The organism is Acinetobacter lwoffii (genome assembly GCF_029024105.1).
GTDB lineage: Bacteria > Pseudomonadota > Gammaproteobacteria > Pseudomonadales > Moraxellaceae > Acinetobacter > Acinetobacter lwoffii.
In genome coordinates this window covers 690,063-1,151,435 of the sequence record NZ_CP118963.1, presented here as the reverse complement: position 1 = coordinate 1,151,435, position 461,373 = coordinate 690,063, and the positions used below count along the sequence as shown (strand labels likewise).

Below are 461,373 nucleotides of genomic sequence, written 5' to 3'. Positions count from 1 at the left end.
TCGGACGCAGCTTAATAGAACCGTCATCATTAAAATGTTCCGAGTTTTGACGCTTGGTCAGACGTTTATAAATCTTGCGAACCTGTTCCACCACTTCCTCACCCGGATGCGCAAGCGAGATATCCAGCCCCTGCTCTTTATGCAAACGTCCCAAATGATTGATGATGGTTGCCGGAGTCAAACCACGTTCAGTCGCGATATCGGCAATTTCATAACCTTCTTCAAACAGTTCACGCGTTTCGTCTAGCGTTGCCGTGGCATAGCTTTGTTTTCCAGCATTCTTGGAAATTTTCTTTTCATTGCGCTGGATTTCAACTTCATTCAAAGTCCCGCCACAATGCCGGATAAAGGCTTTGTGCTGCGCAGTCAAATCGACATTTTCAAAATTCGCTTCGGCTTCATCAGAAAGTTCCTGAAAACGGCGATCAGCTTTAATCGCCAGACTGTCGAGCTCCAAAGCCTGTTCATTAAAGCCTTTTAAACGTAAGCCATTTAAGCTTTTCAAACGGGACAAGGCGACATAGCCCTGACCTTTTTCAAAGGTATGACTCAGATCAATTTCAGCAGCTTCCAGGGTCATGCCTTGTGATTTATGAATGGTAATTGCCCAGGCCAGACGCAATGGAATCTGCTGGAAACTGGCAATGGTTTTACCGGCCTCATTGTCTACCGACCAGGTTTCAGGCTCAACCACCAGTGTAGTACCATCGGTCAGTTTGACTTTGGGCAGCACGCCATATTCATCATCTTCCTCAAAACTGATCACCTCGCCCAGACTGCCATTGATATAACCCATATCAAAGTTGTTTTTCACAAACATGACTTTGGCATGTTTTTTCAGGGTTAAGGCTTCAGGCGCTCGCACTGACGATTTTAAAGTCTCGATCAGCTTTTCATTGCCATCACACTGCGCGTCAAACTGGCGTGGATCATTGTCAATTTCATTCAGATGTTTAAAGTTAATACTGTCTACATCCATATTATGCGTATACAGGCGCGTATAGGTCTCGCCGATTTCTTGATGTCGGGTGGCCTGTAAAGCCGTGCGATGTTCATGGCTAATCGCCTGGGCACGAATCGCATTCAGAATATCATTCAGATAATCATTGCCCTGACGATGCTGCTCAGTCAGGTAGCAAACGCGGAACTTGGCTTCAACCCAGGCATCCGACATAAAGCAAAATTTGTCCCGGTTGCGCTCATCATTTTTACCGACTGGCGGTAACTGGAAAAAGTCCCCTGCTACAATCACCTGAATACCACCGAAAGCTTCATCACTTTCCTTGAAATATTTCAGTACCTGATTGACCAGATTCAACTGCTTGGCATGCAGCATGGAAATTTCATCAATAATCAGGACTTGCGCATTTTCCAGATGTTCTTTTAAGTATTTTCGCTCTTTCATCCGCTTTAAATCTTCTTCAGACAAAAAGTCTTTAATACCAATGCCTGCCCAGGTATGAATGGTCATACCATTCATATGTGTGGCTGCAATACCGGTCGATGCGGTAATTGCGACGGCGACCTTACGCGCCTTTAAATAGTTAATATATTGATTCAGCGTATAGGTTTTTCCCGCACCGGCAGAACCGGTTAAAAAGACATTCTCTCCTGCTTTGAGTAACTTAAGGGCAGTTTCCTGTTTCATAAGAGCAACACCGTAAAAGAACGGCTATAGCCTAACGATTTTTAGCGGAAAAGTTAAGCGTCATGGCGGAAAACAAGCTGTATTGAATTGTCAGGCCTGCAAGTTGAGCCAATTAATAAAATGCATGGCGATATTGCTGTATTCGGCTTCTGCTTTCTGGTTATTCGGATATTCCAGCTGATCAAAAATCACCTGTCCATTCACCAATTGACACCCCAAGATTAAGGGTAGGTGCACAGCGGGATGAGACATGCGAAAGGCCACATACTGCCTTTCCACAATTTGCTGAGCATAGCTTGCCGCCAGACAGTTCCTGAAAATTTTAGATTCCTCTAAAATCCGATCCAAAGTTTTAAGCTCTTCAAAACGCCAGTTGAAATACAGTAAAAATGAAACCTGAGTGATTGGCGTCCAGTTCACCAGTGCAAACTGTTTTTTCAGCTTGGCGATCATTTCCTGCTTTTGAATCTGATCATGCCAGACGACCGCCTGATTAAACAAACTGGTCCAGCTCAGATTTTTCGGTATTTCTGTATGGCTGGAAAAATACTCTACCAGATAGTCACGCACATAACTGTCAAAGAGCGACTCCCGTACATGCCCGCTTTGCAAATAAAATAGCTGCCTGAACTCAGTAAAAGGAATTCGATAGCGGTGCAGAACATTATAGAAATCACGGTTCTGCTGGCTTGGAGGCTGAATATACACCAGAACCTCATCTGGCAAATGCGCCGTAATTTTATATAAATACTGCATATAAGCCTGCATCATCCGGCTCAAGTTCAGATAAACCTTTTTGGTCAGCTGATCATCCATTTTGACCACATTGCGCAGCAGCTCCATCCATTCATCCAGATACAGAATTGAGGGACTAATCGCAATCCGTTGATCCTCAATCGATTGGCGTGTGCCTTTTAATACCACCGCCTGATTATGCTGGTGCTGAAACCAGTCGTGCTGGATTGCATATGCATGCATGCTATGAATAAACAATCGCGCCGAGACATATTGAAAATATTGTAAAGTCACCAGAATAATCTGTGGATGTATATGATGGCTGTCTATAAAACTTAAGGCCGTTACTGCGACCCGCACACTGCTATGCTGGATATTATTACTAATCCAGTCCAGTACCTCGGCCGGTTGCTTAAAGATCCAGTTCACGGCACGATGACAGTCAAAAAGTGGCAATCGGGCTACTTTTTTCTGCCATAAATACGGATGATTTTCCAGGAAATTCCGTTTGGATAATAAATCATCCCGATGCCACACGTCCCGGTTCATCAGACGGACAAAACCGAGCAGGTTACTCTGCTCCTCAGCATGCCGATACAGCAAGCGGATATCATCGGTGTGATCATTCAGTTCATGCAAATTAAAGCGCTCTTCAAAAGACAGCGACATAATCCGGAACATCGCCGGAGGCAAAAACTGTGCGGCGCTAAAACAGAACTCATCCAGACTGTCCATCAATGACTGGATCGACAGGAATTCAGCCTGCTGTAGACACTCCAAAGAAAAAGCCTGTTGCAAGCTTTCAAGAATCTGCTGTGGAATCTCTTGTTCATCCTGAATAAAGTTTTGCATGACAGGTGCTGTATACAACCCGGCCTTGATCAGCTGCTGGTCGATAATCTCAGCTTGAACAATCGACATTTGCTGCAAAAATTCGGACACCCGTTCCAGGCCATTAACCCACGCATAAACCTGAGCCAGGATAAGCTGACGTAACTGTTTGGCTTTGTCGCGTAAATACAGCGAATGCTGTGGTTTTAAATCGCCAGTCAGGAAATAGATATCCTGTAAAAAGAATTCCTCCAGGGCTTCTGCCTTACATTGCTGAAAATAAAAATGACTGTCAACCAAAGCAGGTGCAGCTCCAGAGTCTAGTGCATAGGGAGTATGAAACTGGATATAAAACAGGCCATCCACCAATTCAATCCGGTGTTGATCCTGCTGAATTTTTATTAAATTTTGTGCATTCAGATGACCAATCATCGCCATCTGGTCAAGATAAAGCTGGTTCAGCTCTGGAGAAATCCGTAAACATTGTTGTGCCAATAACCTTAAAGATGCTACCAAGCTTTCCTGTTCCATACGTGCACCTCGGTCATCTTAGAATCATCTTATTTTTATATTGGATCATGCTGAGTCCTTGATCGCCAATCAGTGAACATTTAAAAATACATTATGGCATCACTTGCACTATAAAACCGTCCATGCATCCTCATTGCTAAAAATAGAACATTTCAATAGATCATAGCCTAGATTTTACAGGAAGAATTTTTCTTTTTTAGTCTTGCTGACGTAGCGCCTTAAGCTCGGCCAAGCCGGTATAAATATGTTGCTGCAAGCTGTGTCGAAATGCAATCAGCTCTTCCTGAGTCTGAACCTGAGCAATCGATTGTCGCGGCATAAACTGAAAATAAAATGGCAGGCGTTTTGGGAATAATCGTTTAGGCAAAGATGGAATCACATCGCCCTGACGTAGTAATTTATTGAGTTGTGGTACTTTGAGGAGTTTTTGAAAATATTTATGCTGGATGATCTTATTGGCATCAAAGCCAATCTCATAGACTTCATCCCCACCGAGCGCGGCAAAAGGGACAATATCATAGTTGAATTCCTGAGCCAGCTTTAAAAATCCGTAACGCTGCTTCCAGATCAGTTGATACTGTTCACCCTGACGTTTAAGTACTTCGCGCCCACCTCCCGGAAACACCAGAATAGAATAACCCTGCTGCATCACAGCACGTACATAATGCTGGATGCCATCGACTGCCCCAAACTTCTTCACGGCTTCACGCCATAACGGTACATAAAAATGGCTATGATCCGCAATACTGACCACAGCCACCTTATGTTCGTTGTAGAGGTAATCAATCAGCATCGGCGCATCAAAGATGCCATACATGGAATGATTACCGACATACATTGCAGGTCGACTGGCATCCATATACTCAGCCCCTAAAAATGTCGGGGTAAAATATAACTTGGAGAAGGCACTTAAGCGCCTGATCCACTGCCCGTCATGCTTGGCCTGCAATCTGTCTACTCTCTATTTATTGCGGATTATGCCACGCGCTTTTGGACCAGAATCGAACCTACCGAATAACCCGCACCAAATGAACACAACACGCCGTATTCACCATCTTCAACTTCATGTGCAGTACGGTGTAAGGCGATGATCACCCCGGCAGAAGAAGTATTGGCAAACTCATTCAGAATGATCGGTACCAGACCAGGTTTGGCATTTTCTTTACCAACGACCAGTTTCAGAATCAGTTCATTCATACTGGCATTGGCCTGGTGTAACCAGAAGCGTTTAACACCTGTCGGCTCAATCTGATTCTTTTCCAGTTGCGCAGTAATCATTTTCGCAACCAGTGGACAGACTTCTTTAAATACCTTACGACCATCCTGACGGAAACGTTTGTCGTCAATGTCAGCATCTTCAGAGGTATTCAAGAAACCAAAGTTATTGCGGATGTTATTCGAGAACTGGGTAAACAACTCAGAATCTAGAATTTCAAAACCGGTTTTGCTGTCAGTATTTTCAATAATTGAAGCGGTTGCCACATCACCAAAAATAAAGTGACAGTCACGTGAACGGAAATCGGTATGTGCAGAGGTAATTTCTACATTGACCAATAACACACGGCGCGCGCCTGCTTTGATCGCATCATAAGCCTGTTTCAGACCAAATGTTGCTGCAGAACACGCCACGTTCATGTCATAGGCATAGCCTTTGATACCTAGAGCGGTTTGAATCTCGATGGCTACGGCAGGATAAGCGCGTTGCAAATTCGAGCATGACAGGATCACGATATCAATATCTTCGGCAGTCACACCGGCATTTTCCATCGCCTGCTTGGCTGCGATTACGCCCCATTCTGCTTGCAGTGAAATTTCATCATCTGCACGTTCACGTAAATTTGGACGTAAGCGTTTTGGATCAAGAATACCTGATTTTTCTACGACATAACGGCGTTGTACGCCAGATGCTTTTTCAATAAAGTCTGCACTAGAACCACGACGCGCTTCAACTTCGCCTGCAGCGATTTTGTCAGCATTTTCGTGATTAAACAGTTCCACATAAGCATTTAAACTTTCAACTAATTCTTCATTGGTGATGACGTGTTCCGGATGGAATAAGCCCGTACCCGTAATGCGGATGCCCATGTAAAATTCCTTATCTGAATTACCTATATCTTAACTGATTCCAAGACGATCCCATACTTTTTGCAAGCGAGTTGGAGACACGGGTGCTTTTGTTTTCATCGGTTGTGAAAACAATGAGATTCTTAACTCCTCGACCATAAAATACAATTCTTTCAGGCGAGGGTCATCTTTAAACTTGAATAATTTTTCCATCCATTGATCAATTTGGTCAATGGCGGAATTGTCCCTTTGTAGATTATTGGGCAAGCGCTCTAAACGCAAGATCAAGGCTTTCAAATAACGTGGAAATTCGCTCCATACATCGGAAGGTTTACGATATACAAAGTCTGAAAGGCTCATTAAATCAAGCTGATCTTCAATATCATTAATATTTTTTTCAAACACAGAATGGTCTAAAACCAATAATTTCCGGCGAATTTCCTGCCACTGGATATAAATATCCGTGATCTCTTTCAGGGCAACTTGACCATAAGTCAGGAAAGATTTTTTTACATCTTCAACCAGCTTTTGGAACTCTTGCGCATTGACAGGCAGCTCATTAATGGACATGTGTAGTGTGGCATAAACTAACATTTGTTCCAGTTGCGCTTTATCTCCAAGTGGCGAATAAGCCAGCGCCAAAGGTTTGGAAATCTGTTTTTTCAACTGGCGGGTCAAGTCTCCGAGTTGCATATGCACCAGTCGGATCACCCCTTCACGATGTTTTTTAACCGCTTCAGCCTGATCATTAAAAGTCTGAATCACCACACCCGATTCATCTTTCTGCTCCAGGGCAGAAAAAGCTTTAGTCGGAACCAGCGCCTGGTACTGCTTGACCACGACACCGGTGACTTTTTGTGAGGCTTCAAATACAAAGCTTTCCGGGAAGGTTTTAAATTCACCTTTAAGCTGTTTGACCGGACTATGCGTTTCAGTCCGACAGCGCGCTTTCAGCTCGGCAAGATCACGCCCCTGCTCAATGACACGACCTTTTTCATCAGTCACTTTAATAAAAGGCAACAGATATTGGTCTACCCGGTCAAAGCTGAAATCTTTCTCCGTGATTTGTTCGCCTCGCAGCTGGAATGCCAAGAAACTAAAAATATGTTTCTGTAAATCCTGCGCATCTACTTTTGCTATGAGTTTTTGTGCAGTATCCGGAATCGGCACCAGATTACGGCGCTTATCCTTCGGCAAAGCTTTTAGCAATGCTTCAATCAGATCCAGACGCCAACCCGGAATCCCCCATGACCAGATACCTTCATCGACCTGGGCCAAGGCTTGCAGGGGAATTTTAACTGTCGCGCCATCTTCATCATGACTCGGGTCAAAACGATAGGTTGCAGCCAGACGCAGGCTACCATTGTGCAAATAGTCCGGAAATTGTTGTGTCGTCGGCCGGTCATTCAGCCATAGCGCATCATCATCGACAAATAAATAACGCGGATTCTGAGGCTCAACCGTGGCACGCCAGTCTTCAAAAGTACGACGGCTGGCCACTTCAGGCGGCACTTTCGAGGCATAGAACTGGTAAATGGTTTCTTCATCAACCACTAGATCACGACGGCGTAATTTGTCTTCTACTCGCTCGACTTCTTCCAGTTTAAGCAAGTTATGCTTTAAAAATGGTGGAGTAATGCCTAAATGCCCAGTGGTTAAAGCATCCCGCAAGAAAATTTCATGCGCGGCCGCCTGATCTACTTTTTCATAATTGATTGGGCGTTTCGGCTCAATAATCAGACCAAATAATGAAATCTGATCATAGGCATTCACCACACCAGCTTTTTTCGACCAGTGCGGTTCAAAATAATGATGCTTGAGCAGGTCACGCGCGGCCAGCAGAATCCATTCCGGCTCAATCTTGGCTAGGGTACGCAAATACACCTGGGAAGTCTCGACCATTTCAAAGGCCATCACCCACGGCGTATTGGTCTTGTGCAAGGTAGAAGCTGGGAAAATCCGTGCTTTTTGCTGACGCACCGCCATAAAAACATTACGCTCATCGGTCTTGTTGGCGATAAATGATAAGAGACCGGTCAACAAGGCACGGTGCAGATTCTCATAACTGGCTTTATTTTCATTAAATGACAGTTTTAAACCCTTAGCCAAATCCACCAGCTGCTCATGAGTTTTCTTCCATTCACGTAAACGCAGCCAGCTCAGGAAGTGATTACGCGCAAAAGTACGGCGCTTATTTTCACTCATGCTGCCGCGGTTATTATGCAGCGTCTCCCAGAGTTTGATATAGAACAGGAAATCAGAATCGGCTTCACGGAATAGTGCATGTTTCTGATCCGCCTGCATCTGCTTGTCCGCAGGGCGTTCACGCGGGTCCTGAACTGCAAGTGCGGCCACAATCACCAGCACTTCATTCAGCACGCCAAAATGTGCACCACCAAGAATCATGCGGGCCAGACGTGGATCGATCGGCATTTTCGCCATTTGCTGACCGATCTTGGTTAAGCCACGGCTTTGAAGTCTCCCTTTCTCGAAGGGTGAGGCGTTATGCGACGCAAGAGAGGGATTTGCTTGATCATCTTCAGTTTTAGGAGAATTTTTCTCAGCCATTGCCCCCAGTTCAATGAGGAGCTTGCGGCCATCATTGACCAAACGATGATCTGGTGGTTCGATGAAATCAAAATCTTCGAGTGAACCCAAGCTCAGACTTTGCATCTGCAAAATTACAGATGCCAGGTTGGTTCGCTTTATTTCTGGTTCGGTAAACTCAGGACGGCTGAGGAAATCATCTTCAGAATACAGACGAATACAGACACCCGGTGCAATACGGCCACAGCGGCCTTTACGCTGATTGGCTGCTGCCTGAGAAACGGCTTCAATTGGTAGACGTTGCACCCGTGAACGATAGTTATAACGCGAAATACGGGCAAAACCGCTATCAATCACATACCGGATATTCGGAACGGTTAAAGCTGTTTCTGCTACGTTGGTGGCAATAATAATGCGTCGCCCGCCACCAGAAGGATTAAAGATTTTCTGCTGTTCGGCCAGCGCCAGACGCGCATATAAAGTTAATACTTCCGTATGGCGTGGCCCATGTTTGATCAGGGTTTCCTGTAACTCGCGAATTTCCTGCTCGGTACTGGCAAAAATCAGGATATCGGCATGTTCGGGATGACCTTTTTCCTGTGCATCCTGAAAGCATTCTTCGACTGCTTTGACCACAGCGCGAGGCAGGTTTTCTTCAAAATCATCAAACTCATCATCATCACTACCGCCAATGCTCATTTCCGAGATCGGGCGATAACGCAGCTCTACCGGGAAGCTGCGGCCTTCCACTTCAAAAATTGGTGCACCATTAAAGTAACTGCTAAAACGGTTTACATCCAGGGTTGCTGAAGTAATGATGACTTTCAGATCGGGACGACGTGGCAATAGCTGCTTCAGATAACCCATAATGAAGTCGATATTCAGCGAACGTTCATGCGCTTCATCAATAATAATCGTGTCATATTTGGTCAGGTATCGGTCATGCGTCAGTTCGGCCAGTAAAATACCGTCTGTCATCAAACGCACAATTGAGTCTTGTGAACCCTGTTCCGTAAAACGTACTTTAAAGGAAATTGATTCACCGAGTTTTTCGCCAACTTCTTCGGCAATACGCTGTGATACGCTGCGGGCTGCCAGTCGACGCGGCTGGGTATGTCCGATCATTCCGGTCAGGCCACGTCCAGCCAGCATAGCAATTTGCGGTAACTGGGTGGTTTTACCAGAACCGGTTTCACCAGCTACAATAATAACCTGATGCTTTTGAATCGCGGTAATCAGCTTGTCAGCATACTGGGTTACCGGCAGATCCTGATTTAGCTTGATGTTCGGAAGACGCTCAAGCCGTTGCCGTACTTTCAGATTGGATTTTTCAAATAATTCCTGATACTGCTTAGCATCTGCGTCTTTCCCTTTTTTCAGTCGATTTAAACGGTGACGGTCACGCGCCATTATCCATTGATCTACATTTAAATGACTCTGCACAGAGAAAACACCCACATCAAAAAACCGGAAAGGTTTATTTTACTTGGTTCATTAGATTTCAGATAGTCGTAGTTCTGTTAAGTGCCGGACAAATTGGCTTTGGCTGCCTGATTTCTCTCAATTCCGCACTATAAACCTGTCAAAATATCTAAATGACACGCATGAGTTTCCCTGATTAGATTTAATCATAAGTCCAAGTTTGGAATTGATATTTAAATTATTTTGTGGAAATTATGCTTTTTTCCGAATTGACCCTTGAATTTTTTGGTTTCAACATCATGTTTGCTAGCACGAGGAAAAAGAGATAATTTTGTCATCAGGCCATCATCTTGATGCTGCTCAATGAACAAAGCGATTTTGCCAAAGTGGCGCGTTTTTACTTAATTCGGTTTTTCCGATGTTTGTAATGTAAAAATACCATTTTAGCATCAACCAAAATTTCGATACTCTTATTCAAAATCAAAGACTACCTCAATCATGGAGACAATGATGAGCTTAATTAATACTGAAGTTAAACCATTTAAAGCAACTGCATTCCAAAACGGCAAATTCATTGAAGTTACTGAAGCTGACCTGAAAGGCAAATGGTCTGTTGTATTCTTCTACCCAGCTGACTTCACTTTCGTTTGCCCGACTGAACTTGGTGACCTTGCTGACAACTACGCTGAATTCCAAAAACTAGGCGTTGAAATCTACTCAGTTTCTACTGACACGCATTTCACTCACAAAGCTTGGCACGATTCTTCAGAAGAAATCAAAAAAATCCAGTATGTAATGGTTGGTGATGCAAACTGGACTCTTGCTAAAAACTTTGACGTATTAATCGAAGCTGACGGCCTTGCTGATCGTGGTACTTTCGTGATCGATCCAGAAGGTAAAATCCAAATCGTTGAAATCAACGCTGGTGGTATCGGCCGTGACGCTCAAGAACTTCTTCGTAAAGTTAAAGCAGCTCAGTATGTACACGCTCACCCAGGCGAAGTTTGCCCAGCTAAATGGAAAGAAGGCGATGCAACTCTTGCTCCTTCAATCGACCTAGTGGGTAAAATCTAATTTTAATTAGATTGAACTGATTCAAAAAAACCACGCTTTTTAGCGTGGTTTTTTATGGTTTGAACTTTTATGTCAGTGCAATACTGGATTTTATTTTTTTAAATTATTTTGTTAGGACTTTAAATATTGCAGTCCTATTTCTTTCTTGATCCATCATATAAAAATTCAGGCATATCTTTTGCTTCGCTTTCTCATAATCCTTACCGATTCTTACAATTGAGCTATACATCTGCAGAGCCATATGGCATAAGTTCAAATGATAAGATAAGAAATATTCAGTGGAGGAACGCATATGCAAAAACTGCTTACCGTGATTTCTTGGAAATACAATCCCTCAAGCCGCCACCTGAAAATTGTATACAGTAATGGTCATGCCGAGCTGTATCATCCCGTACCTGAATTTATTTATGACAACCTGTTAAGACGCCAAGACAAAGCCGCATTCGTAGAAAAGTATCTCGAATATAATTTACATTTTAATAAAATTTGCATGGATTGAAGTGAATCCATTTAACGAAATCCCAGCATCAGCAAAACTGCGCCTATGGGTACAATACTCATGATAAAACGTGGGTCTTGCTGAATTAAGGCAATAAACTCTTCGACTTCTGCTGCATGTGAAATGACATTATCGACCACCAGTAACCCGCCCTTTGCTTTAAGTAATCGACTCAAATGTGGCCAGTAACTGACATAAGCATCTCGTTCAGCATCTAACAGGATAAAATCAAATATTTCCTGTTCTGCCTCCAGATAAACCTGAGCATCAATTACTTTAAAATTGATTAAATCTGCAAGATCTATTTCTGTCGCATATTGCTTTGCCTGAGTAACCCGTTCTGCATCAACTTCAAGTGTTGTAATCATGGCTTGAGTCTGCCGAGCCGCTTCTGCCAGCCATAAGGTGGAATGACCAGTAGAGGTGCCAATTTCCAGAATATTTTTCGATTGTTGTGCACGAATCAGCATAGACAAAAATTGACCGGATTCTGGCTCTATATTCCGGTATCGGTGCAGGCGATCTGCCTGCTTAAGATCATGCCTATGAAATTTTTCATATAATTCTTGCATGAATATTTCAAATTCATCTGAGTTTTGCATCACTCTTCCCTGAGTCTGTTGGGCTTAAAGTGCCTGAATCAATTTAAAACGCTCCACTTCACGATCATCGTTGGTGGTAATGGTTTCAGTGAACATCGTTAAAGGACGTACCCAAATTGAATAATCACCGTAGAGACATTGATAAACCACTAGCTTTTCTTCAGTTTCACTGTGCGTGGCGACATTAAACACCTGATAAAGCTGTCCCTTATAATGTTGATAAATACCGCGTTGTAATTCCATCATTCGAGTCTCAAATATCTTGTTTTAATCTTAGCTGAAAATCCTTATTCTTGCTCTAAACTACTTGAAAATTAATCTTTCGCCCCCATATAGAACTTTGAAATTAATGATGAATTTTTTAATAAATCTGTAAATCCGATCAATAAAATAAAAACAAACTGTTTTACCTATTTATTCAATTCATTTAATATCCTGTTATCAAATAAACATTTACTCCTTTGGAGACGTTAGCAATGTTAGACCAAAATACTTCAGCTCAACTTAAAACCCTATTAGAACGTTTGGAAGGCCCGATTGAACTGGTGGCTACCCTTGATGGCTCTGACAAGTCAGACAAGATCAAGGAACTGGTCGAAGAGATTGCGGCACTTTCTGATCAGGTGACTACCCGTTTTGATGGCAGCAACAAACGTGTGCCAAGTTTTGGTATTGCCAAGGCCGGTGAACAGCCACGCGTGTTCTTTGCAGGCTTGCCAATGGGCCATGAGTTCACTTCGCTGATCCTGGCATTGCTGCAAACTTCCGGTTATGCACCGAAAGTCTCGGATGAAGTTCTGGCGAATATCAAGAGCCTGGGTGTTCAATCTAATTTTGACGTGTTCGTATCGTTAAGCTGCCATAACTGTCCGGATGTGGTTCAGGCACTCAACCTGATTGCCATCTATAACCCGGGCACTACTGCCACCATGATTGATGGGGCTTTCTTCCAGGACGAAGTCGAAGAACGCAAAATCATGGCGGTGCCGATGGTATTCCAGGACAACCAGCATATCGGTCAGGGTCGTATGACACTGGAAGAAATCATTGCCAAGCTGGATAGCAATACCGCTGCCAAAGATGCGGAAAAGCTGAATGCCAAAGATGCCTTTGATGTCCTGGTGATCGGTGGTGGACCTGCAGGGAATACTTCTGCGATCTATGCAGCACGCAAAGGCATTAAAACCGGGATCGTGGCTGAACGCATGGGCGGTCAGGTCATGGATACCATGGATATTGAAAACTTCACGTCTGTACAGAAAACTCAAGGTCCTAAATTTGCAGCCGAGATGGAAGCCCACGTGCGTGAATACGGGGTTGACATCATGAACCTGCAACGGGTATCCAACATCAAAGGTGCAGATGAAACTGCCAATGGTCTGGTGGAAGTGACCTTAGAGAATGGTGCCAAACTGGAATCTAAAACCGTGATTCTGTCGACCGGTGCACGCTGGAGAGAGATGAACGTTCCAGGTGAGCAGGAATACAAAACCCGTGGTGTGGCATATTGCCCGCACTGTGATGGTCCTCTGTTCAAAGGCAAACGTGTCGCTGTGATTGGTGGCGGTAACTCGGGTGTCGAAGCTGCGATTGACCTGGCAGGGATTGTAGAGCATGTCACGCTGGTCGAGTTTGATACCAAACTACGTGCGGATCAGGTGCTGCAAGACAAACTCAACAGTCTGCCAAACACCACCGTGATCAAGAATGCCTTGTCGACTGAAGTACTGGGTGATGGTGCACAGGTGACGGGTCTGAAATACAAAGACCGTGCCACAGATGAAGAGCATGTGGTTGAGCTGGCAGGAATCTTCGTGCAGATCGGTTTGTTGCCAAATACGGACTTCTTGAAAGAAACCCCAGTTGAGCTAACCAACCGTGGCGAGATCGTGATTAACGACCGCAACGAAACCAATGTGAAAGGGGTGTTTGCAGCAGGTGACTGTACCACAGTGCCGTACAAGCAGATCATCATCGCGACCGGTGAAGGTGCCAAGGCATCCTTGTCTGCTTTTGATTACATCATCCGTTCAGGGCAGTAAGTTTTAGACTAGCTCAAATAAAGCCCGCTTGATGCGGGCTTTATTTTTAATTGATGTTGTCATTATCTTTTTAGATTCAACTATATTTTCAAATAATGAATCATTTAATCATTTTCTTGATATGATCTTAGTCATGTAATTAATTTTTATCCTATATAGATACTATGTAATTGTCGGCAATCTCGTCTTGTCAGCCTAGAAAAGCTCTCCTATGATAGAGCAACAAATCATCTTTCATGATCGAAGAATAAAAAGGATAACATCCTGGGAGAAGAAAAATGCAGTATCAATATCATTGTGCCTGCTGTGAAAAAGTAGTCGACTCTACAGAAAAATCATGCTCAAACTGCGGCTCACATCATATCCGCAGCCCTTTTGGTTTTTGGGTTTTGTGTCTAGTAGCCTGCCTCGTTACAGCAATTGTGTTTAAAGTGGTGCATTTGTATGTGCAGTCACAACAAGAAGTTCCTGTACAACACTCATTATTGGATGTTTTAAAAGAAGAAGATAAAAGACTTCGCTAAATTTATTCATCTGACAGTAAAGACCTGTTGGTTCAAACAGGTCTTTTTATTAATCTTGAATAATTCAGATAGCTATGCGGAAAATAGCCTCATCAAATCCAGATTTGATTTACAATAGCTGTGGATTTGAATGAGAGATGTACCATGGTTCAGTTAATTAAAAAAGGTGGATTGCGTGAGCGCGCCAACCGTAGCCGCAGCTATCAAGGCTCTGAAAATACTGAAACCACTTTAAAGCCTAATCGTTATCAAATGGCAGTTAAAACACCAGACAATTTAGCCTCTCCTGCCCAGACCTCACCAATATCTCCAGCATTAAATGAAGATATACCACTTAATTCATCAGAATAAGTGCGTCATACCATAACCACAATGCAAATAGCAGAAATAGTCCGCCTGAAATCATATCAATATAACTCCCCGAACGCTGGTACAAGGTTTTAATTTTTGGTTGGGAAATCAGCATCATCAATAAAGCAAACGTAATAAAGGTCTGCAAGGGAATAATCACAGCCAACTGTGTTTTCAAATAATCGGAAGCAGACGAACTCAAGGCCAGTGAAAATACGCTACTAAAATAGATCAGTGTTTTAGGATTAGAAAGGTTGGTCCATAAGCCCAACATAAAATAGTTTTTAGCTTGCACCTGTCCATTTGTATCGTCGTCAGTCTGATGTCTATTTTTAAAGCTATGCACACCACCCTTTAACATGGCCCATCCCATTTTAGCCAAGAATATGCCACCCAAAAGCATTAAGGCGTGCTGGACCCATGGAAACTGGTCAATTAACACAGTAAAACCCGCAAGTGTCAGTACTACCCAAACCACAATACCGGCAGAGATCCCTGCAATAATTTTCAAGGCATTCTGGCGTGTGGTAGATGCGGCACTTTTGGCAATGAGCAAAATATCGGGACCGGGACTGAGTTGAGCAACAAAATGCAGGAGACAGATCGTAAAAAGCAGAGACATTAAAATAAGGTAAATTTATAAAAATATATTATAACGTTTGTTCAAAGAGATTAGAAAGCTCCAATAAAAAACCGAATCATCAGATTCGGCTTAAATAGAGTTTTTTAAATAAAACATTTATTTTGGATTGATATCTTTCATTTCAATTTTTTTCGCCTCAGGTCTCACTTCACGTGCTTCACCATCAATAATGGTGGAATCACCGCGACCTGATTGCTGATTTTGCATATCCTGCATTTGACGCATCATCTCGGCAAATGGGTTCTGGCCTTGTGCCCCACCCATATCGCCCATCATGCCACCCATCATTTTTTCCATCATGAGTTGCTGACGTTTCATCATCGCTTTCATTATAGCAGCCTTAAAAACCTGCTGAACCGCTGGAATGAGCATCAATACTGCCAATACGTCGGTAATCAATCCAGGAATAAGCAGAAAGAAACCTGCCAGAATTTTAGGTAAATTTCCTGTTAATGCAGGATCTGCACTCATCTGTCCCATCTGCATTTGCTGCATTTGTGGCATTACACCGGCCGAGTATTTACGGATCATATTCATACCAATAAAAAATGCGGCCACAAACCAGAAAAATACGTACCACATGCTCCCGACGAGGTCACCCACGCCAATCCAGACAAATACTTCTAGGATTAAGCCTGCAAGGATAATAAGAAATAATTTCATGAAAATTAATCTAATCTCAGTAAAATAAATAATAGGATGCTGGAATCAACTGCTTCATCAGGATCAAGCTTTTTTGATACGCTTATGTAACAATATGGGCATTATTCTATTTTTAAAGTGCGGGCATGTCATTAATTATTGGGATTGACCCCGGTTCTCGTTTAACCGGTTACGGAATTATCGAAAAAGACGGCTCCAAACTGACTTTTGTTGATGCCGGCACCATCAGAACAGAAACGACAGAAATGCCTGAACGTTTAAAACGGATCTTTGCCGGCGTGGAGCGCATTGTAAAATTTTATGGTCCCACTGAAGCTGCAGTCGAACAGGTCTTTATGGCACAAAATCCGGATTCTGCCTTAAAACTCGGTCAGGCCCGTGGTGCTGCTGTTGCGGCACTGGTCAATCTGGATTTGAAAGTCGCTGAATATACTGCGCGCCAGATCAAGCAGTCGGTAGTGGGTTATGGCGCTGCGGATAAAGAACAGGTGCAGATGATGGTAATGAATATTCTAAAACTCAGCATCAAACCGCAGCAGGATGCCGCCGATGCTTTAGCTGCTGCTATTTGTCATGCCCACGCCTCAGGCAGTATGAGTAAAATGGCGGTATTGAATGCGTTGGGTGGTATGGCACGCGGCCGGAGTCGCGTCAGTAGCCGTCGTCGATAAGGTTTAACGCAATATACTAAAGTCTTGAACATCGAGATCGGATTTCAGATATTCCTGAATAATCGCTTGTACAGTTGCACGAGCAGGCCCTTGCCAACTTCGTGCAATCATTTCGCTAAGCTGTGAATCTGTTCCAACAATAACCGCCTCCACTTCACCCGTACTCAAGTTCTGCACACGCCCTTTCAGCCCAAGTGCTTGAGCCTGCTCGGCAAACCAGTAACGGTATCCGACTCCTTGGACTTGGCCTGAAATATTCAGTTTGATGACTGGCACACTATTCTCCTTAGCGATTCACAACCTGATAAATCGCATGTTTCATATTTTGAGCCTGTAAACCGCGTTCGCCATTTTTGGCCAGTTCATCACCTGCAAGTGCATGCAGCGTCACAATTTCATGCAAATAAATTTTTTGCGCAAATTGCGCCTTTAGACTGGCAATCATGCCGGCCAGCACATCCCCCATTCCGCCCGTGCCCATACCGGCATTCCCGGCATTGCAGATGTAAAGCCTTTCTTCCAGAATCAGGCTGCCTGAACCTTTTAGCACCCACTGTCCCTGATATTTTTGTTGCAGGGCATGAATGGCTGCAATCCGATCCATTTCCACTTCCGCAGTGCTACATGCTAGCAAAGTTGCAGCTTCTCCTGGATGTGGTGTGGCATAAGTCTGGGAATTCAAAACTTGAGGCTGCTTGGCCAGAAACCATAAGGCATCCGCATCCAAAACAACCTCCAGATCAGATTGCTGAGTCAGCTCAAACCAAGCTGTATATTGTTGCTCTGACCAAGAATCACGACCTAATCCCATGCCAAAACAGACTGCATCGACCTGCTGAATCAATGCTTGGCGTTGCTCCTGAGTTAAAAGATTGATATCACGCAGCATGACATTTGGTGCACGTGACAAAATCGCAGTATGGTGTTTTGCATCACAAACGATGGTGACTTTACCTGCTCCTGCAGCAAAGGCCGCCTCTGCCGCCATGATCACTGCTCCGCCCATATCGGCATGACCACCAATCACCAAGACATGACCATAACTGCCTTTATGACCAAAGGCTTCACGCTTGGGCAATTGAATCTGATGTGATGCAAGCTGGGCAATCGGTTGAAGTTCTGCGTCTGTTGGAATAGCAGAAATCAGTTCGATCTTGCCCGCATATTCTTTGCCTTGTCCGGTAAACAGTCCTGCCTTAAGCCCTAAACCCGTGAAAGTATAGTCAGCCTTGATCGCTACTGGCAAAGGCTGACCGGTATTGGCATCCAGTCCACTCGGAATATCGATCGAGATTTTGAGTCCAGTTTGCTGATTGACCGTTTGAATAACATTTTGCCAGTCAGAATCCAGTTGACGGTTTAGACCAATTCCGAATAAGGCATCGATATAGGCCTCATATTCGGTTTGAAAGTCAAAATGCGAATAAGGCTGCAAGTCAGCCTGTTTGGCATCTTGAATCGCTTTGACCAGATCTGGAGATGGGCCAAGCTCTGCCGCATAAATATCAACTTGGAAACCGGCCTGTTTGAGATATTTGGCTACGAGATAACCATCACCGGCATTATTGCCCGGACCACAGCAGACAGCGATCTTTTTAATTTTTTGCTCGGAAAATAAGGTGATCAGCCGCTGACTAATCCCCCAGGCGACTTGTTGCATTAAACCATAGGAACTATTTTGCTGCTGAAACCAGCGCTGCTCCCATGCTTGTAGATCGCGGCTATGGTAAACTTGTTGCTGCATTTCTTATTCCCTGTCTTTGGTTTATGACAACTCCCGATTCTCACGCGCAAATTCAAGTTTATCAACAAGATCCAGCCGAACTAAAAGCATGGATTAAAGCGCAGGCTTTAGAATTGGGTTTTTCTGATTGTGTCATTGCCAAACCGGATGCTCAAGCAGAATTAGTACGCTTACAGGAATATCTGGATCGTGGTTATCATGGTGATATGAAGTTTCTGGAAGACAATCTGGAAAAACGCGCCAATCCCGCCTTACTGGTTCCCAGCACACGCAGCATTATCTGTGTGCGTATGGATTATCTGGTCGAGGCACCAGAACCACGTTATATCCCTTATGCACCTAACTCTGCCATTATCGCGCGTTATGCCCGTGGCCGGGATTATCACAAAACCATGCGGGGTCGCTTGAAAACCCTGGCAACAAGAATCCGGGAAAAAGTCGGAGATTTTGAATCACGCCCATTTGCCGATTCTGCGCCAATTTTTGAAAAATCGCTGGCTGAAAGTGCAGGTATGGGCTGGACAGGTAAACACACCCTTCTGATTCATAAAACATCCGGCTCATTCTTTGTTTTGGGTGAATTGTTTACTTCATTGGAACTGCCTTTTGATGAACCTGCAACGAAACATTGTGGCTCCTGTACTGCCTGTATCGACATTTGTCCGACTCAAGCCATTGTAGAACCGTATATGCTGGATGCACGACGCTGTATCGCCTATCTGACCATCGAATATAAAGGCATTATTCCAGAAGATTTGCGACGCGGAATTGGCAACCGTGTTTTTGGTTGTGATGACTGCCAGCTGATTTGCCCCTGGAATAGTTTTGCCCAAGTCACCTCAGTAGAGGATTTTCAGTCACGGCATGGCTTGGATCAGGTCAGTTTACTGGACTTATGGCAATGGGATGAAGCCACCTTTTTAAGTACGACTGAAGGCAGCCCGATGCGTCGTACGGGTTATCAAAGTTTTATGCGCAATATCGCCATTGGTTTGGGCAATGCGCCTTTTGATGGGCAGATTATTCAGGTCCTTCAGCAACAGCGTGATCAGCATGATGAAATTGTACAGGTACATATCGATTGGGCGATTCAAGAACAACTGGCAAAATCCAGCTAATTTTCCCTCACCATTAAAATATATTTCAACTTTACCTAGATTCACAGTTTCACTTAAAAGCCTTACACACCCATGTTTCAGACTATGGCATAAATAAAAAGAGTCAGAAATGAAGTGGAGGAAAGATGATGTCATCAAAAAATCCAAATCAAGAACTGCTTGAGCAGCTTCAGCATGACCAGCAGAAGCAACAACAGCAACAGCCGCAACATGGCCCGATTAATTCCCCAAAAAACAATCAGCATGAACAGGATCAGCGCGTGTTTAACAAACAGCACCGTAGTGATCTGCATGGCCAGGATATTCATGGAAATCACAGTAATAAATAATCTGGTAACTGAAAAACAAAGCTCACCTCGTGTGGGCTTTGTCATTTATATAAGGTCATATTTTGCTAGTGAAGCAAGGTCGAATTTTTATTAAGATGAACCGAATGATAAATAAGCATAGATAGGGAAAGAGATGAACAGTAGTGATGCGGTACGTAATGATTGGTCACGTGAAGAAATACAAGCACTTTATCAGCAGCCTTTAATGGACCTAGTGTTCCAGGCGCAACAGGTTCATCGTGAACATTTCACCGCCAATACCGTTCAGGTCAGTACCCTGCTCTCAATTAAAACCGGTAAATGTCCTGAAGACTGTAAATACTGCTCACAATCAGCGCATTATGATTCCAAACTGGAAGCTGAAAAACGCATTGCAGTCAATAAAGTGATTCAGGAAGCCAAACAGGCGCTGGCATCAGGCAGTTCACGTTTTTGTATGGGGGCTGCATGGCGCAACCCGCATGAACGCGATATGCCTTATGTGCTGGAAATGGTACGTGAAGTTAAAGCACTCGGTCTGGAAACCTGCATGACACTGGGGATGCTAAATGGATCTCAGGCTGAACGCTTGAAAGATGCGGGACTGGATTATTACAACCATAATCTGGACACTTCTCGTGAATACTATTCACATATCATCAGCACGCGTAGCTTTGATGATCGTCTGGATACTCTGGATCATGTACGTCAGGCTGGTATGAAAGTCTGTAGTGGCGGTATTGTGGGTCTGGGTGAAAGTCGTGATGACCGAATTGGTTTGTTATATGAACTTGCAACTCTGGCAATTCATCCTGAATCTGTGCCAATTAATATGTTGGTGCCGATTGAAGGTACACCGATGGCAGATGTAGAAAAACTGGATGTGATTGAATGGATTCGTACTATTGCCGTGGCACGCTTGCTAATGCCTAAAAGTTATATTCGCCTTTCTGCCGGCCGCGAATCCTTAAGCGATTCGGATCAGGCTTTGGCGTTTATGGCCGGTGCCAATTCTATTTTTTCTGGTGAAAAACTGCTGACGACCCCTAATACATCCCAAGGCCGGGATCAGCAACTTTTTGCAAAATTAGGTTTAGTTGCAGAACAGCCAAAACCGAGTGTTCGCAGTCTGGCTACAGATGCAATGGCAAGCTAATCACTGTTTAAGTTAATGAACTCGCAGAAAAGTTATGTGCAGTAATTAAAATGCCATAACGGGCATTCAGATAATCTCCGACTCGGATTTGATCTACTCCATTGGCATGATGCACCATCAGCGCTTGCGTGACTGCATCATAGCTAAAGGAGTCATAACTATCTTGATGCAGGCTGAGCCAGTGCAGCGTATCTGCCAGGTTGCTGTCTACGATATAGGTATCTGCATGAAAATCTTTACTCATATGCCTGTTCATCGTGATGAAATTTCCCTTTAATTTTAACGGAAATTAGCCCATAACAAGCATAAAAAAAGTGAGCCATTGCTCACTTTTCTTGCAAAAACTTTAGTCCTTATTCGTACCGCACTTACGACACTCCCTGTGTTCCCCGATTTCTTGCATTTGCTCATATTCATAAATATGCAAACAAAACAATTTTCTTAAAAGCTGAAGCATCATTGAAACTCCTGTTTAATCATTTTTTTTTAATACGCTTCTTAAGATATTCCGTCCTGAAACATCATGATTTTTGACTAAAAAATCATCTCATATTAATTAGCATAATTTTTTCAGTTGTAAAATGCATTTCATCTACTTTTCACTTTTTTTGCAGATATTCTTTAAACTACATCACAATTATTCCATAAATATGAGCTTTTTTTGATTAAAGAGGATGTTTATGGAATCTAGATAACAAAAGTAATATCTGAGGGAGATGCTTTTTTATTAAGCTGGGAACGAAGAATCTTTATTTAAAGGCAAACTAGAAAAGTTCATTATCAGTGGAGGCAACCCATTTTAAGTCATTCGAGATAAGAGCGACGATCAACTAAGTGAATTGCTTACTTCAGATTTCATAATATCCAAAAACAAAAAACCACCTAGGATTAATGCACCTAAGTGGTTGTTTTATATGGTGGGCCCAGACAGACTTGAACTGTCGACCAACGGATTATGAGTCCGCTGCTCTAACCAACTGAGCTATAGGCCCTATATGCTGAAAACTTTATTTATCAATAAGTTCAGGCGTCATGAATACTAGCTAAGATTTTTTGGAAAGACAAGTGCTTTTATAACTGCTTGAACATTTAGGCAGCAATCATGGGCGACTTGTCTTAGTCAAAATTCAGTTACTTAAGACTTCAGTATAGGAGGCATATAGAAAAATGAGATACATGCTGCATCATTTAAGACAAATGAGCCTGTCATCTTGAATTTAATCCGGTCTACTAAGGGTAAAACTGATAGATTTAAGGTCTTAGTATATCTATAAGGTATTAAAATTCTTTATTGCTCAGGCAGCACTGTTAAAGGAATAGCCTTGAGCTCAAGAAGATAGAATGACTAGAATTCAGACTTCATTTCTTCGTCTTTATGTAAATCCTGCTTAATTTCGATCAAAGACCATACAATTATAAGCGCAAAAATCAATAGGGAGACTACGAAGGCTGTCATGTACGTCATACTTTTCAATCTCAGAGTAGAAAGAATAAGAAAATAGAAAAGACCTGTATCAGTCTTCTTCTTCGACAAAAGTCTAATAACTAAAGTGTGCTCTGGGTAGTCATTTTTTCATCATTTTAAGACTTTTTTTGTATCTAATGATATTTTTAAGATCTTAATATTGTTTTATTTATATATATTAACTCTTAATCTTGCAGCTTAAAAAGATGAATAAATCATAGATTTTTACATTATTCGCTGATTTTATTGGAAAGCCTATTGACTGTATGGGCGAACAAGATGAAATTATGCAGTTCTCTACATACAGCTTTTACTTCTCCGTACTTATGCTAAATAAATTCCTTGGCGAATCTGCATTTAAACTTGCAGGTTGGCAATATCATGTCGAACCCGATGTGCTTGAAGATAAACAGGTCATTATTGGGTTTGAACATACCTCAATGATGGATGCGGTACTGTCAATTGCCCTGTTCCAGATTTATGACCTCAAGGTTCATACCTTGATTAAAAAAGAATTATTTAAAGGACCGTTTAAACCGCTATTGAACGCTGTGGGTGGTATTCCGGTTGACCGCAAGGCCAGTAAAGATATCGTGACCCAGATGGTGGAACATTTTCAGAACAATGAAAAGTTCAATCTGGTGATTGCTCCCGAAGCAACACGGGCTAAACAAGGTGAAGCACGCAAACCAATCCGTACCGGTTTCTGGCATATTGCCAAGGCTGCCAATGTACCAATCGTGTTGTTATACGCCAATTCCAAAACTAAGCAAGGTGGCATTCTTGGCAAGATCTATCCGACAGACCTTGCGCATGACCTGGCTTTGATCAAGCAACTATATAAAGACAAGGTTGGCCTGGATATCGTTATTCCAGAATAAGCTTTTTAAAAATAAAAGCACGGACATAATCAGCGATTCTGCTGTTTATGTCCAAGTCATCTGTCCATATAAATGTATAAATAGAATTATAAATCCCCCTATCCTCTTTCTATTTTTCCTCGATATTTCACTTTTTTTGTTTTTATCCTGAAATCTCAAATCCAGGCACTTTTTTTTAAAAAAACGCTTATGGTAGAATTTCGGCATTCTGATAGGCATACAGCCAATCTACAAGGAGCATAGTTCGCATGGCGGGTCATTCCAAGTGGGCCAATATTAAGCATCGCAAAGCAAAACAAGATGCGAGTCGTGGTAAAGTTTTTACCAAATACATTCGTGAATTAACCACTGCTGCAAAGCTTGGTGGTCCAGATACTGCAAGCAACCCTCGTCTACGTGCTGTGGTTGAAAAAGCATTATCAGTGAATATGACACGTGACGTGATCAACCGTGCCATTCAACGTGGTGCTGGTGGCGAAGATAACGACGACCTGAAAGAAGTGACCTACGAAGGTTATGGTGTAGGTGGTGTTGCGGTTATTGTTGAAACCATGACTGACAACTTGAACCGTACTGTGCCTGACGTACGTCATTGCTTCTCTAAAACTGATGGTAACTTAGGCACCAATGGTTCGGTGGCATTCCTGTTCACGAAACGTGGTGAGATCACTTTTGAAGATGTGTCTTTGGAAGATCAAATCATGGAAGTGGCATTAGAAGCAGGTGCTGAAGACATCGAAGTCACTGAAGATGATATCTTGGTCATTACCACACCTGAAGCCTTCGGTGAAGTTCAAGATGCTTTAACTGCTGCAGGTTTAAAATCTGACAATGCTGAAGTAGTGATGAGTCCTTCAACCAAAGCAGAAATCACAGACATCGATCAAGCGAAAAAAATCATGAAAATGATTGATATGCTTGAAGATCTGGATGATGTACAAAACGTTTATACCAACGTTGAATTCTCAGACGCAGTTTTAGCAGAACTTGATGCTTAAATATGTCTGATTCAAAAAACGCACCTTAGGGTCACTGCTGTCCCATAGTTTGCTTTAAATAAAAAAACCTGAGTCCTAACAGTTAAAATATGAGTGCAAACAAACACTTTAACGACCAGGATTCAGGTTTTGTCACATCAGAATACCGTATTTCATGAGCTAATTAAACCTGTTGTGCGACAGGATTTTGAACAACTTGCTAAAGTACACCATGTTGGACAGAAATTTAGAGCGGCTTCCCGGTGGGATCAGTTTATTGCCATATTGATGTCTCAATTCTCTTGTAGACAAAGTCTGAGAGATATTCAATCCAATTTGGAGTGCCAACAGGAAAAGCTAAGTCATCTCGGAGCAAAGTCTATTCCCCGAAGCACGCTGGCACGAATCAATGAGCAGCAGCCTGCTGCCTTGTATCAACAGCTATTTCACAAGTTGCTTAAATACTATGAACACTCAAAAGTAGCTCATAAATTTCGCTTTAAGAATCCCTTGTATTCCTTGGATGCCAGTCATATTGACCTGTCGCTTTCCTTATGTGAATGGGCCAAAGTTCACGACTCAAAAGCCAGCATGAAACTCAGCATAGGATTGAATCACAGCAATGATATTCCTGAGTTTGTTGCAGTTGAAAATGGCAAAGAAAATGACATGGTACAAGGCCGCAAATTCCAGTTTCCTGCTGGCAGCATTGTAGTTTTTGATAAAGGCTATGTCGATTACCAATGGTATGCAAATCTGACTGCTCAAAACATTGGATTTGTCACACGTTTTAGGCCTAAATCTGTGTATCAGGTGATCCAGCAACATCCAGTGCTTGAATCCAAAGGTATTCTAAAAGATGAAACCATTCAGCTGAATAGCGCACATGCCCTAAAAAGAAAAGCCCCAGTGTTAAGAAGAATTGAATATAGAGATCAGCAAAGTGGCAAGCACTTTAGCTTTCTCAGCAATAACTTTCATTTAGCCGCCTCCACCATTGCGGCGATTTATAAAGATCGTTGGAAAGTTGAGCTGTTCTTTAAGGCGATTAAGCAGAATCTCAAATTAAAAGCGTTTCTAGGCCGCAGCAGGAACGCAATTCAGACACAAATCTGGATTGCGATGATCGCCTATTTATTGGTGAGTTTCGCTCAACATTTAGGGAAAACAGGTTGGACAGTTCAACGTTTACTCAGAATAATTCAAGTGAATTTGTTTGAAAGAAGAACTTTAAAAGCTTTATTTTCACCCGATAAAATACCCATAAAACAAGAGGAAGCTCAAATGAGCTTCCTCTTGTGAAAAATTGTGGGACAGCAATGACCTTAGGGTGCGTTTTTTTATGGCTGTCCACCACCCTAGCTTTGATTAAACTTTATTGAGTAATCCGCTACAGTTAAAGACATTATATTCTTTAATCACAAAGCTGGAATGCAGTGCCACCACATGCTCAATTTTTCCAATCCGCTTAAGCAGGATTTCACTATAATTTTCCATATCCCTTGCCACCACTTCGACAATAAAGTCCGCAGACTGACCGGTGACCAAAAAGGCATTAATCACTTCGGGAATACTTTCCAGTTCTTCCAGGAATTTAGCAAAAGTATCGCTATCATGTTTGCTTAAGGATACCTGTAACAGCACATGCAGGCTGAAACCTAATTTCTGGTAATTGATTTCACGTTTTAAGCCACTGATAATATTATGATCGATTAAGTGTTTGATCCTACGATGCACCGAACTGACAGATAAATTCACCCGCTCGGACAGTTCATTCAGATTGACATCTTCATGGGTCAATATTTCTAGAATATGTTTATCGAAACGATCCAGTTCCATTTTTATACTCTTATATCAATAATCAATAGATGCAGAAAATTTTGCGCCATCTCTGTTATACAATATTTATTTATTTTTCACAAAATTTTCATATTCTGAAATTTTTTCCCAAATGGGATTTCATTTTATAAATACGGTTTTCAGGAGGGTTTAAATGACCGTTAATCGCATAAATTAAAAACATGACCAATGGTATTTTTGATTAAATCTTTATTCGCAGATTCAAATCCCAAGTGCAACACATTTGTAGTTAGTTGAAAAAGTTAGGTGTATTCATAGAATCATTAGACTTTTTCAACTCGCAATTGGAAAGCACACAATGAAGAAATACACCCAACTTTCTCAAGATGAAAGATACGAAATTTATGCTACTTTGAAAAGTAAAAGTTCAATCGCTACCCTTGCTCGGGAATTAGGACGTTCACGATCAACCATCTACCGTGAATTAAAAAGAAATACTGGGCAACGTGGATATAGAGCTCAACAGGCAGCTAAATTTGCAAGTCAAAGACGCTACCGTCCTTCATCATCAATGACAGCATTTGCCTTCGCTTATATTGATTATTTGATTGGTTTGGACTGGTCACCCGAACAAATTTCAGGTGCTTTAACACAACGCGGTTGGCTGGATGTACCTTCACATGAGTGGATTTACCAGTACATTTATCAAGATAAATCAAAAGGCGGTAAACTTCATCTACATTTAAGGCATCAGAAGAAATATCGAAAACGCGGTTACAAAAACACGGATCGTAGGGGTCAAATCATTGATAAAACAAGTATTCACTGCCGACACTAGGTCATTGATCAACGACAACGTTTAGGAGATTTCGAAGGTGACACGGTGATTGGTAAACATCATAAAGGTGCTTTATTGACTCTCGTTGATCGAAAGAGCCTGTATGTACATATTGTTCATTTAGGGCCAACAAGAGCATCCTCTCAAACGATTACTTGTGCATTAGATCGTTTACAAATGAGCCATGCTTATAGTGTGACATTTGATAATGGCAAAGAATTTTCCGAACACAAAAGAATTACTGATGCTGGCATAGAGACGTATTTTGCTGATCCTTACAAGTCTATTCAGCGAGCTAGAAATGAAAATACGAATGGTTTAATCCGTCAATATCTGCCAAAATCATCATCGTTTGATGGCGTGTCAAACGAACAAATAGAGCAGATAGAATTTGCACTCAACCATCGTCCTAGAAAAACACTAGGTTGGTATACACCGAGTGAAGTTATGGCTGGTTTTTATACCGTTGCACTTGCCGCTTGAATCCGCCATTTTTAAATTATTTAAATTGGGTAAACATGGCAACAGATAGGCTATTCCTGTCAGCCCCTACACGACTTAACCGTCCATCTTTTACAAGTGTATAGAAATAGATTAAAACAAAGGCGCTTTAAAAACAAAAATAGCGCATTTCAAAAATATTACACAAGGAACGGTCATGGCTTCTAAACTTTTAAGCTTGATAAAAACAAAAGTGAGTCCTGTTTTAACCGTCGAAACCCAAAACGAAGAGCTTATTGGGCGGCTTATTCGGTGGAACGACATCAGGTACCCTCACCAATCTTATTGGCAATCTCACCGGATCCAATACTCAACCTTCAGTCAGCTCATTATTAAATAATCTCCTTTCTGGAAGCAGCCTGAGTACGACAAATCTCAGCAATTTATTAACTCAATTTTCTGGTTCGAATGCCTCAAGTTTAAATATTCAAAGCCTGATCAGTAGCTTAACCCAATCCAATGGCGGTAGCTTTAATATTACCCAGGTCACCAACTTATTAAAGAGCTTAATGGGGAGCAATAGCAGCAGCCTAGATCTTGAGGCTATTTCTAAACTGGTGGGCGGCTTATTGGGCGGCAGTACGGGCAATATTGATATTGGTAAAATTTCTCAACTGGTCGGTGGCCTGATCGGCGGTTCTGGCAGTTTAGGTGATATAGATATTGGAGCAATTGCAGGCTTGGTGGGTGGTTTAATCGGTGGCAATGCAGGCGGTGATTTTGATCTTGGTGCTATTACCGATTTAATTAGCGGCTTTGTAGGCGGAAATGCAACAGGTGGTTTTGATGTCGGTGGCTTCACTGACTTACTGAGCGGTCTGATTGCGAATGGTTCAAATGGCATAGATTTAGGTGGATTATTAGGCAATCTCAATCTCGGTAGCGATCTGGATCTGGGTGGTATGATCGAAGGTATTTCCTCTGCTTCAAACGGCTTTGACTTAGGCAGTATTGCCGAAGGTGTTGGTCAGTTGGTTGGTAGTGGCTCTTCGATTGAATTGCCTGACCTCGGTGATCTTGTCCAAGTGTGGGTACGACTGATTCCAATATTGATCTGTCTGCTATCCTGCCGGGCATTAAAGATACAATTCAGAATATCGGCAGTGGCGGTTCTTCATCCGGATTTGATTTTGGTTCACTCCTCAATAATTTTACTAAAAATATTGATATCGACCAGACTAATCCTTGGGGTTAATCATAATCTCATTAAAAAACGCGCTTCATGCGCGTTTTTTTAATTCTTGAATTAGCATTTAAACTTATACACCACGCCAGTCTACCCGTGCATTGCGTTCGGTTCGGTAAATACGGCAAATATATTCACCCAGTGGTAGCTCATTCAAATACTGCTGATAGTCGCGATATTCTTCGGACAAGGTTTCAAAATTTTCTTTTTCCCACGGCGTACCTGGAATCGCCAGAAGCGGTGCCAACATGGAACAGACTGCAATATCCGCCAGACCTAAACGATTTCCGACAAAATAATGCCCACCTTGGCTGACCAGCATCTGATTGAGCTGCTGTACAGCAACATCGATGTGTTGTTTAGATTCCGCCACGGTTTCCTCATTCAATGCATACCCCTTGGCCACCATCGCTTTCAATAAAGGTTTAGAAAATTTTTCAAACTGGCGCAGATAGCCCTGCTCACCAATTAAAATATCCAGAGATTCATGATCAGAAGTCAGTGCTTGAGAGAGCATCCAGCGACGGACATGACGACCCAATTCCAAAGTAATTTCATTAATTTCTAAAGCTTTATTTCGAAAATATCCTTCCGCGTGCAGTAAACGATGTTCTGGATAAGTATCATCCAGATACAGAGCAATCTGGGTGGAATCTGCGATCCATCGATCCTGATCACGCAAAATAGGCAGACGATTCTGACCTGTTTTCAGGCGGGCAAAAGCGCGGTGTACCCCGGGTATCAGATTGTGAGCAACATAGTACAGCTCTTTATGGTCCAGCATCCAACGTGCTTTTTCGCAAAAGTGAGATAAAGGAAACTGGTATAAAGTTCGCATGTATGCTCCATGTTTATCGTTATTGGATCAGGGCGTGTAGGCCGCCGTTTTATTCAGATACTTTAGTCACTCACTTTTAGAAAAACAATGTGATTTTTATTCAAAAGTAAAATACTGGCTGATTATTCCTCTATGGTTGGTGGACTCACTACACATCCCGGAAAGCTCAGCGAGTCATTTTAGGTCGCCAGAAGCATTTGATTGCAATAAACCACAAGCACATGACCTGACTTTAGTCATGCTTTCATGTAAAATCGGGGGCAATTTTTATATAACGCTTTTGTGAGTTATTTCATGGGTTTTAATTGCGGTATTGTCGGCTTGCCGAACGTTGGTAAATCTACACTTTTCAATGCCTTAACCAAAGCTGCTATTGCTGCAGAAAACTTCCCTTTCTGTACGATCGAACCAAACACCGGGATTGTACCTGTTCCTGATCCACGTTTAGACAAATTGACTGCAATTGTTAAACCGCAACGTGTTATTCCGACTTCTATGGAATTTGTAGACATCGCAGGTCTGGTAGCGGGTGCTTCTAAGGGCGAAGGCTTGGGTAACCAGTTTCTGGCCAACATTCGTGAAACTGATGCAATTGCTCACGTTGTGCGTTGTTTTGAAGATGAAAACGTCATTCATGTGAATGGTCGTATTGATCCACTAGATGACATCGCTACGATTAATACCGAACTTGCGCTCGCAGACTTAGATGCTGTAGCCAAAGCAATTACGCGTTTGACTAAATCTGCTAAAGGTGGTGACAAAGAAGCGCTAGCCACTAAAGCTGTTCTGGAAAAAATCCAGCCTTTACTGGATGAAGGTAAACCGGCTCGCGCAGCAGACCTAGATGATGACGAACGTAAACTGGTTCGTGGTTTTGGCTTAATGACCCTTAAACCAACCATGTATATTGCCAACGTTGCTGAAGACGGTTTTGAGAACAACCCACATTTAGATGCAGTGAGAAAATTGGCTGCTGAAGAAAATGCGATTGTAGTTCCACTGTGCAACCAGATTGAAGCTGAAATTTCATTGCTTGAAGATGAAGACCGTGCTGAATTCCTTGAAGCAATGGGCATGGAAGAACCTGGCTTAAACGTGGTGATTCGTGCGGGTTATTCACTGCTTGGCCTACAAACTTACTTCACCGCGGGTGTACAAGAAGTTCGTGCCTGGACCGTAAAAGTTGGCGCAACTGCACCACAGGCAGCAGGCGTGATTCATACCGACTTTGAAAAAGGCTTTATCCGTGCAGAATGTATCGCTTATGATGATTTCGTGCAGTACAACGGCGAAGCCGGTGCGAAAGAAGCAGGCAAATGGCGTCTAGAAGGTAAAACTTACATCGTTCAGGATGGCGATGTTTTACACTTCCGTTTTAACGTTTAAGTCATTGCTGTTAAAAAAAGCCCCTTCTTGGGGCTTTTTTATTGCTTATAAAAAGAGGATTCATACGTATAACAGGCTTTCTGGAAGCGCATAAGATCAACATATATTAACAATAATGATAACTATTCTCATATATGAATATTAAATTAGAGTGTATCTTAAATCTAATGAAAAATAACCTAACTCCATTCTCCCCAAGGAATTCTGCCAATGAGCTACACCTTGCCTGTACTGCCTTATGCTTATGATGCGCTAGAGCCTCATATCGATAGCAAGACTATGGAAATTCATCATAGCAAGCATCATCAAACTTATATCAATAATATCAATGCAGGAATCGCGGGTACAGAATGGGAAGATTTATCAGTCGAAGCCTTAATTAGCAAATTCAATGAAGTGCCCGAGCAACTCAGACAGAACGTGATTAATAATGCTGGTGGACATGCCAATCATTCCCTGTTCTGGACAGTGATGAGTCCAGACGGCGGTGGTCATCCTGAAGGTGAAATTGCCAAGGCGATCGAACATGAATTAGGAGGATTCGAGGCATTTAAAGAAGCGTTTACCCAAGCAGCGCTTAGCCGTTTTGGTAGTGGGTGGGCTTGGTTAAGTATGGCGCCAGATCAAACACTTATTGTAGAAAGCAGTGCTAATCAGGGTTCTCCACTGATGCATGGCAATATTCCCCTTTTAGGTCTGGATGTCTGGGAACATGCCTATTATTTACAGTATCAAAACCGTCGTCCGGAATATATCTCAGCTTTTTTCAATGTCGTGAACTGGAAAGAAGTAAATCGTCGTTATCTGGAAGCGTTAAACGCACTTTAAATCTTTGAGGAGATCTGCCATGTCTACACGTATGCTGATTCAACGCATGATTGGCAGCACCCTGCTGATCTGCGGTGTCATGGTGCTTTTATTAGAACATGTGTGGATGCCCTATTTTTAAAGTTTATTTTGCTAAAAAAGCCAGTCTAAATGACTGGCTTTTTATAGGTACATTTAAATGGGCAAAGGTTTATTGCATATTGGCAATTGCAGTACCTTTTTGCTTAGGATCAGTATTTCCGAGTGCAGGATGGGCAATGGCATTCTGGCATTGCAGTTTATCCCGCTCATAATCCGCCTGTTTTTGTTGCAGACTATTACCATTTTCCATGGTCGTCCGCGCCCAGATTTCCAGACTGGTCAAGGCTTTACGACACAGGGCATATTTGCCTTCGGTTACCGAATCAGTCATTTTGACATTAATACGCCAGTCTGTACTCAATTTACGTGCTGGTTGACGTACCTGTGTTTCCAGCTGATCCACTTCTTTATTATAGACCAGAGGATCCACTTCATTGATCAGTTGCCATGCGGCATTGGCATAAGTCGTCGCATCATTAGTCAGTTTAGGTGCCGGTTTAATTTCTGGCTTATCAGTCGATTGACTGTCATTCCCACACGCTTGTAACAATATTGCCGTGCTTATTAAAGCAGCAATCAGCATCGCACGTGTCTTGAACATCCACATATCAGGCTCGCCAATTTAAACATTTCGGCACTATGCTATTAAATTCACGTAGAATACACAATCTTCATTTGACCCATCGTTCAACTCTCCTTCAAGGTGTGTCGTGTCTGAACCGAATCAACTCGCTACGCAACCTGCTGGCTTCTGGCAAGGTGCAAAAGATAGCCAAGCGATTATCTTCACTTATTTACCAGTGTCGTTTGCTTTTGGTGTTTCAGCCACTCAGTTTGGCTTTACCGCCTGGGAAGCACTGTTCCTGTCCTGCTCGATGTATGCAGGTGCCAGCCAGTTCCTGGTGGTCGCTCTCTTAGGTAGTGGAACATCTATCTGGATGACGGCATTAACCGTGATTGCCTTAGACATTCGTCATCTGCTTTATGGCCCTGCGTTACAAAATCTGATTCAAGACCGGCTGAATTTAAAGAAAACGGCAATCTGGTCTTGGGGTTTGACCGATGAAGTTTTTGCCTCCGGCATGATCAAGCTCTCGCAACGGCGACAGGAATGGTCAGAATCCTGGATGCTCGGTTTAAGCCTGTTTAGCTGGATGTCCTGGGCACTCGGATCTTTCCTCGGTGGATTGTTTGCCGATCAGGTCAGCAACCTGCCGCAATTCTTACAGGCTGCGCTGGATTTCTTGTTACCTGCGCTGTTCCTGAGCTTCTTGTTAGCCGCTTTTGAGAAAAAACATACTTTTGTTGTAGCTGTCACAATTCTGGTGTCTGCGATTGCCTGTTATTTTATCGACCTGTCTGCCGCGATCTTTATCGGTATAAGTTCTGGTATTTTCGCAGGCCTGTTCAAGCACTATATTTTGAAACAGCCAGATCCTGAACACGCAGGAGATCAAGCATGAATCTAGAGATTATTCTGGTCGGGATTTTAGTCGGGATTGCCAATTTTGCCTCGCGCTTTGGTCCTTTTTTTGTCATTCAAAAATTTCAGCAAGGTTCGCAAAAACGCGGAGCGTTGTGGCTAAAAATTGCCTTGGGTTCAATTGGCATCGCTGCGATCAGCTCCATGTTGGTAGTTGCTACCCTGCCACCTTTATTAGAAACGCCGAATAAAAGTTTTGCGATGCTGGTTGGCTTTATTGTGCTCACGGTTTTGTACTTTAAGTTTAAACGTATTGTGATGGCGACACTGACCGCAGCGCTCACCTATGGGTTGGTTTACACTTATGTTCCGGTACCCTTTTAAGCTTTAAATAGTTGATCAATTGAAACAAAGACTTATGCTAAACTCATAGTACAGGTCTTTTTTATATAACAATAAAAACAAGGAAGGATGCGCATGTTTGAGGTCAAACAGGTGATTGAAGGCAAAATCTTTATTCATCATCGGCGCGATGAAATGTTAACCGTATTCCATCGACATGAAGTGCCGGCACAATATTTTGAATGTTTTATCAATGCTCAAAATTTTACCGGACATTTTGTCGAAATGCATGCTCAACCAGCAGATCAAGTTCGGGTGGTTTATATTAAAAAGAATAGCACCCATCAAATTATTGCTATGCTTAATCAGAGCCAATACGTGCTGCATCTTCATCCTTTGACATTGATTTTGGGTAAATGGAGCTTCAGACATCGTGTCCTGCCGAATACTCTAAAAATTTTTGCTGGTTTATTTGCGCTCCTTTTTATTCTTTTTTCAGCTACCGCCTTTTCAGCAGATCAGTTCCAGCTCACCACCATCTTGCGAGACTGCATTCAATTCACAGTTTTTGGGCTACTGTTATTTTTGCTGTGCTTTGTACTGCCTTTTGTATTGCCCTATGCGTATTTCCTGCATGTTCGTACATTACGTCTGTTAAAGATGCTAAATATCAATACTGAACAAGTTGCACAAATAGAAAAGCTCAAGTCTCAAAGCGGGATTTATCTTCTGCAAACGCAGTCTGACAGCGATGTGAAAATGACAGCGCCTCCTTATTAAAATCTAGAAAAACTTTATAAATAAAACTGTTGGTCAATATCACAATTTTGTATGAATCTTGGCTTAACTGTCGGCTCAGTTCTGCTATGCTAAAAGTCCATAAAATCAAGCATGGATGATCCACATGAGCGTGACTATTGGTACTCCCCTTCAATCTTCTGCCTATAAAGTTCTATTATTGGGTTCTGGTGAACTGGGCAAGGAAGTGGTGATTTCACTACAACGCCTTGGAGTCGAAGTTCATGCTGCTGACCGTTATGATCATGCCCCTGCCATGCAGGTTGCGCATTATTCCTATACCTTGAATATGGCAGATGCTGTAGAACTCAAACAACTCATCAATCAAATCCAGCCACATTTAATTGTTCCTGAAATTGAAGCGATTGCGACCGAAGTTCTGCTTGAAATAGAAGCCCAGAACATTGCTACAGTCATTCCTTCTGCTAAAGCCGTCAATCTGACCATGAACCGTGAAGGTATTCGTCGTCTGGCTGCGGAAGAACTCGGTCTGCCAACTTCAGCTTACCGTTTTGCCGACAGTTTAGAATCCTTCCGCGCGGCCTGTGACGATGTCGGCTATCCAAACTTTGTGAAACCGGTGATGTCATCTTCAGGCAAAGGTCAGTCTCGTGTTACCCGTTTTGATGAAGTCGATGCTGCCTGGGAATATGCGCAAACCGGTGGCCGGGTCAATCAGGGTACTGTGATTGTAGAATCACAAATTGACTTTGATTTTGAAATTACCTTATTGACTGTTCGTGCAAAAAATCCAGAAACCGGCGAAATCGAAACGTCTTATTGCGACCCGATCGGACATCGTCAGGACTCAGGTGATTATGTGGAAAGCTGGCAGCCTCAACCGATGACTCCAGCCGCGCTGGAAGAATCCAAGCGCATTGCCAACAAGGTCACTACAGCACTTGGTGGCTGCGGAATCTTTGGAGTGGAACTCTTTGTAAAAGGCGACAAAGTATGGTTTAGTGAGGTTTCCCCACGTCCACACGATACTGGACTGGTGACTTTAGCCTCCCAATTTCAAAGTGAATTTGAGCTGCATGCACGTGCTATTTTAGGCTTGCCGGTGAATACTGCACGACATAGTGTGGCTGCCAGTGCGGTAATTTATGCTGGAGTAGATGGCCGTAATCTTTCATTTTCTGGCCTGAATCTTGCTTTAGCAGACGGCAATACCGATTTGCGCCTGTTTGGCAAACCAGAAGGTTTTAAACGTCGCCGTATGGGCGTTGCCACGGCACGTGCAGAAACTATTGAACAGGCACGTGAACTGGCCCTACAGGTCGCTAACCAAGTTAGCGTCAACCAAAACTAAGCTGAAATACCAACGGACGACTGTACATGATCAACACCCATCCACTGCTGAATTACGCTAAAAGCAACCATGACATTAAAGCCATCAATCAATGGCGCAGTGATGTCGAAAATCAGCTTCAGGAAAGTTTTGAAAATGGCCAGTCGATTCGGGATATTATTCTGGCGCGTTCCAACCTGATTGATGAAGCATTGCAGTTTCTCTGGCAGCATGCCGAACTGGATCAAACTGATTTGGCCCTGTTTGCAGTCGGAGGCTATGGCCGTCGTGAAATGCTGCCTTATTCTGATGTCGACATCATGATCTTGTCAGAAGACGAGATTAACCCGGAACAGGAACAACTGATTTCTACATTCATTTCATCGCTTTGGGACGTGGGGAATTTCAAACCCGGTATCAGTGTCCGCACCATCAATGAATGTGTCAATCAGGCCAGCAGTGATCTGACCGTCGCCACCACCCTGATCGAAGCCCGCCTGATTATTGGCAATGAAAACCTGTGTAGATGGCCACGTCGTATCGTGTCACGTACCTGGACTGACAAAACTTTTTTTGATGCCAAGATGGATGAGCAGCATAAACGCTATGCTCAGCACAACAATACCGAAAGCAATCTGGAACCGGATATTAAAAATGCGCCGGGTGGCATCCGTGATATCAACCAGATTGGCTGGATTGCCAAACGGCATTTCCGCGTCAATCGCATTTATGATCTGGTACATCTCGGTTTTATTTCAGAATTTGAACTCGGTGTGCTTGAGGAAGCCGAAAGTTTCCTCTGGGAAATCCGTCATCACCTGCACCGCCTGACCAAGCGCGATGAAAACCGCTTATTGTTCGATTATCAGCGTGATATTGCTGCCAAATTTGGCTATGTACGTGAAGAGGCGCATCATCCGAACTATCCAATTGAACAGTTCATGAAGCGCTATTATCGCAGTGCACAGCAAGTGTCTACGCTGAACGAAATGCTGCTGGCCTATTTTAATGAATCGGTCATTACGCCACGTTTACCGCAATATGAACGCCAGATCGAAGAAATCAACCAGAACTTTAAACTGGTCGATGGCAAACTGGCTGTGCAGCATCACAAGATTTTCTCGGAAAATCCAAACGCAATTCTGGAAATTTTCTATTTACTAGCCAATCGTCCTGAGATCGAAGGTATTCGTGCGCGTACTTTACGCCTGCTGACCCTGGCTGGAAAACGCATTGATCAGGATTTTCGTGATAATCCGGTGCATCAGGCGCTATTTATGGCGATTATCCGTTCACCGCATCGACTCTACGATACTATGGTCGCGATGAAGCGTTATGGTGTGCTTGGAAATTACATCCCGGCCTTTGGACAGATTCTGGGACTGATGCAATATGACCTGTTCCATATCTATACGGTCGATGCACATACCTTATTGCTGCTGCGTAATTTAAACCGCTTTAAAGAACCTGAATTTGCCAAAGAATTTCCGGTGGTCAGTTCAGTGTTCCAGCGTTTGACCCGTCGTGACATTGTCTATCTGGCGGCAATTTTCCATGATATTGCCAAAGGCCGTGGCGGCGATCACAGTGAACTTGGCGCCAGTGATGCGATTAAATTCTGCCGTAGTCACGGTTTTACCGAACGCGAAAGCAACCTGGTGGCCTGGCTGATCCAAAATCATCTGGTGATGTCTGTCACTGCCCAGAAAAAAGATATTTCCGATCCGGATGTGGTCAAAGAATTCGCCGAAAAAATGGGTGACATGGAACATCTGGATTATTTATACACCCTGACAGTGGCAGATATTAATGCCACCAATCCCAAGTTATGGAATACCTGGCGCGCCTCGTTAATGCGTCAACTATATACTCAAGCACGTGACGTGATCCGTTCCGGTCTGGGCCGTCCGGTTGATTATCAGATGCTGATTGAAGATACCAAATTTGCAGCCAGTGAACTTCTGGTTCAGGACTTCTCACTGGATGAAGTAGAAAAAGTCTGGCAGGAACTTGGTGATGACTATTTCCTCAAAGAGACAGCAGATGAAATCGCCTGGCATACCCGTGCCATTTTACAGCACGGCGACAATCCTGCCCCACTGGTGCTGATGCGGGCACACCGTAAATATGCTCAAGATGCGGTACAGATCTTTATTTATACGCAGGATCAACCCAACCTGTTTGCCACCACGGTAGCTATTCTGGATCGTATGAATCTGGATGTACAAGATGCTCGAATTATTACTGCCACCAAAGCCTTCAGTCTGGACACCTACGTGGTACTCGACCGTTTTGGTACCTTATTGACCGATCCGGAACGCGAAGCCACAGTCATTGAAGCCCTAAAAGATGCCTTAAGTCATTCAGATGAATATCCGGGCCTGATGCAGCGCCGGATTCCACGTCAATTACGTCATTTCGATATTGAAAATACAGTCGATATCAGTATCAATCCTGCCTTGAATCAGAATATGGTTGAAATTGCCACTCTCGATCATCCCGGTTTACTTGCCAAAATCGGTGGTTTATTTATGATGCAAGGGCTGGATATACACTCTGCCAAAATTGCCACACTTGGCGAACGTGCCGAAGATATATTCTTTGTCACCAAAAAAGATGGCAACCCTATGACACCTGGAGAATCTGCCGAATTTGCAGCTGCACTTAAAACTGCGCTGGATGAAGCCTCTCATCAGGTTTGTAGTCAACACTCACATTAAAACGCGGTTACTTATTCATGAACTCTAGCTTGTCTCTACTGCACCCTTATCCGTTTGAAAAGTTAAATCAGCTTTTTGCGGATATCCAGCCTGCAAATATGCCCTTAATTTCCCTGTCGATTGGTGAACCAAAGCATCCTGCACCGGAGTTTGTGAAACAAGCGATTATTGATAACTTTAAACATTTATCGACCTATCCAAACAGTAAAGGCCTGCCTGAGCTACGCGAAAGTATTGCCCAATGGCTGACACGCCGTTTTAAGCTCAATAGCATTAGTACAGACAGCAATATCCTGCCTGTTTCCGGTACGCGTGAAGCGATTTTCTCGTTTGTACAGGCTTTGGTGAATCGTGAAGATGCACCTTATGTGGTGATGCCAAATCCGTTTTATCAGATTTATGAAGGCGCAACACTGCTCGCAGGGGCCAAACCTTATTTCATCAACTGTACTGAGGAAAATAACTACCTTGGTGACTTTGATGCTGTTCCGGCAGAAGTCTGGGAAAAAACTGCACTGCTATTTGTCTGTACCCCGGGCAATCCAACCGGTGCAGTGCTGTCGAAAGAACAGTTTAAAAAACTGATTGCCCTGTCGGATCAATACAACTTTGTGATTGCTTCAGATGAATGTTATTCAGAACTCTGGTTTGATCAGGCACCCGTAGGTTTACTGGAAGTTTGTGCTGAAATCGGCCGGGATGACTATAAAAACTGTGTGGTGTTCCATTCACTGTCTAAACGCTCTAACCTCCCAGGCATGCGTTCAGGTTTTGTTGCCGGTGATGCCAGCCTGTTAAAACCTTATTTGCAATACCGTACTTACCACGGCGCAGCGATGCCGGTGCAACATCAACTGGCGTCAGTTGCTGCCTGGGATGATGAAGCACATGTGGAAGAAAACCGGGTGCAATACCGTGCCAAGTTTGATTTATTCCAGAAAGAACTCGGTCACCTGCTGCCACTGAAAAAACCGGATGCAGGTTTCTACTACTGGCTAAAAGTCGATAATGATGAAGCCTTTGCCAAGCGCCTGATGGAGGAAGCACATATTAAAGTTCTTCCGGGTCGTTATTTATCCCGCGATACTGAACAGGGTAATCCGGGTGAAAATCATGTACGTTTAGCCCTTGTTGCCGATCTGGCGCAATGTGAAGAAGTCATTCAACGTCTGAAAGCCATTCTCTAAATTTTATCATGACTAAAAAACCCACTGTAGATCAGTGGGTTTTTTAATTGAAATCAGATGAGTTCTATCTTCATCTCATACTGAGAAAACAACACAGAGTCTTACAACACTTTTGCAATTTCATCTTCAAGATCTTCAGGCTTGGTGGTCGGAGCAAAACGGTTCAATACCTTGCCATCACGGCCAATCAGAAACTTGGTAAAATTCCATTTAATTCCATTACCTAAAATACCTTTGGAATTATTGGTTAAATAGCGAAAAATAGCATGTGCCTCAGGGCCTTTGACATCCACCTTGGAAAACATCGGGAAAGATACCCCGTAATTCTTCTGGCAAAATTCACCAATCTGTTCATTGGAACCCGGATCCTGGCCGCCAAACTGGTTACATGGAAATCCCAAAATTTCCAGACCTTGATCTTTATATTTTTCGTAAAGTTTTTCTAATCCTGAAAACTGTGGGGTAAAACCACACTTACTCGCTGTATTGACGATCAAAAGCACCTTGCCTTCATAATCTGCAAGTGGCTTGCTTTTGCCATCTAACAATTCAGCTTCGAACTGATAAATGTTAGTCATGGATAGGTTTCCTCATCATTTTTTTCTTGTGTTTCTAAGTCCAAAGAAGCCGAGTTGACACAATAACGCAAACCGGTCGGTTCTGGGCCATCCGGGAAAACATGCCCTAAATGTGCGTCACAATGATGACAAACAATCTCAGTTCTGACCATTCCGTGTGAAGTATCAGGTAATTCTTCTACCACCGAACTGCTGACAGGACGGTAGAAACTTGGCCAGCCACAGCCGCTGTCATACTTGGTCTCCGACGAGAACAATGGCGTGCCGCAGCAACGACATACATAAGTGCCATCTTGCTTGGTATTCCAGTATTTTCCAGTAAATGCCGGCTCGGTTCCCTTCTCGCGCGTAATGCGAAACTCCTCAGGTGATAACTCTCTTTGCCATTCCCGGTCTGATTTATTGAGTTTTCCCATGATCACATACCTTTTTATCTTGCTATTTAAAATAGGATAATCCTATATTTACGTGATTCATTTTAAAAATTCTAGTCTTTATTCAACATTTTACAAAAGACATATAATGCCCAAAAAAGCAAAAAGAAAGCAAATATAAAAATAAAAGTAAGCAATTTTTACATTAAATGTTTTTTAGTGAGCAAATTTAATGGTATTCTTAGCTCTAAATTTGCTCAGGATTAAAAAATGTCGCAAAAAAAGAGCGTAATTTTTAAAAATCTGCTGCCTGTGATCAAACAATATCAGCAGCTTGGATTTACGCATGAAAAAATTGTTGCACTACTTCGAGATGAACATGATCTCGATCTAGTCACAACTGAGACATTTAAAAGTTATTTATATCGTTATGCAAAAGTGACCTCCACTCCATCCGAGAACATCAAAATGCCGAACACTTTCCAATCCCCTCGCGAAATCAAGAAATCATCCAAGCTTGATCATGTTTGCTACGACATTCGCGGACCTGTGTTACGAGCGGCCATCGAGATGGAAGAAGCTGGTCACAAAATTATTAAATTAAATATTGGTAACCCTGCCCCATTCGGTTTTGAAGCACCACAAGAAATTATCAACGATGTGGCTTTAAACCTGCCGAATGCGATTGGCTACACGGATTCCAAAGGGATTTTCCCGGCGCGTAAGGCGATCTGTCAGTATTATCAGCAAAAAGGCATTCTAGATATGCACGTCAATGACGTCTATATCGGTAATGGTGTGTCTGAACTGATCGTGATGGCCATGCAGGGTCTGCTGGATGATGGCGATGAAATGCTGATTCCAATGCCAGATTATCCACTCTGGACGGCGGCAGTGAATCTATCTGGCGGTACAGCGATTCACTATAAATGTGATGAAGAAAATCACTGGTATCCAGATATTGCTGATATGGAAAGCAAAATCACGCCAAATACCCGTGGTATTGTGATTATTAACCCGAATAACCCGACCGGTTCGGTTTACCCACGTCATGTGTTGCAGCAAATCGTCGACTTGGCCAAGAAATATGACCTGATTTTATTTGCTGATGAAATCTACGACAAAATTATTTACGATGGAATCGAGCATGTTGCTGTAGCAGCTCTGGCTGGCGATCAGCTCTGTGTTTCGTTTAACGGTTTATCTAAAGCCTATCGTATTGCTGGTTTCCGTTCCGGCTGGATGGCCATTACCGGCAATAAAGCACGTGCAGCAGACTATATCGAAGGTCTGGATATGCTTGCATCGATGCGTCTGTGTGCCAACCATCAGGCACAATATGCAATTCAGACTGCACTGGGCGGTTATCAGTCAATTAACGACCTGATTCGTCCGGGTGGGCGTTTATATGAACAGCGCAATATTGCCTGGGAAATGCTGAACGAGATTCCAGGTGTGTCTTGTGTCAAACCTGAAGGCGCAATGTATTGCTTCCCGAAACTGGATCCGAATGTGTATCCAATTCAGGATGATGAAAAACTGATGCTGGATTTGTTACGTGCAGAGAAAGTACTTCTGGTTCAAGGGACAGGCTTTAACTGGCCAACACCGGATCATTTCCGTGTAGTGTTCCTGCCGGCTGAAAATGAACTGCGTGAAGCCATTACCCGTGTTGGCCGTTTCTTGGCCAAGATACGTTAATTCTTGAAATAGACAATATAAAAAACCGCGTTGAGACGCGGTTTTTTATTTCTATGAAAAAATTCAGGCTTTTGACTGATGAAATCTTAAAAATCTTACCGGTTTCTTTGAGCAAATTTCTGCACTCAATAGTTTTTTATCAGGTAATTTCTCCTCAATTATGAAGATTCATGTTATTTTTTGACCAAATATAAAATTCTATGAGTACACGGATGTCCTCAAACACAATGAAGCTCAGCCTGTTTCTCTGCCTTAGTATGTGCTTGGGCATAGGCATTCTTCGCTTTTCTTATACCGCGTTGTTACCTGGTACACGAGAAGCCTTTGGCTGGAGTGCAGATTTTGCTAGCCTCTTGGGCAGTGCCAATTTGCTGGGTTATTTAATCGGTGCTTTTACCGCGATGCGTCTTCCTCAAGACCGCAGTATGAGTACCTATATTCAAATTTCAGCCTTTGCCGGTATGTTCAGCCTGATGTGCTGTGCATTTTCTGGTTTCTCTGAAGCGTGGTATATCGCTTGGCGGGTTATTTCCGGGATCAGCGGTGGACTGATGATGATCTTATCGCCGAGTGTGGTCGCGCAGTGTTGTGAACTTCAGGATCGTCTTAAAATCAACTTTATTGGTTTTAGCGGGATTGGACTAGGCGTTTTAATTGCGACCCTGTTTCTGCCTTATCTGGATCAAATTTCCATACAGACTGCATGGCTGATCTTATGCGGTTTTGCTTTGCTTATCTGTATCGTTTTAAGTTTACTGATTCAGAAATTTAAGCCGTATTTGTCCACACAAGCTCTTGCAGTTACCTCTCCTCTCTCTTTGAATAGCGTCTTTTATAGTTTATTGACGGTCTACGCGTGTAGTGCATTCGCCTATATACCGCATTCACTCTTCTGGATTGATTATTTAAGCCAGCAGTTGGGATTGAGCTTGTTCTGGATTAATTTCAACTGGATTCTGTATGGAATAGGCAGTGCCTTGGGTGCCTTTAGTGCTTATGTGCTGGCCAGAAAATGGGGTAATTTTGCTGCCCTGAAAATTCTTTATAGTCTTTATATTGTGGCTATTTTTATTGCGACTCTAGATGCCTATCCCTTACTCACTTTTAGCTCTTCCTTTTTTACCGGGATGTTAAATCCGGCTGTGGTCTTCCTGACCTCCTATACCATTTTACAACTGTATGGACTGGCTTATAAAAAGCTCTGGAGTATTGCTACCTTGTGTTTTGCCTCGATTCAGCTGATCGGTGGACTCAGCTTTAGTGCGCTGCAATATTTTGGATTGAGCTATCATCAACAGTTCATACTGGCCACATTGGTTCTTTTATTAGGAACATTGCAACTGTTCTGGTACACACGTCCTGTCAGACTCAAGTCTGAACAACAAACTCCGCCAATTTCTGCTCATGGAGAAGGAACTAAATAAGGATAAGGATTGGTTGCTCCTTGCCCACCTAAATAAATGCCATAATGTAAGTGCGGCGGGGTATTTTTGGCATTACCTGTATTCCCCACATAAGCGATGACTTCACCTGCCTCAACCCAGTCGCCTTCCTGAATATGTTCTGCATAGTCATCCAGATGTGCATAATAATGTTGGCTCATATTTGGACCGGTCACCCAGATGATTTTTCCACCCAGCTTGTTGGTGCCAATCCTACGCACAATACCTGGGGTCGCGCTAAATACTGGCGTACCGCGTTTGGCAAAAATATCCGTACCTTCGTGTTTACGACCGTCACTACGCGCTGCTCCCCAAGTATCATTAATCTGACCAACTCTGACGCCTTCAACCGGAATCTGTAGCGGAGCTTCTAACTGGGCTCTCTGTAATTGCCAATACAGATAAGGGCTTTTCCAACCTGCTGCTTCACCTGAAGGCGGTGGCTGACAGGCAGTTAGTAGAAAACCTATAGATAACAGTAAGCTTATAATCCGAAGAAATTTCACCAATATTCGCATTAAATTAAATAGATGACTTTTATCTTAATCACAACCGCCTAATTTAAAGTCACAATCCTGTTATTTTTAGTGATGATTTTATACAAGCGTTCAAATAACAAAACCCTCAAATGAGGGTTTTGTTATTTTAGGTGGATAGGAGATTATCTACGTTTTTTAGCACGAGATGGTTTCGATGGTTGTTGCTGTTGTTGCTGTTGCTGCTCTTCATTCTGAGCATTGTCCTGCTTGTCTTTTTGTTGGACCTGCTTATGTCTCGCTTTAGCTTTAGCCATGATTTACTCCTTTGGAGAAACATCTCTATATCACTGGAAGTTCCATTCATCACTGTAACGTTTATACAAAATAAGCCAATCGCTGAGCTGTATCCAAATACGTCAATGTAATACAGTGTTTACTAAGTTATTCAGCTTAGAACGAATCATTTCTAGGCTCATTACACTTCTTACATGATCTTGCAGCCTGATACTTATTTTAACGTTTAACCTTAAACCGTTCAGCCTTTGCTTCCCAATAAAGTGATAAAAAAACCCGCCGTAATTGCGGGTTTTTTTATTCATAAATTGCATCGCAATTTCAGGCATCCATATTGGCAATAATCGCTTCACCAAACTCGGAACAACGCAGCAAGGTCGCCCCTGGCATTAAGCGCTCAAAATCGTAGGTCACCGTTTTTGCCGCAATCGCACCCGAAATCCCCTTGATGATCAGGTCGGCAGCTTCTATCCAGCCCATATCACGCAGCATCATTTCTGCTGACAGAATAATCGAACCCGGATTTACTTTATCTTGTCCAGCATATTTAGGCGCTGTACCGTGGGTTGCTTCATAAACTGCAATCGAACCGCCGATATTGGCACCCGGTGCAATCCCGATCCCGCCGACTTCCGCAGCTAGCGCATCAGAAATATAATCACCATTTAAGTTCAGTGTCGCAATTACAGAATAATCCGCCGGACGCATCAAGATTTGCTGCAAGAAGGCATCAGCAATGACATCTTTAATAATAATGTCTTTGCCTGTTCTTGGATTTTTGATTTTAACCCATGGACCACCATCTAAAAGCTCACCGCCGAAACGTTCCAATGCGACCTCATAGCCCCACTCTTTAAATGCCCCTTCGGTGTATTTCATGATATTGCCTTTGTGTACCAAAGTCACACTAGGCTTGTCATTTTCGATGGCGAACTGAATCGCTTTACGCACCAGACGCTGGCTACCTTCTTTGGAGACAGGTTTGATCCCGATCCCACAATTGTCTTCAAAGCGGATGTTGGTTACACCCATTTCTTCTTTCAAAAACTTGATAACCTTTTTCGCTTCCTGAGAATCTGCTTTCCATTCAATACCGGCATAAATATCTTCTGAATTCTCACGGAAGATCACCATATCGGTTAGTTCCGGATTATGCACCGGTGAAGGCACCCCTTCAAACCAGCGTACCGGACGTACACAGACATATAAATCCAGTTCCTGACGTAAGGCTACATTCAGGGAACGAATACCGCCACCAACTGGTGTGGTCAGTGGACCTTTGATCGATATCACATAATCGCGCAGCGCTTCGAGAGTTTCTTCAGGCATATAGGTGCCGTAAATTTTGTCAGCTTTTTCACCGCAGTAGACTTCCATCCATTCGATGGAACGCTTCCCGGCGTATGCTTTTTGCACAGCAGCATCTACCACAGTTCGCATTGTTGGTGTAATATCTGCACCGATTCCATCCCCTTCGATAAATGGGATAATTGGATTATTTGGTACGTTGAGTGACAGGTCTGCATTAACGGTAATTTTGGTACCATCCACAGGTACTACGATTTTTTGATATCCCATTATTAGTATTCTCCCGGATGCCGCTGACAAATCTAAAATAATTGCCGATTAGGCAATACTTTCAACTGTTCTTAACGCATAATATTCTAATCCAGATTTGTTGTTTTTGAGATTTATACGGGAAATAACTAAATTTCCCTTTTAAATAAACCTCTACATTTTTTAAATTAATGTAATTATAGAAGTTATTTCCTATGAAAATCGTCATTCTAAACAAACCTTATGACGTCCTCTCCCAATTCCGTGCGGATGAAAAGCACCCAACCATGGCTGATTTTGTCAACGACAAAGATTTACGTCTTGCGGGTCGTTTGGACATGGACTCAGAAGGTCTGGTTTTCCTCACCGATCACGGTGGTCTCAACCAATATATCACCAATCCTGCCAATAAAAAGTTTAAAACTTATATGGTGCAAGTGGAAGGTGATGTCACTGAAGAAGCACTTGAGCAGCTTCGTAAAGGTGTGGAACTGAAAGATGGCATGACGCTTCCTGCACGTGCTGAAAAAGTGTCTGAACCGGAATGGTTGTGGGAGCGTAATCCTCCTGTACGTTTCCGTGCCTCTGTTCCGACGTCTTGGGTTGAGATTTCGATCTGTGAAGGTCGTAACCGTCAGGTTCGTCGTATGACCTCTGCTGTGGGCTTCCCTACACTGCGTTTGATCCGTACTAAAATTGGTGAGATTGATTTGGTTCGTATGGGATTGCAACCGGGCGAGACTAGAGAAATTGAACCATTATTATATCCAGACTTCCAGAATGTTCCTGCGGAAGAACCATACCGTTCACGCTCTTATGTGAAAAAGCCGGGTGGTACTGGCGGTAAGCCAATGGTTCGTAAGAACAAAGATGGTTCTGTGAAAAAGTCTGGCACCAAACGTATCTGGCAAATGGATGAAAGTGAAAAGCCGAAACGTCGCACCAATGGTACTACTCGTCCAAATACCAAGGCACCACGTGGTCGCGGCCGCGGTCGTGGCTAAGTTTGAATAGATTCAATCAAGCTCACTTCGGTGGGCTTTTTTTATTACATAACTTAAATATTTTTTTATTTTTCAATCTATTAGAATTAATTAAAGTATTCATTTTAATGTGAGTCTCATGAAAAAAATAATTTTCGCTTTAGCTGCGACTTCCCTTTCAACTTTTAGCTGTGCCAATCCACTAAGTGTTCATGTGCTTAATCAAGAAACTGGCCTACCCTCTGCTAATGTCACGGTCACCCTAGAAGCTCAGCAAGGTGAGAAATGGGTAAAGCTCAATGAAGCCAAGACAGACAGTAATGGTCGTATTAAAGAATTTTATCCTAAAGACACCGCGTTACAAAAAGGCGTTTATAAAGTAACGTTTAAAACGGGTGATTGGTTTAAGGCCAATAATCAACGGACGTTCTTCCCTGAAGTACCGGTGGTTTTTGTGATTGATGGTGCTTTAGAGCACTACCATATTCCACTGCTATTAAGTTCTTATGGGTATTCGACGTATCGGGGGAATTAAAATGTAGGACATGTTGTCACCAAATTTTTAACCCATATTCAAAAGGCTATATTTTTCATTGACTTCATCCAAAGTGAAATATCTTTTAATTTGGCGTAAATTATTCTTTTCATAAAAAAATCCTGCGAAGATAACAGGCTGATTTTTCTTAATCGATTCTTCCTTCGAGATATGGATACTAGGGTCTGTTGACATTTACTGTTCAAAAAAATAGCGAGAAAGTAAAATTTAATCGCCAAACTAAATTTACTTCTCGCTATGCCTCGTACAATGCTGAATGATCAACACTGGTCTAAGTTACTTTCTATTTTCCGAAATTTTGATATCTATTTCAAATCTAATTTGAGAAATTTTGTCGAAGCAATACTTTATAGAATAAGAACAGGCTGCCCATGGCGTGATTTGCCTAAAGAATTTGGTTCGTATAACTCAATCTTTAAAAAATATAATCGTTGGTGTAAAAATGATAAGTTAATGAAAATATTTAAATTAATTTCTTCAAGTGCTGATATGGAATGGGTTTTTATTGATGGTAGTCATGTTCGGGCACACCAACATTCTGCTGGAATAAAAGATCAGGATATTTCTAAAAGCATTGGTGGAAATAGTTCTAAAATACACTTAGCTGTTGATGCGGATGGCAATCCAATCGAAATTATTATCTCCGATGGAACGATACATGATGTCAAGATTGCTCCCAAAATGATTGAAAAACTTGATTTGAGTGAAACGGAAGTATGTTGTGCAGACAAAGGATATGACTCTGAATCATTAAGAGAACAAATATCTGCGAAAAAAACTAAAGCGAATATTCCAAGAAAATCAAATACTCAGTCAAATAATGATCATATGGATTGGTATTTATATAAAATCAGACACTTAGTTGAGAATGCATTTTGTAGGTTAAAGCAGTTCAGAGGAATAGCAACACGATATGATAAGCTAAAGTGTAGCTATGAGGGGGCAGTTGCATTAGCTTGTATATTTATTTGGCTACCTTTATCGGGTAAATTCTATACTTGAAATGTCAACAGACCCTATTTAGCTCATAAAAATATGGTTCTTTACTAATGATTTCTGCAACCTTATCAAAATAACCTCTTTCAACCCCTCGACCATAGTCATTATAGTCAATCAAATTCTTTGGAATTAGATGAACTTTGTCTTTGTATTTTTGAGAATTTTGATAAATATCTGCTATCTCATAACAATCAAACTCATAACTATCCTCTTTTAATTTCATTTGATAATACTTAATACCTCTTCCTTTCAATACTTCCATAACTTGCTGTTGGCATACTTTTGCATAAGAATCAGGCAATTTGTTATTGTTTTTTACGAGATCAATTTTTGATTTAGGCATCCTCATTCCGAAGTAGATTGCTTTCACTGCCCTATAATCATAGTTAAATCTACCAAAAGGTTCGATACAAATCCTGTACTCTTCTTCGTGTCGCCATTTTATAGATTTAGTCCCTGTTGTAACTCGCAATAATTTTTCCACAGCTGTCGCTCCATTTTTGAATACATGATCAAACTTCAATTCTGGTCTTTGTTCAGCATAATCAATCTCAAACGCAGCACTTATAGATCTCAGTTCATCAAGCTTTTCAAAATCATATTCAATACAGAATCCTGTATGTGAATCGGCATAATATGCCCAAAGCAATTCGTCCTTTTGAATTCGACTTAGAGAGTAAATCCCGACCTCCTTCCTAACTTTTTGACATAGTTGATCAAATTCTTTCCTAATATCAGAAGTCGAAAAACTAAATATATTATGAAACAGCTCAAATACTTTATGAATGTCTTTTTCACTGAATAGATTCTCAGATGGATCATTCAGCTGTGTCGAATGTGGAGCATAAAAATAATTGTTCTGTAAAGCTTCCAAATCACGTTTTGAACCATATCTATATTTATATAATTTCATTTTATCCAATAAAAAACCCATACCTGAATATTGGTTTTACCTACTTTTTCTTATGTGTGCAAACAAGATTTCTGACTCTGCCCTCTTGTCATTCTGCCTACCCAATGCTATTTATGATTCATATAATTTATATTTTAAAATAAAACGTATCTAAAAAGGAGTTTTGCAATGGATCAGCAAGTCAGCCAGATGTTTAATCAGGACCGGTTAATTCAGCATCTTGGTGCTCATCTGGTTTCTTATAATCACAATTATGCAAAGATCGAATTAAAGGTGACTGAACAACATTTACAAGGTCATCAGACCTGTAACGGTGCCGTGATTTTCGCACTGGCAGATGCAGCTTTTGCAATTGCCTGCAATACCGGTGAACATCCGGCAGTCGGTCAACATTGCGGTATTCATTATTTAAAACCGGGCTTGCTTGGCGACACACTGACTGCTGTAGCAGAACACAAAGCCAGCAGTGGCCGTAGTGGCATTTATGATATTCAGGTAATGAATCAACATAATCAAATCGTAGCGGAATTCCGTGGCACATCACGACTGATTATTAAATAATGTTTTCTCAAAGTTTAATACAATAAAAAACCGGTGACGAAGCACCGGTTTTTATTGAATGACAAACACTTGTAGATTTAAGCTTTAAGCCATTTCTCGGCTTTAGCCGGATCTTCCACTTTCAGTTCAACTTCGGTCAGTTCAGAACCCGCAGCTTGAACCTCGAAGGTCATCAGCTCATCACGACGGAATGCATACACTGTAAAAGTACCTTGCTGTTTTGCATAGCTTTCAACAAGTTTGGTCGTTGCTTTTAAGCCATCAATTGCAATAATGACATCATTGGCAGAAAGGCCAGCGAGTACAGCAACCCCATCACGACGCGCAGATTGAACCAGCACACCTTCCGGCTTATCTGCCAGTTTTAAACCGAATGGCAAAGACTTTTCATTTCTCAGGCTATAAGCCATACCAAATTCAGGGAAGAGTTGATCCAGCGGCAATTCATCTGTAGTATTGATCAAGTGATTAATCTGTTCTGACCAATCATCTCCTGTCAGCTCTTTGCATAATTCAAAGATTGTCCGTTCATGTACCTGAACACCCTTCTGAGCGTTTTCATACAAACGACGCATCAGGGCATCCAGACTTGAACCACGTAAACGCAGACCCAAATCCAGGCACAATGCAACTAAACAGCCTTTGTTATAATAGCTGGTACCTGCATTATTCGAGTTTTCATCCTGACGATAGAATTTCACCCAAGCATCAAAACTGGATTCAGAGACTGACTGAATCGCACGTCCCGGATTTTGCAAATAGCGGTCAATCTGTGCTTTTAACAAAGTAATATATGATTCCTGATTAATCACGCCGCTGCGTAGCAAGATCAAATCGTCATAATACGAGGTGAAACCTTCAAAGATCCACAACAAAGAAGTATAGCCTTCTCTGTTTAAATCATAATTGACGAAGTTTTCAGGGCGAATGAATTTCACCAACCATGAATGGAAATATTCATGGCTACATAAGCCCAAGAAACGCTGATAATCTTTAGATGGCTCTTCTGGCTCATTAGCTTTCGGCAAGTCATCACGTGGTGAAATCAGGCTGGTAGAATTTGGATGCTCCAGACCGCCATAGCTATTGCCGGTTGCCATGGTCATAAAGGTATAGTCTGTAAACGGCGCCGAACCAAACATTGAAATTTCTGTAGCACAGATTTTTTCAATGTCCTGCTGCATACGCGCCGCATTCATCGCGTGTTTGCCTGACACCACAAACTCATGCGGAATACCATTTGCTTCAAAACTGAAACGGGTTTGTTCTGCTAGCTCAAATGGCGCATCAATCAGTTCGGCATAGTTTTTAGCTTTCAGCGTGAAACGGCCTCTGACCAGACTTTTGGCTTTCATGCCGCTTGCCAGCTGAAAATGCTTTAATTCATCTGGCAGGAAGATTTCCAGTTCAATTTCTTTATTTTCCTGACCTTCTAGCCCTAAACATGCACAAGCTGGGTTCACGTAGAGACGATTTTGATCCACATATGCACCACGAACGGACAGGTCATAGGCATAGACATCATATTCCACTGTAATCAGTTCATGATCAGTATTGAACAAACGCCATTTGTTCTTTTCAAATTTCTGGATCTGTAACTGGCGCCCATCCTCATCATAAGCTTTGACCGCTTCAATGTGCTTGGAAAATTCTCGAATCAGATAGCTTCCCGGAATCCAGGTCGGTAATGACAGGACTTGGGTCGGGTCCGCAAGAAAACGAACAGTCACGTGAATAAGATGCTGACGATAATCGTCAAATTCAATTTGATAATGCAACATAATGAACGATATAAAATTAAAATAAATGAGATATAGCTTAGCTTAGCATTTTTTAAGCCAGTATGGTTTAGCTGTCTTATTTGTCTACATTTACGACTAGCTATCTGTATAAAAAAGGCATAGCATGCGTGAAAATTAAATCGTTCAACACCCGCCGGGTTATCAAGGAACACCATTGAAATACATCATCTCACTGATTGCGGTTTTCAGTTTATTTATTTCTGCATTTTCACATGCTGCCCTACTCAATATTGTGCCTGAAAGCGTTGAAGCTGAAGCCTGGACCATTCTGGATTCACAGTCTGGTCAAGTCATTGCAGAGCACAATGCCGATGTTCAGCGTGCTCCGGCTTCGCTGACCAAAATGATGGTGGCTTATATTGCCTTAAAGGAAATTGAGGCCGGAAAATTAGATAAAAATGAAGTTTTAACCGCGACCTCTGTGGTTAAAACTGTGATGTGGGATGAGTCACAGATGTACCTGAAAGAAGGTGATCAGATTTCAGTCGATCAGCTTCTGGCGGGCTTAATTATCATGTCTGCCAATGATGCTGCAGTCACGCTGGCTGAGAAAATTTCGGGTGGTATTCCGCAGTTTGTTGAACGCATGAATCAGGAAGCCAAAGCGCTGGGCATGCAGCATACCAACTTCCAGAATCCGGCCGGTATTACCATGCCTGAGCATTATTCGACTGCCGCCGATTTGGCCAGACTGTCTATGGCAGTGGTGAATGAAACCCCGGATTATCTGTATTATTCCAAGCAGCCAAGCTTTACCTATAACCAGCATTTCCATCGTGCGACCAACCGTGTGCTTCAGGTCGATCCAACCGTAGATGGTTTAAAAACCGGTTTTACCCGTGCGGCAGGCTACAATCTGGCGCTGACGGCCAATCGTGTCACAGCAGATTTTGAAATGCCAAATCGCCGTCTGATTGTGGTGGTGCTGGGTACTAAAAGTGCCGCAAAACGCGCTGAAGTATCACATAAGCTGATGAATCTGGCCTATACCTATACCCGCAATGAAGTAGCGATCAAAGATCAACAGCTACTGGCTGAATTGCCTGTGATCAAATCCACCTTAAAAATGTTTAAGGTGCAAACCAAGCAACCGCAGATCATTACCACTTCTTTATATGATCAGGGCTACAGTATTGACCTGAACCAGTTTGATCAAACCCAACAGCGTGTCATGCTGAATACAGGTGATGGCGTTTTAAAAAGTATCGAGCCTTTACAGGAAACGCAAACTCATATCAATGTTGAAGTGAAAGCATCTGAACTCATTGCACCTTTGGCGACCATGATGCCTTTGGCCACCATTCAGGTTTATCAGAATAATCAGTTGATTCGCACCATTCAAATTGAAGATCATGTCGAAATTGAAGAAGCCAATCTGTTTCAGAAATTCTTTAGCTGGCTACAAGGCTTATTTAGTTTGTTTTCAGACAATACGCCAAGCGTAAAGCTTTATCCTTTAGATAGATAATAGCCCTACATCTCAAGTTACTTTTCTTTAAGCTAGAAGATCTACTCGCTGATCTTCTGGCAGATTTTCTTTTCTCCCTGCATCACTCCCCAAGACAGGGAAACTTACCTGCCCTCACAGAATTGCTACGTTTTGTAATGTGTATAACAATTTTAACCAAGACGCGATCTGGCCCATGCCATAGTATATTTTCTCTCTATTTCTCTTATTTTTATTAAAAAAATAAACAGGTTAATCATATATGACAGCACATAAAATCGTGATTGTGGGTGGTGGTGCCGGTGGTCTGGAACTGGCAACTCAGCTGGGTGAGAGCTTGGGTAAAAGCGGCAAAGCGCAGATTGTTTTAGTCGATCAAAAACTGACGCATATCTGGAAACCGCTGCTGCATGAAGTTGCCGCAGGCACCTTAAATCCACATGAAGAAGAAACTAATTATTTTGCCCATTCAGCCGCACATCATTATGAATTTGTCTTGGGGACATTTACCGGTCTGGATCGTGAAGCGAAACAGATTGTGGTAGAAACAGAATATTTCTCCAAAAAAGCCCAAGCCAAGAAGAACCAGCGCATCGACTATGACACCCTGGTACTGGCCTTGGGTTCTACCTCGAATGACTTTAATACCGAAGGCGTCAAACAGTTCTGTCATTTTCTCGACAGCCGTCCACAAGCTGATATCTTTCAGCAGGATCTGTTGCATCTCTATTTGAATGCTCAACATGAAGCTTCGAGCCGTGAACTGAATATCGCGATTATTGGCGCCGGTGCGACTGGAGTAGAATTGGCTGCCGAGTTGGTGGAGGCCAAACACAATTTCTTTAAATATGGCTTAAACAAGGTCGATCCAAATAAAGTCAAAATTACCTTAATTGAAGCGGCGGATCGTATTTTGACTGCGCTCTCGCCGAAAGTTGCTGAACATACCATGCAACAGCTGGAAAAATTCGGTATTGAAGTCCTTACCAGTCATCGTGTGGCCAAGGTAGATGAAGACAAAATTTATTTTGCAGATGGCTCAAGTCTGGATGCCGAGATTAAAGTCTGGGCCGCAGGTATCAAAGCACCTGAAGTCTTGGCACAACTGCAAGATATGGAAAAGGACAATATTCACCGCTTGAAAGTCTTCTCCACCCTGCAAACCAAATCTGATCCAGACATTTTTGCTTTTGGTGATTGTGCTCACTGCCAGCCTGCTGCAGATGAACCGGTCTTGGGTCCACGCGCACAAGTGGCTAGCCAACAGGCCAATTTCCTGGCCAATGCCTTGAAAGCACGTGTTAATGAAGAAAGTTATTTACCGATGTTTAAATTTTCTGACAAAGGTTCACTGATTTCCTTAAGCCAGAATAAAGCCGTCGGCGAGTTGCTCGGTCAGGTCAATGTGCAAGGCTTTGTTGCCAAATCGATGTATGTTTCTTTATATCGAATTCATCAGGCGACCATTCATGGTTATGCGCATGCTGGCATTCTCACCGCAAAAGATTTTGTTACACGAAAAATTTCTCCAAAGCTGAAATTGCATTGAAATTCCAGAATTTGGCCCAATCAATGAAAAAATCGTCAACAAAATTGTCAAATTGCGTTTTTTTGCTAATTTTAGTCTACAAAAATGCAATTTCACTTTATGATGTACCCTTAAAAAATTGAATGGATCAATTAACATGACTGCTATTGCAAATAACCTCGTGGTTTCTTTCCACTACACATTGACTAACGCAGAGGGTGAAACTCTCGACCAATCTCAAGGTGAACCACTTGCCTATTTGCACGGTGCAGGTAACATCATCCCAGGTTTAGAAAATGCGTTAGAAGGCAAAACTGTAGGTGAAAAATTCACTGTAAACGTTCCTGCTGCTGAAGGTTATGGGGAATACAACCCTGACCTAGTTCAAGAAGTTCCTGCGCAAATGTTCCAAGGCGTAGACAACATTCAGGCAGGCATGCAGTTCCAAGCTCAAACTGATGACGGCGTGCAAATCGTAACTGTTAAAGCAGTTGAAGGCGACAATGTTGTGGTGGATGCTAACTTCCCACTTGCTGGTCAAGACCTGACTTTCGAAGTTGAAATCGTATCTGTTCGTGAAGCTTCTCAAGAAGAATTAGATCACGGTCACGTACACGGTGTAGGCGGTCACCAGCACTAAGATCTTCTGATCTTGAGTGAAAAAAGGCAAAGTCTGACTTTGCCTTTTTTATTGCCTGAAAATAGCCCGTAGAATATTAACCACCCAATTAGCTATAAAAAAAGCAGAGCCATTGCCCTGCCTTTCCAATCCGATCAAGATCTCCTTTTACAGGATGATCAGTGGATTATTTTTTTTGGTTATAAATCTGCATCGCTGCTGGCAATTGTTGACGCATTTGCCCAATACGCTGACTATTCGATGGATGCGTAGACAGGAAGGTTGCACCACTGCCGCCACCAAGTTTGTTCATTTTTTCCCACAGGGTAATGGCTGCATTCGGGTTATAACCTGCGCGCGCCATCAGCATTAAACCGCCTTGGTCAGCACGGCTTTCCAAATTACGCGAGTATGGCAAGCCAATACCGATCTGACTACCCAATTGTGCGGCTGCAGCGCCACCTTGACCCACACCTGCTGCATTCAAGCCAATACCTAAAGCCAGATCAGTCAGGGCCTGAGCACCGATTTTCTGCTTAGAATGCTCTTCTAAGGCATGCACCATTTCATGACCCATAATCGCTGCAATTTCAGCATCAGTCAGATTCAGTTTATTCACGATACCAGTATAGAATACGACTTTACCACCCGGGGCAACAAAGGCGTTGACCTGGTCAGATTTGAGCACAGCCAATTGCCACTGGAATGCCGTACCAGTTTGATTCATCTGGTTAGCAACCGGTTTCAAACGGTTAAATACATTATTAATCCGCTTATAGGTCGCTGAACTGGTATCCAGTTGACCTTTGTTTTTCGCATCATTGACCATGGCATTATAGCTTTGGCTCGCAGATGCATTTAAGGTCGCAGTATCTGCCCCTGCCATATCGGCAATGGTGGTACAACCTGATAATGTGACGACTGTAGCAGCCGCCATACTCAATAAAAGTTTATTCTTCATTATAATTTACTCCACCTTGGCTCAAGGGCAATTTACATTGTAAAAATTATAAGTGAAAGCGCCCAGCAGCTAAACGCTTAATTCATTCATCTTCTTATAAATTATGTAATTTTTAAGCCAAATACTGTATCGCCAACCAATAAATCAAACAGATGAGATTTAAGCCCAGGTAAACCTGGCTGAGTGGTTTGATTTTCTGTTCAAGCATTTCGTCTTTACGTTTGAAATATAAAAAAGCATTTTGCAATAAAATAATAGGCACTAATATACAGGCGATTATGACACTCAGACCAATCAGCGCCGCATAAATCACTTCGGGATTTTGAGTTTGCGCACGAATAATCATCATGGCCATTGTTGGTGCCCCGCCCATCGCAAATAACAATGAATAAAACATGGTTGCCGATATATTTTTTTGCATCCTGCTGCTCATTTTTCTTTCTTTATATACCGCTATGTTAAAACACATCACGTGGTATTACCGATGCAACTTTAGTCTTGAAATACCTGCATAAATTCAGGATATAAAAAAACCCATCCGGAGATGGGTTTTTATCATTCAAGCTTTAATCAAATGAAGATTAAGCATCAAACGGGTGGCGAAGAACAATGGTTTCTTCACGGTCTGGACCTGTTGAAATGATGTCGATCGGACATTCAATCAATTGCTCAAGACGTTTTACATAGTTCAATGCAGCTTCTGGCAACTGATCCAGTGATTTCGCACCGAAAGTTGACTCAGACCAGCCTGGCATAGTTTCGTAAATCGGTTTTAAAGTTTCGAATGCAAGCGCATCAGAAGAACCAACACAACCAGAATCTGCGGCTTCATAACCCACACAGATTTTCACTTCTTCTAAACCGTCAAGAACGTCAAGTTTAGTCAGGCAAATACCAGAAAGTGAGTTTACGTCAACTGAACGGCGTAGGATTTCAGCATCGAACCAGCCACAACGACGTTGACGGCCAGTAGAGGCACCAAATTCATTACCAATCGTACCGAGGTGTTTACCAATCGCATCACCTGTGTCATTTGCAGCGTCATACACCAACTCAGTTGGGAATGGACCTGCACCTACACGCGTGGTGTACGCTTTAGTAATACCCAGTACATAGTCAAGGTGCAAAGGACCCAGACCTGAACCAGAGCTTACGCCACCAGCAGTTGTATTCGAAGACGTTACATACGGATATGTACCGTGGTCAACGTCAAGAAGTGAACCTTGCGCGCCTTCGAACATGATATTGTCACCGTTTTTACGGTAGTTATGCAATTCAGTGGTCACATCCACAACCAGTGGCGCAACAACTTTACGCCATTCGTCGCAAAGTGCCAGCACATCTTCCAGTTTAACTGCTTCAACACCGTAGTATTCAGTCAGCTGGAAGTTATGGTAGTCCAGAAGTTCAGTTAACTGAGCAGTAAGATGTTCACCACCACGTACTAGGTCAGCAACACGTACTGCGCGACGTGCTACTTTGTCTTCGTATGCAGGACCGATACCACGACCTGTCGTACCAATCTTCGCATTACCACGTTTTTTCTCACGCGCCTGATCAAGTGCGATGTGGTTCGGAAGAATCAATGGACAGTTTGGAGAAATGCGTAAACGTTCTTTAACAGGAACGCCTTCTTTTTCAAGAATGTCCATCTCTTTGATGAGCGCTTCAGGAGAAAGAACAACACCGTTACCAATTAAGCACAATACGTTTTCACGTAAAATACCTGATGGAATGAGGTGTAAGACAGTTTTCTTACCACCAACCACAAGAGTGTGACCTGCGTTATGTCCGCCTTGATAACGAACTACCGCTGCCGCTTGATCTGTGAGCAGGTCGACGATTTTACCTTTACCTTCGTCGCCCCATTGGGTACCAAGTACCACAACATTCTTGCCCATAATAGCCTCATTACATCATGCTGTTAAAGTTGAAAGCCCCGCTCAGCGACATGAACACTGAGCCAAGCAGTTAAATCGTTTTGACTGTCCACTCACCATTCGCATTCACCAGCAGGTGCGTTGCATATGGAATCGAGTTTAAATCATCATTACCCAGTAACTGAATTACACTTAAGCCTTGTGCGCGAATGTTCTGAATTGCATTCAGAAGTTCTGCATCAGTGCCTTTAGGTGCAACCACGACCTGTACCGCATCAAACTGACCTGCGCTTAAAGCATATAAGTCACAAGAGAAACCGGTTGCCGGACGCGCGCGGCCAAAATGCTCACCAATGCCATCATAACGGCCACCTTGTGCCAGTGCAGCTGCACGGTTCGGTGCATAGACTGCATACATCAGGCCAGTATGATAATGGTATGAACGTAATTCAACCACATCAATACCAATACTCAAGTTTGGCCAACGGGTTTGAACTTCATCTTTGGTGGTTTGCAAAACATTAAAAGCCTGCGTAAATGCTGGATTCGCCAACACTTCAGCACTTAAATGCGCTTGCAATGCATCCAGGTCGCTGGCATAGCGTCCAAGGGCATAAAAATCCTGACCAAATTTCAGGTCTGCCGTGAATTCTTCTAATTCTGGCAAAGCCTTGCGTTGGTATAAATCAGATAATTGCTGTTCAGCGACTTTGTTCAAGCCTGCTTGAGCCACCAGACTGCGGAATAAACCGACATGACCTAAGTCCAGATGAATACCATCTGCCAGACCTGTTTCCTGAATCAGACTGATCATCAAGTCGACCATTTCTACATCGGCATCGATGCTGTCTGAACCAAATAGCTCCGCACCTAACTGTAGTGGCGCACGCGAAGTGTTAAAACCGCGAGGCTTGGTATGCAGAACGGTTCCTGCATAGCAGTAACGTGCTACACCTTCCACTGGATGTACATGCGCATCAATACGAGCCACTTGTGGTGTCATATCGGCACGCACACCAAGCAAACGACCAGAAAGCTGATCGATTACTTTAAAAGTGGCTAAGTCTAAATCTTGATTCGATTCTGAGAGAGAAGATAGAGATTCGATGTATTCAATGAATGGCGTGTACACCAGCTGATAACCTCGAGATGCAAGGAAATCCAGTGATTTACGGCGCAGACTTTCAATAACTTGCGCTTGTTCTGGTAATACATCAGCTACACCATCAGGTAATAACCATGTCTCTGAAATGGGCATGTTGTAAACCTAAATTCTTGTCAGCGCGGAACGAATCCGCATAAAAAAATCGGGAGCACACCCGATTTCTCCTAGTCTAGCACGATAGTTTTGGCTGTGCATCGCAAATTTTATAATTTTCGCTACCTGATGAAATCAACAACAATTGTGTCAACTATCAGCATTTTAATGCACATTTAAAACAAATAGCATGAAAAAATCCGGCATTAAACCAAAGGCAATGCAGTGGTACTTTTGACCGTTTGCAATGGAATTTCAGTTTTTACACTTTGAATGCAGGGAATTTGGGTTAAATGATGAATCTGAAATTTACGATAGGCATCCAGATCAGCCACTACAATTCTTAAAAAGAAATCACAATCGCCCGCCATTAGCTGGCACTCGACGACTTCTGGCATTTCCTTGATCGCTTCGACAAATTGGTCGACCACGGCAGCTTCTTGAGACTTGAGCCAGACGCGTGCAAAGACACTCATCGCCAAATTGACCTTTTGCGGATTCAGCAGCGCGACATATTGCTCAATCACACCATCATCTTCCAGCTGTTTTACCCGTCTTAAACAGGGTGATGGCGACAAGCCAATCAGTTGAGCCAGTTCATTATTTTGCAGTTTTCCATTCTTTTGCAGCTCATGCAGAATGCGTTTATCTATTTGATCCATATCTATGCTTTGGCATTTAAAACCTCTTAAACTTAATTTAGCGCAATTTAATTTCAAATAAAACTCAAACCTCTTTCACTACAACAGCAAATAGCCTGAATATCGCCATAAAATATGGTTTAGTTTTGCAGTACCCAGGTCATTTCCATGCTTTTGTTCAGACAAAGCACCGCAGCAATAGTTGCCCCTACCGATTTCAGTGAATTTCAACGTGGCATGAAAGATTCTATTCCCATGCTTTTAGGGATTATCCCCTTTGCGCTGGTGTTGGGTGCGACGGCAGTACAGAAGAATTTCAGCTTGCTCGAAGTGCCTTTACTGACAGGATTAAACTTTGCCGGCGGTTCTGAATTTGCCATTCTGGAAGTCTGGAGCAGTCCACCAAATTTACTCATGCTGATGTTCATTACCTTTCTGGTAAATAGCCGGCATCTGTTGATGGGCGCCAGTTTGGTGCCGTATTTAAAGCATCTTCCGAATCGTAAAGTTTTTCCGGCGCTGTTTTTTATGGTCGATGAAAGCTGGGCACTCGGTCTGGCTGATGCACAAAGGAAACAGGCGCAACTGGGTTATCGTGCTGCGTTTAGCATGCCTTATTATGCCGGCCTGTGTTTTTGCCTGTACTTGATGTGGGTCGGATTTACCACACTCGGGGCCATGCTTGGACCTGTATTAGGCGACATCAACCGTTTTGGTTTTGATATGGCCTTTCCTGCTGTATTTCTGGTGTTACTAAGAAGTATGTGGAAAGGTTTTGAGGCTGCCCGGCCATGGCTGGTCAGTTTAGTCTGTGCGGCTTTGGCTTATTTATATTTACCTGCGGGCTGGTATGTGCCGATTGGCGCCTTGTCTGGAATCGCTTCGGCATTTTTCCTGATTCAAGAGGATCAAACATGATCCAGATGAGCACCTTGGTGGCCATTATTCTGATTGCTGCGACCACTTATTTAACCCGGATCTTGGGCTATGTCTTGTTAAAAAATAAAACACTAACACAGCGCCAGCGAAAAATTCTGGAAGTAGTCCCCGGCTGCGTGCTGATTTCAGTGATTGCACCCTATTTTGTACGCGACCATCCTGCAGACCTGATCGCCTTGGCTTTAACGCTGTTCGCTGCTACACGTTTTGGATTATTACCGACCGTCGCCATCAGTATGGTTTCTGCCGCAGTTTTAAGAATTTTAAGCGTCTAATACTTAAACAAAACCCCTTTAAATGTATCTCTAAAGGGGTTTTGTCTATTTTTGTGGATCAACCACTTTGGTGAGTAAACTGACCAGCTCGGCATTTTGTAATTCAACCTGCTGAAGTTTGGCTGTGGTCTGATCCAGTACTTCCTGCTGCACATGCATTTTTTTGGCTAGATCCTGCATGATTTCCAGGGTCTTTTTTAAATTCTCTTCCAGATGCACAATTTTTTCTTCGACTGGCACGCCTTCCACGCTACGTGGTTCATCATTCTGATTAAACTGCAGCCAGATCAGAAAAATCACCGCCAAAGTCAGCAGTATAATAAATCCCCAAACCACCATCATGTGCTTGCTCTTATTTCATTTTATTGTCTTTATCTTAACGAAAAATGCTGCGGATAACGTAAATAATTCAGCCTCAATTCCTGATTTTCGATCAATTACCAGCAAATTCTCTTAAAACATGGCTTGTAGAATATTTACAGGCAAGAAAAAAGCATCGTATCTTGGTGCTTTTGAGGTTTAGATGACCCGAACTTAATGAAATGATTCACATAAATCCAGCAGACGGTTGGCATAGCCCCACTCGTTATCGTACCAGGCAAAGACTTTAGCTTGATGCCCGACCACCAGAGTCTGGGTCAAATCCACAATCAATGAATATGGGGAATGATTAAAATCGCTCGATACCAAAGGCTCATCCGTCACGGCCATGATTTCCGCAAAATCCTGCTGGGCAGCCTTGATCAGCACTTCATTCAGCTTGTGATCGGTGATCGGTGACTGGGAGACAAACGTCAAATCAATCGCGGCCACATTAATGGTTGGCACCCGAATTGAATAACCATCAATACGATCTTCCATTTTTGGCATGACACGCTTTAAGGCACCGAGTGCGCTCGAAGTGGTCGGAATGATGTTATGGCCCGAGGCACGTGCACGTCGCAAATCACGATGTGCATGATCCAGTACCGACTGATCCGCCGTAACAGCATGGATTTCGGTCATCAGGGCGCTACTGATGCCAAATGCATCATCAATAATTTTGACCAGTGGCACCAAAGCCTGCGTAGTACAAGAAACACTGGAAATGATCTGGTCCGATGCTTTGACTTCATGATGATTGACACCATAGACAATTGCGGCATCGACCGTATCAAAAGGTGCTGCGCCGATAATCACACGTTTCGCCCCTGCGCCAATATGCTGGGTCGCGGCTTCACGAGAACGGAATAGCCCAGTACATTCAAGCACTACATCTACCGTCAAGTTTTGCCAAGGCAACTTAGCCGGATGCGACTCACACAAAACCTGTACTTTTAATGCAGTATCTTGATAGCTGATATGCATATAGATATGTTCAGCATCATAGCTGAGATCCACCTGCCCCGGAAAACGGCCATGGGTCGAGTCATATTTAAATAGATGGATCAGGGTTTCAACATCGGCAATATCGTTAATGGCAACGATTTCAAAATTAAAATCTTTCGGATTTTCAAACCATGCGCGCAGTACATTCCGTCCAATACGCCCAAATCCATTGATTGCCACTCGTTGCATGACTCGACCTTTTATATGCCTATTTTAAAACTCTTCTATGTTAAAGGATTTCTGGCGCCGTACATTAAAAAACTTCAGAGAAAATACTGATTTTCGATTATTTTATTTCTGATCCATCCGTCTGTATCTGGGTCATTTAAAATTCCAGTTATTTTTAATGTGATGGATATCCACGAATTCTACTGTGGGAAAATTCAATTTAATTATTCAGCGAAAAACCTGAGTAAATAAATCCTTCGCAATTGGTTTTAAAATGATTGGTGCCTACTGCTTTTTCCGTTATAATTTGGCGTTTTAAATTTTTAAGCCCCGCATTGCAGCAGAGCTCTTGTATGCTTGTCAGACTGTGGTGTTTTAGCCAAATCGGAAATTATGGAGTGACTTGGTTGTGAGTACTCGTTTTATGACATCAGCTGAAATTCGTGAAGCATTTTTGCGTTACTTTGAATCGCAAGGGCATACACGTGTCGCGTCGAGTTCTCTAGTACCTGCCAATGACCCAACTTTGCTGTTCACCAATGCTGGTATGAACCAGTTTAAAGATTGCTTCTTAGGTCTAGAAAAACGCGATTATGTACGTGCAGTGTCATCACAAAAATGCGTGCGCGCAGGTGGTAAGCACAACGACTTGGACAATGTAGGTTATACAGCACGTCACCACACTTTCTTTGAAATGTTGGGTAACTTCTCCTTTGGTGATTACTTCAAACGTGATGCGATCAAATTTGCCTGGGACTTTTTGACTAACGAAGAATGGCTTGGTCTTCCTAAAGATAAACTCTATGCAACCGTTTACCACACCGATGATGAAGCCTTTGACATCTGGAACAAAGAAATCGGTCTAGACGCTTCGCGCATTATTCGTATTGGTGACAACAAAGGCGGTCAATACGCATCAGATAACTTCTGGGCAATGGGTGACACCGGTCCTTGTGGTCCATGTTCTGAAATCTTCTTTGACCATGGCGATCATATCTGGGGTGGCTTACCGGGTTCTCCTGAAGAAGATGGCGACCGTTTCATTGAAATCTGGAACAACGTTTTCATGCAGTTCAACCGTACTGCGGATGGCGTATTACACCCTCTTCCAGCACCTTCTGTGGATACAGGTATGGGCTTGGAGCGTATTTCAGCTGTTCTTCAGCACGTTAACTCAAACTACGAAATCGACCTGTTCCAGCACTTGCTAAAAGCTGCTGCTGAAATTATTGGTTTAGATACGTCTGAACTTGAAGCAAAAGCACAAGCAGAAAACAAACCAGTTGAATACCCTGCTTCACTTAAAGTTGTTGCTGACCATGCACGTTCATGCTGCTTCCTGATTGCTGATGGCGTAAACCCATCGAACGAAGGTCGTGGCTATGTATTGCGTCGTATCATTCGTCGTGCAGTACGTCACGGTAACAAACTAGGTGCGACTGGTTCGTTCTTCCACAAAATGTTGAAGCCACTGATTGAAGTGATGGGTGCAGCATATCCTGAACTTGCAGCCAACCAGGCACGTATCGAAGCGCAACTTCTGAAAGAAGAAGAGCAATTTGCTAAAACACTTGAGCAAGGTCTGAAATTGCTTGAAGGCGAATTGGCGCAGTTAAAAGGTTCTGTAATTCCGGGCGAAGTAGTATTTAAACTTTACGATACTTACGGTTTCCCGACTGACTTGACTGCTGACATCGCACGTGAACGTGACTTAACCATTGATGAAGCTGGTTTCGAAACTGAAATGGCTGCACAGCGTCAACGCGCACGTGATGCAGGCAAATTCGCAATCGACTATAATTCTGTTGTGAAAGTCGAAGGTGAAACTCAGTTTGAAGGTTACGATGCAACTGCGGGTCAAGGTCAAATCATCGCAATCTACAAAGATGGCGAGCAAGTTGACGAAGTGGTTGAAGGCGACGAAGCACTGATCGTACTTAACCAAACACCTTTCTACGCAGAAAGCGGTGGTCAAATCGGTGATACAGGACTCTTCAAAAACGATACTGGTATTTTCGAAGTTCAAGATACCAAGAAATCTGGTGGTGCATTTGTACACCAAGGTATCGTGACTATGGGTAACTTGAAAGTTACTCAAAATGTAGAAGCAACGGTTAAAGCAGACATTCGTGCAGCAACGGCACGTAACCACTCTGCGACTCACCTGCTACATGCTGCATTACGTCAAATTTTAGGTTCACATGTACAGCAAAAAGGTTCATTGGTTGCATCTGACGTGTTACGTTTTGACTTTGCCAACGACCAGCCTGTAAGCTTTGAACAGCTGCAAGAAATTGAACGTTTGGTCAATGCTGAAGTGATTGCCAATACTGCGGTGTCTACTGAACTTCTGGATATCGAGTCTGCGAAAGCTAAAGGCGCGATGATGCTGTTTGGCGAGAAATACGGTGACGAAGTACGTGTACTGTCTATGGGTTCAGTGATTGAAGAGAAAAACTTCTCAATCGAACTTTGCGGTGGTATTCACGTAAAACGTACCGGTGATATCGGTCTGTTCAAAATCACCTCTGAAGGTGGTGTGGCAGCCGGTGTACGTCGTATTGAAGCAGTAACAGGCACTAAAGCAGTTGAAGTTGCGCAAAAAGCCGATCGCGATATCAATACGATTAACGGTTTGCTCAAAGCACAAAAAGACCAGACTTTAGAAAAAGTTGAAGCGTTGGTTGATACTGCATCGAGCTTGCAGAAACAGATCGAACAACTCAATCAAAAACTTGCTAGCCTGCAAGCCGGTGAACTTCTAAGCCAAGTTCAAAGCATTGCAGGTCGTGCAACCTTGATTACAACTGTTGAAAACATGGATGCGAAAGCACTTCGCAACCTGCACGACGGTGTGAAATCAAAATTAGAAAATGCAGTGATTGTTCTGGCAGGTGTAGAGGGTGACAAGGTGAGCTTGATCGCATCTGTGGCAAAAGACTTTACTGCTTCTATTAAAGCAGGTGACATCATCAAACATTTAGCGAATGAGCTAGGTGGTAAAGGTGGTGGTAAACCTGACTTGGCACAAGGTGGCGCGCCACTTAACGAGAAGTTTGCTCCAGTGATGGCAGATTTAACTGCCTGGCTTGCAGCAAAATAAAACTTCAATTTTGTGTAACTGACCCTGATAGGTACATCAGGGTCATGGCTTATATGGAACAACTATGGCATTAATCGTTCAAAAATATGGCGGTACCTCTATGGGTACTCCCGAGCGCATTTTAAATGTTGCTCGTCGTGTAAAGCGCTGGCATGACCACGGCCACAAGGTAGTGGTAGTGGTATCAGCAATGAGTGGCGAAACCAATCGTCTGCTTGCTTTAGCGAAGGCCATTACCGAAACCCCTGACCCACGTGAACTAGACCAAATGGTATCTACGGGTGAACAGGTTACGATTTCTATGTTAGCAATGGCGCTGAACTCAATTGGAGTTGAAGCAAAATCACTAACAGGTCGCCAGGTTGGCATGAAAACCGACAGCTCATTCAATAAGGCACGTATCGAATCCATTGATACTGAAGTCCTGAACTCAAATCTGGATGCAGGCCGCGTACTTGTCGTTGCCGGTTTCCAGGGTTTTGATGAACATGGCAATACCACCACTTTAGGGCGTGGCGGTTCTGATACTTCAGGTGTTGCAATTGCTGCCGCACTCAAAGCAGATGAATGCCAGATTTATACCGACGTTGACGGTGTATATACCACCGATCCACGTGTTGCACCAAAAGCAAAAAAAGTTGATCGTATTTCATTTGAAGAAATGCTTGAGATGGCGTCACTCGGTTCTAAAGTCCTGCAAATTCGTTCAGTTGAATTTGCTGGTAAATACCAGGTGCCTTTACGCGTATTATCAAGCTTCGACAATGACAACGATGGCGCATTCGACGAAGAGTTTAAGCAAAACGTTGGTACACTTATTACGACTGAATTGGAAGACAACATGGAACAGCCAATTATCTCCGGTATCGCATTTAACCGTGACGAAGCAAAATTAACTATTTTAGGTGTGCCTGACGAACCGGGTATTGCTTCTAAAATTTTGTGCCCGATTGGTGATGCCAATGTTGAAGTGGATATGATTATCCAGAACGTTGAAGAAGATGGTACAACTGATTTCACTTTTACTGTGAACCGTGGCGAATTAAATAAAGCCAAAGCCATTCTTGAAGCAACTGCTCAAGAAATTGGTGCGCGTGAAGTTGCGACCCGTTCAGATATCGTAAAAGTATCAATTGTAGGTGTAGGCATGCGTTCACATGCCGGCGTGGCAAGCAAAATGTTCACAGCTTTGGCAGACGAAGGCATCAACATCCTGATGATCTCGACGTCTGAAATCAAGATTTCTGTGATCATTGAAGAAAATTATCTTGAACTTGCGGTTCGTTCATTGCATACCGCATTCGGTTTAGACCGTGAACAAGGCGAATCTAGCGCACGTGCTTAAGCGTTAAGACAGAATATTGTCATTGTTTGACAGTATTTTATAAAAGTCTACAAAAATGCAGAGCCACTATAGTTTTTTTTATAGTGGCTCTGTTATATTAAGCCTGAGGATTTTTAACCAGCTGAGATAGATTAAAATCTTTCACCCAGATGACAGAATTTCTATCCAGATCTTATTTTGTAATTTTTGGTTGTGCTTTTTGTTTTATATTCAATAGATTGCAGGTTTTGCATTTTGCAAGGAGAAAAACATGCTGATTCTGACTCGACGCGTCGGGGAAACTTTAATGATTGGTGATCAAGTCAGTGTGACTGTGCTTGGTGTAAAAGGTAACCAGGTTCGTATCGGGGTAAATGCTCCGAAAGAAGTCTCTGTGCACCGTGAAGAGATTTACCAGCGTATCCAGCATGAACGTGCAATGCATGAACATCTTCAACATATCGATCAAGATTACCAACCTTCTTATGAAGACGATAGCCAGACACAAAATAACTTTAACCGTTAATGTTTGTGCGAAGAATAAAGCGGCTTTTGAGCCGCTTTAAATTTGTCTAAATTTTATACAAAAATATTAAATACTTAGATAATTTAAAATAAAACTTAAAGTTCTGCACCCTGCTGTAATGCTGCAATCACCTTTTTTACCGGCCCAAAACTGCGACGATGCTCATCAATCACGCCATGTAAGGCAATCGCTTCAAAATGTGCCTTGGTCGGATAACCCTTGTGCTTGGCAAAGCCAAATTGCGGATGCTTCTGGTCCATCTCGATCATCTGATGATCACGGGTTACTTTCGCCAGAATACTGGCTGCTGAAATTTCAGCATGCAGTGCATCACCACCCACCACGGCATCACAGCTCATAGCAAGGCCCTGTGGAATCTTGTTGCCATCGACCAATACATGCTCAGGCTGAACTGGCAAAGCTTCTACAGCACGGCGCATGGCCAGCAAAGAAGCTTGCAAAATATTATGTTCATCAATCTCTGCCGCAGAAGCCTCAGCAATGGCCCATGCCAGCGCTTTTTCCTGAATCTCGATAAAAAGTTTTTCACGCTTCTTTTCAGTGAGTTTTTTAGAATCATTTAAACCCTCAATCGGGTTGTTCGGATCCAAAATAACTGCCGCAGCGACCACCGAACCCACTAATGGCCCACGCCCTGCTTCATCTACACCCGCAATCTTCATGTCTATTTTTCCATAAAAAATAGGCTGAACCAGTCAGCCTATTTCAATTTAATCTTGGCTTAGTTTACAGCTTCAGCTACACAAGCGTTAATGGTTTTTGCAACCACATTGCCGACAATCGTCGCACGTGCTGCCGGGTCAATCGCTGCAGTCGCCAAATCTACCGCTGTTACGCTTTGGGGTGCTTTTTCACTGACACAGCCACAAATTTCAGTCTGGATATTCTGCTTTTGGGTCGTAGTCATTAGACGTGTAGCTGTTTGCCATGCTGGAATATTATTCAGCTCAGTCGTACATTTTGCATTGATCGCGATTTTAAGCGCAGCCCCACCCAGCTGTTGAGTCGTGGTTTGCGTTTCAGGGCTGCCTGTTGTTGCACAAGCAGATAAAACCAAAGTAAGCGGAGCAAGTGCAGCCAATAATTTTTTCACAGATCTGTTCCTTGTTTATTCATATATGAAGCGTGACGCTATTGTGCCGAAATTCACCTGAATAAGAAATCTATAAATCATCCTGAATGTTTAATCTGCACCCAGCCATTTCAATGGATGTTGCATGAAAGCCACCATAGCGTTGCAGATTTGGAATTGCTGGGCTGATTCGCCCTTTGCTAAGGTGCATCCATCTTTGAGGGCAATCGAAAATCACATGGAAAAAGTACAATATTACACGCGCACGGCACAATGGTTGCACTGGATCATGGCAGTTATCTTTATTGCGGCCTGGCTGATTGGTTTTTATAGTGGGAATTTTTTAAGTTATGAGGTCGATGGCAGCTTTAAAGGCGATGTCATCACCCTGCATAAAAATATCGCCACCACCATTATTTTCCTGTTGGTTGTGCGAATTTTCTGGCGTTATACCCATCCTGCCCCTGAACTACCGGACACTATGTCACCCCGGATGAAAACTTTGGCACATGCAGGTCATCTGGCTTTGTATTTTATGCTGATTGCTCTACCTGTCACCGGCTGTTTATATAGCTGGAGTCTGGGCTATCCAGCACCAGTGCTATATTTATTTAACCTGCCGGCACTGATTGCAGAAAATCCGGCTGTAACCGCGATCGTAAAACCCCTACATATCTGGCTTTCCTGGGCAGTTGGCTTACTTTTAGTTGGACATATTTTCGCAGCACTGAAACATCATTTTATCGATAAAGATCATGTACTCAACAGCATGACCCGACAATCCAAATCTTCTAAAAAATAATCTGCAAAACCACACTCAATCAGCTTTCATTGCAAAACTGATTTTATTTTAAGAACTCGGTCATGCAGCCTTTCAGACTGTTTGCAATAGCCTGTTGCGTGAGTTTTGACTTTACTTCTTCATCCAGAGTCGCTTTCAGTAAAGTGCTTGCCGGAATATCCTTGAGTGCATGCTCACCTACACATGAACAGACATTCTGTTCAAGTTCAGCTTTATTTTTGTCCTGCATAAAATAGGTCGAGGCAGTCCAGAATTTAGATGCTTTCAATTCTTTTGCACATTGGTATTCAATCACGGGTTTTAAAGTACGCTGTGTCAAAGTCATATCCGCATTTGAGCAAGCAGATATCAACACGCTACTGATGAGCAGAATTATATTTTTCAATTTCATATCCATCTATAAAAACAAAGGCAGAGCGAACCCTGCCTTTTATTTAAAAACTTAAACCAGGGCACGGATCTGGTTGATCCATTGCTCTTTTTCAGTATCGGTAATAAAAGAGGCTTCAAATGAGTTAATGGCCAACTGCTTGAGTTCCTCATTGCTTAAATCCAGTGCTTCAGCAATGGCAATAAAATTGTCATTCATATAACCACCAAAATAAGATGGATCATCTGAATTGACTGTAACGTGCACGCCTTGTTGCAAGAGGCGACGGATATTATGCTGCTGCATATCATCCACGACGCAGAGTTTCAGGTTTGACAATGGACAAACCGTCAGTGGCATCTTCTCTGCAATCAGGCGCTGCATTAACGCCAGATCTTCTTCAGAGCGTACACCATGATCGATACGATTCACTTTCAGCAAATCTAAAGCTTCCCAGACATAAGCTGCCGGGCCTTCTTCACCTGCATGCGCTACAACCAAGAAACCTGCTTCACGTGCTTTAGCAAAGACACGCTCAAACTTTGAAGGTGGATGCCCTACTTCACTTGAGTCCAGACCGACCGCAATAATCTGGTCTTTATAAGGTAAGGCCTGTTCCAGTGTTGCAAAAGCAGCCTCTTCACTTAAATGACGCAAGAAACACATAATCAGATGTGAACTGATGCCAAGTTTAGCTTTGGCATCATCACAGGCTTTTTGCAAGCCGTTGATCACGGTTGAAAAAGCAACGCCACGGTCGGTATGGGTTTGTGGATCAAAGAACATTTCAGTATGCACGACCCGGTCTTCAGCACATTTTTCAAAATACGCCCAAGCCAGATCATAAAAATCCTGTTCATGAATCAATACAGCTGCACCAGCATAATAAATATCCAGGAACGACTGAAGATTATGAAAGTTATACGCCTGTTTAACTTCTTCAACAGATTTATACGGGATGGCAATTTTATTACGCTGAGCGATCGCAAACATTAGCTCAGGCTCAAAAGTGCCCTCAATATGAACATGAAGCTCAGCTTTTGGCAAAGCTCGAATCAACTCAAGACGGTTCATCGCTTCTCCTCATGAAACCTAAAATAATAAAAAAAGGGTGCAAACTGAGTTTACACCCTTTCCAAATCTAGAAAAATTAGCCGCCAAATAGTGCGAATTTAAGCGTCCATAGTACTGCAATAATCCAGACCATATACGGTACAGTTGATGCCTTACCGGTTAACAATTTGATCAGTGCATAGCTAATGAAGCCCATCGCAATACCATCCGCAATCGAATAGGTAAATGGCATAAATACAATGGTTAAAAATGCAGGGACTGCTTCTGTAATATCTTCCCAGTCAATATGCACGATACCTTGAATCATTAAGACACCGACAAATAACAGCGCTGGCGCTGTTGCAAAGCTTGGTACAGACTGTGCCAATGGTGCCAGGAACAAACAGGCAACAAACAGGATACCGACTACGACAGCAGTTAGACCTGTACGGCCACCGGCTGCTACGCCTGCAGAAGATTCAATGTATGGTGTAGTCGATGAGGTACCTAAAGCTGCACCTGCAACAATTGCAGAAGAGTCAGCAAAAAGTGCTTTTTTCAAACGCGGCAGTTTGCCATCTTTCAACAAGCCTGCACGGTGTGAAACACCTACGAGCGTACCGGTTGAGTCAAACAGATCAACCAGAAAGAAGACAAAAATCACGCCAATTAAACTGGCAGTGAACAGACCTTCAAAGCTCATTTGCATAAATGTAGGTGCAATCGATGGCACTGCGCCAACCACACCTTTAAATTCACTCAGACCCAATGCTGCTGAAATACCGGTTAACACCAAAATACTGATGATGATCGCACCACGCACTTTAAAGTGATGCATCACAACAACCAGAAGGAAACCAAATAATGCAAGTAAAACCGATGGTTGTTTTAAATCACCCAAACCTACCAATGTAGCGGGATTATCCACAATCAGGCCGGCATTTTTCAAAGCAATCAGCGCAAGGAATAAGCCAATACCACCACCGATGGCCAGTTTCAGCGACATTGGAATCGCATTTACAATGGCTTCACGGATTTTGAACATGCTGATCGCAATAAACACAAGACCCGAGATAAACACAGCCCCAAGTGCTGTTTGCCAAGGCACACCCATTCCCAAACATACGGAATAGGTAAAAAAGGCATTCAAGCCCATGCCTGGTGCAAGTGCAATTGGATAATTTGCAATCAAGCCCATGACTAAACAGCCAATCGCGGCTGCAAGACAGGTTGCTACAAAGACAGCCCCATGATCCATCCCCGTTTCGGACAAAATCATCGGATTGACAATAATGATGTAACACATCGTTAAGAATGTAGTTACACCGGCAAGAACTTCTGTACGGAAACTGGTTTTGTTTTCACTCAGTTTAAACAGACGTTCAAGCATACTTTCTGAAGATGGATTAGGAGTCGTCATGACCTAGCCCCTATTGAGTAAACTTAATGCTTTAAGCAAGCCGTCAAATAAATGAAATTTTATAAAAAAAATTCATCAATTTTAAGGATGTGTTAGCAACGAATATGCCAGCATAGCCATTTGACGGGTTAAAATGTTGGAACAGCTTACAGCCCCAGGGCTATGCTATAAAAACCCAAAAAAAAATCTAAACAAAAAAGCTGCATAACCTTTATGCAGCTTTATTTTACGATTTAAATCAAATGCTTAACAAGATGGATTCTGCTTCATCCTGATCGTTGGCAAATTATAACACATTGATTTATTATTGCTTATTTGATTTTACACTTTATTAGAAATTAATATATTCCAGATGAATATTGAAAAAAATTTATTATATTTATTATTGATTTAATTTTATCATTTTAGCCCAATCAACGAAAGAAGGTTGTCTAGCCTGCTTAATGTCGATGCCGATTGGATTCCAGCAATTTGCTTGAATCACGTCCATCGTTCAAGACATGACGGATCTTTTCATATTTTCTGATTTCGGACTGTTTATGGACACAAAATCCTAATAAACTGATCATTAAGGCAAAAACAGGGATAGCATATATTTTCATTTTTATTATGCTGCTTTGTAACACTATGCAATTATGCTAACAAAAAACCTAACAAACTTGTGACATAGTTTACATTTAACCCGATAGAAGGCATTTATTTATCCTCTAAATATTAATTTTATGTCGTTTTATTTATTAATACTTAATTAATTTATAATTCTTTTTTCAAAAAATCGATCCTATTAAAAATCCTTTTAAAAAAACTAAATAATTGAATTTAATATATTTTTTAAACCACCTAAAAGAAGTTTATTCAAAATTAAAATATGTAGATAAATGAAATCTAACCTATTCAATAGAACTTATTTCGGTTTATTTTATCGGCCTTTTCCAAGAATGCTCAACTTTAATTTTTAAAATAAAATGATCTAAATAAGGGAGATTTTGCGAGGGATTTCAAAGTGTTTAACGATATTTTTTATTTTTAACTATCTTGAAGTTTTCATTATGCAGTTCATCCACACTTCACTCATCATAGAGTCAAAACGTTGAACACTAGTTAAGAACCTAACCATAATAAAGACATCCCAATATCCGGCATACATATCCTCATGCTGGATACCGGGAATCATCTCATTTATGCACTCAGTTGTTCATCACGCTTGAATACCAGTTCTCCCTTGAGTGAACTGTCTGCATCAAAATAATAGCCATCAGTATTAAAAGCTTTTAGCTCTTCGACACGATCAATTTTATTTTCAATCATAAAACGCGCCATAAGACCCCGTGCTTTTTTGGCATAGAAACTAATCACTTTATATTTGCCATTTTTCTGATCCAGAAATACCGGCTTGATAATGTCCGCCTGAATTTTGCGCTCGTTGACTGATTTATAATATTCATCAGAGGCGATATTCACCAGGATTTCAGAATTTGCTGCTGCTAGATCCTGATTAATCAGATCAGTAATGTGATGTGCCCAGAAGTCATATAGGTTATGCCCGCGGGAATTGGCCAATTTGGTTCCCATTTCCAGACGGTACGGCATCATCAAATCCAAGGGACGTAAGAGTCCATATAATCCAGACAACATGCGTAAACGGTCTTGTGCATAGTGCAGATCTTCATGTTTTAAACTATAGGCATCCAGACCTGTATAGACATCGCCTTTAAATGCAAAAATCGCCTGACGGGCATTGGCTAAATTAAAATCCGGTTGCCAGTCATTAAAACGTGCGGTATTTAAAGTGGCAATTTTTTCACTAACACTCATTAAGCTGGAAATTTCTGTTGCAGAAAGTGTGCGACAAACGTTGATCAAGTCCTGTGAATGTTCTAATAATCTCGCTTGAGTAAATTGGTCAGTCGGTAATGGAGTATCGTAATCGAGAGTTTTGGCTGGAGAAATTAAAGCGAGCATGGCAACCTGGTCAAAAAATGATTAATCAAACTATATCAGTCTGCTTATTTTAATTCCAATTCATGTTTTTATTCACCATAATCGTTAAAATGCACGATTCTCCTGTTAATCATCGGTTTTTATATGCCCGAGCAAATTTTTCTTCAAGGGCCTGCGGGTCAGATTGAAGTTTTTGTGGATTATCCTCAGGGTGAAGTGAAAGGATTCGCGGTAGTTTGTCACCCCCATCCATTGCAAGGCGGTACACCACAACATAAGGTTCCGGTTTTACTGGCACAAATGTATCTGGAACGTGGCTGTATTGTGTATCGTCCAAGTTTCCGTGGTTCTGGTCAAAGTGAAGGTATACACGACGAGGGCTTCGGTGAAACGGATGATGTATTAGAAGTCATTCGGTTCGCTCGCAACCAGCATATTGCCCTGCCTTTTTATGCAGGCGGTTTTAGTTTTGGTGCGCATGTCATGGCAAAAAGCTATGCAGCCTTACCCGTAGAACTGCAACCAAAGCAAACCATTTTATGTGGTCTGCCGACTGCAACAGTGGCTGGTATTCGTCATTATGTGACACCCGCCATTAAAGGTGACATTTTGTTCATTCATGGTGAAGCCGATGAAGTAACTTTGCTCTCAGATATGATTGAATGGGCAAAGCCACAACGCCATTTAGTGACCGTATTACCTGGTGCCAACCACTTCTTTACCGGCTATTTAAAGCAATTGCGGATCGCAATGACCCGGTACTTAGCGCTTGGCTAAATAAAAAAACCCATCAGATGATGGGTTTTTTTATTAAAAGACAAAATCTTCTGCAAAAATTTCATACATCACAGCCCGATATTTAGGCTTATCGATGTAGCGGATAATTTTTCCACCCAAGCGGTCTGCAATTTTACGGCTAGCCCAGTTTTCTTCTGCTACCGGGTAGCTTAAAACTTGAATCCCTAATGTATTGAAAGCATAAGCCACAACACAATGCACTACCTCATGTCCATAATGATGACCATGTGCAGTTTCACGAATCCAAATACCGACTTCAGGTATTTCCTCATGAAGTCGATGTAAACCACATAGTCCAATAAATTCTTGTGTTTCAATATAACGGATCACAAATACATATTCTTTATGATCGTTCATATTTTCCAGCCAATTTTGCCAGACTGTTGCAAATCCCTGTTCAGAATCTGGTGCATCCCACGCCATAAAACGTGTCAAACTCGGGGTAATTGAAGCATAAGTCTCTTTGGCATCGGCTGATTTAAAACAATTCAGGATCAAGCGTTTACTTTGCAGTGTAGGCAAAGCTGATTGAGTCTGTTGAATTAGCTCTTCCATTCAAACTCGCTAAAGCGTTCCTGCTCTTTTAGAGAGGTTTCCACTGCCTGTGCAAGCTGATTAAGCAAACTTCTTTCGGTGATACGATCCAGCCAGTCCTGTTCTTCTTCAGGATATGAGGCAATCTCACAGACCAGATGCCCTTGTTCATCTCTGGTTTCGCAACTCACAGATAAAGGCAGCGCATGGTCTTCTACGCTGACGGCAACCTGAGCACCACTTTGGCTTAAGGTCTGAAAACCGTATTTACCTAATTTTTCGGCAAGTAAATGTGCTACATATTCCTGGGTTTCTTGACCATCCCGTGGTGTTTGGCTCTGGGTATTGGCCATGAATTTTAATTTTCGCATCGCTACTTCCAAATGGCTTTTTTCTTATATGGGTTTAGCATAAGCAATATAAACAAAACAGCCAAGCAAAAGCTTGGCTGTTTCACATAATTTTAAAAATTATTCTGATACTTGAATTGGCAGTCCTGCGATTGAGGTCAATTCTGTGAAGGTCGGGAAACTGGTTGCGACCGTTTCGGTTCCGACAATCTTGATCTGCTCCGAATTACGCAAACCGGCAATCGAAAAACTCATCGCGATACGGTGATCGTGATGCGATTCAATTTCACCACCCGTAAAGATTGGCAACCAGTCACCGGACTTACCCTTACCTTCAATGATGATGCCATCTTCAGTTGGGGTACAGTCGATGCCCATGGTTTGAAGACCATCTGCCATGACCTGAATACGATCCGATTCTTTCACGCGAAGCTCGGCAGCACCGGTCAGGATGGTTTGACCTTCAGCACATGCAGCGGCAATGAATAGCGCCGGGAATTCATCAATTGCTAATGGCACCTGATCTTCCGGCATATGAATCCCTTTTAATGTACGTGTACCACGAATACGGATATCAGCAATCGGTTCACCGCCTGCAATACGCTCGTTTTCAACTGTAATGTCCGCACCCATTTGCTTGAGGATTTCAATCACACCAGTACGGGTCGGGTTAATGCCTACCGCTTCAAGGGTGACGTCCGAATTTTCAGTAATGGCCGCACCCACCATAAAGAAGGCTGCTGAAGAAATATCTGAAGGCACTTGAATGTTGGTACCCACTAACTTGCCGCCACCTTGCAGGGAAATTCGGTTGCCTTCGGTTTTCACTTCATAACCAAATGCACGCAGCATACGTTCAGTATGGTCGCGTGTTGGTTCTGGTTCAGTCACCGAAGTTTCACCTTCCGCCCATAGACCTGCAAGTAGAATCCCTGATTTCACCTGAGCAGAGGCCATTGGCAAATCGTACTGAATCCCTTTCAGGTTTTGGTTGCCGGTGATGGATACAGGTGGCGTACCTCGCTCACCAGTGGTCTGAATTTGCGCGCCCATTTCACGTAAAGGCTTGGCAATACGCTCCATTGGACGTTTAGACAATGACGCATCCCCTGTCATCACTGAATCAAATTTCTGTGCTGCTAGCATACCCGACAGCAAACGCATTGAAGTGCCTGAGTTGCCCATATAAATGGCAGACTGCGGCGCTTTTAAGCCTTGCATGCCAACACCATGAATGGTGACTTCACCATTTTTAGGGCCTTCAATGCTGACTCCCATATCACGGAAAGCTTGCAGTGTCGCTAGAGCATCCTCACCTTCCAAAAAGCCGGTCACATGTGTGGTACCTTCTGCAATCGCACCAAACATGATCGAGCGATGTGACACAGATTTGTCACCTGGCACGGTAAATTTACCCTGAAATTTCTTGGCACCCGGCTGAATGGTAAATTGTTGTGTCACTTTATTTTTCTCCATGAAAGGTTTCTTGGCGAGCATATGGTTGAAATGCTGGCGAGCTGCCTGCGCATGACCCAATAAGCCCATCAATGCGTGGGAATCTTCATCTTCAATCAATTTGCGAATAATCGCGAGCTGCTGTTCAAAGCCATCAACAGCATTCAGAACTGCTTTTTTGTTGGCAAAAAAGATGTCATGCCACATTTGTGGATCGCTAGCGGCAATTCGCGAGAAATCCCGGAAGCCACCGGCAGCATAACGAAATATATCTAAATTGTCTTCACGCTTGGCCAATTGCTCAACCAAGTTGAATGCCATGAGATGCGGAAGATGACTGGTATGCGCCAGCACTTCATCGTGCTTGTCGACATCCATACAAATCACTTCGGCTTTCGCCGCTTGCCACAGCTGAATCAGTTTATCGACGGCCCAGTCTGCACTGCTTGGCAGTGGCGTCAAGATCACCTTGTGATTGGCAAATAAATCAACTTTACCTGCATGCACCCCGGTATGCTCGGCACCTGCAATCGGATGGCCCGGTACAAAACCTTCAGGCAGTTCATCGCCAAAAACCGCTTTCGCTGCATCGACCACATTACCTTTGGTACTACCAACATCAGTAATAATGGTATTGGGAGATAAATAAGGCTGAATGGCTTCCAACACCTTTTGCGTGGCACGTACCGGCAATGCAAGCACTACCAGATCAGCACCTTTGACCGCCTCTACAGGATCGGCATAGCCTTCGGAAATCAGGCCAAGAGATTTAGCATCGTCCAAAGTCTTTTGTGAACGTGTCGATGCAACGATGTCATTGGCCAAATGCTCGGCTCGAATGACACGCGCCAGACTTGAACCAATCAGTCCAAGCCCGATAAATGCAACTTTTTCAAACAGTGGCTGCGACATGGTTTAAGCTTTTGCCTCTAAACCGAGTACTTTAGCCAATGCGCTCAAGAATTTCGCATTTTCTGCTTCAGTACCAATCGATACGCGAATGTGATTTGAAATACCAACCGGACGCACAATCACCCCTTGTTTGAGCAAACCATTGAAGGTTGCTGATGGGTCTGCCTGTACATCTACCAGAATAAAGTTGGCACGTGAAGGCACATAGTTAAGACCCAAAGCCTTAAAGCCAGCTTCAAGTTGCGCCATACCGGCTTTATTCACTTCACGAGAACGCGCGATAAAGTCTTCATCTTTCAGTGCAGCCACCGCAGCGACCATCGCTAAATGGTTGACATTAAATGGTTGACGAATACGGTTCAGGTAATCTGTCACTTCAACTGAAGCCAGAGCAAAACCAACACGTAGTGCAGCCAAACCATAACACTTCGACAAAGTACGGCTAACGATCAGGTTTGGATATTGCGCAAGGAATTTCAAGCTGTTGAAGTTTTCCGGGAAATATTCCACATAGGCTTCATCCAGAACCACGATGACATTAGCAGGAACTTTTTGCATGAAAGCTTCAAATTCAGCTTCTTCGAACCAGGTTCCGGTTGGATTATTCGGGTTTGCAATGAAAACGAGTTTGGTGTTGTCCTGAATGGCAGCCGCCATTGCTTCCAAGTCATGCGAGAAGCCTTTAGCTGGTACTTCAATCGCTTGCGCATTAATGGCTTGAGTTACCAATGCATAAACCGCAAAAGCATGCTGGCTATACACCACCGAATCATTTTCTGAAACGAATGCACGGGCAAACATTTCCAGTAAGTCGTTTGAACCATTCCCCAAGGTAATCTGATCATGATTAAAACCAAACTGGGTTTTGATCTGATCTTTCAGGATAAAACCACCACCATCTGGATAACGGCCAATTTCAGCAATTTCCGCAGCGACCGCTTCTTTGACTTTATCTGAACAACCCAGCGGATTTTCATTTGAAGCCAGTTTGACGATATCGGTAAGACCCAACTCGCGCTCAAGTTCACTGATCGGTTTACCCGGTTGATATGGCTTTAATTTTGAGATGCCTGAATTGGCTGGAACAAACGACATTTTAGACTTCCAATTTTAGGTATAAAACAGTGGTCAGTACCCTCGCCCTGACCACATATAGCTGACTTAAAGTACAGCTGCAGGATATGAACCGAGCACGCGAACTTCTTTAACCAAAGGACGAATTTCTTCAATGGCTGCTTTCACGTGTTCCTGCTCAATATGGCCTTCAAGATCAATGAAGAACACATAAGCCCATTTTTCAGGAAGTGCAGGCCGGGTTTCAATACTGGTCAGACTGATATTGTGCTTGGCAAACGGCGCCAGAATTTCCAGCAAAGCTCCGGCACGATCATGCGCTGAGATTAGTAATGAAGTCTTGTCATTACCACTTTGAGGCACTTTTTCACGACCAATCACCAGGAAGCGTGTGGTATTTTCCGGATTGTCCTCGATATTGCTATGCATGATTTCGAGATCATAGATACTCGCAGCAATTTCAGAGGCAATCGCGGCAGAATGCCATTCATTACGAATACGGCGCGCTGCTTCTGCGTTGGAGCTTAAAGCGACACGTTCCACGCCTGGATAATGCGCATCCAGCCACTTACGGCACTGTGCCAAAGTCTGCTGATGCGCATAAATCTGTTTGATGCTGTCTTTACGGGTATTTTCAGAAATCAGGAACTGATGGTGAATCGGTAATTCAACTTCGCCAATCACATTCAGGTTCGAGGTTTTGAAACAGTCTAAAGTATGGTTAACCACGCCTTCAGAGGAATTTTCTACCGGCACCAGACCATAATGGGCACTACCCGCTTCCACGTCACGGAAAACTTCATCAATGGTCGGTAAAGGACGAACCACAGCATCATGGCCAAAGTGCTTGAGTACCGCAGAATGAGTATAGGTCCCGACTGGTCCCAAGAAAGCAATGCTTTGCGGAGCTTCAAGTGCCAGACAGGCCGACATGATTTCACGGAACAGACGTGCCATGGTGGTATCAGACAATGGCCCTTCATTACGTTCCATGACATTACGCAAAACCTGAGCTTCACGTTCTGGACGGTAAAACAGCGGATTCTCTTCTGAAGCAAACTTTGCTTTTGCCACAGCTTCAGCCAAACGTGCCCGACGGTTAATCAATTGCTGAATTTGCTGATCAACAGAATCGATATCTTCACGAATTTTTGCCAAATCAAGAGAAGTCGTGGTGTTTTGATCGTCGTTGATCATTGTTCTGTCGCCCTTCATAAACCTTATCTGTTCAGTATAACAATAGTGAGCTTTCAAATGTTACGCAATATGACATTGGTAGATTAAGTCTTAAAAACATACAGTTGATTTTAACCATTTATCGCTTTTGGTCATATCTGGTAACATTTACTTCAGCTTTTCTGCTTGATTTACATTATTAAATTGTAAACTTTGCCTGTCCATATTAACTGATTTTAAGGAAGATGAAATATCACTATTTCTTAATCTATATAGCGGTTTTAAGCATAAGAAAATTAAAATAATTACTTTTCACACGTCATTTTTGAACCATTCATATCTAAGATAGATTTCACAATAAAATGCACACTCTGCAACCCCATTTTTATCGACTTCTCTTTGATTTCACTTATTTTTTACATTAAATCACTACTCAATTACAAAGCAGAGACGATTTTTTAACCAATCATAGATAGTCTAACTTAAAACAAGCGTTTGGGTGTCAGTCATGCCAAAAAGAATAGCTGTACTTTTGACGAATAATTTTGAAGATCAGGAATATCTTGAACCCGTTGCGGCCTTGCTGGAAGCAAAGCATAGCATCTGTAATATTGAGTTTAATGTAGGAAAAGTGGTCTATGGTCTGCATGGCTGTTCTGCAGTGACGATTGACCGGGGCATCGAACAAATCAGTATTGATGATTTTGATGCCTTGCTGATCCCTGGCGGTGAATCTGCAGTTTCTTTATCTACCGATATGCGGGTGCTTCAATTTATCCAAGCTTTTAACCAGGCCAAGAAAACCATCTTTAGTTTATGTGATGCATCATTATTACTGTGCGAAGCAGATGTACTAAAAAATCGAATTATTACCAGTATTCGCGCGCATGCCAGTCGCGTACAACGTGCCGGTGGAACGTATTATGATGCGGAACTGGTGAATGACAATAATCAGTTGATTTCATCGCGCCTACCCAATGATTTACCCATTTTTATTCATGAATGTTTGGATGTTTTAAAATCATAAAGTCTTAAAAAATATTTCCCATCTTGGCCATGTTCTCCCCTATAAAAAAGAGTCCTTCGGGACTCTTTTTTATGGTTGAGCTATTAACGCCCTAACAGACCGCGGGCCACAATCTCCTTCATGATTTCATTGGTACCCCCATAAATCCGCTGGATCCGCGCATCAACGAAGAAACGTGAAATTGGATATTCAGTCATATAGCCATAACCCCCAAATAATTGCAGGAGATTGTCCGCGATTTTCATCTGCATATCGGTAGAAAAGCTCTTCAATGCCGCTGCAGTTTCTACATCCAGTTTCCCTTGCATATAAAGCTCAAGATTCTGGTTATAAAATGCTGCGGTCGCCAATTCATCAATTTTCGCTTGCGCAAGCACAAAACGGGTATTCTGGAATTGACCGATCGCCTGACCAAAAGCCTGACGCTCTTTCACATACTGTGTGGTCACATCAATAGATCCACGAATGGCGCCTAGAGCGGTGGCAGCAATGGCGGTACGCTCACGCGGCAATTCCTGCATCAGGTAAGCAAATCCCTGTCCCGGCTGACCCAGTAATTGCTCCTTTGGCACTTTGACATTGTCGAAGAACAGTTCAGACGTATCCTGAGCATGCAGACCAATCTTGTCCAAATTGGTGCCTTTTTTAAAGCCTTCCAGATGGGTATCGACCAGCAACAATGAAACGCCTTTGGCACGGGCTTGCGGATCGGTTTTGACGGCAAGCACCACTAAGTCAGCATGCTGACCATTGGAAATGAAGGTTTTTGAGCCATTTAACAGATAATGTTCATCATGCAAGATGGCACTGGTGCGCATAGCTTGCAAATCTGAACCAGCACCCGGTTCAGTCATGCCGATCGCACCGACCACTTCACCGGTGACCATTTTTGGTAACCAGTATTTTTTCTGTTCTTCGGTACCGATATGCAGGATATACGGTGCTGCAATATCGGAATGACAAGACAGACCTGTGGCAATCGCACTGTATCCGGCACGTGCAGATTCTTCGATCAGCATCAAGGAATAATCGGTCGGCACCCCATAGCCACCATATTCTTCTGGAACATCGACACACAAGAAGCCATTTTCACCGAGTGCATTCCAGACTGAACGCGGCATCAGACCTTCACGTTCCCACTGGTCGTAGTACGGTGCGACATGTTCGTTCATAAAGCGTTTAAAATTATCGCGGAATAATTCTAGATCGGCATCGTAGGCAAGCATTCTATTGTCCTTGTTGTTTATCATTTTAGTTTCCTTTTCACAGACTATCGACTTTCCTGCTCCCTGTCATGTGCCGGCATTCATCTTTTTACTAACTTCACAGTCAATAAAAAAGGGAAGCCGAAGCTTCCCTTTTAGACATGAAAGACAGACTCAAAATTAGTGAGCGTTATTGCCTTCTTGTGCCATTTTTTCGTCAATTTCTGCAGGATTTGCTAAAGCATAGTTCAGCTTGTCCATATCTAACTGGCCCACCCATTTCGCAACCACTAAAGTCGCCAAAGAGTTACCGACCAGATTGGTCAAGGCACGAGCTTCAGACATGAAACGATCGATACCGAGAATCAATGCTAGACCTGCAACAGGAATATTCCCTACAGCAGCCAAAGTTGCCGCCATCACAATAAAGCCTGAACCAGTCACGCCTGCCGCACCCTTAGATGAGATCAGAAGTACCAGAAGCAGCGTAATTTGATGAGACAAATCAAGTTGTGTATTGGTCGCTTGTGCAATGAAGATCGCAGCCATCGTCAAGTAAATCGACGTACCATCCAGGTTAAATGAATAACCAGTTGGAATTACCAGGCCTACCACTGATTTTTCAGCACCGGCAAGTTCCAGTTTCTTCAACATACGTGGCAGTACTGATTCTGAAGATGACGTCCCCAGTACAATCAGAAGTTCTTCGCGAATCAGGCGGATCATCTTCATGATGCTGAACCCTGCGAAACGCGCAATTGAGCCCAATACGATGAAAATAAACAGTACGCAGGTAACATAGAAACAAATGATCAACTGTGCCAGCTGAGCAAGAGAACCAATACCATATTTACCAATTGTAAACGCCATTGCACCAAATGCACCAATTGGAGCAAGTTTCATCACCATATTCACGATGTTGAAGAATACATGTGAAATCTGGTCAATGAGTTTCAGGACTGGCTTGCCTTGATCACCTAGCTTATGCAGCGCAAAACCAAAGATAATCGCGAACAATAGAACTTGCAGGATTTCGCCTTCTGCAAATGCGCCCACAACCGTATTTGGAATAATGTTCATCAGGAAGTCGATAGTCGATTGTGACTCACCTGAAGCAACATATTTACTGATGCCACTGGTATCCAGTGAAGCAGGATCAACGTTCATGCCCACACCAGGCTTCACGATGTTAATCACGACCAGACCGATGACCAAAGCAATCGTAGATACGATCTCGAAGTAAAGTAAAGCAACACCACCAGTTTTACCCACTGATTTCATGCTTTCCATACCCGCAATACCGCTCACTACGGTACAGAAAATCACAGGTGCGATGATCATTTTAATCAGACGGATAAATGCATCACCAAGCGGTTTAAGCTGTTCGCCCAAGCCAGGGACATGTTGTTCTACGCCATTGACAATTTGCGTACCACTAGGCGAAAAATGCCCGACCAGAATACCTGCGATAATGGCCACAATCACTTGAAAATACAGTGACTTATAAATTGGTTGTTTCGCCATAATAAATCTACTTGAACGATATCAAAAATAAGAAAGACCATTTTGAGAAATATACTGACCTCTTCATCCCTTCTCAGGGTGAACCGGATCAAATATCAAAAGGCTCAAGAGAATGTTCAAAATGATAATCAGCCATGCATTGAATCTGACACTCAGTATCAGACCAAAGTATTAAATGGGAGAAAGAGATTAAGAAAAATTAAACAGACTCTAAAAATTGCCTAAATTTTACCGAATATTCATACTAAATGTGCATAACTTATTATGCGCTTGTTTGCTTTTTAATCAATATTGGATTAGACATTAGTCGATAATCAGATTTAACTGATTGTTTTACGTATACTGAAAGGTTTATGGATTTTCACCCTCTCCCTTGACATTAATATTTTCTGCAAGCTGTAAAAAGTTATGAATACCAAAAGAAATATCTATAAAGATTTCGAACATCCCTTTGCCCAATATGTACGCATTGTGGGTAAAGGGAAAAATGGCGCCCGCTCCCTCAGCTATGATGAAGCCTATCAAGCCTTCAGTATGATTTTGAAAAATGAAGTGCTGGATGTGCAGTTAGGTGCATTCTTGATGTTATTGCGGGTCAAGGAAGAATCTGTAGATGAGTTGGCCGGTTTCGTACAGGCGACACGTGACCAGCTGAGTTTCAAAAAACTGGATGTCGATCTGGATTGGTCGTCCTATGCGGGCAAGCGCAAACATTATCCATGGTTTATTCTGGCAGCGCTGACGCTGGCCAAGCATGGTTATAATATTGTGATGCATGGTGCCTCAGGCCATACCATGAACCGTGTTTACACCGAACAGGTGCTGACTTACTTAGGCTATCCAATCTGTCAAAATGATGCCGAGGTTGAACAGCAACTGCAACAACAGCATTTTGCCTATATTCCGCTAGAAGTGATTTCTCCGATTCTTGCAGACTTGATTGCGCTGCGTAATGTCATGGGGTTACGCTCCCCGATTCATACGCTGGCGCGTCTGATCAATCCGTTTAATGCCAAAGCGACCCTGCAAGCAATTTTCCATCCAGCGTATCGTGGTTCGCATCAGCAAGCGGCTTTCCGCTTAGGCTATAAAAATAGTGCCGTGATTAAAGGTGAAGGGGGCGAATTCGAGCGTAATCCGGATGCCAAAACGCTCATCTGTGGCATTAAAGATGGCCTGCTCTATGAGCATGAATTGCCAAAGCTCACTGACAACCGCAGTCCAATTGAAGAAGAACTGGATCTGGCGCTATTTAAGGCTGTCTGGGACGGTCAGCAAAGCCATGATTATGGCGAGATTGCAGTGATAGAAACTATGGGCATTGCGCTATATACCATGGGCGTGTGTGACAGCTTTGAAGCTGCGATGCAAAAAGCCAAAATCTTATGGGCGAATCGCCACACGGTTTAATCTTGTGCAAAAGAAAAAAGCATTGTTCAGTGAATGAACAATGCTTTTTTTAATTGTATTGCTATTGGCTGGGAATTAAGCCTTAAACAAAACGAATCGGCTTGAATTCAGGTTCATTCTTGTGATGATCATCATCACACTCTTCACCCTCTTCTTTAGTACCGCGATCGATATAACCGCTGCGCTCATTTTCAGGCAGGTTTTTCATTTCCCAGGCATACACTGCCTGCATACAGGTCTGACGTTGTTCTGGTGTCAAGGCTACACCGTTTGGCCACTTTCCAATTTCGACTGCTGTTCTTAGGCGTTCAACAATCTCAGGATTGAGTACGGCAAGCATTTGTTCAATATTCATGATTTAATCCTGCTTAAAATAATCAAAGTCCTGATTCCACCCCAGTTTGGTTCGACAGGCATTATAAAAGTCATAACCCGGTGGATGCAGAAGATTCAGTTTAAAGGGATGCTTGCGAATATGGACGCTATCACCCACATTCAAAGACACACTGTGTTGTCCATCCGCACTAACCATCGGCAGTACGCGATTTTCACGAATCAGTAATTTAATTTCACTATGTCCACCGACCACAATCGGGCGTGAAGACAAGGTATGCGGATGCATCGGTACCAAGGCAATCGCATCCATACTTGGATGTACAATCGGGCCACCACCAGAAAGCGCATAAGCCGTAGAACCAGTCGGCGTAGAGACTATCAGGCCATCGCTGTGCTGACGATAGACATATTGTCCATCAATATTCAGTTCAAAATCGATCATATGTACCGATTTCCCTGAATGTAGCACCACATCATTTAGAGCAATGGCATCGTAAATCACTTCACCTTTGGAGCGAATTTCGACTTCGAGTAAAAAGCGTCGCTCAGTCTGAAAGTCACCCTTTAATACCTGATCCAGCTTGAATATCACTTCAGTCGGCTTGATATCCGTTAAAAAACCCAGACGACCACGGTTAACCCCGATCACCGGGGTATTGTACTTGACCAAGGCGCGTGCTGCATGTAATAGCGAGCCGTCACCGCCCACGACAATCACCAGATCCACCACCTCACCCAATAAGGCACGACTGACGGTTTGGGTATTTTGATAGGGAACAAGTTCAGCTGTCGCTGCATCAAAAACTGGGTGTAGGCCTAAATTGAGAAGATGATCGTGAATAAGGCATAAGGTTTCAACCACCGACGATTTATCAGGACGTCCTATTAACCCGATATTTCGAAAGGTCTTATGGGAAATTTGCACCAGTGTCGTCGCTCCGCTACGAATCCTGCTTATCATAACATTAAGCTATACCTGGATGACAATTTATAACAGTGCTTCATAGGTAGGAAATTATTTGAAATATATTCGAATTAAGGAGAAATTGTGGGGTTTCATTTTAATTTTAAGCGCATTTCTTGATTAAATATTGCAAAATAATGAAAAGCTTCGCATGATTAGCACAATTTCACAGGATCTTATAAGTATTTATGAAATCTGAACGTGGCATGGGGTTTCTTGCCTTAATTTTTTCTATTATTGTCATTTCTATCTTTGTAGCATTTAGTATCTATTTGATTAGATTAGACAATATTGTACGCGACAAGTTTGAAGGTCAGCGCTGGGATATTCCGGCCAAGGTCTTCGCACGTCCGATGGAAGTGTACGTGAATGCCCCAGTCAGCCTGCAGGATTTCCAACAAGAATTAAAATTACTCGGTTATAAAAATTCGGATAGTTATACTAAATCAGGCAACTTTGTCAGCACTGGCAATACCCTGTATGTGCATACACGCGGCTTTGATTTTGGTGACCGGGTTGAACCGGAACAAATATTGAAAGTCAGTTTCAGCGGTGAACAGATTGCAGAAGTCAGCGCGACCAAACCCTCTTCAAGCGGGATTGCGCGTTTAGAACCTTTATTAATAGGCGGGATTTATCCGCAACATAACGAAGACCGTGTGCTGATTAAGCTAAATAAAGTGCCTAAGCCCTTGATCGAAGCGCTGATCGCGACCGAAGATCGTAAGTTCTATGAGCATCATGGGGTTTCACCGCGTGGTATTGCACGTGCCGTGGTCAGCAATATTACCGGTGGTAAACGTCAGGGTGGTTCAACCTTGACCCAGCAATTGGTTAAAAATTTCTATTTGACCCCTGAGCGCACTTTAAAACGTAAAGTGAATGAAGCCTTTATGGCGATGCTGATTGAATTGCATTATGACAAAAATGAAATTCTGGAAGCTTATCTGAATGAGGTAAATCTGGGCCAGAATGGTAACTACTCCATTAATGGTTATGGTCTGGCATCGCAGTTTTATTTTGGCCTGCCACTGCGTGAACTGAATATTTCCCAGCAAGCATTTCTGGTGGGTTTAGTCCAAGGTCCAAGCCTATATAATCCATGGCGCAATCCTGAAAGTGCGAAAAAACGTCGTGATATCGTTCTGAATAATATGCTGGTGATGGGCTATCTGACTCAGGAACAATATGAAAAAGAAACCGCACGTCCGTTAAATGTCATTTCCAAACCGACTTTAGGCCCTGCCCGCTTCCCGGATTTTCTGGATATCGTACGTCGTCAATTACGCACAGATTATCAGGAAACCGATCTGACCAATCAGGGTCTGCGAATTTTCACCACTTTAGATCCTTTAGCCCAAACCAGAATTCAGGACAGCTTTAAAGAGACGGTGGCGCGTTTAAGTAAATCCAATCCAGGTCGCCTGAAAGATTTACAGGGCGCAGTATTGGTATCGCATCCGGAAAATGGTGAGCTGGTGGCCGCGGTGGGTTCGACTCAAGATTTTACCGGCTTTAACCGTGCAGTCGATGCCAAGCGTCAAGTCGGTTCCCTGCTAAAACCGGTGATCTACCTGAGTGCCCTGGAATCGAACCGTTATCACTGGGCAAGCCCAATTGAAGACAGTGAAATCAGCATCAAGAGTGATGGCAAAACCTGGACGCCGAAAAACTATAGTGGTCGCGGACATGGTGTCATTCCAATGTCACAAGCCTTATCGCAATCTTATAACCTGTCCACTGTGCGTTTAGCACAAGAATTTGGTCTGTCCACCTTTATTAATCATCTGAAAAAATTTGGTGTGACCTCAGATATTCCATCTTATCCATCGATTTACTTGGGTGCGGTAGATATGTCCCCGATGGAAGTGATGAATATTTACGGCAACTTTGCTACAGGCGGCTTTAAATACCCAACCAAAGCCATCCGCTCTGTGGTGGATGCCAACGGCCGCTCTCTGGATCGTTATAGCCTGAGTGTACAACCGACCATTGATCCAGCTTCTGCTTATGCCCTGAATTATGGCTTACAACAGGTCATGTCGAATGGTACAGGTCGTGCAGCCTATAACAGCTTACCACGCAGTCTGAATCTTGCTGGTAAGTCCGGTACTACGAATGACAGCCGTGACTCATGGTTTGCCGGATACTCAGGTAATTATATGACCGTGGTTTGGCTCGGTCTGGATGACAACAAAGTCACTGGCTTAACCGGTTCTTCAGGTGCCCTGCCCGTTTGGACCAATGTCATGAAACAGTTGCGCCAGAAACCGGTGAATCTGCCACAGCCGAATGAAATCGAATGGCATTGGCTGGATCGTTATACTGGTTTATTGTCTGCACAAGGCTGTGAAGGCGCCATGTATATCCCGATTTCGCGTCATGCCCTGCCAAATCAGGCGACTGCCTGCGGCATCTCGCACTATGTGACGGAACCTTATGATATTGATTCAGAACCTGCGCCATCTGATGCTGAACAGGATGATATGAGTCGCTACATACAAGAAAGTGAAACAGAAATAGAACGCGATCTTGAGAGCGAAACCCGTATTATCGCCAGTGGAAGTTATAGCCATTAATTGAGTTTATGTTTATGTTTATGTTAAGAAAAATCCTCCCTGGTTTGCTCATCCTCAGTCTGGTGGGCTGCCAAAGTATCTCTGAGCCAGAAAAGCCAGTTAGCCCTGCCAAGCCTGCGACGGAAAAACCTAAGGCAAAAACACCAGACGGCGTTGTGATTACGCCTTATGACCGTCCTGACATCAAACGTCAGAAAATTGTCATTCCTGAACAGAAGCCGAAAAGCCAAAAGTTTGATGATGGACGTAATCTGCCGGCCTTCAAGAGTCTGATGCAGCAAACCCAGCAGGCCTATACCAAGCAGCAATTTGCTCAAGCTGAAGCTGCTGCAACTCAGGCACAGCGACTGGCCCCTCAGGCACCAGAAACCTATTTATACTTGGGCATGATCGCCAACCGTAAAAATCAGCCAGCAAGCGCCGATGCTTTTGCCTTACGTGGCCTGAGTTATGCACAATCTAGTGTCATGAAAAAGCAGCTTTGGCAAGTGCGCCTTAAATCTGCTCAGTTGCGGAAAAATGCCAAAGCGATTCAGCAAGCTCAACAGGCACTGAAAAAGCTTTAAGATAATTTTCTATAGAAACTGACTTACCAATAGAAAGTTTATTTTCTAAATAAAGTGTTTAAATATAGCGAATGCCGGCAATGCCATAAGCATGCTGGCTTTTTGCATAATCGAGTTCTTCAGCTTTCATTCCGCCCAAAGCAAAAACCGGAATCTGTACCTGCTCTGCCATTTGCTTGAATTGCTCCCAGCCTAGCGCAGGTGTGTCCGGATGCGTTGCGGTCGCTAGTACCGGACTCAGTAAAGCCGCTTCACAGCCGATCTGTTCTGCATGCATTAAAGCGGTCAGGTCATGACAAGCCGCTAGATAACGATAGCCAGATTTCAATTCACTTTGTTTCAAGTTCATCAGTTGATTCTGTTTTAGATGAATCGTGCAAATCGTCTGCTGCTGCAATTCATTCAGTTGTGACCAAAGCTGCTGATTAATGATTAACTTGGAGAGTTGATCTACCGGATATTGCTGTAATTGCATGATCCATTCAGGCGTTGCTTCCACGCGCCAATACAACATTTGATCTGTATCCAGACTTGATAAAATATCCAGATCTTCAGCTATCTTGATGCGCTGCGGCCATTGCAGCTTTTGGATCATGGACTGATTGGCTTTCGGAAAATTCAGCTGTCCAAGTTCTTCCCGACTGTACCAGCGCCAGGGCTGTTTGATTTCAGCCAGTTGAGCAGGCTGTACTGAAGCATGGAAAATATGCAAATTGACAATGAGATCTTCATATTCATGGGAGATAAAATCAGAGGCATGCCAGCATTCGATATCAACGCCGACCTCTTCCATCACTTCGCGGCGACATGCCTCGACTGGTAATTCGCCCTGTTCAACTTTTCCGCCTGGAAATTCATATTTATTACCCTGATGCTGCTTGGCCTCACGCCAGCCGACGAGAACCTGATTTTGATAAAATAAAAGCGCAATTGCGACATGAATCGTAGCTTTAGTCATGATGTACAGAACCGTTAAAGTTTTACAGATTGTAAGCAAATTAGAGTTTTTTATAAATTGCTCAATATTTCGTTGACAGATCTATTCGATAATGATTATCATTTAAATCAATCCAAAACACACCACGGAGTCGACGGAATGAACGCCCCATTTAGCCTATTCACCCGTAACAATGATACTCACCATGCCTTGCCAATGCTGCACTCCAACAATCTGTTTGCACTGGGTCGTGAAATCCGGATCATGCATGCCGGCGAAGAATACCGCTTGCGTCTGACCCGCAATAACCGTCTTATTCTGACCAAATAATTAAATCAGTTCTAATAATAACAAACGTGGGAAGCAGCAGTATGAATCAGCGCATACTGCTTTTTAATCTTCTAATCATGAGATTTTGCCATCAGGCTCAAAACTCAATGACACTTTAAGTCCACCCAAGTCCGACGGCGCATAGTCAATTTTAGCTGCATGCAGTGCCATAATTTTCTGGCAAATGGACAGACCTAGACCTGAACCCTGAGTTCGCGTACCCAAAGCCCGATAAAAACGTTCACCTAAACGTTCCAGTACCTCATCAGCAATCCCCTCTCCTGAGTTTTCAATCAGTAACTGTATCTGATGCTGCTCAATAACTGTTCGGATCTCGACCTGTCCCTGTTGCGGCGTATAACGGATCGCATTGTCGACCAGATTGCGAATACAACTAAAAATCAGTTCTGGATTCGCTTCGATCACAGCATCCTCAAGTTTTAGATTCCAATGAATGTCTTTTTCTTCTGCAAAAGGCTGCAAGGCCTGCAAAGCCTCCTGAACCAGATTCTTAAGATTAATCGTTTGCGTTGCTAATTGCCCTGTTCGCTCCGGATCGAGTCGTGCCAGTAAAAGTAAATTTTCCAGTACCTGCGTGCCGCGGTTGACATCATTTTGGATCAACTGTAATGCCTGAGGGAGCTGTGCATCATCTTGATATTTGCGTTTTAAAACCTGTAGACGCATTTGAATCGCAGACAGTGGCGAACGCAGCTCATGTGAAGCATCTGCAGTAAAACGCTGTTCAGCAGCCAGTGATTTCTCCAGCCGGCCGAGCATGGCATTCAGCTGACGAATGATCGGTTGCAGTTCAGTGATTTCAGGGTCAGGTGTTTTAATAGGACTCAGATCCTGAGCAGTCTTGGAACCAATGGCACGCGAAATCTTGTTTAATGGCCGTAACTGGCGTTTGACCGAGACCCTTAGAATCAGCCATTGCACTAGCCATAAAGTGAATAAGATCCCGGCAAAGCCCAAAGTAGTTTGCCAGAGTTCATCGAAACGTACTGAAAGTGGCTGTACGATTTTGACCTGAAGGTCGTCATCTTCCGCAGTCAGTATCCGGATAAAACGACCATTCTCATAAGCAAACTGGAAGCCGTTGTTCCGTGCTTTTGGAATGGTATTAATTAATTCATCATCAATCGAAGTTGTCAGTACCTGCTGATCCAGCAACAAGGCATACTGGATATCAAACTGTTCACTGAGCTCATCCACCTGGGTGCCTTTGGCCTGGGTGACATCGCCAAGCAGCAACTCAGAAATCTGCTGCATTAATTCATCATGCAGCTGACTGGCCTGATAACTGGAAATTCCCAATAACAGCAGCCAGGCCAATATTCCGGCCAAGATGGAACTGAACAGCGCATGTTTAATTAGCCGGGTTTGCAGGGAAATAGCAGCCGACATGGGGTTAAGCCTCAGCCTTATGCATGCGATAGCCCAGACCGCGAATAGTCTTGATCATCTGGCTGCCGATTTTTTTACGCAGCTGATAGATAAATACTTCAATGGCATTACTTTCAATTTCATCACCCCAAGCGTACAGCGATTCTTCTAGCTGTTCACGGGTGACAATATGTTCAGGCTGCTGCATCAGCTTGTATAGAATTTGAAATTCCTTCGCAGTCAGATTCACAGCTTGACCTTCTTTAGTTAGGGTCTTGGCTTGAGTGTCCAGACTGAGATCCTGCCATTGCAGGATATGATTCGGTGTTTGCTGTTTCTGTCTGAGTTGGGCACGAACTCGGGCCGAAAGTTCTTCCAGACTAAAAGGTTTGACCAGATAATCATTCGCGCCTAAATCCAGACCTTCAACCCGGTCATCAATACTGTCTTTGGCCGTAATAAAAATCACCGGCGTATCTTGATGTTGGCTGCGCAAAATTTTCAGAATGTCATCTCCAGTGGCATTCGGCAGGCCACGATCCAGCAGAATACAGTCATATTTATGCTGCTCAATCGCTAGGATCGCATGATCACCACGCTCTACCCGATCAATCACATAACCGTCCATTTCCAGCCAAGTCTGGATACTGTCTGCCTGAGACTGATCATCTTCCGCCAAAAGAATACGCATATTCTGCTCCGTTTGCTTCCTTGTTCTATCTTGCCTTGAAAAAGTTCCAGACTCAAAAAAACCACATGCTTTTTGGTAACTTGCATGTGGTTTTTTGTCGCTGTGTTCAAATTGATTTCAGCAAATCAGGCGATATTAGAAACGAACCTGATCAACCTCAATTTCAACACGTTTTGCCGGTTTATAATCAATGTCGATTTCACCTGTGATGATTACCGGTGTTTTGGCTGAAATCGGTTTGCCTTGCCAAAGTTCATCATCAATCTCAACAGTAATAGTTCCTGTGCTGTCTCGGAACTGGTATTTTTCATCACCGACCGCTTTCACGACATAACCTTTAAGCTGAACCTTACTGTCATCTTTCATGGCCAGTGCCTGTTTGACTGTGGTCGATTTAGCAAAAGCAGCCTGATTCACAGCAGTGTCGCTACTTGCTATCGTAGCCGTCGCGATAGAACCCATCAATGCAGCTGCCAAAACCGTATTTATCATCATTTTCATCGCAATTACCTCTTTAAAGTCTTGCCTTGTTTCGATGATGCTATTAAAACAGCCGAAGATGAATTGAATCTTAAGATTGCTTCATTTTCAAAATTAATTTAAGGGCACAACTCTCAGGACTTCTTCAAGCGTGGTCACACCTTCCAGAATCTTGCGTGCCCCGGCAATTCTGAGCGGCTCTACCCCTTCTTTTTTAGCCTGCTGACGCAGCTGGTTCAGGTTGGCATCGGCACCAATCAGCTGTTTGGTGGTCAGACTCAATGGCATAAACTCATAAATCCCGATACGGCCTTTATAGCCGGTATGCCGGCATTCTTCGCAGCCCACCGCCTTAAAGACAAATTCCGGTCGCGGCAAAGGATAATCCGTAGCTAGATGCTGCCATTCCTGTTCATTCAGGAAGCTTTCCTGTTTGCAGTGCGGACACAGCTTACGTACCAGACGTTGAGCCAGAACACCCAAGATGGTTGCTGCTGTCAAAAATGGCTGTACGCCCAGATCATGCAGACGGGTCAGACTCGACGGCGCATCGTTGGTATGTAAAGTTGAGAGAACCAGGTGACCGGTCAATGCGGCCTGAATCGCCATATTGGCAGTGTCCTGATCACGGATCTCCCCGACCATGATAATGTCCGGATCTTGACGCATCAGTGCGCGCACGCCGTCAGCGAAGCCAAGATCGATACCATTATTGACCTGCATTTGGTTAAAGCTGGGTTCCAGCATCTCGATCGGGTCTTCAATGGTACAGACGTTGACCTGTTCAGTCGCCAGCTGCTTCAAGGTTGAATAAAGCGTAGTAGTTTTACCGGAACCGGTTGGGCCGGTCACCAGAATAATACCATGACTGTGACTGGTGAGATTATTCCAGTCATTGAGCAAATGGCCTTCAAAACCAAGTTGCTGGAAGCTTCTCACCAGCACTTCCGGATCGAAAATACGCATCACCAGTTTTTCACCAAAGGCGGTCGGCAAGGTCGACAGACGCAGTTCAGTTTCCTGTCCTTTAGGTGTCCGGGTTTTCAGGCGACCATCCTGTGGCTTACGTTTTTCCGCCACATTCATCCGGCCCAGAATCTTGATTCGGGAAATGACGGCGGTCAATGTATTGGCCGGCATGTTGTAAATCGTATGCAGCACCCCATCAATCCGGAAACGGATCTTGCCGGTGTCTTTACGTGGTTCCATATGAATATCACTGGCACCTTGTTCAAAAGCAAATTGCAGCACCCAGTCCACCAGTTTGACAATATGCTGGTCATTGGCATCCGGATTCTGGGAATCGCCCAGTTGCAGCAAGGCTTCGACGCCCTTATTTTCCCGGTCATAGGCAGACGATTTTTGTGAACCACTAACTGCACGACTGACTTGATAGTATTCAGTAATATAACGTTGTAATTGTTCTGGATTCAGTAATACCCGTTGTATTTTTTTTGGTGCAATATTCTGCTCGAGATTCGACATCCATTCAGTTTTATAAGGCTGATCTGTAGCAATCAGAACTTTGTCTGCCTGAATTTCCACTGCCAAAATATGGTTGCGCTGTGCATATTCCTGCGACATGACATGGGTCAATGCCTGTACATCAGCTTTAAGCGGATCAATGATATAGAACATCAATCCGGTTTTTTCTGCCAGCCACTGACATAAACGGTTCAGAGTCAGTGTTGTTTGAGGATGGGACTGATCGACCAGATTAAAATTAGCAATCCACTGTAAAGGGTGCCATTTTAATTGTTCACGTTGCCGATGAGTGGTTTGTACCAGCATTCGGTCGCGTTCACTGATTTTACCGTCTTTAAAGAGTTGGTCTAGACACCAAGCCGTATCCATTTCAAAGTCAAATTTCATTATTATCAGTCCCCAAACTTGCCTCCACTATAACAAGTTTTTACAGTTTTTCGCATGCTCCCGACCTATCGAATGTACGTTTCTATTTCAATCTCAAAAAGAAAGTAAAGAATGGATTTGATCACTACTGCAACATTTTTGATCTATGCAAACCTGATCTCATCACATATATTTTTAAATAATCAACTCTTAGCTTGCTGAGGTCACAGATGGATTTGACTGCGGTTCCCCTGCATGCGCATTCTTTTCATGAACTGCTCACGATACTCACCTCGGCATTGGGCTGCGGCCTATTGATTGGTCTGGAGCGGGAACGGCATAAACAACGTGAGCAGCAACCGAGTTTTGCCGGCTTACGTTCCTTTGCGATCTGTGCTTTATTGGGCGCACTGTGTTTCCTGTTTGGAATCGTGATTGCTGTAATAGGTGCTTTGATCGTGGGTGGCATGGTCATTTTATCCATAAAAAATCAGCCAGATGACCCGGGCATTACCACAGAGCTTGCATTTGTGATGACCTATTTTATTGGCGCCATGTGTTTATGGAATATTCCTCTGGCAGCCGGTCTTTCTGTGCTCTTAACCGGTATTTTGATGGCCAAACATACCATGCACAATATTGCCGGAAAATGGATTAAAGAAGCCGAATTCAGGGATGGACTATTATTACTGGCCTTGATTTTGATTGGTCTGCCGCTTACCCCTGACCGGCCTTTTTGGGGCGAAGTGCTTAATCCTTATCTTATTCTCAAATTACTGACCTTAATTTTAGTGGTACAAGCTCTGGCTCATATTGCGAAACGCTTTTTCTCGACTAAAAATGCCCTGATGCTGTCCTCCATCGCTTCCGGTTTTGTTTCCAGTACGGCGACCATCGCTCAGTTGGGCTTACAGGTCCGTAAAGGTGAAATGGATGCACGATCGAATGCCGGTGCCGCGCTGATGTCCTGTATCTCGACTATTGTGTTGCTATTGATTGTGATCGGGGGCGTATCCTGGAGCTGGCTTAAAATCCTGCTCTTGCCCTCTTTAGTTGCCGTAATCCTTCTGGCAGCCTGTGCATTTTTATTATTGCGCAAGGCAAAACCTGCGCCGAGCATGGAATCGTCAGACAGCCAGATGTTCAGCTTAAAAGAAGCTGTGATTATTGCAGTCACATTAACATTGATTCAGGCTGGAGTTTACGGACTGGAGGTCTGGCTCGGGGATGCCGGCTTACTGGCCGGGACCTTGCTCGCCTCTTTATTCGAGATTCATGCCGCGATGGCCAGTGTCGTCGTTCAAGGCGATCCTTCAAATATGCGTCTGATTTATGCCCTGCTTTTAGGTCTGGGTGCTCATGCCCTGGCCAAGTCAGCCAATGCAGCTTTGACCGGTGGCTGGAAGTTTGTCCTTTATTTTGCGCCTGTGCAGATTTTGCATATGGCAGTGTTGATTGGGGTTTTGTGGTGGAACCTATAATCTAGGAAGGAATATGCTGGATAGCAACAATTAGCACTTGCTGAGCATGAATTTTGAAATGGATATCAACATTTGCAAACTTCATCCCATATACCCGTTCTTCATCTTCCTGATATGCAGGTCTTGGATCTAAAGATAAGACAGCTTCCAGTTCCTGAATAGTCTGCACAGAAATTTTTCCATTTCCTAGTAATTGTTGCTTTTGCTGCTCCGCTTCATCGCTCCAAATGACGGTTTTACGTGGTGGTTCATCCTGTGCATAACCGCTTTGTGCTTCAATGATGGCATCCGAATATTGAATATAAGGTTTGATATCGAAAATCGGCGTGCCATCCAGCAAATCACTCCCTGTCACATACACCCGAACATGCTTGCCCACCTTTTTCACTTCTTGGAGTTTGACCACAGATAAACCTATCGGTGATGGACGATACATGCTGCGCGTAGCAAACACGCCTATTTTCTTGTTACCGCCCAAACGCGGTGGACGCACTTGTGGACGAAACTGGCTGTTGTGCTGGTTTTTATTGTCATGAAATTGCCAGACCAGCCAAAGATGACTGAATTCTTCAATTCCCTCAAAGGCGAGCAGGTCATTATAAGGTCCGACCATTTCGATATAGCTTTCGACCTGAACCAGATTCGGCTGACGAGGAATACCAAATTTTTCTTTATAGGGAGAACGCATATAACCAATAATCGGCAGCGCAAGTTCAGTCATCATCACTTTTTTTGATAAGCTCAATTAAATATATTCAGTTTATCGAGAATGAATTTAGATTAGAATAGCAAGCTGTTCTAATTTGATAATTTATTGAGACCTTTAATGGCTGCTTTTAACGTCGAAAAGATTACTCACGTCCACCACTGGAATGATACTTTATTCTCTTTTAAAACGACTCGTGACACTGCTTTGCGTTTTAAAAACGGTCAGTTTGTAATGATCGGCCTTGAAGTCAATGGCAAGCCGTTAATGCGCGCATATTCAATTGCAAGCGCCAACTACGAAGAAGAGTTAGAGTTTTTCTCAATTAAAGTGCCGGATGGTCCACTGACTTCGATTTTACAGAAAGTCAAAGTCGGCGATGACATTTTGGTGTCTAAAAAGCCAACAGGTACACTGGTACTTGATGACTTAAACCCAGGTAAGAATTTGTATCTGCTTTCTTCTGGTACTGGTCTTGCACCGTTCCTGTCGACTATTCGCGATCCAGAAACTTACGAGCGTTTTGAAAAAATCATCGTGGTTCACGGTACCCGTTTCATTTCAGAACTGGCTTATCAAGATTTGATCCTGAATGAAGTGCCGAATCATGAATTCTTCTCTGAACTCGGCGCGAAAGAAAAATTGGTATATTACCCAACCGTAACCCGTGAAGAATATCCAAATCAAGGTCGTGTAACCACTGCGATTGAAACCGGCGAACTGTTTGAAAAAATCGGTCTGCCACGTTTCAACCCGGAAACTGACCGTGCCATGTTATGTGGTAGCCCGGCATTCCTAGATGACGTTGCTGCGCTTCTTGACCAACACGGTCTGAAAGAATCTCCAAAAATGGGCGTTCTAGGTGACTACGTGATTGAACGTGCATTCGTAGAAAAATAAGATTTGCTAAACTAAAAAACCGGACTTTTAAGTCCGGTTTTTTATTGGAACCATCACTAAATAATTAACGATCGCGACCTTCCTGGTTTGCAGAACCTGAACAGCCTGCGCCACCTGCAATGATGAAACCCGTTTGCGCTTTACATGAACCAATCATACGGCCATGAGAGTCAAATGTAGTTACTGACGATGCACAGCCCGTCAATACAACAGTCGCTACAAGTGCAATAAGTGCTGATAATTTCATGATATTCCCCTTTATTATTTACGGTTTTAAATTAATCTGATTTTGACTTGGTGGCGTTGGTAACAGGCCTGTATTCGCATCTGGCGTATTGTAATTCACACCTAAGGCATCGCCTGAACCACTACAATGTGCACTTGCGGTCGAAAGTAGGCCACGCGTCGCCATACATGAACCGATGATTTTTCCTGTTGCATCATAAGTCACGACTTTGGAACTACAAGCGGCTAGCCCCGATATTGCCAATATTGAAAAAATTTTAATTAAATTCACATTAACCCTCGCACGATGCAAAAAACTAAATTATTAAAATTTATGTATATTTTCTGAATTTCGCCAGAGATTCTAATTTAATTTGTTTATTTGTAAAGCTTTATTTTTCAAATATTATAAAAATGGAAATAAATAAAAAGCTGCCCTGCAGGACAGCTTTAAATATAAAAATTAGCTGGATTTATGTTTAAGTGATCTTTCTTCCAGAGACTGCTTAATCACTTGATAACCTGATGTGATGCCGAGTGTAGCGATAATTACAGCCACAATAACATCCGGCCAAAGACTGCCTGTACCAAATACGCCTACGGCTGCCAAAATGACCGCAAAGTTGCCAATTGCATCATTGCGACTACAGAGCCAGACCGACCGCATATTGGAATCACCTTCACGAAAAGCATAAAGAATTGCTGCTGTAAATACATTCGCTACTAAGGCCAGTACACCAATCAGGCCCATTGTCAGTGCTTCAGGTGGAATGCCTTGCAGATAGGCGTAAATCACTTTGCCAATCACTACCAGACCAAACAATGCCATGGTCATTCCCTTTACCAAAGCGACTGTTGCCCGCCAATACAGACTCGCACCAAGTACAGCCAAAGAAATCCCGTAATTGACGGCATCACCAAAGAAATCTAGCGCGTCTGCCCACAAGGCTGATGAATGTGCATATGCACCACCGATCAGCTCCACTACAAATAAAGTGAAGTTTACCAGCAAGGCAATCCATAGCGCTGCTCTAAATTTGCTGTTGGGCTTGATGGGTGCCGGTTCAGGACTACAACTACAGGCCATATAACTCCCCCGATGATTTTTTATCTAAAATACGATAAATTGATTAGAAACTATGGACTAACTCCAAGGTCAAGCATGAGGACGATATGTCAGTTTATTTGATTTCAGAAATGGCCAAAAAGACTGGTCTAAGCACCGATACCTTACGTTTTTATGAGAAAAAAGGCTTTATTCAGCCGAATTTTCGAGCAAGTAATCAGTATCGTTATTATGGTGAAGACGCATTAAAAAGACTGCTTTTTATCAAGCGTTGTCGGGCCTTGGACATGTCGTTAAAAGAGATTGAAACCCTGATTCAACTTGAACAAAATCCTGAGCAGGAGTGCTATGCCGTCAACCAGCTGATTGATCAACATCTTTCGGATATTTCAAATAAAATTAAAGAATTACAGATATTTGAACAGCAACTGATCACACTGAGAGAAAGTTGCAATACCCCGACCACCATTGATCATTGCCAGATTTTAAAAACGCTTGAAAACCCTGAAAATGATTGAATGTTGAAGACATTTTATGGAGGATTCTCTACTTAAAATAAAACTTTGTTTTACCTCAAAATGGCGTATTTCCGAGTGATTTACTAGGTTGAATCCAAATTCCAGATGATTAGAATAAAACCGTACTTTTTATATGTCTTTCGATTTGATCATGAGCATTACCACTGTTACCGAACTTCTCTCACCTGCTGGCTCACTGAAAAATATGCGCTATGCCTTTGCTTATGGTGCAGATGCAGTCTATGCCGGTCAGCCGCGTTATAGCTTGCGGGTTCGGAATAATGAATTTGACCATGACAATCTCGCCATTGGCATTAAAGAAGCACATGAACTCGGCAAAAAGTTCTATGTGGTGGTCAATATCCAGCCACATAACTCCAAGCTGAAAAATTTTATTCGTGATTTAGCGCCTGTAGTGGCGATGCAGCCAGATGCGTTGATCATGTCCGATCCAGGTCTGATCATGCTGGTGCGTGAACATTTTCCAGAGATGGATATTCACTTGTCTGTTCAGGCCAATGCCGTGAACTGGGCAACCGTGAAATTCTGGAAAAATATGGGCCTGACCCGCGTGATTCTGTCACGTGAATTGTCGATTGAAGAAATTGCAGAAATCAAACAGCAAGTGCCCGATATGGAGATTGAAGTCTTTGTTCATGGTGCACTGTGCATGGCCTATTCTGGCCGTTGCATGCTGTCAGGCTATATGAACAAACGTGATGCCAATCAGGGTGCCTGCACCAATGCCTGCCGCTGGGAATATAAAGTGCTGGATGCTAAGGAAGATGAAACCGGTGATGTGATTCCAGTGAAAAATCTGGATTCAGGCTGCTGCTCCAAAGATGCCGACGAACAACACATGCAAGAACAACATCAGTTTGATGAGCCTGTGTTATTGCAGCGGAATGATGAAGATATGTTTGCCGCAGAAGAAGATGAACACGGCACTTATTTTATGAACTCGAAAGATCTGCGTGCAGTCCAGCATGTAGAGCGCTTAACTAAAGTGGGTGTGCATTCACTGAAAATCGAAGGCCGTACCAAGTCTTATTTCTATTGCGCCCGTACTGCTCAAATTTACCGTAAAGCGATTGATGATGCGCTTGCGGGTAAACCTTTTGATCCGTCACTGATGACACAATTGGAAGGCTTAGCGAATCGTGGTTATACCGAAGGTTTTCTACGCCGCCATGTGCATAGTGAATATCAGAATTATGAACATGGTTCTTCCAGTTTTGATCATCAAATTTTCTGTGGTGAAGTACTGGAGCGCAATGGAGATTACATCAAGATCGATGTGAAAAACCGTTTTATCGTCGGTGACTCACTCGAACTGATGACGACTAAAGGCAATATCACTTTCAATTTAACCGAAATGAAAGACAAAAAAGGTAATCTGATCGAAGACGCCAAAGGTTCAGGTCATATCGTTGAGATTCCAGTTCCGGCAGATGTTGATATGCAATATGCCCTGCTGATTCGTAATCTGCCAAGCTCGACTATGGATATTTCGGCATCTTCACTGGCTTATCAAGCGAGTTAAATATGGCACTACTAATTACCGACAAATGCATCAATTGCGATATGTGTTTACCGGAATGCCCAAATGACGCGATTTATGAGGGTGCGAAAGTTTATGAAATTGATGTGAACCGTTGTACAGAATGCGTCGGTTTTTATGAGCATCAGACCTGTGTAGATGTCTGTCCGATTGAATGCATTGTTCCACATCCGGAGTATCGGGAAACACAAGAACAATTACTGGAAAAATTTAAGGGTTTGAACTTATTTAAATCTTAAAAATGAAGCGATGGAATAAACATTGCTTTATATAAAAACAACCTTGGGGAAAGTATAAAAATAAGGGTTGAAAACAAAAACTGTGCAGAGGAAAGGAACAGCTGAAAGTGCGTGGGGACACTTTTGGCTGTTCCAATAATAAATATAAAAAAAGGAACTCGGGTGTTAGCGTCCTGAGTTCCTATAAAGCGATAATAATGTATTGATAAGATATAGCACCTCGGTTTTGGGGAACCCAGGTGCTATTTTTTTATTGTCCTGAACGGATGATGTAATCAAAAGCAGACAGTGACGCCTTGGCACCTTCACCGGTGGCAATGATGATCTGCTTGTACGGCACTGTGGTACAGTCACCCGCTGCAAATACACCTTTGACATTGGTTTCGTTGCGGTCGTTAATCACAATCTCGCCACGGTTGGTTAGCTCAACAGCTGTTTCTTTCAGGAAATCCGTGTTTGGCAACAAACCGATCTGCACGAAGATCCCCGCAAGTTCTACCGTATGCTCTTCATCAGTCGCACGGTCTTTATATTTCAGACCGGTCACCTGTGAACCATCACCCAGCACTTCAGTCGACAAGGCATTCTTGATCACGGTGGTATTCGGCAAGCTGTTCAGCTTGTCTTGCAACACCTGATCCGCACGCAATTTGGTATCAAACTCCACCAGGGTGACATGCTCTACAATCCCTGCCAGATCAATCGCGGCTTCAACACCCGAGTTACCACCGCCAATCACCGCGACACGTTTGCCTTTGAACAGTGGGCCATCACAGTGCGGACAGTAGGCTACACCACGGGTTTTGTATTCCTGCTCACCTGGAACATTCATCTCTCTCCAGCGTGCACCGGTCGACAGAATTACAGTTTTCGATTCCAGTTTGGCACCATTCGCTAAAGTCACTTCCACCAGACCATTGGCCGTTTCGTCTGCCCCTTTGATATCAGACACACGTTGCAGGTTCATGATGTCGACACCATATTCACGCACGTGGGCTTCCATTTCCGCTGCAAACTTCGGACCTTGAGTTTTTTGTACAGACGTAAAGTTTTCGATGTCCATGGTATCCATGACCTGACCGCCCATACGTTCAGCCACGATCCCGGTTTTAATGCCTTTACGTGCTGCATAGATTGCAGAGGTATTCCCAGCAGGTCCACCACCAATCACCAGGACATCAAAGGCGTCTTTGGCATTCAGCTTTTTAGCATCTTTGGTAGCGGCATTGCTATCCAACTTGGCAATGATTTCTTCCAGCGTCATACGACCCTGACCTATATGCTGGTTATCCTGGAACACCATCGGAACCGCCATGATTTTGCGTTCTTCTACTTCTTCCTGGAAGAAAGCCCCATCAATCATGGTCGCTGTAGTGCCCGGGTTATAGATGGCAATCAGGTTGAGTGCCTGAACCACATCCGGACAGTTATGGCAGCTTAACGATACAAATACATCGAAATTAGATTGAACCCCCAGGCTCTTGATATTTGCCAGTACTTCATCCGAGACTTTTGGTGCATAACCTGAGGTTTGCAGCAATGCCAGAATCAGCGAAGTGAACTCATGGCCCATTGGCAAGCCTGCAAAGAACACCCGTGGCTCTTCACCGGCCTTGGCAATCCCGAAACTTGGCGCACGTGCATTGGTCCCGTCAAAGCGTGCAGTCACCAGATCAGACAGTGCAGCAACCTCGGACACCAGTTCTTGGATTTTGGCTGATTTGTCAGAACTATCCAGAGTGGCGACCAGTTCAATTGGGCCTTCCAGGCGTTCTAATAAGGTTTTAAGTTGAGCTGAAGTATTTTGGTCTAACATTGCTAACGTCTCCAAAGGAGTAAATGTTTATTTGATAACAGGATATTAAATGAATTGAATAAATAGGTAAAACAGTTTGTTTTTATTTTATTGATCGGTATTTTAGATTATTAATCCAGTTATAGACTTTATGCTGCCTTGTTTTTATTTTTGGGCTATATAGAGCAAGTTGAATAGGTTGTCTTAAAAATAGCGTTGAAATTCCATCAAAAAATGCTCCCTGTTCAGGTAATGCCAGGCCAGTCAGTTAAGCAATTGACTGGCATTTTTTTTAAATTCAAGATTATATTTGATAGGTAGCAAAGTCATCCGCAACTGTTTGAGGCAGGACTACATTAAAAAATGATTGTTTTTGCGACAAATTTACTAAGGGATAGTGGCTGACGAGTTTTGCGGATGACAAATGCTTTTGGTTACTTTGGGCGAAACCAAAGTAACAAGTGATATTGCAAGTATTTGATTTAAAAAGTTAAGACTCTTTCATAAACGACTGAAAAGCTAAAGAGTCTATTTCTAAATTCCTTAACTGATCAGCATTACCCTATTCAGGAGCATTTTGGGAAATTAATGAATCCGCTGTTCGATACGCAGAGAACGACCCTTGATTGAGTTGGCCAAGAAAAACAAGATTAGGCTAAGTAGTGCCGATAAAATAGCAACACCAATAATAACCAGATTCGTGATCTGACTTAACTGATCCGCCTGTTGTACCTGCGTATTTACACTCTTGGCGACTGGTGTCATGGCTTGACCATAGACCTGTTGCTGCATGGTCCAAATTTGTTCAGGCTTGAAACCATATTGTTCAAATTTAGGATCCTGTTTTTCTGCTTCAACCAAATTTAAAACATAAGGTTTTGCGGCAGATAAATCTTGAGGCTTATGCAGCAATGCCGTTTGCGCCAGTAAATAAGATTTCACCGGTGCTGCAATCTCTGAATCAGCCAGATAACGGGCGATTTCACTGTCATTGATATTGCTGTCGTAATACACTACTTGCTGATAAGCATCATCCCGATCATTACGTAGATCATGCTGCCAGTAAGTCAATCCTGACCAGATCACGATAAAAGCAATCAGCCAAGCGACAAATTTCAGCACAAAAGACTGAAAGCGTACATAAAAGAAACGCAACTTTTTCAGTAAGCCAATCACAAAAAATGCGCCGATAAAAGAGGCAAAAATTTTAATAATCAGCCAGCCAAACCAGCTCAGCAAACTAAAAAAATAATCCGGACTATCACCAATGCTGGCCAGTGTGGCATCTACACTGACCGGTAAATGCAATTGCTGTACTTGGGTACTCAGGCCAAAAAAGCCATAGACCAGTTCCTGCTGGAAAAATAGGCTGATCAATGAGGCTATAAATATGGTAGAAGTAGTCAAACCCAATAGCATCAAATTGCGTTGACGTTTCTTGAGTGCAACTACCCCCTGCTTGATGTCCTGAGGCTTAACGGCGTATTCATCTAAGGGCGGCAATCTCTACTCCTTCTTTCAGATTTTGGCCCTACCTGATTTAGTTGGGCGTGGATCCACTGGTACTTGATTCAATCACCAAATGATTCAGATTATCTTGCAGAGCTTTCAAACGCACGGTTGCTTCTGTGCGTTTTTGTACACCTTCTTTCTGGATCTGAATCACATCATTTACAGTTTTAATGAGGGTATTTTGCACATGTTCAAGCGTTTCGATGTCAATCACCGAGCGCTGGTTGGCTTTAGCAGTATCGACCGAGTTCTGATGTAACAGTTCAGCATTACGGCGCAGCAGCTCATTGGTGGCATCATCAATGGTATTGGCCAGCTGTACACTGTTCTTCTGTTCGCTCAATGAAATTGCGAGACTGATCTGATTTTTCCACGCCGGTAAAGTAATGTTTTTGATCGCATAGAACTTGTCAACCAGCATCAGGTTATTCGACTGGATAATCCGGATCATTGGCAAGGTCTGCATCGCAGATTGCTGCAGTACCTGTAAATCACTGACACGTTTTTCCAGATTATTGGCCAGATGGTTCAGGTCATAAATTTTCTGGGTGGTGCTCTGATCTTGCGGCAAGGCGGCTAAAGCGGAAATTTCCTGTTGCAGCTCCTGTTCGCGTAAACGTCCTGCGGCGATATGTACCCCGAGCTGTTTATATTCATCCTGTACCCCGTCAAACATTTTATCCAGGGTATCAACACGTGCTTTCAAACCGGATTGCGAGGTTTCAATCTCTTTCACCAGTACATCTAGCTGCTCTTTAGTGGTATTGAAATGCGCATCAAAGTTATCTTTCGCACCTTTGAATTTGCTAATGATATTGCCAAAAAAACCCGAACTTTTCTTTTTATTGAGAATACTGCTGGTATTCAGCTGCTGAGCCACCTGTACCACCTGATTCAGCTTCTGTCCTGTCGCATCCAGATCTCTATTTTGCACCAGATTCAGTAATTCATCGGTATAGGTCGAAGTTTTGGTCGCAATATTTTTGCCATATTCAGCCACGCTGTTATGACTCATGTTCTGCAACTCTTTACGTGCAGCCAGCACCTCCTGAAAGTCAGCAGGCTGTAAGCCCAGTTCTTTCAGGTCCATTTGCTGGAATTTTTGTTCGACCAGTTCATTCGAGCTTTCAACAGGTAAATTTACTAAATCAGACTTGGTCATAGTTCACCTTATATTGTTATGTTTTCGAGGGTTTCTCGAGGGATTTTTTTAACGTTTTAATCAGACTCTCACGGCTATTATCAAGTTTTTCCAGATCACTTGTCGAGTGTTTCGTCTGGCTTTGTTTGACATGATATTGCCAGGCCGGAATCAAGACCTGCTGTGCTTCCTTAAAGCGATCCAGCAGGCTAAAGGAAAGCTGCTGCGAAAGCTGCATCTGGGTAATGGCGATGTCATTACTGCTTTGCAAGGTACGTAAGGTATTAATTTTCTTGGAGAGGCGTTCTGAAAAATTATCCAAGGGATGCTGGTTTTTGACGAATAGCGGATATTCAGACAGAAACTCGTCTGCTGCGACAATGTGCTTGGCCATCTGTTCGCGCAACCCCAAAAGCTGCTGAAAACGTGACTGCGATTTCTGAATTTCAATCTGCAATTTACGGCTTAAGTGATCGGCCTGATCCAGCAAACGGTCCAGCCGTTGATAATATTCCACCTGACTTGAGCCATAATCCAGATCGATGCCCAGCCATTTCTGTAGAGCATTAAATTTACGTTTTTTCAGATATTTTTTAGATTCTGCCAAGGCATGAATCAATTGCTCAATGGTCTGGCTTAACTGTTGGGTCAAGTGCGGATCTACACCATTCAGTAGAACGGACTGTGCCTGAATCAGAGCATCTGCATAATGATTCAGCCCATATTGATTATCCAGTACAGGCACAAGCTCATTACGCTTAATCGCCAGAATTTCCTCACGATCAAGCATCATGTCAGTCAAGGCAGGTAGAGCTTCAAAGCGCGACATGGTTGAGGCGATATCCTTTAAAAAAGTGAAACAAAGAAGTCTAGAACATCTTCGAATGTAGCAAAAAAACAGACCGCGTTGTGTATATTTATCCAGAAATTCGTTACATCACTTTAACTAAATCCATGTTTTATCTTTATTTTAATTATGGTTTTGGCAATACGATTCAATTGCAGAGATAAATGACTACATTGCATTTTGAGAATTATTTAACTTTAAGCATTTAGAACTTTAAAATGTATTCAATCTGATCTAAATGCTTACAACATCAGGTTTTACTTAAAATCCATATACAAAAAAAGCCATATTGCTATGGCTTTCAAGGATGATCCAACGCTGGCTTAAAGATAATCCCCTTCGCTCTCCGGCTGAAACAGCACTTTTTCAATGGTCACTTTCATGGTATTACCATCCGGTTGTGGCCATTCAATGGTTTGACCTTCTGCTAAGCCCAAAATGGCTGCACCTATCGGTGCGATGACATTGACCTGCCCCTTTTCACCTTTAAATTCGTGTGGGTAAACCAGTGTCACCTCAACAGCTTCCGTAGAAGGTGCAATGGTCAATAACACACGGGAATGCATGGTCACGATATTGCTTGCGATCGCTTGCGGCTCGACCACTTCGGCACGTGCCAATTCATCCTCTAAGCGGATCATGGTTTCACTCAGCTTGCTCTGATTCTCCAGCATCGTTTCCAGACGATGTAAATCTTGCTCAGATAAAATAATGTTGGGTTTAGTCATCCTTATTACCTTGTTTAATGCATAAATCAAAAATTAATCAATCAACCGCCAGCAGCATTTTTAAATACAGGATTTACCCATATTCAAAAATGCTACCGATCCATATAACATTTAAATAAAAAGAATGATGTCATTCACAGCGCTTATATCAGCACCACCTTACAGTAACATGGGATTCACTCAAGCGCTCCATCTACTATGATCTTCAGCTCAATAACCTATTAGTTTTTAAAGTGTCAGGTTCTGAAAATAATTCCTGTAAATAATTTCAAGCAAAGCGTGCAACGAATGCATCCATTCTTTTAAAGCATTTAAAAATACAAATAGTTGATAAAAGACTTTAAGCCAGATTGAGAAAAACTCAATATGATTTTATTGATGACTCAATCTCTTGCGGCAAGGAAATTGATCTATGTAAGTCCGATCAAGTCCAAACATCTTTTATATCGTTATTTTTACAGCTATAAAAAAAGCTCCCGGTTGGGAGCTCCTTTCCGTTTATAAGCAATTATGCATAAACTGGGAATTTAGCACATACCGCTGCAACTTTTTCTTTCACCGCGTTGATAACAGCTTCATCGCCTTTCGCATCCAGGATGTCAGCGATCCAGCCTGCAAGTTCACGTACTTCAGCTTCGCCGAAACCACGAGTGGTTACTGCAGGTGTACCGATACGGATACCTGAAGTGACGAACGGAGAACGTGGATCGTTTGGTACAGAGTTTTTGTTCACAGTGATGTGAGCAGCACCCAACCAAGCATCAGCTTCTTTACCTGTAATGTCTTGCTTGATTAAAGACAGCAAGAACAAGTGGTTTTCAGTACCACCAGAAACTACATCATAACCACGAGCGATCAATACTTCAGCCATTGCTTTCGCATTTACCACAACTTGTTGTTGGTAAGCTTTGTATTCAGGTGCCATTGCTTCTTTAAAGCAGATTGCTTTTGCAGCAATTGCGTGAACCAAAGGACCACCCTGGTTGCCTGGGAATACAGCTGACTGTAATTTTTTCTCGATTTCTTCGTTTGCTTTCGCAAGGATTAAACCAGAACGTGGACCACGAAGTGTTTTGTGAGTCGTCGTCGTCGTAACGTCAGCAATTTGCACCGGGCTTGGGTAAACGCCAGCAGCAACTAAACCTGCAACGTGAGCCATATCAACAAACAGATAAGCGCCAACTTTGTCCGCGATTTCACGGAAACGCTGCCAGTCAACGATCTGGCTGTATGCAGAGAAACCAGCAACGATCATGCGTGGCTTATGCTCAAGCGCTAAACGCTCAACTTCTTCGTAATCGATCTCGCCAGTTTCAGGGTTTAAACCGTACTGAATCGCATTATATGTTTTACCAGAGAAGCTTACTTTTGCACCGTGAGTCAAGTGACCACCGTGAGCAAGGCTCATACCCAGAACTGTATCGCCCGGGTTCAGAAGCGCTAAGTAAACTGCTGAGTTTGCTTGTGAACCAGCATGTGGCTGAACGTTAGCATAATCAGCACCAAAGAGTTCTTTAGCACGGTCAATCGCCAATTGTTCGATAACGTCTACATACTCGCAACCGCCATAGTAGCGTTTACCTGGGTAGCCTTCCGCATATTTGTTAGTAAGTTTTGAACCTTGAGCTTCCATAACTGCTGGTGAGCAGTAGTTTTCAGAAGCGATTAGCTCAATATGAGCTTCTTGACGAGCATCTTCATTCGAGATTGCTTGAGCTAATTCTGGATCAAATTCAGCGATAGAGATATTGGCAAACATTAGCGAGGTCCTATTGATTTAGGGCTTTTAAGCCGTGCTAAGATTGGCGCGTATTGTAGCATGAAGTTTTAAATTTTCGATCATGAACTTTATTCAGTTTGCAATAAAAATGGCTCATATCTAAAAAAACATGAGCCATTCAGATAAAAATAAGTTATTGAATTGGCATTAGAGATTTTACATCTGAAATAATATTAGGAATATTCAGTGCATAGACGCTACCATGATCCCATTTAGTCGCATTTGACTCATCCGTAATATAACGTACTGAAGTTTGTTTCTGATTGGCGAGTGCAACCAAAACATCTGTTGCTGCTTTCGGAACGGTACTATCTGCTGAACCCTGATAAATAATCACTGGCGTAGAAACTTTAACAAGTAAAGGCTGAGAATCTTTTTCTAAGAAGCTCTTTACGACTGGAATACTCATAAAGTTAGTTTGAGTACGAGGATAATTATTTACTGAGTTATTATTTGATTGTGCATAAGCATACATTGCAGTACCAAATTTCTGGCCTAATACATCATAGCAATCAGTTTCTGTATTTTTCGCGATTTCGTCGGTTGGTGTTTTAAAAATCTGACTATATTGCAAATTTGGGTTCGGGTTACGCAAACCGGCAACAATCAATGCAGTAAAGGTATCTAAAGATGCTAAAGTTCCAATTTTTTTATCCAGATTTGTTTCTTGTCCCGCCTGTTGTTCACCTCCTGTCAAAATCAGATTGAAATTTGAAGCCGGTGCTAAAGCTACCGTACCTTTATAGGTCATCTTAGAAGCACGTGCTGCATATTGCGCAGCACCTAAAGCTGCCTGGCCACCTTGAGAATGCCCTACTGCAACCCATTGATTGGACGCTTGTGAACCTAAATAATTTCGTGCAGCCACAACTGCATCAGTAATAGAATAAGCTTCACTTTTCAGATTCAAGAAAGGATGAAGTTCTTTTCCACTTGGCTCTCCTAAACCTTCATAATCGGGTGCAACGACCACATATCCCGCTTGAAGAAATCCAGCAATCATATTCCTGATAAAAGGATTCAGTGCATTTCGACTTGGTGCACATTGGTCAGCAACGCCAGTCGTGCCATGAGCCCATGCGACGATCGGCCATCCCTTTGCTGGTGGTGTTCCCTCAGGGGTGAACACCAATGCAGTCGCTTGTGTTTCTTTACCATTAATCCCTAACATCTTATAAGTCATGATCACACTTTCGTCAGCGATCCCGGCGAAATCCGTTTCAGTATAGGCCACCGGGGTTGCCACCACCGGATTGTCTATATCATTTACAGGAAGAGCAGGTTTGGACTCGTAAAAACGATCATTATCACTATCATCGTTACAAGCAGTTAAGGCCACACTTAATGTGAGAAGAGTACAGGTCAATACTTGACGTTTCATCGATCTTATCCTTATCTTATTTATTATCATCTCTAATGAGTTTTTCTGGTTTTATCTTTAACAAACGATAAAACCACATGTAATTTCCCAATTTATCTAAACAATATCAAGAAAAGAATGCGTTATTTTTTCTATTAAATTCGCACCGGTTTAGATTTATTATGAAATCAACAAACTTTAAAATAGAGAATTTCTCCTCTCCAGAACTATACAAATAGTCGTCATACGTTAAAAAGCCTGCAATTAATACAGAAATAAAGCAATTCAATTGTCAGTTGCAAAATAATAATGTTAGATTTTACTCTCCTCTCTTTTTCAGGCACATTTCCGACATGCAGGCCATTATTCTTGATACCGAAACGCATACTTTAAATGGTCAACCCATCGAAATTGCTTATGCGCCTGTCGAAATTGTAGAGCATAAAATCAGTCTGGATAAAAGCCGCCTGTTTGATCAGCTCTACTCATGTGACGAAGCTATTTCTTTTGCTGCCATGGCCGTGCATCATATTCTGGAATCGGATCTGGAAGGTCAGCCGCATTACAGTACCTTTCGCCTGCCTGATGAAACCGTCTACATGATCGGCCATAATATTGATTATGACGTCCGTGCCATCGAAAAATGTGGTGTAGATACTTCAAAAATCAAGGCGATTTGTACACTGGCTTTAGCACGTCGGGTCTGGCCAGATGCGGAAGCACACAATATTTCTGCCCTGATTTATATGATCACCAAAGGCAGCGAAAGAGCGCGTGAAATGATCCGTAAAGCGCATCGTGCCGATATGGATATTATTTTAACTGCCAATATTTTGATGCATATTGTGCATCATTTAAAAATCAACAGCATGCAGGAATTATTCGACGCTTCTGAAGATGCCCGAATTCCACGTACGATTAATTTTGGTAAACATCGCGGCACTGCTATTGCAGAACTACCTGCTGACTATGTGCAATGGTTGCTGCGTCAGGATGAACTCGATCCTTATTTACGCAAGGCACTTGAAAATACGGCGATCACGACATTATAGGTCTTATCAAAATAAACCTCTGTATTTTAATAAATACTTCATATTAATGTAATTTTCACAGACTATGCTCTAGCTGAATTTAAGCAACCATCTATTCAGTTATGATGCATTTTTATAAAACTCAACGTGGGATCGAGGTGCTACAGGATCGCTCCATCCCACTGACCGCACGCCAACGCCGCTTACTGGTTCTGATCGGCAGCCAGGATTTCAACTTATTAAATGATGGCTTAAAACAACAGCTTGCTCCTACCGAACTCTTAGATCAACTTTATGCCATGGATTTAATCGTTCCGGCTGAAACTGGCGAGGTAGCCATCAGTCAAAAGCAGGCTGATGCAAGAACAGATACAAAAGTTGACCTGGCACACTCCGAGATTAACCGATCGTTGGACTCATCGATAGCAGCAGCTTCTGCGACAAAAGAACTCCATCCTGAGATGGAATCCATTAAAGTAGCGCAGGACATTCCATCTGCTGAAACGGATTCAAGCCATGCAAAAAAGCTGCCTGAACTGCAACCTATGTCTTTTGAAGACCTTAAATATATGATGATGGAAAGCTTACAAAAATATTGTGGCTTGATGGCCAAGCAGCAAATTCATCAGATTTTACAGGCGCCGGATACGCGCAGTTTAAAACTGTGCCAAATGCAATGGATCACGTCCCTTCAGGAAAGCCGTATTGCTCCCCAAGAATTGAATCACATTCTGAAGCAGATCAATTTTGCTTTAGATCAATTGCAGTAAAATGAAGCGCCTGAATAAGAACATCTTAGTCTTTTAAACTCTTAAATAAGTGAGTTTAACAATGAGGCAGCTTTAATTATTCAAGATAACTAATTGGTTATTTGATATATTTATATTTAAGCAAAATTTAAAGCTCGAAATATCCGACTTAAGCGTGATAGAAAAAGAATTATAATCCCGCCATATAGTGAGCATAGACATCCGATTGGATCATGTATATGTCACATTATTTAGAATTCGATGCGTTCGATAATCCCATGCAACTGAGTAAAGTTGGCAACTGGGTGATCACCTTTTTAAGTCCGGTTGAAGAACTGCAATTTGTGCAACTGGCGATTACCTATGTGCTTCCCCGCCAGATCAGTGACAGCTTGCAACCGCGCCGTATATTGATTCAAAAAAGTCCCATTGAGCATCATTGGCTGATCCAGGCCATTGAATGTTTTGACAGCACGACTCGTCAGGAAATTTCTTTAAGCCCTGAGCATACAATCGCACAGCAAACTTTAGTGCAGATTCTAAAAGATTTTGAAAAATATGATGTGAATGTGCAGCTTAAACAGATTTAAATATTTGCTCACTCCAGCGAGCTTTTTTATTGTTATGGGATATTTCTTCGGCCAATTAAAGCCCATTATCACGTTGTCTTCTCTTAGAGATTGAATCAACTTATGATTATAGCTGCACACATTAGCATCCAAGCTAGCAAATACCAAAGTATAAAAAAACTCACCTAAATGGTGAGTTTTTTAACTGCTGAATCGGTGATTTCGGATAAATAAGTTCAATTTTTTTCTACCTATCTGAAGTTCACTGATTAAATTATTCGATAACGCGATAAATATTTGAAGATTGTTGGCTTTCAAACAACAACTCAATACTCGGCAGAATGGTTTCACCATCCACCACGATGTGTTCAATTTTTTTGACCAACTCAGCTGCATGATGAATGTTGTGCTCTGCAAAGGAACGCAGCATCGCTTTCGCTTCAGTCACTTGGCTAAATTGATCTTTCACTTTGATATCAATCATCTTTGACATTTTTCCTTCCTCTCTCATTATCCAATTTGCAGTTTTTTATACCATAATTAGCCAAGCGATTAATCTTCAAGATGTTAGCGAATTTGGCAATGTAAACTTTTTTATCTGAATGGATTATAAGAAAAAGAATATTAAACTTAATGAATTGTGCAGACATTAAAAAAGCTCGCATTTCTGCGAGCTCTGTGTTGGATGGCTAGTGCTAGATTTATTGTCTGGTGATAAACATCAAACTCAACTAACTGTCATTGATCCGTCCAACTTATCGGTAGCGTCTTATTGATTTTACGACCTACCATGAGTTGAATATAACAGTATTTTTTTAGCCGACAATACCCTTTTACACTTCTAAAAGAAGACTTATACAAGATTTCAATTGTCATTTTTTTAAAGCAGATTAGAATATTTATGGCTTGCCATCCGAAGAATTTTGTATTTATATCATCTTTATTTAATTCATTGATTTCTAGAAAAATATCTTATTAAGTATACGATTTCCGATTGAATAGCCCGCTCAATACTTTCTTTCCTAACCTCTAATAAGCGCTTCAAAATTTAAACTCGAATATGATTTTTTATGAAAAAATACTTCCGGAAAAGGACGCAATATTCAAAGAAACTGCTGTCATAGAATCTATACGACTAATTTTAAAAGGTTATTTTCAAAAATTGGCGATAATTCAATCTCCTCATTAAGGTCAATTAACCATATTTTTGTCTGAGTACTTCATCATTTAGAGGGACGGATCAAAATTATTGAATAGATTTTCTGAACGTTAAATGTCATATTTTTATTTGTAGCATAGTTAAATATTCAGAACCTTACTCAGCTTTTCAAAGCTACCCTATTTACATGCAATCGATCTGTAAACTCTAAATTTGATCAAAATAAAAACTCCTACTTAATAGAAATTTAATTTTATATCAACCTTAAACATTGAATATAAATGCAATACAATGCTCATAAATACATCGAGATATATATAACTTTTTATGTCAGCTAATAATTTTAGGAAACACCTTGATCTCAATTTAAGGCAGTTAATACTTTTATTAGCTATTTTCAGTGTGTCTAGCCTTTTTATTATTTCTCTCATTATTAGCTATCAGATCGTAAAAAATCAGTTAATCGACAATTCTCTTGCCTTAAATGCTGACCATGCCCATAAAATTGCATTAAGTACAGACAACCATTTTAGAAATATGCTTCTTGAACTGGACTATAGTGCCAAAATATTAGGTCAAGACTTTAACAACAATGAACTTAGAGAAGCCGAGGTCAATAAATTAAAATATCAGTCTGAACACTATAACAGTGTCGTGATCAGTGATACCCAAGGCAGACTAATAAACTTTTCGCCTAATATTTTGCATATTGATAAAAGCAAAATACAACATACTCAAGGGATTATTGACTCTCTCCATAAAAAATCGACTTATATATCTTCACCCTATTTTTCTGTACAAAAAAATATGATCGTGTTTATTTCTCAACCTATTTTTGACAAGTCAAATCACTATCAGGGCTTCATCGGTGCAGCGATTTATTTAAAAGAAAAAAATGTAATTAATCAGCTTCTAACCACTTATAAAAATTATAAGAATAGTTATATGTATGTGATTAACAATGAAAATAAAATTATTTTTCATCCGGATCGTGAAAGAATTGGGCAATGGGCCAGCAATAATACTGGTCTGCAATATATGCATGCGCATAAAAATGGTCAAATTCGTTTAATCAACAGCCAGGGCGTTGATAATCTGGCAGGTTTTTCTCATATTCCGACTTCAAACTGGATCGTGGTTTCCCAGCAACCTACCCATGACTTACTTAAACAGGCAAATTCTATCCTTTATAAATTGGCCGCAGGATTCTTTTTATTTTATTTGCTGGTTTTTTATATTGTATGGCGGCTGTCTGATTCTATCTCGGCCCCGTTGAACCAACTGGCAGATATGGCGAGTTTACTGAATCAGGCAGAAATCGGCTCAAAAATTAAGGATATCCAGCCTTGGTACTATGAGGTCACAAAATTCAAGTTAGCCCTACTGCTGAGTGTTCGAAAATTTTCACAACAAATGAGCAAGATGGATCATCATATTAATACAGATCCTTTAACCGGCTTGATGAATCGTCGTGGTTTGAATTATGTCATGACTCAAAACATGAAAATGAACATCCCTTTTTCAGTGCTTCTGATGGATGTTGATCATTTTAAAAACATTAATGACAATTACGGTCATGATCAAGGTGATGTTGTCTTAAAGCATATTGCCAAGACGATGCAGCAAAAATTTCGTAAAGATGATATTTGCTGCCGCTACGGTGGTGAAGAATTTATCATTATTATACCGAACAGCAATCTCACTGAAGTTTATGAAAGCGCAGAAAGGTTCAGAAAAGAAATTGCAGGTAAAGAGATTCAGGACATAGGTCACATTAGCATTTCGATTGGTATTGCTTCTTGGCCAGACAGTTCTAAAAATATTCTAGACGTTTTGAAAATTGCCGATAACAATCTTTATCGGGCGAAAGATGATGGCCGTAACTGTGTGCGTTACTAATTTGATTTATTTTTCAGATTTATAGATTAAATAAATGGTGCGCTCAGCGGGACTCGAACCCACGCCACAGGCTTCGGAGACCTGTACTCTATCCAGTTGAGCTATGAGCGCATCTTTTTTGGATCGCGCACATCATAACAAAAAAAAGCATAAGGTAAAGCAACTATCTCTAACTTCATCATTTTTATGCTTAAGCTTTATACAATGTTCCAAAACAGCAACACAGAATTGCATGTGAATCACTTGGCTTATTTTGCGAGATCACTCACAATATCTCAACTTTTCACCATTTGAGATATTCATGACTGATGCACTGATCTTAAGGGATGTGTCAAAGACCTATCGCAATGGCTTTCAGGCATTGAAAGGGATTAACTTAAATGTACCAGAAGGTGAATTTTATGCGCTATTGGGGCCTAATGGCGCAGGAAAATCTACTACCATCGGTATTATCAGCTCATTAACAAAAAAAACCTCCGGTACAGTCGAAATTTTTGGTCATAATCTGGATACCCACCCTTCCCAGGCCAAACAGTGCCTAGGTGTAGTACCTCAGGAATTCAACTTTGCCCAGTTTGAAAAAACCTTTGATATTTTGGTGACTCAGGCAGGCTATTACGGCATTCCTAAAAAAATTGCACAGGAACGGGCGGAGCTTTATCTGACCAAACTGGGTTTATGGGAAAAGCGTGCCACTCAGGCCCGCATGTTATCCGGCGGGATGAAACGTCGCCTGATGATTGCGCGCGCCATGATGCACGAACCGAAACTGCTAATTCTGGATGAACCGACGGCAGGCGTTGATATCGAGTTGCGTCGTTCGATGTGGGAATTTTTAAACGAGATGAATGAAAAAGGCACCTCTATCATTCTGACCACGCATTATCTAGAAGAAGCAGAAATGCTGTGTCGCCGTATTGCGATTATTGATCGCGGTGTGATTAAAGAAGACACCACCATGAAAAGCTTCCTGAGTCAGCTCAATGAAGAATCGTTTATTTTTGATCTGGCCGAACCGATTGAACCTTTGCATCTGGATATCATCGGCGTGCGTTTTAACCTGATCGATCCGATGACCTTAGAAATTACCATGGATAAGGCACATACCATGAATGATCTGTTCCAGTTGCTGGAATCACAGAATATTCAGGTACGCAGTATGCGCAATAAATCCAATCGTCTGGAAGAACTTTTTGTGAAAATGGTCGAGAAAAATCTGGATGGAGCTGCGCAATGAACATTAATCAACTCAGTGTAGCTTTATATACCATTATCTATAAAGAAGTGCGTCGCTTTATGCGCATCTGGCCACAAACCTTGTTGCCACCTGCAATCACCATGAGCTTGTACTTCGTGATCTTCGGTAATCTGGTCGGCTCACGCATTGGAGAAATGGGCGGCTATAGTTATATGGAGTTCATTGTGCCCGGTCTGATTATGATGGCCGTGATCACCAATAGCTATGCCAACGTCTCTTCCAGTTTCTTCAGCTCAAAATTCCAGAAAAGCATTGAAGAACTGATCATGAGTCCGGTACCGATGCATGCCATTTTATGGGGTCATGTGTTGGGTGGTGTGATTCGTGGGATACTGGTTGCAATCATTGTCAGTGCAGTGAGCTTATTTTTTGCTGACTTATATATTACTAACTGGTTTGTGACTATATATACAGTCTTGATCACTTCCTTGCTGTTTTCTTTGGGTGGTTTTATTAATGCCGTCTATGCCAAATCTTTCGATGACATCTCGATCATCCCGACTTTTGTGTTAACACCACTGACCTATTTAGGTGGTGTGTTTTATGCTATTTCGAGCTTAAGCCCATTCTGGCAAAATTTATCTTTAATTAATCCTGTCGTGTATATGGTCAATGCCTTCCGCTATGGCATTTTAGGACATAGCGATGTCAATGTCGCCATTTCACTGACAGTGATTACCTTATGTTGTGCCGTGCTGTATGCAGTGGCCTATCATTTACTCTCCCGTGGTTCAGGAATGCGTGAATAATGAGTGTAGAACAATCTCTCCTTGGTAAAGACACCAATTACCCGACAGAATATCAGCCCGATGTTCTGTTTCCGATTTCGCGCGCGCCTGCCCGTGAACAATACGCACATGTCGAAGCGATTCAGCAAGGTGCAGACTGGTGGCATGTTTTTGAAATTTCCTGGTTAAATTCAACCGGTGTGCCGCAAGTGGCTATTGGCCGCATTAGCTTGCCAGCGTCTTCGCCGAATCTGATTGAATCCAAATCCTTAAAACTGTATTTCAATAGCCTGAATTTTGCCAAGTTTGAATCTCAAGATGCCTTTATCACGACGGTCCAAAAAGATTTATCTGCTGCGGCTGAAGCTGAAGTTAAACTGCAATTGTTTCAGGTCGATGAATTAGAGATCAGCAAGCCGGAAGGCATCTGCATTGACGAGCTGACACCTGAGCGCCTAGAAAATCATCCAGATGCCAGTTTATTGGCTTTGGATTCGGATGATGCAGCAGAAGGTGAAATCCAACTGTATTCACATTTACTCAGAAGTAACTGTCCAGTCACTGGCCAGCCGGACTGGGGAACAGTTTTTATACGTTATCAAGGTAAAAAACCTTGTTATAAGAGTATTTTAGCTTATATTATTTCCTACCGTCAGCACAATGGGTTCCACGAACAATGTGTGGAGCAGATGTTTGCCGATATCTGGCAGCAACTGAAACCGGAAAAGCTGATGGTCTACGCAACCTATACACGCCGTGGTGGATTGGATATCAACCCTTGCCGTGTATCGGATTTAACATGGATGCCTCGCCCTATTCGTTTAGCGCGACAATAAAAAACATTGAGGTTGAACAATGCCATTTTTTGGGTTTATTCCTTCTGCAGAGCTTTTAAATACAATTCAGACTGCACAAAAAAACAAAAATTCAAGTGAGCCGCTTTACCCATTGCGTGATAAAACCGCATTGATGATTAATGATGAAATTATTGATGCGATTCTCACCGAGCTGGTGCGTCGCTTCCCTGCCAGTGATAAACGCGATACTGCGGAAAAACTGGCTGGCTATATCAAGTCGACTGTTGCAGTTTTGCTGAAACAGTTATTGAGTAAAGCACCAAATGACGTAGTCAGAGAGTCGATTGCATTCTCTGAGCGCAGTCTGTTTAAAGATCCTGAAGGGCATTTCCGCATTGGTGAGTCACTAGATGCCAATCTGGTAACTAATTTAAAACATCATTATGCGGAACTTAAAGCCGGTCAGAGTATCGATAAACAAGCGTTCAGTAACCTGTACAAGCAATTTGGTGAAGCGACAGTCCGACATTTTATGGTCGACTTTAATAAAACCCTGGATCTTGGCATGATCAAACGCAAGGCAGCAGATATTGGTGCATCTGCAGTGATCAAGGCCATCAATATGGCAGCAGATAAAATTATTCTGAATTTGAATAAAGATGAGCTGCGTGCCATGGCTGAATATCACGATACTTTGTTCTATACAGAATAGTTTTGGATAGCATGGTTTCAAGATTTTCTACAAATCTTGAGGAATTAGCCTGACTTCGGTCAGGCTTTTTTATGATCAGTGAAATAGCTTGTTACAGATAAGCGGCTCTATAAGACAGACTGCCGTAAAAATAGCCAATCCATCGCTATTTTTGTATAAGCGGCTAGGTCTCTTATTCATCCGAATGTTATCTTTAATCTGGCACTTTAAGCCCCACGATTGAAAAAATTTATCAATCTTTTTCATGGCATGATTCAAATGACATCGCCAGCAACTCATCAAAAAAACTGGAAATCGTAGCAAGATGTTGAAATCGGATTTTTATAAAAAGTTTAAGCAGCTTTCAATCGCACTTACCGCATTTGGTCTCAGCAGTTTGAGTCTGGCCAACGATTTCCAATATCACCCTTCTTATGCCGCTTTTAAGCAGAACGCCATGCAGAGCTATGGGCTAAGTGCCCAGCAAGTAAATTCCGCCATGAGCGGGACGCGTAATTTGCCTAATATTATCAATATCATGAATCGCCCAGGTGAAAGTAAGCCTTGGTATTCGTATAAAACTAACTTCCTGGCTGAATCTACCATTCAGCGCGGCGTACGTTTTAAACAGCAATATGCAGAAACGCTTAACCGTGCTGAACAACAGTTTGGTGTACCACAGGCGATCATTCTGGGCATTTTAGGTGTAGAAACCGGTTTTGGTAGCAACAAGGGCTCTTTTGTCACTCGTGATGCCCTAGCAACCTTAGGGTTTGGCTATGAACGTCGTGCCCAATATTTTCAGGATGAACTGGCTGCTTTAATTGCCTGGTCGTATAGAGATGGTGTTGCCACCTCTTCTGTGGTGGGTTCGTATGCCGGCGCTGTTGGCTATCCGCAGTTTATGCCGAGCAACATTCCAAAATTCGGCGTGGACTACGATGGCAATGGTCATATTGACCTGCGTAACTCAGCGGTAGATGCGATTGGTTCGATTGCCAACTATCTGGCACAGCATGGCTGGCAGCGTAATCAGCCAATTGCCTTTCCGGCACGTTATACCGGTTCAAATCCAGATGCCGTGATTGCCAAGGATCTGACTCAACCTACCCCCTATGGTGTGTTAAAAACTCAAGGCATCAGCCCAATGAATCCAATCGTAAAAATTGACGATCTGGATCTGGTTAATGTAATTCAATTACAAGAGAATTATGGCTCGATTTACTATATCACTTATCCAAATTTTCAAGTGATTACCACTTATAATCGCAGCCGTATGTATGCTACTGCTTTGTGGTTATTAGGTACCGAAATTACCAGCCGTTAACACTAAAAATTAATACAAATTATGAAAGTCAACATTTTTATGGGTTAATTTGTGCATATTTTAAGCAATTTTAATATTATGTTACAATATTGATTATTTTTTGATCAATCATTGTTTATTTTGCGTTCTTTTTTTAACTATTTTAATTAAACACTAGACAGGGTATTGCTGGCATGAATATTATCCATTTCGTTAAATGTAGTTGCATAAGTTAAATATCAGGCATGTTTACATGGTTTTTCAGCCATTTATGAACAACCAATAGATATGCTGTTAGGAGTTGATTCGATGCATTCTTCAATTTTGAAGTCTTTTATGGCCATTGCCACGATCGTCACGCTGACGCAATCGCAGGCAGATATGGTTCCGTCATCTTCATTCACCAATGAAAATGACAATTCGCGTCTTGCAACGCGAGTACTCAATAAAGAAGCTCAAAGCTTCAATTCAAATTTCACAAATTTGAACAGCCTTTCAATCACTGAGCGTTCTGGCGATAAAGTTCGCCGTGAAACCATTGCAGCGAAAATTGAACTTCCTGCAGAAGAGCCTTCAGTGATTGAAAAACTGAATACAGTGGCTTCTAATACTGTACGTAAATTCAGTCAGACAGGTACAGCGTCTTGGTATGGTCGTCAATTCCACGGCCGTAAAACTGCAAGCGGTGAAACCTTTGACATGAACGCAATGACGGCTGCTCATCGTAGCCTGCCATTGAACTGCTATATTCGCGTAACTAACCGCAATAACGGCAAGAGCGTTGTGGTTAAAGTAAATGACCGTGGTCCTTTCCATGGCAACCGTGTTGTTGATTTATCTTACGGTGCTGCGAAACAGTTGGGTATTACCAGTGCAGGTACTGCAAAAGTCAGTATTGAACGTGTCGCTGGTCCAAATTCTTAAGATTTGACCTGCAACACATTTAACAAAAGCCACAGCAATGTGGCTTTTTTATTGTGCTCATTTTCTAGAAGAATATAAACGCTCATGCTCAGCCCTATCTTAAAGTTCTTTCAAGAAAATTTTGGTAGGCTCATCCTGCCTGATAAAATTCGCTCGCTTGCATGATTAACTTTTGACCATATCCGGATTCTGCTTTATATTTCCAGATAAGCAAAAACATGTTCATGGAATGGAGCGAAGAATGAAAACAATATCTGAATGGTTTGATGAATATAGCGACAGCCATCAAAATAAAACCAACAAGCTAATTCACTGGGTTTGCGTACCGACCATCTATTTTTCGATTATTGGCATTCTGGCGCATTTCAGCGCTTTGCTGACTACCCTGCTACTGGTTTTGGCTTTTATCTTCTATGCACGCCTAGATCTTGTTTTGACAGTAGCGATGGCTACGTTGACTTTGGTCATGGCCTGGCTCATCTGGATTCTGCCAGTCGGTACCGGTTTCTTTATTGCCCTGTTTGTCTTAGCCTGGATTGGCCAATTTTATGGGCACAAAGTGGAAGGTAAAAAGCCTTCGTTCTTCAAAGACCTCCAATTCCTCCTCATTGGCCCAATTTGGTGCATGGATGCCTATTTAGGTAAAATCCTACCGAACTGGAAATCGCGCCATAACAGCGCAATTATGAGCGTTTAAACGCCATATTCGATTTATCCAATTAGAAGAACCTTATTGATAGGTTCTTCCTTGATGTTTTAACCAGCCATCGACATGTTTTCGCGCAGGGTCATGATGCGTCCAGTGAATCACCCCGCCCTTGTCACTGTATTCATATTCTCCATAAAACTCGACCTGATCCTGTTTTTGAATACTCTGAATACGCGGTGCCAGATCGATATTATGTGCAACCAGTACAGTTTGGCCATTTGGTAATTCGAGGATAAACTTTTGATGGCGCGATCCTTCATGATCATCTGGCAAAACGGCAATCACCTGCCCGCTTGAACGCACTTGTAGATCACTCTGGCGCTGTTGAAACGCCCGTGCAATTCGGTCCAGATCATCAGTCGTTTGAGAGGGTACTAAATTAGGCTCTGAATCAAGCGTTTCAGTTGTAGTATCAGATGCGGATGGAATAAGTGGTTGGGATTGTTGTAGATCCAGGCCCAGATAAGCAGCAATCAACAGTGCAATGACTGCACCGATGCTCAGATTGGTTTTATTTGGCATTTTTATAACTTTTTTATTAAATGATGAATACATGATCTGAGCTCTATCACCAAACCCAAATCCTATTCTTGAATTGCTGATGAAGAATAAATCAACATAAAAAAGCCCCATCAATCAGATAGGGCTTTTTCTAATTCCTAAGGAATTATTTTGCAGCAGCTTGAGCAGCAGCAACTTCTTCAGCGAAGCTCATTTCTGCTTTTTTCTCAATGCCTTCACCAACTTCGAAACGAACGAAGTTTGCAACTGTAGTACCAGTTGCTTTAAGAACGTCTGCAACTTTCTTGTCGTTGTCGATTACGTACATTTGACGCTCAAGCACAACTTCATTCAAGTATTTCTCAACAGAACCTACAACCATCTTCTCAACGATATTTGCTGGCTTGCCAGATTCAAGTGCTTTCGCTTCAGCAATTTCTTTCTCTTTCGCGATAAGCTCAGCAGAAACGCCTTCAGCATTTACAGCAACTGGATTGAACGCAGCAACGTGCATTGCCAAGCCTTTACCTGTAGCTTCATCACCAGTGTAAGAAACAACAACACCGATTTTAAGACCGTGTTTGTAAACTGCAAGGTTTTCGCCTTCAACAATTTTCGCACGACGTACTTGGATGTTTTCACCGATTTTTTGAACAAGAGCGATACGCGCTTCTTCAACAGTCGTACCATCTTCTAGTTTCAATTCAGCGATTTGAGCAGGATCAGTTACGTTTGCAGCAAGTGCAGCAGCAGCAACTTTCGCAGAGAAACCAGCAAAGTTTTCGTCTTTTGCAACGAAGTCAGTTTGACAGTTAACTTCTAGAAGAAGTGCTTTGTTGCCGTCTTGAGCAATTGTGATCGCGCCGTCAGCAGCAATGTTACCTGCTTTTTTAGCAGCTTTAGCTTGACCAGATTTACGTAGGTTATCGATCGCTAATTCAACGTCGCCGCCCGCTTCTGTCAAAGCTTTTTTACATTCCATCATTGCAAGACCAGTACGATCGCGCAATTCTTTAACCATGCTTGCTGTAACTGCAGTCATGTTTATCTCCTAAATTCGGTAGAAAATGAATTCTTTTTAGAACAGAAACGGCCCAGAGGAGTTCTCATGGGCCGCCTGCATACATAACGCTTACTTTGCCACCATCACATGTCGCAAAAATGACAAGCTAGCGTCAAACGCATTAAGCCTCAGAAGCTGGAGCTTCTTCTGCTTTAGCTTGTGCATTTGCTTGTGATTGAGCATATTCTTTACCAGCAAGAATCGCATCAGCCATAGCAGAAGCATAAAGTGTTACTGCACGGATCGCATCATCGTTACCCGGGATAACGTAGTCTACGTTGTCTGGGTTAGAGTTTGTATCAACGATACCGATTACAGGAATACCAAGGTTCTTAGCTTCTTTGATTGCAATCGCTTCGTGATCAACATCGATTACGAATAATGCGTCAGGTAAACCACCCATGTTTTTAACGCCGCCTAAGCCACGCTCAAGTTTTTCCATCTCACGAGTACGCTCTAGAGCTTCACGTTTAGTCAGCTTAGCGAAAGTACCGTCTTGAGATTGAGTTTGAAGGTCTTTTAAACGGTTGATAGATTGGCGAAGTGTTTTCCAGTTCGTCAACATACCACCTAACCAGCGGTGATCTACATATGGTTGACCAGCGCGTTGAGCTTGTTCACGGATGATCGCAGAAGCTGCACGTTTAGTACCAACGAACAAAACTTTGTTCTTTTTGCTAGCCAAGTTGTTAGCAAAGTTCAAAGCATCATTTAACGCAGGAACAGTGTGCTCAAGGTTGATGATGTGAATTTTGTTACGCGCACCAAAGATGTAATCACGCATCTTTGGATTCCAGAAACGAGTTTGGTGACCAAAGTGCGCGCCAGCTTGAAGAAGGTCGCGCATGCTTACGTTGTAATCTGCCATTTTCTTTACCTTAAAGTTTGGGTTAGGCCTCCATATACCCGCATTCTCCACCCTAAAGGGCACCCAGAGTAATGTGTCGATATATGTGCGGATTTTTTGCCTCATCGCACAAAGCCCGTGAAATTTATTCACGAAAAAGCATTTGATAAAATGGGCGGCTATTTATACCATAGTCACACACAAATTTCCAAAAGTTTTTAGAGATCATGAACAACACTTACCAAGCTCCACGTCGACTCATCAAAACCTCTGACGAAATTGAAAAAATGCGTGTGGCAGGGCGACTGGCGGCAGAAGTTTTGGATATGATCAAACCGCATATTGTTCCGGGTGTCACCACTCTGGAACTTGATACGATTTGTCATGACTATATTGTCAATCAACAACAGGCGATTCCTGCATGCTTAGGCTATGGCGCTGCACCGGGTCGACCTGCCTTCCAACATACCATTTGTACTTCTGTGAACCATGTGGTGTGTCACGGCATTCCATCAGACAGTAAAAAATTGAAAAAAGGCGACATCCTGAACATTGATGTGACCGTGATTAAAGATGGCTATCATGGTGACACCAACATGATGTACATCGTGGGTGGTGAAACCACGATCCTTGCCAACCGTCTATGTAAGGTAGCGCAAGAAGCCATGTACCGGGGTATTGAAACTGTAAAACCGGGTTCAACTATTGGCGATATTGGTCATGCCATTCAGCAGTATGTTGAATCTGAGCGTTTTGGCGTGGTACGTGAATATTGTGGTCACGGTATTGGTACGACTTTCCATGACGAACCGCAAGTGCTGCATTATGGTCAACCAGATACTGGCATGGTGCTTGAAGAAGGCATGACCTTTACCATTGAGCCAATGGTCAATGGCGGCGACTGGAAAACCAAATTACTCGGTGATAAATGGACAGTGGTCACCAAAGATCACTCATTGTCGGCACAATATGAACATACAATTCTGGTGACTAAAACCGGCGCGGAAATTTTAACAGCACGCCCGGACGAAGATTTGTCACGCTTTAGTGCGTAACCACAACATCAACAACACAAAATGGTCACTTTAAAGTGGCCATTTTTATTTTATATTTCATGCATCAATATGCATGACCGAGATGTAAAAAGTCTCCCCTTGCCTGCTTCCAGCACATCGAAATTCAAGATAAAGTTCGGCCAATACACCATTTTTTCCTTAAAGTTTTCCAAATTCTTTTGCCCTATCTGCACCATTTTAGGCTAAGATAATGTGCTTTTTATTTTTTAATCCCTATAAGAAGGAATACTGCCGTGGACGTACGTCTCTCTGATCGTGTGAATGCCATCAAACCGTCCCCTACGCTTGCTGTGACCAACAAAGCTGCTGAATTAAAAGCTGCAGGTCACAACGTGATTGGTTTGGGCGCAGGTGAACCAGATTTTGATACCCCTCAACACATCAAAGATGCAGCAATTGCAGCGATTAACAACGGTTTCACCAAATACACCGCTGTTGACGGTACGCCAGGTCTTAAAAAAGCCATTATTGCTAAATTCAAACGCGACAATAACCTAGACTATGCAGCAAACCAGATTCTGGTTTCTTGTGGTGGTAAGCAATCATTCTTTAACTTGGCCCTTGCTTTGTTAAACAAAGGTGATGAAGTCATCATCCCTGCACCATTCTGGGTAAGCTACCCGGACATGGTGATCATCGCTGAAGGTATTCCTGTTATTGTGAAATGTGGTGAAGAACAACGTTTCAAAATCACCCCTGAACAATTAGAAGCTGCAATCACTGACAAAACACGTCTAGTAGTATTGAACAGCCCGTCTAACCCTACAGGTATGATCTACACTAAAGCTGAGCTTGAAGCGCTGGCTGACGTACTGCGTAAATACCCAGAAGTATTTATCGCATCTGATGATATGTACGAACCAATCCGTTGGGATGACGAGTTCTACAACATCGCAACAGTTGCACCAGACCTTTATGACCGCACGATTGTGTTAAACGGTGTATCTAAAGCCTATGCAATGACTGGCTGGCGTATCGGCTACGCAGCGGGCCCTGCTAAACTGATTGGTGCAATGAAAAAGATCCAATCTCAGTCAACTTCAAACCCAACTTCAATTTCGCAAGTTGCTGCTGAAGCTGCCTTGAATGGTCCTCAAGATGTACTTGAGCCAATGATTGAAGCATTCAAACGTCGCCATGACCTAGTTGTGAAAGGCTTGAATGACATTCACGGTATTTCTTGCTTGCCTGCTGATGGCGCATTCTATGCATATGCCAACATCAAACCGTTGATTCGTGCCAAAGGTCTTAAATCTTGCACAGAATTCTCTGCATGGTTACTGGAAGAGACTGGCGTTGCAGTGGTTCCTGGCGATGCATTCGGTCTTGGCGGTTTCATGCGCATCTCTTACGCTACTGCTGACGAAGTACTGGTGGATGCACTTGCACGCATCAAGAAAGCGGCTGATTCAATCGAAGGCGTTGATGCTGCGATTGCTTCAATCGAAGCTGAAAAAGCTGCAAAATAATCTAGCTTGCTAAATAAAAAAACCCGCGAATTTCGCGGGTTTTTTTATGTTCTTCAACATGTATTAAACAGTGAGCCGTATTCGCTTATAGCTCAAGTATTTAATGAGTAAACAAACAAAACATAGACTTGCTGCAATCGTGTACGCAATACTCAACATCCACCAAAAACCATGAATCCCCAATGCATTGCTTTGCCAATTGAACAGTGTCATTGGATGATACGCCACATACCAACTACCCCCTAAGCCCACGACCAACACCGTACTGATAAAAATAAACATTGGTCTGACAATTTCACGCCAGCAACGTAGCATTGCCAAACTAATCACCAGTAGCGCATCAAAGATATGCATCCAACACATTAACAAGATCAATGCCAAGGCTAATGCAATCACCTGCGCATCATTGCTAAATAACCCCACAATCCAACTATCTAAGCCCCAAATAGTCAACACGACAACGATAGCTATTAGCATCACAGCCATCAGTGCCCGCTTACTGAGTTGCCATGCAGCATCAATCTGCTCCGCACCGATTTTAGTCGACACCAAAATACCGAAGGCGGATGCCATCGACATCGGCAACATAAACATCAGGCCCAATAAACCAAGCATCACCTAATGTGCATTCACTACAATGTCACCCAAAGGCAAGATCAGCAAGGCAATCGCGCTGATGGCAAATACATCCACAAAAGTCACCACCGCATTGGGCAATCCAATTTTTAAAATTTTCAACAAAGTCTGCCAGTGAAAGAAAACACCAGACCACTGGATCTTTAACTTATGCTCAAGGAAGAAAAAATAGTAAACAAACAGCAGTACCCACTGCACAATCAAATGTGCCATGAATGCACCTTCAACGCCATAGCTTGTAACATAACCCTCAATGCCATAAATCAAGACATAAGCCAAAGCCACTTTGAGCAGTAAATAGATCATATTGGCGTAGAACACGCGCTTAGCATGCCCACAGGCTTGGGTTAAAATATATAAAATACGCAACAATAAATGCGCTGGAATCGTCCAAGCCAACAGCCACAGACATGGCACAATCAATGTCTGTAAGGCCGCATCTGCCTTTAAAAAATCAAGCAAAGGAGTCGCATGATTAAACAAGTACATCGCAACAGCAGAAATCACCAGTACAATCAAAATACTTTGCTTCACAATACGTTGGATGTCCGCATAATCCTGACGCCCATTGGCTTCTGCCAACTCTTGCATCATGCCCTGTAACACCCCAATACCCGTCACAAAGCACAAAGAATAAACAGACAAACAGACTGCCAATGCAGCCACATGCTGAGGTGAAAAATGTGATAGAAAAATCACGTCGAACAAACCACTTAGCATAATAATGGCATTACTGAGAAAAATAGGCACCCAAAGATGCAGAAACTGTTTCATCACCCTATCACTCGATTTTTTAATTCTTTTATAAGATTCGTTTTTTTTTGGCAGATTATTTAGATCTGAGATATTTCATTAGAAATGTATACCAGTATCGTGCCATAAATTATTCTATTTCTTATTTTTTATAAAAATGATTTTACTCAGGTGCAGGCAATATACTTCTTACAAAATAATCCGCCATTCCTATACCAGATTGCTATTATCGATGTCACAATTTTGAATTAAACCTCAACAACTCAAGAATAATGGCAGGAAAAGTACAATGAACCCAAAAGAAATGAGCGGTTTAGCATTACTGGAAGCGATGCGTGATGAAAAAATCCCGGCCCCAAGTATTAGCGAAACCATGTCGATGCAACCAGCAGTGATTGAAAGCGGAAATGTAGAATTTAAGGTCAAAGCTGATGATCGACATTTAAATCCGCTTGGCGGCGTCCATGGTGGTTTTGCTGCAACCGTTTTGGATACCGTGACAGGCTGCGCGATTCATACTTTACTTGAAGCAGGTGTCGGTTATGGCACCATTGATCTGAATGTAAAGATGTGCCGCCCCATACCTCAGAATCAGCCACTGAAAGCCGTAGGAAAATCAATTAATCTCAGTAAAAATTTAGGTATTTCTGAAGGTCAGATTCTGGATGAAGAAGGTCGCCTGTATGCTCATGCCACTGCGACCTGTATGATTATTCGGACTGAATGAAATTGCTAGCCTGCACAACTCATCAGGTAATTCATTTAAATAATACTGCTTTTCGCCTGCCCCGCTTCAACAAATGACAAGCGTGGTCGAGTTAAGCCTTGAAACTCAAAATAATGCTTGGAAACATTGGCTAATTCCACATCTTGTGTTTGTGTTATTGAGGCTTGCCACGCTTTAGACTGATTGGTTCCCGTCAAAAGATTCCCAGAAATGGCATAGATATAAAGATCTTTGTCTTGCTCTTTCAGATAGTCTGCATTCAGGAAAACTTCAAAGTTAAATTGACGTTCAGTTTCTACCAACCATTTTTCTGCAAACCATAATTGCAGCAAATCACCTAAATAAAGTGATTTTTGCGCCAAGGGCCATAGCGTGATATGAGCGTCTTTAACCGGGATATAATACTGTGCAGGATCAGCAATAATTTGCAGATAGTTTTCTTGATAATAAGCGAGTTGAGAGAAAATTTGAGGGATGCAGAGCGTATTCATTCGCTGTCTCCGGTTTAGCCATTTTTGTGCTGGCAAGTAGGTTTAAATCCACACTGTTTGACCATTTGGTCAAACGACTTTATGGTTTTAATCTAGCAAGTGAAATTTATTCTGACAAGTATTTTTCGTGAAATTTATGCAATTGCCTAAATTAAAAACAGACAGGCTGTATTTATAATAAATATGATAATTTTTGCTTGACCCCTGTCAAAATCTCTCTATAATCGCTTTCAGATTCTCCAATAGCTCAGTCGGTAGAGCGACGGACTGTTAATCCGCAGGTCCCTGGTTCGAGCCCAGGTTGGAGAGCCAAATTCAAGAAAGCCCACTCATAATGAAGTGGGCTTTTTTATTACTTAAAATTTGACGGCTTGTTATTTTCAAATATTTAAAATAAATAATTATTTTCAATCCCTCATAAAACTCGATATATAAATACCCCTCTTTTAAAATTTCGAGATATAAAAAATCCCCCATAGATGGAGGATTTTTAAGCTGTCACCGAGATTAAGCCGCTTGAGCCGGAACACCGCTATGAAAACGGAAAGTTTCATCAGGCGTGAGAATTAGCTGTTTTTCAACTTCACGAATATGCAGGATTCGCTCCTGAATATCCTCTTTCGGATTTTTCAGTTTCGCTGTGGTAGCCACATCCATCGCCAAAGCCAGATAGTCTTCAAAATGGCGAGATTCGGACTTGAGCAGGTAGCGGTAGTAACGTGCCAATTCATCATCAACACGCGAAGCAAGCGCGTAGAAACGCTCACAGGAACGTGCTTCCACAAAGGCACCAATCACCAAGACATCAATCAACGCTTCAGGTTCAAAAGTCCGGATTTCTTTGCGTAAACCACTAGCATAACGCCCTGCACTCAAGTTCTGCCAAGCCTGACCGCGCTTGTTCATCAATTCAAGTACCTGCTCATAATGCAGCATTTCTTCCCGTACCAGCTGTGCAAGCTTCACCTGTAGATCAACAAAATAGCTATAACGAAACATCAGGTTCATGGCCGTGCTGGCCGCTTTTTTTTCACAGTTGGCATGGTCCTGCATCAAGATTTCCAGATTTTCGACCGCCATATCCAGCCATGCTTGCGGTGTTTCACAACCGAGGAAAGCAATCACCGGCTGCATCAGTTCATCATAATTAATATTCGACATAATTACTCTAATCTTAACGCGCTGACTTAATCACGGCTTTCATTTGCTGAACCGCTTGTGCCAGACCAACAAATACCGCATCCGCAATTAAAGAATGACCGATATTGAGCTCATGAATCTGTGGAATCGCAGCAATCGGCGTCACGTTATCCAAATTTAAGCCATGGCCCGCATTTACCACCAAACCTTTAGATGCAGCATATTCAGCACCTTTCACAATGCGTTCCAGTTCCGCTTGTTGCGCTTCTGGAGTTTCTGCATCGGCATAGGCGCCTGTGTGAATCTCAATCGTCGGTGCACCACAAGCAACTGCTGCATCAATTTGTGCAAAATCGGCATCAATAAATAAAGATACATCACAACCAATGGCTTCCAGCTCTTGAGTCGCGGCTTTTACAGCATCAAAATTACCCACGACATCCAGACCACCTTCAGTGGTCACTTCCTGACGTTTTTCAGGAACAAAACAAACATGCTGTGGCTTGATTTCCTTGGCAAAGGCGATCATTTCATCTGTTACCGCCAACTCAAGGTTCATACGGGTTTTTAACGCAGGACGCATACGACGTACATCGTCATCCTGAATGTGACGACGGTCTTCACGCAAGTGCAAGGTAATGCCTTCTGCCCCTGCCTGTTCGCAGATCAATGCAGCATTGACTGGGTCTGGGTACGTCGTACCACGTGCTTGTCTTAATGTTGCGACATGGTCAATATTGACACCAAGTAATGCAGCCATAATCTTTTCCTAACTACGATTGAGATTGAGAGTTTTGAATCCAGAGTTGTCGACTCTTTAATGGTCGATCACCAAGCAAGGCCGTGATCACCTGTCGATACAGTTTCGTCAGTAATTGTAACTGTTCCGGATTAAAATCCCCACCATTTTCATGCATCAACATACTTAAAATCTGTTGACCAGACATAGTGGAGCGTAAGGCTTTGGCCGATGGCATAAAGCCGGCATTGAGCTGAAAATAATAATGCTGTAGTGGATCAATCTGCGCCTGATTGGCATCTACCGAAAAATCCAGACCATAACCGAGTTCTTCCAACAAAACATGCTCAAACTGGCGCAAGATCTGTTTTAAATATAAATTTGGATTGGATTGTGCGGATAACTGCTGCAATGCAGTCAAAGTCTCAGCATATTTGGCAAAAGTTTGCGGCATTTCGACTTCTAAAGGACATAAGCGCAACAGGATTTCATTCAGATAAAAACCCGAAAAAAAGGCATCGCCAAAAAAGAAAATCGGCTGATTAACAATTTCCAGTTTAGTAAAATTTTTGAGTTCGGATTTACCCGAAGCCTGCAAACGAATAGGCTGATATTGCGGTGGTGGCATTTGCCTGAGAATACCATCTACCCTGCCATATTCTTGAGTAAATAAATGCACAATATGACTGCGTTCACGGTACTTACGATGATGAATCAGATAACCATGCAGTACTTCGTTACGCATAAGCGGGCACTTTAATCCTTATCTTTTTTTGATTTTTTATCATCTTCTTCGTCATCCCCATCTGGGATCACTGCTCCCACAACAGCCGCAGTGCCTTTGACTGCGACTTTTGTGGTTTTATAAGCCACCTTGACAGGAACCGTGACCACTTTATGAATACAGCCTTGCAGAAATAAAACACATGCAACCACTGCCAACACTTTCATCATCAAAGAATTCCTCGAGGGGGCTTATATTCTTATCGCTTAGATATCACTATAACCTAAGCTTTTTAATGCACGTTCATCATCAGACCAGCCGCCTTTGACTTTCACCCAAAGGGTTAACATGATTTTCTGTTCGAACATTTTTTCCATGTCGAGACGCGCATCCATACCGATTTTCTTCAGTTTGACACCTTTCTCGCCAATCACAATGGCTTTTTGGCTCGGATGATCGACAAAAATCGTGGCATCAATATAGGTACAGGCAGCTTTCATACGACCGGTTTTTTCATTCAAGACCGGCTCTTCAGTTTTGAATGATTCGATCTGAACGGTCAAATCGTATGGAAGCTCTTCACCCAGCTGACGCATGATCTTTTCACGGATAATTTCAGACGCCAGGAAACGCTCTGAACGATCGGTCAGTTGATCCAGTGAGTATAGTGGTGGCTGGAACGGAAGATACTTGGCAATCGTGTCACGTAAATGTTCAAGATTGGCACCACGAAGCGCAGATACCGGTACGATTTCCGCAAAGTTCATCAGCTTTTCGCGTTCACGAATCAGCGGCAAAGCTTCGTTCTTGTTTTCAAAAGTATCGAGCTTGTTGATCACCAGAATCACTGGCATTTCAGCATTTTTCAGCTTTTCCAGAACCAGGTCATCATTTGGCGTCCACTTTTGTGCATCCACTACGAATAAAACCAGGTTCACATCGCGTAAAGCCGAATGTGCCGCACGGTTCATCATTTTATTGATGGCACGGACTTCTTTTTTATGCATCCCCGGTGTATCGACAAATACCGCCTGAGATTTTTCACGTGAATCAATCCCCACGATTTTATGACGTGTAGTTTGTGGTTTACGTGAGGTAATCGAAAGTTTTTGACCCAGAATATGGTTCATTAAGGTAGATTTACCCACATTCGGGCGACCTACAATGGCAACAAAACCACTACGATAATCCGATGGGATCTCGGTGCCTTGTGCACTAAAAAATTGACTAATAAGGTCGTGACTGTCGCTTTGCGACTCGTGATCAGCATCAATGTGATCGGAATGAGTAGTCATTAAGACTTATGCTCCAAAAGTTTCAAAATATCCGCCGCAACGGCTTGTTCAGCAAAACGCCGGCTCGCGCCTTCGCCTTGCATGGTCGGCAATCCCGCAATCTGGCATTCCACTTTAAAATGCTGATTGGGTGCATCACCTTGAATATCTACAACCTCGTAAACTGGGAGAGGTTTCTTACGTGCTTGTAAATACTCTTGTAAGCGAGATTTAGGATCTTTAAGCTGATCTGTCGGCTCAATATGATCTAAATATGGCTCGTACCATTTTAACACAATCGGTTCTAGCACAGTGAGATCACCGCAGTCGACATAGATTGCACCAATAATAGCTTCTACCGTATCTGCCAGTATAGACTCACGATGATGACCGCCAGATTTCAATTCACCGGTACTGAGAATTAAATTCTGGCTCAGTTTTAAATCATTGGCGATTTTTCCTAATGCTTCCTGACGAACCAAGGTCGCACGCATACGCGTCAACCGGCCTTCATTTTCGCTTGGATAGGCATTAAAAAGATAATTCGCAATGATCATCCCTAAAAGAGAATCGCCCAGAAATTCCAGGCGCTCGTAGTTGTGTTTATGACTGACTGAACGATGAGTCAATGCCAGTTTCAGCAAATCAGCCTGTTTAAACTGATAGCCGATCCGTTTGGCAAGACGTTCATCATTTAGCTTTGACTGTGCTTTGATCAAACTCTTTCTCAAACTTCATCACTAAATCGATATTCATTATGAAATTTTTACGAATTTCATAATTCTTGTGCACCTGTAAACCATCGGTATTGGTAACTTTGGCAATTTCGTCAAACTTCAGATCACGAATATTATTCATTTCTAAACGCTGACTCATCTGTTGACGGAATGTTTCTGGCGTTATATTGGCTGGAGCGCTTTTTAACAGCGCCTCAATCTCACCATCTACCATACGATCATCGAAGTATGGCCCCCACACTGCAATCGCCACTTTTGCAAGAAATGCAAAGCCCACGATTGCAATTAAAACCCCAATATAAGAAGCACCTTGTTGATGTCTCATTTTTATTTTCCTGATTGAAACAATTAATCGATTGTTCCGTTTCGACCAAACGATGGCAATTTAAAGCCAGGTTCTTTATGCATCCAGATATAGAAGGCACGACCTGTTAAGTTTTCTTCCGGAACAAGCCCCCAGAAACGACTGTCAGCACTCTGATCGCGATTATCCCCCATCGCAAAGTAATGACCTTCTGGCACTTTCACTTCCCAATATAAACCATTTTCACCTGAATATTTACCATTTTCCAAATAGTTAATAAAAGGTGCCTGACGAGCGACATTCACGCCTTCCAGCTCACGCATGGTAAAGGTATGCTCACCCAAGGTTTCTTTATGATAAATGGCATTTGGAGTATCTAAACGGTCTTTTTCGCGGCTAAATTCTACTGGAACTTTCGCCACTTTTTCACCATTAATGCTCAACTGGCCATGATCATAAACAATATGATCGCCTGGCAAGCCGACAATACGCTTGATATAACTGATGGTCGGTTGCGGTGGATAACGGAATACCGCTACATCACCACGTTCCGGGCTGCCGGTATCAATAATTTTGGTATTGACCATAGGCAGTTTGATGCCATAGTCAAATTTATTCACCAGAATAAAATCGCCGGTTTCCAGCGTCGGCACCATCGAATCGGATGGAATATTAAAAGGTTCATATAAAAACGAACGCAGTACCAGCACGATGGCCAGTACCGGCCAAAAGTCATAAGCCCAGGTGATAATGAAATTCTCATGGCCTTTGCCTCGGGTTTGTCTTTGCTTCAAAACAAACTTGTCTAGCAACCACACTGCGACAAAAAACAGGGTCGCAGGAACAAGAATTAAATTAAAATCAAAATCCATGGGCTTATATCCTTATTATTTTAGCGTTCGACTTTTAATACAGCTAAGAACGCTTCTTGCGGGATTTCTACGCTACCCACCTGTTTCATGCGTTTCTTACCTTCTTTCTGTTTAGATAGAAGTTTTTTCTTACGTGACACGTCACCACCATAACACTTCGCCAATACGTTTTTACGCATCGCTTTTACAGTCGAACGTGCAATGATTTGCGCACCAATCGCCGCCTGAATCGCGACATCAAACATTTGACGTGGAATCAGGTCTTTCATTTTTTCAACCAGTGCAATACCACGATGACGTGCATCATTACGGTGACAGATCATCGCCAAAGCATCGACTTTTTCCCCATTGATCAAGACATCTACTTTGACTAAAGATGAGCTTTCAAAACGGACAAAGTTATAGTCGAGTGATGCAAAACCACGCGAACAAGACTTCAATTTATCAAAGAAATCCATCACCACTTCGGCCATTGGAATCTCAAAGGTAATGGAAACCTGATTCGCCATAAACTTCATGTCTTTTTGCACACCACGGCGCTCAACACATAACGTCATGACGTTACCCAAGTATTCTTGCGGTACCAGAATATGACACTCAGCAATCGGTTCACGTAAATCTTCAACCGTTGAACCATCCGGCATTTTGGATGGACTGTCGATATAAATCGTCTGACCATTCTTCATCACCGCTTCATAAATTACGGTTGGCGCAGAAGAAATCAGGTCAAGATCATACTCGCGTTCCAGACGCTCCTGTACGATTTCCATGTGCAGCATGCCCAAGAAACCACAGCGGAAACCAAAACCGAGCGCATCTGAACTTTCAGGTTCAAAGAACAAAGCCGAGTCATTGATTTGCAGCTTGTGCAATGCTTCACGGAAAGGTTCAAAATCGCTGGCATCAATCGGGAATAGACCAGCATAAACCTGTGGTTTCACCTTTTTAAAGCCCGGCAATGTTGCCACTTCAGGTGTGGTTGCCAAGGTAATCGTATCACCGACTGGCGCACCGAAAATATCTTTGATACCGGCAATGACAAAACCAACTTCACCCGCTTCCAGCATACCGGTTTCAGTATGTTTCGGGTTAAAGATACCTACAGAAGTAATAATATGCGTTTGACCAGTTGATTTGATCAACATCTTGTCGCCTTTACGCACTCGACCCTGCTTGACCCGAACCAGAGAAACTACACCAAGGTAGTTATCAAACCATGAATCCACAATCAGCGCTTGTAATGGCGCTTCGCGATCACCCTCAGGTGCAGGAATTACATTGACCAGTGTTTCAAGCACACCTTCAATACCTAAACCTGTTTTTGCAGAACAGGTCGGCGCTTCTGTGGCTTCAATCCCGATAATGTCTTCAATTTCCTGAATGACACGTTCAGGTTCAGCTTGCGGCAAGTCGATCTTGTTCAGTACCGGAAGTACTTCCAGACCTTGTTCAATTGCGGTATAGCAGTTAGCAACAGACTGTGCTTCTACGCCCTGCGCAGCATCTACAACCAGCAAGGCACCTTCACAGGCAGCAAGGGAGCGTGAGACTTCATACGAGAAGTCGACGTGTCCCGGTGTATCAATAAAGTTCAACTGATACTCTTGACCGTTGGGATGCGTATAGTACAAGGTTACCGAAGTGGCTTTAATGGTAATCCCACGTTCGCGCTCAAGCTCCATTGAGTCAAGGACTTGAGCCTGCATTTCACGATCTTGCAAGCCGCCACAAGTTTGAATAAAGCGATCCGCTAGGGTCGATTTACCGTGGTCAATGTGCGCAATAATCGAGAAGTTACGAATGTTTTTAATATCAACAGATTTTTTAGCTTGCGCCATGGGTTACCTTGAGAAAAAACACGCTATGTAATTTAAAAATATTACATAACAAAAGCCGAATAGAAATTGCGAAGGATTATAGCAGAATGGTGATCTAGAAAAAGAATTATATTTTTTCCTTTATTCCCTAGGTCGCGTACACCTCAGTCAGATGAAATCTGGATCACCATGATTAGAAAATAGCTCCCCAGCTCCACTTCTTCCTCAATATTATCAAAGTGTACTGATCAAACTGGAAAATGTTGCCTCATTAATCCAGATGTAAAGTTGAAAAGTCAAAAGGATTTACATGCTCTGAAAGTGGCTGATAAGCCTGAGTAAAAGTTGGTGACATACGTTTTGGACGCCCCGTGGCCATTTCGATACAAGCCCATTGCGTACTGCCGTTAAACAACAGGGTCTGATCCTGTGGTCGATAAAATGCGTATTGTCTAAAGGAATACAGGGCATTGATATCATTCAGCCAAGTGCGCAGAATAATCTCGTCTCCTTCAAAAGCTGCCTTGCGATATTGCACCTGATGTTCAACTGCGACCATGGCATGTTTCAGTTCCACATATTGCTTGAGTCCCAAGCCCAGTTTTTCAATATGAGCTGATGCGACATCCTGCATCCATTGCACATAGACCACATTGTTCACATGACCCAAACCATCAATATGTTTGGCTTGTACCTTTAAAGAAAGATCAAAAATACCACTCACTTTGCTGTTATCCTTTCCATGATTTTAAGGCTATAGAGTCTACCGAATTTATCGCTGGGGTAAATTGCAAAAAATAAAAAACCGCTTATACAAGCGGTCTTTCACAAAAATCTAGCAATTTTATGAGATACGCATCCCGACCACCGCAAGCTGCCCCTGACGAATCAAGGTCACGCGCGCGATGCTACCCTTTTTCAGTTCAGACACCTCCTGCACAAACTGATTTGAATTCAGTACTGTCTGGTTATTAATTTGAGTGATCACATCATTCGGCATGATTCGTGCCTGTGCTGCAATACCACCCGGACGTACATCCTGAATCACCACACCGCCTTTGATTTCCAGACTCGCTAACTCTGCTGGACTTAAGTCACGAATTGAAACCCCGATCACTGGCCCTTTGTTTGGTTGAGCGTGTGTGCTTGCTTTTGCCGGGGTATCATCTGGTGCCGCACTTAAAGTCGCTGCAATACTACGACGTTTATCATCACGCAAGATTTCAAGTTGTACCTGCTGCTGAGGTGCAGTACGGTTCAAATAGTTCAACAGTTCACTGGTACGTGAGATTGGGGTACCGTTGTACTTTAAGATCACATCACTGGCACGCAGGCCTGCACGTGCAGCCGGTGAGTTCGGTGCAACCTGAGTCACCAAGGAACCTTCAGGCTTAGGCAGATTATAAGATTCAGCAAGGTTACGGTCGATATCCTGCAAACTTACACCCAGATAAGAACGCGTCACTTTACCATTTTTCTTCAGCTGATCTGCAACTTCCATCGCGACATCAATCGGAATCGAAAAGGATAAGCCCATATACCCACCGGTTCCACTAAAGATCCGTGAGTTGACACCGACTACTTCACCACGCTGGTTAAACAGAGGGCCACCTGAGTTACCCGGGTTCAATGCTACATCTGTCTGGATGAAAGGTACTGCAGTTTCACCCATCATATTACGCATTTTGGCACTGACAATTCCGGCAGAAGCTGAATAATCAAAACCAAATGGCGAACCAATTGCGAGTACAGGCTCACCAACACGTAAGCGTCCTACATCCCCTGTCCGTAATTCTGGAAAATTCGAGCCATTAACTTTAAGCAAAGCTACGTCAGTTCGTGCATCACTCCCAACAACAGTGGCATCAATTTCCCGACGGTCATTCAGGGTAATGGTGACTTTGGAAGCATCTTCAACCACATGATGATTGGTCAGCAGATAGCCATCCTTGCTGATAAAGAATGCACTGCCATAACCGGTTTTTTCCTGTGGCATACGCTGCTGCGGAATAATCACCTGATTGCCAAAAAAGCGGCGCAGAATTTCCGGCACTTGTTGTTGTAAGAGCTCTTCTTCGCTCATTTTTTTAACGACATTGACACTGACCACTGCAGGACTGACCTGCTCGACCAGATTTGAAAAATCAACCGGCGTTACAGCCTGCAACTGTGCAGCACTCATGGTGAGAGTGGCTGCAAATAATCCTTTTTTTAAGTCTAGAATTTTCATATAAATTATTCACTCAAATTATTGATAAATTTATGTAAATAGGTTTTATCACAAACACTGTAAAGTTTAAGTAATAATATGTTTCAATACTTTATTCTGGGCAATATCTCATTATTAAAGCATTAAGTTAAGGCTTTGATTAATTTTTTTCATCAATAAATGAGCACTTCAACGCTTGCCTTTTGTACAAAAAAGCGCTGTTATTACCAAACTTTTTTAAAATTAGCTGATGGACATGTCTAATTTATCCCTTACCCATCAATTTGACGTCATTATTGTGGGCAGTGGCGGTGCTGGTTTAAGTTTAGCCTTATCGCTCCCAGATCATTTTAATATTGCAGTCTTAGCGAAATCCACCCTGACAGATGCCAGTACCTTTTATGCTCAAGGCGGCGTGGCCGCAGTATTGGATGAAATGGACTCAATTGAACAGCATATTGATGACACGATGATTGCAGGCGCACAGCTATGTGAAATGGATGCGGTTAAACAGACGGTAGAAGGTGGCAAACCTTCAGTTGATTTCCTGCTGAAACACGGCGTGCAATTTACTCTGGATGAACAGGAACAGTTACATCTCACCCGTGAAGGTGGTCATTCACAGCGCCGAATTATTCATGCGGCCGATGCGACTGGTCGTGCCATTTCCACCACCTTGGTACAACGGGCCCAAGAAAAACAGAATATTAAAATCTTTGAAAATTATATTGCGATTGACCTGATCTGTTCACAAAAGCTCGGTTTAGACGGCGATAATCGTGCGCTGGGTTTATATGCCCTGGATGAAACAACTGAAAAAGTGCATACCTTCTTGGCTCCATTTACCGCCCTTGCCTGTGGCGGTGCTATGAAAGCTTATCTTTACACCTCAAATCCCGACATTGCCACGGGTGATGGTATTGCCATGGCTTATCGTGCCGGCTGCCGGGTCGCCAACATGGAATTTAACCAGTTTCACCCGACCTGCCTTTATCATCCACAAGCACGTTCTTTCCTAATTACTGAAGCAATGCGTGGCGAAGGCGCTTATCTGCGCCTGCCTGATGGTGAACGCTTTATGCTGCGTTTTGACGAACGCGCCGAACTCGCACCGCGTGATATTGTGGCACGTGCCATCGACTATGAAATCAAGCGTCTCGGTATTCGTCATGTCTGGCTGGACATTACCCATAAAGATGAAAGCTTTGTCAAAGAGCATTTCCCGACTCTGTATGCCCGTTTGCTTGAACTAGGGATCGATATTACCAAAGACATGATTCCAGTCGTTCCGGCAGCCCATTACACTTGCGGTGGCGTCGTGGTCGATGAAAACAGTCAGACTGATATTGCTGGACTCTATGCAATTGGGGAAACCTCTTATACTGGCCTGCATGGTGCTAACCGTATGGCCAGTAACTCACTTTTAGAATGTTTTGTCTATGGAATGAGTGCAGCCAAGCACATTCAGGAAAATTTCAAGGCCGATCAGCCAGCTCCTGCAGTCCCAGCTTGGGATGATTCTCAGGTGACCAACCCGGATGAGGATGTGGTGATTCTGCAAAACTGGGATGAACTGCGTCAAACCATGTGGAACTATGTCGGAATCGTACGCACGACGAAGCGTCTGGAACGTGCATTACATCGTATTGAAATGCTGAAAAAAGAAATTACCGAGTATTATCAGGATTACCAGGTCAGCAAAAATCTGATTGAGTTACGTAATCTGGTGCTGGTGTCCGAGATGATTGTACGCTGTGCCATGCACCGCAAAGAATCTCGCGGTCTGCATTTCACCCTGGATTATCCAGAGCTGCTACCAGAACTACGCAAAACAGTCCTCGTCCCACCAAATTTTGAAGTGGAAACACCTTTGGTGAATTGTTAAAAGTCGATGGAGATAACATCCTTGGATGATATCTCCTTTTCTTTTTAGATTTTTATTTGCTCAAAGTCAGCTTAGGCTATTTATAGCCAGTCTTCTAATTTCAAATATTTAACGTTGTGGTGGAATTGAATATGTTCCGGTCACATGCGCCACAGGTTCTTCATGATCTATCGAATAAATCCAGACTTCTCCCACGATCAGTGCCTTGCCGACCTTGATCAGCTTACATTCTCCCCGTATATCCGTTCCACCAGAAGGTTTACGTAAGAAGTTGATATTCAGATTGGTCGTGACAGCCAAACCGACCAATCCAATTTCACCCAGAATGGCGACATAAAGAGCAAAATCCGCCAAGGTCATCATGGTTGGGCCAGAAACTGTGCCGCCTGGACGCAATTCCTCTGATCTCACCTGATAAAGCAGAGTGGCTCCACGCGGCGAAACCTCCTCAATTCGGCACTTCTCCAGGCTTTGTGGAAATTCTTGTTGTAAAAATTGTTCTATCTCTGTTTTGGTCGTTTTCATCTTATTAAAAAAATCTTCTATATCAGCCTTAATATAGAAGATTCTTCATAGATAAACCTAGAGAAAAATTAAATAAAAAGTATTTTAATTCCAAGCTTATTTTAAATAACTTAAGGCCTGCTCAAATACCTGCTCAGGCGTTTGAGTTGCATCCAGACGTTTGATCCGTTCAGGATGACGTTGCCATAAAGTTTCATATCCCGCTCTCACTTTCTCAAAGAAAGTGACTTTTTCCTGTTCAAAGCGATCCAGCGCACCACGTTCACGTGCTCGGTTCATCCCCAATTCAATAGGCGCTTCTAACCAGAAAGTAATGTCCGGCATGCGTGCGACAAAGTGGTCATTGAGTAATTGCAACTTTGTTTCACTGAGACCCCGACCTGCACATTGATAGGCAAAGCTGGCATCGCTAAAACGGTCACACAGGACAATTTTCCCGGCTGCTAATGCAGGCAGAATCACTTGTGCCAGATGCTGGGCACGCGCTGCATACATCAATAACAGCTCGGTATCATGCGCCATGGCTTCTTCATGGTTTACAGCCAGCAACAGCGAGCGAATCTGCTCGGCCATTGGTGTTCCCCCCGGTTCGCGAGTCAAAATAACATCTTTGCCCTGGGCGATAAAATCTTCATAGATCGAACGAATGAGCGTGGTTTTACCTACACCTTCTGTGCCTTCAAAGCTAATAAACATACTCATTCCTTATTTTTCGAGCGTAAAATCGTCAGATATTCTTGTACGGCTTTATTGTGGTCATTCAGATTGCTCGTGAATTTATGTCCACCATTGCCGGTAGCGACAAAATACAGGTTGTCAGAATTATCCGGATGCATGGCTGCTTCAATGGCTTTCTTGCTTGGCAACGCAATTGGCGTTGGCGGCAAACCTGAAATGGTATAGGTGTTATACGGCGTCGGTGTACGTAAATCCTTGCGAGTAATATTGCCGTTATAGCTGTCACCCATGCCATAAATCACTGTTGGATCGGTCTGTAAACGCATGCCAATTTTTAAACGGCGTACAAATACCCCAGAAACCTGTTCCAATTCACGATCTACACTGGTCTCTTTTTCAATGATTGAGGCCATGATCAGCGCGTCATATTTATTCTGATACGGCAGATCAGTTGCACGTTTCGCCCACGCCTCATCCAGTGCTTTCATCTGGCGCTGATACAGATTGGTCAGAATTTTACGGTCAGTTTCACCTTTGGCAAAGAAATAAGTATCCGGTGCAAACAGCCCTTCAGGATGTGAAAACGGAATATTCAATTCTTTGAGTAATTGCTCAGTAGGCAGATGCAGTACTTCTTTGGTGACTAAATCATTTTTCTTCAGGGCATCAATCAGTTGCTTAAAGGTCGTGCCTTCAATTACCAGAATCCGGCTCATCTGGGCATTGTCTGCATCGGAAATCATCTCCAAGACCTGACGGATGCTCATGCCTTGGCGTACTTCATACACGCCCGCTTTCATGGTGTCATGAATCATGATGCGCTGATACAGCTTGAGAATGATCGGGAAACTCACCTGATCTTCTGTGGCCAGACGATCAATAAAACCGGAATAGGTTTGACCAGATTCGATCGCGAGCAGCTGTTTTTTTCCTTCTACAGGATAATCCTTCCACAAACTGCTTTTCAGGATCAACGCCAAGATCAAAGCAATCCCCATCAGGACCAAGGCAATTCCTTTGAAAGATGAGGAGAATCTCGCTTTATTTTTCTTTTTGGCTTTAGGTTTGGAAGCTGACATATTAAGACATCTGGTTTAATCGAAGACGGTTAAAAAGTTCAATACAAGCATTGCCATCCAAGGCGCGCTGCTCAAATTGTGTGACAATTTTCATCGGGCTGAGTGCATTGCAGAAAAACAGACTCCGAATATGGGAAATTTCATCCATACCGATATATCGTTGCTCATAGACAATACCCTGATCTTGCATACGTTGTAGAATTTCTGCACGCATGACACCGAAGACGCCATTATAACGGAGTTCTGGCGTAATCCATGTATTCTTTATAAGAATGAAACAATTACTGCTCACCCCTTCGACAATGCCACCTTGTACATCTGTCACCAGGGCCTCAGGCCAGCCGCGTTGATCTGCTTCCTGTTTCAGTAAAACCTGCTCCAGGCGGTTCAGGGTTTTCAGTCCAACCAGACTGGGCATAGTCAATCCCACTGCCTGCTGCAATACGCCACTTTGAATCTGTTCAAACTTAAAATCCTGTATGTCTTGAGGATAATAAAACAGCCAGAGATCTGCGGGATGATCCGGCAAACTATAACCGCGCTGACCCACTCCACGACTGAGCACAATCTTTAATGTCCCGTTCAGCTTACCCTCTGATTCCCCGAGAAGCTGTAAACTTTCCGTGATCAGATCGAGATTGGCATTCAGGCTTAAGCTCTGATTGCTGTTTTGCAAACGTGTCAAATGACGATCATACAATTCAATCCGGTTATGTCGAATCCGGGCCGTAGTAAAACAACCATCACCATAATGAAAGCCACGATCCAGCACCTCTATATGACTGACACGTTGGGCATTTTTTAAATACAGCATATTTTTACGGTCTCTAAAATATAAATTGAGCAGTAATATTCAGGCTTCACCTATATATCTCTTTTACTCACATCCAATTCTTTTTTAATTATTTTTTATGCAAAAAAACTCAAGCTATTCTTGCCTCATCTAACAAAAGCTAAAAAACTTGAGGAAAAAATGAGCATTCGTAAATTAAAAATTGGGGTATTGGCAGCACTGGTATCAGCAAGCGCTTTTAGTGTCTCTGCAAAAGATTTCCTAAACGTTTCATATGACCCGACTCGTGAATTATATGACAATTTCAATAAGGAATTCAGCGCATACTGGAAAAAAACCACCGGTCAGGATATTAACTATAAACAGTCACATGGCGGTTCAGGCAAACAGGCACGTGCCGTGATTGACGGACTGGATGCCGATGTTGTAACACTGGCACTGGCAGCAGATATTGATGAAATTGCAGAACGTGGTTTGCTGCCTAAAGACTGGCAAAAGAAATTCCCGCAGAATTCGACACCCTATACTTCAACCATCGTTTTTCTTGTACGTAAAGGCAATCCAAAAGGAATCAAAGACTGGGGAGATCTGGTTAAACCAGGCGTAGACATTATTACCCCGAACCCAAAAACTTCAGGTGGTGCACGCTGGAATTATCTGGCTGCCTGGGCGTGGGCCAAACACCAGAAAGGTGGCAATGATGCCAAAGCACAAGACTTTGTCCGTCAAATCTACAAACAAACCAAAGTACTGGATTCGGGTGCACGTGGTGCTACCACGACTTTCGCTGAACGCGGGATTGGGGATGTATTACTGGCTTGGGAAAATGAGGCACATTTGGCCGTCCGCGAACAGCCGGGAAAATTTGAAATCATTACTCCTTCTCTGTCTATTCTGGCTGAACCACCCGTGGCAATCGTAGAAAAAAATGCCAAGAAAGATGGTAATGAACATCTGGCCAAAGCCTATTTAAATTACCTCTATTCACCTGCTGGACAGACTGTGGCGGCGAAAAACTTTTACCGTCCACGTAATGCGAATGTATTAAAGCAATACAGTACCGTATTCAAGTCCTTAAAACTGGTCACCATTGATAAAGAATTTGGTGGCTGGACCAAGGTTCAGAAACAGCATTTTGACAATGGCGGTGTGTTTGATCAGATTGTCAAAGCCAATCACGCAAAATAATACTTTAAATGCAGTTCATTATGGCCTTTATTCATAAGGCCATTCTTATTTCAAACACTTAAGAGCTTATTTATCTCTTTTTTTCATATAAAATTCATTTTTAATTATTTTTTATGCATAAAGAATAAGTTTATTCTGCGCTTATGTTACAGAACATATCAGAGATTCAGTCCAGATGAGCATTTCAAACACATTAAAACTTGGGGTTTTAGCAGCTGTTATCTCGGCAACCTCATTTGGTGCAGCAGCACGTGATTTTCTCAATGTATCCTATGATCCGACCCGTGAACTGTATGAAGATGTAAATAAGAATTTTGGCAAATATTGGGAAAGCCGTACCGGTCAAAAAATCAATTTCAAGCAATCGCATGGCGGTTCAGGCAAACAGGCACGTGCCGTGATTGATGGTCTGGATGCTGATGTAGTCACGTTGGCACTGGCGGCCGATATTGATGTGCTGGCAGAAAAAGCTAAACTGTTACCTGCGGACTGGCAAAAGAAATTGCCGCAAAACTCGACGCCTTATACTTCAACCATCGTGTTCCTGGTGCGTAAAGGCAATCCGAAAGAGATTAAGGACTGGGGTGATCTGGTCAAACCGGGCATAGCAATCATTACCCCAAACCCGAAAACTTCAGGCGGTGCACGCTGGAATTATCTGGCGGCTTGGGCTTGGGCCAAACATCAGGCGGGCGGCAACGATAAGACTGCGCAAGAATTTGTTCGTAAAATTTATAAAAATACCAAAGTTCTGGATTCCGGGGCACGTGGTTCAACCACGACCTTTGCTGAACGTGGCATTGGGGATGTTTTACTCGCATGGGAAAACGAAGCGCATTTAGCCCTTCGCGAACAGCCGGGCAAGTTTGAAATTATTACCCCTTCTCTGTCGATTCTGGCTGAGCCACCGGTGGCGATTGTAGAAAAAAATGCCAAGAAAAAAGGCAACCAGCACTTGGCTCAAGGTTATTTGAACTTCCTGTATTCGCCATTGGGTCAAGACCTGGCAGGTAAACATTATTATCGTCCACGTAATGCCAAAGTACTGGCCAAATACAGCCAAGTATTTAAGCCATTAAAACTGGTGACGGTTGATCAGGAATTTGGCGGCTGGAACAAAGTACAAAAGGCTCACTTTGAAAATGGTGGTGTATTTGACCAGATCGTTAAAGCCAACAGCGCGAAATAATTTTCCAAGCTGATTGATATAGGAGCATCGACATGATTCATACGCTTATCGTTCCTGGTGTAGGTGGCAGTGAATACAACCACTGGCAAACCTGCTTACAGCACCGGCTGATGCGATGCTCCCGTGTGCAGCAAAAGGACTGGAATCATCCGGTACTGGATGTCTGGGTGGCAGAATTTGTCAAAACTCTGCAAGCCATTCCAGCAGAGGTTCAGATTGTCGCGCACAGCTTTGGCTGTCTGACCAGTATTGCGGCCCTTGCCCGACATCCGGAACTCAATGCAAAAGTAAAAAATCTGGTATTGGTGGCCCCGGCCAATCCGGCACGGTTTGGGGAAAATGGTTTTGCGCGCGACAGTCAGACAGACTACAGCACCTATTTTCAACAGCTCAAGCTTCAGGTGCCCACCACGTTATTGATCAGTGAAAATGATCCCTGGTTAAGTTTTGAAGATGCGCACATACTGGCCCAAGCCTGGAAAATCAAACCGATCAATTTGGGCGCAGTCGGTCATGTCAATGTCGCTTCTGGTTTTGGCCCTTTTCCTGAAATTGAACAATATCTGATTTCAGAAAACCCTATGCGCCATATCAGCAAATTTGATGAGAGCAAGTATTATTTTAAATTTGCATTTTAGTCGCTGCAAACTATGCTTGTGCCAAATTTATTTTCTAATTTCGCTGGTTATTTTTAATCAGCATTCTCTCTTTTGAGGAGTAATCATGTCGCAGCGATCCCGAGTGCTGCCAGGATTTGGTCTTTCTCTAGGCTTTACCCTAGCGTATTTGTCATTAATCGTTTTGATCCCGCTGTCAGCTGTTTTTATTAAATCACTGGGCATTGGTTGGGATGGCTTATGGGAAATCCTGAGCTCTGAACGTATCTTGAAATCATTGCAGTTAAGCTTCACCGCAGCCATTGTCGCTGCACTGGTCAATGTAGTATTTGGCCTGTTACTGGCGTGGTGTCTGGTACGTTACAGCTTTCCGGGCAAACGTATTGTCGATGCCCTGGTAGATTTGCCTTTTGCCTTGCCCACTGCGGTTGCGGGTATTGCCCTGACCTCTTTATATGCACCGACCGGCTGGATTGGTCAATATTTAGAACCGATTGGCATTCAAGTCGCTTATACCCCGATTGGTATTACACTGGCATTGATCTTTATTGGCCTGCCTTTTGTGGTGCGTACCGTCCAACCGGTACTGAGTGATCTGGAAACTGAACTGGAAGAAGCGGCTTCTGCACTGGGTGCCAACCGTTTTCAGATCGTGACCAAAGTGATTTTTCCAATTCTGCTGCCTGCACTGATCACTGGTTTTGCTTTGGCCTTTGCCCGTGGTGTCGGTGAATATGGTTCAGTCATCTTTATCGCCGGTAACCAGCCTTTTGAAACGGAAATTGCACCGCTAATGATTATTTCTCGCCTAGAAGAATATGACTATGCCGGTGCAACCACGATTGCTGTCGTCATGCTACTGATTTCCTTCGTGATGCTATTCCTGATTAACTTATTACAAGCATGGGCCAGCCGTCGTACCGGGAGAACTGCGCGATGAGTTTAAATACCAACAGCAATGCGCTGGCTGAAAAGTTGCAATCCCGTGATGCAACCCGTGAGCCAACTTGGGTACGTTATACGCTGCTCACTATTGCCTTAATCTTCTTTTTAAGCTGCCTGATTCTGCCCTTGATTCTGGTTTTTGTTGAAGCCTTTAAACAAGGGGTTGGCGTTTATACCCAAGCGCTGGTGCATCCGGATACTCTGTCGGCAGTAAAACTTACCTTGCTGACGGCTGCAATCGCAGTACCGCTCAACGTCGTATTTGGTGTTGCGGCAGCCTGGTCTGTAGCGAAGTTCAACTTTCCGGGGAAATCATTCCTGACCACCATTATTGATCTCCCTTTCTCGGTTTCACCTGTGATCGCGGGTATGATGCTGGTGCTGATTTTCGGTACCCAAGGCTGGATGGGTTCTTGGCTGATGGATCACGATATCAAGATCCTTTATGCAGTGCCTGCGATTGTCCTAGCGACTATCTTTATTACGGTACCTTTTGTTGCGCGTGAGCTAATTCCGTTAATGGAAGCACAAGGAACCGAAGAAGAAGAAGCTGCGATTGTACTCGGTGCATCTGGCTGGCAGACTTTCTGGAAAGTGACCCTGCCCAATATCAAATGGGGTCTGATCTATGGCGTGATTCTGTGTAATGCGCGGGCCATGGGTGAATTTGGTGCGGTGTCGGTGGTTTCCGGCCATATCCGTGGTGAAACCAATACCTTGCCGCTACACGTCGAAATTCTTTATAACGAATATACCTTTAGTGCTGCGTTTGCCGTGTCTTCGCTTCTGGCTCTCCTCGCAATTGTGACCCTGATTTTAAAAACATGGGTGGAACTGCGCCAGGAAAAACAAGACAAACGTAATGAAGATTCAACAGTTTCTTAAGGAATGCCCACATGAGTATTCAAGTACAAAATATTGAAAAACACTTTGGTGCATTCCACGCACTAAAAAACATTTCGCTGGATTTCCCAGATGGTCAACTGGTCGCACTTCTTGGCCCATCCGGCTGTGGTAAAACCACTTTGCTACGGATTATTGCCGGTCTGGAATCTGCGGATGGCGGTCAGGTGATTTTAGAAGGTCAGGATGCCACCAATGTACATGTGCGTGAGCGTGAAGTTGGCTTTGTATTCCAGCACTATGCCCTATTCCGCCATATGACGGTATTTGACAATATTGCCTTTGGCCTGCGTGTGCGTCCACGTAAAACTCGTCCATCGGAAGCGGAAATTAAAAAACGTGTGACACGTTTACTCGACTTGGTTCAGCTCGGTTTCCTTGCTGACCGATATCCAGCTCAACTTTCTGGGGGTCAGCGTCAGCGTATTGCCCTTGCACGTGCTCTGGCCGTTGAACCACGTGTATTATTACTAGATGAACCTTTCGGTGCACTGGATGCCAAAGTGCGTAAGGAACTGCGTCGCTGGTTACGTACCCTGCATGACGAATTGCATATTACTTCTATTTTCGTAACACACGATCAGGAAGAAGCGCTTGAAGTTGCAGATCAAATCGTAGTAATGAACAAAGGCAATGTAGAGCAGATCGGTTCACCGCGTGAGGTCTATGAAACCCCGAAAACTCCATTTGTATTCGACTTTTTGGGTCAGGCGAACCGTTTTGAAGGTCAGAACAATGCAGGCATCATCCAGCTCGGCGAAGACCGCATTCAATTTGAGGGTGCAAAAAATGCCGCTCAAGGTGAAGTGATTTTATTCGCGCGTCCAGATGAACTACGCATTCATGCACAGCCACACGACAATGCCATTCAAGCGACTTTCATTCGTGAATTATGGATCGCGGGTAAAGTCGTTGCAGAGCTAAATGACCGTCAAGGCAATCTGATTGAAATTTTACTGACGCCTGATGAAGCGAGAGCGCACCAATTCCGCCCAAATCAAACTGTTTGGTTAAGTGCGGTGAACTTGCATTTATTTGAAAACCAGGTCGCTTAAGATCAAAAGATGGGGCTTTAAAATGCCCCATCCTCTTCTAGGGTAAGAGAATTATGAATTTCCAACAATTAAGAATTATACGAGAAACGGTTAGACAAAACTTTAATTTAACTGAAGCTTCTGCTGCGCTTTATACTTCACAGTCCGGGGTAAGTAAGCATATTAAAGATCTGGAAGATGAACTGGGGGTGCAGTTATTTATCCGTAAAGGTAAACGTCTACTGGGCTTAACCGAACCAGGTCAGGCACTTTTAGGCATTGTGGAACGCATGCTGGTCGATGCCGACAATATCAAACGTCTGGCCGATGATTTCAATAAAGTCGATGAAGGCACATTGACGATTGCCACGACGCATACCCAGGCGCGTTATGTGTTGCCACCAATTGTCAGCCAATTCAAAAAAGAATTCCCTAAAGTACATTTGATTTTGCAACAGGCCAGCCCGATTGAAATCACGGAAATGCTACTGCAAGGTCAAGCCGATATCGGTATTGCGACCGAAGCACTCACCACTGAAGATAATCTGGCCAGCGTACCTTACTATAACTGGCAACACAGTATTATTACCCCGCAGAATCATCCACTGGCAAGCAAAGAACACGTGCTCATCGAAGATCTGGCGCACTACCCAATTATTACCTATCATGGTGGTTTTACCGGTCGCTCCAAGATTGATACCGCCTTTGAAGAAGCTGGTTTTGATGTAGATATTGTGATGTCCGCGCTTGATGCCGATGTCATCAAGACCTATGTAGAAATGAATATGGGCATCGGCATTGTCAACGATGTGGCCTATGACCCGGAGCGTGATTACCGCTTAAAGCAGATTAAAACCGATATTTTCGGCGTAAATACCACTTGGATTGCAGTGCGTAAAGGTCATTTATTACGCGGTTATGGCTACGAGTTTATTTCACTCTGCTCACCAGACGCAGATATTAAGGCACTGAAAAAAGTGGCTTATCCAGACGAATAAAGTGCAATATTTTAAGTTTTTAATCAAAGAGGCGAATAGCCTCTTTTTTATTTTTTGAGTAGATAAAGAATATAAATATCAAGCATAATCACATGCATAATAAATTGAATTATACCAAGATGATCAATCATAAATTTGCTCTTTTCTCCACGGGCTTGTTTTTCTCCGGGGCAGGTTATGCAGCAGCGTTTGAACAATCTAACCAAAGCATCCAATCGTTTTTTGAAAAAAATCATTATGCTGAAGTTTCATTGGCCTGGGTTCGCCCTGATATCAGCGGTCAGGTACAACATACCGAAGAGCTACAACAATTAGGCATCACCGATTTTTCAACAGGAAATCTTGCCCACAACCAATTGATCTCCAATGCAGCATTAAAATTCCAGTTGAATCCTCAAGTGTCGTGGGGACTGATTTACGATCAACCTTATTCTATAGATATCGCTTATCGTTATGATCCTGTTTTTGCAGGTGCAGCACTTCCGATTGAGGCTGCTACCATTCAATTTGAGAGCCATAATTTGACCTCATTAATTGGCTTTCGACCAGACGCTGACTGGAATTTTTATACAGGGCTAAGTTATCAAAGCTTAGAGGGAAATTTATATTTATCCGGGCAGACATTTTATATATTCAATGGTTATCGAGCCACATTTGAACGAGATCCCGCTTGGGGCTGGCTTGCAGGAATCAGTTATCAGATTCCTGAATATTTTTTTAGAACCGCACTGACCTATCGTTCTGCAATTACTCATCACAATAAAACCACTGAATCCATTATTGTAGGTACAAATCCAGCACCTTATACAGAAATTCAAACTCCACAATCTGTGAACTTGGATTTTCAGACAGCTTTAACTGATCAAAATGCGCTCTATGGCACGCTGCGTTGGTCAAACTGGCAAAATTTCGTGATCCAGCCGCCTAAATTTGGCGCTGTAATTGACTATGCGGCCTTACAGTTCCCTGAAGTAAAATCTTTTAGAATGATTGATTATCGTAAGGATCAATGGTCTGGAAAAATCGGACTTGCTCATCAATGGCCATCTTTTGGCATAAATTCTATCGAACTCTTATGGGATTCTGGTACAGGAAATCCGGCTTCAACTCTGAATCCGAGTGATGGCTATTGGGGCATCGGACTAAGTCATCTTTATAAGATTCAAGAAACCTGGGATATTGCGACAGGACTATATTATTTAAAGTTTCAAAAACCTGAAATTTCCTTATCAGAACCTATTACGCCACAGATCGCAGGTTTATCCGCAGTTTCTGATAACAGTGCCTGGATCCTAGGTTTGAAACTGGGTTATCACTTTTAAAATTGTTCTAAAAACAAAAAACGGGCCGAAGCCCGTTTTTTGTATTAAGTAAAATCTTAGAAGCGGAAGCTCACACCTAGTTTCGCTACTGGTAGCCACTTATATTCGTTGTCATTACGAATATCGTCTTCTTCCAGCTGAACTTGTTGGTTAAAGTCAGCAATGACTCCAGGATTTGTAGGAGTAGCAGCTCCACTTGAAGTTAAGTTAACTGTTGGATTTCCATTGTAGTAAGCACCAATTTCACCAAACACACCCCAACGATTAGTAATTGCTGGAGAGAAACCAATACCTAGGTATGGTGCAATATTATTTTTATAAGATAGGTCACCACTAATACGTGCATCTCCATTTGCTCGGAATTCAACATCATTTACGGAGAAGGTTTCACCAGAACGAACTCGGCGATCGATATCATATTGATTATCAACATAAGCTACACCGGCTGCCATATAGAACCAGTTTGCCCAAGGACGAATTTCAGCATTTAGATAAGTCAGATTATTGTCCATATCCAAGTCATAATCAGAACCATTGATTGATAAATCATCCGACCAGGAAATATCACCGCCGTTATAACCTAAAGTGACGCCTACATATGGGTTAGCACTCCAGGAAATTGCACCACCATAACCGGTAGTACCGACTTCAGCACGAACAGAAGCTGGTTTAAAGAAAGAGAATTCAGCAACGCCTTCATCTGTTACGATTGTTTCATCAGCAGCCATCGCAGAACCCGCTGCTAGAGCTAAGACTGATACTGCTAAAATGTTATGTAAAGATTTCATTATTTCTCTCCTCAAAAGAACTTATTTTGATCATTAGTTATTCGTGATAGGCTCAATATAAAGGACTTAAAAAATATTTTTTATTCACATTTTGCTCATCTTTTGTTATTTTTTGATACAAATTAATTTTTCTTGTTGAGAACCAAGTGTTTTCTAACACTTCTCCTACATTTCAACATAATGAAAAAGCACACTTATCACTTTAATAATTTCACGCTTTCTACACTTCTGGTTATTTTTCATCTATTTTTAGTGCTTTCAACTATTTTTCCTGCAATATAGTGTAAAATCTAGAAAATTTTTTTCTGGAAGGAAGATCATGTCGCAGCTTTCAACAATCATTGAACAAGCGTTTGAAGACCGTGCGAATTTTACAGCTGCAGATTGCTCTGCTGAAATCCGTCAAGCAGTTGAGGAAGTAATTGCTGGTCTAGACAATGGTACTTTACGTGTTGCTGAAAAAATCGATGGTGAATGGGTTGTTCATCAATGGATTAAAAAAGCGGTATTGTTATCATTTAAATTAAACGACAATAAACCAATGGAAGCTTGTGATCTTCGTTTCTATGACAAAGTAGAAACTAAATTCTCAGGCTGGACTGAAGAGCAGTTTAAGGCAGCTGGTGTACGTGTCGTACCACCTGCTGTCGCACGTAAAGGTTCTTTTCAGGCCAAAGGCGTGATCTTGATGCCTTCTTATGTCAACATCGGTGCTTATGTAGATGAAGGCACGATGGTTGATACCTGGGCAACTGTCGGTTCATGTGCGCAAATTGGTAAAAATGTTCACTTGTCAGGTGGTGTAGGGATTGGTGGTGTGCTTGAACCACTGCAAGCGAATCCAACCATTATTGAAGATAACTGCTTTATCGGTGCACGTTCTGAAATCGTTGAAGGCGTAATCGTTGAAGAAGGTTCTGTGATTTCAATGGGCGTATTCATTGGTCAATCAACCAAGATTTATGACCGTGCCACTGGCGAAATCCACTACGGCCGTGTACCAGCAGGTTCAGTCGTTGTTGCTGGTAGCCTCCCTTCTAAGTGTGGCACTTACAGCCTGTATGCTGCCATCATCGTGAAAAAAGTTGATGCACAAACTCGTTCTAAAACAAGCCTGAACGATCTATTACGCGAAGACTAAGATGTCTTAACTTAGAGGATACATTCGTGTTCCTCGGAGCTTCAACCGCTCCTCGTCTCTACGATTAGTAATGATCGTAGGGATTTTTATTTTTATACCCGGTTATTTATTTTTCATTGGTTAGTTTTGTTATGAATACGCTTCGATCTTCCGCAATTCCTGTCTCTGATCCGTCTGCGGGTTTACGCATTACGGAGATTTTCTATTCATTGCAAGGTGAAGCCAATGCCGCAGGTCTGCCAACAGTATTTATCCGTTTAACCGGTTGTCCATTACGTTGTAGCTATTGTGATACCACCTATTCCTTTGAAGGCGGTGAGCGTCAGTCTCTGGACGATATCATCCAGACCACGCTTGATTTTAAAACGCCCTATGTCTGTGTGACCGGTGGTGAACCACTGGCACAACCAAATGCCCTACCCCTGATGCAGAGACTTGCGGATTTAGGATGTGAAGTTTCACTTGAAACCAGTGGCGCTTTAGATGTGTCCAAAGTGGATCCGCGTGTTTCCAAAGTCCTCGATTTAAAAACACCAACTTCAGGTGAAGTTGCACGAAATTTGCTTTCTAATCTTGATCATTTAACTGCACATGATCAAATCAAGTTTGTGATATGCAATCGTGAAGACTATGAATGGTCAAAGCAGCAGTTAGAACTGTACCAACTTCAAGACAAAGTGAGTACAGTTTGGTTTTCGCCTGCATTTGCGGTTGAAAAAGGTGCGGTTCGTTTACCACCACTGGCACGTGATTTGGCTCAGTGGATTTTAGAAGACCATCTCCCTGTTCGTTTCCAGTTACAGCTACACAAGTTGTTATGGAATGATGAAACTGGTCGTTAATTTTTTGTAAAGTATTTTTTTGGAGAATCAGCTTATGCGCCCTCGTGCCATTGTCCTGTTATCTGGCGGATTAGACTCAACAACATGTCTGGCTTGGGCACAGGCACGCTATGAATGTATCGCACTCAGTTTTCGATATGGTCAGCGTTCAACGACCGAGCTGGATGCAGCAAAAGCTTTAACGCAACGTGCGGGTGTGGAACATCGCGTCATCAATATTGATCTGGGTAATCTGGGTGGCTCAGCCCTTACCGATCATAGCATTGACGTGCCGGATCATGAACAGTCAGGTATCCCGATTACCTATGTTCCTGCACGTAATACCATCTTCCTGTCTTATGCCCTGGCAGCGGCAGAAGTGTTTAAAGCCGAAGCAATTGTGATCGGAATTAATGCGGTTGATTACTCGGGCTATCCGGATTGCCGACCGGAATTTATTGACGCATTTGCCAATATGGCACGCCTTGCAACCAAGGTTGGCGTAGAGGGTCAAGCGCTTAAATTTGAAACACCTTTGTTACATTTATCCAAAGCAAATATTATTCGCTTAGGTATTGAACATGGCGTAGACTACAGTCAAACGGTGTCATGCTATCAAGCAGATGACCAAGGACGTGCCTGTGGCAAATGCGACAGTTGTCGTTTACGTAAACAGGGTTTTGCGGACGCAGGTGTTGAAGACCCGACACGTTATATACCGTAATAACAAGGTAGAGTTTATGAAGAATTTAAAATCAAGCATCGTGCTTTCAGCAATTGTCTCAGCTGCTGCTATGTTCGCAACTACGGCTCAAGCGGCTGATGACAAATTACAACAAGCTTATAAAAGCACCAATGTAAAATCTGCATTGATCAATGTTTGTAAAAATGAAACTGGCAAAAGCAAAAAATTGACATCTGCTGAAGTCAGCAAATATTGTGGTTGTGCTATTGAAGCAGATGGCAAATTAACCAATGCACAAAAATGGGAAATTCAAAGCACTATTAACCAGAAGAAAAGCCCAGGCACTTTAGCTTTTGTACAGAAGCAGAATAAAGATCTTCAAGCATGCTTTGGTCCACAGTTAACAGGCAAACTGAAAACTTTGACTGAAGAAGCAATGAAATCAGCCCAAGCGGCACCAAAGAAATAAGATCTGATGATTCTTTGATAAAATAAGCCACTATAATGTGGCTTATTTTTTTGAAAAAATTTAAAGAAAACAGGAGTTTTTATGTCTGAAATCAGTTTGCTTGACCAGAATTTTCCTGCGACGACAGGCGAAATCAATTTAACCCAGTTAAATACAGAATGGCTGGTGATTTATTTTTATCCTAAAGATTCTACGCCAGGCTGTACGACTCAGGCAGTTGGCTTTTCCTGTTTAAAAGATCAGTTTGATGCTTTAAACACCACAATTCTTGGCGTATCCCGTGATTCGGTAAAAGCGCATCAGAACTTTACTGAAAAGCAGAATTTGAGTATCAATCTGATCAGCGATAAAGAAGAAATTTTGTGTCATCATTTTGATGTGATTAAAGAAAAGAACATGTATGGCAAACAAGTGATGGGCATTGAGCGTTCGACTTTCATTTTCCATAATGGTCAACTGGTGAAAGAATACCGTAAAGTGAAAGCAGCCGGTCATGCTGAGCAAGTGCTGGAAGATTTAAAAGCATTGCAAGCTGCTTAATAATTGCATGCTTGTGTATAAATAGAAGCTCGAACCATTCGGGCTTTTTTTACAATAACTTTCATATCATCAAGTATTTTATATTTCCCCTAGTTCATTTCACACTGTCCTGATAGATGAAGATTCACTTTATCCCCTACGCCGGCAATTCCTTTTTTCATACCAAAATCCCTACGGTTAATCACGGCAGATGCCTGAACATCAAGCAGGTTGGCATTCGACATACTGGGTTTAAAGGTTGTTTCAAAAATCACAGGCTTGGTCACACCACGCAGGGTTAAATGACCTAAAACATTGTATTTGCCATTGCCCAAGTCTTTAAACTGGATACTTTTAAAAATTACAGTCTTATATTTTTCTACATAAAACAGGTCTTCGCCCAAAATCATATGTTTAAATAGCGGCTTACTAAAGCTTAAACTTTCCACATCCATGACCAGATGAGTTGAGGCATTTTGCGGTGCTTTAACGTCAAACTGCATCGTGGATTGAACCTGATTGAACTTGGCTTTAACTACAGTAAGACCCATCGACTTAATCTCAAAACCGACATCACTTTTGGGAGTTAAGGTCCATGATCTTGCAAAAGACTGACTGGTCAAAGCTAAACAGATCGCTAGGCTAAGGAGCCCAGTTTTTATTATTGTTTTCAATTTTAAATCCACCTTGTTTAATTTCTTATTGATCGGATTTAAGTACACCGCTTAATCTGAAACTAAACTTTCTTGTTTTTGAGCGAACAGGTTTTCGTTATTTTTATACCAGTTTATTGAAGTTTTTGTAAAATCATTCATGACTAACGGACAAAATACTTGCTTTGATTTTTCTCTAATAAGTGGCCCTGCTAGGCGAGCAGTAAACTTGTGTCATCTTATAAAATTCTGATTTTGTAAATTTTTTATACCAAACAGATCGTTTATTTTAAGCTCAATATATATTGAAATATCCATGTGCTCACAGTAATGAAAAGAGTTGTTTTCTGCGCTGCCTATTCTTGATCACTATCTAAAATGACACGTTTAGACAACTCTTAACCGATCTATCCACTTCCGTAGCCTGAATCAAATACTGAGTATTAATGACACCGCGACGCCCCACATGGTACATGCAATAATAGCATCCAGTATTTTCCATGCTTTTGGATGTTGAAACCAAGGCGTCAGTATTTTTGCTCCATATCCCAAACTAAAGAAAAAAAACCAGGAAGCACAGACAGCACCTAAAGCAAACCACCATTTTCCTAAGGCGTATTGGGTTGAAATTGATCCAATCAATATGACTGTGTCTAAGTAAACATGCGGATTCAGCCAGGTAAAAGCCAGGCAGATCATCAGTACTTGTAGAAAATGCTCTGTGAGCTGACCACTTGGTGCCAAGACCTCGGTTGATTTAAATGCGCTGATCGCATGGCGTAAACCATAATAAAATAGGAATCCTGCGCCAATATATTTAGAAAATATAACAATATCCGGATAATGTTCAATGACGCGCGCAAAGCCCAGTACGCCAAGCAGAATTAAAATGGAATCAGATAAGGCACAAATCACACAGACCCAAAACACATGCTGCTGTTTTAAACCTTGTTTTAATACAAAAGCATTCTGTGCACCGATACTGACAATCAGGCTCATTCCCACAGCAAAACCACTCATCATATAACTGAACATCACATTCCCCCTTTTTCGAATAAATGAATTATTGAACAAAATGAGTGCGATTAATTAAAACTAAGTTAATATCAATTTAACTAAATTATTTTTAGATAACAGCTATGCTGAATGCGAAACAATGTGAGGCTTTTTATGCAGTTGCAAAAACGGGAAGTTTCGATCTGGCTGCCGAACAGCTAAATATTACCGCCTCGGCAGTGACCCTACGTGTTCAAAGTCTGGAAAAAAAATTGGGACAATTGCTTTTGGTGAGAGATCGGCCTTGCCGCGTGACCCAATCAGGACAAACTTTATTGCATTATTTACAGCATCAACGTTTGCTAGAACAGAATCTGATGCAGGATCTGGGTGGACAGCTGCAACATGAAGGTTTCTACTGCCTGAATATTGCCACCAATGCTGATTCACTCGCGACCTGGCTATTACCAACCTTACAAACCCAGCTGATCCAGCATAAAATTGTGCTGCATTTTCAGGTAGATGATCAATCACAGACTCATCATCTGTTAGAAGCAGGTCTCGTCAATGCCTGTTTGAGTACAGAGAGTAAGGCAATGAAAGGTTGCCGGGCTGAGTTGATCGGACAGATGCAGTATCGTCTGGTCGCCACCCCTGACTTTTCCCGAAACTGGTTTCATCAAGGGGTACATCGGGATGCGCTACGCCTTGCCCCTGCCATTATTTTTAATGAAAAAGACCAACTCCATACCCAATTTATTCAGCACGAATTTGGCCTGAACCTTGCTCAATATCCTCATTTCTTTATTCCATCGACCCATGCATTTTTTGATGCGATTGTCATGGGTCTAGGATATGGCTGGCTGCCGGACTATCAAACCAGGGATTTGCTGGAGTCAGGTCGACTGCTTGAACTTTCAAGTGAGATGCGAATTGAAGTACCCTTGTATTGGCATCACTGGAAAGAACAGTCGTCTGCCCTGGAAATTTTAGGCGAATGTTTGAAACAGCATGCTCAAACTACCATGAATCAACCCATAACAACCTGATACTTTTAAACTAGATTGGTTTTATCATTCTGGGCAAATTTTTCACTGAGTTGCTGATAGGTCGTGGTTTTTTGGAAATTCTCTAGAAAATCAATCGTGCCTTGTGGAAATTTATCCCGTTGAATTTCGCCGCGATAATAAGCTTCACGCATCGGCGTAGCGGATAAGGCATCTTCAAGGCTGTCAAGTTCGACCATTTCCCATTCTGGGAAAAACTTTAAATAATAAGAAGAATCATCTTTAAAATGCCCAATCAGTCCGACTTTGGCATCCGGTTCAATAACCTGATTCACCAGCGATTTCACCAGTTTTTGCCATTTTTCATCATTATAAACATCTATGACTTCTACAAATTTGATCCGAGCTCGATCTTCAGGACTGAAATTTGACAGGATCATGGCTTCACGCTCCGAAGCCAAAAATGGATTCTTGATATTGCGTTCATTTTGTGCAGAACCAAGCGCTAAAATCACATGTTGACTATGCTGCAGGGCAATGTTAATCGTTTGCATGTGTGCCAGATGAAAAGGCTGAAAGCGGCCAATGAAAACCAGATAATCAAATGTATAGTTCATAAGGGATCAGTTTTTTATGACTCATGAGTTGTGCTGTCCCAATAAATATGCGACATAATCATTCCCATAAAATCAAATTAAGTTTTAAAGCAAGGATAGTACGATGACACTGAGCTGTATTCAACAACCTCATGAGCATTTGAATGCGAATTTAGAACATGGTGTACTCACTTTAGCCATCAATCGCCCGGAAGCGAAAAATGCGTTATATAGTGAGCTTTATCTCTGGATTGCGAAAGCTTTAGATGAAGCAGATCAGGCACCTGAAGTTCGTGTAGTTGTATTGCGTGGTCAGGACACAGACTTTAGTGCGGGCAATGATATGCAGGATTTTATGAAATCTGCTGCGAAGAAAGGTCAGGCACCCGCTGCTGAAGGCCCGCCGTTTGTTTTACTCAAATCTGCTGCAAAATTTTCCAAGCCTTTGATTGCTGCGGTGCGTGGTGTTGCGATCGGCATTGGCGTGACGATCTTATTGCATTGTGATCTGGTCTATAGTGACAATACTGCCTTGTTCCAGATTCCATTTGTCAGTCTGGGTCTATCGCCTGAAGGCGCTTCAAGCAAGCTGTTGATTCAGCAAGCGGGTTATCATAAAGCGGCCGAATTATTGCTGACTGCGCAAAAATTCAATAGCGAAAAAGCACTCGACGCAGGTCTGGTAAATAGCATTGAAGAAGATGTTTACACCAAAGCAGCAGCACAAGCTACCCAACTCTCTGCCCTGCCATTGGCATCACTGGTGCAATCCAAAGCCTTGATGAAACACAATGTGAATGAAATTGTGGAATGGATTGACCATGAAGCAGAGATTTTCATGCAGCGTGTCGGCTCACCAGAAATGCTGGAAGCGGTTCAAGCCTTTATGCAAAAACGTAAACCTGATTTCACACAATTCAACTAATTTTCAAACTTATGAGTTCAATGAGGTGGTTTAAACCGCCTCAATCTTTTATTTTTCCAAGAATCTGAAGTATGCCAAATCAAAACTCCGAAACCTCTTCCCAAACAACAGATAGCTCAAATCCAGAAAAGAAACGTTATTACGAACCTGCATCCCAAGATATAGATGTCGATAATTTTCGTAAAGTAATTGAAAGCCGACGTTCAGTACGTAAATTTACCAAAAAGCCAATTCCTGTTGAAGTTCTAGATGCCTGTCTGGATCTGGCATTGTTGGCCCCGAATTCGTCGAACTTGCAGCCTTGGACTTTTTATGTGGTACAAAATTCAAGCAAGAAAAAACATCTGGTCAAAGCCTGTATGAGTCAACTGGCAGCCAAAACAGCTTCTGAGCTAATTGTCTGTATCGCACGTACCGACCGTATCGATGAAATGGCGAAACGTAATGTAAATGAATTTCCATTTCCAGAAGCACCGCCCGCGATTAAGAAATACTATAAATATATTCCTTACAACTATAAGACTGGTTATCTGAATGCTTTTGGTAACTTTAAGAAAGTGGCTTTCAAAGTTGCCCGTACATTGGACAAACAAATGCCAGTGTCTGCTTTCAGCCCGGCTGATGCGAAACTCTGGGCGACCAAAACGACGGCGCTCGCTTGTGAAAATCTGGTTTTAGCTTTACGTGCTTATGGTTTTGACAGCTGTATGATGGAAGGTTTTGATGAGCCGATGGTTCGTGAAATTCTGAAATTGAATGATGAACAGTATCCGGTCATGGTAATTGGTGCGGGTGAACGTGCTGAAGACGGCGTGTTCTTCCCGCAGTACCGTTTTGATCGTGAGCTGTTTATTCAGAAGGTTTAAGTACGTTTATTGAATGAATATCACGGCCTCGACTGTTTTCTTAAATTAACTGATATACGCGTAGGCATTTTCGTTACTTTGACAGGCCAAAGTAACCAAAGCCATTGCCAGACAGAAGGTTCATCCTTGAACCTCTGTCTGGCAGGTGACATCCATGTCACCTCAATGTAAATTCACTACTATTTTGAAAAGAAATAATATTTGATACGCGGATGGCGAAGGCGAAAAGGAAGAAATCTATTTAGAGCAAATACAAGTCGATGCTAAATCATTTTTTAAGAATAGTTCGCTCTTAATTTCCGATAATCAATCCAGTTACAATGAAATCCGACCGGTACCCGAACTGGTAAATGAATCGTTGCAATGGGTCCTTCTGTAATATGCTGGGCATCCAGAATTACAACTTTCGAGGGGCTACAATCTAAAGCATGGATATAATACATTAGCCAGCCATCATTTTCAGCCTGAGCATTTTCCCGTGCGACAAAGACTGCCTCACCAGTAACCCAGTTTTCTCCAAAGGAGTAACTTTCTGTGGTTCTGGTTCTTAAATTAAAACACATCACCGTATTGCTGCTGACATGGGAAGGATCGTCAAATTCACCAAAAGAAATACTATAGATATAACGATACTGTCGCCCAATAAATGCTTCATTAATCCGTGGAAATTCCTGCTTGATATTTGATAATACGGTTCGTGTCACTTTTCCCGTTCCTTGTTCAAAAATAAAGCGCTCTAATCGTATATCCTGATCTTCGATCGGTCCCTGAATCGAGCGGATCAATGCTTTGGAGTGCACTGGAATAGGGAATACGACTATGCAGAATTTCTGCACTGTATTGAATGGATTTACTAAGCGTATTTTTGAGCATTCTGCTCAGCAGTTTTGGCCACGGCATTGTTATTTTCCTTATTGTATTTTTTCTTTGGATTATTCTGGCAGAAATGATAATAACAAAAGCAGGTCGGCTGGTTTCTGAATCTAGATTAACGGCGCGCTAAGTCAAACGTGCCGCAGCAGAGCATCAATTTTATAATTTTAGACTTTGATATCCAGAAGCTGAATAAACTCAAAGGCCGGCTCTTCATAAGGATGACTTTCTTTCAGCGCCTTGGCCACATCGACTGCCTTTTCATCAGGCACCAGAATTTCTACCCGCCATTCTTCTACCTGTTCCAGTTTACCCACTTCACCAATATGCGGATCTGCACCTTCCTGTGGTTTAAACTGTCCGGTTCCTAAAACCTGCCAGGCACAATTCGTATACTCACCAATACCGCCCGCTCCTGCTGCAAATATCGCATTCTTGGTGTCTTCCAGGTTTTCATCCGGCACGTAATAAATCAGCTTTAACATATATTCCTTCCTACAATTCAGATACTTGTTGTATTGTTAAGTGCTTGGGTAATCATCTTCAATGCAGGATTTTGAGAAATCTTGTTAAATGTTGCATATAAATCCAGTTTTGGCAGTGCCTGATCAGTCTGGACAATTTTCACATGATCATTCAAAAACCGCAGTAAATATTCAGGCGCAAAACTAAAGCCCATTCCCATATTGGTCAGATTGATGTGTTGCAAGACATTGGTCACCCACAACAGCTGTTCATGCTCAAGCTGATCAATGCAGAGTAGTCTATCCAGCTTTTCATAAAATACTGGTGAAGCATTCTGCTCACACATAATTATATTATGGTTTTTTTAGTTCCTGTAATTTCAGGATTCGATCTGTAGAATGTAAGTGCTGAGCGGCTATCAGATAAATTTGCTCGGTTAATAAATGAATATTCTCAAAATCTGGATGGTCCAGATGAAAGCGGGTAATACATAAATCCAGTTCAGCATTTTTTAGCCGCTGAATCTGTTCCATACAGGTCAGGCTATGCAGATGGATTTTTAAGTCCGGCATGGTTTTTTTAAGCTGGGCCAGAATCTGTGGCATCACTTTTATTTCTGCGACATTCAGGAAGCCAATGTGAATCTGGTTATTTTTCTGCTGCGCAACCTGACGCGCTGCTGCTACTGCCAGTTTGGCATTTTCCAGTGCTTTTTCGGCATAGATCTGAAAAGCCTGCCCTTCATCGGTGAGTTTGACCTTTCTGGATGAACGATCAAACAGCATGACGCCTACTTCCTGCTCCAGATCCTTAATTTGCTGGCTTAATGACGGCTGAGCGGTAAACAGTTTTTCGGCAGCCTTGGTAAAACTTTGTTGCTGCGCCACAGTAATAAAATAGCGTAAATGTCGAAGTTCCATAGCCTGCCCGGTTTCTGATCAGGTCAGCATCTTAAGATTATGACCCACGTATTGCAAATAAGAATAGGTCGATAGTTTATATGAATATCGCTATATCAACAGATCCTGTTTTACTAGACTGCCTGATTATATAGATAGCTTGTTCTTCACCTATACACATGGAGTCTTGTATGACACAACACTATGACACTGATGTTCTGATCATTGGTACTGGTCCTGCAGGTTCAACATTAGGTTTGGCTTTGGCGAATTATGGTATCAAGGTACAACTGTTTACCCAGTTTAGCTGGCTGGCCAATAGTCCACGTGCCCATATTACCAATCAGCGTGCCATGGAAGTATTACGTGATTTAGGTATTGAAGAACAGGTTAAAGAGATTGCAACACCATGGGAACAGATGGGTGAAAGCCTGATTACCACCAGTCTGGTCGGCGAAGAAATCGCCCGTTTAAGTGCATGGGGTACCGGTGATGAACGTCATGGTGACTATATCCAAGGCAGTCCATGTCCATTAGTCGATCTGATTCAGCCAAAAATGGAAGCTTTACTGGTGAAAAATGCCGGTGAACGTGGTGCAATTTATAACTTCAATACTGAATACCTGTCACATGTGCAGGACGAAGATGGCGTGACTGCTACTTTCCTGAACCGCATTACCAATACTGAATTTAGCTTAAGAGCAAAATATCTGGTGGGTATGGATGGTGCTAAATCTCGTGTATTGGAACAGCTCGGCTTGCCACTGGAAGGCGTGATGGCACGTGCCGGTACCGTCTATGTGACCTTTAAAGCTGATCTTTCTCAATACGTTCAGCACCGTCCTGCGATTCTGCAATGGATCGTGAATCCTGAAGCCAGCTTTGGCGATCTCGGTATGGGATTGTTACGTGCGATTACTCCTTGGAATGAATGGATTATGGGCTGGGGCTTTGACATTTCCAAAGGCGAGCCACAGGTGACTGAAGAACAGATACATGCACGCCTGAATGCCTTTGTCGGTGCAGAAATTGAAGAGGTTGAAATCCAGAAATTGTCGTACTGGTATGTAAACCAGACCTAGGCAACTGAGTATTCTAAAGGTCGCGTGTTCTGTGGCGGTGATGCCGTACATCGTCATCCACCATCCAGTGGTTTAGGCTCGAATACTTGTATGCAGGATGCCTTTAACCTGGGCTGGAAACTGGCATATGTCGTTAAAGGCTGGGCTGCGCCTTCCCTATTGGATTCATATACGGCTGAGCGTGCGCCTGTGGGTAAGCAGATTGTGGCGCGAGCAAACCAATCACGTTTTGATTATAAATATCTGAAAGAAGTCTTCGGTTTTGATAATGGTGTGACTACACAAAAACAAATGCTGGAACGTATCTTTGCGGAAGATGAGCAAGGTGCTGAAATCCGTCAAAAACTATTTGAAGCTTTGGAAATTAAAAACTTCGAATTTAATGCACAAGGTGTAGAACTGAACCAGCGATATAGCTCCAATACGGTGATTGCAGAATCCGAGCCTGAGATTTTTGAAAAAGATGAGCAGCTTTATTTACAGGCAACCACTCGCCCAGGCGCTAAAGTTCCGCATACTTGGCTGATCAATGCCAAAGGTCAAAAGCAGTCGACACTGGATATTACGGGTAAAGGTCGTTTTACCCTGCGCACAGGTTTATCCGGTAAAGGCTGGAAACAGGCGGCAGAAGCATTGGATTTGCCATATCTGGATGTGACTCAGATTGGTTCACGTGACTATCGTGATGTGTATGGAACCTGGAATGCCAAGTCTGAAATTCATGAATCTGGTGCAGTACTGGTTCGTCCGGATGGTTATGTGGCTTGGCGTTATCAGGACAGTACCAATAAAGCTTTTGATTATGAAAATACGTTAAAGGCGGTATTGAAGCAGGTTCAATTGGTTATTTAAATTATAAAGCCACCTTAATGGTGGCTTTCTTAAAGCTGATGATCAAGAACCCTGCAGCAAGTAACTGCCCACAACGAACAATATTTGTAGTCCTACAACAATACAAAACAACATCCAGCCTTTCTGACGCATTGCCGCCTTATCCATTATTCTAAGTGTTTTAGCCATGTCATCACCTCATCTTTGAGAATTGATACTGAACCGATCTATTCCATCTTTCTTTTATAGTGCAATAAAGTTGTGCATAAAACATACCATAGCACTTTATATACAATATAAAAGCAAAATCTAAACCAACTCAGCAGGAAGAAAAAAAATTAAAAAATCAGAATGCTTAAAAAGCAAAAATCCACCAAATTGGTGGTTGAATAATCCTATGTTAGTGAATTTATTTTAATTTTTCCATACAGTAAAATTAAGATACTATTTAAAAACAATATTTATAATAAAAAATTCATTCACCTTGTTTTAATTTCCAAGATGAGAATAAAAACACGGACATTGTACCAGCCAAATTCACTGCTAATTCTGCATGTCTTGGAGAAGGTTTAAAGTTTATTTTACCTTGCCCATGAGCATCACCCACTTTATTTCTCAATGATCCTAAACCTTCAATGATGGAACTACATCCTCCGAGAATTTGTTTGAAAGTCTGCTCCGTATGTTGAGATGGAGCAAGGTTTAATTCTTTACTCACCAATCTATACAGTTGATTTATATCTGGAGCATTGCCATAACCGACTTCGTATTCATCAAGAATATATTTGCAGGTCGATTCTAAAAGTGTTCGAGCTAATGTAATCGCACCTTCGGGATCTGTACTTCTTCGCTCTAATGCTTTCTGCCATATTCGATGTATATAATCCGAGCTTAATTCAGCAATCTTCAACTGTACTACCTGATCCAATGGAGGAACATCTAGACTTTCTAATACATTAAAGAATTCTTTAAATTCCGAATAAATATAATTTTCACGTTCAGCGTAAGATTCAAAATCCCACTTAATCCTAGCTTCAAATTCATCTAATGTGCGTGTGTCTTTAATAAAAAATGGAATATATTCATAAAAGTTTTTAAATGTCAGTAACTCTTGTCTAAGCTGCATAAATGCCTCTGAAGAACCTTTTTCATAAGTATCAGTAGCTCTAGCTATTAGCAATTCTTGTAAAAGTAAAACTTTTTCAATTAAATCGGACATTTGAGGACTCTTTATTCATTTTTTAATCTTTTTCAATTCTATATCTAATCACCTATAAATCTATAATTTGCTTATTAAAAAAGCCCCTTTCGGGGCTTTTTTAATTCTTGATTATATCAATTAGCCAATAAATTTACGTGCATTACGGAACATACGTAACCAAGCACCATCCTGATCCCAGTCTTCTGGTTTCCAGGAATGCTGGAGCGCGCGGAAGTTACGTTCAGGGTGCGGCATCATAATCGTTGCACGGCCATCCTGAGAGGTTACACCGGTAATACCTTCCGGTGAACCATTCGGGTTCAACGGATATTGTTCAGTTGCATTGCCATGGCTGTCGACATAACGTAGAACCACCTGATTCGATGCATTCAGTGCAGCAAAGTTTTCCGCCGTTGCAACTGCACGACCTTCACCATGCGCCACAGCGATCGGCAGAATCGAACCTTGCATGTCTTGTAACAATACTGAATTCGATTTTTCCACACGAACGTTCACTGCTCGCGCTTCAAATACTTCAGACGTATTGCGATGGAAACGTGGCCAAGCATCCGCACCCGGAATTAATGGAGCCAATTGAGACAACATTTGACAACCATTACAGATACCGAGCGAGAAGGTTTCTTGACGGTTGAAGAATTTCTCAAACTGGTCACGCAATTTAGCATTGAACAATACGGATTTCGCCCAGCCCCCACCAGCGCCCATCACGTCACCATACGAGAAGCCACCACACGTTACCAAACCTTCGAAATCATCCAGGCTGATACGACCTGCCAGCAAGTCACTCATGTGGACGTCAACGGTATTGAAACCGACTTTGTCGAAAGCTGCCGCCATTTCAATATGACCATTGACACCCTGCTCACGCAGAATTGCCATATTTGGACGACGCAAGTTAATGAACGGTGCTTCAATCGCTTCATTCAAGTCGAATGTTGGTTGGGCAATAATACCTTTGTGTGCTTTATCGGTAATTAAGGCAAATTCCTGATCCGCAGTTTGTACGTTGTCACGCAGACGCTGGATTTGGTGGGATACTTCAGTCCATGCCACTTGCAGATCAGCACGTTCAAGTACCAGACCATTGATAGACAATTGGTCAGAATTATTTACAGTACCAACCACTGCAATTGCATCTTTAAGCGTAGATGCTGCAACTTCAGCTTGTAGCGCTTCCCAGTCTACTTTCGCGATTTGAAGGACTGCGCCAATTTCTTCGGCAAATAAACTTGCAGTTGATTGATCTTCTAATGCCACACCTAAACGTGAAGCGAACATCATTTCTGCAACAGTCGCCAATAAACCACCGTCACCGATGTCGTGATACGCCTTGATCAAACCGCGGTTGTTCCAGTCTTGAACCAATGCGAAGAATGCCTTGAAATCATCGAAGCTATCCACATCAGGAGTAACCGAACCAATCGCTTTGTATACCTGCGCCAGAATCGAACCGCCTAAACGGAACTGACCTTTAGACAGATCAACACGAACAAGCACAGACTCAAGGTTTTTCAATTCTGGAGTCAATGTTTGGCGCACATCAGTCACTGGTGCAAATGCAGTGATCACGCCTGACATTGGAGAAGTCACAGACTTGTCTTCACCTTCGTCATTCCAGGTGGTACGCATAGACAATGAGTCTTTACCGACCGGAATCGCGATACCGAGTGCAGGACACATTTCCATACCGATAGCTTTCACGCCTTCGAACAATGCCTGGTCTTCGCCAGGTTGACCCGCAGCAGCCATCCAGTTTGCAGACAATTTGATGTCGCTGATTTTTTCAATCTTCGCAGACATGATGTTAGAGATCGATTCAGCCACAGATAAACGTGCTGATGCAGCAGGATTCAACAACGCTACTGGAGGACGTTCACCCATTGCCATTGCTTCACCGGTGTAACCGACAAGACTTGTAGTTGTTACTGCAGCATCCGCGACAGGAACCTGCCAGCGACCCACCATCTGGTCACGCGCGACCATACCGGTAATCGAACGGTCACCAATACTGATCAGGAATGATTTAGAAGCCACTGTCGGGTTTTTCAGAACGCGATAAATCGCATCTTTTAAATCCGTAACTTTAGCCGCGTCAAAATCATCGCCTTTACGTTCAATCGTTTCATAGGAACGGCTCATACGCGGAGTACCGCCAAGCATCACCTGCATTGGCATATCCACCGGTTTGTTGCCGAACAATGGATCTTCAACGGTTAAGTGACGTGCTTCAGTCGCCTCACCCAGTACTGCAAACGGACAACGTTCACGCGCACAGATTGACTCAAATAATTCTAAAGAAGATGGACGAATCGCCAATACATAACGTTCTTGCGCTTCGTTTGACCAGATCTCCATTGGCGACATGCCAGGTTCTAAAGATGGAATCTTACGAAGATCTAGCACCGCACCCAATTCGTGATCATTCACCAGTTCAGGCATGGCATTTGATACACCACCCGCACCGACATCATGTACCGACACGATTGGGTTGTGGTCTTCCATGCGCCAGCAAGTATCGATCACTTCTTGGCAACGGCGTTCCATTTCCGGGTTTTCACGTTGTACTGAGGCAAAATCAAGGTTCTCGCCCAATTTGCCGCTATCTACAGAAGATGCAGCACCCCCGCCAAGACCGATCAGCATGGCTGGACCACCGAGCACGATCAATAAGTCACCCGGTAAGATCGGATCTTTTTCAACGTGATCTGGACGGATATTTCCGTAACCACCAGCGATCATGATTGGCTTATGGAAACCTTTAACATCGCCATTGACGTTTTGTTCAAAAGTACGGAAGTAACCATTTAAAGCTGGACGACCAAATTCGTTATTGAACGCAGCACCACCCAATGGGCCTTCAATCATGATTTGTAACGGCGATGCCATACGCGATGGTTTGCCGTAGTTTTCTTCCCAAGGCTGTTCAAAGCCCGGAATATTCAGGTTAGATACGGTGAAGCCGGTTAAACCTGCTTTAGGCTTACCACCACGACCGGTCGCACCTTCGTCACGGATTTCACCGCCTGAACCTGTCGCTGCACCGGCAAATGGTGCAATCGCAGTTGGATGGTTGTGGGTTTCCACTTTCATCAGGATATGCGCGGCCTGGCTCTTGTATTTATAAACTTGATGACCATTGTCTTCTTGGGTTGGATAAAAACGCTGGGTATCCGAACCAACAATCACCGAAGCGTTGTCTTTATAAGCCGACAATACGTCTGTTGGTGATTCTTTATAGGTGTTCTTGATCATCTGGAACAATGACAATGGCTGGACTTCACCATCAATCGTCCATTCTGAACCGAAGATTTTATGACGACAATGCTCAGAGTTGGCTTGAGCAAACATCATCAGTTCGATGTCATTTGGATTACGGCCTAGCTTGATGAAAGCTTCAGTCAGGTAATCAATTTCATCCATTGATAATGCAAAACCAAACTCGTTGTTGGCTTTTACAAGTGCTTCTTTACCTTCACCCAGAATATCAATCGAGTTCAGTGGTTTTGGCGCAGTTTCCACAAATAATACCGCAGCATCTTCAATCGCATTGAATACGCTTTCGGTCATACGGTCGTGAAGTACTTGCAATGCTTCTTTAGAAAGCTCTTTTACGCCCTTCAAAGTAAATAAAACGCCGCGTTCAAGTCGATGAACCGGCGTATTACAGTTTTTGAAAATGTCCGTCGCTTTAGAGGACCAAGGAGAGATGGTTCCGACGCGCGGTGTGACTAAAATCTGGATTTCATCACTTGCAGCCTGGTGCAATTCAAAAGATTGACCATCGTTGAGAAGCTGTAAAGCTGATTGCTGTTGTTGCTCGCTGAGCGCTTGGTCAAAGAGGTAGACCCATTGACTTTCAATTGATTGAACAGAACTAATTGACGTCAAACGCGATAATAGTTGAGTTTTCTTAAAAGAAGAATGTGCGGGTGCACCGGCAACGATAAACATGCTGATTTTGGCTCCACGGGATGGTCTGAACAACCATGCCACAATGTGACTTGAGAGAGCGCATATTCTACTGTGAAATAAGGAAATCGGCTAGATGCCAAATCAGAAAACTACGTCTGAAATATCCTGGACTTTTAAAATATTTCGTTTATTTTCAGTCAGGAAAATTGAATGTAGTCGCACAGGTTAACACATTTTTTTTCAAGAAAAATCAAAACCGCTTCAGAATAATTTTCTGCATAAAAATTGTATTATTTTTCAACAACAATCGGGACAAAATCAAATTCAGGTTTTATTGTCATGACCTGCCAAAATTCCTATTTAGGCCAAAATGAAATACTTGATTACAAGATTTAATGAAGTCGTATTTTTTGCAGACTGTTTTTGATTCTTTTGATTGACTCTTAACTTTGACTTCTAAGATTAGAAAACTGGTTAAAGGTCTTCTGCCGTTTTCTGTACTACAAGGAACAGTTCTCCGCTGATCTCCGCCATTACAGTAACAGAGGCAAATTACTCCCCTCTATGAAAGAATAATTAATACTGAGTGGTATTTTAATCTGACATCATCTGCGGGGGAAAAACCGGACATCCATTCTCAACTTCTAAAAGAATAAAAATAAAGTTTCTTATTTGGGCCTTTTATTTTTTTATATTTGATTTTTATCTTCTCAGATCATAATTAAGCGAAATTTACTCATCTAAAAGACCAAAAAATATATCGACAAAATCCCCCACCATATCCAATATTTTGAAATTTCATCATTTATTCATGAGCTCTATTATGCGTAAAAAACACAATATAAATAGCAAAATACCACTTATATTTATGAGGAAATTTACCAGGAATTATGAGGCTTATATAAAAAAATAATGAAGAAATGATTAATAATAAAATTTTGTTACCTTTTTTATTTAATCCGTATTCTCAGGTTTTATTTAACTCGAAAAGTTTAAAATAAATATTTGTAATTGCTGAAAAAATATAGAAAATTTTCTTTTTTATTCAACTAACAGAATAACAGGCCCACACGTCTATATCAGCTAAGAATCTTACCAAATAGACACTTCATCAGTAAATTTTATGATTTTATGTTAAGCTCTAGCCGAATTGCTGAGGAATTGTCCAAATTCTGAGCCTGGCAATGGTTTTTCCTTTCTGCTGTAGAGATGAATATAAATTCTATATTCGGACACTAATTTTTTGATGTTCTATAGCTTCACTGCTCTGTCTATTTTAGAGCCTTAATCTGTCACCAATGATTTAATTTTCAAAAACAAAAGGTGACCCGCTTAAGGAGTATGTATGTTTCAATTCACTAGTACAGCAACTGTACTATTGATGGTGCTTTTCTATGGCATCACTTTTTTACTATCGTTACGTATTAAACAGAAAAATGAAAATGTTGATGGCTACATGGTCTCGAATGGCTCCATCGGATTTGGAATGTCTGCGGCCAGTATGACCGCCACCTGGATCTGGGCCGCCTCGTTTTATGCAGCAGCTTCATCCGGATATACATACGGCGTTTCCGGTGCCCTACACTATGGTTTGTGGGGTGCGCTGATGATTTTATTTATCTATCCCTTTGGCAAGCGCTTTCGTGAACTGGCGCCTAATGCCCACACCTTGGCAGAAATTATGCATGCCCGGCATGGCAACCAAAGCCAGATGATTCTGGCAGGTTCCAATATTGTGGGCAGCGTGATCAGCCTGATGGTGAACTTTACCGCCGCTGGGGCACTGGTTGAGATTTTATCTCCTTTAAGCTTTATCCATGGCGTGCTGATTACCGGTATCGGTGTGCTGTCCTATACCCTCTGGTCGGGCTTCCGTTCTTCGGTGTTTACCGATTTTGGTCAACTGGTGGCGATGATTGTCGCGGCTGTGATTATTATTCCAACCTTATTCTTTACCCTAGGTGGGCCATCCCTGTTTCAAAGCGGGATTCATCATCTGCAACCGGAGCAGCTGGATTTTTTCTCTAAAACAGCGTTTCTGGAACAAGGCGCGCCGTTTTTTGTTGCTGTATTGGCCTACGCGATTGGTAATCAGACCATTGCCCAGCGCCTGTTTGCAGTCCGTGAAGACCTGATCAAACCGAGTTTTATCACTGCAACCATTGGTTATGCTGCAATTGTTATTGGTCTAGGCATGCTGGGGTTATTGGCACTATTTGCAGGTATTCAGCCCATTGATGGGAACCTGAATAACCTGATTCCGCAAATGGCAGCGACTTATCTTTCTCCATTTATGGTCGCGCTGTTATTCATCATGGTGATTGGAGCATTGTCTTCTACCGCTGACTCGGATCTGTCTGCCCTGTCTGCGATTGTCATGACGGACATTTATGGCAAACAGATTGCGAAAAACCGTCCTGATCCAAAGAAAATGCTGTTTATTGGCCGTATGACCATGATCGTTGCCACCATGCTGGGGATTGTGATTGCCACCTTGAAGTTTGACATTTTGTCGATGCTGATTTTTGTGGGTGCGCTTTGGGGTTCTATTGTATTCCCGGTGATTGTCAGCCTGTATTGGGACAAGGTGAATGCCCGGGCCTTTAACTGGTCAGTGGGCCTCGCATTTTTCAGCTTTCTGATAGTACGTTTTGAATGGCTTCCGATTCAGGGATTGATCGCACTTGGCTTTGAACTCGTTGCGACCCTGGGGATTGGTGTGGTGCTGGGTTTGATGACCTTTGGTTTCTTCGGCAAGAAAGTGGGTCTGGTCGTTGGCATATTGGCCAGTATTGGCTTCATGCCATGGACCATCGGCTTCTTGCGTGAATACGGCACCTTGTTAAGCTCACTGACAGCGTATGGCAGTAGTGCGCTGGTATGTACTGTGTTGACGCTACTCTACAGCAAAGAAAAATTTGATTTTAAGCAAATCAACAAGATGGTGATTGAATTTCACCAGCTATCTGACAAAAGTAAATAAGGAGATTTCAGATGACAAGTCAATTATTGACCCTATATGTACTTTTTTGGCCATTGGTGGCAAGCCTGGTCTTGTTCACGATTTGCCTGAATGTCTATAAAGACACACAACAGGCCAAGAAAAATGGTGAAGAGCTAATTTGATTCTTCATCCTAAACAAAAAGCAGGCCATTGAGCCTGCTTTTTATTGTTCATTTGATGATTTCGATTTTTAATTCTCAGTCTTTTCCAGCTGACTAAAATAACAATAGGCAGCATGACAATTCATGTCGCACTGCCCTAGTGCAGGAGCTAGTTTTTTGGCATGATGCAAATAGTGGATCACTGAATAATGATAAATGACTCAAATGCGTTGGTTAGAACTGCTTTCGACAGTTCGGATTGGTAGTAAAAAGCAGAGCACTGAACTGGCACGCAGCCCGTTTCATAAAGATTATGACCGTATTATTTTTTCGCAAAGCTTCCGGCAATTAAACCGCAAAACCCAAGTCCATCCACTGACCCAGCATGATGGTATTCATACCCGTTTGACCCATTCGCTAGAAGTCTCCTGTATTGGCCGTTCACTCGGTATGCTGGCTGCAGAGAAAATCAAAGATAATTTACCTGCCTGGATTTCTCCGGCTGATGTCGGTGCCATCATTCAGGCCGCCTGTCTGGCACATGATATCGGTAATCCACCTTTTGGGCATGCCGGTGAATACGCCATTCGGGAATGGTTTGACGATGCATCTCATACCGACTTTTTAAAAGATTTGAGTCCTGAACAGGAAGCCGATGTACGCCAGTTTGAAGGCAATGCCCAAGGCCTGCGCCTGCTGACCAAGATCGATTACCATCCTTATGATGGCGGCATGCGCCTGACCTATGCCACGCTCGGTGCCTATCTTAAATATCCGTGGCTCTCTGAGGCGATTGACCCGACTGGCAACACCCCTGCCAGCCGACGTCCTAAATTTGGTTGTTACCAGTCTGAAAAAGAGATTTTGCAGGAAATTGCTGAACAGCTAGGATTAATCCAGCTTGGTGAATATCATTATTGTCGTCATCCGCTGACCTATCTTTTAGAAGCTGCGGATGATATCTGCTATGCCCTGATTGATCTGGAAGATGGTATCAGCCTGAATATGCTCAGCTACGCGGAAGTTGAACCAGTCTTTCTGAACTTGCTGGGTGAATATGGCACGCCTGAAGAAATCAATATGCCTTATACCACCTGGCAACAAAAAATTGCCGCGCTGCGTGGGCGGGTCATGAAACGTCTGGTAGATGAAGTCACCACGGCCTTTGCCCGACATCAGCAGGAAATTTTGATGGGCCAATTGCAAGGCTCATTGCTGGGTTATTGTAGTGCCGACATTGAAATTGGCATTAACCGGGCCAAAGAACTGGCGCGAGACAAGATCTTCGAACATCCGCAAAAAGCCGGTCTGGAAATTATCGCGCATCAAAGTTTACAAACGATTCTGGATGCCTTTATTCCACTGACCACGCCGCACAAAACTTTAAGCTTTAAAGAGCAGCGTTTGATGGCTATTTTAAAACGCTCGGGTGCGCAGTTTAGGGCTGATCATTATGACAACATTATGCAGGTGCTAGATATTGTCTCCAAGTTCTCGGATCATCAGGCTTATAATCTGGCGCAGGAACTGCATGGCAATAAAGCCGGGTTACTCTAATGCGAACGAGCGCCTGATGATAATCTCAGCAAAATCACTGTTTTTGAATGATAGAGTTTTGCCTTTATCGAAAATGCTGACTACTATGCCTGTATTAAATTTGAGTATGTATAAAAAATGATTGGATGCCTGATTGGGGAAGTACTGGCGCTGGAAGCACCGACTGTTTTATTAAATGTAAACGGCGTAGGTTATGAAATTGACACCCCTTTAACCACTTTCTGTCAGTTGCAAAAAGGCCAGAAAATTACCCTGTGGACCCATCTTGCTGTTCGTGAAGATGCCCAGTTACTTTATGGCTTTATCAATGCGCAGGAAAAAACCATTTTCCGTACCTTATTAAAGGTGAACGGTGTTGGTCCGAAAATGGCGCTTGGTATTCTTTCCACTTTAAGTGTGGAAATGCTGATCCACACCGTTGAACATGAAGATATCAACACTCTGGTCAAAGTTCCGGGGGTGGGTAAAAAGACTGCAGAACGCCTGATGATTGAATTGCGTGACCGCTTTAAAGCCATGGCTTCAGATGCTGCACCAAGCAACTCTACTGCACCACAGATTCAGTTTATGGGCAATTCAGCCGTGGCTGAAGCGGAAGCTGCATTACAATCTCTTGGCTATAAACCAATTGAAGCGCAGAAGCTAGTTAATGCCGCCAAAGGTGAATTTACAGAAGCCAGCGATATTATCCGCGCGGCATTAAAGTCGATGAACAAATAGAGATGATATCCAAGTTACAGGATAAAATCTGATACGCGTAAAAGTCATTCGCAACTGTTTGAGGCAGGAGACATTTATAGTTAAATGTTTCTGCGATATATTCGATAAGAATCAATATTCGACGAGTTTTGCGAATGACGGTGGTTTTGCTTACTTTTGCCGAAACAAAAGTAAGGCGAACCGCAGGTTAATACTCAGATATAAATCTGATTGGAAAGACTCTGCAAAAATTCAATTCCTCGCCTAGGCGAAAATCTTAGGATTCAGATCCATATTTGAGACCGTGTCAAAATTACCAGCTCAAAGGATCACTAAAATATTGGTATATAAACGTTATGCAAGACCGTCTCATCAGTGGTTCTGAAAAACCCGAAGATCACTTCGATCGTGCCATTCGCCCGACTTCCCTAGATGACTATATCGGTCAACCCGTGGTTCGTGAGCAGATGGAAATTTTCATTGGCGCAGCCCGTGGCCGTGAAGAGGCCCTCGATCACACCCTGATCTTTGGCCCGCCAGGTCTGGGTAAAACGACATTGGCCAATATTATTGCCCGAGAAATGGGTGGCAACCTGAAATCTACTTCTGGCCCGGTACTAGAACGTGCTGGTGATTTGGCAGCGATGCTAACGAATCTGGAAGAAGGCGATGTCCTGTTTATTGACGAGATTCACCGTCTTTCACCCGTGATTGAAGAAATCCTGTATCCGGCGATGGAAGATTATCAACTCGATATCATGATTGGTGAAGGCCCTGCTGCGCGCTCGATTAAACTGGATTTACCTCCATTTACCTTGGTAGCAGCCACCACACGTGCCGGTCTACTCACCTCTCCGCTGCGTGACCGTTTCGGAATCGTGCAACGTTTAGAGTTTTATTCGGTTGAAGATTTAACCCATATTGTCAAACGTTCAGCCAACTTGATGGATGTACCGATGACTGGAGATGGCGCAAAGGAAATTGCCCGTCGCTCACGAGGTACACCGCGTATTGCTAACCGATTGTTACGTCGAGTTCGTGATTACGCTCAGGTCAAAGGAACGGGGGAAATCAATCAGGATATGGCCCAACGTGCTTTAGATATGCTCAAAGTCGATAAAGATGGTTTAGACACACTCGATCGTCGTTACTTGTCAATGTTGCTTGAGCGTTTTGATGGTGGTCCTGCCGGTGTTGAAGCCTTGGCTGCTGCCATGGCAGAAGATTCTGGTACGTTGGAGGATGTGATTGAGCCTTATCTGATTCAGCAAGGTTATGTGATGCGTACTGCGCGTGGTCGTATCGCTACCAATATGGCGTATTTGCAGTTTGGGATGACGCCACCTGAACCGAAATAGAAGTGGTAATAAAAGCAGCTTAGGCTGCTTTTTCATTTATTATTATTTTAAATTCCTCACCAATCATACGACTATAGACTCCCAATACACCCAACCTATCTTTATTTTCTAATGAATTAATATGTTCATTAGAATCAGAATAAAGCTCCTTGCTTATTTCATCAGTATCTCGAACTATTCCTGTTTTTTTATATTTAGTAAGAGCTTCTTTTGAGCTTATATTGAGATATTCCTTTTTGGTATCTTGAGCTGTTTGATTGAAAAAATCAGAAAAATGAATAATTTTATTATCTGTGAGGGCATAGGATTCAAGAAATAAAGCAATATGACTCGTCAATATGACACTTTCTTCAATCAACAAAGAAATTTGATCTAAACATTTTCCTGCCTCGGTTTTATCATCTATCTTTACATTTTTGGGAAAATGTAAATATTTCTCTTGAAATCTATCGAGTTTAAACAGTAACTCTATATTTTTTGACATATAACTCTGCGCTAGCAGTCTAAAACTATCAATCCATTGTACTTTTTGGAGGTTTTTTTGCTCTCTATCCTGTAGAACTAATTGTTGATTAAATAGCTTACTGTTTAAATCCAATGCAGTTGTTTCAGATGATTTAATTTGCTCAACCACAGTTTTAAAAGACATTTCTGTCAATTTAAAACTTTTCCGTCCATACCAATAAGCTAACCAAGTCGCTAAACTGCCTAAAATTAAAGCGATAATTATAGATAAAGCGAAAGATAATATTGCTATGGTATCTGTTGAATGTTGCACATCTAAATACACTTTCTGATCTTTTGGCTGCTGTAAAACCACAGCTTGAGTTTGTTGTTCTTGCTCGTTTCCCCACATATTTTAATTTGATTATTTATTTCTTACATACTAAACAGTTTCAGCCGCTTACAAAAGAAAAAGCCAACTGACCATGTCTAAATCAGTTGGCAAAAGCACAAACCTATTTTTCTAAGTTTTATTCAAAAATTATTTCGCGTCTTTTTTAAACTCCTTAAAATCCGCTTTACGAATCATGGCATGAATACCTTTGGTTCGATCGACCACTTGTGACACTTCAAAGTCAGTCGCAGCACTTAAGTAGGCATAGGCAATTTCTTCAGAAATGCCATATTCATTGACCAGAAAACGGATCGCTTCACGGGTGGATTTACGCATGGCTTCATCTAAGTCTTCATCCAGACCCGGCGTAATCCAGAATTCAGCATTTTCAGCCAGCGGCTGTTTAATCTCTGCACCTGGAATTTTATCCTTGCCAGATTTAAGTAAAGTGAATTTTAAAGTCGCACGTGCCGAACCTTCCAAGGCAGTTAAAGCCACCTCACCATCACCTTGTACAAAGTGACTATCACCTGTATAGAACAAAGCACCTGGCACCTGTACAGGATAATAGGCCGTAGCCCCTGCTCCTAATTCATTGATGTCGATATTCCCGCCATAAAATGATGGTGGCACAGAGTGCACAGGCTCACTGGTATTTGGTGCAACGCCCATCGTGCCCATAAACGGATTCAGCGGGAAACGAATCGCTTTACCAGATTCAGTTTTTAAAACGCCTTCCCATACACCATCCGCATTTTTCTCAATGGGGGTAAAAATGGACACGTTACCATAAGCATCAGGATTGGCTGGAGATGCATGCTCATGTTTCTGACGTTTCGGGAATTCGGGTAAGGTGCCTTTGCCATGACGGTTTGAAATCACGCCATAAGGTACACGCGGTTCAACTTTTAAAATCTCCACCTTTAGAATATCGCCCGGCATTGCCCCTTCTACATAGACAGGCCCGGTAATAATGTGTGGTCCATCTTTATGGAAATCATGTTTCAATTTGGAATTCGTGATCAGCTTGGCTTCATCCAATACATGCTCAGGCTTGACGCCTTTTGATGTGAAATATTTCTCTGCATTGCGGCCTTGATCTTCCAGCAGCCCTTCATGCGAAACTGTATCGAAAGTAACTGTGCTACCTGAAGGGACAGTCAAGACAGGTTTTGCATCTTTATTTGGCAGATAACCCCAAGTAATCGTATTTAAGGTACTCGGCACATAATAATGACCTTTATATTCACCACTTTTGAGTAATGTCGGTTTATTTTCCAGCTGTTTCAGTATCTTAAAGTCTTCAGCCCATAGGCTTGTCGAAATAAAACTTAAGCTTGAAGCTACTGCCAGAGATAAAGCCAAAGGTTTTAACATGTGTTCAATTTCCGTCATAAAAAATATTACGAAAGAGTGAATGCAATCTAAGTGCCAAAATAAGTTTAAGAGGTTTAAAAAATCTTCACTTCATTCAGATTATTGATATAGAGGTAATCGTTTTTATCCCTTTTTAGCCTGAAATTTTTATAATTTTCATACCTTATAAATATAAAAAATCAATTTAGATACATATTTTTACAATGTAAAAGAACAAATAAAGCTCTTTGAGAACAGATATTAACACCCAGAATACCTTTAAAGTATCAAAAAATACTTAGAGAGTTTTGGTCGAACTTAGATCAATATGCCATCCTAAAGAATCACTTTAACCATTTCAAATTCTTAAGGTTCTCCCGAAGTATGAATATGTATAAGCAGATATCCCTTTGTCTCCCTCTTCTTTTCTGTAGCCAGCTCAGCCTGGCCCTGTGATGGCCTTACGTGCAGATATGGATGCCTTGCCAATCAAGGAAACAGCGCCTGTGCCTTTCGCCAGTAAACAAAAAGCGATTTATCAAGGTAAAGAATCTTATGTGATGCATGCCTGTGGCCATGACGCGCATACCGCCATGTTATTGGGTGCAGCCAAAGTGCTGGCCGCCAATAAAGATAAAATTGCGGGGACAGTGGTGTTTGTATTCCAGCCGGCTGAAGAAGGCGGTGCAGATATCGATAACTTCACTCATGGCGATCAGATTGGCTCACGCAAAATGATTGCCGACGGTGCCTTGAACAATCCAAAACCTGAAGTGATTTTCGGGATGCATGTCATGGCAGGCATGCCAAGTGGCAATATCTTCTACAAAGATGGTGCGATTTTGAATAGTGCCGATCATTTACGTATTCAGGTGAATGGCAGTCAGGTACATGGCTCCATGCCTTGGGCAGGTAAAGACCCGATTTATGCCTCTGCCCAGATGGTGACCAATTTACAAAGCCTGATCAGCCGTAAAGCCGACCTGACCAAAGGAATGGGTGTGGTCAGTATTGGCAGTATTCAGGGCGGCACTACCGGTAACGTCATTCCAGATCAGGTCAATATGGTCGGGACTATTGGTTCCAATAGTGAAGATGTACGTCAGGGCATTTTAAAAGACTTGCCGAAAATGCTGGAACACAATGCCGCAGCCAATGACGTTAAGGTGAAAGTCGAAATTGCACCTTATGCACCAGTGACCACCAATGATAAAACCTTGACTGAATTGATGCGCCCGACATTGGCGAGCGTGCATGGTGAAGATAAATTGCATGTTTTAGACAACAATGCCAGCGCCAGTGAAGATTTTGCTTATTATGGCCAGCTCATGCCATCCTTATTTGTCTTTGTTGGTGCTACACCAGCAGATCAAGATCCGGCAAAAGCCGCACCCAACCATAACCCGAATTTCATTGTCGATGATGCGACCTTGAAAACCGGGGTCGAAAGCCATGTCCGTTTTATTCTGGACTATCCAAAAGTAGCTGAGCAGGTTCAGGCCAACTGGAAACAGAAAAATAAAGGCTAATCTTCTATTACTAAAATGCGCGACTTCATGGACTCGCGCATTTTAGTAACTGCTGCTGTTTCATAAATGAGCTGTTAAGCGCTCAGTACTTCTTCTTGGCGACTTCTCTCCAGATTTGACACCTTGTGCCATTGGTCTCAAAACTCACAATGCTAAACTTTGAACCGCTAAATTGCTTGACTTTTGGCAGGAATCCGGCAAATTCTAATCCCTCTCCTGCATCTAAAAACAAGCAAAAATTTCGAAAATCTGCATGGAACAAAACTATGGCGAATCACTTTGAATTCAATATCCGCGTTTATATTGAAGATACTGATGCGGGTGGCATTGTCTATCACGCCAATCATATTCGCTATATGGAACGTACCCGTACCGAATGGTTACGTGCCGCTGGAGTGAGCCATTACTGGCATCAGACAGACTACAATTTTGTGGTGCATAAAATTAATGTCAAATACATGCGTCCGATCCTGATGGATGATTTAATTACTGTTACGGCACGTGTCATTTCATGTAAAGCTTCATCATTTGTATTGCAACAAAATATTTATCGTGGTGAAATCATGCTTGCATCAGGTGAGGTTGAGTTGGCATGTATCAGTGCAGAGATGCGACCACGTCGACTCCCGGATGAAATCCGCGAACTAATTCAAAAAGAATTGGAACAAGACTAAAAAAATTTATTGGCACACGTAACAACTATGGCGACTCAGTTAGAATCATCTCTTCAAGTTTCAGATCTTATTTTACAAGCAAGCCCTGTCGTACAACTGGTGATGCTTTCTCTCCTGTTAGCCTCAATATATAGCTGGTATCTGATTGCCAGGCTCTATATGAGTTATAAAAAAGCCCAGGCCGATGATGAACATTTCCAGAAAATCTTCTGGTCTGGTGCTGAACTGAATACCCTGTATAACAATGCGCAACTCAACTCCAAACGTACCGGCCTTGAAGATATTTTCTATCAGGGTCTGGGCGAGTTCCTGAAACTGAAAAAACGCCATGCGCCGACTGCCCAGTCGATTGAAGGAACTGAACGTATTCTACGTGTCGGTTTAAGCCGTGACCAAGGTCATCTGGAACAAGGTCTGGGTGCGTTGGCAAGTATTGGTTCGGTTGCACCTTATGTCGGTCTGTTCGGTACAGTCTGGGGCATCATGAACGCCTTTATTGGCCTGGCAGATGTTGATCAGGTGACACTGGCGACGGTCGCACCCGGTATTGCAGAAGCACTAATTGCAACGGCGATTGGTCTGTTCGCAGCCATTCCAGCAGTATTGGCTTTCAACCATTTTACGGCCAAAGGTGAAACAGTCTATTCTGACCGTGCGCTGTTTGCCGAAGAAATGGTGGCGCTATTGCAACGTCAGTCTGTGGGCGTAACTCAGGACAAAGACTAATGGCGATTCAAGCTTCAGGACGCTTTCAGCGTATTAAAAAGCCACTAAAAAGTGACATGAATGTGGTGCCGTATATCGATGTCATGCTGGTACTGCTGGTAATCTTTATGGTCACCGCCCCGATGATTACCAGCGGCATCAAGGTTGACTTGCCTCAGGCCAACGGATTACCGATCGATTCCAAGGATACCCCGAGGATTGTCACACTTAAAGAAGATGGTTCATATTATCTAGAATATAAAAATCAGGCGACCGGCCCAGTCACACTAGAAGAATTAACCCGTACGCTTGTTGATGCCCAAACCCAGGCGCAAAATGAAAACAAGGTGCTCAATGTCGTGATCAATGGCCATAATACCCGTCCTTATGGCGATGTGATGGCCTTGATGTCCAGCCTGCAGGATGCTGGCCTTTCTCAAGTCGGTTTACTGACCAAGCCATTAGAATAAAGTATGAAAGACTATAAAAAGCCACCATTTCAGAAAAAAGCCATCGCACTTGGATTTACCTTAGGTATCCATGCAGTGGCTTTGGTGGGCTTACTTTATCTGGGCATGAGTAACCCCCCTGAACCGCCAAAACAGATCAAAACCGTTCTGATCAAGCCAGAGGACCTTAAACCGGTGACTCGCGAAGAAACCGAATTTGAGGAAACTGCACATGAAAATGTCGCAGAAGAAATCACTCAAACGGCAGAACCTAGTATAGAACCTGCTCCTGTCATTCCAACTGCAGCTCCTGCTGTACCTGTGACTCCACCTGCGCCAAAAGTCGATACACAAAAAGCCCAGCAGGAACTGAAAGCGGCAGAGGCAGCCCAAGCCAAGGCTGCGCAGCAAGCAGCTGAAGCAGCAAAACGTGCCGAAGCCGCTGAACAGGCGAAACAGGCAACGGCCAAAGCCAAAGCGGATGCAGCACAAAAATCCAAGGCTGAAGCCGAAGCTGCACGCCAAGCTGAACTGAATGCACAGCGCAAAGCCGATGCTGCACAAAAAGCCAAACTGGAAGCACAGAAAAAAGCCGACCTAGCTGCCAAGCAAAAAGCGGATGCTGCAACAAAAGCCAAAGCAGAGGCTGATGCCAAACGTAAGGCTGAAGCTGCTGCTAAAGCAAAGGCAGATGCGGCAGCAAAAGCCAATAATGATGCAGCGGCGAAACGTAAAGCAGATGCTGATGCGAAAGCTAAAGCCGATGCAGCGGCTAAAGCCAAAGCAGACGCGGCAGCTAAGGCTAAAAATGATGCAGCGGCGAAACGCAAAGCGGATGCTGATGCGAAAGCCAAAGCCAAAGCGGATGCTAAAGCTAAAGCCGACGCTGATGCCAAACGCAAGGCAGATGCCGACGCTAAGGCCAAAGCGGATGCAGACGCCAAGCGCAAAGCAGATGCCGAAGCAAAAGCCAGAGCTGATGCAGATGCCAAAGCTTCAGCCGCGAAACAGGCTGCTGAAGAAGCTGCACAGAAAAAAGCGGAATCTAAACGGATTGCCTCTACTGCGAAGCGCGATTTTACCAATAAAGTTAAACAGGCTTGGAATACACCAGTGGGTTCATCTGGTAAAACTGCCAACGCTCGCGTCACGCTAAGTGATAGTGGTTCTGTCATTTCTGTAGTGGTAAGTGCAAGTGATCCCGATATGAAAGCCAGTGTAGAAGCTGCAGTTCGTGCTGCTGCACCTTATCCAATGCCTTCCGATCCAGATGCACGCCGTGAAGCACGAAGCTTTACTTCAACCTTTACTGCGCAATAAAAACGGAGCCATCACATAAATAATGTTGTGATGGCTTTTATTTTTTAAGCTAAACTTCACTTTAAATTGATTAAATAATATTCACTTTTCACAGTGTCATAACAGTTTGGTCATAAATTCATGGTTTTATTCTATTAAATCCATGCGATGATGTAGGCCAAGCACCTATACAATAAATCCGTTGATTTGAGTAAATAACGAATGATGGAAAAGACTCGCAAACATCTACTCTGCCTCGCAATCATTAGCGCTTTAAGCCCTGTATTGGCAACCCAGTCCTATGCCCAATTGCATCTGGAAATTACCAAGGCACCTGAGGCAGCACCTAAAATTGCCGTTGTACCTTTCAGTCAGGATCAGAGCATTTATCCTATTGTGGAAAATGATCTGAATCGTTCTGGCCGCTTTACCAGTGCTTCAAAAAATCTGCCTGCAACAGCGACATTGAATAATCCGAATGCAGAAGCTTGGGCATCGGCTGGTGTTCCCTATGTGGTCACCGGTTCATCCAAGACCACAGCCGATGGTTCTTTTGAAATCCAGTATCAGCTCTATGATGTCGAAAAAAAACAATATCTATTAAATGAATTGCTGACTGTTCCAGCCTCACGCACCCGTCAGGCAGCGCATATGATCAGTGATGCCATCTATCAGGCATTGACCGGTATTCCGGGTGACTTTAGCGGACGTATTGCCTATGTGCTGCGTAATCCTGCTACGCCGGAACAACGCTATACCTTGCAAATTGCCGATACCGATGGCGAACAGCCAAAGACCATTTTGACCTCGCGTGATCCAATCCTTTCTCCGGCATGGACACCAGATGCCAAAAAAATCGCTTATGTGTCCTTTGAAACCAAACGCCCGGCGATTTATGTACAGGATCTGGCAACAGGTCAACGTGAAAAACTAGCCAGCTTCCGCGGTTTGAATGGCGCGCCGAGCTTCTCTCCAGATGGCAAGAGCATGCTGTTTACTGCTTCTATGCACGGCAATCCGGAAATCTACCAGATGAATCTGGAAACGCGTCAGCTACAACGTATGACCAATGACAGTGCCATTGATACTGAAGCACGTTATTCGCCAGATGGAAAATCTTTTATTTTCACTTCTGACCGTGGTGGTTCTCCACAAATTTACCGCCATGATCTTGAGTCAAGTAGCAATAAACGCCTGACCTTCCGTGGTGCATTCAACGCGCGCGGCACGCTGAGCGCAGATGGTAAAAAACTTGCATTAGTTCATCGTCCAAGCGGCAGTAACTATCGAGTTGCGGTTCAGGACATGACCTCTGGTGTGAACAACATTCTGACACCAACGACGCTAGATGAATCACCAAGCTTCTCGCCAAATGGCCAGATGGTGGTCTATGCCACCCGTGAAGGTGCACGTGGACTCTTGTCGATCATGTCGCTGGATGGCCGTTTCCGTATGAATTTACCAAGTGAAACGGGCGAAGTCCGTGAACCGGCTTGGGCACCCAAATAACATTTTTATATTGATAAACCCTTTACCCCATAATCAAACTTCATGGAGATGAAGATGAACAAAGTAAAATTATTTGCCTTGCCACTTTTAGCAGCAGCTGTTGTCATGACAGGTTGTGCGAGCCGTAAGCCTGCCGCTGAAGTTCAAACGGGTAGTTTAGATACAACTGGTACAACAACTGTGAATACTGCAGGCCTGAGTGAAGATGCAGCACTGAATGCACAAAACATGGCAGGCGCTTCTGCAAAAGGCGTTACTGCAGAAAATAAAGCATTCTTGGCAAAACGCGTAGTGCATTTTGACTATGACAGTACTGAACTCAGCAATGAAGATTTAAATACGCTGCAAGCCCATGCGCAGTTCCTGATGGCCAATGCCAATTCACGTGTAGCACTCACCGGCCATACCGATGAACGCGGTACCCGTGAATACAACATGGCACTTGGCGAGCGTCGTGCCAAAGCTGTAGAAAGCTTCCTGGTGACAACTGGTGTTAATCCTGGCCAACTAGAAGCAGTCAGCTATGGTAAGGAAATGCCAATCAATGCTGGCCATGACGAAAATGCCTGGAAAGAAAACCGCCGTGTAGAAATTAATTATGAAGCGGTACCACCATTGTTGAAATAATTTTCATTCATGATTGTTTCATCGAATAAAAAGCACTCAATCATGAGTGCTTTTTATTTTCTTCAATGAAAGAATCGGTCTACTTTGGAAGCTGATCTTGTTCAGCCGGATGCATCGATTCGATCAGATCATGTTTATTGAATTGTTTGTACTCTGGTTTTGCTTCATAATCCCGCCAGGCTTCTTTCATCTTGTCTTCAGAGATATCATCTAAAGTAATGCCTTCGCTTGGCGTTGGAGTCGCATCAAACTTCAATGTTGTCATATCTGTGCTCCTATTCTCAATTTTCCTTTGTCTTCAACATAGCACTTTCCGCAGGAGTTGCAAGGGCAAAATCGATACAAATAATCCAGTTTAATTTTTCTTTTAGTACGTTCTCATCTAAAATATAGCCGCATATCGTTTTGATCATTTTTTCCCGATTTAAGTTTTGGAGTTTCCCCTATGCCATACCGCACTTTATCCCAGTTTTTACAACAACAAAGCGGGAATCTCACACCTGAACTTGCGCAAGTTATTGAAACAATTGCAAACACTTGTAAAGATATTGATCAATTACTGCAAAAAGGTGCTTTAGCGGGTGTATTGGGAAGTGCACAGCATGAAAACGTTCAAGGCGAAGAGCAAAAGAAACTAGATGTCATTTCTAATGACTATTTGATTGATGCCTTGCAGCAACATCCAAATGTGGGTGGTTTGGCCTCAGAAGAACTAGATGAATTCACCCCTGCACAAGAAAATGGTCAATTTCTGGTATTGTTCGATCCATTAGACGGTTCAAGCAATATCGACATCAATATGTGTGTTGGTACCATTTTCTCGATTCTTCCTGCAAAAAATGCTGTGACTCAGGCAGAAGACTTTATGCAAGCCGGTGTTCATCAGGTAGCTGCAGGTTATGTGCTTTATGGCCCATCGACCATGTTGGCATTAACCGTCGGCGCAGGCGTGGTGTTCTTTACCTATGACCCTGAGACTCAAGAATTCCTGCTGACTTCTGAAGCCATTCAGGTTGCTGCAGATACTAAAGAATATGCGATTAATGCGTCGAATCAGCGTCATTGGGAAGCACCAGTACAGCGTTATATCGATGAATTGTTAGCTGGCAAGACTGGCCCTCGCGAAAAAGACTTCAATATGCGCTGGGTTGCCTGTATGGTGGGCGACATTCACCGTATTCTTTGCCGTAGCGGTATCTTCATGTATCCATACGACCTTAAAGATCCGGCTAAAGCAGGCCGTCTGCGTTTAATGTACGAAGCCAACCCAATGAGCATGCTCATGGAACAGGCTGGCGGTGCATCGACTACAGGTCGTGTGCGTATTCTTGAGATTGAACCGACAGATCTACATCAACGTGTGCCAGTGATCATTGGTTCTAAAAACGAAGTTGATCTTGTGACCAGCTACCACAACTAATTTTTATAGCAGCAGCCGATATTGAATCGGCTGCCGTGGATTATATCTCCCATGCCAACTTTTTTTCTTGATTCAAAAGATAATCCAAAGATTAAACACTTACGTGGTTTAATTGAACAAAATACCTATCGTAAAAAACAGGGTCAAACGGTTTTAGAAGGCACGCATCTGTCTCTCGCCTGGCTACATGAAAACCGTAAGATTGATTCTATTTTCACCACTGAACATGCACTTTCACATCCTGATTTCGAGAAAATTCTCGCAAAATACACAGGTATGGTCTTTGTTCTAAGCGAGTCTTTATACAAAGATTTAAGCACCTTAGGAACATCTTTAGCCTGTTTGGCTGTGGTGACTTTACCAACAGCAAATTATGCATTGGATTTTAAAGCAGACACTTTGATTCTGGAAAATGTACAGGATCCGGGTAATGTAGGCACCCTGCTTCGCTCGGCTGCTGCTGCCGGTATTGAACAGATTGTGTGTACCAAAGGTTCTGCATCGCTCTGGTCTCCACGCGTATTACGTGCCGGTATGGGTGCACATTTCACACTGCAAACCTTTGAAAATATCGCGCTTAAACAAATTCTTGAGCAATTTCAAATCCCTGTTTATGTAACCAGCTCACACCGTGCTGAAAGCCTATATTCAAAAGACTTACGTAAACCTTGCGTGTGGATTCTGGGCAATGAAGGCCAAGGCGTGTCTGATTATGCGATGCAACATGCTGAAGCCGTGAGCATTCCGCAACCTGGGGGTCAGGAATCACTGAATGTCGCCATTGCGGGTTCGATCTGTTTTTTTGAAATGGTACGTCAACGTATCTAATTAGGGATTTAGGTTACAGTGTTTTAATACGACCCTGCCCGTGTATAAAATAGATTAAACTACAAAAATAATAAACTTAATTGTCAACCAAACCAGGATTCCCAACGTTATATGATTATGAACTTGGGAATAATGGTGGGTGTCCAATGACAGGATTTTCCATCTCTATGGATTTAGCACCAAAACAGTTGCAAACACACGATGTAAGTATTCTGAAGAGTACGGCTGAAGCACGTCTGAAGAATTTCATGCAGGATGTGACTGGGCGTGCTTTGGTGATGATGGAAAGTGCGACTCAAGGTCATCATGGTATTGCCATGGATCTGGTTCAGGAAGCTTTCATTTCCTTACACAAATCCTATGCAGAAAAAAGCACTGAAGAATGGTATCCCCTGTTTTATACCATTCTCAACAACAAGTTACAGGACTGGCGCCGTAAAGAGTCACGGCGTGGTCAAATGTTTTCATTTTTCAAAAAAGTCAGTCTTGATGACGACGAAATTGAATTTGATGATGTCGTCGATGAATCAACACCAACGCCACTGGACTTTCTCGATCAGGCAGTTACTGCTGAAGAAATCCAGGAAGCGATTGCAAAATTGCCTGTGCGTCAGCAGCAGGCATTTATGCTCAGAGCCTGGGAAGGATTTGATACGCATACCACCGCACAAATTATGAACTGCACAGAAGGCAGTGTAAAAACCCATTATCACCGTGCTATCCAAGGTTTACGCGCCTCCTTAGCACATTTAAATCCATATCTGGGAGGGTCATCCGAATGAATCAAGATGATTTCTTAAAACAAGTAACTTCCAAACTTGATGGACTGGCACAACAACATAAAGACAAACCTGTTGTCATGCACCATGTTCTTGAAGAAATTCAGGATTCAAAACATTCACGCTTTGCATTTCTAAAAATGTCTGGCTTTGCTTTGGCAGCTGCGATTGCAGGCGTTGTGGTATTACCGAATCTTTCGGACCATAACGAGCCGCAAACTCAAATGGTGTCAGTCCCAAAACTGTCTCCGCAAATGCTTGAAGATTTAGAAATGTTAATGGTTTTAGGTGAGGACAAAGTTCCACATGGCAGCTAAAAAATTGGTGATTGCTTTTTGTGCGTTCAGTTTTCTGCAAACCAGCTTTGCAGGATTTGAACGTTTTTGGCTATTTTCCAAGGATGCGAATACCCAAGTAACTGATACTTGGGATAGTCTTTCTGATTCTGAACAATTGGCACTGATTAAACGTTACCAATCTCTAAAAGAAATCCCCGAACAACAACGTGTTAGCTTACAGCAGCGTATGGACTGGTTTACTCAACTCCCTAATGCGGAAAAACAAAGAATGCGTGAGACTTGGCAAATGATGAGCAGTCAGGAACGCAAAGAACTGGGCGCACGTATGCAAAAAGCGTCTCCTGAGCAACGCCTTGCCATTCGCGAAGAATACATTCTCAAATATCAGCAAGTGACTCAGCAGCCTAACTCGCATTAAAAACTTAATATAAAAAAGCCTCCATATGGAGGCTTTTTTGATGTTTCAATCATATTTTATTTTCTTAAGCGTCGATAAGCTGCAAGCCCTAATAATCCTAGTAGCCCCCACATTCCAATTGCCCCACCACCACTTGAGGACGTATTCGTATTTTTAACTGTATTACGTAACAAGATTGTCGCTTTTTCTGACATTTTTTCATCAGCATCAAAAATCGCATAATCCATGCTGTAATTTGCCTGGCTTAAATTATTTTTTACACTAAATGTCAGCTGTCCACCATAACAGGTCTGATTTTGGTAGGTATCAGGACAGGCTCCTTGTCGCTCTGCCTTCAGTGAAACTCCCGCAGGCAGCTTAACAATATGAATCGGGATCTCTTTTCCATCTTTATCTTGATAAAAAGCCGACTTTCCTGATGGTAGAGGCCCATCCCCATCATCACTATCATTTTCAAGCGGATTTACCATCACTGTAAGATTATTCTCTGGACTAAGCCGATATTCATCATCTTTTGCAATCGGTGCAATGTTGTTAAAAGCTGCTCTTAAGAGGCCAGCACTGCTTACACCTGTAGCCTGGTCTTTAAGTGTATAACTACAGAACTCCATATCAACCGAACTGGTCTGCTTACCATCAGTGCGATACATCATGATCCGGTTTAAATCAGGTTTCCACTCACATTTAAGATTTGGATCATTGGGATTTCCTTCCACAGTGGTCGAATTACCAGTACCAATTAACTTACCAACACCTAAAGTTTTTACACTGACCTCATAATTTTCTGAATTTAAGGCTTTAATTTGAATCTTATCATTGGTTAGAGTTTCTTGAGGCATAGCCAAGATAAAAGGATTAATATAGATTGCACGATATTTCTGATATTGCTTGGTATATTTAAGCAAATCCTGATAACTTTTCAATTCTTCCTTTAAACCAGGAAGCTCATTTTCTGGAGTATTTTTATCAGCAATGATTTCTTCGAGATCATCTATATTCTCCTGATAAAAGTCATTGAGTTCTACCAAACTCTTATTTTGCAAGTCCGTAATATCGGCTGCAGTCAAACGTCGGATTTCAACTGAGCCGATCTCACAAGTATTTTTTGCACTTGGATCAAATGTTAATGTGGATCCAATCACACGATCAATACCACGCTGGTCTTGTTCAATACAGCCACTCACTCCGATATCTACCAAATCCGTTGCGGTCTGATTATCACGCGGGTAATATAGCCCTAAATAGCGATTATCAATAGCAGGCTCAATATAATTTGTTAATAAACTGCTGATTATATTGTTAGAGACATCAAGATTATTTGAAGTAGTATCTTCGTCTAATTCTGGCAATACGCAACGTGATGGCCCAGTCGTTTGAATTGCATTTCGAATTGTAGAAAATTCAACACGTTGTGCCTTGGTCGGATTCCCCTGATTTAAGGCATATTCACAAGACAGGCCTTGGTTAAAGGCTAAAACATTGAAATTAAAATATCTAAAACCGGTATTGTCATAAAATAAAGTAGATTGGGCTGTATTTTCAACAATAGTATTACTTAATGCAGTTAAACTAGAGAATTTACTGAGCGGACGATTAACTTCATTCGTCATACGCACAATATGTCCTGTGGTACTGGCAGTATTCTTCGCAATAGTAGAGTTAACAATTTCTACTGTGGCATAGCCACAAAAATCAATAATACTGTTAGCAGTGTCTGAACCATTTTTAACAATACTACTGGAATTAATTTTCACATTGGTTTGAGTTGTACCTAAATTTCCCTGACAGTCCATTGCCAAAACACTACCATATGAACTCGCCTGATTTTTTTGAATTAAAGAATCCTGAATAACAATATTCCTTTCCGTATTCATTGCTACACTATAAATCGCCCCACCTTCTGCAGCAGCTCGGGAATTTACTATTTCACTGGTATTAATACTTAAAGGCCCTGCTACATAAAAAGTACCGCCATTACCTTTATCCAAGGTATTTATTGCTGCATAGCCATCCTTTAAGATCAGATGATGAATTTCCAGACTGGATTGGCTGGCCATACTATTAAATAATCTGGTTTTCCCCTGGCCTGAAATAGTACTTTTTAAAGCCTCCCGGGTTGGATATAACAGCGTAATCGGACTACGACTAGCATAGTTAAGCGGAGTTTTCCCATAAATTTTGAGCGCTGACTCTACGATCAGCTCTTTATCTAATTTGTACTCGCCTGCTTCAAGCTGAATCACATCTGCAGCTGAACCATCCAATCGAAGCGTACGTCCTACATTACATCCGCCATAAGATTTATCCAGTTTTGCAGTTTTAATGGCTTCTCGCAAAGAACAGGCATTATTATTCTCGCCATCTTCATCAGCAAAAGTAGTTACATATATCGTTTTATCTTCGGCTGCCATCAAACTCATGGCAGATAAAATCATGGCCGCAAGCAGTCCTTTTTTATAATTTTTCATGATTTTTCCTTAATCTTTTAATCCACGGCGTAAACCTATTAATCCGAGTAAAATCAGTAGCCCACCACCACCCCATGAGCCGCCTGAAGTTTTGACTGCTTTGTCTTCCATTTCATTTTTTGGCTCCTGAACAATTTGAGTAGTAATAGTCAAATAAGGTTTACTTTTATTAAACCGTGTCGATGAGGTCACCACTTGTAGTTCGAAAATATCTGCTCCATGCCAGGTAGAATCCGGGGTATAAACGACATTGCCATGAATATCGATGATTGTTTTACCCTTGGAAGCTGTTTTGGTTTGTACCACTTTCAAACAGCCATCTTGCCAAGGCTCCCCCGTCGGATTCTGACCAACAATGGCATTACACTGTTCTTTTGGAATTAAATCACTATCTCCCAGATAAGATTCAATTGAAAACTTGGCAATTTCACCCTTTAACAGATCTTGTCCCACCAGACTGCCTGAGATTGGTATCGTGATTTCAACAGCACCACGATCACAAAACAGATTATCCATCAAACGGTTGATCCCGCGCTGATCTGCCGCCTCACATGCTACTGTTGGATTTGCCAGATTCAATCCTGTGCCTCTATTCACAATCGGCGATTCATTCACAAGGATATAGTTCAACAAAATTCGTGGACGCATATAACCGAGAAATTGTCCTTTAGGAACGCTGTATGGACAAAGTATGGCATTATTATTTTCTTCTAGGGTCTGACAAGCACCTTCACTTTTATCTGAGGATTCAGCAAAAAGTCGTGTACCACTCCAGAATTGGTTCGGTGCGACGGAATCCCCTACACCACACGAGGCTGTCAGTAGATTATTTTGCGACACAGACTTGTCACCAGTGATAATTTGGCAATCCTGTGTACCATTTCTTAAAATAATACTATTCGCTACATAGGCTCTTCCATACGGCGCATGGATGCGTAAAGCAGTATTTTCATTATCAACTATGGTGAGATTATTCAATCCCATCCCATCCAGGACATTAATGAGTACACCCTTATTTTTTAGTATCGTACTACTTAATATCTCCCCACTAATACCTTGATCTTTACTGGAGTCAGCAAACTGTCCCGCGCTATAAATATTGGTCGCGGAATTATCCAGTGTCTGATTATTTTTAAGTACACTTTGATAAATGAGGAAAGCAGGTAGCTCGCTATACAGGATCCCGCCTCGTTGGGCTTTATTATTTTCGATCAGACTATTTTTAATTTGTGCACGGCTTGTTAAGTTCTGACCAAACTTGCCAGCATTATAAATTGCCCCACCCAAGTTGGCAGCAGCATTAAATAGACGGTTATATTCTAGAATTAGCTGACCTTTATTATAAATTAGGCCACCTTGTTCAGCACAACTGGTTTTACCACAGCCTTCAAGATCCAGTTCTTTCAAATTTAACTGAACCAATGTATCTGTACTGTTAATCCGGAAAAGGTTATCAGTACCTTTCATTTGAATATGAGCATTATGCAAGCCTAATGCTTTTTCATCCGTACTGAATTCGCCATCACTTTCTGCGACCGCACGGATGGTAAGAGATTTTTTAATCGCGATATGCTGGTTCAACACATAAGTATTTTTTTCTTTTAAAATAATGGTACTGGATGAGTTCTCCCCACCACACCCCATAAAACCTGATTTAGCTAAGCCACGGTTAACATACTCAACAGCTTCTCGAAGTGAACATTCCTTGTCATCTTTTTCAATATCTTCTGTAGTGGTTACAATAATATCTGCACTATACGACTGCCCCGCTATACATAGCAAAGCTATGCCTATGCTCTTCTTGAGCATAACCTTCTCCTTAATTTTTATTTCTTTCTTTTTCTTCTAAAGTTGCAGAATCCTTGCAACAGCGAATTATTTTGCCTTACTGTGTCATAGACTGAGTAATTACTCAAGAATTTTTATATTTTACCGATATTCGTCAATCAAGGCATATATCTGCCGCAGATTAGCATTGCTGACTTTCAATTTTTCCCCTTTAAGCAATTGAATAATCTGCTCTAATCTTTGAAGCAGCACTGAAGTTTGATGTGGCCCATGGCTTAGTAAATAGTCAAAGATTTGAGGGTCTAAATGGATCCCACGACGATCGAGTACCGAGGAAACCAGCGCATAGCGATCAGCATACAAACTGCCACTCGGAACACGGGTACTGACCGCCTGCGTGAGACGGGATTGTAAATCTGGCAATTCGAGTTTGAGTTCGATAGGTGCAAAACGTGACGAAAACACCAACTGCCCACCACCTTCATTATTATAATTAATCAAGTGAAATACTGCGCGTTGCCAATGGGGTACGCCACTAATCGCTTCGATATCATCAAGTGCTACCAGATCAAAACGATCTAGAGAAGTAATCGCCTCAGTCGGTGCATCTAAAAGCTCAAGCAAAGATACCTGAATTGCAGATTTACCTACTTCCAGATAAGAGTCACAGATGGCAGACAACAAATGACTTTTACCTGTACCGGCTCCCCCATAGACATAAAATTGGTTGATGAGGCCTGCATGTAATTGACGGACAGCATCAATGACATGCCCCCAACCCGGCCCTGAAAAATCACTGATTCGGGCATCGAGCTGAGGTTCTATATCTAACTGCAATTGACGCATACGATTTTTTGGCCTTATGAGTCTTTACGATGTGGATCGTGAATTTTACTTGAGTTCTCCTCTGCTTGCAGCGGTTTTTTCTGTGGCTTTTTCATTTCAATATCAACATCTAAGTCTGCTGTTTCAATATTGATTGAACCGGTAGATGCATCTTGTATGATAACAGCCCGATCACCATAAAATGGCGTATGTTCATAATACTCACGGATATGCCGCAGCAGTACCACAATCACGGCTGCCACCGGTAAGGCAATCAGCATGCCCAAGAAACCGGCCAGTTGTGCACCTGCCAGAACTGCAAACACTACAGCTACAGGAGAAAGACCGATTTTATCACCTAGCAAGAACGGTTGCAGAATATAGCCTTCGACGGCCTGCCCGACCATAAAGACAATCCCGACCAATACCAGTTGCCACCAGTCGATTCCAAATTGGAAAAAGGTTGCAATGACTGCGGCAATAATTCCAACCGCAAAACCAAGATACGGAATGATACTGCACAATCCGGCAATCATCCCGATGATCAAGCCAATCTCTAGGCCAATCAGTTGCAGTCCCACTGCATAGACTACGCCCAGCAGAACCATGACTAGGAACTGACCTTTGACAAAGGCACCTAACACACTATGACATTCACTCACAATAGTTAAGGTTGTTTTTTCATAAGGACGGGGAATTAGACGGCGTAAGCTGTCTAACATACGATCCCAATCCAGCAAGAAATAAAAGGCAATAATCGGAATCAGGACAATCGTGCCACCAATCTGGATAAAGTTCAGACCAGATTGTGCCAGTTTCAGCAGCATTGCCTGAATACTGTCAGCACTATAATTGGTCTGGACATAGTCCATTACTACTGAGGAAATCTGGTCAGTATCGATCTCCATCGGAACCAGATTAAAGCTATCGGAAAGCCAAGGTAGGAACGTGTAATTGATCCAGTGAATCCCGGCCGGAATGCTATCACGCGCATACATCAGCTGCTGCCAGACTAGTGGCACCAGATACCACATCACCAATGTAACCACGATCCCAATCCCGATAAATACGATACTGATCGAGAGCCATCGAGCCAGCCCAATGCGGTGCAAAACATTAACCAAGGGGCTAAATAAATAAGCAATTAGAAAAGCTGCAACAAAAGGAACTACAACTGGTTTAAGCAGATATAAAACCCAAAGTATCAATGCTATACCAGCAAGTATAAGAATGCGCCGTAAAGTACGATCGACCATAGAATCTTGCCTTTTCTCTATTAATCATTCTAAAAATTAAAATATTTTAATAAAGATAGCATTTTAGGCCACAAATACCATAAGAGTTTTACATATTCAGGTTATAATCGCACCCGCGAATGCGGAGACTTCATTATGAGCAACTCAACTTCTACCCCAAACACTGGTTTAAGCTACAAAGATGCAGGTGTCGACATTGAGGCGGGCGACGCGTTAGTCGATCGTATCAAATCTGTCGCTAAGCGTACCTCACGTCCCGAAGTTATGGGCGGTCTAGGTGGCTTTGGTGCACTTTGTAAAATTCCTAAAGGTTATGAAGAACCTGTTCTCGTATCTGGCACAGATGGTGTTGGTACAAAATTACGTCTGGCACTGAATTTGAACCGTCATGACACAATTGGTCAAGACCTGGTTGCAATGTGCGTGAATGACCTTCTTGTCTGTGGTGCTGAGCCACTGTTCTTCCTTGATTATTATGCAACTGGTCACTTAAATGTTGATGTTGCTGCAAATGTAGTCACTGGTATTGGCGCTGGTTGTGAACTTGCTGGCTGTGCATTAGTTGGCGGTGAAACTGCTGAAATGCCAGGCATGTATGAAGGCGAAGATTACGATCTTGCAGGTTTCTGTGTCGGTGTTGTTGAGCAAAGCAAAATTATTGATGGCTCTAAAGTCAAAGCGGGTGACGTTTTAATTGGTGTAGCTTCTTCAGGTGCGCACTCAAACGGCTACTCACTGCTTCGTAAAATCCTGGACGTGAAAAACGTTGACCTGAATCAAATCGTGGATGGTCGCCCACTTGCAGATGCTGCAATGGAACCAACACGTATTTATGTCAAACCAATTCTTGAACTGTTAAAACACGTTGATGTGCATGCGATGGCACACATCACGGGTGGTGGTTTACCAGGTAACTTGCCGCGCGTACTTCCAAACGGTGCTCAAGCGCTTGTGAATGAATCTTCTTGGGAGTGGCCTGAGCTATTCAAGCTTCTACAACGTGAAGGCGGCGTAGAACAATTTGAAATGTATCGTACTTTCAACTGTGGCGTTGGTATGGTGCTGGTCGTTGATGCAGCTGATGCAGACAAAACTGTTGAATTACTCAACCAGCTTGGCGAAAAAGCATGGGCAATGGGTCAGATTCAAGACAATGCTGAATCGGTTGCAGGTGCAGACGAAAAAATTCGTGTGATCTTCGCGTAATTTCGCATGATTAAAATTGCTGTACTTGTTTCAGGTAGTGGATCAAATCTGCAAGCCTTGATTGATGCCAATCTTTCAGGCCAAATTGTAGGCGTGATTTCCAACAAACCTGAAGCCTTTGCTTTAACACGTGCACAGCACGCAGGGATTCAGACTGCAATTATTGAACACAAGCAATATCCGAATCGTGAAGCTTTTGATGATGTGATGCATCAACAGTTACTCGATTGGGATGTAGATCTGGTGGTGCTTGCCGGCTTTATGCGAATTTTAAGTGAAAAATTTGTGAAAGCCTGGGAAGGCAAAATGTTGAACATTCATCCTTCCCTATTGCCTTATTATAAAGGTATGCATACGCATCAGCGTGTACTCAATACCGGTGATGTTCTGCACGGCTGTACGGTGCATTATGTTACGGCTGAGCTGGATGCAGGGCAAGCGCTTGCTCAAGGTGTTCTCAAGGTTTCTCACCACGATACGGTAGAAAGTTTGGCAACACGTGTGCATAGCCTCGAGCATGTAATCTATCCACAAGTCGTAGAATGGATTTGTAGCGGTACGATTCAACATACTGAAGACGGTGTGCTGTATCGAAATGAGAAAATGCAAGCGCCTGTTCAATTCTGCAAGTTCTAAAAAAATTTAGATATAAAAAAACGCATCCTCGGATGCGTTTTTTATTTTCAAAATATTCAACAACTTAGGTAGACTGCTGGTGAATCAATTGCCTTACCAAGCCAGCTACTTGATCGGGTTGTTCCAATGGGAACATATGCCCGCCATCCACTACGGTAAAAGGAATACCAAACTTCTTTTGCACTTGTTGCGGGAACTTACGGGCCAGAAATGGGCCTTTCTCGGCAACGACCAGATGCACAGGAATTTTTGGTTTTGCCTGAGGCAACCACCACAGTGACGGATTGGTTCTAAAGACTGCGACCTCATCCCTTTTAGGGATAGTGAGTTCTACTCCACCCCGGATGGGATCCTCCTGCAAGGCATAATCAATATAAGCCTGGAAACAATCTGCATCAAAATCCTGATAAAAACCTTTAGGGCGCAGCAATTCAGCGGCTTGTTCCCGTGAAACCCAATGATCTCGACGGCGTTTCGACAAACCTGCCGGAGACATTTTATCCAATGCTTTTAAACGAAAAGTCTTGGCGATATGCAAGGCAAAGGCTTCTTTGCCCATAATCATTGGCGGGTCCAGCATGATCATTTGTGAAAACAGTTCCGGGCGCTGTAAAGCCGCCTGCAGAGTTAACACGGATCCCAAAGAATGGCCCAGACCAATCACGGGTCGCCCATGTGACTGACGCACAATACTGTCAATCACTTGCTGGGTCAGGCTTTTCCAATGGTTATCAACCGGATAACGCTTATCCGGCCCTAAAAGCGGCACATAGATAATATCGTAATCATCTTGCAATCCATCAAACAGCTTTTGATAGACTTTGGATGGCACGCCATTGGCGTGCGCGAAATGAATCAGTGGTTTCATTGCAGTGTCGTACTGTTTTCTGACTGAAGCTTCTGTGCAACCGAAGAAGCAATTCCATCCCCAATGGATGATCCCATACGGCCCAAGACTGATTCAAATGGACTATATTCAATGGTGTAATTGAACGCTTTTTCAGTTTTCAATTCACGTTTCAAGGTATTTAAGCTACCGATACGATCCGCAATCCCTAATTTCACTGCCTGATCCCCCGTCCAGAATAAACCAGAGAAAATCGCAGGATCATTGGATTTCAATTTATTGCCACGCCCCTGTTTTACGGCATTAATAAAATGACCATGCACATTATCCAGAACACCTTGTACATGGGCTTTTTGTGCAGGATCGACTGGTTGAGTCATCGACAGCAGGGCTTTATTTTCACCTGAAGTCATGGTGCGGTCTTCAACCCCAAGCTTTTGCAGCAAATTAGTCACACCATAATTCGGCATGATCACACCGATAGAACCGACTAAACTGGAAGGATTGACAATAATTTCATCCGCAGCAGAGGCAATATAATAGGCCCCTGAAGCACCGGTATCACCAATTACAGCATAGAGTTTTTTCTGAGGATGCTGCTTTTTCAGATACTGGATTTCCTGCCAGATCTCATCAGACTGCACTGGTGAACCACCCGGCGAGTTAATATTCATTACTACCGCTTTACTTTGTTTATTTTCAAAGGCTTTTTTCAGTGATTTAATCGTATTGTTACTATTCACACTTTGCTTGTCGGCTGCAATCGTACCCACAATATCCACGACTGCGATATGCGAACCCGCAGCAGCGCTAGCATCTGAAGAAACTGAACTACAGCTTTTGCCTAATGCCAAAATGACAACAAGCAGATAAGCAAAAGTCAGAAATTTAAAGAAAATTCCCCAACGGCGTGCACGGCGCTGTTCTTCAACAGAAGCTAAAACTGCTTTTTCCAGCAGTTTCCATTCCGGACCAGTCGGTTGAACTGGTTGTTGCGTATTTTGTATTTGATTTTCAGGTTTTGGTGGCCAATCGGACATAAATAATCCAATAAATTGATTTATATTGAGCCCATTATATACACTGAATCGGGTAATTCTGTCTAAACAAAACGTTTTCGCCTATAATAAATTTTGTTCTCTTTTTTTGTACTTATATTAAATCAATGACCAAACAGGACTCACGGAATTCAGCTTACGGTTTACTCAAATACATTAGCCGCCAACCGCTTCCGGTTTCTCGATGGATGGCCCGTCTTCTGGCCTTTATTGTGAACAGTTTCAAAGTCACCAAAACTTCGGAAATTATTCGCCTCAATCTCGAGATCAGCCTTTCTGAACTGTCCAATGACGAACGTGAACGTATTAACCGTGCGGCGGTTCGCAATGAATTAATGTCATATTTCGAGTTTTTTACCATTTGGGGTTCAAGTAATCAGAAAAATATCAAACGGGTGCATCGCGTCATTGGCGAAGATCTACTGCATGATGCACTGGCACAAAATAAAGGCCTAGTGTTAATCGTGCCACATTTTGGTACCTGGGAAATTATGAATGCCTATATTGCCCAGTTCACCTCAATGACCATTATGTATAAACCGGTGAAAAATCAGGCAGCGGATCAGTTTGTACGGGCTGCGCGTAGCCGCGAACAGGCACATCTGGTGCCGACCGATGAATCTGGCGTCCGTCAGATTTTTAAGGCCTTAAAACAAGGTGGCACCACCGTGATCTTGCCAGACCATACCCCAAATGTCGGTGGTGAATATATTCCTTATTTTGGAGTGCCTTTGGCCACCAGCAATTTAAGTGCCAAGCTGATTCAAAAGACCAAAGCCCGCGCCCTGTTTTTATATGCTCTACGTAATACTGCAGATGGATTCGATATCTTTATCGAAACGGTTGATGAAAAAATTTATAGTGGCAATGCCAATCAAGGTACGCAAGTCATTATCAACAGTATTGAAAATTTAATTCGCCGCCATCCGGAACATTATCACTGGAGTTATAAACGCTTTAATGCGCATCAAGATTTAGGAAATCTCTATAAACTTGAACATGAACAAGCCTTGGACAAAGTAAATGCGTTGAGAACACAAGACGCCTATGAAGTTTTGCCGATGCTGGAATCAGTGACTTAAAGGCTGACGATACAACCACCGCCATTCATGTCGTTCGGCAGAAAGCACCAGTTCTGAGCCTTGTTGCTGGAAGTGTACACTCCCCTGTTCTGCCGTGGTCAATAAGGGAATATTAAGAGCTTTTAACCGTTGCTGCGTCAGTTGGCTCGGGTGGCCATAGCGATTAAATTTCCCAGCCGAGGCAATCGCCAATTTAGGTCGCAAAACTTCTAAAAATTGATAGGCTGAACTGTGCTGACTGCCATGATGGCCGAGTACCAGCACATCGACTTTAAGTTCCGGATAATTTTGGAGTAACTGATATTCAGTTTCCCAACCCGCATCCCCCATCAGTAAAAATTTTTGATACGGTCCGGCATTTTTAACTTGCAGATATATCACACAAGATCGGTCGTTTTTATTGAAGTTTGGCATATTTAACTGCTGCTGCCGAGGTGCCAGAATTTTAAAGTTAATCTCTTCAGACCATTGCCATTGCTGTCCTTCATAACAAAACTGAAAGCTTGAAGAAGTAGCGGTTTCAGGCATCTGATTGGATGACACTTGCTTGATGTTTAATTGATCTTTAATGCTGAAATAAGCACCGCTATGATCCTGATCCAGATGAGTCAAAATTAGTCGATCCAGTTCTCCAACACCTTGCACAGATAGAAACGGCATAATCACTTGCCGGCCAATACTGAATTTTTCTTCATTATAATAACCACCCATGTCAATCATCATGCTGTGTTGCCCGTCACGAATGAAGATGGCCTGTCCCTGCCCGACATCCAGAACAGACAGCTGAAATGCATGCTGATTAAGTTGAGGAATGCACAGCGGTACACAGGCAATTGCTGTCCAGCTTTTGGGCACTAAGCCACGCGGCAAAAAGACAATTAACAAGCCCAAAATACATAGAGCAATCATCCAGACATTCATGGCTACCGGAATCAGTTGTGGCGCAAACAGCCGATCAAGCAGATTCAGAAATGCCAGCAGCATATGAATAAAAATATCATTGAGCTGAAACAGCAGACTCGAAAGTGGTTCAGAGATGAAAAATAATAAAGCCGCCAGAATATCTACGGGAACTATCAGCAGGCCAATCCACGGGATAGCCACCAGGTTGCTTAGCGGGGTAATCCAAGCCACCTGCTTAAAAAACAACATCATTAAGGGAAACAGGGCCAGAAAGATTTTCCACTGCGACTCCATCAAAACTTTTATTGCAAAATACAGTCGTTGTAATGCTGTTTGTACTGTTTGATGCGGTTGCTGCTGAATGGTTTGATAGATCCGCAGCAAGACAAAACAGGCCCCATAAGACAGCCAGAATGCGGCCGACAAAATGCTAAAAGGATCAAAGAGCAACAATAAGGCAGCACTTAAAATCAGCAGTTTTAATGGCTGCATACTTTGCCTGAGCAGCAGCGTAAAAGTCACAATCACACAAATCAGTAAAGTGCGTAACGCCGGAATTTCAAAACCGACAAAGGCACAATACAGCAATACACATAACAAAAAAGGCAGACTCAAAAAATACTGCCTTGGCCATTTCAGATAAATCTGCGGTACGTACCTTGAAATCAGATATTGCAACGCTCCACAAACGATAAAGGCAAAGATCAGGACATGCGGTCCGGAAATCGCCAGTAAATGACTCATGCCAAAACGCTGGAATTGCTGTTCCGTCGCTTGATCCAAGAGACTTTCATCACCACTTAATAGAGCCAGTAACAAGCCTTTCTGCTGTACTGGTTGTGTGGCCACAAACTCTCTTAAGGTCAGTCGCTGCTGTTCTACCCAAAGCAAAAATCGCTGATTCAAATTTTTCTGCTGACGTAGATATTTAGCATGACCTAGTGCATAGAGTTGTTGCGGTTGCAACTCTTGGATATGTTTAATCCTAAACCCGGCCATAACATTTTGCTGCAAGGCCCATTTTTCTGCATCAAAAGCACCCGGTGTCGCATAACTATGGTTAGGTCGAATCTGGCCTTGTAATAAATAATAGTGTCCCAGTTCAAGAGTCTGCTGTTTGGTTACATCATTTCCTAAACTGGATATGACAGGATCTGAAACTGGCAGAAAACCCATCCACTTAACTGTAGTGCCATCAGGGTTAAGCACATGCAGGGCTTGCTGGATATTCTGATCGCCCAGTTTATTCAGCTCTTTGATATAGACCACGATTTCTTTTTCAGATACCTCGTGTTCTCGCTTGGATAAACGTTCAGCCAGTTGCAGATTGGCATAAGCATGACCTAAAAATAGTCCCAAAAGCAGGCTTGATCCAGTGATCAACAGGCTTCTCAGTGGTGTATTCAAGATGAGCTTTAATTTATGGCAACACAGATACCACAACAGCGCAACGATCAAAACTGCCGTTCCGCTCAGTTGAACAGACAGGAAACTTTTCCCCATACACGCAAGGCCTAAAATCCAGCCAATACATAGCCACTGCAACATTGAATCTTATTCTATCTTGTTATTATTTTGCCCAATAATAAAGCCCACCGGAGTGAGCTTCAATCAAATGCGAATATTCTCGTTATTTATGGTTCAATCCAGAGACCATCCTGCATATGTAAAATCCGATCTGCTGCATGGGCTAGCTGTTCATCATGCGTCACAATCAGCATCGCCATATTGAACTCACGTTGCAATTCGGTCAGCAGTTCAAAAATCTTTGCTGCAGTCTTGCGGTCTAGATTTCCGGTCGGTTCATCGGCCATCATCAGTTTAGGTTTACCGACCACTGCACGCGCCAAAGCTACACGCTGACGCTCACCTCCGGATAATTCACCCGGCTTGTGAGTCAGACGATGCGAAAGACCAACACGTTCCAGCAAATATTCGGCCTGCTGTTTGGCTTCCTTAAACTTCATGTTGTCGCGTAACATCAGCGGCATGGCCACATTTTCCAGTGCCGTAAATTCTGGCAACAGGTGATGAAACTGATAAACAAAGCCCAAATGCTCATTCCGCACATAACCGCGTTCTGCTTCAGACAAGGTATCAAAACGGCGGCCATTCACCATGACCTGACCTGACGTCGGGCGATCCAATCCACCCAAAACATGTAATAAGGTACTTTTGCCTGAACCACTTGAACCTACAATCGAAACAAACTCACCTGCTTTTACCTGTAGCGACAAGCCGCGAATCACATCGACAGTGGCCTTGCCATCGGTAAAGGATTTGTGAATATTCTGGGCATCTAAAATCAGATTACTCATAACGCAAAGCCTCTGCCGGTTGAATTTTTGCTGCACGTAAAGCCGGATAAATTGTCGCGACAAAACTGAGTGCCAGTGACAAGCCTACAATCACCAAGACATCCTGCCAGCGCAGATACGAAGGTAAGTAGTTAATAAAATAGGCATCAAACATATTCAGGCCTAAAGTATTGTTGAGCCAGCCAATAAAGCTACTGATACTGGTTGCCGCAATAATCCCGAGGATGGCCCCTGCACAAGTTCCAATCACCCCAATCACGGTACCTTGCACCATAAAGATTTTGGTAATGGTGGCAGGTGAAGCCCCCAAAGTCCTTAAAATGGCAATGTCCGATTTTTTATCCGTCACCACCATCACCAGTGAAGACACAATATTAAATGCCGCGACTAGAACGATCAGGAATAAAAGCAGGCTGACCATGGCTTTTTCCATCTGAATCGCGCTGAACAGATTACCATGGGTATAAGTCCAGTCCGAAGCATAGAAATTCCCCGGCAAATCACGCACAATTTCCTGAGACACTTGTGGTGCCAGGAAAATATCATCCAGCTTCATACGCACACCCTGCGCACCATCCGGTAGACGCAGCAAGGTCGAGGCATCATTTAAAGCGATATAACCCATCATCGAGTCAACTTCAGCACCAATACTGAAGATTCCCACCACTTTAAAACGCTTGAAACGCGGGACGACACCAGCTGGTGATGGGGTGGCTTCTGGCAAAACCAGAGTAATATTGTCATTTAAACCCACACCCATGGCATCGGTCATTTGCTTGCCCAAAACAATACCAAATTCACCTTTTTTCAGGCTGTCGATACTGCCCTCAACCATATGGTTTTGTATAATTGAAACTTTTTTCTCATACTCGGGTTCAATCCCGCTGACCATAATGCCGGCGACCTGACCCTGTGCGGTCAGCATGCCTTGTAATTGAGTAAAAGGTGCGACTCCCTGAACATGCTCATGCCCTTCAATTTGCTTTGCAAGTTCTGGCCAATTTGTTAAAATTTGTGTTGAGGAAACAGTCGCTTGAGGTATCATTCCTAAGACACGATTCTTTAACTCTCGGTCAAAACCATTCATCACAGACAACACTGTAATGAGGACTGCCACACCGAGTGTGAGGCCGATCATTGAGACCAACGCGATAAAAGAAATGAAGTGGTTACTACGCCGTGCGCGAGTATATTTCAACCCTATATACAGCGAGATTGGTTTGAACATAACCATCTAGTCCGAGGTAATAAATTATGGAAAATGTACAGCATCCAAACGGATTTACGGAAAGACGCGTCATGTCTCGAATCGATGCTGCCTTACGAATTAATTATCAGATTATTTCCGATGATGTTGCCTTGAATGATCCTTACGATCCTAACTTCGTCTTGCCCCGCTATTTTCTACTACTTGCAGAACTAGATCAATTTGATCATGCGGTTAACTACGAATTAGAACAATTATCTGAAAAAGATCAACAAATTGCTCGAATCTTATCCTTATTTAATCAAAAGTTAAACCTTATTACCGGTTCTTTGTATGACGCAATTGTACAAAGCATGTTACCTGTGCCAGAGCAAGTGAACTTTTCAGAAACCGGTTTTAGTTTCTTTAATGAGCGCCCTATCGCTGAAGGCACCTATCTGCACGTGACTTTGAGTCATCCGGAAAATTTCTTCCATATTGCAGCAACCGCTCAGGTGGCCTACAGTCGCGAAGAAGAAAATGGCAAATATCGGACTGGTGCATATTTTATTACCATGCATCCCCAAGACCGTGTCAAACTGGGTGAATGCGTCAAGGCTCACTTTGTTTAAATTACTGCTTTAGTCAGTGCTGCTGGGTGATGAAAGGCGAGCGTTATAGCTCGCTTTAATTTCTCTGGAAAAATATAACAACAAACCAGCCAGTAAGATAACGACACCGAAGACAGCCCCACCCGATAATTTTTCATCATTCAGAATCACCCCGACAAATAAGGCCAGCATCGGCGTCAATACGGTGGTCAATGACAAAGTGGTCGCCTTGATTTTCTGCACCAGTTTAAAATAACAGAACATCGCAATCAGGGAAGCCATGATTACAGCATAACTGAGTCCAATCAGCGATTTTGCCTGTGGGATCTGGGTTGGTGCAAATTGCCAGATAAATGGCAACATGGTACAGGCCATGACCGCTGAAACAGCAATAGAACCGGCCGCTTGTGCCATAGGTTCGAGAGGTGCATTAACTTTTTTCACCCAGAACATCGAAACACAGTAAATAAAAACACTGAGCAACATCAGGCCTATGCCAATCGGCTGAATATGCTGATCTTTGCCACCGACACAGATAATGCCCAGACCCAGCAAGGCAATCGCCATACCACCCCACTGCGAAGGATAGAGCTTAAGCTGAAATACAAAACGGCCAATTAAACCGGTAATAATCGGCGCCAGTCCGAACATCAGGGCAATAATGCCTGAACTCAGATAATCCGTGGCCAGATAAGTGAAAATCTGTGAGCCGATAAAACTGCATGCGCCAGCCAGGTAACTGTGCATGGATAATTTATCTAAGGGAAAACGGGTTTTAAATAGCCACAACAAGGCAAATGCAAAAGGCAAAGCCAGAAAGAAGCGCAATGCCAGGGCCCAGAGCGGATGCAAATCCGTCACACTCCAGACGATAGCCAGCGGTGTCGTCGCCCAGATAAAAACCAATAAAAGATAGGTGGCAATCATATTGGTTTGTGTGGGCATGCGAGTCACTCTGAATAAGGCTTAAAGCGCGGAAGTTTTACGTTTTTGTTTTTGGATGGTCTGATCGAGTGCACTGGAAAATTCGCGTTTATCCCGCTCTGAAATCGGTGGCGGACCGCCCGTTTGCACGCCAGCTCCGCGTAGGCTGTCCATAAAATCGCGCAGGTGTAAGCGCGCTTTCACATTGGCCGTAGTATAAATTTCACCACGGGGATGAATCGCAATACCGCCTTTTTCAATCACTTCCGCAGCCAAGGGAATATCTTGGGTCATGACAATATCATGCTCTTTCATGCGCAGAATAATTTCTTTATCTGCCGCATCCGCCCCACTCATCACCTGAATTGAATTAATTCTGACCGAAGGTGTGATTCCGACTGGCTGATTGGCAACAAAAGTGACTTCCAGCTGATAGCGATCCGAAGCACGAATAATCACATCTCGCAGCATACGGGGCAATGCATCGGCATCGACCCAAAGTTTGAATGGCAACACAGGGCTTCCCATTAAGGTATAAATCATGGTTATTCTAGCAAATTGCAGTGATCAGGTTGATGATTAAATCGCTCCATTTTCATTGCATCTGTCATCAATATTTTAAAAAGTATGTGCCCGGTAAAACTGGCATGATTCACGCGAGAAAAAAAATTGACTTCATTTGACTGGCATTTTAATTTTAAAATTCATTCGATTGACTTGAAAAATCGCAATGACCCTCGATTAACTATAAATACATCATCCAAGATCAATTGTGCATATGAAAAATCAGAATAGCCCAGAGATCATCACCATTGATGATCAAAATTTCGGTAGTCATGTCGAACATTGGACCTTGCTCACCGACAACCCTGGCACAGATGTTCCACAGTGGTTAGGCAAAGCTCTTGATGAACCAATCATGCCGATGGGCCTTTGTACACAAGAATGTGATATGGATGCAGAGACCTGGCTGATTCAGGGACCGAGCAAAGCTGCGGTACAGTTGAGTCAAGTGATTGCCGTCGAAAACAACAAACCTCAAGCAGTAAAAACTGCATTTCCGTGCTTTGACAGTCCTTATCAGGTGAAAGCCACGATTGACCGGATTATTTCCTGTAAATCCAACACCCAAGCTGTATTGCGCCTGAATCTGGGTGCTAACAATATTATTTACGCTTTCGATAGCCTGTATAGCGTCAATCACCCACATTATGAAAAAGACCAGTCCTATGTGGTGAATCTGAATGGCTGGGCCTATGAACTTGAAGCGGTCACAGATCATGAGCATCTGGTGGTTGATGATCCGGCTTCGATCAAGCACCACCGTGCCTTGAATGATATTCTGGCTGCCAATAATGGTGTAGCGCCGGATAATCTGCAGGAACAGATTGATGCCTGGCAGCCGCAGTCTGAAGAAGATAAAGAACCTGTCACTGTAGATTTTTCTAAAATGGTGGCTTATCTATACGGCGAAACCATGGGTCAGGAAGATGAAGCTTGGTTTCAGGGCAATATTGTCGGTAAAACTACCATGCAATTTATGGATCAGGACTACACCCTGTATGATGTCACCCTGATTCATGACGAAGGCCAGCCTGCGACCTTGATCCGGATTGCAACGCGGAATGACCAGTACAAAAACTTCCAGATTGGCCAGTATATTCGTGGAAACTTGTGGATTCAGGCCAATATTTATAGAAAAGCAGCTTAAGTTCAAACATATAAAGAAGATATTCATTTTGATGGGTATCTTCTTTTAATCCATCTATATTCTTATTTGTCATTTTATTTTTTGATTATTTTTTATACATATTTTCTGGCTTAATAATCTATTTAAAGTCATTAAAAACCAAGTTATCCACATTTTTAAATTCAAATGAATTCATTTTAAATATTTAAAATGACCTTAAAAACCTTGTAAAAATAAGCATTTGATTTCTCATATAAATAATCTGATGTCGTGCAAATCTGATATTTAAATAAAATGAAAATTTATGCTCTTTAATTAAAAATGTACTTTATTTAATCAATTTTTTATGATAAAAATACTCACAACAAATTAGTATTAACGATAAATAGATCGGACAATAAATATCTATGAAAATCGTGCAAGAAGAAACATTACAACAGGTCGAGCATCATCTTAGCTCCCGCTATAATATTGATATGATGTCCTGCCTTTTTTTCATGTTGGGGATGCTGATCTGCGGATTCATCCTGCATACTTTTATTTTCTAAAATTATTGTATTCATAAAAAACCCAGCTTGTGCTGGGTTTTTTCGTTTCAGGAATTAACCATTGCGTTTGGCAAAGTCATCCATAAAGTTCACTAATGCCTGCACGCCCTCTAAAGGCACGGCATTATAAATACTTGCGCGCATACCGCCAACCGAACGGTGACCAGCAAGATTTAATAAATGCTGCGCTTCAGCTTCTTTCAGGAACTGTTTCTCAAGATCAGCATTGGCCAAAGTAAATGGTACGTTCATGATCGAACGGTTTGCTTTTGCAATCGGATTCGCATAAAAATCGCTTTGATCGATATAACCATAAAGTAAGTTAGCTTTCTCAAGGTTCACTTTGTGCATGGCATCTACACCGCCATTTTCTAGCAACCACTCAAACACCAGACTAGACAAGTACCATGCATAAGTTGATGGTGTGTTAACCATTGAGCCATTTTTCGCTTGATCTGAATATTTCAAGATGCTTGGAATTTCAGGTTTGGCTTGATCAAGTAAATCTTCACGAATGATCACCAGCGTTAAACCAGCAGGCCCGATATTCTTTTGCGCACCCGCATAGATCAAACCAAATTTAGAGACATCTACTGGCGCAGATAAAATACTAGATGAATAATCGCAAACTAATGGCTTGTCTGTTTCAGGAATTGAAGCAAATTGCAGACCGCCAATGGTTTCATTATCGGCATAATGCACATAAGCTGCATCATCAGAAAGATTCCATTCGCTTTGTGCACTGATCGCATATTTGCCATCAATTTGGACACCTGCTTTTACAACATTGATATCGCCATAACGTTGCGCTTCTTTCAAAGCTTTTTCTGACCAGATGCCGGTATCGATATAGTCTGCTTTGTTGTTTTTGCCAAGCAAGTTCAATGGAATTGCCGAGAACTGTAGTGATGCCCCACCCTGCAAGAACAATACTTTGTAATTCTCAGGAATATTCATGAGTTTGCGCAGGTCTGCTTCCGCTTTTTCAGCCATGGCAACATAGTCGGAACTACGGTGGCTCATTTCCATGATCGAAAGACCTTTGCCATGCCAGTCAAGCATTTCAGCTTGAGCTTTTTCAAGTACGGCAGTCGGTAATGCAGCAGGACCAGCACAGAAGTTGTACGCGCGCATGATTTTTCCTTTCAGAGTGAAACACAATAAAATGATGGCATTTAACCATATCTGGCAGGGTCTTGCACAAAATTATTTCAATCTATGAGTCAAGATAGAGTCAAAAAATCAATGTAGATTCACAAGATAAATTGACCAGTATTTTAGCCTGCTGTTTTTATCATCTTTGAACTAACAATTGAAAATATTCAAGATTAAGCCATTTTTTGATTCTAGATATTCCATTAAAAACAGCCGATAAGTATTTGAAATACAGATGTAAAAGAAACAATATTATAACTTTACACTAGTTCTATCTGCAAACCTTTGATTTATACTAGCCGGATAACATTATCGGCTTTAAATCAGTTTAGCGACTTTATGAACTTAAAGAAAAATAAAAGACAGCTTGTCTGGGGGTTAAATCTGCTTGCATCGATGATGTATGGCAGCTTTGCTCATGCGCAGAGCATCAGCTTTCAGGACGCTGAACGTCAGTTGTTGCAAAACTCTTATAGCAGCCAAGCCTATCAAAGTCTGGAGCAGGCTTCAAAACTTGAAGCTGAAGCAGTGAAAGGTATAGGTCTGCCACGAGTCGACCTGAATGTTCGTGCGTATGCCTTTCATAATGAACTCGATCTACCTTTAGGTGCATTAAAAAATAATTTAGAGCAATCCTTAACGGATGGTGTCAATAATAGAATTGATGAACTGAACTTAGGGGGTCTGGCTGACCCACTAAAAAATAGTTTAAGACAACCTATCCAAAATGGAGTTGGCTTAATTCCTGATAGTTCGAATGTCGTGCTGGATGATCAGGTGATTCGCCCGACGATTTCAGTCATGATGCCGCTTTATACCGGTGGACTGACAAGCAGCGCTAAAGAAATCGCCAATATTCAGGTCGGTCGTAGTCAGCTCAGCAACAAACAGCAGCAAGACACGCAGCGTTTTGAACTGATTCAAAGTTATTTCAATGTGCAGCTTCAAAAGCAACTGCATGCAGCTGCGCTGTTTAACCTGAATGCCATGCAGCAGCATTATCGCAATGCCTTAAAGATGGAACAGCAAGGTTTTATCAGTAAAGGCCACCGCATGCAGTTTGAAGTGGCACGCAATAATGCCGAGCGCAGCCAGCAAAACACGCAAGCCAATTTGAATGCTGCCCTTTTCCATCTGAATAATCTGCTTCAGGAAAGTAGCATCACTGAGCTTTCAACGCCTTTATTTGTCAATAAAACCAAGCCACAGGCCTTAAATCATCTGCTGAAAACCTTTAGTCAGAACTCTGCGTTGATTCAAAAAATGCAGCTGGATACCCAATTGGCTCAAGCCAATGTCAAAGCCCAGCAAGCGGCAAAAAAACCGAATGTTTTTGCTTTTGGCGAATATAGTCTGGATCAAAATGAAAACTGGATTGTCGGGGTTGCCGCACGCTATAACCTGTTTTCCGGGATCGATAAAAACAAAAATATTCAGGCTGCCGAACTCAAACGCTCTGCTACAGAATTACTCACTGCACGCACCCAGCAGGAAATTGAAAATCTGATTTATAAATCTTATAGCGAAGCACTCAGCGCACAGCAAAGTGATGCGCTTCTGGCACAAAACTTGAAAGCCGCACAGGAAAATTTACGCATCCAAGAATTGTCCTTTAAAGAAGATATGGGCACCGCCATACAGGTCATCGATGCACAAAATATGCTGAGCGGACTACGAGCCGAAACTGCCTTGAATGCTTACAAATATGTGATGTCACTGGCCACACTATTACAAAGCCATGGCTCGATTGCAGAATTTCCGAACTACATCCAACATACCAACACTCACTATATTCGCTAATGGAGCCGAACATGAACGAAGATCAAAAACCCAATGATCCTGTGAATGAAGCGGCTTCATCCAGCGATACAGAAAAATCGCCTGCGCAACAGGTAGAAACAAAAACTGAAATAGAAAACAACGCGACGACTTCGACCGAGCAACAACAAGCTCCTGAAATCGCTAAAAAGAAAAAATATTTATTGCTCGCCCTGATTCCAGTTCTGCTGGCAGTCATCGCATTTGGATTATGGAAAAGCTACCAACCGGCTCCGCTGGAATTGCAGGGTCGTGTAGAAGCTGAAACGGTTCAGGTGGCGACCAAAGTGCCAAGCCGTATTGAAGAAATCTATGTAGAAGAAGGTCAGCGGGTCAAAAAAGGCGATGTGCTGGTGCGCTTAAACAGCCCGGAAATTCAGGCCAAAAAACAGCAAGCCGTAGCGGCTTTACAATCTGCGCTAGCCTTACAATCGACTGCTGAACGTGGCTCGCAGGAAGAAAATATCGCCAGTCTGTATGCCAACTGGCAATCGCTGAAAGCACAGCAAAATTTAGCCAAAGTTTCTTATGAGCGTGGTGCAAATTTATTTAAGGAAGGTGTGATTTCACGCCAGCGCCGTGATGAATTGTATGCAGCCAGTCAATCAGCGGCGCAAATGACAGAGGCGGCGTATCAGCAATATGCACGTGCCAAACGTGGCAGCACTTCGCAGCAAAAGAGTTCTGCCGATGCACAGGTAGATATTGCCCAGGCTGCGCTGGATGAAGCCAATGCTTTAGAAGCAGAAACTCAATTAGTTGCACCTGTAAACGGAACGGTGTCTAAAACCTATGGCAAAGTCTCGGAGCTGGTAGCCACCGCAGTCCCTGTAGTCAGTCTGATTGAAGATCAAATGTGGGTGAGCCTGAATATTCGTGAAGACCAATATGCCCCATTTCAGAAAATGAGCAGTATTGAAGGTTATATTCCCGCCCTAGATAAAACCGCCACTTTTAAAATCAAGCAGATCAGTGCCGAGGGCGAATTTGCCACCATTAAGACCACACGCCAAACCGGCGGTTATGATGTACGAAGTTTTAAGCTGCATCTTGTGCCCGCACCAGCAATTCCTGAACTCAGAGTCGGGATGAGCGTGTTATTTAAACTGAAAGAGACCCGATAATGTGGACGGGTATATGGCGCGAACTGCGCTATCTGCTCCGAGAAAAATGGGATCTGTGTCTGGTCACGCTGGCACCTGCACTGGTGATTATTTTATTCAGCAGCATGTTTGCTCAAGGGAAACCGGATCATTTACCGATTGCGATTATTGATCAAGACCAGAGTGCGCTGAGTCAAAGCATTTATCAGCATGTGGCGCTGAATCATACTCTTAAAATTGCTACGGTGTCGGAACAAACAGCTGAGATTGAGCGCCTGCTAAATCAAAATAAAATTTGGGGTTATATCCATATTCCAAGCGGCGCCGAGCAACGTCTGGTTCGTGCTCAGGATGCTGACATCAGTATTGCCTTTAACCAGAGTTATTTCAGTATCGGAAATACCATTTCGTCTGCCATGCTGGTTAGTACCCTGCAAGCACTCGCTGAATTTAGCGGACAGCAATATCTGGGCAACCGGCTGCCCTCTCTCGAAGCACCGTCACCGCATATCAAAATATCGCCACTGTATAATCCGCAGCTGAATTATGAATTCTATCTGGAACCCTATGTCATTCCGGCAATTCTGCATTTACTACTGTGTTGTTGTGTGGCATTTTCCGTCGGTCAGGAACTGAAGCGGCAGACCTTAACAAGCTGGGTCAGCAACTCATCCATCTGGATGGCATTGCTGTCTAAGAACCTGGTCTATGTGGCTATTTTTAGTCTATGGACCTGGATCTGGATGTTCTGGCTGATTGAAATTCGCGGCTGGTTTGTTGCCGGTTCGCTCAGCCTGATTCTATCGGCACAATTTCTGCTATATAGCGCTTATGCATTTTTAAGCAGTGCAGTGGTTCTGGCAACCAAAGATTTAAGTAAATCTTTTGGCATCATTGCGGTCTATGGCGGTTCATCTTTAAGTTTTGCCGGTGTGACTTTACCTTTAAATAATGCGCCCCTATTCACCCAGTTTTGGTCCAATATTATTCCGTTTACGCCCTATGCCAAATTACAAACTGAACAATGGGTGATTGGTAGTCCATTGCATATTTCACTGCAAGCTGGATTAATGCTGCTGATCTATGCCCTAGTCTACGCTTTGCTGGCTTATCTGTTTCTTAAAAAAATAGCTAAAGGAGCAGTCCAATGAAATCCCTCTGGTTTTACTATCTGCAAAGCTTCAAGGATATTGTCAGTCACGGCACGATCTTTACCACGCTTATTCTATCCGTCTTATTTTACAGCTTTTTTTATCCAACCGCTTATCAGGCACAGCAGGCTGAAGCCTTACCGATTATTATTGTCGATGAAGAACAAAGTAACTTAAGCACCCGTATTATTGGTCAGGTGGCACAAAGCCCCAATGTAGAAATTGAGGCGATTACCGGCAATTTTGCCGAAGCCAAACAATGGGTTGAATCTCAAAAAGCCGATGGCATTTTACTGCTACCGGACAATTTATCGCAAAGCTTAAGGCATGGTGAAACAGGCGGCATTGGACTGTATTTAAGCACGGCCAACTTTTTAGTGACCAAACAAATTGGTCTGGGCTTAGCTACATCAGTTGAGCAAACTTTGACAGATTATACTGAACGCTTTGGCAAGATCTCGGATTTTTCACCTGCCCTTTCTGTGCATCAAATTCCTTTATTTAATCCGCTGTCCGGCTATGGCAGCTATGTCTTTCCTGCGGTTGCACCTTTAATTATTCACCAAACCATTCTTTTGGGTTTGAGTATGCTGATTTTGGTATATCGGGAAAGAAAAGTAGAATTAAACGCAAATGCATTGATTGGGATGTGTTTAGCGGTCTTTACTATTGGCTGTCTGGGATGTTTCTATTTATTCGGTTTTAGCTTCTGGCTATTTGATTATCCGCGCGGTGGCAACCTGCTTGGGATGCTGCTGGCTGTTCCGGTTTTTATCTACACAATAATTGGCATGACCTGTCTATTTGCCAGTTTTCTGGATCTGCCAGAACGTGCGGGGCATGTTATTGTATTCACTTCCATTCCACTATTCTTTTTATCTGGTGCGGCCTGGCCGCATGCCGCCATGCCCACCTGGATGCAAGTCGTTGGCGAAATCCTGCCTTCCACCCAAATTGTGCAGATGTTTATTCAACTCAATCAAATGGGTGTGCCTACAGAGCTAGTCTTGCCTAAACTGCTCTATCTTGGAATGATCGGCAGCATGTGCTTTTTCTTGGCTTATCGACGTTTAATTTCTGGTCATCAAAGCAGATAGAACATTATAGCAATGCGCCTATTCCACTTATTTACTTGATTCGCCAAAGACCTGAATATTGAAATTACGAATCTTGTTGCTACCATTCGGCTTATCAAAACTCACATCATACTGAACCAGATTCTCCGGATAGGCAATTTCATAACTGACCTTATATTGTCCAGGCTGATTGGTTACTTCTTCGATCTCTTTGGTCATTAAAGTCTTAGACTTGTATTCACCTTGAGGAATTGAACGTGAAAAGCGTTTCATCAGCTTTTCATTATCCTTAAACTGGGTTTGCAACTGCGGTTCTAACTGATCCAGAAATTCCTCATATTTCCCGTCACGCAAATCCTCATAAGCCAGCTGTGCCGCCTTTTCCTGTTCAGGACTCGGATTCGGAATATTGTCCATTGAATTACAGCCAGTCAATGCAACCGCTGCTGCCAACAACATTAATTTGGTTTTCATCGCTTACCCTTATGCAGTCAAGGTTTATAAAAAAGGACGCCGAAGCGCCCTTTTTATCAGTAAAAAACTTATTCTTCTACTGAATTTTCACCATCTTTTGCAACTTGCTCAGTTTCAGCTGCTACATCTGTTTCTGCTACTAAAGATTCTGCACCTTCAATCGCTTCAACAAACTCATCTTCTTCAACCGCTTCGATTGAAACGACACCAACCAGCAATTCCTCATTACCTAGGCGGATCAGACGAACACCCTGTGCGTTACGACCGGTTTGCGCCACTTCAGATGCACGGGTACGAACCAGCGTACCGCCATCAGAGATTAGCATCAGTTCTTTAGAAGCATCGATGGCAACAGCGCCCACCAATTGACCGTTACGTTCAGAGGTCTTGATCGCAATCACGCCCTTACCGCCACGTTTCTTGGTCGGGAAATCGTCTACTGGAGTACGTTTACCATAACCATTTTCAGATGCACACAGTACTTCGCCAGTTTCAGGTACTACCACCAGTGACACAATACGGCTAATCAATGCTGAATCTGAACCATCTTCGTCATCAGACTCGATCTCAGTTTCATCATTTTCTTCTAGCTGTGCAGCTGCACCAATAGTCACGCGCATACCACGTACACCTTTGGCAGAACGGCCCATTGAACGTACATCAGTCTCTGCGAAGCGAATGGCTTTACCTTCGTTCGAGAACAACATGATTTGCTGTTCGCCATCAGTAATCGCTACACCAATCAAGGTATCATCGCCATTCAGCTCAATCGCACGTAAACCGTTTGAACGAACATTTGAGAACTGTTCAAGCTCTACACGTTTAATCGTACCGTATTCAGTCGCCATAAACACATAGAAGTTTTTACGTACCGCTTCAGCCTGCTGAGCAAAGTCATTGATAATGTCATCATCAAGGTCTGTTGCAGAAAGCTCCAAGCCCAACTGTTTCAATTGAATACGCAATGCATCAGAAATATCATCCGCACCATCTTCAGATTCAGTCAGGGCAGCTTCAAGCTCGGCAAAATGAGCATTGATCACTTCATTGGCTTGCAACTGCGCTGCATTGGCTTTTACAAATGCCTTGAAGTCAGCCAGACGTTCTTTAAATTTCTTCGGCGCGTCAATGACAGGCAAGATCGCAGTAATGGTCTCGTTTTCATCCAGTGGCAGCAAATTCACCATTGGGCGGCCTTTGGCACCACGTGATGCTTGCGGCACTTCATACACTTTCAGACGATAGACCTTACCAACGTTGGTAAAACAAAGTACTGTCGCATGACTTGAAGTCACAATCAGATGTTGAATGTAATCATCTTCTTTCATGCTAGTCGCAGACTTACCACGACCACCACGACGCTGTGCAGCGTAGTCAGACAATGGTTGAGTTTTTGCATAACCTGATTTCGATACCGTCAGAACCATTTGCTCTTCAGGAATCAGATCTTCACGAGAGAAATCGATACGTGACTCGACAATCGATGTTTTACGTGCATCGCCATACTGCTGAAGAATTAATGCCAATTCTTCACGAATCACGTTCATCAACAGATTAAAGTCATTCAAAATTGCAGTCAGTTCAGCGATTTGTGACAGGATTTCACTATATTCAGCATGTAACTTGTCTTGTTCCAGACCGGTTAAACGGTGCAAGCGAAGTTCCATAATCGCATTCACCTGGGTCGGTGACAGACGATAAATCTCGCCATCCAAACCAAAGGGGCGACTTGGGTCTTCACCTTCAATCTCATCCGGACGCACAGAAACCGAACCGGCTTTTTCTAGCAATGCCAAAACACCGCCACCAGCCCATTCACCTGCCTGCAAACGCTCACGCGCTTCAGCCGGATTCGCAGAACTCTTGATGGTTTCGATGATGGCATCAATATTCGCCAGAGCAACGGTTAAACCTTCCAAGATATGACCGCGTTCACGCGCTTTGCGTAATTCGAACATGGTACGACGCGTGACCACTTCCTGACGGTGACGGATAAACGCTGCAATGATGTCTTTCAGATTCATCAATTTTGGTTGGCCATTGTCCAGGCAAACCATATTGATGCTGAAAGAGTTTTCAAGTTGTGTGTTCTGGAACAGGTTGTTCACGATCACTTCGGCGTTTTCACCGCGCTTCAGGTCAATCGCGATACGCATACCGTCTTTGTCAGACTCGTCACGAAGCTCTGAAATGCCTTCGAGTTTTTTCTCTTTGACCAGTTCAGCAATACGCTCAATGGTTTTTGCTTTATTGACCTGATATGGAATTTCAGTAAATACGATGGTGGTACGGCCATTTTTCGGATCTTCTTCGAAATGGTACTTACCACGGATATGCAAACGACCCTTACCGGTACGGTAAGCATCGACAATGCCTGATTTACCGTAAATAATACCGCCTGTCGGGAAATCCGGACCAGAAATATGTTCCATCAATCCTTCGATGCTGATCTGAGGATCATTAGCATAGGCCAGACACGCATTCACAACTTCAGTCATATTATGCGGCGCCATATTGGTCGCCATACCGACTGCGATACCAGTGACACCATTAATCAACAAGTTCGGTACACGGGTTGGCATGACTTGAGGAATACGCTCAGAGCCATCGTAGTTGTCTTCCCACTCGACGGTATCTTTTTCAAGATCCGCTAACAGTTCGTGGGTCAGTTTACGCATACGCACTTCAGTATAACGCATGGCTGCTGCGCTATCGCCATCGACCGAACCGAAGTTACCTTGACCATCAACCAATTGGTAACGCAAGCTGAAATCTTGCGCCATACGTACAATGGTTTCGTATACGGCAGAATCACCATGCGGGTGATATTTACCGATCACGTCACCGACTACACGTGCAGACTTTTTATAAGCTTTGTTATAGTCATTGCCTAATTCGTGCATTGCGAAAAGCACACGACGATGAACAGGTTTTAAACCATCTCGTACATCGGGCAATGCACGTGACACAATCACGCTCATCGCATAATCGAGATATGAGCTTTTAAGTTCATCCTCAATGGCAATCGGTCTAATTTCCGATACGCTCATGCATACTCCTTATTCTACAAGCCAGTTTTGGCTTGTATTTATATGTCGTAAAACTAGCAAAATCATTAACTCAAACGACTGAGTTAAAAACTAAAATACAGCCCTAAATTATAGCATAAACACTTGTATTTTTGTGTCGAAATATTCAGCTTAACCTTGTTAATTATCTTCATTTTAGTGATCATTTTCTTGTTATTTCAAAACCGAAAACCAGCACATCCAGACAGGATTTTTCCATACCCAAAATTTTGAGAAATACAGGAGTACAAAAACAAAATGCGCCAATCAACTGGCGCATCTTCATCGTTTTTTCTATATTTTTATTGTGCCTGGTTCAGTACTTTACGATAGCTCAGCACAGCCACAATCAATAAAACTGGCAATAACATCTCCACCCCTTCCTCAATAGTCATAATCATGATTTGTGTATGCGGCACCAACTGGATGCCAAATTCATCTTTCAGGGTTGAAGTCGTGCGATCGAGCACCTTGCTTAGTCCGCCACAGGCAATGGTAAGGAAGATAAAAAAATGTGCAATATTCAAAGAATCTTTCATGCTTCGTATGGTTTGAACCAATTTTTTCGCCAATATCAGAAAGACAAAAATAATCCCGAGCAATAAAATAAATCCGAGCAGCTTATCCATGAGCGGAATTTCAGCACTACGATAGAAATTCGTTTTGATAAAGCTAATTTCAAACACCTGCTTATGAAAATCCATTTCCCGTAATCCCAACAATATCGCTGCTATAGCCGTAAACACTCGGGTATTGGGCTTGATTTCAACATTAAGCAAACACAGCACTGCCAGCAAGTACCATAACCATGGACTCATGACTTCAAAAGCGCCTGATTCACTAAATAAATACTGAGTCACCGCAGGCGGTGCATTCAGGGCAGTATGAATACAAATACCCAGATAAAGCGCAATCAGCAGAAAACTAATGAACAGGATATGGGCGGCTTTGGAAAAGGACATGATTAAAAACAGGAGAAAAAGCAAACCGGGATTTTATCACTTTTCATGCAAATGAAATACTCTAGTTTCGACTGCCGGGTATTTTTAAAATTTTTGCATAAAAAAAACGCCCTTGGACAAAACAGTAAAGCATTGCTTTCACTGCTTGCACAAGAGCGTATTTTGAACCCGATTCAGAAATTAGATTTTAGAAACCAATTCTGGAATTACAGTGTTCAGGTCACCGACTAACCAGTAGTCAGCGACTGCATTGATTGGCGCTTCTTCATCTTTGTTGATCGCAACGATCACTTTAGATTCTTTCATACCAGCCAAATGCTGAATCGCACCAGAGATACCTACAGCGATGTACAGGTCAGGTGCAACGATTTTACCAGTTTGACCCACTTGCATATCGTTTGGTACGAAGCCAGCATCTACCGCAGCACGTGATGCACCTTGAGCAGCACCAAGCTTGTCGGCCAATGGATCAAGGATCTTGTGATAGTTCTCACCAGAACCTACACCACGACCACCAGAAACCACAATACGCGCAGCTGTCAGTTCAGGACGTTCAGATTTTACGATTTCTTCGTTGATAAACTTAGAAATACCCGCATCACCCGTAGACGCAGCAGCTTCAACAGCAGCAGAACCGCCCTCAGCAGCTACAGCATCAAATGCTGTACCACGAACAGTCGCCAATACGATGTTTTCGCCTGATTCTACAGTTGCAATTGCGTTACCTGCATAGATCGGACGTTTGAAAGTCTTAGGACCATCTACCGCAATGATGTCAGTGATCATGCTTACGTCAAGAAGCGCAGCTGCACGTGGTAAAATATTTTTACCAGTTGTTGTAGAAGCAGCAAGGATATGTGTATAGCCTTTACCTAATTCAGCAACAAGTTTAGCCACGTTTTCAGCCAATTGGTTTGCATAAGCAGCGTCATCAGCAAGCAATACTTTGCTTACGCCCGCAACTTTAGCCGCTTGGTCAGCAACTACCTGAGCGCCAGAACCAGCAACCAATACAGTGATATCACCACCGATTTTTTGCGCTGCAGCAACAACGTTTAAAGTAGCAGCGTTTAATGCTTTGTTGTCGTGCTCAGCGATAACTAAAATACTCATGATTTTTATCCTTCTGTATTAGATCACTTTCGCTTCGTTTTTCAATTTTTCTACAAGCTCGTCTACAGACTTCACTTGTACGCCAGCTTTACGCTCTGCAGGTGATTCAACTTTCACTGTTTTCAGTTTAGTTGCAGGGTTTACACCGAAATCTGCAGGTGACTTGGTATCCAGCGGTTTTTTACGCGCTTTCATGATGTTTGGAAGTGCCGCATAACGAGGCTCGTTCAAACGCAAGTCCGTGGTAATGATTGCTGGAAGTTTCAGCTCAACAGTTTGTAAACCGCCGTCTACTTCACGTGTTACTTGTACTTTATCGCCATCTACTTTTACTTCAGAAGCGAATGTACCTTGACCTGCACCCATTAGAGCGCCAAGCATCTGACCAACCTGATTCGAGTCATCATCAATTGCTTGCTTACCCAGAAGGATCAATTGTGGTTGTTCAGCGTCAACAACGCCTTTCAGAATTTTAGCGATTTCCAGCGCACCCAGTTGGCTGTCATCAGCTTCAACCAGAATACCGCGGTCAGCACCAAGCGCCATTGCAGAACGAATCTGTTCTTGGGCTTCTTTAGGACCAATAGAAACAACAATGATTTCTGAAACAGTTCCTTTTTCTTTTAAACGAACCGCTTCTTCCACTGCGATTTCACAGAATGGATTAATTGACATTTTAACGTTAGTTAAGTCAACACCACTGTTGTCCGGTTTAACACGAACTTTAACGTTGGCATCAACCACACGTTTTACAGCAACAAGAGCCTTCATGTAATCCTCGGCTGTTTTAGCAAATGTAAATGTTGAGAAAAGTTAGTGTAACTCTTCACTTAAATTTTTTTAGGTGCCCTATCTTGCAATGTGTACGGCATTTCGGTCAAGTCACAATTCAACAAAGAGGTGTAAAAATGCGTAATTTTCCCTGAACGATGCGTTCACAATTAATTGTTATCGTTTTATTACAATGAAATGTATCAATATTTACTTAAAATTTAACCATTGATTTATATTATTTTTTTATCTGATTAATCACATCAGAAGTTTTGATTGATCACATTTAATTTAAATTGATTTAAAGCAGCTTGAAGCAAAACAGCCGGAATATACGTATGTCAGCTTTTGTCATTTTGGACAGAACTCTTTTTGAGAGCGAATTAAACCTAATATAAAGACAAATTGACCAAATAATAAACCAGCGCATTGAATTCTACGCCGACAAAGTGAATATTTAATTTCAAATCTTCGCAATTATAAAAAAAGCATACTGCGAACAGTATGCTTCTTTGCAACCAGATTAATTGATGATGAGCCAGCTTGCAGCAAGTGCCAGTAAACCACCAGAAGTTCCATCCACCCATTTTTGTTTACGTTCATCCATTTGGGTTTTTTGGCTGATTTTGCTGAACAAAATACTTAAGCTACAATACACTACAAAAATCAGACTGATAAAAATAAAGGACAGGATCAAACCTTGGCTGACAGTATTGGCGGATTTATCAATAAACTGCGGCAAAATCGCAAAATAAATCAACATGCCTTTTGGATTTAACAGCGCAGTAAAAAAACCTTTTTTAATCGGATTGGCTGAGGTCTTTTTCTCAATGTTCAGCGCTTTTTTACTGAATACCGATTTGAGCAAATTAAAGGCCAAATACAACAGATACGCAATCCCAAGCCAGCGAATTGTTTCAAACAGCACCGGAAAAGAGATAATAATAGCCGCAATTCCGAGTGCCACCAGAATAGAATGCACCAGATAACCGCAACACACCCCTAAGGTTGCCATCATGCCTGCTTTTGCATCTTTACCCATCACTTGAGACAGGATAAATAACATATCGGGTCCAGGCGTAAAAATCAGGGGAAGCACGGTCAGTGCAAAGAGTACAAATACAGACATTTCCTTTTCCTTTCAAACTCCAGAAAGTGAAACAAGTATCTGCGATTTTTTACAAAATTGGCTTTCAATTTATTTTATAATAAGTATTATTTTTCGAATATTATTCTAATTTATGAAAATATCCACCAAGTCTGTGCGGGTAAAACTTGATCGAATTGATAAAAATATCATTCGACATTTACAGGCCAATGGCCGTATTCAGAATAATGATCTGGCACGTGAAATCGGACTTTCACCTTCATCCTGTTTACGCCGGGTAAAATTACTGGAAGATGCAGGCGTGATTCAGAATTACACGACTATTGTCGACCAACAAAAAATTGGTTTTCAGCTGATTTTATTTTCACGCATCTGGTTAGTCGGTCAGGATGCCGAAACCATTGATACCTTTATTGAGGCGATGAAAGAACTGCCTCAGGTGATGGAGTGCTACATTATTTTGGGAGAGAGCGATGCCATGTTGAAAGTCGTGGTGCCTGATCTGGAAAGTTATCGCAAATTCCAGTCCACACATCTAACTAAAAAAAATGGTATTACCAGTGTCAAAACGGATTTACCCAGCCAGATTATTAAACAGAGTTTCCAGCTGCCTTTAGAAGATTTATAGGCAAACTGATTTTAGACAACGACGCTATGTTCTTAATTTAAGATTTGCATAATGGTAGCTTGCTTAAACCATAACCTGTGCTGCAAGCGCATAGATTACAAGTTCTCCTATAAGAAAAGGTTGCCTATAGAAGACAACCTTTTCCTCTTGAGCAAAGCCAAATCACAGGACTGAATCTTATTTTTATGTTATGTGGATGCTTCAGAATTTACTCAGTTTCTTGTGCTAAAAAATCACGATGTACATGGCTTAAATCTACCAGCTCATAGTCTGCCAATTCAAAAATTTGCCAAATTGCAATCGCATCTTCTTTTAAATCGACTGCCTGGGTCGCACGATTCGACAATTGCCATTGCAAATCAGAAATCCATAAATAGTATTGCCTAGTCGCCGCATTAAAGGCCTGAACTTTTCCATCGGCATTAATCCCTTGAATGATGGCGCCTTCAGGTAAGGTCGCTTCAAGATTGGGTAAGCTAATGTCCACAAAATGCTTGATTTGTCGCAAACCATAACCTGCAAACATTTCTTTTTGAGCTTCACTTAACTGTGCATATTTTTGCTCTATATCTGCAATTACCAGTGTGTCCATGTCACCTCCCATCGGTCAAATACTGAGATGTTACTCAGCAATATTCATTTTAAATATTAAATACTATTTATTGTTATACCTGAAATGGCGCATTTAACGAATAAGACAATAGTGAAATGCTTACCCGAACGCCAGTGTTCAGTTCAATTCCATTTTAAGGTTTATATATGAAAGTTTTGTGCCAAAAATACGATTTTCATGATTTTTATTCTTTAACACTTGTCACATGATCAATCTTCTTTATGCTGCGCACGCGGATGGGCCTGATCATAAATCTGGGCTAGATGATCAAAATCGACATGAGTATAAATTTGCGTGGTGGTTAAATTACTGTGTCCCAGCATTTCCTGCACCGCGCGTAAGTCCCGGCTATTCGACAACATATGACTCGCAAAACAATGTCTTAATAAATGTGGATGTAAATCTACATTCACGCCTGCGCGCTGCGCCTGAAACTTGACCCGATTTTCAATTTGTCTTGCACCGAGCGGATTGCCTTTCTGGGTAATAAATACATTCGCCTCCGGCACAAAATCACCATTCCATAAGGGATAGACTTGCAACCAGGCCATCACGCTGTCTTTGGCCTTGGAGCCAAAAGGCACAATCCGGGTTTTATTGCCTTTACCAGTAATGCGTAATAACTGCCGGTTGAAATCAATATCTTTAATTCTCAGGCTTTGCAGTTCTGCCAGACGCAACCCACTCGAATAAAGCAATTCCAAAATCGCTTTGTCCCGGAGCCACATTTGCTGCTGTATTTCATTTTCGGGCGCAGGCTGATCAATAATCTGGTTGACTGTTTCAATATCGACCATGCCCGGCAAAGGGCGCGATTGACGTTTTAACTGAAAATCATCCGCCGGATTAAAAGCCATATGCTGAGCCTGCTCGGCCCATTTCATAAACTGACGAATAGCCGAAAGCATACGTTGCAGGCTGCTAGGACTGAGCTGATGCTGTTCCACTTTTTCAGCCAGAAACTGGCGTAAATCGGTGGCTTCTACATCGTTTAAATTGAGCTGCTCACGCTGGCAAAACTCTAAAAAATCTGAGACATCACGTTCATAGGCTTGCAAGGTATGTTTGGACTGGTTTTGAATTTCACGTTCTTTCAGCCACATGTTAAGCAAGAGTTGAGGTGGGACAATCACTGCTTGCTCCATTTAGAGTTGCTCCAAATAATCTTGAATCAGCATTGCAACCTGATTTGCATGAGAATTGGCAAAGAAATGATCTCCACCTTGGATAATATGCAATTTTGCATTTTTAAAAATTCCTGCCAAGTATTGTCCAAGCTGAACAGTACTTAAAGGATCATGATCGCCCCAGATCAGTAAGATCGGAATGTCAAGACTTTCAAGCTGAATGCGGCTAAATTCAGTTTGGTCTTGTACAAACCAGTCCGGTGCTGTTTTAAAATGTTCATGATAATCTGTTCGCCAGTCTGCACAATGAAATGATTGCAAATTCAGGCCACCAGATGTCGCCAACAATACCAGTCCTTTGACTTTCTGTGGATGCTTAAGTACCAACCCAACGGCCAATACACCACCCATAGACTGGGCAATCAGAATGGAATCATCCTCTATCTGCTTTTCCACGAATTCTTGCAAATCATGCAGATTTTGAATGGCCAAATTTGGTGCTACGCCATCAAAGCTTGGATAGGCAATGACTTGCTGATCTGGATATTCGGTTAATGCTGCCTTTAATGGCTGCCAAAAGTGCTGGCTTCCTGAAGCACCCGGCAGGAACACAAGCTTATTCATCTCGGTCAAATTCTACGGTTTTTTCCCATCCTAGCATAAAAAAAGCACCATCGAAGACAGTGCTTTTTTCTCAAGCGGAACCAAGCTTAACCCTGGAAATAACGTAAATCCAGACGTCCTTCATATACGGTCGCCGTTGGTCCGGTCATCCAGACCACATCACCTTCTTTCCATTCAATTTGCAGCTTGCCGCCTGCCAGTTCAACTTCGACTTTACTCGACAGCAGACCACGACGCATACCTGAAATTGCGGCAGCACAGGCACCTGTACCACAAGCTAAGGTCTCGCCTACACCACGCTCGTACACACGTAAACGTGCATGTTTTTCATCAATAATCTGCATAAAGCCAGCATTGACTCGTGCCGGGAAGCGCGCATGTGATTCAACTTGTGGACCAATACGTGCGACATCGGCAGCAATCACATCCGGTACGATTGTCACCGCATGTGGATTCCCCATATTGACCACATCAATGGTCAGCTTTTCACCGCCAGCAAGATCGATGTCATACAGGCTCTCCGGCGCATCAGCTACAAATGGAATTTCCTGAGGCAAAAATTTTGGATAGCCCATATTGACGCGTACCCAACCATTCGCACCCAATTCCGGCTCTACAATACCAGATTTGGTTTGTACCTTGATTTTGGTTTTGGTCGTGAGCTGACGATCATGTACAAATTTGGCAAAACAGCGCACGCCATTGCCACATTGTTCCACTTCTGAACCATCGGCATTAAAAATCCGATATTTAAAGTCTGCACTTGGGACATCGGGTGGCTCAACCACCAAGAGTTGATCAAAACCAATGCCAAAGTTACGATTGGCCAAACGCTGAATGGTCAAAGTGTCTAAATAAGCACGCTGGCTGATCAGATCAACCACCATAAAGTCATTGCCCAGACCATGCATCTTGGTAAATTCTAATAACATCCTGATTTATCCTTAAGGCAATAAACGCTCACGTTCCCAGAGTGATTCAATCGTTTCACGTTCACGAATCAAATGCGCCTGATCAGCATCGACCATTACTTCAGCAGCACGGCCACGGCTGTTATAATTTGAACTCATCACAAAACCGTATGCACCTGCGCCCAGCACAGCCAGCACATCATTTTCCTTGATCGCAAGCTCACGCTCTTTACCCAGAAAATCACCAGTTTCACAAATTGCACCCACCACATCCCATTCTTTCATTTCGACATCGGTACGAGGTGTAACAGATTGAATATCCATCCATGCTTCATATAACGCAGGGCGAATCAGGTCATTCATCGCTGCATCAATGATCGCGAAATTACGGTGATTGGTTGGCTTGAGCAGATCTACTTTAGTCAGCAGCACACCTGCATTGGCAGAAATACTACGTCCCGGTTCCATATACACTTTCAAGCCCAGTTTTTCTAAAGCTGGACGCAGCGCATTGGCATATTCTTCAACCGACGGCGGGGTTTCATCTTTATAGGTCACACCCAGACCACCACCGATATCAATGTGTTTGAGGTGAATGCCCAGCTCTTTTAACTGGTCAATCATGACAATGACACGATCCAGTGCATCGACAAATGGCTGGGTTTCAGTCAACTGTGAACCGATATGGCAGTCAATCCCGACCACATCCAGATTTGGCAATGACGCCGCATATTGATAGGTTTCGAACACGCTATCCGATGGAATACCGAATTTATTTTCTTTTAAGCCGGTTGAAATATAAGGATGGGTTTTAGCATCGACATCCGGATTCACACGCAATGAAATCGGCGCTTTGACATTTAATTCAGCCGCAACTTTCTGGATACGATCCAGCTCGGCATAAGATTCGACGTTAAAGCAAGCAATCCCAACTTCTAGCGCTTTTTTGATATCCGCTTCAGATTTACCCAGACCGGAAAATACGATTTTCGAAGGCTCACCACCGGCTTTCAGCACACGTGCCAATTCTCCACCAGTCACAATATCAAAACCGGCACCCTGTTTGGCCAATACATTCAATACCGCAAGATTAGAGTTGGACTTTACCGCAAAACAGATTTGATGATCGATGAAGTTAAAAGCACGGTCCATATCTAAAAAATGTTTTTCCAAAGTAGCTTTAGAATAAACATAGAGTGGTGTGCCAAATTGCTCCGCGAGCTGTTGTAATGAACATTGCTCAGCGTGCAATACCCCATTAATGCGGGTGAAACTCATGAAGGTATCCTTTCTGTGAAAGCGTTATGGTGTGGTTTTAACGTCTGAATCGGTAGGTGCAGCAAACTGTTGTTGCACAGGTGCCTCGCGTTCTTCGTCGGACGCTTTAGGCTCAGTTTCAGTATTTTTGTATAACAGATACTTGGCACGCTTGTCGTAATTCGGATCATTTGGCAAGTGCAAAGCACCTGACTGTCCACAACCTGCAAGAGCAAGACCTGTCGCTAAGATACTGATGTAGCAAATGACTTGGCGCATCTGACCACCTAATGTAATAGTTTCGATGAAGTATAACGCGATCATTCGGCATGACCCAAGCGTTAAACGCTAGAGAGTATCTTTAGACAAAAAAAAACGCCAGCAGATCGCTGACGTTTTTATTGATAAGGTTTATTTATGTTTCTGTTTATAGAAACCAAAATAGCCAATGATTAGCAGGATAAACCAGATCGGACTGATCATCAGTGCCTGGCGAGTATCCTCTTCCAGCGCCAAGACCACAATCATACTCAGGAAGAAAATAATCACGACCCAACAAGTCACTAAACCACCTGGCAACTTAAAAGTTGACTTTGCATGTAGTTCTGGACGTGTTTTGTAATACACGATATAGCTCCAGATAATGATGATCCAGACACAAATAAACAGAATCGTGGATAAAGTCGTGGCCAAGGTAAAGGCCCGAACAGTATCCGGAACAAAATACTGGAGTGCTGCTCCCAGCAACAAACATACCGCCGAGAAATACAAGGCATTGGCAGGCACTGCGCGACGGTTCAAGCGACCAAAGGCAACCGGTGCCTGCTCTTCACGCGACAGGCCAAACAGCATACGACTGGTTGAGAATACGCCACTGTTCATCGATGACATCACCGAGGACAATACCACCAGGTTCATGATGATCGCAGCCGCTGCAATGCCAGCCTGACTGAACAGGTTCACAAACGGTGATACATTCGGATCAATCTGGTTCCACGGTGTCACTGACATCACAATTAGCAGTGCCAATACATAGAAAATAATGATACGGATCGGAATAGAGTTCACCGCTTTTGGTAGGTTCTTTTCCGGATCTTTGGTTTCAGCCGCGGTAGTACCCACCAGCTCTACCCCGACAAAGGCAAAGATTGCAATCTGAAAACCGGCCAGGAAGCCCATGGCACCCGTCGGGAACAAACCGCCATGCTCCCAGATATGACTAAAGGATGCGACCGTACCAACATCATTGGTAAAGCCAGTAAACACCATCCACAGACCAACAGCAATCAGCACCACAATGGCGATAATTTTGACCAGGGCAAACCAGAATTCCATTTCACCAAACAGTTTTACCGTGACCAGATTCAGCCCCATGATAAACACAATCGCGGCAACACTGATCATGACGCCTTCTTCAGGGCTAAAGGGCAAGCCATTATTGAAGAATTGCAGATAGTAAATAATGGCTGACAGATCTGCGATCCCGATGGTGATCCAGCACAGCCAGTAGGTCCAGCCGACAAAGTATCCGGCCCAAGGCCCGATCAGATCCGTGGCAAAATCAATAAATGATTTATATTGTAAATTGGAGAGCAACAACTCACCCAATGCACGCATCACCAGAAAGACCATAAAACCGATGATCATATAGATCACCAGAATCGAAGGACCTGCGAGACTGATGGTTTTACCCGAACCCATAAACAGGCCGGTTCCGATGGCGCCCCCAATGGCAATTAACTGTAGGTGCCGATTGGACAAACTCCGCTTTAATTCACCGTGCTCTGCCGACGAATTGTTATATTTTTCTGACATTATTAATTACAACTTTGAGTTTTACTCGCGACAAATTAACGTAAAAAATGCTGAATACAAAAATAAAATTTGCATCATTTGTATTTCCTTATTAATTGAAGAAGTTAATTTATTTTTCTTATATCGCTCTCCAGTTACATTTTTGCTTTATTTTTGACCTGAAAGATTCCAGTAATTTCTTGTCAAATTTTTAAAACTGTGTAAAAAATAAAACACTATTCAGCCAATTTATGCATTTAGGATGAATGCATCTGGCATAGCAATTGCTTTTTAATCAATACCTCGAACTACACAGACATGGATCAATAAGAAGAATTTTATGCAAAATTTACAAAGTTTAATGGAAACTTTAAGCGGCTGGGTCTGGGGCCCTTATATGTTGGTACTGATTGTCGGTACCGGGATATTCCTCACCTTCCGTTTATTGTTCTGGCAGTTCCGCATGTTGCCCCTCGCCTTTAAACAGGTCTTTGGCAAGCATCCTGACCATTCAGGGGACATTTCCCAATTCGCTTCACTCATGACCGCACTCTCTGCCACGATTGGTACTGGTAATATTGCCGGCGTAGCCACTGCCTGTGTCCTCGGTGGTCCGGGCGCCGTGTTCTGGATGTGGATGACTGCCCTGTTTGGTATGGCGACCAAATATGGCGAAGGTGTTCTGGCAGTCAAATACCGAGTTAAAAATGAGAAAGGTGAAATGTCCGGTGGTCCGATGTACTACATCGAGCGGGGTCTGAAATGGAAATGGCTGGCGCTGATTTTCGCCTTGTTCGGCACTCTGGCTTCTTTTGGCATCGGCAGTTCGGTCCAGTCCAATACTGTAGCGCTGGCGGTACAGAACAGTATGGGCATTGAGACCTGGATAACAGGTATTATTATTACTGCCTTTTCAGCACTGGTGATTTTGGGCGGGATCAAATCGATTTCCAAAACTTCTTCTGTGATCGTGCCGATTATGGCAGTGGGTTATGTTGCTGGCGGTCTGATTATTATTTTAAATAATCTGGAACTGGTCATGCCGGCACTAAAAATGATCTTCAGCTATGCCTTTACCGGTGAAGCCGCAGTGGGCGGTGCGATTGGTGCAGCGATTCGTTATGGTGTAGCACGTGGAGTATTCTCCAACGAAGCCGGTATGGGTTCTGCGCCGATTGCTGCCGCAGCAGCGAAAACCGATCATCCGGCCCGTCAAGGTTTGGTCTCTATGACTGGTACGTTTATTGATACGATTATCGTCTGTTCGATTACCGGTATTGTACTGGTGATGGGTTATATCATGGCCGGCAACTCATTCGGTGACCAGACCGGCGCAGTATTGACCATCAGCGCGTTTGACAAACTGTTGCCTGGGATCGGCGGCTGGATTGTGACCCTCGGGATTATTTTCTTTGCTTATTCCACCATCTTGGGTTGGAGCTACTATGGCGAGAAATGTGCCACTTATTTGCTCGGTGAGAAGTTTGTGCTGCCCTATCGTATTATTTATATCGCTTCGGTATTTATTGGCTGTGTGGCGACCCTTGATCTGGTTTGGCTCTTCGCCGATACCTTTAATGGGCTCATGGCGGTTCCAAACTTAATTGCACTATTGCTTTTATCCGGAGTGATTGCCAAGGAATCGAAAGACTTTATTGCAAGACGTAAATCTGGTGAACTTTATTAATTGATAAGTTATTTAACTACTCAACTTAAATAGTAAAGAGCCACGTCAATCGTGGCTTTTTATGCTTCATCTTTTCCATTCTTCATCATGAAAATTTAGCAACGTAAACCACTACAAGCCAGCTTGTCCCACTCAGATTCAAGCTCCAACGCTAGTCCTAAAGATAAAACAAAAAACTGAATGCCTTTAATTTTCATATTGCCCTGTTCATCTTCCAGATATCCACTCAATTTTTGATAGGTTTTATGATGCAGATCAAAAGGTACATCCAGATAAAGACCACCCAGGTAGATTTCACTATGGACGGTTTGATCCACACCTAAACACGGCATATAGACAATGCCCTGTTGCTCTAGCCAGCCGATTAACATTTGGCGAACCGAGTTTGCGTCCCGATCTGGATGTACATAATGATCAAAATGCACAAACAGCACATCACGGTTTTTTTCACGTGCGATCGCATCAATATGTTTCAGCAATTGTGACAAGATCTGTTCCATTCCAGCATAACAAGATGGGCATTATAGACGGCGTTGACGCATAGCATTCAAATCAGCATAAATAAAAACGACAAGCCTTGTCGTAAAAACTATGATTTTTCAGGTGAAAGGCTTGGTTTTCTATAGCATTCACCGCTATGCTGTCACTCAATTTCAATCGCTACATCTTCAAATATGGCTAAAGCAAAAAGTGTGTATCGTTGTGAACAGTGTGGTGCCGATCATCCAAAATGGTCGGGGCAGTGTTCTGAATGCGGGGAATGGAACAGCCTGGTTGAGGTGACCATTGCACCGGCAGTGACGCATCGCGCCCAGCCAAAAATCGGTGGTGGATATGCAGGCCAGGCGTCCAGCATCACGACTTTAAATCAGGTTTCAGTCTCTCATGAAACCCGTCTGCCGACGGGTATCAGCGAATTTGACCGGGTTTTGGGTGGCGGACTGGTAACCGGTTCGGTGGTCCTGATCGGCGGTGATCCCGGAATTGGTAAATCCACCATCTTGCTACAAACAGCCACGCACATGGCATCTGCCAAAAATCCGGCCCTGTATGTGACCGGTGAGGAATCTTTGTCTCAGGTTGCTTTACGTGCCCAACGTCTGGATCTGCCAACCGACCAGCTCAAAGTCATGGCAGAAACCTGTGTCGAACGTATTTGTGAAGTACTGGCCCAGCAACGTCCTGCGGTAGCCATTCTGGACTCGATCCAAACCCTGTATACCGAAACCCTGCAATCTGCACCGGGCGGTGTCTCACAGATTCGTGAATCAGCGGCCCTGTTGACCCGTTTTGCGAAAAATAGTGGCACGTCTTTGTTTCTGGTCGGTCATGTAACCAAAGAAGGCGCACTGGCCGGCCCACGTGTACTGGAACATATGGTCGACTGTGTACTGTATTTTGAAGGCCAGTCTGATTCACGTTACCGGATGATCCGAGCGGTCAAAAACCGTTTTGGTGCAGTCAATGAACTCGGTGTGTTCGGCATGACCGATAAAGGTCTGCGCGAAGTATCTAATCCTTCAGCCATCTTTTTAAGCCGTTATGATGAAGCGATTCCCGGTTCGATTGTAATGATCAGCCGCGAAGGTACGCGCCCGCTACTGGTTGAGGTTCAGGCACTGGTCGATGATGCACATGGCCAACCAAGACGTGTAGCGCTCGGCCTGGATCAGAACCGCTTGAATATGCTCCTTGCAGTCATGCATCGGCATGGCGGCGTACAAACATCAGGACAGGATGTGTATGTCAATATTGTCGGTGGCCTTAAAATTACCGAAACTGGGTCAGATTTAGCTGTACTGCTGGCCTGCGCTTCCAGCATTCGTGGCAAAGCCTTACCGCAACAGCTGGCGGTTTTTGGGGAAGTCGGACTGTCTGGAGAGATTCGCCCTGTGCCGAACGGTCAGGAACGGCTGAAAGAAGCGATTAAACATGGTTTTAAATACATTATTGTCCCTCGCGGCAATGCACCGCAAAAACCCATCGAGGGCGTGCAAATTATTGCAGTTGCGCGTTTACATGAAGCCTTGAGCGAGGCAATGGCGCTGAGTGATGAACTCAATTAACTGTAAACCGGCTCATTTCGTACAAAGAGCAAAAAAATACAGATTTTTGATTGAAATTCCACACAAAGCCTATATAAATAGACTGTACAAACAGGTTTTATTCTCATAGGAAAAATGAATGGAAGTTCGACAGCGCGGTTTGATCACAGGTATCTTGACAGCAGTTTTATTGGTTGCGCCTTTTGCAGCTGAAGCAAAACGTGCCGGTGGCGGTAAAAGTCACGGCATGCAACGTTCTGCACAACCTACTCAATCTTATCAACAACCTCGTCAAGCTGCGCCTGCTCAACAAGCGCCAGTTGCCGGTGCTGCAACCCAGCAAAAATCCGGTCCGGGTGTCGGCGGCATGGTTGCCGCGGGTGTAGCCGGTGCTGCGATTGGTGCAGTTGCTGCCAATGCCTTGGCGGATGATCAAAGTGTAGCAGCATCTGAAGCTCAGGCTGCTCAAGCCGAAGAGGAAAAAGGTGGTATTCCAGGCTGGATCTGGATCCTTCTTGCTGCTGCTGTTGCCTTCTTCATTTTCCGTAAGATGGGCGCAAAAAAAAAAGTAGCTTCTAACCCATACGCACCAAATAGCGGTGCTGGTAATACAGCACCTTTTGGTCAGGCACCGACTGCACCTCGCGGTGGTGACAGTACCAATATTTTTGGTCAGAATGTGGGTGGTCAAACGTCAAGCAACAATGCTCCGTTCGGTTCTGCTCCGGTAAATAACGCGCCTTTTGGTGCAGCTTATACCCAAAGTGGCAGCCAGTTACCGGATGGTACTGAACCTGCAGCATTCTTGCGTGTAGCGCGTCAGCGTTTTAACCATATTCAGTCCATGAATACAGCAAGCAACATTTCTGAAATTCAGCGTTATTTGACTCCTGAACTTTATCAGTCAATATATAACGACATCATGAGCAATCAGGATCAGGATGTTGCCGAGTTTTCAAATCTGAATGCGATGGTCGTCGACTCATCGACTGACAATGGCCAGTATATTGTCAGCGTACGCTTTACAGGTACGGTAAGCGAAGACTTAAACAGCTTGCCGCAACCGTTCGCAGAAATCTGGCATTTCACCAAACCAGCAGGTTCAAATCAGGACTGGGTGGTTGCAGGTATTCAGCAAGACTAATCGTGAATAAATGAAGTTTAGACAGCGGCCTTCGAGCCGCTGTTTTTATTTTCAAGCCTTACATTTTGATCTTTTTTAATTCCCTTCCCCCTCTCTTTTTTAACCTAACTTCCAGTTTTACTTATTTTTCATATAAATAGTTCAACAACCCATATTTAAAATCTAAACAATAATTGTTATCATTATCATTAATTACTTCATAAGTTTGTAAATAGAATTTTCGATGATGAATAGTCCGAATATGCAAGCCATAGCGACTGGAACAGTTACTGCACCGAAACCATCAAGCAAAAATAAAGTCAAAGCAAGTATGCTGGCTTATCGTGGGATGATTTTATATCGCTTTATTCTGGCGGGTGCTGGCGGTTATCTACTGGCTACACTGGCAACGATCGTGATTGCCCAGCTTTTTATCGACAGTGGAAGCAGTGCAGCCATGTCCGCCACCCTGATTGGCTTTAGCTTGAATGCTGCTGCATTTATCTGGGTATTTATGGTGAATAAGACGCTCAAAGCTACGCTCGGGATCGCGATTCCCGGTGTTTTACTCTATATCGCCTATAAGCTTTTAGGAAATTGAGATGAGAGTAGATGCAAAACCCGAAGGTCCACGCCAGTCGATGTCGTGGTTGCATACCTGGGCCAGTCTGATTTTAGGCTGGCTTTTATATGCGATTTTCTTGACCGGAACCTTAAGCTTTTTCCAGAACGAAATTACCGTCTGGATGAAACCGGAATTTCATCAATCAGTTCCACCAAAGACTCAAATCGAACAAACCCGTGTGGCACTGGCTTATCTGCAACAGCACCATCCGGATGCTGGCAGCTGGGCAATCCAGCTTCCTAACTCACGCCAAAATACTACCACCCTGACTATTCGTAGTGCCGGCGAAGATCCGCGTGCCCGTCGTGGCGGTACCCGCGTGACGATTGACAGCGCCACCGACGAAGTTTTGCAAGCGCGTGAAACACGCGGTGGTCCATTCTTATACCGTTTCCACTTTGAATTGTATGGTTTGCCAAGAATCTGGGCGCGCTGGATGGTCGGCGTTGCGACCCTGCTCATGCTGGTGGCAATCATCAGCGGTGTCATTACCCATAAGAAAATTTTCAAGGATTTTTTTACTTTCCGTCCCGGCAAAGGTCAGCGTTCATGGTTGGATGCACACAATGCTACTGCGGTATTTGCCCTGCCCTTTCACATCATGATTACCTTCAGGATCAACGTAAGAGTTTGGTTCAAGACAACAGTATTCAGGCTGAATCCCGTGAAAGCCATAGTGAGAGCAAAGAACGTCGACCGCAAGCTGAGAGAGAAAATCGTGGCGAGCGCGGTGAAATGTCTGCACGCAGTGAAGGTCGCCGCTCTCGTGATGAAATGCAAGCTGCACCTCCTGCACCGTTAACCGATCTAGCTCCGATCTTGGCAACAGCCGAAAAAGAATGGAAAAATAATCCGGTGGGTATGATAACTATTATCCAGCCAAATACCGTAAAAGCAGAAATTGAGCTTCGTGCCTTAAACGGAGTCAGCGTAGCTTATCGCAATATTTATCTGAGCCTTGCTTTCAATGGTGTGACTGGTGATTTAGAGCCGGATCAAACCACACTGAAAATGCCTTCAGTCGCAAATGGTATCTATAACGTGTTCACCGCACTGCATGAAGCACGGGGCGTAGATCTGGCTTTACGCTGGTTATTGTTTCTGTCTAGCGTAGTCGGCACCTTGATGATTGCCACCGGCTTGATTCTATGGTGTGTTAAACGTGCACCGCAGCAACAGAAGCAAGGTTATAAATCGTTTGGATATCGTCTTGTGGAAGTCACCAATATCGCTGCCATTCTTGGTTTACCTATTGCCTGTGCTGCCTATTTCTATGCCAACCGTTTTATTCCGGCAGACATGGACATGCGTCTGAACTGGGAAATACGTAGCTTCTTTATTGTCTGGTTACTGACTTTACTGTATGCCATGATTCGCAGTCATCGACAAGCTTGGCTAGAGCTTCTCATGCTTGCAACTGGGACATTTGCCTTGCTCCCAATCGTCAATTTTCTGACCGGCGGTCAGGCGATCTGGAACACCATTATGCATGGTCAATGGGTCATTGCTTCTTTTGATCTAGCGATGTGGGTGCTTGCGATCTTGTTCTGGTTTTCATTTAAAAAAGTGAAAAACCATAAAGGCTTGTCGCCTAAAAAAGCCAAGGTTGCTCTCAAGGAGAATCAGTCATGATGTTTTTCTTACTGATTTGGGCTTTAACTTCACTGGGTTTCTTTGCGCTTGCAACGTCGATGTCCAAACATCAAAAACAGATTTTTGACACAGAACTCAACCCTGCAAAAACACAACTTGCGACTATTCTCGGTTGGGTATTGCTCATACTCGCCCTGATTCTGTGCCTGTTCGCTGGAACGATCAGCAACATGATCAGTTATTGGCTCGGCAGTTTGACTTTTGCGGCCTTGGTCGTAGCTTTAAGCCTGAGTTATCTGGAAAGTAAAATTAAAATGATTGTATCAATCTGTGCGGTGATTGCCGTGATTTCAGGCATCATTTGTTTAATCTAAAGTTCTATTTTACCCATCCTCATTTGAAAAGCTGATCTTCGGATTGGCTTTTCTAGTTTAAAGCATTAGTCTACGCATAATATTTTTGAGATGTTGATATGACCCAGCGTGTTTCTCTCTCTGCTGCCCTGACCAATCTTGCCTTAGCAGGCAATGCTGAAGCGCAATTTGAATTGGCTGAACTGTATATGCAAAGCGAGCATGATGATGACATCATCCTGGCTGAAGAATGGGCATTGAAAGCTGCCAACGGCGGACTGGTTGATGCAATGTACTGGTTAGGTGAAGGTTATACTGTTTATGCCAAAGAACTGGCAGAAGAAGATCCGGAAGAATCTAAAGCTCACTTTGAGTTAGCCTATTACTGGTTAAGTAAGGCCAATATCGAGAAGCACCCTGCTGCGACTTTAGAGCTGGCCGGTTTCTACCGTCGTGGTGATGTGATTGAAAAAGATGTAGAGAAATCGATTTCTTTAGTCAAACAGGCTGCGGAATGGGGTGAAGTTCAGGCCATGCGCGATCTTGCTTTTATTTATGGGAACGGTTTAGGTGTTGTCGCTGATGACATACAGGCAGATTACTGGACACAAAAAGCAGATAAGATTGAACAGGAAATAGAATAAATAAAAAGCCCGTCAGATGATGGGCTTTTTTAAACGCATAATCATGACGATAAAATTAAATATCGTGCTTATTCCCCTGTGAGGCGGGAGAATCAAAAAAAGAATAAATAGAAAATATTCGATTTTAATGCCTACAGGCTGACAGGCTTTTGATCAACTAAAAACTCAAAACTTAGAAAACAATTAATATTATCTTTTTTCAACTTGGCTATCACTTTAAATCCAAGTACAATACGGCGCTAGTCGAGGGATGCTGCGACGTTTTACAGGCACTAAATGTAAAATCGCTAGGCTCGACCATCGGTCAGACATTCGTTCTGATCAACAACGGCATCCGCGAACAGAACGATCCAATCTATTTTTTCCTAGGAGATCCTGATGAACGCGGTTACTGCTTCATTTACAGATTACAAAGTTGCTGATATTTCACTTGCTGATTACGGCCGTAAAGAAATCAAACTTGCTGAAGCTGAAATGCCAGCCCTCATGGGTCTGCGTAAACGCTACTCGGCAGCAAAACCACTTGCAGGCGCGAAAATTCTCGGCTGTATCCACATGACCATTCAAACAGCTGTTCTTATTGAAACACTGGTTGAATTAGGCGCAGAAGTTCGCTGGACTTCATGTAACATCTTCTCGACTCAAGACCATGCTGCTGCTGCTATCGCCGCTGCGGGCATTCCTGTGTTTGCTTGGAAAGGCGAAACTGAAGAAGAATATATGTGGTGTCTTGAACAACAAATCAATGTAAATGGCACGCCTTGGGATGCCAACATGATTCTTGACGATGGCGGTGACTTAACGCTACTTGTTCATGAAAAATATCCAGAAGTGATTGCAAAAATTCACGGTGTAACTGAAGAAACAACGACAGGTGTTCAACGTCTGTACGAAATGCTTCGTGATGGCACTTTAAAAGTTCCTGCAATCAACGTAAACGATTCAGTAACCAAGTCTAAAAACGACAACAAATACGGTTGCCGTCACTCACTGAACGATGCAATCAAACGTGGTACAGATATGCTTTTATCTGGCCGTCGTGCGCTTGTAATCGGTTACGGTGACGTAGGTAAAGGTTCTGCACAATCACTTCGTCAAGAAGGCATGATTGTACGCGTAACTGAAGTTGACCCAATCTGTGCAATGCAAGCATGCATGGACGGTTATGAAGTTGTATCTCCATACAAAAATGGCGTGCAAACTGGCAAGAAAGAAGACATCAATGTTGACCTTCTTCAAAACACTGACCTTATCGTAACTACAACAGGTAACTACCACGTATGTGACGCTGCAATGCTTGATTCATTAAAAGCTGGCGCAGTTGTTTGTAACATCGGTCACTTTGATACTGAAATTGATACAGCTTACCTACGTGGCTACAAGTGGGTTGAAGTTAAACCTCAAGTACACCAGGTGTATCGTTCAGAAAATGAAAATGATTACCTGATCCTTCTTTCTGAAGGCCGTTTGGTGAACCTTGGTAATGCGACTGGTCACCCATCACGTATTATGGATGGTTCATTTGCCAACCAGGTATTGGGTCAAATGCATTTATTCGCTGAGAAATTTGCTGATCTTCCAGAATCTGAAAAAGCTGCACAAATTCGTGTAGAACTTCTTCCTAAGAAATTAGATGAAGAAGTTGCTGCTGCGATGGTTGCTGGTTTCGGTGGTGTCTTGACTCAATTGACTCAAGAACAAGCGGATTACTTAGGCGTTCAAGTTGAAGGTCCATTCAAGTCTGATGCTTATAAATACTAATTAAACTCAACCCTCTCCCTAACCCTCTCCCATAGGGAGAGGGAACATTCATTACCAAATGTATGTCATCGAGGGTAAGTCCTCTCCTGAGCGTGCTTAAAGCACTGCTTTGAAGCTCAGCGCAAGAGAGGATTTAGGAGAGGTAAAACTAATTAAAAAGTATTTATAAAAAGGATTTGAACATGTCTAAACAGATTCCAATTTCATTTGAATTCTTCCCAACCAAAACTGATGTAGGTGCGGAAAAACTCAAAGTTGTGCATCAAGAGCTACAACTCTTAAATCCAGAGTTCTTCTCTGTGACCTATGGTGCTGGTGGTTCGACCCGTGAACGCACCCTGTCTACCATCAATGACTTTAATGGCAAAGGCGCACCTGTTGCCCCTCACCTGTCTTGTATTGGCGATGACAAAGCACGTATTGCTGAACTTCTAGACCTGTACAAATCTCAAGGTATTGACCGCATTGTTGCCCTGCGTGGTGACTTGCCTTCTGGTCAGGTCGGTTTGGGTGAATTACCTTATGCAGCTGATCTGGTTCGCTTTATCCGTGAACATTCAGGCGATCATTTCAAGATTGAAGTCGCAGCTTATCCGGAAATGCATCCTCAGGCTGAAAGCTTTGACAAAGACATTCAGCACTTTGTTGATAAAGTTAATGCGGGTGCCAATGCGGCATTAACCCAGTTCTTCTTCAATCCAGATGCTTATTTCTACTTTGTAGATCGCATCCAGAAAGCAGGAATCGATATTCCAGTTGCGCCAGGCATCATGCCAATTACCAATGCCAGCAACCTGATTCGCTTTGCTGATGGTACCGGCGCTGAGATTCCACGCTGGATTCGCAAGCAACTGGCAACCTATGGTGACGATACTGCTAGCATTAAAGCCTTTGGCCATGAAGTTGTGGTTAAATTCTGTGAGCGTCTGCTTGCAGGTGGTGCGCCAAGCTTGCATTTCTACACCATGAACACTACTGACCCGACCCGTCAGCTGGTCACCGATCTTGGTTTAGCTTAAGCCTTTTATTTCACCGATTTTTTGAGTAGAACGATCAATGCCACGTTTTTATATAGATGCTGATTTAACTGTTGATGTCAGCCTTGAGCTTACGGAAACTGTATTTCATCATTGGGTAAAAGTTTTACGCGCGCAAGTCGGTGAAAGCGCGACCCTGTTCAATGGACAGGGTGGCGAATATGACGTGACTTTAACCGAAGTTGCTAAAAAATCAGCCACCGTCTCGGTCAATACATTTAGTCCTGCCAATCGCACACCCAAGTTTCAGGCTTTACTCGGTCAAGTAATGAGTAAAGGCGACCGCATGGATTATGCGATTCAGAAAGCAGTCGAACTGGGCGTTTCCGAAATTCAGCTGCTGACTTCGGATCGTTGTGAAATGCGTTTAAAGTATGATCGCGACCAGAAAAAACTAGATCACTGGCAAGGCATTGCTATTGCGGCTTGTGAACAATGTGGTCTGAATATTGTGCCTAAAATTTTAGCGCCCATATCACTTGAAAAATGGCTGGATACTGAACTACCCAACACCAAACTGGTTTTGGCACCCAATAAAGATGAAACAGATGTACTGGCAGAGGCGACCTTGGATCTTGTCCTATTGATCGGCCCTGAGGGTGGCCTGAGTGAGGCGGAAATTAGTACCGCAAATCAAAAAGGTTTTCTTAACTGGTGTATCGGCGAGCGCGTCCTGCGTACCGAAACTGCTCCTGTTGTTGCCCTGTCAATTTTAAATTATGTGCTTTAGTTCATCGGATGAGTAAAAATTTGCCTTTAATTTTGTTGATTTTTATTTTTAAGACATCTAATCTCGACTAAAGAATAACAAATACTTATTAATTAATTTCACACATTTCCTGGGGTTTTTATAACAACAATGCACAAGGACAAAACCGTTTAGGATGAATACAGGCATTGAATCACATGGTTGATAATCAGGACGACTATATTCAGCAACATTTACATGATGCTCAGATTGCGAACACGCTTCGCCATAGTCGCTATTTTTTGCTCAGTATAATGGTAATTTGCCTTTATATTTTTTGTATTTATCACATTCAATATAGCCCGTCTAATACGTATTTTAATACCTGGTTTATTCTGACAGAACTCCTGGTCAGCATGTGCTGGCTGGTGAGTACGCTGTATTTTAAACCTGAACACTATAATCAAAAAAGTGCACACCGCTGGTTACAGATCCAGAGTCTGGCTGTTGGGATCAGTATCGCGGCAGGTATTTTTACGATTTACTATTATTTGCCACAGGCCAATCCTGCATTTGAAGATATTGAAGCACTGACCTTGTCTGCCTTGTTGCTGATTGTAAGCCAAGCATTTGGCCTGACCTACCTGACCCAGAAACTGAGCTATTTTTGTCTGGTCTTTTTGCCGTCATTATTCCCTTTTTTACTGTCGCAGCTTGACCATGTCGGTCATTCCAATCCCTTTTTTGGTCTGGCCTTAAATTTCGCCATGATTGTGATTTTGCTGTGCGCGACGAGTAGTTATCGAATTCACAGCCGTACCTCACGCCTGTATGCGGAAAATGATATTCTGGTGAAAAATGCCGAACAGCAAGTGCATTGGACTGATGAACTGTGCCAGCAACTCAAAACTGAAGTTAATAAATCCAAAGATGTTGAACTGCAATTACAGCTCAGCAATCAATTGCTGGAGCAAAAAGTACGGGAACGTACCTATGATATTGAACAGATCAATCATGACCTGAAGAATCAGCAGCAAAACCTAGAACTTGCACATGAAATTGCCGGTATTCGGCCATGGGACTGGAATATTCAAGAGCGCAGCATCACCTTAACCAATCATAAAGACGAAAAGATTCTGCGCGATTCCAAAGATCACCATCTGCAATTACAGTATCTGATTCACCCTGAAGATCTGGACTATTTTAAGCGCAATATGAAACAGCATCTGCGTGGCCAGATTGAACGCTATGATGCCACTTACCGGATCAAGCTCAGTGAAGGTGGCTGGAGTTGGGTGCATGATATTGGCCGGGTGATCAGTCGTGATCCTAAAAATAAAAAACCCTTGCGCATGGTCGGTATCCGTCGTGATATTCAGCAGGAACGTCTTTCTCAAGAACGTTTAAAACTGGTGGCCAGTGTACTAGAACAGGCTGCGGAAGGCATTTTTATTCTGAATCCTGAATTAGATTATATCGATGTCAATCCTCACTACGAATACCTGAGCGGTTTTGAGCGTGACGAAATTATCGGTAAATCCTTATTTGATATTGCGGTGCAAAATAAATCCCAGCAACGTACTTTTCAGGCCAATATTGTCAAACAGATTCAAAAGATTGGCTCTTATGATGGAGAGGTTTATGCCAAATTTCTGTCTGGCAAAGAATCCACCTTATGGCTGCATATTAATGCCGTGACTGATGATGAAGGCCGGATTACCCATTATATTGGCATCGTATCAGATCTGACTGAACGTAAATTACAGGAACAGCGCCTGTCCTATCTGGAAAATTACGACACACTGACTGACTTGCCGAACCGCTTTTATTATAACTATCAGCTACATCAGTATCTGGTTTCGCAAAAAGACTCGATTAAAGAGATGGCTGTGATTCGGCTTAATATCGACCGTTTCCGCCCATTGAATGAATATCTATCCAATAACGGCGGTGATGAACTTCTACGCCAGGTGGCGCAGCGGCTGCGGATGACCAATGCAGAAGCGCTATTTGTTGCACATCTAAACGGTGATGATTTTGCGATTCTCTATGAAATTTCACATATTCGCCCTTCAGTTCAGCACCATTGTGAACGCATTGCTCAGGCCTTTAGCAGACCGTTTAATATTTACGGTCAGGATCATGTGATTACCCTGTCCATGGGCGTGGCATTCTATCCGGATCATGGCCGTCAGCTGGATTATTTAAATAACTGCGCCGAACAGGCATTGAACGAAGCCAAAAATCTCGGTGGCAACACCATTCATTTTTATTCTAGTGAAAATCATTCATTACAGAATAAAGGGGTTTTCCTGGAACGGGATTTGCGTAAAGCGATCCAGAATAATGAGCTGGTGGTGTATTATCAGCCAAAAATCAATTTTAGCGATCAAAGCATTTATGGCTTTGAAGCGCTGATTCGCTGGAACCATCCAGAAAAAGGCATTATTGCACCCGGGCTGTTTATCCCCTTAGCGGAACAGACCAGCCTGATTTCAGACATTGGCCGTCTGGTGATCCAGCAGGCCGCTAAACAGATTCGCCAATGGAATGATCTGGGCTTTAATCATATTTGTGTATCAGTCAATATCGTGGCGCAGCAATTGCGTCGTGGTCAATTACTTGATGATCTGGACCAAGCCATTGCAGACAACCATATTTCTGGCGCCAGCCTGGAGCTGGAAATTACCGAATCTTCTTTAATTGAAAATTCGGAAGCGGTCAAAAACCTGCTGAATGAAATTAAACAGCGACATATTCATATTGCCCTAGATGATTTCGGTACAGGTTATTCTTCTCTCTCCTATCTTGCTGATTTTCCAATTGATACCTTAAAAATTGATCGCAGTTTTGTTTGCAAGATTGGGGAAAACAAACAGGCAGCGATTGTCAGCGCCATGGTGGCCATGGGTAAAGCCATGGGCATGACCGTGGTCGCGGAAGGGATCGAGACTGAAGAACAGCTAGAATATCTACGTGATTTAGACTGTGATATTGCCCAGGGTTACTTATTTTCCAAACCGCTTCCTGAGCAGGATGCAACCGCTTATTTAGTGCGAGACAAGACGCATCAGACTTATATACCCCAAGTCTAAGTCCATACCCCACCACAATAAGTTTGTTGGAAAAACGGCCGTCTTTGTCTGTCCGAACTGGCTAACAAATGGTATATTCAGGAACATAAATAAATTCTTTGCCCGCTGACCGGGTAATCTTTACAACGATCGAGAGACTGATGGACGAACAATCTTTAAAGCAACAGGCCCTTTACTATCACGAGTTTCCTACCCCGGGGAAAATCAGCGTTACACCAAGCAAACAATTGGTCAACCAACGTGACTTGGCCCTTGCTTACTCGCCTGGCGTAGCTGCACCATGTCTTGAGATTGAACGCGATCCTTCAACTGCTGCATTGTATACGGCTCGTGGCAACCTGGTTGCTGTAGTGACCAACGGTACTGCCGTGCTTGGCTTGGGTAATATTGGTCCTTTGGCTTCTAAACCAGTGATGGAAGGTAAAGGCGTATTATTCAAAAAATTCGCTGGCGTTGATGTATTCGATATCGAAATTGCTGAAAATGATCCAGACAAAATTGTGGATATTGTAGCTGCATTAGAACCGACTTTTGGCGGGATTAACCTTGAAGATATCAAGGCGCCAGAGTGTTTCTATATCGAGCAAAAATTGCGTGAACGCATGAATATTCCAGTATTCCATGATGATCAGCACGGTACTTCGATTATTGTCGGTTCTGCGCTCCTCAACGCGTTACAAATCAACGGTAAAAAAATTGAAGACATCAAGATCGTGGCTTCAGGCGCGGGTGCTGCTGCACTGTCTTGTTTAAATCTGCTTTGCGCTCTGGGTGCTAAAAAAGAGAACATCATCGTTGCCGATTCACGCGGTCTGCTGACTACACATCGCGAAGGCCTGGATGAATCTAAGAAAGCCTATGTACAAGACATTGAAGCTACTCAGCTTGGTGACGTGATTTCAGGTGCAGACATGTTCCTTGGTCTTTCTGCTGCGGGCATTTTGACCAAAGAAATGGTCAAGGTCATGGCTGAAGATCCGATCATCTTTGCCTTGGCGAACCCGGATCCAGAAATTCTGCCTGAACATGCGCATGAAGTTCGTGATGACGTGATCATGGCGACTGGTCGTTCTGACTATCCGAACCAGGTGAATAACGCACTGTGCTTCCCGTACATCTTCCGTGGTGCGCTGGACGTTGGCGCAACCACCATTAACGAAGAAATGAAAATTGCCTGTGTCCACGCGATCGCGCGTATGGCACACGTTGAAGCTGATGCGGCGACTTATGGTGAAAAATCGGCATCATTTGGCCGTGAATACCTGATTCCGGGACCACTGGATCAACGTTTGATTCTAGAAATCGCACCTGCTGTTGCACAAGCAGCCATGGATTCTGGCGTGGCAACACGTCCAATCACGGATTTCTCGCATTATCGTCAACGTTTGTCTGAGTTTGTCTACAACTCTGCATTCATGATGAAACCGATTTTCGAACAAGCCAAATCTGATCCTAAACGTATTGCTTATGCGGAAGGTGAAGACCTGCGTGTACTTCGCGCAGTTCAAATTGCGGTAGATGATGGTTTGGCAATTCCAATTCTGGTGGGTCGCCCAGCGGTAATTGAAGCCAACATCAAAAAATTGGGTCTACGTCTTGAAGATGGCGTGAATATCACGATTGTTGATCAGGAAAAGAACCCCAACTATGAAATGTTTGCGGATGATTACTACAATATCATGCAGCGTAAGGGTGTAACACCTGAATATGCACAGCGTGAAGCACGTCGCCGCTCTACCCTGATCGCAGCGATGCTTGTGAAACATGGTATGGCAGACGGTATGCTGTGTGGTACGTATTCAAGCTACGACATTCACCTGGACTTCGTCAGCAATATCATTGGCAAGAAAGATGGTCATAACACCTTCTTTACCCTAAATGCCTTGATGCTTGAAGACCGTAACTTGTTCATTGCCGATACCTATGTCAACACCAATCCAACAGCTGAACAGCTGGCTGAAATGACCATTCTAGCCGCTGAAGAAGTTCGCCGTTTTGGTATGACGCCACGTATTGCCCTGCTTTCTCACTCAAGCTTCGGTTCAGACCAGCATGATGCCAGCGCGCAAAAAATGCGTAAGGTGTATGACATCCTGTCTGAAATCGCGCCTGAGCTGGAAGTTGAAGGTGAAATGCACGGTGATGCTGCACTGGATGAGAACATTCGTCAGTTTGCATTCCCGAATTCACGTTTCAAAGGCTCTGCAAACTTGCTGATCATGCCGAATCTGGATGCTGCCAATATCTCGTTTAACCTGTTAAAGGCAACTTCAGGCAACAACGTAACGATTGGTCCAATTCTGTTGGGTGCTGCGAAACCTGTCCACATTTTGACGCCGACTGCGACCACGCGCCGTGTCATCAACATGACTGCACTGACTGTTGCAGAAATCCAGCAAGCGGAACAAGATGCACTTTAAGCCAATGACAAGATAACGACGCATCAGCCTCGTTTCTTAACTTGAGAAAACCTCTATTCTGTAGCATGATGCTTGTAAGAATAGAGGTTTTTTCATGCAAGTTTATTTAGTAGGCGGCGCAGTTCGAGATCATTTGCTCGGACACCCCTATCACGAAAAAGATTATGTGGTTGTTGGTGCAACTCCCGCGCAAATGCTTGACTTAGGCTATCAGCCCGTAGGCAAAGATTTCCCTGTTTTTCTACATCCCCAAACAAAAGAAGAATATGCACTGGCGCGTACCGAACGTAAATCTGGCACCGGTTATCATGGTTTTGAGTTTCATACCGATGCCAGCGTTACGCTAGAGCAGGATCTGATTCGTCGCGATCTGACCATTAATGCCATGGCCATGGATGATGCCGGCCAGGTTTATGATCCTTATGGTGGTCAACAGGATCTGGAAAAGCGGACTCTACGTCATGTTTCCGATGCTTTTGTCGAAGATCCATTACGCGTGCTACGCATTGCCCGTTTTGCTGCCCGTTATACCAGTGCAGGCTTTGTGATTGCCGATGAAACTTTGGCGTTAATGCAACGCTTGACTGAATCGGGTGAATTAAATGCCTTGACACCGGAACGCGTCTGGAAAGAAACTTCCCGTGCATTATCCGAACGTCATGCTGATGTGTATTTTGAAGTATTACGCGAGTGTGGTGCTTTAAAGGTACTCTTCCCTGAGATTGACGCCTTATATGGCATTCCGCAACGACCTGAATATCATCCGGAAATTGACTGCGGCATTCACACGATGATGTCCTTGCAGCAGGCATGTCGTCAAAATTATAGCCTGGATGTACGTTTTGCCGTTTTAGTGCATGACTTAGGAAAAGCTTTAACGCCGGTTGAAGAATTACCGCGACATATCATGCATGAAGAGCGTGGCATCAAGCCAGTGAATGAACTGTGTGACCGTTTAAAAGTGCCGACGTATACCAAGCAGCTGGCTTTGGCGGTGTGCAAAGAGCATCTGAAATGCCATCAGGCCTTCAATCTTAAGCCGGGAACCTTATGGCGATTATTGCAACGTCTGGATGTGTTACGTCGCCCTGAACGTGTCGAAGCTTTCGTCCAGGCGTGTGAATGTGATTCACGTGGCCGTCTAGGTCTGGAAGATCGTGCTTATCCACAAGCACAATATGTCCTCGATGCCATGCAAACCGTACGCGCCATCAAGGCACAAGACCTGCCTGCCGATATTCAGGGTCCGGATATTGGTGAAATGCTGATTGAACGACGGATTCAGGCACTCGGTGAACTCAAAGCACAACAAACCGTAGCGATTGAATAATAAAAAAGCACCCTCGGGTGCTTTTTTAATAGCTTAATTTCTCTTTATCACAAAAGGAATTAAGAAATATTGGATCAGTACCATCAGGAAATATCTGCCGGAAAAGTAATCACTTGCTCCAGTTTCATTTGATTGGTTGCAATCATCAACAAACGGTCAATTCCAAGGGCAATTCCAGAACATTCCGGCATATTCGGTAAAGCTGCCAATAGATATTTATCGATCGGCATGACATGCAAGCCCAGCTTGGCCCGTTCTGCATTATCCGCCTCAAAGCGCGAACGCAATACGTCGGCATCAATCAGCTCATCATAGGCATTGGCCAATTCTAAACCTTCGATATACAATTCAAAACGTGCGGCGACCAGTTCACCATCTTCATCGGTTCGGGTTTTGGCCAGTGATGCCATTTCAGGGGGGAAATCAGTCAGGAATACTGCAGTATCAAAACCCAGACTAGGTTCAACCATATGTGAAAATAACAGGTCGATATAACCGAGACGATCCTCGCCTAAATCCAGATTGAGTCCAACGCGGCGGCAGCAATCTTTCAGTTCCTGTAAAGTGGCTTGAAGTGGATTGAGATCCAGACGATCCATGAAAGCATGTTTATAGCTTAGAATGGTCGGACGGATTTCGCCAAAACGTGCTTTCAAAGTCACATTCAGCAAATCCGATACTTCAAACATCAGATCTTTTAAGCTAAATCCCGGGCGATACCATTCCAGCATGGTGAATTCGCTATTGTGCTTGCGTCCATGCTCATCATTGCGGAAGACCTTACAGATTTGGTAAATGGGTCCACTACCACTGGCCAATAAGCGCTTCATAGCAAATTCGGGTGAGGTCTGCAAATAATGCGTATTCAGTTTACCCAGCACATGGCGCTGTGCCTGTACCGAGGCTAAATGCACATCGGTCACACCGGCTTGAGACAAAATCGGTGTTTCCACCTCTAATACATCCCGCTCAGCGAAAAATTGACGGATTTGACGATATAAGGTCGCCCGTGCACGCATGGCTTGAAGGTCACAAGTGGGTTGATACGTCATCGTCATGCCTTCGGCCCACCATGTGCTGCCCACTCACGACGCAGCGGATAGGTTTTACGTAAATGATCAAATGCCTGCTGATCGATTTTGCCTTCTTTGAGACAGGCACGTAGATTGGCATCATCACGAGCAATGTCATAAATTTGGGATAAATGCTGTTGCAATGCCATTTTTAAATCCTGCCCCTGAAAAAACTGCTCACAGATAGGCAGCTGGGATTCAAACTGTTTATTGGCTGCAAAACCGAAAGTTTGACAAAAAGCTTCGTAAATCATCTGGGTACCACGTGCCTTGCCTTCCAGGCTATAGCCGGCAATATGCGGAGTCACCAAAGTCACCAGATCCAGAAGTTCTGCTGAAATCAGCGGTTCGTGTTCAAAAACATCCAAAATTACGGGGCGTTGTGTCGCTTTAATATCTTGAATTAAGGCAGTTTCTTCAATCACTGGCCCACGCGCTGAGTTAATCAGGATCGCGTCAGGCTGCATTTTTGCCAACGCAGTAGCATTAAATAAATGATAGGTTGGATATATGCCTGTTTTGGTTAAAGGGACATGAATTGAAACGGCGTCCGCCTGCTGCAGCAGTTCATGAAATTCGACTTGATCAACCTGCTCTCTTTGCACAAAAGGATCGCAACCGATCACGCGCCAGCCCAAGAGCTTCGCCATATAAGCCAGTCGGGTTCCGACATTACCCAAACCGACAATACCCAGGGTAAATGTCGTATTGGCATCGAGTAATTCAGGACGTACCTGCAATAATGCGGTAATGACATATTCAGCCACTGCTTGCGCATTACAGCCGGCTGCATTACTCCACTGAATCCCATGTTGTTCTAATGCAGCAATATCCAAATGATCTGTACCAATGGTGGCACTGCCCACAAATTTGATCGAACTATTCTGTAGCAGTACTTCATTGACCTGAGTCACTGAACGTACCAGCAAGCTATCGGCATCTTTGACATCATCTGCGCTTAAGGTTCGCCCTGCACAATGTTGAATGTCACCAAATTCGGAAAAGAAATAATCGGTAAATGCCAGATTTTCATCTGCGACAATTTTCATAATGAGATCCATATGATGCTTGGGCGTATAATAGCGCGTTGACGCCTCTGACTCTATATTTGGCCGATACGTCCATTTTTCAAGATTTTATGAATTAAGTTCAGGACTGAAGAATTTAATATTCAAGATCTGCAGCCTAAAAAGAAAAACCCCAATCTTTCGACTGGGGTTTTAAAAATTTGGCGGAAGCGGTGAGATTCGAACTCACGGAGGACTCACACCCTCGTCGGTTTTCAAGACCGGTGCATTAAACCGCTCTGCCACGCTTCCTTGGCCGCCATCATATAAATAAATTAGATTTTTGGCAATAAAATTTAGCGAAACTTCTATAAAAAGCGGCTTATTCAGCTAAAAATCATCCGAAATCAAAGCCAACCTGGGCATTTTCATTCAAAGATTTGAATCTTGAAATGATCTTGAGTTGTATTTAACTCAGTAGAGAATAATGAGAGAAATAATCACATTCAGCATCAAGCGGATCAACAACTGAAAAAATATTCAGACATAAAAAAACCCAGTCAAATTGACTGGGTTTTTAAAATTTGGCGGAAGCGGTGAGATTCGAACTCACGGAGGACTCACACCCTCGTCGGTTTTCAAGACCGGTGCATTAAACCGCTCTGCCACGCTTCCATGGCCGACATGATATAAACAAAAATCATGCTTGGCAAATATTTTTATGCTTTCACTGCATCAACTGCACAAAATAAAATCAATTACATTAATCTGCTGAATTTTCTGGCTTTTCATAACGAATTGAGTTGATGAACCAAAGTTTCTTGCCGGAGGGGGTCAATACCTCGGCCTCATCATCGACCTGCTTGCCTAATAACGCGCGTGCCATCGGTGAACTGATCGAAATATGCTGCGGATGATGATCATAAATTTCATCTACACCGACAATACGTAAAGTTTTTTGTTCACCTTCTTCATTTTCAATGTCCACCCAGGCACCAAAATAGACCTTGCCCTCTTGCTCCGGGGAAAAATCTATAATTTTCAGCTCTTCGAGGCGCTTGCCGAGATACCTGACCCGTCGATCAATTTTACGCAAAATTTGCTTGTTATATTGGTAGTCTGCATTTTCAGAACGGTCGCCGAGACTAGCGGCCCAGTTTACTTTTTTGGTAATTTCAGGGCGCTCTTCATGCCAGAGATTCTTAAGTTCTGCCACCAATTTATCGTGTCCAGCACGGGTGATTAAGTTGGATTTCATACGTCTTGCTGATCATATTTTCAGTGTTTTAACTTACAAACAGCTTATTTTATTTACCATTTTAACACAATGGCAAAATTCCAAAAAAATTAACTTTATATTTCAGTATCTTAAAATTATTTTTAAAAATAATTTGTGTACAAAATTTGACAATCGTTTTTTAGATCATTAATATGCCAGCAACTTCCGGAAATGCTTACTTTTTAATCTATGTAGTTTTTCTACATAATTATCTTTAAATCTCTTGTCATTTTGAATGACGTCATGACTGCCCAACCCTTATTGAATTTATCAAACTGTTAAAATTTCTGGCTTTGTTGGCTGTGATTTTTAGGGCATAAATTACTTGTAGCGGAGACAACATGCACAGTAGTTCATCCACTGGGTCGAGGCTTTGCCTAAGATCTGTAATTTCTTCTCTCCCTTTGAAAGCACTTGTACTGAGCACTGCATTTATTCCCCTACACAGTATCAATGCAAGTAAGACCACACTTCAGTTTGATCATGTGGTCAATAGCAATAAGTTGACCGTGGTTGCGGTTGAAAATCCGACTACCGTATTCCAGGATGGACAACATCTACATGGCTTCGGTTATGATCTGGTTCGTAACTATGCTAACAATCTGAATGTAAAGCTCGATTTTAAAATCGTTCCTGATAATAATACGGCACTACAATGGGTTGCTCAGGGTAAAGCCAATCTGGCCATGACGACTACCGATATACGCACCATTGAAAACAAGCGTTTGACGTCATTCTCGGCCACTTGTGGCGATGAATCGATTCTGTCAAGTAATGGCTTGAATACCAATTTAAATCTAGTGTTTAAATCTGCTACAGATCCTTTGAGCCAGACGGCCAGTGCTTTTGTCTGCAAAGGCAAACAAAGTGGTGCCATGAAGCAGCTTGCTTCATTTTATAATCAGAATGTGGTGAAAGAGGAATCCTGGACCACCATTCAACGTGATTTGAACAACCGTCTGCCGATCTATGAAGCGAGCTTTAAACAGACAGCTCAGCAGTATAATCTGGATTGGCATTTACTGGCGGCCATTGGTTATCAGGAATCTTATCTGAAACCGAATTCAGTTTCTCCGACGGGTGTGCGTGGTTTGATGATGCTGACCAACAGTACAGCCAAAGCCATGGGTGTGAGTAACCGTACCGATCCGGCTCAAAGCATTCAGGGTGGCGCCAAGTATTATGATCAAATGCTTAGTCGCTATGAGCATATTCCTTTTCCAGATCGAAACTGGTTTGCACTGGTAGCTTATAATATGGGCCCAGGTGCAGTGAATCAGTTGCAAAAGCGCATTCAGTCGCAAGGCAAGAACCCGAATAACTGGGTGAACTTATATGCCTATCTGGATCAGAATAAGGCCAATAATGGTCGTTACCGTCAAGCGGTGCAATATGTAACCCGTATTCGTGCTTATCTGGAGCATATCAAGACTACACCGCAATTGGTGAATATCTAAGCTGAAATCTTAGCGTTAATCAAAATGCCATAAAAAAAGCTTACCTCAGGGTAAGCTTTTTTGGTCTTTATTCGGGCGAATGTCTTAGCAGAATTAAGCCGTGGTATTTTCAAGTACTTTCTTGAACAAATCTTTTTGTTCCTGACTTGGTTTTGCAGTTTGAAGTGCCATCAATTGTGACATATCACCCTGTACTTTGATTTTACCTGTCATGAAGGCCTGCATCGCAGCAGCCATATCAAACTCTAGAAAAACTTTACGTAGAGTTTCGCCATCCATATTCAGCGTAGTTTTGGCATTTGAAGACAAACCTTTTTTGATTGCCCCACCATCTAAAGATAGTTCAGTATTACCTGTAGTGTCCGCTACAACCAAATTAATCGCAAGGTTCGCCAAAGCTGGTGGCAAATTCAAATCGCCAGCTTGCGCAGTTAGAGTTTCTACAGTTGAAAACCAATCATCAGTTAAAAAAGCAGGCATGATCTTTCCTCAAATTATTTGTTCATTTGTGTCGACTATCCAGACGACATCATGTTGAAGCTATTATGCTTGTGCTTTGTTATATCATGATCATTAGCGCAAAGGCTAACGAATTTTGTACGCGCCGTTCAATTTTTGTAGTTCTATTTTTATTTATGTTTATAAGCAGACATCAACCCGCAGGCTGATGTCTACACGTTCTAAAATTAGTCTGCAGCAAAGCCCAGATTGACCATATTGATCCGACGGTTCTCGCCTTCCACAGCTTCTTCAGTTGAATCACCGCCTTTGAAGTCGAATTCACGCTGGCTGTCCAGCACTTCAAAATCAAATAATTCACGATCGACCAGCTGCGATGGCGAAACATTTTGCAATGCGCCAAAAATGCTGTGCAGACGTTTTGGATGTGCTTTATCCCAATCACGTAACATGTCATTGATAATTGCGCGCTGCAGGTTGTCCTGAGAGCCACATAAATTACATGGAATAATTGGAAATTGACGCATTTCTGCATATTTGATGATGTCTTTTTCTTCCACATAGGCCAGTGGGCGAATCAGAATGTTCTTTTTGTCTGAAGACAACAGTTTTGGTGGCATAGCTTTCAAGCTGCCGCCATGGAACAGGTTCAGGAAGAAAGTCGCCAAGATATCATCACGATGATGGCCTAAAGCAACTTTGGTCGCGCCAATTTCCTGCGCAAAACCGTATAAAGAACCACGACGCAAACGCGAACAGACTGCACAATAGGTTTTGCCTTCTGGCGTCAGTTTTTTGGTAATGCTGTAGGTGTCTTTTTCCAGAATGTAATACGGAATATTATTTTCTTCTAAATAACGCGGTAGAACATCTTCAGGGAAGCCTGGCTGTTTCTGATCCAGATTTACAGCCACTACATCGAAATTGATCGGTGCGATGCGCTTGAACTGTAGCAGGATATCCAACAGGGTATAACTGTCTTTACCACCAGAAATACACACCATGACCTTATCGCCTTCTTCAATCATCTTGAAGTCACGAATGGCATGTCCGACCTGGCGGCGAAGCTTCTTCAACAAACGGTAGTAGGCTGAGCTTGTTGGCAGTTCAGGTTTGAAATTAAATCCTTGTTCGGACTCAACTGGCGAGTACATAGACGAGATTAACCCATAAAAAAAATACCGCGCAATTTTAGCCGATTCAGACCGCTATCGCATCAAAAGAATTTATTTTCATGAAAATGTCTTATTAGTTTCATTTTCATGTTTTATTTAGATTGATATATTGAACGATTGCGTTCATTTTTTAGTCAAGATGCTTATCTTTTGGACTTTTCCACAGTTGTCCACAAAAGCTGTGGATAACTTTGTGGATTGAAACAGACTTGACAACTTGTCCGGCTCAAAAGATAAGGCTTTTCTTTGAATTGATCATTTTTTGATCAATTTAATTATTTATAAAAATCAATTAGTTAAACCTGTCAAGCCTAAGGTTTTAAATTAAATCATATTTTTTTTTCTACTGCTAAAATGTAAAAAATGACTTGCATTTACAAACTCGTTTATAAATGCAGCGCACAAGTCTTTTCATTCCGTAATTTTTTGTTAAACTCTTTATTGAATTTTTCTCGCTTGTGTTTACTTAATATAAACAATGAAAATAAATGTGCATGTTTTGGGGCGTTATGGGATCAGTGGTTTGCTATTGGCAAGCTGTTGTCACTTTGCTTATGCCGGTCAAACGATCTATCAGTTACGTGACAGTAATGGCAGTACTTTATTGACCAATAAGAAAAGTCGCTATAACCATCTACAGGTAGAAAAGAAAACCTATTATCCAGACAGCAATATTCACAGTTATAGCAACTGGGGCTCGAGTGAAGCTTCTGTATTGCCTAGCTATAGTAGAAATAAAAATGCCTATGACTCGATTATTCGTCAGGCAGCACAAACCTATGGCGTGTCTGAAGGCTTGATTAAAGCCGTGATGCATACCGAATCCGGTTTTAATGTACAGGCACGCTCTCCAGTCGGTGCACAGGGCTTAATGCAACTCATGCCGGCGACTGCCCGTCGTTTTAATGTCAGCAACGCTTATGACCCGCAGCAGAATATTATGGCAGGCGCCAAATATCTGGCCTGGTTATTAAAACGGTTTAATGGTAATACCACCTTGGCACTGGCAGGCTATAATGCCGGTGAAGGCAATGTCGCCAAATATAAGGGTGTGCCACCGTTTCGTGAAACTCAGGACTATGTCCGTCGTGTCAGCAGCCGTTATCAGAACTTATATGCTCAGGGAATTGGCAATACTAGTGCTGCCTATACAGCATCTTCTGATAATGGTCGTGTGATTGCCAGTTCTGACAATTATTCGACTGAAACCACCACAGCTTCCAATATTCAGGCTGCAAAATATCAGCGTCAGATCATTGCTCAAGCGGATGGCAGTTTCACCGATGCACCGGCAGGCTCATATGCCACCGCGAATGCGTCAGCATCTGCAAAAATATATTTAAGTGAATAACTCCTAAACAGCTTTGTTTTTAAAGACCTATGTTTCAATTTGCACAAAAAATATCCTGTGTTTTTTGTAGCCAAATGCTATTTTTTCCTTGAATTCTTCTCGATTTCACCGCATATTGATTTCAATGATTTACATTTAATAATCAGATTATTTTTCTGTAATAAGAGGATTTCTCAATGATGCGGATTGGTTTGTTCTTGCTAACCAACCTCGCGGTACTGGTTGTAGCTGGCATTATCTTGTCACTCTTCGGTGTCGGTAGTTACCATGGCGCAGGTGGCTTGAATCTAGGCAACCTGTTGGTCATCTGTTTTGTGTTCGGTATGGTCGGCTCAATGATTTCCCTGTTCATGTCTAAATGGATGGCGAAAAAGACCACGGGTACTGAACTGATTGACCCGAATGCACCTCGTAACCAAGCTGAAGCCTGGTTGCTCCAAGAAGTTGCACAACTTTCTCAGCGTGCAGGCATTAAAATGCCGGAAGTGGGTATTTTCCCCTCTTACCAGTCGAATGCCTTTGCCACTGGCTGGAACAAAAACGATGCTCTCGTTGCGGTATCAACCGGCTTGCTTGAGCGTATGAACAAAGACGAACTTCGTGCAGTATTGGCGCATGAGATTGGTCACGTCGCCAATGGTGACATGGTCACTCTGGCACTGATCCAAGGTGTTGTGAACGCCTTCGTGATGTTCTTCGCACGTGTCGCGGGCGATTTTATTGACCGCAATGTCTTTGGTCGTGAAGAAGGTGAAGCCCCGGGTATTGCCTATTTCGTGATTACTATTGTGCTGGATATCGTATTCGGTATTTTGGCGTCGTCGATTGTGATGTGGTTCTCTCGTCACCGTGAATACCGTGCTGATGAAGCAGGTGCACGTCTGGCAGGTAAACAAGCCATGATTTCAGCATTACTGCGCTTACAGGCAGAATCTGAAATGCCAGATGCCATGCCGAAAGAAATGAAAGCATTTGCGATTTCTGCGGGTAAAGAAGAAGGCTTTAGCCTTGCTGCATTGTTCCAGACGCATCCAAGCATCGAACAGCGTGTCGCTGCATTGCAACAACTAGATTGTGCTTAAGTAAAACTTTAGTTTTGATTCAAGAAAAGCCTGCAATTGTAGGCTTTTTTTATTGGATTTAATTATTCTTTAGCTGACCTATCATTGGCTGAACCATTGATACAGCGCCATAGCACCCCACCCGATCGCGAAGACAAATAGAATCAGGAATAAAGTGCCTAAAATATCAGGGATATGAATCCAGATCCAGGCCACCACAGGATTGCGCCAGAATCCAGATTGCTGTTTTTTGCGTTCCAGATTTTCATGCAAAAATGGATGCACCACATGTCGATCGCTATTAATCTGATATTCCTCGCGAATATGCAGGTGCACGACATCGAGCGCTTTGCGACTGGGCCGAATAAAAATATCAAAGACTGTGCCCGCCACCGGAATAAATCCTACTACCGCATCGATCGCCGCCATCTTTATCACTGGATTGAGTTTGGCACTCGGCACCCCGATCTGTTTGGCCTTATGAATGGCATAACAGGTCAATATAAAACCGGCAATATCTCCAGCAACCGGAATCGTACTCAAAGCCGCGTCTGCCCCTACTCCTTGCTTGGTAAACGGAATACGTACTACGGAATCCATTATATTGGCAAACTTGGCCAGATCACGTTCCAGACGTATCACCTCTTGTTGGCTTAGTTTTGGTTTTTGTCCAGACTCAGGCATAGGTTATTCCAGAAATAATGCTGATTTTCATGAGCATAAAGCATTTTTTCTAGGCTGTTGTATCAATCTGTGAATTAAAACAATAATTTGGAAGCCACAAATAAATACAGAATCACACCGGTAGCATCGCAGATGGAAGTCACCAATGGCGCCGAAGCACTGGCAGGATCAAGTTTGAGTTTATTTAAAATAAAAGGCAGACTCATGCCGATCAGGCAGCCCATCAACACAATCCCGAGCATACTGATGGCCAGCACCACAGCGACCATGATATCTCCCCGAATATAACCCAGAATGGATACCGCAATCGCCATGGTGCCACCTAAACATAGCGCCACCAGCGATTCACGACTGAGCAGGTTAAACCAGTCCTTGAACTCGACATCGCCTGTGGCCAAAGCACGCACCATCAAGGTGGCTGATTGCGAACCGGCATTCCCGCCACTCCCCACCAAAAGCGGCAAGAAAAATACCAGCACGATATGTGCGGCAATGATCTCTTCAAAGTGTGCAATGCCGATTCCAGAGAGCAGACTGCCAAAAACTAGAATGACCAGCCAAAAGACCCGCTTCTGATACAGGGTCAAAATCGGGGCAGTTTTAAGGCTCATTTCAGTCAACGGCGTTACTGCACCCGACTTTAAAATATCTTCCGTGGTTTCGGCTTCGACAATGTCCATTGCATCGTCATAGGTGACAATTCCTAAGAGTTTTTGCTGTGCATCAACTACAGGCAGAGCAATAAAATCATAGTAGGCCAAGGCTCGAGCTACAATTTCCTGATCATCTGTTACCTGAGCAGAAATGACGTCACGTTGCATCACCTCGGCAATGCTCAGCTCAGGTAAGGCCTGTATGATCTGCCTTAAGGAAATCACACCGATCAGCCGTTCTTCTGCATCGACAATATAAATCAAATACAGGGTTTCCTGCCCGGCGGCCACCACACGTAAAGCCTGTATCGCTTCATCCATGGTTAAATCGGGTGAGAGCGTCACAAAACTTGAGCTCATCATGGCACCCGCTGTACCTTCCGGATAGATGGCCAGATCTTTGAGTGTCTGCTGGGATTCTTCAGATAATGCGCTCATCAATTGCAGCTGTAGCGGCGGCGAAAACTGCTTATAAATATCGACAAAATCATCAGAGGGCATTGCGTCCAGAATGGGAACAAGTTCTGAAATAGATAAGTGCTGTGCCACGTTTAACTGCTGCCCTAGGGGCATAAAAGCATAGACCAAGCTCGGTTCATTCAGTTGCCTTAAAATTCGGGCCTGTTGCCGAGCATCTAAACGGCTTAAAATGCGCGCCTGATCGGCGACATTCAGCTGACTGAGTAAACTTACAGTGCTGGCGTGATTTTCAGAATGTAATTGTTGTTGGATATGCTGGATTTTTTCTGAAATTGTCGGCATAAGCAGCTCATTATAAAAGTCTGGCATTCAAGAGATGTTTGTCCTGATCCCTGTATCCTAATTTTTCATGTGAATAATTTTAATGATCATGCTGCAATATGACGATATTTTTTGTATTAATCAAATCCTCGATATTTAGCCAGAAAAAAGCCTGACTGAGTCAGGCTTTTTATAAAAAAACCATAAATTTATTCAATAATTGGTTTTTTCTTTATCAAGCGACGAATTAAAACATACATAAATGGAATAAAAATCAGCACCAGCAATGTTCCAAAAATGACACCACCAAATACACTCACGCCAATTTCCTGACGACTCACCGCACCAGCGCCTGTAGCAAAGACCAGCGGTAAAATCCCTGCGCCAAAGGCCAAAGAAGTCATCAAAATTGGACGTAGACGTAAAGACGCACCTTCTAGTGCGGCTTCTACTACCGATTTGCCTTGTTGCTGCGCTAATGAAGCAAATTCTACAATCAGAATAGCATTCTTACAGGACAGACCGATGGTGGTCAGCAAGGCAATCTGGAAATAGATATCATTCGGGAAACCAGCCAGATAACTGAAAATAATATTGCCGCCAATCCCCAGTGGAATAGCCGACATCACAGCAGTTGGAATGCTCCAGCTTTCATATAAAGCCGCCAGACAGAGAAAAATAAAACCGATTGAAATCAGATACAGCCAGATCGCCTGATTATTGGACTGTTTTTCCTCAAAGGAAAGACCGCTCCAGACCACATCGACTCCCTCCTGCTCGGCAATCAAAGCTTCCACATCCTGCATGGCCTGGCCGGAACTGCTGTCTTTGGCTCGATCCGCTTCCATTTGCAATGCGGTATAACCCATAAAACGGTTGACCACTTCAGGGCCACCACTCCAGCCCACTTGCGAGAAGTTGCTAAAAGGCACCATCTGATTCTGGTCATTTCGCACATGCCACTGCGCCAGATCTTCTGGCTTAGAACGGAATTCAGCATCACCCTGCATGATCACCCGTTTAATCCGGCCGCGATCAATAAAGTCATTAATATAACTGCCGCCCCAGGCGCTGGATAAGGTACTGTTGATTGCCGATTGGGTCAGGCCATTGGCCATGGCCTGTTTCTGGTCAATATTGACGCGTAGCTCTGCTTTGTCAGGATTAGAACGCTTGCCCAGATTTTCAAAGCTCGTATAGTTGCCTGCCCGAGCTTCCAGCGCTTTAAATTGTTGTTCCAGATATTGCCGGCCATTGCCATTGATGTCTCGAATCCAGAAATCCAGACCATCGGTTTGTCCCAAACCATTGACTGAAGCTGGCATGGACACATTAATTTGTGCATTGCGATTACTCTGGAAATGCTTCAAAGCCCGTTCACGAATCGCTTGTGCAGTATTGTCCTGACCGGAACGCTCATCCCAATGTTTTAATGCCACAAAACCGGTCGCCAAATTCTGACCAGTTCCAGAGAAATTTCGCCCATAACGGATCATCACCAGATTGACGTTGGCTTGTTCCTGATCCAGAAAATACTTACGAACTTCTTCACCGATCTGAATGGTATTTTTCATCGGAGCGCCTTCCTGCAATTTGATTTGCAAGCTTAAGATCCCCTGATCCTCACTCGGCAAGAAACTGGTCGGCAAAGCACGATAGAACAGCGCAAACACACCGATCAATCCAGCAAACAATAGTAGACAAATCGCCTGACGCTGAATGGTGAGTTTAGACAAATTCAGATAATGATGTTTTAAATGATCCAGTTTCTGATTAAACCAGGACGCCCATTTTGCCGGTTTAGGATTCGGTTTTAGGATAAGCGCGCACAATGCTGGGGTTAGAATCAATGCCACCATTAAAGACAGCGACATGGCCGCAACCAAAGTGATAGAAAACTGGCGATAGATCACGCCAGTCGATCCACCAAAAAAAGCCATTGGAATAAAGACTGCGGTTAAGACCAAAGTAATCCCGATCAGTGCCCCACTAATTTCCTGCATGGATTCCAGGGCAGCGTCTTTGGCGGACAGTTGCTTTTCATGCATCAACCGTTCGACGTTTTCCACCACAACAATCGCATCATCCACCAACAGGCCGATCGCCAGAACCAGCGCAAATAAGGTTAAGGTGTTGATACTCATACCCAGTGCATACAGCACCGCCATCGTACCCAAAATCACCACTGGAACAGTCACGGTAGGAATCAAAGTGGCACGCCAGTTCTGCAAGAAAATGAACATCACAATGATGACCAAGATCACGGCTTCGATCAGGGTTTTGACCACTTCTTTAATTGATTCTTGTACAAAAGGCGTATTGTCTCGTGGATAGGCAATTTTATAGCCTTCAGGCAATTGCTGTGAAATGCGGGCAATTTCAGCTTTAATCAGATTAGAGGTGGCAATGGCATTGGCCCCTGACGCCAGTGAAATACCTAGACCAGCCGATGGATAACCATTATTGGTACTATAAGACTGATAATTTTCAGCACCCAGTTCTACCCGCGCAATATCTTTCAAATAAATAAAGCTGCCGGCACGATCCGATTTGACAATAATATTCTGGAATTCTTCTACAGTTTTTAGCCGTGAACCCGAAGTAACTTTGGCATTCAGGTATTGCTCGTCTATGGCGGGAAGATCACCAATCGCACCAGCAGCAACCTGAGTATTCTGGGCTTCAATCGCAGCACGCACATCGCTTGGCATCAGGTTATATTGTTTCAATTTTGCCGGATTCAGCCAGATCCGCATCGCATATTGTGAACCAAAAACATCCACCTCACCAATGCCTTCAATCCGGGAAATGTCCTGTTCCAGATGGGTCATCAGATAGTCGGAAAGTTCAATATTGTTGCTGCGCCCCGACTCATCATACAGGCTGATCACCATATGGGTATCACCGAGCGATTTAAAGACATTAACGCCTTGGCGTTGTACATCTTCCGGTAATCGGTTTAGTACCCCATTAATCGCATTTTGTACCTGAACCTGTGCAGTATCTGGGTTGGTGCCATTTTCAAAGCTAATACTGACCCGGCTGCGCCCTGAAGAATCACTACTCGAACTGAAATACAGCAGATGATCAATGCCTTTGATTTGCTGTTCCAGCACTTGAGTCACACTTTCTTCCACAGTTTCTGCAGAAGCACCGCTATAAGTTGCTGCCACCGTTATCCTTGGCGGGGCAATGTCCGGATAACGTTCCACTGGCAGGTTCATCACTGCGAACAAGCCGATTGCCATGACAACAATCGCCAGTACCCCAGCGAAGATCGGGCGGTGGATAAAAAATTTAGACAGCATAAGTCCGGGTCACTTTTAATTAAATAGGGGTAAATTGATGCAGAACATAAGCATGCTATATCCAAATATTCAGTGACATAGCACTAGAATGCAAGAATTAAACACATAAAAACTGCGATAAAAACCAATCATGGAGAAATTATGGATAATCCCTCTTGAGCATATTCTTGAGATTGCTCTTCCCTATTTATTAATAGCATTTTTCCAAACAAAAAACCCTGCATCTGCAGGGTTTTTTGGTGAATCAATTGAGCGGATTAAGCGCTGAACTGGTTCATTGTGTTTTTAGAATCATCACCAGCTTTCAATGCATTGTCACCAGCGAAGATTTCTTTGTGGTCATCACCGATGTCAGAACCAGCCATTGCTTGGTGTTTAACACATGCGATACCGCCGCGGATTTCTTTACGTTGTACGCCAGCAACATAAGCCAACATACCTTCAGTACCGAAGTAACCTTGAGCAAGCTCATGAGTAGAAAGTGCAGCTGTGTGGTAAGTCGGAAGTGTGATCAAGTGATGGAACACACCCGCTTCACGAGCAGCGTCAGCTTGGAATGTACGAACTTTTTCGTCAGCTTCAGCAGCCAGTTCAGTTGCATCGTACTCAGCGCTCATTAACTTAGCACGGTCGTAAGCAGAAACGTCTTTACCTTCAGCAACCCAACGGTCATACGCTTGTTGACGGAAGTTTAAAGTCCAGTTGAACGAAGGCGAGTTGTTATAAACAAGTTTCGCATTTGGAACTGTTTCACGTACACGGTTAACCATGTGAGCGATTTCAGCAACGTTAGGCGTCGCAGTTTCGATCCAAAGCAAGTCAGCACCGTTTTGTAGGCTAGTTACACAGTCAAGTACAACGCGGTCGATTTGCGTGCCTTCACGGAACTGGTATAGACCAGAAGCAAGACGTTTAGGACGGTGAAGTTTACCATCACGCTTGATCAGAATTTCGTCTTCTTGAGCTTCTGAAATGTCGATTTCAGTTGTGTCTAAGTAGCTAATGTATTGAGAAGCGATGTCGCCTGGCTCTTTAACCACTGGGATTTTTTGAGTCAAGTCAGCGCCTTCAGAGTCAGTACGTGCAACGATGATACCGTCATCAAGACCCATTTCTAGGAATGCGTAGCGAAGAGCGTGGATTTTCGCGATGAAGTCTTCGTGTGGAACTGTTACTTTACCAGCTTGGTGACCACATTGTTTCGCATCAGAAACCTGGTTTTCGATTTGTAGTGCACAAGCACCCGCTTCGATCATTTTCTTAGCAAGTAAGTAAGTCGCTTCTTCGTTACCGAAACCAGCGTCGATGTCCGCAATAATTGGCACAACGTGAGTTTGGAAGTTGTCAATTTGTGAAGTGATTTCAGCTGCTTTAGCAGTGTCGCCCGCTTCTTGTGCTTTTTTAAGTGCACGGAACAAGTCGTTTAATTCTTTCGCGTCAGCTTGACGTAAGAATGTGTAGATTTCTTCGATCAATGCAGGAACAGACGTTTTTTCGTGCATAGATTGGTCAGGAAGTGGACCGAATTCTGAACGAAGCGCTGCAACCATCCAACCAGAAAGGTAGATGTAGCGACGTTCAGTTGTACCGAAGTATTTTTTGTTCGCAATCATTTTTTGTTGCGCGATGAAACCGTGCCAGCAACCTAGTGATTGAGTGTATTTGCTAGAGTCTGCATCATAAGCAGCCATATCACGACGCATAATTGCCGCTGTATATTTCGCAATGTCTAAACCAGTTTTGAAACGGTTTTGAAGTTGCATACGCGCAGCATCTTCAGGACTGATGTCTGCCCAAGTGTTACCGAATTTCGCTTTTAATTCGCGGATTGCATCAATCGCTGTTTGGTATGTAGTCATGATATATTCCTGTAATAATATTAGGATTTTTCTGCAACGAACCGCTCAAATCACACCCTCAATGACTTGTTCAGATTTTCGACGATCCGTTGGGATAGCTAAAGATTAGTGGGCTTATGAAAATTAATCCAATAGTCTGCAAGAATCTTCAGTATTTATTTAAAAAATGAGTAGATCAAAGTCTTATTACAATCTTGATAGATTAAATTAAGATTATGTTTTATATATATTTATTTAAAAATAAAAATGGATAAAATTTCCACATGTTGCTTAAAAATAATTCATTAGACTTAAGTCTGGATATGGGGTTTATGCCCTTTTATCTTTAAAAAATACTGATCTTTGATGATTTATTCAACTTGATGAATTCTCGATTTAGTGTACTTTTCACTCAAATACTGAACGTAAGAACAGCCTTTCTCATGTTCTTTTAAAGCGAAAAGATGGTTTTCATTTCCCTCTATAAAAAGGCTAAATGATATTCTATTTAACGTGCATCTTTTCTCTTATGTACACTTTGAATAATGGAGCTTAAGCCTGTGTTAATTTTGTAAACTTTATCAGTGAGCACATGGCTTTTTTTCATCGACGCTTTACACAAGGCCCGGCAATTATGGCATAATCTTCATAATTTCTTGTATTTATTCTCGGTATTTCTTTTATGAATCTGGAGCGGGTCGATCTCAATCTATTAATTTATCTTGATGTACTTCTTCGCGAAAAAAATGTCACACGTGCAGCAGAACAACTGGGCGTTACCCAGCCTGCCATGAGTAACATCTTACGCCGATTACGCAATTTATTTAATGATCCCCTCCTGATTCGTTCTTCTGAAGGCATGACACCCACTGAACGTGCCTTAGAATTGCAGCCCCGCATTCGAGATGCGCTCGCTGATCTGTCGATGATCCTAGAACCACGTACCGAGTTCCGTCCATATACCTCAAATCGTGTCTTCCGGATCATGACCTCGGATTATGCAGAAGCCACGCTGGTTCCACGTCTGGTTAAAGCCCTACGTTCAGAAGCACCGAACGTGGTATTAGACTTCCTGACGCCAAGTGACGTGTCATATCGTGACATGGAACAAGGCAAGGTCGATCTGGCAATCAACCGTTTTAATGAAATCCCGCAAAGTTTTCATCAGGTTTTGGTCTGGCGTGACAGCTTTTCTTGCCTTTTAAATAACAAGCATCCTGCCGCAAGCAACTTAAACCTTAAAAGTTACCTGGATGCACAGCATATCTGGGTTTCCAAAACCGGTATGGGTGTTGGCTTCGGGGTAAATCCTGAAAAACAGGCCGGTTTAGGCTGGATCGATCAGGCTTTAGAACGTATTGGCCAGAAACGTAAAATCTCAGTCTTTACCCGTCACTACCAGATGCCGGGGTTATTGGCTGCCAATGTCGATCTGGTCGCAACACTGCCTTCACGCATTGCACGTTTGCAAGCCAAGAATCACAATTTAATTCTCAAAGATCCGCCGTTTTATATTCCTGAATTTGAATTGAAAATGGCATGGTGTCCTTTATTGCATCATCATCCGGCGCATCGCTGGTTACGTCAGCTGATTTTATATGTCGCCCGCCAGATGATTGAAGAAGAAAACCGTGAATTCCTGAGCAATAATTCTCAATTTTCACATTATTAAACTCAAAATCTTCTAAATTCTTATTTTTTAAGATTATACTTCGAAGACTTGAGATGTCATTGTTACACCTCAAGTCTTTTTTTGTGTTAAAAATATCCCAAGATACTATTCATCCACAGGTGGATTTGTGAGCCTCTTACAAAATATTGTGATTATCTTAATACTCATCACGGGGGCCGGTTTTTTATCTTTAACTGAAATCGCCCTCGCTGGTGCCCGTAAAGTCAAACTCAAAATTCTGGCTGAGTCGGGTGATCATCGCGCTCAAAAAGTTTTAGATCTACAAGAAAATTCTGCAGACTTCTTTGCAGCCTCCCAAATTGGTTTAAATGCAGTTGCCATTCTTGGTGGTATTTTAGGTGAAGGTGCCTTCCGTCCTTATATTTATAATTTTGTTTCCCGCTTTTACCAAGGACCTTGGGCTGACAATATCAGCTTTGCGCTTTCCTTTACGGTCGTCACTTCATTATTTATTTTATTTGCAGACCTGATGCCGAAACGTCTGGCCATGATTGCGCCAGAAAAGATCGCAGTCTCAGTCATCGAGCCAATTCAGATTTTCATTAAAGTCTGCAAACCTTTGGCTTGGTTTATCAATGCGATTGCCAACATGCTGTTCCGTCTGTTTAAAGTAAATACTATTCGTGATGACAATATTACTTTTGATGATATTTCTGCAGTGATGGATGCCGGTGCACAGGCAGGCGTGCTCCAGAAACAGGAACACCATTTCATTGAAAACGTATTCGAGCTGGAAGAACGTAACGTGCCTTCGAGTATGACCACACGTGAAAATGTGGTGTTCTTCACCTTAAATGAACCGGAAGAAAGTATTCGGCAAAAGCTGGCGGAATACCCCTATTCCAAGTTTCTGGTATGTAGCAATGACATTGACAGTGTGATTGGCTATGTCGACGCCAAAGACATTCTGGTGCGTATTCTGAACAACCAGTCGCTGCTGCAACTCAATGAAAATACCATCCGTAATGTCCTGACTATTCCTGACACTTTGACCTTATCGGAAGTTCTGGACCGTTTCCGTTCCACCAAGGAAAAGTTTGCCGTCGTCATTAATGAATATGCGCTGGTCGTTGGCGTGATTACCCTTTCTGATATTATGATTACCGTGATGGGTGACTGGGTGACGCCTATTGAAGCCGATCAGCAAATTATTAAACGTGACAATAATTCCTGGCTGATTGAAGGCAGCACGCCGATTGAAGACATCAAGCATGCGCTTGAAATTGATGAAATGCCTGATGATGAGAACTATGAAACCATCGCTGGCTTCATGATGTATAAATTACGCAAGATTCCACGTCCTGCAGATGCCGTGATATTTGGTGCTTATAAGTTTGAAGTGGTGGATGTCGATCATTTTAAAATTGACCAGTTGCTGGTGACCCGCCTAATCGAAACCAATTCAGTTATTCAAGAAGAATCAGATTAATCTGGTTCTTCTTTTTAGCCCTCTATTCAAAAAATTATTCTAATAAAAAAATCCATAAGGTGAGTGATGAATATTTCTGCATTATTGGCATGTCTGTTTTTTTATTCAGCCCTTTATTTGTTTTACTTCTTCTTTGCCAAACAACAGAATCCCCTGCTTTTACTCGCAGCCATCATTCTGATGGTTTTAACAGTTTTCATTATTCCCTACCCGCATGAACGTCGCCGTCAAGGTTTCGACTCGACCTTGAGATTTGGAGAGTATTTTTATTGGCCATTAATCACGTGGTGGCGTTTATTTATTCTGCCCATCAGCTGGCTGATTGCACTGATATATCGTGATTAAAAAAGCACCTTTGGGTGCTTTTTTTTAGATCTAGTTATAGCTTAGATTTTTGCTAATAAAGCCTCAAGAACGGCTTGATAGTGAATCTGGATATCATCTTCTAAAATTTTGTAGGCATTATCGAATTGCACCATTGGCCAGCCTTCTTTCCAGAATGGGAAAATATTATGCAGGTCATGGGTGACAATGGCATCTTCACGCACAATTGCTTGGGCAATTTGTGACAGCACTTGCGCAGTTTCAGCGCCATCAATCGCCATATAATCAATACCGCGCGCTTTTAAAATACGGATTCGGTCTTTTTTATAACGGATTTTTTTGATTTGTGCTGCATTCAGACCCAAAGCCAAAGATACGGCTTCGACAAATTTGTCTTCAAATGACTGATTCAATGCTACTAAGGCTGCTTTATGCGCTTCCTGACGACCAGCTTTACCACCCTGACGAATTGCTGCTTGCGCCTCAGTATTTAGCTCATCCTTTTTCATACTTTGCAGGATGTCTAAAATTTCGATGTCGCTTAACGCCTGAGGAGATTGATCAGTCATAAACTGTCCTTAAAAAAATAAATCTTGAATCGGCTATTTTCGCATAATTCGTCGCTAAAAAACTAAAATCTTCATGATTAAAACAGTGCTACGTTCTGAAACTGCATTTCTTCTGCGATTTTGCGCAAAATCGACTATAGTGCTTCATCTATATATTAAATTAATCTCTGGATGATGCCCACTACGCAAGTGACTTTGTTGCTACAGCAACTTAAGCGCCAATATCCGACTGCATTTAAAGGAAATTACCTGTTTTACAGTCAGATTAAAATCCGTGGAATCTGGGGTAAAGCCAAGCTTTTAATTCCTTGGGCCTTGGCCGCCATGATTTTTGTTCCCATCAGTTTGATGTTAGGAGATTTCGTACAGCAATCTTTTGTGCAAATCAGCGAATTTCAGGCGCAGAGTTATGCCATGTTGGCCATTCTACTGTTCCTGATGTTGAGTCTCACCTTGATTCTGTACCAGATTCAGCATTCTTCTTATTCGCTGTATCAATTATTACGGCATACCCCAATCAAGATGGCTATTGTGATTCTGATGCAAGCCTTAAATCTGGTCTTTATACAAAGCAGTTTGCTGATGTGGAGCTTATTCTTCTTTGGCGTGAGCTTTGGTTTTGTGCGCTTTTATCGAGAAAATTTATTCAAGGAAAATAGTAAAAATACTGAGCACTATCAGCTACAACAATTACGTAAAATCTGTTTTTGGGCTTATAAACAAACCTGCCTGATCCGACTAAAATTACGTTTTTATTCAAGCCATGATCCTCGGTATGCCGAACTAAAACAGCAATTAAATCACTATGCCGGGTTATATACGCGGCTGCTGAAATATGAGCATCAATATTGTAAAACGATCAAGCATCTAGATGTCGACAGCTATCTGGATGAAAATTCATAGTTCTCTCTATCCTTTTTCATTGGCCATCTTAAAGATCTGCAAATATTGAATTTTAAAAAACGTTGATTTGCTGATTTTTAGAATAGAAGCCACGGAATTGCTTGAAAAGAAAGCAATCATTTCGGAATTTGCTTGCCAAGCTTTATTTCGTCCTCTATTATTGCGCACATGCCCGAGTGGTGAAATCGGTAGACACAGGGGATTTAAAATCCCCCGCCCACAAAGCGTGCCAGTTCGAGTCTGGCCTCGGGCACCATTTTAATATTTATTAAAATGGTGCAATAAAAAATCCAGCATTAGGCTGGTTTTTTTGTGCCTGAATTTTATTCTTTTAGCGCGAAATCCCCATGTCAGAATTAAAACACTTTGATCTCGCTACATTACAATTACGTCATCCAGACGCTTTTTTCCTTAAGCTGCGTTATAGCCGCTTTAAATTTAATGCCTTGCAAAATATCCAGTTTGTTATCGCGATTAATTTACTGTCCCTTCTGGTCTGTGTAGCCTGTAGTCTCAGCTCCGTATTTCTGGAATATTATTTTTTCAAGAATGCCACGATTGCCTTTAATGTCACCTTAATTGTGCTGATGGCACTGCTTTATCCTTATATCTGGCATGCACAATATCAGGCACAGTACAGCTCCAAAGCCTATAGTCAGCGTTTGCAAAATTGCCTCTATCTGCAAATTCCAATTTTTCTATGCTTATTGTTCAACCTCTATCTGATTCATTCGGATGTTTTGGTTATCATCAGCATGATCATTTTAGCGCTTTCCTCTTTTGGCGCTGTGACCTTGGAACCTTTATTTAAAAGTTCCTGTAGCGTAATTGATCAGATCAGGTTGCAGAAACTCCGGCAACTGGCTTTTTGGGCTTATCAACAGTCCAGATCCAAAACACCACAACAGATTCAGGGTCAGTCAAATCTGCAGGCTTATTACCAAAATCTTTATCAGCAATGTATGAATGAAGAGCAACTATTATTAGGCTCGATTCGCTTTAATAACTTTAAAGATTATTTCAACAGGCAATAAAAAACCCTGCAGCTGCAGGGTTTTCTTAAATCACCATTCACGATTGTTAATTAGCTCTTCCATTTCAATCTCGAACAGGCCGTGCTCTTGCACCACCATCATCATGGCTTCAGCAATATAATCAGCAGCAGTATCATCCAGAGATGAATCCAGATCTTCAAACTGAGGTTTCATGACATTAATATCAGCCACAGTCAGATTGGCAAGCTGATAAATCTCTTGATCTGACAAACCTGATTTAGCGACTTTTTGGGCAAAACGTTCAATGTGTTGCTTAATTTCAGCAACCAGAATATCGGGATAATACTCATCATCGAACATGGGGAGAAGTAAATCTGCAAACATTACAGGCACTCTAAAGGATGACTATCTAATCTAAGCGTGCCTATATAGCATATTGTTGCTTAAAAGCCAAACAACATTGCCAATGTAGGGATTTCCCAGCCTCGCTTTCTAAGCCATTTGCATGGCTTGCCAGACTTTAATCGCATCGGCTGTAGCCTTAACATCATGTGCCCGTACCATACATGCACCCTGCTGAATACTCAACAAATGCGCTGTTGCCGAACCTATTGCACGCTCTTGCGGTGCTGCACCATCTAGAACTGTCCCAATAAAGCGTTTACGAGATAAAGCAGACAAAATCGGATAGCCCATTTCTGTCAGTTTATAAAACTCTTGCAACAGCTTGAGATTTTGCTGGGCATTTTTAGCGAAACCAAAACCTGGATCAATCATGATATTTTCCGCTTTCACTCCCACATCCAAGGCATCCTGAACGCGTTGGGATAACTCACGAATCACATCAGCAGTGACATCTTCATATTGATCCAGATTGTTCATGGTGGTCGGTTCACCGCGCATATGCATGATGATCACTGGAATATTCAGCTCTGCTGCGGTCTGCAATGCATTCGGCCGAGTCAAAGCACGGACATCATTCCAGATATGCGCTCCGGCCTGAACTGCTGCGCGTATGACTTCAGGTTGCGACGTATCAATCGAGAGAATGATATTATGTTTGGATAAAGCTTCAACCACAGGCACCACGCGGCGAATTTCTTCCTCCACTTCTACTGCTGCTGCACCTGGACGGGTCGATTCACCCCCAATGTCGATGACGGTTGCGCCTTCAGCCATCATTTCCAGTGCGCGGGCGACTGCATCTTCTTTTTGATTATGCCGGCCACCATCACTAAAAGAATCCGGGGTGACATTGAGAATCCCCATTACATGCGGCTGGGATAAGTCCAATTTTAAATCACCAAATGTCCATACATGTGGTAACAAAGGCATCAACTGCATGATTCAATACTCACTTAAAATAACCCCGATATTGTCTTATGGATAGTTAATTAAAGCAAAGATGAATAAGGCCAGGACCTAGATTTCGAAGTAATTATTTCGGGAATATTGCATCATCTTAGTTTGTAATAATGTTTTCACATCTGACCATTCACTTTCTAAAATACTATAGATGTAGCTATCTCGAATAGTGTGTCCATCTTTACGCAGCATATGACACCTGATAATGCCATCCCGCTTGGCACCTATTGCTTCAATCGCTTTCTGGCTAGGGAGATTCAAGTGATCAGTCCGAAAGCCGACAACCTGAACGTTTAAACTTTCAAAAGCATGTCTTAACAAGAGATACTTACATGCGCGATTTACATAAGTTCTGTGATAGCCCTTGGCATACCAGGTATAACCAATTTCAAAACGTGGAATTTCCGTCTTAATATCATGATAACTGGTAGTTCCAATTGCTTGACCGGAGTTTAAATCGATGACAGCAAAAGCCATCCGTTCACCTTGAGCTTGCTGTTCAAAGGCCTGAGAAAAATATTTTTTTAAGTTATGCAGATAAGGCACTGAATTATATAAGATCTCGCCTAAATTTTCTTCAGCGCATGCGATGGCTAAATCAGAAAAATGTTCCCAGCTCAACGATTCAAGACGAAGCTGATAAACACTGGATTCCAGAACAGGCATATTCATTTTTATTTTTCGTATTCATTTTTAATCGCTCAATATAACATTCAAAAAGCGATGACAAAAATGACAAGCATAAAAAAACCACCCGAAGGTGGTTTTTTTAATAAGCTTAGTTCGCTGGCAATGGCGGAGGAGTCAACGGACCATCATCTGGGGTTACATCAATCACAGGATTGTCTGCCACATAGACCTTTGGTGGCTGAGGCTCACGACCTTCCATGATGTCACGGATTTGATCACGATCAATGGTTTCCCATTCCATCAAGGCTTTCACCATCGCATGGGCAATATCTTTTTTGCTTTCCAGGATATCGCGTGCGATTTTATATTGCTCATCTAGAATTCGACGAATTTCACGATCGACTTCTAGTTGTGTGGTTTCCGAAATACTGCGGCTACCAATACTGCCCATGAAAGATTGCTGTGCATCTTCTTCATAGACCATGACACCGAGTTTGTCCGACATACCATATTTGGTCACCATCGCACGTGCCATTTTGGTTGCACGTTCGAAGTCATTTGAAGCGCCGGTCGACATCTGGTTAATGAAGACTTCTTCAGCAATACGGCCACCAAACAAAATCGAAAGTTCATTCAACATTTTGTCTTTGTAATGGCTGGTCTGGTCAAATTCAGGCAGCTGCCAGGTAACACCTAAAGCCCAGCCACGTGGCATGATTGTCACCTTATGCACAGGATCTGTACCTGGCAAGCTTTCAGCAACAATCGCATGCCCTGCTTCATGATAAGCCGTCGCACGACGCTCTTCATCACGAAGTACCATCGATTTACGCTCAGGACCCATATACAGCTTGTCTTTTGCATCTTCAAAGTCATGCATATCGACGGTGTTTTTGTTACGGCGTGCAGCAAATAAAGCAGCTTCATTCACCAGGTTTGCTAATTGCGCACCCGAGAAGCCCGGTGTACCACGTGCAAGAACTTTAACATCCACACCTGTCACTGAAGGCAATTTTTTCAAATGTACATTCAGGATTTGTTCACGACCTTTAATGTCTGGCAAACCAACCACAACTTGACGGTCAAAACGGCCTGGACGAAGTAATGCTTTATCCAGTACATCTGCACGGTTGGTTGCAGCAATCACGATAATGCCTTCATTACCTTCAAAGCCGTCCATTTCTACCAGCATCTGGTTCAGTGTCTGTTCACGTTCATCGTGACCACCACCGGTACCTGAACCACGGTGACGACCGACTGCATCAATCTCATCAATAAAGATGATACATGGCGCATGACGTTTGGCTTGTTCAAACATGTCACGAACACGCGATGCACCGACACCCACAAACATTTCAACGAAATCAGAACCTGAAATGCTAAAGAATGGAACTTTCGCTTCACCGGCAATTGCTTTGGCCAGTAAGGTTTTACCCGTACCAGGAGGACCCACCATTAACACACCGCGTGGAATACTCGCACCCAGACGTTTAAATTTGGTTGGATCTTTCAGAAAATCTACGATTTCAACGACTTCTTGCTTGGCTTCGTCACAACCAGCAACATCAGTGAAAGTGACTTTAATCTGGTCTTCAGACAGCATTTTGGCTTTAGATTTACCAAAACTCATTGGGCCGTTTTTACCACCTGCACCGCCACCCATGTTGCGCATAAAGAACATGAATAACAAAATGATTAAAAGTACAGGGAAACTTGCAATAAGCAACTGCATGAGCAAGCCTTGACGTTGTGGTGCTTCACCTTCAACCACAACATTATTTTTAATCAGGCTTGGCATCAGTTCAGGATCCTGAACTGCCGGACGGATACTTTCAAACTCTGAACCGTTCGATTTTTCGCCACGGATTCTTTCGCCGTCAATCACAACTTGTTTAATTTGGCCAGCATTGACCGCGGCAACAAATTCTGAGTAGTTCATTGTAGTCGGTTGATTGCGGTCACTGACGTTGCTGAAGATTAACACCAGCACACCCAGTATCACGAGCCACAATACGGCATTCTTAAAAAGATCGCTCAAAGCTTTATTCCCATTCCAATCTAATTTGATCATGCCCTGTTCAGGGTGACCTTAATACTTAAGCTGTAAATCAACTTACAATTATCTGAAAACGTACAAAATGCACAATTTTTAACGACTTGGCAAGTAGACTTATTTTAAAGCCTTCTTACGTCCCTGCCCGATCAGGAAAACTTCCTTGGAGCGAGCACGTGATGCCAGAGGTTTAGATGTTTTCAGAACATCAAAACTATCAACCACTTGCTTACGGAATTCGTCAAAACCTGAGCCTTGGAAAACTTTTACCACAAATTGACCTTTAGGGCCTAGCACCTTATTGGCAAAATCCAGTGCAAGTTCACACAAGTAAATCTGACGCGGTTGATCTACAGCCTTATTACCTGATGTATTGGGGGCCATATCTGAAATTACAACGTCTACAGTACGACCATCTAAAATTTCTAACAATTGCTGGAAGACTTCTTCTTCGCGAAAGTCGCCTTGCAAGAACGTTACATCGGGTAATGCATCCATTGGTAAAATGTCAGATGCAATCAATAAACCTTTGTCGCCGACCAACTTACCTGCGATTTGTGACCAACTCCCGGGAGCTGCACCCAAGTCGACCACGGTCATGCCGGGTTTGATGATTTTGTACTTTTCTTGCATTTCTAAGAGCTTATATGCTGCACGCGCACGATAGCCGTCCTTTTGTGCCTTTTTCACATAAGGATCGTCTAAATGCTCTCTCATCCAATCACGACTACTTTTAGATAACTTTTGGTTGGTAATGCGTGTAGCCATAACTCTCTAAATAAAAAAACGTCCAATTATTAATTGTACGTGAAAAAGACATATTTTGCAGTATACATGTGTATCTAAATCTAGGAGTTTTGCTCGTTATGAAGAGATATTGGAAATGATTATTTCCTGATAATTTAAAGCGTTTGTTTTTTGCTTTTGCTATACTAAGCCGTTTTAAAATTCAGGTTATCTCTCATGGCGTCTTTATCTATTCAGGAACGTAAGCGTTTACGTCAAATCGGACATGCTTTAAACCCGGTCGTTATGCTGGGTGACAAAGGCCTGACTGAAAATGTCATCGAAGAATTGGCGCGTGCTTTAAACGATCACGAACTGATTAAAGTGAAAATCGTAGCTGAAGATCGCGAAGCGCGTGCAGCACTGATTGTTGAAATTTCAGAAGCGACTGGTGCTGAAGTAGTTCAGACTATTGGTAAAATTGCGCTGCTTTACAAGAAAGCTGCGAAACAAAACCAAAAATTGTCCAACCTTGTCCGCTTCGCTCATTTGTCTAACTAAGTACAGGACTTATGGCAAGTTACGAACTTAGCGCATTTGATCGCCGTTTTCAGGCCATCTCTCTGGTTGCCGCCATCGAACAGCAAGGCCCATGCAATTTAAATGTGGGCTTCTGGATCCGTGATCCCAATCAGTACATCTTGTGGCCCGACATGGTGACGGCACATCCCCGTCAGGATTTCCTGTGGGAACAGACCTGCTTTGAAATTTTTATTGGGGTTCAGGGCGAAGATTTTTATCGTGAGATTAATCTTTCCCCTTCTCAAGCCTGGCAGGCTTATCAATTCGAAGAATACCGTTATCCTGAAGAGATGCCACCGCAAGCTGCGGATGATATTGAGCTGAACCAGCTCAAACGTACACATTATGGTCTCAATGTCAGTGTGGATCTGACTGATTTTATGGCAACACATAAACTGAAATGGGAAAACTTGTTCCTGGGTTTATCTGCTGTTTTAAAAACCTCACAAGGTGATCAATACTATGCCATGCAGCATAGTAGTCCTCAGGCAGATTTTCATAATAAACGTGACTGGTTGCATGTATTTTAAATAGATTGACGCTGTGCATCAGCTATTTAAAGTGTAACATGCGAATAAAACGTGAGACTTAAAGTCTCACGTTTTTGTTTATTGCTCAACAATGATTGACCCTCTGTATAATTATTTTAGATTTTTTATTGTTTTCAACGTTCATATTTTAATGATGTAGATGATGCTGCTCCTGAATAGATTTCACAGCAGCATAAAGAATAAAAGCAAAAGTAATGATCATCAGAAGAATGGTCCCAAACACCAGTCCCAGCACTCCCAAACATAATACGATTACACCTAGATAAAGTATGCACCCCAATCCGCTTTCCAGATTCAGTAGCATGATCAATATCAGTAAAATAAGTACACCTACAAAATGCTGTTGCATCGTGACCCCCTTTAATTGTTATTGTGAGTCCGTTTTGCTGCATAAAGACAAAGGAGAACATTTGATTGTTCTCCTTTTTAAATAGCGGCCTTTCAGCGCAGCCTAACTTTTCAGCCCAAGACTTTTGTCTGAGCTCTCTGTTTTCACCACGGGTTTGACTTTTTTCAGTACTTCAATGGTACTGTCCTTAGAACGTTTAAAAGTATCGGTCAGATGTTCCTTATGCTTGGTCGAAATCTGACTGACATCCTCTTTCAACTCTTTACCCAGATTGGATAAGTCTTCGAAGACAGCGTTGAATTCTGTCTTGATAAAGCTTTTCAGTTCAGTTAATTCTTTCTGCGAACCGAAAATCTGCTCCTTCAAAGTATCAATACGCTGTAACACCTCCTGCTTAAATTGACGCAATTGTTCCTGCACAGTGTCGCTTAACTGCTTGGCTTCAACTTCAAGCTTTTCCTTACTTTCCTCGATGGTTCCAATTGCCTGATCTTTAGCCTCGACTGCTACTTTTTCAAGCTTCTCGGCAGTTTCAGTTACCACGCTCGGAGTGATTTTTTTAGATGTAGTAGATTTAGGTGCTATAGCCATTTGTCTTGTTCCTATTGTTATATCGACTAAGCTATATTAGTAGATTTGATAAAAATTAAGATTTGATTTGTCTGACAATTATTAATTGCTTACATTTTTTCACATTGCTTACAAAACAGACTTCCATGCAAAAAGCAAGCCATTTATCTCATACTTTCGCTGCAAAGCCGTTGGACTTTAGGGGTCATTCTGCGTATAATGCCGTGTTAAGTTCAAGCGAGCAGACATAGGAGGGTAGGTTTAAAAAATAGCCTTCCTTTTTTTTCGTCTTCTCGCTTTTTTACAGCCTAAATTTCAGGAGCTTTGGTTTGAGCACCCCAGCAATTTTAGCCCTTGCCGACGGAACTATCTTTAAAGGTACTTCGATTGGCGCATCGGGTAGTACGACTGGTGAAGTCGTTTTCAACACTGCCATGACTGGCTATCAAGAAATTTTGACTGACCCGAGTTATGCACAGCAACTTGTGACACTGACTTACCCACATATCGGTAACACAGGCTGTAATGAAGAAGACACTGAATCAGGTCGTATTCATAAGGTTTGGGCGAACGGATTGATCATTCGTGACCTGCCTTTACTGCACAGTAACTTCCGTTCAACCCAATCATTAGCTGAATATTTGGTACAACACAATGTTGTGGCAATTGCGGATATCGACACGCGTAAACTGACACGTATCTTACGTGACAAAGGTGCGCAAAATGGCTGTATCCTTGCTGGCGAAAATATCACTGAAGCTGAAGCGCTTGAAAAAGCACGTGCATTTAGTGGTTTAAACGGTTTAGACCTGGCAAAAGAATGTTGCGACCCTGAAGGTTTTGAATGGACTGAAGGCTCTTGGACATTAGGCAAAGGTTTCTCTCAACCAGAAGCTAAATTCCATGTTGTTGCATACGATTACGGTGTCAAAACCAACATCTTACGTATGCTCGCAGACCGCGGTTGTAAACTGACTGTTGTGCCGGCGCAAACTCCTGCTGCTGATGTACTTGCACTGAATCCAGATGGCGTGTTCCTTTCGAACGGCCCTGGCGATCCGGCTGCATGTGACTACGCAATTGAAGCTGTAAAAACAATTGTAGAAACTACTGAAATTCCAGTATTTGGTATCTGTCTGGGTCACCAGATTCTTGCGCTTGCAAGTGGTGCTAAAACTTTAAAAATGCCTCACGGCCACCACGGTGCTAACCATCCTGTACAAAATCTAGATAATGGTACAGTGATGATTACTTCTCAAAACCATGGCTTCGCAGTCGATGAAAGCAATCTGCCTGATGTGTTGCGTGTAACGCATCGCTCACTGTTTGATGGCACCAACCAAGGTATTCATCGTACAGACAAACCTGCGTTCAGCTTCCAGGGTCACCCTGAAGCCAGCCCGGGTCCACATGACTGCGCACCATTGTTCGATCATTTCATCGAACTTATCGAAGCATCTAAGAAGTAATTAAGGAAGCATCATGGCTAAACGTACTGACATTAAAAGCATCTTGATTATTGGTGCTGGTCCGATTGTCATCGGTCAAGCATGTGAGTTTGACTACTCAGGTGCTCAAGCATGTAAAGCCCTTCGTGAAGAAGGCTACCGCGTTATTTTGGTCAACTCGAACCCAGCGACCATCATGACCGACCCAACCATGGCAGATGCAACTTATATTGAGCCAATTACTTGGCAAACTGTTGCAGCAATTATTGAGAAAGAACGCCCAGACGCTGTTCTTCCGACCATGGGTGGTCAAACTGCATTGAACTGTGCCCTTGCCCTCGATGAGCACGGCATTTTAGAAAAATACAATGTTGAATTGATCGGTGCGACCAAAGAAGCAATTGAAAAAGCCGAAGACCGTAAACTGTTTGATCAGGCAATGCGTAAAATTGGTCTTGAATGTCCAAAAGCTGACGTTGCTGAGTCAATGGAACATGCTTTAGAAATTCAAGCACGTTTCGGCTTCCCAGTGATTATCCGTCCATCATTCACGATGGGTGGTTCAGGTGGCGGTATCGCGTACAACAAAGAAGAATTCATTGAAATCTGTGAACGCGGTTTCGATCTTTCTCCAACCAAACAGTTATTGATTGATGAATCTTTAATTGGCTGGAAAGAATACGAGATGGAAGTTGTTCGTGACAAAAACGACAACTGTATCATTGTATGTACCATTGAAAACTTTGACCCAATGGGCGTGCATACAGGTGACTCAATCACTGTTGCCCCTGCTCAAACGCTTACAGATAAAGAATTCCAACTTTTACGTAATGCATCTTTAGCTGTACTACGTGAAATTGGCGTAGAAACAGGTGGTTCTAACGTACAGTTCGGTATTTGCCCAAATACGGGTCGTATGGTTGTAATCGAGATGAACCCACGTGTATCACGTTCATCTGCACTTGCTTCTAAAGCAACTGGTTTCCCGATTGCGAAAATCGCTGCGAAACTGGCTGTAGGTTACACCCTTGATGAACTGAAAAACGACATCACTGGCGGTACAACACCTGCATCGTTTGAACCTGCGATTGACTACGTAGTTACTAAGATTCCTCGTTTTAACTTCGAGAAATTCCCACAAGCTGATGCGACTTTAACCACACAGATGAAATCTGTCGGTGAAGTGATGGCGATTGGCCGTAACTTCCAGGAATCTGTACAAAAAGCCCTTCGTGGTCTTGAAGTGGGTGCTTCTGGTTTTGACGAAAAAGTTGAAGTGGGTGCTGAAGGCGCGCGCGACAAAATCTTGCAAGAACTTAAAGTGCCAGGTCCAGAGCGTATCTGGTACGTGGGCGACGCATTCCGTCACGGCTTTACTTTAGACGAAGTATTCGCTGCAACGAACATTGACCGCTGGTTCTTGATTCAAATCGAAGACATCATTAAAACTGAAAACCAAATCAAAACTTTAGGTTTTGGCGACTTGAATGCGGATAACATCCGTGGATTCAAACGCAAAGGTTTATCAGATCTTCGCATTGCGGACTTGATGGGCATTTCACAAAAGCAATTCCGTAAACATCGTTGGAGCCTGGGCGTAACTCCAGTTTACAAACGTGTCGATACATGTGCTGCAGAATTCGAATCTGATACAGCTTACATGTACTCAACTTACGATGAAGAATGTGAAGCAAATCCATCGAACAAAGACAAGATCATGGTGATCGGCGGTGGCCCTAACCGTATCGGTCAAGGTATCGAGTTCGATTACTGCTGTGTACACGCTGCCCTGGCTATGCGTGAAGACGGCTATGAAACGATCATGGTAAACTGTAACCCTGAAACAGTTTCAACGGATTACGACACATCAGATCGTTTGTACTTCGAACCAATCACTTTAGAAGACGTTTTAGAAATCGTACGTATCGAGAAGCCGAAAGGCATTATCGTTCAGTACGGTGGTCAAACACCTTTGAAATTGGCTCGTGCTCTAGAAGAAGCCGGTGCGCCAATTATCGGTACATCACCTGATGCGATTGACCGTGCAGAAGACCGTGAACGTTTCCAGCAAATGATTCAACGTCTGCAACTTCGTCAACCGAACAACAGCATTGTAAAATCTGCTGAAGAAGGTATGGCTGAAGCATCTAAAGTCGGCTACCCGCTTGTAGTACGTCCTTCTTACGTCCTTGGTGGTCGTGCGATGGAAATCGTGTACAACGATGAAGAACTTAAACGCTACTTACGTGATGCAGTTCAAGCATCAAACGAAGCGCCTGTTCTTCTTGACCGTTTCTTAGATGATGCGATCGAAGTTGACGTGGACTGCGTATCTGACGGTAAAGACGTTGTGATTGGCGGCATCATGCAGCACATTGAACAAGCGGGTATTCACTCAGGTGACTCGGCATGTTCGATTCCTCCTTACTCTCTATCTAAAGAGATTCAGGACGAAATGCGTCGTCAAACCGTGGCTATGGCAAAAGAGCTTGGCGTGATCGGTTTGATGAACGTTCAGTTTGCGGTTAAAGGCGAAGACGTTTACATCCTGGAAGTGAACCCACGTGCATCTCGTACTGTGCCATTCGTTTCTAAGTGTATCGGCGAATCTTTAGCGAAAGTTGCTGCACGTTGCATGGCTGGTCAATCTCTTGAGTCGCAAGGCTTCACAACTGAGATTATTCCTGAACACTTCTCTGTCAAAGAAGCCGTGTTCCCGTTCAACAAATTCCCTGGTGTTGACCCGATCCTTGGCCCTGAGATGAAATCGACTGGCGAAGTGATGGGCGTTGGTAAAACATTTGGTGAAGCGTTCTATAAAGCTGTTTTAGGTGCAAATGAGCGTTTACCAGGTCTTCCAACTGAAGGTGAAGTCAAACACGCATTTATCTCTGTACGTGACTCAGACAAACCACGTGCGGCGGGTATTGCAAAACAATTGATTGACCTAGGCTTCAAGATTCTTGCAACTGATGGTACATTTAAAGTGATTAGCGATGCTGGTCTTGAATGTGAACGTGTCAATAAAGTGACTGAAGGTCGTCCTAACATTGTGGACCGTATTAAAAACGGCGAAATCCACCTTGTGATTAACACGACTGAAGGCAAAAAGGCACAAGAAGACTCATTCTCGATCCGTCGTTCAGCACTTCAAGGTAAAGTGTATAACACAACTACATTGAATGGTGCGGATGCAGTATGCCAAGCTTTAGCAATTAAATTGCCAATGGATGTATATCGTTTGCAAGACCTAACTAAAGGTTAATTCGCTTCCAAGAAGTCCCGCTACCTTCTTGGTGGCGGGCTTTTTTTTATTTATAGATTTTATATCTTTCAACTGACTTTTGAGGGACAACATGCAACGTTATCCTATGACACCTGAAGGCAAAATTGCCTTAGAGAAAGAATTACACCAACTGAAAACAGTGGATCGCCCACGTATTACAGCTTCAATTGCAGAAGCGCGTGAACACGGCGACTTAAAAGAAAATGCGGAATACCATGCAGCACGTGAACAGCAAGGCTTCTGCGAAGGCCGTATTCAGGACATCGAAGGCAAACTGGGTGCAGCTCAGGTGATCGATGTCAAAGAACTTGAACAGAATGGTCGTGTAGTTTTTGGTGTGACTGTCACGATTGAAAATCTGGATACTGAAGAACAGAAAACCTATAAAATTGTAGGCGATGACGAAGCAGACTTTAAGATCAACAAGATCTCAGTGAACTCGCCGATTGCACGTGGTCTTTTGGGCAAAAACGAAGGCGATGATGTGAAAATCAATACACCAAATGGTGAAGTTGAATACGAAATTGTGAAAGTTGAATATCTTTAAAATTTAAAGCTATTTAATTTAAAGCCCCTCGATTGAGGGGTTTTTTACCTTTATCCGCTTCCTACAAACGGATTAACTCTGTGCTTCTTTTAAAAACCCCGATGCAAATAAATTAAATGCATATAAGGCCTCAGTGAGTACCTGCTCAGGATGTTCGCTAGAAGCCACCCAGAGTGCTGCATTCATTGCAGCACCATTTAAAAATACCGCAGCAGCTTCCGGATCAACTGTTTTAATTCGATCTGCTACCAATAATTGCTCAACACATTCACGCGTGGACTGCAAACATCTGTTTTGACTTGGCCAATGTGCAGGATCACCCAGCACAGCCGGTCCATCACGCAACACAATGCGTTGGAATTCCGGATTTAAGGCATTTTGAATATAGGTCCGCCCTTCTAGCATCAAACCATCCCAAAGATCATCAGGCTGCTCCAGATGCTGCTGGGCAGATGAAGCCATTTCCGAATCGATTTGATCAACTACCGCAGCAAATAAGCCTTTTTTATCACCAAAATGATGATACAGCGCACCACGGGTCAATCCTGCTTCTGCCGTGAGCTTATCCATTGAAGTGCCAGCATAGCCATATGCTGCAAATGCACGGCGTGCCACTTCAATTAATTTCTTGCGGGTTTCCGCCATCTTTTGTTCACGAACAGACATGAATTACTTTACCTCATCATCATAAAAATTTTAATTGACATACGGACCGTATGTCAATTATGTTTACATACGAAGCGTATGTGAGAGTCAAGTTGCTTTCACTCACTGATAAATTAGATATTGAATGAGAATAGACATGACTAGAACTGCGATATTTCCCCAAGACCGCCATGCCCTCTATGAACAGCATGGTTATTCTGCTGCGATCAAATCGGAAGACTTACTTTTTGTTTCTGGTCAGGTCGGTAGCCGTGAAGATGGTTCTCCTGAACCAGATTTCGAGAAACAGGTAGAACAGGCTTTTAAAAACTTAGCTGCAACTTTGGCAGCGGCTGGTTGTACTTTCGATGATATTGTTGATGTCACCACATTTCACACTGACCCAGAGCAGCAATTTGAAAGCATCATGAAAGTTAAAAATCAGGTGTTTACGCAAAAGCCTTATCCTAATTGGACAGCTGTAGGTGTCACGTGGTTAGCAGGTTTTGATTTTGAAATTAAGGTGATTGCTCGTATTCCTCCAGCATCGACCACAGCTTAATCATTGTTTTATGCGTGCGCGAATGTCTTTTAGATATTATTCAGCAAGTTTAAACCCCGATTAGGTATAATTTCTTATTCACTATTTTTTGTATCTCCCTTATGTCCGAAAAGTTAATTAATTCGCCTGTAAACCACTGGTGTGAATTCGAATTCATCTCCAAAACTGTGAAGAATCCGAATATTCATATCAAGGGGAATTATTCTTACTATTCGGCCTATTGGGATCAGGGCTTTGAGCGTTGTGTGGTGCGTTATTTACATGACAAGCCGGCCACGCCCGAGAAGCCGATTGACCAGCTCCATATCGGTAATTTTGTCTGTTTTGGCGCAGAATGCGTGATTATGATGGGTGGCAACCAATTACACCGTACGGACTGGATTTCAGCGTTTCCGTTCGATACACGCAGTTTTGTGCCTGCGGGTGATACCGTGATTGGCGATGGTTGTTGGATTGGCTCGCGCGCCATGATTATGCAAGGCGTAACACTGGGTGAAGGCGCTGTGGTGGCAACCGGTGCTGTCGTCACCAAAGATGTACCGCCTTATGCAGTCGTTGGTGGTGTTCCTGCCAAAATTATTAAATATCGCTTTCCCAAGGAAGATATAGAAAAACTGCTTTCACTTAAGCTCTATGACTTAGATGAAAAGCAGTTTTTAAAAATGCGTGAGCAGTTGCAGACGGATGATATAGGAAGCTTATTATCTTACTTTAAGGATAAGAATTAAATGCCACGTTTGATATAATTTTCCCAATCTGATGAAAAATTACATGAGTTTGTATATTCTGAAATAGCAAATTTTACTAACCCTCCTCTCAAATATTGTTCTTTTGTAGATTTATCTTGTGAGCGAGCTGAGTCATGAAAAGCAGCGATCATCGTGTTTAATAAAGGATTACTGATCAAAAATTCTTTTTGCATAATTATTCTATACCATTCACTATTTGTTATTTCATCATAATTACCATTCCAGGTTGAAATCCCATGTTTTCGTGCAAATTGGTATACATCACCCCTTGAGCTTTTGATTAAGTTTTGAGAAACCTCTTCTACAAAGGATTTAAAATTATTTGCTGAAATTGAACCAAATAGGAAAGTTATTAATACCAAGTTTTTATGATCAGTATCTGCTCTTAATAATGCATATTGATTAATCTTTTTTATTAATTCTCGACTATTCATTTTTACATGTAACTGTAAATAAAGTGCCCAATAATACAATTCACTAAATTCATCTATAGACTTTAATTCACCTATTTTAAATAGCTGATCTCTTATAATAAGTTCAAAATTCTCACTTTCTTTTGCCTGCTTTAAATGGATTGTAAAGTCAACAAATTTATCTAAATATGCCTCTCCTAAAGTTTCATCATAACCATAGTTATGACATACGACTTTTGAAAATTGAACCTTATCCATTACTAAAACAAAAACAATATTCTTGATATCAAAAAAATGTTTAATTCGCTCAATTAATCGAATTGAAAAATCAGGACGACACCGGTCTAATTCATCAATGATAAAAACTAAAGGCTTATCTAATTTTTCTACAGTCTCAGCTAAATGCTTTTTGAACTCTATTAAAGTTTTCTTTTCAGCTTCATGAGTAGCTATCTTTTCTTGAATACTTTCTTTGATTCTCTCACTTGCTTCATCAGATAATGTATCAATCTCATCTTTGGCATTTTCATAGCTTTGCTGAAGTGCTCTACTTAAAAAACCTGCTCCAACCAAGTGTAATCCTAGAGTCAAAGCAATTTTAGGTAAAGATGGCAATAAAGCAGTTCCTACAGATGCAGACAATTCAATCAATTTTTTAACTTTTCTTTTCGTTCTTTTATCCTGATTTAAAATATTCGTAATTTCAGAACTAATAACTAAAAAAGGATCATCTAAATAATCATTCGCAAAAGCATCCAAATAAATAACATTATGGTCTGTATCACTTAAGTATTTAGCCCAATGACGAACAAACCACGTTTTTCCTTCTCCCCAACGTGCATCCAATGCTAAAACAGCACCACATTGTAAACGATCAACATATCCTGTTAATTGTTCCCCTAAACGTTTACGATCCCATAAATCCCCCTCCCAAGCTTCTTTAATATTTTCAAAATTATCTTTTTGCCAATTTATTTGATCTATAGTCATTTTATTAAATTTCATTCGTTTACAATTCATTCATTATAGTCATTTTAATTTTTACAGCCATAAAAAAACCCACTCAATCGGAGTGGGTTTTTTCAGAATATGGTGGCTATGACGAGACTTGAACTTGTGACCCCCGCATTATGAGTGCGGTGCTCTAACCAACTGAGCTACATAGCCTTAAACTGTGCGCGCATTATGGGATTTTATGTAAATCACGTCAACCCCATATTGTGCTGTTTGATCAAAATTTGTTGAAGTGAGCCGATAAGCCGGGTTCTGTCGTGAACGATCATTCCTCTAGGCGCACAATCACTCATGCGCTCAAGCGACCTACCCGAATCCAGCATGGGCCATGCCTAATGGATTCCTATTTGGTCTTGCTTCCGGTGGGGTTTACCTCGCCATGAACTGTTACCAGCCATGCGGTGCGCTCTTACCGCACCCTTTCACCCTTACCTCCGATTCCGATTGCTCGAAACCATAATGAAGGCGGTCTTCTCTCTGCTGCACTTGCCGTCGGTTTACACCGCCCAGGCGTTACCTGGCACCTTGCCCTATGAAGCCCGGACTTTCCTCCCCTGCTTCAATCACGGAGATCTCCACAGCAGCGATCGTCTGGCTCACTTCGAGCGGCATAGTATCAAATATCGAGACTAATTGCTTGATGTTTTTTGAGCAGTCAGTTTTTCGTACTTGGCTTGCAGCTGTTCCTGCGTTTCGACATGATTCGGATCCAGTGGAATACAATCTACCGGACAGAACAATTGACACTGCGGTTGATCATGATGTCCGACGCACTCTGTACACAAATCTGGATGAATCTCATAAATGAGTTCACCCATATAGATTGCCTCATTCGGGCATACAGGTTCACAGACATCACAATTAATGCATTCATCGGTGATATATAAAGACACGCTACCAACCTTGTTGAAGTTTACGCTCGAAGGCATCGACCACGTTTGGTGGCACAAACTTGGTCACATCACCTCTTAATCGAGCAATTTCACGCACCAAAGTGGATGAAATAAAAGAATATTGCTCTGAAGGGGTTAAAAATACCGCTTCAAAGTGGGAGTCCAGCTGACGGTTCATATTGGCCAGCTGAAATTCGTACTCAAAATCAGACACTGCACGCAAACCACGCAATACAGCAGTCGCCTTTTGCTCACGGAAAAAATTGACCAGCAAACCGTCAAAACCTACAAATTCAACATTGTCCAAATGACTCAATGACTCTTTTGCCAATGCGACACGCTCTTCCAGACTAAATACCGGATTTTTATGATGACCGATGGCAATCGCTACCACAACTTCATCAAACATTCGCGCTGCGCGGGTTACCAAATCAATATGTCCATTGGTAATTGGATCAAAAGTCCCCGGATAAATCACACGAGTTTTAGACATCCATTTGTACTCTGTTTGTTATGTAGAATCTTATTTTAGCAAAAACTTGTTTTTTTGGTGAATAATCCTCATTAATTTAAAAAACTTCACCTTATTTCTAGTTGCGGTACAATAGCAGCACGTTTGGAAGTATCAGATTATGGCGAAAGCATCTATTGTAGTAAAAAAAAATAATGGCGGTACCATTGCACTGAATAAACGTGCCCGCCACGATTATTTTATTGAAGAGAAATTTGAAGCGGGGCTTTCATTAAAAGGCTGGGAAGTCAAATCAATGCGCGCTGGTCGCATGACCATTGTAGAAAGTTATATTACCTTTAAAAATGGTGAAGCGTTCTTGTTTGGTGCACAGGTTCAGCCCTTGTTAAGTGCTTCGACCCATGTGGTGCCTGAAGCAACCCGTACCCGCAAACTGTTGCTGAATCGCCGTGAAATTGAAAAGTTGATGGGTGCGATTAACCAGAAAGGTTATTCCTGCGTTCCACTGGCCTGCTACTGGAAAGGTCCACATGCCAAGCTGGAAATTGCTCTGGTCAAAGGTAAGCAGCTTCATGACAAACGTGCCACCGAAAAAGACCGTGACTGGCAACGTGATAAAGCGCGAATTTTCCATAAATAATGGATTAAAAGTTGAATATAAAAAAACCTCCGCATTTGGAGGTTTTTTTATGGTTTTAAGTATGGCTATTTAAACGCGCTAGAGTCAAAGCAATATATTCACCAAACCAGAACGCAGTTTTTAAATCGCCTTCAGGTGGGGTCACTTCTACCGGTGCGTTATCTGACTGGGTCATTAAACCCAAAAAGCTCGACATCCGGTTCAGATCCGTGACGGCACGTCCTGTCGGCATTAATGGCAATCCACTCCACAACATCCCGTGCTGCATGGCAAACAGGTTGATTTGCTGCAGGACCGCCAGCTTGTCACCACTAAGTCCGCCACCATTGGTAAAAGCCGCTGCCAGTTTTCCCTGCCAGCTACGTGCCAGCCAGCGCTTAGAGGATTGCTCCATAAACAGCTTCATGGCAGAGGTCAGGCTACCCATATAGGTCGGACAACCAAAGATAATTGCATCGGCGGCGTCTAGTACATCCCAGTCTATATGTTCGACATTCATCATATGCACCTGAACACCGGTTTCCCGTGCACCATCGGCAATAAAATTTGCCACTTTAGCCGTGTGTCCATAAGGACTGTGATAAACAATCGCAACAGATTTGGAAGATAGGGACATAACGCTCAAAAGCCAAAAAATTCAGTTAAGTTTAACATTTTCATGCCATAAACACGAATGTCGCCATACGCCCTGTTTTTGGTTCACGGCGATAAGAAAAATATTCCTCTGGCTGGCGATAAGAACACTGATCCCCGCCCAATACGGTATTTATGCCGTGTTGCTGCAAGATATAACGCGCAATCGCATACAGGTCGGCATAATATTTACCTGCCTGTACACCGGGCTGAAATGCACTGTCCAGTTCAGGATATTTACTACAAAAAGCAGCTTTTACTTCAGCGCCAATTTCAAAACATGGCTGACTAATGGCCGCCCCGAGCCAGGCCCAGGTCGGCGGAGTTTGCATGGCTGCGATGGTATTTTCGATAATACCTCCTGCGAGTCCCCGCCAACCGGCATGCAGATTGGCAACTTCTGTGCCATCAGCATTTCCCAGTACTACAGGCAAGCAATCTGCAGTCATCATCATTAAAGCATGTGCCTTGCTCTGCGTCACCAGACCATCTCCGACCAGTGCGGTAAATGGCATCTGCTCATTAATGCTATGACAGATGGTGCTATGCGTCTGGGTCATCCAGGTAATTTTATCTACGCCAAACGCAGCGAAATCCTGCAATAAAGCCATACGATGCTGTTGTACCCGTTGCGCATCATCCTGCACATGCAAGGCCAGATTAAAACCTGCAAGCTCAGGCTGTGCTGATGGCTGTACTTTCGCATGGTGAACGCGAGTCTGGCCCACATACACACCTTGTGGAAGTCCTGGTACAAATTGCATCTCGTTTCCTTACGCTGACATTGACTGAGTTAAAATTAATAAGCTTTGTTTTCGGTACGCAGCACTTCCACCAGATTGGCAAAGTCTTCCGGCCACGGCGCTTCAAAGGTCATTTCCTCTTTGGTACGCGGATGGGTCAGACCGAGTTGCACGGCATGCAAGGCCTGACGCTTAAAGCCACGTAAAGTGTCATCTAGTAATTGCGATGCACCTGCTGGCATACGGACACGCGGCATATACACCTGATCACCAACCAAGCCAAAGCCGATATAGCTAAAATGCACACGAATCTGATGAGTACGTCCAGTTTCCAGACGAGCTTGAACACGGGTGAAGTGCTGGAAACGCTCTTTGACGTTGTAATGCGTCACCGCGTCTTTACCGCCCGGAAGTACAGTCATTTTCACACGATCTACCGGATGACGTTTGATGGGTTCATCAATGGTACCGCCAGCAATAATATTGCCGTAAACCACCAGATCATACAGGCGATATACTGATTTTTTCTCAAGCTGTTTGCTGAGAGAAAACTGTGCTTCCAGATTTTTGGCAACGACCAGCAGACCACTGGTGTCTTTATCGATACGATGTACCAGACCTGCACGCGCCAGTTCAGCCGATTTCGGATAGTGATGCAATAAAGCATTCACCAAGGTGCCAGAACTATTGCCAGCGCCCGGATGTACCACCATACCGACTGGTTTGTTGATGACCATAATGTCATCATCTTCATAGATGATATCCAGTGGAATGTCTTCCGGCAGACTGCGCGTTTGCGCTTCAAGCTCAACATTTAAAGTCAGGGTTTCAAAACCATCACTTTTAAATTTCGGCTTAACTGGTTGACCATTCACCAATAAATTGCCATCTTTAATCCATTGCTTTAATTTTTCTCGAGAAAAATCGCTCCAGACCATTGCGGCAATCTGGTCGATCCGTTGCCCGATATAAGTTTCATCCAGTTGAAATTGCAACGATAAACGTGTTGCAGTTGCTTCTGAAGTATGGTTATCTGCATCCTCAGAATCTTCAAGTAAATTGAAATCAGTATCAGGGATATTAGAATTGGAAGATTGTGCTTGACTCATTTGCTCATTCAGACAAAAGTGGTTTAATAGTGCAATTGTAGCTCATTGCCCGTATTAACAGAGGAATTTTTATGTCGCTACCACATTATAAAATGACAATGCTTGCTGTGACATTAGGCATTGCATCGGCAATGGTAGGCTGTAGCAGTAATCCAAAAAAAGAAGTCGTGGATAAAGGTCCGGAATCTAGCGAACAGGTTTATATTCAAAAAGCACAGAAAGCGCTAGATCGTAATCAATATACCGATGCAGCAAAACAGTTGGAAGCGCTGGAAACTTATTTCCCGACCAGTCAGTATGCCCCGCAAGCGCAACTGGAACTGTTGTATGTGAAATTCCAGCAAAAAGATTATGAAGGTGCGGTCGCACTGGCAGAGCGTTTTATCCGTCTGAACCCGCAACATCCAAATGTCGACTATGCCTACTATGTACGCGGTGTCTCAAATATGGAACAGAACTATAACGGCCTGCTGCGTTATACCTCGCTGAAACAGTCGCATCGTGATGTCAGCTACCTGAAAGTGGCTTACCAGAATTTTGTTGATTTCATTCGCCGCTATCCATCTAGCACTTATGCAGTGGATGCAGCACAGCGTATGCAGTTTATCGGTCAGGAACTGGCTGAGCATGAAATGAACGCAGCACGTTTCAACATCAAGCGTAAGGCTTATCTGGCAGCAGTTGAACGTGGCTTGTGGGTGATTGAACATTATCCTCAAACTCCGCAGATTCCAGAAGCACTGGCAACGGTTGCTTATGGCTATGCTCAGCTAGGTGATAAAGCGACTTCTCAGCAATATGTGGATGTATTAAAGCTGAATTATCCGAATCTGGTGAAATCAGATGGGACGGTGAATCTGCGTGCAGCGCGTAGTGAAGGCAGCTTCTTTAACCGCGCGACACTGGGTATTTTTGGTAAAGAAGCCAAGACTGTAACCGACACCGATGCACAGTCTGATGCGCCAGAAAATGAAAAGCGCAGCATCACCAATCGCATTTCATTTGGTTTGCTGGATCGTCCTAAAACGGCTGAATAAAGCTAAAGAAGGCCGGCAGCATCAGCAAATAAGACAGCGCTTTACAGGTGCATTTTCCTCAAGGGCAAGGTATCATACTTGCCCTTTTGCGTTGTCTTGCCCAGGCTTGAACAAAACGTGCAAAAGGTATACAAAGGAACTTGAAATATTCAATGTCCAACTAGACTATTTTCATTTTTTCAGTGATTTAGACCTTAGATTCCAGCACGAGAAGCTCAGCAGACCATGGCCATTCCTCAACATACGATTGATCAGATTCTCGATCGCACCGATATTGTCGATGTGATTGGTCAATTCGTAAAACTGAAAAAAACAGGCCGTACCTATTCAGGCTGCTGCCCTTTTCATCAGGAAAAATCACCGTCTTTCCACGTCTATCGTGACAAACAGTATTTTCACTGTTTTGGCTGTCAAGCCAACGGTAATGCCATCCGTTTTTTAATGGACATTGGCAGCCGTAATTTTGTCGAAGTGATGAAAGACCTGTCCAGCCAGACGGGCATCGAACTGCCTAAAGACAATACTGATTCCAATAAATTAAAATATAAACGTGAAGCAGCCAAACCCAAAATCGTGCCTGCTCAAACTGCACCACAAACTCAGCCGCAACAGAATAACGCTCCAACAGAAAATAATAATGCTGCATCTACGGCGAGTTTCGATCCATTTGCAGAGTTTCAGACAGTCGAACAGGATTTTTATGGTGACCCTTTTGCTTCTTTTGAACACCTACCGATGGCGGAAGTTCAGCAAGACGGTAACCTCTACGACCTGCTAGAAAATATCGCGCAGTTCTATGAGCGCCAACTCCCAAATAGCCCGAGTGCCCAGCAATACTTCAAGCAGCGTGGTCTGACTGCAGAGACCATTGCCTATTGGCGCTTAGGCTATGCGCCTGAAGACTGGCAACATCTGGAAAAAGCCTTTCCTCAGGATATTGAGGGCTTAAAACTTTTAGGTCTGATTCGCACCAGCGACAGTGGCCGTGATTTTGACCTGCTGCGTGAACGAGTCATTTTCCCGATCCGTGATACCAAGGGCCGTGTGGTCGGCTTTGGCGGCCGTGCCCTGAATGACGAGATCAAGCCGAAATACATCAACTCGCCAGATTCTGAAGTCTTCCATAAAAACCAGTTGCTGTACGGCCTCTATGAGGGCCGCAAACAGAAAGCCCAAGAATGGCTGATGGTCGAAGGCTATATGGATGTGATTGCGCTTCAGCAATATGGCATTCATGGCGCAGTGGCGACTTTAGGCACAGCGAGTAATACCGACCACCTGAATATTCTGTTCAAGCAGAGCAACCGGCTGACCATTGCCTTTGATGGGGATGCTGCCGGTCAAAAAGCAGCGCGCCGTACCTTGGACATTGCCCTGCCCCTGCTGAATGATGGCCGAGAGCTGAAGTTCTTTGTTTTGCCCGCTGACCATGACCCAGATTCATTGATCCGCCGTGAAGGGATAGAAAACTTCAGACGCTTGCTGGATCAGGCACCGTTGATGTCGGACTTCGTGTTTGCCCATCTGACCCAAAATCAGGATATCACCACCCCAGAAGGCAAGAGTCAGGTTATGGGTGAACTAAAAAATCTGACCGAATTACTGCCCAAACACGGCTCCTTCCGTTATCTGCTGCAGCAATTTTTCCGCGAAAAACTGGGCTTTAATCGTAAATGGCAACCTAAGGTCAATACAGATGCATCTTTAAGCTTTAGTACCAAAATTGATGCTGAAGAATATGTGATTGCGATCTTGATGAATCATCCTTATCTGTATATTCATTTTGAACCACTGCGCGCGCTAGTAGCGGAAGATCAGTTGCTGTTTAAGATTTTGAATATTCTGAATGTGATTTTTGATGACTTGCCGGATGATCCTGAACTGTCGATCTATTATGTGCTCGGTGCCTGCGCAGCCCATCATCATGAACTGCAGCATATTCTGCAGCATGCCAATGTCAGCGATTACACCTCATCGCCGGAACAGGCCGATAAGCTCGCGGCTGATTTTTCCACCAAGCTGCAATATCAGTGTTTAAAAAACAAGATTAAATCCAAGAAATTTAACAGTATTGCAGAAATGAAAAACCTGAAAATGCAGATTTATGAGATTGACCGCAAACGTTCCATGACATTGTTAGAAGACTGATTTTTCAAATTATTGATTCTTTTAAATCAAAGGAGGTCGGTGTTAGCTTACAGTATTATTTACACACTTTTCAAATCATCTAGCTGGGTTGTATGCTGACATATATATCAAAAAACAGCCCATAACCCGATCATACTAATTAAACTGAATGCCTGGATTTACGACGCTTCGCGACTACATTGCCCAGTTCTTCCTGTAACAGCTCAAAATAGGTAGGATCTTCCGCTTTGGCCGCCTCACGCAGCACAATAGAAGTTGGATGCAACAGTTTTTGGGTTAAACGATGTGAAAACTCGGCCAGTACCGTTTCCGCCTTTTCGCCCTTGGCAATACGCTGCATTGCCAGTGACAATTCTTCCTGACGTAATGTTTCCCCGTGGTCACGATAGGCATGAATGGTCGCCCCGGCCTGTTTGACCTTTTGCTGGGTCATCAGTTCTGTAGCCAGCTGATTGACCATGATCTCAGCCTCAACAGCCGCTTGACGGCGCTGTGCCAGATTTTCCTCAATCACGCTTTGCAGGTCATCGACCCCATACAGATAAACCCCGTCCAGGCTTTCTACTTTGGCATCAATATCGCGTGGCACTGCCAGATCGACCAGCAGCATCTGCTGGTAACGGCGTTTCTTTAATGCTGCCTTGATATCAGGATAGTGAATCACCTGATGCAAACTGCCGGTACAACTGGAAATGACATCGGCACGATGCAGATTTTCTGCAAGCTGATCAAAATCTATAATTTCGACTTCAACTCGATGTGCAATTTCCTGTGCCAGAATATCCGCACGCTCGCGGGTACGGTTACAGATAATAATCTTGCCCACCCCCATCTCTGCGAGGTGTTTGGCCACCAGACTGTTCATCTCCCCGGCTGCTACCACCATAATGGTCAGCTTGTCCGGATGACTAAATACTTGCAGAGCAAGTTGTGCCACCGCATAGCCCATCGAGACTGCATGACTGCCGACAGCCGTTTCCGAACGCACACGTTTAGCGGCATAAAAAGCATATTCAAAAATGCGGTTCAGGTTTTGCGAAACGGTATGAGAGTCTTTGGCCAGAGAAAGTGCGGTTTTGACCTGTCCCAGAATTTGTGGTTCACCTAGCATCAGTGAATCCAGACCACTGGCAACACGCATCAGATGCGTCACTGCCTGGGCATTTTCATAACGATAGACATGATGTTGCAGTTGTTTGACATCCACCCCATTTTTCTGGGCGAGCCAGTTCAGCACCATGTCAGCATTGTCAGACATGGCGTAAACTTCGGTCCGGTTACATGTAGACACCACCACCATGTCGTTCAGTTCAGGGTGTTGGCTTTGCTCGGCAAGAATGGCACTTAACTTTTCAGGGTTAAAAGCCACTTGTTCGCGCAGTTCTACAGAGGCAGTTTGATGGTTGACACCCAATGCAAAGAAAGACATATCAGGTCATCATTTCACTAAATTTATGCTATTGTGCAACATCGGTGTCATAAAAAGCATTACTTGGATCAATAAAAAATTGCGTCAAACAATTAGCCGTATCAACGGCCCTACAATTAAGCAATATTCTACCACATTCCTACTGGTGGGTAGCATGGCTTCGACTGCGCATCTCTATGCAGCGGAAGCAGTTTACCATGCAAATCAAAATTATGATGCGATAAAACAAAGTATGATGGCTGAGTTTGCCATCGCTGCACATGACATTCCGACTGCTTTGCACAACTATACGGTGCTGGCGATCAAGAGCAATTCCACTTCAGTCAAGCAGCGTGCACTGAATGTCGCGCTGGAACATGATGACCTACAGGCAGCACTAGATATCTCCACGCACTGGGTGGTACAAGAGCCACAAGACGTCCCTGCTTTATTTTATTTATCACATATTGCCCTTAAAGCGCATGAATATGAGCTGGCTGCTGAGACCTTAGAAAAAATCCTGCAAATTGATGACAGTGCCGATCTGGAAGAAATTCTCGCCGGAATTTCACCGGAAGGCACAGAGGATCGTACTTATCTGATTCAGGCCTTAAGCACCACTAAAGCCAAGGACAATCCATCTATTCTGGTGCTAGTGGCCGGTCTGGAAGCACAAAATGGTCAGCTTGAACAGGCTTTAAATACAGTTAACCGCGCCTTAAAAAAACGTCCGAATGCGACCGGCTATATCCTGATGAAGGCCAATCTGCTCAATGCACTCGGCGATACTCAGGCGACACTGCAATGGTATGAAAAATCCAGCGGTAAACACCGTAATAATCTGGATGTACGTCTGGCCGAAGTCAAATATCTGGTCAAGCTGAACGAAGCGACTTTGGCTCTGAAAAAACTGCAAGACATTCTAAAAAAATGGCCGACTGCTGAAGAAGCCCTGTTCATTGCCGGACTGACCAGTATTGACTTGGAAGAATACGAGAAAGCCGAAAAATATCTGGTCGAACTGCGTTATTCTGCGCAATATCAAAACGAAGCCTATTATTACTTGGCGGTGAATGCAGAACGCAAACAGCATTATGAAACGGCGAAAGCTTATTATCGTCTGGTCGATGGCAGTCTTTACACCGTCTCACGTCGCAACATGATCTCGATTTTCGCCCAGCAGGATAAGCTGCATGATGCGCTGCGTTTCTTAACCCAGGAAAGGGTGAATTATCCACAACATGCCAGCTTCCTCTATCTAGCACAGGCGGATATTTTGACGCGCATGCAGAATAAAAAAGCTGCGATTCGCCTGTTGGAAGAAGCCAGCAAAAACCTGCCGGATGACCCTGAACTGGTCTATTCGCAAGTTCTGTTGCTGGATCCCCATCAGGATCGCGTCAAGCTGGATGAACTACTCAGCACTTTACTTAAAATTGAACCGAACAGTCCGACCTATCTGAATGCCTATGCCTATACCCTGGCGATGCAAAACCGTCGCCTCGAAGAAGCACGCCGCTATGTCGAACAGGCACTAGAATATGCACCAGAACAGGCATCGATTCTGGATACCTATGGTTATATCTGTTATTTACAGAATGACTTCACCACAGCTGCGGATGTGTTATACAAAGCCTATCAATTGAATCCGAATGTGAAGATTGGCGTGCGTTATGCCCGTTCCTTGTACATGAAAGGTGATCTACAACAATTCCACCAAGTGTTACAACAATTACAACAAAACCATCCAAATGACCCAGAATTGAAACAACTTAATTCGCTATTGTTAGCACCACAAACCAAAACGAGTTAATTAATTTATGCGCAATTTGAGCCAATTGGGCTGCTGTGCCTTTGCAGCCACTGCTTTATTTTTAACTGGCTGTCAGCAGATGATCAAGCCTCAAGCGCCTGCCACCCCGTCTGTACAGGCAGAGAATCAATTTCAGCTGCAAGGTAAAATTGGCGTTCGTACCCCTCAACAGACTGGCAGCGCATTCTTTACCTGGGTACAACAGCAGGAAGAATTCGATATTGAGCTCAGCGGTATCTTAGGCGTCGGTAAAACCCAGATTTCTGGCACACCGGGACAAGTGACCTTAAACAGCGCAAAAACCGGTGTGATTCAGGCAGCCAGTGCCGAAGAATTACTGCAACGTGCAACCGGCTGGCAAGCGCCGATCAGTTATTTAGTCGATTGGGTACAAGCCCGCCCTGCTACCACGACTGCCAAATTACAAAAAGACGATACACAGCGAATTAACCAGATTATCGAACAGGGCTGGACGGTCGATCTCAATTATAATGCGCAGGCCAAAATGCCAAACCGTTTGATTTTAAAGCAGTCACTTGGAAATGGTGCAGAAAACCGTATTACAATGATCATTGAAAACCGTTAATTGACCTGATTCCAGCCCATGATGATTCGTGTTCCCTCGCCTGCTAAACTGAATTTGTTTTTACATATCACCGGTCGCCGTGAAAATGGCTATCATGAGCTGCAAAGTATTTTTCAGCTGATTGACCTATATGACTGGCTGGAGTTTGAACAAAGTGCTGATGATGCGATTCAGATAGAAGGTCTGGCCTCAGTGGATCTGCAACAGAATTTAATCTATCGGGCGATACAGTTGTTGAAGCCCTATGCTAAGACGCTCTCTGGACTAAAAATTCGTCTGGAAAAAAATATCCCGATGGGTGCAGGTCTCGGTGGCGGCTCTTCCAATGCCGCGACGACCCTGGTTGTGCTGAACCAACTCTGGCAGTGCGGTTTAAATATTGAACAACTGGCAGAACTCGGGGTCAAGCTAGGCGCAGATGTGCCAATATTTGTGCATGGCAAAAATGCCTGGGCCGAAGGCATTGGCGAACACTTAACATTCATAGACTTAGATCAAAAAAAATTCATTGTGTTAAAACCTGATTGTTTTATCAGCACTCAACTGCTTTTTTCGCAAAAAGCATTGACAAGAGACACGAAGAGCTCTAAATTTTGCGCCTATCAGGAAACGCCATCTGATTTTGGAAATAACTTTGAGCCACTGGCAAGAAGCTTATATCCTGAAGTCGATGAAGCAATGCAATATCTCGACCAGTTCGGAAAAGCAAAGCTTACAGGTACAGGTGCTTGTGTGTTTATTGAAGTCACTGAAAATCTGAATATCGAAGATATTCTTGCAAATGCACCATGTAAAGCTTACTTGGTCAACAGTTTACAAGAATCACCTTTAGTTCAGTTTAAAGTGTAAATAGGGGTATCGCCAAGTGGTAAGGCACCGGGTTTTGATCTCGGCATCCGTTGGTTCGAATCCAGCTACCCCTGCCATTCTTCACCTGTAGATGTACTGTATTAGGGGTATCGCCAAGTGGTAAGGCACCGGGTTTTGATCTCGGCATCCGTTGGTTCGAATCCAGCTACCCCTGCCATCTTACAGTTCATCAAATTTAGGGGCGTCGCCAAGTGGTAAGGCACCGGGTTTTGATCTCGGCATCCGTTGGTTCGAATCCAGCCGCCCCTGCCATTTTCTCGAAAAAAGACAGAGCACTCATTTGCTGTAAGACTGTTAATTTACCTTGACACTTTACCGCAAAAATATTAAAGTTCTGCCGCATTAGGGGTATCGCCAAGTGGTAAGGCACCGGGTTTTGATCTCGGCATCCGTTGGTTCGAATCCAGCTACCCCTGCCATCTATTCCCATATATCCCAACCGCCAAGGGTGCTTCATGCCCAATCTTGTCGTTTTTAGTGGATCTGCGCATCCACAATTCGCTCAAAAAGTCGTAAGTCACTTACATATTCCTCTAGGCGCTGCCTCTGTAGGTCAGTTCTCTGACGGTGAAATTGCTGTCGAGATTACTGAAAACGTTCGTGGTAAAGACGTATTTATCGTACAACCTACTTGTGCCCCAACTAACGATAACCTGATGGAAATCTTAGTAATGGCTGATGCTTTGCGTCGTGCAAGTGCAGGTCGTATTACTGCCGTGATTCCTTATTTTGGTTATGCTCGTCAAGACCGTCGTCCACGTTCAGCACGTGTTCCAATTACTGCAAAAGTTGTAGCAGACATGCTCACTACTGTAGGCGTTGACCGTGTTGTGATGATCGACTTGCACGCTGACCAGATCCAAGGCTTCTTCGATATCCCTGTAGACAACATCTACGGTACACCAGCGCTACTTGCTGACTTGCGTCAACAGTCGCATCACAACCTGATGGTGGTTTCACCTGACGTAGGTGGTGTAGTGCGTGCACGTGCTGTTGCGAAACAAATGGGCGATATCGATCTTGCAATCATCGATAAGCGTCGTCAAAAAGCGAATGAATCACAAGTGATGCATTTGATTGGCGATGTAAAAGATCGTGATTGTGTCATCGTTGATGACATGGTAGATACTGCTGGTACGTTATGCAAAGCTGCTGATGCATTGAAAACTTTCGGTGCTCGCAAGGTTGTTGCGTATGCAACGCATCCAGTACTTTCTGGTAAAGCGATTGAAAACTTAAAGAATTCTGTGATTGATGAACTGGTTGTGACTGATACCATTCCTCTTTCTGATGAAGCTTTAGCTCTGGGCAAGATTCGCCAGGTTTCAGTAGCCAGCATGGTTGCCGAAACGATTCGTCGTATTAACAACGAAGAATCTATTAGCGCAATGTTCGATTCTTATCTATAATAGAGCGCTGAATTTTCAAAGCCCTGCCATTTGGTAGGGCTTTTACTCACTAGACTGGTCGCAAGTCTGGTTCATTTAACTTAAATAGGATGTCTATCATGGCAAACTTCGTATTAAACGCAGCAGCACGTGAAGAAGCAGTTCAAGGGAAAGGTGCGAGCCGCCGCCTTCGTCTTCAAGCTAAAGTTCCTGCAATCATCTACGGTGGTGAAGCTGCTCCTGTAGCAATTACTGTTGAGCTTCGTCAGCTTGTTAAATTCTTAGAAAACAATTCATTCTTTGAAGAAGTTATCGAAATTGATGTAGACGGTAAAGTTGAAAGCGTTAAAATCCAAGCGTTACAACGTCACCCAGCTAAAAACACACCAATGCACGCTGACTTCAAACGCGCATAAGTGTTAATGGTGTAATTAGTGTCAAATATTTCACTGATTGTTGGTTTGGGTAACCCAGGTTCTGAGTATGCCCAAACCCGCCATAATGCAGGCTTCTGGTTCGTAGAACGCCTTGCAGACCAATATGGCATTACCCTCAAAAAAGACCCGAAATTCAATGGATTTAGCGGTCGTGGCAATATCGAAGGTCAAGACGTCCGTCTTCTTCTACCGACAACCTTTATGAACCTTTCCGGTAAAAGTGTTGTTCCTTTCGCCAAATTCTACAATATCGCACCTGAATCGATCCTGATTGCCCATGATGAATTAGACATGAATCCTGGTGTCATTCGCCTGAAAACTGGCGGTGGTCACGGTGGTCATAATGGTCTACGCGATATCGTTCCGCATATTGGTTCAAACTTCCATCGCCTGCGTATTGGAATTGGTCATCCTGGTGCCAAAGACCGTGTTTCCGGTCATGTGCTCAGTAAAGCACCTAGCAGCGAACAGAACTTAATGGATGATGCGATTTCCCATGCCCTCGCCCGCACAAAAATGCTGGTGAATGGTGAAGTACAGCAAGCCATGAATCAAATTAACGCATATAAGCCGAACTAAACATTCAAAAATTGCTGGACAATTCCGCTTGCCAGAAAGTTTATTTAAGCGCAAAATGCGTTTGCTCGATTGTTCACCATACAGCAAGCAAGATTGATTTAACCAAATGATCAAACTCTTAGGTCAACTCAGGGGACGCTAGCCATGCTATCTCGTTTATTAAAATGCAAAATTCACCGCGCTCACGTTACACATGCAGAACTACACTATGAAGGTTCATGTGCAATTGATGGCGTTTTGATGGATTTGGCTGGCATTCGTGAATACGAAGAAATTCATGTGTGGAACGTGACCAATGGTAAACGTTTTGCAACTTATGCAATTCGTGGCGAAGACAATTCAGGCATTATTTCAGTGAATGGTGGCGCTGCACATCAGGCCGATGTAGGCGATATCGTGATTATTGCAACCTTTGGCGATTTCACTGAAGCTGAAGCGAATGCCCATCAGCCTCGTTTGGTTTATGCTAACCCAAACAATACAGTCAGCCACACTGCCAACTGTATTCCGGTACAAGTTGCATAAGCCGATCAGACCAGATACCCAAAAGCTCGCACATTGCGGGCTTTTTTAATACTGGAATATTGACCTGTTTAACTGCCCTCTCGCCAGCTTTTAGAGCTTTCACAGTTTAAAGGTTTTAATTGTTGATCCAGCAAATCAAATAACAAGGCCTTACCATTTTCCTTCACTTTCAGCTCTGCAAATTTGGCATTACGATAACAAGGCTCCAGGCCTTCGGCGAACATGAAACTGTTAGCAGCAGGATATAAAGCCTCAAAAGTATTGCGTGGGTTTTTCAGCATTAATCGGGCTGAACGTTCCGACTGATTTAATGTGCTTTGATCAAAACTGGTTTTGATGACTCTGCGCTGCTGATCCAGCTGCACATAACTCATCACATGCGATTGATTTTCAAAATCTTCAATCCAGATGTCAGAAACAGGCTGTTCGGAACCATTCCTCGCTGCCACTGCGCTAAAATGCAGATCATAGTTCAGTGCCATATAATCCCCTTGCAGGATCGAACGCGGATCGACTGGCGCTAACTCTACAAAGATGCTGTCACTTTTGGCCAGATGCCATTCATGCTGGACAATTAAACCTACGAATAAAGCAATACTAAAAATACTCAGGTGCAGCGCCAGAAACTTTTTCATGAGGCTACTCCTGCTTTCAGCTGAAACTTCGGTGAACTCCACACATAGGCCAGAAACAACACCAGCACACCTGAGGCAAAAATACTGACACTTTTAAATAAAAAGCTGAGTCCCAGATTGTAATACAGCAACCACAACCAGAAGATCAGCAGCAAAATGCTCAAGGCTTGCATCAATCGTTGTTGATTCACCATGGCCCAGGCCATAAATACCAGAATGATAAAAATTTCAAAGTAACCCAATGCAATCAGCAGAATTCCCGCGGCAGGAATCAGCCAGAGTTGAATCCATGAAAATTGCTTGAGATGAATCGCTACAAAACTCAATAGCCAGAGCGCTGGCAAAATATAGAAAATAATCGCTTCATCCATACCGCGAGGCTGCAATTGCTGAGCCACACCAAATTGCAGCAGGCATTGAAAAATAGCCGTCACCGCCAAAATACTGATCATCCATAAATTCACGCTTTTGGCATAAGCTGAAGCGAGCCAGTATCTCGCAGTAATCAAAGCCACAGTCAGAACACTGTAATTCAGCAGCATGATCCACGTCAGCAGGCGCTGATCCTGAAAAAATGCATGTTGCTCGACCAGAACTGCAATTCCCAGTATATGTGCGAGTAACAGTTGCAACAGTACCACCAGCCAATGCATACGACTCATGATAGTCAGCAGCGTAATGCCGACCTGTATCAGCCAGATCAGCAATAGGCTCTCTGTGAGTAATTGAGTATGAATCAATACCGCGGCCTGACCGCAAACCCATAAACAATAAGCCAATTGTCGCAGAAAAACTGAGGGCTTGCTACGAATCAACCACCAGGCGACCGCGATAAAAATGATTCCCATCAGAATCGAAAAACTTTCCCAATAAGTCAGCAACAAGATGGCTAAGATCACACCAGCAATCCATGCGCCAAGGGCCAGTGGAATGACCGAAAATCGGCTCTTGGGCAACAGCTTGATCAGCAGACCGGTAATAGCTGCAAACCAGCTGAATATCAGCAAAGCTAGTACCAATAAGCCAGCGGCAGAATCCTGTAAATATTGCTGAGTGAGATCAAAAATGAGAACACTAAAACTCAGGGCCAGTCCTGCAACAAGCAAACTGGTTTCAAGCTGTTGCTTTCGGGTATAGAAATAAACACTGAATAAAACAGGCAGAACCAGCACCGAAGCCAAATACCAGATCGAATCCGAGTCGATAAACCGGAACATACTCACTACCGAAATGAGCACCACGACGGCGATAAACAGATAGCGTAAAACCGGATAATAACGTAAGGCATAGATCATACTTAGCCCTGTCAAAAGATTCAGACCGAGCAAATAAAGAGTTTCAGCACGCACCAACCAAAAGCTTTGTTTAAAATAAAAATAGAGTGCTAGTTGGCTGACCACACAAAATAATGCAAAGATCCCAATATTCAGCCGATACAGCCAAGGCAGCAACAGTAAAGCCCAAAGCAGAAATAACTGATAACTGTCAGCACCCGTCTGATAAATCTGTCCAATCACGGCCAGACTTAAGCCCAACATTAGACCCGATACAGTATCCAGACTTTGTCTTAACTTTTCCCGCGCAGCGAAACACACACTCAGCAATGCCGAACCCAGCAATAAAATTTGAGGAATAAACAGCTGGATGAATTTGGGAAGCATCCACCAGTTTGCTGCCAGCAGATACACGATACTGACAGCGATCAGCGCCAGCCCAATGATTTGAAGAATTTGAATCACAGCAGGTTGAATAAATAACAGCGGGGAAAATGGACGATCTGGCGATGGTACTGTTCTGGACATGCTAATCTGTTCAATTTTTATTTGATTTCACCTTAGCATGATTTTTGCAGGATATGCCAGGCAGGAACAGTCCAAGTATGCTGTACATTTTTAAATCAGGATTTGATAAATTCCGTACCCTGCAATCATGAGCAGAATCATGCCGCACAATGCCAGCAAATGTGGATAGAGTCGAGAATGGGATAAGTGGTTGAAACCCAAATACACCACAGACAACGTCAGAAAATCCAGGATGATCCAGCTCAAAGTCAGAATGATTAAACTTAAATCAAGATCGGGGGTAATTCCGATAAATTGCGGGAAAAAAGCCGCAAAGAAAATAATGTCCTTAGGATTGGAAATGCCAACCAGAAAACCTTGTCGAAAACCGCCACGCACAGGAACTAGACTCTCCTGAGTTTGATCCTGCGGCTTAAAAATAACTTCACGGAAAATCTGCCAGCCCAGATAGCCAATATACAAACAGCCCAACAGCTTGATGGCATCCAGCCATTGCTCATTAATGACCAGTAAACCTTTTAGACTCAATACCGATAAGGCAATTAACACCAGAGAGGCGAAATTGGTACCAAAAATGGTTCTTAAAGCCGCCGCATAACCACCTTTTAAACCGGCACTGGCCACCAGCAACATCACTGGGCCAGGTGTAGCGATCATCACCACAACAGCCAGACAATATAAAAAATATTCACTAATATTCATGCCACCCCTCAGCTATTGTTATTTTTATGCATAAAAAAAGAGGACTTAATCCTCTTCTTGTATATGAATCAGATGCTGACTGATGCCATCTGCCCGCAGAAAAGCCAGATCATAACTGGCGGTAGCCAAGGCCAAGATCCGACGCTCAAACTCATCCCACAAGGGACGCACCTGCTTATAATGAATACCCAAACCACTATCGTCGGTAAAATGCCGATTTTTCTCACACAGCTTTAAAGCATGATACAGCTTGCGCCCTTTGGAAGCGTCATCACGCAAGCGCACCCGTTTCGACAGCACAAAGGCCTGCACTTTGACAAGATCAGCATGCGGCAATAGCGGTACCAGAATCTGATCCAGCTGTGCATCCAGTCGCTGCCACACGGCACGATGCTGCTCGGTACTATACGTATTCCAGTGGATCACTTCATGATTAAAACGGCGACAACCACGACATACCGCATCACCAAATACGGTCGAGCAACGCCCTGCACATGGGGTTAAAGACGCAATACGACGATCTGAACTCAAAACACACTCCAAAGATACTGCAACTTTCAGTATCTGCATCACTGCACAAAATCCTGGGTCGGGCATGACTATACACGCTCTCCCTCATGAATTGAAGCCTGTTAAAAGACTTGCGTTTTACTCGCTTATTCACTCGAATCAAGCTAAAATATGCGCCTTTCAAATTATCATGCTACGTTGGAGTATTCCATGAACGCTACTGTAGAACAGCTTGCACCTGTAGAACAGCAAGCGACGACTGGTTGGGTTGTTGCCGCACTTTATCAATTCAAAGAAGTTCAAGATCCTGCCGATCTTCAGCAACGTCTTTTGGACTTGGTAAAATCCATCAACCTTTGCGGTACTCTAATTGTGGCAGGTGAAGGCATTAACGGTACGGTTGCAGGCGACCGTGCATCGATTGATCAAATTCACCAGTTCCTTCTGAATGAAGGTTTTAACGAAATGGAATACAAAGAATCTGACAGTTCTGAAAAACCATTCCGTAAAATGAAAATTAAATTAAAAAAAGAAATCGTGACTTTAGGCGTGGAAGTGAAACCGCGTGATTTAGTCGGTCACTATCTTGATCCAAAAGAATGGAACGAACTGATTGCACGTGATGACGTGATTCTGGTTGATACCCGTAACGATTACGAATACAAAGCAGGTACGTTCAAAGGCGCGATTGATCCGAAAACTGAAAGCTTCCGCGAATTCCCTGAATACGTGAAAAATAATCTGGAACAGCACAAAGACAAGAAAATTGCCATGTTCTGTACTGGCGGTATTCGTTGTGAAAAATCCACTTCACTTCTTCTACAAGAAGGTTTTACCGAAGTGTATCACCTGAAAGGCGGTATTCTAAAATACCTGGAAGAAACCCCGGCTGAAGAAAGCATGTGGGAAGGTGAATGCTTCGTGTTTGATGGTCGTACTGCCGTAACGCACGGTGTTGAAGAAGGCCAAAATACCAAGTGTCATGCGTGTGGCTGGCCTTTACTTCCAGAAGAAGTTGCCCTCCCAAGTTATGAACATGGTGTCTCTTGTGTGTACTGTATTGACAAAACCTCGGAGAAACAAAAAGAAGGTTTCCGTATGCGTCAATCACAAATTTTAGCAGCAAAACGCAAACGCCTCTAATTTGGCCTTTTGTAATGAAATATATAAAAACCCTCTTCGGAGGGTTTTTTGTTTACATAAAAATCACAACAGCAATAAAACTCTTACCAATTCCTTACCAAGAACCTCATTTTTTTCCAAACAAGATTGTTAGTCTAATGATACGGTGATTTACAAGCTAAGTCTTTCATTATTAACTAAAATTTTTAAGTGAAAAGGAATATAAAATGGCAGGCTCACTTGCTCGAGATTCAGACAATCTGGTTCAATTTCAACCAAAAGAAAATATAAAGTTGCAACGGCTTCATCAAATTTCTGAAGAGCTTGAACAGCAATCACATCTGTTCGTCGTTATCTTGGGAACCGTTATTGGCGCGATCTTGGCGCTTTTCATTGGTTACCATATCAATACCAGCATCATGCATTTTATCCTGCTAAGTATTTTGCCGATCTGCTTGGCCTATTTCTTACGTAAAGTTTATATTTATACCCTGACGCATAGCTAATTCTGCCTGATCATTTATATTCCAAGACTTTACCGCACAAAAAATACTGCTTAGGATACAGGCAGTATTTTTTATTTTGCCAATCATATGAATCTGACCGAATGGATTATTTCCGTTATGGAGCAACTGGGCTACTGGGGCATTGCTCTGCTCATGTTCCTGGATAATGTCTTCCCGCCAATCCCTTCCGAAATTATTATGCCTTCCGCGGGCTATTCAGCCTCTCAGGGCGAGTTAATACTCGTCGGGGTAATCATGTCCGGCTGTATCGGCTCCCTGCTGGCAGCTGCCTTGCTGTACTGGATTGGCTATAAATTTAACCGTGATTCTATTTTTAAATTTGTCGATCGTTATGGCAAATATTTATTTATTAAATCAGAAGATGTAAAAAAATCATTGAGTTGGTTTGAGCATTATGGTCACCGGATTGTGTTCTTTGGCCGCATGATTCCTGCGGTTCGCTCGCTGATCAGCATTCCTGCTGGCATGAGTCATATGCCCTTCTGGAAATTTATGTTTTATAGCGCACTTGGAACCATCATCTGGACCACATTTTTGGCGTGTGTCGGATTTTATTTTGGCGAAAACCAGCATTTGATGCAGCAAATTTTCAGTAAAGTCAGTTATGTGATTATTGCCATTGTTGTGGTAATTATTATCTGGATTTTCTACCGTAGACAGCAGCGTAAAAATCGTCCATCCTGAGGGAAGATGCCTTAAGGAGATTAAAACGATGTCGCATTATCTAAAATATTTTGCCACCGTTTATCTGACCTTGGTTCTATTGGTAGGCATACTCATCTATGTATTCAATCTGGGCGCCATTCTGCTGATTCCTGCCCTGATTGCTTCTGCCTTTCTCAGTGCCCGATACTTTGTTAAGAAAGAACTTCGTTTGCCGACTCAGCAAGAGAAAAGCAAACTGGTCTGGGGCTCTACTATCATTGCTATGACATTCGGGTTTATCTTTTTAGTAGTGGTCATCTGGATGAACCTGCAGACAGATGAGATTTATAGAACCATCACCTATACAGGAAGAGGAACAAATTCATTCCTGGTGGCTGCAAGTATTGCCTTACATGCCTTACTGTTCCATATCGCCTACAATGCTTATGCACGCTATAGTCTGGCCAAGCGTACAGGCTTGGAAAGAAAATAGGATCGAGCAGCTCTCAAAGATGCAAAAAGGCCAAAGCTAAAAAAAGCACCCTGCGGTGCTTTTTTTATGAATTATTCTGGAGTGTGATACATCAGATACAATTCATTTAAGTTTTCTGGAATTTCTTCTGCAAGTTCATCCATTAACTGGCCATTGCGACGGAAAGTTTCCATTTGTGGATCTTCATCATCAATGCCGCTGAAGACCATGATTGGCAGGGTTAAATCCACCAGTTGTTCTTCAAATTCTTCAGTAAACCAAGCGTCTTCGTTTAGGAACATGGCGTCTACAAAGCCCACACTCCAGTCACCCAAGCTTGATTCAGTATCTGCTTCTTCAATTTCAAACGGGAACGTAATCCCTTCTTCATTGGCTAAGCTTTGACGAATAGACTCTAACCATACTTGCACCTGAGTGATGATTTCTGCAGGCACTTTCTTTTGATTACTATCAAAAAGTTCGTCTAACCATTTGTCGAATTTTGGGCCTACTGCAATAGCACATAAGAAACCATGGGTTGCCGCGAAATCTAGACCATGTTCATTTTGGTCACCATCTAGATATTCACTCAACAGGTCTAAATCTAAAGCACTCATCTAACATCCAAACTTAGAAAACCGAAAGGTTTAGCATAGCATTTATTCAGACTATGCTAAATCCGAATTCGTTAATCTTCGTCATCAAAATCGTCGTCATCGTCGAAGTCATAGTCAAAATCTTTGAGTTCGCGCTCTAAACGACGTTGGGTCAGTAGATCATCGATCAGACGACGTTTTTCCAACGACTCTTTAGCACTGAGCTTGCTAGAAGCCTCATCGAAATTAACATCATCTTCACCGAAGTTATCATCTAGTTCAAAATCTGTAGAAGACACTAAAACTTCCTCATGAGTGAAAAATGTAAAAGGATTTAAGCGCTATTTATCGTGCCTAAAAAAACAAGTCAAGTTTTATTTGGATTTTCGTATTTTTAATTTGTAATTAGGGGTTTTTTCTGTCTCAATTGTGTGCCATGATATAATCCACCCTGCGTCCTTATGTTTTTTGATTCTCCTTTTTTGAGTCATAAACAGACACGCATGGGATGAACTTGAAAACAACAAATTCACCCCCATCTTAAATTACTGAATTTCATTTTAAATATTTTATCAGACAGCTTTCATGCTGAATTCTCTGATGAAATATATAGGCTATTCACTAAATTTAACGAGCTTAAATCGTGCAGCATTGTACGGTTTTTTACTGCCACAGATTCAACGAAGAGTAAGCAAAAGATGAGCGATATGACTTCCCCTACTTCTCAAGTAGCGGCTCTGATTAGCCGAGGCAAAGAACAAGGTTATTTAACCTTCGCTGAGGTTAACGATCATCTGCCGGACTCCATCACAGAAAGCGAGCAGATTGAAGACATCATTCAGATGCTGAATGACGTTGGTATTCCGGTACATGATCGCGCGCCTGAATCTGATGATACGATGTTCGAAGATACTGCAGAAGCGGCGGATGAAGTTGCAGAAGAAGAAGCTGCAGCCGTACTTGCCTCGGTAGAAAACGAGCCAGGTCGTACCACTGACCCTGTACGTATGTATATGCGTGAGATGGGTACAGTAGAACTTCTGACTCGTGAAGGCGAAATCAGCATCGCAAAACGCATCGAAGAAGGTATTCGTGATGTTTTGCACTCGATTGCTTACTGGCCGAATGCGGTAGAAGTGGTACTGCAAGAATACAAAGATTATGAAGCGGGTGAACGCCGTCTTGCTGACCTTTTATCAGGTTATTTAGATCCTGAATCAGATGAAGAAATTCCTGAAGTTCTAGAAGAAGAAGCGGTTCTTGCTGAAGATGAGACTGACTCGAAAAAATCGACCAAAGATGTAAAACTGGACGATGATGAAGAGGAAGAAGAAGCAGATTCTGATGATGAATCAGAAGCAGATTCTGGTCCAGATCCTGAAATTGCTAAAGCGCGTTTTACTGAACTGGAAAATGCGTGGCTGAATACCAAAGCAACTATTGAAAAACATGGTCGTGACAGCAAACAGGCTGAAGAAGCTTTGCAGGCACTTGCAACTGTATTCATGATGTTCAAATTTACCCCGCGTCTATTTGATATCATTTCTGAAATGATTCGTGGTACCCATGATCAAATTCGTGGTGCAGAACGTGAAGTGATGCGTTATGCAGTACGTCGTGGCCGTATGGATCGCACCCAGTTCCGTACCAGCTTCCCGGGCCAAGAATCGAATCCAGCCTGGTTAGATGAGCAGATCGCAAAAACACCTGCAGACCAGAAAGCTTATCTGGAAAAAGTACGTCCAGACGTATTGGCCTTCCAGCAAAAAATTGCCGATATCGAGAAAGAGCTTGGCCTTGATGTAAAAGGCATTAAAGACATTGCCAAACGTATGGCCGTCGGTGAAGCCAAAGCACGTCGTGCCAAGAAAGAAATGGTTGAAGCGAACTTGCGTCTGGTAATTTCGATTGCGAAGAAATATACCAACCGTGGCTTGCAATTCCTGGATCTGATTCAGGAAGGTAACATCGGTCTGATGAAAGCCGTAGACAAGTTTGAATACCGTCGTGGTTATAAATTCTCGACTTATGCGACCTGGTGGATTCGTCAGGCGATTACCCGTTCGATCGCGGATCAGGCACGTACCATTCGTATTCCGGTACACATGATTGAAACGATCAACAAGATCAACCGTGTATCTCGTCAGCTTCTACAGGAAATGGGTCGTGAACCGACTCCTGAAGAACTGGGCGAACGTCTGGAAATGGACGAAGTTAAAGTACGTAAAGTACTGAAAATCGCCAAAGAACCAATTTCGATGGAAACACCGATCGGTGATGATGAAGATTCACATCTGGGTGACTTCATTGAAGACAGCAACATCACTTCACCAATTGATGCGGCAACGTCTGAAGGCCTGAAAGAAGCGACACGTGAAGTTCTGGAAAACCTGACTGAACGTGAAGCCAAAGTCCTAAAAATGCGTTTTGGTATCGATATGCCGACCGACCATACTTTGGAAGAGGTGGGCAAACAGTTTGACGTAACACGTGAACGTATTCGTCAGATTGAAGCGAAAGCGCTGCGTAAACTTCGCCATCCATCGCGTTCAGAACACTTACGTTCATTCCTTGAGAATGATTAAGATTTGATGCTTATTCTGGAGACTTGAAATTTGATCATCAGTCTCCATTTAAGTAGCCAAGACAAACCCAAACGCCTGCATGATTGCAGGCGTTTCAAATCAGGGGGACTACCATGTTAGACCGTACACCATCTCGTGAACTTCAAGAACATCTTTGGGTTTTCCCTATGGATTATCCGATTAAACTGATTGGCCTTGCGGGCGATGAATTGCGTCATGCTGTCATTGATATTTTTCTAAAACATTTTCCAGATTTTGAAGGTGATAGCGTCAGTATTACGCCATCACGTACTGGAAAATACCATTCCATTACCGCACAACTGCGCTTTTTGGAACTGGAACAGGTTCATGCAGTATATGCAGATTTGGCCGCTTGCCCGCTAATTAAAACAGCACTGTAATCGAAAATACAAAAGACACGCTTCCGGGCGTGTTTTTTTTATGCCTATACAGCGCTAAGATACCCATGAAATATTGCTGATCTCACCCCTATTTCATGCCGAAATCATTATAATTATGACCAGTTTTTTATAATTACCAAGGACACTTCCTGTGACTGATGTGCTGCAAAAGCCCGAGCTGATCATTCGCCAATATCACGACCTCACACCTTATGAAGATCGTTTTCTGGAAATGAAAACATTTACGGAAACCCGTGATGAACATAGCCCGGATCAATTGTGGATTTTGCAACATCAGGATGTACTGACTCAAGGTCAGGCAGGCAAACCGGAACATATTTTAATACCAAGCAATATTCCGGTGATTCAGACCGATCGTGGTGGTCAGGTGACTTGGCATGGTCCCGGTCAATTGGTGGCTTACTTCATGTTTGACTTGAATCGTCTGGGCTGGAATGTGCGCACGCTGGTGTCTTATGCTGAAAACCTGATGATCGAATTGCTAAAAAAATATGGCATTAATGCCTATGCCAAACCGGATGCCCCCGGGGTTTACGTTGCTGAACGCAAAATTGGCTCACTTGGTTTTAAAATTCGCAAAGGCCGTAGCTATCATGGTTTGTCCCTAAATCTGGATTGTGACCTAAGCGGATTCAATACCATTAACCCTTGTGGCTATGCAGGACTGGAAATGGTACGCATGAGTGATTTGCTCGAACAACCGCCTCAATTCAGCCAGTTGTGCACTGAAATTATTGAAACTTTGCGTCACAGCGGGTACTTTAAGCAAGTAACTGTCGAGCAAAGATAAAGCCTTTGCATTTCAGCCCCAAATAAATTAGAGTATTTACTCTAAACCAATAATATTGAGATAGGGATCATCACGTGATTGCGACTAAATCCGTAAAACCCGCTTTGCAGCTTGCCTATGTCAAACTCATGATGGATGTGATTGGCCGAGGTCTGGTCATGGCAAGTCAGGTGGATGAAGAAATCAAACAGGAAGTGGCCCATTTTCCAGAAAATTTTACTCTTTCCATGAAAGTCTTTCCGCATGGCCCGGCCTTTGTGGCGCGGGTCACTGAGGATAAACAACTGGAACTGGTTAAAAATCTGGAAAAAGCACCTGATTTGATCATTACCTTTAAACATCTGCACCATGCCTTTTTGGTGTTTTCTTTTCAGGAAAGTACCTCACAGGCTTTTGCCCATGACCGTATGATTGCTGATGGCGATATTTCCAATGCCATTCGTCTGGTACGCTGCCTGAATAAAATGGAAGCGCTGATTTTGCCGAAAATGGTGGCACAACTGGCAGTGAAAGAATATCCAAGCAATCTGAGCCTAAAAGAAAAACTAAGCGAAGCGAGCAGTATTTATCTGAAAATCGCTCAATCCTATTTGAAACGGAGTGTATAACATGGCTAAACCTTATTATGAATTTTTCTGTCCGGTCAAAGTGATTGCCGGTCATGCCGCGTTAGAACATATTCCGTTTGAACTTGCGACTTTGGGGGCCAAACGTCCGCTGATCATTACCGACAAAGGCGTCCGTGCCAACAATCTGCTGGCACCGATTGAAGCTGCATTTGAAATGGCGGATGCTGCAATTGTAGCGATTTTTGATGACGTACCACCCGACTCTAGCTTGGGTACAGTACGCAGTGCGGCAAAGCTGTATCGCGAAAATCATTGTGATGCGATCATTGCTGTGGGCGGTGGTTCAGTCATTGATACCTCGAAGGCAACCAATATTCTAGTCTCTGAAGGCGGTGATGACCTGCTGAAATATTCGGGTGCACATAACCTGCCTAAACCGCTGAAACCGTTCTTTGTGATTCCAACCACGTCTGGTACAGGTTCAGAAGTGACCATGGTCGCTGTCGTGTCGGACACTGAAAAGAACGTCAAAATGCCGTTCGCCTCTTATTATCTGATGCCGCATGCTGCGATTCTGGATCCCCGCATGACCCAGACCTTGCCGCCGCATTTAACCGCCATGACCGCAATGGATGCTATGACTCATGCGGTTGAAGCTTATACCTGCATGGCAGCCAATCCAATTTCGGATGCTTATGCCACTGCCGCAGTCAAGAAGATAAGTACCCATCTATTTAATGTGCTGGACAACCCTTCCGATGCACAAGGCCGTCTGGAACTGGCACAGGCATCGACCATGGCGGGAATTGCATTTTCCAACTCGATGGTCGGCATTGTGCATTCATTGGGGCACTCATTGGGTGCAGTGGTACATCTGCCGCATGGTTTATGCATGAACTTATTCCTGCCTTATGTGCTGGAATACAACAAAGAGGTCAATGGCGATAAAATCGCAGATCTGCTCCTGCCTTTGGCGGGTGCTGATATTTATGCACAAACGCCAGCGCATCTACGTGCTGACAAAACCATTGCGACGATTCTGACCATGCGTGACCGCATTTACAGTCTGACCAAATTACCACGCACATTACGTGAAACCGGTAAGATTTCTGAAGCCCAGCTCGATGAAGTGGCAGAGAAAGCCCTGAATGATGGTTCCATCATTTATAACCCGAAAGAAGCCACCCTAGAAGATTTAAAATCTATCTTAAAAAAGGCTTGGTAATTACTGAAAAATAAGCCAATATAGCCGAAATTCTAGCCTGATGTTTTTTTAAGCATCAGGCTTTTATCTTGCATAAGAAAAAATTCGATTTCTATTTTTGAATGGCACATTTTATGCAGGACAAAAGTCAAAAAAATAGCTAGCAAAAGCCGTTCTTTTCAAGTAGATTGGCGGACTTTTATAGAAAACTGTAGGGGGGATCGTTCGTCTCAAACGATCCTTATAAATATGACTGATCCTTGATCAACGATTAAGAGGATAACGCCGTTGACTAATATCTCTGGGACTCAATCGGCAGCTAAACTGCAAAAAACGCTGGGACTCTGGCACATCATTATTATTGGTTTAGCTTATATTCAACCCATGACCTTGTTTGATACATTTGGTCTGGTATCTGAAGAAAGTAACTTCCACGTTCCTACCTCTTACATTTTTGCACTGATTGCAATTTTGTTAACCTCCTTGAGTTATGGTCATATGATTCGTCGCTACCCTTCTTCGGGTTCGGCCTATACCTATGCGCAAAAATCCATCCACCCAAACGTAGGTTTCATGGTGGGTTGGTCATCCTTACTGGATTACCTGTTATCGCCAATGGTCAATATCATTCTGGCGGTGATTTATCTGGAAGCACTTTTCCCAGATATGAACCATTGGGTTTGGGTCATTGGTTTAACCGCCTTTATGACTGCGATCAACCTTCGCGGTGCGAGATTTGTTGCCAATTTCAACAGTATGATTGTATTCGTACAATTGGGCGTCATTGCATACTTCACCTGGATGGTTTACCAACTTTTGGAAGGTGGCGTAAATGCAGATGGCACACTGGTCGATGCAAAGTATCAACTGTGGAGTTTAGAGCCATTCTGGAATGAGTTTACTTCTGTTGCTGCCCTGATTACCGGTGCAACCTTACTGTGCTTCTCATTCACAGGTTTTGACTCTTTGAGTTCTCTGGCTGAAGAAACCAAAGATACTGAGAAAACCTTACCTAAAGCGATTTTCTTGACTGCATTATTGGCAGGTATCATCTTCATCATCAGTACTTACTTTATGCAGATCTTCTTCCCGAATGATCCAAAAACTTACTTTGAAGATATCGCTGCAACACAGCCGGATATTTTACAAGCTGTAGGTGGCGTGGCGTTTAAGACAGTCGTACTTTACTTCGCAATTGTGACAGTCATGGCTTCTGGTATTTCAGCACATGCGGGTGTATCACGTCTGATGTACGTGATGGGTCGTGATGGCGTAATCAACAAGAAGATCTTCGGTCATATTAGCCCGAAAAACTATACACCTTCATACAACATCTTAATCGCTGGTGCAGTGGCTTTAACTGCTGGCTTTATGGATCTTGATTTTGTGGTGTCGTTGATCAGCTTTGGTGCCTTAACTGCATTCAGTTTCGTTAACTTGTCGGTGATTTCACGTTATGCATTACGTGATGGTCGTACCAAGAGTGCTAAAGAGATCATGAACTTTGTCGTGGTTCCTTTACTTGGCTTCATTTCAGTCTTTGCTCTGTGGCTAGAAGTCGATGAAGCTTCGCTTAAATATGGTCTGATCTGGGCATTTGGCGGTATCTTGTACTTAGGTTATAAAACCAAAGGCTTCAAGCACCCTGCTCCTCAGCACAATGAATTTGACGATAAATAATATCGTTTTTCTTCAAATAAAAAAGGCGCTTCATGCGCCTTTTTTATGTCTGTCATGTTTTGATTTTACTAATGCAGATAGCAATCAAAACCCATCTGGGTATTGACCCGATTATTTTCATAACCCAGTTTCTCAATAAACAGACTGCGATTAGACAATAACTTTTGCTCTTCCGGACCTAAACGGGCTTTATTCTTGACGGCCAGTTGATACATTTCATCCACGACATCTTGAAAAATATCACAGACTTCCTCACGCTTGGCAGGCTTTAATTTACGCCCCCGCCAAGTCCATTGAAAATCATCTGAATTCAGGCTCTGCCCCCATTTTTCAATACGCGTATCTAAGCGTTTCTGCATGTTTAGCAAACCCTGCTGTATTTCTGCCTGAGTAATGGGCTGAACTTCCTTTGTTGCCGATGTGGCGGCACTGCCCTCTTCCGCACTCACGGAAGCCGCAATAGATCCAAGGCAACATGCGATGATAAGTTTTAATAGAGGCTTCAAGGCTGCACCTTTTGTTATATTTGATGAAGTTATAAACTCAAGCATACAATGAAGTGAAAAGCAGTTTATCTATTTGTTACACAAAATAAAAAAGCCACCCAAAGGTAGCTTTTAGAATTACTACAAATATCAGCTTAAAGCGTTTTAAAACCCTGCTGACGCCAAGCTTCATACACAATCACTGCTGTGGCATTCGATAGGTTCAAACTTCGGGAGTTCTCTGCCATCGGTAAACGAATCCAGTGCTTTTGCGGAAACATTAGACGAACATGTTCAGGCAGACCACGAGTTTCCGGCCCCATTAACAAGGCCACAGGACGGTTTAAATCCGAAGTATGCGGTGTTTCAGAACCTTTGGTGGTCAATGGATAGATTGCATCCAGACCAATGCCTTTACTTGCCAGATCAGCCAGACAGTCTTCGATATTTTCCCAAATCTGCATATTGGCATATTCGTGATAATCCAGACCGGCACGTTTCAGTTTTTTGTCATCCAGTTCAAAACCCAGCGGCTTGACCAGATGCAACTGTGCTCCGGTATTGGCACACAGACGAATGATATTGCCTGTATTTGCAGGAATTTCAGGCTCATATAAAACAACGTGGATCACAGCTTACTCACTTAATATATTTAATTCAGACACGACATTCGTCTTGCGCTTAGGCAAAGCAGTGCTTTGCTTATCCTCGCTCATGCCATTGTAATTGTTCACGTAAGCGTACAACTTCACCAATAATGGTCAAAGTCGGGGCTTGAATCTGATGTTCGGACACTTTGGATGCAATATCAGCAAGCGTTCCTACTACAACTTTCTGTTCAGGCGTCGTACCTTTAGAAACCAAGGCCACTGGCATGTCGGCTCGTTGACCATGAGCGATTAATTCTGCACAGATTTTCTCCAGTCCCACCAACCCCATATAGAGCACTAAGGTCTGGTTTTCATAGACCAACTCACTCCAAGGCAATTCGGGTGAACCTTCTTTTAAGTGACCTGTCAGAAAACGTACACTTTGCGCATAATCACGATGGGTTAATGGAATACCGGCATAGGCTGAACAGCCTGAAGCTGCGGTAATCCCTGGAACCACTTGAAAAGTGATACCTGCCGCAAAAAGTTCTTCAATCTCTTCACCGCCACGCCCGAAGATAAATGGATCACCGCCTTTCAGACGACAAACCCGCTTTCCTTCACTGGCATATTTCACCAACAAGGCATTAATCCCATCTTGCGGAACCGCATGATTGGAACGTGCCTTACCGACATAGATCTTTTCCGCATCGCGGCGGCACAGCTCCATAATTGGCGCTGAAACCAGTCGGTCGTAAATGACCACGTCGGCTTGCTGCATTAAACGCAAGGCTTTTAAGGTCAACAATTCTGGATCACCCGGACCCGCACCGACCAAGTAGACTTCACCTTTCGGCTGTTGCCATTCCTGTAAGGCCTGCTCAATCAGGCGATCTGCTTCCGCGATATTGTCGTTGAACACCTGTTCTTTTAGCGAACTGGCATATAAATCTTCCCAGAAAATACGGCGTTCATCCGGATTGACAATTTTAGCCTTAACCGCACTGCGCCATTTTCCTGAAAATTCAGCCAGCTTGCCCATTCCATGCGGAATAGTCGTTTCCAGTTGGGTACGGATCTGACGCGATAATACCGGCGACGTGCCATTCGATGCCACCGAAATCACCAAAGGCGAACGGTCAATAATCGCAGGAACCATAAACCGGCAATGCGGTGGATCATCAACGCTATTGACCAAGACATTTTCCGCTTCACACAGTTCAAAGACCTGACGATTGGTCTCGGCATCATCAGTCGCCGCAATCACTAGTCGATATGGATGTAACGCAACTTCAGGATGAAAAGCCGCCTGCACATATTGTCCTTGGCTATTTTGCACAATTCGCAGCAGACTTTCTTCAATTTCAGGCGCAATCACATGAATGACTGCACCTGCTTTTTGAAGTAAAAGTGCTTTACGGTATGCAATATGTCCACCACCGACAATCAGACAAGGTTGCTGTTGCAACTTTAACGAGATTGGAAAAATATCCACGAACTACCTCAAAATTTTAAATCTGTCTATGCAATTTTCATGCACATTTAGGGATGCAGAGATCGACAATTAGTCGATATAAGTCGCACCACCCATATATGGACGTAATACTTCAGGAATCTCAATCGAGCCATCAGCGCGTTGATAGTTTTCCATCACTGCAAGTAAAGTACGACCCACGGCCAGACCTGAACCATTCAAGGTATGTACAAATTCAGTTTTCTTCTGATCAGCCCGGTAACGCGCTTTCATACGACGCGCCTGGAAATCACCCATGTTTGAACAAGATGAAATTTCACGGTAAGTATTTTGGCTTGGTACCCAAACTTCCAAGTCATAAGTCTTGGTCGCACCAAAACCCATGTCACCACCACAAAGTAAAATTTTACGATATGGAAGTCCGAGTGCTTGCAAAATGCCTTCAGCATGGCCAGTCAATTCTTCAAGCACTTGCATCGAAGTTTCAGGTTTTACAATCTGAACCATTTCGACTTTGTCGAATTGGTGCTGACGGATCAAACCGCGGGTATCACGACCATAAGAACCTGCTTCACTACGGAAACATGGCGTGTGCGCTGCATATTTCAGTGGCAGACGGTCTGCATCAATAATTTCATCACGTACGAAATTCGTCACTGGCACTTCAGCAGTTGGAATCAGATAAAACTCTTTTTCGCCCTGCAGCTTAAACAGATCTTCTTCAAATTTAGGCAGCTGACCAGTCCCACGCAATGAATCTGCATTGACCAGATAAGGCACATAGGCTTCGGTATAACCATTTTGATCAGTATGCGTATTTAGCATGAACTGGGTAATGGCACGTTGTAAACGCGCCAATGGACCTTTCAATACACTGAAGCGTGAACCAGTTAATTTGGTCGCGGTTTCAAATTCAAGACCGCCCATCATTTCGCCCAGATCCGTATGGTCTTTGATTTCGAAATCAAATTCACGTGGTGTACCCCATTTCAGGATTTCCACGTTATCGCTTTCGTCTTTACCTTCAGGCACAGCTTCATCTGGCAAGTTTGGAATAGATAATAATTTTTCTTCAAGCTCAGCTTGCAGTTCAGCCAGTGCTGCTTCAGCCGCTTTGATTTCATCACCAATCGCAGACATGCGAGTCATGATTTCAGATGCGTCGCCACCTGCTTTTTTAATTTGACCGACTTGTTTGGCACCGGCATTACGTTCAGCTTGCAGTGTTTCTGTCTTGGACTGAATCTCTTTACGGCGTGCTTCTAGGGATGCCCACTCTTCAACATTGAGTTGAACACCACGTTTTGCCAAGGCTACATTTACAGCCTCAATATTATTTCTGAGTAATTTCGGGTCGATCATAATCAATCTTTGCAGAAGAAAAAAACTGGCTATAGTGTAAGCTCTTAGCATTAAAAAATACAGTGACCAAGACCACGGCTGCGTCCTATTAGCACAATATTTAGGAAGCTGTCTGCTGCAAAATGGCTAAATATTCAGGGCGAATCACTTCATTTAAATCCGCATATGACACTTTTAATTCAGGCATTCCTGCTGCTGCCGGAGCTAGTTCGCCTGCCGGATACACCATCACCAGACCTGTTGTATCAAAATAATAGTTATCACTCAATTTTAACTGCTGTTGTTGAATACCCTGCGTATTCAGCCATTGAGTATTGGTTCGATACATCGCATTCAGCAGTTTCTGCTCACCGCCATTTAATAACAGTTGAGACAAAGCCAAACGTTTGTTCTGTTTTAGATCAAAATTGATATATTCCACATGTTTCAGAGAAGCATTTTTATTCCTTGCCAGATTGGAACTTTTTAAAGCAAAAGTCGCCAGATGGGCACGCTGACCGACAAATTCCGCTTTGATAAAGCGCTGATCCAGATAATGCGGTTCATCGGCTTTTTTAGGATTTTTCTGGGTAACTTTGGTGAATGCAACAGGTTCGGTATGCTGAATGCGCTCAATAAAATATTGATTAATCCAGTCAATATTGCTGTCCACCGTTTGTAGATCAAAGCGTACACAACCTTCTATTTCACATACCACTTTGGCTGCCCCTTTCACAGGAACGGTCTTGCCTTCAATCTGCACAACCCGATCTGTTTGCGCCAGCGTTGCCACTGAGCTAGATTGAGGCTGACAACCCAACATACCTACAGTGAGTAATAAAACAGCGTAAATTTCAGCAGTTTTAAATAGATTAATCTTCATCCTGAGCTCCCAAAATTTTGCAATTTCATTGACTCGACTTTTATTTATTCTAAGATGCTCTCGTGTTTAGATATAGCTGAACCTTGTAGTCTGTCCAAAACAATCCTGATGATCGGCAATAAAAAAGCAACCTCGAAAGGTTGCTTTTTTTATCTGGTTCATATTGATGCTTATTGATCAATGATGTCCGTACCTTTTGGTGGGGTAAAGTTAAAGGTAGAGGCTGGAATACTGCTATTTACTTTTACATTGCTAAATTTGATATTGGTGGTTTGTCCCAATGAATCCTGCAAGATCATCAAGCTTGGTGCTTTGTTTGCGCCAAAGCTAATGGTTAGGCTTTCAAACACACCATCGGTATTTTTAGGATACAGCGTGTAATAGGTTTTGCCTTTATTTGGCTGAGTCACCCGGTAAGACTGCATAATCTGACTGGTGTTTCCTGACAGCAATAACGCCGGCGTATTGGCAACTTGCTCATCTAAGCTTTGACGAACGGCTTGCTGCAAGTCCGGATCATAAATCCATACGGTTTTACCCGTTGTTGCAATGACTTGCTTCGACGGTGCGGTCGTTTCCCAATAGAATTTACCCGGACGCGCGACTTTCATCACCCCTTTAAAGGTTTGGTTCATATGTTGTGCAGTCAAACCTTTTTTCTGGGTTGCTCTCGGATTGGTTACCTTGGTGCTTTGCTCGAAATTTGCAGTCATGCTACGCACATGATTGAGCTGTTTGACCAGACTGGCTGTTGCCTGTTGCTCCGAAGCTGCCACAGGTGCAGCAAACACGGTTGTACTCATCACCGGTGCTAAAGTCACTGCACCCAGAGCCATAGCACAGACGGTTTTACGAAGCATATTCATAATTTCACCTTTATATTTAGCGTGATCGCAATTTATTTGATAGCTCATCTTAAACGAAAATTAAAAGCTAAAATGATAGAAAATAAGAACTTTTGTATTGTTATTAATTCGAAATCGGTTTTTTTGTTCATCATCATGAAGATTTCAGGACAATTTTTACATGATTGAATGTCGATTAATCTAAACATTAATTTTCAGGCATAAAAAAACCCACAGTAACCGTGGGCTTTTTTCTATCTTAGCGGATTACGCGTCAACAGATACGTAGCGACGGCCAAATTGACCTTTCACTTCGAATTTTACTACGCCATCAGCAGTAGCAAATAATGTATGGTCACGACCCATACCAACGTTTTGACCAGCGTGGAATTCAGTACCACGTTGACGAACGATGATGTTACCTGCAGTTACAGTTTGACCACCGTAAACTTTAACACCTAACATCTTAGGATTCGAATCACGACCGTTCTTAGTCGAACCACCGGCTTTTTTAGTTGCCATGTCTATTTACTCCTCGTAATTAGCCTGAAATAGCTGTAATTTTCAACTCAGTGAACCATTGACGGTGACCTTGTTGTTTACGGTAGTGTTTACGACGACGCATTTTGATGATGCGGATTTTGTCGTGACGACCATGGCTAACTACTTCAGCAGTTACAGTAGCACCAGCAACAACTGGAGCACCGATTTGAATGCTTTCACCGTTAACAAGCATCAATACGTCATCAAACGTAATAGTCGCGCCAGTTTCAGCTTTCAATAATTCTACTTTAAGGGTTTCACCCTCAACTACACGGTGCTGTTTACCACCGCTTTGGATTACTGCGTACATAATGTACTCCAAACAAGCCCGTGTCGTCGTGCCGATAAAGGAATATATCGAACTTAAGACGTACGCCACTGGGGGGATATCTAAGGGCGAGGATTTTAAGGGATATTCAAAAAAACAACAAGCCATTTTACTGAAATAATAATGAGCAGGATGCGCTAATTATTTAACTATTAAATAATTTCTATCAAATCAAATACTCAAGATATATTCAGCAACAAAATAATACAGCAGAAATCCGGCCAGTTTGATTAATATACTCAGCCTGACGAATAGGGCGACGCCCCTGACCTTTCCTGATTTTTATGGCTCGAAATATGGATCGAATCTACATAAGATCTATAAAAAGCTGATTTTTAGTGGAGTTTATGCATTTCTTAGGTTTCACTCATGTTATAAATTGTTAAACTACGCCCAGCGATTTACCAGACTAGAGGTTTTCTTTCACATGACCATCGACTTTAAGCAAGATATTCTCGCTCCTGTTGCTAACGACTTTGCTGCGATGGACACATTCATTAATGAAGGAATTACCTCAAAAGTTGCATTAGTGATGGCCGTCAGCAAACATGTGGTAGAAGCGGGTGGCAAACGTATGCGCCCGATTATGTGCCTTTTGGCCGCCAAGGCGTGTGGTGCTGAAAATTTAGAACCGCACCGCAAACTGGCTGCAATCATTGAGATGCTGCATACCGCAACACTGGTGCATGATGATGTAGTAGATGAATCCGGTCTGCGTCGCGGCCGCCCGACGGCCAATGCGACCTGGAATAACCAGACTGCGGTTTTGGTGGGTGACTTTCTGATTTCACGTGCTTTTGATTTGCTGGTCGATCTGAACAACATGGTGTTGCTCAAAGATTTTTCGACCGGTACCTGTGAAATTGCTGAAGGTGAAGTGCTGCAACTGCAATCCCAGCATCAGCCGGAAACCACTGAAGCGACTTATTTGAATATTATTCATGGCAAAACCTCGCGCCTGTTTGAACTGGCCACCGAAGGTGCTGCTATTTTGTCGGATAAAGATGAATTCCGTCAGCCTTTAAAAACCTTTGCCGGACATTTCGGCAATGCTTTCCAGATTATTGATGACATTTTAGATTACACCTCCGATGCGGACACGCTCGGCAAAAATATTGGTGATGATCTCATGGAAGGTAAACCGACCCTGCCATTGATTGCGGCACTGAAAAACACCACCGGTGAGCAACATGAAATCATCCGTCGCAGTATTGCGACTGGCGGTACGGAACATCTGGAACAGGTCATTCAAATTGTCAATGAATCTGGTGCGCTGGATTATTGCCGTCAACGTGCTACAGAAGAAACTGAAATTGCAATTGATGCCTTACAGGCATTACCTGACTCCGAATATCGTCAGGCCCTGATTAATCTGGCCAAACTGGCCCTACACCGAATTCAGTAACTTTTAAACTCGCCTATGCATATTAATTTTCTAGATCTTTTTCAAAACATGCAACACCAGCTTGAACAACCTCGGGCGGTGCTGGATGAAAATCTTCTGATTGAACTGGTTGAAAGAATCAGACCTGAAGACAGCAGAAATACCGAAGAGATCAAAGCGAAATTCAATGCATTTATCCGGGCTTTATTACTCACCCCGAATGCGGTTGCCACGCTTCAAACCTTTACCCTGCGGATCATTAACCGCTATAAACAGACCGGTCTGTTTTCCGATACCGGCATTTTGTCTCTAGATGGATTCTGGAACCAGCTAAACCAGCGCCTTGGTGCACATGTCTTGCCGCTGATTCCCGACCATCAGCAACTCCAGGAATTATTCCGCAAGGTTTTTTATCAGCGTACCGATAAATACTGGCTGGATTATTTTGATGAAGATGACTGGCAACGTTTATTTTCAGTCCTGAATCAGGGACATTCCAATCAGCCTGAAAAAACCCGAATTAAAGACCAACTGATCAAGGCATTGACCATTTTGTCTTACCGGATCAGTGGTATTGGTCTGCACCCTGAATTTATTAATGCCCAGCCTGAACTGATGGAATATGAATCTCCTTTTCTGGTACAGAATCGTGAGATTAACGAGTTTATTCAGGAATATAAAAAACGTTACAACACAGTCACCCTAGTCGATTCGATTACCCCACCGGATGCCTCACAAGCACTGGTGATGCTGGAACAATGTCATGATGTCGTGGCCAAGATTCGCCGTTCTACCAAGCGGACTGGCGTCAGTGTCAGCCTGACCTATATGCTGGCACTGCTAGAACAGTGTCTGGAACGGGTTGAGATTCTGCTGAATATGGTCATGGATGACGATGATCTGCGTTATCAATCCATTGGCCTATTTATGGCGGACATTACTGAAGCAATTTATAGCGAACGCAGTGTGCGGGCCCTGCTGGCCACCAATAGTGAACTTTTGGCTTTACAGGTCACTGAAAATGCCAGCAAGACCGGTGAGCATTATGTGAGTACCGACAAGCAAGGCTTTCTGGCCATGTATAAATCGGCTGCAGGTGCTGGTGCCATCATCGCGACAATGGCCACCTTAAAAGTTCTGATGACACGCCTCACCATGGCTCCGTTAATGCAGGCTTTTAGCTACAGCATGAACTATTCGCTAGGCTTTATGCTGATTCATGTCCTGCATTTTACCGTAGCGACCAAACAACCGGCGATGACTGCTGCCGCACTGGCGGCTACTGTACAGCAGCGTAAAGGCTCGAAAATGGCTCAAATTGCCGAGCTGGCCGCGCTGATTGTAAATATCATCCGCACCCAGTTTGTCGCCATTTTGGGCAATATTTCGATTGCAATTCCCGTAGCAGCATTGATTACCCTGCTGTGGGATTTTGCGCTGCATGAACCTTTAATGAATCATGCCAAGGCTGCCAAAACCCTGCATGACCTGAATCCTTTTACTTCGTTGGCAATTCCGCATGCAGCGATTGCCGGGGTATGTCTGTTCCTGTCCGGATTATTGGCCGGTTATTTTGACAATATGGCCGTTTATCGCAAAGTCGGTCCGCGCCTGAAAGCCCATGTGCGGTTATCGCAGCTGATGGGGCAAGAGCGTCTTTACCGTTTTGCTGACTATATCGAACGTAATTTGGGTGCACTGGCGGGTAATTTTATTTTTGGGATCATGCTCGGCAGTATGGGCACCATTGGTTTTATTCTCGGTCTGCCACTGGATATTCGCCATATCGCCTTTGCCTCTGCCAACTTTATTCAGGGTCTAATTACGATCAATGGTCCCGATATCGGCTTGATCGTAGTGTCTTTTCTGGGTGTGTTACTCATTGGCCTGACCAACTTGTTTGTCAGTTTCACTTTGACGATTATTGTAGCCTTACGCGCACGCCGGGTGCGTTTTGAACAGTGGAAACCTTTGGCAAAACTGGTCATGACGCACTTCCTGACCCGACCTAGTGATTTCTTCTGGCCACCCAAACAAAGCATTGAAATTGACGAAAATCATACATCGACAAAAACTCAAAACTGAGATAATTACACTATATTTAGCAACAAATTCCTTACGAAAAAAATGGAATTCGCATAAAATACGCACACTTGAAAAAAAGTGTACTGACAAGTACACTTTGCTTCAGACAATTGACCGATCTGCGAACGGTTAAAAGGACAAGGATTTTTGGCATGCATTACTTGTTACTTTTTGTCGGTATTTTATTTTTAATTTTCAGTGTGTTCATCCTGAATATTCCCGCTTTAAACGAGCTCGACTTGCAAGCTGTGGAATGGATGAGTCTTTATCGCACCGAGTTTTGGAATCAAATTACTCAGTCCTTATCCTTAATAGGTGGCATGCCATTTGTATTATTTTTATCCACGCTATGGTGTATTGCATTGCTGTGGTATAAAAAGTATACAAACGCAATTTTTATATGTATCGGAATTATCGGAGGAATTCTCCTAGCTTGGCTGTTGAAATTTGCAATTGCCCGACCCCGACCACCAGAATCCTTGCATCTGGTTGAAAGCTTTGGAAGTTCCTTTCCAAGTGCCCATAGTCTATATGCGGCTTGTCTGGCTTGTTTGGCAATTTACATCCATCGGCAACATTCCCGTTATACCCTCATCGTGATAGGTGCAGTGGTATGGATGCTGATGATGGGGATCTCAAGAGTTTATCTGGGCGTACATTTTCCTTCAGATGTCATATCCGGCTGGAGTATCAGTTTTATTTGGATTTCGTTGTGGTATATGGTCTGGATCAGATATTGCGCGGCTCACAAATAAGAAAATTTAGATATAAATCTAATTAGAGGTGGAATAATGATGTCTGCAAAGCTTTGGGCACCTGCCCTGACTGCTTGCGCATTGGCAACAAGTCTTGCACTTGTTGGTTGTAGCAAAGATCCTAAAGAGGGCCAGCAAGCTGGTGCTCAACAACAAATGCCACCGACTGAAGTCGGTGTTCTTGTTGCACAACCGCAAAGTGTAGAGCAGTCTGTAGAGCTCTCAGGTCGTACAACAGCATTTGAAATTTCAGATGTACGTCCACAAGCCAGTGGCGTGGTGCTTAAACGCTTGTTCACGGAAGGCAGCTATGTGCGTGAAGGTCAGGCCTTGTATGAAATCGATTCAAGCACCAACCGCACTACAGTGGACAATGCTCGTGCAGCGATTGCCCGTGCTGAAGCCAATCTGGGCGTATTGCGTGTGAAGGAAGGCCGTTACCGTCAACTGGTCGGTACCAATGCCATTTCCAAACAGGAATATGATGACATCGCGGCACAGGTCAAACTGGCTGAAGCTGATTTGAATGCCAATCGCGCAACTTTGCGTAATGCCGAAATCAACCTGGGCTATTCGACTGTACGCGCTCCGATTTCAGGCCAGACCAACCGTTCATCGGTGACGGCGGGTGCTTTGGTAACAGCGAATCAGCCAGAGCCATTGGTGACAATTCAGCGTCTAGATCCAATCTATGTAGATATCAACCAGTCAAGTGCCGAGCTTTTACGTTTACGTCAACAGCTTAACCAAGGCAGCTTGAACAGCTCGAACAACACCAAAGTCAAGTTGAAGCTTGAAGATGGCAGTATCTACCCGGTTGAAGGCCGTCTTGCATTCTCTGATGCCAGCGTGAACCCGGAAACAGGTACCGTGACTTTACGTGCGGTATTCCCGAACAAAAATCACCTGCTTTTGCCAGGTATGTTTGCCACTGCACAAATCGTACAGGGTGAAGTACCGAATGCGTTCCTGATTCCGCAAGCAGCTTTGACCCGTACCCCAACAGGTCAGGCGATGGCGATGCTGGTCGGTGCTGACAATAAAGTGACGCCACGTCCAGTGACTACCGTTGGTTCCCAAGGCAGCAACTGGATTGTGACTGAAGGTCTGAATCCAGGCGATAAAGTGATTGTAGATGGTATTGCGAAAGTAAAACCTGAACAGCAAGTTGTACCAAAACCTTATCAACCTCAAGCTGCTGCGCCACAAGGTGCTGCACCGCAACAGCCTGCAACGAGCGAGAAAAAGGCAGATGATGCTAAAGAGAAACCTGAACAAAAACCTGCTGCAAATGCATAAGGAGTAATGGTTCATGGCTCAATTCTTTATTCATCGCCCGATTTTCGCATGGGTGATTGCATTGGTGATTATGCTGGCGGGTATTTTAACCATCAGCAAAATGCCGATTGCACAATATCCAACCATCGCGCCACCGACCGTGACGATTTCTGCGACTTATCCGGGTGCATCTGCTGAAACTGTTGAAAATACAGTGACCCAGATCATCGAGCAGCAGATGAACGGTATGGATGGCTTGCGCTATATCTCGTCTAACAGTGCGGGTAACGGCTCTTCGTCTATTTCCTTGAATTTTGACCAGGGTGTCGATCCTGATATCGCACAGGTTCAGGTTCAAAACAAATTACAGTCTGCGACTGCCCTGCTGCCTGAAGATGTACAGCGTCAGGGTGTGCGGGTGACCAAATCGGGTGCAAGCTTCTTGCAAGTTTTGGCATTCTATTCACCTGATAGCAGCCTGACCGCAGATGACATCAAAGACTATGTTAACTCGAATATTGCTGAACCTTTAAGCCGTGTGGCCGGGGTCGGTGAAGTTCAGGTCTTTGGTGGTTCTTATGCGATGCGTATCTGGCTGGATCCAGCCAAGATGGCCAGCCTGCAAGTAACGCCAAGTGATATTGCTAATGCAATCCGTACCCAGAATGCACAGGTTGCCGTAGGTCAGTTGGGTGGTGCGCCTGCAGTTCAAGGACAAGTGTTAAATGCGACGGTAACGGCTCAAAGTCTGTTACAAACGCCGGAGCAGTTCAGCAATATCTTCCTGAAAAATGCCACTTCTGGTGCGCAGGTTCGCTTAGGTGATGTTGCACGAGTTGAACTCGGTGCAGATAACTATCAGTTCGATTCTAAATTTAATGGCAAACCGGCTGGTGGTGTAGCAATCAAGCTTGCGACTGGCGCCAATGCCCTGGATACCGCACAAGCGGTTGAAGAACGCTTAAAACAGTTACGTCCGAACTATCCGCAAGGCATGGTCGACCAACTGGCGTTTGATACAACACCATTTATTGAACTGTCGATTAAGAGTGTAGTTAAAACTCTGATCGAAGCGATTATTCTAGTATTCCTGGTGATGTTCCTGTTCTTGCAGAACTGGCGTGCCACCATCATTCCAACCATGGCAGTTCCAGTCGTAGTATTGGGTACATTTGCCGTCATTAACATCTTTGGCTTCTCGATTAATACCCTGACCATGTTTGCCATGGTATTGGCGATTGGTCTTCTGGTCGATGACGCGATTGTTGTGGTCGAGAACGTCGAACGGGTCATGGTGGAAGAACATCTGGATCCGGTTGCTGCAACTGAAAAATCGATGAAACAGATTTCTGGCGCATTGATTGGTATTACCTCGGTGCTGTCGGCAGTATTCGTTCCAATGGCTTTCTTCGGTGGAACCACCGGGGTCATTTATCGCCAGTTCTCGATTACGCTGGTCACAGCGATGGTCTTGTCACTGGTGGTTGCCTTAACCTTTACTCCTGCCCTGTGTGCGACCCTGCTGAAACAGCATGATCCGAACAAGCCGGAAAGTAATGGTATTTTTGCGCGTTTCTTCCGCTGGTTTAATAGCAGTTTTGACAAGGTCTCTGTGAAATATCAGGGCGGCGTCAACCGCATGACCCACAGCAAGATTTTCTCAGGTGTGGTGTATGCCGTGGTACTGGGTATTATTGTGCTGTTGTTCCAGAAACTGCCTTCTTCGTTCCTACCGGATGAAGACCAGGGCGTGGTCATGACGCTGGTTCAGTTACCGCCAAATGCAACCTTGGAACGTACCGACAAAGTGGTCAGCACCATGACCAACTATTTCTTGGAAAACGAGAAAGAGCATGTAGAATCCGTCTTTAGTGTGGCAGGTTTCTCCTTCACGGGTGTGGGACAAAATGCAGGTCTGGCTTTCATTAAGTTGAAAGACTGGTCAGAGCGTCACAGTCCGGAATCTCAAGTCGGTGCCATTATTCAACGTGGTATGGCACTGAACATGATTATCAAAGATGCGTCTTATATCATGCCATTGCAGCTTCCTGCGATGCCTGAACTGGGTGTGTCGGCTGGCTTCAACTTGCAGCTCAAGGCTGCAAGTGGTCAAAGTCATGAACAGCTCCTGGCAGCACGTAATGCAATCCTGGGTATGGCCGCACAAGATTCGCGTCTGGCAGGCGTACGTCCAAACGGTCAGGAAGATACTCCTCAGTACCGTGTCATTGTGGATCATGCGCAAGCAGGTGCACTGGGTGTCAGCGTTGCCGAAATTAACAGCACCATGGGTATTGCTTGGGGCGGTTCATATATCAATGATTTCATTGATCGTGGTCGTGTCAAGAAAGTCTATGTTCAGGGTGAAGCTGGCTCACGTATGATGCCGGAAGATCTGGACCAATGGTATGTGCGTAATAATCGTGGTGAAATGGTGCCATTCTCGGCATTTGCCACAGGCGAATGGACCTACGGTTCACCACGTCTTGAGCGTTATAACGGCGTATCGTCCATGAACATTCAAGGTACACCTGCTCCGGGTATCAGCTCGGGCGACGCAATGGTGGCCATGGAAGAAATTGTGGCTAAGTTACCAGAAATGGGCTTGCAAGGTTTCGACTTCGAATGGACAGGCCTGTCTTTAGAAGAGCGTGAATCTGGTGCACAAGCTCCGTTCCTGTATGCCTTGTCACTGCTGATTGTCTTCCTGTGTCTGGCAGCCCTGTATGAAAGCTGGTCGATTCCGTTCTCGGTTCTACTGGTGGTCCCATTGGGTATTGTCGGTGCATTATTACTCACCTTTGGTGGAATGGTGCTGCTGCAAAATCCAAACCTGTCGAATAACATTTACTTCCAGGTAGCGATTATTGCCGTGATTGGTCTTTCTGCGAAAAACGCGATCTTGATTGTCGAGTTTGCGAAAGAATTGCAGGAACAAGGTGAAGAGTTATTTGAAGCGACCTTGCATGCGGCAAAAATGCGTTTACGTCCAATTATCATGACCACATTGGCCTTTGGTTTTGGTGTATTACCGCTTGCTCTGGCTTCAGGGGCGGGTGCAGGTAGCCAGCACTCAGTCGGTTATGGCGTACTCGGCGGCGTGATCAGCTCGACCTTGTTAGGTATCTTCTTTATCCCGGTATTCTACGTGTGGATTCGAAGTGTCTTTAAATACAAACCAAAACAACAAAATCAGGAGTATAAGTCGTAATGCAAAATGTATGGTCTATTACAGGTCGTAGCATTGCGGTATCTGCCCTTGCGCTTGCTTTGACGGCTTGTCAAAGCATGCGCAGTCCAGAGCCGGTTGCGCAGGCAGATATCCCGAGCAGCTATACCAATGCGTCTGGTACTTCTGTAGCAGAACAAGGTTATAAAAACTTTTTTGCCGATCAGCGCCTGTTACAGGTGCTGGATCTGGCATTAAACAATAACCGTGATTTGCGTATTGCTGCCCTCAATATTCAACGAGCCCAGCAACAGTATCAGATTACTGAAAACAACCAGTTACCGACGATTGGTGCCAGTGGTAGCGTATTGCGCCAGGACACCATGAATTCCCAGAATCGTGGTGCAGTGACGACTTATAATGTCGGACTGGGTGTAACTGCGTATGAACTGGATTTCTGGGGGCGTGTCCGCAGCTTGCGTGACAATGCGCTGGATAGTTTCCTGGCGACCCAAAGTGCGCGAGATGCGACGCAAATTGCCTTGATTGGTCAGGTGTCTCAGGCTTGGCTCAGCTACTCGTTTGCCAATGCCAATCTGGCTTTGGCTGAACAAACGCTGAAAGCCCAGCTTGAATCTTTCAATCTGAACAAGAAACGTTTTGATGTCGGGATCGACAGCGAGCTTCCAGTACGTCAGGCACAGATCTCGGTTGAAACTGCACGTAATGATGTTGCGAATTACCGCACTCAGGTAGCACAGGCACAAAACCTGTTAAACCTGCTGGTCGGTCAGCAAGTGCCTGCGAATTTATTACCAGCACAACGCGTAACCCGCATCACCTCAAATACTGCATTGGGTTCAGGCTTGCCAAGTGATCTACTGATTAACCGTCCAGATGTTCGTGCAGCAGAATACCGTCTGTCTGCGGCAGGTGCCAATATTGCGGCAGCACGTGCACGCCTGTTCCCGACGATTAGTTTGACCGGTTCAGCAGGTTATGCCTCTACGGATTTAGGCGACCTGTTTAAGTCGGGCAGTTTTGCCTGGTCATTTGGTCCGAGTCTGGATATTCCAATTTTTGATTGGGGTACCCGTCAGGCCAATATCCGTATTTCTGAAACCGATCAGCAAATTGCCTTGTCAGATTACGAAAAGTCGATTCAGACTGCTTTCCGTGAAGTGAATGATGCTTTGGCGGTACGTCAGAATATTGGTGATCGTCTTGCAGCTCAGCGCCGCCTGGTCGAAGCAACCAACACCACCTATCGCTTGTCACAGGCACGTTTCCGCGCCGGAATTGACAGCTATCTGACGGTACTGGACGCACAGCGTGCGTCTTATGCAGCAGAACAAGGTTTGTTATTGCTTGAACAGGCCAATCTGAACAATCAGGTTGAAGTCTACAAAACCCTGGGGGGCGGCTTGAAAGTCAATACGACGGATACCTTACCGAATACACCGTCTGTATCTGAACAGCGCCGTGCGGCAGAACAACCAGCGCAATAAATTCCAGACAGATCAGGAAAAGCTCACTTCGGTGGGCTTTTTTTTATTGCATTTTCGAAGCAGTTTTCCTATTGTCATAGACCAGCGATTTATTTAGAAAACATGCACATGTTACTTAGCAATCTGGAATCTGTACCGGGACATACCATTCGCCAGCAAATTGATGTGGTGTATGGCAGTACCGTACGCAGCAAACATGTCGGACGTGACTTATTGGCCGGCCTGAAAAATATTGTCGGTGGTGAGCTTACCGCCTATACCGAACTGCTGGAAGAATCACGACAGGAAGCCATGAACCGCATGATTGAAAAAGCCCGTAGTAGGGGTGCCAATGCGATTGTCGGCATTCGTTTCTCGACCTCTAATATCGCCCAAGGTGCTTCTGAACTCTTTGTTTATGGGACAGCCGTAGTCGTTGATCCGATCATGCCGAAATTGCCCGACCCTTTTCCGCAGGCAGATTAAAGCATGGATGGTTTAATTCTCCAGATCATCATTTTTGCCATTCTGTTTTGTGTCGGTTTCGGTTTTGGACGTTATAACGAAGGTAAACATTTTCGTTATCTGGATGAACAGGAACAACGTCTGGCATATATCCGGGTGAACAATAGCCGCTTCGCTGTGTCTGAATATTCCGGACAGATGATCAGCAGCAATGTGGTCATTTCTCATGATTATTTTAAATATGCGATTGCCAATGTGCAGAATATGCTCGGTGGCCGTCTGACCAGCTATGAAAGTGTAGTAGAACGAGCACGACGTGAAGCAATTGTGCGATTAAAACTCGAGGCCGAAAAAATCGGTGCGACTCAGATTATGGGCATTCGGCTCAGCACCACAGAACTCGGTATGCAAGGTGGCATGGTAGAAGTCTTTGCTTATGGCACTGCAATCTAACAACCTGCTCAATCGATCTAAACCTCGGTTCAGAAAAAAATTTATTGAGATGATCACGCCTGCTGCGCGATCCGCGCAGTCAAATTGCTCAACTCGAATCAGTTCGACACCTTTAGGATGAAATGTCGTAGAGGAAATAACTAAGGCTGCTACTCAGGCCGTTGCAATCTTCTTTATTGCAAACGGTTCTGTGTTAGGATCTTGAGAAGTCAGCAAAACAAATATAAATGGCATGATGCAGCTTCTTCAATCTATAAAAACGGCACTACAATCCCGTCTGTATTTCTTTATTATTTTCCCAGCCATCATTGGATTTTATCTGGTTTTACAGACAGTCACCCCTTTGAGCTGGTCAAGCTGCCTGTTGATCAGCTGGAATATCGCGATTTACGCTTATTTATTATTGACCATAAAAAAACTCTGGCGTATTGATCATGCTCATATTCTGCAACGCGCCATGCAACAAGATGCCAGCAAATGGATCATTCTGTTTCTAGTGATCATCACCCTGATCATGTGTTTTATTGCGATTATTATTGAAATTAATCATTTACCCCAAGACACCACTATTCGAACCGGCCATTTAATCTTATCAGTTCTGACCATTATTTCAGCCTGGTTCTTGATGCATACGATTTTTGCAATTCATTATACACATGACTTTTATCTGGCACTCGACAAACAGCAACACGGTGGACTGGATTTCCCCAATACCGCAAGACCGACTTATCCGGACTTTCTATATTTTAGTTATATCATCGGGACTTCTGCGCAAACTGCAGATGTATCCATTACTTGCCAATCTATGCGGGTTCTAAATACCTTACATTTGCTTTTGGCTTACGGATTCAATACCACCATTCTGGCCATCAGTATTAATGTGACGGCAAACTTTATCAGCACTTAAAAAAGTTTTTTGGATAGTGGCAGTCACCCTGAAAATGGCGATCTACCGCCCAATCAACTACCACTATCCTGCGTCTAACCTGACCAGTTTTTAAATTAGGTCAATCACACTATTTGATTGCTTCAAGCGGTGAGACCTTTACGCAATTCATCTTCGACAATGCTGAGTTCAATTTCACTAAATTTACGAATCTCACCTTCAGCATGCTTTTCTAACATGCCACCCAGCAAAGGCACTTTGACTTTGACTGTCCAGTTTAGCTGGAACTGGATCTGGTCTTCATCTCCGGTAACTGCACGCTGACAAATGGCCTCGATCGGCAAGTTCGCACCGAGTTGTACCGTCGAAGTCATTTCATTCAGATCGCTAACATCGGTACGCTGCAAACGGAATGCATCTTTGAGTGATTTTTTTGCGATATCAGGAATATTAACATCCAGATTATAAGCGCGTTTCAGGGTATACATATGCCCCTGCTTTTCCGAAACCAGGATTTCCAAGTTTTGCGCAGGAATTCGATGGCAAACTGCCTCATGCAAACGAATATCATTGGCCAAACGCTTAAATTCATCAATAGACACGCCATTGATAATTGCTTTCACGGTGAACTGATGTGCCATGCTATTTTTTCCTTATTTTTATTACGATATTCGCCTATGCCACTCTCGGCTGATGCGAATAAAAATCAGATACAGAGATGACTCTGCAATTTATATCAACTTTATAGCGGATGTCATTATTCTTTTATCGGGAAATACCGGCAGCCCGGTCAATGTTTGCAACATAGTTTTACTGAAAGCTGTGCCTGTCCACAGCTGATCTGTAGCTGCGCTTCGCCATAATAAATCACGGCATGAAACTCATCGGCACCATCATCTAGACCGGAAACATAGTATTCAGTTCCAGCTGGGAAAGCCTGCAGCCAGTCAGCCTTATAAAAATCCGAGACCGAATCAAACTGCAAATACAGTTCAGGCTCAGCTTCGATCTTCATCGCCAGTGCAATAAACTTCTGTAATTGTGCTTGATGAAAATCAATGATCATAGCGCTCCTGCCTTTTTAGTCCGGATCATTGTTCGCCAGACTTCGTACATTTTAAATGACTATTTCAAGAATAGGATTCACGAGTCTTGAGGTTTTTCTAGCGCAAGATTATGGCTTGAAGGAGATAAATTATATGGGCTATTTCCGCCAAGCGGCAGAAAAAATCTGAGCTAAGGCATGAGATACCTTTTCTGAATTGCAATGGCTTAAGTACGTAGTCTGAGATCTTCAATCGTAGAAAATGACTGAAAGTGGTGTTCTAAGCACAGTCAGAATGCAAAAGTTCCCTACGAATTTCATGCCGGTGCTCTTCTCCAAAACGGTCGACATGTGCATAGAATACGCCATAGCGACCGACATAATATTCCAGTGACTGATCATAAAAATTCCAGAAAATAGACCATTCGCCTAAATCCATCTGACGAATCTGGGTACCACTGTGCATCGGCATTTTTTGTAATAGTTCTTGCTGTAACTGTTCGGCCTGTGCCCGATTCTCAATATGCACCTGCCGTTGAAAGAATAGCTGTGCCACATCGTCAAACAGTTCCAGTTCATAAGCATCCACCAGATGTACTTGCTGCTCTTGCTCGATGACCTCTTGTTCTGTCATGCTAGAAATCTGTGCTGGTTTTTCTGGACGCTGACACACCAGATGGCGCTGAGCTTTATAGATCTTTCTGCCTACGATCCAGGCAGCATTCAACATGAATAAAACACATAACAGGAGCAGTAATTTCAGCATGGTTGATGATCTCATATGACTAATTTTATTTTTATGGTTATAGGATCAAGATTCATTTGAATAGTCCCTTTTGACTCAGCATACGTCTATTTTTTATACAGTGCAAACTTGAGGCATATTTTTACTATTTATCTCCTCTGCTTGCTCATTTGTGCCCAGATTCAAACTTCGATTTATTTAAAAATGGATTTGCTTTGATTTTTTATTTTTAACGCTGTAATGAGATTGAAGAACTTGAGATAAACAAACAGGACAAATCAGCAACAGAACAGATCTTCACATGGATAAATCACGGAAAATATTCTCAAAAAACTACAATATTGTTCTGTTTTTTACCCTCTTCTTTTTTATCCAATAAACCTTCCCTATAAATGTTCGAGAAAATGAATAATATTATGATTCGTGAAGGGAAGGTCGAAGATATACCTCAAATTATTCAGGTCATTCATGACAGCATTCAGTCCTGTGTACTGGATCATCAGCGTGAAGAAAGCAAAATTCAAACCTGGCTAGAAAAATTTGATCATGCCAGCCTGATTGTCGATATGCTGTATAACGATTGCTGGGTTTATCTCATCTATGACAAGGTCGTCGGGTTCTTATTGGTCAGTGATGCTGGAGAAATCCGGATGCATTATGTGGCCCAACACTGCCAAAGGCTGGGGTTTGGCACCGAGTTATTTCATCAAATGCATCACGCTTTATTAAAGAAAAAAATTCATCAGATTGAAATACAGTCTACTCAAACTGCATTAAGTTATTATCAACACTGCGGCTTTCATCCACATTCTGCCGAGTCAGAAGATGAATCGCGTTATCTGTATAAATATGTTTTTTAATCGGCCTCTTTTTCAATTTTTAACTGATCACGTCCGGCCTGTTTGGCGGCATAGAGCTGCACATCCGCCGCTTTCATCAATTCATGAATATCTGCATAGCCATGTTTTTGTTCAACCCAGGCCGCGCCCATACTGACCGTAACATAATCTTTTGCATCTGGCCGATTCAGATGTTCCATACGCTGTTCCCGAATCTGGTTTAATACATTTTCCAGATTTTTTAGGGCAGTTTGAACTGGCATTCCAGTGAGCAGAATCGCAAACTCTTCACCACCATAACGTGCCAGATAGCCAGATGGTGGCAAAGCAGCTTGAATAATCCTGACCAGATTTTTCAGGATTTCATCGCCTTTTAAGTGACCATAGTAGTCATTATAGTTTTTAAAAAAATCGACATCGAGCATGGCAAAAATCAAGGTATGTTGCGGCTGCTGTTGGGTCTGCAAAAACTGCTGCTGGATTTCATGATTTAAGGCACGCCGGTTAAAAGCTCCAGTCAGCGCATCAATATTCATTTGCTGTTCCAGTTTGGCATTCACTTCACGCAGTTGCTGGGTCCGTTCTTTAACTTTTTGATCGAGCGAATTATTGAGCGCGATCAGGTTCAGGTTCAGCTGTTCAGTCTCATAAGTTTGATGTGCATAATGTCTGGACTGCTGAAACATGATTAATAAGGCATAGATACTGGTTGAGATAAAGAACAGATGCGTGGTTTTAATTACATTGATCAGCAATAGATAATCATTCAAAAAAGTTAGACAGAGGAAAATAATTGCAATCAGATTTAAACGCGAATAATGCTCTTTATAACGTAAGGTCTGATAAAAACCGTAAATAAAATTACCGATGATGACCAAGGCAAAAATCGCACTAAATAGGGCCAGACGTTCAAATATCTCAGGAGGTGAAAATAGGGTGAAAGTAATGTTAAAAACCAGTAATGCCACTGCGATATAATAAATCACCGGATTTAGATAGCGCCGGTTAAACAGATGCATATAGCTGAGAAAAAAGAAGGCCGCAATAAAAGTAAACAGATACTCTAAGCGGGTTCCCCACAGCCAGTTGATATTGGTAAATACCGAATAGGCATAAGGTGCAGAAAACAGGTTATGCAGGGCTAAAAAGACAATAAACCAGCCAAAAACAAAGATACTTTTACTGTTACGTTCTCGTGATCCCCGGAATACCGAAAATAGAATAGTAAACACCCCCACCCCAAGTACCGCGCCGCACACCATGGCAATACTCATCATGAGCTGCTGAAATTGGCGATTGATGGTACCTGCAACGCCGATCTGCATCGGTCGTTCGAGACCACCATGCAAGTGGGTATAATTGGAAGCCTGAATGCTTAAGGTAATATATTCAGTGTCTGGAACAAAATAGCCAATACTCGGTGCTTTCTCAGTCACCTGTTTGTCAGGTGTGGTACTGATTTCCCCGAGACGGACAATAAACTGTCCATTGACATATACCCGATAGGCGCCGTATTGGGTTGGAATCCGAATCGCGATGCGTCGCCCGAGAAATTCTTTCGGAATTTTAAAATAACCAATAAAGGTACCGTAGCCAGAGTTTGAACCCGCTAGAGTTTTAAAAGAGGCTGGCAATTCAACTGTTTTTGACTGGAGTACGGGGCTGGGCTGAACAATAAACTGACTCGGATAAAACAGCCATTTTCCCTGCAAGGCACTAGTGCTATGTTCGGTAAAATGAACTTCAGTAATATGGTCGTGAGATTGCTGCTGAAATGACGGCGAAGGGAGTTCATCCTGAGCGATTGCTGAACTTATGATGCAAGTCATCCAGCTCAAGGTACAGACAAATACGAAAAAACAGACATTCCTTATCAAGTTATGCAAATACGTTCTATCTCAAGATAATTCTTTATTATTCTTATAATTTACAAGGAATATTTTTGATTTCAAATCTTTTTAGATGTTTTTTGTAGCTTATCCGGCACAGCCTATTTTTAAGCAACTGCACCGGAACCAGCGTATATCTTTGAATAAAAAATATAACTTATATTCAGCAAGTTAAATCATTTTAATCACGTGTTTTTACATCAAACAGTTCAATTTCAAAAATCAGGTTGGAATTGGCTGGAATGACTTTACCCATTTTACGTTCGCCATAGGCCAAATGTGCAGGCACCATCAGTTTACGCTTACCGCCAACTTTCATTCCCAGAATACCCTGATCCCAACCTTTGATTACACGGCCTGTGCCAATGACGGTTTCAAAATAATTACCACGGTCAATAGAGGAATCAAACTTGGTTCCATCTTCCAGCCAGCCAGTATAGTGCGTGGTAATTAGGGCACCTTTCACCGCTTCTTTACCTTCGCCTACTTTTAAATCAATAATTTCAAGTTCGTTGATCATGGTTATTTACCTGAGAGGAGCATAAAATTCAAAGCTCAGTATAAACTGGATTGCTCTGTTTTTTTAAGTCTGGGTCATTGATGGGTTAAAAGCTGAGTTCCTGAATATTCTTATCATTGAGTAAATACTGGGTTAATTCTTGATGATTCTTGGCCGATCCCATCAGTATCCAGCGTCCGACAATCTGTTGATCGACTTTTTTTTGTGAGGAATGCACCACTTTTAGCTTGTAACGCTTAAATAGCATTTCGTAGTGATTGGAATCATTTTCATCAAATGGACAGACAATTTCATAGCTGCGTTCCTGATTCAGAGATTCGATGCCGCGCTGGACATACATCAATAGAACCAGCACCACCATGACAATAAAAGTAGCCCAAATACTTAAGAGTTCATAGCCTGCACCGACCGCCATGCCGAGTGCGGCTGTCATCCAGATCGTGGTTGCGGTGGTAATCCCGGAAATACGGTTATCATCTTTCAGGATAACACCAGCACCTAGAAAACCCAGTCCAGTCAAGACATTGGCGGCCAGCCGGTCAGGATTGGCCACGCCTATTTTCAGGGAGATAATGGTAAATAAACAGGAACTCAGACTGACCATAATCATGGTACGCAGTCCGGCAGATTTACTGTGATACTCACGCTCTGCACCAATAATTGCGCCGATCGCGACAGCCAGCAGTAAATCATAAAGTTCATGGTACATGGTGCAACCCTGCGTATTCTTATCCCTCAGATATACGCAATTTGAGCTACAGGATACAAGTCTAGACTTGCATCCTTATTTGGCCTTATTGTAACTGTTCCCACTCAACCAGCACCTGGCCCTGATCGCCAATCAAGGTCCATTCACCATCCATCACATTGAGCTGTAACTGCATGGTGCGTTCGCATAACTGTGGCAATGCGTCGGTAGTTGCAGTAGATAACTTCCACACTTCCACATTTTTTAAGATTTTTAATTTGCTGCTGCGCTTATACCATTCATCCACCGCAGAACCATAGGTGACGACTGCGACCTGCTTGCAACGCGCACTGGCCTTTTTGACTTTATCTTCGTCCGGGCTACCGACTTCAATCCATTTGACCAGTTGCCCGGTCAGATCCTTTTCCCAGAGTGCCGGTTCATCGGTTTCAAACAGATCCTTGGTAAATTCTAGTGCTTCATCGGCATAGCGTGCATAGGCCAGAATACGCACCATCAAGCGTTCAATGGTTTCTGAAGGATGCAGTGCCATCGTCAGCTGATAATCCTCATAACGATGCGTATCCATATCCGCAATATTCAAATCAACCTTATAAATCGTCGCTTTTAACGCCATCACATAATCCTCAAATTTGGCGCCTAGCATATAAGATTTAGCGCTATTTTGCTGAACAGATTTAGGCCAATAATTCATTCAGCGCACTAGAAACAGTACCATTATTTCTCTGGATCCATACGACATTGCACCAGGGCAGTTTCAAAGGCCAGCCAATCCCGTGACTGTTGATAAATCACTTCTACCCGGTTATCAATGCCTTCATCTACCGACTGATAATTAAACTGCTCAGGATTAAAATTAAAGCTTTTCCAGCCTTGGTCGGTATGAAAAATTCCCTTGATTCTGAGCCAGTCTTTTTGTTCACAGAGCAGATCCAGCAGATCATAAAAATTGAATTGCCAGCGTTTTGGCAATTTCCAGCCCGCAACCTGATAACCCTGCGCGCTTTCTACATAATGATAAGGCATTTGCTGAATCACTAAGGGCGTATCTGCTGAACGGGTGATCTGTTGCTGTTTTAACAAAGGCTGAATCTGACGGGCAGAACCCCGATAGCCCTGCTTGATCAGTTCGATATCGAGTTGTCCATGCTCGGTGAACAACCACTGTTGGGCATAAGGTTGATATTCTGTCTGAAGTTGCGTGAGTGCTGCGTGGTCTGCGGTTGTCATCAAGTCAGTATGTGAAATCACCACAATATGCGCTGCCTTGAGTTGGTCTGCGTACAGGTTTTGCTGAGTCCAGTCTCGATCATGCAAACGTGAACCATCTACCACTGTGACCAATGCCTGCATGTTTAAATGACTCTGCCAGTGCGGTTCGGTCAGCTGTTCCAGTAATTGGCCAGGATGCCCCAGTCCGGTAGGTTCGATAAACAGACGATCCGGTTTCACTTCTGACAGCAGGCGTGACAAGGCAATCTGCATGGGTAACTGGCTACTACAACATAGACAACCACCCAACAGCTCTTTGACCGCAAAGCCCTGGTCTTGTGGCAATAACTGCTGGTCTACCCCAATCTGGCCGAATTCATTCATTAGCACAGCCCAGATTTCCTGTTCCGGTTTTTGCTGTAATAAATGTTTGATTAGTGTGGTTTTACCTGCCCCCAAAAATCCGGAAATGATATGGACAGGAATAGCCTGCGACGCTGACAGAATTTTCAAAATCGACTCTCAAGAGATTGAATAGAAATAGCAATACTCTGCATTATAAAGCACAGTGTGACTTTAAAATGCGTGTTCTTCGCAAACACGGCGTGAAAATCACAGAGATAAAAATTAATGGAATGATCCCAAATTACCAATTTTCTATGTTAACTTTTATTTCAAATTGGATTCTTGAAATATTCACACACACTTTCATTAAATAAAACTCCGCATAATTAACAGAAATAAAACAACTTTCTCAGTTTTGTATCTGCTGGGTTATTCCCTGCGTGTCGCTTTTGTTAATTGATTTGCTCAGTAAAATTTCAGTGCTTAGGATGGGCATCTGTCGAATTGATGTGATGGTCAGCTCGGCAGATTACATGACATGAATAAAAGGATGCCAAAAATGAAATATGCACAAATCTTACTTGCCACTACGCTTACTGCTGCTGCAGCCACCAGTTTTGCTGATAGTAAAACTACAGATGCGAAAACCACCACTGCAGAAGAAAAAGTGATTGTGACTACCCAGGAATTACCTGAATCGAATGCTCCTGTTGCAGGCGCATCTGCAGAGCAGCCTGCTGCCTCTGAAGCTGCTGCGGAAACTACGACACCTGCAAAACCTGCTGCACGTTAAGTGATTGAACAACTCGTTTAATCCTTCAATGAAGATATCAGGGACAGTAATTCTCCAGTAGGCTTTGTCCTATACTGCCCCCGATATTATTCTATGCTGAATCATGCTTGATGCTGGTTCAGCATTTTTATTGCATAAAATCTATTTATCACCATAGTCAAAACTGATCATAGAATTAATACAGGCTATCAAATTTTTATTATTTTTATAATTAAAATCAATTATTTATTTAAAAACTACCTATTTCAATCCAATATTATCCATATACTTAAGCTACTATCGCCCAACTTGTTTCTGGCTTCTAACTGTCCCTTAATAGCATCAAATGCAAGTCGATTGAGTGGACATTCGCTATGAGCAATACTAATTACACTACTGAAGTGGCAATCCTTGGCGCCGGCCCTGTAGGCTTAACCATTGCCAACTATCTGAGCAAGCAAGGCGTAGCTGTCACGATTGTCGAGCAACTGGATAGTTTGATTGATTATCCACGTGCGATTGGAATCGATGATGAATCCTTGCGTACCATTCAATCTTTGGGTTTAGTCGATCAAGTCTTGCCGCATACCACTCCGAATCATGCGATGCGCTTCTTGACGCCTAAAGGTCGCTGTTTTGCAGATATTCAGCCTTTAACACGTGAGTTTGGTTTCTCGCGCCGTAATGCCTTTATTCAGCCACAAGTCGATAACGTTCTGCTGCAAGGCTTAAAGCAATATAAAAACACGCAGGTGCTGTTTTCTCGTCAATTGACCCAGTTTAGTCAGGATGCTGACGGCGTAACACTCAACCTGCAAAACAAAGAGGGCGATGCAGAAACCATCCGCGCTCAATACCTGATTGCCTGTGATGGCGGTAATTCTTATGTGCGCCGCAACCTGGGCATTGCCTTTGAAGGCGAAACCGCACCGAATCAATGGATCGTGATCGACCTTGAGAATGACCCGCTTGCTACACCGCATATTTACTTATGTTGTGATCCGGTTCGTCCTTATGTATCAGCCGCATTGCCACATGGTATCCGCCGTTTTGAATTTATGGTCATGCCGGGTGAAACACAGGAAGAACTGAGCAAACCAGAAAATATTGCCAAACTTCTGTCCAAGGTGTTACCAAGCACGGATGGTATCGAAGTGATCCGTCAGCGTGTCTATACCCATAATGCGCGTATTGCGGACAAATTCCGTGCCGACCGTATTTTGCTTGCTGGTGATGCTGCGCATATCATGCCGGTATGGCAAGGTCAGGGTTATAACAGCGGTATGCGTGATGCCTTTAACCTGGCCTGGAAAATGGCGCTGGTTGTTCAAGGCAAAGCTGGCCCAGCACTTTTAGATTCTTATCAGATCGAACGTAAAGACCATGCCAAGGCGATGATTGACCTGTCGGTGATGGCAGGTCACGTATTGGCACCACCGAAAAAATGGCAAGGTTTTGTTCGTGACGGCATTGCCTATGCCCTGAACTATATCAAACCGATCAAGCAGTATCTGCTGGAAATGCGCTTCAAACCAATGCCGAAATATCATGACGGCGCACTTTTGAGCAAGGGAGCCAAGAACTCTCCAGTCGGCAAAATGCTTATCCAGCCTCAGGTTCAGCTGGCTTCGGGTGAAACCGTATTACTAGATGAAGTGATCGGCAATGATTTTGCGATTATTGCCTGGGGTGTCGATCCGAAATGGGGTCTCAGTCCAGATACGTTGCAACAGTGGAAAACGCTCGGCGTGAAATTCATTCAGGTAATTCCGGCGGTGCAATTGCAAAATAGCCAGCGTAAACAGTATGAAGATGTCATCACCATTGGTGATATCGGCACAGATATCCGCTCGTGGTTTGGCAACACGTCTGATTCAGTTGTGATCTTGCGTCCTGACCGTTTCGTAGCTGCTCTGGCCATTCCTCAATCGATGGAAAGCACCAGCCAGCAACTGTTTAAAAAGCTTTACCTGAAATAATATGAGGGTCACTTTTCACCACGCTTCGGCGTGGTTTTTTTTATTGTTTTAGATCTCCCGGACAATATATAGACCGAGGAATTAGACTCGGTACTCTTGAAACCACGGGATATCTTTCAGGGAATCACGGCGAGCCATCTGCTGCAGGAAGAGCCTAAACTCGTCAAATGGCGGTAAAATTTTCGCAGATATGGCGAAGATCAAACAGTAAGCCACATAGAGATCCGCCGCCGAGACTTTTTCACCCAACAGATAAGGACTAGCCTGCCCGATGCCCTGTTGCAGAAAATCAAATACGGCTGCTTCATTCCCAAAACTTAAACTTCTCCGGTTCTTTTCAATATTTTCTGGCGACACCTGCAAATTTTTTATATCGATATATTCGGTGAAGGGTCCATGACAGAAAAACATCCATTTTAAATACGCCCCACGCTTCGGATCATCCAAAGCAGGTGCCAATCCTTTGTCACGATATTTATCTGCCAGATAGATAAAAATGGCGGCCATTTCTGAAATGACGATCTCCTGATCTACCAGACAGGGAACTTTTCCCATCGGATTCATCTGTGTATATGCCTGCTGATGCATATCCTCATAGGCAATCTCCACCTGCTCAATCTGATCTTCAATTTGTAATTCTTTCAGCAAAGGCAACAAGGTCAGGCCACGTGATTGCGGATTGTTATAGAGCTTCATCATCCTGCTTCAACCGGTTTTTTTATTGTTAGAGGTTCAGTATAAAGCGATTTGCAGTTCCGATTTAAAAGGATGTGCTACAGATCATTTCTGTCGCACTGCTTTTTCGATGGGCTGATCAACGATGCAGATATTAGAAAAGATCCACACAAAACTTTTCTTTTAATACTTTTAAAATCAGATCAATCACCACATGTTTTTGATCCTTGCGATAATTGGCATAGAGCCCAATCATCGGCAACGGTTCCAGCGTCTTTTTCACCACAATATTATCGCCGAGCAATGGAATCACATAGGTCGGCACCAGACTCCAGCCCACCCCATCCCTACCAGATTGACATTGAGCAGGATATTGGTGGAATACTGCACCACATTCACTTTTAATTTAGACTGTTTAAAAAAATCCTGAATCAGCTTATGCAGTTGCGGATCGAATCAAACTCACTTAACTGCCCCGGATAACGGGTAAAGGCAATGTCGATCTGTCCATTTCTTCAGGCACTAAACTGCTCTGCATCGGTCAGACTATGAAACTGTGCTTTCAGTTCAGGAAAATGCGCGCGGATATTCGGCATGATATAAGGAAAGACTTTCATTTCCGCGACCGGCACGAATCCGATATTCAGCTGATCCTGCTGTGCATTCGCGATCTGTCTGGCAGTCTGAATGGCGCGCTCTGCATGCTCAAGACTCAGTAAAGCTTCTTTTAAAAACGCCTGTCCAGCTTCAGTTAGCCCGACCTTACGGTTATTCCGCTCTAGCAACTGTACGCCAACCTCACGTTCCAGATCCTTGATTTGCTGGCTCAATGAAGGCTGTACCGTATTTAATTTTTCCGCGGCACGGGTAAAGTTCAGTTCCTGCGCCACCGTAACGAAATAACGTAAATGCCTTAATTCCATTTTATAACTCCAAACTTGCCGGGCGCTTATTTTGCTTTTTGGCAACATACTGACGATAAACCAATATCGTCACAATGACGAGTGCGGCACTCAAAACATAAGTAGTTTCAAAGCCCCAATAGGCAATCAATACTCCCATTGCCACGGAACCGATCGCTAAACCCAGATCAAACAGGGTAAAGAAGGTTGAAATCGCATGTCCCATACGCTGTTTGTCGACCGACTGAATGGCCAAGGTCTGCAAACATGGGAATAGTGAACCATAACCGATGCCAATAAACACTGCCGACAACCATAATATCCATTGATTGGAAATCAGACTGACAATCACCAGACCAATGGCAAAGAAAATAAATGAAGGATAAATCACCGCACTGGGTCCCTTACGGTCATAAATCTTTCCAACCCAAGGTCTGACCAGCAACATGGATGCTGCAAATACAATAAAGAATACGCTGGTATAGCCCAAAAGCTGCTTGGTTTCACTAAATGCAGTAATAAAACTCATGATGCCCGAGTAGGCAAAAGCGGTTAGTAAAGCCACAAAACTTACCGCCAGAACTTTGACTTCCAGAATATCCTGCAAGCTCAAGCTGGTTTTTTCTGTGCTTATAGCTTCAGGTTTTGGTAACTCTGTGATTTTGAGCATCCAACAGAAAATGAGCCCCAAAGAAATGATAACGGCAAGAATGCCAAATAAGACTTTGAAGCTGGTGAACTGAATTACGGTCAATGCCAGCAAGGGCCCAAAAACCACACCCAGATTGGTCGACATGACGAAATAGCCCATGCCCTCACCTTTGCGCTGTTCAGGAATAAATTCATTAGCGACGGGTACTGCCACCGTGGTCAGAATACTGAACCAGATACCATGTAAAAAACGCACCAGCAACAGCGACCACATGCTATCTACCAGCAAATAACTAAAGGCAAATAAGGCAAAAATCACACCTGCGCCGCGCATCGAGATTTTCTTGCCGAGCTTTTCGATGATCATGCCGGAAAATGGCCGAATCGCAATCGAAGAGGCCAAAAATAGCGTCAGCGCCAACCCAGCTTCTTTTACCGAACCGCCCAGATCTTTCATGATGTAAATCGGCAAGATGGTCAGTAAGGCAAAGTAATAAACGAACAGGAAAAAATTATTGAATAAGCACAAGATAAATGAGCGATTCCATAACCGCTCAGCGCTAACTGACATAATCACCAACTTTTAAAATTTGTAGGGAAATAGCACAAACTCAGGCTTGAACAGTGACCGGATGCAAGGCCAACTCGACCAGATTCTGGATATAGTGTTCATCTGGAATCCGGTTGAAAAAAATGATCTGGTAATGAATCGGGCCGTATAAGGTATCCAGCATCAAATCAAAAGGATAATCCGCGCGGATTTCTCCCCGTTCAATCGCTTGCTGAATCAGTTGATGGGTCTGTTGCCGACGTGGCAAGAGATATTGCTGAAAGAACTCACCTGCCAGTTCGCGGTGATTGGCAATCACTACCAGCAAAGCCCGACCGACCGGATGATTCAGCGCTTGAGATAAAGAACCGAGTTGTTGAATGAGATTGCTTTTCAGGCTTTTAGAGGTATCCAGCTCAAATACCGAAGCTGTATGCTGTTTGAAAGTGTACAGCACCAGTTCCGATTTATGTTTCCACCATCGATAAATCGTGGACTTGCCAACACCGGCACGTGCCGCTACATCTTCAATCGTCAGCTGATGATATTCACATTCTGCCAGCGCATTTGCGACCGCCTGCAATATACATTGCTGTCGTCGGGAACTTTTCTCGTCACTGCTCATATTTTTCTACTTAACTTTTCAGATTTAAAAACGATACGATACGTATCGTTTTATACTAAAATAAAAAATGGCAAAGCTCCAGCACTAAACTGAAATTAACGCAAAAAAAAGACCTTCAAACTAAGGTCTTTTCCATCCCGACTTAACTCTGTGCCGTCTTTTTATAAATGCTGCAAGAAGGATGATGATTTTCTTGTAAACGCGCGACTTTACGCTGTTCTGCTGCCTCAAAACGGCAACGTTTCCAGTCATTGTCCAGATTCAAGGCTGGAATCTGTTTCGGTTTACCATTTTCATCCACCGCCACCATGGTGAAATAGCAGCTATTGGTATGACGTACAGTTCTCTTTTGAATATTCTGGGCTTCTACACGAATGCCAATTTCCATTGAGGTACGGCCAACATGGTTGACACTGGCCAGGAAGGTCACCAGTTCACCAACATGAATCGGCTCTTTAAAATTCACCTTGTCTACAGACAAGGTCACGACATAACTGCCCGAATAGCGACTTGCACATGCATATGCGACCTGATCCAATAATTTCAGAATGGTTCCACCATGAACATTTCCTGAAAAATTTGCCATATCTGGCGTCATGAGAACTGACATCGTTAACTCTGACTGGTCATCTGATACTGCTGCAATTTGATCTAAAGGGGCCATCGTTTTCTTTGAACTCTTTGAATGACAAGGTTATCGCTTATTATTATAGCGTTTTTAACATGAATAAAATGTTCAATTCGGCAAATGAAGCATCACAATTATTGATATAGAAAATGTATTCATACAGAAAAAAATATATTTAATTGCTTAAAATCTCAGTTAGAAAGTTAAGTGTCAATAAATCAACACTTATTTATCTGGGGTTGATTACACAGCAACTGAGAATTTTTCACTGTTTTAAGCTCTGAACAAAAATAATTCAGGAAAATAAAAAGGCTCTGCGTGATTTAAAGTATCACTGGCCTGAGCATTTCCTGCGCCACGTTCTGATAACTTAAAATTTGTTGACCATCCAAGGTCGTTTCAACGGTAAAAGAACCATCCTGATGGGTCGCGGTCACTGTAAAAATATAGTGTTCGAATTGTGCCAGTTTGACCTGCTGTCCAATTTTAATATGCATCATGATGTCTACATCTGTGTAGTGATCTTTTCAAACTGCATTCTGGCATGAACATCGATGCTTTTGAATATTTGATCAACTTAAGTATACGAATAATAATATTAAAATTTTAATTTAAGACGAATAAGGCTTATTATTTAAAACAATATACTTATAATTCAATTTGTTATATTTAAAATTAATTTTATCTTTTGCGATAATTCCGACTGACTGATACACATAGGCAATCATCTTATCTTTTATAACAATCAGTTAAGCGTTACAGCCGATGATCCGTTATCCTTTTGAGTGAATATCCCTATACTGCGATATAGGGATAAACAGAAATTTCAAAAAAAAGATTTATTGAGCTTGATGTTCATGTACCACAAACTGTGGAATGCGATGTCCTTGAGCATAATCATGTTTTTGGTAGGCTTGTGAAATTTCCATCAACTTTAACTGGGTCGCCTCGGCACCAGCCTGCATGGTGAGTTCCCTGCCACGGACATCAAAGATATGGCCTTTTTCGCGTAAATCCGGCTGAATCACCACATCTGCATGCTTTAATTCTTCATGCGCCAGATGTTGCTGCATAATATTGATGTTCTGGTTAAACAGTCCCCAGACATTGCTGGTTTCCGTGTGAATGGGTTGTGCCAGAATATCTACCGCAATCACAATGTCGGCTCCCAACTCACGTGCCACATCGACCGGCACCGGACTGACTAGACCACCATCTACATATTCTTTACCTTGAATGATGGTCGGAATAAACATACTCGGAATCGAGACTGAAGCACGTACCGCCTGTCCGGTATTACCATAATTAAAAACGACTTTTTTGCCTTCTTTCAGCGCGGTTGCTACCACAAACATCGGGATTTTCATGGCTTCAAGCGGTGTTTGATCGACCTGCAAATTGACATAGTCCTCAACTTTTTTGCCATCAAAAAAGCCTTTTCTGGCCAGTTTGATATCACGAACATCATTCGGTCGCATGCTGAGAGCAATATTGCGCAGTTCAATCGCCGGTTTGCCACTCGCATAAATGGAGCCTACAATACTGCCCGCACTGGTTCCGACAATAAAATCGGGTTGAATACCCGCCTGTTCCAGTACTTCCAGCGCACCAATATGCGCATAACCACGCGCACCGCCACTGCCTAGGACTAAAGCAACTACCGGACGCTGTTGAGTTTGCTTGATCTTTTGAAAATCAATTTGATTTGGACGCGCCTGAGCTTCTCCGCGTTGTGCAGCAGGTTGCAGATGACTGGTCGCCGCTTGGGCTGTCATGGGGGTCGTTTGGCAAGCACTCAGGCCAAATGTACCCAGTATCACCATACTCAACACATATTTCTGCATGCAGAGAATGTCCTCATTAATCTAAAGCAGCATAGTGTATAAACACATGCATAAATAGTCTGTAGAATTTCGTAAAACTGTCATACAGTTCAGCTACTTTATCTTCATTTTTCCCATAACTGTATGCCTTCAATCTCACTGTATCGGATTTTCCTGATTTTCCTGCAACTGGGCTGCATTTCATTTGGCGGTCCGGCAGCACATCTGGTATTTTTTCACCGAAAATTTGTAACCCAACTGCAATGGTTGAATGACACCCAATACAGTCAACTGGTCGCTTTGGCACAACTTTTACCCGGGCCGAGCAGCAGTCAGGTGGGGCTGTCGATCGGTTATCTGCAACGGGGCTATACTGGTGCCGTGATCGCATGGCTGGGTTTTACCCTACCCTCAATGATTCTGATGACCTTGGTGGCGCTCTTGGGTCAAAGCTATTTCCATATTTTAAACTCAAACAGCTTTCATACCATCCAGTTAATTGTATTTTCTGTCATCGCCTGGGCATTCTGGCAAATGCTGAGAAGCTTCTGTAAATCAGCTTGGCAATATGCTGTCTTAATCCTCTCTGTCGCATTACTGATAGTCGTTTCAGTGAGTTTTAATCAGATTCTTGTGATTATGCTGGGCGCAATCTGTGGACTCTTGGCTGGATATTTTTCCCCATCAGATTCAAAACCTAAAGAAATTAACAAAACAGCAATCAGCTCGCCTTATATTCGATCTGCCGCTGCACCTTATTGGTTACTGGCATTTATCCTGCCATTTTTGCTGCTGCCCTTAGCTGGAAAATTATGGGGTGAATCGGAGCTGCAATTTTTTTCCAATTTTTATCAGACTGGCTCGCTGGTGTTTGGTGGCGGTCATGTGATTCTGCCTTTGTTACATCAGGACTTTGTCACGACTGGTTTAGTGAGTGCACAATCTTTTGATCTTGGCTATGCATTTGCCCAGCTTATGCCGGGGCCTTTATTCAGTTTTGCCAGTTATATTGGTGCTTTGCTGCCTTGGACGCCCTATGTCTGGCTGAATGCAGTACTAGCGACCTGCGCAATCTTTTTACCTTCATTTTTCCTGATTTTTGCCACCTTGCCCTACTGGTCATGGTTGATGCAGCAGCGCCATATTCATCAGGCGGTGATGGGCATCAATGCTACGGTGGTGGGGCTATTGCTGTATTTATTGCTGGATCTTTCACAACGTTATTTTAGTTATGGCTCCGACCTGGTCTTTGTCGCGGTGATGATTGCTCTGCTACGCTCAAAACTACCGGTCTGGTTCAGCCTGATTTTAGGCTTTGTGCTTTATCAAAGTTATTTAAATTTCTTTTAAATAAAACTTTGGCACAAAAAAAGCCCCGAATGATCGGGGCTTTTTGCTTCAAGTCTTACCAGATATCTGATTTGACCTTGTCTTTAAATTTAGGATGGTTATCCAGTTTAAATTCAGGCTCTTTCACACCACGCTTCAACTGACCGGTATAGTCTTTGAGCAACATCAGCAGGAAGGGCATCAGCAACAGGATTGCGATCAGGTTGATACTTGCCATCACGCCCATGAACAGATCTGCCATATTCCAGATCAATGGCACACTGGCGATAGAACCGAAATACACCATGATCAAAACAAAAATCCGGAAGATCAGCATCACCCGGCGATTGTTATTGATGAACTGCACGTTTCCTTCGGCATAGGCATAGTTACCAATAATTGAAGAATAGGCGAACAGGAATAGAATCAAAGCCAGGAAGTCATCGCCCCAAGCCCCAATCTGGCTTTCCAGTGCCATCTGGGTCAAGGTCACGCCTTCAAAGCCTGCATTTTCATACAGACCCGAAACCAGAATAATAATCGCGGTACATGAACACACCACAAAGGTATCTACAAATACTCCGAGCATCTGTACCAGACCCTGGTTGACCGGATGTTTGACATCGGAAGCTGCAGCGGCGTTCGGTGCCGAACCCATCCCTGCCTCGTTAGAGAACAGACCACGCTTGATGCCCATCATCATGGCCATAGATACCATGGCACCAAAGAAACCACCAGCGGCGGCTTCAAACTCAAAGGCTTTACTGAAAATGAGCTGGAAGATGGATGGGAGCAAATCGTAATTGATGACCGCAATATACAAAGCCACCGCCAGATAAAGCACAGCCATAAACGGCACAAAGCTTTCCGCGACTTTTGCAATCCGTTTAATTCCGCCAAAAATGATCACCGCAGTCATAAAGACCAGAAACAATCCGACCCAGGAGATTTCCAGATTCAGGCCGCCTAATGGCAGAATCAGGTTCGCCTGATCCCAGCCCCAGGCATGAGAAGTCGCTCCGGTAATGGCATTGGCCTGAACTGCATTGAAGACAAAACCATAAGTCGTAATCAATGCAATCGCAAAGACAATCCCGAGCCATTTCTGTTTCAGGCCTTGAGTAATGTAATAAGCTGGACCACCACGGAATTGCTGATTTTTGTTATCTCGCACCTTAAACAACTGTGCCAAAGAGGATTCAACAAAAGCAGAACTCATGCCCAAAAAGGCAGTAAACCACATCCAGAACACGGCACCGGGGCCACCAATCGCAATCGCAATGGCGACACCCGCGACATTGCCCACACCGACCCGGCTTGCCAGTCCAGTGACAAAGGCCTGAAACGGGGTAATGCCGTGCGTATCCTGAACCTTGCCACGGCTATTTTTCATGACTTTCATGCTGTGCCAGAACAAACGAATTTGTACTGCACCGGTCATGATCGTGTAGAAAATACCAACTGCGACCAGAAACACCACCAGAAAATCCCATAAAGGGCCATTCAGGGCATTAATCCAGCCGAGTAAGGTTTCATTTAACTGATCATTCATGTCACATCCTTATGAGCCTATGACTCATCGTATCAGGCATAAAAATTATGCAAAAAACTTCAAAATCATCTGAATAACAGTAGCATTGATTAAGTCAACGAAGAACGCACCACATAATGGAACAATCAGGAAGGCCTTATGCGACGCACCATACATATTGGTAATCGCCTGCATATTGGCAACCGCTGTTGGCGTTGCGCCCATACCGAAACCACAATGACCTGCTGCAAGTACCGCAGCATCGTAGTTTTTGCCCATGATGCGGAAAGTGACGAAAGCTGCATACAAAGCCATGGTGATGGTTTGCGCACCCAGAATCACCATGAGTGGTCCTGCAAGGTCAGCTAATTGCCATAATTTCAATGATAACAATGCCATCGCCAAGTACAGCGACAATGAAGCATTACCGAACACATCAATCGCGCGATCGAAAATCTGAACTTTGAAAATACCTTCCAGTACATTACGCAGAATGACACCACCCGCCAATGCCCAGACAAATGTTGGCAGTTCAAACGCAGTACCTTTACTGAAACCCGTCATAAACTCTGCAAAAGCCAAACAACCTGCGAACAGGCCCAAGGTCGTGATTGCATTATCAGCGGTAATTAAACGCACCTGATGCGGATATTCAAACGGTACATATTCGTTGGTCGTGCTATCCATTGGTGTATTGTCACGCTTTTCGATCTGCTGATCGGTACGTGCAGTAGCCAGGTTATGACGATTGATCAGTAATTTGGCCAAAGGTCCACCAATGATCCCGCCGATGATCAGACCGAAAGTCGCACTGGCCATACCCAGTGCCAAAGCACCCTGAATGCCATGTTCAACTTCAAAAATCTCCCCCCATGCACCCGCAGTACCATGACCGCCGGTTAAGGTAACTGAACCTGCAATCAGGCCAATCAGTGGGTCAATACCAAGCAGTGTTGCCAGACTCATACCGACTGCATTTTGCAAAACAATAAAAATCGATATAGCAAACAGGAAAATTACCAGACCGACACCGCCTTCACGCAACTTGGAAAAGTTGGCACTCAGACCGATCGAGGCAAAGAAGATCAGCATAAAACTGGTTTGTAGCTCTGAACTGGTGGTGATGCTGTATCCCCACAGTGAATGCACCAGTAATGAGATAATCGCAGCAACCAAACCGCCTGCAACCGGCTCAGGAATATTGTAGCGCTTTAAAAAATCGATTTTATTAACCAGGAATCGGCCGAGTAACAAAACAATGACTGCGGCAATCAAGGTATAAAATGCGTTAAAAGTAAAATCCATAATTTTTTGCCCAAGATGATTTTGAATTTTTTATTTTTCTAAAAGTTATGGAGTGCGCTAGATTTCTAGCTCGCTCATTAGATGTTCATCTGGAAATATCCTGATTTGATCTATTACCTTTAGAAAAACAAACCGATTTATCATCTCTTTCAAACTTATGAATATCATCATCACGATCATATTCAACAAATGAGAGATTTATAAAAGCAACACCTTTTCTATTCCGATACTCAGTCTGTTGTAAAATTGCAGACAATTTTCAAACAAACGCGCATGCTGGTAAAAAACTGTGTTTTAAGCTCAAAAAAACATTCAGTGCTTGATGAGTGCTTTCAACCTAAAGACTTCATTCAAGCCATCTGGAATCGCGTTATTTAAAACAGATCTTAATCACGAAACGCATGAATTAAGATGAAAAGTCGTACATTATGCTGTTTCTTCGTATCAGGTTTTATTTCTTTTTATTAGCAATAGTTAATTTACCTATAAAAAATAATTATAAATTCTCATTTTTATATGAAGATTAATCTATATTTTAATTCAAAAAAAATATTAATCTTTTACTCGACACAAAATGAAACAGGGATCTTGAAATTAAATTATCTTGATTTTCAGTCAAAATAAACCAGTTCTCTGTGTGAAATTGTTATTGTTGAATGGTTCAAGCACTTGGGTTTTAAGCCATTTTTTAAATCAAAGACCAACTTTATGACTAAATCCATTGCTATCACTTAGGCGATTTATGCTCAGCTAAAAGAATGCGAAATTTCATTATTCAAGTCATTTTGCTGATAAATTGTTTTTTCAGCTGGCGAAGAATGAAATTTTCCTATCCCCCGTTCTGTTTGTTTAGTTTATAGTCATTGCAAACTCAATAAGGATATTCGACTGGACCTCATAATGGATCAAAATCTTGTTCATGCTGTAGATCACACTATCACCTCTCGCCATTCAGTGCGTGCTTTTTTAAATACTCCCGTTAGTACAGACACCTTAAAAGAGATTTTGACGGTGGCCAGCCGCGCACCCTCAGGAACCAATACCCAACCCTGGAAAGTGTATGTGGTAACAGGTAAAAAGCGTGATGAACTCGTGCAACAGGTTTGTCAGGCACAAATGCAAGTCTATGCAAATCCGGAATTGTCGCAGCAGTATCAGGAAACTTTTGCCTATTATCCTGAACAATGGATCTCGCCATTTATTGAACGTCGTCGTGAAAATGGCTGGGGCTTATATGGCTTGCTGAATATTCAAAAAGGCGAAAAAGAAAAAATGGCGCGTCAGCAGCTGCGTAATTTTGAACTATTTGATGCACCTTTCGGCCTATTTTTTACTGTACATCGTTCTTTGGCCATTGGTTCCAAAATGGATGTTTCCATGATGATCCAGAATGTCATGCTGGCCGCAAAAGCCCGCGGTCTGGACACTTGCCCGCAGGCAGCCTGGAATCATTTTCATCCGATCGTGCTTGATCTGGTGGGTGCTCCTGTCGATGAAGAGCTGGTCTGCGGTATGGCACTGGGTTATGCCGATCCAGAACAGATTATTAACAGCTTTATTACCCCGCGCGTTCCTGTAGAGGAATTTGCTGTGTTTATCGATGAGTGATGCAAGCAGGGCTAAGTCAATTGACTTAGCCCTCTGTACAATCCAGCATTTTCAATATTTGTAGAAAACGCCCAGCATTTATGCATTTTTCAAGATTGGCATCTTTATTTTAAAAATCGCCCAAGCGGAAATACCTACAAAAACCAGCATGATCAATGCCATATTTAATAAGGCATGCCAGATCAGAAAATTCAGTAATACACCGCCCAATAAGCCACAAAAAAATTGCATACTGCCCATAATCGCACTGGCGGTTCCCGCCCGCTCGCCTTGTTCAGCCATTGCCAAAGCCATGGCATTCGGACCAGTAAACCCGATAGATGCCACCACAATAAACATGCCTAACAACACCCAGAACACAGAATCGACGTCCAGACAGCCCAGTAAGATTAACCCTAATACACCAGCAGACTGCAGACACGTGCCGATTTTCAGGCGCTGCAATATCGAGAATCGCCCAGCCAGACGTTTATTCAAGGTCGAAAACAGCATGATCCCGAAGGCATTGGCACCAAAGGCATAAGCAAACTGTTGCTCGGTCAGCTGATAACGATCCATCAGAATGGCAGAAGAAGCACTGATATAACAGAACATCACCGCACCGGAGAAACAACTGGCATAGAGCGGGCGTCGAAAGCTTGGATCCTGAAAAATAGTACGGTACAAACTTAATACCTGTTGAAAGTTCAGCTTGAGACGGCGTTCTGGTTCCAAGGTTTCTTTAAATAGAAAATGTACACAGGCCAGACTCAACAGACCGCAGCCCATCAGTACCACAAAGATCATGTTCCATTCATAAAACATCAACACCCAGGCGCCCAGACTCGGGGCGATGATTGGCGCAATGGCGGTCACAATCATCATGCTGGCAAAGGCCTGAGCTGCTGAATGCATATCCAGACGATCACGAATTGCAGCGCGTGCCATAACCACCCCGACACAGCCACCGAGGGCTTACAGAATCCGTGCAGCGATCAGACTCCATTCATCCTGCGCAAAGACACACAGTAAACTTGCCACAATGTATAAACACAGCCCAAAATACAGTGGCGGTTTACGCCCAATCCGGTCACTAATCGGACCATAAATCAGTTGCCCGATCGCCAGACCGAAGAAATAAGCCGGCAGGCTATTGGAAACCATCTGGGTACTGACACCAAAATCTGCTGCCATGGCCGGTAAGGCCGAAAGATACATATCAATGGATAAAGGCCCGAGTGCACTCAGTGTCGCCAGCAACACAATCCAGGACATGGCATAAGGTTGTTGTACTATTTTATTCGATGTCATAAGCATGAAGATTTAAAGCGTTAATATGCAGACAAATTATTACAGTGCATAGTATGATTTAGCCTGAAATGAAGATATATAAATATACTATTTTCATTAGCCTATTCAGATTCAGCTCTAAGACTGCAGTATAAAGGACGACCTTTGAAATCTTGGCTCACTCGTCTCAAGCAAACCACCTATAACACGACCTTGATGTATAACCTGCGCATGATGACGGCATTTGCAGGTACCGCCTTTGTTCCCTATTTTATGGGACAACAATTGATGACAATTCCACTGACTTTAGGCGTGGTCGCTGCCGGTTTAAGCGATATTGATGACCGCTTTTCGGTGCGGATTTTAAATCTGCTCTACACCTACATTGGCTTCTTTATTACCGCAGTGGGCGTATATCTGCTCTTTCCTTATCCCCTGCTGTTTGCTTTGGCCTTAATTGTGTCCTGTATTGCCCTGATTTTGCTGGGTTCACTAGGGCGACGCTATGCCACGATTTCTTACGGCTGTCTGGTGATTTCCGTTTATTCCATGCTCGGGGTAGAGCTGTTTGATGAATGGTATAAACAGGCTGGTTTATTGGTCATCGGCGCGATGTGGTACGGTCTGCTGTCGACCCTCAGTTTCCTGATCTTCCCTGCCCGGTTGGCGCAAGACAAGCTTGCCATTTCCTATTCTGCGCTCGGTGACTTTTTATATGCCAAGTCCAATCTGTTTGATGTGGACATGACCCCGAAAAGCTATCAACAAAGCATGATTGAACTCTCGCTGGAAAATGGCAAACTGATTGCGATTTTTAATGAAATGAAAACTGCCCTTTTGACTCGCCTGAAAGGCGACCGTGGGCAAAAAGATACCCGTCGCAGCCTGCAATATTATTTTGTGGCGCAGGATATTCATGAACGTGCCGATTCAGCGCATATTGATTATCAGAAACTGGCCAAGATTTTCCAGCATAGCGATATCCTGTTCCGCTTCCAGCGCATCATGTCAATTCAGGGCAAAGCCTGTAAGGACCTGAGTGAAAGTTTGCTGATGCGCAAACCTTATGTACATAACCAGCGCTTCAAGCATGCCTTTGATAACCTGAGACAGTCTCTGGATAAGTTACGTCAGGAGCAGCAGTATGATCAGGTCTGGATCAGTGCCCTATTTGCGCTGTTTCAAAACCTGAAATCGATTGATGCCCAGTTACGCAACCTGGAAACCGAGCAGAATATCAAGTCCGAGCGTTTCAAACATATCGAGAACCAGCTTAGAGATGATGATCTGAAAAGCTGGGATGACATCAAGATTCGGATTAAGCAGCATCTGACCCCAGAATCGGTGCTGTTCCGGCATGCCATTCGCCTGTCGATTGTGCTGCTGATCAGCTATATTTTTGTACAGGTCAGCAATATTGAATATGGTTACTGGATTTTATTGACCGCACTCTTTGTCAGCCAGCCCAACTTTAACGCCACCAAACGGCGTTTACGTCTGCGTATTATCGGTACGTTGGTCGGTATTATCCTCGGTTATGCCATTTTATATTTTGTGCCGTCCATCGAAGGACAATTATTGCTTCTGGTACTGAGTGGGATTCTGTTCTTTGAATTGCGCAGTAAACAGTATGCACAGGCCACCGCCTTTATCACGATTTTAGCCCTGATCAACTTCAATCTGGACGGTATGGGCTATGCCGCGGCCATCCCGCGTATGATCGACACCTTGATTGGCTGTGCGATTGCCTGGTTCGGCGTCAGCTTTATTTTTCCAGACTGGAAGTTCCGACGTTTGCCGCGCAGTATCAAACGCAGCTTGCAGGCAGAAGCAGATTATTTGAGTGAAGTAATCGAGCAGTATAAATCGGGACGTAATAATGGCCTGAAATATCGGATTGTGCGCCGTGCGGCCCATAATACCGATGCCGAGGTGGCTTCACTGATTTCGACACTGGCCACTGAACCGGATATTGATCCAGTACAAAAATCGCTGGCCTTTGAGTTCCTGTGTCTGAATCATACTTTTATCAGTTATATTGCTGCGCTGGGTGCACACCGGGAAAAAATTGAAGATCAGGACATTCTGAATTTACTGGACAAAGCGCTTGAGAACATTCGTGGTGCATTGCTAAGAGATGAAATGCCCGATTTAAGTGCACAAAATATGATTGCCCATATTCGCCAGCGCCTGGCTCAAGATCAGGAGCAAGATCAGAAATCCCTGATCATTTTGCAGCAACTGTCTTTAATGTTCAGCATTTTAAAGCAGTTGAGCCAACTGAAACAAAGTTTGAGCCATGAGCGTGATGAACAGGCAACTGAATTAGGTTCATTATAATTTGGCTGATTTTGGAACAATATACTCACTGAATTGGTACAATTAGTGCTAAACTTTTTACAGTTTAAAATCTGCTAATTTCATTATGACCGCGAAAAATTTATACGCTTATACCCTACAGCCTGTGAACTATGAAATTTCAGAAGCCGAGCAGCGTCATGCTCAGCTGGTGATCTGGCGTAGTACCAATAAAATTGGCATGAAAGCATGGCTGATCATGGGTGCTGTTGTTGCACTTTCTATTCTGGGCATTCTGATCCTGAAGAACTATTCTACCGTGTTCTGCTGGGTGGCCATTGTCTGTGTGGTGTTGTATTACCTGATCCGTACCTTTGGTCTGGAATGGTATGTTAAACGCAAGATGAATGAATTTCCGGTACAGGAAATCAAAGGTGTTCGCCTGGGCGTGCAACCGCACGGCATCGTGATGCGCCAGAAAATGGGCATGCAAGAAGGTGTTGGCGCGATTAGCTGGAAAGACATCTATGAATGGTATAACACACCAGAATTCATGTTGGTCAATTTCAAGGTAAAAGGCCAGCAAGGTGCGTATATCCTGCCGAAACGTCTGGACAGCAAAAACTTCTCTTTCGCCACGATTCGCAAGCATCTGGAAGCAGAAGTGGGCGCAGCAAAACAAATCTAAACTATTCTTTCTTCAGCGAAAAACCTCCTGCCCCGGCATGGAGGTTTTTTTTAATCTTAAAATAATAAATGATAATGAGAATAAATATTATCCTCAACATCTATAATTCAGGTTTAAACTTCAGTTATAATTTTGCCACTTTTATAGATCTCACCCTTAATCTGACGACCATGTTTAAAAAGACATTTTTCCAAATCCACTGGTTTCTGGGGATTACAGCAGGTTTAATCCTCTCGATAATGGGGGTCACTGGCGCAATCTATTCCTATGAACAACAAATATTAAAATGGATGAATAGCGACAGTTATACGGTTCAGGTTCAGCAACGTGACAAACTCACGCCTGCCGAGCTGTATCAGCACTTTAACCGTACTGCGCCTGACATGAAGATCAACAGTATTACCGTAGTACAAGATCCAAGTGCTTCGAGTACCGTGAATGTTGCCAAAGAAGGCGCACGGCGTGGCCAGAACATTATGATCAACCCGTATACTGCGGAAGTCTTGCCAGAGATTAAGGGTCGGGAATTTTTCCAGTTTGTTCAGCAACTGCATCGTAATTTGACGGTTGGTCCGGTGGGTAAGCAGATTACCGGTGCCTGTACCCTGATGCTGATCTTTTTTGTCTTGTCAGGTCTGTACCTGCGCTGGCCGAAACGTCATTCGATCAAGCAATGGTTCTTTGTAAAACCTCAACTGAAAGGCCGTAATTTTATCTGGGATCTGCACGCTGTTGTGGGAACCTGGGTGGTGATTTTCTACCTGATTCTGGCCTGTACCGGTCTGTACTGGTCTTATGACTGGTGGCGCAATGGCATGTTTAAAGTGCTGGGTGTGGAACGCCCGCAACCGGAAATGCAGGCCAATGCCGGCAATAACCGTGGTGAAGGACGTCCAGGCGGTGAACGTGGTCCGCGTGCCGAAGGTGAAGTACGAGGCCAAGGTGGCGAACGCGGTGCTGGTGGTGAAGGCCGTGAAGGTCTCAGCCCTGAAGCTACTGTCCGTGCATTAGAGCAGAGCTGGATTGGCTTTAACAATGAATTTTCAGATAAGTATTCTACCGTAACGTTTAACCTTCCGAAAAAACCGGATGGCGAAATGCAACTGAACTTCGTCGATCCGATCGCTCAACATGAACGTGCACGAAACAGTGCCACTTATAATTACCGGACAGCTGAATTTACCGAAGTCGAGCTGTATGAAGACAAAAAGTTCAATGAAAAGATCATGAGTAGCATGTTACCGGTACATCGTGGCAGCTTCTTCGGCCCGATCTACCAGTTCTTTGCCATGGTCGCAGCCTTGTTGATGCCGTTATTCTTCGTAACCGGCTGGATGCTCTATCTGAAACGTCGCAAACAGAAACGCTTAACGCTGGCAGCACGTCAGGGTGCGACTTTAGTAAACCTAGATGAAAATTCCAAACCGTGGCTCATCGCGTATGCGTCACAAACAGGGGTTTCTGAGCAGCTGGCTTGGCGTACAGCAACTGCCCTGCAGGAAGCGCGTCAACCGGTAACCGTCAAGCCGGTACAACAGCTGACGCTTGCCGATTTACAGCAAACTGAACAGGTATTATTTGTTGCCAGTACCTATGGCACGGGCGAAGCACCGGATCTGGCTTCTTCTTTTGAGAAAAAAATCCTGTCTGCTCAAGCTGATCTCAGTCATTTAAGTTATGCTGTATTGGCCTTAGGTTCTCAGGAATATCCAGACAGCTATTGCAGTTTTGGTCACCGTATTGATCAGTGGTTAAAACAGAATGGTGCCCAGCAGCTATTCAATACAATTGAAGTCGACAATGCCAATAACGAGCATATCCAGCAATGGAATACTGCACTGGCACAAGTCACTCGACTTGAGCTACAAGCGATGAGTATCGATAAGACCTTTGATCACTGGAGTTTGAGTAAACGTGAAGTCCTCAATCCGGGTAGTCTGGGTGCGCCTGCCTTCAATATCGAACTGACCCCTGAGCATGAAGCCGTCTGGCAAGCAGGTGATATTGCAGAGGTTCAACCAGGGAATAGCCCAGAACATATTCATGCATTTATGCAAAAGCACCAGATTACAGCCGGTACACAAGTACCTTCTATGCAACAGAATATTGAACAGGCCCTCTGGGATCGTGATCTGACTCAGGCTGAACCTTTTGATTCTCTGGATCAGCTCCTCACGCAATTACCGACTTTGGCAACACGTGAATACTCGATTGCCAGTATTCCAAGTCAGCAAGTTTTACGTCTGGTGGTACGTCAGCAAACCGACACGAATGGTAATCTCGGTCTGGGTTCAGGCTGGCTGACCCAGCATGCGGCTCTCAATGCGCCCATTGCACTGCGTATTCGCAACAATGAATCTTTCCACCTGATTGATGACAACCGCCCAATTATCTGTATTGGTAATGGTACCGGTATTGCTGGACTATTAAGTCTGCTCAGTGCGCGTAACCGTCAGGACTATAGCCAGAACTGGCTGATTTTCGGTGAACGTCAGCGTGAACATGACTTCTTCTTTGAAGAAACTATTCAGGCCTGGCTGCAAATGGGAACCCTGAAGCGTCTCGATCTTGCATTCTCTCGCGACCAACAGGAAAAAGTCTATGTACACCATAAACTGCGTGAACAGGCTGAAGAACTAAAAGCCTGGATTGCACAAGGTGCGGTGATTTATGTTTGTGGTAGCATCAATGGTATGGCCAGCGATGTGGATCAGGCCCTGACCGAGATTCTCGGTGAAACAATGCTAGATCAATTACGTCTGGATGGACGTTATCGCCGTGATGTATATTAAGATAACCTGATATGCTAAAAACCGGGCTTAATGGCCCGGTTTTTATTGAAGATGCAAAAGCAATAATAAGAATATGAATAAGAAAAAAGGAACCCTGGATGCTCAATCAACTTAAACGAAGTCTTAGCCTGATCTTTGGCTTGATCCTATGTATCAATAGCGTCTGGTTACTGAGCCAAGGTCAGAGGCATTTTGCTATTGCCCTGTCGATCTTCATTGGGGTGGCACTCATCCTGTACGCCTTATTTTTTTCATCTATTCAGCGCTGGAAACAGAATTCCCGATTTAGAACCTTGTTCTGGAACAGTCTCTGGGGCGGATTTTTATTCTGGATAATCAGTGTCGCGGCTTTCTTTGTTTATATCCAGATGTCAATCAACCCGAATATTCCGGCACGACCTGCTGCAGCGATTTTAGTATTAGGCAGTGGCATTAATCAGGGTCAGCCCTCACCCATCTTAAAAAATCGTCTGGATACCGCAGCAAAATATGCAGAACGATATCCAAATACTTTAATCATTATGACCGGTGGACGAAATTTCCGGGAGAGACAGAGCGAAGCTGAAGTCATGCAAAGTTATATCTACACGAACTATCCGCAGCTCAAAAACCCCATTAGCTTAGAAGATCAAAGCAGAAGTACCCAACAGAACCTGCAATATTCTCAGGCAATCCTAAAACAGCAACATATTGATCGAAATGAGCCCATTGCGATTGTCACTAGCGATTTTCATAGCCCTCGTGCCCGTGCCATTGCCAGACATCAGGGTTATCAACAAGTCATCAGCCTGAGTGCCAGCACACCCCAGAATGTTCGCTATAATTCCTGGTTACGCGAATATTTTGCTTTGATAAGTGGCTGGCTACTGAATGAATATTCATTGTTCCAATAAACAAGCTGTTTTAAAAACAATAAATTTAATTTAAACGGATCTGCCTAGGCAAAGGCATATCCGGATTTTTAAACAGTTCCGGCTTTTGTACATAGATCTGATACAGATAATTTTTAATATCAAGTAATAATTTTTCCGGTGCCACCAGAATATTCTGCCCTTCCGGGGTCAGGTCAAGCGAAACAATGGTACTTTCCTGACGTAAAAAGGGAATGACTTTCTCTACAAAATCCTTGAGACCAATTTCCTGAATCTCGTAATTTTCCCAATTGTCTTTAATCAACAGTCGAGCCAGACCTTTACTTTGCCAACAGGCAAATGCGCGTTGTCCGGTCGGCGTGGCACATAAGGCCCACCCATCCTGATAGAGTGCAAAAATGCCAGCATTAGCAACAATGGCTTCAATATATTGCTTATAAAGCTGTTGAGGATCGAAAGCAGTTTTTTGGGATTTGGTCGCGGCTTTGCGCTGATAGGGATTTCTCATGGTCGTGAAATCTTAATATTATTATAATACAATCAGATTCTAAGGAATAAATAGAGTTGAAGCAAGAAGATATGGTGGGCGCTGACGGGATCGAACCGCCGACATTCTGCTTGTAAGGCAGACGCTCTACCAACTGAGCTAAGCGCCCTGAGAAAACAACAACGTTGTTTTAAATGACGCAAGACCAACAAGGAATATAGTCTTGGTATCTTGAAAACTCAGATCTCAGGAATCCAAGCTTTTCATCTTAAGATGGCGCAGCGGACGGGGCTCGAACCCGCGACCCCCGGCGTGACAGGCCGGTATTCTAACCAACTGAACTACCGCTGCATCGTAAGAATCTGGTGGGCGCTGACGGGATCGAACCGCCGACATTCTGCTTGTAAGGCAGACGCTCTACCAACTGAGCTAAGCGCCCTGATAAAGAGTGTCAATCTTTAGTTTATTAAATTCAGGCTCAGGGACCTCAATTTAATTTCTTTTGAAATGGCGCAGCGGACGGGGCTCGAACCCGCGACCCCCGGCGTGACAGGCCGGTATTCTAACCAACTGAACTACCGCTGCATCGCAAAAGAATCTGGTGGGCGCTGACGGGATCGAACCGCCGACATTCTGCTTGTAAGGCAGACGCTCTACCAACTGAGCTAAGCGCCCTCAAAAGGTCTATCGTATAAATGGCGCAGCGGACGGGGCTCGAACCCGCGACCCTCGGCGTGACAGGCCGATATTCTAACCAACTGAACTACCGCTGCATTTACACAATGTCGCTATTGTGGCAAACGAAAATCAAGATCTTAAAGTGGCGCAGCGGACGGGGCTCGAACCCGCGACCCCCGGCGTGACAGGCCGGTATTCTAACCAACTGAACTACCGCTGCAACTATAAGGTCTCAACATGAAAGAGCTTGGTGGGCGCTGACGGGATCGAACCGCCGACATTCTGCTTGTAAGGCAGACGCTCTACCAACTGAGCTAAGCGCCCTTTCTAAACGTCTATCATCGTTTGATGGGTGCATTATAGAGAATCTGCACAGCCTGTCAAACGCTTTTCGGAATGTTTTCCACTTTTTAGGTGTGAGTGATTAAAAAATAGGTTGTTTGTTAAAAAAAACAACACTTTTTGTTTATTTTTTAAGTCTCTACCGAAATTTTTTAATTTTCAAAATGAAAATTGAAGCGAAATTTTGTGTTTTACCCTGCGAAGTTTCAGTCTAACCACACGACATATTCCAATTCTGATTAAGGATTATACAAAGCTTTAAAATACTCGACGTTGTGTTCATGTAATCTTTCAACTGTCATTTATTTTTATTCAGAAAATGCCAGTAAATCTAAACTTCAAATAATCATTTAACCCATTCCATGCGATAAAAATACCATCTGGATCAGATTAATCAATCTTTTCTGCTGTCTCCACCAAGCAGATTCAGTCCATAAAAACAAAACCATTTTCACATAATCTTAAAATCTAACTTTTATTCGCTTTTCGAAACATTCAGCCTGCCCAGATCTAATGCCTGTTCTGAAATATAGACCAGTGCATCTTCACTGATCAGGTCAAATAATTCAGCGACTTCCGGATTACGCATACGGATACAGCCGTGCGACAGCGGCTCTCCCATGTTTTCGGTTTCTGGGGTGCCATGAATATAGATATAACGCTGATAGGTATCGCAGCCCTCGCCTTGATTAAAACCCGCTTCAAGGCCACTCAGCCATAAAATGCGCGTCAGGATCCAGTCCCGCTGCGGGAATTCTGCCGCCAATTGGGGATTATAAATTTCACCCGTCGCCTGACGTGCGACAAATACACTATTTAAGGGAGCATTCTGACCAAACTTTTCAGCAATCTTGTGCCAGCCACGAGGAGTCTTGCCACTATTTTCAGTTTCACCAATGCCATTTTTGCCACTGGAAATCAGATATTGCTTGTTTAGACGGGGCAGATACAGTTTTTGTTGGGCAAGATCAATCAGGATATCGGCTTGATCCAGATGCAAGGTATTCATGACTTGTTATTCTCAGACTCTATTTTATTTGGCTTTATAGGGTTTAACTGATTATCTTCAGATGGCGCTGTTGGTAGATCTGTCTTTTCTGGGTCAACTGTATTTTGCTGAATAAGGATCTGATTCGGTTCAGGGCGTCGCCATAACCAGATCGCGACGATCAGCATCGTAATATTGGTAAAGGCTTTTACGGCCAAGGGTGCAGTAGTAAACAGCATGATGATCCCGCTGATCAGCATCATGATACTGGCCAGCCATTTGGCCTTACGCGGTACAGTACCGTGGGCACGCCAATCTCTTAAGGTCGGACCATATTTGGGATGATTCAATAACCAGTCATCCATTTGTGGCCAGCCTTTGGATGAGGCCCAGGCGGCCAGAATCAAAAAGACCGTTGTTGGCATACCCGGCAGGATTGCACCGATAAAGCCCAGGATCACAAACAGCACCACCAGACTTCGCCAAAACAACACTTTCATACATCAACCCTAGCCGCAGAATTCAGGTAGTATAAAGCGTTTTCCGATACTGTCCGTTGTATTTCTGCACTTTTCACAGGTTGTACTATGCCCTTTTCCAATTTAAACCAAAATCTTGTAGAAGCATGGCAACGTTATCAACATCCTCTGGTGCGTCAACTGGCATTTGCTGTTGGCAGTCCGAATATCTTGTCCCATGTTCCAGATGAACTTGAGCTCATACATCGTTTTGAACTGCATGACAGCCAAACCTGGCAGCAACATCTTAGCCGTTATCATCCACGCTTGGAATTTCTTGATCAGCACCCAGAAGAATTAATCGAATTTGTGCAGCAACTAAAAAGCACGCGTTTAGGGCTGCGTTTTGAAATGCTGGTCTGGTTCTGGTTACTCGATGATGCTTATCACCCCTATCGACTGCTTGGCCATAGTCTGCAAAAAATTGAGGGTGCCAAGACCTTGGGTGAGCTGGATTTTCTGCTATTGAATACTGCTACAGGACAAATTGAACATTGGGAAGTGGCATTGAAGTATTATCTGGCCGAAGCCGATTTTAGTCTGCCGCATTGGTATGGCCTGAACCGCACCGATACTTTAATCAGAAAAATGAAACATTTCACACAAAAACAATTCCAGTTTGATGAGGCTTTGCAGCATCCCATTCAAAAACGGTATTGCGTCCTCAAGGGACAGCTATATTTGCCTACACATCATGCTGATCAACCAATTCCCTCATGGATCAATACCGAGCGTCGTCTGGGCTTATGGGGACAGCATATTCCTGCTGCACAGCACGGTTTCTATCGTCTGCAACGACATGAATGGATTTATCCGCAAGCCCGGCCGAGCAGTTCAGCTGCGATCTGGTGGACGGATGGCCTCTATAAAAAGGTCGATAGCAATGACTTTTATATGTATCGCAATCCGGTGCTGATCCAGCATCCATCGCATAAGCCCCTATAAAGCATTACATTTATTAACCGAAGCACTATGAAAACCACATATTTTTTAGAGCGTATATTTTCTACTCTAAGTCCCACATCATAATAATTTTATTATTGATTATACGGAGATGATGATGAAAAAAATTCTTGCTGCTTCATTAATGATGGCTTTTGTATTGACTGGCTGTAACACCGTAAAAGGCATGGGCAAAGATGTGTCTAAGGCTGGCGATGCGGTAACCAATACTGCTGAAAAAACCTCTGACGAAATCCGTCAAAACTAGTTTTTTCCTAAACGCTCACAGAACCCTATCCCAGATAGGGTTTTTTTATATCAGTCGTTCACATTCAAGCCTATATTCGCCTATTATAGAACCGAAAAAATTATCGACTGTTGAATACCGTATGAGCTCTTCCGCTACCCTCGATTTAAGCCTGCAACTATTACGTCAGCCTTCTGTCACACCGATTGATCATGACTGCCAGAACATCATGGCTGAACGTTTAAAGAAGATTGGCTTCAATATTGAATCCATGCGCTTTGAAGATGTAGATAATATCTGGGCACGCAAAGGCACAGAAGGTCCGGTCTTCTGTTTTGCTGGCCATACCGATGTCGTGCCAACGGGGAATCTGGATGCCTGGAACTCAGATCCTTTCTTACCTGAAATCCGTGAAGGCAAACTTTATGGTCGTGGCAGTGCCGATATGAAGACGGCTTTGGCAGCCATGGTAGTCGCAACAGAACGTTTTGTTGAAAAATATCCGAATCATAAAGGTTCAATTGCCTACCTGATTACTTCAGATGAAGAAGGTCCGTCGATTAATGGCACGGTGAAAGTGATTGAAACACTGGAAGCACGTAATGAGAAAATCACGTGGTGTCTGGTTGGTGAACCTTCAAGCACTAACAAACTAGGTGATATTGTTAAAAATGGCCGTCGTGGGTCTTTGAATGCCAATCTCACAGTCAAAGGCAAACAGGGTCATGTGGCTTATCCGCATCTGGCCGTGAATCCGATTCATAGCGCCTCTAAAGCGATTGCTGAACTGTGCGACACAGTCTGGGATCATGGCAACGAATATTTCCCGGCGACGACCTTCCAGATTTCCAATATCAATGCAGGTACAGGCGCAACCAATGTTGTTCCCGGCACCATGAACCTATTGTGCAACTGGCGTTATTCAACTGAAGTGACTGCCGAAGAACTTAAATCCCGTACACTGGAAATTCTGGATCGTCATGGTGTGGACTATGATGTTTCCTGGACTTTATCTGGCCTGCCTTTCCTGACCCCGGTCGGTGACCTGGTAAATGCAGCTAAAACCGCCATTCTGAATGTGACAGGGACTGAAACCGAACTATCCACTTCGGGTGGCACCTCAGATGGTCGCTTTATTGCGCCTACAGGTGCACAAGTGCTGGAACTTGGGGTGTTAAATGCCACGATTCATCAGATCAATGAACATGTCGATATCGCAGACTTAGAGCCATTGGCTGAAATTTATGAACAGATTCTCGTGAATTTACTTGCCAATTAAGTAAATTCATAACACAATAAAAAAGGAACTCCATGGAGTTCCTTTTTATATTTTATAGTTTGGATTACAGTCCGATTGAAGCCTGAATATTCGTCATATTCGGAATATGGAAAAGCTGTTCGTTCATACGCACATATTGAAAGATGGCAGGATCATTCACGGGCTGATCGACATCGACCACTTCGGAAATACGAATCCGGATGGTTTTCGGCATTTCATTGCACATCAAGGCAAAGCGCTGAGTGATTTCATCACCCTCAATCACCAGTGCCACTCCATTTTGACGTAAAGGATCATTCACTGCATAAACTGGCAATTGTGCTTCATGCCACTCCACTGTCTTAACCTGCGTATTGCTATCCAGTGCTGACAGGACAATATTTTGTGGCAATAGCATCGGATCTTTGCCATGACAGTCAATAATATAGGCATCAATAAATCCGGTCGATACCGTAATCAGATGCTGAAGTTCCTGCTGGCTAATCTGATCAGCCATTTTGCTGTTCGAATTGGTCTGACTCATATATTACCCCTGTTTTTCAGCAATCAGTTGCTGGATATTGGCCAGCAGCTCCGCTTCCTGGAACGGTTTACCCATATAGTGCGTTACGCCCAAGCTGAATGCACGTTCACGATGCTTCTCACCGGTACGTGAGGTAATCATGATAATCGGCAAGTCACGGTGAATATCATGGTGACGAACCAGATTGGTCACTTCGAAACCGTCCATGCGCGGCATTTCGATATCCAGCAACATCAGATCCGGTCTGACGTTTTCAAGCTGCTCGATCGCATCCACACCATCTTTGGCAGTCACAATATCATAGCCTTGACGTTCAAGCAGACGCGACGTCACTTTACGTACAGTTACCGAGTCATCGACAATCATTACCAGACGACGTGCATTGGAATTACGCGAACCATCACGCTGATCATTCAGCTGTTTGACACGCTGTGTCGCCTGAATCTGGCGGGCAACATTCTGTCCATCGAGAATCAGACAGACCTGACCATCACCCAGAATCGTGGCACCGGCCACCACCCCGACGTTGGCAAACTGCTGTCCAATCGGTTTTACTACAATCTGCGCTCGTGAACCGACCAGCTGATCGACCAGTAAGGCAATGGTCTGACCACTATTTCCTTTGATCAACAGCACCGGCAATGAATGCCCAACATTATTCAGACGTGGAATCGGCTGGTTGCCCACAAACTCAGACAGATAGCGCAATTTGTAATTTTCGCCATCGATCTTGAAATAGTCATCTTTACTGTTGAAATAACTTTCCAATGTAGTCGGCGCAATACGTACAATTCGGTCAATCTGCGCCAGTGAAATCGCATATTGCTGATCGCCCACTTTCACCATCAAGGCATCGCTGACCGCTACGGTGGTCGGAACGCGGATCGTAAAGACCGTGCCCTTGCCCAGTTCCGAGCTCACTGACACATGACCGCCCAGTGATTTGATCTCGCTTTGTACCACGTCCAGACCGACACCACGACCAGAAATCTGGGTCACTGCTTTCGCGGTACTGAAACCAGGATGGAAGATAAATTGCAGGATTTCTTCCTGATCGATGGCTTGATCCGCTTTGATCAGATCCAGACTCAGGGCTTTTTCACGAATCTTCTCTGCATCAATCCCCTTACCATCATCACTAAAGGACACGATTACATCGGTTCCCTGACGGCTGATGTTCAAGACAATAGAACCGACTTCCGGCTTGTTCAGTGCGATACGATCTGCAGTATCTTCCAGACCATGGTCAATCGCGTTACGCAGCATATGCTCAAATGGGGTGACCAGACGCTCGAGAATGTTACGATCCAGTTCACCTTCGGTATTCTGTACGATCAGTTCTGCAGGACGGTTCAAGGTGGTCGAGGTTTGACGCACGATACGCTGTAAACGCGGCAACATCCGATCAAATGGAACCAGACGGGTACGCATCAGGCTTTCCTGAATCTCGGCCTGAATACGGGATTGTTGCAATAACAGACCTTCAGTTTCGCGAATCTTGTCGGCCAGTGTACTCTTGAAGTCGACCAAATCTGATGCAGATTCTGCCAGTGATTTAGACAGCTGGTTGAGCGACGAATACTGGTCCATTTCCAGCGGGTCAAAGTCAGCATAGCGCGAGTTCTCTGAACCGTGTTTGGCAATAATCTGTGATTCCAGCTCGCCTTCCATTCGACGTAACTGATCAGCAAGACGTTTGATCGCCAATTCCATCTCGTTCAAGGTATTGCCTAGCTGACCCAGGTCCATCTCGATACGCGAACGGTTAATCGAGTTCTCACCGGACAGGTCAATCATCTTCTCGACCAGATCAGCAGAGATACGGATCATCTCGTTATTACTATCGCTGGTACCGCTATTCGCCCATTCACCCATCATCTGTGGCGGTTCAGTACCATCACCTTCAACAAAGCCGAAGTCTGTGCTGACTACAAGATTATCTGTTTTCGCCAGACGCTCAGGCAATTGCGCAGTAACGTCCACATAAGCAATCTTTTTCAGACTGCTGTGCAGCGGCTCAAAGCCGCTATAGTCGCGCTGGAAAATCGCCTGTCTTAACCAGACCAGCGTTTTCTGCAATAAGCCATCATAGGCATTCGAGTTAAATTGATAGACCGCAAACTGTTCGAAAGTCGTTTCCAGCTCATAGGCAATACTGGCCACTTCTTCAACATCAATCATACGTGCGCCACCCTTGATACTATGGGCGGCACGCTGTAATTGCAGCAATAAACTACGGTCACTACGCTGATCAAACCATTGATTGAGGAGCTTCTCGGCATTCGCCAGAATCTCTTCGGATTCTTCCAGGAAAGACTCTTCAACAATGGATTTCAGTTCGTCTTCTTCAGAACGTTCTACTGGTGTGTCTTCAATAGCCTCAGAAGACTCAGAGATTTCCAGTAATTCTTCAGCTTCAGCCAGATCAGTTGCAGGCTGTTCAGTCGTTGCTGACTCTTCAAGTTGCGGTTCAGGAATTGATGTCGCTTCGACCTCTACAACTTTAGCTACAGTGTTCGCGCTCTCCACAGCAGCAACAGCTTGTCCAGAAACCAGCGCCTGAATATTTTGCAGAATCGCAATCGCTTCTGGTGCAGGATAATCAATACCGTCTTCCCGAATAGATTGAATACGATCGGAAACGTTGTCCTGTACCAGACGGATAATCTGGATTAAAGCAGGTGTCACGGCAATTTGCTGACGGATCACCCGCTCATAAATACTTTCTAGTTCATGCGCAATCAAACCGATATGCGATGCTGCGATCATGTTTGCACCACCTTTTAAGGTATGCAAATGACGCATCAGATTGTTCAGTGAGGTCGTATCATCCTGTTTTTTGCTCCAGGTATTTAGATCTTCATCAATGCCTGCCAGCAATTCATCCGCTTCTTCCAGGAAGATACTTAGTAATTCTTCATCAAAATCACGGTTGGTTTCAGCACTTTGCTGCTGCTGACGATCCGCAGCGATGCGTTGGCTCAAGCCAGCAAAATCGACACTGCCAGTCGCGACAGTTTCAGCCACCTGTGTGGCCTCTGAGCTTAGCTCAACATTCTGATTGGTATTATCTTCAGCAAATATTTCCAGATCCTGCTGCACAAATGCAGACAGTTCACTGAGTATTTTTTGAATTTCATCATTCAGAATGACGCGCTGTCCTGCGGCCAAGGTATCAAATAAATGAATAAATTCCTGATGCGCCTGTGCGAACAGTTCATAAGCATAATCGCTGTTTAGCAGCACTGGCTTTTCAAGCAGCGCATCATAAGCCGATTTCAGATCGGCAGTGAATTCATGAATTCCCTGCGCTGCCCGGCTTTCTGTATGTGCCAGCAATTCCGCAGCCTGCTGGCTGAGTGCCTGAATATATTCCGGATAATCGACTTGGGCGCGTTTATCAAATTCAAACTCGGCATCCAATAACAGATCAATATCCAGCTCAACCAGTTTGGACACCAAGCCTTGCGTCTGAATACTATTGGTTTCAGTAACTGCAAAGCCATAATCATTCCAGACACGCTCAAAGGTGGCATATACCGCATCCAGTTTTGCAGTGTTGCCCTGACGTAGCAAATGCAGATAGTCACTGACAAACTCGGCATACTGAATCAGTAAAGCAGTTTCTTTTGAGGTTGAGACAATTTCATCTTGCAGCAGGGTTTTGAACAGATGCTCTACTTTAGAGCTGGCCTCAAAAATCTGGTCAATCTGCGCCATGGATGAACTGCCGCGCAAGGTATGAATCGCACGAATTAGCGCATTATAATCTTGTGATTTTTCATCTTCAGTGCGAAGGAAGGTGGCAATCGTTTCCAGATGCTCTTCTGCTTCTTCAATAAAGATCGCCACAGTTTCTTCGATATCACTGCGAACCGGTACTTCTACTGGCGCTACTGTTAGCTCAGCTTCACTTGGCTCATTGTCTGCAAGCTCAAGACCTGTCATCTGACCTTCAGCAGTCAAATGAACTGCCAATGCCAGTAATTCTTCCAATGCAGGCTCAGGCGAAATTTGTTGTTGTAATTGTTGTCCCAACAGCACCATTGGACGCAGGTCGAGATCCAATTGCTGTACATGTTTGAATTTTGGATATAAAGCATATTGATAGACATTCAGTACCGCTTGGGCAAATTTTTGCACCGTCGGTGTTAGCTGAATCGAACCGGACAAAACCCGGTTTAAGGTATCTTCAACCGCCCAGGCCATTTCCCCTGCCGATTTTGCCCCGACCATGCGGCCTGAACCTTTCAGGGTGTGAAAATGGCGGCGAATGGTCTTCAGATTTTCTTGATGATCTGGATTAGTCAACCATTCTGGAAATAAAGCATTTAACTCAACGAAGATCTCTTCGATTTCCTCAACAAAAATTTCAAGAATTTCTGCATCTTGGTCAAGATAACTATCTTCAGGAAGCGTTGTCGTTTCAACTAAATTTTTTAATATTTCTTTCATAGCTCATGCTTCTTACGTTATGCCGCCAAGAAGGGCGCTCAAACTTAATTGTGACCGTCACGCGATACCTAACGTATGAAGTTAAGTACATCTTGTCGAGGCTTTATCTGTATTTTCTGAATGTGTCTCAACCGCGGTCAAGACACATTTCCCCATCATGTCTGACTTTATTCTGGTAGTTTAAAGTCAGATACAGATTCACGTAATGCATCGGCCATGTTTGCCAGTTCAGATACTGAACGTGCTGTATCGAAGGTTGCACTGGTGGTTTGCGAGGTAATTTCCTGTACGACATTCATCGTGGTCGCAATATGACCTGCAGATGCTGACTGCAGTTTCGCAGCATCAGAAATGTTCGCAATCAGTTTCGCAAGGTTGTTCGATACTGTTTGAATCTCATCTAGTGCTACACCGGCATCTTTAGACAAGTTCGCACCACGTACAACTTCCGATGTAGTTTGTTCCATCGAAATAACGGCTTCGTTCGTATCCGTTTGAATGGTTTTTACCAGGCCTTCAATCTGCTTCGTTGCAGAAGCTGAACGTTCCGCAAGACGCTGTACTTCATCGGCTACGACCGCGAAACCACGACCTGCTTCACCGGCCATCGATGCCTGAATTGCTGCGTTTAATGCCAGGATGTTCGTCTGGTCAGCAATATCGTTAATCAAGGCTACGATGTTACCAATTTCCTGAGAAGATTCACCCAAACGTTTAATACGTTTTGAAGTTTCCTGAATCTGTTCACGAATCGTGTCCATACCCTCAATTGAGCGATGTACGACATCCGCACCGTTTGCAGCAATTTGTACTGAACGCTCTGCTACCACCGCTGATTCATCGGCGTTGGCAGATACCTGGTCAATCGACAGTGCCATTTCGTTAATCGCTGCAGAAGCACCAGCAATTTCTTGTGCCTGATGCTCAGATGCTTCAGCTAACTGGTTGGTAATGCTTTGTGTAGTTGCAGTATATTGCGCAACTTCTTGAGAAGTTTCAGTAATACGCGATACCAGATCACGTAACTGGTCGATCGCAAAGTTAATCGAGTCGGCAATCGCACCGGTAAAGTCTTCAGATACTGTTGCATATGAACGCAAGTCACCATCTGCAAGATCGGCGATCTCATCCAGTAAACGTAAAATCGCATTCTGGTTACGGTCATATTCTTCTTGTAAACGGCCTACACGCTGCTTATCCGACAAACCACGCAGAGAAAGCAACTTGAATACACACAGCAAGAAACCGACTAATAATGCGATTAGCAGGACTGCCGGAACAACCGTTTTAAGACCTGAGTTACCCGATAATTTATTCAGGTTATCCAAAAGCACATCAGATTGAGAAAAAATAGATGCGGCTGCCTGACGAACTTTTACGATCTGTGTAGAGTTTTTCAGAATAATCGCTGATGCAGACTCGAGTACGTCATCATATTCAGCCTTGATACCTTCCAGAGATTCACGCAGAGTTGGATCATCAATACGCTGTACACCCAGTTCAGCAGAACCATTTAACTGTGCATTCAGATAAGAACCAAAAGTTTCGGTATCGGCACTGAAGTCATCCGCAGATTCACGTGAACCATCATTACCTGTCAGTACCAAACTGATTGAACGTAAGATACGTTCTGCAATGAATACCTGGTTTTTGGCAATAACCACCTGGTTCGATGGCATATCTTGACGTGCCATCTGGTCGACCATCAAGTTATATTCCGCCTGAATCCCTGGAATCGCTTCACCAATCGCGATGTTGGTGTCGTATAACTGGTTAATAATTTTTTGTTGCGAGGTAATCAGATCAATACTGCTGGATACTTCTGTCCACTGTTTATCAACAGCTTGCAACGCATCATTGTTAGAGTGAATACTTTTAACTGTCTCAAGGTTTTCAGCAAAAGCTTTTTGCGAATCAGTCAGGTTCTTCATGGCCTCAGGCGTACCCGAAGCTGTCGCTTCAGTCGCTTGGCGCGAAATCGTTTGCGAGAGGAGACGCAAATCACCCAGACTTTGAGTGAGTTCATTGGTACGTGGAACACTATAAAAAAGATACAATAAAGTGATCAGTGCGGCTAAAAGACAGCCTGCTGCTCCATAGATCAGCGGTTTTGATTTCTCACTATCACCGAAGACACGTGATAACTGATCTACTTGCGTTTGAATCTTAGCTAAAAAAGCATTACCGCCTTTGCGGCCAGTGCTCTCACCTGTATTTTTCTTTTTAAGTTTAAAGCCCATGCAGCCTCTCCCCGGTTGACGCCTTGCTTAGTTTCGAGCGCGACATTTAATTTATAAATTTTATAGATGCGTTCATAAATTTTGGATTTTGCAACAGACGACTGAATAAAAACACATGCCACTGCTGGTTGTGCTGATGGAAAAACCCCTGACAATATTCTTGTAAGTTTTTATCCAATTCAGATTTCTTCGAAAAGAAACTTTTCTTATTGAAATGTTGTATACCCAAAACTTGATCTACGACCAAACCCACATACTGGTCATTATGGTTGATGCATAATACTTTTTGAGTCGGTGAAAATTGACTGCTCTGCCCTGATACATACTGCGTCAGATCAGAAACCGATAACAGTCTTCCCCGGATATTCGCCAGACCCAACACCCATGCTTGTGTCTTGGGTACCGGCGTATATTCTGGGGGATAAATCACTTCTGATACTTCCCCCAGCGGGGCAACAAAATATTGCCCCATCATCTCAAAAGCAATGCCCGACCATCGGTTAACTTCATTGCCATTGGAAACGTAGTTTTTATTCCCCCGTTTCGCAATGCGAAGCAATTCGATAAATCCATTTGCTGCCATAGAGCTTATCCTGCATTGAGGTGCTGCTTAATTACATCTATTAATTGTTTTTCATCGACTGGTTTTGTTAGATAATCCGCTGCGCCTTGACGCTTGCCCCATACACGGTCAGTGGCCTGATCCTTAGTACTCACAATCACGATTGGAATATGTTTGGTCGTTGCACCACGTGCAATCTGGCGGGTCGCCTGAAAACCATTCACGCCCGGCATAACCACATCCATCAGGACTAGGTCCGGCAATTCTGCCTGTGCCATGGTGACGCCATCTGCGCCATTGGCTGCTTCAATCACCTCAAAGCCGTGTTTAGAAAGAATCTCTCTAAAGCGAAAAGTTTCTGTCGGTGAGTCATCCACAATTAGGATACGTGCCATGCCAATTCCCCAAAAAAATCAAATATTAAGCACTAATATGGTTACGGATTGCATTGAGCAATTCATCTTTACTAAAAGGTTTAGTCAGGTATTCATCTGAACCCACGACACGACCTTTGGCCTGATCAAATAAGCCATCTTTACTCGATAGCATAATCACAGGAATATTCTGGTAATTCTGAGAGTTTTTGATTAAGGCGCAGGTTTGATAACCATCCAGGCGCGGCATCATAATATCTACAAAAACGATATCTGGATTTGCTTCGGCAATTTTTGACAAAGCCTCAAAACCGTCTACTGCAGTAATGACCTCATAACCTTCGCGTTGAAGAAGAGTTTCCGCAGTACGACGAATGGTCTTTGAGTCATCAATAACCATAATTTTTAGATTTTGGAATTTATCGTCCATTTGTTTAACCCTTCCCATTTTAGAAACTATATGCCATAAGGCTCATAGGATTATTTTATTACGATCGATAAACATTTTTAACATAAAGTCACTTGTATTATCAATGAACATTTTCTACACAAGTAGACAAAATCATTTATTTTTAATAACAGCTTCACATTTTCTTATCGTTATTGGTTTTTTTTTGACTAACGGTAGTTTTTTATTGATAAATTTAAGTCTAATATAACAAGATTATTACTTTAAAATAAGTAATTTAGTCAACTTTAAATTCGGGGAGCCAATGATGAGTCAGTTTTTAAGAAAACTTGCTGTCATTGATAAAAATAAAATGACTGGTCAATTCATTGTTGTTGTGCTGCTACTGTTACAGGTGAGCTTAACGTGTGCGAGTAGTAACCAACTCCCGCAAAAAGCCACTTGGTATCGTTATTATGACAGCAAGGGTGTGGCCAATATCAGTACTAATGTCACGCCAAATCATATCCGTTATGGTTATGAAGCACTTGACCAGAATATGCAGGTGATTAAGCGTGCCCGTCCTTATAATGCCGAAGCGGATATCAGGCAAGCGCCACAACGTGCCCAACAGGCGCAGCGAATTGCCGAAGATCATAAACTCAAGCGTGCTTATAACAATAGCCAGACCGCTTTACAGAAAAAGAATGACAGCCTGGTCCAGTTAAAAAAACAGATTGATTTTCAGCAAGAACAAATGAAGCAACTGCAAAAAGATCGGGTCATGTTTGTGCGTCAGGAACGTGAATATTTACGTAAAGGTAAAACCCCACCGGCACAGCTGAAAACAACATTAGACAATAACCAGAAAAATCTCGCTTCCCAGAAAGAAAATATTCAATCTTTACAAAGTCGCTATCGAAATCTGGAAGCAGAATACGACAAAATTATCGCCCGTTTAAAAGCACTTGAATAAATACAAATAGCTAGCCGTGGTTTTGATCCATAGCCAGCTAAAAGGACTCATATGCAAACTGCACCGCATTCTCATGATTTAAATATGCCTTCCCCGCGCTCTATCCTGATCATGAGTGCACTTTGCTTAAATATGTTTTTAGTGGCTTGTGATAAAAATGAACCCGTACAGCAAACCGAAACAGCCAAATCCATTGAAGTCATTCCTCAAGATCTAGTTGCAGTTCAATCTGGCAATTCAGTTCAAAAAACCGCATTCACCGGCACCATTCGTGCAGTCAATCAAAGCAGCATACAGTCACAGGTCTCTGCTACTGCCACCAGCGTAAACGCACAGGTAGGTCAAACAGTTGCCAAGGGACAAGTGCTGGTACGCCTGAATAATCAGGACAATGCAGCTCGTCTGGCACAGGCGCGTGCGAATCTGGCCTCAACTCAAGCGCAAGCCAATCAGGCGCACAACATGATGCAGCGTAAAAAGCGTCTGCTCGATCAGGGGTTTATTTCAAAAGTAGAATATGAACAAAGTCAGGTCGATTATCAGGCCCAGCTTGAAAATGTCCGCGCCCAGCAAGCCAATGTCGATATTGCCCAGAAAGCAGATCGCGATGGCACCATGACCAGCCCGATCAGTGGCGTGATTACCCAGCGTCAGGTTGAACCCGGCCAAACCGTGGCGATTGGACAAACCCTGTTTGAAATCGTTGATCCAAAACGACTGGAAATTCAGGCACGCGTACCCAGTGATCTGCAATCAGGTTTAAAACTGGGCAGTCAGGTCGAATACACTATTCAAGGGAACCCAAATCGGCTCACTGCCGTAATTAGCCGGATTTCCCCGATCGCAGATCAGGCCAGTCGCCAGATCGAATTCTTTGCCACGCCAAATGAAACAATTCCCTCACTTAGCATTGGCTCCTTTGTCGAAGGCAACATTCTGAGTTCACAACAGATCTCTGGCCAGCTGATTCCATTAGATACTGTCCAGGATATCCAGAGCAAACCCTATGTCTGGGTGATTCGCCAGAATAAAATTATCAAGGTCAATGTTCAGGTTCTAGAACAGCGTTATAGCGACAACATTGCCGTGGTTCAAGGACTGGAAAATGGCGATCAGGTCAGCCGGGTTAAGTTTAGCGAATCCGATCTGCAAAAAACTGTCACCCTTCGCGCCAACTAAAACCATTCATACAGGATCATTGACATGTGGTTTACCCGAATTAGTGTGAAGTATCCGGTTTTCACCATCATGATGATGTTCTGTTTGATGGTGCTGGGGCTGGCTTCATGGCAGCGGATGGGCGTTGAAGAATTCCCTGATGTCGATTTCCCTTTTGTGGTGATTTATACCAACTATCCGGGTGCTTCTCCGGAAACGGTTGAATCGGAAATTACCAAAAAACTTGAAGATCAGATCAATACCATTTCCGGTTTAAAACAGGTCATTTCCCAGTCCAGTGAAGGCCTGTCCATCATCACCACTGAATTTAATCTGGATGTGACATCTACCACAGCAGCTCAGGACGTGCGGGATAAAATCGCTTCTGTAACTGCTGAATTTCGTGATGAGATTCAGGAGCCGATTGTCGAACGTTATGACCCGACGGCGAATGCGGTGATGTCGATCGTATTTGAATCCGACAATATGGATGTAAAAGCGCTCAGTTCTTATCTGGATCAGCGGATTGTGCCACAACTGCGCACAGTCCCTGGGGTGGGAACGGTCAATCTGCTTGGTGATGCGCAGCGCCAGATTCGGATTCAGGTGGAACCGCAAAAACTGCAAGCCTTTGGCATCGGTGTGGACAGTGTCATCAATACCTTAAAGGCCGAGAATATCGAAGTCCCGGGGGGGACACTTAAATCGGGTAATTCGGAACTGGTCATTGAAATCAATTCCAAAGTCTTGCATCCCCTCGCCTTCGGCGATCTGGTCATTGCCAATAAAAACGGCGTACCGATTTTCCTGAGACAAGTGGCCAATATTCAAGACAGTCAGGCAGAGCTGGAATCCGCTGCTTTTCTAAATGGCAAAACCGCAGTCGCAATTGATATTCTGCGCAGTTCAGACGCAAACGTCATCGAAGTAGTAGACAAGAGCTACGCAACTTTAGAAAGTATTGAGGCGCAGCTTCCACAAGGCACTACTTTACAAGTAGTGGTAGATTCCTCCAAAAGTATCCGCGGCACCATTGGCGATGTAGCCCGCACCATTATTGAAGGTGCGGTACTGGCCGTGCTGATAGTCCTACTTTTTCTGGGTTCTTTCCGTTCAACTGTGATTACCGGTTTGACTCTGCCCATTGCACTCTTGGGCACGCTGACCTTTATCTGGGCCTTTGGTTTTAGCATCAATATGATGACTTTGCTGGCGCTGTCCTTGAGTATTGGCCTGTTGATCGATGATGCAATTGTGGTACGTGAAAACATTGTCCGGCATGCCGATATGGGCAAAGACCATGTGACTGCCGCGCTCGATGGCACCAAAGAAATTGGCTTAGCCGTGCTGGCCACGACACTGACCATTGTTGCCGTCTTCCTGCCTGTGGCCTTTATGGGCGGAATTATTGGCCGTTTCTTCTACCAGTTCGGGGTCACGGTGAGTATGGCCGTTCTGATCTCGATGTTTGTCAGCTTTACCCTGGATCCAATGCTCTCTGCACATTGGGCAGAAAAGAAAAAAGATCCGAATAAAAAACCAGGTCGGGTGAAACGTTTCTTTAGCTGGATCTCCGGCAAGCTGGACAATCTAAGCCATGTCTATGAAAAATTATTAAAACTGGCATTGCGCTTCAGATTGATTACTTTATTAATTGCTGTCGCTTCTTTATTTGGTGCTCTGGGTTTATCCAAATTGATCGGCACCGAATTTGTACCAGTTCCCGATAAAGGCGAAATCCGGATCAAGTTTGAAACACCGGTCGATTCATCGCTTGAATATTCACAAGCCAAACTGCAGCAGGTGGATCAGATTATTCGTCAGCATCCGGATGTCAAAGCCACCTATGGGGTAATTAATGGCGCAACCGACCGCGGTAAAAACCATGTCAGTTTACGGGTGACCGTGACGCCGCGTACCGAACGTGAAAAGACCCTGAATGACCTGAATAATGAATTCCGCCAGCGTCTGCAATCGGTGGCCGGAATCAGCATTACTTCGGTGGCATCCGCTGATGAAACCGTGTCAGGCGGTCAGAAGCCGATCATGATCTCGATCAAAGGCCCGGATCTGGATGAACTGCAAAAAATTTCCGATCGTTTTATGACGGAAATGGCGAAGATTAATGGCATTGTCGATCTGGAAACTTCATTAAAAGAACCCAAGCCGACCCTCGATGTACAGATTAATCGCGTCTTGGCCAGTGATTTAGGTTTATCGGTCAATCAGATTGCCAATGTGGTGCGTCCGCTGATTGCCGGTGATGATGTCACCACCTGGCAGGATGAAAAAGGTGAAACCTATGATGTGAATCTGCGCCTGACCGAAGACCAGCGCAGCTTGCCTAGCGATTTACAGAATATGTATATCACCTCAAATAAAACCGATGCCAATAATCAACCAATTCTGGTTCCGCTTTCGAGCGTGGCCAAATTTGAAGAAAAACTCGGTGCCTCGCAGATTAATCGACGTGATCTGGCACGTGAAGTGCTAGTCGAGGCCAATACCTCAGGACGTCCTGCAGGCGACATTGGTACGGATATCAGCCGCTTGCAAGAAAATTTTGATATGCCACCGGGTTATAGTTTCGATACTCAAGGCTCCAATGCCGACATGGCAGAATCCGCAGGTTATGCCCTGACTGCGATTACCCTGTCGATTGTCTTTATCTATATTGTGCTCGGTTCGCAGTTCAACAGTTTTATCCATCCTGCGGCAATTATGGCCTCACTACCATTGTCGCTGATTGGCGTATTTCTGGCCTTGTTCCTGTTTAACTCAACCATGAACCTGTTCTCGATTATCGGCATTATCATGCTGATGGGACTGGTGACCAAGAATGCGATTCTACTGATCGACTTCATCAAGAAAGCCATGGACCGCGGCGAAGACCGTTATGATGCGATTATTGCCGCTGGTAAAACCCGTTTGCGTCCTATTCTGATGACTACCAGCGCGATGGTCATGGGCATGGTGCCACTTTCCCTAGGGCTAGGTGAAGGTGGTGAACAAAGTGCACCGATGGCGCATGCGGTGATTGGTGGGGTAATTACCTCTACCTTGCTGACCCTGGTGGTGGTGCCGGTGATCTTTACTTACCTGGATGACTTTAAGAATTTTATGCTGCGTCAGGCACGTAAAATCATGGCATAATTTAATGCAACACAATGAGGTGACATTCCCAAAAGCTCACCTCATTTTTTATTGTATAATCCCTGCTTTAACGCTTAATTTTTTAGGACAGTTTCCATGCGCGCGAGTCGCTTTTTATTTGCAACGTTAAGAGAAACCCCGAACGATGCTGAGGTTATTTCACATCAGCTCATGCTTCGTGCCGGTATGATTCGTAAGTTGGCTTCAGGTCTATACACCTGGTTGCCGATGGGCGTTCGCGTATTAAATAAAGTTGAAGCGATCGTTCGCGAAGAAATGGACAAGGTCGGTTCACTTCAAGTCTATATGCCGGTGACTCAACCTGCATCTTTATGGGAAGAATCAGGTCGTTATGTACAATACGGTCCTGAGCTTTTACGCTTCAACGACCGCCATGGCAACCCATTTGTTCTCGGTCCGACGCATGAAGAAGTGATCACTGACCTTGCACGTAACGAATTAAAAAGCTACAAGCAATTGCCTGCAAACTTTTACCAAGTACAAACCAAATTCCGTGACGAAATTCGGCCACGTTTTGGCGTAATGCGTTCACGTGAATTCATTATGAAAGATGCCTACTCTTTCCATGCCAACCAGGAATCACTGCAACAAACCTACGACGACATGTATGCAGCCTACTGCAAAATCTTCACCCGTCTTGGTTTAGATTTCCGTCCAGTACAAGCAGATACCGGTTCAATCGGTGGTTCAGGTTCTCACGAATTCCACGTACTGGCTTCAAGCGGTGAAGATGATATCGCCTTCTCGACTGAATCTGACTATGCAGCCAATATTGAAATGGCAGAAGCAGTACTTGTCGGTGAACGTGCGGCACCTACACAAGAACTCAAACTGGTAGATACACCAAATCAAAAAACCATTGCAGATGTATCAGCATTCTTGGGTACGAACCCTGCTCATTCAGTAAAAGCCTTATTGGTTCAAGGTGTTGTAGCGGAAGAAGGTCAAGGTGCACCTGTGGTTGCTTTATTCCTTCGTGGTGATCACGAACTGAATGAAATTAAAGCTGAAAAACATCCTTTAATTGCTGCACCTTTGACATTTGCTACTGAAGAACAACTTCAAGCACTTGGCTTAACTGCTGGCTTTGTCGGCCCTCAAGGTCTGGTCGAAAAAGGTGTCACCGTCATTGTTGATCGTGCAGCATCGGTATTGTCTGATTTTGTTGCGGGTGCAAATGCAGCAGATCAACACGCAACAGGTGTAAACTGGGAACGTGATGCGCAGTTCACTGAAGTTTATGACCTACGTAACGTGGTTGAAGGCGATCCATCTCCAGATGGTAAAGGTACGCTTCAAATCAAACGTGGTATCGAAGTGGGGCATATCTTCCAGTTGGGTCAAAAATACTCTGAAGCTTTAGGTTGTAAAGTCTTGGGTGAAGATGGCAAGCCATTCACTGTAACAATGGGTTGTTATGGTATTGGTGTAACGCGTGTAGTAGCTTCTGCAATCGAGCAGAACTTTGATGAGAAAGGCATTATCTGGCCAACTGCCATTGCACCGTTTGAAGTTGCCATTGTGCCGATGAATGCGCACAAATCTCCAAGAACTATGGAAGCTGCGGAAGCACTCTATGCTGAATTGCAAGCTGCAGGTTTTGACGTGTTACTCGATGACCGTAATGAACGTCCGGGCGTGAAATTCTCTGATCTTGAGCTTACAGGTATTCCACATCGTATTGTGATTGGTGAAAAAGGCTTGGATGCAGGTACTTTTGAATATAAAGGCCGCCGCGATGCTGAATCAGTAAATATTTCGAAAGAAGAATTATTGGAGAAGATTGCTAAATAATTCCGCTTTCTTATAAAAAATCCCGCGTAATGCGGGATTTTTTATGGCTATAAACTAGCAGAACTTATGCCCACCAAAGCAGTTTGAAGTCACATTCTGGTTTTGTAGCAACTTATCCATTAAGGTTAAGGTTGCGGGAGTTCCACCATTGTAGTTAGTAAATTGACCGACATCAATATTTAATTTACGTACGACTGGCACATTTGCAAGCGAACCTACAGCTTCACCTACATTTACATTAATCAAATTTTCAGGACGTAACAGGAATTCTGAAATAGCTGTGGCAACTTGAGGTAATACAAATGAAATATCCACTTCATCTGTGGTTTTTAATACCCCTAGTTGGATCGGATCTTTAAAAGACATCCACCAACCTGGTTTGGCAATATCAGCTGCATCTGCTCCTTGCCAATGTACATTTTGACTTTGTAAAGATAAATAGCCGCCTGTACCATTTAAAGGAATATTATGAATCATGTTCAAAGCCTGGACAAAGGTAATGTCCATATTCAGATTATCCAGACTTGAACCGGCCCCCATTTGAAAGAAAGAATGAGTTCCCAAATTAAGAAAGTCAATTAATGGGTCAAACTCCACGTATAGTTTATCATTTGAGAAATTTGGTGTACCAATTACATCGTTTGGCAAAGTTGCGCCAGATATAGGCGCTGCCAAAGGAATCGAGGTAATACTGGAACGAATATTCGTCACAGTTGCCGACTTTAGTCGTTGTCCGGTTACAATAGTCTCAGGCATGGTAAAGTCCACCCGCATGGAAGGCACAGTAATTCCAGTATGGCCCTCAGCACCAGGCTTACTAATAAATTCACGTGTTTGCCCCAAGGCCTTTAAATTCCCTTGAATTTTTTGATCACTTGCATTACCGAAAGTTCCGGCCTTTGTTACAGACTCGCCCGTAGTCTGCGCCATTTTCATATAGCCACTAAAACTTTTGAGACCATCATTCGGATTCTCAACGTTATCAGTTCCCATGGTCAAAAGCCCGACAATTTTATCTGCACCTAAGCGAAAACCCACTACTTCTCGGGTAGAGGCACTTCCGCCATTTTTAATCGCAAATTCAATAAAAGGATTATTTATACTGGCACTAGTATTAGCCCGATCACCGGAAAAGACAGGATTCCCTTCAGCATCAAAGCTGGGATTCAATCCACTTAATGCTAAGTTGGAAATATCAATATCACAGCCTGTTCCACCGTTACTTCCACCACAACCGAGCTGTAAAGTTTTAATATTAACGTTCAACTCCATCAAAGCCTCAACGCTCAGCTTATGAAAGTTAATCCCTTGAGATGAATCATAAGCATTTTCTAGATTTAATAATGCTTGTGCATCAACTGCAGATAAAGCGTCATCATCTAAAGCTGTCATTGCAAAACTTTGCTGTGTAATCACACACATTGCCAAAGCCAGACTATTCAAAAATATTTTTTTCATTTTAACGTCCTTATATTCTTATTAACGTGGTGTGATTCCCATCGTGCTACGAATGGTTCCACCAGTCAGTGCAATACTTGCCATATTTTGCATATTGCCATTGGTCGCCATGGCAAAATTGGTTTTAAATGGTGTCGCAATATTATTTTCGTAATTGAGTTTGACTTGATTATCCAAAGTCACTGTATCGGCACTGACACGAACTTTTCCTTTAACGCCCAAATGACCTTCCATCCGGTTAAAGTTAATCGAAGAAGTTTTTAATACCCCGGTTGAATCAATATCTTCATTGGCAATACTGAAATAGCTACCTAAATTATCTTTATCTGTATTTTCTTCTGATGTGAGTGGCCTAAATTTAAAGTTTGCCTCAAGTGACAAGAAGTTGGTATCTGGAGAACTGGCGGTTGGATCTACCCCAGGAATAATCACCAGTTCACCATTTCCATCAAGTTTAAAAGCGATATTGGTTAAAACATCGTCACGTTTGGAAAAATTATCGTGAGGCACATAGGCCCCGCATTTAGTGACCGATGCACTGGTACAGTTATATTTAGACCCTGGTAACTGACCAATCGCAAGCTCAGCTTTGGCTCCAATCAGTAGTTTATCAGCACGAATATAAATACCTTCATCTTCATAGCCAATAATACCTTCCGACTTGATCAGAGCATCGATATTCCTAAAGCCGGCATAATAATTAACTGCCTCACCATGATCGCCATTCTTGCCATCAATCAATATTATTGAGGTAGTGCTTGGCAAACCGGTTTTTTTGTCAATTCCGTAACCTTCAGTCGATGCCATGATGTTATAGGCAATGGCCTGTTTATTGTCTAGCCCATAGGTCGTCCCAGATAATGCAACATTGGCATTTAAATTATAGATAGGAATACCAATCCCCCATGAGCCCCCATCCCCACCCAGCTCGTTGAGCGAATTATCTGAAATAAACCGTGCCTTCGCAGCAATGGCCTGAAAGTCCATGCCTCGTATAGCAATAAGTGCAAAGTCATCCCCAGCCGCTGAAGTGCTGAGCGTCTGTTTAAGCACCTCACTCCCACCTAAAGTCTTTCGCATATTTTCATTAATGATAAAATCAAGACTTTTTGCAGTAATAGTATTTATATATATATTCCCAAAATCGATATAAGCATTTTTCCCATGTAAGGAACCGTCAGCATTACGTGTAGTCAATGGTCTGAGATTGGAAAATTGCACCGCATGGCTTCCCTTACCAGTATGACCAATCTCAAGTGTTGTCGGTGCCATAGTTGCTGGACGTCCAGTACTATTAGCACCTGTGAAATCTGCAGACAAGCCCAGATTCAACCCGCCTTCTCCGACCAGGCCACTGTAACCTGTTGCATTTTTGTCCTGACGCTCTAATACACCATTTACTTTATTGCTAACATCGAAAGTACCAATTTGGGTTTGATCAGCACTCATGGAGAGTCTTGCATTAGTGACTGCACCTGAAGCCCCTAATCGCATAATATTTTTACGTTCGTTATTTGGCGTATTATACCGTAAATCAATGTTAACCCCCGGATTGGTCGGATTAACCCGGCCAGCCGCGATATCAGTCAGATCTACAGCACGCTTTAAATCTACATACTGCTCTCGTGTTGTCAAAACCATGCCTTCGTTCGGGTCAATATACAGATAGCCCGATCCTGCAAAATTAAAATTAAAGTCATTCAAAATCAGACTATTTTCACCTAATTGATGACTAATCGTGGCATTTTTCAGTTGAAAGTCGATACTCGCAATTGAATCTTTATTAAATAAACCTGCACTGGTTTGCAATAGAACACTCAGCGGTGTAGAGGTACTAATTCCTAATGCACCTAAGCTTTGATTAGATTGTGTACCCGCAGTCCGAATACTATTTGCAGACTGACTACATGGATTGGTCGTACAAGCAATTTTTACCAAGTTTAAATCTGCAGTGGCTTGAAATGGTGAAACACTTGCCGCAAGCCGCAGTCCTGCCCCTTCCGAAGTTGCACCGACATCTATTTCCAGTTGACTAAGGATTGGATTATTATCTTTTCCATTAATTTCAACATCATGCAAACCTAAACCCATTTTTGTATTAGTCGTTGGATTTGGATCATACCAATTAACTTGAGCAATACTGGCTTTAGAAATTTCATGAGTAATCACCATACCATCTTGTCCAGTGACTTCACTCAATTCCTGCTCTTCAATACTTTCAAGTGCATAACCTTGTTGGATAAGACACATGCATACTGTTAGCAATTTCAACTTTATTGTTGTTTTTTTCATTTATATATCCTTATGCTGTACTTGACGTTGTTACTAACAACGACTTTGTGCCCCACCTGTACAGTTATAACCAAATATTTTCAAATTGCCTGACATATGTAAATTGCCATGAACATTCAACCCCATAAATCCTTTCTCAGCACCTTTATCAAACGAAGGAACATCTTGGGGTGCGGTTGTATAAGTTCCATCGGCATTATAGGTACGGCCGGTATAGGTACTATAAGCACCTGTATTGGCATAACCTTCTAATGCACCAGCACCTGTGCCCGTTTCGATAGAAACTGTATTAAAACCTAAGTTACGGATCTTCAAAGGTTGGTCATCATAGAATCTGATGTCCATGGCCGTTTGTGGCTCATTACGATGATTAATAATGGTTGTTCCATCAATTGAGAACTTATCAATCTGAATTGTGCCCTGAATACCTTTAAACACTAACCACTTTTTATTTCCATTGGCATCCATATGATTATTCGGTGCAATTGCTAATCGGCAAAACTGTCTACTTTCCCCACAAGTGTCCGGATCGAGCACATAAAATACTTCTAGTGGGTTACCATTTCCATCAAGCCGAGAAATTTTATCTTTACTTAAATCTGTCGCATAAACATGGTTTAAAGATAAAGTCCAGTTAAGATCTGCTCCACCCTGTCCTACGGTATCAGTTAATGCTTGCTGATCCAGAATCTCTAATCCGGCATAGCTGAACATCGAAGTACATAACAGTGTACAAAGAGTCAATAATTTGGACATGTTCGTACTCCCTTATAGACCTGTAGTTTTTATTTTTAAATGTTGAATCAGCACACCATCAATGACTGCCGAACCAAAGTTTTTACTTGAGCCATCAATGCTTTTAAATACGATGCCGGTTGAATCAACACCATCCTTCGCTCGCAGCATATTTGTCTCTGGAATCCGTTCTGTGGTGCCTATGGCAATACTACTGTGAGTTGCATTACGCCCTTGATAAAGTGCAGTAGTATCTAAAACATTATTTTTAATTGGTGTGCCACAACTATAGACATTACAGGTAGAACCCTTTAAATCGGTTGTTCCGAGTCCACCACCGTAATTTTGATAGATTTGATTATAAATAGAAGGAATATTGGGAATACGTGTCACTTCTAAAATAATGTTATTGCCTTCTGAACCCACCACGAAAGGCTGGTACATATTACCGAGCACCAAGTTAATATTTGGACTATAGAGATATAAACCATCAAAATCATGAAAGACTGGAGCAATACTTCCATTCAAGGCTGGGGTTGGGCCATCACCATCAAGCCCATCTGTTTTTGCTGCAGTACTTAAACGAATACCTTTCCTGTTTAGAGCATTATTACGAGTATTGATTGAATCTGTATTTCCAGCATATGTTCTGGCTAAAGTTACACTTTCAGCCGAGATCATCTCCCGATCAAAACCTTCTGCTTCTAATTGCTTATCTGTAAGGGTTCGTAATACCGCAATTTCTGCATCAGTTTTATTTTTTACTTTATCAAGCCTTGATAACAATCGAGTATCAAAATAACCAGTTGCCGAAGGATTATCATCAGTATTTAAGCGAATAATACTTGCCAAACCTAATGTTTGATTATAATCCTTATTGTCAGATTCTAAAGTTTGAAACAGCCGAATTTGTGAGCCATTAAGGCTAAGACCATTGGCAACAAATTGGGTTCTCAAACGGTGTTCTTTATCAAGCCCCGAAGTCGGCCCACCTGTTATAGGATCTACCACATTAGAAGAATTAAGCTCACGCGCAAAAATATCACTCCAGAAACCCAACTTGATATTATTATCACTTTCCACACCTGCAATCGGGCTTAATGGAGCCTCCAAAGCAATATAGCCTACATCTTTAGCAGCATCCTTGAACTGTTTAACATTTTCAGTTCCCGCACGAAACAACCAGGGATTCTCGGCTGATCCCCAGCTAAAACCCTGATTACTGTATCGCGTGCTTAGAGAGCCATCGCTTTTTGACAATGCCAGACCATAAATAAATACATCGGCTTTGGTTCTTAAAGAACCGACTGTGGTATTTTTTGCTTCTAACAAAGCGTCAGTTTTCGCATCACTAAGAATGCCTGCATACAGTTCTTCTGTCTGTTTTTTCGCTTCTGCTTCTGCAATTTGCCCTGCTTGAAATTTAGCTCGAATATCTGCTGCCGCATATGAGGCATCACTTAGTCGCTGCACTAAGCTATTAATTTCTGATCCAATAACATTGTTACGCGTGAAACCAGTCAAACTTTTGTAAAAAGTAGAATTGGCTAAATTCGCATTCGCTTCACTCGCACGACCACCATATAACAGCTGAATCATTTCATAGGTATTTGTAGTGGCATGTTCCAATGCTTTTTCAGCATAATTCAAAAGCCCTGTGGGATCTTCACTGACTGGTCTCGTCGTATAAACAGTCGTACCATCATTGACAGCCCTACCATCCGGGTCAAACAATCCTCTATTTGTTCCATTTCGATAGTAATTATGCCGTTCATTAAAATAGCGTTGAATAATTGCATCTGAATTAAAATAACGATCAGGAATTTCAGACTCTAATTTGGTCCTTTCAGCAGTCAGTTTATCCGGAATAGGCTGGGTATAGGTGCTGTATAAACTCGTATAACTCGTGTCATAAGTGGAATTGTAGGTAGAGGTATATAAAATGTTATAGCCGCTATCGATTTTTCCTTGAAGAACATTATTATCATAAGATGTTTTATAAATTTTATCATATACATTCTCCCCTAACTTCTCATAGTTTTCCCCTGTTGGAATAATACGAATAAATCCTGTATCTGCTTGTCCGGGATTTTCAATGCCTCTGGCATAACTGGAACCAGCAGAAAGATCTTTAGGACCTTGAAACACCATTTTGAAGTCGTCAAGAACAAGCGCAACACCTTCACCTGTGGTGTTAGAAAGAGAAGAATCTGATAATTCCTGCATCGCATGTGCAGAAGGCAACAGGCTGAAACCGATTGTCATCGCCAAATAACTTTTGCGAAATTTAAATATATCTTTTATCTGAGCCATCTCACTCTTTCCTTTTTATTCGATGCTCCGCACCTTATGCTTCAGCTTCCCAGCCGCCAATCTTTGATTTTTTATAATGCATCGCATCTTTTTTATGGTTATGCGGAATCCATTATGCTGATTTTTGATACAGATGCCAAAGCCAATTAGGCGAAAAATAGCAGTTTCCGATGAATGAAAATCTCAAAAAAATAAACGGGACATAAAGTCCCGTCATTCAATATTTTAAAACAATTAGGTCTTCGGCAAAGTAACGCCTGTCTGACCTTGATATTTACCACCACGATCTTTATATGAGGTTTCACAGACTTCATCAGATTCAAAAAACAGCATCTGCGCTACACCTTCACCTGCATAAATACGCGCAGGAAGATTGGTCGTATTTGAAAACTCTAAAGTGACGTGTCCTTCCCACTCTGGCTCAAGCGGAGTCACGTTAACAATGATGCCACAACGCGCATAAGTAGACTTGCCCAAGCACACGGTCAAGACATTACGTGGAATGCGGAAATATTCGATGGTACGCGCCAAAGCAAACGAGTTAGGCGGAATGATACAGACATCCGACTCGATATCAATAAAGCTGCGTTCATCAAAGTTCTTCGGATCGACAATTGCAGAATGCACATTGGTGAATACTTTAAATTCACGTGCACAACGCACGTCATAACCATAGCTGGATACGCCATACGAAATCAGCTTTTGACCATTTTCATCCAAACGTACCTGGTTTTCTGCATACGGTTCAATCATGCCGTGTTTTTCGCTCATTTCGCGAATCCAACGATCAGACTTAATTGCCATTGATATAATCCAAAAATCTTAAAAACAAGTTATTACGACGTACTTTAACTGAAATTGACACTAATGAAAATAAGTGAAAGGCTTAGAGCTCAAGTTACCAAAAAACTGCTGATCGAGATCAGCTTATAAACTTAAAAGTGCAGAATAGCTTAAAGGAATGGAAAAGCTCATTAATACCAGCGAAGCCGTTTTCTGCAGGTTTTTCTGATTGAGCCAGCGACTGTTTTTTCTGGCCAGGATTGAACCCAGAAAAGTCCAGAAGAATGCAATCGGAATCAGCAGAAGTAAGAAAACAAGCATATGAGTCATATAATGCTGACTACTTTTCCAGACAATGACAGGAAAAATAGCTGAGGCAAATAAAAGTGCTTTAGGATTAAGCAAGGTTGCCAAAAATAATTCTCGTGCGCGAATCGAGACATTTTCAAGATTTTCGCTTATGTCTGCAGTCCGCCATAATTTCACAGCAAGGAACAGAATATAGCCAGCACTAAAAAGCTTGAGAATGGTCGGTAACAGTGGAAGATGAACGGAAATTTTTCCGATCAGAATGCCCCATAAGCTAATGGCGATCAGATAACCAAAGGCTTCGGCAGGAATTAAACGAAATGTTTTTTTAAATCCGACCTGAATGCCTGAAGATGCCAATAAGGTATTGGTTGGGCCTGGTGTTAAAAGAATGGTTGCCACTAAACCAATAAAAAACCATGAAATCATAGTTTGACCTCGCTCTAATCCGCGTAGCATAGAAGAATTCGGTCAGTGCTGCAAAAAAATAATTGTAAGAGAACATATAATCTTATATTAAAATTTATTTATTTTAATTAATTCAAATATTTATATAAGATTTCAGGATAAACACCCGATAGTCATTTCAGTCAATTTCGATCATTTAAATCGAGCTAATTTTAAAAATAAGAAATAAGAAGCCCTAGCTTTTAGCTAAGGCTTAAATATCTGAATTGTCTATAGAATTAAAAAATTCGACTATGGTCTTTCTCTGCTTTAGGTAACTGCGCTGCAATTTTCTCTGCAATCAGCATATAGCTTTCTGCAGCAGCATCTCCCGCGATCACTGACGGCGTTCCAGCATCGGCATTTTCACGAATTTTAGCATCCAAAGGTAAACGACCCAATAATGGGACTTGATATTGCTCAGACAGTTTATCGCCACCGCCTGTACCAAAAATCTGTTCCTCAAAACCACAATTTGAGCAGATATGGGTCGACATGTTTTCAATCACGCCCATGATCGGAATCTGCACGCGGTTAAACAATTCAATGCCTTTGGTCGCATCCAGCAAGGCCACGTTTTGTGGCGTTGTCACAATTACTGCGCCCGTTACCGGAATACGCTGCGCGAGAGTTAACTGGATATCACCTGTGCCAGGTGGCATATCAATCATCAGCACATCAAGGTCTGGCCATAGGGTCTGATTGAATAACTGCATTAATGCACCCGTGGCTTTTGGACCACGCCAGGCGACTGGAGTATTGTGATCTCCAGTTAAATGGCCAATTGATAATACCGCCATCCCATAGGCTTCGATAGGGACAAACTGCTCTGCTTCGATCATTGGCGTTTTGCCGGCATTGCCGAGCATAGTCGGAATACTTGGGCCGTAAATATCGGCATCTAGTACGCCTACGCGCAGGCCTAATTTCTGTAGAGCCAAAGCCAGATTTACAGTCGTGGTCGATTTACCTACGCCACCTTTACCAGATGACACCAGAATCACATTTTGAATCCTTGGGTGTTTTGGAACATCACGCTGTTGCGGCGCAGCTTTTTGAATAGGTGGATTATTTGGATCAGCTTCTTCTGTTTTTGCAGGCTGTGCCGACGCATCAACCACAGGGGGAAGATTGGGTTTTGCTTCCGCTTTAGGCTCGCTTGAACAGTTTTCACCTTCAGCATGGTTATGCCCGCAACCCCCTTCTTTCTTATGTCCAGTTTTCTGCTGAATCACATGCATATTCAGTTCTTGAATACCACATTTTTGCAAAGCTTCCGCCAGTTCATCATGAATCTGTTGCAGCTGCGCTTTTTCTTCTGGATAGGTATTCAAAGTGATTTGCAGAATCTCACCCTGTACATTGACCTGCGTAATACGATCTTTCAAGGCATTGCTGGAATTTGGCAAGATATAGTTTTGCAGTACGTTTTGCACAGCTTCTTCGTTCACCTCCTTGGAAGGCGAAAAAACCGATTTAAGCGAAGAAAGCCAAGACATAGGTTACTCCAAAAATGTAGATCGACATCTGAATCGCTTAGTTTAACGGGGTTTTAGGCGAAGGTTAAGCACTGTATTGGAGAAGATGAAACAGATATCTTTAATTTCCAACTATTTTACTTGGTTTTGTGAAATATTTTATGAAATCTTGGTGAATAGAAATAATGAAAAATGAATGATTGAGAGTAAAGAAAGGCAGATTATTTTGATGTAATAAATTTTTTTTATTGATCTTATGTGATCAAGCCACTTTAACCCTCTGTAATTAAAGTGGCTCTATGATCACAGACTATTTATGATTTTTATTGTTTTCAGATTTGTCTTGTTGATCCTTGGTGTTTTTATCCTGATCTTGTTTCGATTCATCCTTTTTGGACTGAGATTTGCTTTCTGAATCTGTATCTTTGGCATCTTGCTGCTGATCCGAATCACTTTCCTTCGATTGATTATCTTTCATTTTATTCATCGTATCAGTCGCCATCTGTTTCAGATCAGCGAACTTAACCGAGGCTTCGCTGAATAAGTCTGTGATTTTCTGTCTAGTATCTTCAAACTTATGCATGGCTTCATCTTTTAAATTTGCCATACTTGCCTGCTGATCGGTCTGACCATCTTTAGCATTTTGTTTATCTGACTTGTTAGATGATTTATCTTGAGATGTATGATCTGCTTTGGCCTTTTTCACATCATCCGAACCTTGCTCAGCATGTTGCTGGCCGTCAGATTTACCATGTTTCAGCTCATTCAGAAGCTTTTCACCTTTTTGCAATAGCTCCTCACCGATCGCAATCGCCTTGGCTTTTAGATCATCCATCTTAAAGCTTTCAGTTTTTTTATCGGACTGATTCTCTTGAGAACTGTCTTTTTGCGCTGATTGCTCAGCATTTGCATCTTTGCCGTTGTGCTGGGTATCAGACTTCTGATCAGCATGGGTCTGGGCACTTTGACCGTTCTTATGTTCCTGATTATGCTGTTTATCTATCTCGTTTTGCTTTTGCTCTTTAGCAAGCTGATCATTTAATTCGCGTGCATGTTGTTCTTTATCTTGATTTTGCTTCGACGTATTGTTTTGGTTCTGCTGAGTCATGAGGTACCCTCCTTAGGCATATCATATAAACAATCAGCCATTTTTTAGCACAAAGCATCACGCGAATCGGGCGAAGTAAGCAAACTGCAACAAAGCCTGTACATGTTGTTGCTATTGTTTGCAGGATGTAGCATGAGCTGAGTCAAATCTGTATTGAAAAGCTATATGCTAAAGATGATGCAGGCTTTTGTATTCGGGCTGTCCAAGTCCATCTATTCGCAGGGTTTCAGCAAAGCATTTCTTTGTAATCCCCTCGGCATCATGTAAAATTATGGCCCATTGCATAATGAATACGAATGAGAGAGTGAATCCGTGCGTAAAATTTTAGTCACCAATGCCCTTCCTTACGCCAATGGCCCGATTCATATGGGTCACTTACTTGGCTATATCCAAGCAGATATTTGGGTACGTGCCATGCGTGCGATGGGTCATGATGTGACTTATGTCTGTGCGGATGATGCTCACGGAACCGCGATCATGCTACGTGCCGAAGCGAATGGCATTTCACCTGAAGCGCAAATTGCCAATGTGCAAAAAGAACACATTCGTGACTTTGACGGTTTCGGTGTGCATTTCGATCATTATGATTCTACACATAGCGATACCAACCGTGCCCGTGCGTCAGAAATCTATGTGAAAAACCGTGATGCGGGCAATATTGCAGTTCGTCCGGTGACCCAGCTTTTTGATCCTGAAAAAGGCATGTTCCTGTCAGACCGTTTCATTAAAGGCACCTGTCCTAAATGTAAGGCGGAAGATCAGTACGGCGACTCATGTGAAGTCTGCGGTGCAACTTATAATGCGACAGAGTTGTTGAATCCGCATTCCACTTTAAGTGGCGCAACTCCAGTCGAAAAATCATCTGATCATTACTTCTTTAAATTGCCAAATTTTGGTGAATACCTGCAAAAATGGACTCGTGATGAAGGTCGCTTGCCGGTATCGATTGCCAACAAGCTGGACGAATGGTTTGAAAATGGCTTGAACGACTGGGACATCTCACGTGATGCGCCATACTTCGGTTTTGAAATTCCAGATGCGCCAAACAAATATTTCTATGTTTGGGTGGATGCGCCGATTGGTTATATGTCGAGCTTTGAAAACTACATCAAAACCAAACGTCCTGAATTGAATTTTGATGACTACTGGAAAAAAGATTCTGAAAATGAGGTGTATCACTTCATTGGTAAAGACATCGTGTATTTCCATGCCCTGTTCTGGCCGGCAATGCTTGAAGGTGCAAACTACCGCACGCCATCAGGCTTATTCGTGAATGGTTTCTTGACTATCAATGGCCAAAAGATGTCAAAATCTCGCGGCACATTTATTAAAGCGGAAACCTATTTAGAGCATTTAAATCCTGAATATCTACGCTATTACTTCGCGTCGAAACTTTCTGACAAAGTTGAAGATTCTGACCTGAACCTTGATGATTTCGTTCAGAAAGTAAATTCAGATTTGGTCGGTAAAGTCGTGAATATTGCCAGCCGTTGTGCAAAATTCATTAACACCAAATTTGACAACAAATTAAGCACTACATGTACTGAACCTGAATTGGTACAAAACTTTATTGATGCCGGTAGCTCAATTGCTCAGGCTTATGAAGCACGCGAATTCTCTGCGGCAATTCGTGAAATCATGGCGCTGGCAGACAAAGCCAACCAATACATCGATGAGAAGAAGCCTTGGGCACTTGCGAAACAGGAAGGTCAGGAACAACAGGTTCATGATGTATGTTCTGTGGGTATCAACCTGTTCCGTCAATTGGCGATTTATCTTGCGCCTGTATTGCCAACTTTGGCTCAGCAGGTTCAAGATTTCTTGCAATTAGCTTCTTTCGACTTCACTTCTCGTGAAACGATTCTGGTCGGTCATGAAATTGCATTATTCCAACCTTTAATGCAACGTGTTGACCCGAAAGCTGTAGCTGCGATGGTCGATGCATCTAAAGATTCTTTAGCTGCGCCTGCTGCTGAACCAGCAAAAGCTGAAAAGAAAAAAGAGAAGAAGATTGAAAAGAAAGCTGAACCTAAAGTCGGTGAAGCTGAAATCATTAATATTGATGATTTTATGAAAGTTGACCTGCGTGTGGCTGAAGTTTTGGAAGCTGCAACGGTTGAAGGTTCTGACAAGCTGCTTCAACTCACTTTAAATGTCGGTGAGGCTGAGCCACGTAATGTGCTCAGTGGTATTCGTGAGTTCTACCAACCTGAAGACTTAAAAGGCAAACTGGTGGTGATGGTGGCGAACCTTGCGCCACGTAAAATGCGTTTTGGGATCTCTAACGGTATGGTGCTAGCTGCGGGTAATGGCGACGGCGTTTGGGTGATTTCACCTGAATCTGGTGCTAAACCGGGTGATAAAGTGTCTTAAGATTTAAGTCATAAATAAAAAATTCCCTCTTTAAAGAGGGAATTTTTTATTCTTCCATTATTTTTTCCCATTGATACTGACAGTATCCACATAAACCTTCACTCCATGTAACCTCCTCAGGGCTTAGAGCTGTTTCACACCGTGAACATACATGATGGGCTTTTTCTTCACAGTGTAAACAGAAACCTTCTTCCATTGAATAAGTAGCTTCGCAACACTCTGGGCAAACTGTATAAGGGTCTTCTCCACCATCTTTATAATGATGATATCCATAATTTCTATTTTGATCTTCAGACACAGCTGAATTGATAACTGTTGTATAAGACATAATATTTTGACAGGATAAACAAATGTAATCTGTCTCTTTAATATCTACGCCGGTCTCAACTGGTTTTATTAAATCAGATCCACAATTCAAACAAACTGAGTTATTAAGCAGCTCTTCTTGCTTAGCACTCATATATATATTTCTCCCTAACTGGACTGCACAATCTTGTTTTTCAGCAGTATAAACTTCCCGTACATCCAATAGTTTGTTCCAATATTCTGTTCCAAATAAATCAGATGGCTCTTTTTCTAAATAATTACGGGTAAACGCGTTAATAATATTAAAACTATGAGCAAGAATAGACTCAATAGTTTTAGGGTTTTCATTACTAAAATAATGTTCAATGTTATTTCTATATGCCTGAATTTTATCTAGTTGTTTCCAATCAACAATTATATCCAGACTTTTAAAACGATCCTGAATGCCTTGTACATCCACTGTTTTTTTCCCGTCCCCTACAAAAGTAATTTCTCCATTTATAAATTTTGGGGTAATTTTTTGCTTTATCAGGACTTCATCACTATCTTCATCACTTAACTCTGCCAGATGATATTTAAATAGAAGTAAAATGCCAGAAAATAAGTTTCTAGTACAAGAGGTTAATCTCTTAGGATTCTTAGCAATCAACTCATAGTCTTCAATCCCTAATTGAATAGAATCAATTGCATTTTTTAAAATACTCATTTTGCTTGTCCTACTTATCTCATTATGCATTACTAAATTCAGTCTAAGCATCTAATTTAGTGGAATTATTTGGTTAAGATAACACCAAATATTTTAATAGTGAAAAAATCATAAAGGCATGCTAAAAAGATTTATCCTTTTAAAACTTATAAGAAACCTATGAAAAATTTAAAACCACTTTTCCTAGCCCTAGCTCTAAGCACCACAGCCATCACAACTTAAGCAGCTGAACCCACCACCATCACCTAAAAACAAGTCGCTGGCTAATCCCCTCATAAAATCCAAATATAAAAAAGCCTCTATTTCTAGAGGCTTTTTTTATTGCTGGGTCACTTAGCCTTGCAACACAAATTCCCAAATCACATAGCCCAGTCCAAAACCAAGTAGTGAATATAAGGTAATAATGAAAAATACAAAGCTGGCATTGTTTTTTCTTTTCCAAAAACTCATCGCGACACCCAAAGCTTGTTCGTAATACCCCATGTTAACGAGCTTTTCATAAAAAGTGAAATGTATCTAAGCATTTTATTTATAATAATATTTTCATTAAAAATAAATTCTTTACTTTCAAAAAATCAATATACAGATTCAGACTGATTTTTTAGTACAGATGCCAAATCAGCACTTCCATTTTAAAAAATGGTAAATATATTCATATTCTTTTTCGCTGGCATCCGTGCTAATACATAGAATTGACTTTAATTACATAAGAATAGCTATGAAATACTTCACTTCTTCTCTCGTCGTGTCATTGCTTGCTTTAGGTTCAATGGCGGGTATCTCTCAAACACATGCACAATCCGTTTCTAGCACCCAACAACAAAAACAGGTTCCCGGTTATTATCAACATAACTTCGGGGATTACCAAATTACTGCCCTGCTAGATGGCACCAATTATCTGTCCAAAGCCTTATTTAAAGATATTCCAGCAGCTCAAGCCGACCAGATATTGAAAAAATACTACGTCGATCAAGCTAAAGGCATCCAAACCTCCGTGAATGCCTTTCTGGTCAATACAGCCAAGGAAATGGTTCTGGTCGATAGTGGGACTTCAAGCTGTAATGGTCCACACCTAGGTTCAGTGTATTCCAATTTAAAGGCTTCAGGGCATAAACCTGAACAGGTCAATGCCATCCTGCTCACGCATTTACATCCAGACCATGTATGCGGTATAAGTAATAATAGTGTTGCCAATTTTCCCAATGCCAACATTTATGTGTCTCAAGCTGAACTGGATTTCTGGATGAATCCCACAACGGTAGAAAAATTACCAAAAGCCAAGCAGGCAGGTTTTTTGGGCACAGTCGATAAAATCAAGAAAGCCATTGCACCCTATCAGGCCAAGAATCAGCTCAAAACCTTTAAAACTGGCGATAAAATCCATGCTTTCGATGTTATCAGTTCGGCTGGACATACACCGGGGCATTTTGGTTTTAGCTTAAAATCTAAAGGTCAGCAGATGGTGTTTATTGGAGATATTGTGCACTCACATACGCTGCAGTTTGATCGCCCACAGACCGGCGTTGACTTTGATGTCGATCCGAAAAAGGCGATCGAAACCCGCTTAAAATATTTTGCTGAATATGCGAAAAATGGTCAGACGGTAGCAGCACCACATTTGCCATTTCCGGGGATTGGACATATTTATTCTAAAGACAATAAAAGCTATCAATGGATTCCGGTACATTTTAAAGATTAATTGAATACTTCAATAATTTTATCTAAGCATGAAACCCTAATTTTTTAGGGTTTCATTTATTTTAAATATCCTTCAGCCAGATTCCCTATGACTTGGTAAATTTAAAACTTGAATGACGCTTTGAAATTTAAAAGCAATAGTTTCGTTTATTTTTAAATTTTTTCTTAAAAATCTTTTACTTTTTACGTGCACCTTTAGCATGCTTTTTTAGCACCGTTTTTCTTACGATAAATATAAACACCTAAAAATATAATATAAATCTGAATTTTATGAACTCTCGCCATGTCTTAGTTTGGTGCAAAAAAATAGTAACGTGCTTTATATCGAGTCTTATCAATTTCAAGAAATTCTTCATCAAAATTTCCCTTGCTTAGCCCTCTTCTACAATCAATTTGCCTCTATATACTGATTTTCTTTTGTGATCCCGCGCACTAAATTGGAACGCACCATGCAAAATATAGACTTATTATTTCTTCTTCTCGGTGCAGTTCTAGTGCTTGCCATGCATGCTGGATTTGCTTTTTTAGAGCTTGGAACAGTTCGACATAAAAACCAGGTCAATGCCCTAAGTAAAATTTTAACTGACTTTGCCATCTCCGCCATCGCTTATTTTTTAGTGGGCTACTATATTGCCTACGGTCAGCACTTTTTCCATGATGCTGCAACCTTGTCTGCCGATCATGGCTACAATCTAATGCGCTGTTTTTTCCTGTTGACCTTTGCTGCAGCAATTCCAGCGATTATCTCTGGAGGAATTGCGGAACGTGCCAAAATGCGTTCACAGGCTTTAGCCACCCTATTCCTGGTTGCGCTGACCTATCCTTTTTTTGAAGGTATGATCTGGAATGGCAACCTTGGTTTTCAGGATTGGCTGACCCATGCATTTGGTGCAAGTTTTCATGATTTTGCCGGCTCAGTTGTCGTTCATGCAATGGGCAGCTGGATCGCACTGGCTGCAGTAATACTGCTTGGTGCGCGTCATGGCCGTTACAAAAAAGATGGCCGGATCACCGCGCATCCTCCTTCATCAATTCCTTTTTTGGCTTTAGGCTCCTGGATTCTGATTGTTGGATGGTTCGGTTTCAATGTCATGAGCGCGCAGCGGCTGGATGCCATTTCTGGGCTGATCGCTATTAACTCTTTGATGGCCATGGTCGGTGGAACAATAGCAGCCAAAGTTGCGGGGAAAGATGACCCGGGCTTCCTGCATAATGGTCCTTTAGCAGGTCTGGTGGCGATTTGTGCCGGATCAGATGTCGTTCATCCCTTGGGTGCTTTTTTTATCGGGATCAGCGCCGGTATTATTTTTGTGAAATTCTTTACCTATACCCAAAATAAACTCAAAGTGGATGACGTATTGGGAGTCTGGCCTTTACATGGCGTTTGTGGTGCTTTTGGTGGATTAGCTGTGGGTATTTTCGGTCAGCAATGGCTCGGAGGAATGGGAGGAGTGTCTTTAATTTCACAACTCACAGGTACGGTGCTGGCGATTGTCATTGCTTTGGCGGGTGGTTTTTTGGTGTATGGCCTGCTTAAGGTTTTGATGGGTATTCGCCTGACTGAGGAAGAAGAGTTCAACGGTGCAGACCTGTCGATTCATCGTATTTCTGCTAATTCGGAAGAAAATACTTTTTAATGGATATAAAAAAAGCCTCTAGGGCTAGCGGCTTTTTTTATTTATAAGCAGCACGTCTATACGAGATAATTACTTCATACCAAAGATCAGTTTTAAACCAAGTACCGTCATAACTGCGCCTGCGGCGCGGTCAAACAAAGCTTTAAACTTCAAATAAACACGACGTGGCTTTTCCGCAGATAATGCAACTGCGACCAGTGAACACCAGCCCGCATCAATAAAGAAACATAAGACAGGTAAAACAAAATAAAAATACGTTGGAATTTCTTTGGGCAATAACGCGGTAAAAATACTGGCAAGCACAATCGCAATTTTAGGATTGGACAACTGTGTAATTAAACCTGTGGTAAAGGCACGGCGTAAAGACATCTGTTTGGCAATGGCGACATCCGCTTCGATCGGATCTTTGGCATGTTTAATAATTTTAAACGCCAGCCAAAGCAAATATAAACCACCACAAATTTTTAAGGCCAGATAAGCCGAAGGTACAGCCAGCAAAAATGCCTGCAAACCCAGTACTGCCAGCAGACCAAAAATCGCTGCACCGAGACCAGTACCCAATGCAGTAAATAAACCATGTTTACGTGAAATGGCAATTGAATTTTTTGCCACATAAATAGAAGTCGGCCCGGGACTCATTGCACCTAACATCAGGGCAAAAGCAATCGAACCTAAAATCCAGAATGATTCCACGAGATAACCTGACTTAAAAATTGAAGGGCTATTTTAAGCACAAACCTGACAATTTGCTGTAAAAATTTCTGGATTTGTCATGAATTTTAACTATTGCAATTACTTAAGGTTTCAACTGATCCTGAGCACTCAAATGCTTGTCTAGCAGTTGATAATCCTGCTCATGTACAGGTACACCGCCAATAATCATGGTGCGGGTTTCTGTTTTAGGTTTGTTCATCGCATCATCACAGCCCGACAGACTGAGCAGCATGCCGACCCACACAGCACAGGATAATATTTTCATTATTCTACCCTCCTCAGGGTTTCCTCTGTTTAGATTAGCATTATTGTTTAAATAATCAGCGGAATATTTGTGACAATCTACGACCAATTCGATGGTGATCAGCTAATAATGGGCTATTCAAAAGCTCTGATTTTTAGCACTTCCGCTATAATGCTTACATCATGAACTTTGCGAAAGTTTATGTTTGAAACCATTGCCCAAAATATTCCAGATCAACAAATTAATTTTCACGATATTACTTTAACAATACGTCGTCTGGATCTGGTGCATCCGCAAATTTCGGGCAACAAGTTTTTTAAACTGAAATACAATTTTCTTGAAGCCAAAAGACAGGATTATCAGCATATTCTGAGTTTTGGAGGTGCTTATTCCAATCATATTGCCGCTACTGCATTTGCCTCACAGCAGTTTGGTTTTCAGAGTGTTGGTATGATTCGAGGTGAAGAACTGGCTGATCGACCATTGAATCCAACATTAGCCACCGCCCAGCAATTCGGGATGCAGTTGCATTTCGTCAGTCGTGATGAATATCGACGCAAGCAACAGCCTGAGTATTTGGCCGAACTCGCTCGACAATTTCCTGAACATTATATTATTCCTGAAGGTGGAACCAATGCTTTGGCGATTCAAGGTTGTCAGGAAATATTAAAAGATGGCGATGCGCAATTTGATGTGATTTGTTGTGCAGTAGGCACCGGTGGCACCATCAGTGGATTGATCGAAGCCAGTCATGGGCATCAACAGGTTTTAGGATTTTCTGCACTGAAAGGTTCATTTTTAAAAGATGAAATCGCTCAACTAACGAATAAAACCAACTGGAATATTCTCGATGATTATTGCTGTGGTGGCTATGCCAAAACCAGTGCAGCCTTGATGCAGTTTATCCGGGATTTTGAAGCGGAATTTGCAATTCCACTGGAGCAGATCTACACGGCTAAAATGCTGATGGGGATTTTTGATCTAATCGAGAAAAATTATTTTCCGGCTGGATCAAAACTGTTGGTGATTCATACTGGTGGTCTGCAAGGCCGTCATATTCCCTTTGATTTTATAGCAACTTAATCTTCAATCGGTTGATTGTTATTTAAGGCAATTAACCCTTTGACCAAGCGGTAGATATGCCAGATAAAGACCAGAAATACAATCAGGAAGCCAATCAAGATCACGGTTAATAAGCCACCGACGATATAGCCCAGCAAACTGATCCAGAAGGTTTTAATTTGCCAGTCGACATGACTTTCCAGCCAGGTACCGCGCATTTCATCACGCTTGATATAATTCATCACAATCGCAATAAATGGGGTCAGACCAAGAAAAAATCCTAAAATATAAAGAATATAAGTAATCAGATTATATTGTTTTAAATCTTCCGCGCTTGCCATTCGCTTTTCCTTGTTATTATCTTTTTAGTTTGTACAAAAACTATGCATGATTTTTAAGCAGCTTTCAAATATTTTATGTTTAAAATCCGCTGTAAATCTGCAATCACGGAACTGATTTTTCTGGAATAGAGAAAGCTGAAATAAAATTGTCTATAATGCTTCCCTTTTCTTCTCCCTTGAGTGTGTGATGTCTTCCAAGCAATACGATGTTCTAGTCATAGGTGCCGGTGCCTCAGGTTTAATGACGGCGTATATGGCTGCGCAACGTGGGCGTAAAGTCGTGGTGGTGGAAAAAGCCAACAAGGTTGGCAAAAAAATCCTGATGTCTGGCGGTGGTAAATGTAATTTCACCAATCTGGAAGTCGAACCGAGCAATTATATTTCACACAATCCACATTTTGTGATTTCAGCTTTAACGCGTTATACCAATTGGGACTTTATTGGCTTGGTATGTGAATACGGCATTGCCTATGAAGAGCGCAAACATGGACAGCTGTTTACCTTAAATGGTGCAAAAGATATCTTGTCGATGCTGCTGGCGGAATGTGACAAAACTGGGCTGGTCGATATCAAAACCAGCTGCGAAGTGAAAGCAGTCAATCCAGTCGATGATCAAGGCTTTCAGGTGGCGACCTCACTGGGATACTTTGAAGTTGAATCTGTCGTCGTGGCATCTGGCGGTTTATCTATTCCTACGCTTGGCGGTTCAGGCATTGGCTATGAGATTGCAAAACAGTTTGGACATCACGTCTATCCAACCCGTGCCGGACTGGTTCCATTTACTTTTTCTGACGGATTTAAAGAAGTCACGACACGCTTAAGCGGAAATGCTGTAGAAGCAACACTCTCCAATGAGCTTAATAGCTTTACCGAAGCGCTATTGTTTACCCATCGTGGTTTGAGTGGGCCAAGTTCCCTGCAACTTTCCAATTACTGGAATGTTGGTCAGAGCTTTAAGGTCGATTTCTTACCGAGTCTAGATTTACTGGATTTCTTTAAAACGAGAAAACAAAATCAGCCCAAAGTCTTGCTGCGTACATTACTGAATGAATATTTACCGAAAAGTGTGGTGGCTGAATTACAAAGTCTGATCTGGACTGAAAGCGCTGAAACTGCCATTGGCAATATCAGTGATGACAAGCTGGAACAGATTGCGGCACGTCTGCATGGCTTTGAAGTGAAACCTTCAGGAACAGAAGGCTACCGTACAGCGGAAGTGACTTTGGGTGGTGTAGACACCACGGAAGTATCCTCAAAAACCATGGAAAGTAAAAAGCAGAAAGGCTTGTATTTTATTGGTGAAGTGCTGGATGTCACCGGACATTTGGGCGGTTATAATTTCCAATGGGCATGGTCATCGGCACATGCCGCATCGGAATATATTTAATCAATAGATAATCTGGTTTGCTACTTAACTCATTCCAGATAGTCTGTTTTAAACAGGTTGAGATTGGCCGTATTTGTTAAACGGTCAATCGTCAGCTGCATTTTTTGAGCTTCTCGCAGAAATAGTGGTACGTCATCTGCTGAAGATGCCATGAATTTATGTTGGAGTGCTTTCCACATATTGTTGATCTCCTTTTCTTTATATTTTTAATGCAAGAAAAATACCAAAATCATTTTAGTATTCACTTGAATATTCTATATTTTTTAAAAAATAAATTCTATTACTAGTGACTGAGCAGGATTGACTTCTCAGTTAAATTCGTCTGTCTCTGGTATTTTCTTATCTAGCTCTCGCTCAGACTGCTCGTCCTGTGTGCTCTTCACAAAAATAAATCGATAGGCAGCGGTAAAAAAGCCAATCGTAATTCCTGCAATGACTAAAGGAGCCAGAACTTTGTTAGGTTTCTTGGTATTCATTCATTTTTCCTTATGACTGAACAAAATCGACCACATGAGCGTGGTCGATTTTGCTTAAAGATAACAGGTTATTTCAGGTCATCTTTTTTCTGAGTTGAACGGTCAATATCGACATCTGGCTCTTTTTCTCCGGTTGAACCAAATGGATTATTGGCTGGTGGATGAGTCGGATCGACTTTTACTGAATCTGGTACGGCCTGATCCGCATCCGGATTGACAGGATCAATACCTAATGACTCATCATCCTGTGGTGCAGTGGTAAGGATTGCCGGGGTAGTATGGGATAAATCCGTACTCATAGGCGTACTCTTGTCTGAATCCTGATTTGGCACGATGCCTGCTCCTGGAGTTGTGATTGAGGAATCGCTAGTACCCGTAGCAGTTTGCGAACCACCAGAGGACTGGCTCATTGAGCTATCTGTAGAACTCATACCCATCGCCGCACCTGTAGTACCTGACATGTCGGCTGCACTTGTACCTGTGGTCTTGCTACCTAATCCAGAAAATATGCTGTTCTCAGCTTTTTCTTTGACTGGGTTAGGGTCTTTGGCTTCTCGTTTGGCTTTATCAATCAAATCTGTGAGTACACGCTCCGCAGGTTGACGACCACCCAAACCAAATGCCAAGGCAAATGCCACTGCTACAGCACCCAAAGTTAGACCAAATGCCAAGTTAACAATTGAATCGGCAATACCCATGGCACGCAGACCCATTGCCACAACGAGTCCCATGATCAGAACACGAACCAGATTGGCTAACCAGCGTGAGCTGTTATATTCACCACGTTGTACGATATTCGCAACAATATTTGCCAGCCAGAAACCGATTACCAGAATCACCGCACCGAGCAGGATATTGGCACCGAAGTAGATGAACATTGCAATAAGACCACTGATCTGTTCAAAGCCCAGACGGTTCGCTGCTTCAGATACCGCAAATAGCATGGTGAATAAAACGATCAGGAAACCGACTACACTGGAAAGTTTAGTCGTGCCTAAAAAACGCTGGATATCCAGTTTGGCAGGAATTTCATCAACACCTGTACCGGCAACTACTTCAACTACCAGACGTGCTACCAGTTTAGAGACCACATACGCCAGAATCAGAATCAACGCAGCAGCGATAATATTCGGAATGGCATTCATGATTTCATATAGCATGGCTGTAGCAGGCTGAGAAATGGCCTCGATACCCAATGCTTCAAATGCAATGATCAGTGCCGTAATGATCACCACGGCGAAGATAAATGAACCAATCACCTGAGAAACATTCGAGTTTTTGAAGATGCCTACTTTTTCAGCATGTTGCTGTACGTTCAGACTGTTTAATAGTCCTTCAACAATACCGCGCACAATTTTCGCCAGGATATAACCGACAAAAATGATGACTGCAGCAATGAAGATGTTTGGTAAGTAACTAACAACATCGGTCAGCATATTCTGAACTGGTAACAGCAGACCGTTGAGACCCAGAATAGACAGCACGATTGGCAAGAACAGTAATAAAATTAACCAGTAAGCAATTTCACTGATGTTTTTACTAATCGGACTGACACCGACTTCAGCACTGAGTTTTTCATCGAGTTGCGTTCGGTCTAGCAGTTTTTGTAGCCCTATCTTCACCAGATTGGCCACAATCCAACCTATGAATCCGACTGCAATTGCACCTAGTAACTGCGGGATAAATAACAGGAACTGCTGGATCATATTACTGAATGGACCGCTGACACTGGTAAGATTGAGCACGTTCAGCGCACCAATCACGGCAATAATCAGAATAATCCAGAACACGACGCGGGCGATAATGCTCTCCACATTGGAGTGATGACCTGTCGCCGTATTTAAATGTGTATTGGTGCCCAGTTTCTGCAAGAGCTTTTTAACGCCTGCCGAGACCAGTAACGCAATGATCCAGCCAAGTACTAATATGGCAATTGCACTAAGAATGGGATGGAATTGATCCCAGTAGTACATGGCATCGAAGCCACCACGCGGGCTTCTCATATAATCATTCATGTTGTTCTACCCTCTTTGTTATTAAGCTATTTATCTGAAATCGGGGGCATCTCCCTGAAACAATCAGCCCCTTCTTTTTCCGGATTCATATTAGATTTGATGTTTTCAGACTCAAGCCAGGTAGATGGCACTACCTTAAAACATCACCATCCATTGCAAAAAAGCCCCAGTGGTTCACTAGAGCTTTTCAGGTATTTTCAGTTATTGAGTCGCCTGTCCATCAGTCGCAGTTGCTGTTGCTTCTGTGCCATCACCCACGGTTGCTGTAGCTTCCGTCCCCTCATTCATGGTAGCCGTGCCTTGTGTAGGCTCACCGACTGGAGTTGAATTATTTGGGGTAGCAGGCTGTACATTCGGATTTGGATGTCCTGCAGGAGCATCATTCGCATCTGGATTCATGTCAGCAAACATATAGAACAGTAGTGCGAGTAAAAAAATACCGACCAAAATCAAGATATAAACAGGGATACGCTTTTTCTGCGTCACGTCTGCCTGATGATTTAAAGGTGGTTTTTTATTGAAATCATCGACCATAACCATCCTCACTCTTTGTTATTCATAAGTAGATTTTTAGAATAACAAGCTGTGAATAGGGCTTCTGTGACAAAACATGGTGAGATGGTGACGGGATGTAAGTCACTAATCCATCAGAATTCTCTGCTAGATGCTACTTTAAAATAGCCGTTTGGCTGGGCTATGTTGCATATCGACTGGGGTTTCGTGTTCATCTTTCAACTGCACCCCTGAAAGCTGTAACTCACAGGATTTACGCATCAATGCGACCAGTCGCTGGATAGCCAGTGGATAGGCCAAGCCCGCAGAACGGACATTGGAAATACAGTTGCGCAAGGCATCATGACACCCTTTAAAAGCATTATAAGTGTAATAAATTCCCATACTATCGGGTGAGCTCAAACCCGGCCGTTCGCCAATTAGCATGACCAGCATTTTCGCCTGTAAAATTTCTGCCAATTCATCACCCAGTGCCACACGACTGCCACGGGCAATCACTAAGGGGGCAATCTGCCAGCCTTGTTCTTTGCATGCCTCTAGCAAGGCCGAAATAAAATGCAGGCTATTTTCCTCAATGGCACGTGCTGATAGTCCATCTCCCAGCACAATGGCTACATCCCAATGTTGCTGATGTTCGGCCCGGTATTGCTGCAATATCGTTTTGGACTGTTCTGAAAGCACACGCCCAAGATCGGGACGTTTAAGATAAAGATCTTTCTCTACCGCCTGGCTTTCAATTTCCAGAATAGGCAGTCCCGTTTTAGCTAAGCCAGATTTTAAGAATTCAACATCAAGTGGCTTCAGTACCGCATCTTTAGCTTGCGCATGTGCCAACTGAAATTCCAGACTTGGTCGAGTCGGCAAGCTGCCCCCAGTTCGACCTAAGGCAATCCGTGCATCAGTAAAGGCTTTTAATTTTTGCCAGGGATTATCCTGTAATTGGGACTCAAATTTCACATCGGCAATCAGTTTCATAGTACTTCCTCAAGACAGGATTAGACGTGAAAATTGCTTCGGCAACTCTGTTGGCCAGTGCAGCTGATTAGACTGTTGCGCCAAAATTCCCTGATGCTCCAGCCAGTAGTCAAATTCGGGTGCCGGTTTTAATCCCAGTAATTGCCGGATGTAGAGCGCATCATGAAAGGAGGTCGTCTGATAGTTCAACATCACGTCATCTGAACCGGGAATACCCATGATAAAATTCAATCCGGCATTGGCAAGCAAGGTCAGCAGTGCATCCATATCATCTTGATCGGCATCGGCATGATTGGTGTAGCAAATATCACAGCCCATTGGCACACCGAGCAGCTTGCCACAGAAATGATCTTCCAGCCCGGCCCGGATAATCTGCTTGCCGTTATACAGATATTCTGGCCCGATAAAGCCGACTACAGTATTGACCAGCAAGGGATTAAACTTACGCGCCACGGCGTAGGCACGCGCTTCCAGGGTCTGTTGATCCACGCCATGATGGCCATTGCTGGATAAGGCACTGCCCTGTCCGGTTTCAAAATACATGACATTTTGGCCCACTGTGCCGCGTTGCAGGCTTAAGGCAGCTTCATAGCCTTCCTGCAGCAGCGCCAGATTGATACCGAAACCAGTATTGGCTGTTTAGGTTCCCGCAATGGGCTGGAACATCAGATCAATCGGAACATTTTTATTTGCCAGCTGAATGCCAGAAGTAATATGGGTCAAAACACAAGATTGAGTCGGAATCTCATATTCCTGAATGACATGATCGAGCAGTTTGAGCAGCTCAGTCAAATTCTGCAGATTATCTGTGGCCGGATTAATCCCGATCACGGCATCACCATTGCCATACATTAGTCCATCCAGAATCGAAGCTGAAATGCCTATCAGATCATCAGTCGGGTGGTTCGGCTGCAAGCGGGTAGAAAGATGCCCTGCCAGCCCGATGGTATTTCTGAACCGAGTCACTACTCGGCATTTTTTTGCCACCAGAATCAGATCCTGATTGCGCATAATTTTGCTCACTGCTGCGACCATTTCCGGAATCAAGCCCATTTTTAAAGCAGCAAGTTTTTCTGTGGTGGCATCTGCACTCAGCAGCCAGTTACGAAAATCCCCCACAGTAAAATGCGAGATCGGATAAAAGACATCAGCATCATGTTCATCCATAATCAGGCGGGTGATTTCATCCTCTTCATAAGGAACCACAGCTTCTTGCAAAAACTGCTGTAATGGTACTTCTGCCAGACACATTTGTGCAGCAACACGCTCGGTTGCATCAGTGGCCACAATCCCTGCCAGCTGATCGCCAGAACGTTCAGGCGTAGCCTTAGCCAACAGGGTTTTTAAATCCTCAAAGACATAATGCTGACTGGCCACATTAATCTGATACAACATAAGCAAGTTCTCCCTGCTAGATAATTTATTTCAATTCCTTTTCTGCTGCCTCGATACGGGCAAATTCTTCTTCCGGTGTCCCGGCCACCAGATGATGGCGGCTATACAGCAGAAAATAGAGAATCAGTGCAACGTAAATGGCAGCTGCCATTAACCAGACTTTTGGATCGACCAGAAAGCCTGCCACCACGGCAATCGCAGCAAGTACCAGCGCAATGGACGCAGTCACAATACCGCCCGGTGCCTGATAAGGACGTACCAGATTCGGCCGGGACAATTTCAGTTTGATATAAGACATCATCATCAAAACATAGGAAATGGTGGCACCAAAGACCGCCATCAGAATCAGCAGATCACCTTCACCTGAAAGGGACAGCAGGAAGCCAATAATCCCCGGAATAATGATGGCCAAATAAGGTGCATGATTGCTGTTGGTTAAGGACAATTTTTTCGGTAAATAACCGGCACGTGAGAGCGCAAAAATTTGACGGGAATAGGCATAGATAATCGAGAAGAAACTGGCAATCAGACCAGCGAGACCGACAAAATTCACGAAACTTGCCATCCAGGTATTGGCACCATAGACCGCCACCAAGGCATCCACCAGCGGTGCACCGGAATTTTTCAGCGTATCTGCACCTGCTGCGCCAGGACCGAGTAACAAAATACTTAGCGCAAAGAATGCCAGAATCAGCATGGAACCAATCAGGCCACGCGGCAAGGATTTAGCTGGCTCTTTGGCCTCCTCTGCTGCCAGCGGGACACCTTCAACTGCCAGAAAAAACCAGATCGCATAAGGCACTGCTGCCTAGATGCCCAGATAGCCCAATGGCAGGAAACTGCTTGCACCCGCCGCTTCCGTACTGACCGCAATATCAAACAGGTTTGCACTATTAAAATGAGGCAACATGCCAAAGATAAACACCATCAAGGCAACCGCAGCAATTGCGGTAATCACAAACATGATCTTGAGTGCTTCACCTGCACCTTTCAGATGCAAGCCCATAAAAACCAGATAGCTCACCAGATAAATGATCCAGCCGCCAATACCAAACAAGGCTTCGCAATAGGCACCAATGAAACAGGCAATTGCTGCCGGAGCAATGGCATATTCAATCAGGATGGCACTCCCGGTCAGATAGCCGCCAAAGGGACCAAAAGCAGTACGAGCAAAACTGTAACCCCCACCTGCAGTCGGCAGCATGGTCGACATTTCGGACATGGCCAGACACATACACAGATACATGAATGCCACCACAATGGTCGCAATAAACATGCCTCCCCACCCCCCCTGTGCCAAACCAAAATTCCAGCCAGCGAAGTCACCGGAAATCACATACGCGACCCCCAGACCGACGAGAAGCAGCCAACCTACGGCGCCTTTCTTGAGCTGGCGCAAGGCAAAATAATCTTCTTGTACTGCTGTTTCAGTCACACTGGTATCAATCACACTTTTTGACTCTGACATAGCAACCTCGTTGTTTTTATCGTTGTTCCCTGAAGATATGCATAAGCCATACCGGTTCCGCAGGCTTTAGTGAAGACAGTTGAGACGCTGCCTTTCAGCGATGAAATGCGTTATAATTATCCACCTTCTCATTTATACACCCGAGTTATATGGCGTATCGTCAACAAAGTGTATCGCTTGATCTTGATACTGACGTCACACATCAATGTACGCTGCACTACAGCCGTGATCAGCATCTGATTGGAATTATTGAATTTAGCAAGCCAAGCTTCCTGCTTCGCTGGCAGGATCTGGAATATTTCCGTCGTCGTACCGAAGAATTTTCCGTGATGCCTTTTCCGGACTGTGTGAATGCGATGATTATCGATATTCGAGATGTGACAGCATGGCTGGATAATGAAGTGCCGATTATTCCATGGCGTTTACTGGAAGAAGACTGTCCAGTGCGCCTGGTGGTGCCTGCAGACCGTATTGAGCACTATGCCGGATTTTTTGAACCGACCTGGCTCAGTCCCGATGTCGAAACCGCCATTCAGGAAATCCGTGAATCAATGGATATGTTTGTGCATTAAGCTTGAATCGAAAAAACCTCCGCAATGGGCAATGCTGTTTACTTAAGCATTTGAATCATTTTGGAATTCATTAGAGAATCCGATGTCAGGTTTGGCATCGGATTTTTTTATGGTATTTCAGCAGGATATTTTAGATCTTAACAATCTGTTTAAGCTCTCGAATCTGAGTACTTTTATTCACAATATCCCCGTTGAGTGGGTCAAGTCCACACTCAGGTTGAGCAGTCCCGCGACTATTCGCAGGCGGTGCTTGCCTGCGGATCAGGTACTTTGGCTGGTTCTTGGAATGGCGATTTTCCGTGATGTCCTCATCCATGAAGCAGCAAGAAGACTCAATATTTGCACTCAGTGGTTAGCCTCTTATGACTTGCTGACGCGCATTAGTCTAACCAATACACGTAAACATCTTGGTGCAGATTCTGTGGAGTGGCTATTTCACCAGACCGATCAGCACTGGGGACAAGAGCATTATCCGGCTGGGCTGTCGGAACTTAGACAGGGATAGGTAGTTTGTTTTAGAGAGGCCTACAAGGCTTCGGAGAGTCAAAATGTTAAAAAACCGTTATCCCTTAGATCACAATGCCGCTCCTGTTAAAGGAACCGCATTGCCTTCAAGCAGGGGGTTTTGCTCATAAATCCTTCAACCTTACCAGTAATTCTCGACCGCAATATTTCCTTCACCACGACGGTTCATGGTCAGGCCACGAGCTTTTAAGGCTTCTTTGGTATCATCGACCATATCCGGGTTACCACAAAGCATGACATGCGTCGTTTCCGGATTAAACGCGATACCTGCTGCCTTTTCCAGCTCACCATTGGCAATCAAAATCGGTAAACGGTCGTGTAAAGGTGCATCGGGTTCACGGGTAATAATCGGGATAAATTTAAAACCAGTATGTCCTTCGCCAAAGGTTTCAGCGATTTCCTGAATCCGGTCTACATAAGCGAGTTCTGCCCGGGTGCGTACACTATAAACCAGATTAATTTTTTCGTATTTGCTCCAGGTTTCAAAGTCTTGCAACATGCAAATAAACGGTGCCAGCCCCGTACCGGTACCCAGTAACCATAGATCTTTAGGCAAAGGCAATTGATAACGTGCCAGAGTCAGATAACCATAAGGAATTTTTTCCAGATGCAGCTCATCCCCGACTTTGAGGTGCTGTAAATTGGAGGTAAATTTACCTTCTGGAACGACAATCGAGAAAAACTCCAGAGTTTCATCAAAAGGAGAGGACACTACCGAATAGGCACGAACCACCAGTTCATCCCCCACTTGCAAACCAATACGCGCAAACTGCCCTGCGGTAAACTTAAAATGTGCCGGGCGTGTCATCGTAAAACTAAATAATGTATTGGTCCAACGGTGTACAGATAAAACTTTTTCTCGGGTAAATTTTTCAATTGACATGATTTCAACGTGGCATGAAAGACTGTGCTCATGGTAGCATGGCAACATAATTTATTAATATTTTTTAAATGTTAAGGCTCTACTCATGCGCATGACTTTACGCCAATTGGCTGTTTTTGTAGCAGTGGCACAAGAGGGTACCGTAACGAAGGCTAGCGATGCCGTCAAGCTTACACAAAGTGCGGCTAGTATGGCTTTAGCAGATCTGGAAGATGGTCTGGGTGCTCCACTATTTGACCGTCTAGGCAAACGTTTACAGCTGAATGACCTGGGGCGCTTTCTTCTCCCTCAAGCCCTGGAAATTTTAGGTCGTTGTGAATCTTTTGAACAAGTCGCTAAAGGTGAGCTTCAAAGTATCGATTTACGTTTAGGTGCAACCCTGACGATTTCAGATTACCTGATTCCTGACCTAATGGCCGATTTCTTGAAAATCAAGCCGCAAGCACATTTACAGCTTCAAGTCGGTAATACCCGTCAAATGATTGAAGCGGTGAATCAGTTCCAGCTGGATCTTGCCTTAATTGAAGGTTCATGTCATTTGCCACAGCTCCAATGTATCCATTGGCGTGATGATGAGCTGGCCGTGTGCTGTGCGCCAGACCATCCCCTTGCGCAATTGAACCGTGAACTAACCGCTGAAGATTTCAAATCTGTTGAATGGATTCTGCGTGAAGAAGGTTCAGGTACCCGTGAGGTGTTTGACAATGCCATCTTGAAAGATGTGCCAGATGCCAATATCCGTCTGACACTCGGTCATAATGAAGCAATTTTGAAAATTGTAGCGGGCGGAATCGGCATGTCCTGTATTTCCAAACTTGCGATTGAGCCTTTACGTGAAAAAGGTCAATTGGTAATTCTGGATACACCATTCTGGTCGCTGACTCGTCCTCTGTTCATGCTGGTACATCGCCAGAAATATCAGGGTCCAGGTCTGAGAGCCTTTATGAATTTTTGTGAAAGCTAAAATATTAAAAGCACCGTAAGGTGCTTTTTTTATGATTCATCAAAACTGACTTTCACAGGGTATCCCATCTCCGTCACCATCCATTTTAGTATTGGGACAGTTACGAATAAAAAATAATGCTTCCTCATAAGAACCCATCTGACTACAGTGTTCTCGACCATCGCATTTAAATTGAGACATAGATGGCGAAACCGTTTCTGAAGTTTTCGAATTAATGGGGTTATTTTGGCTTCTTAACTCAGTGCCGCGATTTTCGAGGTTCTTCCTACCTTGCTCAGATAATCCTTGCATAGCTAGATCACCTTGCGCTGCTCGCTGCTCAGCGACAATTCTTTGCTGCTCTACTATCAGTCCTTCAAGCTTTTGCTGTTTTTGAACTTGGTAGCTTTGGTATTTGTTATAAATAAGAACAGCAAGAATCACAATAATCACCAGTCCTGATATTGTGATTATTTTTGATGTAGTTGATAATTTTTTCTTTTCATAACGTGGAGAGGCTTTGGTTTCAATATCTTCATGTAGATCATTATTTTGTGCAACAGGCACTTCTTGCTTAATATCCAAGCGAACAATATGGTCCGCCTTAAACTTTCCATTATCTTCCACAATTAAAAACTTTAATTTTTCCCCAATTCTTGGCGGAACATTTTTATTGGGAAAGTCTTTGACATGAAAAAATAAATCTTTAGATTGCCCTTCGATCTGAATAAAACCAAAACCACGATCTTCGTTATAGGTTTTGATTTTCCCCTCTTGAAACATAATTCGCTCTTATCTCTAATATTTTTTATGATTGTAATCAAAAAGAGACTGAAAAGCTTTTGTCAAATTCTCTAAAGCAGAAACAAAAAACTAGAAGTTTTTTTATGACAGAAGAATAGATCCCAAGTTAAAATTAAAAAATTAAAATTTCCTTTTTATTTATACTTCGCCAAAAATCATAAAGCCAACAGCTGATACCAATGCTAGCCAAAGGGTCGGACTAAAGAAAAGTGAATTACGTACCGGAACAGGCACTGTAGGTGCCAAGGATTGCAAGGCGACGACTTCTGGCACAAATTCATCCTGCACTTTAATATCCAGACGTACTATGTTGTCTAATGCCATGCTGCCTTGTTGGGGAATGATTCTAAATTTAAGCCGCTCTCCAATTTGTGGCTCAATTTCAGGCGAAGGTAAATCCTGTAACTTGAAACTTAACTCTTGAGCTTCCCCTACCAACTCCAAAGTACCCATACCACGTTCGGAATCGTAAGTTTTAATTTTTCCATCCGTAAACATGACATTTCTCTCTATAGAATTCATTTAATTTGTATTCTAAGCCAAAGGAAATGTTCAGCAGTGTTGCTGTTTGGTGGATTTTTTATGTGTTGTCTGTCTCTTTGAATATATAAGCGGTGATGCTATAAAAAAAGAGGCTTGAAAGCCTCTTTTAGAATGTAACCAAACACGATTAAGTATGAAGATTATCTATTAACCACGGAAGTTGTTTAACAATGCCGATGTAATTGATTTATTGTGTGTTGCCACTTTGGTTTTTTTAGCTTTCTTTGAGTTGTCTTCGACACGTTCAATCTTAATCGCTTTGTACTTATCGCCATTTTCAACAACATTAAATTTCACACGTTCATTGCGTTTTGGCTCGCCTTCTGCCACAGGGAAGTCTGAAATATGGAAGAATACATCTCCCTCAGCACAGCCAATAAAACCGAAACCTTTGGCAGGGTCATACTGTTTGATTTTGCCCTGATACAATTCATCTTTCATGCTATTGTCCTATCCTGAAAATGCCCTGTCTACATTATATAAAAAAGAGGCTGTAGTAGCCCCTTTTTTCATCATATTCAAAAATTAGTCTTTTTGAACTGAACCAAAGATTTTATCGCCAGCATCGCCAAGACCTGGAACGATATAACCATTTTCATTTAAGCCATTATCGATAGAAGCAGTAAAAATCACAACATCCGGATGCGTAGCTTCTACACGCTTAATGCCTTCTGGAGCAGCAACCAGAACCATCACACGAATGTCTTTACAGCCGCTGGCTTTCAGTACATCAATTGCAGCCACTAAAGAAGAACCTGTGGCCAACATTGGATCAATGATCATCGCGATACGGTTTTGTACGTCTGGAACCAGTTTTTTATAATAGGTACGTGCTTCCAGAGTTTCTTCATCACGCTCTAAACCGAGTACCGATACTTTTGCACTTGGAATCAGGTTCAGGAAACCGTCGAGCATGCCAATACCGGCACGTAGAATTGGCACAACCGTGATTTTTTTACCCGCAATACGGTCAACTGTAACAGCACCATTCCAGCCATCAATATCATGTTCAACCATTGGCAGGTCTTTAGTTGCTTCATAAGTTAGAAGCATGGTCACTTCTTGAGCTAACTCACGGAAATTCTTGGTACTGATATCTGCACGACGGAGTAAACCAAGCTTATGTCGAATGAGTGGATGACGGATTTCATGGATTGCCACGGGAGAACACCTAAAAGGTTAAAGATAAATTTCCGCTATTATAAAGGCTTTTATTGATTTGTATAAATAAAAAAGCCCCCAATCATGGAGGCTTTTTTGTAATAACGTCAATCTTTGCAGATATTAGTTAAAACCACTTTGAACCAAAGTGAAAATGAACTGTTGCAATTCAGGTGACATGGCAAAGAATGCATATTTAGACACTGCAATCACCGGATCTGGGTAGACACCGATCACAAGTACCGCAAGCGCAGCAAGAAGTACCATGATACCACCGACTTTTTGACCCCAATGATTCACCGCATCTAGACGTGGTGTTTCAGGTGGTGTCATGTAAAGCACAACCATCACACGTAGGTAGTAGTACAAACCGATACCAGAACCCAAGATAACCATCGCAGTCAGGAACCAGGCTTCGCCTGCAACCGCAGTTTTAATTACCAGGAACTTACCGATAAAGCCGGCAGTTAAAGGAATACCTGCAAGAGACAGCATCATCACTGTCAATACAGCAGTTAATACTGGACGGCGCCAGAACAAACCACGGTATTCAGCCAGACTACCCGCTTCATCCGTATTGTTATACGGACTAGACATTAGCGTAACAACACCGAACGCACCGATCGTCGTTAATACATAGGTAATCACATAAACGTTTACACTTTCAAAAGTTGCAAAACCTTGAACTTGTAAGAAATCCGTATTACGTGAACTTACGATGGCAACCAGCAAATAACCAAAGTGTGCAATTGAAGAGTATGCCAAGATACGTTTCAAGTTCACCTGGCGAACCGCCAGCAAGTTACCAGCAAGGATAGACAGAACCGCAATAATCGAAATGATCGTTACGAAGCTGTCCGCCAGGATTAAACCTGAAGACAATGCATAACGAACAAACAGACCGATCATGGCTACTTTCGCAACAGTCGCAAGGAAAGTTGCGATTGGCGCTGGGGCACCCGCGTATACGTCTGGTGTCCATTTGTGGAATGGTGCCAGCGATAATTTAAATGCTACTGCAAATACAATTAATGCCAGACCAATCACGACAGCCGGTTGACTGAATACAGTAAACAGTTTACCCGGTTCCGCAACGAAACTTAAAGTACCTGTATATGCATAAATATATGCCATACCCATGAGCAGCATTGCAGACGCAGTTGCTGAAAGCACCAGATATTTCACACCCGCTTCAAGCGATTGAGAACGTTGATGTGTATATGCCAACAAGCCATATACAGGAATCGACATCAACTCAAGGCTGATAAAGAATGATGCATAGTGTGAGCTAGCCACCATTAGCATGGCACCCGCAACGGATGTCAGCATCAGGATATACAGCTCTTCACGGTTATCTTTATAGGTTTCGATATACGCGTGAGATAGCGTTGCACATGCAAGTGCAGCAATCAAAATCACAAACTGGTACAGCATCGTAAATGGATCTACGATGAACAGATTCATCACGTTGGCAGGTGCAAACACGCCCGCCAACAAAACGAAAATGATATAGAACGCAGCAAGGTTTAAGCCAATCACCGTGGTGGTAGCCACCAGGTTATGGTTACGCTTGATTGCGGTCAGCAACATCACGACGATCGCAGTTAACGACACGATCATCACAGGTGCTAGAGGCATAAGCTCAGAAAAAGACATTGTGAAGTTCATGGCTTATTGGATCTCCACATTTTCAAGTTGAGTCGTTACTTGATCAGCAACTTCAACCACTTCTTGAACTGGAATGTAGCTATTCGCTAACCACGCCATACTTGAGTTAGAAACGTCAAGGAAGCTTTGTGGATATAGACCAAGCCAAAGTAGACCAAACGCACAGATCAACAATAATGCGATTTCACGTGCATTTAGATCTTTTAACGGATTTGTATAGTGCTGCTGTTGCGCTTCATTTGGTACACCAAACAAGGCTTTGTGAATCAGGATCAAACCGTATAGACCCGCAAATACCAAGCTGATTGCCGCAAGAATGGTAAACGCCGGGAATTTCGCATAAGCACCCATCAGGATCAGGAACTCACCAATGAAGTTACCTAGACCTGGAATACCCACCAACGCCGCAACGAAGAACATCAGGAAGAATGCAAGATACGGGAACTGACCACGCATACCGCCCATCAAACGCATATCACGCGTATGCACACGCTCATATACCTGACCACACATAATGAACAGCGCAGCAGATGAAATACCATGTGCCAACATCATGATCATCAGACCTTGGAAGGTCAGGATGTTACCTGCGTAGATCGCAAGTAAAACGAAGCCCATGTGTGAAATAGAGGTATAAGCCAACAGGCGTTTCATGTCGGTTTGTTGGAAAGCACACCAAGCACCGTAGAAAATACCGATTAAACCAAGAATGATTGCGAAGTCTGCAAACTGTGCAGACGCTGCCGGGAAGAACGGAATCACGAAACGTAATAAACCGTACGCTGCAGTCTTAATCAAGATACCTGCAAGATCGACAGAGCCCGCTGTTGGTGCTTGTGCATGTGCATCTGGTAACCAGCCGTGTAATGGGAAAACTGGAAGTTTTACCGCAAAACCGATGAATAAACAGATCATGAATGCATAAGCCACCGCTGGCGCCTGAGCATCAAGCGTATTCGCCACACCTAATAGATAGTTGTAGTCGAAACGGATTTCGCCAGTCATGGTATAGCCCACAGTCACCAGACCAAGGATACCAATCAGCATCACCAAACCGGCAACCTGCGTGTAAATGAAGAACTTGTTAGCTGCATAAACACGTGACTTGCCTTCTGCCCCTTTATGACCCCAAAGGGCAATCAGGAAGTAGATCGGTACCAGCATCATCTCCCAGAAGAAGAAGAACAGGAACAGGTCAATCGCAAGGAAGACACCGATGACACCACCCAACGACCATAAAAGGTTCAAGTGGAAGAAACCAACGTTCTTTTGAATCTCGCCCCATGAACAGCCTACTGCCAGCACACCCAGGAGTGCAGTCAAGCCAACCATAAGAAGTGATAAACCATCCACTGCAAGGTGAATGTTAATGCCGAGGGTTTGAATCCAAGGCAATTTGAATTCGGCAGCCCACGAAGGTGTAGCACCGCCTAATTCATAGTTATAAGTACCAGTCTGCCAAAGGACGATGGTCAAGACCAAGGTCACCAGCATACCGATCAGCGCGATATAACGCGGCAAGTGTTGGTCGAGTTTATCGACCAACCAGCATATGAAACCTGCAATGAACGGAATGAGGATCAGAGCCGGCAAAATAATATTGTTTGGAGCTTCCATTTTATTTCCCCACGACCTGAATCACGATCAAGATCATCAGTAGGACAACGACACCGAGCCCCATACTAGATGCATATTCACGCAGTGAACCGGTTTGACGTGAACTTGTAAAGCTGTGACCACCTTTAACAAGTGCAGGAAGTACCAGCCATAGGCCATCAATTGGATCACGACCAAAGATCTTCGCGAACATTAAATATGGCTTCACGAAAATGATGTCATACAGCGTATCGAAACCTAATGCATTACGGCAGATATTGACCAAGCCAGCACCCACAGAAGTGGCTGCAAAACGTTTGACTGCATTGTAAGCAAAAGCGAACAACACAACACCCACTGCAAGACCTGTTAACGCAACAGCGATTGCGATGTATTCAGCACCATGTGCACCCGCTTCAAGCGCTTCAGGAATAATGAAGGCTGGAATTTGTGCAGCATCCAGAATACTCATCACTGGTGCTTTCAGAACGATCGCCAGACCTGTTGAAAGTACAGCAAGAATCGCCAGTGGCGCCCAGTAAGTTGCACCTTTGATTTCATGATAAGGCGTGTTTTCTTTGCCGAAGAATACAACCCAGATTAAGCGGAATGTATAAATAGACGTTAAGAATGCACCTGCAACACCCACCCAGTACAGCGTGTTATATACCGGTAAACCAGCAATATGACTTTGCGTCCAGACTGCAGCAAGAATCGCATCTTTTGAGAAGAAACCAATGGTCAGGAATGGAATCGCTGCCAATGCACCGCCACCAATCGCGAAACATGCAAACAGGAATTTGTTCTTGTAGAACAGACCACCCATCTTGAAGATGTTTTGTTCGTGATGGTAAGCCAGAATCACCGCACCTGACGACAAGAACAAGAGTGCCTTGAAGAATGCGTGAGTTAGCATATGGAACAGACCAGCCTGATACGCTTCAGCACCCACCGCCATAAACATATAACCCAGCTGACTCATGGTTGAGTAAGCCAGAATACGTTTGATATCGGTTTGAACCAGTGCAGCAAAACCAGCAACCAGTAAGGTCACCGCACCTGTGATCGAAATAAATACCATCACTTCTGGCGCAAGTTCAAAGACTGCGAACAGACGGCAGCACAGGTAAACACCCGCTGTTACCATCGTTGCAGCATGGATCAATGCAGAAACAGGTGTCGGACCTGCCATCGCATCGGCTAACCATGTTTGTAACGGGATCTGTGCAGATTTACCCGCCGCACCCAAGAACAATAACAATGCTGTCCAGATGGTCAGAGATGAACTTTGTGTCATTACAGTCGCTGCATTTTCAACGATGTACTGAATGTTCAAGGTACCGAATTGCTGGAAGATCAGGAACATGGCAATCAGCAAGAATACATCACCGATACGGGTCACGGTAAATGCCTTGATTGCCGCCAGACCATTTGCAGGGTTCTGGTAGTAATAACCGATCAACAGGTATGAACACAGACCTACGCCTTCCCAACCTAGGAATAACAACGCCAGGTTATCGCCCAATACCAGCAACAACATGCTAGCAACGAACAGGTTGAAGTAAGAGAAGAAACGTGCGAAGTCTTCTTCACCACGCATGTACCATGATGCAAAGATGTGAATCAAGAAACCCACACCTGTCACCATGCCCAGCATCAGTAAAGATAAACCATCCAGTTGCAAGCTGATGCCCGGAGCAAAACCACCAACACTGAACCAGGTCCAAAGGTGTTGTACTACTGCAGTTGAACCATTGTTAACAAAGTCCATACCCGCAATCAGTGCGAACAGTGCAGATAAACCGACTGCACCCACACCAATGATCGCTGCAACAGATTCCGGAAGCTTGTTACGCCCCGCCGCCAACAGGACAAAACCAATGAGCGGAAATAAAATTGTTAGATATAAATAACTCATCCGCGCATCTCACTAGCAGCATCCACATCCAGGTGATGGAAGCGATGATAGAACTGAAGGACGATCGCAAGACCAATACAAGCCTCTGCCGCAGCAAGCGTCAGGATCAGGATAAACATGATCTGACCATCTGGCTGTGCCCATGCACTGCCCGCCAGGACGAACGCTAAAGCAGCAGCGTTCATCATGATTTCAAGGCTCATTAAAATAAATAGTAGGTTGCGTCGCACCATTACACCGTAAAAACCCAGTGCAAAGAGAATAGATGCAACGATCAAACCATGCTCTAAAGGGATGTTGCCCATTATTCTTTTTCCTCTTCTGCATCTGGTTCACGTTTACCCAAATGGAATGCAGCTACCAAGGCAGCAAGCAATAACATCGCGGCAACTTCAACCAACAACAAGTATTGCGTAAAGAGTGCTTGACCCACTGCTTTCGGGCCCACCATTTCTGTACCCATTACCAGTGAAGCTTGTGTGTAATCAGAGTTTAATACCCATACCAGCACCAAACCGATCAGGAAGCTCATCAACGCCGGATAAGCCCAAGCCGATGAGGTCAACCATTTGCGTTCTTGTTCAACGGTCTGCTCACCCAGGTTCAGCATCATCACCACGAACACGAACAACACCATGATCGCGCCCGCATAAACGATCACTTCCAGCGCACCAGCGAATGGCGCACCGACGATCAGGAACATGCCTGCGACTGCAAGCAATGACACGATCAGGCTTAATAAAGCATGTACCGGATTCGCGTTAGTCACCACGCGAACCGTAGAGACAATGGCCACGAGGGCCATTAAATAAAATGGCCACATCATGGTAATAGACTCCGTACATCAACAGGTGCACTTTCACGCTGTGCTTGACCTTTGTCCTTGCCTGCAACTGCCATACCGGTTACACGGTAGAAGTTATAGTCAGGATATTTACCGGGACCAGAAATCAGCAGGTGTTCTTTTTCATAGACCAAGTCCTGACGAACATATTCGCCAAGCTCGAAGTCCGGGGTCATCTGAATCGCAGTGGTTGGACACGCTTCTTCACACATACCGCAGAAAATACAGCGTGAGAAGTTGATACGGAAAAATTCCGGATACCAGCGACCATCTTCACGTTCTGCTTTTTGTAGTGAAATACAGCCTACCGGACAGGCAACCGCACACAGGTTACATGCCACACAGCGTTCTTCGCCATCAGGGTCGCGTGTCAATACGATACGACCACGGAAGCGTGGTGGCACGATTTCTTCGGCCGGCACTTCCGGATATAAAATGGTGTCACGTTTACGTGTTGCGTGGCTGAACACCATCCACAACGAACGAACGATTGACCCGAATCCAGCTAGAAATTTAAACATTTTGTTCTCCCTGCTGTCTTAGGCCTGATTCATCAGAATCACAGCACCAGTTACCAAAAGGTTAACCAACGCCAATGGCAAGCAAATTTTCCAACCAAAGTTCATCACCTGGTCATAACGTGGACGCATTAATGAACCACGCGCCAGTACAAACATCATTACAAAGAATGCTGTTTTGATAATGAACCAGAATGCTGCTGGAAGGAACGGAATATCAAGGTTGAATGGCGCAAGCCAGCCACCGAAGAATAAAGTCACGATCAATGCAGAGATCAGTACCACGTTGACGTATTCCGCAACGAAGAACATCCCCCACTTCATACCGCCGTATTCGACATGGTAACCTTCTGCCAATTCTTGTTCTGCTTCTGGTTGGTCAAATGGGTGACGATGCGTTACCGCAACACCCGCAACCACAAAGATCAGGAAGCCAAGGAACTGAGGAATCACAAACCATACATCTTTTTGCGCTTCAACGATTTCACGCATGTTGAATGAACCGGCAATTGCCACCACACCCATCAATGAGATACCCAAGAACACTTCATAAGAAATGGTCTGAGCCGCAGAACGTAAACCGCCCAGTAAGGCATATTTGTTGTTTGATGACCAGCCACCGAACAGGACTGCATAAACTGCAATACCGGCCATTGCCATAAAGAACAACAGGCCGATGTTCATGTCTGCTACACCTAAATAAGGTGATACAGGAATAACCATGAACGACAGCACTGCAGTTGCCATCGCAACTGCAGGCGCCATACGGAACGTCAATTTGTCAGCAAACTTAGGTGTCCAGTCTTCCTTGAACATGATTTTCAGCATGTCGGCAACAATCTGGAACATACCGCCCGGACCAACACGGTTCGGACCGTAGCGGTCTTGCCACAAGCCGAGTAAACGACGTTCAATAAAAGACATCAACGCAGCGATCAGTACTACAACCAGCAAGATCACAATCGCTTGAATGACTGAATAGGCAATTGGCCAGTTTTCAGCCCACAGCGGCGTTTGACGGATTAATTCTTGTTCCATGAATTACACTCCTACCGCGACTGAAACAGGCTCTGCAAGAGATACCGTCGGTACCAGACCGATTGGGTAGCCAATATAACCTGTCGGTAAATATTCAATCACTTGAACTGGAAGAACGATTGACGTCTCACCTGCTTTCACCGTGATTGTCTGACCATCTTGAACATTCAGGCGCGCTGCATCCTGCTCACCCACTGCAAATACCGCTTCAGGAATACGTGTTTCCATCGCTGGTGTTTTTACCGTGAATTCACCTGAACCAAAGATATGGTGCATTGGTACCAGACGGAAGCTTTCAGCATTGACCAGAACAGGTGCCGGTGCAACGAATGTACGTGCCGGACGTTTTGCCAAACGGTCGAATAAACGAACGCCTGAATCACCACCTTTCAGTGAACCACCCACAGTTTCCTGGAACTTGTTCCAGGCTTGTGGCGAGTTCCAGCCTGCAGACCATGCAAATGGAACCAGTGGAGATGGGGTCTGGTCTCCGACATAACCTTCCATCGAGAACGTTAATGCAGAGTCTTGATCTGTAGGCTGTTTCGGCTCATGTACAGACAATGGCGAACGCATTGAAGTACGACCTGAGTAACGACGTGGTTCACGTGCCACTTTCAAGCCATGAACACGGAAGCCCGCATCAGGTGCGACATCCAGGATGCCTTCAAGCGCAGGAACGTTCTTCGCCACTGACTCGATTACGTCATCCAGTAAAGTCCAAGAAATCGCTTTGCCTTTTACGCCTGTTTCCAGAGCGTGTAACCAGCGCCAAGATTCTTTGATCGCCAATTCAGGATTGTAGTAGCTTGGGTCATACACTTGGTAGAAACGTTGTGCACGGCCTTCTTGCGATACAACCGTACCATCACCTTCCGCAAAGCTTGCGGCAGAAAGTACGATGTCGGCTTTTTTCACTGTTTCAGTTTCAGAATGATCCAGTACGATCACATCTTTACCTGCAAGTGCAGCATCAACCTGTGCAGCAGGAAGACGACGGTAAAGGTCGTTTTCAACCACAATCACAGTATCGTAATCTTGTGCAAATGCTTGCTCTAGGCTTTGACCACCCAAGATTGCCATACCCATCGAGTTCACTTCAGGAACCGTCAAGGTCAGACCTGCATTACCCAGATTCTGTGCAACTTGTGCAGCAGCTTCCATGATGGCAGGATCTTGCAAGCTTGTACCCGAGATAATCAGTGGTTTCTTCGCAGCTTTTAAAGTGTCCGCAATGGTTTGTGCAAATGCTTTGGCATCGTCATCTAAACCAAGAATCGTTTCACCCGCAACTGCTGCAGCAACTGCAAAACCTAAACGCGCGATGTCGTTTGGAGAAGCAACCACTTCGCCTTCAGCAACATCAGACAAACGGGTTTGTGTCGCAGCCAGGATGTAAATCGGAGATTTTGCATCTTGGGCAATACGTTGTACCGGCTCAGCTAACCATTCTTGCGTACGGCGCTCTGCCGCCATCTCTTTGCCTTTATTTTTCGCAGCCTGGCGAACAGATAAAGCCATACGTGGCGCAGTTTGTGTGAGGTCTTCACCCAAAATTAACACAGCATCGTAGCTTTCAATTTCACGCATGTTCGGGTTGTAAACACCCTCGGTTTGCATGATAGAAGCTGCCAACTCAACCAGATTCTTTTCTTTTTGAGATAGACCTGTTGAGAAGTTCTCTTGACCCACCAACTCACGAAGTGCGAAGTTTGATTCAAGTGATGCACGCGGTGAACCAATACCCAATACTTTTTTGCCCTGGATATTTGCAATGACCGTGTCTAGTGCTGCATCCACTGAAACAGTTTCAACAGTTGCACCTTGACGGAATTGTGGTTGACGCGGACGGTCCTCACGGTTCACATAACCTGTACCGAAACGGCCTTTGTCGCATAGGAAGTACTGGTTGACTTCACCGTTATAACGGTTTTCTACGCGGCGAAGTTCGCCATAACGCTCACCCGGAGAGATGTTACAACCTGAAGAACAGCCTTGGCATACGCTTGGCGCATACTGCATGTCCCATTTACGGTTGTAGCGAGCCGAATGAGTTTTGTCGGTGAATACACCTGTTGGACATACTTCAGTCAGGTTGCCCGAGAATTCAGACTCTAAAGTACCTGATTCAGGACGACCGAAGTACACACGTGATGCATTGGCATACACGCCGAAGTCCGTACCACCTGCGTAGTCTTTGTAATAACGCACACAACGGTAACACGCGATACAACGGTTCATTTCGTGAGAAATGAATGAGCCAAGCTCCTGGTTGTAATGGGTACGCTTCGTGAAACGGTAGCGACGACGGTCATGCTGCGTCATTACAGTCATATCTTGTAAATGACAGTGACCCCCTTCTTCACAGACTGGACAGTCGTGCGGATGGTTGGTCATCAAGAATTCAACAATCGAAGCACGGAAATCTTTGGCTTCTTTGTCTTCAATCGAGATGTAGGTATTGTCAGATGCTGGCGTCATACATGACATGACCAAACGGCCACGCGTATCTTCTGGATTCGCGTACTGGGTCACGGCACATTGACGGCAAGAACCGACAGAACCTAAGGATGGATGCCAACAAAAGTATGGGATATCAATGCCAAGACTCAAACATGCTTGTAGCAAGTTTTCCGAGCCGTTGACTTCATACGATTTGCCATCGACATGAATTGTAGCCATAGTCGAATTCCTTAAGCTTGTTCTACGTTGCTGGTTTGAGCGGCGGCATTCACAACCTTCGCTTCAAATTCGCCACGGAAATATTTGAGTGCGCCCATAAGCGGCTCCATTGCACCCGGTGCGTGGGCACAGAAAGTTTTACCAATCCAAAGCTTACGAGTCAGTTCTTGTAAGTGATCGATATCTTCTTTCTTACCTGTGCCATCTTCCAGTGCTTTCAGCGCTTTCACAGCCCAAGGTAAGCCATCACGGCAAGGCGTACAGAAACCACATGATTCGCGTGCAAAGAATTCTTCGAGGTTACGTGTCGCTGAAACCATACATTGGGTTTCATCTACCACCATCAACAAACAAGTCCCTAAACGCGAACCTGCTTTCATGATGCTTTCCGCATCCATAGGAAGATCAATATGCTCGGCAGCCAGGAAGTCAGTCGATGCACCACCCGGTAACCATGCTTTCAGTTTTAAGCCGTCACGCATACCACCCGCATGGTCTTCAATCACTTCACGTGCTGTCGTACCAAATGGAAGCTCCCATAGACCCGGGAATTTTACCTTACCTGATGCACCATAAATCTTGGTGCCTGGATCTTTCGACTTACCCGCAGACAAGTTGATATACCATTCAGGACCACGCAGCATGATGGCTGGTAAGTTGTTGTAGGTCTCTACGTTGTTGACAATCGTAGGACGACCCCAAGCACCTGCAACTTGCGGGAATGGCGGTTTAGTGCGCGGGTTGGCACGGCGACCTTCTAGCGAGTTAATCAATGCAGTTTCTTCACCGCAGATATAACGACCCGCACCGGTATGCACGTGTAACTCGAAGTTCCAGCCTGTACCAAGGATGTTATCCCCTAAGTAACCTTTGGCACGAACTTGCTCAAGTGCTTCATTTAAGTACTGAGCAGCTTCAATGTACTCGCCACGGATAAAGATATAACCGTGTGTTGCTTCAAGCGTATAGCCTGCAATCAGCATGCCTTCGATCAATTGATGCGGAAGATCTTCCATCAACAAACGGTCTTTAAAGGTACCTGGTTCCATCTCATCGGCATTACAAATCAGGTAACGTGGACCTGAGTTGTCGTTTGGCGCCATCAAAGACCATTTGATACCTGCCGGGAAGCCTGCACCACCACGACCTTTTACAGTCGCTGCCTTAACCACTTCCAATACATCTTTAGGCGACATGGTCAGTGCTTTTTTAAAGCCTGCATAACCTTCCAGCGCTTCGTAATCATCTGCATTACGTACGTTGGCTTGTTTGCTTAAACGCCATGTTAATGGATGCGTTTCCGGGTTACCGTCGCCATAAATTGGTTTTGGTTCAGTATTCATACATACTTCTCCAACAGCTGTTTCACCGAAGTCACTTCAACCAGACCGTGCGTGTCTTCATCAATCATTAAGGTTGGACCTTTGTCACAGTTGCCCAGACAGCAAATTGGCAGCAAAGTAAAACGACCATCTGCAGTCGTTTGACCAAACTGGATGCCTAATTCGCGCTGGAATGCTTCTGCCAAAGTTTCCGCACCCATCAGGAAACACGCAATCGAATCACATAATAAAATTACGTGACGACCGACCGGCTGACGGTAAATACGGTTATAGAACGTTGCCACACCTTCAAGGTCTGCAACGCTCATGCTCAGCATTTGTGCGATGGCATTCATTTGCGCATCATCTACCCAGCCATTACGGCGTTGTACACACTTCAGCGCATCTAGACACGCTGCACGTGGGTATGGGTAGTGCCCCATGTGATGTTCGATATCGTGAATTTCGTCCGCAGTCAAAATTCCTTCAACATTCACACGTGGCTTTTTATCAGTCAAAATCATCATAATGCGTTTACCCCTTAGCGATCCACGTCAGCCATTACGACGTCAATGGTCGCTAAATAAATGATTAAGTCAGACATAAGGCTGCCGTTAATCACAGAAGGCATTTGCTGTAAATGCGTGAAGGTTGGTGTACGGATACGGGTACGGTAACTCATGGTTGACTTGTCTGAAGTCAAGTAGTAATTCGACGCGCCTTTCACCACTTCTGCCATCACAGATGCTTCACCCGCCGGCATTACAGGACCCCAAGATACGCTCAGGAAGTGCGTAATCAAGGTTTCAATATCTTGTAATGTTTTGTCTTTTGGTGGTGGAACAGCCAATGGATGGTCTGCTTTGTACGCACCAGACGGCATATTATCTAAACATTGTTTGATAATTTTCAGTGATTCTTCGATTTCACGGTAGTGAACGATGACGCGTGCATAGGCATCGCCTTCATACTCAACCGGTACTTCGAAGTCGTAATTTTCATAACCGCTATATGGGCGGTATTTACGTACGTCAAAGTCGATACCTGTAGCACGTAAACCTGTACCTGTTACACCCCAAGCCAATGCAGATTTTGCATCGTATTGCGCAACATTACGGGTACGACCCACAAACACCGAGTTTTTCAGCGCTGCAGTATGGTATTCCTTCAAACGTTTCGGCATCCAGTCCAGGATTTCACGGATCAGATGCTGCCAGTTGTTTGGAAGGTCGTGTGCAGTACCACCGATACGGAACCATGCCGGGTGCATACGGTAACCGGTGATCGCCTCAATCGCGTCATAGATTTTCTGACGATCGGCGAACATGTAGAAGACTGGCGTCATACCGCCGGCATCCTGAATCGCAGTACCAATGAACAGCAAGTGGTTATTGATACGGAACAGTTCAGACATCATCACGCGGATACATTGCGCACGGTCAGGTACAGTAATACCCGCCATTTGCTCTACGCCAAGCACGTAAGGCATGTTTTGCGCACAACCACCGAGGTAGTCGACACGGTCTGTATACGGAATGAATGAATGCCAGGTTTGACGTTCAGCCATCTTTTCCACACCGCGGTGGTGATAACCGATATCAGGCACACAGTCTTTCACTTCTTCACCGTCCAGCTGCAAGATCACACGGAACGCACCGTGCGCAGATGGATGGTTCGGACCCAAGTTCAGGAACATGAAGTCTTCATCGGCATTGCCGCGCTTCATACCCCAATCTTCAGGGACGAAGCGAAGATGTTCCTGTTCGTAGTCCTGTTTGGCTTTATCTTGCAAATATGGCGTATATTCAGTCGCACGTGCAGAATATTCTTTACGTAGCGGATGACCTTCCCAATAGGTTGGCAACAAGATACGACGGAGCATTGGATGCCCTTCGAAATTGATCCCGAACATATCGTAAGCTTCACGTTCGTACCAGTTGGCATTTGGCCAAATATTGGTTGCTGTTGGAAGATTCAAATCGCTTTCAGCTAAAGCAACTTTAATACGAATGTCAGTATTACGCTCGAGCGACAACAAGTGATAGAACACTGTGAAGTCAGACGCAGGTAAACCGTCGCGGTGCGTACGTAGACGCTCATCTACCGCTGACAAGTCGAACAACATCACGTAAGGACGTGACACTGTACGCAAGAACATTAAAACTTCTTGTACACGTGCGCGCTCAACCCAGACTGTCGGGAAATCCTCGAAAGTCGTTTGCACAAAGAAGTTCTCACCAAATTTGGTTTTGAGTTCTTCAATGATGGCAAATGCTGGGCGTGAATCAACAGACGTTGATTCTGGCATAGCAATGTCAGTTTCAGCCATTGGCTTGGCTTCCTATTTAATACAAATTCAGTCAACCTAAACGACAATTACACCCATAGCGGGTGCACAACAAAACAACCTGTCGTTTAAATTATTTAATTTCATCCATAGAGCGTAAGTTCTTCACAGCAACACGCTGGTCTTTCTTACGGTCACGTTCCGGCATCATCTTTGGCTTATACACTGGCTTAAGATCATCACCGATCACCGCAGAAAGCGGACGACGCTCTAGTTGAATCTGGTCTTGCAACAGCATTAATGCCTGAATCAAAGCTTCAGGACGTGGTGGGCAACCTGGAATATACACATCGACCGGGATGATTTTATCCACACCTTGTACGACTGAATAAATATCGTACATACCACCTGAGTTGGCACATGCACCCATTGAAATGACCCATTTTGGTTCAAGCATCTGTTCGTACAGACGCTGAATTACTGGCGCCATTTTTACGAAGCAAGTACCCGCTACAATCATTAAGTCCGCCTGACGCGGTGAAGCACGGATAACCTCGGCACCAAAACGTGACAAGTCATGCACGCCGGTCAAGGTCGTTGCATATTCTACGTAGCAGCAAGATGTACCAAAGTTAAATGGCCAAACTGAGTTTTTACGACCCCAGTTGACTGCTGTATGTACCACATCCTCTAAGCGAGTCATGAATACATTTTTATTCACTTCTTCTTCTAGCAACGGATCTTCTACAACAATACGTTCCTGAAGTGGATATTGGTCAGCATTCGGATTCGCACGGGTTAATGTATATTTCATCCCGTCTTACTCCTTATCAGATAATTGAGTTTGTGACTTTTTCACAAAACCAGATGATTGAGCCGGGATTTGACCCGTTGGATCCATCACCAATTCTTCAATCGAGTTGAAGCGCGTAATTTCTGCAAGATCCATATTTGGCGAACCAATCTTAGCTTTAATTCCTGCTGCCTTACGTCTGTCTGAAGGTGCCCAATTGAGTGCGCCTGTCGATAATTCGTAAATCAAACCAACAAGTAAAACTATGATAAAGATAGCTGCAGTTGCAAAACCAATCCAACCTACCTCACGAACAGAAACTGCCCATGCATATAGATAAAGTGCTTCTAAATCAAACACCACAAAGAAAATTGCAACTAAATAGAACTTTGCAGACAAGCGGATACGAGCTCCACCTGCGCTAACTACACCTGACTCAAACTGCTCCTGCTTGGCACGGCCCCATGATTTACCCCCGAGGAGTAATGGGACAGTCAGCATAAAGACGCATAAAAATGTAACGCCGATCACGAAGGCAATAATTGCCCATTCGTATGGAGTAATAGCACTCATGCGGGGATAACTCCTGGCAGGCCTATTTGTTAACAAAGAATGTATGTATTGGCCTTCAAATACACCAAACACAAAATTAATCCCGCCAATTGTACCTGATTTTGGATTTCACTTGCTAGTTTATAAGCCTTAGTCTTTGGGATGATTTTTTAGACATTTCAGCATTTAATTTGACTTTAATCATTCAGAATTCGTTTTAATCGTTTTCCCAAATTAAATTTTAATTATCTATTAATTTTTCTATAAAGAGCACTTCCAGAAAATAGGCTGATCGATGAGCTGCTTTTCTCGCCTACCCATTTAGATATAGTCTTTTTCACTATTGAATCCAAGTTAAATCGAATAAAAAATTATTTTAACAACTATTTTTTCTTTCAAACCAATTGATTTAACTTGATATTTAATGTGATTTTTTATATTTAACTGTTGCTTTACCCCCTGCAGCTACTTGGTAATCTTGGATTGGCAATTGTGTCTTTTTGCAACATGCTCAACAGGCTGATTCAGAATATGTTATTTCTATTTCTAAACCACATCATGACATTAATAAAGTAACAATAAGGAGTCCTTGCATGTCTCTACGCTTCTCCCATCGACCTAATTATTTTTTATTTGCTCAATTACTGGTTCGACATATAGAAAATTACATCCAGAAAAACCCCAACATAAGCCAGGCGGCTTTTGACTTACGTGACATCCATGCACTTTTTCAAGAGGACCATGCTTCTTCCAGCATCAATCTGGATGGCATTATGAATATCGCTGACGAATATAAAGTCGAAACGTTATCAGGCGACCAAAAACTGATTCAGCGTTATAACGTCGATGCGAAAAATACCAAACTGGTGATCGACTTTAACTCTGAAGCGCTACAAAGCTTAAAAGAGGGTAAATCACTCATTGAACCTGATGCGACCATTCAGGAATAAAAATCGCTCCTAATAAAAAACGATGCCGATGCATCGTTTTTTATGACTAAAATCATTTATACAATATCAAGCTAAATGATCACTCGCTTCCTCAGGCTTTTTTTCTAGCATCTTGCGCTTACTCTTCTTGACATAACGCTGTGCCGGCCAGGTCATGGTAAAACGCGCGCCACCCAGCGTCGGACTTTGATCCACCTGAATCGTACCACCAAACCAGTACGCAATCCGGCTGACAATGGATAAACCCAAACCATAACCACCCGAAGCACGGGTGCGGCTGTCATCCAGCCGGGCAAAGGCTTCAAAGACCCGGGCACGATCCACTTCCGGAATTCCCGGGCCATCATCTTCAACAGAGACATAGGCCTGACCATCCTGATCCAGACCACCACTGATCAGCACCTTATTGTCGCAATAACGCACCGCATTGCCGACCAGATTCTGAATTACGCGATGCAGATAACGGTGTTCTGCCTCAACCACCACATCAGGCATTGAATGTAGCTCAATGATTTTCTGGGTTTTTAATGCTTCAGTTTCCAGAGCTACCTGATTCAGCACTTCAAACAGATTGACCTTTTCAAACTCGATCGAAGGCATGCCCTGTTCTAGCTTGGCATAGGTCATGATCTCGTCAATCAGGGTATTCAGCGCCTCAATATCTTTATCAATCTGTTCGACCTGTTGCAGACGATAATCGTAATCATCTTCATCTGCCATCATTTCCACACCAAAACGAATCCGCGCCACTGGTGTACGAAGTTCATGCGACACCGCACGCATCAATTCACGTTGGGCTTCAATCAGGCGCTGAATATGATCAGACATATTGTTAAAGCTAGAGGCCAGCGTTGCCATTTCGTCACTTCCTTCTACAGGAAGACGCAATGACATATTACCGGTTTTCATTTTGTTTAAGGCATAGCTGACTTCACGCAACTTGCGCTGCATTGGCACCAGCAAACCATACACCCCCAGACTCAGCACAAACAGGCTCAATAAGGTAATACCAGTCGCTAACTGGAATGGCATCCAGTTAAACAATGGCACCGGTCCCATCACCAAGACTTGTGAGGTCGAACCTGGAATTGGCGAAATAATTGAAATGGTGGTGCCACGGATTGAGGCACTATCCCGATACAGGATAATACTGTGATCAAGACGCAAGCGCCCGATCTGCTCGGAATCTAAAGGTAAATTCTGGACATTTTCGATAGAAACCGGATAAGAAAAATAATCCTGAATACGAGCCAGATATTCTTTTTCCTGACCTGGATAGTAGACCAGATAGTCCAGGATAAAGACTGGTAAGGCCTTCATCTGGCGCTCAGTAATGCTGTCGGCCTTAATATAAAGGTAATGACCCGGGTCATCGCGCAGCCCAACCACAATATAGGCAATACCTGATTCGGCGTCCCAACGCACCACCGCCTTACGTTCGGCAATACGGCGTCCTTCAGCACGGGTAATGTCGACCTTGCTGGCTTCTACATAGTGAATGGGCAATTCCAGCAAATCGGAGGCATCAGAAACCCAATCCATTTTTTGCTGGAGATTTGGCTGGCGTGCAACCCCTTCACTGATGATATATGCCATACCATCAGTCAGGGATTCGCGATATTCTTGCGCACGCTGATAGTTGATAATCTGTACCAACAGATAGCCGAACACCGCCACCAAGACGACAAGGATGACGAGTCCTGCGTATATACGCAAAAATATACTGTGTTTAAACACCTATAATTTATCCTGCTTGTTCAAGCAACAAACCACATTTGCTTAAAGACCATTGGTCTCTTTAACAAAAAGATAACCTTTACTACGTACTGTTTTAATACGCTTCGGATTTTCTGGATCGTCACCGATTTTTGGACGGATACGAGAAATACGTACATCGATTGAACGGTCTTGACCATCATATTCGATACCACGTAAACGCTCGAAAATATCTTCGCGAGAGAGAATACGGCCAGCATTCGATGCAAGCAACCATAACAGATCATATTCTGCGCTGGTAAAATCAACCAGATCGCCATTTAAGGTCACTGAACGACCGCCGTTGTCGATGACCAGATCATCAAATTCGATGCGCTGTGCCACTTCATCTTCAGGTACCTTATCAGTACGGCGCAATAATGCACGAATACGTGCCAGCAATACACGCGGTTGAACAGGCTTAGCGACATAGTCATCTGCACCCATTTCCAGACCTAAAACCTGATCCATATCTTCAGTACGCGCAGTCAACATCAAAATCGGTTGATGATAATGTGGACGCACTTCACGGCAAATGGTCAAGCCATCCGCACCTGGCAACATCACATCCAGCACCACCATATCTGGCTGCTCGGCAATAATCCGACGAATGGCACGGTTACCATCCGGCTCTACCCCCACCTCAAGTCCGTTACGAATGAGGTATTCTTGCGTTAAACGGGCAAGACGCTCGTCATCTTCAACAATTAAAATCTTGGGTAACTTTTCTTCTTGGCTCATGTATTACCCCTTATTTGGTGGATCTACGCTATAGGCGTATCCTTTTGAAATCCAATAGATACGTTTTTAATATGCTTGCAATATACACACGTTTACATTGTAAACAAGATAGCGTTCACCAAACTGATACATCAAGATAGCATTTTGTAATATTTTATCGTGCATTTTTTGGACAATTATGCTTGAAACAGTGGCTTAGATCTGATTTGCGATTTACACAACTATTACATGGACAAAATATGACTGCTTGATTCAGCACTTTTTAGTTATCCACAGTGTTATCTATAAGCACTTTCTTTTGACTTTGTTATGCTATGCCTTGCCTGATAAGGCTTATACAAAAATCAATAAAAATAGCGATATTTTTACAAGGATTAAAGCACAACTTAAGAAAAATATTTAGCTAAATGTCAATATTGATCTACCCTAAATTTTCCCGTATCTTGTGTTCAATTAATTTTAAAACCACTAGGTCTTGTGTTTATTCCTCAAACACTGTGGCACGAATTTTGCCCAGTTCAAACGGTCTATAAACATAAAAATAGATGACAATGGAGCTATGCTAACATGAGCGTAATCACTTCAACTCCTGGTCAACTTCAGGTGATTAAACGCACCGGTGATGTTGCCGCTTTTGATGCAGAAAAAATTTCTGTCGCAATTGGTAAAGCGTTTTTGGCGGTTGAAGGCCAACAAAGCGCTGACTCGAGCCGGATCCATGATCGTATCGAGCAACTGACGGAAATGGTATTAAATACCTTTAAACGTCGCTTACCTTCTGGCGGAACGATTCATATTGAAGAAATTCAAGACCAAGTTGAACTTGCGCTAATGCGTACGGGCGAACAGAAAGTTGCACGCTCTTATGTCATTTACCGTGAACAACGTTCTGAAGCACGTAAACAGTTAGGTGCACATCATCACCCGACCCTGCAAATTACCGATGCTGAAGGCAAACTCAAGCCACTAGATTTAAGTGCTTTAACTGCGCATGTTACTAAAGCAGCAGAAGGCCTTGAAGGCATTGATGTACAAGCCATTGTCGATGAGACCGTGAAAAACTTGTACAACGGCGTAAAAGAGTCGGACATCTCGACCACGATGATGATGGCGACCCGTACCCGTATTGAGCAAGAGCCTAACTATACATATGTGACTGCACGTTTATTGCGTGATGACCTGGTTGCGACTGGTTTGAAATTCCTGGGCCTACCTGTAGATACAGTTGAAGGCGATGCGCTGGAAACTTACCTGAAAAAAGGGATTGAGCTTGAGCTGCTTTCTCCAGAATTATTGAACTTTGACTTGGCGAAACTGGCAGCGGCGATTCAACCGGAACGCTCTAACCAATTTACTTACCTAGGTCTGCAAACATTATTTGACCGTTACTTCATCCATTCAGATGGCGTACGTTTCGAACTTCCGCAATTGTTCTTTATGCGTGTTTCTATGGGCTTGTCGCTCAATGAAGAAAACCGTGAAGAGCGCGCGATTGAGTTCTATAACTTATTGTCTAGCTTCGACTACATGGCTTCGACGCCTACCCTGTTTAACTCAGGTACGTTACGTCCACAATTGTCTAGCTGCTACTTGACTACGATTGATGATGACCTGTATGACATTTATGGCGCGATGCGTGATAACGCAATGCTATCTAAATGGGCAGGCGGTTTAGGTAATGACTGGACACCAGTTCGTGCTTTGAACTCATACATCAAAGGTACAAATGGTAAGTCGCAAGGTGTTGTTCCGTTCCTGAAAGTGGCGAACGATACAGCTGTTGCGGTGAACCAGGGCGGCAAGCGTAAAGGTGCAGTTTGTGCATACTTAGAAACTTGGCACCTCGACATCGAAGAATTCCTTGAACTGCGTAAGAACACTGGTGATGACCGTCGTCGTACCCATGACATGAACACTGCGAACTGGGTTCCTGACCTGTTCATGCAACGTGTATTCGAAGATGCAGAATGGACTTTGTTCACCCCTTCTGAAACGCCTGATCTGCATGATTTGACTGGTGCTGAATTCGCTGAGCGTTATGCACATTACGAAGCGATTGCCAAAGAAACAAACATGTTGCACAAGAAAATCCGTGCAAAAGATTTGTGGCGCAAAATGCTGTCTATGCTGTTTGAAACAGGTCACCCGTGGATCACATTCAAAGACGTATGTAACTTACGTTCACCACAGCAACACGTTGGTGTGGTGCACTCGTCTAACCTGTGTACAGAAATTACCCTGAACACCAGCAAAGAAGAAATCGCAGTTTGTAATTTGGGTTCAATCAACCTGGTACAACACGTTCAAGGCGGTGTTCTTGATCGCGAAAAACTGGCACGCACAGTTAAAACAGCCGTTCGTATGCTCGATAACGTGATTGACATCAACTACTACGCTGTTCCGCAAGCGCGCAACTCGAACCTGAAACACCGTCCGGTTGGTATGGGTATCATGGGCTTCCAGGATGCACTGTATGAGATGAACCTGGCTTATGGTTCTGATGCTGCGGTTGAGTTTGCTGATGAATCGATGGAAGTGATTTCGTACTACGCGATTTCAACATCTAGCGATTTGGCTGTTGAACGTGGTACATACGAAACCTTCAAAGGTTCATTGTGGGATCAAGGTATCCTGCCAATCGACTCGCTTGATCTGGTTGCGAAAACTCGTCCTGAACGCATGTTCGAAGTAGACCGCACTCAACGTCTGGACTGGGATACTTTACGTGCCAAAGTTCAAAAAGACGGTATGCGTAACTCGAACGTGATGGCGATTGCACCGACTGCAACGATTTCAAACATCTGTGGCGTATCTCAATCAATTGAGCCAACGTTCCAGAACTTGTATGTGAAATCCAACCTGTCTGGCGAATTCACCGTGATTAACCCATACCTGGTACGTGCGTTGAAAGAACGTGGTCTTTGGGATGCGGTAATGGTCAATGACCTGAAACACTTCGAAGGTTCTGTTCAGAAGATTTCCCGTATTCCTGAAGAGCTTAAAGCGATCTTCGCGACTGCGTTTGAAGTTGAAACTCGCTGGATCGTGGATGCTGCATCACGTCGTCAAAAATGGATCGACCAGGCGCAGTCTCTGAACCTTTACATCGCTGGTGCAAACGGTAAGAAACTGGACATCACTTACAAGATGGCCTGGTTACGTGGTCTTAAGACAACTTATTACCTTCGTGCATTGGGTGCGACTTCTGCTGAGAAATCGACTATTAACACTGGCGCATTGAATGCAGTTAAACCTGCAACTGTTGCGGCTCCTGTTGTAGCAGCAGCTCCGGTGGTTGAAGCGCAAAAACCTGAAGCTCCTGCAGAGGAAGAAGGTTTTGCTCAAGCGGCTCCAGTGCCAATGGCATGTTCAATTGACAACCCTGATTGTGAGGCTTGCCAATAATTTAGGCTTATACAGCTACATTGAGATAATGATGATTACTAACATGACAACATGTTGTAAATCAGATATCTGAATAGTTGTATTGGTTTAGATGTCCTGATTTTCAGCATGTTTTCCACGAGAAAGCATATGAAGAAAGCAGCATCAATGCTAGGTGCATGTGTCATAGCGATTTTTGGTACAACAGGTTTGGGATTTTATTTTTATAACTCTCAAACCAATATTGATCAGAGTAAAATCACAGGCTCTAACAGTCTGAATAACTCTTCAATGAATGTTACTTATAACATTAACCATCATCACTTTTACGCCACTGAGCAGAGTAAAAAATAAATTAAAGGAAATCAGCATGCCTCATATGACTCATAACTACATGTTAGGACTTGCGGCATTGCTGATTTCCTTTGGTATTACCTTTTATTTACCGATTGCTTATTTCTGGTTCAAAGTTCGCCAGCAGCGTAAGCAAAATAAGTAGTGGGGATCATTGCTCCTGTATAAAACTAGAGCATTCATCGACAAAACTTAATTTTGCTTACACAAATTAAGCGTATAGTAAGACATCTCAGCCAAGCTGAATGTCTCATAAAAGATATAAAGCAACGTAGAGAGAATTGATATGTCTATCCTAAGTTGGGACGATTTCGAAGATGATTCGCAAAAACCGGCTGCACCTGAACAGCAGCCTGCGCCCGTCGAGCCGCAAAAAGCGACTAATTCACAGATGGTATCTGATGCAGGCAACGCATCGCCGGATGTGGCAGCTGCACAACCCCTTAGAGCCACTCAAAACCGAGGATCAAATCCAACCGATTCGCTGGCAAGAGCATCTGCTTCCCTAGAGCAACTTGATGTTGCACCGGGCCTGGAAGAGCTTGAAATGGGTGCGCAACGTGTACAGGTTGATGATAAGGCGATGATCAACTGTCGTGCAGACTTGAACCAGCTTGTTCCATTCAAATACGAATGGGCTTGGCAGAAGTATCTGGACGGATGTGCAAACCACTGGATGCCGCAAGAAGTCAACATGAACCACGACATTGCGTTGTGGAAGTCTGAAAATGGCTTGACTGAAGATGAACGTACCATCGTGATGCGTTCACTTGGTTTCTTCTCGACTGCCGATTCACTGGTTGCAAACAATCTGGTATTGGCGATTTACCGTCACATTACCAACCCTGAATGCCGTCAGTACATCTTGCGTCAGGCGTTTGAAGAAGCGATTCACACGCATGCTTACCAGTACTGTATCGAGTCGCTAGGCATGGATGAAGGCGAAGTCTTCAACATGTACCGCGAAGTACCGTCAGTTGCACGTAAAGCGGCGTGGGGCCTGAAATATACCCAGTCTTTAAGTGATCCTACTTTCAAAACTGGTACACCTGAAAATGACCAGATCCTGCTTCGCAACCTGATCGCATTCTACTGTGTCCTTGAAGGTATCTTCTTCTATTGCGGTTTCAGCCAGATCCTGTCGATGGGCCGTCGTAACAAGATGAATGGTGTTGCAGAGCAGTTCCAGTACATTCTGCGTGATGAGTCAATGCACCTGAACTTTGGTATCGATATGATCAACCAGATCAAGATCGAAAACCCGGGTCTATGGACCACTGAATTCCAGGAAGAAATCATTCAGATGATTCTTGAAGGTACGATGCTGGAAATCGAATATGCACGTGACACTATGCCACGCGGTGTACTCGGCATGAATGCTGGCATGATGGAAGAATACCTGAAGTTTATTGCCAACCGTCGTCTGGCGCAGTTAGGCTTGCCTGAACAGTTTGCTGGTGTGAACAACCCGTTCCAGTGGATGTCAGAGATGATGGACTTGCGTAAAGAGAAGAATTTCTTCGAGACGCGCGTAACAGATTACCAAACTGGCGGTGCGTTAAGCTGGTAAGGTTTAGCTTAAAACGCTGAATGACAGATAATGTGAGATTTTTGACACATATTTCGAGATTGTTACAAACTTAATCAACTATGCTAAAGCAAAAAAAATAGAGCCTAATGGCTCTATTTTTTTACTACTTAATTGGAGGCGATAACTTTCGAAATTTCGATATCGTAAAGCCTTCAGGTAATGGTTTAAATTTGTCGCCTTCTTGGGTCCAGCGTGTTGACCTACTTTGAAAAGCTCTTAGTTCTTTAATATCAATTGTAGCTGCAACAACAAAATCATTTTCACCACCTCTTACTCTTGCTAAATCTCGATTAAAGGATTGTTTAGCTGGCACACGAATTCGACTATCACCATATGATCTATTATTTACAAGAATTGTATAAGCATGAACATCAAGAGCTGCTGACTCTATTAATGTAGAAAATGTTTCTAAATCTTGATTCCAACTAAGTACTGAAAGAGCATCAACCTTTCCTTGGAAACTTATTCTTGATTTGCTATTTTGCAATTCAGAACAAACCATAACTCCAAAATGAAAATTATTATGTATGTATATTGGCTTTTTTAGAACTTTAAATTGATCTTTTTCAGTCTTATACTTCGTTCTAGCAAAATCCCACGCTTTTCCGTACACACTAGTTAACTCTTTGTCTTCACCTACAGCTGGTTCAAGCTTAGGTTGCCAAATCTTAGCAAATGCATAATGCCCTAAACGGTTATCAGATAATATTAATAAAGCTTCACTTATTAACTTATTGCTTGCAGTATGTCTATATTCAGTTCCAGCAATAATACTTATTCCAGCAGCACACAACCTAGAGGAGATACTATCAACCCACTCTAAAGGAATAGATAATTCTGGAAAAAATACATAGTCAGGTCTAGGGTTTAGCCTCAAAATATCATTCACTAAATCAGATATTCTCTTATATCTATCTAAACTTAAATTAGGTTTATTCGCTGCTGTATGAGTCCAATCCTTTTGAGATGTTTTTAGATTAGTTAAGGCCACTATAACTTTATCTTTACTATCAGTTCCTAATCTTAAAGACCTTGAACAATTGAGCTTATCATTATTATCATTAGCGATAGCTAACAAAGTAGGTTTTACCCATACACCACGTACTGCTTGGCAATACCTAGCCCATATTTTAGTAGGCGAAGTGTTACAAAACTTCTTATTATTTTGAGGCAAACCCACACACTCAGGTGCCAATTCAGAGATTTCTGCTGTTGAATATGGTCTTGTAGGAAATAAGTAGGGTAAAAATATTTCAAAACTATATTTATTAGAATAGTTTTCCTTATTGAATCTCTTTGGGAATGACGATTTTAAGAATAATCTCAAGGAATCAGTAGAAATCAGCTCTGTTTCCAAGAAACGTCTAATAAGCTTTTCGTTTCGTCTTTTATTTTCTTTATCCAATAGTTTATTACTTATATTTAAAGCTAAAATTTGTTTATAAGGTGTTTTACCCAAGTCAGAGTTTAAAACTAATAATGCTTTTTCTTTAAAGTTTGTGATACTCAAATCAGTATTAAGTAAATCACTAATTGAATCGATATTTTCAAATAAACCACGGAAAAATATATCTTCTAAACTTTTTTGCTTTGGTTCTTTATCTTCAAAAAGGTCTTTCGGATCATAGTATTTTGTTGCAGCATCTATAAATAGTATTGTTAATGAATGTTTGATTTCTTGCCAAATATCTTCATGAAGATCACATTTTGAACCATTAACTTCTCCATAAAATTTTGCTCTATCTTGATCAAAAATTGCTGCTTTAAGAAGATCTAATGATTGATATGCTCTTAATACAATTAATTCTGCTTGATGCCATTCATTCAAACCGATAGCAAATCCGAGCAAACGAGGTAAATATGAAAAATGCTCAAATATACTATCAGGTCTTAAAATATGATTATGAGCAAATTGGTAAAACTCATCTCTTTGTTTTTTCCACACCTTAGAAGGTAAATCACGAGCAAGTGTCTCAACATGCCTTAATTGCAATGCCCAACTTAATCTTCTTATCGTTAATCCATCTGCTCTCCGTAAAGTATCAGCATTTTCACCTACACTTCCAGCTGCTGAAAGCACCTTCGCAGCTGTTGACTGATCTAGTTGATCAGGTGAAGGCATCAAACGATGTTCACTCGAAAGCTCATAAATGTCTTTTTCAATACTATCTAATAAATCTAACCCTGTTCGTCCTTCTAAAAGAAATAGCTTTTGTTTATCAGATTGCAATTGTATTAAGGTTGAGTCATTCTTAGAGTTAGGTTGATTAATCAACCATTTTTTTGGGTCCTTATCATCTGGTTTTAGTATCTCATCTCCAATTCTTTCTTGTAAGAATTTCATTAAGTCATCACTATTACTTATATTCCCAGCATCTTTTAATACTAAAAACATATCATCTACATAACGACCATAATGAATTGGAGTAAGTTTTTCTTTAATTAATTTATCCCAACGGTGCAAAATCATATTAGAGATAATTCTGCTTGCAGTTAAGCCTATTGCTAAGCCACCTGATATCTCACATTCAACGGAGATTTTTTTTGAAAATACAACAGCCTGTTTTGCCCATTCTTCTAAAAAATTAGCTAATTGCTTAGTAAATAAAAGCTCATGCTCACTAAGAGTAAGATCAAATGTTTTATGCAAATTTTCAGAAACAATGATTTTTGGATCAATGTAGTGGTAATAACTTTTTAAGTCCAAAGATACTGCTATAACACTTTTATCTTTTTCTAATTCATCTCGTATAGCATTTAACCCATCATTTCGCCATTTTTGATAAGGCTGAAAGTACGGTGTAAATGATCCTATTGCACTGATATGGAAAGGTTTTCTCATATTTAAAGAAAACTCTTCATCATTTTCTATACGTTTTAGTCGTGCCCCATAGCAAGACTCAGTTAATCGTTCATCAAACTGCTCTCCAACCATATTAATCCAGAGGGCTGAAATAATATGTGTTTCTACGGGGAAATCGCCAATGATACGAAATGATGGACTTATCTCATTTTCACCAAATAACTTATTTAAATTTTTTTTTGGATCTGAAAAATGTACATGACTAATGCTATTGGTATCAGACTTCTTATTTATTATTAATTTTTTAGGGACAACTCGATATTGCCCTAAGAATTTCTCATTCTCAAAAAAACCATTATCTTTTTTTAATTTTTCCAAAAGTTTTCTTAAATTAGGTAATAATTTTTGTTCATACTCTGCAAATTTTACTGCTGTGGGGAAAGTATTCTCAAAAAAACAATCTGCTTTAGCTTTTCTATAAGCTACGAGTAAATCCTTTAATTTAAGATCTTCCCATCCTGTAAAAACCGCCTGATACGACATAAATCCCCCTTGCAATTATCTTATTGGTGTTATGGAATACATCTTCATCCACTTGTAACCATTTAATACTTCAGCTTTACTAAATCGATTCTTTTCTTCCGACCAAGCATAAAAATCTTTCAAAAGCTGTTCTTCAGTAACAGATTGTTTTTTCTCTAACAAACGTAACCAACATGCAAAAAGTGTTGCAATAATTTCTATATGGTCAGATTTACTTGTTCTAAAAAGTCCTATTAAGTCATAAATCTCAGATACATCTTTAGCAAAATACTTATTAAATGCAGATCTATGATCATTACATCTACTGAGAGGTTTGTACTTTAAGTCTCGCTTAGGATCGTAACTAAACCACTCATGATCTTTAAACTCTTTATCTAAATAACGTGCCATAACTGGATCATATGGACCAGCGGCATGTTGTTTAAAGTCAGCCGCCAAATCCATATGTTTTAGTTGTTGGCATAAGTAGATCAACTTTTGCAGTTTTAAATGACCAAAAGTTGGCTCTGTATGCAACTGAAACGTGATTTCAGCAGCTAAAGATAAAAGCTTCAAATCATCATCAACGCTTTCATCTGTAAATAAATCAATTTGATCACTACTTTTTTGCTTCGACTGTTTAATAGTCTCAATTGGCTTTTCAAATTGGACAACATTATCAGTGACTTCAGACTCACTTTTATCATTTAAATCACTCAAGGCACTAGCAACCAAACTATCTGTTAAATGAATCTTAGTTTTTTGTAATTTACCTTGAAGCGTTTGCAACTTATCAATTATAGAAAAGAGTTGGTTTACTTTTTCAACAATTCTATTTTGTTCAGCTAATGGAGGTAGAGGCAACCAAATTTCACGAATTGTTGTCATTGAAATACTAGGTTGGGCTGTAGCTTTAAGCGATTTAAAAATTTCCTCTTTCCCATACATACTATTTAAAAAGATTAAAAGATAATTAATATTTGGGTCAGAAAATGGCTCAATTTTAGCTACATTCGGCGCTAGATGATATCTTTGTTCCTTATCGAATACACAGACGTCTCCAATTCCAGCTCCAATAAATGTCATCAATAAAGCTTTTCTATCTAATGCACACCTTTGTAATAATCGAGAGGTTTCCAAGTCAATATACTTTAGACTGTTTTCGTTTAGCTCAAACGGTTTTACATTCTGTGCTCTAATAACTGCAACCTCGCCTGAATCTACTAACTTCATATATTTAGTATATTCAAAACCAGCTAATTTAGTTACAAATGCAATATCATTTAGAAGTACTTTTTCCCAACTTTTGGGGATATCAAACTTTAATGACTGCTCAACAGTAATTGCTTTGGGTTTTTGTATTTCTTTATTCTTAACTCTCTCATTTTTATTTATTTCTACTCTTTTAAGTAAAAAATTAACTCCTTCATCATTAGGGTCTTGTTTCACTAACTTGCCCATTACAGCTAACTGCAAAATTGTTTGTTTTAACTTTTCAATACTGTATTCAGTGGTAAATAGCAGACTAAAGTTTTCTGAAATACATTGCCAATTCTGCTGGAACTCTTCAACGTCGGATGAGTTAATCAAAACATTCAAAAATGTATCAACTAATTGATCGTGCGCTTCCGAACTTAAATTTTGCTGATGTTCGAGTTGATCACATAATTCCATCAATTCATCGACTTTACTAACGATACGTTTTTGTTCTTCTAATGGTGGAATTGGTAATAACCCACTGAAGAATTGCTTATCATTAATGGCAGGATAAGCAATCCCTACTTGTTGCGACTCAACATATTTTATAAACAAAGGACTACGTAAGTAATAAAATAAATAATAAGAATCAATAATCTTATATGGATGGATTACAGCAAAAGCTGTACTTGCAATAGGTTCGTACTCAAAAACCTCATCAATGACGGCAATATTGTTGAGATAAGGTCTAACCGTAGAATATATAACCGTACCAATCCCCACTATCTTACGTGCTCGTGAAGGTGCATCCTCAGCATTTAAAATTGATTGATTTTCTACACGTCCATAAAGACTATTAATTGCAGACACATCAATATAAGAAAATTTGGAAGTAGGAATTTTTTGTCCTAAGTTATAACCTGAATCACCTAGTTTTAATAGAACCCATGTATTAGGCAAAGAATAGTCAAATTCACTATTTTCTAGAATATTTATATCTGTAGTCTTTTTTAAAATTTTATTTTTTACTAATTCATTTTGCTCACTCAAAATTTGTTCTAACAAATTAAAAGGTTTTTTTTCATTAGGTACTAATTTACCAAGGAAAGCCAATTCCAAAATTAATTCACGTAATTTCTGAATGCCATAAATCGTATCATTTGAACCTGAACTGCGCCCACGCCCCGACTTTTTCTCAGTTTCAGCTGTTAACCAAATATCTAAATGCTCAGTAATGAGTTCTTTAACATCTGTCATTTTACTCATCCTGAACTATTGACCTAAAGCTTCATCTAAAATTGCTTTTAATTGCTGACGAATTTTAGCAACCTCAGCCTCAAGGCTCTCATATTTAGCCAAAAGCTCTTTAGGGTCTTTTACATCTTCTTCAACTTGATGCGGATTTTTTATATCAAGGTTATAGCCACGACCAATAATATCTTGAAGTGATACTTTCCATGCTTGCTCATTTGCTACACGACTAGCAAAACCATCACTTTCTAAGCCCCACCATGCTTTTAAAGTATCGAACTCTTTAAGCTGAAGCGGTTTAGTTTTGTTATAGGCTTTTACACCTTGTGGTAATTGATGCTCATAGAACCATATATGTTCTGTTTTCTTCCCCTTGGTAAAGAACAAAATATTGGTACTAATAGGTGTATATGGTGCAAAAACAGACTTCGGCAAACGAACAATGGTATGTAGATTACAGTCTTCCATTAATTTTTCTTTAATGGCTGTTTTGATACCCTCACCAAACATAAAGCCATCTGGTAAAACCACGGCTGCACGACCATGCGCTTTTAAGAGTTGGATGATCAACACCATGAAAAGATCAGCTGTCTCACGGGTACGAAATTTCTCTGGAAAATTATTTTCTATTCCATCTTCTTCAATTCCACCAAATGGTGGATTAGTAAGTATGATATCAACACGTTTATCGAGTCCCCATGAAATTAAAGAATGAGATAGTGTATTGTCATGTTTAATCTGAGTTGGTACATCAATACCATGCAAAATCATATTTGTTGTACATAACAAATGAGGTAAAGGTTTTTTCTCAATACCAAAAATTGACTTATGTAGTATTTGTTCGTCAATAGGAGTCTTAACAAAATGTTTACGTTTAAATTCGATTGCTGATGTTAAAAAGCCTCCCGTACCACAAGCAGGATCAAGGATCGTTTCATCTAATTGAGGAGCAATAATATCTGTCATGAAAGAAACAACTGCTCGGGGTGTATAAAATTCACCGGCGTTACCCGCAGACTGAAGATCCCTCAAAAGTTGCTCGTAAATATCACCAAATGCATGTAGTTCTTTTGATTTAGTAAAATCTAAATCTGATTCAATTCTATTGACAACTTGACGAATCAGTGTGCCTGATTTCATATAGTTATTTGCTTCTTGGAAAACTGTAGAGATAAGAAAAGCTCGTTGATCATCCGTATTTTCTGATAATTTTTTTAATCTTTCAAATAATTGGTCATCAATAAATTTTTTTAATGCATCACCTGTAATTCCTTCAGAATCTGTTGCCCAATTTCTCCAACGCAGTTCTTCAGGAATTGGGGAATGAAAAATTTTCCCTTCTAAAAAGGCTAAAGCTTCTGCTTCTCGTTCTCTAGCATCGACAACCTTCAGGAATAACATCCATACTAACTGACCGAGGCGTTGTGCATCACCATCCACCCCAACGTCCTTACGCATGATTTTCTGAATGGCTTTTATTGTTCCTGAAATATTCATAGCTAGACTTCAAATCAACAGTATCAAATTTGTACGTGAGTTTATCAGACCAACTACTCAAGATACATTATCGTAAAGCTGATTACCCAATTCTTTTAGTGCTTTTGTATATTCTTCAGGCGATCCAAATGACTGAATAATTTCAATGATTGACCCCATTTGATTAAACGGAGGAATTTGTAAAATCTTTACATCTTCAATTGGCTCAATCCCCTGATCTGCGTATTTATCTAGTAATGCATCTAATACCTGACGAGCCTGATCATTATATTTGGTGAAATAGTTGCGTTTGCGCACATTGTTAGCACGTTCTTTTTTAGTTAAAGCTGGCTGATCAAAAGCAATATGGCAAATCATATCGAAAGGATCAAAATCTTTACCAACCTCATCCTCTAATGCTTCAAAAATTACACCCTGCTTTTTGAACTCATCAATTATGAGTGACTTCTTATCAGCACCTTTCCATTTTCTTAAAAATGCATCTAAAGATTCATAGTCTTTTAAAATATGCTGACGTGTATAATCTTTCAGAGATTCCGTAACCAATTTTCCATCGTTATCATAAAACTGAACCCGCTCTCCAATCACATTAACGGCAACATCATTTACATAGAATTTTCTCGGTGGTTCAGCATCACCTCCACCAGTATCTTCACCACCAGAAGTACCACCTATTGTTGAATCATCATTGGTATAATCTGAATCATCACCTTCATCTCCAATATCTGGCTCATCGGGTGGTACTACAGGTTCATCTGGTTTAGGTTCATAAATGACAACAGGATCACCATCAAAAGCAGGATCACTAAAAAGCTCAGTCGCCTTTTTAAAATCCATTATCGTAAACCAAGTTTTTCCAAACTCTTCATTGATACGTGTACCACGACCAATCATTTGTTTAAATTCAGTCATGGATTTAATATGCTGATCAAGTACAATCAATTTACACGTTTGTGAATCCACGCCTGTAGTCATCAGTTTAGACGTTGTTGCTATGACAGGATAACGTTCCTCAGGATTAATAAAGTTATCTAGTTCAGCCTTACCCTCTTTATCATCACCAGTAATACGCATGACAAATTTACGATTTTCTTTGATTCGTTCAAGGTTCAAATTAGCTAAAGCTTGTCGCATACGCTCTGCGTGATCAATATCATCACAGAACACAATTGTCTTGGCATAAGGGTCTGTATTCACCAAAAACTCTGTAATTTTTTGAGCAACAATTTCTGTACGACTCTTTAAAACAAGCCCTTTATCCATATCTTTAAGATTATAGATGCGATCAGTAATTTCATTACCATGTTGATCTTTCTTGCCTTTTTCTGGTCGCCATCCTTGTAGGTCTTTATCTATATCAATACGCACAACTTTATAAGGTGCCAGGAAACCATCTTGAATACCTTTTTTCAACGTATAGGTATAAACAGGATCACCAAAATAAGTAATGTTTGAAGTATCTTTGGTTTCTTTTGGAGTCGCTGTTAACCCCACATGAGTTGCTGAACTAAAATATTCTAAAATTTCACGCCATGATGAATCTTCTTTAGCACTTCCTCGATGACATTCATCAATCACAATTAAGTCAAAGAATTCAGGACTAAACTGCTTGTAGATGTTCTTTTCTTCTTCTGAACCAGTTACTGCTTGATAAAGAGAAAGATAAATCTCATAACTTTTATCAATCATACGATTTGATATTTTAGTCATTTGCTGCCCAAAGGGTTTAAAATCTTTATTTTTAGTTTGGTCGACTAAAATATTTCGGTCTGCCAAAAATAAAATCCGTTTCTTTGCACCTGATTTCCATAAACGCCATATGATTTGAAAAGCTGTATAAGTTTTCCCCGTACCTGTTGCCATAACAAGTAAAATACGATTTTGCCCCCGAGCAATCGCTTCTATCGTTTTATTGATTGCATTAACTTGGTAGTAACGAGGAATATTACCAGAACCATCATCATAGTAAGGATATTCAACGATTTTCTTAGATTCGGATGTGGTCAAACCCTTATATTGCTCATACAGTTTCCATAAATACTCAGGGGAAGGAAACTCATCCAATCCTAGCTCTTGCTCAACTTTTCCAAATAGACCCGTTTGGTCATGGAATAAAAAGCCATCGCCATTACTTGAAAAAACAAAAGGTACTTGTAAACAATCAGCATAGGCTAAAGCCTGCTGCATACCAGCTCCCAGACTATGATTATTATCTTTAGCCTCAATAATCGCTAAAGGAATATTTTTCTTATAGTAAAGAACATAATCGGCACGTTTTCGCTCACCACGAGTATGTAGCTTCCCACGTACCATGATTTGACCATTGGTAAAAGTTACTTCTTCACGAATTTGATGCGCAGTCCATCCAGCTTGTTCTAAGGCAGGATTGATAAATTTACTACATATATCTCGTTCAGATAGTTTCTTCTTATCCATTCTAAAACCATGTATTTGATTCTTATAATTAGAATAATGAATTTTGAAAACTATTGATAGTTAATCAATAGGTTAATAATTTCAGTATATGAAAATAATTTATCTTTAGAACAGCTATGTAAAGAAGTTTTGTGAGTAACAAAAATGAATTGAAACAATACACAATTAGATAGCCGACGGCCTAATAATACATTGGAATGTACACAAAAAATTGGAGATATTATTAAATACATTCTATCTCATGAAAGACCTCAAAGAAGTAATTCATTACAGTAAAAACATGTTGGATCTTTTTTTATTTTTCAATTTATTAGGAAATTTGAAAAAAATTTCATAAAAAACATGCCAATTTGCGCATCAACAGTAAGCTATTCATAGGCATGGCAGGTATGTTGTTGATATGATGACAGTCTAGGAATATTTATTTAATTATTTTTATAATTAAATGGGTGACGGTAACCCTCCCAAAGGATATGAATAACACTATTAACCCAATTTAATCCATTTAAGGTTTTAAATATGACAATTGAAAACCCAGAGAACGAACGTGAAATAGCTAAAGCTGCCGCTCTTGTACTTCAGAAACGCTTTATTGAAGTTGCACGTACTAGAACAGTACTCTATGTAAAGAATGATATCGTATGGAACAAAGCTCCCAATAGCGAACCTGTATCGGTCAAAAAGTTATCCGGACGCAATCCAGATCTTGCGAAAAGGTTTGCTAGCCGAGGGACTTACAAAATTAAAAAACGTGGTAATGATTTTATTACCTAATAGTAGTCTATCTTTGAACGCATACTATTCATCTTCAAGATAGATAATTATAAAAATAATAGTAAATCAAGAAATAGCTAGAAGCCTCATTAGTCTTTAGGCAGCAAATCATGTGGTGCAACTTTAAGTATTTGTGCAATCTCATAGAGCTTTAGTACCGTGATATTTACTTCTCCTCGCTCAATACGTCCCACATAACTACGATCGATATTGCAAAGTAATGCTAATTTTTCTTGAGTAATTTTCTGCTCAATTCGACAATTCCGAATAGCATGTCCAATTTTCTGTGCTAAATCGTTCATAAGTTCTATTCCTATAAAGAATAGAACTATTCATTTTTGAGGACTAAGTATCCACGGCTTATAATCCTCATAAGCGTTAGATTTTAAAATTTTATATTTAAAAATAAAACCTTAAATAAGACAGAAAAACGGATTATAATCCCCTTTATTTTTACGTATTACCTTTAAATGATTGAAATTAAGCACCCTCTAAAAGAGCAGTTTCTTGTAGTTATTGAGAATGGCATTCTCTTATTCTTGTTCAAACCTAAAGATCTTTGGATACGCTTTGAAGGTGCTCCTGATTCACTAAAATGGCAAACATATTCTTTAATTAAACAATTATTGAAATTTGGCTACTTAAGAAAAGAATATGACGATGAAGGAAATCAATTTTATTCAGAAACTGATAAATTAACTGATTTTAGAATTACTCACTGTAAAGAAAAAGCAGTGAAAGTATTAACTAAAAAATTAAGCTTACTTAAACAAGAGCAGCTAGAAAAAACCTTGGAAATTCAAGAAACTAATGAACTATCCAAACAATTACCAGAAATTAATTATTGCTTTAAAAATTATATAAGAGATAGAAGCAAAAAAATATCAAGATTAGAAAATCATAAAAATATTATTTCCAAAATCATTAATGATATCGATTCATTTATTTACTAAGTTAATATAATATTTAATTAATGTTTTATTAATTAATAATAAATAAATTAATCCATTATAATAAAACCTTGCAAAACTAGAAAAAACCTATATTTTTAGATTAAGTTCTAATTATTTTTACTACTATCATGAAAACAAATCAGCAAATCAAAGATGATTTTGAGCAAGCTGGAATCACAATTTCCGACTGGAGCTTAAAACATAATTTTTCAAGAGAGTTAGTTTATAGAATTCTCAATACAAATCGTTTGCCCAAACGTGGTGAAAGTAAACGAATTGCTATCGCACTTGGCTTAATTACAGAGGAGAAAGAAACATGACTTAAGAAAAAATAAAGCGGATTCATAGAATCCGCTCTACCCGTTTGCAATCAAGAGAAAGCTAACTAGTCGTGTTTTTAGTATCTCTTGATTGCAATGTTCCGTCAAGTCTTGGGCAATAAAATCAAAATTGCTCAAAGCTTTATCTCATCCTAAAAAATGTGAGAACTACTATGCAATCAAGTTATCTAGAGCAGAAAACTAATCAACTTAATCAAAATCTACTAATCAAATTTGAAGAAGCTTTTCAAAAACAGACTCATGTATCATCAAAATTCATTGGTGAACGTAGAGTAAAATCACGTATAGGTAGTCGTGTATCCCTCTTTCCAAGTGTTAAAAATCAGGGGTTAATATGCCTCGAAAGTAATTTAGAACTAGCCCATGCAATAGCTTTGGAGCGTAATGAAGATGTACTTCAATACAGAACACAAGCAGTTCAGATCTTTATCAATGATCGACATTTTATTATTCCCGACTTCATTATAAAAACACTGAATGGATATGAAGTTCATGAAATTAAACCTAATTTAAATACACTTTCAGAAAAAAACATTGCAAGATTTAATTTAGCAGAAAGTATTTTAAATAGTTACTCGATTAAATTTAGAACTTTTGATCGTACTAATCTTATTTCAAAACAAGACTGTCTTTTATTAAGTATCAGCTATCAAAGAGCAAATTATAAAAAAATAAATAAAATTGATTTAGAAAAAGCAGACACCCTCATTAGAAATAGAAACTTCAAAAATAAAATGGATTTATATAAATTACTGAATGCTAACAATTTAGATTTGATGATTGCTGATTATTTTATTTTTTATAAAAAAACTTTAGGAGTTTAATTATGAAAAATAATTTTCAATTAAAAATTGGTGATCGATTTAAATATCGTGATGAACTTTATGAAATATGCTATATAGAAAATGAAACTATCCGCTACTCTAACTCCATTAGTGGAAATATGTACTTTCTTACTGAATATGATTTAATTAATAAAATCTTAAATGGAGATATAAAGTTAACTAATTTAAGCATTCCACAATTTCACAAAAATAAAGCTCTGACAATTGAGGAAATTTTCAAGTATCTTAACTACGTTTTTTCAAACAAAATTCCATGTTCGATCAAGCATTTGAAAAATGCAATTATAAACATAACCAAAGAAAATCCTAATCTTAGAAAAATATCTGCAAGCACTTTGGCACGGTACATAAAGATATATCGAGATAACTCAGATTCATTTCATGGTTTTTATCAAGGAGCTGGTGGAAACAGAAGTTTAAGATTCCCGATTGAAATTGAGGAAATTATTAATGAAGTTATTTCTGATTTCATTAAAGAAAGAGAAAATTTTAGTCCAAGTGATGCTCATGTAATTATTAAAGATCGAATATTATCACTTAACCTAAATGCTACAATACCGTCTGAACGAACTGTAGCTCGGCGTTTTGAGAGACTTGATCCCTATATTGTATTTAAGAATAAAAATGGAGCAAAAGAAGCAAGTAAAAAATTTAAAGCATCAGGTCAGAGCTTAGTATCGCCTGGTTTACTCGCAATAGTTCAAATGGATACCCATGAGATTGATTGCATCATATTAGATAAAAATGGGAATGTACTTGGTAGACCAGAACTTTGCATTGCGATAGATATCTATACACGAGCTATAGTAGGTTGGCACTTATGTATGCTACCTCCCTCAGCAACAAAAACATTACTTACACTTAAAAATATGTTGATGAGACCTCATCTCGACAAAACAGGAGGACTTCCAACAGTAATAATCCCAGACAATGGTTGCGAGTTTAATAATAATGCTTTAGCTAATTTTTGTAATAATTTTAATATTACTAAGTCAGAATCACAGCCATACTCTCCCAATAATAAAGCTCATATTGAAAGTTTTTTTAGATCATTAAATATGAGCATTATTCATAAACTTAAGGGTACTACATACTCATCACCAGTCCATAGAGGAGATTATGATTCTGTAGGAAATGCCTGTTATACACTAGATATATTAAGAGATTTAGTGAATGAATGGATTGAGAACATATATCATAAGCGAGTTCATTCAGGGACAAATCAAAGACCAGAAAAAATGTGGCAAGAAGCGTCTAAAATATTTCCTGTTTTAACCATTCCTGAATTAGAAATTGAAAGAAAATGTCGGACAGTTTTTCGATATAGAATCAGCAAAGGGCAAATAAACTTAAAAGGTCTAAGATATAAATCCCAAGCCCTCGCCACATTAAATCATCGTTTCAAAGATAAAGTCACAATCTATGTAAATCAACTAGATTTAAACTCTATTTATATACAAGACCCATTTGATAAAAACAATCTGATTCAAGCTGACTCAATTTATCCAGAAGCGACTAAAGATTTGACTTTAGCTGAATGGTTAGAAGCAAAGGAAATATTGCGTGAAAAGTATAAATCTGATCCAAACGAAATCAAAAATGAAGAGCAGTTATATCTAGCACGCCTAAATTTTTTATTAAAAATCCAAACACTGAACAATCAAAAGACACGTTTTAGGCAAGTCAAAAATGACTTGCAAATGATGATTAAGCAGCAAGAAGATCGGTTAAATCTAGCAAATTCAAACAATGACGAGATTGATATCCTCTCACACACAAATCATATAGAAGAGATCCATCATCTTACATATGACAATTTACCCCCTGACTTAACCGATTTCTTCTACGAGGAGGTTAATTTCGATGAATAGTAATAAAAATATTGAAACTCTATCTAAATTACGGAATTTCATTTGTCATCATTCTGATTTCTCAAAAGCTTTAACAGCTATTGATGAATGTATGCAAATGAGTTACATGGATAATCGACCTATCGGCTCCTTGTTGCTCGGTGCAGGAGGTGTTGGTAAATCTACAATATGTAAGCTTATTAAAAGTAGGCATAAACCTTATAAATGTATTGAAGATAACTTTGAGAAGTTAATAGTACCTGCCTTTTACTTTCCTGTTCCTTCACCAATCACTATTAAAAGTTTAGCAATTCGAATGCTTGAAGAGCTGGGATGTACAGATCATAAAGGTACAAGTGAGCAATTAAACTATCGATTACGCATTCTCCTAAAAGAATGTAAGACACAACTTATCATGCTTGATGAGTTTCATCATATTTATAGCTCGAGTGCCCAGAAGAATAAATCATCTGAAAATGTCGCTAACTGGATTAAGACATTAGCTGATGAAACTAAAATATCTATATGTTTAGTAGGGTTACCTATCATTCAAGATAATCTTTTTATTGACAGTCAACTAGCACGTAGATTTTCTTGTGTTTTACAACTCAAGCCTTTGACTTTAAATCTAAAAGATCAATCTGGGACACTTAATCCTTTTTTGAAACAGACCTCTTCATATATTGCAAAGAACTTTAATCTTACATTTGATCCAGAAATTTACTCGAGAGATCTCTCTAAACGCATTTTTTTAGCCACTAGTGGCTATCAAGCTTATGTCATGCAACTTATATATCAAAGCTGCCTAAGTGCGATGAGCAACAACCGTGTAGTTGTTTCGATGGGCGACTTTCATACAGCTTATGCCTTAAAAAGTATCTTGTATAAGCCTCAGACCAAGAAAGACATTTTCCTGCTTAACTCTTCTCAAATTACTGAAATCCTAATTTAAAACCATGAAAAAATTATCTCTATCCCATACTCCAATTCCATTCCCTGATGAATTTTTAGCAAGCTTTCTCCTTAGAGCTTCATATATAAATGGATATGAATCTCCTGAGCAAATGCTAAACAGCGCAGGTATTCCCATATATAAAAAATCATATGATCCATTATTTACCAATGAAGATAAGTTTAAGCAAGTTATTGAACGGTTGGAACTTTCTGATGACTTACTAAATCTGGTAATAAAAAAGACTCCTCCAACATTTCAAAATTTCTTCTGGACGAAAACTCAAGTAATCCATCGTAAATTACTTGATATTGGCCTCAATAAATTTTGCTCATCCTGTTTAGAAGATAAGGGGTATTGGAAGAAAAATTGGTTATTAACCCCCTTAACAGTTTGTCTAGATCACCATATTGATTTGATAGAAAAATGTCCTGAATGCGACAATCCATTAGAAACTAGCCGAAAATCATTATTTGAATGTCCAACTTGTACTTTTGATTTACGTAAGAGCCAAAAGCAGCAATCTACATTAGAAGATATCCAGATTAATACATGGTTCTTAGATCGTTTCCCGGGGACTAATGAAACTTTTAATGAAATTTTTTTTGATATCTGGACAGCTTTATCTAAGTATTTTTCCAACTTAGAAATATTAAAAAGCCAATCTTATATTTTAAATTTATGTCATGAATATTTTCATAATGAAGATAAATTTATTTCTACTCTTATAAATATGATCAAAAATAACCTAAATTATGCTCATCCAAGAATTCAACTTCTTCCCTTTTTAGGAAATAAATCTAGATTTAAACCTATTCTCAATAAAATTCTAAGTTATTTTAGAGATTATAACTTTCCATCCTCAAAATGTATTAGACGGAAATTTAATAAGAAAGAAGCTACTCATATACTTGGG

General features: G+C 42.9%; 421 protein-coding genes, 19 tRNA genes, 1 other RNA gene and 12 pseudogenes (2 of these 453 running past the window's edge). 206 read left to right on the top strand and 247 right to left on the bottom strand.

Annotated features, from left to right (window positions below; translation table 11 throughout):
• The 5 genes from PYW33_RS05470 to hrpA form a co-directional block, all read right to left on the bottom strand.
• Nucleotides 1-1,648, bottom strand: partial view of an AAA family ATPase gene (locus tag PYW33_RS05470; protein ID WP_004645492.1) — the 5' portion only. 68 nt of this gene lie to the left of the window's left edge; 1,648 of the gene's 1,716 nt are visible here — the first part of the coding sequence; its start codon is at nucleotides 1,646-1,648; the stop codon falls past the left edge of the window.
• Between the two features lie 90 nt (nucleotides 1,649-1,738).
• Complete coding sequence (locus PYW33_RS05465; protein WP_004645493.1) at nucleotides 1,739-3,745, bottom strand: hypothetical protein; 2,007 nt, start codon at nucleotides 3,743-3,745, stop codon at nucleotides 1,739-1,741.
• Nucleotides 3,746-3,941: 196 nt separating this feature from the next.
• Nucleotides 3,942-4,694: a 1-acyl-sn-glycerol-3-phosphate acyltransferase gene (locus PYW33_RS05460; RefSeq protein ID WP_026055750.1), complete on the bottom strand. Its 753-nt coding sequence runs from the start codon at nucleotides 4,692-4,694 to the stop codon at nucleotides 3,942-3,944.
• A 26-nt stretch (nucleotides 4,695-4,720) separates the two neighbouring features.
• On the bottom strand, nucleotides 4,721-5,830 hold the full coding sequence (locus PYW33_RS05455) for a beta-ketoacyl-ACP synthase III (RefSeq protein WP_004645496.1): 1,110 nt from the start codon (nucleotides 5,828-5,830) through the stop codon (nucleotides 4,721-4,723).
• A 30-nt stretch (nucleotides 5,831-5,860) separates the two neighbouring features.
• Entirely contained in the window at nucleotides 5,861-9,799 is a 3,939-nt protein-coding gene (gene hrpA / locus PYW33_RS05450) for an ATP-dependent RNA helicase HrpA (protein WP_162131578.1), read from the bottom strand.
• Nucleotides 9,800-10,288: 489 nt separating this feature from the next.
• On the opposite strand from hrpA, the gene ahpC reads away from it, so the two are divergent.
• On the top strand, nucleotides 10,289-10,852 hold the full coding sequence (gene ahpC, locus PYW33_RS05445; RefSeq protein WP_004278916.1) for an alkyl hydroperoxide reductase subunit C: 564 nt from the start codon (nucleotides 10,289-10,291) through the stop codon (nucleotides 10,850-10,852).
• Nucleotides 10,853-11,144: 292 nt separating this feature from the next.
• Nucleotides 11,145-11,351, top strand: coding sequence for a KTSC domain-containing protein (locus PYW33_RS05440; protein WP_004645498.1), 207 nt, complete (start codon nucleotides 11,145-11,147; stop codon nucleotides 11,349-11,351).
• A gap of 11 nt (nucleotides 11,352-11,362) precedes the next feature.
• Here PYW33_RS05440 and PYW33_RS05435 read toward each other — a convergent pair whose 3' ends face one another.
• Together PYW33_RS05435 and PYW33_RS05430 are read right to left on the bottom strand one after the other, a co-directional pair.
• On the bottom strand, nucleotides 11,363-11,953 hold the full coding sequence (locus PYW33_RS05435; protein ID WP_004645499.1) for an O-methyltransferase: 591 nt from the start codon (nucleotides 11,951-11,953) through the stop codon (nucleotides 11,363-11,365).
• A 24-nt stretch (nucleotides 11,954-11,977) separates the two neighbouring features.
• Nucleotides 11,978-12,196, bottom strand: coding sequence for a DUF1653 domain-containing protein (locus PYW33_RS05430; RefSeq protein ID WP_016806821.1), 219 nt, complete (start codon nucleotides 12,194-12,196; stop codon nucleotides 11,978-11,980).
• A gap of 233 nt (nucleotides 12,197-12,429) precedes the next feature.
• Here PYW33_RS05430 and ahpF (PYW33_RS05425) point away from each other — a divergent pair, with 233 nt between their 5' ends.
• The 3 genes from ahpF (PYW33_RS05425) (at nucleotide 12,430) to PYW33_RS05415 (ending at nucleotide 14,870) form a co-directional block, all read left to right on the top strand.
• On the top strand, nucleotides 12,430-13,995 hold the full coding sequence (gene ahpF / locus PYW33_RS05425; RefSeq protein ID WP_004645501.1) for an alkyl hydroperoxide reductase subunit F: 1,566 nt from the start codon (nucleotides 12,430-12,432) through the stop codon (nucleotides 13,993-13,995).
• 278 nt (nucleotides 13,996-14,273) lie between these two features.
• Nucleotides 14,274-14,519 (top strand): hypothetical protein, encoded by a 246-nt coding sequence (locus tag PYW33_RS05420; RefSeq protein ID WP_004645502.1) that lies wholly within the window; start codon nucleotides 14,274-14,276, stop codon nucleotides 14,517-14,519.
• 144 nt (nucleotides 14,520-14,663) lie between these two features.
• Nucleotides 14,664-14,870, top strand: a complete 207-nt coding sequence (locus PYW33_RS05415) for a hypothetical protein (RefSeq protein WP_004645504.1) — start codon at nucleotides 14,664-14,666, stop codon at nucleotides 14,868-14,870.
• Here the strand turns inward: PYW33_RS05415 and PYW33_RS05410 are convergent.
• The gene (locus PYW33_RS05410) at nucleotides 14,854-15,492 is read right to left on the bottom strand and encodes a LysE family transporter (protein WP_004645505.1); all 639 of its coding nucleotides are present in this window, start codon (nucleotides 15,490-15,492) and stop codon (nucleotides 14,854-14,856) included. The genes PYW33_RS05415 and PYW33_RS05410 overlap by 17 nt on opposite strands.
• A gap of 117 nt (nucleotides 15,493-15,609) precedes the next feature.
• A complete protein-coding gene (locus PYW33_RS05405; protein ID WP_004645506.1) occupies nucleotides 15,610-16,176 on the bottom strand; it encodes an FxsA family protein in 567 nt (188 codons plus the stop codon).
• Nucleotides 16,177-16,301: 125 nt separating this feature from the next.
• Between PYW33_RS05405 and ruvC the strand changes: the two genes are divergently transcribed.
• On the top strand, nucleotides 16,302-16,847 hold the full coding sequence (gene ruvC, locus PYW33_RS05400; protein ID WP_004278925.1) for a crossover junction endodeoxyribonuclease RuvC: 546 nt from the start codon (nucleotides 16,302-16,304) through the stop codon (nucleotides 16,845-16,847).
• Between the two features lie 3 nt (nucleotides 16,848-16,850).
• Here ruvC and PYW33_RS05395 read toward each other — a convergent pair whose 3' ends face one another.
• Both PYW33_RS05395 and PYW33_RS05390 read right to left on the bottom strand, forming a co-directional pair.
• Nucleotides 16,851-17,123 carry an acylphosphatase gene (locus PYW33_RS05395; RefSeq protein ID WP_004645507.1) on the bottom strand — a complete coding sequence of 91 codons (273 nt, stop codon included), beginning with the start codon at nucleotides 17,121-17,123 and terminating at the stop codon, nucleotides 16,851-16,853.
• 10 nt (nucleotides 17,124-17,133) lie between these two features.
• Nucleotides 17,134-18,591 carry a bifunctional ADP-dependent NAD(P)H-hydrate dehydratase/NAD(P)H-hydrate epimerase gene (locus PYW33_RS05390; protein WP_004645508.1) on the bottom strand — a complete coding sequence of 486 codons (1,458 nt, stop codon included), beginning with the start codon at nucleotides 18,589-18,591 and terminating at the stop codon, nucleotides 17,134-17,136.
• Nucleotides 18,592-18,614: 23 nt separating this feature from the next.
• On the opposite strand from PYW33_RS05390, the gene queG reads away from it, so the two are divergent.
• From queG to bioB, 3 genes are all read left to right on the top strand, one after another.
• Nucleotides 18,615-19,709 carry a tRNA epoxyqueuosine(34) reductase QueG gene (gene queG, locus PYW33_RS05385; RefSeq protein ID WP_004645509.1) on the top strand — a complete coding sequence of 365 codons (1,095 nt, stop codon included), beginning with the start codon at nucleotides 18,615-18,617 and terminating at the stop codon, nucleotides 19,707-19,709.
• Nucleotides 19,710-19,834: 125 nt separating this feature from the next.
• Nucleotides 19,835-20,038, top strand: coding sequence for a hypothetical protein (locus PYW33_RS05380; protein ID WP_004278929.1), 204 nt, complete (start codon nucleotides 19,835-19,837; stop codon nucleotides 20,036-20,038).
• Nucleotides 20,039-20,171: 133 nt separating this feature from the next.
• Nucleotides 20,172-21,173: a biotin synthase BioB gene (bioB, locus tag PYW33_RS05375; RefSeq protein WP_004645510.1), complete on the top strand. Its 1,002-nt coding sequence runs from the start codon at nucleotides 20,172-20,174 to the stop codon at nucleotides 21,171-21,173.
• Between the two features lie 7 nt (nucleotides 21,174-21,180).
• On the opposite strand, the gene PYW33_RS05370 is transcribed toward bioB, so the two are convergent.
• The gene (locus PYW33_RS05370) at nucleotides 21,181-21,417 is read right to left on the bottom strand and encodes a hypothetical protein (protein WP_016806820.1); all 237 of its coding nucleotides are present in this window, start codon (nucleotides 21,415-21,417) and stop codon (nucleotides 21,181-21,183) included.
• A gap of 671 nt (nucleotides 21,418-22,088) precedes the next feature.
• Nucleotides 22,089-22,165: transfer RNA gene (locus PYW33_RS05365), tRNA-Ile, on the bottom strand.
• Between the two features lie 799 nt (nucleotides 22,166-22,964).
• Between PYW33_RS05365 and PYW33_RS05360 the strand changes: the two genes are divergently transcribed.
• The 3 genes from PYW33_RS05360 (at nucleotide 22,965) to PYW33_RS05350 (ending at nucleotide 25,798) form a co-directional block, all read left to right on the top strand.
• Nucleotides 22,965-23,519, top strand: coding sequence for a 1-acyl-sn-glycerol-3-phosphate acyltransferase (locus PYW33_RS05360; RefSeq protein ID WP_004278932.1), 555 nt, complete (start codon nucleotides 22,965-22,967; stop codon nucleotides 23,517-23,519).
• Nucleotides 23,520-23,767: 248 nt separating this feature from the next.
• Complete coding sequence (locus PYW33_RS05355; RefSeq protein ID WP_004645516.1) at nucleotides 23,768-24,517, top strand: YebC/PmpR family DNA-binding transcriptional regulator; 750 nt, start codon at nucleotides 23,768-23,770, stop codon at nucleotides 24,515-24,517.
• A 129-nt stretch (nucleotides 24,518-24,646) separates the two neighbouring features.
• Entirely contained in the window at nucleotides 24,647-25,798 is a 1,152-nt protein-coding gene (locus PYW33_RS05350) for an IS4-like element ISAbe18 family transposase (protein WP_004645517.1), read from the top strand.
• A 66-nt stretch (nucleotides 25,799-25,864) separates the two neighbouring features.
• Here the strand turns inward: PYW33_RS05350 and PYW33_RS05345 are convergent, their stop codons facing one another.
• Nucleotides 25,865-26,335, bottom strand: coding sequence for an Lrp/AsnC family transcriptional regulator (locus PYW33_RS05345; protein WP_004645518.1), 471 nt, complete (start codon nucleotides 26,333-26,335; stop codon nucleotides 25,865-25,867).
• 319 nt (nucleotides 26,336-26,654) lie between these two features.
• Here PYW33_RS05345 and PYW33_RS05340 point away from each other — a divergent pair.
• Together PYW33_RS05340 and PYW33_RS05335 are read left to right on the top strand one after the other, a co-directional pair.
• Nucleotides 26,655-27,617 (top strand): annotated as a pseudogene (locus tag PYW33_RS05340) (IS30 family transposase).
• Between the two features lie 175 nt (nucleotides 27,618-27,792).
• A pseudogene (locus tag PYW33_RS05335) lies at nucleotides 27,793-28,830 on the top strand (hypothetical protein).
• A 64-nt stretch (nucleotides 28,831-28,894) separates the two neighbouring features.
• On the opposite strand, the gene PYW33_RS05330 reads toward PYW33_RS05335, so the two are convergent.
• Complete coding sequence (locus tag PYW33_RS05330; protein ID WP_004645522.1) at nucleotides 28,895-29,659, bottom strand: glutathione S-transferase family protein; 765 nt, start codon at nucleotides 29,657-29,659, stop codon at nucleotides 28,895-28,897.
• A gap of 294 nt (nucleotides 29,660-29,953) precedes the next feature.
• On the opposite strand from PYW33_RS05330, the gene ychF reads away from it, so the two are divergent.
• Together ychF and PYW33_RS05320 are read left to right on the top strand one after the other, a co-directional pair.
• Nucleotides 29,954-31,045, top strand: a complete 1,092-nt coding sequence (gene ychF / locus PYW33_RS05325) for a redox-regulated ATPase YchF (protein ID WP_004645523.1) — start codon at nucleotides 29,954-29,956, stop codon at nucleotides 31,043-31,045.
• 210 nt (nucleotides 31,046-31,255) lie between these two features.
• Nucleotides 31,256-31,873 (top strand): superoxide dismutase, encoded by a 618-nt coding sequence (locus PYW33_RS05320; protein WP_004645525.1) that lies wholly within the window; start codon nucleotides 31,256-31,258, stop codon nucleotides 31,871-31,873.
• Nucleotides 31,874-32,063: 190 nt separating this feature from the next.
• On the opposite strand, the gene PYW33_RS05315 is transcribed toward PYW33_RS05320, so the two are convergent.
• The gene (locus tag PYW33_RS05315) at nucleotides 32,064-32,561 is read right to left on the bottom strand and encodes a hypothetical protein (RefSeq protein WP_004645527.1); all 498 of its coding nucleotides are present in this window, start codon (nucleotides 32,559-32,561) and stop codon (nucleotides 32,064-32,066) included.
• A gap of 103 nt (nucleotides 32,562-32,664) precedes the next feature.
• Here PYW33_RS05315 and PYW33_RS05310 point away from each other — a divergent pair, with 103 nt between their 5' ends.
• The 6 genes from PYW33_RS05310 to dapC all read left to right on the top strand — a co-directional run bounded on the left by PYW33_RS05310 (nucleotide 32,665) and on the right by dapC (nucleotide 39,715).
• On the top strand, nucleotides 32,665-33,417 hold the full coding sequence (locus PYW33_RS05310; protein WP_004278940.1) for an AzlC family ABC transporter permease: 753 nt from the start codon (nucleotides 32,665-32,667) through the stop codon (nucleotides 33,415-33,417).
• The gene (ygaH, locus tag PYW33_RS05305; protein WP_004278941.1) at nucleotides 33,414-33,761 is read left to right on the top strand and encodes an L-valine transporter subunit YgaH; all 348 of its coding nucleotides are present in this window, start codon (nucleotides 33,414-33,416) and stop codon (nucleotides 33,759-33,761) included. Before PYW33_RS05310 ends, ygaH begins: the two co-directional genes overlap by 4 nt.
• A 93-nt stretch (nucleotides 33,762-33,854) precedes the next feature.
• A complete protein-coding gene (locus tag PYW33_RS05300) occupies nucleotides 33,855-34,499 on the top strand; it encodes a hypothetical protein (RefSeq protein ID WP_004645528.1) in 645 nt (214 codons plus the stop codon).
• 115 nt (nucleotides 34,500-34,614) lie between these two features.
• Nucleotides 34,615-35,829 (top strand): formate-dependent phosphoribosylglycinamide formyltransferase, encoded by a 1,215-nt coding sequence (purT, locus tag PYW33_RS05295; protein ID WP_171057027.1) that lies wholly within the window; start codon nucleotides 34,615-34,617, stop codon nucleotides 35,827-35,829.
• A 26-nt stretch (nucleotides 35,830-35,855) separates the two neighbouring features.
• Nucleotides 35,856-38,528: a [protein-PII] uridylyltransferase gene (gene glnD / locus PYW33_RS05290; protein ID WP_004645531.1), complete on the top strand. Its 2,673-nt coding sequence runs from the start codon at nucleotides 35,856-35,858 to the stop codon at nucleotides 38,526-38,528.
• Between the two features lie 17 nt (nucleotides 38,529-38,545).
• Entirely contained in the window at nucleotides 38,546-39,715 is a 1,170-nt protein-coding gene (gene dapC / locus PYW33_RS05285; protein WP_004645532.1) for a succinyldiaminopimelate transaminase, read from the top strand.
• Between the two features lie 101 nt (nucleotides 39,716-39,816).
• On the opposite strand, the gene PYW33_RS05280 is transcribed toward dapC, so the two are convergent.
• A complete protein-coding gene (locus tag PYW33_RS05280; RefSeq protein ID WP_004278946.1) occupies nucleotides 39,817-40,293 on the bottom strand; it encodes a glutathione peroxidase in 477 nt (158 codons plus the stop codon).
• Nucleotides 40,290-40,709, bottom strand: a complete 420-nt coding sequence (msrB, locus tag PYW33_RS05275; protein WP_004645533.1) for a peptide-methionine (R)-S-oxide reductase MsrB — start codon at nucleotides 40,707-40,709, stop codon at nucleotides 40,290-40,292. Before msrB ends, PYW33_RS05280 begins: the two co-directional genes overlap by 4 nt.
• A 228-nt stretch (nucleotides 40,710-40,937) precedes the next feature.
• Here msrB and PYW33_RS05270 point away from each other — a divergent pair, with 228 nt between their 5' ends.
• Nucleotides 40,938-42,368, top strand: coding sequence for a pyridoxal phosphate-dependent aminotransferase (locus PYW33_RS05270; protein WP_004645534.1), 1,431 nt, complete (start codon nucleotides 40,938-40,940; stop codon nucleotides 42,366-42,368).
• Between the two features lie 212 nt (nucleotides 42,369-42,580).
• Nucleotides 42,581-43,792, top strand: a complete 1,212-nt coding sequence (locus PYW33_RS05265; protein ID WP_004645535.1) for a YbfB/YjiJ family MFS transporter — start codon at nucleotides 42,581-42,583, stop codon at nucleotides 43,790-43,792.
• Here PYW33_RS05265 and PYW33_RS05260 read toward each other — a convergent pair.
• The 3 genes from PYW33_RS05260 to icd all read right to left on the bottom strand — a co-directional run bounded on the left by PYW33_RS05260 (nucleotide 43,771) and on the right by icd (nucleotide 46,161).
• Nucleotides 43,771-44,328 carry a M23 family metallopeptidase gene (locus tag PYW33_RS05260; RefSeq protein ID WP_004645536.1) on the bottom strand — a complete coding sequence of 186 codons (558 nt, stop codon included), beginning with the start codon at nucleotides 44,326-44,328 and terminating at the stop codon, nucleotides 43,771-43,773. The two genes, PYW33_RS05265 and PYW33_RS05260, sit on opposite strands and share 22 nt — an antisense overlap.
• Nucleotides 44,329-44,471: 143 nt before the next feature.
• Entirely contained in the window at nucleotides 44,472-44,603 is a 132-nt protein-coding gene (locus PYW33_RS05255) for a hypothetical protein (protein ID WP_004645538.1), read from the bottom strand.
• Between the two features lie 301 nt (nucleotides 44,604-44,904).
• Nucleotides 44,905-46,161, bottom strand: coding sequence for an NADP-dependent isocitrate dehydrogenase (gene icd, locus PYW33_RS05250; protein WP_004645539.1), 1,257 nt, complete (start codon nucleotides 46,159-46,161; stop codon nucleotides 44,905-44,907).
• Nucleotides 46,162-46,355: 194 nt separating this feature from the next.
• On the opposite strand from icd, the gene PYW33_RS05245 reads away from it, so the two are divergent.
• The 3 genes from PYW33_RS05245 (at nucleotide 46,356) to PYW33_RS05235 (ending at nucleotide 48,681) form a co-directional block, all read left to right on the top strand.
• Nucleotides 46,356-47,144: an rRNA large subunit pseudouridine synthase E gene (locus tag PYW33_RS05245; protein WP_004645540.1), complete on the top strand. Its 789-nt coding sequence runs from the start codon at nucleotides 46,356-46,358 to the stop codon at nucleotides 47,142-47,144.
• A 118-nt stretch (nucleotides 47,145-47,262) separates the two neighbouring features.
• Complete coding sequence (gene uraH, locus PYW33_RS05240) at nucleotides 47,263-47,658, top strand: hydroxyisourate hydrolase (RefSeq protein WP_004645541.1); 396 nt, start codon at nucleotides 47,263-47,265, stop codon at nucleotides 47,656-47,658.
• A gap of 258 nt (nucleotides 47,659-47,916) precedes the next feature.
• Entirely contained in the window at nucleotides 47,917-48,681 is a 765-nt protein-coding gene (locus tag PYW33_RS05235; protein WP_004645258.1) for an IS5 family transposase, read from the top strand.
• A gap of 4 nt (nucleotides 48,682-48,685) precedes the next feature.
• Here the strand turns inward: PYW33_RS05235 and PYW33_RS05230 are convergent, their stop codons facing one another.
• Nucleotides 48,686-49,591: a DUF2971 domain-containing protein gene (locus PYW33_RS05230; RefSeq protein WP_228127471.1), complete on the bottom strand. Its 906-nt coding sequence runs from the start codon at nucleotides 49,589-49,591 to the stop codon at nucleotides 48,686-48,688.
• A 168-nt stretch (nucleotides 49,592-49,759) separates the two neighbouring features.
• Between PYW33_RS05230 and paaI the strand changes: the two genes are divergently transcribed.
• Complete coding sequence (gene paaI / locus PYW33_RS05225; RefSeq protein ID WP_004645544.1) at nucleotides 49,760-50,152, top strand: hydroxyphenylacetyl-CoA thioesterase PaaI; 393 nt, start codon at nucleotides 49,760-49,762, stop codon at nucleotides 50,150-50,152.
• A 77-nt stretch (nucleotides 50,153-50,229) separates the two neighbouring features.
• On the opposite strand, the gene PYW33_RS05220 is transcribed toward paaI, so the two are convergent.
• A complete protein-coding gene (locus PYW33_RS05220; RefSeq protein WP_004645545.1) occupies nucleotides 50,230-51,933 on the bottom strand; it encodes a M61 family metallopeptidase in 1,704 nt (567 codons plus the stop codon).
• Between the two features lie 175 nt (nucleotides 51,934-52,108).
• On the opposite strand from PYW33_RS05220, the gene PYW33_RS05215 reads away from it, so the two are divergent.
• From PYW33_RS05215 to slyD, 3 genes are all read left to right on the top strand, one after another.
• Nucleotides 52,109-53,422, top strand: coding sequence for a D-alanyl-D-alanine carboxypeptidase PBP6B (locus PYW33_RS05215; protein WP_004645546.1), 1,314 nt, complete (start codon nucleotides 52,109-52,111; stop codon nucleotides 53,420-53,422).
• A gap of 241 nt (nucleotides 53,423-53,663) precedes the next feature.
• Entirely contained in the window at nucleotides 53,664-54,950 is a 1,287-nt protein-coding gene (locus PYW33_RS05210) for an NAD(P)/FAD-dependent oxidoreductase (protein WP_004645547.1), read from the top strand.
• Nucleotides 54,951-55,086: 136 nt separating this feature from the next.
• A complete protein-coding gene (slyD, locus tag PYW33_RS05205; protein WP_004278960.1) occupies nucleotides 55,087-55,569 on the top strand; it encodes a peptidylprolyl isomerase in 483 nt (160 codons plus the stop codon).
• Nucleotides 55,570-55,735: 166 nt separating this feature from the next.
• Here the strand turns inward: slyD and PYW33_RS05200 are convergent, their stop codons facing one another.
• The 5 genes from PYW33_RS05200 to PYW33_RS05180 all read right to left on the bottom strand — a co-directional run bounded on the left by PYW33_RS05200 (nucleotide 55,736) and on the right by PYW33_RS05180 (nucleotide 60,309).
• Entirely contained in the window at nucleotides 55,736-56,509 is a 774-nt protein-coding gene (locus tag PYW33_RS05200; protein WP_004645549.1) for a M48 family metallopeptidase, read from the bottom strand.
• A 112-nt stretch (nucleotides 56,510-56,621) separates the two neighbouring features.
• Nucleotides 56,622-56,930: a hypothetical protein gene (locus PYW33_RS05195; RefSeq protein WP_004645550.1), complete on the bottom strand. Its 309-nt coding sequence runs from the start codon at nucleotides 56,928-56,930 to the stop codon at nucleotides 56,622-56,624.
• A 160-nt stretch (nucleotides 56,931-57,090) separates the two neighbouring features.
• Nucleotides 57,091-58,410, bottom strand: coding sequence for an adenylosuccinate synthase (locus tag PYW33_RS05190; RefSeq protein WP_004278963.1), 1,320 nt, complete (start codon nucleotides 58,408-58,410; stop codon nucleotides 57,091-57,093).
• Nucleotides 58,411-58,480: 70 nt separating this feature from the next.
• Nucleotides 58,481-59,647, bottom strand: coding sequence for an ATP phosphoribosyltransferase regulatory subunit (locus PYW33_RS05185; RefSeq protein WP_004645551.1), 1,167 nt, complete (start codon nucleotides 59,645-59,647; stop codon nucleotides 58,481-58,483).
• 206 nt (nucleotides 59,648-59,853) lie between these two features.
• Nucleotides 59,854-60,309 (bottom strand): Lrp/AsnC family transcriptional regulator, encoded by a 456-nt coding sequence (locus tag PYW33_RS05180; RefSeq protein WP_004645552.1) that lies wholly within the window; start codon nucleotides 60,307-60,309, stop codon nucleotides 59,854-59,856.
• Between the two features lie 147 nt (nucleotides 60,310-60,456).
• Here PYW33_RS05180 and PYW33_RS05175 point away from each other — a divergent pair, with 147 nt between their 5' ends.
• The gene (locus PYW33_RS05175; protein WP_004645553.1) at nucleotides 60,457-61,206 is read left to right on the top strand and encodes an AzlC family ABC transporter permease; all 750 of its coding nucleotides are present in this window, start codon (nucleotides 60,457-60,459) and stop codon (nucleotides 61,204-61,206) included.
• Nucleotides 61,203-61,502: an AzlD family protein gene (locus PYW33_RS05170; protein WP_004645554.1), complete on the top strand. Its 300-nt coding sequence runs from the start codon at nucleotides 61,203-61,205 to the stop codon at nucleotides 61,500-61,502. The genes PYW33_RS05175 and PYW33_RS05170 overlap by 4 nt, the downstream gene beginning before the upstream one ends.
• 45 nt (nucleotides 61,503-61,547) lie before the next feature.
• On the opposite strand, the gene PYW33_RS05165 is transcribed toward PYW33_RS05170, so the two are convergent.
• Together PYW33_RS05165 and PYW33_RS05160 are read right to left on the bottom strand one after the other, a co-directional pair.
• Nucleotides 61,548-61,844: a hypothetical protein gene (locus PYW33_RS05165; RefSeq protein WP_004645555.1), complete on the bottom strand. Its 297-nt coding sequence runs from the start codon at nucleotides 61,842-61,844 to the stop codon at nucleotides 61,548-61,550.
• Nucleotides 61,845-62,036: 192 nt separating this feature from the next.
• Nucleotides 62,037-63,059: a type I glyceraldehyde-3-phosphate dehydrogenase gene (locus PYW33_RS05160; RefSeq protein ID WP_004645557.1), complete on the bottom strand. Its 1,023-nt coding sequence runs from the start codon at nucleotides 63,057-63,059 to the stop codon at nucleotides 62,037-62,039.
• Between the two features lie 388 nt (nucleotides 63,060-63,447).
• On the opposite strand from PYW33_RS05160, the gene alaS reads away from it, so the two are divergent.
• From alaS to csrA, 3 genes are all read left to right on the top strand, one after another.
• Nucleotides 63,448-66,141, top strand: coding sequence for an alanine--tRNA ligase (gene alaS / locus PYW33_RS05155; protein WP_171056996.1), 2,694 nt, complete (start codon nucleotides 63,448-63,450; stop codon nucleotides 66,139-66,141).
• Nucleotides 66,142-66,205: 64 nt separating this feature from the next.
• Nucleotides 66,206-67,486 (top strand): aspartate kinase, encoded by a 1,281-nt coding sequence (locus tag PYW33_RS05150; RefSeq protein ID WP_004278971.1) that lies wholly within the window; start codon nucleotides 66,206-66,208, stop codon nucleotides 67,484-67,486.
• Between the two features lie 250 nt (nucleotides 67,487-67,736).
• A complete protein-coding gene (csrA, locus tag PYW33_RS05145; RefSeq protein ID WP_004278972.1) occupies nucleotides 67,737-67,991 on the top strand; it encodes a carbon storage regulator CsrA in 255 nt (84 codons plus the stop codon).
• A gap of 95 nt (nucleotides 67,992-68,086) precedes the next feature.
• Here csrA and rnhB read toward each other — a convergent pair whose 3' ends face one another.
• Both rnhB and PYW33_RS05135 read right to left on the bottom strand, forming a co-directional pair.
• Nucleotides 68,087-68,674 (bottom strand): ribonuclease HII, encoded by a 588-nt coding sequence (gene rnhB / locus PYW33_RS05140; RefSeq protein WP_004278973.1) that lies wholly within the window; start codon nucleotides 68,672-68,674, stop codon nucleotides 68,087-68,089.
• 59 nt (nucleotides 68,675-68,733) lie between these two features.
• A complete protein-coding gene (locus PYW33_RS05135) occupies nucleotides 68,734-69,105 on the bottom strand; it encodes a hypothetical protein (RefSeq protein ID WP_004278974.1) in 372 nt (123 codons plus the stop codon).
• 217 nt (nucleotides 69,106-69,322) lie between these two features.
• Here PYW33_RS05135 and PYW33_RS05130 point away from each other — a divergent pair, with 217 nt between their 5' ends.
• Complete coding sequence (locus tag PYW33_RS05130) at nucleotides 69,323-69,886, top strand: cytochrome b (protein WP_026055720.1); 564 nt, start codon at nucleotides 69,323-69,325, stop codon at nucleotides 69,884-69,886.
• A 43-nt stretch (nucleotides 69,887-69,929) separates the two neighbouring features.
• Here the strand turns inward: PYW33_RS05130 and PYW33_RS05125 are convergent, their stop codons facing one another.
• The 4 genes from PYW33_RS05125 to yaaA all read right to left on the bottom strand — a co-directional run bounded on the left by PYW33_RS05125 (nucleotide 69,930) and on the right by yaaA (nucleotide 74,691).
• Complete coding sequence (locus PYW33_RS05125) at nucleotides 69,930-70,283, bottom strand: hypothetical protein (RefSeq protein ID WP_004645560.1); 354 nt, start codon at nucleotides 70,281-70,283, stop codon at nucleotides 69,930-69,932.
• Between the two features lie 45 nt (nucleotides 70,284-70,328).
• Nucleotides 70,329-71,330, bottom strand: coding sequence for an adenosine deaminase (locus PYW33_RS05120; protein ID WP_004645562.1), 1,002 nt, complete (start codon nucleotides 71,328-71,330; stop codon nucleotides 70,329-70,331).
• Nucleotides 71,331-71,406: 76 nt separating this feature from the next.
• Nucleotides 71,407-72,729, bottom strand: coding sequence for an NCS2 family permease (locus PYW33_RS05115; RefSeq protein WP_004645563.1), 1,323 nt, complete (start codon nucleotides 72,727-72,729; stop codon nucleotides 71,407-71,409).
• 1,179 nt (nucleotides 72,730-73,908) lie between these two features.
• Nucleotides 73,909-74,691 carry a peroxide stress protein YaaA gene (yaaA, locus tag PYW33_RS05110; protein WP_004645564.1) on the bottom strand — a complete coding sequence of 261 codons (783 nt, stop codon included), beginning with the start codon at nucleotides 74,689-74,691 and terminating at the stop codon, nucleotides 73,909-73,911.
• A gap of 123 nt (nucleotides 74,692-74,814) precedes the next feature.
• On the opposite strand from yaaA, the gene PYW33_RS05105 reads away from it, so the two are divergent.
• A complete protein-coding gene (locus tag PYW33_RS05105; protein WP_004645565.1) occupies nucleotides 74,815-75,447 on the top strand; it encodes an alpha/beta hydrolase in 633 nt (210 codons plus the stop codon).
• A 33-nt stretch (nucleotides 75,448-75,480) separates the two neighbouring features.
• Here PYW33_RS05105 and PYW33_RS05100 read toward each other — a convergent pair whose 3' ends face one another.
• The 5 genes from PYW33_RS05100 to pheA form a co-directional block, all read right to left on the bottom strand.
• Nucleotides 75,481-76,023: a GNAT family N-acetyltransferase gene (locus PYW33_RS05100; protein WP_004645566.1), complete on the bottom strand. Its 543-nt coding sequence runs from the start codon at nucleotides 76,021-76,023 to the stop codon at nucleotides 75,481-75,483.
• Nucleotides 76,011-76,373, bottom strand: a complete 363-nt coding sequence (locus PYW33_RS05095) for a hypothetical protein (protein ID WP_004645567.1) — start codon at nucleotides 76,371-76,373, stop codon at nucleotides 76,011-76,013. The genes PYW33_RS05100 and PYW33_RS05095 overlap by 13 nt, the downstream gene beginning before the upstream one ends.
• 99 nt (nucleotides 76,374-76,472) lie before the next feature.
• Nucleotides 76,473-78,719, bottom strand: coding sequence for a bifunctional prephenate dehydrogenase/3-phosphoshikimate 1-carboxyvinyltransferase (locus PYW33_RS05090; protein ID WP_004645568.1), 2,247 nt, complete (start codon nucleotides 78,717-78,719; stop codon nucleotides 76,473-76,475).
• A 3-nt stretch (nucleotides 78,720-78,722) separates the two neighbouring features.
• Entirely contained in the window at nucleotides 78,723-79,814 is a 1,092-nt protein-coding gene (gene hisC, locus PYW33_RS05085) for a histidinol-phosphate transaminase (protein ID WP_004645569.1), read from the bottom strand.
• Between the two features lie 66 nt (nucleotides 79,815-79,880).
• Nucleotides 79,881-80,990 (bottom strand): prephenate dehydratase, encoded by a 1,110-nt coding sequence (pheA, locus tag PYW33_RS05080; protein WP_004645570.1) that lies wholly within the window; start codon nucleotides 80,988-80,990, stop codon nucleotides 79,881-79,883.
• 487 nt (nucleotides 80,991-81,477) lie between these two features.
• On the opposite strand from pheA, the gene PYW33_RS05075 reads away from it, so the two are divergent.
• Nucleotides 81,478-81,996, top strand: a complete 519-nt coding sequence (locus tag PYW33_RS05075) for a DJ-1/PfpI family protein (protein ID WP_016806606.1) — start codon at nucleotides 81,478-81,480, stop codon at nucleotides 81,994-81,996.
• Nucleotides 81,997-82,079: 83 nt separating this feature from the next.
• Here the strand turns inward: PYW33_RS05075 and PYW33_RS05070 are convergent, their stop codons facing one another.
• Both PYW33_RS05070 and PYW33_RS05065 read right to left on the bottom strand, forming a co-directional pair.
• Complete coding sequence (locus PYW33_RS05070; protein WP_005106494.1) at nucleotides 82,080-83,222, bottom strand: acyl-CoA dehydrogenase family protein; 1,143 nt, start codon at nucleotides 83,220-83,222, stop codon at nucleotides 82,080-82,082.
• Between the two features lie 159 nt (nucleotides 83,223-83,381).
• Nucleotides 83,382-84,725: a dicarboxylate/amino acid:cation symporter gene (locus PYW33_RS05065; protein WP_016806607.1), complete on the bottom strand. Its 1,344-nt coding sequence runs from the start codon at nucleotides 84,723-84,725 to the stop codon at nucleotides 83,382-83,384.
• Nucleotides 84,726-85,133: 408 nt separating this feature from the next.
• Here PYW33_RS05065 and PYW33_RS05060 point away from each other — a divergent pair, with 408 nt between their 5' ends.
• Nucleotides 85,134-86,135 (top strand): glycosyl transferase family protein, encoded by a 1,002-nt coding sequence (locus tag PYW33_RS05060; RefSeq protein WP_004645572.1) that lies wholly within the window; start codon nucleotides 85,134-85,136, stop codon nucleotides 86,133-86,135.
• Between the two features lie 82 nt (nucleotides 86,136-86,217).
• Here PYW33_RS05060 and PYW33_RS05055 read toward each other — a convergent pair whose 3' ends face one another.
• Together PYW33_RS05055 and PYW33_RS05050 are read right to left on the bottom strand one after the other, a co-directional pair.
• Nucleotides 86,218-86,490, bottom strand: coding sequence for a YeaC family protein (locus PYW33_RS05055; RefSeq protein ID WP_004278992.1), 273 nt, complete (start codon nucleotides 86,488-86,490; stop codon nucleotides 86,218-86,220).
• Between the two features lie 3 nt (nucleotides 86,491-86,493).
• A complete protein-coding gene (locus PYW33_RS05050) occupies nucleotides 86,494-87,432 on the bottom strand; it encodes an NAD(+) kinase (protein ID WP_004645573.1) in 939 nt (312 codons plus the stop codon).
• Between the two features lie 191 nt (nucleotides 87,433-87,623).
• On the opposite strand from PYW33_RS05050, the gene mrcB reads away from it, so the two are divergent.
• Nucleotides 87,624-90,014, top strand: coding sequence for a penicillin-binding protein 1B (mrcB, locus tag PYW33_RS05045; RefSeq protein WP_004645575.1), 2,391 nt, complete (start codon nucleotides 87,624-87,626; stop codon nucleotides 90,012-90,014).
• 20 nt (nucleotides 90,015-90,034) lie between these two features.
• Nucleotides 90,035-90,580 (top strand): hypothetical protein, encoded by a 546-nt coding sequence (locus PYW33_RS05040; protein WP_026055721.1) that lies wholly within the window; start codon nucleotides 90,035-90,037, stop codon nucleotides 90,578-90,580.
• A 58-nt stretch (nucleotides 90,581-90,638) separates the two neighbouring features.
• On the opposite strand, the gene PYW33_RS05035 is transcribed toward PYW33_RS05040, so the two are convergent.
• Nucleotides 90,639-91,538, bottom strand: coding sequence for an NUDIX domain-containing protein (locus PYW33_RS05035; RefSeq protein ID WP_004645577.1), 900 nt, complete (start codon nucleotides 91,536-91,538; stop codon nucleotides 90,639-90,641).
• A gap of 138 nt (nucleotides 91,539-91,676) precedes the next feature.
• On the opposite strand from PYW33_RS05035, the gene hemP reads away from it, so the two are divergent.
• A complete protein-coding gene (hemP, locus tag PYW33_RS05030) occupies nucleotides 91,677-91,847 on the top strand; it encodes a hemin uptake protein HemP (RefSeq protein ID WP_004645578.1) in 171 nt (56 codons plus the stop codon).
• Between the two features lie 75 nt (nucleotides 91,848-91,922).
• Here hemP and PYW33_RS05025 read toward each other — a convergent pair whose 3' ends face one another.
• From PYW33_RS05025 to tfpB, 4 genes are all read right to left on the bottom strand, one after another.
• Nucleotides 91,923-93,257 (bottom strand): ATP-binding protein, encoded by a 1,335-nt coding sequence (locus PYW33_RS05025; RefSeq protein WP_004645579.1) that lies wholly within the window; start codon nucleotides 93,255-93,257, stop codon nucleotides 91,923-91,925.
• A gap of 4 nt (nucleotides 93,258-93,261) precedes the next feature.
• Entirely contained in the window at nucleotides 93,262-93,927 is a 666-nt protein-coding gene (locus PYW33_RS05020) for a response regulator transcription factor (protein WP_004645580.1), read from the bottom strand.
• Between the two features lie 135 nt (nucleotides 93,928-94,062).
• On the bottom strand, nucleotides 94,063-94,428 hold the full coding sequence (locus PYW33_RS05015; RefSeq protein ID WP_004645581.1) for a NirD/YgiW/YdeI family stress tolerance protein: 366 nt from the start codon (nucleotides 94,426-94,428) through the stop codon (nucleotides 94,063-94,065).
• Nucleotides 94,429-94,521: 93 nt separating this feature from the next.
• Nucleotides 94,522-96,279, bottom strand: coding sequence for a type IV pilus assembly ATPase TfpB (gene tfpB / locus PYW33_RS05010; protein WP_004645582.1), 1,758 nt, complete (start codon nucleotides 96,277-96,279; stop codon nucleotides 94,522-94,524).
• Nucleotides 96,280-96,488: 209 nt separating this feature from the next.
• Between tfpB and PYW33_RS05005 the strand changes: the two genes are divergently transcribed.
• Entirely contained in the window at nucleotides 96,489-97,739 is a 1,251-nt protein-coding gene (locus PYW33_RS05005; protein WP_004645583.1) for an MgtC/SapB family protein, read from the top strand.
• A gap of 1 nt (nucleotide 97,740) precedes the next feature.
• Here the strand turns inward: PYW33_RS05005 and tsaA are convergent, their stop codons facing one another.
• A complete protein-coding gene (gene tsaA, locus PYW33_RS05000; RefSeq protein ID WP_004645584.1) occupies nucleotides 97,741-98,460 on the bottom strand; it encodes a tRNA (N6-threonylcarbamoyladenosine(37)-N6)-methyltransferase TrmO in 720 nt (239 codons plus the stop codon).
• 105 nt (nucleotides 98,461-98,565) lie between these two features.
• Here tsaA and PYW33_RS04995 point away from each other — a divergent pair, with 105 nt between their 5' ends.
• Nucleotides 98,566-99,345, top strand: a complete 780-nt coding sequence (locus PYW33_RS04995) for a ferredoxin--NADP reductase (protein WP_004279005.1) — start codon at nucleotides 98,566-98,568, stop codon at nucleotides 99,343-99,345.
• A 64-nt stretch (nucleotides 99,346-99,409) separates the two neighbouring features.
• Here the strand turns inward: PYW33_RS04995 and PYW33_RS04990 are convergent, their stop codons facing one another.
• From PYW33_RS04990 to PYW33_RS04980, 3 genes are all read right to left on the bottom strand, one after another.
• Complete coding sequence (locus PYW33_RS04990; protein ID WP_004279008.1) at nucleotides 99,410-99,592, bottom strand: YgdI/YgdR family lipoprotein; 183 nt, start codon at nucleotides 99,590-99,592, stop codon at nucleotides 99,410-99,412.
• A gap of 18 nt (nucleotides 99,593-99,610) precedes the next feature.
• Nucleotides 99,611-99,862 carry a hypothetical protein gene (locus tag PYW33_RS04985; protein WP_004279009.1) on the bottom strand — a complete coding sequence of 84 codons (252 nt, stop codon included), beginning with the start codon at nucleotides 99,860-99,862 and terminating at the stop codon, nucleotides 99,611-99,613.
• 171 nt (nucleotides 99,863-100,033) lie between these two features.
• On the bottom strand, nucleotides 100,034-100,657 hold the full coding sequence (locus PYW33_RS04980) for a cation efflux transmembrane domain-containing protein (RefSeq protein WP_004645585.1): 624 nt from the start codon (nucleotides 100,655-100,657) through the stop codon (nucleotides 100,034-100,036).
• Between the two features lie 86 nt (nucleotides 100,658-100,743).
• Here PYW33_RS04980 and PYW33_RS04975 point away from each other — a divergent pair, with 86 nt between their 5' ends.
• The 3 genes from PYW33_RS04975 (at nucleotide 100,744) to PYW33_RS04965 (ending at nucleotide 102,954) form a co-directional block, all read left to right on the top strand.
• The gene (locus PYW33_RS04975; RefSeq protein WP_004645586.1) at nucleotides 100,744-101,154 is read left to right on the top strand and encodes a Cd(II)/Pb(II)-responsive transcriptional regulator; all 411 of its coding nucleotides are present in this window, start codon (nucleotides 100,744-100,746) and stop codon (nucleotides 101,152-101,154) included.
• A 133-nt stretch (nucleotides 101,155-101,287) separates the two neighbouring features.
• Nucleotides 101,288-102,697 (top strand): prephenate-dependent tRNA uridine(34) hydroxylase TrhP, encoded by a 1,410-nt coding sequence (gene trhP / locus PYW33_RS04970; RefSeq protein WP_004645587.1) that lies wholly within the window; start codon nucleotides 101,288-101,290, stop codon nucleotides 102,695-102,697.
• Nucleotides 102,698-102,699: 2 nt separating this feature from the next.
• On the top strand, nucleotides 102,700-102,954 hold the full coding sequence (locus PYW33_RS04965; RefSeq protein WP_004645588.1) for a YfhL family 4Fe-4S dicluster ferredoxin: 255 nt from the start codon (nucleotides 102,700-102,702) through the stop codon (nucleotides 102,952-102,954).
• 250 nt (nucleotides 102,955-103,204) lie between these two features.
• Here PYW33_RS04965 and ahpF (PYW33_RS04960) read toward each other — a convergent pair whose 3' ends face one another.
• From ahpF (PYW33_RS04960) to PYW33_RS04930, 7 genes are all read right to left on the bottom strand, one after another.
• Complete coding sequence (ahpF, locus tag PYW33_RS04960; RefSeq protein ID WP_004645589.1) at nucleotides 103,205-104,770, bottom strand: alkyl hydroperoxide reductase subunit F; 1,566 nt, start codon at nucleotides 104,768-104,770, stop codon at nucleotides 103,205-103,207.
• A gap of 564 nt (nucleotides 104,771-105,334) precedes the next feature.
• A complete protein-coding gene (locus tag PYW33_RS04955; protein WP_004645590.1) occupies nucleotides 105,335-106,252 on the bottom strand; it encodes a hypothetical protein in 918 nt (305 codons plus the stop codon).
• 37 nt (nucleotides 106,253-106,289) lie between these two features.
• On the bottom strand, nucleotides 106,290-107,423 hold the full coding sequence (locus PYW33_RS04950) for a toxic anion resistance protein (RefSeq protein ID WP_004645591.1): 1,134 nt from the start codon (nucleotides 107,421-107,423) through the stop codon (nucleotides 106,290-106,292).
• 16 nt (nucleotides 107,424-107,439) lie between these two features.
• Nucleotides 107,440-108,231: a hypothetical protein gene (locus PYW33_RS04945; protein WP_004645592.1), complete on the bottom strand. Its 792-nt coding sequence runs from the start codon at nucleotides 108,229-108,231 to the stop codon at nucleotides 107,440-107,442.
• A gap of 341 nt (nucleotides 108,232-108,572) precedes the next feature.
• On the bottom strand, nucleotides 108,573-108,977 hold the full coding sequence (gene rnk, locus PYW33_RS04940) for a nucleoside diphosphate kinase regulator (protein WP_004279022.1): 405 nt from the start codon (nucleotides 108,975-108,977) through the stop codon (nucleotides 108,573-108,575).
• A gap of 508 nt (nucleotides 108,978-109,485) precedes the next feature.
• Nucleotides 109,486-110,736: a serine hydroxymethyltransferase gene (gene glyA / locus PYW33_RS04935; protein WP_004645593.1), complete on the bottom strand. Its 1,251-nt coding sequence runs from the start codon at nucleotides 110,734-110,736 to the stop codon at nucleotides 109,486-109,488.
• Nucleotides 110,737-110,890: 154 nt separating this feature from the next.
• Complete coding sequence (locus PYW33_RS04930; RefSeq protein ID WP_004645594.1) at nucleotides 110,891-112,138, bottom strand: alpha/beta hydrolase; 1,248 nt, start codon at nucleotides 112,136-112,138, stop codon at nucleotides 110,891-110,893.
• Nucleotides 112,139-112,470: 332 nt separating this feature from the next.
• Between PYW33_RS04930 and PYW33_RS04925 the strand changes: the two genes are divergently transcribed.
• The 3 genes from PYW33_RS04925 (at nucleotide 112,471) to PYW33_RS04915 (ending at nucleotide 114,487) form a co-directional block, all read left to right on the top strand.
• The gene (locus PYW33_RS04925; protein WP_004645595.1) at nucleotides 112,471-113,169 is read left to right on the top strand and encodes a DUF3820 family protein; all 699 of its coding nucleotides are present in this window, start codon (nucleotides 112,471-112,473) and stop codon (nucleotides 113,167-113,169) included.
• Nucleotides 113,170-113,270: 101 nt separating this feature from the next.
• The gene (locus PYW33_RS04920; protein ID WP_004645596.1) at nucleotides 113,271-113,918 is read left to right on the top strand and encodes a hypothetical protein; all 648 of its coding nucleotides are present in this window, start codon (nucleotides 113,271-113,273) and stop codon (nucleotides 113,916-113,918) included.
• A 218-nt stretch (nucleotides 113,919-114,136) separates the two neighbouring features.
• Nucleotides 114,137-114,487, top strand: coding sequence for a hypothetical protein (locus PYW33_RS04915; protein WP_004645597.1), 351 nt, complete (start codon nucleotides 114,137-114,139; stop codon nucleotides 114,485-114,487).
• A 253-nt stretch (nucleotides 114,488-114,740) separates the two neighbouring features.
• On the opposite strand, the gene PYW33_RS04910 is transcribed toward PYW33_RS04915, so the two are convergent.
• Nucleotides 114,741-114,959: a hypothetical protein gene (locus PYW33_RS04910; protein WP_004645598.1), complete on the bottom strand. Its 219-nt coding sequence runs from the start codon at nucleotides 114,957-114,959 to the stop codon at nucleotides 114,741-114,743.
• Between the two features lie 993 nt (nucleotides 114,960-115,952).
• Between PYW33_RS04910 and PYW33_RS04905 the strand changes: the two genes are divergently transcribed.
• Complete coding sequence (locus tag PYW33_RS04905) at nucleotides 115,953-117,524, top strand: sensor domain-containing diguanylate cyclase (RefSeq protein WP_004645599.1); 1,572 nt, start codon at nucleotides 115,953-115,955, stop codon at nucleotides 117,522-117,524.
• A gap of 35 nt (nucleotides 117,525-117,559) precedes the next feature.
• Here the strand turns inward: PYW33_RS04905 and PYW33_RS04900 are convergent.
• Nucleotides 117,560-117,635: transfer RNA gene (locus tag PYW33_RS04900), tRNA-Arg, on the bottom strand.
• A 190-nt stretch (nucleotides 117,636-117,825) separates the two neighbouring features.
• Here PYW33_RS04900 and PYW33_RS04895 point away from each other — a divergent pair.
• The 7 genes from PYW33_RS04895 to PYW33_RS04865 all read left to right on the top strand — a co-directional run bounded on the left by PYW33_RS04895 (nucleotide 117,826) and on the right by PYW33_RS04865 (nucleotide 123,925).
• Nucleotides 117,826-118,761, top strand: a complete 936-nt coding sequence (locus PYW33_RS04895; RefSeq protein WP_004645601.1) for an ABC transporter ATP-binding protein — start codon at nucleotides 117,826-117,828, stop codon at nucleotides 118,759-118,761.
• Nucleotides 118,758-119,531: an ABC transporter permease gene (locus PYW33_RS04890; RefSeq protein ID WP_004279041.1), complete on the top strand. Its 774-nt coding sequence runs from the start codon at nucleotides 118,758-118,760 to the stop codon at nucleotides 119,529-119,531. The genes PYW33_RS04895 and PYW33_RS04890 overlap by 4 nt, the downstream gene beginning before the upstream one ends.
• Nucleotides 119,531-120,346 (top strand): NADPH-dependent 7-cyano-7-deazaguanine reductase QueF, encoded by an 816-nt coding sequence (gene queF, locus PYW33_RS04885; RefSeq protein ID WP_004645602.1) that lies wholly within the window; start codon nucleotides 119,531-119,533, stop codon nucleotides 120,344-120,346. The genes PYW33_RS04890 and queF overlap by 1 nt, the downstream gene beginning before the upstream one ends.
• A gap of 19 nt (nucleotides 120,347-120,365) precedes the next feature.
• Nucleotides 120,366-121,019 carry a hypothetical protein gene (locus tag PYW33_RS04880; RefSeq protein WP_004645603.1) on the top strand — a complete coding sequence of 218 codons (654 nt, stop codon included), beginning with the start codon at nucleotides 120,366-120,368 and terminating at the stop codon, nucleotides 121,017-121,019.
• Nucleotides 121,020-121,323: 304 nt separating this feature from the next.
• Entirely contained in the window at nucleotides 121,324-122,325 is a 1,002-nt protein-coding gene (gene mltB / locus PYW33_RS04875; RefSeq protein WP_004645604.1) for a lytic murein transglycosylase B, read from the top strand.
• 288 nt (nucleotides 122,326-122,613) lie between these two features.
• Complete coding sequence (locus PYW33_RS04870; RefSeq protein WP_004279046.1) at nucleotides 122,614-123,228, top strand: septal ring lytic transglycosylase RlpA family protein; 615 nt, start codon at nucleotides 122,614-122,616, stop codon at nucleotides 123,226-123,228.
• Between the two features lie 241 nt (nucleotides 123,229-123,469).
• Nucleotides 123,470-123,925 (top strand): Mpo1 family 2-hydroxy fatty acid dioxygenase, encoded by a 456-nt coding sequence (locus PYW33_RS04865; protein WP_004645605.1) that lies wholly within the window; start codon nucleotides 123,470-123,472, stop codon nucleotides 123,923-123,925.
• A 33-nt stretch (nucleotides 123,926-123,958) separates the two neighbouring features.
• Here the strand turns inward: PYW33_RS04865 and PYW33_RS04860 are convergent, their stop codons facing one another.
• The 3 genes from PYW33_RS04860 to rpsB form a co-directional block, all read right to left on the bottom strand.
• The gene (locus PYW33_RS04860; RefSeq protein ID WP_026055722.1) at nucleotides 123,959-124,459 is read right to left on the bottom strand and encodes a DUF3465 domain-containing protein; all 501 of its coding nucleotides are present in this window, start codon (nucleotides 124,457-124,459) and stop codon (nucleotides 123,959-123,961) included.
• A 145-nt stretch (nucleotides 124,460-124,604) separates the two neighbouring features.
• A complete protein-coding gene (tsf, locus tag PYW33_RS04855; RefSeq protein WP_004645608.1) occupies nucleotides 124,605-125,480 on the bottom strand; it encodes a translation elongation factor Ts in 876 nt (291 codons plus the stop codon).
• A gap of 142 nt (nucleotides 125,481-125,622) precedes the next feature.
• The gene (gene rpsB / locus PYW33_RS04850) at nucleotides 125,623-126,369 is read right to left on the bottom strand and encodes a 30S ribosomal protein S2 (protein ID WP_004279050.1); all 747 of its coding nucleotides are present in this window, start codon (nucleotides 126,367-126,369) and stop codon (nucleotides 125,623-125,625) included.
• A gap of 206 nt (nucleotides 126,370-126,575) precedes the next feature.
• Between rpsB and map the strand changes: the two genes are divergently transcribed.
• Nucleotides 126,576-127,403 (top strand): type I methionyl aminopeptidase, encoded by an 828-nt coding sequence (gene map / locus PYW33_RS04845; RefSeq protein ID WP_004645609.1) that lies wholly within the window; start codon nucleotides 126,576-126,578, stop codon nucleotides 127,401-127,403.
• A gap of 254 nt (nucleotides 127,404-127,657) precedes the next feature.
• Nucleotides 127,658-128,893 carry a pyridoxal phosphate-dependent aminotransferase gene (locus PYW33_RS04840; RefSeq protein ID WP_004645610.1) on the top strand — a complete coding sequence of 412 codons (1,236 nt, stop codon included), beginning with the start codon at nucleotides 127,658-127,660 and terminating at the stop codon, nucleotides 128,891-128,893.
• A gap of 63 nt (nucleotides 128,894-128,956) precedes the next feature.
• Here PYW33_RS04840 and PYW33_RS04835 read toward each other — a convergent pair whose 3' ends face one another.
• Nucleotides 128,957-129,508 (bottom strand): MATE family efflux transporter, encoded by a 552-nt coding sequence (locus PYW33_RS04835; protein ID WP_004645612.1) that lies wholly within the window; start codon nucleotides 129,506-129,508, stop codon nucleotides 128,957-128,959.
• A gap of 3 nt (nucleotides 129,509-129,511) precedes the next feature.
• A complete protein-coding gene (locus PYW33_RS04830; RefSeq protein WP_004645613.1) occupies nucleotides 129,512-130,303 on the bottom strand; it encodes an MATE family efflux transporter in 792 nt (263 codons plus the stop codon).
• A gap of 268 nt (nucleotides 130,304-130,571) precedes the next feature.
• Between PYW33_RS04830 and PYW33_RS04825 the strand changes: the two genes are divergently transcribed.
• Nucleotides 130,572-131,009, top strand: coding sequence for a PaaI family thioesterase (locus tag PYW33_RS04825; RefSeq protein WP_004645614.1), 438 nt, complete (start codon nucleotides 130,572-130,574; stop codon nucleotides 131,007-131,009).
• 35 nt (nucleotides 131,010-131,044) lie between these two features.
• Here the strand turns inward: PYW33_RS04825 and PYW33_RS04820 are convergent, their stop codons facing one another.
• A complete protein-coding gene (locus PYW33_RS04820; protein ID WP_004645615.1) occupies nucleotides 131,045-131,500 on the bottom strand; it encodes a hypothetical protein in 456 nt (151 codons plus the stop codon).
• A 236-nt stretch (nucleotides 131,501-131,736) separates the two neighbouring features.
• Here PYW33_RS04820 and PYW33_RS04815 point away from each other — a divergent pair.
• Nucleotides 131,737-131,812, top strand: a tRNA-Asn gene (locus PYW33_RS04815).
• A gap of 195 nt (nucleotides 131,813-132,007) precedes the next feature.
• Here the strand turns inward: PYW33_RS04815 and PYW33_RS04810 are convergent.
• The 11 genes from PYW33_RS04810 to PYW33_RS04760 all read right to left on the bottom strand — a co-directional run bounded on the left by PYW33_RS04810 (nucleotide 132,008) and on the right by PYW33_RS04760 (nucleotide 141,337).
• Nucleotides 132,008-132,661 carry a MiaE family protein gene (locus PYW33_RS04810; RefSeq protein ID WP_004645616.1) on the bottom strand — a complete coding sequence of 218 codons (654 nt, stop codon included), beginning with the start codon at nucleotides 132,659-132,661 and terminating at the stop codon, nucleotides 132,008-132,010.
• Nucleotides 132,662-132,674: 13 nt separating this feature from the next.
• On the bottom strand, nucleotides 132,675-133,400 hold the full coding sequence (gene pdxJ, locus PYW33_RS04805; protein WP_004645617.1) for a pyridoxine 5'-phosphate synthase: 726 nt from the start codon (nucleotides 133,398-133,400) through the stop codon (nucleotides 132,675-132,677).
• Nucleotides 133,401-133,413: 13 nt separating this feature from the next.
• Nucleotides 133,414-134,124 carry a DNA repair protein RecO gene (gene recO, locus PYW33_RS04800; protein ID WP_004645618.1) on the bottom strand — a complete coding sequence of 237 codons (711 nt, stop codon included), beginning with the start codon at nucleotides 134,122-134,124 and terminating at the stop codon, nucleotides 133,414-133,416.
• An 11-nt stretch (nucleotides 134,125-134,135) separates the two neighbouring features.
• A complete protein-coding gene (locus PYW33_RS04795) occupies nucleotides 134,136-134,333 on the bottom strand; it encodes an NF038104 family lipoprotein (RefSeq protein WP_004645619.1) in 198 nt (65 codons plus the stop codon).
• Between the two features lie 36 nt (nucleotides 134,334-134,369).
• Entirely contained in the window at nucleotides 134,370-135,398 is a 1,029-nt protein-coding gene (gene era, locus PYW33_RS04790) for a GTPase Era (protein ID WP_004645620.1), read from the bottom strand.
• Nucleotides 135,398-136,096, bottom strand: a complete 699-nt coding sequence (gene rnc / locus PYW33_RS04785; RefSeq protein WP_004279062.1) for a ribonuclease III — start codon at nucleotides 136,094-136,096, stop codon at nucleotides 135,398-135,400. The genes era and rnc overlap by 1 nt, the downstream gene beginning before the upstream one ends.
• Complete coding sequence (locus PYW33_RS04780; protein WP_004645621.1) at nucleotides 136,068-136,439, bottom strand: DUF4845 domain-containing protein; 372 nt, start codon at nucleotides 136,437-136,439, stop codon at nucleotides 136,068-136,070. Before PYW33_RS04780 ends, rnc begins: the two co-directional genes overlap by 29 nt.
• Before the next feature lie 23 nt (nucleotides 136,440-136,462).
• On the bottom strand, nucleotides 136,463-137,290 hold the full coding sequence (gene lepB / locus PYW33_RS04775) for a signal peptidase I (protein WP_004279064.1): 828 nt from the start codon (nucleotides 137,288-137,290) through the stop codon (nucleotides 136,463-136,465).
• A gap of 20 nt (nucleotides 137,291-137,310) precedes the next feature.
• Nucleotides 137,311-139,128: a translation elongation factor 4 gene (gene lepA / locus PYW33_RS04770; RefSeq protein ID WP_004279065.1), complete on the bottom strand. Its 1,818-nt coding sequence runs from the start codon at nucleotides 139,126-139,128 to the stop codon at nucleotides 137,311-137,313.
• Nucleotides 139,129-139,378: 250 nt separating this feature from the next.
• The gene (locus tag PYW33_RS04765) at nucleotides 139,379-139,831 is read right to left on the bottom strand and encodes an acyl-CoA thioesterase (protein WP_004645622.1); all 453 of its coding nucleotides are present in this window, start codon (nucleotides 139,829-139,831) and stop codon (nucleotides 139,379-139,381) included.
• Nucleotides 139,832-139,951: 120 nt separating this feature from the next.
• Nucleotides 139,952-141,337, bottom strand: coding sequence for a Do family serine endopeptidase (locus PYW33_RS04760; protein WP_004645624.1), 1,386 nt, complete (start codon nucleotides 141,335-141,337; stop codon nucleotides 139,952-139,954).
• A gap of 229 nt (nucleotides 141,338-141,566) precedes the next feature.
• Between PYW33_RS04760 and nadB the strand changes: the two genes are divergently transcribed.
• Nucleotides 141,567-143,201: an L-aspartate oxidase gene (gene nadB / locus PYW33_RS04755; RefSeq protein WP_162131574.1), complete on the top strand. Its 1,635-nt coding sequence runs from the start codon at nucleotides 141,567-141,569 to the stop codon at nucleotides 143,199-143,201.
• Nucleotides 143,202-143,309: 108 nt separating this feature from the next.
• Here nadB and PYW33_RS04750 read toward each other — a convergent pair whose 3' ends face one another.
• The 4 genes from PYW33_RS04750 to pabC all read right to left on the bottom strand — a co-directional run bounded on the left by PYW33_RS04750 (nucleotide 143,310) and on the right by pabC (nucleotide 146,297).
• Entirely contained in the window at nucleotides 143,310-143,726 is a 417-nt protein-coding gene (locus tag PYW33_RS04750; protein ID WP_004645626.1) for a PaaI family thioesterase, read from the bottom strand.
• A gap of 96 nt (nucleotides 143,727-143,822) precedes the next feature.
• The gene (gene tmk / locus PYW33_RS04745; RefSeq protein ID WP_004645627.1) at nucleotides 143,823-144,422 is read right to left on the bottom strand and encodes a dTMP kinase; all 600 of its coding nucleotides are present in this window, start codon (nucleotides 144,420-144,422) and stop codon (nucleotides 143,823-143,825) included.
• 2 nt (nucleotides 144,423-144,424) lie between these two features.
• On the bottom strand, nucleotides 144,425-145,483 hold the full coding sequence (mltG, locus tag PYW33_RS04740; protein ID WP_004645628.1) for an endolytic transglycosylase MltG: 1,059 nt from the start codon (nucleotides 145,481-145,483) through the stop codon (nucleotides 144,425-144,427).
• A gap of 1 nt (nucleotide 145,484) precedes the next feature.
• On the bottom strand, nucleotides 145,485-146,297 hold the full coding sequence (pabC, locus tag PYW33_RS04735) for an aminodeoxychorismate lyase (RefSeq protein ID WP_004645629.1): 813 nt from the start codon (nucleotides 146,295-146,297) through the stop codon (nucleotides 145,485-145,487).
• Nucleotides 146,298-146,456: 159 nt separating this feature from the next.
• Here pabC and PYW33_RS04730 point away from each other — a divergent pair, with 159 nt between their 5' ends.
• From PYW33_RS04730 to PYW33_RS04695, 8 genes are all read left to right on the top strand, one after another.
• Nucleotides 146,457-147,464 carry a sulfate ABC transporter substrate-binding protein gene (locus PYW33_RS04730; RefSeq protein WP_004645630.1) on the top strand — a complete coding sequence of 336 codons (1,008 nt, stop codon included), beginning with the start codon at nucleotides 146,457-146,459 and terminating at the stop codon, nucleotides 147,462-147,464.
• Between the two features lie 175 nt (nucleotides 147,465-147,639).
• Nucleotides 147,640-148,653, top strand: a complete 1,014-nt coding sequence (locus PYW33_RS04725) for a sulfate ABC transporter substrate-binding protein (protein ID WP_004645631.1) — start codon at nucleotides 147,640-147,642, stop codon at nucleotides 148,651-148,653.
• Nucleotides 148,654-148,685: 32 nt separating this feature from the next.
• On the top strand, nucleotides 148,686-149,291 hold the full coding sequence (locus PYW33_RS04720; protein ID WP_004645632.1) for an RBBP9/YdeN family alpha/beta hydrolase: 606 nt from the start codon (nucleotides 148,686-148,688) through the stop codon (nucleotides 149,289-149,291).
• A gap of 85 nt (nucleotides 149,292-149,376) precedes the next feature.
• Entirely contained in the window at nucleotides 149,377-150,210 is an 834-nt protein-coding gene (gene cysT / locus PYW33_RS04715) for a sulfate ABC transporter permease subunit CysT (RefSeq protein ID WP_004279076.1), read from the top strand.
• Complete coding sequence (gene cysW / locus PYW33_RS04710; RefSeq protein WP_004279077.1) at nucleotides 150,207-151,100, top strand: sulfate ABC transporter permease subunit CysW; 894 nt, start codon at nucleotides 150,207-150,209, stop codon at nucleotides 151,098-151,100. The genes cysT and cysW overlap by 4 nt, the downstream gene beginning before the upstream one ends.
• 11 nt (nucleotides 151,101-151,111) lie before the next feature.
• Nucleotides 151,112-152,173, top strand: coding sequence for a sulfate/molybdate ABC transporter ATP-binding protein (locus PYW33_RS04705; protein WP_004645633.1), 1,062 nt, complete (start codon nucleotides 151,112-151,114; stop codon nucleotides 152,171-152,173).
• A 53-nt stretch (nucleotides 152,174-152,226) separates the two neighbouring features.
• Nucleotides 152,227-153,150, top strand: coding sequence for a CysB family HTH-type transcriptional regulator (locus tag PYW33_RS04700; protein WP_004645634.1), 924 nt, complete (start codon nucleotides 152,227-152,229; stop codon nucleotides 153,148-153,150).
• Nucleotides 153,151-153,242: 92 nt separating this feature from the next.
• Nucleotides 153,243-154,472 carry an OmpP1/FadL family transporter gene (locus tag PYW33_RS04695; RefSeq protein ID WP_004645635.1) on the top strand — a complete coding sequence of 410 codons (1,230 nt, stop codon included), beginning with the start codon at nucleotides 153,243-153,245 and terminating at the stop codon, nucleotides 154,470-154,472.
• Nucleotides 154,473-154,528: 56 nt separating this feature from the next.
• Here PYW33_RS04695 and carO read toward each other — a convergent pair whose 3' ends face one another.
• On the bottom strand, nucleotides 154,529-155,260 hold the full coding sequence (gene carO / locus PYW33_RS04690; RefSeq protein ID WP_004645636.1) for an ornithine uptake porin CarO: 732 nt from the start codon (nucleotides 155,258-155,260) through the stop codon (nucleotides 154,529-154,531).
• Between the two features lie 319 nt (nucleotides 155,261-155,579).
• On the opposite strand from carO, the gene dapD reads away from it, so the two are divergent.
• From dapD to PYW33_RS04665, 5 genes are all read left to right on the top strand, one after another.
• Complete coding sequence (gene dapD / locus PYW33_RS04685; RefSeq protein ID WP_004645637.1) at nucleotides 155,580-156,401, top strand: 2,3,4,5-tetrahydropyridine-2,6-dicarboxylate N-succinyltransferase; 822 nt, start codon at nucleotides 155,580-155,582, stop codon at nucleotides 156,399-156,401.
• A gap of 131 nt (nucleotides 156,402-156,532) precedes the next feature.
• Entirely contained in the window at nucleotides 156,533-157,243 is a 711-nt protein-coding gene (gene queE, locus PYW33_RS04680) for a 7-carboxy-7-deazaguanine synthase QueE (protein ID WP_004645638.1), read from the top strand.
• A gap of 34 nt (nucleotides 157,244-157,277) precedes the next feature.
• Nucleotides 157,278-157,946 carry a 7-cyano-7-deazaguanine synthase QueC gene (gene queC / locus PYW33_RS04675; RefSeq protein WP_004645639.1) on the top strand — a complete coding sequence of 223 codons (669 nt, stop codon included), beginning with the start codon at nucleotides 157,278-157,280 and terminating at the stop codon, nucleotides 157,944-157,946.
• Between the two features lie 16 nt (nucleotides 157,947-157,962).
• The gene (locus tag PYW33_RS04670) at nucleotides 157,963-158,376 is read left to right on the top strand and encodes a hypothetical protein (protein ID WP_004645640.1); all 414 of its coding nucleotides are present in this window, start codon (nucleotides 157,963-157,965) and stop codon (nucleotides 158,374-158,376) included.
• An 81-nt stretch (nucleotides 158,377-158,457) separates the two neighbouring features.
• A complete protein-coding gene (locus tag PYW33_RS04665) occupies nucleotides 158,458-158,916 on the top strand; it encodes a peroxiredoxin (RefSeq protein WP_004645641.1) in 459 nt (152 codons plus the stop codon).
• Between the two features lie 89 nt (nucleotides 158,917-159,005).
• Here PYW33_RS04665 and PYW33_RS04660 read toward each other — a convergent pair whose 3' ends face one another.
• Nucleotides 159,006-159,569, bottom strand: coding sequence for a YceI family protein (locus PYW33_RS04660; protein WP_026055725.1), 564 nt, complete (start codon nucleotides 159,567-159,569; stop codon nucleotides 159,006-159,008).
• A 408-nt stretch (nucleotides 159,570-159,977) separates the two neighbouring features.
• The gene (locus PYW33_RS04655; protein WP_004645643.1) at nucleotides 159,978-160,583 is read right to left on the bottom strand and encodes a LysE/ArgO family amino acid transporter; all 606 of its coding nucleotides are present in this window, start codon (nucleotides 160,581-160,583) and stop codon (nucleotides 159,978-159,980) included.
• A 104-nt stretch (nucleotides 160,584-160,687) separates the two neighbouring features.
• Between PYW33_RS04655 and PYW33_RS04650 the strand changes: the two genes are divergently transcribed.
• Nucleotides 160,688-161,593 (top strand): LysR family transcriptional regulator ArgP, encoded by a 906-nt coding sequence (locus PYW33_RS04650; protein ID WP_004645644.1) that lies wholly within the window; start codon nucleotides 160,688-160,690, stop codon nucleotides 161,591-161,593.
• Between the two features lie 5 nt (nucleotides 161,594-161,598).
• Here the strand turns inward: PYW33_RS04650 and PYW33_RS04645 are convergent, their stop codons facing one another.
• Nucleotides 161,599-162,168, bottom strand: a complete 570-nt coding sequence (locus PYW33_RS04645) for a nicotinate-nicotinamide nucleotide adenylyltransferase (RefSeq protein ID WP_004645645.1) — start codon at nucleotides 162,166-162,168, stop codon at nucleotides 161,599-161,601.
• Between the two features lie 103 nt (nucleotides 162,169-162,271).
• Between PYW33_RS04645 and PYW33_RS04640 the strand changes: the two genes are divergently transcribed.
• Together PYW33_RS04640 and PYW33_RS04635 are read left to right on the top strand one after the other, a co-directional pair.
• Nucleotides 162,272-163,072: an enoyl-CoA hydratase-related protein gene (locus PYW33_RS04640; protein ID WP_004645646.1), complete on the top strand. Its 801-nt coding sequence runs from the start codon at nucleotides 162,272-162,274 to the stop codon at nucleotides 163,070-163,072.
• 71 nt (nucleotides 163,073-163,143) lie between these two features.
• On the top strand, nucleotides 163,144-163,938 hold the full coding sequence (locus tag PYW33_RS04635) for a nitroreductase family protein (RefSeq protein ID WP_004645647.1): 795 nt from the start codon (nucleotides 163,144-163,146) through the stop codon (nucleotides 163,936-163,938).
• A gap of 275 nt (nucleotides 163,939-164,213) precedes the next feature.
• Here PYW33_RS04635 and PYW33_RS04630 read toward each other — a convergent pair whose 3' ends face one another.
• From PYW33_RS04630 to PYW33_RS16875, 3 genes and pseudogenes are all read right to left on the bottom strand, one after another.
• Nucleotides 164,214-164,774, bottom strand: a complete 561-nt coding sequence (locus PYW33_RS04630) for a carotenoid oxygenase family protein (RefSeq protein WP_080591852.1) — start codon at nucleotides 164,772-164,774, stop codon at nucleotides 164,214-164,216.
• A 204-nt stretch (nucleotides 164,775-164,978) separates the two neighbouring features.
• Entirely contained in the window at nucleotides 164,979-165,296 is a 318-nt protein-coding gene (locus PYW33_RS04625; RefSeq protein ID WP_004279094.1) for a YqfO family protein, read from the bottom strand.
• Between the two features lie 17 nt (nucleotides 165,297-165,313).
• Nucleotides 165,314-166,196: pseudogene (locus PYW33_RS16875) on the bottom strand (LysR family transcriptional regulator).
• A gap of 170 nt (nucleotides 166,197-166,366) precedes the next feature.
• On the opposite strand from PYW33_RS16875, the pseudogene PYW33_RS04610 reads away from it, so the two are divergent.
• Nucleotides 166,367-168,109 (top strand): annotated as a pseudogene (locus tag PYW33_RS04610) (FAD-dependent oxidoreductase).
• 42 nt (nucleotides 168,110-168,151) lie between these two features.
• On the opposite strand, the gene PYW33_RS16870 reads toward PYW33_RS04610, so the two are convergent.
• The 3 genes from PYW33_RS16870 to purL all read right to left on the bottom strand — a co-directional run bounded on the left by PYW33_RS16870 (nucleotide 168,152) and on the right by purL (nucleotide 173,261).
• Nucleotides 168,152-168,277, bottom strand: coding sequence for a KGW motif small protein (locus PYW33_RS16870; RefSeq protein ID WP_004645654.1), 126 nt, complete (start codon nucleotides 168,275-168,277; stop codon nucleotides 168,152-168,154).
• A 286-nt stretch (nucleotides 168,278-168,563) separates the two neighbouring features.
• A complete protein-coding gene (locus tag PYW33_RS04600; protein ID WP_004645656.1) occupies nucleotides 168,564-169,307 on the bottom strand; it encodes an abortive infection family protein in 744 nt (247 codons plus the stop codon).
• Between the two features lie 120 nt (nucleotides 169,308-169,427).
• On the bottom strand, nucleotides 169,428-173,261 hold the full coding sequence (gene purL, locus PYW33_RS04595; RefSeq protein ID WP_004645657.1) for a phosphoribosylformylglycinamidine synthase: 3,834 nt from the start codon (nucleotides 173,259-173,261) through the stop codon (nucleotides 169,428-169,430).
• 1,306 nt (nucleotides 173,262-174,567) lie between these two features.
• On the opposite strand from purL, the gene PYW33_RS04590 reads away from it, so the two are divergent.
• From PYW33_RS04590 to ruvB, 5 genes are all read left to right on the top strand, one after another.
• Nucleotides 174,568-176,205, top strand: coding sequence for a sodium:solute symporter family transporter (locus PYW33_RS04590; RefSeq protein ID WP_004645658.1), 1,638 nt, complete (start codon nucleotides 174,568-174,570; stop codon nucleotides 176,203-176,205).
• Between the two features lie 11 nt (nucleotides 176,206-176,216).
• Nucleotides 176,217-176,348 carry a putative transporter small subunit gene (locus PYW33_RS04585; protein ID WP_004645659.1) on the top strand — a complete coding sequence of 44 codons (132 nt, stop codon included), beginning with the start codon at nucleotides 176,217-176,219 and terminating at the stop codon, nucleotides 176,346-176,348.
• 195 nt (nucleotides 176,349-176,543) lie between these two features.
• Nucleotides 176,544-177,884, top strand: coding sequence for a deoxyguanosinetriphosphate triphosphohydrolase (locus PYW33_RS04580; RefSeq protein WP_004645660.1), 1,341 nt, complete (start codon nucleotides 176,544-176,546; stop codon nucleotides 177,882-177,884).
• Between the two features lie 117 nt (nucleotides 177,885-178,001).
• The gene (gene ruvA, locus PYW33_RS04575; RefSeq protein ID WP_004645662.1) at nucleotides 178,002-178,604 is read left to right on the top strand and encodes a Holliday junction branch migration protein RuvA; all 603 of its coding nucleotides are present in this window, start codon (nucleotides 178,002-178,004) and stop codon (nucleotides 178,602-178,604) included.
• Nucleotides 178,605-178,939: 335 nt separating this feature from the next.
• Entirely contained in the window at nucleotides 178,940-179,941 is a 1,002-nt protein-coding gene (ruvB, locus tag PYW33_RS04570; protein ID WP_004645663.1) for a Holliday junction branch migration DNA helicase RuvB, read from the top strand.
• Nucleotides 179,942-179,960: 19 nt separating this feature from the next.
• Here ruvB and PYW33_RS04565 read toward each other — a convergent pair whose 3' ends face one another.
• Nucleotides 179,961-180,797 (bottom strand): hypothetical protein, encoded by an 837-nt coding sequence (locus PYW33_RS04565; protein WP_004645664.1) that lies wholly within the window; start codon nucleotides 180,795-180,797, stop codon nucleotides 179,961-179,963.
• 129 nt (nucleotides 180,798-180,926) lie between these two features.
• Nucleotides 180,927-182,156, bottom strand: a complete 1,230-nt coding sequence (locus PYW33_RS04560) for an acetamidase/formamidase family protein (RefSeq protein WP_004645666.1) — start codon at nucleotides 182,154-182,156, stop codon at nucleotides 180,927-180,929.
• A gap of 419 nt (nucleotides 182,157-182,575) precedes the next feature.
• On the opposite strand from PYW33_RS04560, the pseudogene PYW33_RS04555 reads away from it, so the two are divergent.
• The 7 genes and pseudogenes from PYW33_RS04555 to pal form a co-directional block, all read left to right on the top strand.
• Nucleotides 182,576-183,664 (top strand): annotated as a pseudogene (locus PYW33_RS04555) (amidohydrolase); the annotation flags it as partial.
• Between the two features lie 266 nt (nucleotides 183,665-183,930).
• Nucleotides 183,931-184,338: a tol-pal system-associated acyl-CoA thioesterase gene (gene ybgC / locus PYW33_RS04550; protein ID WP_004645668.1), complete on the top strand. Its 408-nt coding sequence runs from the start codon at nucleotides 183,931-183,933 to the stop codon at nucleotides 184,336-184,338.
• Nucleotides 184,339-184,365: 27 nt separating this feature from the next.
• The gene (gene tolQ / locus PYW33_RS04545) at nucleotides 184,366-185,064 is read left to right on the top strand and encodes a protein TolQ (protein WP_004645669.1); all 699 of its coding nucleotides are present in this window, start codon (nucleotides 184,366-184,368) and stop codon (nucleotides 185,062-185,064) included.
• Nucleotides 185,064-185,513: a protein TolR gene (gene tolR, locus PYW33_RS04540; protein ID WP_004645670.1), complete on the top strand. Its 450-nt coding sequence runs from the start codon at nucleotides 185,064-185,066 to the stop codon at nucleotides 185,511-185,513. The genes tolQ and tolR overlap by 1 nt, the downstream gene beginning before the upstream one ends.
• A gap of 3 nt (nucleotides 185,514-185,516) precedes the next feature.
• Entirely contained in the window at nucleotides 185,517-186,812 is a 1,296-nt protein-coding gene (tolA, locus tag PYW33_RS04535) for a cell envelope integrity protein TolA (RefSeq protein WP_004645671.1), read from the top strand.
• 204 nt (nucleotides 186,813-187,016) lie between these two features.
• A complete protein-coding gene (gene tolB / locus PYW33_RS04530; protein WP_171056997.1) occupies nucleotides 187,017-188,300 on the top strand; it encodes a Tol-Pal system beta propeller repeat protein TolB in 1,284 nt (427 codons plus the stop codon).
• A 54-nt stretch (nucleotides 188,301-188,354) separates the two neighbouring features.
• On the top strand, nucleotides 188,355-188,927 hold the full coding sequence (gene pal, locus PYW33_RS04525) for a peptidoglycan-associated lipoprotein Pal (RefSeq protein ID WP_004645673.1): 573 nt from the start codon (nucleotides 188,355-188,357) through the stop codon (nucleotides 188,925-188,927).
• Between the two features lie 79 nt (nucleotides 188,928-189,006).
• On the opposite strand, the gene PYW33_RS04520 is transcribed toward pal, so the two are convergent.
• Complete coding sequence (locus PYW33_RS04520) at nucleotides 189,007-189,192, bottom strand: NF038105 family protein (protein WP_004645674.1); 186 nt, start codon at nucleotides 189,190-189,192, stop codon at nucleotides 189,007-189,009.
• 180 nt (nucleotides 189,193-189,372) lie between these two features.
• Here PYW33_RS04520 and PYW33_RS04515 point away from each other — a divergent pair, with 180 nt between their 5' ends.
• The 5 genes from PYW33_RS04515 to PYW33_RS04495 all read left to right on the top strand — a co-directional run bounded on the left by PYW33_RS04515 (nucleotide 189,373) and on the right by PYW33_RS04495 (nucleotide 192,671).
• On the top strand, nucleotides 189,373-190,347 hold the full coding sequence (locus PYW33_RS04515; RefSeq protein ID WP_004645676.1) for a class 1 fructose-bisphosphatase: 975 nt from the start codon (nucleotides 189,373-189,375) through the stop codon (nucleotides 190,345-190,347).
• 51 nt (nucleotides 190,348-190,398) lie between these two features.
• A complete protein-coding gene (locus PYW33_RS04510; protein ID WP_004645677.1) occupies nucleotides 190,399-191,175 on the top strand; it encodes a TrmH family RNA methyltransferase in 777 nt (258 codons plus the stop codon).
• Between the two features lie 167 nt (nucleotides 191,176-191,342).
• A complete protein-coding gene (locus PYW33_RS04505; RefSeq protein WP_004645678.1) occupies nucleotides 191,343-191,957 on the top strand; it encodes an RNA polymerase sigma factor in 615 nt (204 codons plus the stop codon).
• Entirely contained in the window at nucleotides 191,954-192,271 is a 318-nt protein-coding gene (locus PYW33_RS04500; RefSeq protein ID WP_004645680.1) for a hypothetical protein, read from the top strand. The genes PYW33_RS04505 and PYW33_RS04500 overlap by 4 nt, the downstream gene beginning before the upstream one ends.
• Nucleotides 192,261-192,671, top strand: a complete 411-nt coding sequence (locus PYW33_RS04495; protein WP_004645681.1) for a DUF3106 domain-containing protein — start codon at nucleotides 192,261-192,263, stop codon at nucleotides 192,669-192,671. Before PYW33_RS04500 ends, PYW33_RS04495 begins: the two co-directional genes overlap by 11 nt.
• Nucleotides 192,672-192,727: 56 nt before the next feature.
• Here PYW33_RS04495 and PYW33_RS04490 read toward each other — a convergent pair whose 3' ends face one another.
• From PYW33_RS04490 to cxpE, 4 genes are all read right to left on the bottom strand, one after another.
• Entirely contained in the window at nucleotides 192,728-195,139 is a 2,412-nt protein-coding gene (locus PYW33_RS04490; RefSeq protein WP_004645682.1) for a CSLREA domain-containing protein, read from the bottom strand.
• A gap of 9 nt (nucleotides 195,140-195,148) precedes the next feature.
• A complete protein-coding gene (rbtA, locus tag PYW33_RS04485) occupies nucleotides 195,149-196,948 on the bottom strand; it encodes a rhombotarget A (RefSeq protein ID WP_004645683.1) in 1,800 nt (599 codons plus the stop codon).
• A 120-nt stretch (nucleotides 196,949-197,068) separates the two neighbouring features.
• Nucleotides 197,069-197,773: a DnaA regulatory inactivator Hda gene (hda, locus tag PYW33_RS04480; RefSeq protein WP_004645685.1), complete on the bottom strand. Its 705-nt coding sequence runs from the start codon at nucleotides 197,771-197,773 to the stop codon at nucleotides 197,069-197,071.
• A 14-nt stretch (nucleotides 197,774-197,787) separates the two neighbouring features.
• Nucleotides 197,788-199,008, bottom strand: a complete 1,221-nt coding sequence (cxpE, locus tag PYW33_RS04475) for a chloramphenicol efflux transporter CxpE (RefSeq protein ID WP_004645686.1) — start codon at nucleotides 199,006-199,008, stop codon at nucleotides 197,788-197,790.
• A gap of 135 nt (nucleotides 199,009-199,143) precedes the next feature.
• Here cxpE and purM point away from each other — a divergent pair, with 135 nt between their 5' ends.
• Both purM and purN read left to right on the top strand, forming a co-directional pair.
• The gene (gene purM / locus PYW33_RS04470) at nucleotides 199,144-200,214 is read left to right on the top strand and encodes a phosphoribosylformylglycinamidine cyclo-ligase (protein WP_004645687.1); all 1,071 of its coding nucleotides are present in this window, start codon (nucleotides 199,144-199,146) and stop codon (nucleotides 200,212-200,214) included.
• A 6-nt stretch (nucleotides 200,215-200,220) separates the two neighbouring features.
• The gene (gene purN, locus PYW33_RS04465) at nucleotides 200,221-200,850 is read left to right on the top strand and encodes a phosphoribosylglycinamide formyltransferase (protein WP_004645688.1); all 630 of its coding nucleotides are present in this window, start codon (nucleotides 200,221-200,223) and stop codon (nucleotides 200,848-200,850) included.
• A gap of 64 nt (nucleotides 200,851-200,914) precedes the next feature.
• Here the strand turns inward: purN and PYW33_RS04460 are convergent, their stop codons facing one another.
• The gene (locus PYW33_RS04460) at nucleotides 200,915-201,718 is read right to left on the bottom strand and encodes an alpha/beta fold hydrolase (RefSeq protein WP_004645689.1); all 804 of its coding nucleotides are present in this window, start codon (nucleotides 201,716-201,718) and stop codon (nucleotides 200,915-200,917) included.
• Entirely contained in the window at nucleotides 201,715-202,737 is a 1,023-nt protein-coding gene (gene sppA / locus PYW33_RS04455) for a signal peptide peptidase SppA (protein WP_004645690.1), read from the bottom strand. The genes PYW33_RS04460 and sppA overlap by 4 nt, the downstream gene beginning before the upstream one ends.
• Nucleotides 202,738-202,862: 125 nt before the next feature.
• Between sppA and PYW33_RS04450 the strand changes: the two genes are divergently transcribed.
• Entirely contained in the window at nucleotides 202,863-203,837 is a 975-nt protein-coding gene (locus tag PYW33_RS04450; RefSeq protein WP_004645691.1) for a lysophospholipid acyltransferase family protein, read from the top strand.
• On the opposite strand, the gene PYW33_RS04445 is transcribed toward PYW33_RS04450, so the two are convergent.
• From PYW33_RS04445 to PYW33_RS04435, 3 genes are all read right to left on the bottom strand, one after another.
• Complete coding sequence (locus PYW33_RS04445) at nucleotides 203,826-206,288, bottom strand: DNA internalization-related competence protein ComEC/Rec2 (RefSeq protein WP_026055727.1); 2,463 nt, start codon at nucleotides 206,286-206,288, stop codon at nucleotides 203,826-203,828. The two genes, PYW33_RS04450 and PYW33_RS04445, sit on opposite strands and share 12 nt — an antisense overlap.
• 86 nt (nucleotides 206,289-206,374) lie before the next feature.
• Complete coding sequence (lolD, locus tag PYW33_RS04440; RefSeq protein WP_004645694.1) at nucleotides 206,375-207,058, bottom strand: lipoprotein-releasing ABC transporter ATP-binding protein LolD; 684 nt, start codon at nucleotides 207,056-207,058, stop codon at nucleotides 206,375-206,377.
• Nucleotides 207,051-208,286 (bottom strand): lipoprotein-releasing ABC transporter permease subunit, encoded by a 1,236-nt coding sequence (locus PYW33_RS04435; RefSeq protein ID WP_004645695.1) that lies wholly within the window; start codon nucleotides 208,284-208,286, stop codon nucleotides 207,051-207,053. The genes lolD and PYW33_RS04435 overlap by 8 nt, the downstream gene beginning before the upstream one ends.
• A 26-nt stretch (nucleotides 208,287-208,312) precedes the next feature.
• Between PYW33_RS04435 and PYW33_RS04430 the strand changes: the two genes are divergently transcribed.
• A complete protein-coding gene (locus PYW33_RS04430; RefSeq protein ID WP_004279140.1) occupies nucleotides 208,313-208,876 on the top strand; it encodes a PilZ domain-containing protein in 564 nt (187 codons plus the stop codon).
• A 9-nt stretch (nucleotides 208,877-208,885) separates the two neighbouring features.
• Here the strand turns inward: PYW33_RS04430 and PYW33_RS04425 are convergent, their stop codons facing one another.
• Together PYW33_RS04425 and PYW33_RS04420 are read right to left on the bottom strand one after the other, a co-directional pair.
• The gene (locus PYW33_RS04425; protein ID WP_004645697.1) at nucleotides 208,886-209,800 is read right to left on the bottom strand and encodes a DMT family transporter; all 915 of its coding nucleotides are present in this window, start codon (nucleotides 209,798-209,800) and stop codon (nucleotides 208,886-208,888) included.
• Between the two features lie 21 nt (nucleotides 209,801-209,821).
• Complete coding sequence (locus tag PYW33_RS04420) at nucleotides 209,822-210,307, bottom strand: YaiI/YqxD family protein (protein ID WP_171054293.1); 486 nt, start codon at nucleotides 210,305-210,307, stop codon at nucleotides 209,822-209,824.
• A 250-nt stretch (nucleotides 210,308-210,557) separates the two neighbouring features.
• On the opposite strand from PYW33_RS04420, the gene PYW33_RS04415 reads away from it, so the two are divergent.
• Complete coding sequence (locus tag PYW33_RS04415) at nucleotides 210,558-211,490, top strand: hypothetical protein (protein WP_004645699.1); 933 nt, start codon at nucleotides 210,558-210,560, stop codon at nucleotides 211,488-211,490.
• Nucleotides 211,491-211,900: 410 nt separating this feature from the next.
• On the opposite strand, the gene PYW33_RS04410 is transcribed toward PYW33_RS04415, so the two are convergent.
• Together PYW33_RS04410 and serC are read right to left on the bottom strand one after the other, a co-directional pair.
• Nucleotides 211,901-212,032: a hypothetical protein gene (locus tag PYW33_RS04410; RefSeq protein ID WP_005103875.1), complete on the bottom strand. Its 132-nt coding sequence runs from the start codon at nucleotides 212,030-212,032 to the stop codon at nucleotides 211,901-211,903.
• 39 nt (nucleotides 212,033-212,071) lie between these two features.
• Entirely contained in the window at nucleotides 212,072-213,151 is a 1,080-nt protein-coding gene (gene serC / locus PYW33_RS04405) for a 3-phosphoserine/phosphohydroxythreonine transaminase (protein ID WP_004645701.1), read from the bottom strand.
• 360 nt (nucleotides 213,152-213,511) lie between these two features.
• On the opposite strand from serC, the gene PYW33_RS04400 reads away from it, so the two are divergent.
• From PYW33_RS04400 to PYW33_RS04385, 4 genes are read left to right on the top strand one after another with little or no spacing between them, the layout of a single operon-like run.
• Complete coding sequence (locus tag PYW33_RS04400) at nucleotides 213,512-214,972, top strand: TolC family protein (protein ID WP_004645702.1); 1,461 nt, start codon at nucleotides 213,512-213,514, stop codon at nucleotides 214,970-214,972.
• Nucleotides 214,973-214,983: 11 nt separating this feature from the next.
• Nucleotides 214,984-216,114 carry an HlyD family secretion protein gene (locus tag PYW33_RS04395; RefSeq protein WP_004645703.1) on the top strand — a complete coding sequence of 377 codons (1,131 nt, stop codon included), beginning with the start codon at nucleotides 214,984-214,986 and terminating at the stop codon, nucleotides 216,112-216,114.
• Nucleotides 216,114-217,244 (top strand): ABC transporter permease, encoded by a 1,131-nt coding sequence (locus PYW33_RS04390; RefSeq protein ID WP_004645704.1) that lies wholly within the window; start codon nucleotides 216,114-216,116, stop codon nucleotides 217,242-217,244. Before PYW33_RS04395 ends, PYW33_RS04390 begins: the two co-directional genes overlap by 1 nt.
• A complete protein-coding gene (locus PYW33_RS04385) occupies nucleotides 217,241-218,341 on the top strand; it encodes an ABC transporter permease (RefSeq protein ID WP_004645705.1) in 1,101 nt (366 codons plus the stop codon). The genes PYW33_RS04390 and PYW33_RS04385 overlap by 4 nt, the downstream gene beginning before the upstream one ends.
• Nucleotides 218,342-218,368: 27 nt before the next feature.
• Here the strand turns inward: PYW33_RS04385 and PYW33_RS04380 are convergent, their stop codons facing one another.
• From PYW33_RS04380 to PYW33_RS04355, 6 genes are all read right to left on the bottom strand, one after another.
• Complete coding sequence (locus tag PYW33_RS04380) at nucleotides 218,369-218,794, bottom strand: hypothetical protein (protein WP_004645706.1); 426 nt, start codon at nucleotides 218,792-218,794, stop codon at nucleotides 218,369-218,371.
• A gap of 68 nt (nucleotides 218,795-218,862) precedes the next feature.
• Nucleotides 218,863-221,844 carry a DNA gyrase subunit A gene (gene gyrA, locus PYW33_RS04375; RefSeq protein ID WP_004645707.1) on the bottom strand — a complete coding sequence of 994 codons (2,982 nt, stop codon included), beginning with the start codon at nucleotides 221,842-221,844 and terminating at the stop codon, nucleotides 218,863-218,865.
• 320 nt (nucleotides 221,845-222,164) lie between these two features.
• A complete protein-coding gene (locus PYW33_RS04370) occupies nucleotides 222,165-222,824 on the bottom strand; it encodes a hypothetical protein (RefSeq protein ID WP_004645708.1) in 660 nt (219 codons plus the stop codon).
• Between the two features lie 180 nt (nucleotides 222,825-223,004).
• Nucleotides 223,005-223,937: an FAD-binding protein gene (locus tag PYW33_RS04365; protein WP_004645709.1), complete on the bottom strand. Its 933-nt coding sequence runs from the start codon at nucleotides 223,935-223,937 to the stop codon at nucleotides 223,005-223,007.
• Nucleotides 223,938-223,955: 18 nt separating this feature from the next.
• Nucleotides 223,956-224,708: an electron transfer flavoprotein subunit beta/FixA family protein gene (locus PYW33_RS04360; protein WP_004280496.1), complete on the bottom strand. Its 753-nt coding sequence runs from the start codon at nucleotides 224,706-224,708 to the stop codon at nucleotides 223,956-223,958.
• 523 nt (nucleotides 224,709-225,231) lie between these two features.
• Nucleotides 225,232-225,837, bottom strand: coding sequence for a LysE family translocator (locus PYW33_RS04355; RefSeq protein ID WP_004645711.1), 606 nt, complete (start codon nucleotides 225,835-225,837; stop codon nucleotides 225,232-225,234).
• Between the two features lie 112 nt (nucleotides 225,838-225,949).
• On the opposite strand from PYW33_RS04355, the gene PYW33_RS04350 reads away from it, so the two are divergent.
• Nucleotides 225,950-226,444 carry an Lrp/AsnC family transcriptional regulator gene (locus PYW33_RS04350; protein WP_004645712.1) on the top strand — a complete coding sequence of 165 codons (495 nt, stop codon included), beginning with the start codon at nucleotides 225,950-225,952 and terminating at the stop codon, nucleotides 226,442-226,444.
• Between the two features lie 208 nt (nucleotides 226,445-226,652).
• Here the strand turns inward: PYW33_RS04350 and PYW33_RS04345 are convergent, their stop codons facing one another.
• The 7 genes from PYW33_RS04345 to PYW33_RS04315 all read right to left on the bottom strand — a co-directional run bounded on the left by PYW33_RS04345 (nucleotide 226,653) and on the right by PYW33_RS04315 (nucleotide 232,791).
• A complete protein-coding gene (locus PYW33_RS04345) occupies nucleotides 226,653-227,036 on the bottom strand; it encodes a hypothetical protein (RefSeq protein ID WP_004645713.1) in 384 nt (127 codons plus the stop codon).
• A gap of 230 nt (nucleotides 227,037-227,266) precedes the next feature.
• Entirely contained in the window at nucleotides 227,267-228,202 is a 936-nt protein-coding gene (gene xerA, locus PYW33_RS04340) for a site-specific tyrosine recombinase/integron integrase (protein WP_004645714.1), read from the bottom strand.
• Nucleotides 228,203-228,808 (bottom strand): alpha/beta fold hydrolase, encoded by a 606-nt coding sequence (locus PYW33_RS04335; protein WP_004645715.1) that lies wholly within the window; start codon nucleotides 228,806-228,808, stop codon nucleotides 228,203-228,205.
• Nucleotides 228,809-228,894: 86 nt separating this feature from the next.
• Entirely contained in the window at nucleotides 228,895-229,740 is an 846-nt protein-coding gene (gene dapF, locus PYW33_RS04330) for a diaminopimelate epimerase (RefSeq protein ID WP_004645716.1), read from the bottom strand.
• A 12-nt stretch (nucleotides 229,741-229,752) separates the two neighbouring features.
• Nucleotides 229,753-230,997, bottom strand: a complete 1,245-nt coding sequence (gene lysA, locus PYW33_RS04325) for a diaminopimelate decarboxylase (protein ID WP_004645717.1) — start codon at nucleotides 230,995-230,997, stop codon at nucleotides 229,753-229,755.
• Between the two features lie 24 nt (nucleotides 230,998-231,021).
• Nucleotides 231,022-231,255 carry an LPS translocon maturation chaperone LptM gene (gene lptM / locus PYW33_RS04320; protein WP_004645718.1) on the bottom strand — a complete coding sequence of 78 codons (234 nt, stop codon included), beginning with the start codon at nucleotides 231,253-231,255 and terminating at the stop codon, nucleotides 231,022-231,024.
• A 132-nt stretch (nucleotides 231,256-231,387) separates the two neighbouring features.
• Complete coding sequence (locus tag PYW33_RS04315; protein ID WP_004645719.1) at nucleotides 231,388-232,791, bottom strand: amino acid permease; 1,404 nt, start codon at nucleotides 232,789-232,791, stop codon at nucleotides 231,388-231,390.
• Nucleotides 232,792-233,110: 319 nt separating this feature from the next.
• On the opposite strand from PYW33_RS04315, the gene PYW33_RS04310 reads away from it, so the two are divergent.
• Nucleotides 233,111-234,457: an alanine/glycine:cation symporter family protein gene (locus PYW33_RS04310; protein WP_004645720.1), complete on the top strand. Its 1,347-nt coding sequence runs from the start codon at nucleotides 233,111-233,113 to the stop codon at nucleotides 234,455-234,457.
• 95 nt (nucleotides 234,458-234,552) lie between these two features.
• Here PYW33_RS04310 and PYW33_RS04305 read toward each other — a convergent pair whose 3' ends face one another.
• A complete protein-coding gene (locus PYW33_RS04305; RefSeq protein ID WP_004645721.1) occupies nucleotides 234,553-234,957 on the bottom strand; it encodes a hypothetical protein in 405 nt (134 codons plus the stop codon).
• A gap of 174 nt (nucleotides 234,958-235,131) precedes the next feature.
• On the opposite strand from PYW33_RS04305, the gene radA reads away from it, so the two are divergent.
• The 12 genes and pseudogenes from radA to PYW33_RS04245 all read left to right on the top strand — a co-directional run bounded on the left by radA (nucleotide 235,132) and on the right by PYW33_RS04245 (nucleotide 251,171).
• Nucleotides 235,132-236,523, top strand: coding sequence for a DNA repair protein RadA (gene radA / locus PYW33_RS04300; protein ID WP_004645722.1), 1,392 nt, complete (start codon nucleotides 235,132-235,134; stop codon nucleotides 236,521-236,523).
• A gap of 118 nt (nucleotides 236,524-236,641) precedes the next feature.
• Entirely contained in the window at nucleotides 236,642-237,646 is a 1,005-nt protein-coding gene (locus PYW33_RS04295) for a Tim44 domain-containing protein (protein ID WP_004645723.1), read from the top strand.
• A gap of 223 nt (nucleotides 237,647-237,869) precedes the next feature.
• A complete protein-coding gene (locus tag PYW33_RS04290) occupies nucleotides 237,870-238,226 on the top strand; it encodes a hypothetical protein (protein ID WP_016807069.1) in 357 nt (118 codons plus the stop codon).
• 1 nt (nucleotide 238,227) lies between these two features.
• Nucleotides 238,228-239,882: pseudogene (locus PYW33_RS04285) on the top strand (PepSY-associated TM helix domain-containing protein).
• Nucleotides 239,879-240,217 carry a DUF3325 domain-containing protein gene (locus tag PYW33_RS04280; RefSeq protein WP_004645729.1) on the top strand — a complete coding sequence of 113 codons (339 nt, stop codon included), beginning with the start codon at nucleotides 239,879-239,881 and terminating at the stop codon, nucleotides 240,215-240,217. Before PYW33_RS04285 ends, PYW33_RS04280 begins: the two are co-directional and overlap by 4 nt.
• Nucleotides 240,218-240,315: 98 nt before the next feature.
• Nucleotides 240,316-240,840, top strand: coding sequence for a tetratricopeptide repeat protein (locus PYW33_RS04275; RefSeq protein WP_004645730.1), 525 nt, complete (start codon nucleotides 240,316-240,318; stop codon nucleotides 240,838-240,840).
• Nucleotides 240,841-241,218: 378 nt separating this feature from the next.
• Nucleotides 241,219-242,601, top strand: coding sequence for an adenosylhomocysteinase (gene ahcY, locus PYW33_RS04270; protein WP_004645731.1), 1,383 nt, complete (start codon nucleotides 241,219-241,221; stop codon nucleotides 242,599-242,601).
• A 182-nt stretch (nucleotides 242,602-242,783) separates the two neighbouring features.
• Nucleotides 242,784-243,620 carry a methylenetetrahydrofolate reductase [NAD(P)H] gene (gene metF, locus PYW33_RS04265; RefSeq protein WP_004645732.1) on the top strand — a complete coding sequence of 279 codons (837 nt, stop codon included), beginning with the start codon at nucleotides 242,784-242,786 and terminating at the stop codon, nucleotides 243,618-243,620.
• 37 nt (nucleotides 243,621-243,657) lie between these two features.
• Nucleotides 243,658-244,368, top strand: coding sequence for a 16S rRNA (uracil(1498)-N(3))-methyltransferase (locus PYW33_RS04260; protein WP_004645734.1), 711 nt, complete (start codon nucleotides 243,658-243,660; stop codon nucleotides 244,366-244,368).
• 176 nt (nucleotides 244,369-244,544) lie between these two features.
• On the top strand, nucleotides 244,545-247,421 hold the full coding sequence (locus tag PYW33_RS04255; RefSeq protein WP_004645735.1) for a putative bifunctional diguanylate cyclase/phosphodiesterase: 2,877 nt from the start codon (nucleotides 244,545-244,547) through the stop codon (nucleotides 247,419-247,421).
• Between the two features lie 140 nt (nucleotides 247,422-247,561).
• Nucleotides 247,562-249,841 carry an NADP-dependent malic enzyme gene (locus PYW33_RS04250; RefSeq protein ID WP_004645736.1) on the top strand — a complete coding sequence of 760 codons (2,280 nt, stop codon included), beginning with the start codon at nucleotides 247,562-247,564 and terminating at the stop codon, nucleotides 249,839-249,841.
• 94 nt (nucleotides 249,842-249,935) lie between these two features.
• On the top strand, nucleotides 249,936-251,171 hold the full coding sequence (locus PYW33_RS04245) for a multifunctional CCA addition/repair protein (protein WP_004645737.1): 1,236 nt from the start codon (nucleotides 249,936-249,938) through the stop codon (nucleotides 251,169-251,171).
• Nucleotides 251,172-251,254: 83 nt separating this feature from the next.
• On the opposite strand, the gene epmA is transcribed toward PYW33_RS04245, so the two are convergent.
• The 5 genes from epmA to greB all read right to left on the bottom strand — a co-directional run bounded on the left by epmA (nucleotide 251,255) and on the right by greB (nucleotide 254,509).
• Nucleotides 251,255-252,229 (bottom strand): EF-P lysine aminoacylase EpmA, encoded by a 975-nt coding sequence (gene epmA, locus PYW33_RS04240; RefSeq protein WP_004645738.1) that lies wholly within the window; start codon nucleotides 252,227-252,229, stop codon nucleotides 251,255-251,257.
• Nucleotides 252,226-253,293 carry a 4-phosphoerythronate dehydrogenase gene (locus PYW33_RS04235; protein WP_004645739.1) on the bottom strand — a complete coding sequence of 356 codons (1,068 nt, stop codon included), beginning with the start codon at nucleotides 253,291-253,293 and terminating at the stop codon, nucleotides 252,226-252,228. Before PYW33_RS04235 ends, epmA begins: the two co-directional genes overlap by 4 nt.
• Before the next feature lie 180 nt (nucleotides 253,294-253,473).
• Nucleotides 253,474-253,563 (bottom strand) — tRNA-Ser (locus PYW33_RS04230).
• A 273-nt stretch (nucleotides 253,564-253,836) separates the two neighbouring features.
• Nucleotides 253,837-253,926, bottom strand: a tRNA-Ser gene (locus PYW33_RS04225).
• 88 nt (nucleotides 253,927-254,014) lie between these two features.
• The gene (greB, locus tag PYW33_RS04220; RefSeq protein ID WP_004645740.1) at nucleotides 254,015-254,509 is read right to left on the bottom strand and encodes a transcription elongation factor GreB; all 495 of its coding nucleotides are present in this window, start codon (nucleotides 254,507-254,509) and stop codon (nucleotides 254,015-254,017) included.
• Between the two features lie 362 nt (nucleotides 254,510-254,871).
• Between greB and PYW33_RS04215 the strand changes: the two genes are divergently transcribed.
• Nucleotides 254,872-255,987: an MltF family protein gene (locus PYW33_RS04215; RefSeq protein WP_004645742.1), complete on the top strand. Its 1,116-nt coding sequence runs from the start codon at nucleotides 254,872-254,874 to the stop codon at nucleotides 255,985-255,987.
• A gap of 93 nt (nucleotides 255,988-256,080) precedes the next feature.
• On the opposite strand, the gene PYW33_RS04210 is transcribed toward PYW33_RS04215, so the two are convergent.
• Both PYW33_RS04210 and ttcA read right to left on the bottom strand, forming a co-directional pair.
• Complete coding sequence (locus PYW33_RS04210) at nucleotides 256,081-256,467, bottom strand: SCP2 sterol-binding domain-containing protein (protein WP_004280536.1); 387 nt, start codon at nucleotides 256,465-256,467, stop codon at nucleotides 256,081-256,083.
• Between the two features lie 206 nt (nucleotides 256,468-256,673).
• Entirely contained in the window at nucleotides 256,674-257,600 is a 927-nt protein-coding gene (gene ttcA, locus PYW33_RS04205) for a tRNA 2-thiocytidine(32) synthetase TtcA (RefSeq protein ID WP_004280538.1), read from the bottom strand.
• 499 nt (nucleotides 257,601-258,099) lie between these two features.
• On the opposite strand from ttcA, the gene PYW33_RS04200 reads away from it, so the two are divergent.
• Together PYW33_RS04200 and htpX are read left to right on the top strand one after the other, a co-directional pair.
• Nucleotides 258,100-258,972, top strand: a complete 873-nt coding sequence (locus PYW33_RS04200) for a lytic transglycosylase domain-containing protein (protein ID WP_004645743.1) — start codon at nucleotides 258,100-258,102, stop codon at nucleotides 258,970-258,972.
• Between the two features lie 176 nt (nucleotides 258,973-259,148).
• Nucleotides 259,149-260,054: a protease HtpX gene (gene htpX / locus PYW33_RS04195; protein ID WP_004280540.1), complete on the top strand. Its 906-nt coding sequence runs from the start codon at nucleotides 259,149-259,151 to the stop codon at nucleotides 260,052-260,054.
• An 81-nt stretch (nucleotides 260,055-260,135) separates the two neighbouring features.
• Here the strand turns inward: htpX and PYW33_RS04190 are convergent, their stop codons facing one another.
• The 4 genes from PYW33_RS04190 to PYW33_RS04175 form a co-directional block, all read right to left on the bottom strand.
• A complete protein-coding gene (locus PYW33_RS04190) occupies nucleotides 260,136-260,717 on the bottom strand; it encodes a DUF4112 domain-containing protein (protein ID WP_004645744.1) in 582 nt (193 codons plus the stop codon).
• 74 nt (nucleotides 260,718-260,791) lie between these two features.
• The gene (gene mgtE / locus PYW33_RS04185; protein ID WP_004645745.1) at nucleotides 260,792-262,132 is read right to left on the bottom strand and encodes a magnesium transporter; all 1,341 of its coding nucleotides are present in this window, start codon (nucleotides 262,130-262,132) and stop codon (nucleotides 260,792-260,794) included.
• Nucleotides 262,133-262,320: 188 nt separating this feature from the next.
• On the bottom strand, nucleotides 262,321-265,419 hold the full coding sequence (locus PYW33_RS04180) for a multidrug efflux RND transporter permease subunit (protein ID WP_004645747.1): 3,099 nt from the start codon (nucleotides 265,417-265,419) through the stop codon (nucleotides 262,321-262,323).
• A gap of 257 nt (nucleotides 265,420-265,676) precedes the next feature.
• Nucleotides 265,677-267,278 (bottom strand): isocitrate lyase, encoded by a 1,602-nt coding sequence (locus PYW33_RS04175; RefSeq protein WP_004280550.1) that lies wholly within the window; start codon nucleotides 267,276-267,278, stop codon nucleotides 265,677-265,679.
• Between the two features lie 661 nt (nucleotides 267,279-267,939).
• Between PYW33_RS04175 and PYW33_RS04170 the strand changes: the two genes are divergently transcribed.
• The 3 genes from PYW33_RS04170 to PYW33_RS04160 all read left to right on the top strand — a co-directional run bounded on the left by PYW33_RS04170 (nucleotide 267,940) and on the right by PYW33_RS04160 (nucleotide 270,724).
• A complete protein-coding gene (locus tag PYW33_RS04170) occupies nucleotides 267,940-268,929 on the top strand; it encodes a LysR family transcriptional regulator (RefSeq protein WP_004280551.1) in 990 nt (329 codons plus the stop codon).
• A gap of 127 nt (nucleotides 268,930-269,056) precedes the next feature.
• A complete protein-coding gene (gene paeA, locus PYW33_RS04165; protein ID WP_004280552.1) occupies nucleotides 269,057-270,379 on the top strand; it encodes a polyamine export protein PaeA in 1,323 nt (440 codons plus the stop codon).
• 66 nt (nucleotides 270,380-270,445) lie between these two features.
• Nucleotides 270,446-270,724: a hypothetical protein gene (locus tag PYW33_RS04160; protein ID WP_004645748.1), complete on the top strand. Its 279-nt coding sequence runs from the start codon at nucleotides 270,446-270,448 to the stop codon at nucleotides 270,722-270,724.
• A gap of 41 nt (nucleotides 270,725-270,765) precedes the next feature.
• Here the strand turns inward: PYW33_RS04160 and PYW33_RS04155 are convergent, their stop codons facing one another.
• Entirely contained in the window at nucleotides 270,766-271,272 is a 507-nt protein-coding gene (locus PYW33_RS04155) for a hypothetical protein (RefSeq protein ID WP_004280554.1), read from the bottom strand.
• Between the two features lie 174 nt (nucleotides 271,273-271,446).
• On the opposite strand from PYW33_RS04155, the gene PYW33_RS04150 reads away from it, so the two are divergent.
• The 3 genes from PYW33_RS04150 to PYW33_RS04140 all read left to right on the top strand — a co-directional run bounded on the left by PYW33_RS04150 (nucleotide 271,447) and on the right by PYW33_RS04140 (nucleotide 273,209).
• Nucleotides 271,447-272,175, top strand: a complete 729-nt coding sequence (locus tag PYW33_RS04150; RefSeq protein WP_004645749.1) for a hypothetical protein — start codon at nucleotides 271,447-271,449, stop codon at nucleotides 272,173-272,175.
• Between the two features lie 170 nt (nucleotides 272,176-272,345).
• A tRNA-Leu gene (locus PYW33_RS04145) sits at nucleotides 272,346-272,431 on the top strand.
• Between the two features lie 91 nt (nucleotides 272,432-272,522).
• Nucleotides 272,523-273,209: a hypothetical protein gene (locus tag PYW33_RS04140; protein WP_004645750.1), complete on the top strand. Its 687-nt coding sequence runs from the start codon at nucleotides 272,523-272,525 to the stop codon at nucleotides 273,207-273,209.
• Nucleotides 273,210-273,239: 30 nt separating this feature from the next.
• On the opposite strand, the gene PYW33_RS04135 is transcribed toward PYW33_RS04140, so the two are convergent.
• The 5 genes from PYW33_RS04135 to rlmE all read right to left on the bottom strand — a co-directional run bounded on the left by PYW33_RS04135 (nucleotide 273,240) and on the right by rlmE (nucleotide 277,986).
• Nucleotides 273,240-273,554: a DUF5713 family protein gene (locus tag PYW33_RS04135; RefSeq protein ID WP_004645751.1), complete on the bottom strand. Its 315-nt coding sequence runs from the start codon at nucleotides 273,552-273,554 to the stop codon at nucleotides 273,240-273,242.
• Between the two features lie 108 nt (nucleotides 273,555-273,662).
• Nucleotides 273,663-274,514 (bottom strand): dihydropteroate synthase, encoded by an 852-nt coding sequence (gene folP / locus PYW33_RS04130; protein WP_004645752.1) that lies wholly within the window; start codon nucleotides 274,512-274,514, stop codon nucleotides 273,663-273,665.
• A gap of 78 nt (nucleotides 274,515-274,592) precedes the next feature.
• On the bottom strand, nucleotides 274,593-275,207 hold the full coding sequence (locus PYW33_RS04125; protein ID WP_004645753.1) for a GNAT family N-acetyltransferase: 615 nt from the start codon (nucleotides 275,205-275,207) through the stop codon (nucleotides 274,593-274,595).
• A 106-nt stretch (nucleotides 275,208-275,313) separates the two neighbouring features.
• Nucleotides 275,314-277,203, bottom strand: a complete 1,890-nt coding sequence (gene ftsH, locus PYW33_RS04120) for an ATP-dependent zinc metalloprotease FtsH (RefSeq protein WP_004280565.1) — start codon at nucleotides 277,201-277,203, stop codon at nucleotides 275,314-275,316.
• 132 nt (nucleotides 277,204-277,335) lie between these two features.
• The gene (gene rlmE / locus PYW33_RS04115) at nucleotides 277,336-277,986 is read right to left on the bottom strand and encodes a 23S rRNA (uridine(2552)-2'-O)-methyltransferase RlmE (RefSeq protein ID WP_004645756.1); all 651 of its coding nucleotides are present in this window, start codon (nucleotides 277,984-277,986) and stop codon (nucleotides 277,336-277,338) included.
• 195 nt (nucleotides 277,987-278,181) lie between these two features.
• Here rlmE and yhbY point away from each other — a divergent pair, with 195 nt between their 5' ends.
• Together yhbY and PYW33_RS04105 are read left to right on the top strand one after the other, a co-directional pair.
• Nucleotides 278,182-278,505 (top strand): ribosome assembly RNA-binding protein YhbY, encoded by a 324-nt coding sequence (gene yhbY / locus PYW33_RS04110; RefSeq protein WP_004645757.1) that lies wholly within the window; start codon nucleotides 278,182-278,184, stop codon nucleotides 278,503-278,505.
• An 11-nt stretch (nucleotides 278,506-278,516) separates the two neighbouring features.
• The gene (locus PYW33_RS04105) at nucleotides 278,517-279,056 is read left to right on the top strand and encodes a DOMON-like domain-containing protein (RefSeq protein ID WP_004645758.1); all 540 of its coding nucleotides are present in this window, start codon (nucleotides 278,517-278,519) and stop codon (nucleotides 279,054-279,056) included.
• 148 nt (nucleotides 279,057-279,204) lie between these two features.
• Here PYW33_RS04105 and PYW33_RS04100 read toward each other — a convergent pair whose 3' ends face one another.
• Together PYW33_RS04100 and PYW33_RS04095 are read right to left on the bottom strand one after the other, a co-directional pair.
• A complete protein-coding gene (locus tag PYW33_RS04100) occupies nucleotides 279,205-279,426 on the bottom strand; it encodes a hypothetical protein (RefSeq protein WP_004645759.1) in 222 nt (73 codons plus the stop codon).
• Nucleotides 279,427-279,528: 102 nt separating this feature from the next.
• On the bottom strand, nucleotides 279,529-280,017 hold the full coding sequence (locus PYW33_RS04095) for a hypothetical protein (protein ID WP_004645760.1): 489 nt from the start codon (nucleotides 280,015-280,017) through the stop codon (nucleotides 279,529-279,531).
• 308 nt (nucleotides 280,018-280,325) lie between these two features.
• Here PYW33_RS04095 and carA point away from each other — a divergent pair, with 308 nt between their 5' ends.
• The 3 genes from carA (at nucleotide 280,326) to greA (ending at nucleotide 285,277) form a co-directional block, all read left to right on the top strand.
• A complete protein-coding gene (gene carA / locus PYW33_RS04090) occupies nucleotides 280,326-281,465 on the top strand; it encodes a glutamine-hydrolyzing carbamoyl-phosphate synthase small subunit (RefSeq protein WP_004645762.1) in 1,140 nt (379 codons plus the stop codon).
• A gap of 13 nt (nucleotides 281,466-281,478) precedes the next feature.
• Entirely contained in the window at nucleotides 281,479-284,709 is a 3,231-nt protein-coding gene (carB, locus tag PYW33_RS04085; protein ID WP_004645763.1) for a carbamoyl-phosphate synthase large subunit, read from the top strand.
• Nucleotides 284,710-284,800: 91 nt separating this feature from the next.
• Nucleotides 284,801-285,277, top strand: coding sequence for a transcription elongation factor GreA (gene greA, locus PYW33_RS04080; protein WP_004645764.1), 477 nt, complete (start codon nucleotides 284,801-284,803; stop codon nucleotides 285,275-285,277).
• 72 nt (nucleotides 285,278-285,349) lie between these two features.
• On the opposite strand, the gene PYW33_RS04075 is transcribed toward greA, so the two are convergent.
• Nucleotides 285,350-285,943 (bottom strand): TetR/AcrR family transcriptional regulator, encoded by a 594-nt coding sequence (locus PYW33_RS04075; RefSeq protein ID WP_004645766.1) that lies wholly within the window; start codon nucleotides 285,941-285,943, stop codon nucleotides 285,350-285,352.
• 136 nt (nucleotides 285,944-286,079) lie between these two features.
• Here PYW33_RS04075 and PYW33_RS04070 point away from each other — a divergent pair, with 136 nt between their 5' ends.
• Complete coding sequence (locus PYW33_RS04070; protein WP_004280579.1) at nucleotides 286,080-286,484, top strand: RidA family protein; 405 nt, start codon at nucleotides 286,080-286,082, stop codon at nucleotides 286,482-286,484.
• Between the two features lie 101 nt (nucleotides 286,485-286,585).
• Nucleotides 286,586-287,212: a CatB-related O-acetyltransferase gene (locus PYW33_RS04065; RefSeq protein WP_004645767.1), complete on the top strand. Its 627-nt coding sequence runs from the start codon at nucleotides 286,586-286,588 to the stop codon at nucleotides 287,210-287,212.
• On the opposite strand, the gene PYW33_RS04060 is transcribed toward PYW33_RS04065, so the two are convergent.
• From PYW33_RS04060 to coaD, 5 genes are all read right to left on the bottom strand, one after another.
• Nucleotides 287,209-288,636: a KAP family P-loop NTPase fold protein gene (locus PYW33_RS04060; protein ID WP_034605851.1), complete on the bottom strand. Its 1,428-nt coding sequence runs from the start codon at nucleotides 288,634-288,636 to the stop codon at nucleotides 287,209-287,211. The genes PYW33_RS04065 and PYW33_RS04060 overlap by 4 nt on opposite strands.
• Before the next feature lie 100 nt (nucleotides 288,637-288,736).
• A tRNA-Met gene (locus tag PYW33_RS04055) sits at nucleotides 288,737-288,813 on the bottom strand.
• A 72-nt stretch (nucleotides 288,814-288,885) separates the two neighbouring features.
• Nucleotides 288,886-289,263: RNase P RNA component class A (rnpB, locus tag PYW33_RS04050), an RNA gene on the bottom strand.
• 26 nt (nucleotides 289,264-289,289) lie between these two features.
• A complete protein-coding gene (locus PYW33_RS04045) occupies nucleotides 289,290-289,553 on the bottom strand; it encodes a YfhL family 4Fe-4S dicluster ferredoxin (protein WP_004280584.1) in 264 nt (87 codons plus the stop codon).
• A gap of 1 nt (nucleotide 289,554) precedes the next feature.
• Nucleotides 289,555-290,046 (bottom strand): pantetheine-phosphate adenylyltransferase, encoded by a 492-nt coding sequence (coaD, locus tag PYW33_RS04040; protein WP_004645770.1) that lies wholly within the window; start codon nucleotides 290,044-290,046, stop codon nucleotides 289,555-289,557.
• A gap of 139 nt (nucleotides 290,047-290,185) precedes the next feature.
• Between coaD and smpB the strand changes: the two genes are divergently transcribed.
• Nucleotides 290,186-290,665 carry an SsrA-binding protein SmpB gene (gene smpB / locus PYW33_RS04035; RefSeq protein WP_004280586.1) on the top strand — a complete coding sequence of 160 codons (480 nt, stop codon included), beginning with the start codon at nucleotides 290,186-290,188 and terminating at the stop codon, nucleotides 290,663-290,665.
• A gap of 55 nt (nucleotides 290,666-290,720) precedes the next feature.
• Here smpB and PYW33_RS04030 read toward each other — a convergent pair whose 3' ends face one another.
• The 3 genes from PYW33_RS04030 to rluD are packed head-to-tail and all read right to left on the bottom strand — an operon-like array spanning nucleotide 290,721 to nucleotide 293,150.
• Nucleotides 290,721-291,281 (bottom strand): flavodoxin family protein, encoded by a 561-nt coding sequence (locus PYW33_RS04030; RefSeq protein WP_004645771.1) that lies wholly within the window; start codon nucleotides 291,279-291,281, stop codon nucleotides 290,721-290,723.
• 40 nt (nucleotides 291,282-291,321) lie between these two features.
• On the bottom strand, nucleotides 291,322-292,062 hold the full coding sequence (pgeF, locus tag PYW33_RS04025; RefSeq protein WP_004645772.1) for a peptidoglycan editing factor PgeF: 741 nt from the start codon (nucleotides 292,060-292,062) through the stop codon (nucleotides 291,322-291,324).
• 35 nt (nucleotides 292,063-292,097) lie between these two features.
• Nucleotides 292,098-293,150, bottom strand: a complete 1,053-nt coding sequence (gene rluD / locus PYW33_RS04020) for a 23S rRNA pseudouridine(1911/1915/1917) synthase RluD (RefSeq protein WP_004645774.1) — start codon at nucleotides 293,148-293,150, stop codon at nucleotides 292,098-292,100.
• 71 nt (nucleotides 293,151-293,221) lie between these two features.
• Here rluD and PYW33_RS04015 point away from each other — a divergent pair, with 71 nt between their 5' ends.
• Together PYW33_RS04015 and PYW33_RS04010 are read left to right on the top strand one after the other, a co-directional pair.
• Complete coding sequence (locus PYW33_RS04015; RefSeq protein WP_004645775.1) at nucleotides 293,222-294,187, top strand: outer membrane protein assembly factor BamD; 966 nt, start codon at nucleotides 293,222-293,224, stop codon at nucleotides 294,185-294,187.
• A 225-nt stretch (nucleotides 294,188-294,412) separates the two neighbouring features.
• Complete coding sequence (locus PYW33_RS04010) at nucleotides 294,413-296,335, top strand: DNA primase (protein WP_004645776.1); 1,923 nt, start codon at nucleotides 294,413-294,415, stop codon at nucleotides 296,333-296,335.
• Nucleotides 296,336-296,474: 139 nt separating this feature from the next.
• On the opposite strand, the gene hemA is transcribed toward PYW33_RS04010, so the two are convergent.
• Complete coding sequence (hemA, locus tag PYW33_RS04005) at nucleotides 296,475-297,764, bottom strand: glutamyl-tRNA reductase (RefSeq protein WP_004645777.1); 1,290 nt, start codon at nucleotides 297,762-297,764, stop codon at nucleotides 296,475-296,477.
• Between the two features lie 79 nt (nucleotides 297,765-297,843).
• On the opposite strand from hemA, the gene PYW33_RS04000 reads away from it, so the two are divergent.
• From PYW33_RS04000 to panD, 11 genes are all read left to right on the top strand, one after another.
• Nucleotides 297,844-299,556 (top strand): tetratricopeptide repeat protein, encoded by a 1,713-nt coding sequence (locus tag PYW33_RS04000; RefSeq protein ID WP_034605853.1) that lies wholly within the window; start codon nucleotides 297,844-297,846, stop codon nucleotides 299,554-299,556.
• Between the two features lie 7 nt (nucleotides 299,557-299,563).
• Nucleotides 299,564-300,142 (top strand): lipoprotein insertase outer membrane protein LolB, encoded by a 579-nt coding sequence (gene lolB / locus PYW33_RS03995; RefSeq protein ID WP_004645779.1) that lies wholly within the window; start codon nucleotides 299,564-299,566, stop codon nucleotides 300,140-300,142.
• 21 nt (nucleotides 300,143-300,163) lie between these two features.
• Nucleotides 300,164-300,991 (top strand): 4-(cytidine 5'-diphospho)-2-C-methyl-D-erythritol kinase, encoded by an 828-nt coding sequence (gene ispE / locus PYW33_RS03990; RefSeq protein WP_034605855.1) that lies wholly within the window; start codon nucleotides 300,164-300,166, stop codon nucleotides 300,989-300,991.
• Nucleotides 300,992-300,993: 2 nt separating this feature from the next.
• A tRNA-Gln gene (locus tag PYW33_RS03985) sits at nucleotides 300,994-301,068 on the top strand.
• A 26-nt stretch (nucleotides 301,069-301,094) separates the two neighbouring features.
• Nucleotides 301,095-301,169 (top strand) — tRNA-Gln (locus tag PYW33_RS03980).
• Nucleotides 301,170-301,189: 20 nt separating this feature from the next.
• Nucleotides 301,190-301,264 (top strand) — tRNA-Gln (locus PYW33_RS03975).
• Nucleotides 301,265-301,356: 92 nt separating this feature from the next.
• Nucleotides 301,357-301,431 (top strand) — tRNA-Gln (locus PYW33_RS03970).
• 36 nt (nucleotides 301,432-301,467) lie between these two features.
• Entirely contained in the window at nucleotides 301,468-302,421 is a 954-nt protein-coding gene (locus tag PYW33_RS03965) for a ribose-phosphate pyrophosphokinase (protein WP_004280601.1), read from the top strand.
• 98 nt (nucleotides 302,422-302,519) lie between these two features.
• Nucleotides 302,520-302,816 (top strand): 50S ribosomal protein L25, encoded by a 297-nt coding sequence (rplY, locus tag PYW33_RS03960; protein ID WP_004645781.1) that lies wholly within the window; start codon nucleotides 302,520-302,522, stop codon nucleotides 302,814-302,816.
• Between the two features lie 18 nt (nucleotides 302,817-302,834).
• Nucleotides 302,835-303,416, top strand: coding sequence for an aminoacyl-tRNA hydrolase (pth, locus tag PYW33_RS03955; protein WP_004645783.1), 582 nt, complete (start codon nucleotides 302,835-302,837; stop codon nucleotides 303,414-303,416).
• 144 nt (nucleotides 303,417-303,560) lie between these two features.
• A complete protein-coding gene (gene panD / locus PYW33_RS03950; RefSeq protein WP_004280606.1) occupies nucleotides 303,561-303,941 on the top strand; it encodes an aspartate 1-decarboxylase in 381 nt (126 codons plus the stop codon).
• Between the two features lie 68 nt (nucleotides 303,942-304,009).
• Here the strand turns inward: panD and PYW33_RS03945 are convergent, their stop codons facing one another.
• From PYW33_RS03945 to PYW33_RS03930, 4 genes are all read right to left on the bottom strand, one after another.
• Nucleotides 304,010-304,576 carry a GDYXXLXY domain-containing protein gene (locus PYW33_RS03945; protein ID WP_004645784.1) on the bottom strand — a complete coding sequence of 189 codons (567 nt, stop codon included), beginning with the start codon at nucleotides 304,574-304,576 and terminating at the stop codon, nucleotides 304,010-304,012.
• Nucleotides 304,573-306,378 carry a DUF2157 domain-containing protein gene (locus tag PYW33_RS03940; RefSeq protein WP_004645785.1) on the bottom strand — a complete coding sequence of 602 codons (1,806 nt, stop codon included), beginning with the start codon at nucleotides 306,376-306,378 and terminating at the stop codon, nucleotides 304,573-304,575. The genes PYW33_RS03945 and PYW33_RS03940 overlap by 4 nt, the downstream gene beginning before the upstream one ends.
• A gap of 90 nt (nucleotides 306,379-306,468) precedes the next feature.
• Nucleotides 306,469-307,080, bottom strand: a complete 612-nt coding sequence (locus PYW33_RS03935; RefSeq protein ID WP_004645787.1) for a LysE family translocator — start codon at nucleotides 307,078-307,080, stop codon at nucleotides 306,469-306,471.
• A gap of 45 nt (nucleotides 307,081-307,125) precedes the next feature.
• Nucleotides 307,126-307,611 carry a DUF1289 domain-containing protein gene (locus PYW33_RS03930; protein ID WP_026055735.1) on the bottom strand — a complete coding sequence of 162 codons (486 nt, stop codon included), beginning with the start codon at nucleotides 307,609-307,611 and terminating at the stop codon, nucleotides 307,126-307,128.
• A 189-nt stretch (nucleotides 307,612-307,800) separates the two neighbouring features.
• On the opposite strand from PYW33_RS03930, the gene trhO reads away from it, so the two are divergent.
• The 4 genes from trhO (at nucleotide 307,801) to PYW33_RS03910 (ending at nucleotide 310,377) form a co-directional block, all read left to right on the top strand.
• Nucleotides 307,801-308,733, top strand: a complete 933-nt coding sequence (trhO, locus tag PYW33_RS03925) for an oxygen-dependent tRNA uridine(34) hydroxylase TrhO (RefSeq protein WP_004645789.1) — start codon at nucleotides 307,801-307,803, stop codon at nucleotides 308,731-308,733.
• Nucleotides 308,734-308,939: 206 nt separating this feature from the next.
• Nucleotides 308,940-309,218, top strand: a complete 279-nt coding sequence (locus tag PYW33_RS03920; RefSeq protein ID WP_004280617.1) for a hypothetical protein — start codon at nucleotides 308,940-308,942, stop codon at nucleotides 309,216-309,218.
• Between the two features lie 87 nt (nucleotides 309,219-309,305).
• Nucleotides 309,306-309,923 carry a DedA family protein gene (locus PYW33_RS03915; protein ID WP_004645790.1) on the top strand — a complete coding sequence of 206 codons (618 nt, stop codon included), beginning with the start codon at nucleotides 309,306-309,308 and terminating at the stop codon, nucleotides 309,921-309,923.
• A gap of 28 nt (nucleotides 309,924-309,951) precedes the next feature.
• Complete coding sequence (locus PYW33_RS03910) at nucleotides 309,952-310,377, top strand: ABZJ_00895 family protein (RefSeq protein WP_004645791.1); 426 nt, start codon at nucleotides 309,952-309,954, stop codon at nucleotides 310,375-310,377.
• A 71-nt stretch (nucleotides 310,378-310,448) separates the two neighbouring features.
• Here PYW33_RS03910 and PYW33_RS03905 read toward each other — a convergent pair whose 3' ends face one another.
• Both PYW33_RS03905 and PYW33_RS03900 read right to left on the bottom strand, forming a co-directional pair.
• Nucleotides 310,449-310,973 (bottom strand): YecA/YgfB family protein, encoded by a 525-nt coding sequence (locus tag PYW33_RS03905; protein WP_004645792.1) that lies wholly within the window; start codon nucleotides 310,971-310,973, stop codon nucleotides 310,449-310,451.
• 71 nt (nucleotides 310,974-311,044) lie between these two features.
• Nucleotides 311,045-311,251 (bottom strand): PA3496 family putative envelope integrity protein, encoded by a 207-nt coding sequence (locus PYW33_RS03900; protein WP_004280622.1) that lies wholly within the window; start codon nucleotides 311,249-311,251, stop codon nucleotides 311,045-311,047.
• 399 nt (nucleotides 311,252-311,650) lie between these two features.
• On the opposite strand from PYW33_RS03900, the gene rpoD reads away from it, so the two are divergent.
• From rpoD to PYW33_RS03870, 6 genes are all read left to right on the top strand, one after another.
• Entirely contained in the window at nucleotides 311,651-313,537 is a 1,887-nt protein-coding gene (gene rpoD, locus PYW33_RS03895; protein ID WP_004280624.1) for an RNA polymerase sigma factor RpoD, read from the top strand.
• A gap of 113 nt (nucleotides 313,538-313,650) precedes the next feature.
• Entirely contained in the window at nucleotides 313,651-313,938 is a 288-nt protein-coding gene (locus tag PYW33_RS03890) for a YbeD family protein (protein ID WP_004280625.1), read from the top strand.
• A gap of 151 nt (nucleotides 313,939-314,089) precedes the next feature.
• Nucleotides 314,090-314,749, top strand: coding sequence for a lipoyl(octanoyl) transferase LipB (gene lipB / locus PYW33_RS03885; RefSeq protein ID WP_004645796.1), 660 nt, complete (start codon nucleotides 314,090-314,092; stop codon nucleotides 314,747-314,749).
• Between the two features lie 74 nt (nucleotides 314,750-314,823).
• On the top strand, nucleotides 314,824-315,357 hold the full coding sequence (locus PYW33_RS03880; protein WP_004645797.1) for a hypothetical protein: 534 nt from the start codon (nucleotides 314,824-314,826) through the stop codon (nucleotides 315,355-315,357).
• A gap of 1 nt (nucleotide 315,358) precedes the next feature.
• Nucleotides 315,359-316,543, top strand: coding sequence for an iron-containing alcohol dehydrogenase (locus PYW33_RS03875; protein ID WP_004280629.1), 1,185 nt, complete (start codon nucleotides 315,359-315,361; stop codon nucleotides 316,541-316,543).
• A gap of 267 nt (nucleotides 316,544-316,810) precedes the next feature.
• On the top strand, nucleotides 316,811-318,202 hold the full coding sequence (locus PYW33_RS03870) for an APC family permease (protein WP_004280630.1): 1,392 nt from the start codon (nucleotides 316,811-316,813) through the stop codon (nucleotides 318,200-318,202).
• 68 nt (nucleotides 318,203-318,270) lie between these two features.
• Here PYW33_RS03870 and PYW33_RS03865 read toward each other — a convergent pair whose 3' ends face one another.
• The 8 genes from PYW33_RS03865 to rplU all read right to left on the bottom strand — a co-directional run bounded on the left by PYW33_RS03865 (nucleotide 318,271) and on the right by rplU (nucleotide 324,673).
• Nucleotides 318,271-318,753: a hypothetical protein gene (locus PYW33_RS03865; protein ID WP_004645798.1), complete on the bottom strand. Its 483-nt coding sequence runs from the start codon at nucleotides 318,751-318,753 to the stop codon at nucleotides 318,271-318,273.
• 89 nt (nucleotides 318,754-318,842) lie between these two features.
• On the bottom strand, nucleotides 318,843-319,319 hold the full coding sequence (locus tag PYW33_RS03860) for a tRNA (cytidine(34)-2'-O)-methyltransferase (RefSeq protein ID WP_004280633.1): 477 nt from the start codon (nucleotides 319,317-319,319) through the stop codon (nucleotides 318,843-318,845).
• Between the two features lie 70 nt (nucleotides 319,320-319,389).
• On the bottom strand, nucleotides 319,390-320,772 hold the full coding sequence (gene cysG / locus PYW33_RS03855; RefSeq protein ID WP_004280635.1) for a siroheme synthase CysG: 1,383 nt from the start codon (nucleotides 320,770-320,772) through the stop codon (nucleotides 319,390-319,392).
• A 69-nt stretch (nucleotides 320,773-320,841) separates the two neighbouring features.
• Nucleotides 320,842-322,113, bottom strand: a complete 1,272-nt coding sequence (serS, locus tag PYW33_RS03850; protein WP_004645799.1) for a serine--tRNA ligase — start codon at nucleotides 322,111-322,113, stop codon at nucleotides 320,842-320,844.
• Nucleotides 322,114-322,213: 100 nt separating this feature from the next.
• Complete coding sequence (locus tag PYW33_RS03845; protein ID WP_004280637.1) at nucleotides 322,214-322,975, bottom strand: RsiV family protein; 762 nt, start codon at nucleotides 322,973-322,975, stop codon at nucleotides 322,214-322,216.
• A 170-nt stretch (nucleotides 322,976-323,145) separates the two neighbouring features.
• Nucleotides 323,146-323,841: an outer membrane lipoprotein periplasmic chaperone LolA gene (gene lolA / locus PYW33_RS03840; protein WP_004280638.1), complete on the bottom strand. Its 696-nt coding sequence runs from the start codon at nucleotides 323,839-323,841 to the stop codon at nucleotides 323,146-323,148.
• A gap of 246 nt (nucleotides 323,842-324,087) precedes the next feature.
• On the bottom strand, nucleotides 324,088-324,342 hold the full coding sequence (gene rpmA / locus PYW33_RS03835; protein WP_004280639.1) for a 50S ribosomal protein L27: 255 nt from the start codon (nucleotides 324,340-324,342) through the stop codon (nucleotides 324,088-324,090).
• Between the two features lie 19 nt (nucleotides 324,343-324,361).
• Nucleotides 324,362-324,673: a 50S ribosomal protein L21 gene (gene rplU / locus PYW33_RS03830; protein ID WP_004280640.1), complete on the bottom strand. Its 312-nt coding sequence runs from the start codon at nucleotides 324,671-324,673 to the stop codon at nucleotides 324,362-324,364.
• 445 nt (nucleotides 324,674-325,118) lie between these two features.
• Here rplU and sdsA point away from each other — a divergent pair, with 445 nt between their 5' ends.
• From sdsA to PYW33_RS03785, 9 genes are all read left to right on the top strand, one after another.
• On the top strand, nucleotides 325,119-326,096 hold the full coding sequence (gene sdsA / locus PYW33_RS03825; RefSeq protein ID WP_004280641.1) for an All-trans-nonaprenyl-diphosphate synthase: 978 nt from the start codon (nucleotides 325,119-325,121) through the stop codon (nucleotides 326,094-326,096).
• Between the two features lie 15 nt (nucleotides 326,097-326,111).
• Entirely contained in the window at nucleotides 326,112-328,160 is a 2,049-nt protein-coding gene (locus PYW33_RS03820) for a site-specific recombinase (protein ID WP_004645801.1), read from the top strand.
• Nucleotides 328,161-328,312: 152 nt separating this feature from the next.
• The gene (locus PYW33_RS03815; protein ID WP_004645802.1) at nucleotides 328,313-328,915 is read left to right on the top strand and encodes a phosphatase PAP2 family protein; all 603 of its coding nucleotides are present in this window, start codon (nucleotides 328,313-328,315) and stop codon (nucleotides 328,913-328,915) included.
• Nucleotides 328,916-328,951: 36 nt separating this feature from the next.
• Nucleotides 328,952-330,214 (top strand): efflux RND transporter periplasmic adaptor subunit, encoded by a 1,263-nt coding sequence (locus tag PYW33_RS03810; protein WP_004280644.1) that lies wholly within the window; start codon nucleotides 328,952-328,954, stop codon nucleotides 330,212-330,214.
• 13 nt (nucleotides 330,215-330,227) lie between these two features.
• Nucleotides 330,228-333,404, top strand: a complete 3,177-nt coding sequence (locus PYW33_RS03805) for an efflux RND transporter permease subunit (RefSeq protein ID WP_004280646.1) — start codon at nucleotides 330,228-330,230, stop codon at nucleotides 333,402-333,404.
• On the top strand, nucleotides 333,404-334,870 hold the full coding sequence (adeK, locus tag PYW33_RS03800) for a multidrug efflux RND transporter AdeIJK outer membrane channel subunit AdeK (protein WP_004280647.1): 1,467 nt from the start codon (nucleotides 333,404-333,406) through the stop codon (nucleotides 334,868-334,870). Before PYW33_RS03805 ends, adeK begins: the two co-directional genes overlap by 1 nt.
• Before the next feature lie 108 nt (nucleotides 334,871-334,978).
• Nucleotides 334,979-335,335, top strand: a complete 357-nt coding sequence (locus PYW33_RS03795; RefSeq protein ID WP_004280648.1) for a YbjQ family protein — start codon at nucleotides 334,979-334,981, stop codon at nucleotides 335,333-335,335.
• Between the two features lie 3 nt (nucleotides 335,336-335,338).
• The gene (locus tag PYW33_RS03790; protein ID WP_004280650.1) at nucleotides 335,339-335,767 is read left to right on the top strand and encodes a YbjQ family protein; all 429 of its coding nucleotides are present in this window, start codon (nucleotides 335,339-335,341) and stop codon (nucleotides 335,765-335,767) included.
• 232 nt (nucleotides 335,768-335,999) lie between these two features.
• Entirely contained in the window at nucleotides 336,000-336,674 is a 675-nt protein-coding gene (locus tag PYW33_RS03785) for a DUF1345 domain-containing protein (protein WP_004280651.1), read from the top strand.
• A gap of 122 nt (nucleotides 336,675-336,796) precedes the next feature.
• Here PYW33_RS03785 and PYW33_RS03780 read toward each other — a convergent pair whose 3' ends face one another.
• From PYW33_RS03780 to PYW33_RS03770, 3 genes are all read right to left on the bottom strand, one after another.
• The gene (locus PYW33_RS03780; protein ID WP_004645803.1) at nucleotides 336,797-337,294 is read right to left on the bottom strand and encodes a DUF2505 family protein; all 498 of its coding nucleotides are present in this window, start codon (nucleotides 337,292-337,294) and stop codon (nucleotides 336,797-336,799) included.
• A gap of 149 nt (nucleotides 337,295-337,443) precedes the next feature.
• On the bottom strand, nucleotides 337,444-337,719 hold the full coding sequence (locus PYW33_RS03775) for a hypothetical protein (protein WP_004280654.1): 276 nt from the start codon (nucleotides 337,717-337,719) through the stop codon (nucleotides 337,444-337,446).
• Nucleotides 337,720-337,978: 259 nt separating this feature from the next.
• Nucleotides 337,979-338,464 carry a hypothetical protein gene (locus PYW33_RS03770; RefSeq protein ID WP_004645804.1) on the bottom strand — a complete coding sequence of 162 codons (486 nt, stop codon included), beginning with the start codon at nucleotides 338,462-338,464 and terminating at the stop codon, nucleotides 337,979-337,981.
• Between the two features lie 371 nt (nucleotides 338,465-338,835).
• Here PYW33_RS03770 and PYW33_RS03765 point away from each other — a divergent pair, with 371 nt between their 5' ends.
• Nucleotides 338,836-339,303, top strand: coding sequence for a GNAT family N-acetyltransferase (locus tag PYW33_RS03765; RefSeq protein WP_004645805.1), 468 nt, complete (start codon nucleotides 338,836-338,838; stop codon nucleotides 339,301-339,303).
• Here the strand turns inward: PYW33_RS03765 and PYW33_RS03760 are convergent.
• From PYW33_RS03760 to PYW33_RS03740, 5 genes are all read right to left on the bottom strand, one after another.
• A complete protein-coding gene (locus tag PYW33_RS03760) occupies nucleotides 339,300-341,111 on the bottom strand; it encodes a sensor domain-containing diguanylate cyclase (RefSeq protein ID WP_004645807.1) in 1,812 nt (603 codons plus the stop codon). The two genes, PYW33_RS03765 and PYW33_RS03760, sit on opposite strands and share 4 nt — an antisense overlap.
• A 241-nt stretch (nucleotides 341,112-341,352) precedes the next feature.
• Nucleotides 341,353-341,691, bottom strand: coding sequence for an FKBP-type peptidyl-prolyl cis-trans isomerase (locus PYW33_RS03755; protein WP_004280661.1), 339 nt, complete (start codon nucleotides 341,689-341,691; stop codon nucleotides 341,353-341,355).
• An 85-nt stretch (nucleotides 341,692-341,776) separates the two neighbouring features.
• Nucleotides 341,777-342,400: an MgtC/SapB family protein gene (locus tag PYW33_RS03750; RefSeq protein ID WP_004645808.1), complete on the bottom strand. Its 624-nt coding sequence runs from the start codon at nucleotides 342,398-342,400 to the stop codon at nucleotides 341,777-341,779.
• Between the two features lie 85 nt (nucleotides 342,401-342,485).
• A complete protein-coding gene (locus PYW33_RS03745) occupies nucleotides 342,486-343,016 on the bottom strand; it encodes a YaeQ family protein (protein WP_026055736.1) in 531 nt (176 codons plus the stop codon).
• 101 nt (nucleotides 343,017-343,117) lie between these two features.
• Nucleotides 343,118-344,125, bottom strand: coding sequence for a CobW family GTP-binding protein (locus tag PYW33_RS03740; protein ID WP_004645810.1), 1,008 nt, complete (start codon nucleotides 344,123-344,125; stop codon nucleotides 343,118-343,120).
• Between the two features lie 391 nt (nucleotides 344,126-344,516).
• Between PYW33_RS03740 and PYW33_RS03735 the strand changes: the two genes are divergently transcribed.
• The gene (locus PYW33_RS03735; RefSeq protein ID WP_004645811.1) at nucleotides 344,517-344,750 is read left to right on the top strand and encodes a hypothetical protein; all 234 of its coding nucleotides are present in this window, start codon (nucleotides 344,517-344,519) and stop codon (nucleotides 344,748-344,750) included.
• A gap of 353 nt (nucleotides 344,751-345,103) precedes the next feature.
• Complete coding sequence (locus PYW33_RS03730; protein WP_004645813.1) at nucleotides 345,104-346,708, top strand: bifunctional 3-(3-hydroxy-phenyl)propionate/3-hydroxycinnamic acid hydroxylase; 1,605 nt, start codon at nucleotides 345,104-345,106, stop codon at nucleotides 346,706-346,708.
• An 81-nt stretch (nucleotides 346,709-346,789) separates the two neighbouring features.
• Here PYW33_RS03730 and PYW33_RS03725 read toward each other — a convergent pair whose 3' ends face one another.
• From PYW33_RS03725 to PYW33_RS03695, 7 genes and pseudogenes are all read right to left on the bottom strand, one after another.
• Nucleotides 346,790-347,404 carry a glutathione S-transferase family protein gene (locus PYW33_RS03725; RefSeq protein WP_004645814.1) on the bottom strand — a complete coding sequence of 205 codons (615 nt, stop codon included), beginning with the start codon at nucleotides 347,402-347,404 and terminating at the stop codon, nucleotides 346,790-346,792.
• A gap of 133 nt (nucleotides 347,405-347,537) precedes the next feature.
• Nucleotides 347,538-348,306, bottom strand: a pseudogene (locus PYW33_RS03720) (LysR family transcriptional regulator).
• Between the two features lies 1 nt (nucleotide 348,307).
• Nucleotides 348,308-349,507 (bottom strand): MFS transporter, encoded by a 1,200-nt coding sequence (locus tag PYW33_RS03715; protein WP_004645817.1) that lies wholly within the window; start codon nucleotides 349,505-349,507, stop codon nucleotides 348,308-348,310.
• A 40-nt stretch (nucleotides 349,508-349,547) separates the two neighbouring features.
• Nucleotides 349,548-350,111, bottom strand: a complete 564-nt coding sequence (locus PYW33_RS03710) for a TetR/AcrR family transcriptional regulator (protein WP_004645819.1) — start codon at nucleotides 350,109-350,111, stop codon at nucleotides 349,548-349,550.
• A 142-nt stretch (nucleotides 350,112-350,253) separates the two neighbouring features.
• Nucleotides 350,254-350,775, bottom strand: a complete 522-nt coding sequence (locus tag PYW33_RS03705; protein WP_004280680.1) for an acyl-CoA thioesterase — start codon at nucleotides 350,773-350,775, stop codon at nucleotides 350,254-350,256.
• Between the two features lie 287 nt (nucleotides 350,776-351,062).
• Nucleotides 351,063-351,239, bottom strand: coding sequence for a hypothetical protein (locus PYW33_RS03700; RefSeq protein ID WP_004645820.1), 177 nt, complete (start codon nucleotides 351,237-351,239; stop codon nucleotides 351,063-351,065).
• Nucleotides 351,240-351,578: 339 nt separating this feature from the next.
• The gene (locus tag PYW33_RS03695) at nucleotides 351,579-352,583 is read right to left on the bottom strand and encodes a patatin-like phospholipase family protein (protein WP_004645821.1); all 1,005 of its coding nucleotides are present in this window, start codon (nucleotides 352,581-352,583) and stop codon (nucleotides 351,579-351,581) included.
• A gap of 123 nt (nucleotides 352,584-352,706) precedes the next feature.
• On the opposite strand from PYW33_RS03695, the gene chrA reads away from it, so the two are divergent.
• A complete protein-coding gene (gene chrA, locus PYW33_RS03690) occupies nucleotides 352,707-353,912 on the top strand; it encodes a chromate efflux transporter (RefSeq protein WP_004645822.1) in 1,206 nt (401 codons plus the stop codon).
• Nucleotides 353,913-353,967: 55 nt separating this feature from the next.
• Here chrA and PYW33_RS03685 read toward each other — a convergent pair whose 3' ends face one another.
• Both PYW33_RS03685 and gltS read right to left on the bottom strand, forming a co-directional pair.
• Entirely contained in the window at nucleotides 353,968-355,443 is a 1,476-nt protein-coding gene (locus tag PYW33_RS03685) for an alanine/glycine:cation symporter family protein (RefSeq protein WP_004645824.1), read from the bottom strand.
• A 45-nt stretch (nucleotides 355,444-355,488) separates the two neighbouring features.
• Nucleotides 355,489-356,727: a sodium/glutamate symporter gene (gene gltS, locus PYW33_RS03680; RefSeq protein ID WP_004280690.1), complete on the bottom strand. Its 1,239-nt coding sequence runs from the start codon at nucleotides 356,725-356,727 to the stop codon at nucleotides 355,489-355,491.
• A gap of 900 nt (nucleotides 356,728-357,627) precedes the next feature.
• Here gltS and PYW33_RS03675 point away from each other — a divergent pair.
• The gene (locus PYW33_RS03675) at nucleotides 357,628-358,335 is read left to right on the top strand and encodes a nitroreductase (RefSeq protein WP_004645825.1); all 708 of its coding nucleotides are present in this window, start codon (nucleotides 357,628-357,630) and stop codon (nucleotides 358,333-358,335) included.
• 78 nt (nucleotides 358,336-358,413) lie between these two features.
• Here the strand turns inward: PYW33_RS03675 and PYW33_RS03670 are convergent.
• Nucleotides 358,414-359,631, bottom strand: a pseudogene (locus PYW33_RS03670) (multidrug effflux MFS transporter).
• A gap of 138 nt (nucleotides 359,632-359,769) precedes the next feature.
• Here PYW33_RS03670 and yccS point away from each other — a divergent pair.
• The 4 genes from yccS to PYW33_RS03650 all read left to right on the top strand — a co-directional run bounded on the left by yccS (nucleotide 359,770) and on the right by PYW33_RS03650 (nucleotide 366,275).
• Nucleotides 359,770-361,944 carry a YccS family putative transporter gene (gene yccS, locus PYW33_RS03665; RefSeq protein ID WP_004645828.1) on the top strand — a complete coding sequence of 725 codons (2,175 nt, stop codon included), beginning with the start codon at nucleotides 359,770-359,772 and terminating at the stop codon, nucleotides 361,942-361,944.
• An 85-nt stretch (nucleotides 361,945-362,029) separates the two neighbouring features.
• Complete coding sequence (locus tag PYW33_RS03660) at nucleotides 362,030-362,590, top strand: YcxB family protein (protein WP_004645829.1); 561 nt, start codon at nucleotides 362,030-362,032, stop codon at nucleotides 362,588-362,590.
• 170 nt (nucleotides 362,591-362,760) lie between these two features.
• Entirely contained in the window at nucleotides 362,761-365,382 is a 2,622-nt protein-coding gene (locus tag PYW33_RS03655) for a PepSY domain-containing protein (protein ID WP_176580848.1), read from the top strand.
• Between the two features lie 98 nt (nucleotides 365,383-365,480).
• Nucleotides 365,481-366,275 (top strand): YdcF family protein, encoded by a 795-nt coding sequence (locus tag PYW33_RS03650; protein ID WP_004645831.1) that lies wholly within the window; start codon nucleotides 365,481-365,483, stop codon nucleotides 366,273-366,275.
• Between the two features lie 25 nt (nucleotides 366,276-366,300).
• Here the strand turns inward: PYW33_RS03650 and PYW33_RS03645 are convergent, their stop codons facing one another.
• The 11 genes and pseudogenes from PYW33_RS03645 to PYW33_RS03595 all read right to left on the bottom strand — a co-directional run.
• Nucleotides 366,301-366,762, bottom strand: coding sequence for a DUF2750 domain-containing protein (locus PYW33_RS03645; protein WP_004645832.1), 462 nt, complete (start codon nucleotides 366,760-366,762; stop codon nucleotides 366,301-366,303).
• Nucleotides 366,763-366,834: 72 nt separating this feature from the next.
• Nucleotides 366,835-366,910, bottom strand: a tRNA-Val gene (locus PYW33_RS03640).
• A 105-nt stretch (nucleotides 366,911-367,015) separates the two neighbouring features.
• Nucleotides 367,016-367,092 (bottom strand) — tRNA-Asp (locus PYW33_RS03635).
• 12 nt (nucleotides 367,093-367,104) lie between these two features.
• Nucleotides 367,105-367,180, bottom strand: a tRNA-Val gene (locus PYW33_RS03630).
• 69 nt (nucleotides 367,181-367,249) lie between these two features.
• Nucleotides 367,250-367,326 (bottom strand) — tRNA-Asp (locus tag PYW33_RS03625).
• Between the two features lie 14 nt (nucleotides 367,327-367,340).
• Nucleotides 367,341-367,416, bottom strand: a tRNA-Val gene (locus PYW33_RS03620).
• A 21-nt stretch (nucleotides 367,417-367,437) separates the two neighbouring features.
• A tRNA-Asp gene (locus tag PYW33_RS03615) sits at nucleotides 367,438-367,514 on the bottom strand.
• A gap of 48 nt (nucleotides 367,515-367,562) precedes the next feature.
• Nucleotides 367,563-367,639, bottom strand: a tRNA-Asp gene (locus tag PYW33_RS03610).
• Nucleotides 367,640-367,667: 28 nt separating this feature from the next.
• A tRNA-Val gene (locus PYW33_RS03605) sits at nucleotides 367,668-367,743 on the bottom strand.
• A gap of 493 nt (nucleotides 367,744-368,236) precedes the next feature.
• Nucleotides 368,237-368,770 carry a cell wall-recycling L,D-carboxypeptidase ElsL gene (elsL, locus tag PYW33_RS03600; RefSeq protein WP_004645834.1) on the bottom strand — a complete coding sequence of 178 codons (534 nt, stop codon included), beginning with the start codon at nucleotides 368,768-368,770 and terminating at the stop codon, nucleotides 368,237-368,239.
• A gap of 125 nt (nucleotides 368,771-368,895) precedes the next feature.
• A pseudogene (locus tag PYW33_RS03595) lies at nucleotides 368,896-369,249 on the bottom strand (YbaN family protein); the annotation flags it as partial.
• 87 nt (nucleotides 369,250-369,336) lie between these two features.
• Here PYW33_RS03595 and PYW33_RS03590 point away from each other — a divergent pair.
• The 3 genes from PYW33_RS03590 to dapE all read left to right on the top strand — a co-directional run bounded on the left by PYW33_RS03590 (nucleotide 369,337) and on the right by dapE (nucleotide 371,735).
• Nucleotides 369,337-370,212, top strand: coding sequence for a DUF1853 family protein (locus tag PYW33_RS03590; RefSeq protein ID WP_004645836.1), 876 nt, complete (start codon nucleotides 369,337-369,339; stop codon nucleotides 370,210-370,212).
• A 112-nt stretch (nucleotides 370,213-370,324) separates the two neighbouring features.
• Entirely contained in the window at nucleotides 370,325-370,477 is a 153-nt protein-coding gene (locus PYW33_RS03585; RefSeq protein WP_004280704.1) for an entericidin A/B family lipoprotein, read from the top strand.
• 121 nt (nucleotides 370,478-370,598) lie between these two features.
• Complete coding sequence (dapE, locus tag PYW33_RS03580) at nucleotides 370,599-371,735, top strand: succinyl-diaminopimelate desuccinylase (RefSeq protein WP_004645838.1); 1,137 nt, start codon at nucleotides 370,599-370,601, stop codon at nucleotides 371,733-371,735.
• Nucleotides 371,736-371,799: 64 nt separating this feature from the next.
• Here the strand turns inward: dapE and PYW33_RS03575 are convergent, their stop codons facing one another.
• The 6 genes from PYW33_RS03575 to pilG all read right to left on the bottom strand — a co-directional run bounded on the left by PYW33_RS03575 (nucleotide 371,800) and on the right by pilG (nucleotide 380,319).
• Entirely contained in the window at nucleotides 371,800-372,258 is a 459-nt protein-coding gene (locus PYW33_RS03575) for a hypothetical protein (protein WP_004645839.1), read from the bottom strand.
• 3 nt (nucleotides 372,259-372,261) lie between these two features.
• Nucleotides 372,262-376,713: a hybrid sensor histidine kinase/response regulator gene (locus tag PYW33_RS03570; protein WP_004645840.1), complete on the bottom strand. Its 4,452-nt coding sequence runs from the start codon at nucleotides 376,711-376,713 to the stop codon at nucleotides 372,262-372,264.
• Nucleotides 376,714-376,880: 167 nt separating this feature from the next.
• Nucleotides 376,881-378,953, bottom strand: coding sequence for a methyl-accepting chemotaxis protein (locus PYW33_RS03565; protein WP_004645841.1), 2,073 nt, complete (start codon nucleotides 378,951-378,953; stop codon nucleotides 376,881-376,883).
• Nucleotides 378,954-378,999: 46 nt separating this feature from the next.
• On the bottom strand, nucleotides 379,000-379,536 hold the full coding sequence (locus PYW33_RS03560) for a chemotaxis protein CheW (RefSeq protein ID WP_004280709.1): 537 nt from the start codon (nucleotides 379,534-379,536) through the stop codon (nucleotides 379,000-379,002).
• Nucleotides 379,537-379,541: 5 nt separating this feature from the next.
• Nucleotides 379,542-379,910: a response regulator gene (locus PYW33_RS03555; protein ID WP_004280710.1), complete on the bottom strand. Its 369-nt coding sequence runs from the start codon at nucleotides 379,908-379,910 to the stop codon at nucleotides 379,542-379,544.
• 25 nt (nucleotides 379,911-379,935) lie between these two features.
• Entirely contained in the window at nucleotides 379,936-380,319 is a 384-nt protein-coding gene (pilG, locus tag PYW33_RS03550) for a twitching motility response regulator PilG (protein WP_004280711.1), read from the bottom strand.
• 286 nt (nucleotides 380,320-380,605) lie between these two features.
• Here pilG and PYW33_RS03545 point away from each other — a divergent pair, with 286 nt between their 5' ends.
• The 4 genes from PYW33_RS03545 to PYW33_RS03530 all read left to right on the top strand — a co-directional run bounded on the left by PYW33_RS03545 (nucleotide 380,606) and on the right by PYW33_RS03530 (nucleotide 387,379).
• Complete coding sequence (locus tag PYW33_RS03545) at nucleotides 380,606-381,253, top strand: hypothetical protein (RefSeq protein WP_004645843.1); 648 nt, start codon at nucleotides 380,606-380,608, stop codon at nucleotides 381,251-381,253.
• Nucleotides 381,254-381,304: 51 nt separating this feature from the next.
• A complete protein-coding gene (locus PYW33_RS03540; RefSeq protein WP_004645844.1) occupies nucleotides 381,305-382,432 on the top strand; it encodes an efflux RND transporter periplasmic adaptor subunit in 1,128 nt (375 codons plus the stop codon).
• Between the two features lie 24 nt (nucleotides 382,433-382,456).
• Nucleotides 382,457-385,564 (top strand): efflux RND transporter permease subunit, encoded by a 3,108-nt coding sequence (locus PYW33_RS03535; protein ID WP_004645845.1) that lies wholly within the window; start codon nucleotides 382,457-382,459, stop codon nucleotides 385,562-385,564.
• 96 nt (nucleotides 385,565-385,660) lie between these two features.
• Nucleotides 385,661-387,379 carry a proline--tRNA ligase gene (locus tag PYW33_RS03530; protein ID WP_004645846.1) on the top strand — a complete coding sequence of 573 codons (1,719 nt, stop codon included), beginning with the start codon at nucleotides 385,661-385,663 and terminating at the stop codon, nucleotides 387,377-387,379.
• Between the two features lie 54 nt (nucleotides 387,380-387,433).
• On the opposite strand, the gene PYW33_RS03525 is transcribed toward PYW33_RS03530, so the two are convergent.
• The 8 genes from PYW33_RS03525 to PYW33_RS03490 all read right to left on the bottom strand — a co-directional run bounded on the left by PYW33_RS03525 (nucleotide 387,434) and on the right by PYW33_RS03490 (nucleotide 398,302).
• Nucleotides 387,434-388,837 carry a hypothetical protein gene (locus tag PYW33_RS03525; RefSeq protein ID WP_004645847.1) on the bottom strand — a complete coding sequence of 468 codons (1,404 nt, stop codon included), beginning with the start codon at nucleotides 388,835-388,837 and terminating at the stop codon, nucleotides 387,434-387,436.
• Between the two features lie 21 nt (nucleotides 388,838-388,858).
• On the bottom strand, nucleotides 388,859-391,129 hold the full coding sequence (locus PYW33_RS03520) for a DUF6160 family protein (RefSeq protein ID WP_004645848.1): 2,271 nt from the start codon (nucleotides 391,127-391,129) through the stop codon (nucleotides 388,859-388,861).
• Nucleotides 391,130-391,162: 33 nt separating this feature from the next.
• Nucleotides 391,163-391,885 (bottom strand): hypothetical protein, encoded by a 723-nt coding sequence (locus PYW33_RS03515; RefSeq protein ID WP_004645849.1) that lies wholly within the window; start codon nucleotides 391,883-391,885, stop codon nucleotides 391,163-391,165.
• A 12-nt stretch (nucleotides 391,886-391,897) separates the two neighbouring features.
• Entirely contained in the window at nucleotides 391,898-394,177 is a 2,280-nt protein-coding gene (locus tag PYW33_RS03510) for a hypothetical protein (protein ID WP_004645851.1), read from the bottom strand.
• 234 nt (nucleotides 394,178-394,411) lie between these two features.
• The gene (gene dcd / locus PYW33_RS03505; protein WP_004280726.1) at nucleotides 394,412-394,981 is read right to left on the bottom strand and encodes a dCTP deaminase; all 570 of its coding nucleotides are present in this window, start codon (nucleotides 394,979-394,981) and stop codon (nucleotides 394,412-394,414) included.
• A gap of 123 nt (nucleotides 394,982-395,104) precedes the next feature.
• Nucleotides 395,105-395,698, bottom strand: coding sequence for a LysE family translocator (locus tag PYW33_RS03500; RefSeq protein WP_004645853.1), 594 nt, complete (start codon nucleotides 395,696-395,698; stop codon nucleotides 395,105-395,107).
• 257 nt (nucleotides 395,699-395,955) lie between these two features.
• Nucleotides 395,956-397,215, bottom strand: a complete 1,260-nt coding sequence (gene apbC, locus PYW33_RS03495) for an iron-sulfur cluster carrier protein ApbC (RefSeq protein WP_004645854.1) — start codon at nucleotides 397,213-397,215, stop codon at nucleotides 395,956-395,958.
• A gap of 289 nt (nucleotides 397,216-397,504) precedes the next feature.
• Nucleotides 397,505-398,302 (bottom strand): putative sodium/potassium/calcium exchanger, encoded by a 798-nt coding sequence (locus PYW33_RS03490; protein ID WP_004645855.1) that lies wholly within the window; start codon nucleotides 398,300-398,302, stop codon nucleotides 397,505-397,507.
• Between the two features lie 312 nt (nucleotides 398,303-398,614).
• Here PYW33_RS03490 and metG point away from each other — a divergent pair, with 312 nt between their 5' ends.
• The gene (gene metG, locus PYW33_RS03485; RefSeq protein WP_004645856.1) at nucleotides 398,615-400,675 is read left to right on the top strand and encodes a methionine--tRNA ligase; all 2,061 of its coding nucleotides are present in this window, start codon (nucleotides 398,615-398,617) and stop codon (nucleotides 400,673-400,675) included.
• Between the two features lie 46 nt (nucleotides 400,676-400,721).
• Here the strand turns inward: metG and PYW33_RS03480 are convergent, their stop codons facing one another.
• Both PYW33_RS03480 and PYW33_RS03475 read right to left on the bottom strand, forming a co-directional pair.
• On the bottom strand, nucleotides 400,722-401,687 hold the full coding sequence (locus PYW33_RS03480; RefSeq protein ID WP_004645859.1) for a type 2 periplasmic-binding domain-containing protein: 966 nt from the start codon (nucleotides 401,685-401,687) through the stop codon (nucleotides 400,722-400,724).
• 333 nt (nucleotides 401,688-402,020) lie between these two features.
• Nucleotides 402,021-402,137, bottom strand: coding sequence for a hypothetical protein (locus tag PYW33_RS03475; RefSeq protein ID WP_086044934.1), 117 nt, complete (start codon nucleotides 402,135-402,137; stop codon nucleotides 402,021-402,023).
• Nucleotides 402,138-402,405: 268 nt separating this feature from the next.
• On the opposite strand from PYW33_RS03475, the gene PYW33_RS03470 reads away from it, so the two are divergent.
• Together PYW33_RS03470 and PYW33_RS03465 are read left to right on the top strand one after the other, a co-directional pair.
• Complete coding sequence (locus PYW33_RS03470; protein ID WP_004645860.1) at nucleotides 402,406-403,386, top strand: MBL fold metallo-hydrolase; 981 nt, start codon at nucleotides 402,406-402,408, stop codon at nucleotides 403,384-403,386.
• A gap of 448 nt (nucleotides 403,387-403,834) precedes the next feature.
• Nucleotides 403,835-405,022 carry an ammonium transporter gene (locus PYW33_RS03465; RefSeq protein ID WP_004645861.1) on the top strand — a complete coding sequence of 396 codons (1,188 nt, stop codon included), beginning with the start codon at nucleotides 403,835-403,837 and terminating at the stop codon, nucleotides 405,020-405,022.
• 69 nt (nucleotides 405,023-405,091) lie between these two features.
• Here PYW33_RS03465 and PYW33_RS03460 read toward each other — a convergent pair whose 3' ends face one another.
• Nucleotides 405,092-405,715 carry a LysE family translocator gene (locus tag PYW33_RS03460; RefSeq protein ID WP_004645862.1) on the bottom strand — a complete coding sequence of 208 codons (624 nt, stop codon included), beginning with the start codon at nucleotides 405,713-405,715 and terminating at the stop codon, nucleotides 405,092-405,094.
• Between the two features lie 103 nt (nucleotides 405,716-405,818).
• Entirely contained in the window at nucleotides 405,819-406,001 is a 183-nt protein-coding gene (locus PYW33_RS03455) for an NF038215 family lipoprotein (RefSeq protein WP_004645864.1), read from the bottom strand.
• 180 nt (nucleotides 406,002-406,181) lie between these two features.
• Here PYW33_RS03455 and PYW33_RS03450 point away from each other — a divergent pair, with 180 nt between their 5' ends.
• Nucleotides 406,182-407,063 (top strand): 1-aminocyclopropane-1-carboxylate deaminase/D-cysteine desulfhydrase, encoded by an 882-nt coding sequence (locus PYW33_RS03450; protein ID WP_004645865.1) that lies wholly within the window; start codon nucleotides 406,182-406,184, stop codon nucleotides 407,061-407,063.
• Here the strand turns inward: PYW33_RS03450 and PYW33_RS03445 are convergent.
• Entirely contained in the window at nucleotides 407,060-407,383 is a 324-nt protein-coding gene (locus PYW33_RS03445; protein ID WP_004645866.1) for a DUF4870 family protein, read from the bottom strand. The genes PYW33_RS03450 and PYW33_RS03445 overlap by 4 nt on opposite strands.
• 187 nt (nucleotides 407,384-407,570) lie before the next feature.
• Between PYW33_RS03445 and PYW33_RS03440 the strand changes: the two genes are divergently transcribed.
• Complete coding sequence (locus PYW33_RS03440) at nucleotides 407,571-408,770, top strand: BaiN/RdsA family NAD(P)/FAD-dependent oxidoreductase (RefSeq protein ID WP_004645867.1); 1,200 nt, start codon at nucleotides 407,571-407,573, stop codon at nucleotides 408,768-408,770.
• 29 nt (nucleotides 408,771-408,799) lie between these two features.
• On the opposite strand, the gene PYW33_RS03435 is transcribed toward PYW33_RS03440, so the two are convergent.
• From PYW33_RS03435 to eat, 7 genes and pseudogenes are all read right to left on the bottom strand, one after another.
• Nucleotides 408,800-408,949, bottom strand: coding sequence for a hypothetical protein (locus PYW33_RS03435; protein WP_004645868.1), 150 nt, complete (start codon nucleotides 408,947-408,949; stop codon nucleotides 408,800-408,802).
• Between the two features lie 129 nt (nucleotides 408,950-409,078).
• The gene (locus PYW33_RS03430) at nucleotides 409,079-409,246 is read right to left on the bottom strand and encodes a hypothetical protein (RefSeq protein WP_004280748.1); all 168 of its coding nucleotides are present in this window, start codon (nucleotides 409,244-409,246) and stop codon (nucleotides 409,079-409,081) included.
• A 68-nt stretch (nucleotides 409,247-409,314) separates the two neighbouring features.
• Complete coding sequence (locus PYW33_RS03425; RefSeq protein WP_004280750.1) at nucleotides 409,315-411,261, bottom strand: mechanosensitive ion channel; 1,947 nt, start codon at nucleotides 411,259-411,261, stop codon at nucleotides 409,315-409,317.
• 201 nt (nucleotides 411,262-411,462) lie between these two features.
• Nucleotides 411,463-411,795: a hypothetical protein gene (locus PYW33_RS03420; RefSeq protein WP_004645869.1), complete on the bottom strand. Its 333-nt coding sequence runs from the start codon at nucleotides 411,793-411,795 to the stop codon at nucleotides 411,463-411,465.
• 138 nt (nucleotides 411,796-411,933) lie between these two features.
• Nucleotides 411,934-412,749: an ethanolamine ammonia-lyase subunit EutC gene (gene eutC / locus PYW33_RS03415; RefSeq protein ID WP_004280754.1), complete on the bottom strand. Its 816-nt coding sequence runs from the start codon at nucleotides 412,747-412,749 to the stop codon at nucleotides 411,934-411,936.
• Between the two features lie 9 nt (nucleotides 412,750-412,758).
• Nucleotides 412,759-414,144, bottom strand: a pseudogene (locus PYW33_RS03410) (ethanolamine ammonia-lyase subunit EutB).
• A 25-nt stretch (nucleotides 414,145-414,169) separates the two neighbouring features.
• A pseudogene (gene eat / locus PYW33_RS03405) lies at nucleotides 414,170-415,612 on the bottom strand (ethanolamine permease).
• 149 nt (nucleotides 415,613-415,761) lie between these two features.
• On the opposite strand from eat, the gene PYW33_RS03400 reads away from it, so the two are divergent.
• Nucleotides 415,762-416,184: a hypothetical protein gene (locus tag PYW33_RS03400; RefSeq protein WP_004280758.1), complete on the top strand. Its 423-nt coding sequence runs from the start codon at nucleotides 415,762-415,764 to the stop codon at nucleotides 416,182-416,184.
• Nucleotides 416,185-416,293: 109 nt separating this feature from the next.
• A pseudogene (locus PYW33_RS03395) lies at nucleotides 416,294-416,656 on the top strand (transposase domain-containing protein); the annotation flags it as partial.
• A 174-nt stretch (nucleotides 416,657-416,830) separates the two neighbouring features.
• Here PYW33_RS03395 and PYW33_RS03390 read toward each other — a convergent pair.
• Nucleotides 416,831-417,592: a ferredoxin--NADP reductase gene (locus PYW33_RS03390; RefSeq protein WP_004280760.1), complete on the bottom strand. Its 762-nt coding sequence runs from the start codon at nucleotides 417,590-417,592 to the stop codon at nucleotides 416,831-416,833.
• 85 nt (nucleotides 417,593-417,677) lie between these two features.
• Between PYW33_RS03390 and gigC the strand changes: the two genes are divergently transcribed.
• A complete protein-coding gene (gigC, locus tag PYW33_RS03385) occupies nucleotides 417,678-418,556 on the top strand; it encodes a LysR family transcriptional regulator GigC (protein WP_004280761.1) in 879 nt (292 codons plus the stop codon).
• 39 nt (nucleotides 418,557-418,595) lie between these two features.
• On the opposite strand, the gene PYW33_RS03380 is transcribed toward gigC, so the two are convergent.
• The 17 genes from PYW33_RS03380 to ndhC all read right to left on the bottom strand — a co-directional run bounded on the left by PYW33_RS03380 (nucleotide 418,596) and on the right by ndhC (nucleotide 436,282).
• Nucleotides 418,596-419,318 carry a cold shock domain-containing protein gene (locus PYW33_RS03380; protein WP_004280762.1) on the bottom strand — a complete coding sequence of 241 codons (723 nt, stop codon included), beginning with the start codon at nucleotides 419,316-419,318 and terminating at the stop codon, nucleotides 418,596-418,598.
• A gap of 159 nt (nucleotides 419,319-419,477) precedes the next feature.
• The gene (locus PYW33_RS03375) at nucleotides 419,478-419,837 is read right to left on the bottom strand and encodes a hypothetical protein (RefSeq protein ID WP_004645874.1); all 360 of its coding nucleotides are present in this window, start codon (nucleotides 419,835-419,837) and stop codon (nucleotides 419,478-419,480) included.
• 192 nt (nucleotides 419,838-420,029) lie between these two features.
• A complete protein-coding gene (locus PYW33_RS03370; RefSeq protein WP_004280764.1) occupies nucleotides 420,030-420,323 on the bottom strand; it encodes a cold shock domain-containing protein in 294 nt (97 codons plus the stop codon).
• Nucleotides 420,324-420,407: 84 nt separating this feature from the next.
• The gene (gene upp, locus PYW33_RS03365; RefSeq protein ID WP_004280765.1) at nucleotides 420,408-421,043 is read right to left on the bottom strand and encodes a uracil phosphoribosyltransferase; all 636 of its coding nucleotides are present in this window, start codon (nucleotides 421,041-421,043) and stop codon (nucleotides 420,408-420,410) included.
• Nucleotides 421,044-421,166: 123 nt separating this feature from the next.
• Nucleotides 421,167-422,711, bottom strand: coding sequence for an NADH-quinone oxidoreductase subunit NuoN (gene nuoN, locus PYW33_RS03360; RefSeq protein ID WP_004645875.1), 1,545 nt, complete (start codon nucleotides 422,709-422,711; stop codon nucleotides 421,167-421,169).
• A 3-nt stretch (nucleotides 422,712-422,714) separates the two neighbouring features.
• Nucleotides 422,715-424,328, bottom strand: coding sequence for an NADH-quinone oxidoreductase subunit M (nuoM, locus tag PYW33_RS03355; RefSeq protein WP_004280767.1), 1,614 nt, complete (start codon nucleotides 424,326-424,328; stop codon nucleotides 422,715-422,717).
• A gap of 1 nt (nucleotide 424,329) precedes the next feature.
• The gene (gene nuoL / locus PYW33_RS03350) at nucleotides 424,330-426,225 is read right to left on the bottom strand and encodes an NADH-quinone oxidoreductase subunit L (RefSeq protein ID WP_004280768.1); all 1,896 of its coding nucleotides are present in this window, start codon (nucleotides 426,223-426,225) and stop codon (nucleotides 424,330-424,332) included.
• Nucleotides 426,222-426,530, bottom strand: a complete 309-nt coding sequence (gene nuoK / locus PYW33_RS03345) for an NADH-quinone oxidoreductase subunit NuoK (protein WP_004280769.1) — start codon at nucleotides 426,528-426,530, stop codon at nucleotides 426,222-426,224. Before nuoK ends, nuoL begins: the two co-directional genes overlap by 4 nt.
• Nucleotides 426,530-427,048, bottom strand: a complete 519-nt coding sequence (gene nuoJ / locus PYW33_RS03340) for an NADH-quinone oxidoreductase subunit J (protein ID WP_171054322.1) — start codon at nucleotides 427,046-427,048, stop codon at nucleotides 426,530-426,532. Before nuoJ ends, nuoK begins: the two co-directional genes overlap by 1 nt.
• Nucleotides 427,048-427,590: an NADH-quinone oxidoreductase subunit NuoI gene (gene nuoI, locus PYW33_RS03335; RefSeq protein WP_004280771.1), complete on the bottom strand. Its 543-nt coding sequence runs from the start codon at nucleotides 427,588-427,590 to the stop codon at nucleotides 427,048-427,050. Before nuoI ends, nuoJ begins: the two co-directional genes overlap by 1 nt.
• 18 nt (nucleotides 427,591-427,608) lie before the next feature.
• Nucleotides 427,609-428,625, bottom strand: a complete 1,017-nt coding sequence (gene nuoH / locus PYW33_RS03330) for an NADH-quinone oxidoreductase subunit NuoH (RefSeq protein ID WP_004280772.1) — start codon at nucleotides 428,623-428,625, stop codon at nucleotides 427,609-427,611.
• Nucleotides 428,626-428,628: 3 nt separating this feature from the next.
• Nucleotides 428,629-431,307, bottom strand: coding sequence for an NADH-quinone oxidoreductase subunit NuoG (gene nuoG / locus PYW33_RS03325; RefSeq protein WP_004280773.1), 2,679 nt, complete (start codon nucleotides 431,305-431,307; stop codon nucleotides 428,629-428,631).
• Nucleotides 431,308-431,318: 11 nt separating this feature from the next.
• Complete coding sequence (gene nuoF, locus PYW33_RS03320) at nucleotides 431,319-432,650, bottom strand: NADH-quinone oxidoreductase subunit NuoF (RefSeq protein WP_004280774.1); 1,332 nt, start codon at nucleotides 432,648-432,650, stop codon at nucleotides 431,319-431,321.
• The gene (gene nuoE / locus PYW33_RS03315; RefSeq protein WP_004280775.1) at nucleotides 432,647-433,156 is read right to left on the bottom strand and encodes an NADH-quinone oxidoreductase subunit NuoE; all 510 of its coding nucleotides are present in this window, start codon (nucleotides 433,154-433,156) and stop codon (nucleotides 432,647-432,649) included. Before nuoE ends, nuoF begins: the two co-directional genes overlap by 4 nt.
• 14 nt (nucleotides 433,157-433,170) lie before the next feature.
• Complete coding sequence (gene nuoC, locus PYW33_RS03310) at nucleotides 433,171-434,958, bottom strand: NADH-quinone oxidoreductase subunit C/D (protein ID WP_004280776.1); 1,788 nt, start codon at nucleotides 434,956-434,958, stop codon at nucleotides 433,171-433,173.
• 91 nt (nucleotides 434,959-435,049) lie between these two features.
• The gene (locus PYW33_RS03305; protein ID WP_004280778.1) at nucleotides 435,050-435,730 is read right to left on the bottom strand and encodes a NuoB/complex I 20 kDa subunit family protein; all 681 of its coding nucleotides are present in this window, start codon (nucleotides 435,728-435,730) and stop codon (nucleotides 435,050-435,052) included.
• 6 nt (nucleotides 435,731-435,736) lie between these two features.
• The gene (ndhC, locus tag PYW33_RS03300; protein ID WP_004280779.1) at nucleotides 435,737-436,282 is read right to left on the bottom strand and encodes an NADH-quinone oxidoreductase subunit A; all 546 of its coding nucleotides are present in this window, start codon (nucleotides 436,280-436,282) and stop codon (nucleotides 435,737-435,739) included.
• 572 nt (nucleotides 436,283-436,854) lie between these two features.
• Between ndhC and PYW33_RS03295 the strand changes: the two genes are divergently transcribed.
• Nucleotides 436,855-437,211: a hypothetical protein gene (locus tag PYW33_RS03295; protein WP_004645876.1), complete on the top strand. Its 357-nt coding sequence runs from the start codon at nucleotides 436,855-436,857 to the stop codon at nucleotides 437,209-437,211.
• 66 nt (nucleotides 437,212-437,277) lie between these two features.
• On the opposite strand, the gene bfmS is transcribed toward PYW33_RS03295, so the two are convergent.
• Together bfmS and bfmR are read right to left on the bottom strand one after the other, a co-directional pair.
• Nucleotides 437,278-438,948 carry a sensor histidine kinase BfmS gene (gene bfmS / locus PYW33_RS03290; protein WP_023278689.1) on the bottom strand — a complete coding sequence of 557 codons (1,671 nt, stop codon included), beginning with the start codon at nucleotides 438,946-438,948 and terminating at the stop codon, nucleotides 437,278-437,280.
• A gap of 42 nt (nucleotides 438,949-438,990) precedes the next feature.
• Nucleotides 438,991-439,707, bottom strand: a complete 717-nt coding sequence (gene bfmR / locus PYW33_RS03285) for a response regulator transcription factor BfmR (protein ID WP_004280782.1) — start codon at nucleotides 439,705-439,707, stop codon at nucleotides 438,991-438,993.
• A 567-nt stretch (nucleotides 439,708-440,274) separates the two neighbouring features.
• On the opposite strand from bfmR, the gene PYW33_RS03280 reads away from it, so the two are divergent.
• From PYW33_RS03280 to PYW33_RS03265, 4 genes are all read left to right on the top strand, one after another.
• The gene (locus PYW33_RS03280; RefSeq protein WP_004645878.1) at nucleotides 440,275-443,112 is read left to right on the top strand and encodes a ribonucleoside-diphosphate reductase subunit alpha; all 2,838 of its coding nucleotides are present in this window, start codon (nucleotides 440,275-440,277) and stop codon (nucleotides 443,110-443,112) included.
• Nucleotides 443,113-443,241: 129 nt separating this feature from the next.
• Complete coding sequence (locus PYW33_RS03275; protein ID WP_004645880.1) at nucleotides 443,242-443,445, top strand: hypothetical protein; 204 nt, start codon at nucleotides 443,242-443,244, stop codon at nucleotides 443,443-443,445.
• A 16-nt stretch (nucleotides 443,446-443,461) separates the two neighbouring features.
• A complete protein-coding gene (locus PYW33_RS03270) occupies nucleotides 443,462-443,590 on the top strand; it encodes a hypothetical protein (protein WP_004645881.1) in 129 nt (42 codons plus the stop codon).
• 141 nt (nucleotides 443,591-443,731) lie between these two features.
• Entirely contained in the window at nucleotides 443,732-445,015 is a 1,284-nt protein-coding gene (locus PYW33_RS03265; RefSeq protein ID WP_004645882.1) for a ribonucleotide-diphosphate reductase subunit beta, read from the top strand.
• Between the two features lie 124 nt (nucleotides 445,016-445,139).
• Here PYW33_RS03265 and PYW33_RS03260 read toward each other — a convergent pair whose 3' ends face one another.
• The 4 genes from PYW33_RS03260 to hsdR are packed head-to-tail and all read right to left on the bottom strand — an operon-like array spanning nucleotide 445,140 to nucleotide 454,742.
• Entirely contained in the window at nucleotides 445,140-448,382 is a 3,243-nt protein-coding gene (locus PYW33_RS03260; RefSeq protein WP_004645883.1) for an RNA-directed DNA polymerase, read from the bottom strand.
• Between the two features lie 15 nt (nucleotides 448,383-448,397).
• Nucleotides 448,398-450,815 (bottom strand): restriction endonuclease subunit S, encoded by a 2,418-nt coding sequence (locus PYW33_RS03255; protein ID WP_004645884.1) that lies wholly within the window; start codon nucleotides 450,813-450,815, stop codon nucleotides 448,398-448,400.
• A 15-nt stretch (nucleotides 450,816-450,830) separates the two neighbouring features.
• Nucleotides 450,831-452,306, bottom strand: coding sequence for a class I SAM-dependent DNA methyltransferase (locus PYW33_RS03250; protein WP_004645885.1), 1,476 nt, complete (start codon nucleotides 452,304-452,306; stop codon nucleotides 450,831-450,833).
• 57 nt (nucleotides 452,307-452,363) lie between these two features.
• Nucleotides 452,364-454,742 carry an EcoAI/FtnUII family type I restriction enzme subunit R gene (gene hsdR / locus PYW33_RS03245; RefSeq protein ID WP_004645886.1) on the bottom strand — a complete coding sequence of 793 codons (2,379 nt, stop codon included), beginning with the start codon at nucleotides 454,740-454,742 and terminating at the stop codon, nucleotides 452,364-452,366.
• A 519-nt stretch (nucleotides 454,743-455,261) separates the two neighbouring features.
• Between hsdR and PYW33_RS03240 the strand changes: the two genes are divergently transcribed.
• Nucleotides 455,262-455,516, top strand: a complete 255-nt coding sequence (locus PYW33_RS03240) for a hypothetical protein (protein ID WP_004645889.1) — start codon at nucleotides 455,262-455,264, stop codon at nucleotides 455,514-455,516.
• Between the two features lie 89 nt (nucleotides 455,517-455,605).
• Here the strand turns inward: PYW33_RS03240 and PYW33_RS03235 are convergent, their stop codons facing one another.
• Complete coding sequence (locus PYW33_RS03235; RefSeq protein ID WP_004281769.1) at nucleotides 455,606-455,818, bottom strand: helix-turn-helix domain-containing protein; 213 nt, start codon at nucleotides 455,816-455,818, stop codon at nucleotides 455,606-455,608.
• 168 nt (nucleotides 455,819-455,986) lie between these two features.
• Here PYW33_RS03235 and PYW33_RS03230 point away from each other — a divergent pair, with 168 nt between their 5' ends.
• The 6 genes from PYW33_RS03230 to PYW33_RS03205 form a co-directional block, all read left to right on the top strand.
• Nucleotides 455,987-456,469: a hypothetical protein gene (locus tag PYW33_RS03230; protein ID WP_004645890.1), complete on the top strand. Its 483-nt coding sequence runs from the start codon at nucleotides 455,987-455,989 to the stop codon at nucleotides 456,467-456,469.
• A gap of 128 nt (nucleotides 456,470-456,597) precedes the next feature.
• Complete coding sequence (locus PYW33_RS03225; RefSeq protein ID WP_004645891.1) at nucleotides 456,598-456,789, top strand: helix-turn-helix domain-containing protein; 192 nt, start codon at nucleotides 456,598-456,600, stop codon at nucleotides 456,787-456,789.
• A 173-nt stretch (nucleotides 456,790-456,962) separates the two neighbouring features.
• Entirely contained in the window at nucleotides 456,963-457,634 is a 672-nt protein-coding gene (locus PYW33_RS03220; protein ID WP_004645892.1) for a TnsA endonuclease N-terminal domain-containing protein, read from the top strand.
• A gap of 2 nt (nucleotides 457,635-457,636) precedes the next feature.
• Nucleotides 457,637-459,526: a DDE-type integrase/transposase/recombinase gene (locus tag PYW33_RS03215; protein ID WP_004645893.1), complete on the top strand. Its 1,890-nt coding sequence runs from the start codon at nucleotides 457,637-457,639 to the stop codon at nucleotides 459,524-459,526.
• Entirely contained in the window at nucleotides 459,519-460,457 is a 939-nt protein-coding gene (locus PYW33_RS03210; protein ID WP_004645894.1) for a TniB family NTP-binding protein, read from the top strand. Before PYW33_RS03215 ends, PYW33_RS03210 begins: the two co-directional genes overlap by 8 nt.
• A 4-nt stretch (nucleotides 460,458-460,461) precedes the next feature.
• Nucleotides 460,462-461,373 carry the beginning of a TniQ family protein gene (locus PYW33_RS03205; RefSeq protein WP_004645895.1) on the top strand. Its footprint extends 1,098 nt past the window's final position, so 912 of the gene's 2,010 nt are visible here — the first part of the coding sequence; its start codon is at nucleotides 460,462-460,464; the stop codon falls past the right edge of the window.

Coding starts and splice junctions, on each gene's coding strand:
- PYW33_RS04410 (WP_005103875.1), bottom strand. CDS start 212,032: ATGAATACAATAATTTTAGAAAATAAAAGTATGCAGGATGAATCCGCA.
- PYW33_RS04175 (WP_004280550.1), bottom strand. CDS start 267,278: ATGACTACATACCAAACAGCGATTGATGCAATCCGCGAATTAAAAGCG.
- PYW33_RS03210 (WP_004645894.1), top strand. CDS start 459,519: ATGAATAGTAATAAAAATATTGAAACTCTATCTAAATTACGGAATTTC.
- cysW (WP_004279077.1), top strand. CDS start 150,207: ATGAGTTTAAATACCAACAGCAATGCGCTGGCTGAAAAGTTGCAATCC.
- PYW33_RS03775 (WP_004280654.1), bottom strand. CDS start 337,719: ATGATCATTGATTTTCATCAAGCACAATTACAGAAGTTTATTGCACTG.
- PYW33_RS03765 (WP_004645805.1), top strand. CDS start 338,836: ATGTTCGAGAAAATGAATAATATTATGATTCGTGAAGGGAAGGTCGAA.
- PYW33_RS04510 (WP_004645677.1), top strand. CDS start 190,399: ATGCCAACTTTTTTTCTTGATTCAAAAGATAATCCAAAGATTAAACAC.
- PYW33_RS05065 (WP_016806607.1), bottom strand. CDS start 84,725: ATGGCGAAACAACCAATTTATAAGTCACTGTATTTTCAAGTGATTGTG.
- lysA (WP_004645717.1), bottom strand. CDS start 230,997: ATGAGTTTCACCCGCATTAATGGGGTATTGCACGCTGAGCAATGTTCA.
- PYW33_RS04290 (WP_016807069.1), top strand. CDS start 237,870: ATGATGAATAGTCCGAATATGCAAGCCATAGCGACTGGAACAGTTACT.
- ygaH (WP_004278941.1), top strand. CDS start 33,414: ATGAATCTAGAGATTATTCTGGTCGGGATTTTAGTCGGGATTGCCAAT.
- pabC (WP_004645629.1), bottom strand. CDS start 146,297: ATGCTGTATTTAAAAAATGCCCAACGTGTCAGTCATATAGAGGTGCTG.
- PYW33_RS04580 (WP_004645660.1), top strand. CDS start 176,544: ATGACTCAAATGCGTTGGTTAGAACTGCTTTCGACAGTTCGGATTGGT.
- PYW33_RS05200 (WP_004645549.1), bottom strand. CDS start 56,509: ATGAAGAATAAACTTTTATTGAGTATGGCGGCTGCTACAGTCGTCACA.
- PYW33_RS04030 (WP_004645771.1), bottom strand. CDS start 291,281: ATGTCCCTATCTTCCAAATCTGTTGCGATTGTTTATCACAGTCCTTAT.
- PYW33_RS04450 (WP_004645691.1), top strand. CDS start 202,863: ATGACCAAACAGGACTCACGGAATTCAGCTTACGGTTTACTCAAATAC.
- ahpF (WP_004645589.1), bottom strand. CDS start 104,770: ATGTTAGACCAAAATACTTCAGCTCAACTTAAAACCTTATTAGAACGC.
- PYW33_RS03455 (WP_004645864.1), bottom strand. CDS start 406,001: ATGAAAATATTATCCTGTGCTGTGTGGGTCGGCATGCTGCTCAGTCTG.
- cysT (WP_004279076.1), top strand. CDS start 149,377: ATGTCGCAGCGATCCCGAGTGCTGCCAGGATTTGGTCTTTCTCTAGGC.
- PYW33_RS05180 (WP_004645552.1), bottom strand. CDS start 60,309: ATGGATCAAATAGATAAACGCATTCTGCATGAGCTGCAAAAGAATGGA.
- PYW33_RS04235 (WP_004645739.1), bottom strand. CDS start 253,293: ATGAAAATTGTCGCAGATGAAAATCTGGCATTTACCGATTATTTCTTT.
- PYW33_RS04190 (WP_004645744.1), bottom strand. CDS start 260,717: ATGCCTGAGTCTGGACAAAAACCAAAACTAAGCCAACAAGAGGTGATA.
- dapD (WP_004645637.1), top strand. CDS start 155,580: ATGTCGCAGCTTTCAACAATCATTGAACAAGCGTTTGAAGACCGTGCG.
- PYW33_RS03810 (WP_004280644.1), top strand. CDS start 328,952: ATGATGTCTGCAAAGCTTTGGGCACCTGCCCTGACTGCTTGCGCATTG.
- PYW33_RS03370 (WP_004280764.1), bottom strand. CDS start 420,323: ATGAAAGATGAATTGTATCAGGGCAAAATCAAACAGTATGACCCTGCC.
- folP (WP_004645752.1), bottom strand. CDS start 274,514: ATGCAGTTGATGCCTTTGTTACCACATGTATGGACATTTGGTGATTTA.
- PYW33_RS04070 (WP_004280579.1), top strand. CDS start 286,080: ATGACTAGAACTGCGATATTTCCCCAAGACCGCCATGCCCTCTATGAA.
- PYW33_RS04635 (WP_004645647.1), top strand. CDS start 163,144: ATGCCAAATCAAAACTCCGAAACCTCTTCCCAAACAACAGATAGCTCA.
- PYW33_RS03820 (WP_004645801.1), top strand. CDS start 326,112: ATGCATATTAATTTTCTAGATCTTTTTCAAAACATGCAACACCAGCTT.
- PYW33_RS05055 (WP_004278992.1), bottom strand. CDS start 86,490: ATGAATATTGAACAAATGCTTGCCGTACTCAATCCTGAGATTGTTGAA.
- ruvA (WP_004645662.1), top strand. CDS start 178,002: ATGATTGGATGCCTGATTGGGGAAGTACTGGCGCTGGAAGCACCGACT.
- PYW33_RS03445 (WP_004645866.1), bottom strand. CDS start 407,383: ATGGCAAGCGCGGAAGATTTAAAACAATATAATCTGATTACTTATATT.
- PYW33_RS03500 (WP_004645853.1), bottom strand. CDS start 395,698: ATGATTTCATGGTTTTTTATTGGTTTAGTGGCAACCATTCTTTTAACA.
- PYW33_RS03220 (WP_004645892.1), top strand. CDS start 456,963: ATGCAATCAAGTTATCTAGAGCAGAAAACTAATCAACTTAATCAAAAT.
- PYW33_RS05060 (WP_004645572.1), top strand. CDS start 85,134: ATGAATACCAAAAGAAATATCTATAAAGATTTCGAACATCCCTTTGCC.
- PYW33_RS05130 (WP_026055720.1), top strand. CDS start 69,323: ATGGAAAAAGTACAATATTACACGCGCACGGCACAATGGTTGCACTGG.
- lptM (WP_004645718.1), bottom strand. CDS start 231,255: ATGCGCCAAGTCATTTGCTACATCAGTATCTTAGCGACAGGTCTTGCT.
- PYW33_RS05245 (WP_004645540.1), top strand. CDS start 46,356: ATGAAAATCGTCATTCTAAACAAACCTTATGACGTCCTCTCCCAATTC.
- PYW33_RS03700 (WP_004645820.1), bottom strand. CDS start 351,239: ATGATGCATATTAAAATTGGACAGCAGGTCAAACTGGCACAATTCGAA.
- ispE (WP_034605855.1), top strand. CDS start 300,164: ATGATTCGTGTTCCCTCGCCTGCTAAACTGAATTTGTTTTTACATATC.
- PYW33_RS04370 (WP_004645708.1), bottom strand. CDS start 222,824: ATGTCCTTTTCCAAAGCCGCCCATATCCTGTTCATTAGTTTTCTGCTG.
- PYW33_RS04065 (WP_004645767.1), top strand. CDS start 286,586: ATGTCCGAAAAGTTAATTAATTCGCCTGTAAACCACTGGTGTGAATTC.
- PYW33_RS03945 (WP_004645784.1), bottom strand. CDS start 304,576: ATGAAAAAGTTTCTGGCGCTGCACCTGAGTATTTTTAGTATTGCTTTA.
- slyD (WP_004278960.1), top strand. CDS start 55,087: ATGACTGCTATTGCAAATAACCTCGTGGTTTCTTTCCACTACACATTG.
- PYW33_RS03280 (WP_004645878.1), top strand. CDS start 440,275: ATGAGCGTAATCACTTCAACTCCTGGTCAACTTCAGGTGATTAAACGC.
- apbC (WP_004645854.1), bottom strand. CDS start 397,215: ATGTCTTGGCTTTCTTCGCTTAAATCGGTTTTTTCGCCTTCCAAGGAG.
- dapC (WP_004645532.1), top strand. CDS start 38,546: ATGAACTCTAGCTTGTCTCTACTGCACCCTTATCCGTTTGAAAAGTTA.
- PYW33_RS05185 (WP_004645551.1), bottom strand. CDS start 59,647: ATGCCCATTTCAGAGACATGGTTATTACCTGATGGTGTAGCTGATGTA.
- tsf (WP_004645608.1), bottom strand. CDS start 125,480: ATGACTGCAGTTACAGCAAGCATGGTTAAAGAATTGCGCGATCGTACT.
- PYW33_RS04010 (WP_004645776.1), top strand. CDS start 294,413: ATGGCCATTCCTCAACATACGATTGATCAGATTCTCGATCGCACCGAT.
- PYW33_RS04365 (WP_004645709.1), bottom strand. CDS start 223,937: ATGAGTATTTTAGTTATCGCTGAGCACGACAACAAAGCATTAAACGCT.
- pdxJ (WP_004645617.1), bottom strand. CDS start 133,400: ATGGCTGCATTACTTGGTGTCAATATTGACCATGTCGCAACATTAAGA.
- pilG (WP_004280711.1), bottom strand. CDS start 380,319: ATGGACGATAAATTCCAAAATCTAAAAATTATGGTTATTGATGACTCA.
- PYW33_RS03685 (WP_004645824.1), bottom strand. CDS start 355,443: ATGAATGATCAGTTAAATGAAACCTTACTCGGCTGGATTAATGCCCTG.
- PYW33_RS05190 (WP_004278963.1), bottom strand. CDS start 58,410: ATGGGCAAGAATGTTGTGGTACTTGGTACCCAATGGGGCGACGAAGGT.
- PYW33_RS05410 (WP_004645505.1), bottom strand. CDS start 15,492: ATGTCTCTGCTTTTTACGATCTGTCTCCTGCATTTTGTTGCTCAACTC.
- PYW33_RS04305 (WP_004645721.1), bottom strand. CDS start 234,957: ATGGAACAGATCTTGTCACAATTGCTGAAACATATTGATGCGATCGCA.
- PYW33_RS04430 (WP_004279140.1), top strand. CDS start 208,313: ATGGAAAATGTACAGCATCCAAACGGATTTACGGAAAGACGCGTCATG.
- dapE (WP_004645838.1), top strand. CDS start 370,599: ATGAGCTCTTCCGCTACCCTCGATTTAAGCCTGCAACTATTACGTCAG.
- PYW33_RS05220 (WP_004645545.1), bottom strand. CDS start 51,933: ATGTTGCATTATCAAATTGAATTTGACGATTATCGTCAGCATCTTATT.
- PYW33_RS03585 (WP_004280704.1), top strand. CDS start 370,325: ATGATGAAAAAAATTCTTGCTGCTTCATTAATGATGGCTTTTGTATTG.
- PYW33_RS04625 (WP_004279094.1), bottom strand. CDS start 165,296: ATGTTAAAGCTGATTTATTACGTGCCGGATGAAAACCTGGAAGACACC.
- nuoG (WP_004280773.1), bottom strand. CDS start 431,307: ATGGCTACAATTCATGTCGATGGCAAATCGTATGAAGTCAACGGCTCG.
- PYW33_RS05415 (WP_004645504.1), top strand. CDS start 14,664: ATGGTTCAGTTAATTAAAAAAGGTGGATTGCGTGAGCGCGCCAACCGT.
- PYW33_RS03480 (WP_004645859.1), bottom strand. CDS start 401,687: ATGAGTATTTTAAAAAATGCAATTGATTCTATTCAATTAGGGATTGAA.
- trhP (WP_004645587.1), top strand. CDS start 101,288: ATGTCTTTCGATTTGATCATGAGCATTACCACTGTTACCGAACTTCTC.
- PYW33_RS03910 (WP_004645791.1), top strand. CDS start 309,952: ATGTCGCATTATCTAAAATATTTTGCCACCGTTTATCTGACCTTGGTT.
- PYW33_RS05345 (WP_004645518.1), bottom strand. CDS start 26,335: ATGGAACTGGATCGTTTCGATAAACATATTCTAGAAATATTGACCCAT.
- PYW33_RS04490 (WP_004645682.1), bottom strand. CDS start 195,139: ATGAAAAATTATAAAAAAGGACTGCTTGCGGCCATGATTTTATCTGCC.
- lolB (WP_004645779.1), top strand. CDS start 299,564: ATGCGCAATTTGAGCCAATTGGGCTGCTGTGCCTTTGCAGCCACTGCT.
- PYW33_RS03255 (WP_004645884.1), bottom strand. CDS start 450,815: ATGACAGATGTTAAAGAACTCATTACTGAGCATTTAGATATTTGGTTA.
- pgeF (WP_004645772.1), bottom strand. CDS start 292,062: ATGCAATTTGTACCAGGACTTCCACAAGGTGTGTATGTGGGCCAGACT.
- carO (WP_004645636.1), bottom strand. CDS start 155,260: ATGAAATCTTTACATAACATTTTAGCAGTATCAGTCTTAGCTCTAGCA.
- tolR (WP_004645670.1), top strand. CDS start 185,064: ATGGCGATTCAAGCTTCAGGACGCTTTCAGCGTATTAAAAAGCCACTA.
- PYW33_RS05005 (WP_004645583.1), top strand. CDS start 96,489: ATGGATTTGACTGCGGTTCCCCTGCATGCGCATTCTTTTCATGAACTG.
- ruvC (WP_004278925.1), top strand. CDS start 16,302: ATGTCATTAATTATTGGGATTGACCCCGGTTCTCGTTTAACCGGTTAC.
- elsL (WP_004645834.1), bottom strand. CDS start 368,770: ATGAATACCTTGCATCTGGATCAAGCCGATATCCTGATTGATCTTGCC.
- serC (WP_004645701.1), bottom strand. CDS start 213,151: ATGCGCGCGTACAACTTCTGTGCTGGTCCTGCTGCATTACCGACTGCC.
- nuoL (WP_004280768.1), bottom strand. CDS start 426,225: ATGAGTTATTTATATCTAACAATTTTATTTCCGCTCATTGGTTTTGTC.
- PYW33_RS05370 (WP_016806820.1), bottom strand. CDS start 21,417: ATGAGTAAAGATTTTCATGCAGATACCTATATCGTAGACAGCAACCTG.
- PYW33_RS04355 (WP_004645711.1), bottom strand. CDS start 225,837: ATGTCTGTATTTGTACTCTTTGCACTGACCGTGCTTCCCCTGATTTTT.
- queF (WP_004645602.1), top strand. CDS start 119,531: ATGAGTGTAGAACAATCTCTCCTTGGTAAAGACACCAATTACCCGACA.
- PYW33_RS04655 (WP_004645643.1), bottom strand. CDS start 160,583: ATGTTCAGTTATATGATGAGTGGTTTTGCTGTGGGAATGAGCCTGATT.
- PYW33_RS03730 (WP_004645813.1), top strand. CDS start 345,104: ATGAGCAATACTAATTACACTACTGAAGTGGCAATCCTTGGCGCCGGC.
- PYW33_RS03435 (WP_004645868.1), bottom strand. CDS start 408,949: ATGTGGAAAGCACTCCAACATAAATTCATGGCATCTTCAGCAGATGAC.
- PYW33_RS04415 (WP_004645699.1), top strand. CDS start 210,558: ATGAAAAATCAGAATAGCCCAGAGATCATCACCATTGATGATCAAAAT.
- PYW33_RS03420 (WP_004645869.1), bottom strand. CDS start 411,795: ATGGTCGATGATTTCAATAAAAAACCACCTTTAAATCATCAGGCAGAC.
- PYW33_RS04665 (WP_004645641.1), top strand. CDS start 158,458: ATGTCTGAAATCAGTTTGCTTGACCAGAATTTTCCTGCGACGACAGGC.
- PYW33_RS05260 (WP_004645536.1), bottom strand. CDS start 44,328: ATGCGAATATTGGTGAAATTTCTTCGGATTATAAGCTTACTGTTATCT.
- eutC (WP_004280754.1), bottom strand. CDS start 412,749: ATGAAACTGATTGCCGATGTGAAATTTGAGTCCCAATTACAGGATAAT.
- PYW33_RS03660 (WP_004645829.1), top strand. CDS start 362,030: ATGACCGCGAAAAATTTATACGCTTATACCCTACAGCCTGTGAACTAT.
- trhO (WP_004645789.1), top strand. CDS start 307,801: ATGAACGCTACTGTAGAACAGCTTGCACCTGTAGAACAGCAAGCGACG.
- PYW33_RS04810 (WP_004645616.1), bottom strand. CDS start 132,661: ATGTCGAATATTAATTATGATGAACTGATGCAGCCGGTGATTGCTTTC.
- PYW33_RS05090 (WP_004645568.1), bottom strand. CDS start 78,719: ATGTCGCAGCCACTGTTTGAAAAAGTTGCATTTATCGGGCTTGGACTG.
- PYW33_RS05035 (WP_004645577.1), bottom strand. CDS start 91,538: ATGACTAAAGCTACGATTCATGTCGCAATTGCGCTTTTATTTTATCAA.
- PYW33_RS04505 (WP_004645678.1), top strand. CDS start 191,343: ATGGATTTAGCACCAAAACAGTTGCAAACACACGATGTAAGTATTCTG.
- PYW33_RS04930 (WP_004645594.1), bottom strand. CDS start 112,138: ATGAAACGTCAAGTATTGACCTGTACTCTTCTCACATTAAGTGTGGCC.
- PYW33_RS04155 (WP_004280554.1), bottom strand. CDS start 271,272: ATGACTGATCAATCTCCTCAGGCGTTAAGCGACATCGAAATTTTAGAC.
- PYW33_RS05420 (WP_004645502.1), top strand. CDS start 14,274: ATGCAGTATCAATATCATTGTGCCTGCTGTGAAAAAGTAGTCGACTCT.
- PYW33_RS03240 (WP_004645889.1), top strand. CDS start 455,262: ATGACAATTGAAAACCCAGAGAACGAACGTGAAATAGCTAAAGCTGCC.
- PYW33_RS04105 (WP_004645758.1), top strand. CDS start 278,517: ATGGCAAGTTACGAACTTAGCGCATTTGATCGCCGTTTTCAGGCCATC.
- PYW33_RS04825 (WP_004645614.1), top strand. CDS start 130,572: ATGAACCCAAAAGAAATGAGCGGTTTAGCATTACTGGAAGCGATGCGT.
- PYW33_RS03750 (WP_004645808.1), bottom strand. CDS start 342,400: ATGTACCATGAACTTTATGATTTACTGCTGGCTGTCGCGATCGGCGCA.
- PYW33_RS04160 (WP_004645748.1), top strand. CDS start 270,446: ATGAATATTTCTGCATTATTGGCATGTCTGTTTTTTTATTCAGCCCTT.
- PYW33_RS04015 (WP_004645775.1), top strand. CDS start 293,222: ATGTCGCTACCACATTATAAAATGACAATGCTTGCTGTGACATTAGGC.
- PYW33_RS03490 (WP_004645855.1), bottom strand. CDS start 398,302: ATGACTCAGCAGAACCAAAACAATACGTCGAAGCAAAATCAAGATAAA.
- PYW33_RS03715 (WP_004645817.1), bottom strand. CDS start 349,507: ATGTCAGTTAGCGCTGAGCGGTTATGGAATCGCTCATTTATCTTGTGC.
- nuoC (WP_004280776.1), bottom strand. CDS start 434,958: ATGGCTGAAACTGACATTGCTATGCCAGAATCAACGTCTGTTGATTCA.
- PYW33_RS04835 (WP_004645612.1), bottom strand. CDS start 129,508: ATGCTTGGTTTATTGGGCCTGATGTTTATGTTGCCGATGTCGATGGCA.
- PYW33_RS04200 (WP_004645743.1), top strand. CDS start 258,100: ATGAAAATAAATGTGCATGTTTTGGGGCGTTATGGGATCAGTGGTTTG.
- hda (WP_004645685.1), bottom strand. CDS start 197,773: ATGCGTCAATTGCAGTTAGATATAGAACCTCAGCTCGATGCCCGAATC.
- PYW33_RS04995 (WP_004279005.1), top strand. CDS start 98,566: ATGGCTGCTTTTAACGTCGAAAAGATTACTCACGTCCACCACTGGAAT.
- PYW33_RS03400 (WP_004280758.1), top strand. CDS start 415,762: ATGGCGTATCGTCAACAAAGTGTATCGCTTGATCTTGATACTGACGTC.
- ahcY (WP_004645731.1), top strand. CDS start 241,219: ATGAACGCGGTTACTGCTTCATTTACAGATTACAAAGTTGCTGATATT.
- PYW33_RS05235 (WP_004645258.1), top strand. CDS start 47,917: ATGCCTCGTACAATGCTGAATGATCAACACTGGTCTAAGTTACTTTCT.
- PYW33_RS03375 (WP_004645874.1), bottom strand. CDS start 419,837: ATGTTTACGGATGGAAAAATTAAAACTTACGATTCCGAACGTGGTATG.
- PYW33_RS03520 (WP_004645848.1), bottom strand. CDS start 391,129: ATGAAAAAAACAACAATAAAGTTGAAATTGCTAACAGTATGCATGTGT.
- mrcB (WP_004645575.1), top strand. CDS start 87,624: ATGAAATCTGAACGTGGCATGGGGTTTCTTGCCTTAATTTTTTCTATT.
- PYW33_RS04795 (WP_004645619.1), bottom strand. CDS start 134,333: ATGATGAAAGTGTTGGCAGTGGTTGCATGTGTTTTATTTCTGCAAGGC.
- hemP (WP_004645578.1), top strand. CDS start 91,677: ATGAACGCCCCATTTAGCCTATTCACCCGTAACAATGATACTCACCAT.
- PYW33_RS03735 (WP_004645811.1), top strand. CDS start 344,517: ATGAAATATGCACAAATCTTACTTGCCACTACGCTTACTGCTGCTGCA.
- PYW33_RS04385 (WP_004645705.1), top strand. CDS start 217,241: ATGAAATCCCTCTGGTTTTACTATCTGCAAAGCTTCAAGGATATTGTC.
- tfpB (WP_004645582.1), bottom strand. CDS start 96,279: ATGAAATTTGACTTTGAAATGGATACGGCTTGGTGTCTAGACCAACTC.
- lepB (WP_004279064.1), bottom strand. CDS start 137,290: ATGGATTTTGATTTTAATTTAATTCTTGTTCCTGCGACCCTGTTTTTT.
- rbtA (WP_004645683.1), bottom strand. CDS start 196,948: ATGCTCAAGAAGAGCATAGGCATAGCTTTGCTATGTATAGCGGGGCAG.
- adeK (WP_004280647.1), top strand. CDS start 333,404: ATGCAAAATGTATGGTCTATTACAGGTCGTAGCATTGCGGTATCTGCC.
- gigC (WP_004280761.1), top strand. CDS start 417,678: ATGCGCATGACTTTACGCCAATTGGCTGTTTTTGTAGCAGTGGCACAA.
- PYW33_RS04720 (WP_004645632.1), top strand. CDS start 148,686: ATGATTCATACGCTTATCGTTCCTGGTGTAGGTGGCAGTGAATACAAC.
- PYW33_RS03525 (WP_004645847.1), bottom strand. CDS start 388,837: ATGAAAAAAATATTTTTGAATAGTCTGGCTTTGGCAATGTGTGTGATT.
- PYW33_RS03545 (WP_004645843.1), top strand. CDS start 380,606: ATGAGTCAGTTTTTAAGAAAACTTGCTGTCATTGATAAAAATAAAATG.
- PYW33_RS03760 (WP_004645807.1), bottom strand. CDS start 341,111: ATGACTTGCATCATAAGTTCAGCAATCGCTCAGGATGAACTCCCTTCG.
- PYW33_RS03675 (WP_004645825.1), top strand. CDS start 357,628: ATGGATCAAAATCTTGTTCATGCTGTAGATCACACTATCACCTCTCGC.
- PYW33_RS05195 (WP_004645550.1), bottom strand. CDS start 56,930: ATGCAAAAAAATATATCGGCAACCATGTTTTATTCATTGTTATTTGCG.
- queE (WP_004645638.1), top strand. CDS start 156,533: ATGAATACGCTTCGATCTTCCGCAATTCCTGTCTCTGATCCGTCTGCG.
- PYW33_RS05390 (WP_004645508.1), bottom strand. CDS start 18,591: ATGCAGCAACAAGTTTACCATAGCCGCGATCTACAAGCATGGGAGCAG.
- tolB (WP_171056997.1), top strand. CDS start 187,017: ATGGAAAAGACTCGCAAACATCTACTCTGCCTCGCAATCATTAGCGCT.
- PYW33_RS04520 (WP_004645674.1), bottom strand. CDS start 189,192: ATGACAACATTGAAGTTTGATGCGACTCCAACGCCAAGCGAAGGCATT.
- PYW33_RS04295 (WP_004645723.1), top strand. CDS start 236,642: ATGGAAGTTCGACAGCGCGGTTTGATCACAGGTATCTTGACAGCAGTT.
- PYW33_RS03650 (WP_004645831.1), top strand. CDS start 365,481: ATGCTCAATCAACTTAAACGAAGTCTTAGCCTGATCTTTGGCTTGATC.
- PYW33_RS04245 (WP_004645737.1), top strand. CDS start 249,936: ATGCAAGTTTATTTAGTAGGCGGCGCAGTTCGAGATCATTTGCTCGGA.
- PYW33_RS03440 (WP_004645867.1), top strand. CDS start 407,571: ATGTCTTCCAAGCAATACGATGTTCTAGTCATAGGTGCCGGTGCCTCA.
- PYW33_RS04395 (WP_004645703.1), top strand. CDS start 214,984: ATGAACGAAGATCAAAAACCCAATGATCCTGTGAATGAAGCGGCTTCA.
- ahpC (WP_004278916.1), top strand. CDS start 10,289: ATGAGCTTAATTAATACTGAAGTTAAACCATTTAAAGCAACTGCATTC.
- PYW33_RS05025 (WP_004645579.1), bottom strand. CDS start 93,257: ATGTCGGCTGCTATTTCCCTGCAAACCCGGCTAATTAAACATGCGCTG.
- metF (WP_004645732.1), top strand. CDS start 242,784: ATGTCTAAACAGATTCCAATTTCATTTGAATTCTTCCCAACCAAAACT.
- PYW33_RS04725 (WP_004645631.1), top strand. CDS start 147,640: ATGAGCATTTCAAACACATTAAAACTTGGGGTTTTAGCAGCTGTTATC.
- PYW33_RS04645 (WP_004645645.1), bottom strand. CDS start 162,168: ATGAACTATACATTTGATTATCTGGTTTTCATTGGCCGCTTTCAGCCT.
- PYW33_RS05330 (WP_004645522.1), bottom strand. CDS start 29,659: ATGCGAACTTTATACCAGTTTCCTTTATCTCACTTTTGCGAAAAAGCA.
- PYW33_RS03845 (WP_004280637.1), bottom strand. CDS start 322,975: ATGAAGATTAATCTATTTAAAACTGCTGAAATTTACGCTGTTTTATTA.
- PYW33_RS04515 (WP_004645676.1), top strand. CDS start 189,373: ATGCCATACCGCACTTTATCCCAGTTTTTACAACAACAAAGCGGGAAT.
- msrB (WP_004645533.1), bottom strand. CDS start 40,709: ATGGGAAAACTCAATAAATCAGACCGGGAATGGCAAAGAGAGTTATCA.
- PYW33_RS05105 (WP_004645565.1), top strand. CDS start 74,815: ATGCCCGAGCAAATTTTTCTTCAAGGGCCTGCGGGTCAGATTGAAGTT.
- glnD (WP_004645531.1), top strand. CDS start 35,856: ATGATCAACACCCATCCACTGCTGAATTACGCTAAAAGCAACCATGAC.
- PYW33_RS03915 (WP_004645790.1), top strand. CDS start 309,306: ATGAATCTGACCGAATGGATTATTTCCGTTATGGAGCAACTGGGCTAC.
- PYW33_RS03470 (WP_004645860.1), top strand. CDS start 402,406: ATGAAATACTTCACTTCTTCTCTCGTCGTGTCATTGCTTGCTTTAGGT.
- PYW33_RS05170 (WP_004645554.1), top strand. CDS start 61,203: ATGATCCAGATGAGCACCTTGGTGGCCATTATTCTGATTGCTGCGACC.
- epmA (WP_004645738.1), bottom strand. CDS start 252,229: ATGACGATGACGTATCAACCCACTTGTGACCTTCAAGCCATGCGTGCA.
- PYW33_RS05100 (WP_004645566.1), bottom strand. CDS start 76,023: ATGGAAGAGCTAATTCAACAGACTCAATCAGCTTTGCCTACACTGCAA.
- PYW33_RS04915 (WP_004645597.1), top strand. CDS start 114,137: ATGTCACATTATTTAGAATTCGATGCGTTCGATAATCCCATGCAACTG.
- PYW33_RS03725 (WP_004645814.1), bottom strand. CDS start 347,404: ATGAAGCTCTATAACAATCCGCAATCACGTGGCCTGACCTTGTTGCCT.
- PYW33_RS05265 (WP_004645535.1), top strand. CDS start 42,581: ATGTCCTCAAACACAATGAAGCTCAGCCTGTTTCTCTGCCTTAGTATG.
- PYW33_RS03935 (WP_004645787.1), bottom strand. CDS start 307,080: ATGAATATTAGTGAATATTTTTTATATTGTCTGGCTGTTGTGGTGATG.
- rluD (WP_004645774.1), bottom strand. CDS start 293,150: ATGAGTCAAGCACAATCTTCCAATTCTAATATCCCTGATACTGATTTC.
- cxpE (WP_004645686.1), bottom strand. CDS start 199,008: ATGGTCGATCGTACTTTACGGCGCATTCTTATACTTGCTGGTATAGCA.
- PYW33_RS04255 (WP_004645735.1), top strand. CDS start 244,545: ATGGTTGATAATCAGGACGACTATATTCAGCAACATTTACATGATGCT.
- PYW33_RS03425 (WP_004280750.1), bottom strand. CDS start 411,261: ATGAATGATTATATGAGAAGCCCGCGTGGTGGCTTCGATGCCATGTAC.
- PYW33_RS04500 (WP_004645680.1), top strand. CDS start 191,954: ATGAATCAAGATGATTTCTTAAAACAAGTAACTTCCAAACTTGATGGA.
- yaaA (WP_004645564.1), bottom strand. CDS start 74,691: ATGCTCGCTTTAATTTCTCCAGCCAAAACTCTCGATTACGATACTCCA.
- PYW33_RS04975 (WP_004645586.1), top strand. CDS start 100,744: ATGTCAGTTTATTTGATTTCAGAAATGGCCAAAAAGACTGGTCTAAGC.
- PYW33_RS03230 (WP_004645890.1), top strand. CDS start 455,987: ATGATTGAAATTAAGCACCCTCTAAAAGAGCAGTTTCTTGTAGTTATT.
- PYW33_RS04460 (WP_004645689.1), bottom strand. CDS start 201,718: ATGAAACCACTGATTCATTTCGCGCACGCCAATGGCGTGCCATCCAAA.
- PYW33_RS04075 (WP_004645766.1), bottom strand. CDS start 285,943: ATGTCTGTTCGTGAACAAAAGATGGCGGAAACCCGCAAGAAATTAATT.
- rplY (WP_004645781.1), top strand. CDS start 302,520: ATGGCAAACTTCGTATTAAACGCAGCAGCACGTGAAGAAGCAGTTCAA.
- rpmA (WP_004280639.1), bottom strand. CDS start 324,342: ATGGCAACTAAAAAAGCCGGTGGTTCGACTAAGAACGGTCGTGATTCG.
- PYW33_RS04565 (WP_004645664.1), bottom strand. CDS start 180,797: ATGTGGGGAAACGAGCAAGAACAACAAACTCAAGCTGTGGTTTTACAG.
- PYW33_RS05435 (WP_004645499.1), bottom strand. CDS start 11,953: ATGCAAAACTCAGATGAATTTGAAATATTCATGCAAGAATTATATGAA.
- PYW33_RS05440 (WP_004645498.1), top strand. CDS start 11,145: ATGCAAAAACTGCTTACCGTGATTTCTTGGAAATACAATCCCTCAAGC.
- panD (WP_004280606.1), top strand. CDS start 303,561: ATGCTATCTCGTTTATTAAAATGCAAAATTCACCGCGCTCACGTTACA.
- PYW33_RS03905 (WP_004645792.1), bottom strand. CDS start 310,973: ATGAGTGCTTTAGATTTAGACCTGTTGAGTGAATATCTAGATGGTGAC.
- PYW33_RS05320 (WP_004645525.1), top strand. CDS start 31,256: ATGAGCTACACCTTGCCTGTACTGCCTTATGCTTATGATGCGCTAGAG.
- PYW33_RS04865 (WP_004645605.1), top strand. CDS start 123,470: ATGAAAACAATATCTGAATGGTTTGATGAATATAGCGACAGCCATCAA.
- PYW33_RS03575 (WP_004645839.1), bottom strand. CDS start 372,258: ATGAGTCAGACCAATTCGAACAGCAAAATGGCTGATCAGATTAGCCAG.
- PYW33_RS03555 (WP_004280710.1), bottom strand. CDS start 379,910: ATGGCACGTATCCTAATTGTGGATGACTCACCGACAGAAACTTTTCGC.
- PYW33_RS04640 (WP_004645646.1), top strand. CDS start 162,272: ATGACACTGAGCTGTATTCAACAACCTCATGAGCATTTGAATGCGAAT.
- mltG (WP_004645628.1), bottom strand. CDS start 145,483: ATGTCAGCTTCCAAACCTAAAGCCAAAAAGAAAAATAAAGCGAGATTC.
- PYW33_RS04260 (WP_004645734.1), top strand. CDS start 243,658: ATGCCACGTTTTTATATAGATGCTGATTTAACTGTTGATGTCAGCCTT.
- PYW33_RS03920 (WP_004280617.1), top strand. CDS start 308,940: ATGGCAGGCTCACTTGCTCGAGATTCAGACAATCTGGTTCAATTTCAA.
- PYW33_RS04180 (WP_004645747.1), bottom strand. CDS start 265,419: ATGCTGTCTAAATTTTTTATCCACCGCCCGATCTTCGCTGGGGTACTG.
- yhbY (WP_004645757.1), top strand. CDS start 278,182: ATGGCGTCTTTATCTATTCAGGAACGTAAGCGTTTACGTCAAATCGGA.
- paaI (WP_004645544.1), top strand. CDS start 49,760: ATGGATCAGCAAGTCAGCCAGATGTTTAATCAGGACCGGTTAATTCAG.
- purN (WP_004645688.1), top strand. CDS start 200,221: ATGATTAAAATTGCTGTACTTGTTTCAGGTAGTGGATCAAATCTGCAA.
- glyA (WP_004645593.1), bottom strand. CDS start 110,736: ATGTTTGCCAATATCTCTATCGCTGAATTTGATCCAGAATTAGCTCAA.
- PYW33_RS05120 (WP_004645562.1), bottom strand. CDS start 71,330: ATGAACCGTCTTGAGTTGATTCGAGCTTTGCCAAAAGCTGAGCTTCAT.
- PYW33_RS05040 (WP_026055721.1), top strand. CDS start 90,035: ATGTTAAGAAAAATCCTCCCTGGTTTGCTCATCCTCAGTCTGGTGGGC.
- uraH (WP_004645541.1), top strand. CDS start 47,263: ATGAAAAAAATAATTTTCGCTTTAGCTGCGACTTCCCTTTCAACTTTT.
- PYW33_RS04390 (WP_004645704.1), top strand. CDS start 216,114: ATGTGGACGGGTATATGGCGCGAACTGCGCTATCTGCTCCGAGAAAAA.
- rlmE (WP_004645756.1), bottom strand. CDS start 277,986: ATGGCTACACGCATTACCAACCAAAAGTTATCTAAAAGTAGTCGTGAT.
- PYW33_RS03305 (WP_004280778.1), bottom strand. CDS start 435,730: ATGAAATATACATTAACCCGTGCGAATCCGAATGCTGACCAATATCCA.
- tolA (WP_004645671.1), top strand. CDS start 185,517: ATGAAAGACTATAAAAAGCCACCATTTCAGAAAAAAGCCATCGCACTT.
- rnhB (WP_004278973.1), bottom strand. CDS start 68,674: ATGAAGATTGCGGGTGTAGATGAAGCAGGGCGTGGGCCATTAGTGGGT.
- PYW33_RS04350 (WP_004645712.1), top strand. CDS start 225,950: ATGAAAATATCCACCAAGTCTGTGCGGGTAAAACTTGATCGAATTGAT.
- PYW33_RS03695 (WP_004645821.1), bottom strand. CDS start 352,583: ATGCAGAAATATGTGTTGAGTATGGTGATACTGGGTACATTTGGCCTG.
- rpsB (WP_004279050.1), bottom strand. CDS start 126,369: ATGGCAGATTACAACGTAAGCATGCGCGACCTTCTTCAAGCTGGCGCG.
- greA (WP_004645764.1), top strand. CDS start 284,801: ATGCAACGTTATCCTATGACACCTGAAGGCAAAATTGCCTTAGAGAAA.
- PYW33_RS04275 (WP_004645730.1), top strand. CDS start 240,316: ATGACCCAGCGTGTTTCTCTCTCTGCTGCCCTGACCAATCTTGCCTTA.
- PYW33_RS04990 (WP_004279008.1), bottom strand. CDS start 99,592: ATGAAATTATCAGCACTTATTGCACTTGTAGCGACTGTTGTATTGACG.
- nuoH (WP_004280772.1), bottom strand. CDS start 428,625: ATGGAACAAGAATTAATCCGTCAAACGCCGCTGTGGGCTGAAAACTGG.
- PYW33_RS16870 (WP_004645654.1), bottom strand. CDS start 168,277: ATGGCTAAAACACTTAGAATAATGGATAAGGCGGCAATGCGTCAGAAA.
- PYW33_RS04880 (WP_004645603.1), top strand. CDS start 120,366: ATGCCATTTTTTGGGTTTATTCCTTCTGCAGAGCTTTTAAATACAATT.
- PYW33_RS05360 (WP_004278932.1), top strand. CDS start 22,965: ATGCTAAATAAATTCCTTGGCGAATCTGCATTTAAACTTGCAGGTTGG.
- gltS (WP_004280690.1), bottom strand. CDS start 356,727: ATGGATTTTACTTTTAACGCATTTTATACCTTGATTGCCGCAGTCATT.
- PYW33_RS04895 (WP_004645601.1), top strand. CDS start 117,826: ATGACTGATGCACTGATCTTAAGGGATGTGTCAAAGACCTATCGCAAT.
- PYW33_RS04965 (WP_004645588.1), top strand. CDS start 102,700: ATGGCACTACTAATTACCGACAAATGCATCAATTGCGATATGTGTTTA.
- PYW33_RS04870 (WP_004279046.1), top strand. CDS start 122,614: ATGCATTCTTCAATTTTGAAGTCTTTTATGGCCATTGCCACGATCGTC.
- icd (WP_004645539.1), bottom strand. CDS start 46,161: ATGGGATATCAAAAAATCGTAGTACCTGTGGATGGTACCAAAATTACC.
- PYW33_RS03465 (WP_004645861.1), top strand. CDS start 403,835: ATGCAAAATATAGACTTATTATTTCTTCTTCTCGGTGCAGTTCTAGTG.
- PYW33_RS04980 (WP_004645585.1), bottom strand. CDS start 100,657: ATGGCCTGTAGTTGTAGTCCTGAACCGGCACCCATCAAGCCCAACAGC.
- PYW33_RS04420 (WP_171054293.1), bottom strand. CDS start 210,307: ATGGGAAGCCCTGTGTTGCCATTCAAACTTTGGGTCGATGCCGATGCA.
- PYW33_RS04945 (WP_004645592.1), bottom strand. CDS start 108,231: ATGTCGCGCTTTGAAGCTCTACCTGCCTTGACTGACATGATGCTTGAT.
- ybgC (WP_004645668.1), top strand. CDS start 183,931: ATGGCGAATCACTTTGAATTCAATATCCGCGTTTATATTGAAGATACT.
- PYW33_RS03815 (WP_004645802.1), top strand. CDS start 328,313: ATGCATTACTTGTTACTTTTTGTCGGTATTTTATTTTTAATTTTCAGT.
- PYW33_RS04695 (WP_004645635.1), top strand. CDS start 153,243: ATGCATAATAAATTGAATTATACCAAGATGATCAATCATAAATTTGCT.
- PYW33_RS03475 (WP_086044934.1), bottom strand. CDS start 402,137: ATGAGTTTTTGGAAAAGAAAAAACAATGCCAGCTTTGTATTTTTCATT.
- PYW33_RS03215 (WP_004645893.1), top strand. CDS start 457,637: ATGAAAAATAATTTTCAATTAAAAATTGGTGATCGATTTAAATATCGT.
- PYW33_RS04730 (WP_004645630.1), top strand. CDS start 146,457: ATGAGCATTCGTAAATTAAAAATTGGGGTATTGGCAGCACTGGTATCA.
- PYW33_RS04315 (WP_004645719.1), bottom strand. CDS start 232,791: ATGTCAGAAAAATATAACAATTCGTCGGCAGAGCACGGTGAATTAAAG.
- PYW33_RS04400 (WP_004645702.1), top strand. CDS start 213,512: ATGAACTTAAAGAAAAATAAAAGACAGCTTGTCTGGGGGTTAAATCTG.
- PYW33_RS03270 (WP_004645881.1), top strand. CDS start 443,462: ATGCCTCATATGACTCATAACTACATGTTAGGACTTGCGGCATTGCTG.
- PYW33_RS04095 (WP_004645760.1), bottom strand. CDS start 280,017: ATGGCTATAGCACCTAAATCTACTACATCTAAAAAAATCACTCCGAGC.
- nuoF (WP_004280774.1), bottom strand. CDS start 432,650: ATGAATACTGAACCAAAACCAATTTATGGCGACGGTAACCCGGAAACG.
- map (WP_004645609.1), top strand. CDS start 126,576: ATGAACAACACTTACCAAGCTCCACGTCGACTCATCAAAACCTCTGAC.
- PYW33_RS04140 (WP_004645750.1), top strand. CDS start 272,523: ATGTCAGAATTAAAACACTTTGATCTCGCTACATTACAATTACGTCAT.
- PYW33_RS04135 (WP_004645751.1), bottom strand. CDS start 273,554: ATGTTTGCAGATTTACTTCTCCCCATGTTCGATGATGAGTATTATCCC.
- greB (WP_004645740.1), bottom strand. CDS start 254,509: ATGAAATCCAACTTAATCACCCGTGCTGGACACGATAAATTGGTGGCA.
- coaD (WP_004645770.1), bottom strand. CDS start 290,046: ATGTCTAAAACTCGTGTGATTTATCCGGGGACTTTTGATCCAATTACC.
- PYW33_RS05270 (WP_004645534.1), top strand. CDS start 40,938: ATGTCGCAAAAAAAGAGCGTAATTTTTAAAAATCTGCTGCCTGTGATC.
- PYW33_RS03540 (WP_004645844.1), top strand. CDS start 381,305: ATGCAAACTGCACCGCATTCTCATGATTTAAATATGCCTTCCCCGCGC.
- ahpF (WP_004645501.1), top strand. CDS start 12,430: ATGTTAGACCAAAATACTTCAGCTCAACTTAAAACCCTATTAGAACGT.
- hsdR (WP_004645886.1), bottom strand. CDS start 454,742: ATGGATAAGAAGAAACTATCTGAACGAGATATATGTAGTAAATTTATC.
- ttcA (WP_004280538.1), bottom strand. CDS start 257,600: ATGTACTCGCCAGTTGAGTCCGAACAAGGATTTAATTTCAAACCTGAA.
- PYW33_RS04650 (WP_004645644.1), top strand. CDS start 160,688: ATGCTGAATGCGAAACAATGTGAGGCTTTTTATGCAGTTGCAAAAACG.
- pheA (WP_004645570.1), bottom strand. CDS start 80,990: ATGATCAACGACGATCAAAACACCACGACTTCTCTTGATTTGGCAAAA.
- PYW33_RS04310 (WP_004645720.1), top strand. CDS start 233,111: ATGCAAAATTTACAAAGTTTAATGGAAACTTTAAGCGGCTGGGTCTGG.
- PYW33_RS04860 (WP_026055722.1), bottom strand. CDS start 124,459: ATGCCAAATAAAACCAATCTGAGCATCGGTGCAGTCATTGCACTGTTG.
- tmk (WP_004645627.1), bottom strand. CDS start 144,422: ATGTTTATTAGCTTTGAAGGCACAGAAGGTGTAGGTAAAACCACGCTC.
- PYW33_RS03380 (WP_004280762.1), bottom strand. CDS start 419,318: ATGTTTCAAGAGGGGAAAATCAAAACCTATAACGAAGATCGTGGTTTT.
- PYW33_RS04425 (WP_004645697.1), bottom strand. CDS start 209,800: ATGCCCACACAAACCAATATGATTGCCACCTATCTTTTATTGGTTTTT.
- PYW33_RS03745 (WP_026055736.1), bottom strand. CDS start 343,016: ATGGCGTTAAAAGCGACGATTTATAAGGTTGATTTGAATATTGCGGAT.
- PYW33_RS05175 (WP_004645553.1), top strand. CDS start 60,457: ATGCTTTTGTTCAGACAAAGCACCGCAGCAATAGTTGCCCCTACCGAT.
- PYW33_RS03710 (WP_004645819.1), bottom strand. CDS start 350,111: ATGAGCAGTGACGAGAAAAGTTCCCGACGACAGCAATGTATATTGCAG.
- queG (WP_004645509.1), top strand. CDS start 18,615: ATGACAACTCCCGATTCTCACGCGCAAATTCAAGTTTATCAACAAGAT.
- PYW33_RS04280 (WP_004645729.1), top strand. CDS start 239,879: ATGATGTTTTTCTTACTGATTTGGGCTTTAACTTCACTGGGTTTCTTT.
- PYW33_RS03565 (WP_004645841.1), bottom strand. CDS start 378,953: ATGGGCTTTAAACTTAAAAAGAAAAATACAGGTGAGAGCACTGGCCGC.
- PYW33_RS04925 (WP_004645595.1), top strand. CDS start 112,471: ATGCAGGCCATTATTCTTGATACCGAAACGCATACTTTAAATGGTCAA.
- PYW33_RS04360 (WP_004280496.1), bottom strand. CDS start 224,708: ATGAAGGCTCTTGTTGCTGTAAAACGTGTGGTTGATGCCAACGTTAAA.
- PYW33_RS05165 (WP_004645555.1), bottom strand. CDS start 61,844: ATGATGGTGGTTTGGGGATTTATTATACTGCTGACTTTGGCGGTGATT.
- purL (WP_004645657.1), bottom strand. CDS start 173,261: ATGTTTATCGTTGCCGGTGCACCCGCACATTCTTCTTTTAAGAAAACT.
- PYW33_RS03560 (WP_004280709.1), bottom strand. CDS start 379,536: ATGGCAGCAAATGGATTTATCGAATTGCTTCGCATTGCGAAACGGGGG.
- nuoN (WP_004645875.1), bottom strand. CDS start 422,711: ATGAACTTCACAATGTCTTTTTCTGAGCTTATGCCTCTAGCACCTGTG.
- PYW33_RS04445 (WP_026055727.1), bottom strand. CDS start 206,288: ATGTTGCAGTGGCTATGTATTGGCTGGATTTTAGGCCTTGCGTGTATG.
- PYW33_RS03805 (WP_004280646.1), top strand. CDS start 330,228: ATGGCTCAATTCTTTATTCATCGCCCGATTTTCGCATGGGTGATTGCA.
- PYW33_RS05150 (WP_004278971.1), top strand. CDS start 66,206: ATGGCATTAATCGTTCAAAAATATGGCGGTACCTCTATGGGTACTCCC.
- PYW33_RS04950 (WP_004645591.1), bottom strand. CDS start 107,423: ATGACCAAGTCTGATTTAGTAAATTTACCTGTTGAAAGCTCGAATGAA.
- bfmR (WP_004280782.1), bottom strand. CDS start 439,707: ATGAGCCAAGAAGAAAAGTTACCCAAGATTTTAATTGTTGAAGATGAC.
- rplU (WP_004280640.1), bottom strand. CDS start 324,673: ATGTACGCAGTAATCCAAAGCGGTGGTAAACAGCACCGTGTAGTTGAG.
- PYW33_RS03655 (WP_176580848.1), top strand. CDS start 362,761: ATGTTTAAAAAGACATTTTTCCAAATCCACTGGTTTCTGGGGATTACA.
- tolQ (WP_004645669.1), top strand. CDS start 184,366: ATGGCGACTCAGTTAGAATCATCTCTTCAAGTTTCAGATCTTATTTTA.
- PYW33_RS03705 (WP_004280680.1), bottom strand. CDS start 350,775: ATGGCCCCTTTAGATCAAATTGCAGCAGTATCAGATGACCAGTCAGAG.
- PYW33_RS03890 (WP_004280625.1), top strand. CDS start 313,651: ATGTTAGACCGTACACCATCTCGTGAACTTCAAGAACATCTTTGGGTT.
- gyrA (WP_004645707.1), bottom strand. CDS start 221,844: ATGAGCGTATCGGAAATTAGACCGATTGCCATTGAGGATGAACTTAAA.
- mltB (WP_004645604.1), top strand. CDS start 121,324: ATGTTGAAATCGGATTTTTATAAAAAGTTTAAGCAGCTTTCAATCGCA.
- PYW33_RS05430 (WP_016806821.1), bottom strand. CDS start 12,196: ATGGAATTACAACGCGGTATTTATCAACATTATAAGGGACAGCTTTAT.
- xerA (WP_004645714.1), bottom strand. CDS start 228,202: ATGGAGCAAGCAGTGATTGTCCCACCTCAACTCTTGCTTAACATGTGG.
- PYW33_RS03225 (WP_004645891.1), top strand. CDS start 456,598: ATGAAAACAAATCAGCAAATCAAAGATGATTTTGAGCAAGCTGGAATC.
- PYW33_RS04910 (WP_004645598.1), bottom strand. CDS start 114,959: ATGTCAAAGATGATTGATATCAAAGTGAAAGATCAATTTAGCCAAGTG.
- PYW33_RS04670 (WP_004645640.1), top strand. CDS start 157,963: ATGAAGAATTTAAAATCAAGCATCGTGCTTTCAGCAATTGTCTCAGCT.
- PYW33_RS03250 (WP_004645885.1), bottom strand. CDS start 452,306: ATGAATATTTCAGGAACAATAAAAGCCATTCAGAAAATCATGCGTAAG.
- PYW33_RS05280 (WP_004278946.1), bottom strand. CDS start 40,293: ATGACTAACATTTATCAGTTCGAAGCTGAATTGTTAGATGGCAAAAGC.
- hemA (WP_004645777.1), bottom strand. CDS start 297,764: ATGTCTTTCTTTGCATTGGGTGTCAACCATCAAACTGCCTCTGTAGAA.
- PYW33_RS05015 (WP_004645581.1), bottom strand. CDS start 94,428: ATGAAAATGATGATAAATACGGTTTTGGCAGCTGCATTGATGGGTTCT.
- tsaA (WP_004645584.1), bottom strand. CDS start 98,460: ATGACTGAACTTGCGCTGCCGATTATTGGTTATATGCGTTCTCCCTAT.
- ruvB (WP_004645663.1), top strand. CDS start 178,940: ATGCAAGACCGTCTCATCAGTGGTTCTGAAAAACCCGAAGATCACTTC.
- PYW33_RS04345 (WP_004645713.1), bottom strand. CDS start 227,036: ATGGACACACTGGTAATTGCAGATATAGAGCAAAAATATGCACAGTTA.
- dcd (WP_004280726.1), bottom strand. CDS start 394,981: ATGGCAATTAAGTCTGATCGTTGGATTCGCGAAATGAGCGAAAAACAC.
- PYW33_RS05125 (WP_004645560.1), bottom strand. CDS start 70,283: ATGGATATGAAATTGAAAAATATAATTCTGCTCATCAGTAGCGTGTTG.
- smpB (WP_004280586.1), top strand. CDS start 290,186: ATGGCGAAAGCATCTATTGTAGTAAAAAAAAATAATGGCGGTACCATT.
- PYW33_RS04215 (WP_004645742.1), top strand. CDS start 254,872: ATGCACAGTAGTTCATCCACTGGGTCGAGGCTTTGCCTAAGATCTGTA.
- PYW33_RS05315 (WP_004645527.1), bottom strand. CDS start 32,561: ATGTGGATGTTCAAGACACGTGCGATGCTGATTGCTGCTTTAATAAGC.
- PYW33_RS03265 (WP_004645882.1), top strand. CDS start 443,732: ATGTCTATCCTAAGTTGGGACGATTTCGAAGATGATTCGCAAAAACCG.
- PYW33_RS04210 (WP_004280536.1), bottom strand. CDS start 256,467: ATGCCTGCTTTTTTAACTGATGATTGGTTTTCAACTGTAGAAACTCTA.
- PYW33_RS05255 (WP_004645538.1), bottom strand. CDS start 44,603: ATGGCTAAAGCTAAAGCGAGACATAAGCAGGTCCAACAAAAAGACAAG.
- serS (WP_004645799.1), bottom strand. CDS start 322,113: ATGATCGACCCGAAATTACTCAGAAATAATATTGAGGCTGTAAATGTA.
- PYW33_RS04700 (WP_004645634.1), top strand. CDS start 152,227: ATGAATTTCCAACAATTAAGAATTATACGAGAAACGGTTAGACAAAAC.
- PYW33_RS05070 (WP_005106494.1), bottom strand. CDS start 83,222: ATGCTTGCCTACGATGCCGATCTAGAATTATTCCGCGATAATTTTAAA.
- PYW33_RS05300 (WP_004645528.1), top strand. CDS start 33,855: ATGTTTGAGGTCAAACAGGTGATTGAAGGCAAAATCTTTATTCATCAT.
- ndhC (WP_004280779.1), bottom strand. CDS start 436,282: ATGAGTGCTATTACTCCATACGAATGGGCAATTATTGCCTTCGTGATC.
- PYW33_RS03295 (WP_004645876.1), top strand. CDS start 436,855: ATGTCTCTACGCTTCTCCCATCGACCTAATTATTTTTTATTTGCTCAA.
- PYW33_RS05020 (WP_004645580.1), bottom strand. CDS start 93,927: ATGCGTATTCTTTTGGCGGAAGATGATCAGTCTCAGGCAGACAGTATC.
- PYW33_RS03235 (WP_004281769.1), bottom strand. CDS start 455,818: ATGAACGATTTAGCACAGAAAATTGGACATGCTATTCGGAATTGTCGA.
- purT (WP_171057027.1), top strand. CDS start 34,615: ATGATCCACATGAGCGTGACTATTGGTACTCCCCTTCAATCTTCTGCC.
- PYW33_RS05075 (WP_016806606.1), top strand. CDS start 81,478: ATGCCAAAAAGAATAGCTGTACTTTTGACGAATAATTTTGAAGATCAG.
- PYW33_RS03260 (WP_004645883.1), bottom strand. CDS start 448,382: ATGTCGTATCAGGCGGTTTTTACAGGATGGGAAGATCTTAAATTAAAG.
- PYW33_RS05380 (WP_004278929.1), top strand. CDS start 19,835: ATGATGTCATCAAAAAATCCAAATCAAGAACTGCTTGAGCAGCTTCAG.
- recO (WP_004645618.1), bottom strand. CDS start 134,124: ATGCGTAACGAAGTACTGCATGGTTATCTGATTCATCATCGTAAGTAC.
- PYW33_RS05230 (WP_228127471.1), bottom strand. CDS start 49,591: ATGAAATTATATAAATATAGATATGGTTCAAAACGTGATTTGGAAGCT.
- PYW33_RS04600 (WP_004645656.1), bottom strand. CDS start 169,307: ATGTCCGATTTAATTGAAAAAGTTTTACTTTTACAAGAATTGCTAATA.
- PYW33_RS04125 (WP_004645753.1), bottom strand. CDS start 275,207: ATGAATATGCCTGTTCTGGAATCCAGTGTTTATCAGCTTCGTCTTGAA.
- PYW33_RS05465 (WP_004645493.1), bottom strand. CDS start 3,745: ATGGAACAGGAAAGCTTGGTAGCATCTTTAAGGTTATTGGCACAACAA.
- PYW33_RS04380 (WP_004645706.1), bottom strand. CDS start 218,794: ATGAAAACCAAATTAATGTTGTTGGCAGCAGCGGTTGCATTGACTGGC.
- PYW33_RS03275 (WP_004645880.1), top strand. CDS start 443,242: ATGAAGAAAGCAGCATCAATGCTAGGTGCATGTGTCATAGCGATTTTT.
- PYW33_RS04705 (WP_004645633.1), top strand. CDS start 151,112: ATGAGTATTCAAGTACAAAATATTGAAAAACACTTTGGTGCATTCCAC.
- PYW33_RS03780 (WP_004645803.1), bottom strand. CDS start 337,294: ATGGCACATCAGTTCACCGTGAAAGCAATTATCAATGGCGTGTCTATT.
- PYW33_RS04335 (WP_004645715.1), bottom strand. CDS start 228,808: ATGAATAAGCTTGTGTTCCTGCCGGGTGCTTCAGGAAGCCAGCACTTT.
- PYW33_RS05355 (WP_004645516.1), top strand. CDS start 23,768: ATGGCGGGTCATTCCAAGTGGGCCAATATTAAGCATCGCAAAGCAAAA.
- PYW33_RS04100 (WP_004645759.1), bottom strand. CDS start 279,426: ATGCAACAGCATTTTGTAGGTGTACTTATTTTACTGATATTGATCATG.
- PYW33_RS03790 (WP_004280650.1), top strand. CDS start 335,339: ATGGATGGTTTAATTCTCCAGATCATCATTTTTGCCATTCTGTTTTGT.
- PYW33_RS03865 (WP_004645798.1), bottom strand. CDS start 318,753: ATGCTTGAGTTTATAACTTCATCAAATATAACAAAAGGTGCAGCCTTG.
- PYW33_RS03530 (WP_004645846.1), top strand. CDS start 385,661: ATGCGCGCGAGTCGCTTTTTATTTGCAACGTTAAGAGAAACCCCGAAC.
- PYW33_RS04495 (WP_004645681.1), top strand. CDS start 192,261: ATGGCAGCTAAAAAATTGGTGATTGCTTTTTGTGCGTTCAGTTTTCTG.
- lepA (WP_004279065.1), bottom strand. CDS start 139,128: ATGGCGCAAGCTAAAAAATCTGTTGATATTAAAAACATTCGTAACTTC.
- PYW33_RS03940 (WP_004645785.1), bottom strand. CDS start 306,378: ATGTCCAGAACAGTACCATCGCCAGATCGTCCATTTTCCCCGCTGTTA.
- PYW33_RS03755 (WP_004280661.1), bottom strand. CDS start 341,691: ATGATCAACGAACTTGAAATTATTGATTTAAAAGTAGGCGAAGGTAAA.
- radA (WP_004645722.1), top strand. CDS start 235,132: ATGGCTAAAGCAAAAAGTGTGTATCGTTGTGAACAGTGTGGTGCCGAT.
- carB (WP_004645763.1), top strand. CDS start 281,479: ATGGCTAAACGTACTGACATTAAAAGCATCTTGATTATTGGTGCTGGT.
- PYW33_RS04820 (WP_004645615.1), bottom strand. CDS start 131,500: ATGAATACGCTCTGCATCCCTCAAATTTTCTCTCAACTCGCTTATTAT.
- PYW33_RS03535 (WP_004645845.1), top strand. CDS start 382,457: ATGTGGTTTACCCGAATTAGTGTGAAGTATCCGGTTTTCACCATCATG.
- PYW33_RS04170 (WP_004280551.1), top strand. CDS start 267,940: ATGAATCTGGAGCGGGTCGATCTCAATCTATTAATTTATCTTGATGTA.
- PYW33_RS05455 (WP_004645496.1), bottom strand. CDS start 5,830: ATGGGCATCCGCATTACGGGTACGGGCTTATTCCATCCGGAACACGTC.
- PYW33_RS03785 (WP_004280651.1), top strand. CDS start 336,000: ATGATGCAGCTTCTTCAATCTATAAAAACGGCACTACAATCCCGTCTG.
- purM (WP_004645687.1), top strand. CDS start 199,144: ATGAGCAACTCAACTTCTACCCCAAACACTGGTTTAAGCTACAAAGAT.
- PYW33_RS04585 (WP_004645659.1), top strand. CDS start 176,217: ATGACAAGTCAATTATTGACCCTATATGTACTTTTTTGGCCATTGGTG.
- ychF (WP_004645523.1), top strand. CDS start 29,954: ATGGGTTTTAATTGCGGTATTGTCGGCTTGCCGAACGTTGGTAAATCT.
- PYW33_RS05160 (WP_004645557.1), bottom strand. CDS start 63,059: ATGCAACGAGTGGCAATCAATGGATTTGGGCGTATTGGACGGAATGTA.
- PYW33_RS03645 (WP_004645832.1), bottom strand. CDS start 366,762: ATGAGAAATCCCTATCAGCGCAAAGCCGCGACCAAATCCCAAAAAACT.
- PYW33_RS04590 (WP_004645658.1), top strand. CDS start 174,568: ATGTTTCAATTCACTAGTACAGCAACTGTACTATTGATGGTGCTTTTC.
- PYW33_RS04830 (WP_004645613.1), bottom strand. CDS start 130,303: ATGAAACAGTTTCTGCATCTTTGGGTGCCTATTTTTCTCAGTAATGCC.
- hisC (WP_004645569.1), bottom strand. CDS start 79,814: ATGTCGTTTGTTCCAGCCAATTCAGGCATCTCAAAATTAAAGCCATAT.
- lolD (WP_004645694.1), bottom strand. CDS start 207,058: ATGAGTAATCTGATTTTAGATGCCCAGAATATTCACAAATCCTTTACC.
- rpoD (WP_004280624.1), top strand. CDS start 311,651: ATGAGCGATATGACTTCCCCTACTTCTCAAGTAGCGGCTCTGATTAGC.
- PYW33_RS03390 (WP_004280760.1), bottom strand. CDS start 417,592: ATGTCAATTGAAAAATTTACCCGAGAAAAAGTTTTATCTGTACACCGT.
- PYW33_RS03450 (WP_004645865.1), top strand. CDS start 406,182: ATGTTTGAAACCATTGCCCAAAATATTCCAGATCAACAAATTAATTTT.
- PYW33_RS03570 (WP_004645840.1), bottom strand. CDS start 376,713: ATGAAAGAAATATTAAAAAATTTAGTTGAAACGACAACGCTTCCTGAA.
- PYW33_RS03515 (WP_004645849.1), bottom strand. CDS start 391,885: ATGTCCAAATTATTGACTCTTTGTACACTGTTATGTACTTCGATGTTC.
- lolA (WP_004280638.1), bottom strand. CDS start 323,841: ATGAATATGCTTCGTAAAACCGTCTGTGCTATGGCTCTGGGTGCAGTG.
- PYW33_RS04760 (WP_004645624.1), bottom strand. CDS start 141,337: ATGAAAATTCTAGACTTAAAAAAAGGATTATTTGCAGCCACTCTCACC.
- htpX (WP_004280540.1), top strand. CDS start 259,149: ATGATGCGGATTGGTTTGTTCTTGCTAACCAACCTCGCGGTACTGGTT.
- PYW33_RS03510 (WP_004645851.1), bottom strand. CDS start 394,177: ATGGCTCAGATAAAAGATATATTTAAATTTCGCAAAAGTTATTTGGCG.
- sdsA (WP_004280641.1), top strand. CDS start 325,119: ATGACCATCGACTTTAAGCAAGATATTCTCGCTCCTGTTGCTAACGAC.
- nuoM (WP_004280767.1), bottom strand. CDS start 424,328: ATGGAAGCTCCAAACAATATTATTTTGCCGGCTCTGATCCTCATTCCG.
- PYW33_RS05405 (WP_004645506.1), bottom strand. CDS start 16,176: ATGAAATTATTTCTTATTATCCTTGCAGGCTTAATCCTAGAAGTATTT.
- PYW33_RS03430 (WP_004280748.1), bottom strand. CDS start 409,246: ATGAATACCAAGAAACCTAACAAAGTTCTGGCTCCTTTAGTCATTGCA.
- PYW33_RS04435 (WP_004645695.1), bottom strand. CDS start 208,286: ATGTTCAAACCAATCTCGCTGTATATAGGGTTGAAATATACTCGCGCA.
- chrA (WP_004645822.1), top strand. CDS start 352,707: ATGCCTTCAATCTCACTGTATCGGATTTTCCTGATTTTCCTGCAACTG.
- PYW33_RS03875 (WP_004280629.1), top strand. CDS start 315,359: ATGGCTAAACCTTATTATGAATTTTTCTGTCCGGTCAAAGTGATTGCC.
- nadB (WP_162131574.1), top strand. CDS start 141,567: ATGGACATGTCTAATTTATCCCTTACCCATCAATTTGACGTCATTATT.
- PYW33_RS05050 (WP_004645573.1), bottom strand. CDS start 87,432: ATGATAAGCAGGATTCGTAGCGGAGCGACGACACTGGTGCAAATTTCC.
- nuoE (WP_004280775.1), bottom strand. CDS start 433,156: ATGATGATTTTGACTGATAAAAAGCCACGTGTGAATGTTGAAGGAATT.
- PYW33_RS05115 (WP_004645563.1), bottom strand. CDS start 72,729: ATGACGACTCCTAATCCATCTTCAGAAAGTATGCTTGAACGTCTGTTT.
- PYW33_RS04560 (WP_004645666.1), bottom strand. CDS start 182,156: ATGTTAAAACCTTTGGCTTTATCTCTGGCAGTAGCTTCAAGCTTAAGT.
- nuoK (WP_004280769.1), bottom strand. CDS start 426,530: ATGGGCAACATCCCTTTAGAGCATGGTTTGATCGTTGCATCTATTCTC.
- PYW33_RS04750 (WP_004645626.1), bottom strand. CDS start 143,726: ATGAAAACGACCAAAACAGAGATAGAACAATTTTTACAACAAGAATTT.
- PYW33_RS03590 (WP_004645836.1), top strand. CDS start 369,337: ATGCCCTTTTCCAATTTAAACCAAAATCTTGTAGAAGCATGGCAACGT.
- mgtE (WP_004645745.1), bottom strand. CDS start 262,132: ATGCCGACAATTTCAGAAAAAATCCAGCATATCCAACAACAATTACAT.
- PYW33_RS04890 (WP_004279041.1), top strand. CDS start 118,758: ATGAACATTAATCAACTCAGTGTAGCTTTATATACCATTATCTATAAA.
- dapF (WP_004645716.1), bottom strand. CDS start 229,740: ATGTTATTAGAATTTACCAAGATGCATGGTCTGGGCAATGACTTTATG.
- PYW33_RS03795 (WP_004280648.1), top strand. CDS start 334,979: ATGTTACTTAGCAATCTGGAATCTGTACCGGGACATACCATTCGCCAG.
- PYW33_RS04250 (WP_004645736.1), top strand. CDS start 247,562: ATGGACGAACAATCTTTAAAGCAACAGGCCCTTTACTATCACGAGTTT.
- PYW33_RS04920 (WP_004645596.1), top strand. CDS start 113,271: ATGATGCATTTTTATAAAACTCAACGTGGGATCGAGGTGCTACAGGAT.
- PYW33_RS05210 (WP_004645547.1), top strand. CDS start 53,664: ATGACAGCACATAAAATCGTGATTGTGGGTGGTGGTGCCGGTGGTCTG.
- era (WP_004645620.1), bottom strand. CDS start 135,398: ATGACTACTCATTCCGATCACATTGATGCTGATCACGAGTCGCAAAGC.
- PYW33_RS04905 (WP_004645599.1), top strand. CDS start 115,953: ATGTCAGCTAATAATTTTAGGAAACACCTTGATCTCAATTTAAGGCAG.
- csrA (WP_004278972.1), top strand. CDS start 67,737: ATGCTGATTCTGACTCGACGCGTCGGGGAAACTTTAATGATTGGTGAT.
- nuoJ (WP_171054322.1), bottom strand. CDS start 427,048: ATGTGGCCATTTTATTTAATGGCCCTCGTGGCCATTGTCTCTACGGTT.
- bioB (WP_004645510.1), top strand. CDS start 20,172: ATGAACAGTAGTGATGCGGTACGTAATGATTGGTCACGTGAAGAAATA.
- PYW33_RS03965 (WP_004280601.1), top strand. CDS start 301,468: ATGCCCAATCTTGTCGTTTTTAGTGGATCTGCGCATCCACAATTCGCT.
- sppA (WP_004645690.1), bottom strand. CDS start 202,737: ATGTCCGATTGGCCACCAAAACCTGAAAATCAAATACAAAATACGCAA.
- rnk (WP_004279022.1), bottom strand. CDS start 108,977: ATGACTAAACCCAACATTATTTTATCTGAGCAAGATTTACATCGTCTG.
- queC (WP_004645639.1), top strand. CDS start 157,278: ATGCGCCCTCGTGCCATTGTCCTGTTATCTGGCGGATTAGACTCAACA.
- nuoI (WP_004280771.1), bottom strand. CDS start 427,590: ATGTTTAAATTTCTAGCTGGATTCGGGTCAATCGTTCGTTCGTTGTGG.
- PYW33_RS04780 (WP_004645621.1), bottom strand. CDS start 136,439: ATGAGACATCAACAAGGTGCTTCTTATATTGGGGTTTTAATTGCAATC.
- PYW33_RS03770 (WP_004645804.1), bottom strand. CDS start 338,464: ATGCTGAAATTACTGCTCCTGTTATGTGTTTTATTCATGTTGAATGCT.
- pal (WP_004645673.1), top strand. CDS start 188,355: ATGAACAAAGTAAAATTATTTGCCTTGCCACTTTTAGCAGCAGCTGTT.
- PYW33_RS04150 (WP_004645749.1), top strand. CDS start 271,447: ATGCCCACTACGCAAGTGACTTTGTTGCTACAGCAACTTAAGCGCCAA.
- PYW33_RS04060 (WP_034605851.1), bottom strand. CDS start 288,636: ATGACTATAGATCAAATAAATTGGCAAAAAGATAATTTTGAAAATATT.
- PYW33_RS05095 (WP_004645567.1), bottom strand. CDS start 76,373: ATGCGAAAATTAAAATTCATGGCCAATACCCAGAGCCAAACACCACGG.